The following is a 336,271-nucleotide window of genomic DNA, read 5'->3' as shown; positions in this document are numbered from 1 at the left end:
CATCGTGTGCAGGAACCGCCATAACAGCACCTGTTCCATAATCCATTAATACGTAGTTGGCTATCCAAATAGGAATCCTTTCGTTATTCAGTGGATTTATGGCATAAGCACCTGTAAATACTCCTTCTTTTTCTGTTTCGCTTGAAGTTCTCGCAATTTCATTCATAAACTGCATTTTTTGGACGAATTCATTTACACTATTTTCGTATTCTGTTCCTTTGACAAGTTCCTTCACGAGCGGATGTTCAGGTGCTAACACAACATAGGTTACTCCAAATATTGTATCAGGTCTTGTAGTAAATATCGTTATCCTTTCTTCTCTACCTTCTATTCCAAATTGAATTTGAGCACCCTCGCTCTTTCCTATCCAATTTTCCTGCATTGTCTTAACCTTATCTGGCCATCCCTTCAGCTTTTCAATGTCCTTTAATAATCTGTCTGCATAATCAGTTATTTTAAAATACCATTGTTCAAGATTTTTCTTCCCAACATCAGTTCCGCATCTCTCGCACTTGCCATTAACTACCTGTTCGTTTGCAAGAACTGTCTGACAGGATGGACACCAATTTACAAACGATTTTTTCTTATATGCAAGACCATTTTTATACATTTGAAGGAACATCCACTGAGTCCATTTATAATAATCTGGCAAGCATGTTTTAACTTCTCTCTCCCAGTCATAGCTGATTCCAAGTGACTTTAACTGTTTTTCCATTTCCTCCATATTATTTATGGTCCAATCCTTTGGAGGAGTCCCATGCTTTATTGCTGCATTTTCTGCTGGAAGTCCAAATGCATCAAATCCAATTGGATGTAATACGTTATATCCCTGCATTCTTTTAAACCTCGCTATTACATCCCCTATCGAATAATTTCTTACATGCCCCATATGGAGTCTTCCTGATGGATAAGGAAACATTACTAGCATATAGTATTTTTCTTTTTCTGAAAAATCAACACCATGAAAATTGTTTTTTGATTCCCAAAGATTTTGCCATTTCTTTTCGATTTCTAAATAGTCATAAAAAGCCATAATACACCTCCTGATATATATAAAATAAAGGGCTCCTCATCCCTTAGGGACGGGGAACCCGCGGTACCACCCTAATTGGCGAAAAGCCCTCTTAATTTTGATAAAGGTCTCCCTGCATAATTTTTCAAAGGCGAGTTCGATTGACGTGCATACTGGTTTGCACCAACCACCAGCTCTCTTTATGCCGTTTCAATCTACTACTCCTTAATATGCTGAAATATTAAATTTATGGTATATTATATATTATTAATGGATAAATGTCAAAGGTTTATACATTAACTGCTATTGCATCAGCCCAAAGCCTTTCAATATCATAAAAATCCCTGTCTTCATTGTGGAATACATGAACTATCACATCACCATAATCAAGAAGTATCCACCTTGCTGAATTATAGCCTTCTTTATGCTTTAAATCATACCCCTTTTCCGCCATCTTATCCTCAATCTCATCTGCTATTGCCTTAACATGAACAGTTGAACTTGCACTACAAACAACAAAATAATCAGCAATTGGGCTAAGATGCATAACATTTAATATTCTAACATCTCTAGCCTTCTTATTTGAAGCCGCATTTGAAATAAAATACGCTATACTTTGAGAAGTTACCAAAATATGACCTCCTTAACTATTCTTAGTATATAATATGAAGGATAATTAAAAGTTAATCACTTTACAGCATCCTGTCCTAATATAATAACCACCTTTGAATTTTGACCATCGTCTAATACTTTAATATCGCCAAAATTTAATATACCTTTAATTTCTTCTGCTATATATTTATCATTTGCCCGTATTTCAGAGTTTTCTAACTTGCTTTCATAATTACCAGTTTCTATTTCTATAAACCCTTGATGTATCAATTTTTCTTTATATCTTTTAGCTAATCCATTAACCTTCGTAGAATTTAATATAACGAGTTGAACGTTTTTATTAGGGTTTCTAAAATTACTTAAAAATGCATCCTCTCCGTCATAAACAAAATAAGAAATACCAGATATATATTTTGCTTCGCCTTTAAGTATTTGATTTTCAATTGAATTCTTATCAAGTGTTAACATCTTATAGGTATAGTAAATCATTGCTTTGGGTGAAATATTTGTCTTTGAATATGTTGCAACGGTCTTAATCAATGAAGGTATTCTTATGATTCCTGAAGGAGTCTTTAATTTGTCCAAAATAAGCTTTAGAAATTCCTGCTGAGTTGAAATTCTACCGAGGTCCCCCATTGCATAGCCAGTTCCATCGTTGTTTTTTCTCCACCTCACAAATTTTTCTGCAAGCTCACCGTTTAAATGAACTTTTTCCCCTTTTTTAAAGTGGATTTTTATATCGTGGGAATCATAATTCATATCCCTTGGTATTATTACATCGACGCCACCTATTGAGTCAATTGCTTGTCTAAATCCTTCGTAATCTACTTCAAAGTAATAATCAATTGTTAAATCCAACAAATTTTCAACAGTCTCTATAGCAAGCCCAATTCCACCTATCGAATGGGCAAAATTTATTTTTTTATATTCTCCATTTATTTTAACCCTCGTATCTCGTGGAATCGAAAGCATAAAAACTTTATTGTTTACAGGGTCAAATCTTACTAGCATCATCGTATCCGAACGTTTATGAGATGTGTTTTTATTGTTGGGATCCCCTATATCAACGCCTAATAAAAGGACATTAACAGGTTTTTTTATTTTAAAATCTTTTACAGGTTCATGTTCACTAACTTTATTAATATAATATAACCCATAGCCAAAGACTAACCCTCCTGTCAATACTATAATTGTTAATAAAGAAATAATTAATTTTTTTAAAAATTTCTTCTTAGCCATCTATTTTCCACCTTTCATAAGCAGCCAATTTCTAAAATCTATAGTCAATGGATGAATTAACAAATTTCTCTGAATTACATATTTTAAAGTGCTATTTGTTGCTTCAATTAACGCTTTATCAAGGTCAACTTTGACTAATTCCCTTATCAAATCTACCTCCGGATAGCTTCTATCGATGGATATCATGTCAGCAATATATATTATTTTTTCAAAAAGCGACATGTTCTTTCTTCCTGTCGTATGGAAATATATTGAATTAAATATATCGTCATCATATATCCCAAATTCATATTTTGCGAAATATGCACCTACTGGACCATGTAGTAGAAAAGGCGAATTTCTTTGAACTTCATCAATTTCAATTTTATAATTTCCAGCTAAAGTAATTAATTCATCTTTGCTAAAATTTTTTGCACAATCGTGTAGCAGCGCAGCAACTTCTATCTTTTGCAGGTCAATCCCATAATATTTAGCTAATTCTAAAGCAGAATTTGCAACGTTTAGGGAATGAATCATTCTTTTTTCATCAAGAATAAATTTCAATTTTTGTTCAATTTCTTTAATATTCATTTTTTCACCTCTGCTTGTAAAGGTTGTTTGTTTTAATATAGTCATATACTTTATCTGGCACTAAATATCTAAAATCCATTCCTTCCTTTATCCTTCTTCTAATTTCAGAAGAAGAAATTTCAATGTTTGGTATAGTTATATATTTAGCATCTCCACCGTATTTTTTTGTCTTTTCATTTAGCAAAGTAATTGTTGAATTAATATTCGCTTCTCTATTTACAACTAAGAATTCAGCAAGTTTAAAAACTTCATATACATTTTTCCACATATCAATATCTCTAAACGCATCATATCCAATTATAAAATAAAATTTGTTTACATAATATATGTTCTGTAATTTTGTCAAAGTGTCATATGTATAAGCATATCCTTCCTCTTTGGTTTCTATATCTGAAATGATAAAGTTCGGATTATCTTCAATCGCTAATCTAACCATCTCATATCTTATGCTTGCAGGTATGATGTCTACATCTTTATGTGGTGGATTACCGGTAGGGATGAATAGAATTTTGTCCAGCTTCTGTTTATTTAACACCTCATTAGCAACTATCAAGTGTCCTGTATGTATTGGGTTAAAAGTCCCTCCAAATATACCAAATTTCATATTTTATCACTCCATAAAGATACTCCAATGGATATTATAACACAAAAAATTCAAAAAAAGCATGCAAATTTTATTTGCATGCTAAAAATCATCTCGGAATTGCAATTGTAGGATTTTCTTCGTTTCTTTTATAGATTAAAAATCTATTTCCTATCACTTGAACAGGCTCTGCGTTTAATTTACCACAAATATAACCACATGTTTCATATGGGTCTAATAGGCTGTTTTTTAACACCGTAACTTTAATTAACTCTCTTGCCTTAAGTGCATCGCTTATTTGATTTAAAACGGCATCATCAACTCCGTTTTTACCTATCTGAATAATGGCATCTATTTTATTTCCCAAGCTTCTTAAGTAGCTTCTCTGTTTGCCTTTAAGCATCCTTTCACCTCTATTCAACGAATTCAAATTCAAAGTCGTTCATTCTTACAAGGTCTCCATCTTGTATTCCCATCATTTTTAGTTCTTCAATTATTCCTCTTTTTTCAAGCACTTTATGGAAATATTTCAACGATTCTGTATCATAAATATTTACTGATAATAGCAGCCTATCTACAAAAGAGCCTATTATTTCGTATGCCCCATCATCAGCCTTTCTAATTTCATAAGTGAATTTCTTTTCCTCTGGAGTATACCACTCCTGTATCTCTTCCTCTTGCGCTGGTGTTTCTTCTAACACCTTCGCTGCATACTGTATTAATTCCTTAAGCCCTTGATTAGTTGCAGCAGAAATACTAAATACCTTAAGGCCTAATTTGTCCATTTCAGATTTTAATTTTTCGATGTTTTCCTCTGAACCTGGAATATCGGTTTTATTAGCTGCAATTATCTGAGGCTTGCTAGCTAATTTTTCATTATAAAGTTTTAATTCGTCATTTATCTGATAAAAGTCCTCTACTGGGTCTCTTCCCTCAATTCCAGAGACATCGATAACATGAATTAAAACTCTTGTTCTTTCAATATGTCTTAAAAAGTCTATTCCAAGGCCTGCACCTTCATGCGCACCTTCAATAAGTCCTGGTATATCAGCAAGAACAAAGCTTTTAACACCAGCTAAATCTACAACTCCAAGATTTGGTGTTAATGTGGTAAAATGATAGTTTGCAATCTTTGGCTTAGCGCCAGTAACCATTGAAAGTATCGTTGATTTTCCAACGTTAGGAAATCCTATTAGTCCAACATCAGCTATTAGCTTTAATTCAAGGACTATCCATTTTTCTTCACCTGGCATACCTGGCTCAGCAAAGTTTGGTGCTTGTCTTGTTGGTGTTGCAAACTTTGCATTTCCTCGGCCGCCTCTACCTCCCTTTGCAACTATTGCCTTATCTTTTTCATCCTTCAGGTCTGCAATAATTCTATTTGTTTCTGCATCCTTTATAACCGTTCCAGGTGGAACTTTTATTACTAAATCCTCACCGTCTTTTCCAAATCTATTGCTTGCTCCACCTGATTCGCCCGGGGAAGCATTATATTTTTTTTTGTATCTAAAATCCAGAAGTGTTCTAAGTCCAGGGTCAACTACAAAAACAACGTCTCCCCCTCTTCCGCCATCTCCACCATCTGGTCCTCCGAAGGGAACATATTTTTCTCTTCGGAAAGAAACTGCCCCATGTCCGCCATCTCCAGCTTTGATGTATATTTTAGCTACATCAACAAACATTATATCACCTACTTTGATGTATAATTAATTGAATTAAAAAACTATTTCCAAATTTAAAAAATTTAAGTTCAATATCGTCATGACTATAAACCATTTCCGAATCAGCGTTTTTTAGTTCTTCCTTTAACTCGGTATTGCAAAATGTTACATATATATGATCGTTTTTCGCAACTTCAATATATATTTTTTTATTTTCTTCTGTATTTTTTATTCCTTCTACTAATTTGTTCTTTAATATTTCAAATAAATAAAATGTTTCACTTTTATTCTTTGTAAAGATTTCATTCGGTATGCAGTCAATAAGCGTATTTATTTCATAATCTAAACCAAATTTATCTATTTCCATAACAATATCCTGCATCATCAGTGAAAATAACGGATTGTCAAGATTATATATTAAACTCAATCGCAAAACTTTCTTATTAATTTCCTTTATGTAATCAATGGCTTTTTCTGGTTTATTTATTTGAAGATATGCATAAATAACCTGAAGATTATTCATGAAGCTATGTCTTATAAGGCGCAGTTGCTTAACTGATAATTCAGTTATAAATTCATCATTCATAATTTCACCTCTATTTAATCAAAAATGCACCCTTTTGGGTGCATTTTTCACTTTGATTATTGTGCAACTTCTTGTGGATAAACGCTTACCTTTTTTCTATCTCTACCTAATCTCTCGAATCTTACAACGCCATTTATAAGAGCAAATAATGTATCATCTTTACCGATTCCTACGTTTTCACCTGGATGTATCTTAGTTCCTCTTTGTCTTACAAGTATATTACCTGCAAGAACAACTTGACCATCGTGTCTCTTGACCCCGAGTCTTTTGGATTCACTATCTCTACCGTTCTTGGAACTGCCGACACCTTTCTTATGAGCCATTGATCACACCTCCTTTGAAGGTTTCTATATTAAAATTACGCTTCGATTTTTTCAATCTTAACTTGAGTGTATGGTTGACGATGACCTTGCTTTCTTCTGTAATCTTTCTTTCTCTTATACTTGAAAACAATGATCTTCTTTGCCTTGCCGTGCTTTACTACTTTAGCTGTAACCTTAGCACCTTCAACATAAGGAGCTCCAACTACTAACTTGCCATCCTTTGAAACTGCAAGAACTTCGTTGAATTCAACTGTTGAATCAACATCGGCAAATAATTTTTCAACGAAAACTACATCGCCTTCTGAAACTCTGTATTGCTTTCCGCCTGTCATTATTAATGCATACATCCTCTTACACCTCCTCAATCGAGACTCGCCGCAAACTAGGCAGGACAACCTTTAAGGCCCGTTACGAGCGGTTTACATTGCAATTCTACCATAATGGCATATATTTGTCAACGAAAAGCTAAATAAATTTAAAATTTTGGATATCATTATGAGTCTTTAATTTTAAATCAACTTTATATTTATTCTTTATTTTTTTCTCAAACTCAATTTTGTCGCTTAAGTTTGCTATTTCAGCACTTGATACAACCTCAAAACTGTTCTTGTTGAATTTTTTAGCATTTTCAAAAATATAATCTTCTATAAGTTTGAGTGCGTAATTGGGATTGTAAATTTCCTTGTAGTAATTTGAATAAATTAAATCTTTTAGTTTCTTTCCCTTTTTTGCCCTCATCGCTTCTAATACTCCAAGTTTTGTCCACCCATACACTTTATTAGGAACAGTATCATTCTTGAATTCTTCTTGGAATAATTGAAGCAATTTCTTTTTGTCATCGTAATGCATATCAATAAAATCAATAAATATTATTCCACCTATGTTTCTAAGTTTTATTAATTCGAATATTTTAGCTGCTGCTTTATTATTTATTTCAAAAAAAGAGTGTGAAGTATTTTTATTGTCGCCGCTATTTACATCAAAAATAGTAAAGGCTTCAACTTCATCAATTGTAATTTTTACTCCATCTAAAGTATGATTTTTCATCAAAATATCATAAATGCTTCTTTCAACATACTCTAATGTATTTATTTGCAGTCTATTTAAATCAATGTATTCTTTCAATCCTTCTATATAAATAAAGTCTTTAATGTAGACTGAATCATATTCATATATTAATTCAGTAAATATATAGTTTAAAAAATCCCTTTGATTAAAAAGTAAACTTGGGGCCTTAGCATATTCTGCTTGTTTTTTTATTTTTTCCCACTTTATTATCAATTCTTCAAACTCTTCAATAAGGCAATCTTTTTCTTTTGAAGCTGCAGTATTTCTAAAAATTATTCCATATCCTCTTTTTACAAGCATACTTCCAAGTTCACACAGTTTATCAATCTCCTCGCGATTCTCTATTTTTTTAGATATCTTAACAATCTTTTCTCCTGGCAGCAATATTAAATTTTTCCCAGGAAATGTTAATTCACTGGTTACCTTAGGTCCCTTTTCCCCCTCTGAATCGCTTTTTACTTGAACTAAAAATTCGTCCCCTTTTCTTATCTTCAAATTTCCTAACTGCATTATAGCATTTCTATTAATCCCTATATCTATAAAGGCTGATTTTAGTTTTTCATCTACATAATCTACCCTTGCCTTATATATGTTGCCAGAATAGTTTCCATCATCAAGGTTATCGACATATAAATTATTTATTTTTCCATCAATTATTTCCAAGAATCTATTCTGAGTTATTCCAAAATCGATGTAAATTTGCTTCAATTTTTACACCTCAGCTTTTGAAAAATAACTTATAAAATCAACTAATTCATTATTATTTGCATACATTTCTGTTCTAATTATTTTTACATATCCAATGTCCTTATTTACTTTTTGTTTTATAACTTCAATAAGCAAATCAGGATTCAAACTTCCTTGATTACTGTTCTGCAATAGTGCTTTTAATACTTTTTTATCATTGATATCAATTAACTCGAGGTTATATATAAAAGGTCTTACGTTAACAAGCCTTTCACCAGACTTACTTCTTTTCATCATTTGAATTTCCTGCGAGTTAATTATTTCCTCAATTAAAGTTTCTAATTTTATTTCTTGGCTAAATATTAGCCTGTATTCAGCAGCATAAATTGCCGCCATTGCAGCGGGGGCCTTTTTTTTAATGTGAATAGCGTTTACAATATTAAATCCATCCGGAAGCTGTTGATTCAATTTATTTATTATTTCATCCTTTTCTACATAATCATTTAACTCTATATCAGCATATTCTGCAAAACTTTCAATGCCCACAGATAGAGGAGATGCTACAGATATAGCTGGATGCGGGTTAAAACCCTTGGAGTAACTAATTGGCAAGTTTGCCCTTTTAAAAGCTCTGTGCAATGTTCTTAATGTATCTAAATGAGATAAAAATTTTATATTACCTATCTTCTGAAACTTTATTAGATATCGTTCCATTAAAGCAAGCACCGCCCTCTAAATATTTTGTTATACCGCATGCCGTGCAGCCGAGTCTACAATCCTTTGTAGTTGCACATTCTTTTGATTTTTGATATTCTCTGATAAGATATTCTTTTGTAACTCCTGCGTCAATAATATCCCATGGCAATATTTCCTCTATATTGCGCCTTCTATAAGCATAAAATTCTGGATCTATGCCGCATTCTTTAAATGCTTCCATCCATTTGTCATAATTAAAATACTCATTCCAGCCGTCAAATTTACAACCCTTTTCAAATGCCTTAACTAAAACCTTCGTCAATCTTCTGTCGCCTCTTGAAAAAACAGCTTCTAGAAAACTAACATATGACTCATGGTAGTTGTAGGTTATGAATTTACTTCTTATCTTTTCCCTTAGCAGTTTCTGTTTTTCCTTAATGGTGTCTATTCTATCTTGTGGTTCCCATTGAAATGGTGTGAAAGGCTTTGGCACAAAAGAAGATGTGCTCACTGTGATATTTAATCCTTTCATTCTTTCTTCCTTTGGTATGCTAAAATAAGCATCTACAACTTTTTGAGCAAGGTTAGCAATCCCCTCAACATCTTGATTCGTTTCAAATGGAAGCCCAATCATAAAGTATAGCTTTATACTATTCCATCCAGACTTAAATGCTTGTGTTGCTGAATTTATCAAATCTTCTTCATTTACGCCTTTATTTATTATATCTCTCATTCTTTGAGAGCCGGCCTCTGGGGCAAATGTTAATCCAGTTTTTCTTACCTTTTGAATTTCATTTATAAGACTAACTGAAAATGAGTCTATTCTTAATGATGGTAGTGCTACGCCTACTCTTTCCTTTTCATATCTGGCAATCAAACTCATGACAAGATTTTGAATGTCTGAGTAATCGCATATACTAAGTGATGTTAGAGAGATTTCGTCATAGCCAGTATTGTTAACAAGCTTTTCTGCCATTTCAACAAGTTTATCGGTCGTTCTTTCTCTTATCGGCCTATATATCATGCCCGCCTGACAGAATCTACATCCTCTTGTGCATCCTCTAAAAGTTTCAAGCATTATTCTGTCGTGAACAATTTCTGTTAATGGTACTATAAATGATTCAGGATAAAATGATTTATTTAAGTCTTTAATAATTCTTTTTTTAATCTTGCTTGGATATGTGTTCTTTTTGGGAACATATTTTGATATTGTTCCGTCTTCGTTATAATAAACATCATAGAATGATGGAACATATATGCCCTGGATGTTTACAATTGATTCTAGAAACTCAATCCTGTCCTTTCCGCTGTCCTTCCAATCTTTATAGGCATCCAGTATTTCCATTATAACCTCTTCTGCTTCTCCAATTACAAAAAAATCTGCAATATCTGCAAGAGGTTCAGGATTGAAGGCGCTTGGACCACCAAAAACAACAAATGGGAATCCCTCTCTGTCCTTTGAATATATTGGTATTCCTGCTAAATCAAGCATGTTTATTATATTCGTATAGCTCATTTCATATTGCAAAGTAAAACCAACAAAATCAAACCTTTTTATCTCATCCTTTGACTCAAGAGCATAAAGTGGTATATTGTTTTTTCTCATTTCTTCTTCCATGTCCACCCACGGCGCAAATACTCTTTCACAATATGTATCTTCCCTATTGTTTAAGAGATGATATAATATTTTTATTCCAAGGTGTGACATTCCTACCTCATATACATCGGGGAAACACATGGCGAATCTTATTTTTACATTATCAGTATCTTTCTTTACTGCATTTATTTCTTCTCCTATATATCTTGCAGGCTTTTGAACCCTTAACAAAACTTCATCTGGTATATTAATCATATTTTTTCCTCCCGTAAACGGTTATATTAATTTTATTGTATCCAAGAAATACAGATTAATGATAGCAAAGTATATTGAATTTAGCAACTAAAATTATTAATAGGCTTTCTTAAAATAATCTAAGAAACCATTTCATGCTACTTACTTAGATATCCCCATGAAATAATTTCATGGGGATATCTAAAATAATTATTAAATTATTTTTATCACCTTAATTAGTTTTATAAAATTTTAGTGGGTCAACAGACGCATTGGATTGAATTAATTCATAATATAGATTGTATTTTTTACTTACAGGGTCAAGCGAATTTATCCCGATAACATCTTCCTTTTCAACTTTTTCTCCTTCTACAAACCTAATTTCTCCAAGATTTCCGTAAATACTTTTATATCCATTGTGATGGTCAATAGTTAATATCAATCCAAGTTTATCATTGTTTTCAATTTTTTCAACATAGCCGTCAAATACATTTTTGACATCCGAAGTTTTGTCAGTCTGAATAATAATTCCCTTTGAAACGCTTGAATCATCAGCACTATTTAACTTATCTCCAAATTTAACTATTACCTTACCGTCCACTGGTAAGAATTCAAGCATAAAATCATTATTACTAAAAACGTTAATTGATTTAATATTTATTTTGCTTAATTTGCTAATCGCATAGGATTTGATTGTTGAAGTATAATCTTTTTCAATATTTGATTTAATATATTCGTTTAATTTTATTGCATTATCCGTCTTTATAAATTTCAGTCCTAAAAAAACAATAAATATTATTAATACGATAGACAGGTTGTTTATTAATTTTTGAAGATAATCTGAATTTTTTCTATTTTTTTGCTTATAAAAGTTGCTATAGTTCGGATAATACATTATCCCACCCCCTAATTTAAAAAATCTGAATTCTAATCACCATATACTTATGATATTAGAATTCAGATATTAATTAATATGCTTTAAGTTTTTAATTTATACTACTAAAAATTAATCTTTTGTTTTCTCATTCCAACATTTATAACTAGAGCAATGGCTATAATGGTCGTCATTAATGAACTTCCACCATAGCTCATCAGAGGCAGTGGGATTCCTGTAATAGGCATAAGCCCAATATCCATACCTATATTCTGCAGTATTTGAAATATGAACATAGATAAAATTCCTACTGTAAGATACATCCCAAATTTGTCCTTTGAACTTTTTGCTATATTGATACCCTTAAGTATGATATTTAAATACGCCAATAACAATAACAATGTCCCAATAAATCCAAATTTTTCAGCAAAGACACAAAATATAAAATCAGTTGGAGCTTCAGGTATAAATTTTCCATCCGTTAAACCGCTGTTAGTTAATCCAATTCCAAAAAATTTTCCTGATGCTATTGCTATTTTAGCAAGGTATGCGTTATATCCTGCACCTAATTTGTCCATTTCAGGTTTTAAGAAAACTAATATTCTATTTTTTTGATATTCCTTTAATATGTTGAGCTTCCATATCAATGCAAACGAAGAAATAGCCGTAAATAAACTCCAGTATATGAATTTTAGGTCAAGTCCAGCAACAAATATCATTCCCAATATTGTCATGACAAAAATTAAATTTGTCCCTGTATCAGGCTGAAGCTGTATAAGTGCCATAGGAATCAATGATACCATTGCAATTTTAAAAAGATTTTTAAAGGTATTTATATCTTCCATATCCTCAAGCAGTTTTGCAATGGTGATTATTATTGCTATTTTAGCAAATTCAGATGGCTGTATTCCAAACGGCCCAATTCCAAGCCATGCCTTTGCATTATTTCTAACAGAACCAAAAAGTAAAACAGCAACTAATAATAAATTTGAAACTATATAAATTATTTTATAATATCCACCTATCATATTGTAGTCAAACGAGATAATAATTACAAAAAGAAAAATTGAAACAATGAACCATAAACCTTGAAATATAACTCTTTGCATGCTTCCATCGTTAAATGCCAGTGTTGCAGCGCCAATCGATAGTAATCCTGATATAGCTATAACGATTAAACTGAAAATTATTGAATAATCTATATTTTTTAGAAGTTTCTTATCAAATCCAAGCTTGCGTATCATATTCATATCACCTTCTTCCTATTCTGCTTTTAAGATTATAACACAATAATTACTTTATTAAAACAAATAAGTTTATTTATTCAAAAAAGATTAAAATTTAAGCTGCTTCAAGTAAAAGCAGCTTAAAAATCATTTTGTTGATTCCTTCATTTTTCTTATTGGTATATTGGCTATAAGAGCTGGGTTATTTATTCCTTCTTCTCCAGCCTTAGTTAGTTTGATTTCAAGTCCTCTTTCATCTATTTCGGCGTAATCAGAAATTACTCTTATAATTTCGCTTTTCAACATATCAAGAAACGCCGGGGAAACATTTGCCCTATCATGAATCAAAATCAGCTTTAATCTTTCTTTAGCAACATCCTTTGATGGCTGTTCCCTACTAAACAACTTAAATAAGTCCATACTACCCCCCCTATCTCCTAAATAATTTCTTGAATATTGAGAAAAATCCAGTTTCTTCTGTTTCCATTTCCATTAAAGGAACGTCTTCACCCAGCAGTCTTCTTGCGATGTTTTTATAAGCCTGTCCTGCTTTTGAAGTTGAGTCAGTAACAGCTGGTTCTCCCCTGTTCGTTGAAATAACAATCTTTTCATCATCTGGAACTATGCCAAGCAGTTTAATCGCAAGAATATCAGTCATATCGTCAATGTTTAGCATTTCTCCTTTTTTAGTCATTTCAAATTTTATTCTATTTACAATTAACTGATGATCTTCTAATCCTTTTGCTTCAAGCTTACCAATTATTCTATCTGCATCTCTTACAGCAGAAACTTCTGGAGTAGTTACAACTATTGCCTTATCAGCACCAGCTACAGCATTTTCAAAACCATGCTCGATACCTGCTGGGCAGTCAATTATAACATAATCAAATTCTTTTTTTAACGTTTCAACAAGTTCCTGCATTTGTTCTGGAGTTACTGCAGTTTTATCCTTTGTCTGTGCAGTTGGGAGCAAAAATAAATTATCAAAACGCTTGTCCTTTATAAGTGCCTGCTTTAACCTGCAAGTTCCTTCAACTACATCAACCAGATTATATACTATTCTATTTTCTAATCCAAGATGCAAATCTAGATTTCTAAGTCCAGTATCAGCATCAACTACAACTACCTTTTTTCCTAGCATTGCAAGAGCTGTTCCTATATTTGCAGTTGTAGTTGTTTTACCAACTCCACCTTTTCCTGATGTAATTACAATAGATGTGCTCATTTAAACCCCTCCAAATTCATTGTATTTTATTAGGCAAATATGGTTCAATAATTATATTTCTCCCTTTGATACGAGCTACTTCGGGAATTTTATTTTTTTCCGGGTCATCCGGAAGACGTGATATTAAATCTGCAATTTTTATTAGCTCAGGTCTTAAATCATATGCTGCTATGAAAGCTTTATTATTGCCTTCTAATCCAGCATGGACAATACCCCTAAGCACTCCAAGAACTATTATGCTACCAGTTGCAAGAACCTCGGCACCTGAATTAACATCACCAATAATCACTATATTCCCATCGAAAGTTATTCTTTGACCAGATCTTATTGTCCTTTTTATTATTTTGGCATTTCCTTCGTTAGTTTCAGTTACTTTTTTACTTGTAATAATCCTTTTTTCTTCTATAATTAAATTCGCATTATAAATGTTTTTTAGACTGTTTTTTATTTCTTCAGTAAATTCCGCAGGCAGTTCATTATCGCTTCTTATATACATGTTGCAACCATTAAAGAAATCCTTTCCCTGCAGCAGCTTTTCAAATATTTCTTTCTTAACATTATGTAAATCATTAGACATTATCTGTATGATTATACCATCTTTATTTCCCTTGAACATTACAGTGCCCATAAGAACCTCCAAGTGTCTATTTATTATATTCTTCATCAATTGAATAATTCCTTCACAAGTAAATTAGAAATTTTCGTTACTTTACTATTTTATCATACAAATTTATATAAAAAAATACAAAATTCTTGTAAAAATAATATGCCTTGTTATCTTTAATTAAAACTGAAGCTCCACGTATGATTTCATAGTCGCCATCCTATTAGATAGGAATACCACTTGAAATCATATCATGGAGCTTAGCATAATGTTTTTTATAAAGTATTAATTCGATATTATAAGGAAACAATAATCTTTTACCTGTTTGGCTTTATATTTTGTTGGTCTGTAGTATTTGCATTATTTGAATTGTTTGTATTTTTTTGTGTTGGGTTAGTATTTTTATTTAGTCCAAAGTATTCTTCATAGATTGCTTTTGCAACAGGAGCAACATATCCGCCATGTCCTGCATTGTATACTACAATAGCAACAGCTATTTGAGGATTATCATAGGGTGCAAACCCTATATACCATCCGTAAGCTGCTCTTCCCTTATTAACAAGATATTTATCTACAGATGCACTACCTGTTTTACCTCCAGTTTGTATTGGAAAGTTTCTAAATGTTGATGATGCCGTTCCACCTTCTTCCGTAACCTTCTTCATGCCTTCCTTTACCGCTTCAATATACTCGTTTTTAAGATTTAACTTTTGCATTACCTCGGGTTCATTTTCATATTTTACGGTTCCGTCAGGATTTAATACTTTTTTTATAAGATGCAGTTTATATCGCGTTCCACCATTAACTATAGTTGAAACATAACTAACCATCTGTAGCGGAGTTAGTTCAGTATTACCTTGACCGATACCAGCATTTATTACCTGGAAGAAAGCATTTGCTTCCCAATTTAGAGTATTTATTTCACCTTTTATATAGTTTTTTGCCTTTTCATTTAGTATTCCAATTGATTCAAGAGTGTTTTCATCATACCTTCCAGATAAAATCATATTCTTTAGCACCGTTCTAGCCGGACTGTTTTCGTTATCTAGGACAGTAATTCCATAACTTTCCTTTAATTTTTTCTTTATATTTATTAGCTTTACGTTAACTTTATCTCTTATAATTTTTTGTGGATTAGCAACTTCCCCTGGGCTTTCTTTAATTTCAATTCCTGTCGTAGGTGCTTCTCCAGTTTTCGGATTACTTATTAACCCAAATTTAAAAGCCCAATCGTAAAACTTCTCTCTTCCAAGCCTTTTTGAAACTTCAAAGAAGAAATAGTTACATGAAACCTGAATAGCCTTTGCTACATTTGTAGCTCCATGAGTTCCACGCCTTTCATTCCATATCCAGCAGGCACCATTAAAACCTGGTAATCCATCGTACACACCTTTATCTACAATAATGGTGCTTGGAGAAATTACACCCTCGTGCAACCCTGCAATAGCAACAAGAGGTTTAAAAGTTGAGCCTGGAGGTGCTGTCCCCTGGGTAACATAATTAAAAGTTGGAAGAGGCGTTAATCCATACTCTCCATTTTGTGGCCAAAGGTAATTTAAATACTCTTTTGCTGGAGAACCCTTCTCTGCAAACCAGTTTGGGTCAAATCCTGGCCTGCTCGCAAGAGCTAGAATTTCACCAGTCCTAACATCAACAACAACAGCAGCTCCTATGTTTGCATTAGGGTATGGCGCATCTGTCTTAATCTTGCCTGTTCTAATGTTTTCCATTGTTTCATCAAGTGCTTTTTCTGCAACTTTTTGTAAATTTGCATCTATAGTAGTAATAACTGAATCGCCTGGAATTGAATCAAGCCTAGCTGTTTCATTCAAAATTCTACCGAATTTATCTACATCAACTTCAATTCCACCCGGTTCACCTCTTAATGAAATATTTAAATCCTTATTGTTTTCCAAAACACTTTCAAGTCCTTGCTTTCCAACGAGTTCACGGCTAATATCATAGCCAAGGCTGGTATAGTAATCTTTATCATCTTCACTTATTTTGCCAAGATAACCTAAAAATGCCGAACCTACCTGCCCGAATGGATAGCTTCTCATTGGGGCAACTTCACTCATAATCCCAGGTAAGTCATTTCTATTATATTCAATTGCTAATGCAGTTTTTTTGTTTACATTTTTAGCTAAATAAATAGCTCTATACTGAGAAAACATTGTATTTTGAATAGAATATCTAAATGATATAAGTCTGTATGCCTCCTGCTGATTCATGTTATACTTGTATTTTAGTTTTCCATTGGAATCTGATTCTATAATTTCATAATAATTTGCAATTTCTCTAAAGGCTGCTTCTGCATTCAATGATTCTTTAATTTTATAAAATTCAAGAAAGTTTTTCTTTCTTTTCTCAATAGTTGTCGAGTTTGTGGAATTAAAGTCATATTCAAAATTTGAACCGTTTATTACGATGGGAAAATTTGTGTCTATTAATTTTTTTTCATCCCCGTTCTTTATTATTATTCTAATAGTTTCAATCAATACTTTATTGACTTCTTCATTAACTAATTTTGACTTTACATTGTTATAGGTTATATTGAAGCTTTGGACATTAGTAGCTAATTTTAATCCATTTCTATCGAGTATTTCACCTCTAGGTGGCAATTCATAAACAAACTTTCTTCCCTTTTCCTCCGCCAATGTTCTATAATAATCCCCATTTATCACTTGAAGATAAAATAGTCTAGAAATAAGAATAGCAAAAATTAAAAATGCTATCAGCTTAAATGCATTTATCCTTGATTCTTCCTTTTTCTCCATATCATCACCCTATCTAATTTTTCCAATCCTTCTGAACAAATGAAGAATTATATATTCTTTTTATCCAATTATTTATAAACCTTGATAATATTATATTTCCAATCACTTCTATAAGCAATGTTGATTTAATCATTTCAATAAAATTAAATTTAATTGAAGCAATATAAAAACTTACAAAATATACTACGTATTTTAATAAAGTTGAAAAAATTATAATTAATATGAAAATAGAAACCTTTTCTTTGTAAATTTTGTTTTGAATCCTTGTTATTAAATAAAACAATAATAAATAAAATATAGAATTTACACCAAATATTCCAGGAAACATGCTATCTCTAACAATTCCTGCAAACAATATAATAAAAAATGCCTCCGTATCTTCTAAAGTCATAGCTATACATATTATTAATATCATCGGTATATCAAAGTATATATTATAAAAACTAAGTCTTGAAAAAAAAGCCTCTTGCAGGCTCAATAAAAACAGGGCTGTTAACATAAATACAATATATTTTTTCACAATGTCCTACCCCTTTATTTAATTATTACCATAACTTTTTCTATTCTGGATAAATCAACCTCAGGTTGAATATAAGCAACTTTTGATAAGTTTAATTTTTCATCCTCAATATAAGTTATCTTTCCTATCAATATATCCTTTTGAATTAAACTTGAATCTTCTGAAATTATATTTGTAGTAACAACTAAATCCCCTTCCTTTGCCTTTGTATCATATGGCAATAGGCTTATTTTGCATAACTTATCCTTATTTGTGGATTTTGTTCCACTTACAAGACCGATATCCTCAGTTGATGATACCTTTGCAGGTATGTTAGCCATTTCATCTATCAAAGTTACAACTTTTGCATTGTTCTCATTAACCTCTGTAACTTGTCCAACAAATCCATTTCCTGCAATTACATACTGGCCCTTTTTTATACCATCCCTTGAGCCAACATCGATTATAATAACATCAAACCAGCTGTCGCCAACCTTAGCAATAATGTTAGCTCCTATCAATTTAAGGTCTTTGTGCGTATTTTTAAAATTCAAAAGGCTATTCATTTCTTCATTTTCTTTCTTGAATCTGTCATATTCAATTTGTCGTGCCTTCAAGTCCTCTACTTCAGCTTTTAGCTTATTATTCTCTTCGATAAGATTGCTAATAGATGATACGAATGAGAAAACGTTACTTATTCTTTGCCCTGCTAAATATAGATACTTCTGTATCGGAGCAACAGTAGATGTTATTGTCCCTTGTATTATTCCTGTGTTTTCTTTTTTATTTGCAGTTATACCAATAAATATCGTAAATGCAAGACAAAGAACAAGCACTATAGTTAGTAGCTTGTTCTTCAAAAAATCCATTTAAATCCCTCTTTCTATCTTGACTTGGAAATACCAAAGCCTCTGCTGCCTGATAGTCTATCAATATAATCAAGTGCCTTCCCCGCACCAACGGCTACACAATCGAGTGGATTTTCTGCTATATGAACAGGTATATGAGTTTCACTATTTATTAATTTATCAAGTCCTCTCAGTAGGGCTCCACCACCTGTTAACATTATACCTTTATCCATTATATCTGCTGCAAGTTCAGGAGGTGTCTTTTCAAGAGTAAATTTAATAGCATCTACAATCGCAGTGACAGGCTCATTTATAGCTTCTCTAATTTCGTCTGAAGTAACCTTGATAACCTTTGGAAGCCCTGTAACCAAATCTCTTCCCTTTATTTCCATAGTAATTGCTTCATCTCCAGGATATGCAGAACCAATTTGAATCTTTATCTGCTCTGCTGTTCTTTCTCCAATCATTAAATTATACTCTTTTTTAATATAATTAACAATTGATTGATCTAGTTCATCTCCCGCAATCCTAAGTGATTTACTTGTAACAATACCATCAAGAGAAATTACAGCTACTTCAGTTGTCCCTCCACCAATATCAACAACCATGCTTCCTGTTGGTTCATTAACTGGAAGTCCAGCACCTATAGCTGCAGCCATCGGTTCTTCTAAAAGGTGAACTTCTCTTGCACCTGCTTGTCTTGTAGCATCTTCGATGGCTCTTTTTTCAACTTCAGTAACACCAGATGGATGGCATACCACTATCCTTGGTCTAATAAATGCACCCCCATTAGTAATCTTTTTAATGAACATTTTCAGCATATTTTGTGTAATATCAAAATCAGCAATGACGCCATCCTTTAATGGTCTTATTGCAACTATATTTCCTGGTGTTCTTCCTATCATTTCCTTTGCCTCGTCGCCAACAGCTAATACTTGTTTTGTATTGTCATTTCTAATCGCAACAACAGAAGGTTCTCTTAGTATTATTCCTTTTCCTTTAACATAAACTAATGTATTAGCAGTTCCTAAATCTATTCCCATATCCTTTGAAAAACCAAATATTCCCATGTTAATTCTCCCTTCTAGAATAAATTTCTCTCTTTCAAGCTAATGTAGCAGCCATCTCCAATTATAATATGATCAAGCAAATCTATTCCTACTAATTTTCCGACTTCATATAATCTTCTTGTAATATTGATATCTTCTGAACTTGGTTCAGGATCGCCGGACGGATGATTATGACATATTATAATAGAGGAGCTACTTCTTCTAATAGCCTCATTAAATACCTCTCTTGGATGAACTATTGATGAATTCAAACTCCCAACAGATATATCCTTTATATCTATAACATAATTTTTTGTATTTAGCAATATTAATCTTAATATTTCCTTTTTTAGAAATCTCATATCTTGTCCTATAAGTTCAAAAACATCCTTAGGACTTGAGATTTTCACTTTTTCCTGGGACCTTAAGCCTCTCATCCTTTTCCCTAGCTCTATAGCAGCTTTAATTTGTGCAGCCTTTGCCATTCCAATTCCTTTTATAGAGCTAAGTTCTTCAAAAGTGCTATTGCTTAAAAAATCAATTCCTCCATTGTGCATTATATTGCTCGCTAAATTTATAGCACTTAAGTCCTTTGTCCCAGTTCTTAGCAAGATTGCTAATAGTTCTGAATTAGATAGGACTTCAGGTCCAAATTTAATTAGTCTTTCTCTTGGTCTATCACTCTGGGGCATATCTTTTATTCTATTTCTCTTGACTTCCATTTAAACACTCCTTGCTTAAAAGATTTACCCCCACATCCTTAAGCATTTCGTTTAATTTATATACTGGTAGACCGACTACATTGAAATAGCATCCATTTATTTTTTTTACAAATATACTTGCTAATCCTTGAATTGCATAGGCTCCTGCCTTATCAAATGGCTCACCGCTTTTAATGTATAAATCAATTTCATCAGCGCTTAATTCTTTAAAATATACATCAGTTGACTCATAACTTGTTATTGTTTTATTATTGAATACGTCAAGGACGCAAAGACCTGTTATTACTTGGTGAACTTTCCCGCTTAATGTATATAGCATTTGTTTTGCATCTTCCTTATCCTTCGGTTTACCAAATACTAGGCTATTCATAACTACTATGGTGTCAGCACCAATTATTATACTTTTACCATCTACCCTGGATGCAACATCTATAGCCTTTCCTTTAGCCAGTTCCACTGAAAGTCTTATTGGTTCGGTGTCAATAAGTTTTTCTTCATAATTCGAAGGAATGATTGTTATATCTGGCAAAAACATCTTTAGTAATTCAATTCTGCGCGGCGAAGCAGAAGCAAGAACAATTTTTTTCATTTAATCACCTACATTTTTTTGTAAATAATAAAACCTAAAATAAGTCCAACAACTGATAAAATATTTACTTTAAATAAAATTCCAAACGTAATAGCAATTAACTTTAAGTCAACACTTAACGGCTTGGAAATACCTAATACAAAATCCCTTTTCAAAAAATATAATGTATTTACGCTGTTTCCGAGAATTTCACCTATTATACCGCCAGCTAATCCGAATATTAACATTAATATAAATAGATAACCATAACCCCTATAATTTTGCCTACCCATAAAACTCTACCCCTTTATAATTTTTATACTTTTTTTCAATTTTTAATCACTTTGATAAAAATTTCTCTTATAAGTTTATCATTTAAAGAGCAAATAAACAAGTGCTATTGGTCAAAATGCTAAAGCAAATTTAGTTTTTGACTTATTTAGATTATAGCATTGAGCCCCCTTGAATGATTTCAATGGCATTTGCTCATGAAATCATTCAAGGGGGACTCTAAAAATCCTATGCTATCCCAATTGACAATGTTATTTTGAATCAGAATCTATCTCTTTTTACATAATGTGTGTGTAAAAGTTCGTGACTCTTGTGGCTGTTAGGTTGTCCTAAGAATTCTTCATAAATTCTTGTTATGTCAGGGTTTTTATGTGACTTTCTAATTGGCAAGTGCCTGTCTTCTTCGTAGATAGCCTTAGCTCTTTCTACTCTTACATCCATTTTTTCTCTTGTTTTCGCGTCAACGATTGGCTGTCCACCACCTGTTACACAACCACCTGGGCAAGCCATAACTTCTATGAAGTCATATTGTCTTTCACCTGACTTTATCATATCGAGAAGTCTTCTCGCATTTGATAGTCCATGTGCTATTGCAGCCTTTACCTGTCTTCCATTCAAGTCTATAACTGCTTCCTTTATTCCAGTTACTCCTCTAACAGCTGTAATTTCAACATTATCAAGGTCATTTCCAGTAATTACTTCATATACTGTTCTAAGAGCAGCTTCAGCAACTCCACCTGTCGCTCCAAATATAACAGCAGCTCCAGTTCCTTCGCCGAATGGATTATCAAATTGTTCATCTGGTAAATTCTTAAAGTCTATGCCTGCTTCTTTAATCATTTGTGCAAGCTCTCTTGTTGTAAGAACTATATCTACATCCTGCATTCCTTCATGTGATAGTTCTTCTCTTTGTCCTTCAAACTTTTTACCAACGCATGGCATAATTGATACTGTAACAATGTTCTTAGGGTCAATTCCCATTTTTGCTGCAAAGTATGACTTGATTAATGCGCCTTCCATTTCACTTGGAGACTTACAAGTTGAAAGGTTATCTATCATTTCTGGGTAATAATGTTCTACAAATTTAACCCATCCTGGACAGCATGATGTCATCAATGGGAGATTTTCACCCTTATTTAGTCTTGAAATTAATTCTGTTCCTTCTTCCATTATTGTAAGGTCTGCACCAAAGTCAGTATCAAACACTTTATCAAATCCAACTCTTCTTAGAGCGGCTACCATTTTTCCTGTTACTCTTGTTCCAATTGGCATTCCAAATTCTTCTCCAAGTGCAACTCTAACAGCAGGAGCAGTTTGAACGACAACGAATTTTTCAGGGTTTGATATTGCTCTCCAAACTTCCTTTATATTTTCCTTTTCATATAATGCACCAACTGGACAAGCCATAATACATTGTCCACAGTTAACGCATACAGTATTTGCAAGTGCTCTATTAAATGTCGGAGCAACCTTTGTATTAAATCCTCTTCTTGCAAATCCGATTGCATGAACAGTTTGAACTTCACTGCAGGTTGCAATACATCTTCCACAAAGAATGCACTTTTCTGGATCTCTAACAACTGAAGTAGAAGCACTGTCTATATCTTCATGTGTTTTTTCGCCTTCAAATCTTAAATCTCTAATATTTAATTCCTTTGAAACTGACTGCAATTCACAATTCTCACTTCTAATACAAGTTGTGCATTCTCTCTTATGGTTGGAAAGAATAAGTTCAACAACTGCTCTTCTAGCTTCTCTGACCTTTTGAGTATTAGTCTTAACATGCATACCATTTTCAGCTTCTAGCGTGCATGACGCAAGTAATCTTGGCCCAACTTCAACAACACATACTCTACATGCTCCAACTTTATTGATTTCTTTTAAATAGCAGAGAGTTGGTATTTCTACTCCTATTTTCCTTGCTGCTTCTAATACAGTGGTTCCTTTTGGAACTTCAACCTCTATTCCATCTATAGTTAGTTTAACTAATTCCATTAACTTCACCCCTTAAATCACTTTTTCTCAATTGCCTTGAATGGACATTTTTCCATACAAACTCCGCACTTAACACACTTGTTTTGGTCTATAACAAATAGTTCCTTTACCTTACCACTGATTGCACTTACAGGACAATTCTTAGCGCATATGCTGCAACCCTTACACTTTTCAGCAATTATTGTATACTTCATTAGGGACTTACAAACTCCTGCAGGACATCTCTTTTCTTTGACATGTGCTTCATATTCGTCTCTAAAGTATTTCAATGTTGATAATACAGGGTTTGGAGCTGTCTGTCCAAGTCCACATAGTGCAGTATTCTTAATTTGGTATGAAAGCTCTTCAAGTTTAACTAAATCTTCTTCAGTTCCCTTACCTTCTGTTATTTTTTCAAGTATTTCAAGTAGTCTCTTAGTTCCTACTCTACATGGTGTGCACTTTCCACAGGATTCGTCTTGAGTGAATTCAAGATAGAATCTAGCAACGTCAACCATACAGTTGTCTTCATCCATTACTATCATACCACCTGAACCCATCATTGAACCAAGTGCTGTTAATGTGTCGTAATCGATTGGTGTATCAAGGTGTTCTGCTGTTATACATCCACCGGATGGTCCTCCTGTTTGAACTGCCTTGAATTTCTTTCCGTTTGGTATTCCTCCACCTATTTCATAAATAACTTCCCTTAGTGTTATTCCCATTGGAACTTCTACAAGCCCTGTGTTTGTTATCTTTCCACCTAGGGCGAATACCTTTGTTCCTTTGCTCTTCTCTGTTCCTATTGATGAGAACCATTCTGCTCCATTAATAAATATAGGTGGTATATTTGCATATGTTTCTACATTGTTTATTACTGTTGGCTTACCCCATAATCCTGATTGTGCTGGGAATGGTGGCTTTGGTCTTGGCATTCCACGTCTTCCTTCTATGGAGTTCATTAGGGCAGTCTCTTCTCCACATACAAAGGCTCCTGCACCAAGTCTTACTTCTATATCAAAGCTAAAGTCTGTTCCAAATATATTCTTTCCTAAAAGTCCATATTCTCTTGCCTGCTTTATTGCAACTTCAAGTCTTTCTACTGCTATTGGATATTCTGCTCTTACGTATATATATCCTTGACTTGCTCCTATTGCATATCCTGCTATTGCCATTGCTTCTAATACTGAATGTGGATCCCCTTCAAGAACTGATCTGTCCATAAAAGCACCTGGGTCTCCTTCGTCTGCATTACATATTACATACTTTTGATCAGCCTGTGATTTTGCTGTGAATTCCCACTTTAATCCTGTCGGGAAGCCGCCGCCTCCTCTTCCTCTTAATCCTGATTGTTTCACTACTTCTATAACTTGTTGTGGTGTCATTTCTGTTAACACCTTTGCAAGTGCCTTATATCCATCAAATGCAATGTATTCATCTATGTTTTCAGGGTCTATTACTCCGCAGTTTCTTAGAGCTATTCTGTATTGCTTCTTGTAAAAATCTACATTGTTTAGTGACTTTATTCTTCCTTCTTCTACTGATTCCTTATATAAAAGTCTTGTTACAACTCTTCCCTTTACAAGATGTTCTGCTACTATTTCTTCTACATCTTCAACCGTTACTCTGCTATAAAATGCTCCTTCTGGATACACTATTACGACTGGACCTAATTCACATAGCCCAAAGCAACCTGTTCTTATTACTTCTATTTCATTTTCTATTCCATGCTTTTTTATCTCTACATTGAATTTTGTTAATATATCCATTGAACCTGATGATGTACAGCCTGTCCCACCGCACACCAATACTTGTGAACGATAAAATGCCATAGTTTCCCCTCCAATCACTCTTTTTCAGCCTTGTAGTCGTTTAGTATCTTGCCTTGAACTACATGCATCGTATATTCGTCAACTACTTTTCCATCTCTGATGTGCTCTGCTACTATTCTTCTTGCCTTATCTGCATCCATCTTTACATATGTTACCTTTTCTTCGCCTGGTTTGAAAACTTCTACTATCGGCTCCATCTTACATAGTCCTATGCATCCTGTTTGTGCTACTGTAACATCAGTTAATCCTAATTTTTCAACTTCTTCCATAACTGCAAGAAGCACTGGTCTTGCGCCTGCTGCAATGCCACATGTTGCCATTCCTACTACTATTCTTGTTGTTGTTCTATCTTTTCTCTGATTAACTCTATCGAGGGTCTTTTGTCTTATTTCTTCTAATTCCTTTAATGTTTTCATTAAAAGGCACCTCCACTTATTTCCTTTAAATTTTCCTTTATATAATCCTTTATCCATATTAAAATATCAGGAGTGTTTATTTCTTCAGTTCCTAATATTTTTTTAACTTCTCTTGTGTCCAATAAAAAGCTTTTTTCATTGTAATAGTGTTCATAAACTAAATCAACGCCGGGATTTAAGAGTGCAGAAATAATTGTTTCCTCCATTTTCCCAAGTGGTGGTCTATCAATATTATTATATTCCATCACAGCAGTGACTTCAGTTCCAACTCCTAATTCAGATTTTATATCAAGATACCCGTTGCACCTTAGACATGTAGCTTCAAACAAAGATAAACCTAGCCCGACTTTCCTTGTCGTTCTTGAAGTAACAAAAGGATCCTTTATATTTTTTAGTGTTTCTGAATCAATACCCTTGCCATTATCCTTAATTTTCATAATTAGTAAATTGTCCAGAATATTTTCTTTTATTTTAACTTCAATAAATGTTGCGTTTGCAGTAATTGAATTTTCAATGATATCCATAATATGAAGAGAAATTTCTCTCATATATTTCCCTCTTATTTATATTCTTTTAGTATATCTGGAATCATATCAGGAGTTAATCTTCCATAAACCTTTTCACCGATTACCATTACAGGAGCAAGGCCGCACGCTCCAAGGCATCTTGTTGCTTCTAATGTAAACTTTCCATCCTCTGTAGTCTTATTTACGGAAATATTTAACTCTTGAGAAATTTTATCAATTAATAATTGAGCTCCCTTAACATAGCAAGCTGTCCCAAGGCATACTCTAATTACATGTTCTCCCTTCGGCTCAAGTGAGAAGTATGAGTAGAATGATGCTACTCCGAAAATTTCTGACATGGGGATATTCAATTCGCTTGATACTTCCTTCAAAACATCTTCTGGTAAATACCCATATATGTTTTGAATTTGATGTAATACTGGAATTAATCCCCCTTTAACGTCTTTATACTTTTTGATTATTTCTCTAGCCTTTTCTAATCTTTCATCAACTTGATTATTGCCACAGCAGCAGCAGTTTTGTTGACTCATTTAGTTCACTCTCCTTGTTTGTTATTTTACTAACATTATTTATTATTTTAATTGGCTAATGATGCCATCTAATTCCTTCACGATGTAAATCTCATTAGCCAAATTATTCAAACATTCCTCATATTTTTTCAATGAAAGATTTTTATCGAATTCATTAATACTCATTTTGAAATCTGTTAATAATTTATCAATGCTTTGTGAGTTATGTTTTTTTATTTTTAGCATTTTATTCTCAATTGATAATTGCTCTGAATTGATTCTATTGTTTAGAACATCTATTTGCTTTGAAATAAAGTTATTTATTTCTATCAATAGTTCATTATTAGTTGAAAATTCGACACTTTTTATTATAAACGACAGCTTTGAATTACGCAAATGTTTTTCTTCATTTGTTACATAAATTTTATTATTTTCTATTAGGCTGATTACTGTATACCCATTATTTTCAATAATTGCATTTCTAATCCCTTGCATTTTTAGAGTTTTTGAAAAAATTTCTGCGTTCTGTTTTACTTTAAAGTAGCCAAGTTGAACTATGTAATAATTGTATTTATGCACCTGATTGATTTTTGTTGTATTATTAGAATCATTTACATTACTTTTAATATTAGTTTTTTGCTCGTTAGTTAACTTGTAATTAATAGCATCACTATTAATTCTATTCATTATATAATAAGATGATGATAATAGAACTAAAAAAATGACCGAAATTATAGCGATTACTCTTATTTTATTATTTTTATGTATATGAATCCTTACATATCTCATTTCCCCACCCCCGTAAATAATAGAAAAAAGATAGAGCAACTGCTCTATCTGATTACCTCAATATTCGTGCTGCCCCTTTATATCTTTTAGTATAGTAGGCTTCGCTTAATTTGGTTATAGTTACATAACCAACTCCAGATGAAGCATGAATGAATTTACCATTTCCTATGTATATTCCTACATGCGATATTCCTTTTTTATAAGTTTCAAAGAATACCAAATCACCTGGAAGTAACTCATTTTTTGAAATCTTTAACCCCATTTTATACTGTTCCGCTGCGCTATGTGGTAAGTTATAACCTAAAAACTTAAAGGCAAATGAGGTAAAACCAGAACAATCGAAGCCTCTAGTAGATTGTCCACCGAAGACATACTTTACTCCCAAAAATCTTTTAGAGTAACTTACAAGCTGAGGACCTCTTGATAAAACTACCCTAGTATCTCTGGAATTTTTTGTTGTCTGCGCTGATACATTAACAACACTAAAAATCAACATCAGCACAATAATTAAACAGATTTTTCTTTTAAACATAGCTTTTCTCCTTCCCATGCCTCCGGAGTTAGCTGACGGGTTCGGGAGAAGGATAATCCCTACTGTTAATTCAGATTCACCCCAAAAACGGTTCCTCCGTACCTTTTGGATTCGGCACTTTTTGAATATTATATCATTATATTATATTCAATACAACAAATAAGGTGAAAATTTAAAATCCTAATTCTTGTTTTATCAAAATAACAATTCCTCTCCCCTTAACATTTTGTCTGTAGGTAATCACATAATGATTGCAGATTCTTTCTGGCGAATTGCAATCCATACATACCCCTACTTCGGTGCAAGGAGTCTTTCTTGAAAGCCTCTTTGCGTTTATAGGAGAAGCATAGTTTCTTACTCTATTATATGCTTCATTTAAATCCTTAACAATTTTATTGTATCCTGCCATAACTATAACTTTCTTTGGTCCAAAAATCATAGCTGCAGCTCTATTACCTGTCCCATCAAGATTTACAAGGTATCCTTCTTCTGTTATTGCGTTGCTACTTGTTATAAGATAATCCGCAAAGAATGTTTTTCTAAAAATTTCTCCTATTTCTTCAGGCGTTAATCCTTCTTTGTATCTATCCAATACTTCAACTTCCATATCTCTAACAAAGTCGATAAATCCATTATCAATTAATGTCATTGAGCCACCAAACGAAACCTTTGCATTTTTTTCAATAATATTTTTTAAAGTAGTTTTTGCTTCTTCAACATCATTAACAATATATACATCATAATTGTTCTTTTCTAAGGATTTCTTCACCCTTTCAAGTTTCTTTTCAAGATACCAGTTAACATTTGAATTCATCAAAAATCACTCCTTTTTATATTTATAATATATCTGAGCCGGTTTATTATTTATTTTTAAATAATATGATTCTCTTTCGAATTTATAACCATTTTTAATCCAAAAATTTTTGCTTTGTTTATTTTCAGAAGAAATAACAGCAAAAAATCTTTCAACCCCAAAATTTATGCTTATATGCTCCTCAAAAGAATTGAGCAAAATGCTACCAATCCCTTTATTTCTAAATGTATCTTTTAATATGTAGGTTAAAAACCAATTCTCAAGATTGTTTTTATTTTCTAATCTGCCTTTAATTATTCCTATTAATTCTTTGCTATAAAAAATGCCACAAAAATATTCAAATGTATTGATTAGAGTCTCAACATACCTTTCATGCAGTTTTTCAAAATCAAAATCGTAATTGTTTTCATGACCAATTACATTCAGATTAGTTTTATCAGATACAATTAATTGATAAACATCTTTTAAATTATCAGAATTCAAATTCTGGATATTATAATCTTCAATTAATATCTCAATCGGAAGCAAATTATCACCTACTAAATTAATCTATATATAAATTAATTCTACGCAAATCATAAAATTCCTTTATGTTGCATAGAATTTTTTAATAAAAAAAATTAAACTTGAGAATATGCTCAAGTTTAATTTATAATTTACTATGGTGCGGAGAGCGGGACTTGAACCCGCACGGGATACCCACACGCCCCTCAAACGTGCGCGTCTGCCGATTCCGCCATCTCCGCTTGACAGAATTTATAATACCAAAAATTTTGTTTTCTGTCAATACTATTTAGTAAGATTGACCATAAAGCCACTTATATTTTGTATAGTATGATTTAACTTTCCTAATATAAATTCTTGTTTCTAAAAATGGAAGTTCTTCAGACTTTAAAATGTATTGCTTTTCTTTTAACCATTTTCTTACATTTCCTTCTCCTGCATTATATGCTGCAAGTGTCGTATCTAGATTCCCACCAAAGTCTTTGTTAAGTTTGCTTAAATAATAAATTCCAAATTTTATATTAGTTTCTGGATTCAAAAGCTCCTCATTAGAAAATTTTGAAGTCTTTAAAAGATATGATATATATTCACCTGTTTGTGGTGTTATCTGCATTAGTCCCATTGCTCCTTTGCTTGAAATAGCATTAGGATTAAAATTGCTTTCAGCTTTTATTATCGAAAAAATCAACAAGGGGTCCATATCATATCTTGAAGCATATTTTATAACATATACATCGTATTTAATCGGATAACAAAATTTAAAGATTGTTTTAATATTTACTAGTATTATGATGCTTATAAAGAAAGTTAACAATGTTTTTTTATTCATTACACTCCTCCGAAGATTTTATGCTATTAATAATTTTATTTACCTGCATCTTGGTATATTCAAAATCTTTTGTATTATCAATTATATAATCTGCATATTTTATTTTTTCTTCAAGCTTCATCTGGGAATTTATTATTTTAAACGCATCATCTTTTGATATATTATCTCTTTTAATTAATCTTTCTATTTGTGTATTTAAATCTACGTAAACTAAAATAATTATATCAACCAATTCATAAAACTTTGCTTCAATAAGTAGCGCAGCATCAACTATAATTAGTTTAAAACCATATTTTTTATATTCTATTATTTGTTCATTTAATCTCTTCCTTATTTCTGGATGAGTAATTTCATTTAGCCTGTTTAATTTATTCTTATCATTAAAAACAATATTCCTTAGCTTGCTTCTATTCAGTTCGCCACTTTCCAACAATATTTCATCACCAAATTCCCTAACTAGAATTTTTAAAACATCGCTCCCACTTTGAACTATTTCCCTTGCAATTTTATCTGCATCTAATACTGGGAATCCTCTTTGTTTTAAAAATTCTGAAACAGTTGATTTTCCTGAAGCTATTCCACCAGTTAATCCAACGATTTTCATTAAATCACCTACTTCGCATCATACCAAGTCTTACCAATGTGCACATCAACAGCTAAAGGAACGATTAATTTAACTGCATTCTCCATTGATTCTTTAACAATATTTGCTACTAAATCTATCTCATTTTTCGGAACCTCTAAAATCAATTCATCATGAACTTGTAAAATTAATTTTGATTTTAAATCATTTAGCTTTAAATTTTTATATACTTCAATCATAGCAATTTTAATTATATCAGCTGCAGAACCCTGAACAGGAGAATTCATTGCAAGCCTTTCCCCTAAAGCCCTTAAAGTTTTGTTTGTCGATTTTATCTCTGGAATATATCTAATCCTATTTAAAATAGTAGTAACATATCCATTTTTAGCTGCATTTTTTATAGTATCATCGAGATACTTTTTCACTCCACTGTATCTTGCGAAATAATTTTCAATATAAGTTTTCGCTTCTTTCCTTGATATTTTTAAATCTTTAGATAGTCCATAGTCGCTAAGTCCATAAACTATACCAAAATTAACTGCCTTTGCTCTACTTCTTAAAAGTGGTGTTACTTTTTCGATTGATACGCCAAACACTTCTGAGGCAGTTCTTGTGTGGACATCTTGTCCTTTAATAAAGGCATCTATAAAATTTTCATCCTTTGAAAGGTGTGCTAATACCCTTAACTCTATTTGTGAATAATCAGCAGATAAAATCAAATTATCCCCGGACGAAGGGACAAATGCTTTCCTTATTCTTCTTCCCATATCTAATTTTATAGGTATGTTTTGCAGATTAGGCTCAGTGCTTGAGATTCTTCCGGTTGCAGTAACAGTTTGGTTAAATCGAGTATGTATTTTCCCATCCTCACAAATAGCTGTTATTAATCCTTCAATATATGTGGTCTTTAGTTTAATAAGCTGCCTATAATGTAATATTTTTTCTACTATTTCATGTCTCGAACTCAATTCTTCAAGAACTTCAGCATCAGTTGAGTAACCTGTTTTTGTTTTTTTAACAACTGGTAGATTTAATTTTTCAAACAAAATGACCCCAAGCTGTTTTGGAGAATTTATGTTAAATTCTTCACCTGCTAGCTCATATATTTCATTTGTCAATCTTTCAATTTCAATATTTAATTCCTGACCTAATTCTTGTAATGTAGCATATTGAATTTTAAATCCATTTGTTTCCATTTCAGAAAGAACTTCTATCAATTTAAGTTCTACGTTATAATACAAGTCCTTCATATTTAATTTTTCAATTTCATCAATCATTTGATTTTTAATTTTATCTATATTTTGCAAAAATAAAGCTGCTATGGATATTTTATCATTGTCAGCTACGTTTAAAGAAACATACTTGCTAAGTAGATTCTTTACTTCATATTTGCTCTCCGATGGATTTAAAATATAGGCTGCAACTTCTGCATCAAAATTCAAACCCTTCAGCTCTAATCCATTTTGTTTTAAAAAGTTAAACAAAGCCTTTGAACTATAAGTATTTTTTTCTATTTTTTCATCCTCAAATATATCCTTAAATTTGTATACATCTTCTTTTTTTAGCAGTATATTACCGTTTATTAATAAGCCTTTAAAAATATTGTTTTCTTCAATAACAAAAAAGGCAAACTTATTATTTGTTTTGATTTCTTGCTTTATGTAATCTATATTGTATTCTTCAAATATTTCTATACTAATATACTTTTCTTGCTTTTTATCTATTTTAATTTTAGTTAATTTATCTATCAAACTATAACATTCATATTTTACCAACAATTCCCTAACTTTATCGGAATCGTATTCCATAAGCTTAATTTTTTCAAAATCAATTTCTATAGGGGCGTTTACATTAATTGTAGCCAGTTCCTTGCTCAAGTATGCAAGTTCTCTATTGCTAATTAGTGTTTCTTTTACTTTCTTTGAACTTATCTTATCAATATTGCTATAAATATTGTCCACGTTTTTAAATTCCCCAAGCAATTTTAAAGCAGTTTTCTCTCCGATTCCTGGAACACCAGGTATATTATCAGAAGCATCACCCATTAAAGCTTTCATTTCAATTATTCCTTCAGGTTCAAAGGGATACTTTTCTCTAAAATATGAGATGTCGAATTTCTCAATTTCACTTATGCCTTTTTTAGTAATATACACATCTATATTTTCTCCCACAAGTTGAAGACTGTCTTTATCTCCAGTAAAAATAATTATTTCAAGTTCCTTACTTGAATAATTTTTTGCTACTGTGCCAATAATATCATCGGCTTCATATCCGTCCAACTCAATAATGCCTATATTAAATGCTCTTAAAATCTCCTTAACAGGTTCAAGTTGAGAATACAATTCGTCAGGCATTTTTTGGCGCCCAGCCTTATATTCTGAATATTTTTCATGTCTAAAATTCAGTTTGCTTTTGTCAAATGCTGCTATAATATAGTCGGGCTTTGTTTCTTCAAATATTTTTAAAAGCATTACAGTGAATCCATAGACCGCATTGGTTGGAAGCCCATATGAAGTATTCATTGGAGGTAAAGCATAAAATGCTCTGTTTAATAAACTATTAGAATCTATTATAATTAGCTTTTTTGTCATCTGTATCACTCCTCATAATGCAAAAATATTATTACTAATCAATAATATAACACTAAATACAAAATTAAAAAAGATGCATATACAAATAAAAAGAAGTAGCATTAGCTACTTCTTGATTAATCTAATAACAATTTCATTTTGCTGACTATCCTGTTGTGATATTTGTAATGATTTTAACTCAAGTTTATTATTATCAACGTATTGTTTAAATTCCTCAAATTTTTCTGGAGTAAATGAATACAATTCACTTGAAATTACCTGACTGTTACTTTTTAAATAATCAAGTAAATTAATATCTCTCTCAGAATAATAAAGTTCATAGCTATAAGTGATATTTCCCTGACTCAAGGTGTTTAAAACATTATTATTATGCTCAGCTGTAGAACTTATATTATTGTTTTGAGCTACAGCAACTTTTGTGGTATTGCTATCAACATCGCTTTTTTCTATTGACTTCTTAGGCTTTTCTGTATTTTGCTTTACAGTATTTTTTGTAGCTTTTGTTGTTTCTTTTTTAGTCTGAGTCGTATTATTAGTATTGTTTTGTATTTTTGTATTAGAATTATCAAGCGCTACAGCTAAATCATTGTTGTCCTTAGCTGTATTTATTTCCTTATTAACTTCTTGCTGAGCAACTATGTTAACTTCTTTTTCTTTTTCAAGTCCCACATAAACCATTCTACCAGCTCCAGCTACAAAGATAACTATCGCAGCTGCAACGGATAAATATTTCTTAAAGTTAAATCTTCTTATAAGTTTATTTTCTTTAGTTTTAATATTTCTCATAACTGCTTCATGCAAATTGTAAGGCGGTTCCAAAGTCAGATCTTTCAATAATCCTGCTTCAATTTCTTCCTGTTCAGAAAATAAGGTGTTAATATATTTAGACTCCTTCACATTAATTCCCCCTTCGAATTCCATTTTTGATTAATTCCCTTTTTAATGCTTCTCTAGCTCTGTTAAGTCTAGACTTAACAGTACCTACTTCGATGCCTAATATATCTGAAATTTCTTGATAAGAAAATCCATGAATATCTCTTAATACTATTATCGTTCTAAAGTCTTCGCTTAATTTTAATATGCATTTTTTTATGATTTCTTTTAATTCCTTATTTTCAATAACATTTTCGGCTTTTTCAAATTTCTCATCCCCTGCAGCAATATATTCATCTAGCGACAAATCGTCCTTTCTCTTTTTAATATAATCAAGACATGCATTATAAGTGATTCTATATATCCAAGTAGATAACTTACTATCTCCTTTAAATGCAGAAATAGATTTATAAATCTTAATCGCCACCTCTTGGGTAACATCAAATGCATCGTGTTCATTTTTTAGCATATAATAGGCAATATTATAAATCTTACCTTCGAATTTTTTTATAAGAGATTCGAAGGCATCTATATCATTGTCCTTGCATTGCTGGACTAAAATTGTCTCTTCCATAATCTTCTCCCCTATTAACCCTATTAATGTAATGTTCAAATGAAATCAATAAATCTTCTAAACTGTCACCTGCAAATTTATTTATCATTTCTTTTGCAACTTCATAAGCCAATACATTTTCTGCAATTACGGCTAAAGCAGGAACTGCACAAACATCTGAACGTTCATATCTGCTTTTAACTACATTTCCATGGACATCAAAAGTTTCAAACTCTCTTCTTGTAGTTGGAATTGGCTTCATAAAAAGTCTAACTTTTATCGGCATTCCATTTGTAATTCCGCCTTCTATTCCACCTAAATTATTAGTTTTTCTGCTAAACCTTCCATCTTCAAAAATAATTTTATCGTTAAACTCACTACCATATAATTTAGATGATTTAATCCCATTTCCAATTTCAACAGCCTTTACTCCCTGAATTGACATCATAGCTCCGGAAATTAAATAATCCATTCTTCTATCGTAAAACGAATAACTTCCAAGACCTACAGGAACACCAAAGGCAATAACTTCAATAGCTCCACCTATTGTTTCTCCAATTTCTTTTGCAATTTGAATTTCTTTTATCATTTTCTTCTCTATATCTTTATGTAAACATCTTATAGGAGATGATTCTATTTTATTAATCAAATCTTCATTGTAACTGTCAATATATGAAAAATCTTCAATGTTTCCAATCATAACTACCCTGCTAATAAATTTGACGTCAAAAAATTTTAAAAGTTCCATACAAATTGCACCAATTGCAACTCTTATTGCTGTCTCTCTTGCACTTGCCCTTTCTATTACATTTCTGATATCGTCAAGATTATACTTTAGAAATCCATTCAAATCTGCATGACCAGGCCTTGGTATTGTGATTTTTTCGTTATACTCCTTTTGAAAATCCATTACTTCTGCCCAATTTTCATAGTCTTTATTTTTTATTGAAATACAAATTGGAGCACCTGTTGTTTTACCGCCTCTGACACCTGAAATTATTTCTATCCTATCAGATTCTATTTTCATCCTTGTTCCTCTTCCAAAACCAATTTGTCGTCTCTGCAATTGTTTGTTAATATTCTCAATATCTATTGGAACATTAGACGGAAATCCTTCAAGGATTGCAACCAGCATCTTTCCATGCGATTCACCAGCATCTAAAAATCTTAGCATATTCTCACTCCAATTCGACATATTTTGCTAATATTTTTATAATATTTCCTACTAAAGAATATTGTAGCACAAGAGCAAGACAATTAAAACAGAATTGTAATATTTGAAAAGATATGTTTTTTTGATATAATATAACTTAATAAAAGAGAGGGGGAATTGAATTGTTTTGGTATCAGTTAGGCATTATAACTGCGATTGTGATTGTGTCAGTAATTATTTTTAATTATTTACGTCCATTTCTTTTAAAAACGAACATTAAAAAAAGCCATTTAATTATTTTATTAATTGTATTATTAATTTTGCCTCCATTTTTGGGTAATCTATATAAGGCGCCTGTTGTTCAATATACTCAGATGTTATTAGTCTCATTAACAACCCTTGCTTTTGTTGATTTTTTGAATATTGAAAAGACAAACAAAAATAAAAAAATAATCGGGAGGCCAAAGCCAAAGCCAAATAGAATAAAAGATAAGAAAAATAATATTGACAAATAATAATTACCATGTTAATATATTATTGTCCTTGCCGAAGTGGTGGAATTGGCAGACGCGCCGGACTCAAAATCCGGTGGGCTAATAACCCGTGCGGGTTCGACCCCCGCCTTCGGCACCATAGAGACATAAGAAGCTTCTTATGTCTCTTTTTTTATTCGTTTCTTCCAAATTTATTGACTTCTTCAATTATGTCAAGCATCCCTTTTAAATAATATTTCTCCAGTTCATTATCCCCAAATTTTTCGTGTTCAAGGTATAATTTGTAATAATTCTGTAAAAGAAATACTATAAGTTCATCCTTATCAATTAGCATATCTCACACCTTACCCCTCTATTCTTTTGTATATATTTTATTCACCTATTTTAATTTTGCTAATTAAAATTAAACCTTACATATAAATATTAGTTTTTGTACAATATATAAGAAGTGGAGGTGTTATTATGAATGATATAAACAAAGGAGTCGTAATATATGATGATAAGGAAGTAATTTCTGAAAAAATAATAGAAAAGGAAATCGAACAATTTAAACTTATTCAGAACTTTATTAAGAGTCAAATGAAGGAAGGCGAAGATTACGGAAAAATCCCTGGTAGCCCAAAACCCAGTCTATTTAAGCCAGGTGCGGAAAAACTATGCAATTTATATGGTTTTACAATCAATGTAGACATAATTGAAAAAGTAGAAAACTGGAAGGAAGGTTTCTTTTACTATCTTTGCAAATGTTCTTTAAGAAGTAAAAGAACTGGAGAAATAATCTCTGAAGGACTTGGTTCATGTAATAGCAAAGAAACGAAATTTGCAAGACAAAATTCTTATACTATTGTCAATACTATTCTTAAAATGGCTAAAAAAAGAGCACTTATAGATGCTACTTTATCAGCCACAAGAACATCAGGAATATTTACACAGGACGTAGAGGATATGGACGAGATACTTGCGACAAATGAAACTGTTGAAATAAAAGAAGATAAAATTGAATATGCTACCACAAATCAAAGAAATTATATCTTAAAGCTTGCTAAAGATAAAAATTTATCTGAAGATGATTTTAAAAAACTTACTCATGATTTAACTGGAAAAATTGAAAGTAAAGAATGGACTAAAGATGATGCATCTAGAATTATTCAAGAACTTAAAGGTTCCCAAAAATAAAAAACACCATTAAAATACTAATTTTTTTATTATTTTAAACACATAACCGCGTGGCACATCCTTAGGAAGTCCACGCGGTTATAAATTATTAACATAAACTATTTAATATGTTGCAAAAATACCTTGTATGCTTTATAGGTTTCATAAATATCTACTTTACTAGCTATTTCCCAAGGAGCATGCATGCTAAGCAGTGCAACTCCACAGTCAACAACTTCCATTCCATATTCTGCAGTTATATATGCTATTGTTCCACCGCCTCCCTGGTCAACCTTTCCTAATTCTCCTGTTTGCCATGTAATGTTATTTGCATTGAATAAATCCCTTATTTCTCCCAAAAATTCAGCATTTGCATCGTTGCATGAATATTTTCCCCTTGAACCAGTATATTTTGTAATTACAATGCCTTTTCCCATATACGCACTATTTTTCTTCTCCAATACTGAAGGATAAATAGGGTCAAATGCAGCCGTAACATCTGATGAGAGCATTTTAGAATTTGCAAGTGCCCTTCTTAAGTTAAGTTCTGTGTATTCTCCCTTAAGATTCATAATTTCAGCAAGAGCATTTTCGAAGAATTTCGAATGCATTCCTGTGGCTCCATTGCTTCCTATTTCTTCTTTATCAACAAACAGTGCAACGCAAGTCTTTTCAGGTTCATTAATTTCAAGTATTGCTTCCAATGAAGTGTAAGCACAAACTTTATCGTCATGTCCATAGGCCATTACCATGCTTCTATCTAATCCAACATCCCTTGATTTTCCAGCTGGAACAATCTCAAATTCAGCAGTAATAAAATCTTCTTCATTCATGCCATATTTTTCATTTAAAAGTCTCAATATATTTAACTTTACTCTGCCCTTAGCTTCCTTATCTTCTATTGGCTGACTTCCTATTAAAACATTTAAATCTTCGCCTTCTATGCCTTTTGCTAGTTTCTTTTCCATCTGATCTGCTGAAAGGTGAATTAATAGGTCTGTAATATATAAAACTGGGTCGTTTTCATCCTCACCAATTACTACATTAACCTTTTCCCCACCTTTTTTAACAACAACCCCATGTAATGCAAGTGGGATTGTAACCCACTGGTATTTTTTTATTCCTCCATAATAGTGAGTTTCAAGAAGTGCAAATCCTTCGTCTTCATAAAGAGCGTTAGGCTTTAAATCTATTCTTGGAGAGTCAATATGTGAACCAACTATGTTCATTCCATTTTCTATTTTATCTTTCCCTATTACAAATAAAGCCACAGCCTTTTCTTTGTTTATTGCATAAATTTTATCTCCAGTGTTTAATTTCCTATTTTCTTTAATTGCATCATTTAAATTTATGTATCCCTTTTCTGTTGCCCTTTTTACTATTTCGTTTACTGCTTCTCTTTCAGTTTTAGAAGCATCCATGAACTCTTTATAGTTTTCTGAAAACTCCATAACAGCCTTAATGTCTTCAGCAGTTAACTTATCCCATACGCTGTCAAATTTTTTGGTTAGATTTTCTAATTCGTTTTTACTCATTATTGTTACCCCCTTTGAGTTGCTAATTACATTTTAACATTTACATTATTTTATGGCAATTATCTCTGAATCGCATACAATATAGTCCATTTTAACATCATGTTCTTCTTCAAATACATCTTCTACTAATTGAAGTGTATAACACAAGCCAACTTTTAAACCTTTATAATCACTAAGAAATTTATCGTAATATCCTGCTCCGTAGCCTAATCTATAACCCTTTCTTGAAAATGCAACTCCTGGAACAATTATAACATCGATTTCTTTTTTGTCCGCAATTTCATATTCAAAAGGCTCCATTATATTGTATTCCCCTAATCTTAAGCTCTTTATTGTTTCGATTTTACAGGGGATAATTTCTCTAACATCTTTTATAACTTTAGGAAGTATAACATTTATGTTGTTTTCAAAACAGTATTTCATAAGGATTTCAGTTGATACTTCATTTTGAATTGGATGATATAACATAATGCTTTCGATTTTACTCATATCAATCAATTCAAAAATATTTGCTGTAACCTTTTCGCTTAATTTTCTTACCTCTTCTTGGCTCAGTAAATTCCTTTTATTTATTATTTCTTTCCTAAGTTCCTTTTTCATACTATCACCTTAATGTTTGTGATGGCAGTGTTCATGTCCACAACTGCACTTTTCTTCCTTTTTGAGCTGTTCGTATTCTTCTGGAGTGACTATTTTTATATTTTCGAGCTGACTTCTTAAATTTTCCTTAACAGAGTCTACATAAAGCCTTCTTAAGAATGCTTGTTCTTTTTTTTCTTCTTCAGTTAAGGTTCCAGCTACCTGTTTCTTATAAAGTTCATTAATCCTTGCTATTTGTTCCTTTGTAACCATAATATCATCCTTTCTCATTTTAAATGAATAATTTTTAGTGGAGTATAAACTCTTTTACCGTCAATTTCTTCACTTTTCATGATGACGAGCTTGTCAAAAATAATATCTGATATTTTGATTTCTTTTAACTTATTCTTTAATTCATCAAAACTAACTTTTAAATCGACATCTTGAGCAATAGTAACATGTGGAGTAAATTTATTTTCTCGTTTGAATCCAAATTCAAGTGTAATTACATCAACAGCCTCAGCAATATTTGTTATTTTTTCAATCTCTCCAATTATTTTTAAATATATAGTTCTAATATTTTTTCCAACTCCAAAAGCATCTATTCCGTTTAATTGTATATGTATTTTGCTAAAATTTACTGATGATTCAAGAAGCTTTTTGTAAATTTTATCAATTGTTCCATGATTAGTTTCTCCTAAAAATTTAATAGTTAGATGAAAATTATCTATATATTTAAATCTTCCCTTATTTGAATTCTGTTTGATAATCCTTTGAATTTCAGCAATTCTTTCTTTTGATTTAGTATCAAACTCAAAAGTAATAAATGTCCTCAAATTCACCACCTCTAATATATTTATACTACAAAAATGGTAATATTTAAAGATAAAAGTGATTTCGTAAATTAAAGATTTGATAAATCATTAAAATATATTTAATTTATCCAATTTCAGATTATTTTAATAGTATTGTATTTTTAATTTTATAGAATTATAATTATTGTGTTAAGGTGATATAAGGAGTTGGATGTATGAAAAAAATTGCAATAATAGGTGGTACCGGTGTATATTCACCTGATATTTTTGAAAATTTGAATGAAATCCAAGTTAATACCCCATATGGAAATGTCAACATTATTGAATCTACATACAAAGAATCTATTGTTTACTTTTTAGAAAGACATGGTAAAGGACACAAATTACCGCCACATAAAATAAATTATAGGGCTAATATATGGGCATTAAAGATGTTGAATGTCGATAGAGTATTATCAACAGCAGCAGTAGGTTCCTTAGATAAAATTTATCCGCCCGGAGCCTTCGTCATAATAGACCAATTCATTGATTTTACAAAACAAAGGCCATTGACTTTTTTTGAAGGAGATAGTGGAGTCGTTCATGTTGATATGACTAATCCTTACTGCATTGATACACGCGAGCATATTTTAAAAGTTTGTCAAGATTTAAATATTATTCATTTTGATAAAGGAACGTATGTTTGCACAGAAGGTCCGAGATTTGAAACTCCTGCAGAAATCAAAATGTATAAAATGTTAGGAGCTGATGTTGTCGGAATGACTAATGTTCCAGAGGTTATCCTTGCCAGGGAAGCAAATTTGTGCTATGCAACAGTTGCCATGGTAACAAATTATGCTGCTGGTATTTCTGAAAGTGCATTAACGCATAAAGAAGTAACAGACAATATGGTTAATATGGCTGATAATATAAAACGTTTGTTTTTGCGTGTCATTGAAACTATTCCTATAGAAAAAAAATGTAATTGTAAATACTCTACTCAAGAATTGGGAAATTTAAAATAAAGGGGAATTATTATGAAGCCTATAATCTGGTCAAAATATAAGCTTGAATTGTTAGACCAAAGATTACTGCCAGTTACAATTGAATACGTCAAATGTTCAAACTACAAGGATGTAGCAGATGCGATTAAGTCCATGGTTGTAAGAGGAGCTCCTGCTATTGGTATAGCAGCTGCCTTTGGAGTAGTTTTAGGTGCTTTAGAATTTATCGATGAAGATAAAATTGAATTTGAAAAGAAAATGCAAAGCGTATTTGAAAGCCTTGCTTCAACAAGACCAACGGCTGTTAATTTGTTTTGGGCTATAAGCAAGATGAAAGACACATTGTTTGATTGTTTAAATTTAAATAAAGACGAGATAATAGCTTCATTAGAAAAAAAGGCTATTGAAATTTTAGATGAAGATTTAATGCTCAACAAAAAAATTGGTGAATTTGGAGCTAGTTTACTCCCTGAAAAGTGCTCTGTTCTAACCCATTGTAATGCAGGTGCTCTTGCTACCGCTGGATGGGGAACAGCACTTGGGGTTATAAGGTCGGCTAAGGAAATGGGAAAGGACATTAAGGTTTTCGCCGACGAAACAAGACCACTATTACAGGGTGCTCGATTAACAGCATTTGAACTTATGCAGGATGGAATAGATGTGACCCTGATTTCCGATAACATGGCAGGCTATGTTATGAAGTTAGGACTGATAGACGCAGTAATTGTCGGAGCAGACAGAATAGCCGCAAATGGAGATACTGCAAATAAAATAGGAACCTATTCATTATCCGTTCTTGCAAAGGAACATAAAGTCCCGTTTTATATTGCCGCTCCATATTCTACTTTTGATTTGCAAATAAAGAGCGGAGATGAAATACCAATTGAAGAAAGAAATCACGATGAAGTTAGAAAATTATTTAATATAGAAATAGCACCAAAGGATGTAAAGGTATTTAATCCATCCTTTGACGTGACTCCTAATGAAAATATAACTGCTATAATAACTGATAAGGGCGTTATAAAACCACCATTCATCGAAAACATTAAAATTATGAGGTGAGACAATGGATATTGAAAGTATAAAACGCGACATTATATTTTATGGACTTGAAATTAAGCGTGTTGGTTTAGTAGTTGGAACTTGGGGTAACATAAGTGCTAGATATGAAGATAAAGTTTTAATTACCCCAAGCGGTATTCCTTATGAAAAATTATCTCCTGAAGACATTGTTATATGTGACTTGAATTGCAATGTTTTAGAGGGAAGACACATACCCTCAACTGAATTGAGCACTCACGTTGAAATTTACAAACATCGCGATGATGTAAAATCAATTATACATACACATAGCATATACGCTTCTGCAATAGCTGTTACAAGAAAAAATATTCCAGCTATTATAGAAGACATGGCAATGATTATAGGCGGTGAAGTTCCTTGTGCAAAATACGCCTTTCCAGGAACAATGGACCTTGCTGAAAATGTATTGGAGGTCTTAGAAAACAAAAATGCGGTTCTTCTTGCTAACCATGGTGCTATTTCAATGGGAAGAAGCATAAAGGAAGCCTTTAACGTTTGTCAGATACTTGAAAAGTCAGCACAAATTTATATTTTTGCTACCCAGATAGGCATGCCAAAACCTTTAGCAATTGAAGAAGTTGAAAAAATGCGAGAGATATATTTAAATAAATACAGTAAGAACGACGAGGCAAAATAATTTAACTTTATGTTTAATTAGCCCCATGAAATGATTTACGGTTATTAGCTCATTTCAAGGGGCTAATTAAATAAGTTTATAAACTTTGAACTACTTTTAGAAAAGCTTTATATACTTAAATTAAAAACTTCTACAACCCTATCGAGTATTCCATGGATTTCAGCAATAGCTATGCCATAATTTGTTATAGGAACGCCCTGTTCGATACAACGTATAATTCTTGTCATCAATTGTTTTCTATTGAACATGCATGAACCACAGTGAACTACCAATTTATATTGACTTACGTCTTCAGGAAAATCAACTCCTGCATTAACTGTAATTTCGAGTTCTCCTCCTGCTCTTTGCTTAAGCCAGTTTGGTAATTTTTCTCTTCCTATATCCCCTTGCAATGCATGGTGCGTACAAGCTTCCGAAATCAATATTCTATCACCAGGTCTTAAATTATTAATCTGTTTAGCTCCCTTAACAAAAGTTTCAAGTTCACCTTTATATCGAGCAAACAATATAGAGAACGAGGTTAATGGTACATCCTGTGGAACAATAGAATTAACCTTTGCAAAAACCTGTGAATCTGTTATAACTAGGTCAGGTTTTTTGTTTAAAACCTTTAAAGCATCTAAAAGCTCGCTATCCTTTACAGTAAATGGCATAGCATCGTGGTCCAATATATCTCTTATAATCTGAACCTGCGGTAAAATAAGCCTTCCTTTAGGCGCCTGTATGTCCTGTGGTGCAACAAGTAAAACAGTATCCTTTGGCTTTATAATATCTCCCACTATTGTTTCTCTCTCATAATCTGTTGGAGCATTTATTTGAATTAATTCTTTAAGCTTTCCAATATTTATTTTTTTGCTCGCACTAACCTTTACAAAAGGGATATCGAAAGCGCTTTTAAATACATCTAAATCAATATCTCTTTCATCAATTTTATTAACAACCCCAATCACAGGAATGTTTCTTCTTTTTAATTCTTCAAACCATCCTGTTTCAAAATAAAAATCAGATACATCTGCAGTGAAAACTAAAATAGCTAAATCGGTCTTATCCATAACCTCTTTTGTCTTTTTAACGCGTAGCTCTCCAAGCTCTCCTTCATCGTCTAGACCGGCAGTATCTATAATTACAACTGGTCCAATTGGTAATAATTCCATGGCTTTATATACAGGGTCAGTAGTTGTTCCAGCATAATCCGATACAAGTGAAATTTGCTGACCAGTTATTGCATTTATTAAACTTGATTTACCGGCATTTCTTTTCCCAAAAATTGCAATATGAAGCCTATTTGCCTTTGGTGTATCTTGCATTATACCACTCCTTAGAATCTCAAATCTCTTTCACCGTTTTCAATTCTGTTTAGCCTTTCTATGGTCGCCTCTTTTGCTCTCTCGTTTGGAATTTCTTCAAGAGCATTTTTGATGACTTTTTCACCTATTTCCTTTGCTTCTTCATCACCGTAATCAAGTATAAATTCTTTAAAAGTTAATATTGCATTAGGCTGGCATACATTATGAATTTGACCACTTTTAGCAAGCCTCATGAATCTTTCTCCAGTTCTACCTTCTCTATAGCAAGCTGTGCAGTAGCTTGGAATGTATCCCCCTGAGCATAGGCTTTTAATAATTTCTAATGGTGAGCGATGGTCTCCAACTTCAAATTGTGGTTTTTCATCATCTCTATGAACATGCAGCTTATATTCCTCAACATATCCTCCAACTCCGGTACATGAGCCAGCGCTTATTTGTGAAATACCAAGTCCAAGAACTTCATCTCTGTATTTTGGCTCTTCTCTAGTTGAAAGAATCATTCCTGTATATGGAACTGAAAGTCTAAGAATAGCTACAACCTTTTTAAAATCATGGTCATTCACTAAATATGGGAAGTTTTGAAGAGTTACTCCCTCTGCCGCCCTTAGTCTTGGAACAGAAATAGTGTGTGGTCCAACTCCGAATGTTTCTTCAAGGTGTTCACCATGCATTAGCATAGCAATCGTGTCGTATTTATAATCATAAAGTCCGTATAAAACTCCAATTCCAACATCATCAATGCCAGCCTGCATAGCCCTATCCATCGCTGTTGTATGGTAGTCATAGTCATGTTTTGGTCCCTGTGGATGCATTTTTTCATATGTTGGCTTATGATATGTTTCCTGGAATAAAATATATGTTCCAATTCCTGCTTCCTTAAGCTTTTTATAATTTTCTACAGTAGTAGCAGCAATATTAACATTTATTCTTCTAATACTGCCATTATCAAACTTAATTGAATATATTGTTTTCATACAATCCAATATATAATCAATAGAACAATTAACAGGATCTTCTCCAGCCTCCAAAGCAAGTCTCTTGTGTCCAAGACTTTCTAAAATCTTAACTTCTTCTGCTAACTCATCCATTGTAAGTTTCCTTCTTGTAAATGAATCGTTGCTATGTTTATATCCACAATAGTAGCAGTTATTCACACAATAATTACTTACATAAAGCGGTGCAAATAATACAATTCTTTTCCCATAAATTTTTTCTTTTATCTGTCTTGCCACTGTAAACATCTCGTGAAGTATGTCTTCATCTTCTATTGAAAGAAGAACTGCAGCTTCTCTATGAGTAAGTCCCTTGCATTCTTTAGCCTTTTCCAAGAGGCTTTTAACATACTCTATATCGTTGACCATCTTCTTACCGAATTCAATTGAGTTCAAAATCTCATCATGAATAATAAAATCTTCTGCTTTAATACTTTTCATAAATTCACCTCATTTAAAATTTTGAAAGGGCAGTCTTAACATTTACTCCTTCGATTTTCCCAAGTTTTCCTGTCATGGCGCTTATTTCATCGTTAGTTCCATCGACAATTAATGAAATAATAAAAATTCCCCTATCCCTATAAGGAATACCCATACGTCCAACAATTATTTCTGCAAAATCATGAAGTATTAAATTAACTTTGTGTGAATTTTCAAGATTTTCAATAACAATTCCAACTACTCCAATTCTTTTATCCATATGAACCTCCAACATTTTGCATGTTCAAATTGACAAACAATTCAAGAAGTCAAGAAATCAAGTGAATGTCACTAAAAAAGCCTTTCAGCAAAAGCTGAAAGGCATATTTCTACCTTCTACCTTTTGCTTGGACACCTCCTTGCAATCGGATTATGCTTATCCACAAATTCGGAAATTCCAAACTTGCGGATTAATTAAATTATATTATATTGTTAAAATAAAATCAAATAGAAAAGTTATTATTTATATGAATCATACTCTTCTTTAATTTATGTGTTGCGTCAACAAACCTAATAATTCCGGTTTTATATCTCATAACAACTGAATGTGTATATGCAACGTCTCCTTTATAAGTAACACCCTTTAATACATCGCTGTCCGTAATCGCCGTGGCTGCAAAATAAACATCGTCTCCATGAATTAAGTCATCTGCTGTTAATGTTTTATTGATATCCTCAACTCCGGCTCTCAAACACATAGCTATTTGCTCTTCATCATTTGGAAGTAATTTCCCTTGTATTTCACCACCAAGACATTTAAGCGCTGCGGCTGCAAGAACTCCTTCTGGTGCACCGCCAATACCAACTAGCATGTCAATTCCAGTATCCTCAAAAGCAGGAGCAAGTGCAGCAGCAATGTCCCCTTCGCCAAATACTTTCACTCTAACACCAATCTTTCTGGCTTCTTTAATAAGTTCTTCATGGCGCTTTCTATCTTGTATCATAATAGTAATGTCTTCTATATCTTTATTTAAGGCCTCTGCCACATTCTTGACGTTAGTATAGAGATCAGCATTTATATCAATCGCTCCCTTAGCCTTTGGACCAACGGCTATCTTATTCATATATATTTGCGGTGCTCTAAAAATATTACCTTTTTCTGCAACCGCAATTGCCGAAATAGCATTAGGTCTACCTTTAGCAACTAATATGCTACCATCCAGTGGGTCTATGGCAATATCATACTCCTTTTGACCATCTCCCCATTGTCCAACTTTTTCTCCTATATACATAATTGGAGATTTGTTTATGGCACATTCTCCTATTACTACTCTTCCTTTGATTGGCAGCAATTCAAATGCAAAACGAACACCTTCGACAGCTGCGCCATCTACCTGATCCATGTTCCCTTTTCCAAGCAATCTAGAGCAGGATAACGTAGCAGCTTCTGTGACCCTTACAATCCCCATTGCAATATCAAAATTTTCCATACCTACTCCTCCAAATATATATTTCAAAATTATTATATCACATTTATCTCATATATGGAAATAATATATATTAATTTTTATATTGAATAGCAAATAGCACCTTGAGTAAACTCAAGGTGCTATTATAGCTTCATGAAACCTGAGAAAATACATTCGTTGGGACTATTGCATCAATAATACCAATCACAAGAGCAGCTAAAATTGCTCCCATCGGTGTTACAGCAACTCCTGCTATAATAAATTGAGTAATGTAAATTATTATAGCAGCAATTAAAAATCCAACTATGCCTCTTCCAAATGGTGAAGCATCTAGTTTAAATACTAATCCTATTAAATAATCTAGAGCTGATATAACAATTGCAGCTAAAATTGCTGTTCCAAATCCAGCCACTCTAAATCCTGGAACCAAAAAACTTGCTATTACCAAAATCACTGCATTAATTAAAAATTTTACAATGATTGAAAAAATGTTTACATCTCGTTTTTCTTTGTTATTTTCTTGCATATTTACACCTCCAATAGATATTATTTGCATAAAAAGTGCAAATATACATAAAAAAAGTGCCTTTCGGCACTTATGGCAGTCCCAAGGGGAATCGAACCCCTGCTTCCGCCGTGAGAGGGCGGTGTCCTAACCTCTAGACCATGGGACCACGACAATATTATTTTAACAATTATCCAAAATTTTGTCAACATAGAATAATAACCCAACATGCCGCTGCTTGCTATTTCAAATCCCGCCATTAAGCAGGTGGGTGCCTGCAAATAACTTCAGTTTTTCTGCTAAACAGACTTAACATCCACTATTTGACGCCAGCTCCCTTAATTAGTATGTCGGTTGAAATAAACAAGCTTCGCAAACATCTCAGGTCTGTAATATTATTATAGGACATAAATTTAAAAAAGTAAACATTTATTAATTTCATTATTTGTATACATCCACCAGCAATCCCTTTATTTCTTCTATCCTATCTGCTAGGTTTATAGTATCCTTTTGTTTTTCTAATAATTCCTTTGTCAACTCGTCAACTTTTTTATTAACTATCTCTATCTTTGTATGTATTCCATAATTGAAGGGTCCGGGCTCTCTTTTTAATATATACGCATTCTTTACCACAAAAGATAAATATTCTTGTATTTTTTGCTTGTATCTCTTTGCATCCTCAAGCCCATGAGTAGATATTAATCTCTTGCCTAAAATATCTATTTCCTTGAGCATCTGCTGGAGCTTGCCCTCCGTTTGCTCTTTATTTGCAAGGTCAAGAGCAGTTGAAAAATCCTGAACTTTGATATCTACTTCTTTATTGAGCTGTGGAATTTCAACTTTTTTGTTGTCTATATTTCTTATTCTCATATCAACACCCCTCAAAGGTTCTCTATTATATTTTAATTTCATCAATTAATTTTTTCAATATATATGATATGACTAAATATTTAATAGATTTATTTAGTTGTAAAATGTGTAACCCCACGAATGTTTAATGGACATTCATGGGGTTAATCCTAAAATGAATATTATGTTTCATACTTAGTATTGCTAATAGGATTTTTTATAATAATATTAGATTAAATCTGGGGCTGCTTCAAGAATATCGTCGGATATTCCACTGAATTTCTTAATATTTTCGTAGAATTTATTTGCAAGTTCCTTTGCGTATCTATTGTAATCTTCCTTATTGCTCCACGTGTTAATAGGATTTAATACATCCGTTGGAACATTAGGACATTCCATCGGGATTAATACTTTGAATATTGGATGTTCAATATATTTTACATTTTCTAAATCACCACTTATTGCTGCTGTAACCATTGCTCTTGTGTGTTTTAAATTCATTCTCTTTCCAATTCCATATGGTCCACCAGACCATCCTGTGTTTACAAGGTAAACATTTACGTTATGTTTAGTAATCTTTTCTCCAAGCATTTTTGCGTATAAAACCGGGTTCATAGGCATAAACGGTTCTCCAAAACAACTTGAAAATGTTGCTTGTGGTTCAGTGATTCCCCTTTCTGTTCCAGCAAGCTTGCTTGTATACCCTGATATAAAGTGGAACATAGCTTGTTCTTTTGTAAGCTTTGAAATAGGTGGTAGCACTCCAAATGCATCAGCCGTTAAGAATAGTATAGTCTTTGGATGTCCTCCAACTCCTTTTAATACTGCATTTGGTATATAATCTATTGGATAGGCAGCTCTTGTATTTTCAGTTAACGAATCATCATCATAGTTTGGATTGCCTTTATCATCTAAAACCACATTTTCAAGGACAGTTCCAAATTTTATCGCGTCGTATATCTGCGGTTCTTTTTCTCTGGATAAGTTTATACACTTTGCATAGCATCCACCTTCAAAATTAAAGACTCCATCCTCTGACCATCCGTGTTCGTCATCACCTATGAGCATCCTGTTAGGATCTGCAGAAAGAGTTGTTTTTCCTGTTCCAGATAATCCGAAGAATAGAGCTACATCTCCATCTTTTCCTACATTAGCAGAGCAGTGCATAGGTAGAACATTTAACTGAGGCAATAAATAGTTCATTGCTGTAAAAATTGATTTTTTCATTTCTCCGCAGTAGTGTGTTCCGCCGATGATAACTATTCTTTTAACAAAATCAAGTATTATAAAAACTTCTGAGTTTGTATTGTCTATCTCTGGGACTGCATTAAAATAAGGTGCACTAATAACAGTAAATTGTGGAATAAATTTATTTAGTTCCTCTTCAGTTGGCCTTATAAATAATTGTCTTACAAATAAATTGTGTGCAGGAAGTTCATTAATAAATCTTATTGAATGGGTATATCTTCTATCCGCTCCAACAAATCCATCAAATACATATAAATCCTTATTCTGCAAATATGCAGTCAGCCTTGCATAAATTCTTTCAAACACTTCTGGGTCTATTGGCCTATTTACTTTTCCCCAATTTATGCTCTTATGTATTTCAGGATAATCAACAATAAATCTGTCCTGTGGAGAACGGCCTGTATATTTTCCTGTTTTAATGTTCAAAGCCCCTGTTGAGGTTAGTTGTCCTTCTCCTCTCTTTAATGCATGTTCAACTAATCTTGCTGCTGATAAATTATGATGTATCTCCCTAGTATTAGAAATGCCGACGTTTTGTAAAAAATCTTTAATAGACATAATTATTCCCCCTATTTTACACTGAAAATACATTTCTAATACTATTTTACTAAATTGCATCAAAAATTGCAACATAAAAACAAAAATAAAATTTATATTGCATTAATCAAACTTTTTTCGCTTCATCCATGGCTTCATTTGCAAGTTTGTCACACAAATTGTTCAATTCATCGTCTGCATGTCCCTTAACCTTTATAAACTCAATATCATGAATTTTGCTCAATTCAATTAACTTTTCCCAGAGTTCCTTATTTTTAACTGGCTCTTTATTTGCAGTTTTCCAGCCATTTATCTGCCATTTTTGCACCCATTTATTGTTAAATGCATTAACAAGATATGCCGAATCGCTGTATAGTTTTACTTTGCATGGTTCTTTTAATAATGATAATGCGTCAATTGCTGCTGTCAGCTCCATTATATTATTTGTTGTTTTATTAAATCCTTTCTTAATTGTCCTTATAGTATCTTTATATATCAAAACTGCCCCATAACCTCCAACGGCCTCCTCGTTACCGTTCCCCCTGCAGCCTCCATCCGTATATATTATGACTTCTTTTTTCATTATTTAGGCCTCCTTCCATTAAATAACATGGTAAAATATATGATTTTTATTTAACTTAAATCAAAATTAAACGATATAATATTATGTAAACTAGAGTAAGAGGTGGTCAGATGAACAAAATTTTAAATTATAAAAAATTAATCATTTTTCTATCAATACTAACAATTTTAACTGTTAGTTTTGTTATTTACAATATGAACAATTCTAAGGCGGTTAAAATAAGTTATACTGAGTTTTTAAACAAAGTCCAAAATAATGAAGTTTCTACTATTTATTACAGCGAAGATGAGTTTATTAAATTCATTACAAAAGATAACAGAACATTCTTAACTGAAAATCCTAGGACTTTTGATTTTAAAGAAAAAATGCTTTTAAAGGGGGTATCCGTTGAGGAAAACTCTTCTGTTCCTATTGCAAATACTATAGCTGGAATTGTTTCTTTTTCAATAATAGCAATTTTCATTATAATGATTGCGCAAAAGAAGGTTAAATCCTCCAGCGCGTCTTTAGTGAGCGTCCATTATGATTCAGAAAACGCTACTTCAGTCACATTTCAAAATATTGCAGGTAATGAAGAAGCTAAAGAGAGCATTAGTGAACTTGTTGACTTTATACAAAATCCAGAGAAATATTCAAGATTCAATGTAAGGCTGCCACGTGGTGTTATTCTTTACGGACCGCCGGGAACAGGAAAAACATTGATGGCAAAGGCTCTTGCCAGCGAAGCAAAGGTTCCATTCTTTGCTGTTAATGGTTCCGACTTTGTTCAGGTCTATGTCGGTGTCGGTGCGGCAAGAATCAGAGATTTATTCAAAAAAGCAAGGGATAAAGGAAAAGCAGTTATTTTTATCGACGAGATTGACGCAATCGGAAAAAAAAGAAGCGGAAGAGCCGACGGTGCTTCAGACGAGAGGGACCAGACTCTTAATGCATTGCTATCAGAGATGTCAGGTTTCAAGGATTCTCAGGGAATTATTGTTATTGCAGCAACAAATAGACTTGATGTATTAGATGAAGCGCTTTTAAGACCAGGTAGGTTCGACAGGCATATTGAAATAAACTTGCCCGATGTTAAGGCAAGATATGAAATACTTAAGCTTTATTCACACAAAAGACCAGTTGCTAAAGATGTTGACCTTTTTAAAGTTGCACAGATGACTCCTTATTTTTCAGGTGCTAAACTGGAAAATTTGATGAATGAAGCTGCTATACTTGCTGCAAAGGATAATGCTGATTTTATAACATTTGAGCATATAGACAAGGCTTTTAATATTGTTGTAGCCGGATTTGAAAAAAAAGAAAGAAGTCATATATCAGAGCTGGATAAGAAAATAACGGCATTTCATGAGGCAGGACATGCTCTAATAAGTAAAATCATCGCTCCAGAAAACAGCGTAAAGAAAATTACAATTATACCAAGCACTAAAGGAGCTGGAGGATATACACTAAATATTCCCCAAGATAAAATGTTTAAGACTAAAAAGGATTTATTGAACAATATAAAAATTGCACTTGGTGGCCGTGCGGCAGAAGAGATTATATTTGGTAAAGATAATATAACCACAGGTGCCTATAGTGATTTGCAGCATGCAACCAATACTCTTATTAGTATGGCTAAAGAATTTGGTATGATTGAAGAAATTGGCTTATTAAGTTATACACTTATGGAAAGCCATAACCTTATCGAATCTACTACTATTATCAAACATTGTAGGGAAATAATAAATAATGCATATAGCGAAGTGGTAAATATTTTACAGAACAATTTTAATCTTCTTGAAAAAATAGCTTTGGTTTTAATAGAAAAAGAAACTATATTTGAAGAAGAACTAGAAAAAATAATTTGTTATGAAAATTTAAAATAAATAATTGTAAATATTTGTTGTATTTAGTCGATATTTTAAATATAATATTATTAATAATTTGCCAAAAAATTACTGAGGGGTGTTTTTATGAACAAAAGTTTAAAAGTAAAACTGACTATAATTATGATTTTAATTTCTGTTATTCCTGCAGTTTTACTATCGAGCATGAATCTATTTCAGAGCAACAAATTGGTTGAAGAGAAAGTTTATCAATTAACTAAACAAACAGCTGATGAAAAAGCTGCATATGTTGATTCTTTTATGCAGAAAATATTTGATGAAATAGACTCAGTTTCTAAAAAAACGGATGTTTTAAACTTAAATGTTGATGTTCTATACAATAACATGGGAACTTTGGTTGATAGTGATTCTAACTTAATGTATATGTATCTTGGAACTTCAGATGGCCAAATGTTTATTTACCCCAAGGTCCAACTTCCTAAAGATTACAATCCTACCTTAAGGCCATGGTATCAAGCAGCAGTTGCTTCACCTGGTAAAATAATAGTTACAGACCCATATCAGGATGCAACAGATGGAACATGGGTGGTAACAGTTGTAAAACAAGTTAAGTTAAGCAATGGCAAAGAAGCGGTAATTGGTGGAGACATAAAATTAACGACGCTTGTTGATAAAATTACACAAACAAAAGTCGGTGAGAAGGGCTATGCAGCACTATCTCTAGCAAATGGAACAATTATTGCTCATCCAAATAAAGAAATGCTTTTAGTAAACATTGCAGAAAAATATGATTTTGGAAAGCAAGTAGTTGCCGAGAAAAACGGTAGTAAAAAATATACGCTTAATAACGAAGATAAAATAATGGGTTATACCCCTTCTAAGCTTTCTGGATGGATTGCTATGGCTACTATTCCTCAATCAGAATATCAGGCTGCATTTAATAGAAACTTAAAAATTTCGATTATTTATATGATATTTGTTGCCTTAGTCACTGCGTTAATCGGATTCTACATTTCAAATAGAATTACAAAACCACTGCTTGCAATTACAAAGCTTATGAAAAGAGCTGAAGAAGGAGATTTTGGCGTAGACATAAATATTACAGAAAAAGACGAAATAGGACAAATTCAACAAAGCTTTAAGAACATGATTGAAGGTCAAAGGTCGATGATTAAGAATATTATCGAATATACAGAAGAACTTTTGCATTCTGCTAAAAATATAAAAGGTATTTCAATAGATACTGTTAATGCAATCGAAAAAATAACAGAAGCGACCCAATCGATTTCAGATAACACTCAAAACAATGCAGCAAGTTTAGAAGAAGCAAACGCTGGTATAGAGGAAATGGCTTCTAACGCACAGATTGTTGCAGATTCAGCTTCAAGGGTTAAGGAGTTCAGCGAAGATGCAGTTAATGTTGCTGTGGCAGGCGGCGAATCAGTCAATGTTGCTGCTTCATCAATAGAGGAAATTAAATACTCTGCAGCTGAAGTTAACAATGTAGTAAACGAACTATTGGATGCTTCAAAGGAAATAGACACAATAGTAAAGACAATAACTTCAATTTCTTCACAAACGAACTTGCTTGCATTAAATGCGGCAATTGAAGCAGCAAGGGCTGGAGAAGCAGGAAGAGGTTTTGCGGTTGTTGCAGATGAGGTTAGAAAATTAGCAGAAGAAAGCAGCATTGCTGCAAAAAATATTGAAAGCTTGATTCAAAACATTCAAGGAAAGATTATAGCGGCAGTTAATACTACTGAAAAGGAAATACAGCTTGTTGACGTTGGAACACAAAATGCGTATAAGATAAAGGATTCACTTAACTCTATCCTTAATTCTATAAAGAATCTAGACAAGCATATTGAAGAAGTTGCAGCAGCAGCTCAGGAACAGTCAGCTTCAGCAGAAGAAATGTCCGCAGTTATAACAACAATCAACCATTCCGTAGAAGAAGCTGTAAAGAATACAGAAGATATTTCAACTTCAATTGCAAATCAAAACAATACAATTAGAACTCTAAATGATTCTGCAATTAGGCTTGAAGAAATTGCAAATAGTTTAACTGAACAGATAAAAAAGTTTAGAATATAATTAATTAGCCCCTTGAGATTCAAGGGGCTAATTTTTGTATTTTGCAAACAAAAAATCCTTCATACTCCTTCGAAGGTAAAACTCTTATTGCTTTTTTAATATCTTTATGTAATCCATCCGAAAAAGCGTTAATAAAGCTATTTGATTTTAAATTTAAATCCAGTATTTTTATTTTAAAATTGTTTATCGCCCAATCAATAACTAATTCATTTTCTTTTTTATTTAGTGTGCAGGTGGAATAAACCATTATTCCATTAGGCTTTAGTGCTTTATATGCACTTTCAAACAATTTTTTCTGAAGCTTTGATAATTTTTCAACTTCCTTTAAACTCCAACCCCTGATGGATTTTGGATTGTCGATTGTTATTATTCCTTCTCCACTGCAGGGAACGTCAAGCAAAACCTTGTCAAAATAGTCCTTTATTTCGTCGCCGAGTATCTCCCCCCTACTTTCTCTTACTTCTATTATGTTAGCACCCTGCAACTGTATATTATGCCTAAGTCTTTCAGCTCTAATGTGGTCTACTTCGTTTGCAAGGATATATCCTGTATTTTTCATCATTGAAGCTATCTGAGTAGTTTTGCTGCCAGGTGCAGCCGCCACATCAAGAACCTTTTCTCCTTCTTTAGGCTCCAATACAATTGGTGGTATCATGCTTGAAAGATTTTGAAGATATATATATCCATTTTTATATATATCAAGCTTTTGAATGTCCTTCTCCTTTGCATTTTTCAAAATCAAAGCGTCATTATACCAACTAACTCTTTCAAATTTAATATTGATTTGTTTAAAATAATTCATGAGACTATGTATGTCGTATTTTAACGTGTTTACCCTTAATGTAGTATATTTTTCATCACAATATCCGTATAATATCTTATCAACAATAGGTTCTGTAAATGTATCATATAAACTGTCGATTAATTCCTGAGGTAGCCTTCTTCTTGCATCCTTAATAGATGTCATATTATTCTCCTTTCTTTTATTATTTTCTGTTAAAAATAATTTTGTTATGATATAATACTAAAAGATTTATAATGATTATTATATATGTTATTTTGCTATTTTGAAAGGAGTTTAACCATGTTTAACTGGAAGGACGATAGAAACCTGACTTTACTTGTTGATTTTTATGAATTGACAATGGCAAATGGATACTTGAAAAATGGTATAGGAGATAAAATAGCTTATTTCGATATGTTTTTCAGAAATGTTCCTGATGGAGGAGGATTCAGCATCGTAGCTGGTTTAGAGCAGCTTATAGAATATATAAAAGGATTAAAATTTACTGATGAAGATATAGATTTTTTGAGAAACAAAAAAATATTTGATGAAGAATTCCTAATGTATTTAAAAAACTTTAAATTCACATGCGATGTTTGGGCAATACCGGAGGGAACTCCTGTCTTCCCATATGAGCCACTGCTTGTTGTAAGAGGTCCTATTATTCAAGCACAGTTTATCGAAACTATGGTTTTATTAACCATAAATCACCAGAGCCTTATTGCAACAAAGGCTAATAGAATTGTAAGGGCAGCTCAGGGTAAGCCGGTTTTTGAGTTTGGTTCGAGAAGAGCTCAAGGTTATGACGGAGCCATATTAGGTGCAAGAGCAGCGTATATCGGAGGTTGTGCTGCTACAGCTAATACTATCGCAGAAAAGATGTTTGGAATACCTGCAGTTGGAACAATGGCTCATAGCTGGATTCAAATGTTCGATAATGAATTGGAAGCATTTAGGGCTTGGGCTAGAACTTATCCGGATAATTGTCTACTTCTCGTAGACACATACAATGTATTAAAATCTGGCGTTCCAAATGCTATTAAAGTATTTAAAGAGGAATTGCTACCTAAGGGTTATAGACCTAAGGGTATAAGGATAGACAGCGGAGATATCAAATATTTATCTCAGAAGGCACGTGAAATGCTTGATGAGGCTGGTTTTACAGATTGCAATATAGTTGCATCAAACTCACTTGATGAATTTATAATTAGAGATGTTCTTCAGCAGGGTGCCAAAATTGACAGCTTTGGTGTTGGGGAAAGGCTTATTACTGCAAAATCCGAACCAGTTTTCGGAGGTGTTTATAAATTAGTTGCAATTGAAGAAGAAAATAAAATAATCCCCAAAATTAAAATAAGTGAGAATCCAGAAAAGATAACTAATCCTGGATTTAAGCAAATTTATAGACTATACGATAATAAGACCAATAAAGCAATTGCTGATTTAATAACATTTGCAAACGAAGAGATAGATGAGTCAAAACCATTAAAATTATTTGACCCTATTTTTACATGGAAAACAAAAACCATAGAGAACTTCAGGGCAAGGAAGCTTCTAATAAAGGTAATTGAAAATGGAAGTGCCACATATAACTACCCAAGCGTAGGAGAAATAAAAAGCTATTGTCAAGAAGAACTAAAAACATTATGGGATGAAGTGTTAAGATTCGAAAATCCACACAAATACTACGTTGACCTTTCTCTAAAGCTATGGAAAACAAAACAAAAACTGCTTAAACAATTTGCAGATTAGTTAGATAATTATTCCAAAGCCGCGTGGACTTTTTGTGAAAGTCTCACGCGGTTATACTTTGTAAAAAAAATAACTTAGTGAAGAGCTAATAACCGTGAAATTACAAAATAGCATCTTCACTCATCGATTGCAAATTCGTGACCATAGGCTATGCTTGAAAATTGTTTTTCTGCGTCTATAAGCTTTATTCCTTTGATGTCTATGTCTTCAATGTTTCCAACTCCAATATTATCTTTTATCAATCTAAAAAGATAATTAATTGCCTGAGGTCTAAATCCTAACAACCTTGCAGCAATCGTGTCTACTGATACAGCATCAAATCCCGCCATTAAAAACTCGCTGTGAACAGCTTTACCCTTTGAAGGTCCAGTTCCTATCATAGCAGGATTCAGACTCACAATTGAAAGGTCAATGGGCACATTCTTTGCAAATGAATAAATAAAACCATGCAAATCTTCGTGTATTCCTAAGTTTTTCTTAGGATACCCATGGACAGAAGCTGGTGGCCAGCTTAGTGCAATATTTTTAATAGATGCGGACATAGTTGCTTCTTCGTGAAGTTTAAGCTGTGTAAAGGATATTAAAAAGTTTGTCTCAAATAATAATTTGTTTACTTTTGTTGTGCTAATAATGTCATGCCCAAGATATAAGTCTTTAAATTCTCCTATGTTCAAATCTACAAATTCAATGCCTTCAGAATTTATTACTTCTGAAAATCCGAATTTATTTAGAACTTCGTTTGTATTAGCCCCCCCTGAACCGGCTGCTAACACAATTCTTTTTGGATTTTCTTCTTTTATAATTCTTATAAGTTCCCTAAGCGTTTCTTGGCCAACCACCACTCCCTTTTCCGGTGGATTAAGGTTTACAAGGTTAGCAGTTATTGTAACGATAAAGTCGCTTTTAATAACGCCCTTAAAAGGAAGTAAGTTTAGTGCATCTCTAAGAGCAGTTTTTTCATCTGAGTTTTTGGTTATTGCAACAACATTGCTCTGTAAAACTTTTTGCCTGATTATAATAATCACCTCACTATGCTTTGTTGCTTATCTCCATTAAACGTTCTTCATAAAATTTGGTTTCTTCATCCATTTTTAATTTCCTGCAGCACAAAACAAGATGATAAATTATGGATTTAAATGCATTGCTTCTTTTATTTGCTGTATTATAGGCGTATTTTAGAATTTCATAGGCGTGCTTATATTTTTTCTCTAAGAGTAGAACTTGACCAAGAAAATCAAGTATTATGGAGTTTTCACCAAAGGTTACAAGGTATTTTTCTATTTCCTTCTCTGCCTCATCGTATTTTTTGTTGCGAATAATATAGGCCATAGATGTTAATTTGTGTCTAGATTGCCTATAGTAGGCTGCTGAATAATGCTTAATTATATATTTCCCAATTGCACTGAGTTTATATTCTAAATTTTGTTTGTTCACATTTTTTTCAATCAGTCCCATCCCTGTGTAAAATATTTCAAATAGTATATTTATTTTACTGTTCCTTTCAATAATGTTGAGTCTATTTATATCTGAATCCAAACCAATATATAAATGCTTTAAATTAAATTTATTATTATTTTCCAAAACAAAAGAATCCTTATTCCCAAAAGTAGTAATTATCATAAAGCGTAGGTTATGTAAATCTTCAAAACTAAGCCCTTGAACTATATTATCAAACCATGCATCCTTTTCAAAAAAATGACATAACAAATACGCATACCTCTGTTCTGATTCTAACCTAGATAACATTCTTCCTAATCTAGTTACATTGTAATTTGTTTTTTTCAATTCTATCAATTCTAAGTTGTGTAGCATTTTTTTTACATGTTGAACCTTTTCTTCATCAAAATCCTCTGAAAAAGGAATATCGTTAAGTATCTTATCAATTATTAGCATTGTTTCAAATTCACCAACATTGATATCTTCGGCAATACTAATTATTTTTTTAGAAAACTCTTCATTTAAAACATTTTTTATTATTTCTTTAGCCTGGCTTTTTTTGCCTTTAAGCATATCGTATTTCTGTAGGTAATATTCCTCTTTTTCAAACATTCTTTTGTAAAAAGCTATCTTGCCACCCTTAATGAACTTATAATCTTTTAAAAACTCTGTCAATAATCTCATGGCCGATAAAATATCCTTTATTCCTTCTCTTCCGCCTAACTCTTCATCTATTAATGTTATTTTGTCAGTAAATTCATCGAATGTAAAACTATCAAAACTTTCCAAGGTCTCATCAAAGAAAAAAAGAACTGTGTTAACAAAGTAGTTAACAACCTTTACGTTGTATTCCACCTTTTCCCTGTCTATCCCTTTGTTTAGCATATATTGTCTAAATAAAACCAGTTTTTCACTATCCTTCATGATATCACCACCAAATTGGTTTTATTTTAATTATTTCCATTTATTCGTTTTCTAAACACAAAAAATAGAAAGTGCCATGAAAAAATACATTGCACTTTCTATTAAATCAATATTTTTTAAAATCAACACGAAGGCTATGAAAAACAGTTCCATTTCCGATGTCTGTTATTTGTGGTTTTAATAGAGTATTAACATTTGCACCATCTTCTAATAAATATCCAAATGGAATAGAAATGGTGCCTCGTTTAACGTCATTAGTTAAATACGCTGTTGCCGTTATACTTCCATTTGCATTATAAATCAATACTTTATCATCATTTAATATGCCTTTTTCTTCTGCATCCATTTCATTAATTAAAACCTTCGGCGCTCCAGTAATTTTTCTTATTCTATCAATATCCGAATACTGTGAGTTTATTTTTTCGTAACTATGGTATGAAATAATATTAAATGGATATTCATTATTTGTTTCCATTCCACTTGCCTCAGGTATAACGCTTTGCTTCCATTTTTTCATAGTCTTTGATTTGAATTGTATTTTACCAGTAACAGTATTAAAATGCTTATCCTCAAATGCTATCTCATTATAATTTTGGTCCAAAAAAGGGACTTTTCTTAAGTCGTCAATTGTTGCATTAATGTTTGAAGCCTCCAATATTCTATTTATTAATTCTTCATTATTAGCAGGAATTAAATCCACTTCAAGCTTTAATTTGCTAGCCATCATTCTATATATTTCACTTTCATGTTTGCACTCATCAAGCGGCTCGTGAGCTTTATCAATGAGAATAACGTAGGGGTGCCAGTATGATTTAAATATATCAAAATATTCAAAGGTAGCTGCAGCAGGTAAAACTATATCCGCATATTTTGCTGTGGCACTCATGTAGTTATCTATCACAACTACAAACTCCATATTATTAAAGGCATCTATTATCTCAATAGTATCTGGGTTTGAAATAACAGGATTAGCAGCCTGAATAAAAGCCATCTTGATATTTTTTTCTTTAATTCCTTTTCCTAATTCTGCAACATGAATGTAGTCTACATCCTTTGGAGTTTCGTATTTTATTGGCCATATTAGTTTTGGAGCTGATAGATTGGCGTAGTTGAATCCTCCACCCCTTATTCCAATACTTCCAAGTATTGCTGGAATTAATGAAATTGCTCTAACTGTTTGTCCGCCGTTTTTTCTTCTTTGAATTCCAAGCCCGCAAATCAATTTAAATGGTTTGTTGTTGCATATAATTTTTATTATACTCTCGAACTCTGCCTTTGAAATTTTACACTTTTCAGTCACCAAATCTATATCGTAATTTTTAATAGATTTCTTAAATTCTTCAAAACCATACGTATACTTACTAATGAAATCTAAATCAGCTAAATTATTATTTAATATGTAGTTTGCAATTCCTAATGCTAAATAAATATCTGTTTCAGGCTCTATTTGAATGTATATGTCTGCTTCTTTAGCTGTTTTTGTCTTTACTGGGTCTATTACAATTAATTTTGCGCCATTGGATTTAGCCTTTTTTATTAAAAGCATTTCCTGAAAATTTGTCTCAGCAGTATTTTTTCCCCACACTAATATTGATTTTGCGTTTTCAATGTCCCAAGGAGCATTATGAATCGCCCTACCATAGGTTTGAATAGTCGCCTCTACTCCTGCCGAAAAGCACAAATCACCATATGTTGTTGTATATCCATTAAGTTGATTCCAAAAACCGTAGGCCCCTTTGCTTACCGTTCCTATTTCACCTGAACCTTTATAAAACAAAATGGACCTTGGAGAATACTTTTGATAATTTTCTATATTATCACAAATTTCACTTATCGCTTCTTCCCAAACAATTCTTTTGAAATTGTTTTCCCCTCTTTTTCCAATTCTCTTAAGAGGATACCTCAATCGTTGCTTGCCATAATTTCTTTCTAAATATGATTTTCCTTTGATGCATATCAATCCTTGAGTTGCTCTATTTAATGGGTCACCATCAATATTTTTTATTCTACCGTCCTCAATTTCAAGTATCAATGAACAACCGCTGTAGCAATCCCTCGGGCAACCGCTCCTAATCTTCAAATTATCACCACCCATCAGTTTTATAATATTCTAACAAAAGCCCCTTCTTATTACAACTATTTTTAATAGTTCATCTTTAAATAATAAACCCCATAAATGATTTAAAGATTATTTAATCACTTATGGGGAAATAAACTACTTTGTATACATCAATTTATAGTATTCATTTACCATCCTTGCAGCTGAGAATTTTTCCTTTGTAGTTTCTATGCTTTTTCTCATCATCTCTTCCCATTTTATTTTGTTCTCATAATAAGTTGGCACAACTTCTTCTAATAAAACTCTATAAAGCGATTTTGCATCGTGCTCATCAAGTTCCTCAAGAGTTTTAAAATCATCTACTCCAAGGCCATCTCCAAACTGCCATCCATTTTCACCGTGAAGGCAGGCTTCCGGCCACCAACCGTCAAGTATGCTGCAGTTTAATACTCCATTCATAGCAGCCTTCATCCCAGATGTTCCTGATGCCTCCTGCGGTCTTCTTGGATTGTTCAGCCATATATCACAGCCTCTTGTCAGCATAGCACCTATTTCCATGTCATAATTTTGTAGGAAAACTACGCTATTTGGATATTTTTTGGCATATTTTACTATATCTGATATTATTCCTTTGCCTGTATAGTCGTTTGGATGTGCCTTTCCTGCAAATATTATCTGAACTTTACCGCTCTCTAAATATGGCGCAATTAGCTTTTCGTCGCTGAAAATCAAATTGCTTCTTTTATATGGTGCTGCTCTTCTTGCAAATCCTATTAATAGTTTTTCAGCATCAAGTTTAACACCTGTTTTCCTTTCAACATATTCTATAAGCTCCTTCTTGATTGTATTGTGAACCTCCAATAAACCATTTCCTTTATTATACGCTTCAACAATTCTATTATCCTGCCATGTTCCGTTGTGAACTCCATTTGTAATTCCAATAATATTTGAAGCTCCTTCAACATTTCTCCACATTTCATTTGCTGTTTCTTTGTGAAGCTGAGCAACACCGTTGGATATTCTGCTCATCCTAAGTGCAGCAACCGTCATGCTGAATGGGTCTCCACCTAATCTTTTCATATGCCAATAGTCAAGGTTCAAATAGGCTCCCATATATTCAAGCAATCTGTGCGAGTGAACTTCGTTTCCAGCAGGAACAGGAGTGTGAGTTGTGAATACAATTTCATCACGAGTTTTATCTAAAGCTTCATTAAAATTCAATCCTTTATTCATTTTTTCTCTAATTAATTCAAGTCCCGCAAAAACTGGATGATTATCATTAAAGTGATAAACATCAATCTTTATCCCAAGTTTTCTTAGCGCTTTAACTCCACCAACACCTAGTATAATCTCCTGTGCAACTCTTTCTTCTGAAAACCAACCATATAGCTGAGAAGTTATCAATCTGTTTTCATTTCCATCGACATCTGCGTCTAAAAGATAAAGTGGAACATTATTGAACTGCTCTACTTTCCAAACCTTTAGCTTGTAATTAGATTCCTTAATCTTTACTTCTACTGTTACTCCAGTGTCTTCTAAAAAATCATAATTGTATTCTCTGTATGTATCAACAGTCCTACCATCTTCTGAAATATACTGGTCTACATAACCCTGTTTCCATTTAATGCCTATTCCTACCATAGGAACTTTCAAGTCATATGCGGCCTTTAGTATGTCCCCAGCTAAAATTCCAAGACCTCCTGAATAGATTTTAAACTTTGCGTTTAGTCCATATTCCATACAAAAATATGCTACTTTTGGTAAATTATTCATCGGTTTTCCCCCTTTAAAATAATCTAATTATTATTTTAATATAAAATCAAAGCAAATGCAATCGTTTGCATTTGCATGAATGAAAAATAAACCAATTTCTATCTTAATTCTTCCAATACTGCCTCTATAGTTTTACTTTTTACATATATAAAGTTTTCTCGTTCACTAATCTTCCCAAGAAAATGAGAATCCGAATTCTTTATTACTTTATATTTTTTTCTAATAATACCTGCTGCAATATATTTTTCGTATTTGTTAGCATTCGCAACTTCAACTGTGTTTATTTTTAAATATTCGGGCACGAAACCAAGGTTTGATATAACGCTAAATGTATCCTTATCAATATGGCAGGGAATAAAAGCTCCCTTAAGTTCATTTACCAATTTAAAAGCCTCATCAAAATCTATATCTGCTGAATTTAAAAGCATTATATCTTCTGTTCCTTCTACTTCATCTTCTTCATTAAAAATCAGTTGATTGCCAAACAGTTCCGGATTGTTCTTCATGTTTGGCAATCTTTTGTAAACAATATCCTGAAACTTAATAGCATCTTCTAAAGTTGTAAAAAGACACAATACATGAACCTCTTCCTTGGTTTGAAGCTCCATTCCTGGAACAACCAACAAATCGTTTTGCTTGGCTAAATTCATAATTGCAGGTAAATTTTTGCAAGAGTTATGGTCTGTAACAGCTATAACATCTAACCCCTTCAAAAGAGCCATATTGACAATATTGTTTGGCGTCATATCATCATCTGAACAGGGAGATAGAGCTGAGTGAATGTGAAGGTCATAATACAATTTCATATTAAATCCCCAATTTATTTAATTCAATTCCAATTTCGAAAGAATTTAATGATGTCTGCATAACAGGTATATTTTCATTCTCAGCTTTTTGAAGAGTTATTTCTTCAACTTCAATATTTTCTGGTATAATAATACAAGAAAATTCAAGCAATGTAGCAACTGCAACAACATTAGGATGGACCTGAACTGTTATCCATGCATTTCCGTTTTTACCATGTGACATTACCCAGCTTAAAAGGTCGCAAATATATACTCCTGTTACCTCTCTGCCAAGCCCATTATTGCCTGCCAATACTTTAAAATTTAACTTTTCAGCAATATCCTTAACTTTCATCCTCATACCTCCGCTTGAATAAATTTGCAATCTTCAATCCTCGCTAATCCCTTCACAACATCTTCTGCGAATGCTTTGCAAGATGGTGAACCACATAATCCGCAGTCTGTTCCTGGCAATCTGTTGATTATTCTATTCATAGTTTTAATCATCTTTACTGCACTTTCGAAATTATCAGCCAATCTTATATGTGTAGAATCTTGTTTTTCACTGCTAATAAATTTATTTTCTATATTATTGTAGGCATCAATTTTATAGCTAAAATCAATTTTTTCAATTATTTTTTTGCTGATTCTTTCAGCATTGTATGGGTTTTCTACAAGAAGTAGACCTCCAACGCACCCATTTGGACACGCATAAGCTTCTACAAAATCCACATCTTCTATTTTGCCATTTTCAATATCGTCAAAAACCTTAATCACGTTTTTAATTCCATCAACTGAAATATAATCATTAACGCCTATGGCCTTACTTTGTCCTCCTGAATACGCCCATAAAAGCCCAGTTCTTGAAACGCTATTATTTTCTTTTGAAACTGCATTTTTTCCTATTATTTTATGAATCTTAGGATAAATTTCGCTAATTGCTATTGCACCATCAATCATTATATTGTTGTTTTTTTTCATTTCACTAATCTTAGTTACCCAGCTAGGGCAGGGTGTTAAGAAAAAAATGCCTATCTCTTCATTCTTATAACCCATCTCCTCGTATTTTTCACGAATCAGTAAAGATGATATTTCTATAGGAGTAATCATTCTAACAAGATGTTTTTTTAAACTTGGAAAGTTGTTTTCAATCAACCTAATAACTGATGGGCAAAGCGTTGAAATTGCAGGTTTTTCTACTTTTCTCAATTCCTTTCTTAGTATCTCAGATTCTATATCGCATGCATAAGTAATGTCAAATACTTCATCAAACCCCAAAGTTAACAGCGCCTCATTTAATATATAAGGGTTACTTTCTCTTCCAAACTGTGAATATAATGTTACAGATGGAATTGCAACCTTTATCTTATACTCCAATATATCTTCAAGTTTGTTTTTTATTGAAATATGAGCGCTGTAAGGACATACTTTTATACACTCACCGCAGTCGACGCATTTTTCATTATATATTACTGCTTTGCCATTCTTTATTCGTATTGCTTCAACCGGGCAATTCATTAAACATTTAGTGCATCCTATACATCTTTCTTCTATTAGTCCAACAGAGTGAAAAAATTCCTTCATATTATCACCTTTTAATTAAAATAGACTACAATTTTTATTTCAGTAAACTTTCCTAACTCAGATTTTATATAAAATTCATCGCTGCTTCTTTTAATATTTGGAAGTCCCATACCTCCTCCAAATCCCATCTCTCTTGCTACATCCGATGCTGTAGAATATCCTTCCTGCATTGCAAGCTCAATATTGGCAATTCCAGGTCCTTTATCCAATGCAGTAATTTCAATTTTATCGCTATAGATTTTAGCCTCTATATATCCTCCAACGCTATGAATAACTATATTCATTTCAGCTTCATAGCATGCAACGCATATTTTTTTTATTATGTCTTGCCTTATTCCAATCTGTTGTAACATTTTTTTTATTTTACTTGAGGCTTCTCCACCCCTAATAAAATCTCCGCTTTCGACATCGTATCTTACACCTAAAAGTTCCTCCATTATTCAATGTCAGCTCCTTTTAATCCATTAGTAAATAATATCCCACATGCTGTGAACATGGTTAATTTTGTTGCCATTAAGCATATACCTTTTTCCTTTGCGAATCCAATTACATTTTCATCTGGCCTTTTGTTCCTTACATAAATTATGCATTTTATATCAAGCATCTCAGCTGTCCTAATAGCTTGAATATTTGTTAGACCAGTTAATAAGACTAATTCCTTATTTGCTAGTGCTAAAACATCGCTCATCAAGTCCGATGCAAAGGCCGAATCCGTTTCAATTATAAGCATTTCTTCATTGCACAAAACTTCTGCCTTAAGTAATTCTTTTACATTTATTAACTTCATCATCATTCCCCCGTCTATACAATCTATTATAATATTATTATTTTTCTGAATATTTTTCAATGTCAATTTTTTGTCATTTGTATAAATGTTGACAGGGTGTCTTTAATTTTGTATATTTAATATAAATTTTAATAGAGGTGAGGGTATGTCAAAACATGTTATAGATGAAGCCAAAAGATGTCTTCAATGTAAAAATCCAAGATGCAAAATGGGCTGCCCTGTTAGTACGCCTGTTAATGATATGGTAAGGCTTCTGTTAGAGGGCAAAATAATTGAGGCAGGTGAAATGCTTTTTGAAAACAATCCTTTGACTTCGGTTTGTTCTCTTGTTTGTCCTGTAGAAAAATTCTGTGAAGGCAACTGTATACTAAATCATAAAAATAATCCCATTCAAGTAAGCTCAATTGAAAATTACATATCCGAATATTATCTTAGAATTCTTAATGAAAAGCCAAATGTGCATCCTGAAAGGAGAATCGCTGTAATAGGTTCAGGCCCTGCAGGAATTACAATCGCTATTATGTTAGCCCGTTCAGGATATAATATTACAATTTTCGAAGCTCACGATAAAATTGGCGGAGTCTTAAGATATGGTATACCAGATTATAGGCTTCCAAAAAATATACTTGATTTACTAAAGTTAAAGCTATTAAACATGGGAGTAAAGATACGTCCAAATACCCTGATTGGTCCTGTAATTACCCCAGAAAATCTTTTCAGGGATGGATATAAGGCAATTTTTATAGGCACTGGAGTTTGGAATCCAAGGCCTTTAAGAATAAAGGGCGAGAGTCTCGGCAACGTTCATTATGCTATTGATTATCTTAAGAATCCTGATGTTTATGATTTAGGCAATAAAATAATAGTTATAGGAGCAGGTAATACTGCTATTGATGCTGCAAGAACAGCTCTTAGAAAGGGAGTAAGGGAAGTAATAATAATGTATAGGCGTGGTGAGGAAGATATGCCTGCCAGCCGTGAAGAAATTGAATACGCCAAAATTGATGGAGTAAAATTTGAGTTTTTTAAATCCCCACTTGAAATTGTTGATAACGGAGTAAAATATATAAAAACTCAGAAGGAATTTTTAAACGAAAAGGATAAGATTACAGAAACTGAAGGCTCAGAAGGTTTTTTAGATGCAGATTCTGTTATCATTGCAGCAAGCCAGGGTCCAAGGGCAAACATAGTATCAAATACCACTGGCTTGGAAATAAACAATAGAGGCTTGCTCCTAACTGATGAATATGGAAGAACTACAAAGGAAGGTGTATTTGCCTCTGGCGATGTAGTAACAGGTGCTAAAACAGTTGTAGAGGCCGTAAACCTATCTAATAGGGTTGCAAAGGCGATTGATGAATTCGTCCGAGAAAAATACCCTGAACTTTTTATTCAAAAAATTTGATTTTAAATCTTTATATATTTAAGGGCTGTCTCATTATAGACAGCCCTTAAATTTTCATAGCAGCATACAGCTTATGTTTATATTTTATAATCAACTACATATCTTGCATCTCGAATTTTATTAATAAATTCTCCAACTTTTAAATGTTCTGGATGCTTACTATAAGTTTCCAAATCCTCATTTGTTTCAAATTCAGAATAGAGTGCCACATCAAATGCAGCATCAGATTCAGTAAAATTAATTCCTACTTCTAATTTTTTTATCACACCGATTTTGTCAATAAGTTCTTCAAGCATGGATTTCATTATTTCAATGTTCTCTTCTTTTGTTTTACCCTCAGCAAAATCTTTTAGCTTCCACATAACAATATGTTTTACCATTAGTTTCACCTCCACAAATATTTTAACATAAATTAATATTGTAGTAACAGTTTCTTTACAAATTTTATTTGCTTTGAATATATAGCTGTGATATATTATTAAAAAAATTATAAGAGGTGAACTTATGCGAACTGTAAAGGCCGAGGAACATTATATAAATGCCAGAAAATTAGCACTGAGAGAATATGCAAAAAATGCTTCCCAAGGTCAATCAGGTTATTTACCGTCCTTAGAAGGTATATTAAAAAATACAGAAATTCTGTCTGAAATAAATATCGGTTTAATTGAAATTCCTTTAAAGAAGATAGTAGGAACCTATACTTATCTTCGCAGCAGATCCTTTTCTAAAAATTTCATGCCTATTTTAAATATAGATACAGAATTTCAAAAAAAATGGTGTAATTTATGTAGTGCTCATATGGAAGAAGGAATAAGAGAACCTATAAAAGTTTATGAGTATTTAAACTGGTATTATGTAATCGAAGGAAATAAAAGGGTTAGTGTTTTAAAATATTTTGATGCTTACTCCTTTCATGCATATGTTACAAGGTTAATACCAAAATACGATGAATCTAATTTAGATATTAAAATATATTATAAGTTCATGAACTTTAATAAAATAACAGGAATTTTTTCTATTTATTTCACTAAAGAAGAAAGTTTTGATGAATTACTTAACATATTAAATGACTATAATCCTCAAAATACAGGTTTTGAAGATTCAAAATATAGGTTTTTTGAAAAAAACATTTATATGACCTTTAGAAGAATCTATTTGTCTATGGGAGGCCAAAAGATTCCTCTAACAACGGGTGATGCATTTATTGAATATTGCAAGCTTTATGGAATACCTGATAATTTGAATGAAGAAATACTGAGTCAAAGGATTAAAAGCCTTTTACCTATACTAAATTCATTGGCAAATATTGAAGAGGTTGAAGTTCAAACATCACCACCTGAAAAGGCTCAGAATTTTCTCACAACAATAAGCACATTAGTTATGCCTAAAAAGAACATAAAAGTTGCATTTATCAATGCATCGTCTCCTGATACTTCAGGTTGGACTTACTCCCATGAATTAGGAAGACAATTTATTCAAGACTTATATTCTGAACAGATTTTAACACAATCCTTCAATAATACTCCAATAGATGAAACTACTTCTTATGATGCAATTAAGAATATAGCTGCACGTGGATTTGATGTTATATTTACTACCAGTCCAATATTTTTACATGCAACAATTAAATGTGCCCTCGAATTTCCTGAAATAAAATTTTTTAACTGTTCAGAATACCAGCCATATATAAATGTAGGTAATTATTTCGGCAGAACCTACGAACCTAGATTTCTAACTGGGATAATTGCAGGTGCTATTACTAAAACGAACATTATAGGTTATGTAGCAACAAGTCCAACGCCAGAGGTGATAAGCTCTATAAATGCATTTTCTTTAGGAGCAAGGCTAGTGAATCCTTATGTAAAGGTTCTTGTATCTTGGACAAATGAGTGGTATAGCAAAGTAAAGAACGATGATGCTGACGATAAAATAATAAATGCAGGAGCTGATGTTGTTGCAAATATTACGATAGATGAATATCACCCCATTACAATGGAGTATGGTGTCTATTCGATGCTTACGACAATTGACCTAGATACAAAAAAGCCTTTAAACTATGTTGCTGCTCCAATATGGAGATGGGGAATTTTCTATGAGAAAATAATCGACAATATAATAAGTGGAAGTGCAAAGAGCGTTTCTGATATACTTGGTTCTTCTAACAGACTGGTTAATTTTTGGTGGGGGATAGATTCAGGGGTTCTTGATATTTATTATTCAAAGGATTTCGTTCCACTTGATACTCAAAAACTAGTTGAACATATGCGTAAAATGATAATTAGCAATATTTATCATCCCTTTACTGGTCCTATTATTGACATGAATGGAAACATTAAAGTTGAAAAGGACGATTATGCTTCAATCGAACAATTACTTAATATGGACTGGTTTGTTGAAAATATAGAAATTATTTAATAATAAGGCTGCTTTGGAAATTTCCTCTGCAGCCATTTAAATTTCAATTATATAATAATGAAAGGCATTTACTATTTTAGTATTCTTATATAATATTATTCTTTCTTGTTTGCCATAATTAAGATGGTTGTGACCATGAAAATGGTAATTAGGTTCGTATTTGTCTATAAGTTTATTAAACGCCTTAAATCCTTGATGACATAAATCATCTCCATCACCTAACTGAAAGGCGGCAGCGTGAGTTACCAATATATCAAATCCCTTATGCCACCAGATCCTCGGCATTAGTTTTGTAATTCTTCTTTCCATCTGTTGTTCTGTATATTGGAGCGTACTGCAATTATAATACTTGCTTCCACCAAGGCCTACTATCCTTAGACCTTTGTATAATATAAGTTTATCGTCTATACACTGACATCCTTCAGGAGGATTAATTAAATAATCCCCGTCATGATTCCCATGAACATAAAATAAAGGCGCCTTTATCATAGTTACTATAAACGATAAATATTCAGCTTTTAAATCACCACAAGAAACTACAAGTTCAATATCTTTAAATTTATCAGGATTAAAATAATCCCAAATGTATTTTGATTCTTCATCTGAAAGAAGCAGTATTTTCACTCTAACCCAACTTTCTATATAATTAGCTCAAATCATTTCCAGCTATTTTACGTTTTATCTTCATATCATATCTTATATAAGTTTAAATTTTCTAACCTTGAAATCAATTTTAATATTAGCCGGAATTTTTTGTTCAATTTCTTTTCCCTGATATTCATATCTTAATTTATTTGAATTTATTAGTTCTACACTTATAATTTCTATATTTTTTGATGTTGAAGTTATCTTCAATTTAATATTAACTTTTACTGGTTCATTTTTTCTTAGTGAATTTATTTTTATATAAATCCCATTAGGATTACTTGTAAATGATGCTCCAGTTACCTGAGCTACAGCAAACTTAGATTTTTGAGTATCCTTAAAAACTAATGGTATAGTTATATTGTTTAAATTATCAACGGCCGTATTTTTAACGAGCAATTCAAGTGAAATATAGTTATTGTTAGAATAAACAGTATTTAATTTGTTACTTAAAGATTTTAACGAAACGCTCTCTACTAAATCTGCTAATGTATTCAAATAGTAAATCTTACTCAATATATTGCCTGCTCTATCTTTAGCTTCAATTAATATTCTATATTCTCCTAATCCCAAATCCAAATTAGCAGATACACTAAAAGCACCATTTTTGATTGGTTGGCTGTTTATGCTTATAAAATCATTGTTCTCGTTTTTCTTTTGCAATGTTATACTGCCTTTAACTTCTGGATCTGCATCTTCTATAATACCGCTAATGGAGTTTATATTACCAATTAAAGAATTACTTTCATCGTTTAAACTAACAAAATTGCCATTTATGGTTGCTCCAAAATTTTTTAAAGTTGGTATAATTGTATCAATATATAATTTGCCGCTTACTGTTCTTGATACTCTGTGCTCACTGTTGTCGTGTCTTTGATATACCTCCACGGTATATGGTTTGTTGAAATCAACTGTATCGCTTATTTTAACATCAGAAGTAAATTGAAATCTTTCTCCACCCTTTTGTTTAATTTCATTTTTATCACTCGCTGCAATTATATTGCCATAATCATCTTTTATTGAAACATATATTTTATGTTGAGCATTATCTTTTGAGTCTCCTGTAATACCTTCTATGATAGGATAGTTGGTATTTTGAAATATTTTATAGTCCAATATAGGTTCTGGTTCAACAAAATCATCAACAACAGTTAAGTTTATTACTTTTTCTACGCTGGCTCCTTTTGAATCGTATAAAACTATCTTCATTTTTTTGTTTACATTGTTAAAATTAGTTTTATAATAAATGTTTTCAACATCTTTAATTGTTACAATTTCTCCACTCATTAATCCTTCTTTAGATGATTTTTGTAAATAGTTTCCATTCGAATCTTCGATGTATATTATAGCCTTAATATTTTTTCCGTCACTAAGGTCAAAATCATAGGGGATGAAGGAAACAGTTATTTTATCCGATTTAGTTGAAATAATCTCATTTTCAGCCGGAGTTATAACATCTATTTCTGGTTTATGGTTTGCAGCTAAGAAACTTTTTACCATTGTATTGATAAATAATTTTAATTCTTCAGGTGAATTTTCTGTTGAATATTTATGCCATGCATCATTTGAATTAGCAGCATTAGGTGTATGACCTGTTCCAGAATACGTAATATTAGCAGTCGAATAGGTATAATAGTAATTAAAAGAATCTGTAATATCTTTATTATATTGAGAATAATCAAGATTAAACCAAGGAATGACATTTTCATCCTCTAAATCTATTCCATAATATTGCATATGTGTTGTTCCAACGTTGATTGAATCATTTAAAACATAAGGGTATTGATTAATTAATCCATTATTAGCTTTTACTATTTTATTCACTGCCATGGTATTTGTATTAATTTTCGTTGCATAAATATCATTTGTATTAGTTTCTTTTAAAATACCACTATCTGCCCTCATAAGTGTATATTTAATGTATTTCCCTATTTCACTTAAATATCTAAAGTCATTACCAATTGTATCTTTATATCTGTTTCCATCATCATAAGCTTGACCAGCTAAACCAATAAAGTTCTTTTTCAAGTTTACAGCTTTGCCAACACCTTTATACCAAAAAGTGTCGTGAGTAAGCATTATGCCTAATCCTTTTTGTTGAAAATCCATAATGGCATTTAATGGCGCACCTACGCTTACATCTTTATCAAAAGCATCTTTAAAACCAAAAATAATCATATCATAGTTTGCATCTAGATTTCTATATTTTTCATACGATAAATTTGAATTTCCAAAAACATTATTATTAAACGTATCTAAAGTAAGTGTATCAATATTTAAGGTAATATCTCCATTTGCAATTTTAAACGTTTTAGGCGTGTTAATGTTATCCATTGATAAACCAAGACTACTGCTATTTTTCTTAAAGGCATCATTTAAAGAAAAAGTATTTCCCGGTTGTAATTGTAGAACATTCATTGCAATAGGTTTTCCCTTATATTTAATCATACCTTTAGTTGTATACTTAATTTTTGTCTCATATCCGTTAGTATCAAGAGCTATTAAATCCAACTTCCAGTCAATGCTTGCAGTAAACACATATGGAATCAGATATTCTATTGAAGTTAATATATTATATTCAAAATATGACTGTTCCAAAGATAATTCATTTTCATTAAACAGTGAATCACGATTATAATCAATATAGAGTTTCGCTTTATATTTCGATGAATCTCCATTTGTATTTTTTACCCTAAATGCAAAAACTAGTTTATCATTAGCCCTATATTCAACATTAGAATCAGGGAAACTAAAATATTCAAGTTGCAATCTTTTTTTTGAAGAAATATATTTATTATAAACATATGATATGAAGGTATTATAATTAAAACTCGAAATATTAACTTTCATATTATTATTCACATATGAATATAAATTTAGATATAATTTTGAACTGTTATCATTAAAGGCAGTTACATCAAATAGAACGCATTGCCCTGAATTTATCATGTCTTTTATTTTTTTTGCCCTCAAATTGGTTATATCATTATATCTTTTTGGTTTATCAGATGTATTCATACCAGTTGGATTAGAATAATCATCACCATTTACCAATCCATATTTACCTTTTGAAAAGTAAATTAAGTCATATTCACCGTTTATATCATTTCTCATCGAATTAAGTTGATTTAAAGTTATAGCATCTACTGTAATATTGGGAAATAGGGTTTTGTTGGATGATATAAAATTATTCAATATTTTAGTATCTTTATAATCAGGAACTATCTCAAGTATTCTAATAGTATCATAAATTGCTGGATAATTTGCATATACTGGTTTAATTTGAATTAAAAATGTTGACAAAAAAGTTATCAATACAATCGTCAATATGCTTAACTTTAAATTGTTTTTCATATCCTCACACCTCCTATTTAATTAAAATTTGACGTTTTTTAAGAACTTTGATATTCGATTTAACAGTTTCCTTAAATCCTGTATATATGTCCTTTTCATAAATTTTTGTAGGTAAAGTCCCTTTTGCAAAAAATCTGTAAAGCTTAAGGCAATCATCATAGTTTTCGCCCGCATTAAAGTAATTCATTAATTTCAATGAAGTTCCTATATCTGCCGACAAATCGATATTTCCTCCTTCAACAATTACATTTTCTCCTGCTATAATGTTTCCTTTTATTGTTTTACTGTCAGTTGAAGAGTTTTTTATTGTGATATTCTTTTTGCTAACAATTAAAACCTGATATTGGTCAAGGTCTAAATTGTCAGCGTTATATTTATATTTTGCAAGATCAATTTCAATATCATCACTTGTTACTTTAATAAAGATTTTGTTGTTTTTATCAACAATCTCAATATTTGGTGTATTCTCAAAATCCAAGTAATCCTCAAATTTTGTGCTATCTAATCCTTTATCTTTAAATAGCAACTTATTAACAACTTGCTTTTTTGTTGGTATTACAATATCTCTTATTAAGTTTGCTTTAATATTAGCTGGATTAGGGATGTCCCCCTCCGTGCCGAAAACCTTAAATGTATTATTTAGTTCATTTTTTATTATTTGCAAATCTTCGGCATAATTTTTTTGTTCTTCAGGTGCATTACTGTCAATGCTTGAATATTTATTATAAATATTCTCCATTGAATAAAGCTTGCCATCTGCGCTTAGTAAGAATGGGAAGTAGCTTGTCTCACCTGAATTTGAAACTTTAATATTATTCATTTTAATAATTGAACCACCATTTTCATTTGTTGCCAGATTGTATTGATAATCGTAAATTTCAGGATATATTTTTTGTCCTACAAGATAATGCAGTATAAATCCTAAAGTTCTATCAAAAAAGCTCAATCCATTAGCTGATTTATCTGTATTGAACATGCTTACTTCAGTTGACTCCTCATTCTGTAATATATAAGTATCATAGTCCGATGTTCCATCAGTTTTCCATTTTAAAATATTGTTTCCAATTTGAATTTCATCAATTAGATAATTATATGCAATAAAATTTGGGTTAATAGCTGCAGTTTCAAGGGTTCTATAAGATTTGTTTTGGTCGTCCTTTTTTTTAAAGTCTGCAACATATGCAGTTCCAAATAAAACTATATTTTTGCCAATTTCTATACTTCCTGTGTCGTCATTTATTACAATAGATGATGAACCTGTATAGTTTGAGTTATTAGTGTCACTTGTATATGTATTGTTTTCATTAGTTTCCAAATAGGCGTTTCCATCTGCAGTTTCAAAGGCAATTAAATCTTTGTCTATTTTAATCTTGCTATCGGTCCCATATATAGAAACATTGTCAGCTATATAAGCATTCCCTGTTATATTAATGCTAGCCCCTTCAGCCGTATCATCGGTTACAATTGAATGGCAATATATATCACCATTTATATTTAATTGCGAATCCTGGTTTATTACTCTTATAAATCCGCTGTTTAAAACATATTTATCATTTACTTCAGTTGCACCATCAACAATGCTTAAATCCCCTAAATATGCATTGCCATTTAAAATCATTTTACCTCTTGCTGTGTTAATATTTTCTGTTCCTAATAATGTATTTACAGATGCTTTGCTACTCGTTAAATTTTGCTTAGTATCATTATCTGTTCCAATTAGTATTCCTCCATAATTTTCAAAGCTCTTTAGCTCACTTAATTTATTTCCTGTTCCTCTTGCATATATATCTCCATTAACAATGAAATCATTATTTCCATTTACCACAAATAAATTTTTGCCTGCGATAAGTGCATAATCTAAAACACCATTATATCCTTTTTTAATCTTTTTATTGCTCAAATTTATACTATTGTAGTCTACTCCAAAAGGGTTTAATTCAATTGTTGTTAATAAAAATCTTTTAATATTGTTATCCTTCAATTGCACCTTCAGAAAAATAGTTTCCTTCAAATAGCCCTTTTTGTCTTTATTTAAATCCTCAAACTGTGACTTGTCAAAATTCATTGGAATAAGTTTCTTAAAATCCTCGTCTATATTATTTAGTTTTAGTATATCATTTAAAATATAAAATGAAAGAGTAACTTTTTGTGAAACATCTGGGTCGTTAAGTTCATTTATAATAAAATTATACCAATCATTCCATCTTTTATTTGAAATTTGGACATCATTTATATTTCCATTTTCATTTTTTATTATGGTTGACGAAATTTCTAATCGATTATCAAAAAAGTCCACTATTCTTGTATTAAATTCTTTTATAAATCTCTCCCTCATGTATGCTTCATAATCTTCCTTTGATAACTCACCTTTCATATATGAAGTATATTTTGAGTTGATTTCAATATCGTTTAAATTAGGTCCACCTGACGAATCAAAGCAAACATCGTTTGCCTGCTTTCTTGCCTCGTCAGCGATTTTATCGATGTAAAACAATACTTTTTCCATTCCTACATCTGAATAGTAAAATGCTAGATTTCTGCTGTAATAATTTGAACTTTGTCTTAATGATGCTAAGCTAATCTCCATAATACCAACGCTTAATGTAAATAAAACAGATAAAATTAAAACAACAAAAATAATTGCAGAACCTTTTCTTTTCATTTATATCACTCGCCTTGAATTCTATTTGTTATATCAAATGTTTTACTATCGATTATTTTTCCATTCTTTTTAATTGTTATAGTTAATAGTTTAATCTCCTGATTGACGTTAGAAGCAATATATGGATTTTTCTCAAAGTAAACTGTCGGGTAAATTGATATTAAATTGAAATTTTGTTGGTTAGTTATATATTTTACAGTGAGATTTTTATAATAAATATCGTTCCCTTCATAAATTCCATCGATTACAATTTCATAAGGTGCATTAATATAAATTAAAATCACATACTTGGGATTGCTAACATTTAACGAAAAAAGTTGAATAGCTTTGTCTGAAAGAATTTCATATTTAAGCCCTAAGTCATCTTTTGTTATTATTAATTTAATTATACTTGAAGTTAAGTTGACATTATAGGAATTATTGTTATAGTTTATATTTGCAATTTCATTATTGATTTCGATTATTGCATCATAATCATCATATCTTATCCCAGCCAAATCGTATTGTGATTTTGTATTAAAATCATACTCTATATCATATCCTAAATAATTAGTTGGAAGATTGCCCGGTTGCTGCCCCGATGATTTGAAGTTTAAATATGATTCAAAAGCATAGTTAATTACATTAGCAACTTCAGTTTTATTCTTTGAAATATCATTTGTTTTAATTATCATATTAAATACTCCATTAACTGGTGCAAGCAACAATCCCATTATTGCAAATGCCACAAGTATTTCAATTAGAGTATATCCCCTAGCTTTTATAGGATTCACTCCCCTCATCTTTTCTCGACAAATGTGTTTTTCCCATTAGTTACAACTCTAACTCTTGGGTTGTTTTTGTCATCGTTAAAAATATATGCAAATACTCTTCTATTTGTTTCATTCTTTATGTTTAGCAAAACTACATTTTTATCATCTTCAAATTTTCTAGGTGTTGAAAAAACATATATTATTATATCGTCAGTTTGTGATTTAAATTCTTTATATTCTCCTGATTTAGGATAAGTTTCCGTTTCCGTAGAAATTTTGTAAAATATTTTATTATCATTTTGTTTTAACTCTATACTTGCACTTTCTATTGACTTATTATTGCCAAACAAACTAAAGCCTTCACCCATTTTGGATAAAGTAACAGCCGTGGTTGGAGAATTTATAGTTGAAGCTAACAAAATAAAATCTTTGTTTTTCTCTATATATTCATTTGTAAATCTATCTAAATTACTATTTGACTTAGAGGTTCCTGTAAATAAGTTGCTCTTTCCAGTTTGTAAGTTAAAATCCTCCCACTGCCTTATAGGTGCAAATTCATCTCTATATCCATAAAAATTCAAATCAAATGAGCAAGCTAAATTTGCATTAGAAGGTATCGGTGTTATAACTAAATTATCGATATTGTATAATATATTAAAATCCTCAGAACGACTGATTAAATTTTTTAATTTTTGATAACTTATAACTGTGTTAATTTTAATAGTATAAAAAAATGCTTTGTCGTCCTTTTTCTTTTCATCTAAAGCATATTCTTGTCTTGATGAAATAGGAATATCTGTTATTACAGCACCATGCTTTTTTAATAGATTTAAGGTGTCAACAATGCAAAATTTTTCATCCTGATTGGTTGGCATTCTTGATGATAAGTCAAAGTAGTTCTTTTTTGTATCCTCAATTTTATCTTTATTGGCATTGTATAATATAACTGCCTGGTTTAGCTGTTCCATTCTATTGTTTAACTCTATATTTTTTCCTTTTAATAATTCAACTTTTGAATTTAGGGCTTGATACATAAGATAAATCATCACTGCCATTATTACTATTAATAATAACGATAACATCTTTTTATCCTTTTCAGTTAAAGAAAACAATCAAATCACTTCCTTACTATATCAGCTGAAATTGATGTTCTTTTTATATTGTTTTGATTTGATATACCATTAAAGCTAATATTGCTAAACTTATCTGAATTTTGCAGGTTGTTTAAAAACTGAGCAATATTTTCTTCCTTAGATGATTTGATAATAAACATAATTTTTCCTTTTGATATATTAATGTTTTCATAAATAACTTCTGAAGGTGTTATCTGCTCAAGTTCTACTATTGCATTGTTTATATAGTCGTTATCCTCTGTTACTTTATTATTAATAGAAAGTTTTTTTTCATATAAAGTCTTAATTGCTTGGAACTCATTTAGTTGCTTTTCTATTTTCTGTAATTCCCCAATCTTCCTTGACAAATTTTCATTTTGTATTTTATAATATGTGGCTTTATACAATAAAACCGAAGATATGATAATAAAAACTGCTAATTCAACGGCAATAAAATATAATATTTTCTTGAAATCAAACTCACTTTTTTTATTTGAAAGATAATAAGCCTTCAAAAAATCAATATCTTTATTCTTATTTAGTAAATTTTCAAACATAATATCCCCCTTAAACTATAGTAGGCCTGCTAATGGAACAAGATAGTTGTTTCCTTCTATTTCTTTTTTTACTTCTATATTTTCAATTTTTTCAAGTATACTTGTATTGGCTCCTGTATTCTGTTGGATGTGTAGGCTAAAATTAAAATATTTTGACAATTCCCCGGTAATATAAATATTTGATATTTGGCTTCTTTCCTTTGTTGCATAAAATTCTATCAATTTAGTTATATTATCAATTGCGTCTTTTATTGCATAGGCATCTGGAATAAATTCCTGATTGTTTCTATTCTCATAAAAATCAATCAAATCATAGGGAAATGTTTTGGAGATTTGAATTATGCCATTCTTAACAACAACACAGGTTATAAAACTTCTTTGTATACTAACAATCATGTTGCTTGTATCATTTTCCAATTTCTTAAAAGCAATCATCTTTGATAGCACATTTTGTTCTATATCAATTTTATTTATTTTCAATTTTAATTTTTGTGAAATACTAATTACCTTTTCGATTATTTGTCTTGGTATTGCGAACACTAATAAGTTTTGCTTACTTACCTTTTCGGCCTTAAATTTATTTATAACCTTGTAATCGAGCAAATACTTGTCAAGATTTACAGGAAAATATTGCGCCGATTCTATTTTTAGTAGATTATACATTTTTTCTTCTGGAACTGTTGGTAAAGTCATTTCTCTTACCAATAAATTTGAAATACCTGATAAAATTATGTTTGCACTTCTTCTTTTTAAATTATTTTCTACAAAAAATTTGTTTAGCTTCTCATATATTTCATCTTCATCCAAGTTGTCAGCAATGTAGCTTGAACCTGATTTCAAATCAATCTGTTCAACTCTCTCAACAGTAATTTTCTTGCCTTTTTTGCCTTCTACTATTTTTATATAATTGTTGCTTAATTCTATACATAAGGTATTAAACATATCTCTACCCCTCATTTTCTAATGTTATAATTCAACGAATAAGTCCTTTTATAATTTCTAATTTTATAATCGACATCAAAATTTATACTTAAAAAATTACCTTCAATTTTAATTCTAAAATTCTCCACATATCCGGATAATATTTGGTTTGGAATATTATCCTTTTCGATTATCAATGACTTAGTTGATGAATCAAAGTATATTTTAATATGATTTCCATTTCCTGAATAATCTAATGTGCTGTTTTCTTTTGGAACGATTATTATTAATTTTTCAAATGAATTTTCATCTATTATTTTTATTTCTTCCTGAAAAGACGTCTGAAGCGAAGAAGTAGTAAAATCCAAAAAACTTTTTACTTGAGATTCAATATATGCTTTTTGCTTTTCTTCCGTCAAAAGTTTTGTATTTCGAATTAAAAAATCATATCCTATACCTAATAATATTAATAATATTATAGAAACAACCATTATCTCAATCAAAGTAAATCCTTTTTCCTTCATTTTATCATCCCTATTTGATTATTACATAGCCTGGTGGAGTTGACTTAATTTCTATTGTCTTATAAATTTCAGAATTACTACTGTTTGTTAATTTTATATTGAAATTGATAAATTCATTATTAAGTGCGTTATTTTTAAAGACAATGTTTCCATTTGAAGCAAAATTAATCAAATTCACCGTATCAACAGACAAATTTACATTTCCATCGTTAAATTCCATGATTGCATTTTGTAATTCAATACTTCTAACAACTTGTCCATTGTTTATTATCGATATATTATAATTTGAACTACCTCTTTTTATTTCTATTTTCCATTTAGTATAATCCATCTCGTTATTGCTCTTCTCATAGACTTCTTTAACCATTGCAGCTATATCGTTAGCAGCACTATCTAATTTTGACTTCTGACTCAATCTTACGAAATTTATATTTGTAATCGCAATCAATATTCCCAGTATTGCAAGGACGATTATAATTTCAACAAGCGTAAACCCTTTTTTCATAATATCACATCCATATGTTTAATTAGACCAGAGGCTGGGCCTCTGGTTGAATCATCATTAATATTTGGATGAATCAGGATATAGTTCCTTATTATTAGAAAATATCTTTAACTCAGTTCCATTATAATTGTATTGAAAAACTTCTCCTTCTTTCTTTGTTTTTGAATTTTGATCATAGCTTGTGTAGTTAGTAATCCATGTTGGTAAATTAGAAGTAGTATTTGTAGTTAATGTATTTCCTTCTGCCATTCCTTGCATCAGTGCAGAAGCTATTTCCTTTGCTGCTGCAATATCTGCCGTCTTCTTAGCATTGTTTATTTGTTTCATCGCCTGTGGAACTGCAACTGCAGCTAAAATAGCTATTATTGCCATTACAACAACCATTTCAATCAACGTAAAACCTTTCTTCTTATTTCTCTTTTCCATTTATAAAACCCCCTATCCTAAATTCATGTTTCCATAGAGTTTAAACATAGGCAATATGATTGAAGCAAGCATAAAGCCTACAATAAGCGCTAAAAATACAATCATTACTGGTTCAAATATTGCTGTTAATCTTGATACAGAATTTTCTACTTCATTTTCATAATAATCTGCAAGTTTAGAGAGCATTTCCTCTAGAGTTCCACTCTCTTCCCCAGTTTCAATCATTATTGGAACAAGAGTTGGGAAAATGCCTAAATCTTCAATCGGTCTACTTAACCCTTCACCTCCTTTTACCCTTTCAGCAACTCTTTCAAACTGCTCTTCTATATAGACGTTTCCTAAAAGTTTTTTTGTAGTGTCTATTGCAGATACTAATGGAACGCCTGCATTTATCAACGTGGAAAGAGTCCTTGAAAACCTCGCAATAGAAGCATTAAGAGTTATATTTCCTGCAACAGGGACTTTTAACCTTGTCTTTGAAAATAATATGCTTCCTGTCGGGGTTTTTTTATAATAATTAATTAAAATTGTAAACAATATAATTAAAGCAATTAATAACATATAATTATTTTTTAAGAAAGAACTTGTTGACAGTATAAACCTTGTAGTTGGCGGTAGTTCTACCCCTAAGTCATTAAAAAGCCCAACAAATGTTGGAATTACAAAAATCAACAGAAGAATTAAAACTATAAAGGATACAACAAGGACAATCGCTGGATACATCAAAGCATTTGTCACCTTCTGCTTTAGCTTCATTTCCTTTTCAAAATGAATTGCCATCTTTTCAAATGAATTATCCAAGGAACCGCTGACTTCTCCAGCCTCCACCATATTAATCAATATGGTGGGAAATACATTGTTAAAATTCCTCATCGAATCCGAAAGAGTAACACCCTTTTCTACATCTTCATAGAGTGTATTTATTGCTTTTGCAAGTGTCTTGTTTGTCATTTGTTTTCTTGCAACATTAAGGCAGGTTAATATGTTTAAACCTGCTTGCAGCAAAGTTGCTATTTGCCTGCAAAACAAAGATAAATCCTTTGAAGATACTTTTTTAAATAAATTTATCTGAACATCTTTTTGCAAAAGACTTTTTTCATCGATGCTTACTATATATAGTTCCTTTTCCTTCAGTTGTCGTAATGCTGATTGAACATCAGGTGCTACAACGTTCCCCTTTACCTTTTTCCCATTCTTATTTATCGCTTCATAAACAAACTCAGCCATCTTTATCCCTCTTTATTCCATACTATAGGTAACCCTTAAAAATTCCTCAAATGTTGTTTCTCCTTTTTTTACCTTTTGGGCACAGCTTTGTTTTAAAGTTAACATTCCATTTTGTAACGCCAAATCCTTCAATTCATCGCTGCTGGCACTTTTTAATATATAGTTTCTTAAGTTTTTGTCGACAATTAATATTTCATATATTCCAGTTCTTCCTATATATCCTTTATTGCCGCAGTAAACACAGCCCTTACCTTTATATAGCTTGTCTATTTCACTAGCGTCAAAGCCTAATGCCTTAACTTCAGCTTCATCAGGAACATATTCTTCCTTACAGTGCGGACAAATTTTTCTAACAAGTCTTTGTGCTATAACCCCTACAAGTGAAGAGCTTATTAAAAAGTTTTCAATGCCCATATCAACAAGTCTTGTTACAGCGCTTGGAGCATCATTGGTGTGTATTGTAGATAAAACCAGATGCCCTGTTATTGCTGCTCTTACAGCAATCTCTGCCGTTTCCTTATCTCTGATCTCACCTATCATTATTATATCAGGGTCCTGTCTTAAAATTGACCTTAAAGCTGTAGCAAAAGTCAATCCAGCCTTTTGATTTATTTCAACCTGATTAACACCCTTTATCGTGCTCTCAACCGGGTCCTCTACTGTAATTATATTTTTTGTTCCGGTATTTAATTCTCTTAAAATTGTATATAGCGTTGTCGACTTACCGCTTCCAGTAGGACCGCTAACAAGAATGATTCCATGCGGTGATGAAATAATTTTATCATATCTATCTAAATCCTGTTTTAGAAATCCCAAATCCTTCTTCTCCTTAAGAAAAGCCTTTTTATCAGCTATTCTTATTACAACTTTTTCACCATATACCGTTGGAAGTGTAGATATTCTCATATCATATTCTCTATCAAAATAATTATATGATGTTCTACCATCCTGAGGTATTCTTTTTTCAGCAATATCCATATTTCCAAGAACTTTTATTCTTGCAACAAGCGGAGCATGAAGTTCAACTTCAGTCTTCATAATTTCGTATAAAATACCGTCTATTCTGAATTTAATAATTATTTCCTCTTCAAATGGTTCGATATGTATATCGCTTGCTCTTTGAATTATAGCTTGTTCAAAAACTGAATTTACAAGCTTTACTATAGGTGCAGAAGCAGAATCATCCTGCTCTTTTGACTGTTTATTTCTATCAAGCCTAAAAAACTTATTTTCTTTCTTAAATTCTTCAGCTGCCTTTAAAGCTTCCTGTTTGCCATAATATTTATCTATTTGTTTTTTTATGTCCTCAGATTTTGCAATTGCTGGTTGAACATTTTTTCCACTATAAATTTGGACGTCCTCTATTGCAAAAATGTTCAAAGGATCAGCCATGGCAACATATAATTTATCGTGTTCAATTTTTATTGGTAGAAGTGTATGCCTTTTAGCTATGTTTTCTGAAACAAGTTTAATAGCATCCTGTTCGATTGGAAATCTATCTAATTTTACATGAGGAATGCCAAGTTGAAATTCCAGGACCTCGATAATTTGATCCTCTGTAATAAATCCCTGCTCTACGAGTATTTCTCCTAATTTTTTACCACTACTTTTTTGAAGCATAAGAGCTTTTTGCAATTGTTCCGGAGTTATCAATCCAGTTTCGACCAAAAATTCACCAAGTCTCTTTTTTATTTGCATAATGGCATATTCCTTTCAAAATTGACTTAATCTGAAACGACAAAAAATAATTTCTTTGTAAATAATTACACAATAATTATAAATCACTTTCCTAAATTAGTAAATATAACATTCAAATTTTGAATTAATTATAATCTTGATTAAAATAGTTGAATTTGAGATAATATTAATAAATTCAGCATATGTAGGTGATTTTATGGAAAATATAAATATTCTTAATATTTTGTCAAATGAAATGAATGCCTTTGAAATGTTGCCAATTTTTAATCAAAAGATTAAAACAATTAAAAGTTTGATTAATAACAAGATTTTTATTACCAAGTTGAATATTCTTTTACAGGAAAAAAAGTTTACTGCAAGGGACCTTTTTGCTTCAATCAACGAATATCTAATCAAACTTGGACCAGTTCCAGATGACTTTTTGTTTTATTTATATGAATACACATTAAACAAGTCCTTTCCAAATGCAAACACAATCGGGTTAAAGGAAGAATATAATATTACATGCGAATTTTTCTTAAAAATGTATAGTATTATGAATGAAATTCAAAAATACTCCGAAGATGACACATGGCAGAGCAAACATGCACTTCATTTTTTAAACGAAGATGAAGTTGAAGATGAATTAAAGCATGAGTATAAGAATTTTGTTAAGTCCTTTAGAAATCAGTATATTTACGAACTTATGAAACTGCATAGAGAAATTACCCATCACAATACAATAGACCATATTTGCGGCGTTCACGATGTTGCAATGCATATTGCAAGGCAAATCAAAAAAATAGGTCTTCCAATAAGCCTTGCTAAAATTTCAGGTGCATCAATTGGGCATGATATAGGCAAATTCGGTTGCAGAACTTCTGAACTTAAAAGGCTGCCTTACCTTCATTATTACTATACGGATATCTGGTTTAAGAAAAACAAAATGCCCTACATCGGACACATAGCAGTTAATCATTCCACATGGGATTTAGAACTTGAAAACCTGCCAATAGAATCCCTTGTTCTGATTTATGCAGACTTCAGAGTTAAAAACAAAAAAATTGATGATAAGAACGTGATGTATATATTTGAGCTAAAGGATTCATTTGATGTAATACTTGAAAAACTAGATAACGTGGATGAAAAAAAGGAAAAAAGATATAGAAAAGTATATAGCAAATTAAAGGACTTTGAAGATTACTTAATTAGCCTTGGGATTAATGTTAGCCTCGAATCAAATGATAAAAATATAAAATTAGAACCTTCTTACTCGCTTTTACAGGGAAAAGAAATAATAAACAATATTAAATATAACTCTATTTATCACAACATCAATTTAATGTATAGATTGCGCGATGAAAGCTCATTAAATTTAATGTTGGAGTCTGCTCGTAGTTTAAATGACAAGAATAATTTAAGAGAATATCTTTCGGTTTTTGAAGAATACTCTCAATATTTAACTCAGCATCAAAAAATTCTAATGTTAAAATTTTTGTATGATGAAATGATAAATCCCGAGGATGACATTAGAAAGCAATGTGCACAGCTAATTGGAACATTAATTGCCACATTTGATGAAGATTACAGAAAAGAAGTTCCTGAGGATGTTACGATTGAAAAGCCTGATATTACTGGAAGCGATTTGTTTAAACAATACCTTGATTTGTTTTTAAATCCCGATGAAAGGCTAATTGAAATTCACAGAAATTGGATTGGATATAATCTTAATTCGATGTTAAAGTCTTTATTTAAAAGTTGTAGGACCAACCAGCTTAATTCAATAAAACAAATAATTTGTGAATACTATAAATCAAATGATTACAAAAAATCCACTTTAATCTATTTAATTCAGGCTATCAAGACAATTCCAATCGACGAGAATAGTTCAGAGTTAATTAAATTTTTAATTAACATGCTAAAAAGTGGAGATAAAACTATCGAATTAACTTCACTTGATGCTATTTATAATATTTCTACAAGATATGAATACTTTCCATTAAAACACGAGTTGATTGACGAATTAAATGAAAGTTTGAAGCATTGCAAATATGAAGCAGAAGAATATATAAAATTTAAAACTTTAAAACAGCTTGGAGAAAATATTGATTTCAATATCAATAAATACGAACCAAAAATATCAGAAATATCGCTTAGCAACCTCAAAACGGCAACTAACTGGATTTTGAAAAAACTTCAGGTTGAATTATTGTTTGATTTTTCGTTAGAAAATATTAGAACACACGGTCTGTATACTGCAATTCACTATTGTAATATATTAAAGGTAAGCGCCTATGAGAGCGTAAGAAATAAGGCGGGTGAGATGTTAGTTAGACTTATTCCGCACCTTTCTATGGAACAAAGGAACGATATAGTTGTCGAGTTGTTAAGGGCATTAGAAATAGAAGGATACCAATTCACAAAATATATACCGGAATATCTTGGACAAATAATATTATTTTTAAAACCTGTAGAGCTTGACGAAGTTGTTGACGATTTTGTCGATAAAATCAAAAACGCTGGCGTGCAAATAAATTCGCTGCTTCTAAAAACAGTTGCCATAACTGTTGCAAATTACCACACCTACAAATCAAACTTTTTTGAGGAAGATTCAAAGTATAAGCAAAGATTATCCAAAATATTAGGAGTAATGTTAAACGGATTGGTTCATTACGAACCTGCTATAAAAAGAGTTGCCATAAATGTTATAGGAAAAAATATATTTGAAAACGCTAAAATGTCGATAGAAGAAAAATATAAAATATTTAAGTTGTTATCAAAGAAAATACTTACCCTTATCCCTGAAGATAAAGAAGATGAGTTGCTATTTTTTTCAAATGCATCTTCATTAAATCATATATATAGATTTATATCAGATTATAGTATCATAAATGGAGAAATAAATATAGAAAATGAAAAAAAAGTTGCTTTTTTCCCAGGAAGTTTTGACCCATTTTCATTAAGTCATAAGGAAATTGCAAAGGCCATAAGGGATTTGGGTTTCACGGTTTATCTTCAGGTAGATGAATTTTCATGGTCAAAACAAACTTTGCCAAATTTATTAAGAAGAAAAATAATTAATCTTTCTATCGCAGATGAGTTAAACATGTTTTTATTCCCAGAAAATGTCCCGATTAATATCGCAAATATAAATGATTTATTAAAATTAAATGAAATATTTCCAAATTCAGAAGTATATTTAACAGTTGGAAGCGATGTGATTCAAAATGCCTCAGCATATAAATCATCTTCCAATGATTTGACGATATTTGATTTTTCACATATTGTTTTTGAAAGAAAAGCTAACCTGCATAATTTGAATGATGTCCAAAATATATCAGAAATACTTGGCAAATTTAAAAAGGATATAATCAGGCTTTCACTATCTCCACAGTATGAAGATATAAGCTCAACGCAAATAAGAGACTATATAGACCAAAACAAGGATATTTCTGCACTCGTGGATCCATTGGCAGAGAAATATATTTATGAGAATGGTTTTTACAGAAGGGAACCTCAATATAAATCAATCATTAAAACTATTTCACTTGATATTGATGTATATGAAGAATATGATGAAGCATTTTTTGATATGATAATCGATATTATAGGTGAAAATAAAATATTATTAAAGCAAAACTTGATTCAAATAGCCAAAAAATATAATTCAAGATTTATCGTATTAAGGGATGTTGTAAAAAATGAAATAATCGGGGTATCTGCTTTTCACTGGTTAAGAAGTTCTTCCTTATACTTTGAACTTTTGGATTCAGAAGCAACTGAATATATAAGAGAAAATGCCGTTGGAAGAATGATTATGCTTGATGCCTTCATAATAAACAATATGTCAAGCTATGATAATATTTTACAAATACTGATAACCGAAACTTTATCCTTCTGTATAGCTAAGGACTACGATTATGCAATATATAAAAATCAGCTAAGCCTCCCTGATGATGATATTCAAGAGACATTAAAGCTATATGGATTTTTAAATATACCACATTCAAACAGCAATGCAATGGTTGTCAATATGAATTCACCAATAACGTTAAGTTTAGATATAGAAAACGTTATTAAGGAACCCTTCAGAAGCAATAAAAATATATTAAGGATAATTAAAAAATCCAGAAAAAAATTATTAAAGGCATTATCAGAACTTTATCCTGGACATTTAGTCCTTCCAATTGACATGAACATAGTTCATGAGTCACTTGTTAGAAAGATATGCAATGAAAATGGTGTCTCAACAATTCCAGAAACACCTAGAAATCTTGGACCTTTTATGTGCGTCCCATATGGAAATTTTTTAAACAGATATATAGTTCCTAATACAGTTACAAAATCACTGCACACTGAAAAATTTTTTGAACCTGATATGAAAAGATTTGAAATAAAGGCGTTCCCATATTACCTTGATATTGAAAATCAGATTAGAATGATTAAATCTTTTAACCGTCCAATGATACTAATAGACGATGTTCTTCACAAGGGATATAGAATTAAGGCTCTGGACCCTCTATTAAAAAGAGAAGATATAAAAGTTCATAAGATAATTGTCGGTATTTTATCAGGGCGTGGCAAAGAAATAATGGACGTTCAAAATAGAGATGTCGATAGCGTCTATTTCATACCTAAATTAAGGCACTGGTTCAACGAAAATCTATTATACCCATATATTGGTGGAGACACATTATGGAGAGGGGAATATCCAAAACGCAACCTAATCCCTTCCATTAATTTAATTCTACCCTACGCTTCACCAACCTTTATTAAAGGGGCGTCCAAAAAATCAATCTTTACATTATCAAAGACATGTTTGGAAAATGCTTTAGATATTTTAAAGGTAATAGAGCACGAGTATCAGATATTAAGAGAAAGAAATCTGACGCTTTCTAATCTTGGTGATGTTTTTATTGCTCCGAGATATCCGGACCACGGCAAAGATGTTTTATTGGATTTAAGCCTTTCTCCTTCCTATTACCTCGAAAATGATATAGAAAGCCTAAATAGAATTGAAGACATAATTAACAGAAGTTAGGTGATAATATGTTTTGCTATAAATACAACGATAATTTTTTATTCTCGTTTTATGAATATGATTTTACAAAGGTAGACGTAAGCGAGTTAATAACAGCTGATAAAGTTTATTTTCTTGGAAAACTGCCCCTATTAAAATCAAGGGAATGTTTTATTGTGAATTCAATAAGTGAACTTTTTTCATCTGAAGAAAATATTGATTTGCTGAATGAATCAAATTATCAATACGATGTAATTGATTTCATTAAATATAAGATTGCACAAAGAAGGCTTGTATATATCAATACTAATTATCCTAATTGGAGTAAATTGTTAAAATATAATTTGAGCAAAAAATTTAGAATAAATGTAATTGGACTTGGAGACGTTGGTGGAACACTACTAATTGGACTTCGATTATTAGGTTCCGACGTTGTTCAAAGCATTGGAATTTATGATAGAAATAAAGAAAAAGTCGACAGGTGGATTTATGAGATAAATCAAATATATTCTCCTTTTTCAGATTTTGAATATCCAAAAGTTAATTCAATCGATATAGATGAAATATTTGACTGTGATGTTTTTGTATTCTGTGTGAGCGCAGGAGTTCCTGAACTTGGTGAAAAAGGCGATGTAAGGATGCTACAATTTGAAGGAAACTCTAATATAATAATGCAATATGCCAAAATGGCAAGACAAAAAAAATTTAAAGGAATTTTTGCAGTTGTATCCGACCCGGTTGATTTACTCTGTAAAGTTGCCTACCTTGAAAGCAACAAAGATAACAATAATTCTTATGATTTTGAAGGGTTATCTTCTAGTCAAATAATTGGATTTGGCCTTGGAGTTATGAACGCAAGAGCAATCTTTTACTCAAATGAAATCGAAGGGGCTGAAAATTATTCAATTGAAGGCAGAGTATTTGGTCCTCATGGTCAGGGAATAATAGTTGCAAATAGCATTAAAAATTATGATGATAATGTGTCAGTTAGACTAACAGCTAAAGTGAAAAATGCTAATCTGGATGTAAGAAAAACGGGTTATAAACCCTATATAGCCCCTGCTCTTTCAAGTGGAGCGCTTTCTATCATTTCTATGTTAAAAGGTGAATGGTTTTATGGCTCTACCTTTTTAGCTGGTGTTTTCTTCGGGTGTAAAATAAGATATTTAGAAGGATTTATCGAAATTGAAAAGTCAGACATTCCTCCTCAACTTATGGAAAGAATCAGAAAAAGTTATAATGATTTGGAAGTGATATTGTGAAGGAATGTTGGGTTATAACTACCCCACTGAGGAGCAAAATTCTCGAAAACATGATTAAATATGTTTTAGAAGGATTTGAATATACAATTGTCGATAGTGTAAAAAATGTAAATAAATTAAAAAATAAAAGGATACTTTTTGCACTTGAGCTTGATGAAGCAGGATTTTGTCATGAAGTCAATTTAATACTCTCTAAGTTTACATCTTTAGGTTTTGACTCATTATATGATTCGACTGCTGCAATCATAATTCACAGCAATAGCGAACTATTTACCAAATCTGCTGCTCAAAATATTATCTTTTTAGCCAATAGATTAGGCTGTAGATTTATTGGCCACCCTCTTGTTGAAGCAATTGATGGTTTTAAGAATTTTTTAACTTGGCAAAAGACAATTAATAAACCTTTAGAAGATATATGCTATGAACAGTGCAGAAATTTGGGTTCGAGATTATTATATTTTGAAAAGCAGCACTTTGATAAACCAAAAATATTGGCTCTACATGCCAGCAATCACCAAACATCAAATACCTATATGCTCTGGAAAATGGTCATGAAAAATATTAATTCTTGCGATATAAAAGAACTTCACGTGGAGAATGGAACAGTCCTTGATTGCATAGGGTGCTCATTTAAAACCTGCAAGCATTTCAGCGAACAAAAAAGCTGTTTTTATGGTGGAATTATGGTAGAGGAAGTTTACCCCGAGGTTGAAAAGGCAGATGTTCTGCTTTGGATTTGTCCAAATTACAACGATTCCATTTCCGCAAATTTAAGCGCTGTTATTAATAGGCTTACGGCTTTATACAGAAAGATTAAGTTTTATGATAAGTCAATTTATGCGATAATCGTTTCTGGAAATTCTGGAGGGGACAGCGTTGCGAAACAGCTGATTGGAGCACTTAATATCAATAAAGGTTTTAAGCTTCCTCCATACTTTGCAGAAATGCAAATTGCTAACGACCCTGGTAGTATTCTTGAAGTTCCTGATATAGAAAACAAGGCTAAATCTTTTGCAGAAAATATAGTCCTTGAAAATGTGTTGTAAACTTTTTGCTACCCTTCGATTTGATTTTTATAAAAAATTGCCCATGAAAAATTTCATGGGCTTTATTTTATTTACACCAATTAACAAATTCCTCAAATAACCTTAACATCACAGGATGTTTCTTTGTCATCATTTCAGGATGCCATTGAACAGCCATAATAGGTTTAGTCTTATGTTCAATCGCTTCAACCACTCCATCAGAAGATTCTGCTGCTATAACAAAATTATTTGGCACTTCTTTTGCTGCCTGGTGATGGAAGCTATTAACAAGAAGTCTGTCGGTATCGAATATTTTGTGAAGTCTTGTTCCTGGTTTTATATTGATATAATGACCTATATCGTTAATATTGGCTCTTTGCATGTGATTTAGATAAGCTTCTTCTCTCTGACTTATATCTTGATACAGCTTTCCGCCGAACGCTACGACCATTATCTGCTGTCCACGGCTAATTCCCAAAATGGGCATATCCTTTTCTATTGCAGCTTTAACTATAAAAAGTTCATAAAGGTCCCTTGGGGTATATGTAAATCCAACAAATTTAGACGGTTCCTCTCCATAATATATTGGGTTTACATCGTGTCCTCCAGATAATATAATTCCGTCTAATTGGTCTATAATCTGCAAAATATCAGACTCTTTATTTATTATCGGAATCAAAACTGGAACTCCTCCAGCCTCCAAAACCGAATCGATGTAGTCCTTGGCCACAAAAAACCTTTCCTGTCCAACATAAACTCCAGACTCTGAAATCAGATAATCGCAGGTAATTCCTATGTAGGGCTTTTTCATTATCAACACCTCCACATCCATATATTAATATAATATATCTTTTCAATTAATTTTAAAAGCATATTTTGTCGCAAATACTTCTGATTTATTGTATAATTATACTGGAGGGATTTATATGCGCAGAATTTATTTAGATAACGCAGCTACTACTTTTCCCAAAGCTCCTACGGTTGCAAAAAGTATGGTTGAGTATATAGAACATATTGGTGGCAATGTTGGAAGAGGAACGCATTTTAGTTCGTATACTGCAGGTTCGGTAGTTTATGAAACAAGAGAATTACTTTCTAAATTGTTTGTATTTGACGACCCTATGAAAGTAGTTTTTACCATGAATATAACACAAAGTATAAACATGATTTTAAAAGGATTTTTAAAGTCAGGCGACCATGTGATTATAACATCGATGGAACATAACGCCGTTCTAAGACCGCTTAGTAGCCTTTCAAAGGAAGGAGTTCAATTTGATGTTTTACAATGCGATGAAACTGGTTTTTTAAATCCAGAAATCATATTAAAATTTATAAGGCCAAATACAAAGCTAATAATTATGTCACATGCTTCAAATGTGACTGGAACCATACAGAACATAAAAAGAATTGGACAAATATGTAAAGAAAAAAATGTTTACTTTTGTTTAGATTCAGCCCAAACTGCTGGAGTTCTTGACATTGATTTTTATGACTTAAATTTAAGCGCACTTGCTTTTACTGGGCATAAAGGATTACTAGGTCCGCAGGGAATTGGAGGTTTTTTGATTTCAACTGAGTTTGCAAACGAGATTAAACCATTAATCGAAGGAGGAACCGGAAGCCTTTCTGAGTCTGAATTTCAACCTTCTTTTTTGCCTGATAAATTCGAATCTGGGACATTGAATATACCAGGAATTTTTGGATTGAATGCAGCAATTAAATACATACTAAATATAGGAACAGAGGAAATCAGAAATAAAGAAAAAGAATTAACAAATAGATTCTTAAACAAAGTATTAAATATAGATAATATTAATGTTTTAGGCCCTAAAAATGTTGAATTTCAAACTGCTGTGGTATCAATTGATTTCAAAAATATAGATAATTCAGAAGCTGCATTTTTGCTTGATAACCAGTTTGGTATTATGACAAGGGTTGGACTTCATTGTGCTCCCCTTGCTCATAAAACTCTTGGAACTTTCCCAAAGGGAACTGTAAGATTCAGCTTTGGGCACTTCAATACAATTGAAGAAGTTGACTACGCAGCTGATTGTATATATAAAATTGCAAATTCGCAGGTTTAGCCTATTGAATAATTCTTTATTATATTATATAATATTAAGCAAAATTTAACATTAAAAATCAATGACGGGGAGGAGTAACTTAAGGATTCCCTTAAGCGAGCAAGGGTTGGTGCGAGCCTTGTAGGGTTACTTAGGCCAAAAGAGCCCCCAAGATGCAGCCTGAAAGCTTTTGCAAGTATGGTGTGCCCCTTATGGGTTATTTAATCGAGTGGGCTTTTTGCCAACAAGAGTGGTACCGCGGGTATAGCCGTCTCTTTTTAGAGACGGCTTTTTTATTTTGAAGAATGGAGGGATAAGAATGGAATATAAAAGAATAATAGCCGAAAGATTAAGCCAATTAACCGATATCGAATCAAATCAAATTGAAAAATTAATTGAGCTGCCACCAAAGCCCGAGATGGGTGATTTTGCCTTTCCCTGCTTTCAACTTGCAAGAACAATGAGAAAGGCACCAAATTTAATTGCAGAAGAACTTAAGGAAAAAATAAATAAAGACGGATTTGAGAAGGTTGAAACCGCTGGTGGTTACTTAAACTTTTTTGTAAACAAAGCTGACGCAAATAAATCAATTCTTCAAAAAATACTAACCGAAAAAGAAAAATATGGTCACACAAATATAGGCGCAGGTAAAACAATAACTATAGATTTTTCTTCTCCAAATATAGCAAAACCCTTTCATGTAGGGCACTTATACTCCACTGCAATTGGTAATTCATTATACAAAATATTTACTTCTCAAGGCTATAACTGCGTTGGAATCAATCATCTTGGTGATTGGGGAACTCAATTTGGAAAATTGATAGCTGCTTATAAAAGATGGGTTGATGAAGAAGCTCTTGAAAAGGAGCCAATAAAGGAACTATTAAGAATATACGTTAAATTCCATGACGAAGCCGAATTAGACCCAAGTTTAGAAGATATAGCAAGACAGCATTTTAAGAATTTAGAAGATGGAAAAGAAGAAGAAGTAAAGCTATGGCAAAGAATTAAAGATGTAAGCCTTATTGAATTTAATAGACTTTACGATACATTAAAAATTAAATTTGACTCTTATGCAGGCGAAAGCTTCTACAATGATAAAATGGACGAAGTTGTAGAAATGCTTGAAGAAAAAGGGCTTTTAACTGAAAGCAGTGGTGCCCAGGTCGTAAATCTTGATGAATATAACATGCCGCCTTGTATTATTAAAAAGTCTGATGGTGCTACAATTTATGCAACAAGAGACCTTGCTGCAGCTTTATATAGAAAAAGAACATATGATTTTTATAAGAACGTTTATGTAGTAGGAACGCCGCAGGCTTTACACTTTAAACAAGTATTCACCACATTAAAGCTAATGGGATTTGACTGGGCTGATGATTGTGTTCATGTAGGTTTTGGGCTTGTTAAATTCGCAGACAAAAAATTGTCTACAAGAAAGGGAGATGTAATTTTCCTTGAGGAATTGTTAAATGAGGCTATATTAAGGGCTAAAGAACTAATCGAGCAAAAGAATGCTGCATTAGAAAACAAAGAAGAAGTTGCTAAGGTTGTAGGTTTGGGGGCAGTTGTTTTCACTTATCTTAAAAATAACAGGGAAAGAGATATAGTATTTACTTGGGAGGATATATTGAATTTTGATGGAGAAACTGCACCATATGTTCAATACTCCTATGCAAGAGGAAGAAGCATATTAAGAAAAGCTGGCAATGTTTATTCAGATATGGATTTTAGTAAAATGACCACATCGGAAGAATTTGAATTGATTAAATTATTAGGTTCTTTTAATGATGCTATTAACAGTGCAATCGAAAAATATGAGCCCTCTGTTGTTACTCGATATATATTGGACGTAGCTAAGGCATTTAACAAATTCTACAATTTAAGTCCTATTTTATCTCTTGAAGATGAAGCATTGAAAAATGCGAGACTTGCATTAGTCGATGCTACTACTATTGTTATAAGAAATGGTTTGGCACTGCTCGGAATAGATGTAGTTGAAAGAATGTAAATAAATCCCCCCATGTAAAACTCATGGGGGGCAATTTAATGTATAATATCTAAAATTAATTTTTTTAGTTCTTCATAACCTATTATTTCTTTTGAAGTGTTGCCGGGCTTTAATTGAAGGAATGAAAAGTCTCCAAATTCCTTTTCGACTAATAAGTCTATATCGTTTTGTCCCGGATAGATAACTACAACCTTTTCTATTGGATTTATTGGCTTCTCTAAATATGATGAAATATATTTAATTGTATTTTTATAGTTCTTAATCTGTATCATAGTTTCAATATTTTCAGTATCGCTCCAAATATAGCTGAACCTTCTATACTTAACCTCTACGATGGCTGATTTTAAAAGCTTATTATCTACAAATACATCGATTCTAATATCAGGCAATCGATTTAATGCATGTGTATAAAATCCGCCCCCCTCATTCAAAGCTTCAGTATATAAAGTAAATAGTTCCTTTTCATACCAAATTTCTATTCTAATATTGTCCTTGACAAATATTGCGTTAATACCTTCTGGAATTCTATCCGCAAAATGATGAATAAATAAATTTTTAAAATCAGAATCAGCAAGCTCAAATCCAATATCCTTAATTGAGTTTATAATATTTAATAACACAAAATATTCATATAATATATCGGATGTCTTAAAATTAGGAGTGCTATAATTTTGCAAATCACGAAGATTTCTATAAATATTATATACTTTATTATATTTAGGTTCCTTCAAGATGCTTTTTAACGGGACAATTCTGCTACTTATTTGAAGTTCACCTAAAATCCCCGTATTTAGCTGCCTTGAAAGTGTATTCAACATTCCTCTTATATCGTTTATATTTTCGTCTATTTCTTTCAGGTTGCCTTTAATCTCATTCAAATAAATCGCATTAGGGACAGTTCTTTGTTTGTCCTTATTTCTTCCATGTAATTCCCTCTCCCTTATTTTGTATTCAACCTTTAACTGCTCCCTCAGGTTGTATAAATTAGACTCAATCCTTCTTAAGTCTTTGTATATTGCTAAAATAATAGCTTTAATAATTTGATTTTCTCTCGAATTTGTAGTTGGGATTTTCTTTATCTCAAGTCTTTCTCCACCGTTTCTCCTGCCAGAAAACCTAATGGTTTTGGCATCCTGTTTTTTTACATTTTGTCCTTTTATATATGTCTTTTTAATTTCAGTAATAGGATTTTTCAATATCTCTTCCATTGCCTTGAATAAATTTTTGAATTCTTTTTTGTATCCTTTAAATATATTCAAATAATTTGTTTGAATAGTGTTCCTACGTGTTCTATTTATTTTAGTAGAAGTATTCAAATTATATGAAAGCCCTCTAATCTGGCTGTTTAAAAATTCTCTGAGGTTTTGGAGCTGTAAATCGTTTATATGTCTCGGTTGAACGGTATAAATATTGTAAAGCAATTTTCCTTCAATGTTTATTCTTATCAGGTGGTCCCCTGGTAATAATATAGAATATTTGTTATCGGATTCAAATAGCTTTACCGTTTCCCCTGGTGCAATCCTTACGAACTCACCTTCATTTGAAAATATATTTTTGATTTCCAAATAACTGTTTTCGAAGATCGATTCAAATTTGACTTGAACCTTTGAAGATTCCTTTATTTCAACTAGTCTATCTTTTATTTCAGTAATACTATCGTAAAAGGTATCAAGGGGCATTTTATAATCATTGCTAAAATTGTCAACAGTAAAAACTACTGTAGCACCAAAATTATGATGCATAGCCATTATAATACATCTCCTCAGCCTTACGTTTTATTTCTTCCAGTGAATGTTTGAAGTCGGATATCTTTCTTGCAATGTCATCTGTAAACAATTCATACAGCAGACTATCCTTTACCTCGTTGTTCTCGCAAACTCCTATCAAATTTCCATATTGTTCCTGATGCCCTTTTATTTTAGTTAATATCCTTTGTTTTATAGCTATATCGATAGCCCTACCTCTATCAATTAACATTTCTCCCTTTTCATTTTCGGGTATATTTAATATATACAGAGCAATATGTTGAAGCGTTCTGTAAGAAACACCTTTTTGCTTATCTACTGAATTAATTATTTGGTGGAGTTTATCAAAAAATTTTAATTCGTTTTCTTTATATACATCTATAGGTATTTCAACGTCCCTTCTCCAAGCCTTGAGGAATTTACTTTGTCCGAAATTATTAAATTCTATCTTTTTTCTATTTTTGAACATGTCCTTCATTTCTATAAATGGAACATTCTGCAATGTTAAAACATTTGCTCTATCTAACAATCTATCTGAGAAATCCTTTGTAGTTTCATCTATGTTCACAGTTCCAACAAATATAACATTATCTTTAACCATTATATTCGGAGGATATTTATCGCTATTTTTGCAGTTTGAATTTTTATTGTATAAAGTCAATTTTCTCTCGTCTTCATCCATTTCTAGCAATGATATAAAAGGACTAAACCAGTATTCAACCTGGCTTAAATTCATTTCATCGAATATAATCATAAAAAGTTCATCCTGTTTGTCCATCGCCCTCTTTAGAATGTCTGCTATTCCCGTTTCAGATGGAATAAACTCTTCTTTAGATGTATTGAGATAGCCTATTATGTCTGCCGGCTCTGTATAGGCAGGACTTATTGGAATAACTGTATAATGTTCCTCGTCAAGCCCAAGAGCCTTTGCATATGCTACAGCAAGTCTTGTCTTTCCCGTTCCTGCCATACCACTAATTATTGTCAATGGATTTGTTTTTACACAAACATGGAAATTATACAAATCTATGTCTTTATAACAGAGTCCTTCCTGCAAAACATATTGCTTAAAGCTCTGTAAAAATTGCCATTCACTCTTAAAGGCATCCTTATAAATTTCAATAAACTCCTTTTGAAAGATACTACTTCCTCTTTCGTTTATATTAATTTTTATTGACTCTAAATATTCTTCATCTATGAACATTAGTTCATCGCTTACTTTATATGCTATGTGTTCATAAAAACTTTCGTCTATTTTTATCTTTTTTATCTCGCCGATACTGCTTAAAATCCTCTTTCCCCTTGAAGTTATCCAGTTTAAATTGCCATAAATATAATCATCGCAAATAATTATTTCAGGATTTTCAAATTCGTTATTATATAGAGGAAGCTCTATAGGCAATTGCTGAATAATAGACTTTTCAAATTCATAGGATGATATACCTGGTGATGGCAACGGAACGTATCTTTTTTCAAAACTGATATTTGACTGCTCAATGTCATAAACTACTAAATTTCTATAATAAGTTTCATTTTTAGACTTATCATCCTTTTTCATAAAAGGTTTGAACAAAATTAATTTATTTTGCAGTTTATCGTATATGCTATTTTTCTTAACCTTAATATCTCTTTCGTGCCAGAAATCCGGAGGCATTTGAATATTTTCCAGTGCCTTTTCAAACCCGATAAATAAATTATTCTCAAATGGGCCAGGTATTTCAAATAATTTTTTGGGCAAAGTAGATATTGGTTTTACATAGAATAATATATATTCAGGATTCTTTTTCAGATAAGTTACTGCTTTTTGTTCTTCACCAATTGAAGGAAATAGTTTTTCATCAGTAGCTAAATATCCAATAATATAACATTCCTGTAAAGATTTAATATCTTCATTTTTAATTGTTTTCATAATTAAACCCCCAGTTTAGATTTTTTTATAATAATATTCCTTACCATTTCTTCAATCGTTACACCAAATATCACAGTAAACTTTATATTATTTCCCTTTAGTTTTTTTTCTAACAATAATAAATCTTTTGTGGTAACGATTGAATTCTTATGAATAATTACAAGCCCCTTATATCCTTCAAGATAGTTTAAATTATTCAATTCTTCAAATGAAACAACATTGCATCTTCCAATGGAGTCAAATATTCTATCATAACCATATCCGGTAATAATTGTGTTTTCAAATGATAAGTTGAACTCTCTTTTTAAATTAGTTAAATTCTCAGTTTCCTTAATTTTAGCTTCTACTTGTGATTTTAAATTTTCCACAGTCTTGTTAATTTCATTTTTATACACTATATATTTTTCTTCAAACTCATTTAATTGTTTCTCTAAGCTTACGAGCCTCTCCTCTTTATTGTTTATTTCCCTCTCCAAATTATTATTCTTTTGACTTAAGTCATTAAACAATTCTTCAAAATGTCTAAAAGCTTCAATATCAAGACAAATGTGCGCATCAGTATATAGTTTATTATAAAAGTCTCTATTGGAATCAAATTCTTCATCAGAAATATTAGAAAGATAGGCAAAAACCATTACGTAATCAGGATACGTATTTCTATTTTCTATGAAATATTTTGCAAACTCATATAAATCATAATCTTTAAATACAGATTTTAGCTTTTCATATTTATCAAATAGCTTTAAGGTCTTTAGTGCCGTTTCGATTTCCGCATCAAACATAGAAAAATAGTCAAACGGTTCCTTTAACTGCAGTAATTTTGAAATTACCTCAGCAGAATTTTCTTTTGTTAATTTTAGGTCTTCAATACAACCATCAAATATATGCCTGTTATTTAATATATTCTCATTTAAAATATTTAACTTTTGTTCTGCAAATTCGGGATAAAGAAATATCAAAATACCAAGTGCAAAATGCGTTGGAACCTTATCTTTTAAAGGATAGGATAAAAAAGTATAAAGAAAATCTTCAATACTGTCTATTTTCATCTCCTTTATTTTAGTTCCGTATACTTCCTCTAATAATTTGTTAAACATATCAGGTTTATTATTAAATTTTTGGATTAAGTTCTTTCTTAACATTATTTCAGGAACCCTAGTAATATTTGCAAATCCCTTTATATTCACCTTCCACCTATTTGCAACTTTAAAGAGCATTTCTTGATCTAATGTATTAAAATATAATTCTACTAAGTTCATTGCTACACCTCCACTCCATAATATAATAATTCTATATAAATACTTTTTTTCCTTTAAAATATCTTCAAAATTATAAATTTCAGTTTAAAAATTGATTTATTTTTGTTAAAATATAAAAGGAAAGGAGCGTGGGGGATATGCTTGTTAAAGATTGGAAAGAATTCTTAATCCCTTACGAGCAGGCGGTTGAAGAATTAAAAATTAAGTTTAAAAGCATAAGAAAGCAGTATAGAAGTAAGAATGAATATTCTCCAATCGAATTTGTAACTGGAAGAGTAAAAGAAATATCGAGTATTTTAGAAAAGGCAAAAAAATTAGACATTCCACTAAATAAAATTGCTCAAGAGATGGAAGATATAGCTGGTATACGTATTATGTGCCAGTTTGTTGAAGATATTTATAAGGTTGTTCAAACGATAAGACAAAGAGATGGTAAAGACTTAAAAATAGTCTATGAAAAGGATTATGTAAAAAACAAGAAGGATAGTGGATATAGAAGCTACCACGTTATTATAAAATATCCAGTTCAAACAACAGAAGGAGAAGTTGAAATTCTTGCTGAAATACAGATAAGAACTTTGGCAATGAATTTTTGGGCCACTGTGGAACATTCTTTGAATTATAAATACAAACAAAGCATCCCTGATGAGGTTAAAGAAAGATTGAGGCGTGCTTCCGAACTTGCATTCCTATTAGACCAAGAGATGTCAGAAATTAAAGAAGAAATAATAGAAGCCCAAAAAATGTTTGAAATTAAATCAAGTATAATTTCTGATATACTTGACGACATTATTACATTATATTCACTTGGTAAAATTTCTGAATCGACAGATTATCAGGATAAATTTAATAGACTGTTGGAGAGCGGAAATATAATAGAATTAAAGGAACTTTTAGATGAATTAAATGAAAAGGTTCAGCAAACGAGATTACATCTGTTCCAATTAGAAGAATAGAGGTCAGATATAAGTCTGACCTTATTATATGGAGCTGATAAAATGAAGGGTTTTGATGGTAAATTTGCAAATATTTTATTCATCTCTATATTAGTCATTTTATTGTTGATGTCTAACATTGGTGAAAATTTTAAGAACGATGTTTTTTCTCTTTACAACTTTAATCATTATAATCAAAAACTCAGTTTAATTTGGAATACAAGTATAAATCATAATGAATTCATGAATAGAACTTCAGATTTTATATCGAAGCACCTTTTAAGCTATGACTTGAAGCCTTACAATAATTCATTTGTTCATGACTGGGTTGAAAAATTACCACAAACCTTATCGAATTCATCTTTAGAAATAACAACGGACTATGGAAAACTAATTAAACGATATAATTATGGAACTGAATTTTATGAAGATTTTAATGGAAGTTATTTTCCTGGAAGTGCAGCAGATTACTTTCAATATATATCTGATATAAATGCTGAGATAAATTCAAGTATAATCTTAACAGATTTATATAATTATAGTAACATAAGCGATATTGACAATTTCTTACTTTCAAAAAAAATAAAAGCTGTTATTTCCCCAGCAGCTTCAAATGACCTAATGCTCAGTAGCGGTTTACTCGATGAAAACACTGCTGTTAACAACATAGGGATGATAAAAGTTATTGTTCGACAGGAAATTTTTAACGAACTTATTAAATATTCAAAAAAAGGTTATAAAATTAAAATAAAATCTGGTAAAGCGTTAAAAATAGCCGAATACAAAAATATATATGGAATTCTACCTGGTAAAAATAAATTATATAAACCATTAGTTATAGTTTCGTTTTATGACTTCAACTACAAACTCCCTGAATTCAGTAATAAAAAAATACAACAATTGACGCCAGCAATGCTTTTTGAAACAATAAGTTCAATTAAAAATCAAAGAGCAAAAAAGCCTGACAGAACTATTATTTTTGCTTTTTTATCCGGATATATGATTAATGATAAGTCATTAGAAGTTTTTCTAAAGGATATACCAGATTCAGAAGTTTTAGTTTTAGACACTTTCGGCAGCGATGATAATATAACCGTTAGACATGCTGAAAATGCTATGCCTTTTGCTCAAAATATTATTAAACTTTTAAATCAAAATAATTTTAATGTATCATCAACTGTTGTTGATTCTGAGTATCACCAGGATATTGTTATAATATCTTCATCCAATACAAAAAATAGTTATAATCATTTAATAAAAAAATCAGGTGATTTTCTATTGTCTGTTATAGAAGATGAGTGTTATAATCTTGACATTTTATCTGCTAACATCCGTTCTATTAAATATTTTAAAAAATTTATTAAAAAGAATTCCATTGTAATCTCCATATTACTATTAATTTACCTAGTCTTTGTAATATTTAAACCAAAAAAAATTCTTGACAAATAATAATTTTCTGTTATATTTAAATTAGAATATTAAAAGGATGGTGCTTATGGATAAGCTGTCAAATCTATTTAAAGAAAAGAACTTGAAACTCACCCCTCAAAGATATGCAATATACAACTACTTAAAAGGGACTAAATCCCATCCATCTGCTGAAATGATTTATGACGCTTTGAAAATTCACTACCCAACTATGAGCTTAGCAACTGTGTATAAAACTCTTAACACACTTATTGAACTTAATTTAGTGCAGGAAATTAATGTTGGCGAGGATAATTTTAGATTCGATGCTACTGTAGAGGCTCATCCACATATAATTTGCCTTGCATGTGGTAAGGTTGAAGATATAGATTCTCTCGACCTTACAAATGTTAATAAAGTTGCACAGGAACACACTAAATATCAAATTAAAAGCAGCAAAGTATACTTCTATGGGTATTGTGAAAAATGCAAAGAGGAAATCATGTGATTTCCTCTTTATTTTTGAAATGTTATTTTCAAAACTCTATTCCACGCCTCATTTGATTTTACTCTACCTTCAATCATATCTGATAAAACTATACCTAAGGCATCTGACATCTTAAGACTTAAATTATCAATAAGCATTCCTGAATTATCATCCGTCATTTCAATATGAGACATTATTGTTTTACTAATTGAGGTTTCTCCTTTATTTGATGAAATTACTGGAGATATATAGCCTTTTTCAACTAGTAATTTTTGAGCTTCATCACTAAATATAAAATTCATAAGCTTTTCTGCTTCTTCTTTATTTGTAGATTTAGAAGGTATAACAAGTATTTGCCCTCCGCTTGCACTTATCTTTGATACAGGAACATTAGTAAAACTAATCGGACTTTCAAATACGCCATAATCAAACCCAGATGATTTTTTAGAATCGATAATTTCCTTAGTTGCTGATAATGCAGGCAGTATAGCAGCCTTTCCCTTAACAAAATCATCTACAGACTGCATAAAATTAATGTCAATGCTATTTTTCTTTATCGATGATTTTACTAATTTTTCATATACATTAAAAGCCTCATCTATACCTGGAATGTTAACAAAAGAGTCTTTGTCAGCACCATAACTTTCTGTTAACTCCTGTATTCCAGTTGTCTGACAACTTATCGAACCAAAAAGTAAATCAAGAGTCCATCTATCCATAGCTCCAACGCTAATTGGTATTATATCTTTTGAATTAAGCTTTTGAGATATGTTAGTTAAATCCTTTAATGTTTTTGGCTCCTTTAAACCATATTTTTCAAATATACCTTTATTGTAGAACCACTCAACAGTCAATGGTAAATCTCCAATTCCATATATTTTACTATTGTATTTACCATAAGCTAGATTTATAGGATATAATTTTTTATTTAATTCATTTTTTTCACTAAAATCGGACAAATCTTCAATCAACCCAGATTTTGCAAGTTCAATTAGCTGACTTCTTTTTACAGCTATTATATCATAGTTTCCCTTAGTAACAGAATCATTAATCTTAGATTCATCAGAGAAATCCATAACAAGCTCGACTTCAACATCTTTGTTAAGTTTTTTATATTCATCTACTATATCCTTGTAAACAGAGCCAATTTGCTCCTCTGGATACATTATAGCTACCTTAATCTTTTTTCCTTCTTCTTTATTTTCTCCACTTTTCTTTTTGCAGCTAGTAAAATTAAAAAGAAAAACTAAAACCAATAAAATGCTCAATAATTTCTTCATCTCATCACCACTTTCATATAAATTAGCAAATCTCTTATTAAGAGATTTGCTATAAAATTCAAATATCATTATAAAGAAATACAAATGATTAATCAAGACAAATATTTCCTTTTCATGTCACAAGAATATGCTACAGAAGCAAATAAAGCTAATACACCAATAAGATGTATTGCAATCCATCCAGGCTTTAAGAATTCAAATGTAGTATTATCTAATAAGTTACCTTTTCTATACATTAAAAACACCTCCATATTTATTTTTCCACAAATATTTTTAATTAATCAGTCATATAATTTAGTGGAGGTGAACATAATGAAATTAAAAATTTATGTTGTTAAGAAACAACAGATTATATGGGGATTTGTAATTTTAGCAATCATAATCGTAGCTGCAATTGTCCTATTAATGATGAAAACAAAACAGACTATTAATACATTTAATCAACCCAACACATACTATACGGATTTAAATAACGACGGCAAAACAGATTCTATTTTTGTTTCAACTGACGAAAAAACTTCAGCCTATACTGTCACTGTTCAGACAGACGAGAAAAAAACATTTACCTTAGAGCCTGATAGCACAATTAAATCTCTTGGATTTTTCAATACAAACTGGCCTATGAATTTAACTTGCAAAGATTTAGACAACGATAAAACTCAGGAAATAATAATCCAATCATCCGATGAAAAAGGACCAATTTTACATGTTTATAAAGTTTACGAGGACAAAATTGCAAAGATTATGTCTGGTAGATATTCTATTTTTGGAATGATAAAAAGCAAAGACTTAGAACCTATAGTAGTCGTTGGCAGAAAGGACAGGGAAAATCTTAGCTATCAATACTTCACACTTAATTCAAACGGTCCAATTCCTTATGTAATGCCAACTTCTATGAATTTAGGTAAGCTTGCCCTCAATTCTTTAATAAGTTATATGGAGACGCAAGAAGCAGAAACAAGCAATATAGAAGCTAATAATAAAATATTAGAAGTTATCTCAAAAGGAAAATTCTTAGATGGAAACTTACACGAAGTAAAGTATGATAAATACGATGTTCCATCAGAATGCACATATATGATAAGAACAGAGGAAGAAACAGAAATTGGCCTAGAAACTACAATTTATCAAGTAAGATTAGGATTACAAAAATATGATAGCAAAAATCCTCAATATAAAATATTAAGCGTTAACAAAATTAAATAACTAAACCCCCCATGGTTTTTCATAACAAATGGGGGGTCTAACTTTAATTTATGATGTTCAGATATTCAAGTATTGCAGCAATAGCTCCCATCATTCCTGCTTCGTCAAGTTGATAAGCTGTAATAATTTTACATGTTTCCTTTTGAATTTTCATAGCTCTTTTATTTACTTCTTCTCTTATATATTTTAAAAGCCTATCTCCTGCTCTCGAAACTCCACCGCCAATAATAAATAGCTCAGGGTTAATAATATTAATATAACCAGCTATTGCAATTCCAAGCCATTCACCCGTTTCCTTCATTATTTCTATTGCAAGCTCATCTCCTTTATCATAAGCATCAGAAAGTATTTTAGCTGATACCCTTTCTACTCCACCAGCAAGTTCAGGCATTATTGACTTTCTTCCTGAATTGATTTTTTCCTTTATTCTTCTTGCAATCGCAGGGGCAGATGCAATAGCCTCTATACATCCAATATTGCCACATGTGCATTGTGGTCCATTCTTGTCCACTGTTAGATGACCAAACTCACCAGCACAGAATCTGTGGCCTCTTATCATTTTGCCGTCTGCAATTATTGCAGAACCAATGCCAGTTCCGATTGTAATATATATAAAATCCTTGCTATTTTTAGCAGCTCCAAAATATTTTTCACCTAATGCAGCGACATTAACATCGTTATCTAAGAAAACTGGAACATCAAAACTACTCAAATCTCCTCTTATATTTACATTTTGCCATTCGTCACCTAGGTTTCCAGAAAAGTAGCACATTCCAGTTTCCACGTCAATAAGGCCTGGAACACCAATACCAATTCCAGCAATCTCTTCAATTTTTGCTCCCTTGTTGTTTAAAACAATTTCAATTTGCTCTTTAATCCTAAATATTGTGTTCTTATAGCCTCTAAAAGCTTCTGTTGAAACCTTAGTTTTAAATAATACATTTCCCTGAAAATCAGATAATGCAGTGACAATGTTTGTCCCACCAACATCGATGCCTATAACATATTTTTTCATATAATTACCTCCCTTTGAATACTGTCAAAAAGATTATCCAATACCAGCAAGCCAGCACCTTTGATAATTGCATCCTTTCCAGTCTTAGTTCTTTTTATTTTAACATGTTCGAACAAATCTGCTAATGCATACTTTTCAGCCGACTGCACTACCTCTTGAAAGAACACATCATTGACATCTATTAAATCTCCACCAATTACGATTAAACTGGGGTTAAAAATGTTTATTAAATTCGCAATACCAATCCCCAGATAATGTCCAGCCTTATTAATAGCATCTATAACTTTACTATTTCCATGAGACGTCTCTTGATTTATTTTTTCGATGCTTAAATCATCTTCATAACCGTTTTCTTTTGCAAATCTGATTATCGACCTTTCCGAAGCATAAGCTTCAAGGCATCCTTTATTTCCGCATATGCATTTTCTACCATCGATTTCAATTTTAGTATGTCCAAATTCACCAAGCCCATCGGTTACGCCCCTTACCTGCTGCTTATTATTAATAATTGCAGCACCAATTCCGTAACCAACTTTAATGCAAATAAAGCTTTCAACTTCCCTACCTTCTCCATACCAGCTCTCTGCTAATGCCATCGATCTTACATCTCTATCAACAAAAGTCTGAATTTCAAATTCATCTTCAAGTATGTCCTTTAAAGGTATATTTTTCCACCCAAAATTAGGTGCAAAAACAATAATTCCCTTTTCGAAATTAACAATACCATGAGCTGAAGCACCAATCCCAAGTATTTTGTTTTTTTCTATTTTATTATCATTGATAATTTCTCTTATTAATCTAAATAGTATATCTTGTGCAACTTCATATTCGATGTTTTCATATAGTTTTTCTGTTCTTGAATCTAATATCTCTGATTCCATATTCATAATAGCTACTCTAACTCTTGTAGAACCAATATGTGTCGCTATCAAATAATACGAATTTGCATTTATTTTTAGCATCACTGGCTTTCTTCCGCCAGTTGATTGTCCTAAATCGCTTTCAATGATTATATTTCTTTTGAGCAATTCTGCCGTAATATTTGTAACTGTTGCAGGGGTCAAATTTAGCATTTTAGCTATTTCTGCCCTTGATATTGGAGAATATAATCTTATTGCATCTAGTATTAACCCTGTATTAATTTTCTTCATCAACTGAAAACTTCCAGGAACCAAATTTTTTCTCACACAATCACCCCCTTTATTGATTATACCAAAATGGCCAAAATATTCAATGTTTATTTAATAAATAAATTAACTTTTTTAAAAAAAGTAGGGCCATTTGGCCCTAAGGGGGATGGGGGGTTCTGTTTATGGAAACTGCTGTTTCCTGCTCAAGTTTTTACTTGAGCCTTCATTTTATAATTTTTCCATTTAATCAAAAAATATTCATTAAAAATAGAAAATTTTTTTAAAATTTTTTTCGACATTTTTCTATTTTAAGAATATAATATATAAAGCACTTTTACTGAGTGTAATATGATTTTTGACTCTATTCGTAGTAAATCTTCGTATACCATAAGAATTAACACTTCAAGTCGCATATTAACATTATATAAAAGCGGCATACCAATAAAAAAATATGGCGTAGCAGTTGGAAAGCCATCAACTCCTACTCCTAAGGGCAAATTTTATATAATTAATAAAATTATTAATCCAGGTGGTCCGTTCGGTGCAAGATGGCTAGGCTTAAATATAAGGGGGTATGGCATTCATGGAACCAATAACCCTTCTTCAATTGGGAAAAGTATATCCAATGGATGCATAAGAATGTTTAACCGAGATGTTATAGAATTAAGCAAAATGGTTCCCATAGGAACTCCAGTTGACATTATATAAATTTGAAATTTATTGTTTTATAAAGATTCAATAAAAACTAGGTCATAGCCAAAACATATTTAGCTATGACCTTATATATTACTTTTTATCTTTGAGCTTCATATTGTCTTAAAAGTTTTACAAACAACTCAGGAACCTTTGCCATTTTTTCTGCTGATTCTACGAATGAAATTCTAAATTGAGTTTTTCCTGGATTTTCATCATCATTTTCAACATTATAGAATCCCTTCATAGGTGCTACTAATAGAGTTGTTTCAACTCCATCGATTTCAACTGCACCTTCTCCTGCACAGTAAAGAACAAAGTCTATTGAATCAAATCCAGGTTTTACAACGTTCCTTACATCAATAACCAAATATATTGAAGCATCTGGACTTGAAACGATTAAATTGGGTTCTAATTCTTTGAGTCCATTATATACATTTATAATTTGTTCTTTATAGTAATTCCTAATACTCTTGCACCAATCCAAAATCTGTTCCTTTGATTCATGTGCAAGCGCTCCGAATATATATTGTCCGATTGCATTAGCACATAGGTTTGCGGTATATTCAGCAACAGCTCTATTGTTAAATTCAGCATTGTCAGTTATTAGAGCTCCAATTCTTAAGCCGCATGCATTCCACACTTTTGAAGCAGTTTCAAGACTGATTCTTCTCCCTTCAATTCCAGGAACTTCTGCATCTGTAACTCCCCAAACGCTTACAAGTCTTGTATCACCAGTATAGTAAAGTTCACGATAAGCTTCATCGCTAACCATCCACATGTTGTATTTTACACACAATTTAGCTAACTCAACAAGTGTTTCATGGTCATAAAGCTGTCCTGTAGGATTGTCGTATGGTATTACAAGAAGTGCTCCAGGATTATATTCTTTAATCATTTCTTCAATTTTATCTATTTCTGGAAGGCTAAACTTTCCGTTTTCATCTAATTTACGTTTAACTGTAACTATTTTTCTACCTATTCTTTCTGCAAAAGAAATATAGTTAGTGTAAGCTGGGTCAATCATCAATAGTGGTCTTTCATCTGATCCTGCTGGACCGCATACGCCTAATAATAACAATTCCATAGCAGCAGAGCCGCCATCTGTTATCTGAACATAAAGTTTGCTAGTATCAAAACCCTCTGCATTCAAGATGTTCTTAAAAGCATCTTGAGTTTCTTTTAAACCAGCTGTTGTTGTATATCTTATTACACCTTTTGCAAATGGGCTCTCAGGTGCATCAAGTGAAAACATTCTTTTCATCATAGCTGGATTTGTAGGGAGTGAAACATTACCAATACCTACGTTTATTACAGCTTGAGGCTTAACCTTACGTTCTTCATATTTCATCTGGGCTAATCTTACATCTGATGGTGTTCTTGATTCAAAGTGAGCTGAAAGAATCGGTTTACTCATTTTAAAAACTCCCTTCTAAGAATACTTTTGTTTCTCAGTTTAATATTTTATGTATCCAGTATAATTTTAACACTAATTTAAATTCTTTTCTACAGAAAATTACAAATAGATATAAGAGTCTTATAATTAAAATCAAAAAGTTTCACCCAGGTATAGAACCTAGATGAAACTTAAAAATTAACAAAATTTACTATACTTAGGCCTCTACATTCCCACTTGTAAATTGACTGTTGTAAAGGTCTGCGTAGAATCCGCCCTTTGCAAGCAATTCCTTATGGCTACCCATTTCTATTATACTTCCATGATTCATTACTAAAATTTTCTCAGCGTCACGTATTGTGGAAAGTCTATGGGCAATGACAAAGCTTGTTCTACCCTTCATCAAATTAGCCATAGCTTTTTGAATTAATACTTCTGTTCTAGTGTCGACACTGCTTGTAGCTTCATCAAGTATAAGTATTGTAGGGTTGGCAAGTATTGCACGAGCTATAGTTAATAGCTGCTTTTGTCCCTGTGAAATGTTTGTTGCTTCTTCATTTAAAACTGTATCATATCCTTGTGGAAGTGTTCTTATAAAATGGTCAGCATGGGCTGCTTTTGCTGCGTTTACAATCTCTTCCATGGTTGCTCCTTCTTTTCCATAAGCTATGTTATCTTTAATTGTGCCATTGAAAAGCCAGGTATCTTGAAGAACCATACCAAACATTCTTCTTAGTTCACTTCTTCTGATGTCTCTTATATCAACACCATCAATACTTATTTTTCCTGAATTAATTTCATAAAAACGCATTAATAGGTTCACAAGTGTAGTTTTGCCTGCACCTGTCGGTCCTACAATTGCAATAGTATGACCTTGCTTTACATCTAAATTCATATCTTCTATAAGCGGAATATCTTCCTTATATCTAAAACTTACATGTTCAAACTTAACTTCGCCCTTTGGATTGTCTAGTCCGACTGCATCCTTACTATCTGGGATTTCTTCTTCTTCATCTAAGATTTGAAATACGCGTTCAGCACAGGCAATAGTTGATTGGATTACATTTGCAATGTTTGCTGTTTGAACAATAGGCATAGTAAAGGACCTCGAATATTGTATAAACGCCAGGACATCGCCTATACCAAGACGACTCTTTGTAATCCATATTCCACCGACAATACTTATACCAACATATCCTAAGTTGCTTATAAAGTTCATTAATGGAAACATGATTCCAGATATGAACTGCGCCTTCCATCCTGAGTCCTTGAGTCTATAATTTATTGCTTCAAACTCATTAATTGCATCTTTTTCTTTTCCAAATGCTTTGACTATTTTATGTCCTGTATAAATTTCTTCAACATGACCGCTTAATTCCCCAAGTTCCTTTTGCTGAATAGCAAAGTATTTTTGGGATTTCTTGGCTATAAATGCTGTTGCTATAACATACAAAGGCATTGTAGCTAAGACTATCAATGTTAAGGTAGGACTTATTGTTAGCATCATAATGATATAACCAATTATAGTAATAACCGAAGTAATAATTTGTGTTAAACTTTGTTGCAATGTAGTTGCTATAGTATCAACATCATTTGTAATACGGCTTAGGACATCTCCATGAGCATGCTGGTCATAATACTTAAGTGGCAGTCTTGAAAGTTTATCGTCTACTTCTCTTCTTAAATCGCGGACTGTTTTTTGTGCTACCCCTGACATTACAAGTCCCATTATTAAACTAAACAGTGAACTTATAATATACATAGCTATAAGTATTAGTGCGATCTTTCCAATATAGTTAAAATCATATTCTCCATTGGTTTCCCTAATTGCCTTGATAACTGCATTTATTTGCTCATCTGTAAACTCAATATTTTCCTTAGCATCCTTTGGTGTATTTTCCATACTGCCTTTCATTTTTTTGCTTAATTCAAGAATCTTTTTTACAACATCAGCCTTTTCATCTGCGTTTGTCAGCGTCTTTAGCCTTGGTAGTGAAACAAATTCTTGTATAGCCTTTATGCTTTCGTTATTCAAATTATTTTTTTCTTTTTCTGTTGAATTTTTTTGATAATATTCCATCTTAATTTTTAGCTGATTCAGCATATTTTCTTGCATCTTTTCCATTTCCGATAGCATTTTGCGGGACATATATGCATCCTGTAATTTATTCATTGCTTTGCTTGTTATTTTTGGGGTTGCTATTGTAAATGTTGTGCTTGCTATTGCAAAAATCAAAACAATAATCAGATTAGTTGTATGGGGTTTTAGATAGCGAAGAAGCCTTTTAAAAGTTCCTTTAAAGTCTTTTGGCTTTTCAACTGGTCTTCCCAAACCCATATGTCCGCCGCCTCTGTTCCCCATTGGTCCTTTCATTCTTCCTCTGTTTTCACTCATACCATCTCCTCCTCTGAAAGCTGTGAGGATACAATTTCACGGTAAACATCACAGTTTTTCAATAGTTCCTTGTGAGTTCCTATTCCTGCAATTCTTCCCTCATCTAAAACAATTATCCTATCTGCATCCATAATAGTCCCAACTCTTTGGGCAACTATAATTACAGTTGCGTCTTTAGTTTCATTTTTTAGTGCTGTTCTTAATTTTGCATCCGTTTTAAAGTCAAGTGCAGAAAAACTATCGTCAAAAATATATATTTCTGGCTTTCTAACAAGTGCACGAGCAATAGAAAGGCGCTGTTTTTGACCACCCGACACATTTGTTCCGCCTTGTGCTATTTTATGTTCAAATCCACCATCCATACTTTCGATAAACTCTAAAGCCTGAGCAACTTCTGCTGCATGCCTGATTTCTTCATCTGTAGCATTTTCATTTCCAAACTTGATATTTTCTGCAATTGTTCCTGAAAATAAGATTGCCTTTTGAGGAACAAAACCTATTTTTCTTCTAAGTTCCTCCTGCGATATTTCTCTAACATCGACTCCATCTATCAAAATACTTCCACTATCAACATCATAAAATCTTGGAATTAAATTTACTAATGTTGATTTGCCAGCTCCCGTACTTCCTATTATAGCTGTTACTTCCCCGGGCTTTGCTGAAAATGAAATATTCTTTAAAGCCGGCTCTTCTGCTCCATGGTAACTGAAGGTTACATCTCTAAACTCGACAAAACCTCTGCCTTCAAATTTATTATTGGTTACTTCTGCATCTACTATTTCAGGTTCTGTATCAAGAACCTCATTAATTCTTACAGCCGCTGCTTGTGCACGAGGAACCATTATAAACATCATTGCAAGCATTAGCATAGAAAACATAATTTGCATAGCATATTGGGTGAATGCTGCAAGTGCTCCTAAGTCCATATTACCCTCGCTAATACGAATACCTCCAAACCAGAGAATTGCTAAAGAAGTTAAATTCATAATAAGCATAATTGAAGGCATCATAAATGCCATAATTCTATTGACCTTTATATAGTTCTCTGTAAGGTCGACATTCGCCTCATCAAATCGCTTTTTTTCACGCTCAACTGTATTAAATGCTCTAATAACTCTTATTCCTGTGAGTTTTTCACGTAATACTAGATTAACTTTATCTATTTTAACCTGAACCAATTTAAAAAGTGGTATCATTTTAGAAGCTAATAACGCCACAACACCAGCAAGAACCGGTACAGCAACAGCAAGGACTAATGTAAGCGGTCTATCCTTTCTAAAAGCCATAATAACTCCGCCAACAGCCATTATCGGTGCGCTAATCATCAGACGCAGTATCATAACTGTTACGGTTTGTATTTGTGTAACATCGTTTGTTGTTCTTGTAATCAAAGTTGCTGTTCCCAATTTATCAAATTCATTTAAAGAATAACTTTCTACTCTTCTAAATATCTTACTTCTCAAAATAGTTCCTAAGCTAGAGGATATATATGCTGACAGGTAGCTTGCTGTTATGGAACATATTACTCCGCCACCGGCAACCAAAAGCATTATCCCGCCTATTTGTATTATCTTGTTTGTATCGCCTTTCATTACACCTTTATTTATTATGTCTGACATAAGTGTTGGAAGATATAAATCTCCTAAAGATTGTAAAGCCACAAAAATAAATGCTCCTATTACCATAGCAGCATATGGCTTTAAAAACTTATAAAGTTTTAACACAGCTGATCATCTCCTAACAGTTTAATATACTAATTATCTATTATCCTTAGTAATATTAATCTTTATCTTTAAGATTTTCACATTTATTTGATAAATTATCTGCCATCTTCTGAAGAAGATTTCTCAATAGTTCCTTTTCGTCATCAGAGAAATTTCCAAAACACTCTTCGTTCAAATCCCCCATTACCTTCTTTAAAACTTCACACACTTCCATGCCTTTATCTGTAAGATATACTCTTGAAATCCTCTGATCTAATTCATCCTGCTTTCTTGTAACTAGTCCTGCCTTCTCTAATCTAGTCAGCATTACTGTTGTAGTTGCAGGTTTAATATGGAGCTTTTCTGCAAGTTCCCTTTGACTTTGTCCATTGTTTTTATACAGAATAAATAACATAGGTGGCTGTCCTGGATAGAGACCTAGTTTTTCTAAAGTAGCATGCAATCTCTGATAATGAAGTTTTATGACCATCATAAAAGCTTGATGTAAATTATCAAAATTGCAATTGTCCATATATATCCCCCTTTCATTATCGCAGTGTATTTACGCTTACATTATTTAGCCGACTAACTATATTTATAATAACAGTTAGTCGGCTAAATATCAATAGAGTTTTCTTTTTTTATTTAAAAAAATATAGGAGTGAGGTTTTTAAATTTCCCACTCCTATTTAAAATCAAGCTTGCTAAAACATCAATTCTCCTATTTTGTATCCGTAGGGTAATTCTTCTTCAATCAAGAATTTAAAGCTTTCGTCCCTTAATATTGGCAAGAAGACTTCATAAGGAATTCTAGTAAATTCACAAGCATAGCTGCTGGCTCCAAACCATTTGCCTTCTTTACTGCTCAAATTTAAACCTCTGGCAAATTTAGTATAGTTAGAACAATCATGAACTGCTAAATTCCAATTTTCTTCATCAGCAATTTTCATAAAATTTAGTGTTAATTCTCTGCTCCAAATTGGAGATATATAGCCAAGTCTTGAAATATACATATTTTCTCCATAATAATTGTAAATATTATTTTCATTTAGGTGTAATTCAGCACAATTAATAAAATCAAGTTTTGTATCTAAAATTGCTTGTTTCTTCTCAAAAAAGTTTTCAAAAAACTCAGGTGTCATTGGAGTTTCAATTCCTACTCTTTCAATATATTCTTTAGCTATGCCTATATTTTCAATAACTTTATCCGAGCAATCTGAGGCCCCTAAATTGAAACGTATCTCGTTAAGACCTGCTTTTCCTAAAGCTTTCAATGTATCTTCAGTTGCTAAAGTTCCATTTGTATAAAGATGTTGATGAATTTTAGCATCGCTAAATTTCTTTATAATCGGAAAATATTTTTCTATTTCCATGAATGGTTCTAAATAAACATATGCAATTCCAGTTGGCTTTTTATAAATTGATAGCAGTAAATCAATATCCTTTTCATAAAACTTAGTTCCACCAATTTCCCAAAAATCTTCTCCAATTGGTGGCATTTCATCTATGTGTCCATAGTTATAGCAGAATTTACAGTTTAAATTGCATCTATTTGTTTTTCTAACTGCGCCTAACCCAGTGCCTAGTAGACAAGAACGGCATCCATTTGAAAATTTATTTTCATTTCCCACAAAATAAGTTCTATTCTCCAATGTTTTTAAATTCTTAATTTTAGACATCAATGCAACATTTCTATTTTCAACAGCTGCTTCAATTTGTGCAAAAGTGGCATAAACTATTTCTTCCTGCTTTGGACTAAGTTCTTCGTCTTCAGGTAATTGTGAAAAAAATTCAAACCACATTAATGCATCATTTTTTGAAATTTTCATTACTTGTCCTCCTTAGTTTCATCATTAGTTCAACAACATTATACTAATAAACATTATTTTATTCAAATTTAGTTCCTACTAATTTTCATACTTCAAATTTCCTTTAATCCTTAATATCATTCTATACTTTTTACTACTTCTAAATCCATTTCTATTTGATTATTTTTGACTGTAACCAGAACAGTAAATCACTCATAACTTCATCCCTATTAATCTCATTTAGCATCTCATGTCTCCCATCCTTATAAAATTTATAAGAAACATCCTTAATCCCTAATTTTTTATATTTTTCTATCAGCCATTTAATAGTCCTACATTTATTTCCCACTGGATCCTGTTCACCTGCAAAAATATAAATCGGTAAGTCTTTAGGAATTTTAGCCATATAATTCTTTTGGTGTATTTTCTTAAGCCCATTAAAAAAATCATAGTAGAAGCTTGCTGTAAAGACCGTTCCACAGAATGGATCATTAATATATTTTTCAACCTCTTTTTCATCTCTGCTTAACCAGTCGAATTCAGTCTTATTAGGCCTAAATGATTTATTATAATTTCCAAAGGATAATTTGTTGAGCAAATTACTCTGCCATCTCTCTCCTTTTCTCTTCATCTCAAGCTTAGCAAGAAAAATTCCTATGTCCAAGAGTATTCCCTGTTTCCCTGCAGTTCCTGATAAGATTACACCGTTAATTGTATTTCCATATTTTGTTATATACGATTGTGCTAAAAATGACCCCATGCTATGTCCTAATAAAAACACAGGCACATTTGGATATTCCTTTTTTATAATATCATTTAATTGCTTCATGTCGTATATCATTCTGTTAAATCCATCTTTGCCTGTATATCCAACATTTTCGATAGATTTAGCAGTTTTTCCGTGCCCTACATGATCATTTGCATATACTACATATCCTTCGTTAGTAAAAAATTCTGCAAATCTATCATACCTTGCAGCAGTTTCAGCCATTCCATGAGCTATTTGAATTACACCTTTTATTTCTTTATCTTCATTTGGCATCCATTTATAAGTAAAAATTTCTACATTTTGCCCGTTGCTGAAAGCAAACGTATCAGTTTGCAAGTTATCCCCTCCCCATATTTATAATATCTTTTAAATTAATTTCTACTAAAACCTTAAATTATACACAATAGCAAAGTTTAATCAAACTACAAGATTTTATTCTCCATAATATTTCGTGTACACTGCATTAACCCTTATTTTAAGTGTTGCAGATCCATTTGATATCTTATTCCCTGGAGTCATTGCTTTAGTTATAGTATTTATAGCATTCAAAGTTGATAATCCATTTGTATTCCCCTGATTTGGTATATAAATTTTATTTTTATTATTTTCTTTTAAAAAGTCCATTGCCTCTTTCATTTCTTTAGAATTAGGAACAATACTTTTCTCCATTCCAGGCATGTTTTCGATATTTTTTAGTTGTTTAGTAATCTTATCAAAATCCACCAAAAAAGCTTTAGTTAAAGGACACCTATGGTTAAATGCATTAATTTCCTTTGATATATTGATACCTTTAGCATTCCAATCATCCATATCCATAGTTATAGCTATAACTTGACTTATGCCATCTAAAGGAAGCGGATCAGATACTCACTCCACATTATAATCAGGATAAACATAGTTTTCAGACCATACAGCAGTTGCTTCACTTAACCATATTTCTTCAACTGACTTATAACCAAGTTTTAGTTCAAACTGAAATGTATGAAAAAGTTCATGTGCTATAGTAGATTTAACATACTTTTCTAAATCACATAATAAATCATTAATTCTTATTCTATAATTACCTTTAAAATAAAACGAATTACCCCATATTGTTTCTGGCATTTCAAATATTTCAATTATATAAGGCTTTGAAGGTTTTATTTTCATTAATGGTTTAAACTTCCCCCACGAATATATTAATGCCTCTTTAACTTGTGAAGCCATTGTTTTTATTGACTGCCTTTTTTTATCAGGCCATTTTTTGTTTTCATAGTATACAATTTCAAATTTCTGGTCTTCAATGGTAAATTCATCAACATACTCCTGATAATCTTCTGTTGCTGCAAAGGCTTCATTGAAAAAATTCAGCTTTGATCTTTTATTTTCTTTTTTATTAACTGGTGAAAAAAAACTGCGATTATCATTTATGGGCAGAAGATATGGCAATTCCTCATTTTGTGTTTATTGTGATATGTTATCCCAATTATCTGCTAAATATCTTATAGCATATTCACAAGTATCGGCAGGTTGATTAGATTTGTATTTATCCGGAAGACGCTTTTCATCATAATCGGCAAAAATCTTAAATAAAGAAGCTTTTTCTAATGAAATTTTACCGTCATTAAAATCTTTTTCAATAAGCTCTGTAGAATTTAAAGGAGGTTCTTCATAATCATCCGGAACATTAGCCAAATCTGCAATTTCTTTATCAAATTCTTTTAATTTATTTATAAATTCACTGTTTAAATTGTAAATAGGTTTAGGTTCATATAAGCTTACTTGTTCAATTAAAGATTTATCATTGTCTTTACTATTTTGCTTATATAGTTTTTGAAATTTCTAAAGCCTCATTAAAGCAGTTTATGTGATGTATTACAATCTCTTTAAGCCCATACATTGCAATATCCTTAACTACTTTTTCATCATTACATCTTTTGCTTTATGCTTAGTTCTAACCTTTGCAAGAACAGTAGTTTTCCCATTCTCTACTGTTAATATAGAAATTATCTTTAATATATTTCCTATAAGAGCACTAGCACCTGTATTTCAAATTGTTTTTAATTTTTCAACTACATATTTCCTTGATATAGATTCTGCACGTACAACATATGCTGTTTTATTTAAATAATCTACTACCTTCCTCCTCGCTTTTTGAAATCCTCTTCAATACGAGCTTTCCAGTTTTCTGATATTTTACGACTAGTTCGAAAACAACTTACTGTTTCGCTTATAACCTCGTAGTTTAGTAAAGTGCCCTCTCTGTCTGCATTATAATTAGTCGCCCTATCCTGACTTATACCAAAGCGCTCTGCTGTAGCAATGGCATCAATGTTTGCACCAAGAAAGATAAACTCCCAGCCATATCTTCTCTTTTGATACTCAATCATCTGGCGAACTTTTTCATAACTGAACTCTTTGCTAGAATTCTCCATACCATCAGTAATTATTACGAACATAACATGTTCAGCTCGCTCGTCTTCAGGTATATGTTTCTGAATATTTACTATTTTGTTGATAGTTTTTCCCATTGCATCCAATAATGCAGTAGTACCTCTTACGAAATACTCTTTATCTGTAATAGGTTCAACGCTACGAAGGTTTACGTGCTCGTGCAGCAATTCATATTTGTCATCAAACAACACTGTAGTAATCAGAGCCTCGCCCTGCTCTTTTTTCTGCTTTTCAATCATAGCATTAAATCCGCCGATAGTATCGCTTTCAAGACCACTCATTGACCCACTTCTGTCAAGAATAAATACCAATTCTGTTAAACCTTTTTTCATGGCGTTATCCTCCAATCAACCATTTATTGTAATTTAAGTATAACATTTAGAATACAATGAATGGTCGCATGGAAAGCGACAAATCTGTCATTCTTTTAAATTTATGCATACTACGCTCCTAATAGATTTTGACCAAACGCGAACAAAGCTTCATTGATTTCAAATATATTGTAGTTTTCTTCTTCAATAAAATACTGAATGATGATATCAAATTTATTACTGTTAGAGAGAGCATATCCGGCCTTAAGCAGCAGGTTTTTTGTTTCATCCAGGTTTAATTTTAATGCAATAGCAAAAGCAATTGCAGTAGGCTTACTTGGCTTATAATTTACATCGTTTCGGATTTTAGAAAATAATTTTCGGTCTATATTTGCCTTTTTATAAGTTTCTGTTTCTGTCATGCCTTTTTCATCAATCAAACGAAGCAACATCTGTGAAAATGTTTCATCCAAATGCTTTATAGCATCATCAAGGCTTCGTTTTTTCTTTTTGTTTATTATTGATTCTTCAGCTGTTTGAAACTCAGGCTCCATAGAGTAGCTCGCTTGGTGCATTTCCTCAATCAAATATCTACGATTAAAGGGTTGTTCTTCTATATACTTATCATCAATATATTGCTTAATGGATGAAAACAGTTTCTCGGACATGACAAATGCTGATTTATCATAAACAACAAGATAAACTGTCATATCATTGTTTAGCAGAAAATCTCCTATTACTGAAATTGCTATTTTTAATGCTTTATCCTTGGGATACCCATAGGCACCTGTTGATATTAAAGGAAACGCAATGCTCTCAAGTTTATATTCCTTCGCTAATGCAAGTGAGTTCTTATAACAATCTGCCAGCAGCATCTCCTCATTATTTTTACCACCTTGCCAAACAGGCCCAACAGTATGGATTACATATTTTGCCGGAAGTTTATACCCTTTTGTTATTTTTGCTTGTCCAGTCTCACATCCACCAAGATTTCTGCACTCTTCAAGCAGCTCAGGTCCTGCAGCACGATGGATTGCTCCATCAACACCTCCGCCACCAAGAAGTGAAGAGTTTGCTGCATTAACAATCGCATCAGCGTATACTTTCGTTATATCATTACGGATTATTTCTAGTGGCATCGAATAACCCCCTTCCTTTATATTTTTAAATAAATAGAATTTACCAAGCTTTGACTTTTATAGCATTATACCTATTATTTAGGGCACAAAATAGGCAACTTAAATACAAAATGATTTTAAACAATAAATCATATTTCAAAAAAAATTAAAGATTGTATTTATTTACTTAGAGAAATTATTCTACACTTTTATTTAAATTCCTCTTTGCTTGCAAGACTATAGGCTAATTTTGAATTATCTCCTATGTGAATAAATTTTCTCTTTGTCTTTAATTAATCACAAATTTCCCCCACCTTTAATAGTAAAATACCCCAAAAAAAGAAAGCCTAAAAATTCATGGCTTCACACACATTGTATCAATATTATAGTGCAATATGTCTTTGGACGATGATTTTGATACAAGATAGGTAATATTATGTTGTAACTCCGTTTACAGTTTTTTCTGTTCTTATACCGTTGTCGTTGTATTTGAAGGAAATGTTAAGCCCGTTACCTAAAATTCCTGCAAGCTGTCTGCCCTCTTCCCATGTGTTTGTATCTAGTATAAATCAAGTCTCTGACAATAGAAATTAATGTATTCTCCAACTTCTATATCATTTGGAATAACACCTTGTTCTAATTGTATAATAATTTCGCCGAGTTGCACTAAGCAATCATGTTTATTAGTAAATTTTCCTGTTAACTTATAAGCAAATGATTCACTTAATTTTTCAACAACATATTTGTTTTCAAGGCTTTTGACCACATTTTTATTATTGAAGCAATATATAGGCTCGTTTAAAATCCTCCCCTGTTCCTTCTTAAATGGTTGTGAAAAACATTTCAAATCGTAAGTCCCATCTGATACAGTTACTTCTGCTTCCAATGCAGATTCAGAAAGCCATTTTACTTTACTTATTTTCACCATACGCAACCTCCATTATCTTCCTAACCCTAGACTAGGAGCTTTTTTTATTAACTCGGAAACAGGTTTTATATGAAATGTTGTAATATTTCCAGTTGCTCTATCTAAACCAACAAATCCATATTTTGCACTTCCTTGTCCACCAATCAGTCTTACATATCCATTAAGCTCAGGAACAAATTCACCATTTTGTATTACAAAGTTTGCATCATCCATGTAATTCTTAAGATTGTATTGTTTTTTACCTAGAGCATCCATCATTTCTTTCCCATGACGTTCAAAATGAGCAACTGCTTCATCACCTTTGAATTTAATAAGCTTATTAGCAGTACTACTCGTTCCCTTAATAATTGTCTTCGCTTTTCTAGCGGAAACTAATGCTCTTACTCCCTTTGCAATAAACTTTCCTGCTCCAGCTAATGCTACACCTGTAATAGCACCTGTTGCAGCTGCTTTCCCTAATCCGCTCCAACTAAATCCTCCATTACTATGCTGTAAAAGATATAGCACTGAATCAGTTATTGCTCCGCCTACAGCTGCACCAACCCACCATGCTATATCACCATCTGGGTCTTCCATGTTTACTGGATCATTGCTGCAATACGCAAACATGTTATGGGACAGTAATTCTCCCTTTTCCCCTACAATCGCATCCGCATTAATAAACCTACCCCACTCAGGATTGTAGAACCTGCTTTGTAGATAATACAGATTCGTCTCTTCATCGTATCTGTATCCTCTATACCTATATGGATTCTTAACCCCTACAGTTGTTGCAAGGCTTCCGTCAATAGAGATAATATTCCCCCAGCTATCGTAAGTATAAGTTACAACTTCATTCCCGTTTGCGTCTATTAAAGCTATAATATCCCCTTGCCCGTTCCTTATATAGTAATATTCTACCCCATTTAAATTCATTGAAACAAGGTTGTCTTGGCTATCGTAGGAATAGTGGATTGTATCGGTGCCGTTTGTTTCAAGAATAACTTTATCGCCTAAAAGGTAATATTTTGTTGTAACACCATTTATAGTTTTTTCGGTTCTTATACCTTGGTCGTTGTATTTGAAGGAAATATTAAGGCCGTTACCTTGTATCCTAGAAAGCTGTCTTCCCTCTTCCCATGTAAAGGTATAGCCATTATAGGATAGAGGATTCCCTATATTATCATAGGTTATTGTCTTTCCGTCAAAGCTTGTTAGTTTATCCTTCCAGTTAGAATCGTTGTATGTGTAGGTTATTGTCTTAGTAGGATTTTCAGGTAATCCTTCTGTATACGGATATTCTATTTTGCTTAAAATGTTACCGCCTAAGTCATAAGTATATACTATTGTCTTGTTTAATATTTGGTTGTCTTCCCTTATAAGTTCATTTAGCTTGTTGTAATAATATTTAATTCTTTTTCCATCCTGGGTTATTGTTTCAATATTCCCATTTGCATCGTAGGTGTAGTTTATCTTTTTACCATTGTTATCAATCTCGCTTAATCTGTTTGTTGTTGAGTTTTGGTATGCACCTGCTTCATAGCTGTAGTTTGTTGTAAAGGATGCTGACCCTGTTAAAATAACTTTATTGCTTAGTCTTCCTAAAATGTCATAACTATTTGTAACCTTTGCTCCATTTGAAAGATTTATTTCCTTTTCCTTATTGTCCTTATCGTAGGAATAGCTTGTTGTAAAGCTCAAGCCGTTTATCCTTTCAACTACGCTGCTTTTGTTGCTGTTTGAATCGTAGGAATAATTTATTCTATTTCCATTGGAATCCTCTATCTTTATTAATCTTTCTGAAATATCATATACATACCTATATTTTACCCCATTTACAAAGTCATCTAAATAGCCTAAATTTCCGCTTGCATCATATTCATATCTAAACCTTTCTATTCCGTTATATTTTTTTGCAGTAATTCTGTCAAGGTCATCATAGTTATAGCTTATTGTTTGCCCGTTTCCATAGGTTGAACTCTCTATCCTGCTGTAGGAATCATAGATGTTAGTTATTAGGCTTTGGCTTCCAACTTTAACCTCCGTATTTCTTCCTAATGCATCATAAACAAAGCTATAGCTAAATCCATTATGTCCTATTTCACTTAGTCTGTCATTTGCATAGGTGTAAGTATTCTTTACCTCGTCATTCTCATTTAATGCCATCTTGGCTTCTGTCATTCTGTCTAAATTGTCATAAACATAATTTATAATTGAATTTTTAGCATCTGTTAGGCTGTTTAATACTCCCTTTGTTGTATTAAAGTTATAGCTTACGGTATTTCCTGACGCATCTGTTTGGGTTTTTAGATAATTGTAATTTTCATCATAAGTTGTTGTTGTCTTTATATAATTTGTTTCTGGTCCTATCTTGGTTTCAATTACATTGCCGTGATCATCGTATGAGTAGTTTTGCAGTGTCCCCTCAGATGAAGTCCCTTCTGTTAGATTATGTTTCTCATCATAAGAAAAACTTGATGAATTGCCTTTTGGTTCGGTGTAATTTGTAACATCGTTGTTTTCATAGGTTAAGTTTGTTTGATTGTTTTCAATATCTATTACCTTTGTTAAGTTTCCATTAGTATCATATTCAAACCTATCACCAAATTCTTCTTTGTAAAGCCCAAGTCCATCAAACCAGGCTATGTTTTCATTATTGTAGTATAAAACATATATGTTTATGCTCTTGTAATCCGATCCTGCTACAACTCTATCTGATATATACTGCCAGTCGTTTGAATCCTGATTAAGTGGGACTACTTGGTATTCATATCCTCCTGTTACCTTTTCAAAGCCTATGTCTATTGCAAAGTATCTTCCCTGTGATATTGGAACTGAGTTTGCCTTTGCCCACCCGGATACTACAAATGTATCTCCCGCTTTTCCTTCTACATATATCTTTTGATAAAGGGTCTTTGTTTTTGTTGCCTCACCAAATATTCTAAATAGATTGGAATCAAGCCCTGGTGCTGCTGTTGATGTAACCTTTGTGTCGTTGCTGTTTAAGTAGCTGTTTTTTGTCCAGAATGTAGGTGTATCTGTTCCATATAAAAAGTCAGCATTTTCTACAAGGTTATATCTGTTTGCTACAAATCCATCCTCAAGCTGTAGTGCATCAAAATATGCATCCCCTGACTCTTCTACTATCCCAAATCTTGCATAAACCGTTGAACTCGCAGCATCTGTTGGAATTTTATTTGTATGAGTTTTCTTTGTTTTCAAGAATGTCTAAGTTATCTTCATCTTTTGCCTGGATTAATGAATTATCTATATCCTTCCATTTACCGTCCTTTAAGTAATGAACTGCTGTAGGATATATTGCTGCTTCATATGTAAAGTCATCCTTTTAAAATGTTTTATGTTCTTTTCTCTTTTTTCTTCTACTTCCTTGATTATTTTTGCTTCCTTTTTAGTAGTTTCTGTAATATTTAGTGCATCTTCTTCTGAGGAATAACTGTTAAAAATGTCTGCGAATACTTTGATGTTGATAAAAGAAAAAATTAGCGTGAAGATTAGAATAAAAGAAATGCGACGTTTAAATTGTGCATCATAAAACCCCTTTCGGCAAAATTGTTAATAAAATATTAACATTAAAGGGGACCGGTTTCAATAAGTAAATTGTGGTAAATTGGTAATTATCGGTTATATGAACTCATTTCAAAAAAGTAAAAAGCCTTGAAACTTAATGCTTCAAGACAATTGTATCGAAATTAAAGTTTAGATTTTGGTGGAGGCGAGGGGAGTTGAACCCCTGTCCGAAGGCATAGACACCCAGGCATCTCCGAGTGCAGTCAGTGTTTTGACATTCCCTCCATCCAACTCCCACTGACAGGATTTGGACTTCAGTAGCTTCATGAATACAGGCTTATCGCAAAGCTTAGATAAGCTCGTTCCCCACTAGTCGACGCCCTATCCTATGCCGTGGGACTCATAGGTAGAACGGCTGCCGTTAGTTAGGCAGCTAAAGCTAAATTATCGTTTGCGTTTATATTTAATCCCAGTTTTTTAACGTGGCCCCAGGTTCCACGACTCGCTTCCTGAATACCTCCTACCCCCGTCGAAAGCCAAGACGCCCCCGCGTTGATAGTATAATTATTATAACACAGTTTTGTAAGTTATACAATGTTTTATGTTACCATTGATTAAATCAATACAGATTTCTAACCTTAAATTCCTTTTCTACTTCTCTTCGCGCATCTCTTTTAGCAATATCCTCACGCTTATCGTATATTTTCTTACCCTTTGCAAGAGCAAGCTCTACTTTTACTAGACCCCTGACTACATAAAGCGTTAGTGGTATTAAGGTTAATCCCTTTTGCGACACTAATCCTGCAAGCCTTCTAATTTCACTTTTATGCATCAATAATTTTTTTGGTCTTAGGGGATCCCTGTTAAATATATTACCTTTTTCATATGGACTTATGTGCATATTGTAGATAAACAACTCACCATTAGAAATATCTGCATAACTGTCCTTAAGGTTAGCTTTTCCAAGTTTAATGGACTTTACTTCCGTTCCAAACAGTTCTATTCCAGCCTCAAATGTTTCCTCTATAAAATAGTCATGCCTTGCTTTTCTATTTTCCGCGACTACTCTTCTTTCTGATTTCATCCTATCACCTGCCAATAGTAAAATATATCCTCATATTTAAATAATATATTTTATATAGACTTTGTCAATAGAAAATGACAACAAAAAAGGCAGGCACTAATGCCTTGCCTCAATTTCTTGTTCGTCTTCCACAAGAGCAAAATCAATTGTTCTATTCTCAACATCTGCCTTAACAACCTTTACCTTTACTTCATCACCGAGTCTGTAAATCTTTCTTGTCTCTTCGCCTATTAATGCGTAAATATTTTCATCAAAAATATAGTAATCGTCGGCCAAATTGCTAATATGTATTAATCCCTCAATAGTATTTGGAAGTTCTACAAACATACCAAAATGTGTAACTGAGGAAATTATTCCCGTATAAACCTCACCAATTCTATCCGCCATATATTCTACCTTCTTTAAATCCTCAGTCTCTCTTTCAGCTTCATCTGCAATTCGTTCGGTATCACTTGATTGCTTTGCTGCCTTTTCAACAAGACTTCTAAGCTTTTCAATCCTCTTTTCATCAATCTTGCCCTTTAAAAACTCTTTAATAATTCTGTGTATTATCAAATCCGGATATCTTCTTATTGGTGACGTAAAATGACAATAGTATTTTGACGCCAAGCCAAAATGCCCTGTGCAATCTGGTGAATACCTTGCCTGTTTTAACGACCTTAAGAGCAGCATGTCTATTATAGGTTGTTCTCTTTTTCCCTTTGCAGCTTCAAGAATATCCTGCAGCATCTTTGGATGAACATCCTTACCAAATTTCACTCTATAGCCAAGATTGTGTGCAAACTCTGCAAATCGTAAAATCTTTTCAGAATCGGGATCCTCATGAATTCTATATACAAACGGTATCCCAGTCCAGAACATATGCTCCGCAATTGTTTCATTGCAGACAATCATAAATTCCTCTATTATACGATTTGCAATCTCTCTTTCATATGGTTTAATTTCAATAGGCTTGCCCTTTTCATCAAGTATTACCTTGCATTCCTCAAAATCAAAATCCAAAGCTCCCCTCAAAGTCCTTTTTCTATTTAAAATATTACATAGCTCCTCCATGTTCCTGAAATCTTCTATAAGATAATCATACCTTTTACACAGCTCTTCATCATTATCTCTTAAAATTTTAGTAACATCAGTATAAGTCATTCTTTCACATGTTTTTATTATACTTTCAAAAATTTCATAATCGACAACTCTGCCGTTTTGGTCTATTGTCATAACACAAGATAAAGTTAATCTGTCAACCTTTGGATTTAAGCTGCAGACTCCATTTGATAGTTTTCTTGGTAGCATAGGTATAACTCTATCAACTAAATAAACGCTGGTTCCTCTTTTTAAAGCTTCCTTATCAAGAGGCGATTTTTCTTTTACATAATATGTAACATCTGCAATATGAACACCAAGTTTAAACTTCCCATCAGGCAATTTTTCTATTGAAACAGCATCATCAAGGTCCTTTGCATCCTCTCCATCTATCGTAACAATTTTTAAATTTCGTAAATCCCTTCTTCTTTTAATTTCTTTTTCTGGAATTTCTTCAGGTATCTGCTCCGTATAATCCTCAACTTCCTTTGGAAATTCTTCAGGCAAATCATATTTTCTAATAATTGATAAAATATCTATCCCTGGTTTATCTTTTTTGCCCAAAACTTCAACGATTTTCCCCTCTGGGTTTCTCCTTTTTTCTGGCCACTTAGTGACTTCTACTATAACCTTATCGCCGTTTTTAGCACCATTTACGTTGGATTTTGAAACAAATATATCCTGATAGATTCGTTTATCATCTGGCACTACAAAGCCAAAATAATTGTTTTTTTCAAAAGTTCCTACAAGCTTTGTATTAGCCCTCTTTAATATTTTTATTATTTCTCCTTCCGCAGTTTTTCCTGGAATAGCAGGTCTAATTATTTTTGCAACAACTCTATCATTGTGCATAGCTCCGTTTAAATTGTCTGCTGAAATATAAATATCTGACAAAGTGGTATCTTCTGGCAATACAAATCCATATCCCTTAGAATGACCTTGAAGTTTGCCTATTACGAGATTCATTCTTTCGGGAATACCATATTTGTCCTTATGAGTTTTAAAAAGCAAGCCCTCCTCTTCCATTTCATCTAAAATCGATAGAAATTGCCCTATTTGCTTTCTATCGATTTCAAAATATTTTGCCAATTCTTCAGCTGATAGAGGTTTATAGGCTTCTTTTCTCATAAATTCAAGAATTGAATCCTTGACTTTATTCATAGCACCACTCCCATTATAATCCAATTTCTGTAGCTATTAATTTCATTTCACTAAGTGCAATATCAATAAACTCTTCTAATTTAATACCAATTTCCTCTATTGATTTGATTTGTTCTCTATTTGCTCCTTTAGCAAAATCCTTTTTCTTCATCTTCTTTAATACCGATTCAACTGTTACATTCTGAAGCTTTTTATCCGGCATAACCAACGCCGAAGCTGTTATAAGGCCTGTAACTGGATCTGCTGCCCAAAGAGCCTTATCTAGTATAGATATCCTTGGTATGCCATGTATTTCATTATGAACTTTTACTGCATATACAACATCCTCAGGGTAACCCAATGAAGCTAAAATTTCTGCTCCTAAAATACTGTGCCTATGAGGGTCTTCTGCAGTTTCTTCGTAGTCTATATCGTGAACTAATCCGCAAATTCCCCATTTATCCTCCTCCTGCTTAAGTCTTTTTGCCAAGCCCTTCATAACTGCTTCAACTGCCATCATATGATTTATTAGGTTTGTATTTTTTACTCTTTCCAAAACATGTTGAAGTGCAACCTGCCTTTCCATTTTACCACTCCTTTGTATTTTTTGAAAAAAATTTTATATTATTCATGAATTTTAATTATGTAAAAGACCTGCCAAGGCAGGTCTCAAATTATTTTATTAAATTCAATAGTATACCACCATACTTTAAGAACAATGGTGCAAAAACAAGTGAAACAATAGTCATTAACTTAATTAATATATTCATAGCTGGACCTGCAGTATCCTTGAATGGGTCGCCTACTGTATCTCCAACTACTGCAGCCTTGTGAGCAAAGCTACCTTTTCCGCCGTGTTCTCCAGTCTCGATATATTTCTTTGCGTTATCCCAAGCACCGCCAGCATTAGCCATTAGTATGGCAACCAATACACCTGAAACAAGTGAACCAGCAATAAGTCCGCCCAAAGCTTCAGTTCCAAGAAGAAGTCCAACTAAAAGTGGAACTACAACTGCTAATACTCCAGGTAAAACCATTTCCTTAAGAGCTGCTGCAGTTGAAATATCAACACAAGTCTTGTAATCAGGTTTTGCTTTACCTTCCAACAGTCCTGGAATTGACTTAAACTGTCTTCTAACTTCTTCAATCATATGGTTTGCAGCTTTACCAACCGCTTCCATAGCAAGAGCTCCAAAGAAATACGGTAAAACTCCACCAACTAAAAGTCCAACAAGTGTCAATGGATTCAAAAGGTCTATTGCTTTTAATTGAACCGCTTGTGAATAGGATGCGAACAGAGCAAGTGCTGTTAAAGCAGCAGAACCTATTGCAAATCCCTTTCCAATTGCTGCTGTAGTATTTCCAACTGAATCCAATGTATCAGTTATCTTTCTTACATCCTTTGGAAGTTCCGCCATTTCTGCTATACCACCTGCGTTATCCGCTATTGGGCCATAAGCATCAACTGCTACAGTCATACCAGTTGTTGAAAGCATTCCCAATGCAGCTAGTGAAATACCATATAGCCCTGCTAAAACATTCTGTGCTTCACCGTATCCACCCATAATAAAGAACGCTAAAATCATTGCAATAGCAATAAATACAACTGGCAATACAGCAGAATACATGCCTACAGCTAACCCTGAAATGATTGTAGTTGCAGGCCCGGTTTCTGACTGCTTTGCAATCTTCTTTACATGATTAAAGTCAGCAGATGTATACATTTCTGTAAATTGTCCGATTAATACACCAACCACAAGTCCTGCAGTAATAGCAAAAAACGCCCTAAAATCTCCAAAAATCATCCTGCTCAAAATCCCTGAAGCAATGATTACTAAAATGCTGCTAACATAAGTTCCATTCTTAAGAGCCTTTTGAGGATTTGAATTTTCATCTCCCTTAACGAACATTGAACCGATAATTGAGGCAATAATTCCTACTGCTGCAAGTATAAGTGGAAATATAATACCTGAATTATTATCCTTAAATAATACTGCTCCTAATGTTAAAGCAGAGATTATTGAACCAACATAGGATTCGAAAAGATCAGCTCCCATTCCTGCAACGTCTCCAACGTTATCTCCAACGTTATCAGCAATAACAGCAGGATTTCTTGGGTCGTCTTCAGGTATACCCGCTTCTACCTTACCAACTAAATCCGCACCTACATCGGCTGCTTTAGTATAAATTCCACCACCGACACGTGCAAATAATGCAATTGAACTTGCACCAAGCCCAAAGCCTGTTACTATATTTGCATCTTTAAATAGTATGTAGAATAATCCTACTCCTAAAAGGCCAAGACCGACAACGCTCATACCCATTACAGCGCCACCAGAAAAAGCTATCTCAAGTGCTTTATTCTGGCCTGTTCTTGCAGCATTTGCAGTCCTAACATTTGCCTTTGTAGCCACTTGCATTCCGAAAAATCCAGCAAGGATTGAGAACAAAGCGCCAAAAATAAAGCATATGGCTGTAAGCCAATTGATAAAGAACCCTAATACAATATACACAACTATAATAAATACTGACAATGCTTTATACTCTCTAGTTAAAAAAGCCATAGCTCCTTCATGTATATAACTTGAGATTTCTCTCATTCTTTCATTGCCTGGATCCGCCTTTGATATTTTATTTGACAAATAAAATGCAAATAATAAGGCTATAATACCCGCAATTGGAGCCAAAATAATATTCATTATTGTTCCCCCTTTTAAATTTAAATTATTTTCCCGTATAGTAAACTAATAATAAAGAAGTCAATACGAAAAGTCCCATCGCAAAAGCTGTCAACTTCTTTAGTTTACCCTCGATTGTTCTTCCTTTGTGTTTTCCGAAAAACGTTTCAGCTCCTCCTGAAATAGCTGATGATAATCCATAAGTCTTAGCAGGCTGACCTAATACAACAGCTATTATAGATAAGCTAACAATAACGTGGATAATAGTTATTACTGTCTTCATGATTGCACCTCCCGTTAATCAATTATCATAACACTTATTTTATCACAGAAAAAAAATAAAAACAATCATGTTATACGATTAATTTATTATGCTATATTATTAAAGATAGAGCCAAGGAATAAATTCCTTGACTCGTATATGGGGAACAATAAAGAATAAACTTATTATTTTGAAACATTGTAGAAAGCGTTCTTTCCAAGATATTTAGCAACTTCTCCAAGTTCATCTTCTATTCTTAACAATTGATTGTATTTTGCAACTCTATCTGTTCTTGCTGGAGCACCAGTCTTTATTTGACCAGCATTAACTGCTACAACAAGGTCTGCTATAGTAGTATCTTCACTTTCACCTGATCTATGTGAAACAACTGCAGTATATCCTGCTCTTTCTGCCATTTCAATAGCCTCTAATGTTTCAGTTAATGTTCCTATTTGGTTAAGTTTTATAAGTATTGAGTTAGCAATTCCGTTCTTGATACCTCTTTCAAGTCTTTGAGTATTAGTAACAAATAAGTCATCGCCAACTAATTGAATCTTCTTTCCTAGTCTGTCAGTTAATATCTTCCAACCTTCCCAATCTTCTTCTGAAAGACCATCTTCTAATGATACGATTGGATATTTGTTTACAAGATTTTCCCAGAATGCAACCATTTCTTCTGCAGTAAGAACTCTTCCTTCTCCTTCAAGATGGTATTTTCCATCTTCCTTATATAGTTCAGTTGCTGCTGCGTCAATTGCAATTGCAATTTGTTCGCCTGGTTTATATCCTGCAGCTTCAATGGCTTCTATAATAACTTGTATAGCTTCTTCGTTTGATTTTAGGTTTGGTGCGAACCCACCTTCATCACCAATCGCTGTGTTGTATCCCTTTGAACCTAAAGTCTTCTTAAGTGAATGATAAACTTCTGCGCACCATCTTAATGCTTCTGCAAAGTTTGGAGCACCTACAGGCATTACCATGAATTCTTGAATGTCAACATTGTTGTCTGCATGCTTTCCACCGTTTAAGATGTTCATCATTGGAACAGGTAAAACCTTAGCGTTAACTCCACCTATGTATTGATAAAGTGGAAGTCCTAAACTTTCAGCAGCTGCTCTTGCAACAGCAAGTGAAACACCAAGTATTGCATTTGCACCTAAATTCCCTTTGTTTTCTGTTCCATCTATTTCAATTAATGTTTTGTCAATTAATGTTTGATCAAAAACATTCATTCCTATAAGTTCTTGTGCTATTACATTGTTAACGTTATCAACTGCCTTTAGAACACCTTTACCAAGGTATCTTGATTTGTCTCCATCTCTTAGCTCAACTGCTTCAAATGCACCAGTTGAAGCACCTGATGGAACAATCGCTCTTCCAACAACTCCGTCTTCAAGCACAACTTCAACTTCAACAGTTGGATTTCCTCTTGAATCTAAGACTTCTCTTGCATAAATGTCAATAATTTCTACATAATTTTTCATATCCATTCTCCTTTCATTTATCTATCTATTAAACTTCTTCCTGTCATTTCAACAGGAATTTCTAATCCCATTAAATCTATGATTGTTGGAACGATGTCAGATAATCTGCCACCGGACTTCAATTTTAAATCTCCTTCTCCAACAACAATGAATGGAACAAAATTAGTTGTGTGCGCCGTATATGGTTCTGCAGTTTCATAGTCAACCATCATTTCTGCGTTGCCATGGTCTGCGGTAATGTATACTGCACCGCCCTTTTCTAATACTTTATTAACTACTCTACCAAGGCATTCATCAACAGTCTTTATAGCCTTAATTGCTGCTTCATAAACTCCGGTATGACCTACCATATCAGGATTTGCATAATTTAAAATAATGAAGTCATATAAATCATTTTCAATCACTTCAATTACCTTATCGGTAACTTCATATGCACTCATCTCTGGCTTTAAGTCATAAGTTGCAACCTTCGGAGATGGTATCAATATTCTATCTTCATCTTTATTTGGAGCTTCCACCCCTCCGTTAAAGAAGAAAGTTACATGGGCATATTTTTCTGTTTCAGCAATCCTAAGTTGCTTTAACCCACGGTTGCTTAAAAATTCACCAAACGTATTTTTATACTTTTCTGGTTTGTAAGCAACTTCAACATTAGTTATTGTCTTATCATATTGAGTTAAACAAACATAATATACTTTAAAATACTTTCTTTCAAATCCATTAAAATCAACATCAACGATTGCCCTAGTCAATTGTCTTGCTCTATCTGGCCTAAAGTTGAAGAATATAACGGAATCATTTTCACTTAATGTTGCAACTGGTCTATCGTTTTCAATTATAACGGTTGGTAAAACAAATTCATCCGTCTTATTTTCAGCATAGGATTTCTCAACAGCCTCACGTGCAGAATTTGCAATTTCGCCCTGTCCATTAACTATTGCGTCGTATGCAAGCTTAGTTCTTTCCCACCTTTTATCTCTGTCCATTGCATAATAACGACCTGAAATTGTAGCTATTTTCCCAATGTTGTTCTCTTTCATGAATTTTTCTAATCTGTCTATATATTCGAGTGCACATTGAGGTGGAACATCTCTTCCATCTAAGAAACCATGAACATATACATTTGAAAGGTTATTATCCTTTGCAAGTTTCAAAAGCGCTTCAAGGTGCTCTATATGGCTGTGAACTCCACCATCTGAAAGTAAACCAAACAAATGCAACGACGTATTATTTTTTTTGCAATTATCTATAGCATTTAAGAATGCCTCATTCCTGAAGAAATTTCCTTCTTCAATTTCCTTGTTAATTCTTGTAAATTCTTGATATATTATTCTTCCAGCACCAATGTTCAAATGACCAACTTCAGAGTTTCCCATTTGACCCTTTGGAAGACCAACGTCAAGACCTGAAGCACTCAATGTTGTATGGGGGTAATTTTCCCATAAATTCTTAAAGTTTTTTGGTTCAGCATTTTCAACTGCATTCCATTCCTTTTTTTCATTAAGTCCCCAGCCATCAAGTATCATCAATAGTCTAGGTCTTTTACTCATCTTAATCCTCCTCATAGTTAACAATCGCTGCAAATTCTGTAGCAATCAAGCTTGCTCCACCAACTAATGCCCCATCTATATCGCTCTGAGCCATCTGCTCCTTTATTGTTGATGATTTAACGCTTCCACCATATTGAATTCTTATTTTATCTGCAGCGCTATCGCCAAATCTATTTCTTATCTCACTTCTTATAAATTTTATAACCTGATTTGCATCATCTGCTGTAGCTGTCTTTCCAGTTCCAATAGCCCAAACAGGCTCGTAAGCTATTACCATTTCTTCTACTTTTGCAGCATCTATTCCATCTAAATTCTTTTCCAACTGATTCTTAATAACCTCAAATGTCCTATTTTGCTCTCTTTCTTCTAATGTCTCGCCCACGCAAAGAATAGGAGTCAAACCATGTAGAAAAGCCGCTTTAACTTTTTTATTGATGAGTTCGTCGTCTTCCTTGAAAATCATTCTTCTTTCACTATGTCCGAGTATTACATAGCTAACTCCAATTTCCTTTAACATTATAGGAGAAACTTCACCTGTGAAGGCACCATTTTCTTCATAATACATGTTCTGTGCCCCAACCTTAATATTAGTATCTTCAACAAGAGTTATAACTTGTGCTAACGATGTGAATGGAGGGCACAAAACAACTTCACACTTAGCATCCTTTACCTTATCCCTAAGTTCAAGGACTAGTTGAGCTGCCTCACGTGGTGTTTTATTCATTTTCCAGTTTCCTGCGATTATAGGTCTTCGCATTTTAAATCCTCCTCAATTAGCTATTGATAAAATTTAAAAGAGGGGGAAGATAAAATATCTTCCATTATTTATCGTTAAGTGCTGCGATTCCAGGTAGTTCAAGTCCCTCTAAAAACTCAAGCGAAGCACCACCACCAGTTGATATATGAGTCATTTTCTCAGCGTATCCTAATTGTTCAACAGCAGCAGCTGAATCTCCTCCGCCTATTATTGTTGTTCCATCAACATTTGATAACTTTTCTGCAATAGCCTTTGTTCCAACAGCAAATGCTGGCATCTCAAACACACCCATTGGGCCATTCCAAATAACAGTCTTTGCATCCTTCAATGCTTCTTCATATAGCTTAACAGTTTTTGGACCTATATCCAGACCCATATAGCCTTCTGGAATTTCTACATCAACTACATGATGTTCAGCATCAGCCTTAAATTCCTTAGCAACAACATGGTCTACTGGTAAATAAATCTTAACTCCCTTTTCATTTGCCTTATCGAGCATTTCTTTAGCATATTCTATTTTATCTGCTTCAAGTAATGAATTTCCTATATTTAAGCCTTGTGCTTTAAGGAATGTATATGCCATTCCTCCACCTATAATTAATTTATCTACCTTTTCAAGCAGATTATTTATTACACCAATCTTGTCAGAAACCTTTGCACCACCTAAAATTGCCACAAATGGTCTTTCAGGATTTTCAAGAGCCTTGCCCATTATTTCAATTTCCTTTTCAATAAGGAAACCTGCAACAGCTGGTATGTAGTTTGCAATACCTGCTGTTGATGAATGTGCTCTATGGGCAGTTCCAAATGCATCATTAACAAAAATATCAGCAAGGCTAGCTAATTTTTTAGCAAAATCCAAATCGTTCTTAGTTTCTGTCTTAACAAATCTAACATTTTCAAGTAGTAATACTTCGCCTTCCTTTAACTCTGAAGAAAGTCTTACTGCATTTTCCCCAACAACTTCTGCATCTTCAGCAAGTTTTACTTCTTTTCCAAGTAGTTGAGATAATCTTGCTGCAACTGGCTTTAAGCTGTATTTTGCTTCGTATCCTTCCTTTGGTCTTCCAAGATGTGACATAAGAATTACCTTTGCACCATTTTCAATCAGATATTTAATAGTTGGCAAAGCAGCAACTATTCTTCTGTCATCACTAATATTGCCTTCTTTATCCTGCGGAACATTAAAATCGCATCTAACTATTACTCTTTTGCCCTTAACATCTATATCTCTAACAGTCTTTTTGTTCATATACTCCCCTCCATTCTGAAATTAATGTCCGGCAATAACCGGACATTATATCTATTACATTCTTTCTACTATATAGTTAACAAGGTCAACTACTCTTGTTGAGTAACCCCATTCGTTATCATACCATGAAACTACCTTAACCATGTTGTCAACTACCATTGTTGAAAGTCCATCAACTATTGATGATCTTTCATCACCTCTGAAGTCCATTGACACAAGTGGTTCGTCAGTGTAACCTAATATACCCTTTAATTCTCCTTCTGCTGCTGCCTTTAATGCTGCATTTACTTCTTCAACAGTTGTTGGTCTTTGAACTTCGCATACAAGGTCAGTAACTGATACTGTAGGAGTTGGAACTCTTAATGAGAATCCATTTAGCTTGCCCTTAAGTTCAGGAAGAACTTTACCTACGGCCTTAGCAGCACCAGTTGTTGTTGGGATAATGTTTTGAGCACCTGCTCTTGCTCTTCTAAGGTCCTTATGTGGTAAGTCAAGTATTCTTTGGTCGTTAGTATATGAATGAACAGTAGTCATTAATCCCTTAACTATGCCGAATTTTTCATGAAGAACCTTTGCAAATGGTGCTAAACAGTTAGTTGTGCATGAAGCATTTGAAATAATGTTGTGGTTAACTGGGTCGTAATCCTTTTCGTTAACACCCATAACTATTGTTATGTCTTCATCTGTAGCAGGAGCTGAAATTATAACCTTCTTTGCACCAGCTTCTACGTGTGCCATTGCTTTTTCTTTCTTTGTGAATAGACCAGTTGATTCAATTACAACATCAACTCCAAGTTCTTTCCAAGGAAGATTCTTTGGGTCCTTTTCTGCATAAATCTTAACTTCTTTGCCATTTACAACAATAGCATTTTCCTTTGCTTCAACAGTTCCATCAAACTTTCCATATAATGAGTCGTATTTTAAAAGATGTGCTAAAGTAGGTGCATCTGTTAAATCGTTGATTGCAACAATTTCGATGTCCTTGTTTAGTCTTGTTTGTGCAATTTTAAATACGTTTCTTCCAATTCTACCAAAACCATTAATAGCTACTTTAATAGTCATAGTATCCCTCCTAATTTATGTAAAAATTTATATTAAGTAAAAGTTTTTACTTTTACTTTTTATTCATCAATGTAATAATTTCGTTAGCAGCAGCTTCATCAGTAACTAAAACCATTTCAGAATTATCTATATGAGTTGCTATAATAGCTTCTGCTTTATTTTTCCCACCTGCTATCGCAATTATGTTTTTGATTTTTTTAACATCATTAAAATTTATTCCTATTGAAGGTGTTCTAAATATAATTTCACCTTTTTTATTAAAATAATAACCGAAAGCCTCTGCAACAGCTCCTTTTTGTAATAAATCATCAATCAACTCCTGCGGCATTCCTCTTCTTTTGGACATCTCATCTGCTCTACCAATTCCAAATAATAAAATGTCTGATTTACTAAGCAAGTCAAGAATATCTTTTATCTCAGGTTCATTAATTATTGACTCTAAAGTCTCAGAACTTATTTTATCAGGAACATGCAAAAGTCTATAGGTTGCGCCAATTTTTTTTGCAAGATTTGCAGTTAAAGTATTGGCTTGTATTTCAACATCCCTGCCTATTCCACCTCTTGCAGGAACGACAAGAACATTATTTGTGTTAATCTTTGGAAAATTATCAATCACCTTAGCAACTGAAGTTCCTCCAGTTAAAGATATTATTGAATTATCATTTATCAAATTTTTTATGTAATTTGCACAGGCTCTGCCCATTTCCTTTTGAACAGTTTTATCCTTTTCTGAGTCTCCGGGAAGGACTATTACCTTTTTTATCTTTAATATGTGCTTTATCTTATCCTCCAAAACTGATAATCCACTTATGTGGTATATCATTTCCTTTAATTGTTCCAATACGTATTCGCCATCTTCGGTTACAATCATCCCTATTGGGTTGATTTCAATCAAACCCTGATGCTTAAGAAAATTAACCTCTGTTCGAATGATTCTTTCCCCTAAATTCAAATCCTGAGAAAGTGTTCTTCGTCCAACTGGCTGATTGTAATATATATTCTTTAAAATAGAGTATCTTTTTTCTAATAATTCGAGCATTTCAGGGATAATCTTTTGTTGTATTGCAAGTATTTTTTTCAATCAGAAACCACTCCCTATTGAGTCTCGACTCGGGACTTTATTTGTCCCTATGTTGTAAAAATTGTCCCATGCTTCTAAATCAAATATACCACTCTTAACAATAATTTTCAATACTTTTGAAATAAATTTATATAAATTTTCTTAAATTCGATGACGGTATCCCTAATTCTTCTCTATATTTTGCAATCGTTCTTCTTGCAATATCTAACCCATAGGTTTTTAATAATGAGGATATTTTTTCATCAGACAGTGGTTTTTGTTTATCTTCTTCTTCTATCATGTTCTTTATTTTATTCTTTATAAAATCAACTGAATACGAAATTTCATCTTTTTTTGTTTCTCTTTGGATAAAATGTTTTAATTCAAATAGCCCTCTGTCAGTTAATACAAATTTTCCTGAAACAGCTCTACTAATAGTCGAAACGTGAAGATTCGTCTTTTCAGCAATCTGTTTCAAACTTATAGGGTTCAAATGACTGCCTTCAAGAAAATTAATCTGCTGCTCTAAAATAACTCTGCTTATTTTAAGTAGAGTCTTTTTCCTTTTTTCTATGCTATTCATAACCAAAAAAGCCCTTTTTATTTTCTCTTTTATAAATTTAAATTCCTTGGAACTCCTGTCATTTATTAGATTTAAATATTCTTTATTTATTTTTAAGACGGGCAAAATATCCTTCAATAAATCTATTTGTAATTCACCATTTTCATTTTTTACAATTAAATCTGGATAGACATATTCTGTGTTTTTAATACAAAAGCTTAATCCAGGCTTTGGATTTAAAGATTTAATCAGTTTAACATAATGATTTAATACATCTTTTTCAATTTTTAGGTTTGATATTATTTTATTGAAATTCCCCTTTGCAATATCTTTTAAATGATTTTTAATAATTGCCTCTAAATCGTTGTTTAGTTTTTTTAAGTTCCTTAATTGAATAATCAAGCACTCTTCAATATTTTTTCCCCCAATTCCGTTTGGTTCAAACCCTTGAATAATATATAAAACTTTTAATACTTCTTCTATACTACATCGAAAGTGACTTGCTATTTCCATCTCATCGCTCTCTAAGTAGCCTTGTTCATTTATATTATCAATAATATAATACCCTATTTTCAAACTTTTATTATCTAGTCCTGACAATCTTAATTGTTTTTTCAGTAAATCATGCAAATTTTCTTCTATTATCAAATTTAATTCAAAATTATTTTCTTCAATAGTTTCTAACTGTCCATTGTAATCGCTGCCTTTTTTTCTATAATCAATATAATGTTCTATACTGTCATCAAAATCTATAACAGGATTGTTACATACTTCTTCATTAATAAATTGTTCGAGTTCCATTATGTTCATCTGTAGTATACTTAATGACAACTGCATATCTTGGCTCATTGAAAGGGACTGTCTCTGATTTAAATTTAATTCAAAACTTGAGTTCATAATTTTCCCCCCATAAATCTACTCCATATCTAATTATACTATATTAAACAGCACTTTCGCAAAGTATGCAAAAGGCCTCAGGATAAAATCCCGAGGCCTTTATAAATAAATTATTATCTTTCTCCCTTAGTATATGGGACACCGTCTGCTGCAGGAGGAGTTGTTTTCCCTACAAATCCTGCAAGCATCAACATTGTCAAAATATATGGGAATGAATAATATACTTCGTCAGGAACCTTCCAACCAAAACCTTGAGCAACAATTCTAAATGCTTCAGCAAAACCGAACAGCAAGCTTGCTGCAAGAGCTCCAAAAGGTTTCCAATTACCAAAAATCATAGCAGCTAGTGCGATGAAACCTTTACCACTTACCATTCCCTCTCTGAAAAGATTTGTAGCTCCAAGTGAAAGCGCAGCACCGCCTATTCCGGCAAATGCACCTGATAAAAGAACACATAGATATCTTATCTTGTAAACATTTATACCTAATGTGTCAGCAGCTTTAGGATGTTCTCCTACTGACCTTATTCTCAATCCAAGTGGTGTATAATATAGCATTAAATGAAGAATCAATGCAAGACCAAATGCAATAAATACAAACCAATTTAATTCCTTCAATAAATTCCCTAAAACAGGTATTGAGCCCATAAATTCTTTTGGATAGCTAAGCTGAGTTACACCGTCAGTTTGGCCGTCTCTGTTAAAGAATTTAAATAGCAAGAAGCTCATCAATGCTGCAGAGAATATATTAATAGAAACACCAGAAATAACCTGGTCTGCTTTAAGGTTTATGCTCAATACAGCATGTATTAATGCTATAATCATTCCAGCTACGATTGCAAAAATTATGCCTATCCACGCATTTTTAGTTAAATGTGAACCAAGGACTCCAAAAAAAGCACCAGCAATCATTATACCTTCAAGTCCGATGTTTACTACACCTGACCTTTCGGAAATAACACCACCGAGGGCTGCAAATATTATAGGAGTTGCCAATCTCAAGGTAGCTGCTATCAATGAAACTAATATTCCTAATGTTACGCTATGCATTCTTGATTGCCTCCTTTTTTCTCTTTTGAACTATCCACTTGTATATATAATCCGCAGCCACAAATATTATAATAATACCTTGAATTATATATACTATCTGCTTTGGTATTCTGAACTTCTGTAATATTCTTGCACTTGAATTCAGTCCTCCGAACAGAACTGAAGAGAAAAGAACTCCTATTGGATGGCTCTTTCCAAGAAGCGCAACAGCTATACCATCAAATCCATAATTAGTAAATCCTACGAGCTGGTGAGCCTTATGGATAGTTCCGGCAACGTGCGCAGCGCCACCTAGTCCTGCTATAGCGCCTGAAATTACCATAGCAAGTATTATATTCTTTTTAGAGTTAATTCCGCCGTATTCAGCTGCGAACATGTTTAAACCAACGGCTCTAATTTCGTAACCTATAGTAGTTTTCCATAATAGGAAGTAGATTAGTATAGCCAATACTATACCTATAAATAATCCAACGTTTACTCTCTCGCTAGGGCTTAAAAATCTATAAAGCTTTGCTGATTCTAAAATCATCTTTGATGAAGCAGAACCTTCTCTATGAATTGGTCCCTTAACGAAATAGTTTGAAACATTCATAGCTATAAAATTCATCATAATTGTGTTAACAACTTCATTTGTTCCAACTTTAGCTTTTAAATAACCTGGTATCGCTGCCCATATAGCTCCAAATATAACACCACCAAGCAATACCAATATTACATGTATTGGCGCAGGAATGCCTGGGATTAAACCTATTAAAGCTGCTGCAAGCATACCCATTATAAATTGTCCTTCAACTCCTATGTTAAAAAGACCAGTTCTAAATGCAACAGCATGAGCAAGCCCTGTAAATATCAATGGAGTAACTGCAACCAGAGTTTCAATGAAGTTTGCTCTCTTTCCAAATGTTCCTTCCCAAATCGCTGAAAATAGTGTAGCAGCGCCCTCAAAGAATCCCATGTTTTTAGCCCACATAACAAAGAAAACTGCTACGAACAATGCAAAAACTATAGCTATAAGAGGGAACAACAAAACATCCTGAGCACTTTTAAGCCCCTTCTTGATATCAATTTTAGCTGTGTTGTTCACCATTTTCGACCTCCTTCTTGTTTAAGGTTCCACCTGCCATTAATATACCAAGTTCCATTTCATTAGTCTTATCTGCATCCAATATTCCAACTATTTTACCATCATACATAACAGCAATTCTATCTGATAAAGCCATTACTTCGTCCAATTCCAACGAAACAACAAGAACAGCTTTTCCTTTATCTCTTTCTTCAACCAGCCTTTTGTGTATATATTCTATTGCACCTACGTCAAGTCCTCTTGTAGGCTGAGTAGCTATTAGTAATTCTGGGTCCTTTGAGATTTCTCTTGCTGCAATCATTTTTTGCTGATTTCCACCTGATAGCGAACCAGCCGCAACTTCTTCGTTAGGAGTTCTAACGTCGAAATCATGAATGAGCTTCTTTGCATATTCCTTTATTTTATCATAATTCATCAAAATTCCCTTAGCATATGGCAGCTTGTCGTGCTGGCCTAAAACTGCATTTTCTGCAAGCGAGAACTTCAATACTAATCCATGCTTATGTCTATCTTCAGGTATATTGCTTATTCCGGCGTCTATTATCTCTCTTGGAGTTTTATTAGTCAAATCCTGTCCCTTTAATACAACTTTTCCACCAGTTGCCTTTCTAAGTCCAGTTATAACTTCTACAAGTTCTGTTTGACCATTTCCATCAACTCCGGCTATTCCAAGTATCTCGCCTGATTTAACTTCAAGGTCTACACCCTTAAGTTTTGGAAGATTTCTATGATCAAGTGCTTGTAGGTTTTCAAGTTTTAAAACCGTCTCACCTACTTTAGCAGGCTGTTTTTCGACAACAAGATTAACCTTTCTACCAACCATCATTTCAGCTAATATATCTATATTAACGTCCGCTGTATTGACAGTATCTATTACCTTACCCCTACGAACAATTGTGACTCTATCCGACATGCTCATAACTTCTTTTAACTTATGCGTAATAAGAATAATTGATTTTCCTTCTCTTACCAAGTTCTTTAATATGATTCCAAGTTCTTCGATTTCTTGAGGTGTTAACACTGCTGTAGGCTCGTCCAATATTAAAATCTCTGCACCTCTATATAATGCCTTTAGTATCTCTACCTTTTGTTGTTGACCAACAGTTATATCTTCAATTATGCTATTTGGATCAACTTTAAAACCATACTTATCTGCAAGTTCTTTAACATCGCTTATAGCCTTATTATAGTCAATTTTAAATCCAAACATAGTCTTTGGTTCACTACCAAGAACTATATTCTCGGCAACTGTAAAATTATGCACGAGCATAAAGTGCTGATGCACCATTCCTATACCCATCGCTATCGCATCAGAAGGTCCTTTAATGTCAACTTTTTTACCATTTACAAGTATATCTCCTTTATCCGGCTGATAAAGCCCATAAAGAATATTCATCAAAGTTGTTTTCCCAGCACCATTCTCTCCAAGTAATACGTGGATTTCACCTTTTTTAAGTTCGAAATTTACATTGTCGTTTGCTATTACCCCTGGAAATATTTTGGTAATACCCCTCATTTCTATAACTTTTTCCACTAAAACTCCTCCTTCCTTGACGTTTAAAAAAGCTAGATGCAAGAGCATCTAGCATACAAACTATATTTGTGGTGCCTGGAAAGCATCAACTTCTGCAGGTTTTGTTGGAACTGTGAATTTGCCATCGATTATTGCTTGCTTATACTTGTTAGCAAGATCAATAACTTCTTGTGGAACTGCAGGGTTGATAGTTTGTGATATACCAACGCCATCTTCCTTTAATCCTAAAACTGTTAAACCTGGCTTATAAGTTCCATCTATTACTGCCTTTGATGCTGTATAAGTAGCTGTATCTACTCTCTTAATCATTGATGCTAGGATTACATCTGCCTTATCTGGAATTAAAACTGCTTGGTCTGAGTCAACACCAATCGCCCACTTTTTCATTTCCTTAGCTGCATTGAATAATCCAATTCCAACGCCTCCAGCTGCGTGATAAATTACGTCAGCGCCGTCGTTATACATTTTCTTTGAAATTTCATATCCAAGAGCAACGTCGCTGAAGCTGTTAGCGTATTGAACTAAAACTTTAGCGTTTGGATTAACAGCCTTAACTCCTGCTCTAAATCCAGCTTCAAACTTTTCAATAAGTTCAAACTTGATTCCACCAAGGAATCCAACTGTATTAGTCTTTGTCATTTTTCCAGCGATTATACCCATTAAGAATGAACCTTCTTCTTCCTTAAATGTAAATGAAGCTACATTTGGAAGGTCAACAACCGAGTCAATGATTGCAAATTTCTTATCTGGAGTATTTTCAGCAACTGCTTTTATAGCATCTGCCATCTTAAATCCAACACCAAATACTAAGTCGTTATCTGCTGCAAGAGTAGTTAAGTTTGGTTCATAATCGTCAGCTGTCTTAGATTCAATAATCTGTGGTTCAATTCCATATTCAGCTTTAATTTTTTCAAGACCAGCAATAGCTGCATCGTTAAATGATTTGTCTCCCTTACCACCTTCGTCAGTTGCTAAACCGATTTTAACTTGTGGTGTTTGTTCAGCTGGTTTTTGTTCTTCCTTCTTTGCACAACCTGCAAAAAGACCAGCTGTAAGAGCTAATGTTGCTACTAATGCGATTAGTCTTTTCATTTTTGTTCCCCCTTTTAGTTTTTAGTTAATTAATATATTCTTTGCAGAAATTGAAAATCCTGCAAAATTTACGATTTTTTAAAAATTATTCAAATTGCACAAATTTTATGTAGAGTGTGCATATAATAATATACGACATTTTTTGAAAATAATCAAGTGTAATTTTCGGATTTCAATACATATATATGTAAAATTATAAAAATAAATTCAAATATAAAAGGGGGGTAACCCCCCATATTATGCTATATACCCTTTGCTCTTTAATATTTCAACTGCCTTGTCAGCATCTTCATCAGCAACAAGAACTATCGGTCCTGTGCATCCCATACCTGTTTCAGAGTAAATTCCATTTGACCAAAGTTCCTTTACTGCATTTTCTAGCTCCAATATGTCAACACCAGCGATATCATGAGTTACAACTTTCTTCGGAGGAGCAACAATTTCCTTTTTATCTTCAGGTTGAGCCTGTTTTATTAATTTAGATAAAATCTCTTTTAGACCAGCCCTATTAGCTTTTTCAAATTCATTTTTTGAAATTTGAATAATATTGTTCTGGGCACATGTTGCACAGAATCTTAATGCTTCAGCTACCACAGGTGCACCTGAAGCTCTTGAGATAATACATATTAGTCTATCATATCCTTCACCTATTCCTGGTCCATAACCATATCCTAAAGATTCATAGTCTCCACCGGTTGTAAATGAAGAGAATATTTTAACTAGTAAATTCCCAGTTAAAGTGTCCATAACCATAACATCGGTTGAGCCTGCCAATAGGTCATTGCCTCTCATAACAACTCCGCCATCAGCTCTTATTGATTCTGCAAAATTTATGTCATAACCGTTTGATTTTAGTTCTTTTAGCGCCTTTTCAACCTGCCTTGCTCCATCTACATTAAGAATTCCAACTGTAGGATTAGCTATGCCACACGCCTTTGCCGTTATAATACCGTATATGGCATTTTTAATCATACCTTCAACTCTATGTGTAGAGGATGTTCCTGTTGTTGTTGCAAGTATAAGCTCATTTCCTCTTCCTGGGGTTATAACTCTTCCTACAGTTGAGACTCCTATTGGGAAATTATAATGTTGAGTTACGCAACCATTAATTTCCCCCTTGTCAAGAAGCTCTTCCATCAATTTGTGTCCTTCTTCGTCGTTGGCAACTTCATACACTTTTAAATTTGTTTCTACCTTTGGTCCTATTAAAACTACTTCAAAGTCGCTATATTTTCTTGTTGCAATTTCTGCAGCCTTTACCAATTCTTCAACTCCATGTTCACTTCCGAAAGTTGTTAAACCAACTCTAACCTTTTTTCCAAACGTTCCACTCTTAATTGCGTCAGCTATTTCATTAAAAACCTCGCCAATCAATCCTTTAATGTTTTCGTTAGTCATGTTATCACCTCTTACTTTTGAAGTAAAAATGAGGCAAATTCCTTCATAGCTTCTGCCACCATGTTCTTAACTTCTTCTTTTGAAACAGTCGTTTCTTCAGCCTTTCCTGGGTTCTTTTCAACTACAAAAGAAATACCGTCGAAAAGATTAGTCATTCTTGCAAGGAACAAGCTTCCTTTTCCTACTATCATAAATCTATTCATGCTGCCGTTCATTATTTTTTCAACACCAAATCCTATTATCGGAACTCCTGAAGGAACATGTCCTTGAGTTGGTGCATATCCAACATAGCCGCAATTCTTTGCAAATTCAGCCATCTTAGCCTTTTCTAATTGGCCCTTCATAACAGCAAGTGCTGCAATCATCTTATAGTTTGACGCTGGAACATCGCCTGCACCAGCAGTTTCAGTGGCATCTGGATTTTGCATCTCTGTTGAATATTTATCAATGTCAGTAAATTTCAATCCAAGCATTTCAAGTGGTTTAGCTACAATAGCTTCCATAACAGCTTGAGGTGTAGCCCCTGAGCCTATATTGTGCTTACCTATCGCATCAGTTCTAATAATAGGATGAACGCCATCATTTTCTGATACTAAAACTGCAAAACCACCAAGAACATCTTCAATTATTGGCATTCCCTTTTTAACATGGTCTTTTCCATTCATTCCAAGCTTAGCAGTAGCACCACCAGCTATAACTAAAACATTCTTAAATACTCCTGATTGCACCAAAGAAGCTGCATTTACAAGAGCATGAGTAGGACCTGCACAGAATCCTCTTATATCGCATCCAGTAGCGTTCTTTAGTCCTATAACTTCACCAATAGCCTTTGCGAAGTTACCGCCACCTCTTTGATTCATATCCCCGCACGCTTCTTCTGAACATTCAATTATATAGTCTATTTCATCTTTATTAACGCCTAATTTATCTATTAAATTTAATCCAGCAATTACAGCTGAGGCCTTAACTGCTAAATTCTCAGCAATAACATGTGATGAAAGATTTCTATCAAATTCATGTGCTCTTTTAACACAACCTACTAGACTTCCATTCATATAGAGGCCTTCTGCAACATGAGCATCCACAAGCTTTTCAATTTCAGCAATTTCAACACCGTCACCTAATTTTGGCGCATAATCCTTTAAAAGTTTATGAGCTTCAAATTTTGCTTTAACTGCACTTGTAAATCCCTTTTCAAGTTTAACAAGGTCAAATGCATCACATATTTTAATTAAGCCATAAAATTCATCCTGAGGCATTACTTCTCCAAATTTTCCAAATCTTGATGCGTTTTCTAACTTATGATTGAAGTAGGGCTTTGATAATTTGCCTAATTCTTCTGGCTCAAAGTTTCCTATAAAAGTTTGAGTTACTGGATATTCTACAACTTGTTCAAAACTTCTTAAATGCTCTGGAATTTTTTTTAGATATTCTGAATCTGGATTAATTTCTCTTTCAAGCGTTTGAGTTGTTCCGTTATGAATAATCATATCTGGAGTATGAACTAAAATATAACTTGCTCCTTTTAAAACTGGAAACATATTTACACCTCCGTATTATATTAAAGGGTCGGGGCTTAGGGTAAACCCCAAAAGTTCCCGACCCTTATTATTAGTCTTCGAAAACAGTTTGTTCATGAATTTCAGTTTGTAAAGCCTTTAATGCCTTTTCAACAAGCTTTCTTCTTAATGCCTTTTCGTCTTCATATGATAGTGAAGTATTTCCAAGTGGGTGTGGAATAGCTACAGTTGGAACTATTCTGTTAGCACCTACTGTCTTTGATATTGGAACTATTGTGCACATATGAACTACTGGAAGTCCTGCTCTTTCGATTTCCTTTACCATCGTTGCTCCGCAACGTGTGCAGGTTCCTCAAGTAGAAGTTAGAATTACAGCCTGAACTCCGTCAGCAATAAGTTGTCTTGCTATTTCCTGACCAAATTTAGCTGCACTCTTAACAGCGGTTCCATTACCAACTGTTGAATAGAAGTATCTGTGTAATGAACCAATCTTTCCTTCCTTTTCAAGGTCTCTTAACACATCAACTGGCAATACTCTGTCAGCGTCCTTATTTGCATAAACAGGGTCATATCCACCGTGAGCAGTTTCGTAAGTTTCCTGAGTTAAATCGTAAACTCCTTCAATGTCATACTTACCAAACTTGCTTGCACTTGAACTTTCAATTCTGTCTGGATTTCCCTTAGGAACTATTCCGCCTGAAGTAACTAAGGCAATCTTCGCCTTGCTGATGTCTGCAACAGGAGGATTTGGTGCTACTCTATCGAATAAAGGCATCTTGAATTCTGTTACAAATTCTTCTCCCTTTATCTTTTTTACGAGCATATCAACAGCTCTCTTTGAACCTCTAACATCAGCAAAATAATTCTTTCTAATACCTCTTTCAATATAACCTTCAACATCAGGAGTTCCAATTTCTTCGCCCTTAGCAAGCTTTAATGCTAGAGCAGCCATCTTTGGCACTGCCTCTCTCATTCCTGCAGCATTATCCTTTGTTGAAATGATATATAAGTCTTTCTTGTATAAATCTACACCCGGATTTTCAATATACATTCCAGTCAATACGGGAATTCCAAGCTCATCCTTAACTGTCTTAGCTATTGTAGCACAAGCAGTTCCATATCTTCCTGCATTAAATGCTGGACCAGCAATGAATAAATCTGGGTTGTATTTCTTAACCATGTCAAGAATTTGTTTTGTAGCTTCAGCGGTGTTCTCTGCAAAGTATGAGTCACCACATATTACAGTAGCAACAATCTCAGCTTCGCCTTTAAACGCAGCATTTAACGCCATACCAGGTCCTACAAAACCTTCTCTTACTTCTGGTGGAATGTTAGCCTTTTCTTCTCCCCCAATTTGGGCAAAGAACTGATTTATATAATGAACAACTTTAATCATTTAACCTTTCCTCCTCTCGGCGGCTAGATCAGTCTTTAAACTGACTATACTGCTCCCTTATGCTGCTTACTTCACTACTAATAGCATCAACATCAAGAACCATTTCCATCATACCGCATTGTTCATCGTAAACAGCTGCGTCGCATTCTTCCTTAATAACTGGTTCAAGAATATGATAAACCCTAAGACCTAATGACACCCCAGCGAGTGGTCCTGCATAAGTAGGGTCTCCAGCAGTTACAGTTTCTGCTGAAAGTCCTGCTGATTCAGCCTCTGCAGTTCCTAAAAGAACTACTATATTTTCTGCACCGTATTGTTCAGTAAAGTCTTTTACTCTTTGTTGGATCTCCAGATCCATAGCACCTGCAGCCGTTCAAACGAAGCATTCAGTTGAGCTGAATACAACTTCTGCACCTGCGCTCTTTGCACATTCTTCAATGGCTGGTCCTGGAATACCGTCTCTATCTCCTATAGCTATTACTTTTCTATCCTTTAAAATCATGAGAATTCCTCCTTCTTGAAAAGATTTTTCAGTTACATTAGAATGTCTTTGCTGTTAAATATCCAAATCCAACTTCTGAAGTTGCTCCTGTTATTACCTGGATTTCAGCTTCAATTGAACCATCTGGTCTTAATGAACCTGCAAATCCACCTGCTATTATATCAGCAGCTTCAGGATGTCCTATAACCTTCTTCATTGGTGGCAATACAACTACTTCATTTGCATTACCTGCTGTAACAACAGCATCACCCTTCGGAGTTGAATCTGCAAGAGATTGTGATGAACCATCTCTACCTGCATATTCATCAGTTACAAGAACAGTCTTTATTCCTTTTTCTTCAATCTTGTAGCAGTTCATAACAAGGTCAGCGTCTGGATTTCCAAACCCTTCTTCTGAAATGATAACTGCATCTGCTCCAAGGAACTCAACTAACTTCGCAGTATAGTTGGATGACCTTTCCTTATCTGCAAGATATACGTTTTCATTTGTAATCACGCAACCTAAGAAGTTATAATCCTTACCATGTCTTTCATATAAATCTTCAATTATAGGATGATTCATATGAACATATGTTGGGTTCTTGTCACAAGCAGAAACGCAGTTTCCACTTATAACAGCGCCATCAAAGACTTCTGTTGGATAGATGAATGTAGGAATAATCTTCTTTGCATCTACGCCATATACATATGTGTCATGTAAAAGTCCCTGGCTCTGAAGCATATAAACATATACTACCTTTGGTAGATTTGGGTATTGTGCAACCTGCTGAAGTAATGGTAATGTTTCATAAACTTTTACTTCATCTGGGTTTACGTTCTTTCCTGCTTTTCCTAAGTATGTAGCAGCCTTAAGTCCTACCATTCTTATTGCTTCTTCATGTTCGTGTTGTTGTAAGTTGTCGATTGGTTCGCAAATCATAACAACATTGTGCGTCTTTGAGAATGGAGTGTATTTTGCTCCCTCTCCACTCATGTCGATTATACCTTCTTGGAAGCCAACAATCTTACCAGTAGTAACTACAGCAGCACCCTTTAAAACATGGGTTCTACCTGAACCAACAGTGTCTACTTTTGAAATGAATCCTGGGAATATTCCACCCTTTCCTTCAACCTTTACTCTTGGTTCAATAACGTCTTTTACTGGGATAATTCTTACTTCTTCTCCTGGATGAACAAGATCAACATCGATTGATTTTAATCTTTCATCTCCACCAACTTCCTTAAGAAGTTCTTCCTTGTTGATGTAAAGAATGCCATTTTCTACTTTTGTTTCTGGACCAAATTGAACGTCGTTGATAAAAATTTTACCTAATTCGAGGCGCAAAGCCTTCACCTCCTTCAAGATTTAAAGAGCTGTTTATAATATTCTGAAAATTTATAGCAACCTGGCATTGCCAGGTTCTAAACTATTTATTTGTAAAATCTTTTAATCATTTCTTCGATATCATCTGCAGTAGCTATCTTATCTGGAGTTAAAACTTCTGCTTTTTCACCGTTTACATACATAATCATTGTTGGTAGTCCTAATACTTTTTGAGCAATTGCAAGTCTTCTGTTTTCACTTGTATTCAAGCTTACAAACTTTATCTTGTCTCCATACATTTCTTCAAATTTATGAACATCTGGCATAAGTTGCTTACACTTTTCGCACTTATCTCCCCAGAAATCAACAAATACTGGTTTTTCAGTATAATTTAAAACTTCAGCGTCAAAATTATCCTTATTTACCTCTAACATATTAACCCTCCTATTTGTTAAATTTTTCATTAATATATTCCTCTGCAGCAATTGCAGCAATAGCTCCATCTGCTGCTGCAGTGATAACCTGTCTTAACATTTTTACTCTAACATCACCAGCCGCAAATATACCTTCTACATTTGTTCTCATTTCATCATCTGTTGGGATGTATCCTTTTTCATCTAGTGCAATTTTACCCTCGAATACCTTTGTTATCGGGTCAAGTCCAACAAATACAAACACTCCGTTAACTGCAACTTCAGAGACCTCTCCTGTTTGTAAGTTTCTTACTACAAGTCCTTCAAGTATTTCATCACCTTTTGCTTCATCAACAACGCTGTTTAATATGAATTTTATTTTTGGGTGGTTCATTGCTTTTTCAACCAATGATTTAGCTGCTCTAAAGCTGTCCCTTCTATGTATAATAGTAACAGTTTCTGCAAATTTTGTTAAATACAAAGCTTCTGTTATAGCAGAGTCACCACCGCCTATAACCGCCACGTCCAAACCTTCAAAGAAGTCCGCATCACAAGTAGCGCAATATGAAACTCCTCTACCTCTTAATTCGTTTTCACCTTTAAATCCTGCAAGTCTTGGTGCTGCTCCGGTTGCTATTATTACAGCTTTCCCTTTATATTCAGCCTCTTTACATTTTACAACTTTAATATCTCCAGAAAAGTCAACATCAACTACTTCATCATAAACAAAACTTGTTCCAAACTCCTCAGCTTGATGTTTCATTCTTTCTGAAAGTGCTGGTCCAGTGCAGTTTTCAATTGAACCAGGATAGTTTTCTAATTCAGCAGTTGTAGCAGCCTGACCTCCAAACACTCCCTTTTCAATTACTAATACATCCAGCTTAGACCTTGAACCGTATAATCCTGCTGATAACCCTGCTGGGCCTCCACCGATAATAACGATATCATAAATTCTTTCTGACATTTTATCACTCCTTATCTATTTAATGCATTAAAAATTAAATCGTAGTCAATTATTCTAAAATCATCGTATACCGAATCTGGATAAGTTCTGTGAGGTTTGGATTTAATCAAACTTTGCGCAGTTTCAATGCTATTCTCAATAAATGAAAGCGATTCAAAATCCAAAGTTTCTAATGGATTCTTAGAAATTGCAACGCTCTTATATGGTGTTTGATTTGGTTTTATGCTTCCCATTAAAGGATGGGTTAACAATTTATGATTTCTATGTATGTAATCTCTAACCTTGTATAAAACATCTAAAAGTGAACCGTCTACCCATATAATATCGTGCTTATCTGACATCTTTTCCATAGTAATTACATTATTTGTTACTATTATTACCTTTTCCATAAAAATTTACACCTCAAATGTTGCTGATAATAAAAAAGAGAATGTAATGCCTGCCATTACATTCTCTGTGCGCTCAGAGCTCTGTCAACAAGTAGTTCTTTTGCCTGAGAGTATCATAAGGTTCGGCAAACCAAACTTACCCCTTCGGCGCCCTTCTGGGTCTCTCCTACTTGCATCATCCAGAAAAGATTGACTTTTCAATTATTATTATATTACATAATTTGAATTTTGGCTATTGTTTTTTTCTATAATATTAATAAAAATAAATAATTTTTTGCAATTTTTTGATGATTTTGCAAGAATAAAATATTATTTTGAAATGAAATACACCCCTATTACTCCTTCTCCCGAGTAGGTTGCAACAACAGTCCCAACTTTCGAAGTATATACCTTTTTGAATCCATATCTTTCTCTCAAAAATGAAGCAAAACTTTCAATTTCATCTTTGTATGCAATTGTTCCTACAGCAACTGGTTGCTCAACATCAATATTCTTTTCATCAACATATTCATATAGTCTTGCAATAGCTTTTTTTATTCCTCTTACCTTATCATAAACAAATAATTTACCTTCTTCCATGTGAATAATAGGCTTAATATTTAATAATTTGCCAAGTGCAGCCTGTGTTCCAGATAGTCTTCCACCTTTTCTTAAATATTCAAGGTTGTCCACTGCAAATGCAACTTTAACTTTATCTGCTAAATGGGTCAAATAGTTTACTATTTCATTGATTTCAATTCCTGATTTTATCAACTCTAATGCCTTAATAATTAATAGACCTGTCCCAAAACTTACAGATTTAGAATCAATAATATATATTCTGTCACTTCCTAACATATCCTTTGCAATATTTGCAGACTGGAAGGTGCCACTCAGTTGAGAAGACAAATGTATTGATAGAATAACGCTTTCTTCATCTTTTAAAATATCTTCATATGCATCGTAAAACTCCTTTGGATTTACCTGTGATGTTTTAGGCAAATCATCACCCTCATTTAAAAAAGTCAATAGCTGCTCCGTTGTTAAATCAACGCAATCCTTATAGGACTTATTATTGTAGGTAACTGTTAAAGGCATAACCTTAATATTATTCTCTTTAACAAATTCCAATGGTAAATCTGCAGTGCTATCTGTAACAATAACTATTTTTTTCATGTTTACCTCCTAAATCATTTCATGCTTGGAAAATTCATTTGCCTTAAGGCTTCATACATAACTATAGCTGCACTATTTGAAAGATTTAAAGACCTATCGGTTGTTTCAATCATTGGTATCCTTATCATATTATCCTTTAGTAATTCAACTATATATTGTGGAACTCCTGAAGATTCTTTTCCAAACATAATAAAATCTCCGATTTTAAACTTAGCCTGTGTATAAATCTTCTCCCCAAAAGTCTCTGTCAAAAATATTCTTTTATCTTTGTGTATTTCATAAAATTCTTCAAAACTATTATAATAATGAACATCAATTTTATGCCAATAGTCCATACCTGACCTTTTCAAATATTTATCATTTAATAAAAATCCTAAAGGCTTTATTAAATGTAGCGATGAATTTGTTAAGAAACATGTCCTTCCTATATTGCCGGTATTTTGAGGAATTTCAGGTTGGTATAATACTATATTCAGATTCAAATTAATCCCTCCGAAGTTATTTGAAAATTTTTGATAATAATTTATTCTTATATATTGTAACTGCCTTTTTAGGACATAATTCATGGCAGCAGTAACATCTTATGCATGATTTATAATCTACATGCGGCTTATTATTTATCATCTTAATAGCCTTAGGCGGGCAAGATTCATAACAATTTCTGCACCCTATGCATGTCTGAAAGTCAAAAACCGGCCTTGGGCTTAAATAATATGTTAAGAATTCTTCTAGCCTTTTAGGAACTCTGCCTCTAAAAAAGTTGACACTTCTTGTATCAGGTATTTTATATTGTTTTGCAAATTTTTCTAAATCTTCCCCAACTATTTGTATGTCTTCAATTTTTCCGGTGCATAAGTTTCTTTCGACGCTTCTTTGAATCGTTGGAACATCTTTTGATTTTAATCCCATCAAATATGCTCCTACAACGTCTAAATAATATGGATTGTCAGAAGCAAGCAACAACTCAGTTTTTATAGGAACGCCAGCTGTCGGCCCATCTCCTTCCATACCTACTATACCATCTATGATTGAAAAAGAAGGCTTTACAGTTTCACAAATATCGACGAGCAAATTTGAAAAATCTTTTATTTCTGGCATCTTGAAATGATATTCGGCCTTTAAAAAACCAGGAATCATTCCAAATAAAACCTTAACAGCGCCGGTATAAACTGCCATACCATGTGTCTTTAGTTTTGAAATCGTAATTATTTTGTCGCAGTCAAATGGAGGTTTAATCATGTTTAGTTTCTTTACTATGCAATTTTCTGGAGTATCAAAATCTTCAGAGCTACAATCAAAATTTAAAATTGCTCCAGCATTAATTGCAGCTTCTTCAATTCCACAAACCTTATACAATGATTTCAAAATCTTTTCATTATATGGACCGCCCGGGCTATCTCCAATAACTACTTCACATCCAAAATCAACAAGTTTTTTTGCAACTGCTTCAACTACCATTGGATGAGTTGTAGCCGCTTCTTCTGGATTTTTTTTCATTACTAAGTTTATTTTAAGAAATACTCTCTCGCCTTTGTTAACTATTTTATTAATTCCACCATATAGTTCAAACAACCTATCAACTGCTTTATATACTCTTTCTTTCTCATAATCCTCACATTTTGAAAGAATGACTCTTTCCATAAATTCACCTCAAATTACAATATGTATTCTTCAATAAATTTTGCAACTCCTTCGTTGTCATTAGAATCTATAATTAAATCCGCAACTGATTTTAATTCTTCAGTGGCATTAGCCATTGCAACCCCAAGACCTGCGTATTGAATCATAGAAATGTCATTTTCGTTATCTCCAATACAAACTACTTCTTCGAGATTGAAGCCATAGAAATCCGCAAGAACCTTAACAGCATTCCCTTTAGAAATATCCCTAGCCATGACCTCAAAATTATTATCAAAGGATGAAAAAACTGAAACTTCGAAGTTATCTTTAATTATCTGCTTTAACTTAAAAAGTTTCTCAACATCGTCAGACATAACTACAATCTTTAGTATATCATGCTTTTTAGCTATCTCTATCAGGTCATCTACTATTTTTATTTTTACCCTCTCTTCCTTAGGCATCTTCTCATTCCATAAAGTATAATTTTTAGAAGAATATATCAGCTTCTTTGAATAAATTGTTTCTGTTGTAAAAATGTGGGGGTAAAATCCAAATCCTTCTGCCTTAATTACTATTTTTTCGACATAATCCTTATCGAGTGCCTTTTCGTATATAACATTATTATTATCCTTTTCTCTTATGTATGCACCATTTGACGCAATAATAGGTGCTTTAGTTCCTATTAAATTTGCATAGTAAAGTGCGGAAGTAAAAATTCTTCCTGTGCACACGACAAGTTTAACTCCCTTTTCATCAGCTTTCTTAAGCGCTAATTTTGTTCTCTCAGTGATTTCTTTTTTGCTGTTTAAAAGGGTGCCATCCATATCCATTGCTATCATTTTGTATTTCATATTCTGCCTCCTTAGTCCAAGTATTCAACCTCAAACCTAGTTGTAAATCTATTGATAATGTTAATAAACTTATCAGCAAATGTTAACGAAAGCAAAACATTTCCCGCTGCATGCATAGTATCAAATGGAAAGCTTCCTATTATCCCTAAAATAATTGCATAAAAGCTAATTGGTTTTATAAATCCTACCACATACCACATATCCAAAATTATACCATAAATATAACCCCATAACCCACAAAAAAGTGCAAAAAAATATCTATTTAATTTGATTTTTTTCATCCATCCAAAAAATAAACCGCATAATCCCCATCCAAGCATTTGCCACAACGTCCAAGGTCCGTGTCCTAGAAAAAAATTTGATATAAATGCAGCGATTGAGCCTACTATAAATCCTTCAGTTGGTCCTAGAGTATATCCAGAAACAGAAATAATAAAGGTGGTTGGTTGAAGACCTGGTATAATAGCAAATGGTATTCTTAACATTCCACCCAATGTAGCTAAAGTTGAAATAATGGCCATTTTTCTAACATTTGTTTGTTTTAACTCAAATAGCAGCAAGAAAAATATAATTATAAACACAGCAGAAAATGTAATTAGTTTGTCTATTCCCACCCTATAATTAGTTAAAAGAACAGTTATAATTATAAACATAAAAATTAATAAAATTGGAATCTTTCTAAACATAATATCACCATCTAACATTCTTTAATAATTCTATTGCATGATTTGAGTTTGTAATTCTGCATTTTTTTCTAAAAAGTTTGGTAACTATAGGAGAATAATAAATAGATTCTGTTAAAACATCAAGGGTATCCCCCTTGGCAACTATCTCACCTTCAAACATTAAAATAGTTGTATCACAATAATCACCAACAAAATCACTGTCGTGCGTTATAACTATAACTGTATTGCCTTTATTAGCATAGTTTCTAACAAATTCACCAATTCTCTTCTTTTGAACTATGTCAATTCCCCTCGTGGGTTCATCAAATATCAATATTTCAGGTTCGAGAATTGCAACGCAAGCTATAGCTAACCTCTGTTTTTGTCCTCCGCTTAAATCTCTTGGATTTTTGTCTTTTATTTCGGTTAAATTGAACTCTTCCAAAATTTTATTTACTTTTTCAGCGTTATATTCCCCAATGTTTTTCAAAGAATATGCCACTTCTTCGAACACTGTATCTCTTCCGAAATATAAATTTGGATTTTGAGCAAGATATCCTATCATTTTTAATTTTTTATTCGTTTCTATTTTCTTCAAATCCACACCTTTTATAAATACATTTCCCTTATAATTGTCTATGAGTCCAGAAATAATCTTAAAAAGTGTTGTTTTGCCAGCACCATTCTGACCCATTACGGCAACTACTTCACCAGAGTTTAAATTAAAGCTAATATCCTTTAATGTTCTAATGCCGCAAGAAAATTCAAAGTTAAGATTTTCAACTGATAGAACTATTTTATCACATTTGTCTTTAGTATAAGTATAATTAAATTCATAATTTCTTATCAATCTATTAGCTTCCTTTAATGATATTGGAAATTCTTTATATCCTGCTAATCTAAAATATTGTGAAATCTTGGGCAGTAAAAATATGTCGCTATTATATTCAAAAATATTGTCCTTTCTAAAATCCTTAATTATTTTACCTTCATTTACAAACAATATCCTATCGGCAAATTCAATAAATCTATCAATATTCTGTTCTACTACAAGTATAGTTTTTCCTAAATCTTTGTTAAGTTTGATTATAGAATTCGATACCTCTTCTGCGGAAATTGGGTCAAGTTGAGAAGTTGGTTCATCAAATAAAATAATTTCGGGATTCATAGCAATGACGGAGGCAATTTCTACTTTTTGCTTTTCACCCCCAGAAATATTCTGCGTATTTTTATTTCGAATATCATTAAGTCCAAATAATGCACATGCTTCGGAAATATTTCTCAAAATATCCTTCTGGTCGTATCCTAAGTTCTCCAACCCAAATGCCAACTCTCTTTCAACACTGTTGAAAATAATTTGTTTTTCTGGGTCCTGAAATACAAAGCCAACTTTACTAATAACTTCTCTATTTGAATATTCTCTCAAATTTTTATTATAAATTGATACACTGCCCTTTATCTTTCCTCCATAAAAATTAGGGACTATGCCATTAATAGCCCTTAAAAGTGTGGATTTTCCGCCTCCCGATGGTCCAACTATTAAAATAAACTCCCCTTCTTCTATTGTTAAGTTTATGTTTTCTATGGCTGATTTTGTTGTATTAGGATAATAATATGTAAAATCAGTAAATTTTATTGCTTCCATGTTTCCACCACCATATCATCATAGAATAAACAAAGAATATTATTGAAATAAATAATCCAAATGCACTTATGTTTTCAACAGGATTAATAACCACAGGGTAAAATTTAAAATCATTGAACCCCATCATAACAAATAAGAATAATATTAGATTTATTGATGCTGAAATAGCTATAATGCAAAAATCATAACGATAAAATACTTTGCTATGATAAACAGTTCTGTTTTTACTACCATAGCACTTTGAATACATAGATTCTGCTATTTCAACTGATTCTTCAAGAGAAGTTAAAAACAATATATTTATAACCTGACTATATCCTTTAAACATATTATAAAAATTTCCTTTAAAATTATTGCCCCTTAGAATCTCAATCTCCTTAATTTGATTGAACAAATTAGTAAGCCTTGGTATTAATCTAAACATCATGCTCATTAAAAGTGCTGAGTTACCTATATAATTCGAAAAATAACTAAACGCATCATCCTGTTCAATTATATGATTTGCAAACGCAAAAACAATAACAGAAGCAATCAATCTTACAGCCATAAAAAAACCGTAAAATAAAGATTCAAGAGTAAATGTCCTATCAAAAATAATAAAAAGTATGGTTTCGCCGTTAGGATTTAATATAAAATTAAATAAAACAACAATTATTCCAAAAAGAATCGAAAATTTTAGTGTAGAGTAAATTTTATAAAAAACATTATTAACTCTTGCTAACAAAAAAATAGATAATATTATTATAGATAAATAAATTATATTATTAACAGTCAAAAGAACTATCAAATATGTAATTATTATAATTATTGATGATAATGGATGTATTTTTTTAAGAAAAATATCGCTATTAATTTCGGTCATAAATTCACCCACTTTATGTTAGAAATGTAAAACAATTAATATTATTAAACCTCATGAATATTCCAATGGCTATTTAAATAACCTATTGAAATATTATCATGAGGCTTGTTAAAAGTAAAATATTAATTTAAAGTTAATTAATTATTTTATTTCGATAAAAGTTTTCTTACTTCTTATGTATTCAGGTTTTCCGTCTTTTATTTTTTCAGCATAAACTTCGAACTTGCCTGCTTCATCTAATTTAACAAGCGCAATACCTTGTTCATTTGTAATGTAGGTATTTTTTCCTACATAAACGGTAGCGCCTGAAACGACATCCGAAAATGCTGTAACTTTAATTTCAACTGTATCACCTTTATTAATCTCATCAGGTATAGTAATTTGCAAAGGCTTAATGTCCCACTTATTATCCGTAACATAGTATAGTAATATTTCATCGTTTTGATGTATTTCAAATGAACTTAATCCAACTTCAAGCGATTTATTATTTACCCAAGTGCCCCACCACTTACCGTTTGAATAATCAGGTTTAAAATCTCCCACACTGTCTATAAATGGTCCCAAATCATAGTATATAACTTCAAATGGTATATTATTTTCTATTAGAACCTTTGCAACAGCTGCATAAGCCGACTTAACTTCAGTAGTGATTGACTTTCCTGTAAAATCATACACCGTTTTATTTCCAGCTTTCACAGTATACGTTCCAATTGTTTTTTCAGGGGTTTCTATTCTTACTGTTACATCGTAGCTTTTTTCTACTAATTCAAAAACACCCAGAACAACTTTTATAATATTGTTGTTGTTTTTTACAAAAACCTTGTAATTCAAGCTATTTAATTCTAAATTCTTATAAAATTTAAAATATCCATTATTTGGTTTCAAAGTATAAGCGTTCTTATCACCATTTATGATAAGAGTTGCTTCATCGGCACCATCTGCTCGTATTATTAGTTCTACATTCTTTAAATCTTTATTATATACTGAATATAAAACTGCGTTTGTATTTTCGTTCTTAGTAACTGCTTTGAAAAATTTCCCTTTGGTAAATCTTATATTTTTATACATGTTTTTATTGTAATTAAAACTAATCAAAGCTCTTAATACCTGATTTGTAGCAATGCTGTCTACATTGCTGCTCTTTAAATGTTTAAATCCGCCAGTTCTATCTTTATATAAATAAAGTTCTTCTAGTATATTTCTTTTTCCAATATAATATCTAGACAAATCGTCACCAGCAGAAACTGCTGCCTGAACAACCCAAGCCAATGTTTCAGCAGTTTGACTTTCCTTTGAAAGATACTTTATTTTAGATTTTAAGAAATTTAAAGCCTTTGCTACTGATACAGATGATTTTGTTCTTCCTGCCATTGTCAGTGCAGTAACAGCCATTGCAGTAGTATCAATATCGCTATTTTTATTTCCTAGAATCCATGAATATCCACCGTCTTTATTTTGGTTGTTTTCTAAAAATTTTACTGCCATTTCTTTGTTATAGTTTTCCTTAACTGTTTCAAGAGCTATAATACTCCATATGTGGGAATTCAAATATAACTCTTTTGTATCGTCTATCTTATCCTTAAATTTTCCATTTTCCAATTGAGAGTTTTTTAGAATTTCAATTAAATTAACCCCATTGAAATTTGAAGGGTCATAACCTGAGGCTGCAATTGTCAAAATGTGCTTTGCATAGCTTGTTGTCCAATTATATGATAATTCTTTTAATATATCGTTTTGCTTATTTTCTAAATATGTTTTTCCTTTTATTCTTAAATTGCTGCTATTTAAGTTGTAACCTGCCATTGCAAGAGCCACTGCATCCCAGTCGCTTAATCCATTTGTTTTTGATTTATTAATAATGTAATTTATCGCTCCTGAATAACTTTGTTTCATTTTTGATTTTGTAGTATTACTTAAAGCTGCTAAAACAGATGAACTAAATGTCAAAAATAATATTATTGTTAAAATACCTGCAATTAAATTTTTCTTTAAAATTTTCATACTAGCCCTCCTTAAGGCGCCAGATCATCTACAGTCCAGCCCTTATAATTAAAATTTATTTCGTCTCCATTTTTTAATAATATGTCCTTTGCTCCTACGCTTGTCTTTTTGCCATTTAAATAAATAAACCAATCGTATCCTAAAATACCTTTTTTTATATCCTCATCAGTCAGCTTGTTTGGAGGAATGGATTCCAAACCATTGATGGACTTTATGAAACCTCCCTCTTCATAAACCTCTGCATTTTCTTTTAGCAATCTTAATGCATTAATGCTCTTGTTTAGCTTTACTACTTTTTCTAGAAGTATTATTTTATTATCCTTTGAAATGACAAGCTTAATCGCAACTTCTTTGATTTCATTTTGCTTTTTAACATCTGCTTCTTTATTATCTGATTGTGGCTTTATTTCATTAGTTGATTTATTTTTTTGCTCTACATTTGATACATTCGTTGTAACTGAAGTTTTTTGACCTTCAGGTAATGTGTTTGAATCTGAGTTGATAGTATTGTCTTGATTCTTGCTGCAACTAGTTAAAATAAATAATGTGATTAAAATAGGTATAAACTTGAACTTCAATATACCACCCCCTTCCAATCTCAGAGGGAAAAATAAAAAGCCCTGGAAAGGGCTTATAATCATATAAGCTTGCCCTTCCCTCCGAAGGTTATGCTTCATAATACAGGCAGGTTTCCTGGCTTATGGTTCATCTTACTCCCTGGCCTTCCCAAAAGGTGGCATATCAGGTTTCATCCCCATTTACAGTAGCGGGGGCTGCAACGGACTTTCACCGTTTTCCCTTTTAACTTTTCAGCACCTATATTATTTGTATTCGGTTCTTTATATATTATAACATCAAAATAAATTATGCTCAATCTTTCAAAACAATTATCAAGAAATTTCACACAAATTTATATATCTTATGAATTTACCCTTTCTTAATCTACATTCATCTGTTATTTCAAAACCAACATTTTTAATATTTTCCTGCATATCTTCTAAAGTAACAAATACTGCCCTTTTAGCAATTCTCGCCGTATTTTTAATTATTTCATCCTGAATTTCTCTTGTTGTAACGGAAAGAACACCGTAAGGTAAGTCTACGATTGCTGCGTCAAATTTTTCAGCGATATCTTTTATATCGCTACATGATACAACATCCGGATAACCAAAATATTTTAAATTATTTTTTGCTCCTTTAACTACATTGTTGTTAATATCATAACCTTTAATATCTATTCCCATTGAAAGTGCTTCCAAAACTACGGTTCCAATTCCACAACAAGGGTCTACCATTTTAATATTTTGATTTCTTCCTGTTGCAATATTAACAAGAGCCCTTGATACCCTTGCAGTTAGAGAATTACAGTATTGAACCGGTTTTTCATCATGTTCATGCCATTTACCGCTATTCTTTATTAACTCTCCAGCTACCCATTTTTGTTCTATATCCAAAACACCAACTTTAGTTTTGGGATTATGGATTTTAACTTCACCTTCAATATTTCTTCCAATCAAACTTTCTATTTTATGTTTTTTATTCAAATCCATCCTCTCTATCAAGCTAATATACTGAACCTTGTAATCGTCGTATTTAATTTTCTTTTTTTCGATTATATCTGCTAAATCCTCTATAGATTCGGAAATAGCGTCTATTTTAATACAATATTTTATATAGGGACTTCTATTAACATCTATATATTCATCATAAAAAAAATATTTACCATCCAGATTAATATTAAATAGTCTACGTAACTCCATTAAGCATAATTCTTTTTCTCCATCTGGAAAATTAACATAATAAAAAAACATCATATCACCAACCTTTAAAAAACCCCCTTGTTGATATTTCCAACCAAGGGGGTGAAATTTAATATTATATGGTGCGGGCGAAGGGATTTGAACCCATACGGTTTCCCGCTAGAACCTGAATCTAGTGCGTCTGCCAGTTCCGCCACGCCCGCCTACATCCTAAAAAAATTTTATCACTCTATTGAATTTTTGTCTATATCAATATTTACACTTTTTTACTTTTAGAAACCTATATATTTTATTTATAATTAAAAATCTTCCATAATTCATTTTATTAATAATAAATTTACCAATTCCCAAATATTTTATTAGCTCTTTTTCCAAATCTGTAAATTTATTTTTTAATAATTCTTTATCTTCTAAGGTTAAGTCGTAATCATCATATAAATTTCTGTTTAATATTTCTAAAATAATACTCATGTCAATATTTAACTTTTGGCCTATATTTAACAGCAATTCCTCTAATGTTAATCCTTCATAATTAACACCTAATGCGAATGATGTAAATTTAATTTTTGAAACAAAATATGAGGTGCTTATTTTATTTCTTTTAAAAATAATAATTATTAACATTAAAATTACTAAAATAAAAGCGACAAATAATTCAAAATAAAAATTTTTAACTTTCTTGCTTTGACTAATAGCCTCATTATCTTCAACAACCCTGTTTTCTTTTAATTTTTCCGTTTGATTGTCTTTTTCTTGTATTTCGGTTTGATTTTTTAATACATCGAATGCATAATCAATAGTTGTATAATGTCCAGGAGTTGGGTCAAAAGTAACAAATCCAAGCCCATTTATATATGCTTCAACCCAAGCATGCGCATCGGAATTTAAAACATCTATTTCTTTAAAAGGTGTAGCGTTTATAGCAAATCCCTCCACGTATCTCGATGGAATACCTGCTGTTCTTAACATTATAGCCATTGCACTTGCAAAGTATACGCAATATCCCCTTTTTTCTTCAAACAAAAAATGTTCAACAAAATCTACATTGTCAGGTGGAATCGATGGTTTTAAATCATAGGAATAATTTTCCCTTAGATAATCCTGAATTCTTTTTGCAGCTTCCAAATCATTTCGGCTATCTTTAATTACAGACATGGTAAGCTCATAAACTTTATTAGACACAATGTCAGGAACGCGTAAATAGTCAAAATAATATCTATCTTGGCTATACTTAAAAGTCGGCCATTTTTTATTTTGAATATAATCAGTATAGATGCTATAATCGTATGAAGCAAAATCAACATAATATTTATCGTTTCTATTTGCTGGATGGGGATGTTTAGTCTCTAAATAATCTGCATCTATTAAAAAATTATTCCATGTATTCCTTATCGATTCAGGAAAGAGAACATTAAATGCTGTATATGTTACTAAGTTTGTCGGTGTAATTTGTATCTCAAATTTTCTTAACCCTTCTCTGTTATAATTTGTTTTGCTACCGGTAATAAAATTATTACTGCTTTTTTTCCATTTTTGCCCATCGTAATAGTCTTTTATAACTCCCCTTAAATACAATTCGCCGGAATAATTATTAGGGTATACTGTAATTGCTTTATTATGATTTAATTTTATCGGTCCTCCAAGCTTGTTGGAATCTGGCTGAAATCCGGTGCTTTTCAAACCAAATACTACTGTAACCTGTTCTTTGGGGTTTATTTTTTCACCCATTTCATTTGCAATTTCAATCAACTTATATCCTTTGCCTTCCTTTTCAACCGGCAGTATTTTAATAGCAAAATTTGTAATAAAAATAAATATAGTAAATAATGAAATTAATTTGAATAAATAATTTCTGTCGTGTATTTTATTTTTTTCAACATTTATATTTCTTGACATCCAGAATAGGTAAAACCATAAAATAAGAAAAATATTATAATACCTAAAAGTATCAATTCCAAAAAAATCATAAAAAGAAAAAAGTCCTAATCCCAATATCAATAGATAAACTGTGCGTTTCTTAATAAATGTCAAATAAAAAACAACAATTGAAAGAAAAATTACTGTTATATAAAAAAATTTAATATAAAGGTCAAAATAATTGCTGATTACACCCTGATTTTCTAAAATGCTTTGATAAAAAGGAAGTATATTTTTTAAATAGTGCATAATCATTTGGAAATTAAGTTTGACATATGTTAGTAAAAATATAATGGCCAAGAATAGCAAATACTTATATTTAAACAACAAATACAAAAAAATATTAATTCCAACAAATACAAAACAATTAAATGCAAGATTCGATGATAATCCTATACTAATATATCCAATTTTTATAAATATTGAATATATAATGCTCGTTAAAATTGTAAACAAAATAAAATAATCCATATTAAGTTTACTCATATAAAACTAACTCCCCAAGGTTATTAGAAGTCCTAAAAATATACATAACCAAATTGCTCGTCCTTAATATATTCATTGTTTCTTCACTTAAAATAGTATCTTCAGGAATTATAATGTTTAATTTATAGCCAATATCGCATATTTCGCGCAAGTTTATTGCATCTGTTAAATCGATACTATTTAATATTAGCAGTATATTTGTATTTTTTGACATATTTCCCAATTCTGATTTCATATAGTCTGATATTTTTTTATTTCCGTCCGGATTTGTTTCAACCATTATTTCTAATAATCTCAAAAATTCATTAGGTTTTTTAATATTAGAATTTAGTGGAAGCTTTGTGTTGAAATATATTTCTATTTCAGTGTTACTATTCAAATAAAAATAAGCAATTGACGAAGAAATTTCTAATACTTTTTCAAAATAAAACAATCCATCTTTTCTATTGTAATTTTCCTTATAACAATCAACAAACAATATCAAGTTATTAGTTGTTGAGGAATCAAAATTTTTTACATACAAAGCTTTTTTCTTTGCTGAGATTTTCCAATGAACCTTCTTTAGACTCTCACCATAAACATATTTTCTGATGCCAACAATTTCCGTTAAATCTTCGACTCCTTTGAAAATACTTTTGCTAAATCCTATATCCTTCTTTGAAAACAAGTTGAAATTTTTCATACAATAAAATCGTGGATATATTACGATTTCCTTCTTTTCAAAATAGTTTCTTTCGATCTCAAAAATTTCAAAAAAATCCTTTAAAACTATTTTTACTGGTCCTAACGCATATCTTCCTTTAATTTTAGGAACAAAACTCTGTTCAATTACAAAACTTGCTAATGGTTTTAATAAGAACAAAATAACTTCATTATTCTCAATTGTAAGATTCTGAGCTATAACTTTTGGAATAGGAATCAATCCTTCATTATAAATTTTAGTTTGAATATCAACAACATCTCCAACATAAAATTCCTTGTTGTCAACCATTTGATATACTGAAATATTATTAACTCCTCTAAGGACTATAAAAATCGATAAAAGTATAGAAGCAGAAAAAAAATAAAAAGTTAAATATAATATCCTGCCACCCTGAAAATACGCAATTAAATAAAGAAATATTATTAAAAATATAAAATGTTTTTTAATTCTATACATCAATTCCAACCCCTGGCACCTTTATATTCGAAATAATTTCTTCTACTTTTTTCTCCGCAGTTTTGCCTTTATATTTAATTTCTGATTTTAGCAATAATCTGTGAGACAAAATATTTACTGCCACACTTTTCACATCGTCTGGTGTAACAAATTTTCTGTTTCTTAGAAATGCTTTAGCTTGACTGCTTCTTAAAAGATTTAGAGTTGCTCTTGGACTTGCTCCTAATAGTATTTCACTATCTTTTCTTGTTTCGCTTATTATTGAAAGTATATATTTTTCAATTTTATCATTAACATAAATATTTTTTACTAGTTCTCTTATTTCTTTTATTTGTTCAGGAGTTAAAACAAGGCTTAATTCTTCCAACCTATTGCTAATTCTATATTTTCTCATCATCAAAATCTCGTTATCCTCGTCAGGATAGCCTATTGAAATCTTCATGAAAAACCTATCGAGTTGTGCCTCAGGAAGCGGGAACGTTCCTTCATACTCTATAGGATTTTGGGTAGCCAAAACCATAAAAGGCTCATCTAATTTATATGTTTTACCATCTACTGTAATCTGATGTTCTTCCATTGCCTCTAATAAACTTGATTGAGTTTTAGGCGAAGTTCTATTTATTTCATCGGCAAGAATAATCTGATTGAAAATAGGTCCTGCCTTGAATTCAAATTGATTTAACTTTTCGTTATATATTGTCACTCCCAAAATATCTGAAGGTAACAAATCTGGGGTAAATTGAATTCTTGCAAAACTACAATCAATTGTTTTGGCAAGGGCTTTGATAAGAACTGTTTTACCAACTCCTGGGACATCTTCAATTAAAATATGTCCCCCAGATATTAAGGCAATTATTATGTTTTCAATCACTGGTCTCTTGCCAAAAATTACATTTTCAATGTTGTCAATTGCTCTAATCAAAATATCATTATTCAATTTTATCACCTTCTTTTAAGCATTTGCAAAACTCTCTATTGGATTTTTCAATAATTTGTCCAAACCGCAATTTTTTCAATATTTAAATTGATTTTGTGACATCAAAAATTTTATTGATTTATAATATCTTGCGACTTTTGATTTTCACTTGTATTATCAGTTTGAGTCGAAACAGGTTTAGTTCCTATTCTCACCCTTCCTTTAGCAGGTTTATAATAATCCTTCGATAGTGTTTCCTTTTTAACTAATTCACCATTTATAAAAACTTTTCTATAGGTAATTGATTTAATCCCATCAATAGGTTTTACCTCTGTGACCTTTTCTCCCTGATATAAATTCGAATCTTTAACATATTCAGTTGTTGTTGGTATTCGTTCAATTATTTCTGATTCAATAACAACATTCATATTTGGATTCTCGTTGGCGCTGTAAAATTCCACATTTACATAGTTTTTTCCCACCCAGGCTCTTATATATAAAGGTGTTTTATTAGTATTTTTAAATTTAAAATCTATTATATTACCTGAAATAGTTGCATCCCTGCCTGCAGGAACGTATGAAACTTTCAAACCATGGGGCCTTCTTTCTACTATTTCAAAATTTGCAAGCAGTGCTGCATTGTATACTGTTGATGTTACCTGACATATACCCCCCGCAAGTCCTGGAACCAATGTTCCATTTATAATCACAGGAGCTTCTTTATATCCCTTTGAAGCAACACGTGGTCCTAAAACTTTATTCATAGAAAATACTTCACCCGGCATAACAAGTGTTCCGTCGATACTTGAAGAAGCAATCTTTAAGTTTCCTGTTCTATTTACATCTGCAGGATTGAACTTTGTTGCAAACGCAGAAATCCTAGTGTCAATTTTCTCTAAGTCATCTTGTTTTATTTTTGCTTCGACAACCTTGACTGGTATCTGTAATTCTTCACTATTAGTTGTCTTTACAGAATTCAATAATATTTCTTTTAGTTTAGCATCGTCAACTTGTCTTCCATTCACGTCTGGTGTAATAATAAATTTCCCGTCAATCAATTTTATAGTGGCATCAACAGGCATGGTTATTAGACTTTTAGAAATCTTGTTAACAACCCCATCAATATTTTTTTCATTAACAATTATCTCCAATTGTAAATTTATAGAAGATGTGCTAATCTTCAACCTTTCAATAGTCTTTTCAAAAATATTTCCTTCCTTACCGTAGTTTAATGCTTCATTAACTTTTTCTTCAATATCATATCTTGTCTCTAACAACTTATTTGTTGTTCTAAATTCTTTATCCCTATATTTTAACGTAATAACCTTTTCCTGCAGAGGTATATTAAATTTTTCATTCAACAATCTATAAGCTTCATCATATGTCATTCCACCAACGTTAATGTTATTTATATATATTCCTTTGTAAATCCTATTTGATGAAGCACTTGTTTCATTTAACAATATTATTCCAAATGCTAATATAAGTGCAATTATCAATAATGGTATTGCAATTTTTAAGCCCTTATTCACATTACCCCTCCTAAATTTCTCCCTCATACGACTACTATTTAAGATTATATCACATAATTATTTTAATTTTCATTATTTTTGTAAAAATTACAAAATTCTTTTATCATGCATTCATTACATTTAGGTTTCCTCGCAGTGCAAATCTTTCGTCCATGCCAAATAATCCAGTGATGTGCTCTTGACCAATATTCCTTTGGGATGTTTTGCATTAATTGCATTTCAGTCTTTAACACATCATTCGAACTAGCAAGCCCAATCCTATTGGAGACTCTGAAAACATGTGTATCAACTGCAATTGTATCTTTGCCAAATGCATTTGCAAGAACAACATTTGCAGTTTTCCTGCCAACTCCAGGTAATTTGATTAAATCTTCAAGATTTTCAGGAACTTTGCCATCGAATTCTTCTAGTATTTTTTTGCTAGTCTCAATTATATTTTTGGCTTTAGTTTTATATAATCCACAAGTTTTAATATACTTCTCCAATTCTTCAACTTTCATCCTTGAAATTGTTTCCGGGCTATTGTATTTTGCAAACAATTTTTCAGTGACTTTATTAACCGTTTCATCGGTCGTTTGTGCAGATAGCATGGTTGCTATCAATAGTTCGAATTCGCTGTTAAAATTTAATGCGCATCCTAGATGCTTGTATTGACTTTCTAAATATTTTAATATTTTTTCAATATTTTCCATTTTATCACCCCTATTAAAAAAGGGGGCTTATAGCCCCTTATATAATACCCATCTTCTTTCCAACTTTTTCATATATAGCAATTGCCTCATCAAGCATCTCCTTAGTATGAGCTGCAGTTATAATATTTCTAACTCTCGCAGTTCCTCTTGGAACTGTTGGGAATGCGATTCCTTGAGCAAATAATCCTTCATTGAAAAGTTCATCACTAAACTTCATAGCCTTTGCTTCTTCTCCAATAATTACGGGTGTAATCGGTGTTTCGCTATGTCCAATGTCAAATCCCTTTGCTGCTAATTTTTCCTTAAAATATCTTGCATTATCCCAAAGTCTATCTACAAGTTCACTGCTCTCGGACAATATTTCTATAGCTTTAATTGCTGCTCCACATGCTCCTGGTGTCATAGCTGTTGAGAATAAGAAAGGTCTTCCTCTGTGCTTTAGCCAGTCAACAAGTTCCTTTGAACCTGCTACATACCCGCCTACTACTCCAATCGCTTTTGAAAGTGTTCCTACTTGAACATCTACTCTACCATATAGATTAAAGTGTGATACTGACCCACTTCCATTTTTGCCCAAAACACCTGAAGCATGAGCATCATCAACATAAACAAATGCATCATATTCTTCAGCAATTTCAACTATTTCAGGTAGTTTTGCAATATCTCCATCCATTGAGAATACTCCGTCAGTAACAATCATAAATTTCTTATATTGGCCACTTTCTTTAGCTTCCTTTATTACTCTTCTTAAATCATCCATATCGCTATGCTTATATCTTAAAATTTTTGCACCTGATAATCTGCAGCCATCAATTATGCTGGCATGGTTTAATTCATCTGACAAAATTGCATCTTCTTTAGTCATTAATGCGCTCACAGTTCCCATGTTGCAATTAAACCCCGATTGAAATACAATTACTCCTTCAGTTTTCTTGAATTTTGCAAGTTTTTCTTCAAGCTCTTCATGTATTTCCAGAGTTCCAATTATTGTTCTTACTGCACCTGCTCCAGCACCATATTTTTCAGTAGCCTTAATCGCAGCTTCAACTAGTCTTGGGTCATTAGCAAATCCAAGATAGTTATTTGATGATAAATTTATAACTTCTTTTCCATTAATAATACAAACTGGACCACTTGGTCCGCCAACTACTGGAAGTTTTCTGAATACTCCCTGAGCCTTTAATTCCTCAAGATTTTTTGTTAAAAATTCATGCAATGTTTTGCTACCCATCATAGCACCTCCAAAGTAATTATCACTTAATATTTTATAACATTTCTTTAACAATGTCTATTATTTCGACACGCTCATCCTCATCAATTTGTTCAAAAATTGAATTAAAAATTGCATCAATGGTTTTTTTATCATTAGAAACTGCAGCAATTCCTATTTCGCTTAACTGCCACTTATCATTTTCCCCAATTTCTGCAATAGATACATTATATTTTCCTATTTTAGATATCAAACTTTTGATTATTTGTCTTTTTTCTTTTAATGTGTGTGGAGTAAATAACCTTAATCTAATTATTGCTGTCCCTACTATCATCTATAAACTCCTCTATACTCCTCTGGAATTAATTCAGCTATTTTTTTCATCATTAAATTTAAGCAATATTCTTCATATTCGTCTTTATTCATATCTTCTGTCTTTTCCGGAAGCTTAAATGGTTCTCCAAAATTAACATAAACATCTGCTTTATAGAATTTTTCACTTCCCATATCCTCATCATTTATAGGCATTAGCTTTTCAGTTCCATAAAGTCCTATCGGAACAATTGGGACATCACACTTCTTAGCAATCAATACGACGCCTTTTTTACCCTCAATCATCTTACCGCTCCTTGATCTTGTTCCCTCTGGAAAAATCATTAGTGAATGTCCTTCCTTTATTACCTTAATGCTTTTTTTAATAGCCTCAATGTCTGCTGAACTTGGATGAATTGTAATAGTATTAAGCGCTTCAACTCCAATTCTACTTAAAGCTTTAGATTGTAATTTTACTCCTGCTACAAAAAATGGATTAAAATCTTCCAATACTTCATTTATAATTATGCCATCTGAATTACTAAGATGATTTGCAATGAATATTACTGGTGATTTAATACCCTTTATAATTTCCTTATTAAATACCTTTATGTTTGCATATTTGTGGACAGTTCTTTTTACAATGAACTTACATAATGGTCTATAAATTTCTGGCGGTAAACTAAATAGTATACTACCTACTATATTTTTCATATAACCATCCCTCTCAAATCAAAGTATTGCATTGATTGTAGAACTTAATATACTTATAATTATATAACCCAGGATTGCTGACCCTAGACCAGTAACTATGAATCCTGTAGTTAAAAATGAAACTAAAAATAATATTATGCCGTTTAAAATAAATGTAAAAAGTCCTAGTGTTAATATATTAATAGGCAATGATAGTATTATTAACACTGGCTTTATTAATGCATTAGCCAGACCTAAAACAACAGCTGCTACAAGTGCTGCACCAAAGCCACTAATATAAACTCCTTTTACAAATGATGCTGTAAGATATATAGCAACTGCGTTTATTAAAATCCTAGCCAGAAATCCTCTATCTCTCTCTTTAGACATACTATTCCTCCAATCTTTTTAAAAAATACTTTGCATAAAAATTTAAATATTCATCATTCATATATTTTTTTATTAATTCTTTGTATTCTCCTCTTTTGCTGTTTCCAAGAGCAATAATCAAGTTTCTTTGAAGTATTTTTTTCCCTCTCCAACCACCAGAAATTTTACCATAAGTTTCTTTGAATTCTTTGTTGCTCATAGTCAAAAATTTTTCTATATTAATATTTATATTCCAGTCATTAGGCAAAAAATCAATTATATTAGATATTCCAATACTTTTATTAAACGGACATGCATCTTGACATATATCACATCCATAAATCCTTAGTCCCATTGAATTCATTTCATTTTCTGTAAGTAATTCTTTCTTTTGAGTAACATAGGATAAACATTTTTGTGAATTTACGTAATAGGGTTTTTCAATTGCACCAACAGGACATGCCTTAATACAAATATCACATTCACCGCATTTTGATAATTTTTCAATGTCAGGCTCAATATACATATCAGTTATAAGTTCCCCTAGAAAAACATATGAACCATATTTTTCCGTATATATATTTGTATTTTTCCCATAAAATCCAATACCGCATTTTTTGGCAATTTCTCTGTCGTGTAAAGCTCCTGTATCACAATAATATACAGAATTTGCTCCAAATTCATCCATCAAATAGTTTTTAATCAGTTCAAGTTTCTTTGATACGACTTTATGATAATCTATTCCCATTGAAGACTTTGAGAAATAAGGTTTTGAATAATCAATATCAATTGTTTTATATGGTATTGCAATTGAAATAAATGTCTTAGCATCTTTTAACAAAGATTTTACATCTATTCTTTTTATTACATCAAACTCTTCAAATCCTGATAAATGTCCATTGTTCCTCTTTTCAACTAATCTCTCAACAAAATTATCACTAAAGTTAATATCAGAAAATCCTATATAGTCGATTCCAATTTTTCTAGCAAAGGATATAAGTTTTTCTTTTGCCATTAGCTCACCTCTATTTATTAGTATAAAATGAATTTAAATCTTACACAATATAAATATATTAAATTTATGGAGGGATTATTATGAGAAGAAAAATTGCGGTAGAAAGAAGTCTGCAAAATGTAAGGCAGCTCTTTGAAAGCCAGGGGTATAAAGTAGATATGTTTGACGATACACAATTACATGAAATCAAAAGCTCAACTCAATACGACGCCATAATTATTTCAGGGGGTAATAGAGATTTTCTTGGAATCCACGAAACTGAAACAAATACACCTGTAATAGATGCATCAGGACTTTCAGCCCAATCCATCCTCGACCGAGTTACAAGACTTGAATTTTAGGATTAAATTTATAAGCCCATGAATGATTTCCGTATATTATGAGAAGCGCCTTTTGAAATCATTTCATGGGCTCAAATCATATATTGTTAGTAATTAATTATATCCAGAGACCATAGATTACGTTGTTTAATTTCTCCTTGTCTTTAATTGAAGAATAATCAATTTTAACTACCTTACCAGGAATGCCAACTACAGTTGCGTAGGATGGAATATCCTTGAGAACTACTGAATTTGCTCCAATTTTTGAATTGTTCCCTATTTTTATTGGTCCTAAAATTTTTGCTCCTGCACCAATTACTACATTGTCACCAACAGTTGGATGTCTTTTTATATTCTTTTCTTTTCCAGTTCCTCCAAGTGTCACCCCATGAAAAATAGTTACATTGTTTCCTATTTCAGCAGTTTCACCTATTACAACTCCCATTCCATGGTCAATAAAAAGACCTTTACCAATTTTAGCCCCTGGATGTATTTCTATTCCCGTTTTATGTCTAGCAAATTGCGAAATCCACCTTGCTAAAACAAATCGTTTCCTTTCGTAAAACCAGTGAGCAATTCTATGATAAATCACTGCATGTAGACCAGGATATAATAAAATTACTTCCCATAAGTTTTTTGCTGCAGGGTCCTTTTGCAATATATTTCTCGCCTCTTCAATTATCATTTTAATCATTTCTAAATCACTCCTCAAATAATTCAGTTGAAAGATATCTTTCTCCTGTATCAGGAGCAACAGTTACAACTCTCTTGCCTGAGCCTATTTCCATGGCTTTATTTAATGCTACAAATATTGCCGCACCTGAAGATATTCCTACTAATATTCCTTCCCTCTTAGCTAGATTTCTTGAAGTTTCAAAGGCATCTAACGCTTTAACTGTAACAATTTCGTCTATTACGTTTCTATCAAGTATATCAGGAATAAAGCCAGCTCCTATTCCTTGAATTTTATGTGGACCTGGATTTCCACCTGACAAGACAGGCGAATCTGCCGGTTCAACAGCAATAATTTTGATATTTGGTAATTCTCTTTTCAATATCTGCCCAACTCCTGTTATTGTGCCTCCAGTTCCAACTCCTGCAACAAAAACATCTATTTTCCCTTGAGTTTGTTCTAATATCTCAATTGCTGTAGTTTTCATGTGTATTTCGGGATTTGCTAGATTTTTAAACTGTTGTGGCATAAAATAGCCATATTCTTTAGCTAATCTTTCTGCTTCTTCAACTGCTCCTCTCATTCCCTTCTTGCCATCTGTAAGAATAAGTTCAGCACCGTATGCCTTCATTAATTTTCTTCTTTCGATACTCATAGTTTCTGGCATTACAAGTATTACTCTATAGCCTTTTGCTGCTCCAACCATTGCTAAACCAATTCCTGTATTACCGCTTGTAGGCTCAATTATAACGCTGTCTGTCTTTAACAAGCCTAATTCTTCTGCCTTTTGAATCATTGAAAGTGCTATCCTGTCCTTAACGCTAGAGCCTGGGTTAAAGGATTCTAGTTTTACAAGCACCTCTGCCATGTTTTCGTTTGTCATTCTATTCAATCTTACCATCGGTGTGCTTCCTATCGTCTCATAAATGTTGTTGAAAATCATAAAAATTCCTCCTCTATATTAATTTTCTATTAATCAGAATTAAAAAAAGCTCTCGCCCCTTATTCAGAGGCGAAAGCTTTACTTCCGCGGTCCCACTCTGTTTGAGTTAATAAACTCATCTCATTTTTCAAGCACTATCATGCTCTACCACTATAACGGGTGGACCCGTAGCGGCTTACTTTATTTCAGCCTAACACTCACAAGTGCACTTCAACTATACTTCAATGTAGAACTCTTTCAGCCTGGGAGTTCCTCTCTGTCCATTCCATATAGTCTACTTTACTTGATCATCGTGTTTAATTCCGATTAATTTACTCTGATTTTATTATAATACTATTCAATTTATCTGTCAATAATTTATTGTTAAGAAAATGTTAAGTTATTTGCAAAAATAATGATCACCAATGATTTTAATTATTGGTCTTGACCAAATCCATTTATTTGTGGTTTTTGCAGGATTATAATAATACAGTGCACCTCCTGATGGATCCCAGCCGTTTAATGCATCGCTTGATGCTTTTCTTGCTGAATCAGTTGGTGATAAATTTATTTGTCCATCGCTTACTGCAGTAAATGCACCTGGTTGATATATAACCCCTGGTATAGTTGATGGAAATCGCGGGTCTCTTGTTCTATTAAGGACTACCCCTCCTACTGCTACCTGCCCAATATACGGTTCCCCTCTTGCTTCACCAGAAATGAGCCTTGATAATAATTCATAATTTTGACTTCCAGAATAACCTCTTTGAGCTGAATATTCACTAATGCCCAATGCAGCTAATGTTTTAGGACCTACAATACCATCAGGATATAGGCCATTTTTTGTTTGAAAATTTTTTACTGCTATATAAGTTTTATATCCGTATATTCCATCAACATTGCCAGTATAATAGCCCCAATTTTTTAATCGCTTTTGAATTTCTATTACAGTGTTTCCTCTTGAACCCCATCCATAGGATGCCGTTTCAATTGATAAATTATTTTGTATAATAGTAATTAGAAAAACCAAAACTATAGCCCATAAAAATAATACCATTTTTCTCATATTCTTTCACCTCCAACTAAATTCCTTATTAACAAATATATTTTTTGTTAAAATGCAAAAATAATACAAAAAGTTATTTTATTATTTAAGTTGGAGAATTATAATATTAAGTATTGTAATTTGAAAAATTTATCGTTGAGGTGATGTTTTTGAAATTTTTTCCAATTAATAAAGAAGAGATGAATAAGCTTGGGTGGAAGGAATGTGATTTTATATTTGTTACTGGGGATGCATATGTAGACCATCCTTCTTTTGGCCATGCTGTTATAACAAGATTGTTAGAGTCATTAGGGTTCAAAGTAGGAGTTATACCTCAGCCGAATTGGAGAACTATTGACGATTTTACTAAACTAGGAAAACCAAGAGTAGCATTTTTAGTATCCTCTGGCAACATAGATTCTATGGTTAATCATTATACAGTAAACAAAAAAAGGCGAAATACTGATGTCTACTCACCGGGTGGCAAAGCAGGTTTAAGACCAGACCGTGCTGATATAGTATACTGCAATAAAATACGTGAGGCTTACAAGGATGTTCCAATAATTCTTGGGGGAATTGAGGCAAGTCTAAGAAGGTTTGCCCATTATGACTATTGGGATGACAAGGTTAGAAATTCAATTCTTGTTGATAGCAATGCCAACCTATTGGTGTTTGGAATGGGGGAAAAACAAATAATTGAAATTGCAAATTTGATTGCTTTTGGTAAAAATATTTTAGACTTAAAAGATATTAGGGGAACCTGCTATATAACAAAGGATATCGAAGGTTTAAAGGATTATATCGAAATGCCTTCTTTTGAAGAGGTAAAATCGGATAAACTTCAATATAATCTAGCTTTTAAAATACAATACCAGGAACAGGATGCAATTAAGGGGAAAACTTTGGTTCAAAAACATGGTAACTTATATATTGTTCAAAACCCACCAGCATTTCCATTAAGTCAAGAAGAACTTGACTTCGTTTATTCACTTCCATATATAAGAACATACCACCCTATCTATAAAAAGGATGGTGGTATACCAGCATTAAAGGAAGTAGAATTCAGTATAACATCTCATAGAGGATGTTATGGTGGTTGTTCTTTTTGTGCTATACATTTTCATCAAGGTAGGGTAATTCAAAATAGAAGTAAAAAATCAATTATTGATGAAGCAGTAAAACTTACAACGCTCCCGAATTTTAAAGGCTATATTCACGATGTTGGTGGGCCTACGGCTAATTTTAGAAATCCATCCTGCAAAATGCAAATAGAGCACGGGGTCTGCAAAAATAGGCAATGTATGCACCCTACTCCATGTCCTAATCTGGAAGTTAATCACGATGAATATCTTGATATATTACAAGAAATTAGAAAGCTTCCAAGGGTTAAAAAGGTATTTATTCGGTCAGGAATAAGATATGATTATCTAATATACGATAAGAATACAAAATTCTTCGAAGAGTTAGTTAAGCATCATATTAGTGGTCAGCTTAAGGTGGCTCCTGAACATGTAAATGATGAAGTGCTGTTCTGTATGGGAAAGCCAAGTAAAAAAGTTTATGAGAGATTTGAAAAAAAATATCACGAATTGAATAAAAAATTAAATTTGAAACAATACCTCGTTCCATACTTAATGTCAAGCCATCCAGGCAGCGATTTAAGTGCTGCTGTTGAACTAGCAGAATACATCAGGGATTTAGGTTATAATCCAGAACAGGTTCAAGATTTTTATCCGACCCCTGGGAGTTTATCTACTACAATTTATTATACTGGAGTAAATCCAATAACAGGTAAAAAGGTTTATGTCCCAAAAGACCCTGAAGAAAAGAAAATGCAAAGAGCATTGCTTCAGTATAGGGACCCAAAAAATTATGAACTTGTTTATAAAGCTTTGGTCAAATCTGGAAGAACCGACTTGATTGGTTATTCAAAAAAATGTTTGATTGCACCTAAGAAAATCAGGAGATGATAAAATGCAGGAATTTTTTATACGCACTATCTATTCATTAAAACAAAATCCAATGTTAGTGTATTTATTTACTATTTTAAATAGCTTTCTGCAGATTTTTTTTCCTCCCTATCCTGGAGATACGTTTATAGCTCTGTTAGGCTACCTTAGTAGTCAAATAACAAAAAACGGCGCTTTGCTGCTAATTATTGCATTGTCCTCTACAATTATTAGCAGCATCATGCTGTATTTAATCAGTTTTCATTATTCAGAAAGAGTTTTGAAAAACAAATATATAAATAATTTTTTTCAAATTAACAAAATATACTTGTTTGAAAAATGGTATGATAAATTTGGAGCATTTGCAATAATTTTAAGCAAATTTATACCTGGAATCAATTCAATTGTATTGATAGCATCCGGAGTTCTAAAGTTAAGGAAAATTACAGCCATACTTGCAATAATATTATCCAGCATTATACATAACTCTATGCTCTTCATAGTTGGAAGAGTTACTGGTAATAATGTTGCAGTATTAAATCAACTTATTAAAGAATATAGCTCAATTATATTGCTTTTTTCATTATTAATTTTGATAATATATATTTTAATTCTTTTAGTAAAAGGGGTCAGGGAATGAATATTTTTACTTTTTTATTCGAGAGTCTAATGTTTAGCGGGAAATCTGGACCCTTCTCACCATCAACATCTGTTTCTACACGTTCTAAAGATTCAATTATAATTTGTTTTTCTCTAAGATAAATGATATTATTACTATCAAGATGCTCTCCTTTAAGCATTTTAATAAACAAATTAAAAAGTTCAACTATATTGCAATTTTTTACACCGATAAGATTCAAATATCCATCATTGGCAGTTGCATCTGGAGCTAATTTAAATCCTCCTGCAGAAGACCCATTTAAAACAATAAATAAAAATACTTTTTCTTCAATAACATATTTTTCTGTTTTAATTCTAATGGGTATTGCTTTAAAATTTGGCAACTGTTCAATGCCTTTTATATAATAAGCAATTTTACCTAAAGTATTCTTAAGATTTATGTCTATTTTTTGTGAAACGTCTGCTAAAAGGCCAGCAGCAGCGACATTGATAAAATATCTATCATTTATTTTCCCCAAATCAAAACTTGCGCATTTCCCTTTATTTATAACATCGCATGCAATGCTTATTCTTTTATCAATTCCTAAATGCGATGCAAAGTCATTAGCTGTCCCTGAAGGAATTATACCTATTGGAAGATCAATTTCTTCCATAACCATTGCATTAATAGTATGATTTATGGTTCCATCTCCTCCAGAAATTATAACTGTATCGTATCCCTTTGCAAATTTGATGCATTCATAAATATCCTTAATAGACATTGTTCTATATGGAGTTACTACATAATTTCCTTGTTGTAATTTATATATTGCCTGATCAATTTTAAGCCTAAAATTTCTATCTCCTGAATAGGGATTATAAATTAAGAATGCCTTTTTCATCTTACTCCCCCCAATAAAGCAAATTTTACCTTAAAAATTAAGTTCCTGCAATAGCAGGAACTTAATATAATGTATGAGTAGGTTTTGATATGTCGCTTAACGCTTCTCCTGCATCATCCGAAAGTCTTGTCTCTACCGCTATATCACCAATTGCCAGCATTCCAACAAGCCTATTGTTTTCAACCACAGGAAGCCTTCTTATTTGCTTTTCAGCCATTAATCTTGAAGCATCATGAATATCCATATTAGGATTAGCGGTTGCTACCCCCATTGTCATTACATCCTTGGCAGTTACGTTCTCAGGATTTTTCCCCATAGCAATGTCCCTTAAAACTATATCTCTGTCTGTAACTATTCCAACAACCCTGTCTCCATCGACTACAGGGACAGATCCAATATTCCTTTGTTTCATTATCTTTGCAACTTCAACGATAGGGGTAGTTGGATTAACAAAAGCAACATTTGTTGTCATAAAATCTTTAACCTTCATAAATACACCTCCTGAAATTATTTTATCCAAATAAAAAGCAAATATTTATATAAGGATTAATTAATGAATTCTTGTAAAAGCTGTCCAAATTATATATAATATTTTATATATGCGCATTAAAAGGAGACGTGATTATGAGAATACCAGTAAGAAAAGAAAGCTTGCCATATTTAATAATTTTATCGCTATTATTTGCTATTTTTTACTACTTAAACTTTTATTTATCTTTAATTCCATTATTATCACTGTTATTTATTATATATTTCTTCAGGGACCCAGATAGAAAAATTATACTCAATGATTCATATTTTTTGTCTCCAGCAGATGGAACAGTAATGGAAGTAAAAGAAATCGAAGAATCCGAATTTTTCAAGGGAAAAGCAATAAAAGTAAGCATATTTTTATCAATATTTAATATCCATGTTAATAGAAGCCCTATAAAAGGAAAAGTAGTATATAAGAATTATAGACCGGGAAAATATCTTCCTGCTTTCAAGAGTCATGCTTCTGATATTAATGAAAGAAATAGTATAGGTATTGAAAATTCCAAAACAAAAGTATTAGTTCATCAAATAACAGGGTTTGTTGCAAGAAGAATAGTTTGCTGGAGCAACGTTAATGATAATTTAGAACAAGGTGAAAGATTTGGACTAATTAAATTTGGTTCATGCACTGAAATAATTATGCCTTTAAACACTGAAATAAAAGTTAAAAAAGGTGATACCGTTAAAGGCGGTTTAACTATTATAGGAGTGATAAAATGAACGCTAAAATAAGCAAAAGTGTGATTCCAAATTCATTTACATTTATTAATCTTACTTTTGGAATGCTTTCAATTATATTTACTTTAAATTCAAGATTTCAGATGTCTGCGATAATGATTATACTTGCAGCATTAATGGATAGGTATGATGGGAGAATAGCTAGAAAATTTAATGCTTCATCTCAATTAGGAAAAGAATTAGACTCATTATGTGATTTAATTTCTTTTGGAGTTGCTCCAGCTATTCTGTCATGGGGAAATTTTTTGATTAATTTAGGAATTATTGGTTATATCATAGTTATTTTATTTCCAATAGCAGGTGCTTATAGATTAGCTAGATTTAATGTAACTCAATTTAATAATTGTTTTATAGGTATTCCTATTACATTTGCTGGTTTCTTGGTTGCTATAGATAATATTATCACAATAGCAAATCCTCATTATTTTTTATCATCAATTTTTATGCTTTTTCTATCATACCTTATGGTTAGCCATTTTAAATTCAAAAAAGTCTAAAGCCGAAAGGCTTTTATTTTTTTGTGTCAAAATAACTAATCACACATATTATAATATTGTAATTAACACGTAATGGAGTGATAAAATGAATTTAAAGGGGAGTAAAACTGAACAAAACCTGCTAAAAACTTATGCAGGTGAATCAAGGGCAAGAAATATGTATACATTTTTTGCAGAAAAATCTAGAGAAGACGGATATGAATTTATTGCTTCAGTTTTTATTGAAACTTCAGATAATGAAAAAGCACATGCAAGAAGGGTTTTTAACGATTTTTTAAAAATGAATAAATCTACAGCAGAAAACCTATTAGAAGCTGCCAGAGGAGAAGCTCATGAAAATGAAAAACTATATAAAGAATTTGAATCTGTAGCACATCAAGAAGGCTTCCACGAAATTGCAGACTTTTATAAAGAACTAGCAGAAACCGAAGGATATCATAGGGACAGGTTTGACGCCATTTTGCAAAATCTTAAATCAGGTAAAATTTTCAGAAGGGATATGCCAGTCAAATGGCATTGCAGAAACTGTGGATATATCCATGAAGGTTACGAAGCTCCAGAAAAGTGTCCATTATGTGGATTCCCTAGAAGTTATTTTGAAATATACTGTGAAAACTTTAAATAGGAAGTGATTGAATGAAAAAATGTATGATTGTTTGGGTTCCTATTGATTTAATCAAAAATATTGAAGAAGAAAGAAGCATGTTTAGAAATGAAGTTGATAAAGATATTTATGATTATCAATACTTTGATGAATTTGAGACTATAGATGATGAATATATAAATAATCAATTTAATCAATAATGTATCCTCGGGATTTCCCGGGGAATTTTAAAAATTGGTGGTGACATCGATGGCTAGAATCGTCTTGATATTAACCTTACCCATATGTTTTATATTTTATAATACTGATTTTGTCATAATAAATTTCATATTAAGTTTTACTTCATTAATTTTGTTATCTACATTTATTAGCAATTACACTAAAATAATCTCAAATAAACTTGGAGATAAAATTGGAGGATTAATAAATTCAACTGCAGGGAATCTACCAGAATTGCTGATTAGTATATTAGCAATAAACCATGGAATGTCTGAACTAATTAAAATCGGCCTTATAGGTTCAATAATTGGAAACATGCTTCTTGTATTAGGACTAAGCATCTTCTTTGGAGGTATAAAATATAAGGAACAATCATTTAATAAAAATATTGCAAGAACGAATTTTTCTCTCCTCTTCCTAGCTCTTACAAGCTTAATAATAACCTCTTCTATTTCACTCCATGGAGATATATCTGTAGAAAAAATTAACTTTTTTAGTTTAACTATTAGTATTGTCCTAATCGTTATTTATTTGCTCGGCTTAATTTTTTCATTAATAACACATAAAAATTTATTTATAGTCCAATCTGAAGACAATGCCGATGATGAATTACCGTCAGAAAGTAATGTTATAATAATTAAGTGGTTAGTAATTTTTGTTTTAGTTTTTATTTTAAGTCAAATGCTTGTTTCTTCAATAGAAAAAATAATTACCTTATTTAACATACCAGAAAAACTACTAGGCATATTAATAATGCCTGCAATAGGAAATGTTGCTGAATATATAACTGCAATAAACATGGCCCTAAAAGATAAAGTGAGTTTATGTATAGAAATTGCAATCGGCTCCAGCATGCAGATATTTCTTTTCGTATTGCCTTTAATAGTTATATTTGCAAATTTAATATACAATCCAATAACTTTAGTATACAATCTTTATGATCTAACTATCTTAATTCTATCAGTAGTTTTATCATTTTTTGTTTTCCAAGATGGTAGAACCTATTGGCTTGAAGGTGCAATTTTACTTGCTTCATATGCAATCATCATATTAAGCTATTATTTAATTTAGTTTTGGAAAAAAACTAGAGTTACCTGGTAATAAGCGAATGCCAGTGAAATCACAAAAGCTTACATTATTAATATTTTTCAACATAAAAAACTACCTCAAAAGAGGCAGTTTTTTATTGTTGCTTTTCTATTTTTTCTTTTGGAGCACCGCATTTGGCGCATTTTGCAGGTTTGCATCTACCTTCCTTAATTTCTCCGCAAACAGTGCACTTAAAAACAGCCATAAAATCACCCCAAATTCTTTTGTTTTAGAATATTTTAACACAAAAATCTAATTTTTTCAAATAACTATTCTCCAAAAATTTTGTTTTTCAATTTAATACCAGTTGGGGTAGCTGCAATTCCTCCAAGAGCTGTTTCTCTTAGTTCAAATGGAAGCGCCTTACCTACTCTATACATGGCATCTACAACTTCATCAAATGGGATAATGCTTCTTACTCCGGCCAATGCTAAATCAGCTGAAGTAAGCGCATTCACTGCACCGGAGGAATTTCTCAAATAGCATGGAGCTTCAACTAATCCTGCTACAGGATCACATACCAATCCTAATATATTCTGAATGCAAATTGCAGCTGCATGAAGAGCTTGCTCTGGAGTACCACCTGCCATTTCGACTACTGCTGCTGCTGCCATTGCTGCAGCTGAACCGCACTCAGCCTGGCATCCACCTTCTGCTCCTGATACAGTGGCATTCTTAGAGATAATTTGTCCAATTCCAGAAGCTGTAAACAATGCATTAACCATGTCATCCTTATCTTTATTCAAAACCTCCGCAGCGGTAATAACGACAGAGGGAAGTATGCCAGAAGAGCCTGCTGTAGGAGCAGCAACTATTCTTCCCATCGACGCATTTACTTCTGAAACAGATAAAGCCCTAGCCATAGCCTTATTTATTACATAGCCGCTTAAATTTGAATTCTCATTTAAGTAATCTTGAACTTTCTTTGCATTTCCGCCTATGAGCCCGCTAATTGAATTTACTTCTTCATTTAAACCCTTTTCAGCAGAATCAATCATGACATTTAAAACAGAACGCATATTTCCCACTATTTCTTCTTTTGTCTTACCCGTTCTATCAGCTTCATAATCGATTACTATCTCATAAATCTTCTTATTTTGCGTATTTGCTAATGCTATTAACTCTTCACCATTAGAATACATATTAAACCTCCTCAAATTGGATTAATTGATGCAACAGTTATCATATCCTTAATTTGCTTAATTTCTTCAAGCGTTTCTTCGGTCACCTGAACGTCTAATTCTATTATTGCTGTTACTATTCTATTTTGATTACGAGTTACCTTCATGTTAGCTATATTTATTCCTTCATCAAGTATTTTACCAGAAATCTCAGCTATCATACCTTTTCTATCCATATACTTTGCTATAATAGTTGGATACTCACCTGTAAATTCAACTTTTTCTCCATCAACTTCTGTTATTAGAATATTACCTCCACCTATCGAAGAGCCCATAACTGTTATTTTTTTATTATCTTCCTTATAGAAAATTATTTTAACTGTGTTAGGATGTTCATCTCCCAGGTCAGTTGGAATAAAATTTATTTCAATATTTAAATTTTTAGCAATCTCTAGAGAACTTCTTAATCTTTCATCATATGGCTCCATACCTAAAACTCCTGCTACAAGTGCCCTATCAGTTCCATGTCCCTTATAAGTTTCAGCAAAAGAACCATGTAGTAAAAAGTCTACCCTTTTGAATCCACATCCAGCAATTTTACCTGCAATTTTACCAAGCCTTGCTGCTCCTGCTGTATGCGAACTTGATGGACCAATCATTACAGGTCCTAACACATCAAAAACTCCATAAAATTTCATCCAATCATCCTTTCTAAATAAAATTTCTAAAACCTTTGCCCTGAACTTCTGCAGCATCTATTATAGTGAGAAATGCCTTAGGGTCGGACTTCAAAACTATATTTTTCGTTTTAACAAGCTGATTCAACGTTACAATACAATAAATAACCTTTTTGTCGACTCCTGTGTAAGCACCTTCTCCATGTAAAAATGTTACCCCTCTCCCTAATTCGCTCATGATTAAATTCGAAATCTCATCAAACTTTTCTGTTACGATAATAATCATCTTTTTTCTATCAAAGCCCTGTAAAACATTTTCCATGACTCTTGAGGAAATAAACATTAAAATTAAAGTATATAATCCAGTTTCAATATTACTAATAAACATCCCAATAATAACTATAACAAAATTCATAATAAAAGCAATAGTTGAAACGTTTATTCCTAATCTCTTTTTTAGTGTTACAGCAATTATATCTGTTCCACCCATTGAAGCTCTTTGTCTTAAAACTAAACCAACTCCAATTCCATTTAAAACCCCTCCATAAACACATGACAGTAAAATATCCTTAACAGCTAAATACTGATTTATATCCCTTGTAATAATAAGCATAGTTGATAATAAAAACACTCCTAAAATGCTAAATATTATAAAGTCAACATCGAGCTCCTTCGTACCATATAAAAAAATTGGGATATTTAATATAAATAATAAAAAACCTGAAGGAATTGATGTTAAATATTGAATAACGATTGCTAGACCTGCTACTCCTCCGCTTAACAATTTGTGAGGAACTATGAATGCATTTATTCCAATTGCTGAAATTAAACATCCCAAAATCACAATTAATAATCTGCTCAGAATTTCTTCCTTCTTAATCTTCATATATCCCCCTCCAAAATAAATTATATTGCATAACAAGCATATAACATTTGAAATGCTCCATATAAATAATATATCACCCCATGAAATGATTTCAAAAGTAGCTTATGACAATGAAATCATTCATGAGGCTTAAATTAAATTATTTTTAAGAATAAATATATTGGGAACCATCCTTCTATTCAAAACAACTATCACCTATAAATTCTCGTATTATTGAGTTTTTGGGAATTAATTCTTCCAAATCATCATTTGCTTCCTTAAAGAATTCTAAGAAGGCCCTTAACCTATATGCTTCAAGATAAGCAGGGCTTTCAACTTTAATTTCATCAAGTTGTTTTTTTGCATATTTCTTCAAAACGCACATTTCGTATGCCAAAGTTGAATTAAACATAACATCTGCTTCTTCTTGGAATGGGAAAATATTGTTTTCTTCCCCATTTCTAACCTTTGGCCATGTAATTATCGTATCTTCTGCACTCTTACCTCTATACTTAGAATCCCTGACAATTCTTCTTAAAAGTCTAACATCTGTAGTATGAATTCGATTATGATCATCTATATTTAACTGCGTCAATGCACTAATATATATTTTAAATTTACTTTCTCTTGATATTGCATTTGTTAGTAATTCATTCAAGCCGTGTATTCCTTCTATTACTAGAATTGTTCTATTGTCCAATCTAAGTTTTTTCCCTGAATTCAGTCTTTTACCTTTAATAAAATCAAACTTAGGCAGTTCAATCTCTTGCCCTTCTAATAACATAGATAAATGAGCGTTAAATAAATTTATATCAAGTGCATGAATTGATTCAAAATCATACTCACCTGATTCATCAATAGGTGTTTCTTCTCTATTTACAAAATAATCATCAAGCGAAATAGGGATTGGATTAAACCCTAATATTCTAAGTTGAATTGAAAGTCTTTTAGAAAAAGTTGTTTTTCCTGATGATGAAGGCCCAGCTATCAAAACTATCTTAACCTTGTCTCTATTTTCATATATTTTATCTGCAATATAAGCAAGCTTTTTCTCATGTAATGCTTCAGAAACTAATACAATATCTTTAATATCCCCACTAGCAACCTTTTCATTAAGAGCTCCAACATCTGCTACATCTAAAACTCTTGCCCATTCTTCTGTTTCTCTAAATATTTTAGCTAGTTTAGGGACATCCTTAAACTCCAATATTTTATTTGGATTTTCTTCGTTTGGATACAATATTAGCAACCCCGGTTTATATTGCTTAATTTCGAATAATTTTAAATACCCGGTAGAAGGAACTAATGGAGCATAAAAAAAATCATATACATCATCACACTTAATAATTTCAATTTCTTCCTTTTCATAAAATTTTAATAATCTAATTTTATCTGGCATACCTTCATTTTCAAATATTTTTATTGCATCATCTTTTTTCATAATGATTTTTTCAAACTTCAAGTTCTCTTCCACAAGCTGCTGCATTTTTTTCTTCAACAGTTCTATATTTTCTTTATTTAATTCATTATCACAATGTAATTCGCAATATAATGCTTTATTTAATGAGTGCTCAATTGTAACTCTACACCCTGGCATAATTTTTTTAGCTGCTATAATCAACAAAAAACCTAAACTCCTGGCATAGGTTCTAGCTCCAGCAGGATGTTTCATCGTAACAGGCACAATATTTGAATCCTCATAAAGACATTTATTTAGCTCTAGATATTTTCCATTAATAATTGATAACAAAGCAGTTTCATTTAGATTTTGGCTTAAAACATCCTCTATCTTAACTCCTATAGGATATTCCAGTGGTTCAGAATTGTTAATCCTTACACTTATCTTTTGACTCACTCTTTCACCCCCGTTTAAATTAGTGCTCTTTTTTTATATTTTATTAATCTATTTGCTATCATATAACTGTTTTTTACAATTGTTTAATCTATTAATAGTTGATTCCTTACCTATTATTTCAAATGTATCAAATAAAGGAGGCGATATTTTAGAACCTGTTTCTGCAATTCTCAGAAGCATAAAAAGTATTTTTGTCTTAACTTGAATTTCTTCACATAATTGTCTCATCAAATTTTCTAATTCCTGAGCAGTCCAATTGTCAGTATTTTCTAAAATTTTAATTGCAGTTTCTAATAAATATATCATCTCATCAATACTTGTGTTTTTCAAACTGTCTCTTATTAAAGATATATCATAAACTACAGGTTCTACAAAAAATGGTTTAAAACTTTCCTTAACTTCATCTAATCTTTTAATTCTCTCCTGTTCAACTTTCATTATCATAAATAGTTTTTCTTTAGTAGATTCGTTTAATTCAAAATAGTCAGTTTGAAGTAAAAACGGAATAATAAGTTCAACCATTTCTTCGATAGTTTTTTTTCTAATATAATTTCCATTAAACCAATCAAGTTTTTTAAAATCAAAAACAACATTAGATTTGTTAATCCTTTCAAAGGAAAATTTATTTATCATATCTTCAATACTTAAAAATTCTTCACTATCTCCAGGATTCCATCCTAAAAGTGCAATAAAATTTAGCACCGCTTCCTTAAGATATCCCATTTCTTTATACTCACCTATAAAAAGGGCGCCATCTCTTTTGGATATTTTGCTTCTGTCTTCATTTAATAATAGCGGCAAATGAACATATTGTGGTATTTCAGCTCCAAGAGCTTCTAAAATCAATACCTGCAAATAAGTATTTGGAATATGTTCTTGACTTCTTAATACATGACTAATTTTCATAAGCCAATCATCTATCGCAGTAGCAAAATTATAAGTTGGGACTCCATCTGATTTTAAAATGACAAAATCACCTATTAATTTACCATCCCAATTTAGTTCCCCTCTCACTCCGTCGTTAAATTTAATAACCTTATCTGGAACCTTAAACCTTACAACTGGTTTAACTCCCATTTTATCTTTTATTTGGATTTCTTCTTTAGAAATATTCCTGCACTTACCTGAATATTTAGGAGCTTCTTTTCGAGCTACTTGTTCTCTTCTTGCTTCTTCAAGTTCTTCTTCTGTGCAATAACAATAATAAGCATGACCATCGTTTATAAGTTTTTCAATATATTTATAATATATTTCAAGCCTTTCAGATTGCCTATATGGTCCAAAATCACCGCCTATATTTGGTCCTTCATCCCAATCAAGTCCAAGCCATTTCATACCTTCATATATACCTGTTTCAGACTCAATAGTATTTCTTTTCATATCTGTATCGTCTATTCTTAAAATAAACTTTCCTTTATTTTGTTTAGCAAATATATAATTATAAAGTGCATTCCTAGCAGTTCCAACATGAAAATTCCCCGTTGGACTTGGTGCAATTCTAACCCTAACTTCCTTCATCTCTACCACCCTCATCTTAAAAATTTTAGGTCATTTTCAATAATATTTTTTAGGTATAAAAGTCCTCCATCACAAACATCATTTAAAGCAATTTTTAGTATTTCCCTTGCAAATTCTTTATCTTCATTGCAATAAAGTGCATTATTATACTCTACAACTGCCTTTTCATATTCACCTTGCTTGACATACTTTTTTGCGAGCTTAAGCCTTACTTCAGCATCGTATGGGTCTTTGTCTAAAAGATAATATTCTTTTAGAAACTCCTTGTTTTTCTCCTCATCTATAAAAAATAGCATCTCTCTATGAACATCCTCAGGAATTTCAATAAAATCTTCTTCCCAATAGCTAAAACCAGTTAAATCTAATGATGTTTTCAATCCTTGTAGATACATTTTTTCATAGCTACCACTTAAAATTTCATTATGCTTTCCTAAAATATAATACGGAGCGGTATAAATTGGCATCTCATTTATAACCTTTTCTAAAGCCTTTTTGCCGTTTTTTTCATTATTCTCTATCATCTTCTTTCCTAAAAAGCATAAACTTTGAATTGCCTTATTATCATATTCAACCAAAAATTTGTGATAATTATATTCATTATCACAGAGCATTGCCTTTTCAACATCAAAACCAAATTCTTCAGAGAGAACGTTTATTCTATACAAAATTTCGTCTGATGTAATCCCATATTCTGAGTCATCCTCAATTAAGTTTAAAGACATAATATCGTCAAGTAAACATTTATACATAAAAGATTTAAAATTTGAAGCTAATACTATAAAATTCCTTGTTTCATGCAACCATATTCCTATATAATATTCTTCCTTTCTTGGACCATATTTATAAAAACAATAGTAATCACCATTCCCTATGTCACCAAATGGCAATAAATTGATGTTCATTTTTCCAGGAACTCTTAGCAAATTGTTAGCTATATTTTCTGAATATTCAAAGCGGCAGCTACCAAACTGTGTATCACCGCCAAATTTTTGCATAAATTTTTTAAATTCTTCCGATAAGAAATATCCATATTTCATTTCGAATTTTTCAAATCTCGTTCTCATAATCGTAAACCCTCTCTATCTTGTATGCTAAGAAAAATTATACTCTTTTACAGTCTTTAACTCAAGTAATTAAAATTAATTATAATGGAATAATAATATTAGGTGATGACATATGATAGTATTTTTAAGAACTGTAGTATTATATTTTTTTGTTGTTCTTGTTATGAGAATAATGGGTAAAAGACAAATAGGAGAGTTACAACCATTTGAACTAGTAATAGCAATAATGTTATCTGAACTTGCAGCAATCCCAATGCAGGAACCTGGTGTCCCATTAATTAACGGATTAATACCTATATTAACTTTAATGCTTCTTGAAGTTGGAATTTCTTATTTATCTTTAAAATTTCAACCTATTAGAAAAATAGTCTGCGGTGAACCGAGCATACTTGTTAAACATGGAAAAGTTATTGAAGAAGAATTAAGAAGACAAAGGTTTAACCTTGACGATTTAATGGAAGAATTGCGATTATTAAACTATTTTAACTTAAATGAAATTGAGTATGCCATTCTTGAAACAAATGGAAAAATAAGCATAATACCTAAACCTGAAAAATCTCCTTTAACAAAAAAAGATTTAAATATAGTGTCTCCACCAGAAAAACTACCGCTTAGTTTAATTTTAGATGGTGAACTTCAATATAATAATTTATTGGTTTCGGGATACGATGAAATATGGTTAAAAGAACAACTAAAGTTTTATAATATAGAAAAATACGAAGACGTCTTTATAGCTATGCTTGATACAAAGGGACAATTATTTGTTCAAGGGAGATGATAACATGAAAAGCGGTAAGTTTGTTTTAATTTTTAATATAATCGTATTTATTTTAATAATTAGCGTAAGTCTTATCGAAATTAATTTGATTAAAAATGATACAAGAATTTTAGGAGAAAATATCAATAATATTAAAACAAGCATATCTAAAGGCGATTGGCCAAATGCTTTTAGTAGTATAAATAAATTAAATGAAGAATGGGAAAAGTCCAAACATAGATGGTCATTATTTATTAATCACAAGGAAATTGATAATATCTCAATATCCCTAAAGGAAACAATACAATTTATAAAAAACAAAGACAAATCTTCATCTGAAGCAAGTCTTGCTACACTAGAACATTATATTAAACATATCTACCAAATTGAAAGATTAAGCCTAGAAAATATCATTTAAACTTGAAATAAATTCAAAATAATATATAATATTATTAGACATATTTTGACCATACGGGACCTTTATTGTCCCGTATATTATTGCTTCCAACTTTTCTGTTGGTTCAAAATAATATATGATATATAATATATATGATATATTATATAATTGTATATCATAAATAATTTTTGAGGAGGATTTTTTATGCCATTAGTTACTACCAAGGAAATGTTTAAGAAAGCCTATGAAAATGGTTATGCTATCGGTGCCTTTAACATTAACAACATGGAAATAATTCAAGGAATTGTTGACGCTGCAAAAGAAGAAAATTCGCCAGTTATACTTCAAGTATCTGCTAGTGCTATAAAATACGCTAGACCTACATATTTAATGAAAATGGTAGAAGCAGCTGTTGAAGATACTGGAATTCCAATAGCACTTCACCTTGACCATGGTGAAAGTTTTGATGTTTGTAAAATGTGTATTGATTTAGGTTTTACTTCAGTAATGATTGATGCATCTAAATACCCACTAGAAGAAAATATTAGAATAACAAAGGAAGTTGTTGAGTACGCGCATTCTAAAGGTGTGGTGGTTGAAGCAGAACTTGGCAAGCTCGCTGGTATTGAAGATGAAGTTAAAGTATCAGCTAGGGAAGCAAAATTCACTGATCCTGATGAAGCTTATGAGTTCGTTTCAAGAACTGGAGTTGATTCTTTAGCGATTGCAATAGGAACAAGCCATGGTGCATACAAATTCAAAGGTGAAGCTAAATTAGATTTTGAAAGGCTTGAAGCAATTGCAAATAAATTACCAGGATTCCCTCTTGTATTGCATGGAGCTTCAGCCGTTATGCCTGAATTCGTTGAAAAATGCAATAAATATGGAGGAAAGCTTGAGGGAGCTCAGGGAATCCCAGTTGATATGCTAAGAAAAGCAGCTTCTATGGCGATATGCAAAATAAATATGGATACAGATTTAAGACTTGCAATGACAGCTTCAATAAGAGAAGTATTTGCAACAAAGCCTGAAGAATTTGACCCTAGAAAATACCTTGGTGCAGCTAGAGATTCTATCAAAATGGTGGTTAAGGACAAGATTAAAACAGTTCTTGGAAGTTCAAATGCAATATAATAAGGGTGGAAAATCCACCCTTACTTTTTTGTTACCCTATTTTTTCCATTTTTCTTAGATACATAAAGCATCTCATCTGCTTCTTTTAATATTATTTCAAAATCTTCATACACATTTTTGGATGTTAATATTCCAGAGCTTAATCCAATGCTAATCGTCCACCTAAATTCGCAGTTTTTATTGTTTTCTACTTCTATCCTGATTTTTTCTGCAATATCATAAGCATTAGCTTTATCATCTATAATAATCCCTAAAAATTCTTCCCCGCCAAAACGAACTACAATACCTTTATTCATTATTATATTTTTACAGATAGTTACTAAATTTTTTAATACAATATCACCCATTAAATGTCCATATGTATCATTTATTTTTTTAAAATTATCAAGATCAATTATAAAACAAGATACTTTTTTAAATAAATTTTCTTTCGCAATATTTGTTAAGAATTCCCTTAAATATACCCTATTAAATGCACCCGTAAGCATATCAGTAACTGCTAGTTCTTTAATCTTTTTGTTGGCCTCTTCAAGTTCCTTATTTTTTTTAATAAGTTCAAGTTGAAAATGTCTAGTTCTAAGTTGCACATTTATCCTGGCTATCAATTCTATCACTGAAAAAGGTTTTTTTATATAGTCATCAGCACCTAAAGACAGTGCCTTTGAAATCGACTCATCTTCAGTGACAGATGTTATGGCTATAATTGGTAGATAAGGATTTTTGCTTTTTATTTTTTCACTTAGCTCATAACCCGTAATCCCTGGTAAAATTAAATCAGTAAGCACCAAATCATATTTATCTAAGTCTTCATCAAGCGCATCCTCTGCACTTATTACCCATTTTACAGAATAATTATTCTTTTGCAATACATCTTGTATCATTTTTCCATGTAATAACGAATCTTCAATAACTAAAATATGGGGCAATATCATAAAAACCTCCTGAACTAGAACACAGAGATATAATTATTTTACCTTTTAGAAAACTATTTTGCAAGTTAATATTTTTTATCATTTAAAACGCAAGAGTTATTAAAAATTAAAATAAAAAATGTAATAATAAAGCCTCATGAAAATCAGAGGCTTTATTATTACATTAACATGAACAATTAAAGCATTTTTCATAAACTTTACTCGGATGGAACAACTTCATTGCCATTATTGTTTGTTTTATCACCTTGACCATCAGTATTTGAAGTATTAGGCTTTCCGTCCTGATTATTGCTATCGTTCCCTTCAATTATTTCGTAATCACTTGTATTATCAGTAGGTTGTGTTAAGTCTTCCGGAGGTATCTGAATTTTTATAACATTTCGCTTTTTCCCCCTATTGTCTATTGCCTTATCATCTGCGTGGAAATTATTAGCCATGTATGGAGGAAGATTTGAAAAGGCTATGCCTTGTGAAGATAAAAATTTTTCTAAAAATGTTACATTCTTCTCCATATCAGGCACCAATACCGCCATGCCTTTTACCATCAGGCTGTCAAACATACCATCAACAGGGATTCTTATAGTTTCAACAGGAGTATTCCCAAATTTATATACTGTATACCCTAAATTCATAAGCTTTGTAGTTGGAATATTTGTTTTAATATAGTTTATTGCTGTCGATGCAAGCTCTGGTATCTTAAATATGCTGACGCTCCTTGCCTTATCTATTAATATTGTTAAAACTCTTCTTTGTCTCTCAGTTCTTTCAAAGTCGCTATTTCCAACTTTTCTTATTCTGCTATATGATAAAGCTTGTTGTCCATTTAAGTGTTGATAACCTGGACCTTGAAGCAATGTTGCCTTTGAACCGTTTACTTCTTTGATATACTTGTTTATTTCATTAACTTCATAATCCTTGATTTCAACATCAATCCCGCCAAGTTTATCAACTAAATCCTGAAAGGCTCTAAAGTCGATAGAAATATAATACTGAACATCAATATTAAAATCCTTTTGAAGAGTTTCCATTAATAATTCTGGCCCACCAAGAGTATATGCTGAATTTATTCTATTTAATCCATACCCAGGAATTGGGATATACATATCTCTCATAAAAGAAATCAAACGTATTTTCCTTGTATCGGCGTTTATATTAGCTAGTATTATTGAATCAGTTCTACCAATATCATTATCTGTTCTCTTATCCAATCCGATTAACAAAATGTTATAATTTCCTTTTTCAACATTGAAATTTTGTTTATCATTGTTATCATTGTTATCATTTGAGAAAAAATCTTTTGGAGAAGGAACAAATATTTTCTTATTTATATAATAATAAGAGCCTGCAAAAACACCTAATAACATTGTTACAACTATTCCTATAACTATAAGTGTTCTTTTCATTCTACCACCTCAATCTAATATACGACTTAAATTGATGATTTCTTATTAACAATCAGTCCATAATATTATCACATAAAAATACTTTTTTCTCAATACCGTTTAGGCTAGTTAACAAAAAAATAATAAATATAACGCATTCTTGCATTAAATCAAGAATGCGTTATAAATTACTTTAATATAGCATAGGAATAAGGCTGAAGTTCAATGTATATTATGTTATTGGCATGTTTTACATTTTTGTTATTTAAAATATTTATACCTTCTATATTAACTCCTGCATCAATATCAGTTGTAACTTTCTTGCTAGTCACATTAAAAACAATAACCATCGTTTCATTGTTAAATGTTCTTTTAAAAGCAAAAACATTTGAATCCGTTTTAATTAAGCTTAAATCTCCCTTTGATAATGAGCTATATGATTGCCTTAACTTAATTAAATTTCTATAATGATTTAATAACGAATCTGGTTCGCTTTCCTGTTGTTCTACGCTCGGTGAATAATCTCCTAAATTGTGGATACTTTCCTCCCACTTTGTCTGTCCTCTGCCGTATACTCTATACCATTTAAATGGCTCCCTGATATATTCATCGGGTTTTAATCCCTTCATTCCTATTTCTTCACCATAATAAATAAAAGGATTACCTGGCATCATTAAAAGAATTGCAGAAGCAAGTTTCATCTTATCGATATTAGCTACTCTGTTCATAACCCTTTCCATATCGTGATTGGTTAAAAATGGAGCATCAACATAATCTTTATATGAGTTCTTATATTCATCATAAACAAACGGAAGGCTATATTGAAGTTTAGAAGAGTCTTCATTTATAACTGTTCCAATAATACTTTCAGATAGAGTAAAATTAAAGCATGAATCTAAATATTTTAGATAAGGCGCAATAGCACGTTCGTTGCTCCATACTTCACCAACCAAATATACATCTTTTTTTACGCTCCTACAATATTGAGAAAATTCATCCCACCACTCTAAAGTATCCTGAGTTCTTTCAGGAGGATAAATGTGCATTGCTGCATCTAATCGGAAGCCATCTACACCTTTCTCAAGCCAATATTTGGCTATTTTTTTAATTTCTTTTCTTACATTTTTATTATCAAAGTTTAAGTCAGGCATTTCTGACCAGAAAATACCATTATAAAATCCACTACCCTTATTATGCCACTGTTTTGTGCCAAATGGAGAAAGTTTGCTAGTATTCGTGTCCTTGTCTGCCCAAATATAAAAGTTTCTATATTTGCTATTTGGCGATGTATCTGCGTTTAAAAACCATGGATGCTTGCTGCTTGTATGATTTATAACCAAATCCAAAATAACCTTCATTCCCATCTCATGAGCTCTTTTTAGAAATCTTTCAAAATCCTCATTCGTTCCATACTCAGAATTTATGTTATAATAATCTGTTACATCATAGCCATGATAACTTGGTGATTTAAAAATAGGCATCAACCAAATTCCATTAACTCCTAAAGACTTAATATAGGAAAGTTTCTCAGTCAATCCCTTTATGTCTCCTATCCCATCTCCATCACTATCGTAAAATGATCTTACAAAAACCTCATAGTATACCATTCCATCTTGCTTTATCCTTACATTTTTATCGTTATTAAATGTGCAAGCGTTAGCATAAATTATAAAAAGAAAAAGAGATAAAAAAATTAATAATTTAGAAATTTTCCCCATGACTATCCCCCTTAAAATTATGCTACCTAATAAATAATTCATCTTCTTCTAATATTATACATATTAATCAGTTTCAACATCTCATCATCTGGAGCAATCAATATTGCCCTCCTTCCCCCTAACGTTAAAACTGCATAAGTTTCACCTTTATAATCGAAAGGAATACACTTAATTCTTTCCACATTATTAGATATTTTCAATTCGCTTAATTTGTTAAATGCCTCAAAGTTCTTTACTTCTTCATCAAACAAAGTTTTTCTTTTTGATTTATTATAAATAACATCTATTTGTAGATTGCCATTGGTAAAAATGTATTCAAACTCCTTATATTGCTTGTCTCTTAATACTTTAAAAACATAGCTTAAGATTGCAACTAAAACTGCTGAAACAAGATACAAACCGCTGAAGGTTAAAATGGTTAAAAATAAATAAAAAGTTGCAAAAATAATAGAAAAAATCATAATAAAATGTAATGTTTTATATGACGAGTTTTTTGATGTTGTTAATAGTTGTTCATAAAACTTATCCATTCTATCCCCCCTAATATTGTCTTAAAATATATTTTACAATATAATCTTAATTATATAAAGTAAAAAAATGGAGTGATGATAATGACAGAAATAGAAGTTAAGGTTATTGATGTAGATGTTGAAAAAATAAAACAAAAGCTGATGAATCTTAATGCCAAGTTAGTTAAGATGGAAGAGCAAGAAAATTATTTTTTCGATTTACCAACTGGTAATAAAGAAGGCTACATTAGGATAAGGAAAACCACTAGTCTAATCGACTTAAGTCAAAATATCCAAATCACGATAAAAAAAATAATTAGCAAGGATGAGGTTCGTTCAACTGTTGAAACTAATCTTGAAATTAACTCTATTGAAGATGGAATAAAATTTTTAACAGAATTAGGCCTTAAACAAACCAAAAAAGCCTTTAAATATAGAGAAAGCTATTTATTGCAAAACGCATTAATTGAATTCGATACTTGGAATAAAGAAGAATACCCTCATCCTTATATTGAAATAGAAGGTGAAAAAGAATCAATTATAAAGTTAATAAAATTACTCGAAATATCACCTCTAAATGTAACTTCAAAAAGTCTTGATGAAATAAAAAAAGAAAAAGGATTTACAGCAATAACATGATCAATGGTATAGTAAATGTTGACATAAGAGTTGTTACAAAAACACATCTTGATGCTAAATTTGTATCAGCGTTATATCGCTCTGCAAAAAGTGCTGTGTTTGCAGCAGCTGGCATTGCCATAATCAATACAGGTATTCCTAGAAAAATGCCACTATAACCTAAAAATTTAAGAATCAAATAAGTAACAATAGGAATTGCTATCAATCTTACAAAAGTAATTACATAAGTAGTTGAGCTTCCAAAAATTTCTTTTACGTTTACATCTGCTAGCATCGAACCAATTATTATCATAGATAAGGGAGTTGTAGTTGAACCTACCATTTCTAAAGTTTTATATAAAGGCTCGGGAATATTGATCGAGAGCATAAACACTAATAATCCAATTAATACAGATAGAATTCCAGGATTTATCAATGCTTTTTTATAGTTCTTGTCCTCTTTTTCTGGACTAAACAGCATAACTCCAACTGTCCAAATAAGAATATTGAATGAAATATTAAATATAGCTGTATAAAATACTCCTTCTTTCCCATATACGCTTTCAACTACAGGGTAACCCATAAAACCACAATTTGAAAAAATCATTGAAAATCTTAAAACGCTTTTTACTTCCTTTGGATATTTTATAAAAATATATTTGCTTGCAAAAACTAAAGAAAGGTGGACTAAAGCTGAAATCAACAATAACTTTCCCGCATTTAGGAGCATGTCCTTTGAAAATGGAAAATTAAAGGATGCAATAATCATAAATGGTAATGTTACATTTAAAATTAATTCAGTTAGACCTTTATTCATTTTTTTATCGATAATACCTTTTTTTCTTATAAAAAATCCAACAACTATTATGAAGAACAAAACTAAAACCTGGGTAAATATCTTTTGAGTATTCATTTAAAACCTCCACAAATATTATTTTCATTAAAATATCCCCAAAGGGGATATTTTATACGTTTCTTACTTCATATCCATTTTTTGAAACTACATATTTAATTTTCTCATCTAACACTTGATTTTCATCATAAAATACATCAACTAAACCACTTTGGAAATCTACATTTACATCCTCAATGCCTCTTATTCCTTCAATGATGCTTGCTATTTTTTTAGCTGAAGCTTCATCATGCATTGAAGGAACTTTAATTTTTAACTCCTTCATTTTGACCCCTCCTGTTTTTATTTTTTGCAGAATGGCTCAAATTATCCTAATAGGGTCAAAATTAATTATATCAGCAGAAGAACATATGAATTCAATCCCTTCATAAATACCATTAAAACAAATATGTCTAGCATCATAATGAATATGTCCATAAATTATTTTTTCTACATTATTTTCCTTAAGAACATCTATAAACTCTTGTGCTTTACTAATTTTCGTAATTGGAGGATAATGCATCATTACAATTTTTTTGCTCTCTTTTGCAGACTCCAAAGAAAGCTTGAGTCTAATTAATTCTCTGTTATAGATTTTAACATCCTTTTCTTCCTTATCATCAATATTAATCCATCCTCTCGTCCCACAAATTGAGTAATTTTCAAATGTGTATGATGTGTTTTGAATGAAATACATATCGTCATACAATGAATTTAGTTTTGTGATAGAAGTCCACCAATAGTCATGATTACCCTTTATTAAAACTTTTTTACCTCTTAAATTATGTATAAACTCTAAATCAGGCAAAGCCTCATCTAATTTTAAAGCCCATGATATATCACCTGCTATCAATACCAAATCATCTTCCTCTATTTTACTATTCCAATTCTCTTGTATTTTTAAAAAATGTTCTTCCCACATTTCTCCAAAAACATTCATGGGTTTATCCGAAGCAAATGATAGATGCAAATCAGATAGTGCATAAATGGCCATAAATTCACATCCTGTCCTATACATTTTATATTTTATTCCGATAAATTAATAGGTGATTGTTATGCAAATAAGAAATATTTCTTATCATATTAAAGATTTAATCCCCAGCAAATATAATATTATTGAAGGTAGTTCAATATATGGCAAAATTGTTACCGATGAACAAGGCAATAATTTTATTAAACTTTACAATGGAACTACTATTCCAGTAAATTTATTAAATGAAAATGCCATTGAAAAAAACAAATTTACAAAATTTATTGTAGAAAAAATTGATAACAACAGCCTTATTTTAAGGGTATTAGGCATTGAGAATACTTTTGATATCGATGCCCTTGACAGCATATTGTTAAAACTGAATGTTCCTTTAGATACAGGCAAAGAAATAATAAATTATCTTCTACTATATAATATACCTGCTACAGATGAAAATATTTTGAGAATATATAAAAATATAAGATTCATAAATATACTAAATAAAACTGATAAAGAAACTCTAATACAAATACTAAAAAACTACTTCAATGAAAATATACCACATGAAGAGACGTTTAACAAGTTAGCATCTGATATATTAAATAAAATAAGTTCAACTAAACCTTCTCAATTTGTCTTTTTACTTCAAAATCACTCTGAAATAAATGTTGATAATATTATAAATTTATATAATTTTTTATATGAAAACAACATAAATGATTTTATTGAAATGGCAAGTAAATTGAATGGGGTAAATAAAAAAATATTAAGTTTAAATGACCTTTTGGATACAGATAAAGAAAATTTACCTATAGAGTTGCATGATAAATTAAAAAACATTATTTTGATTAAGGATATAATAAAAGATATAAATATGAATTATAATTTTTATTTTTTTAATGAAAAAATTAATGACCAGCTATTTAAAAATTCAATTGTTGTAAAAAAAAATAAAATAGAAAAGAATGAATATGCAAAATTATTTTTATCTGTTGAAACTTCTAATATTGGTAAAATAGAAGCATATATATTGAAAAATAACCGCATATTCACAGTTGACTTAAAAGTAACAAAGGATTACCTGCCTTTATTAAAGGATAATTTATACTTGCTCGAGATAAGTTTGAAGAAAAAGATGAAAATTCCTGTAAAACTTTCAGTAGATGAATTGATTAACGAAGAGTATACTTTGAAATTGAACAAATTTTTTAATGACAATAAATTCAGTAGTTTGGATGTGATTGTATGAGAAAAAAGGCAGTTGCTCTTAAATATGAAAAAGGAGACAAAGCACCAGTAATAACAGCAATTGGGTTTGGGGAAATTGCTGAAAAAATAATTAATATTGCATCAGAGTCAAAAGTTCCAATAATTAATAATAAACCGTTGGTAGAAGAACTATCAAAAATATCTATAGGTCAAAATATACCAATTGAACTTTATGAAACGGTTGCCGAGATTCTTGCTTTCATTTATAATCTAAATAGCAAACAAAACCACTCGAAAGGATGATTATATGCCGGAGTTATTTGAAGGACTAGAAGAACTAGGGTTTGATAATCTGAAGGATATTCAAATATATCATAACGGAAATGAGCATGATAAAAAAATTCAGAATTTAAAAGAAGAATCGCAAATAGATATGTTGTACGATAAAACATATATATGCCCGGTTTGCGATAACCAATTTAAAGCTAGAACTGTAAAAATAGGTAAAGCTAGATTGATAAAGGTTGACACTGATTTTATGCCACTTTACGATAAGATAAATCCTCTTTTCTATGACGTAATTATTTGCCCTAAGTGTGGATATGGCGCAATGATTAGCTATTTTGATAAAATTAAGCAAGCTCAGAAGAAGCTGATATTGGATAATATTACTTCAAAATTTAAGTATAAACAATATCCGGATATTTATGATTTAGAAAATGCTATTGAAAGATATAAATATGCCTTATTGAATAGCATTGTGAAAGAATCAAAAAATAGCGAAAAGGCATATAATTGCCTAAAATTATCCTGGATGTATAGGTTAAAAAAAGACGAGATTAACGAAAGAAAATTTTTAGAACAAGCATATATAGGATTTAAGCAGGCATTTGAAACAGAACCTTTCCCTATATGCAATATGGACCAGCATACTTTAATGTATCTAATTGGCGAATGTGCAAGAAGATTAGGTTACGAAAGCGAAGCTTTATTGTGGTATGGAAAGGTTATTGTTTCCCGTAATGCTAAACCAAGAATTATAGAATTAGCACGTGACCAAAAAGATTTTTTAAGAGGAAAAATTCAGCCTGATGCTAATTAGCACAGGCTGATTTAATATGCTCAATTATTTCTTTTTCAATAATAGAATAATAACGTCCATTTCTAAAATCATTAATTATATTTTTCTTTTCGTCTTCATTTAACCCGATAAACTTACTCTTCAAACGTTCAGGAAATTCAATATAAAACGATAATGGATTAAAATCTCCATTAAGAAACAATATTGTAGGAATTCTCGCTTCTCCAACCATTTCATTTAAAAGATTCTCATTTCCTTCTCTTTTAAAAATATAATAATCTAAATTACTATTCAATTCGCATATTTTAGTAATAAAAGGTAATGTAACAACACAATCTGGACAATAATTTTCTGAGAAAACTACCAAATTTATTGGTTTGTTAACACTTTTTATGTAATCTACAGCTTCTGATGATAGTATAATCTTCTCCTGATGATAAGTTAAAATTTGTTTTTGTTCTTCAGTAGCTTGATTCAAATATTCATCAATTTTAACGCCCTTTTTAAAGTCCATTTGGCTTCTCCCCCTTTCTAAATATATTATAAAATTAAATTATGTTGCAATCAAATAAAATATTAATTATATTTATATTATTATAGAATTTAGAAGGGAAGATATTATGGATACAAAAGAACTTTATGAAAAATTAAAGAGCAAGTATTTCAAGAAATTATTTGCTTTTGCTATCATTTTTACTATGTTTTACATTATGAAGGATCTCTTAAATATATTTATTCTAACTTTTTTAATTACTTTTTTAATAAGCAGCCTTAACAAAGCCTTAACAAAACAAATAAGAAAGATTTTTCATATTGATGATGTTATAGTTTCTGTTTTTATTTATTTAATAATTTTTGTTATGATTATTTACTCATTATATAAATATTTACCTATAACGATAAAGCAGGTTTTGGATATATTAGATGAATTAAAAAATTTTGATTACGATAAAATAAACTATTCAAGTTCAGAATATATAAACTTTTTATTAAAACATATAGATATTAAAAAATATATTCTGGAAGGGACTCAGCATGTATTTGTTCTAATGGGTCAAATAGGTCATTTTACTTTTGACTTTATAGCAGCTCTAGTGTTGAGCATGTTTTTCATGTTTGAAAAATATAAAGTTTTGAGTTTCGTAAGGAAATTTAAAGAAAGTAAAATTTCTTGGTTATATGGATATTTCAAAAATTTATCTACTAGCTTCATTGATTCTTTTGGCAAAGTGTTACAATCTCAGTTTGTTGTTGCAATAGTCAATAGCATTGCAACAATCGTTTTTATTTATTTTCTAAAATTCAACCATATTATTGGACTTGGGGTTTTAGTTTTTATATTGTCATTAATCCCGGTGGTAGGAACGATAATTTCGGTAGTCCCTCTTTCAATTATTGCATTTGATGTGGGTGGAATAAATTACATTATTTTAATAATATCTTTCATTATAATTTTTCACGCATTTATAAGTTACTATCTGTATCCTAAACTGATGTCACACAAAGTTAATTTACCTACATTTTTTATTTTTATTGTTTTAATTATTGTGGAGCACTTTTTAGGGGTGTGGGGGTTACTTCTTGGAATTCCACTTTTTATATTTATATTAGATTTGCTTGAGGTAGATTTCTCCTAAAGAATTGTATTATATTTATTCTAATGTGGAAAAATAAATAAATAAAAATAAAGGAGATGTTTTTATGGCAAGTTATGAATTTATCTCCTATATGATAAGCAGCGAAATAAATCTTAATGAAATTGCAGGCCATTTTGGGATTAATAAAAAGTTTAAATGGGAAGAACCTCTGATCCTTAGAGAAAAAAATTTAAAAGGCATTATAAGCAAGCCAGATGACAGATATGTTTATATATTCAGTTTTGGAAGTGTGGTTTGCATTAATATGGCCTTCCATGAAACACAGGATATAATAAATTACCTTAAAAAAATAGATAAAAACTTAAAAAACAATCCTCCTACAACTATTAGGGAAGATTTTAAGCTGTCCATTAGTCCGAATTCAGAACTTGAAATTACCTATAATTCAGTAACACTAAATAAAGTTCAAGACTATCACTTTTCAATTATTGCAACAATTCTTGCTAAATCAGTAGCACTAGAAAAAATTGAAGAGGATATTGATATATTGCTTGACAAAATCGAAGATATAGTTAATTTTCTTGAAAAAGGAAAATTAAATCTAAGCGACGAAAACCTTGCTAAAATGTCCAGCAAAATTTTAAGATTTAAATACAACACAATATCCTACATAATGCTGCTTGATAAACCCAAAATCGCCTGGGAAAACGAAGACGCCGAAAAATTCTATTCTGAACTATCAGAGCTGTTTGAGCTCAATGATAGATACGATAAGATAAAGCATAAAACAGAATTATTGCTCGATATTACAGAAATATTTTCCAGTTTAGCCCAATCAAAGCGCGGGACCAAACTTGAATGGATGATAATTATATTGATTTTGATTGAATTGTTGCTATCACTTATTGAGAAACTATTTATAAAGTAATTCTATGATGTAGCACATCTTCTCTATAAGCATGGTATCCACTTGAATTAGAGTGGTTACAATAAAATTATCCCTATGAATGATTCTTTAAAAGAATCATTCATAGGGACTTATACTTCTTACAAATAAAAATTCAAATCAACGTTTATTAATTTTATATGAATAAGTTTGTATCAGCATTTTCTGCTTCCGCAAGGAATGTTGCTACTCCACCTAATTCTACTCCATCAATCAACTCTTCTTTTCTAATACCCATAAGGTCCATTGACATAGAACATGCTACAAGTCTAACACCATTATACTTTGCCTGTTCTATTAACTCTTCTAAAGATGCTATATTTTTCTTTGCCATCAATCCTCTAATCATTTTTGCACCTAGGCCACCCATATTCATCCTTGAAAGGCTTAGCCTTTTGCTTCCCTGTGGCATCATTTTTGCAAACATTTTTTCAATAAAATTTTTGTTTACCTTTGGTGCTACATCTTTTCTTAATACATTTAATCCCCAGAATGTAAAGAACATGGTAACAGGCCTTCCCATAGCTGCAGCACCATTAGCAATAATAAAAGATGCAATTGCTTTATCTAAATCTCCACTAAATACAAGTATATTTTTACCCTGTCTTACATTAGAAGTTGTTGATACCGCAACTTGACTCATGGAATTTCCTTTTTGAATATAAGCAACATAAGAACCAGCAGTTCTGTCAATTTTTAATAATATATTTCCTGTTCTTCCACACCAAGCCTTTATATCGTTTGAAAATGCTGGGTCTGTAACATGGACTTCGAGTATTTCACCAGTTTTAATTTTTTCTATCTCATTTTTTACCTTCAAAATTGGTCCTGGACATTGAAGTCCACACGCATCCACTTTAATAGTCTTTTTAATTTCAATATCAGTTGCAACTTCCTTTTCTTCTATCCTTGTCATTTCATCATTTAATTTGATTCCTTCACCATATCTTTTTATTGAAGCTTGATAAATGTCATATCCGCCGCTCAAATTGTAAACATCAAAACCATTTTGAACTAATATTCTGTAGGCAATATACCCTCTTAACCCAACCTTGCAGTAAACAACTATTTTCTTATTCTTAGGGATTTCATTCATTCTGTTTCTTATTTCATCAACTGGTATGTTAATAGCACCTGCAATCGAGCCATTTTCAAACTCTAAATCTGTTCTGACATCTAAAATATAGTATTCGTCTTTATTTAATTTTTCAAGTTCATCCCAGTGAACTATTTTCATATCTCCTCTTAGAACATTTGCTGCTGTAAATCCTGCCATATTGACTGGGTCCTTTGCAGAAGAATAGGGAGGAGCATAAGCAAGCTCTAATTCCTCTAAATCATATACAGTAAGGCCGTGCCTTATTGCTGTTGCTAATACGTCAATTCTTTTATCAACTCCATCCCTTCCAACGACTTGGGCTCCCAAAACTTTTCCGTCTGTTGGCGAGAATAATAATTTTATAGTAAGAGTAAATGCACCTGGATAGTATCCTGCATGTGAGCCTGAATGGGTATATGATTTTAAATATGGAATACCCATTCTTTTTAACATCTTTTCATTAGCTCCTGTTGCTGCAGCAGTCATATCAAACACCTTTAATATCGATGTTCCCTGTGCTGACACAAATTTAACATTTCGTCCACAAATATTGTCTGCTGCTATTCTTCCTTGCTTATTCGCAGGTCCGGCAAGCGGGATTAAAGCCATTGAATCAGTAACCAAATCCTTAACTTCGATTGCATCTCCAACAGCATATATATTAGGGTCGCTTGTTCTTAGATATTCATCAACTTTTATTCCTCCACGTTCACCAATTTCAAGCCCAGCTTCCTTAGCCAGCTTTATTTCAGGTCTAACGCCTATAGCCATTATTACCAAGTCTGCTTCTACTTTCTTACCGCTTTTTAGTGAAATGTTTAATCTTTCATTTCCTTCAAATTTTTCTACACCATCTGAGGTGATTACGTCTACCCCATGGTCATTCATTTCCTTTTCTAAAATCCTGGCCATTTCAATATCAAACGGTCCAAGTATCTGGTCCATTGCTTCTATCAGCGTAACCTCAAGACCAGCGTCCTTTAAATTTTCTGCCACTTCAACCCCAATGAATCCTCCACCAACTACTACAGCCTTTTTGGGCGATTTTTCATTTATAAAAGACTTAATTCTATCTACATCAGCCATATTTCTTAATGTAAAAATGTTCTTTTTATCTACACCCGGTATTTGTGGCACAAATGGTGCAGCCCCAGGGGATAATATTATATAATCATATTTTTCTCTATATGTTTTACCTTCCGAAAAAACTTCTACTTCTTTATTTGCCCTGTCTATTTTGGTAACTTCACTTCTAACTCTAATATCAATATTAAATCTTTTTTCCATGCCTTCTTCGGTTTGAACTAATAAATTTTGTCTTTCGCTTATAGTTCCACCTATATAATAAGGCAGGCCACAGTTTGCAAATGATATATAATCTCCTCTTTCAAACATTACTATTTCTATATTTTCATCAAGTCTTCTAAGTCTTGCTGCAGCACTTGCTCCTCCTGCAACTCCACCTATAATAATAACTTTCTTACTCATGCTTTCATCTCCTTGTTAAAAAATTAATTTACAGATTAATAATATGATAAATTTCAGACAATGTCAATATACCTATGCTGGGTATTCGTAAATTTTTTGTCAAATTTGCTTTATTGTTTTAATTTGGTATAATTTAATATATATCATGTTCAAAACGAGGTGTTTATATGCTAGCAAATATTAAAGCAGTTATATTTGATTTGGATGGAACTTTAATCGATTCTTTATGGGTTTGGAAACAAGTTGATATCGAGTTTTTGAAAAAACATGGTATCACACCCCCTGAAGAGTTGCAAAAAACTATAGAGGGTTTGAGCTTTGTTGATACAGCACTATATTTCAAAGAAAAATTCGGAATTAAAGATTCTGTAGAGGAAATAATGGTTGAATGGTCAGAGATGGTATCAGAATACTATTCCTCTGTTATAGAAATTAAAAAAGGAGTAAAGGAGTTTCTTGAGTATTTAAAAAACAATGGCTATAAAATTGGAATTGCTACAAGTAATTCTAAGGATTTAGTTGAATCTGTTCTGACTAGAAATGAAATACTTAAATATTTTGAAGTGATTGTTACAACTGACGAAGTATCTAAAACCAAAACTGAACCCGATGTTTTTTTAGAAACTGCAAGAAGGCTAAATGTTGAACCTCAGCATTGTCTTGTGTTCGAAGATACAATTTCAGGTGCTACAGGAGCAAAAAAAGCCGGTATGAAGGTAACCGGAATATTTGACGAACATGGAACCTGCACGCCTGAAGAATTTGCGGAATATGTAGATGAGCTTGTTCACGACTATGATTCAATTTTAACAAAATACTGCAAATAATTTAAAATATTTGATTAAAAAGCCCCATGATATAATTCCATATCTTTGGGGCTTAATTTTTTAGCAGCATTTACAAATTTATAATCTCTTATTTTTTAGCAGCAAATAAGCACCAATTGCAATAAACAGCACCGGAACGAAATATGTGCTAATGTAAGACCTTATTAAATTATACAATTCATATCCATAAAACATTTTATTAAATACTGCAATTATTCCTATTAGAATTAATCCCCATCCAACTAATGTTAAAAATTTATTGCTAAACAAATTGCTTATACTTTCATTAATTCTAAAGTTTCCGTTTCCAAACAAGTCGCTGTCATGGACAATTTCGCCCCTGTCAATTTTATTAGCTAAATTGAAAGTATCAAAGAATGTGTAGAACCATATTGGAACTTTAACAATGGTTGATAAAAATCCTAAACCCACCATATCAAACACAGGCTCAACGAGTAAGAATAAGATTAAGAATTGGATTCCTCTTCTTACAAGTCCTAAATACATATATCCTACACCTGGAATCAAGGCTGACAAAAAAGTAAGCAAACTATTTCTTCTCATATTTTTCACACTCCTAACAACTTATTTATGTTTTGAAATAAAATATTAAGTTCTGCATTAATTGTATATTGCCATTCAAAAAACCTGTAGTAATAATTAGTTAAGTTCATGAGTATTAGCAAAACGCCTGAAGTAATAAAGCAAACGCCTGGTATGCTAATTGATTTATTATTTTTATGCCCATTTAACTTTTCAAATAGCTTAGCATTGTAATTATTGCTTATTTTGATGTCTTCAAAGGAATTCTTTATAAATAAATCTAATTCATCCTCTCTTCTTTGCATATTAAAACCTCCCCTTTTTCTAACTCTTTCTTCAATTTTTGTTTTGCCCTATATATTCTTCCCTCAACAGCTTTGGGTGAAATATTTAGTATATTTGATATTTCACTTTCTTTAAATCCTATATAATAATACAAAACGATGATAGTTCTTAAATTTTCAGGAAGTTCTAAAATGCACTTTCTAACAAAAATCCTTTCATCAGTTTTATCGTAATCAAAATCATCCTTCAATACATCAAATAGTCCAAATACCTGCTTTATTCTTTTTCTCCTTATATAGTCAATACTTAGATTTCTTGCTATTCTGAATAAATATGTGGATATGGAACATTCAAATCTGAAACTTCTTAAATTCTGGTAAAATTTAATAAACACTTCTTGAGAAAGGTCCTCAGCTTCATTTATATCCTTTGTATAGGTATAGCAGAACATAACTAATTTATTTTTATGCTTATTAACAAATTCAACAAAGCAATCTTCATCACCATTCCTTATCCTTTCAATCAATTCTTTATCGTCCAACTGCATCACTCCACATTTTTAAAATTGATTACCCCATTATTAACTTCTATTTTTAATTTATTAGCACCCGTTCCCAAAACCTTTTTTATTCCCGAATTAACTCTGTTTTCATTGTTTAGTTTGCATACCCCACTGTTTATTGTTAAATCTGCATCTACATTTTTTTCATTAGTTATCAAGTTAACTACTCCACTGTCCAAATTTATTTTAAAATTTTTTAAATCATAATTATTTATATTTAGTTTTGCATTATCTATGTCAATATTTAAAACCTCTGTTCTTCCTTTTATATTTATATTTCCATTATCTCCATCAATATTAATCGTCTTGATATTAACAACATCCATATCGATATTGTTGCAATTTATATTAAGTTTGTTTGCGTTTTTTAAATTTATCTTGCCATTGTCAATTTCAAGTTTATATTCGTTTACTTGGGTATCTCCCTCTAATTTTAGATTATCAGAAATAATGTCAAAATCAATATTTTCAGGTATCTCAATTTGCAATTCTATCCTTCTAATATCTTTATTATTAAAATAAATATTTGTTACACCACTGTTTTCTTCAATTGTAGGTTTAAACTCATGATAAAAAGTGTTTTTATCAAAATATGCTCTGCCATCAAGTGATAAATTATTATCTGACGACTTTTTAACATTAATAGCCAAATTATTAGAATGTAATATCAGATGTTTTGTGTTCAATTTATAAGTCTGGTTAAATCCAATCTGTTTATACCTTGAGCTTTCTATATTTAATTCGAAGGGATTAAAATCAAACTTCCCTGCAAAAAAATTGTTAGTAACAAATTGAAACCCGTTAACAAACAAGTAAATCAAAATTACAAAAATAATTAATGGATTAAAGCCTATCTTTTCGTCGATTTTTCTTGAATTAATGGCTATTACTTCAGCTCCTAATATAATAAACAATACAGGCCAGAATTTAAATACTGAATTTGCAACTTGAGGATTTGTTTTTTCAAGCATCATCCAAATTCCAAGAAATATAAATCCTATAGCTGATGAAATTGTCCCAATTCTTCTCATAATCATCTCTCCTTTCCTTCTACTATAATAGACGCAATAACTTATACTTATCCCACGGACTTTTTAAAAAATCCCATGTTATGATTTCTAGGGCTAATTTATACTCACAAATACACTTTGGATTTGATTTGTTTTAATAACGCCCTTTGAAACCATTCATGGGATTCAAAATAATATTATAAATTTAAATATCGTTCTAAGTATGGCTGAATAGAGAATAAATTTTTGAGTTTTTTGTATTCTTCAATCGCCTTAACATTTCTATCAGATACTTTTATAGCCCTTATTAACAAGTTTTTAGGAGTTTCAAGCGGAGAAATATATTCTACAATGGATACCTTGTATCCTGCAGACTCTAACAATAATCCCCTTATTCCGTCAGTTAAAAGGTCTGAAAATCTCGACTTAAAGATACCATGTTTAAAAATTTCATTTAAATTCTCAAACTTAACCTGTTCTAATAATTCTCTATGGCAGCAGGGAACTGCAAAAATTGCCTTTGAATTAAATTGTATTGCAGCTCCTAATGCTAGGTCAGTAGCAATGTCACAAGCGTGAAGGCTTATAACAATATCTATCCTTTTTTCAGGCATATAATCCTTAATATTCCCCTTGATAAATTCCATATTTCTATATCCTAACTGTTTTGCAATTTTTGTTGAATTTTGAATAACTATATCCGATGTATCTATACCAATAAAATAGCAATTCTTTTTCTTTTTTTCTTTGATATAATAATTTAATACAAAAGTTAAATAGGATTTGCCGCAAGCACAATCCAATACATTTATAGTATCCAATTCACCAAGTTCATCCAAATATGCGTCTATAAGCTCAACAAAGTGGTCAATCTGATTATATTTTCTTATCATGTCGTTTTTTAATTTGCCATCTTTAGTCAATATACCTATAGCTTTAAGAAGCTCGCTTGCTTCATTAATTTTTATGTAGTAATCCCTTTTTAAATTAAGGGCTGCAGTATCATGTTCATCACTCACAGCGATTGTCTCTTCATCTACGTTTTTGAGTTTCACTCCTTTATTATCCGCTAATATGATTGTTGTCTTTCCTCTTTCAAATAATTTAAATCCTAATGATTCATATTTTTGACTTTCATTTTTAATTATTTCAGCTATCTGGTCAAACTTAATTTTTTGCTTGTTCCCATTGAAAAACAAAGTTCCTTCATCAAAATTATAAATGCCTTTATATTCTTTTGTTCCAGATTTAAAAATAAATTCTACTCCCTTAACAAAGTCGATATTTTCTTCAACTCTTTGTATTAAACTGTTTAAAAAAAACTCTAATTTAGTTATAACTTGCTTGTTCATTTTACCACCTCTTGCACAAATCTTATAACATTATAACAAAAAACTAAAATGGGGGAAACTCCCCCCATATATGTTAAACGGCTAAATATTCTGCTTCTACATTAAATGTTCTGTTTTCAGGTGCTCGAATACCAAGTATAAAACTAATGCCGTATTTTTCTTCAGCAAATTTAATATTCTTAATAAACTCCTCCACCAGCTCAAAATTATCTTTAAATATGTTGTTTAAGTTATCGATGAAAATAGTGTCGATATCATAGTCCTCTGAAATTATGCCATAAACAAAACCTAAAAATGAATCGATTGAAGATATGGGAAACTGAGAGGTATCAATAAGCCTAATACGAGAATTCAAATCAAAGATGTTCTCCATGTTGTTGCTGATATAAACAATATGGCCCTTTGTGCTTGAAATCATTTCATTTGCAATTGAAATGAGTTTCTTTGTCTTTCCGGCACCTTTTTCGCCGGTGATTACTTGAACCATGTTAATCACCTCATTTATTTTAATAATAGGTCTTACTAAGATAATACTATATTCAGAAAATTTTTTCAATTCTAATTTTTATGTAATTTATTCTTTTAGCACTATTATTTACTTATTATCTTAAATTATACATTATTTTTACAGCATATTAAAAAATCAGTGGGAATACCCACTGATTAATTGTTAACTATATGGAATTCGCACTTAGGAAGTTTTTCATACAGTCCTTTCAGTATAATGTTTTCTTTTACGTCTCCTGGAGCTGCACCTAACACAATCTGAGATATATCGTTTTCTTTTGCAAACTTTTCAATAGCTTCAACTACATTATTAGATCTCAAGACAGTCATCGAAGCTTCATATTCCTTAGAGATATCGAAAAGGTATTCTAACGCATCATTTTGCATAGGATTATCTAAAAAATTATCCCCATCCTTTGCTACATGAATAACGAATAACTCTCCTCCAAAGTCTTTCTTAAGTTCAGCTCCCTTTTTAATAAGTCTTTCGCAGGTTTTTTGCTGAGTAACACAAACTAATATATGCTGCATATTTTTCACTAATACTCCCCTTTCTGGGCATTTTATAATTTATTCTCTATCAAAATGTCGTCAAATTTAATCTTGCCCAATGAAGATAATCTTACTCCGACAATCCCATCTTTTATTGCCAATCCTGACTGCGGATGATACAGGAATATCCAAGGTGCATCCTCCACTATAATTCTTTGTATTTCCTTATAAAGTTCAATTCTTTTTTGAGGATTTATTACTTCTCTTGCTTGTTTCATCAATTCTAATACTTTGCTGTTTTCATACCTAGTAAAATCAGTGAAGTTTTCTGGATTAAATAATGGTTCTAGATAATTATCAGGGTCTCCTGTATCTGCAATCCAGCCGCTAATAAATATGTGGCATTTCGCTATTGTTTCTGCCTTCAAATATTGCTGCGGTAAAACCTTTTCAATTGAACACCTAATACCTATCTTCTCCAAATCTTCTTTTATCATTTCTGCTATAAGTTCATAGGTATTATTACCCGTTCCTGTTCTTGTTTGAATTATCAAAGTTTCATTTTTAATATTTCTTCTATTCAATATTTCCCTTGCCTTTTGTGGATTATACGAATAGCCTGACAAATATTTGTTATCGAGCATACCAGGAGGTAGTGGTCCCCTGGATTCTTGAGCCATACCCTTCATTAATGTATCAATAATTCTATTTTTATCGATTGCATAGTTTATAGCCTGTCTTATCTCTTTATCCCTAATAAGAGCTGAGTTAGAATTTAAATTGAAACCTCCATAGGTTGTTGACATCATATTTTGCATGATAATGTTGCTATATCCAGAAGTTTTTAATTTGTCAAGCGTTGCTTTATCTTCAAAGTATATGAAATCATATTTGCCATTTAAAAACTCTTCAACCAAATTCTCATCTTTAAATTTTAGAACTATTCTATCTACATATGGGGCACCACCAAAGTAATCCTTAAATGCGTTTAAAACGCACTTATTTTCATTCGCCTCATCAATATAATATGGTCCACATCCAGTAATTGTTCCTCTTTCAGCATCCTCTCTTGCAATAACTGCACACGCGCTTTGAGCAAGATTTAATAAAAATCCTGTATACGGCGACTTTAATCTAATTTTGATTTTGTATTTATCAACAACGCTAATTCCACTAACATTTGTCGCCCTACCCTTTTGATACTCATCGCTGCCTTCTACAAGTCCTAAAAACCAAGCATTTGGAGATTCAAGTTTTGGGCTTAATAATCTCTCAAATGAATATTTCACATCATCCGCCGTAATTTCTCTTCCGTTGTGAAATTTTGCACCTCTTCTTAAATTGAAAACCCATGTTCTATTATCATCTTCAACATACCAGCTCTTAGCAAGCCCTGGGAAAACTTCGGTTGAATTGCCCTGTATCAACAAGCCAGCATGAACATTAGAAAAAATTCTTGCGCTTGCTGAGTCAAAGGACATAGCAGGGTCATAATTTTCTGGGATTCCATGTAGATTGGTAATTATTTCAAATTCATCAATGCTTGAAATGTCTATTTTATTAACAACAAAATTTGAAACATGATTTAAATCCTTCGACGTTTCATACAATGCATCGATTGAGTTTTTAGTATAACCAGCATTTAATAGAGCATACTCAGTTTTCTTCATAAGTTCGTTTGAATTCTTATTCAAAATATTAGTTGCTTCAACAACCTTTTCAAAATTTTCAACCTGTTTTGTTATTCCTTGATTAATTTCATCTGAAGCTGAAACGGTTGTTTTAACTGCGCTAATTATTTTATCGAATACCTTTTTTGTATTATCAGCAATGTTTACACCTTCATCTACCATCGATTTGCTTTTATTCATAGCATCAACAGTTTTGCTGATTGTATCATTGATTTCTCTTATAGTTTGCGCTATTTTTTCAGCTGATTCACTGCTCCTTTGTGCTAGCTTTTTAACTTCTGCAGCAACTACTGCAAAGCCTCGGCCAGCTTCACCTGCTCTTGCAGCTTCAATTGAAGCATTTAAAGATAATAAGTTTGTTTGTTCTGATATATCCTTTATAATATTTAACATATCATTGATTTTTAAAGCTTTATCGCTCAACATATTTACAATATCTGTAATATCAGATACCGACTTTTCTATACTTCTTATTGCAGTTATTGATTTGTCTACTGCAACATTACCTTCTTGAGCAACGTTTAATGTTTCAATTGCAATTTCCTTTGACTGAGTTGTGCTCGCATAAACTTGTTGCGCAATTGCTGAATAACTGCTTATCTCGTCCATAACGTCATTTAAAGAATCCAAACTGTGTTCAACGTTTGAATAGATTCCGTTTATCGTATCTATAAGATTTTGGGTTGCAAACTCCATTTCATCAATTCGATTTAGCATCTTATTAACAATATTTTTCTCATTGATAATGCTTATCTTAACCTCATTTTCAATGCCTTTATTAGTGTTCTTTTCATCAAAAGTTATTGCTATTTCGTCATTTTTATTACTTTTTTTGAAAAAATTCAGCACATAACCACCCACTTTGATAAAATTTTCGTATACAAATGTTATTATATTACATACAAAAAAATATTTCAAATATTTGTATTCCTTTGTGTGGTATAATTATATAATAAAAATAAGTAAACTATTAAGGGTGATAATGTGGATATTCAAAAATTGCTTTCACTTATATCTAAGGATGAAAGTTCAAAATTGGATTTTAAAGAAAAAATTAATATAGAAACTGAAAGCAGTAAAAAAGAATTAGCAAAGGATATATGTGCTATCGCTAATTCAAAAGGCGGAAGAGGATATTTGATATTTGGCATTGAAGACAAAACCAAAAAAATTATTGGCATTAATAAAGATGATTTTATTGAGGAAAAAATACAGCAAATAGTTTCAACGAGAATCGACCCTCCAATTCCAATATCTGTTGAAACCCATACAATAGATAATAAAACGATTGGATTGATTGTAATTTACAACACCGAACAGAAACCATATCAGATAAGAGAAACAGGTGCATTTTACATTAGAAGAGGCTCAACGACTGATTTCATGAGGAAAGATGAAATTGCATCTATGCTTCAGGAAAATGGTCTGATATCTATTGAGCTTACTCCCGTTCTAAGGGCTACTGTAAAAGACCTTGATTTCGAAAAAATCGAAAAATATTTTTCTTCGATAGGTATGAACACATCAATCGATAATCACTTATTGTTGGCCTCTGGAATATTGACCAGAGAGAAAGAAGCAAACGAATTTCACCCTTCTATTGGAGGATTGCTTATTTTTGGTAAAAAACCAGAAATATTCTTGCCTAATTCGGTAGCTATAATAAAAAACTACGTAAACAATGAAATGCCAAAATTTCATATGTCCACAGGAACTATAATCGAAATGCTGGATGACGCATCTGATTTTATAAGAAAAACATTAAAATGTGAAGATATAATCCTAAATGTTGTAGATGAATATCTAGCCAAAGCAACAGTATATAGAGATTATTTTAGCCTAAAAGGATGTGTTGAAATTTATCTTTTCAATAATAAAGTAGAAATAATAAACCCAGGTGCTGCTATTAAATCTACAAATAACGATAAATACATCAAAAGAAATCTCTGGCTTTATACAAAATTAATTTCAATTGATGTAAATAATAAATACTTTAACAAAGATGTATCAAAATCTCAGTTTGAAAAAAACTATGGCAAAATTAGAACCTATAATATTTTGTCAAGCAATTTATTTAAAGTAATTATTCCAACTAAAAAAATAAAATGAATTAAGCCCCATGAATGTTCTTTCAGCTTCGCTCATTTATGGGGCATTGATTTTATATTCTCACAATGATATTAAATTTTTTCCTAAATGTTAATTATTTTTCAAATTCAGCAAATATTTGCTTTATGTTTTCTTGATGTAAATATAGAATATCGTTTAAAATGTCGGACATATATTCGTAGTCATCCTTAAAGTCAAATTTAAATAGCCATGTTGGATTATATTCTTCTACTTCTTCAATCTCTGCATCAATTTCGTTGTATTTTTCTATATTATACATCTCATAAACTTCATTATATTGTTCATCGGTTACATCTTTATCTGTGGTTAAAAACAGATAACATTTTCCGTCTTCAACATATGCCTTGTATACGAATTCTAATCCGACCTCTATTTCGTAACTTCCTAATTCTTCAGTTAAAATTCCATTTTCCCTCTTATAAAGGACTAACGCCTTTCCTTCCATCAAATCACCCCTTAGAATTTCATTCTTTCGTTAATATAGTTTTTAACTTCTTCTATAGGGATTCTAACTTGTTGCATTGTGTCTCTATCTCTTACTGTAACCATTTTATCATTTAACGAATCAAAATCGAATGTTATACAGAAAGGAGTTCCTATCTCATCTTGTCTTCTATATCTCTTTCCAATGCTTCCTGTTTCGTCATAATCAACCATAAAGTCCTTAGCAAGCTCTGCATACACTTCTTTAGCTCCATCTGCTAATTTTTTAGAAAGAGGTAATACTGCAGCTTTAAATGGTGCAAGTGCAGGATGGAATCTTAAGACAGTTCTAACATCTCCATCTTCAAGTTGTTCTTCATCATAGGCATCTATAAGGAATGCGAGCAATACCCTATCAGCACCCACAGAAGGTTCAATACAATAAGGAACTAATTTTTCATTGATCTCAGGGTCAAAGTAAACCAAATCTTCTCCCGAATGATTTATATGCTGCTTTAAATCAAAATCTGTTCTATCTGCTATACCCCAAAGTTCTCCCCATCCAAATGGGAATTTATATTCTATATCAGTGGTTGCATTGCTGTAATGAGATAATTCTTCCTTTTCATGGTCCCTTAATCTTATGTTCTCTTCCTTCATGCCTAAATTTAATAGCCAATTCTTGCAGAAATTCTTCCAGTAATTAAACCACTCTAAATCTTCACCAGGTTTGCAGAAAAATTCCAATTCCATTTGCTCGAATTCTCTTGTTCTAAATATAAAATTACCAGGAGTAATTTCATTTCTAAATGATTTTCCAATTTGTCCTATACCAAATGGCAATTTTTTTCTTGTAGTTCGTAGGACGTTTTTAAAATTAACAAATATACCCTGAGCAGTTTCCGGCCTTAAATAAACCTGAGCTTTACTATCCTCAGTTACACCCTGATATGTTTTAAACATAAGATTAAATTGTCTTATATCAGTCCAGTCAAAGGCTCCACATTCAGGACATTTAATGTTGTTTTCTCTTATGTAGTTCATCATATCCTGATTGCTCCAACCGCCTACATGAGGTTCCTGACCTATACTTTGCTGATAATCTTCTATTAATTTATCTGCTCTAAACCTTGATTTGCAGCTTTTGCAGTCCATCAAAGGGTCGCTAAATCCTCCAACGTGTCCTGATGCTACCCATACTTGTGGATTCATTAAAATTGCACAATCTACACCTACATTATATGGAGACTCTTGGATGAATTTTTTCCACCAAGCTTTTTTTACATTGTTTTTTAATTCTACTCCCAAAGGACCATAATCCCATGTATTTGCAAGTCCTCCGTAAATTTCTGAACCCGGAAAAATAAAACCTCTGCTTTTGCTTAACGAAACTATTTTTTCCATTGTTTTTTCAGCCGCCATTGTCATTCCTCCTCATAAATATTATTTGCACAGTAAAATATTTTATCAAAATAAAAAGCCATTCATCCCATAAGGGACGAAAGGCTTTGCTTCCGCGGTTCCACCCTAGTTGACCATTTGGTCCACCTTATGATTTAAACTCAAGAGCGCCCTTCATTGAAACTCTATGCCGGACTTTCACCCTCACCGACTCGCTAAAATAGAGACCTTCAATTACTCCTCTCCATCATCGCTTACTTTATTCACTTATTGATATAATACCAAATTATTCTTATTTGTCAAGAAATTTAATCCCACAACCGCTGCAACCTGAACATGATTTTTTATATTCTGGATATGACTTAAATACAAATCCTTGTTTTGGAGTATCAACAAAGTCAATCTCGATTTCATCAGCATACTCATTTAATCTATGGTCTGCAACAAATGTAATATCACCTATTTGATGTTTTTCATCATTTTCCAAAACCTCGTCGTAGGCTATTCCGAATCTTATTCCCTTGCATCCAATCATATCTGTGTAAATTCTAACTATTAAGTCCTGATTATTCTCTTTAGCAATCTTCTTTATCATAAAAAGAGCCTTATCGGTCGGTATAATTTTCAATTGAAATCCCCTTTCATTTTTTATTTATACTTAATATTAACAAAAATATTCAGTTTTATAAATACCGTGATATAATATATAATATATTTTTTTACGAGGTGAATCAATATGCTAAGATTATGGGGAAAAATAATAAAAAACAACAGGTTAATAAAACATGATGAAGTTACAATTGCTGAAAATATAGAATATCAGGAACAATTAAAAAAATGTATAACTGAACTTTGCTACAGACTTGATATTCAGAAACCCTACTGGCTTCCACATAACCTTGATGAGTATAACAATATAAGAAAGACATCCTTCAATCAGGACAATTTTATTGAAGAAATAGATTTTGACAAATTCGAAATCATCGAACTTGAATCATAATGTCACTTTTAATTTTATATACAAACTTCTATAAAACCCAATGGATGATTTTAAAAGGCGCCTCTCATAAGCCTTAGTAACTCTTGCCTTTCGACTTTTCAATAGTCCGTAATTCAGCTCAGGACGAGCTGAGCCGAGCGGACTTCACGGATGAAGTCTCGCGAGGGTAGGACTATTGAAAACAAAGAAAGGCTTAGAGTTGCTTGGCGAAATGAGCGAAGCCTCAGAAATCATCCATTGGGTTCAATAATTCAAACAGTTAAAATGATTATTTCGATAATCTTTCTTCGAGTATTTTTCTTTCTGCTTCATAGCCAGGTTTACCAAGGAGTGCAAACATATTCTTTTTGTATGCTTCAACACCTGGTTGGTCGAATGGATTAACTCCAAGAAGATATCCGCTTATTCCACAGGCCTTTTCAAACATGTATACAATCTTTCCAAAATAGAACGGAGTTAATTCTGGAACATTAATTATGATATTAGGAACATTTCCATCAGTATGAGCAAGCACTGTTCCTTCAAACGCCTTCTTATTAACAAAATCCATTGTCTTTCCTGCTAAGAAGTTTAGTCCATCAATGTTGTCCTTATCTTCCTTTATTTCAATATCATACTTTGGTTTTTCAACATTAAGAACGGTTTCGAATATATGCCTCATACCATCCTGTATATATTGTCCCATTGAATGAAGGTCTGTAGTAAAGTCAACAGAAGCAGGATAAATACCCTTTCCATCTTTTCCTTCGCTTTCACCATAAAGCTGTTTCCACCACTCAGCAAAGAAATGTAGTGAAGGTTCATAATTGGCCATTATTTCAACTGTCTTTCCTTTTCTATACAATGCATTTCTTATAGCTGCATAAAGATAAGCTGGATTATTAAACAAATCTTTATCAGCATATTCAACCATACCATCGTATGCACCCTTCATCATTTCCCTTATATCTATACCGCTTACCGCTATTGGAAGAAGCCCCACTGCTGTTAAAACTGAATATCTTCCGCCAACATCATCTGGTATTACAAAAGTCTCATAGCCTTCTTCAACAGCAAGCTTTCTTAATGCTCCTCTTGCTTTATCTGTCGTGGCATATATCCTCTTCCTTGCTTCATCCTTTCCATATTTATTTTCCATGTATTCTTTAAATATTCTAAACGCAATAGCAGGTTCAGTTGTAGTTCCGGATTTAGATATTACATTTACTGAAATATTTTTTCCCTCTAAAATTTGAAGTAAATCATGCATATAAACAGGGCTTATGTTATTGCCTACAAAGTATATCTCTGGAGTATTCCTCTTATTCTTTGGAAATGCATTATAAAATGTATGATTTAGCATTTCAATTGCTGCTCTAGCCCCTAAGTAAGAACCTCCAATTCCTATAACAACAAGTGCATCAGAATCAGACTTTATTTTTTCAGCCGCCTTGATGATTCTTTCAAACTCTTCCTTGTCATAATCCTTGGGCAGAGTAACCCATCCTAAAAAGTCACCACCTGCTCCTGTCTTATTGTGCAATTTGTCATGAGCATCATTTATTTGCCCTTCAAGGTTTTTTATTTCATCTACGCTTATAAATTTAATTGCCTTAGAATAATCCAAACTTATATTCGACATAATTTTTACCTCCAATAGCAAAATTTATTAAATATTTTAATACATTAACTTAATTTAATCAATGAAAAAATATATAATATTTTTTGTAAATTTGAAATAAAATGTCGTTTTAGTTATTATACGATATTTGTATTCAATTAATTCGATAAAAAAATCGCTTTTGAGCAATAAACTCAATAGCGACCTAAAAAATTTAATTACTTCTTTTCATGATTTAACTTTAAATCTTTAAAAATCTTTAGATGAAGCTTTTCATCTTCAATTATTCTATTAAGTAATTCTACGATATATCTATCCTTTATAATCGTTTTGTGTTCTTCGTATTGTTCAATGGCCTTTATCTCTGATTCAATATCAATTTTAAGCATTCTATCTATGTTTGTTGAATAATCAATAAATGTTGTATTCCAAGGATAATATAACCCGCCTGCAGGAACAGCATAAGCAGGTTTTAATCCAAGAAGTTTAATAGTTTCACCTAAAAGTTCCAGGTGCTTCATTTCGATTATTGCTATTCCACCAACTGTTTCAGCATACTCATCATAATTTCCATCTGAAACAAAATGTTGATAGACATATAAAAGTGATGCTGTCAATTCACTTACTGCTCCTGAATAATCCTCAAGAAGTAAATTGGCATAAAAAATATTTTTATCCTCAATCTTAGGTTCTGGGTAGTTAACATTTACAGAAAATTTAACGGCCTTTTTTATATCTCCTGGCATATTATCCTCCATTAACAATTTATATGATTATAATATGCCATAATTTATTTTTTGCTACTTAAAATTCTTCTGCTACTTTTACAAGCAAATCAATAGCAGCTTTTAAATCATCCTTATCGACAGTTTCGCTATGTGAATGAATATATCTTGTCGGAATAGATACTACTCCTGAAGGAGCTCCAGCTTTTGATATATGAATTTCTGCGGCATCAGTTGTCCCCATTTCTAATATTTCGTATTGATACTTAATATTATTCCTTTCTGCAACATTAATTAACAATTCTTTTATTTGAGGATGAACAATAAAACCTCTGTCCATTATCTTGATTGCTGCGCCTTCACCAAATTTTACTGCCATTCTATTGCAATTTGGAGTATCACCAGTTCCAGTTACATCAACTGCAATAGCTATATCCGGTTCAATGCTATATGCAGCAACCTTTGCACCTCTTAATCCAACTTCCTCTTGAACAGTGAATACAAAGTAAATATCGCCATTGTTTTCTTTAATTCTCTTTGCCGCTTCAATCAATGCATAACAGCCTATTCTATCGTCAAAAGCGGCGCTTGAAATACTATTTCCTAAATCTATAAAATCAGATTTAAACACTCCAAATTCACCAATATTGACTTTTTGTTTTGCTTCTTCCTTATTTTTTGCTCCAATATCTATAAACATATCCTTAAGATTCAAATCTTTTATATCTGCCTTTGCTTCCTTTGAAACGATACCTTCAACACCATTTTTAAAGACAATTCTTTTAAACAACAAAGAATATGGGTTAACTCCACCAATATTAGTAAACCTTAAAAAACCATTATCGTCAATGAAAGTAATCATAACGCCAATTTGGTCCATATGTGCTGCAAACATCAGTTTCTTCTGACCTTTTCCCTTTTTAACTGATATAACATTTCCAAGAGTATCCTTTTTTACTTCATCGACATATTGTTTTATGTTATCTATTATAAAATCAGCTACCTTATCTTCTCTTCCTGATGGTCCATAAATAGACGTTAATTCCTTTAAAAGTTCCATCATAAATCCTCCCTTTCGATGTCTCTTAATAAAGCCTTCACAAGCTTTAGCGTATTTTTATAATCTTCCCTATGTATCATACTAATTGGCGAATGGATATATTTTGTTGGGACAGAAATACTTGCTGTAATAGCGCCTTTTTTAGTTTTATGAATTATGCCAGCATCATTTCCTCCAACATTTCCCCTCCTAAATTGAATAGGTATATTATTCTCCTCAGCAACGTCAACAATTCTATTTAATAATTTTTCATCAGCAATAGATGAAGAATCCATAACAGATATTGCAGGGCCCTTGCCCGTTTCCGTTACAAAATCCTTTTCATCCTTTACAAAATCTGCACATGTGGTTCCTTCGATAACAAGTCCAATTTCCGGCTCTATGCTATATGCTGCAACCGTAGCACCCCTAAGTCCAACTTCTTCCTGAACTGTCCATACGAAATAAATGTCAAAATCATAATCTTCCTTTAAAACTTCCATCAAAATAGCGCAGCCGACTCTATCATCAAGCGCCTTAGCCTTAATGTAATTTCCCATCTCTATATATTGGCTTTCAAATGTAGCATAATCTCCTAATTTTACATATTTCAAAGCTTCATCCTTACTAGTTGCTCCGATGTCTACAAACAATTCCTTAACATTAACAGGATTATTTCTTTCTGCATCATTTTGAAGGTGTATAGGTTTGTATCCAATTATACCTTTAGTTTTAGTCCTTTCAAAAACTACTCGTTTTGAAACTAAAATCCTTGCATCAATACCGCCAACAGGTGCAAATTTTATTCGACCATCTTCCTTAATTCCTGTCACAATAAATCCAACTTCATCCATATGAGCAGCAAGCATTACTCTCTTGCCTTTCCCCTTTTTATGTAGTATTAAATTGCCAAGTTTATCTATTGTAACTTCTCCAAAATCCTTAATCTCTTCTTTAATTACTTCCCTTACCTCTTTCTCGCATCCCGAAACGCCAAATGCATCAGTTAACCTCTTAAGCATAAATATCACCCCAATTCTTTAAGGAAGATATAAACATAGCAAGCAATTTCCCAGCCCTTATGATATCTTTATAATTTACAACTTCAGTAGATGTATGCATATATTTAACTGGAACTGATACTAAAAGAGTTGGAATTCCTTCTCTTGTAACTTGGACTGCCCAGCTTTCTGTTCCCGTTGCTCCTGGGGCTACATCTAATGAATAGGAAATTCCATATTCATCAGCCACATTCATTAATTTTTCTGAAAGCTCTTTATGTATATTGGGACCTATAGTAATTTCTACTCCCCTTCCACATTCTATCTGAATATCAGGGTTAGCATACTTATCACCAAAAGTTACATCAACAACAATTCCAATATCAGGATTTATATCATATGCTGTTGTTTTTACCCCTATAAGACCTCTTTCCTCTTGTGTTGTAGCAACAAAGTAAACATCTGCACTATGTTTTAAGGCCTTGAGATACTTTGCACATTCATAAAGAACCATTATTCCTGCACGATTGTCAATAGCTTTTCCTGTTACAAAATCGCCAATTAAATCAATTGCTTCTCTTTTAATTGTAATAAAATCTCCTATCGAAACATATTTGACAATTTCTTCTTTATTCATGCCGCAATCTATATTCATATCTTGGATTTTAATCGATTGTTTTCTTTCTTTGTCAGTTAATACATGAGGAGGTTTTGCTCCAACTACTCCAAAAACATCTTTTTTTCCATGGATTATAACTTCCTGCGCTGGCAAAGTCTTGGGGTCAATTCCACCAACATTAGTAAAATATACATATCCTCTTTCATCTATGTCTGTAACGATAAGCCCTATTTCATCTGCATGGGCTGTTATCATTATTTTAAGGCCATCCTTGCCTTCGCCTTTTTTTATTGCTCTAAAATCCCCCATTTTACCTCTTTCAGTTAAGTCAACATAATCTCTAAAAATTTCTACTAAAGCATCATGTATTAAATGTTCATTACCCGATACTCCGCTTAATTTGCATAGTTTTTTTAGATGATCCTTCCCTTGCATTTACTCCCCTCCTTTTTTTATTTACACAATTCCATTTTAATACATTTAGGATGGATTTGAAAGAAATATAATAAATTTTCTAGCACGAATTAAATAATATAAACTTTCGAGCCATCTTTTATATTGTCATATATCCACTTTGCATTTTCTATACTTAATCTAATACATCCGTGTGATAATGACTGACCTAATCTACCGTCTATTACTTTTCCCTTTGAATTTACTAAAACCGAATGGAAATAATAGTTCTTAAAAAACCTAACCTTATATTTAGCCAAAACACCTGGTGTATAAGAAATAAGCCATGGACCTCTACCGTTTATTTCAAAAATACCTTTAACAGTAGGTGTAGACTTTTTTCCATCTGTGCAAAGCATAGATTTTATAAATTTCCAATTGTTACTTGTCCCATTAAATATATAAACTTTATTGCCAAATGAATCAACCAATAGTAAATAATTTGTTTTGCTATCAATATTAGCTACATTAACTATTGATAATGCCTCTTTGTCATTTTTTATTGCACGATTTAAATATGTTTTTATAGTCTTAGATTCCATTGCTTTGCGATTTCCAAACCCATCTTCTATTATTACTTGAACCTTATAAAATCCTATTTCTTTTATCGTATAGTTAAGAATATTGTTTTTAGTATCAATTTTATAAACTTCTTTACCATCCTTAAAGACCTTCCAAAGATATTTTAAATTATAACCTTCAGCTAATGCCTCAAACTTTAGAGAAGTATCAATTGGTTGCTGCTCCTTTTCATTGTATTTTAAACTAATTGCTTTTATTGTATTATTGATTTCAATGTTTTCTATCGTCTTTTCTGCTATATTTCCATATTCATCAATAATCTTTAGTTGCAACTTATATACTCCTGCTTCATCAGGTGTAAAACTAAATATACTTTCATTTGAACATTTGCTTCTAAATATTTCAATATCATCTTTTAAAACTGTCCATTCATACTTTAATCCATTACCAGAAGCTAAAATCGTAAAATTTAAAGTAGTTCCCACTTGTTGAGGTAGTGTTTTGTCAATAATCAACTCTCTTATTTCGATGTCTGTTTTTATTTCGATTTCCTGGCTTCTAATTTTGGTTGTAATGCCAAATTCATCAAACACCATAACTTCCAATGCATATTTACCTTTTTCATTAAATTCAAATTCAAAGCTGTTGTCTTCTTTACTTTCACTTATATAAATTATTTCTTCTCCCTTTAAAACGCTCCACTTATATTTTAAATTTTTCCCTTCTGCTTCTGCTAAAAACTGAATTTTTTTGCCTATTTTAAGCTCTGCGTTATTAAATAATTTAATCTCTTTTATTATAGGAATATTTAATTCCTCTGCTTTAGTAATTTTCGTTATGCAAAATTGATTTAAAAATAATATTAAGAATGAAAAGGCTAATATTTTCAATTTCATGATTAACCTCCAAAAATTTGTCCATAAACATTTATATTTCTGATAAGTAATGTTTTATGCAAAAAAATCACTGGTAGAAGAATCTACTCAGTGATTATAAATAAAATTTTAATTATCTATTTATTTTTAATACAAGTTTTTCATTTGGTTTTATAGTCATACTATTATTTTTAATATTTATTTCTTCATATGATATCAAATCAAATGCGTTTGTGCCTTCTATTTCAAATTCCTCTTTTTGACTACCATTGTTAAATATGCATATAATTTCTTCGTCATCTATAAACCTTTTATAAACGTAAAGTGAGTCTGAAACCTTTAAAGTCCTATATTCACCATACATTAAAGCTTTTGAAGATTTTCTGATTTGTATCATCTTTCTATAAAAATCAAACAAATCTTCATTTATATATTCAAAATCCATAGTTATTCTGCAGTCTGGGTCATTTGCACCCGACAAACCTGCTTCGTCTCCATAAAAAATCATTGGTATTCCTATAGTTGTCATCATATAAAATACAGCCATTTTTAGTTTTTCAATATTTTCGTCGCATTCAAAAAGAAATCTGCTGGTATCATGGCTATCCAATAAATTTAGTAAATTATATCTAATATCTTTTCTGTATCTTGCGTATAAGTTATTCATGTAATAGTCAAACTCTAAAAGCGTAATTTTACCCTTTGCAAAATAGTCTAAGGCTGCATACATAAAAGGATAGTTCATGGTAGAATCATATTGGTCTCCCCTTAAGTAGCTTTCAGCCCCATCCCAAACTTCCCCTATTATGATTGCATCTTCCTTTGCCTTTTTAACTGTTTCTCTAAACTTTCTCCAGAAAGCATGGTCTATTTCGTTTGCAACGTCTAACCTCCAACCATCTATATCGAATTTTTCTATGTAATATTTTGCTATTCCTAAAAGATAATTTACAACCTCTTCATTCGTAGTATTTAGTTTTGGCATGCATTTTACATGAGCAAATGTTTCATATTTATCTTCATCCTTAAAGAAATACCAATCATAGTATCTTGACTTTTTTCCATTTTCAAGAATATCCTTAAAGGCAAAAAATTTATCACTAGTGTGATTGAATACCGCATCCAATATAACCTTTATTCCTCTTTTATGGCATTCATCAACTAACTCTTTGAAAATTTTTTCATCGCCGAATGCACTATCTATTTTGTAATAGTCAATAGTATCATATTTATGGCAGCTTGGTGATTCAAATATTGGAGTCAAATATATAGCGTTAACACCCAAGTTGCTGATATAGTCAAGCTTATGAATAATGCCTTTTAAATTCCCTCCAAATAATCTATTATTTGTTGGTTCATCAAACCAATTTTCATCAATCTCTTCTTTATTAAATCTATCAACAAATATTTGATAAAAAACTGCTTCTCTCCACCAATCAAATGTTTTATAAATATCTGCTTTACAGATATATGGGAAGAAGAAAAATTTATTTCTTTCTTTAGGCGGCTCCTGCAAAAACCTCTGTTGTGAATATATTAAGCTCTGTTTATCGTCTATTAACTTAAAATAATAACAAACTCTGTTGAAAGTAAGTTTTATTTCTGTTTCATAATAATCAAACAAATCATCGCTAAAAGCTCTCTCCATCTCTTTCTCAAATATTGTAAGCTCTGCCTTTGGTTCATATCTATCAGCATAGCAAAGTATAACTCTTTTTAAATCATCCTTTTTAGCCTTTAACTTAATGCATAACGTATTTTCATCAACTGCAAATGCATATGTGCTATCGCTCTCATGGTAAACTGCTTCTTTAAACATAGAAAACCCTCCTGTTACTTAATCGTTTAAGTTATTTATTTTTTAGGCAGATTAATCTGCCTTTATTAAAACAATCTTTTCATCATAGTATTTGCCGTCGATGTAGTCCATCATTATTTTAACTGCGATATCGGATTTAGTTTTACTGCTTACTATAACCTTCTTTATTTCATCGTCTAAAAGATATGAATTGTCGCAGGTGCAAATTGCTGTAAGTTTTCTGCTCTCTATATATTTTGATGCTATAGAACATAATAGTTCTCCTAAAACTACAAATGAGAAATCTTTGTTTTCATTCAAATACTTTACTAGACTATCGTAATTGTCTGCTATATAAATTTTGCTAAACCGCTCTTTAAAGACATTAATTAACCTTTGATTGATTTCGTCATCATTAAATTTATCCAGCAGCAAAATTGTTTCTGTTCCTATATTTGTTTCAATCGACTTGTAAATAGCATCCTCAAAATCTGGAATCACCTTTTGAAAATACTCATCATTAATAAAGCTATCTATGATTATTATAGGAACTTCGAACTTATTTGAAATATTATAAAATATTTCTTTATTGACATCTATTAAGAACACTCCATCTAGTTCCCTTGATAATATAATTTCAAGTTCAGGATTGTTTTTATCTATGTTTGAAATCAAAACGTGATATCCAAGTCTGTTTAATTTTTCAACCAATAAATCTATAAATTCACTGTAGTATGACCTTCTCCATGGTATTCTATTTTCATAATCCTTGACTATCAATATCCCGATTAGATTGCTCTTTCTTTTGACTAAAGAACGTGCAGCCAAATTAGGAACATAATTTAGTTTTTTTGCCGCTGCTATAACCTTCCTTCTTGTTTCCTCGGGTATAGTTTCGTTTTTATTTTCATTTAAAACATATGATACCGTAGCAATTGATACATCAGCTTCTTTAGCAACATCCTTCATTGTAATCTTTTTCATAATATCACCAACTTAATCGTTTAAGTAATTCTATAATAATTTATTATAATAAAAAAATCAAGGAGTTTTTTCTCCTTGATTATCTTTTAGACCCTTTTACTCCCGAGCTTGCCTTTTTTAGCAGAGGCGTGTCAAAAGTATACATATTTTTATTATGCTCTTTATTTCTTTCAAAAGCAAAATAAATTAATTTATCGATTAACTCCTTAAAGCTAACGCCTGTTGGTTCCCATAAATAGAATGATATAGAGCCTGGCATTGTATTAATTTCATTTACATAAACCTTCATGGATTCCGGTTCTACTAAAAAGTCGATTCTTGATATTCCAGAACAGTCAAGAACTTTGAACACTTTAACTGCTAAATCCCTTATTTCTTTTGTTTTATCATCTGGAAGTGGTGCTGGAATTCGCCTTGCTGCGCTCTTCATTCCAGAATTTTTGCTGCCACTTAAATATTTGTCCTCAAAGCTTAAAAACTCCTGCCATGATATCGGCTGCTCTAAAACGGAGGCTCTATAATCTTCATCAAAACCGATTACAGAGCAGTTGATTTCCATAGGATTTTCGACCGCCTCTTCAACTATTATTCTTCTATCATAATTTATTGCAATTTCGATGGAATTAATAAGTTCCTCTCTGTTTTTTGCCCTCGTAATTCCAATGCTTGAACCTAAATTCGCTGGCTTAACAAACATTGGATAACTTAAATTCCTTTCAATATCCTCAATTACTTCACTACTATTGTTTATATAATTACTTCTTAAAAACCACTTATAGTTAACAATTGGTATGCCATTAGCTTTAAATATATCCTTCATAATAATCTTATCCATTCCTACGGCTGAACCCAAAACTCCACTTCCAACGTATGGAATATTGCATAATTCAAACATTCCCTGCATAGTTCCATCTTCCCCATGTGAACCATGAAGTGCTGGGAAAACTACATCAATTTTTATCGGTTCAGGTGCTTTTTTAAACAATCCTTTTTCAGGATAAAATTGAATGTAAGGTTTATTCGGAACTGGCTCTATATATACCTTTTTAGCCCTACTCAGCAAATCATCCATGTTCTTATAATTTTTTATATCTAATAAAACTTCTCCACTATACCATTCACCATTTTTAGTTATAAAAAGCGGAATCACATTGTATTTGTTCTTGTCAATATTTTCAACAACCTGAAGTCCAGTAATAACTGAAACCTCATGTTCTACACTTTTTCCTCCAAACATCACTAAAACATTCTTTTTACTCATTTTGCCCCTCCTTAAACTTCACTATAATTATCCGGCAAATCATTTTCAAACAATACTATATCCCCAACGCTAACTACCTTTGCTAATGCTTGAGTAGCTTCATCAAGACTATTTACAACTATTATTCTTTCATCTTCATAATTTTCTTCCTTAAGTCCTTCAATTATCGGGATAGCTCTTTTCTTTCCAACAAGTATTGCTATATCGCAAACTTTAGCAATTCTTTTACCAAATTTCTTGTTCTCTTCATATTCAATATTGCCAAGCTCAATCATGCCTGGTGTTACAATAATTTTTTTCTCTCCCTCCATCTCAGCAATAGCCTCAAGTGCTAAAGCTGAACCCTCAGGATTTGAATTAAAGGCATCATCAATAACCGTAACGCCGTTATTAGTATCCAACAACTGCAATCTGTGGGGAACAGGTTCAATCTTTTCAATCCCTCTTTTAATTTCTTCTTCTGTTAGTCCTAATCTCAATGCAACTAAAATTCCCGCAATAATATTGTTTACATTATGCTTTCCTAATAGTTTTGTCCTGCATTCAAATTTTATTTCCCTATTGTTAACTTTTCCTTGAACATTAAACCTTAGTCCTTCTTTAGTATTTTTTATGTCGCTCGCCCAAATATTGGTCTCTTCTTTTTGTTGTGTTCCGTATAAATAAGTTTCAATGTTCCTTCTCTTTGATAAATTAACACATATTTCATTATCGGCATTAAAAAATGCTACTCCATCATTAGGCAGACTTTCAATAAGTTCATATTTTGTGTTTGCAATATTCTCTTGTGAACCCATAGTTTCAAGATGCTGAGGACCTACCGCTGTTAAAATCCCCATTTTAGGATAAGCAATTTCACATAATTCCTTAATATCACCTACGTATCTTGCCCCCATCTCACAGACAAACACTTCATGCTCGTCCTTTAGTTGCTCTCTTATAACCTTTGTAATTCCCATAGGTGTATTATAGCTTTCTGGAGTCATTATTGTATTATACTTTTCCGAAAGTATTGTTTTAACAAAATATTTTACGCTTGTCTTGCCATAGCTTCCTGTAACCCCAATAACTAATAAATCTTTTCTTCTTTTGATAATATCTCTTGCTTCATTGATAAAACCCATCTGTATTTTTCTTTCAATAGGAAGCATAATCTTTAACGATAAAAGCATTATAAATGAGATTGCAACCTGAATAAATATAAGCCCATTTATGAATAGTATAATTTTATTATTAAAAATAATATATAAAACAATCACCAAAATATAGTTAACAGCTAAAGCACAGGCAAATAGTCTTTTGGCTCTATTAGTAAATACAAGGGGTTTTTTAGCTTTTTTTCTTGATTTATAATGATCACTGATAAATTTTGCAGAAAAAACAAACCACAAAGCAAATAAAACATAGCCACTATAATTTTGGGGTAAAAAATTAGCTATATAAAATAGCAACAATAAAACAATGCTTTTTTTGAGATAATCCCTGTCATATTTTTGCATCCAGCTTAAGAACTCGTTAGGCTTATACCCAACAAGCTGTGCCATATGTAGATAAAATCTATTATAATAATATGATATTCCAGCAAATGTTATTATTGACAATCCTATTAGAATTGTTTCCAAATTACTCACTTCCCTTCAAAAAATTTGACACAATAATGTTAAAATCATTGATATTATCAAGATAGGAGAAGTGTCCTGCACCTTTGAATACTACAAGTCCTGCATCAGGTATTTCCTTCTCCATTATCTTTGCCATGTAAAGGGGTGTATCTTTGTCCTCTTCTCCCCATACTAAGAGAGTCGGAGCTTTTATCTTGGGTAAAAAACCTCTCAAATCTTCGTTCACCACTTTAACAAAAATCTGTCTAAGTGGTCCTGCATTCTTATAATCCTTAGAACCATACTTTTGATAAAACCTCTCGAGTTTTTCCTCCGTCGTTCCCCTATTCAAAATTAGATATATTTTCTTCAACAATTTAAATTTATAAACTCTATAATAATACTTCCAATTTCTTTTTGGAATTATACCAGCACTATCGACTAATACAACTTTTTCTACCATTTCAGGATAAGTTGCAGAGAAAAGTATAGAAACCCTTCCACCGAAAGAATGGCCAATTAAGGTAGCCTTATCAATACCCATCTTATTAAAAAATTTATGTAGCAATTCAGTATAATCCTTTACACCCCAAACGCTGTCTGGAATAGAAGACTGTCCAAACCCCGGAAAATCTATAGCGTAGACTTCAAACTTTGATGATAGATAATTAAAAACTGGCAAAAAGCTATCTGCTCTTCCGCCCCATCCATGCAAAAGAACAACCTTTTTTCCACTTCCAGCCTTTTTATAGAACAAATCAATATTATCTATTTTAACAAACATAAATTCACCTCGCCAATTACGATTCATACTACATTATACTATAATTTTGGAGTATTTAAAATTATTAAAAGGAATAAAAATGAAAATTGATTGTAAACTTTATTTATTTTAAACCAATTATTTACATAAAAATTCTAAACAATGAAAACAATATAATTGAAAGGATGGTGCGTATGAGAATATTAAATATAGTATCACTTGCTGTTTTAGTATTAGGAGGATTAAATTGGGGATTTGTTGCTATTTCAGGATTTGATCCATTACTTCCAATATTAGGTGGATATTCATCACCTTTTGCTAGAGTTTTCTATGGAATAGTTGGATTATCTGCAATCTGGGTTTTTTACGCATACCTTATGACTCCTGGCAGCGATGGTATAGAGGAAAAATAAAGAAGGTGCATACTTTTAGATGCATCCTTTGAGAACAGCTTTCTTTAAAATTAATTAAATTATAAAACCACACATAAATTTCATATTTTATATTGTTCAAATTTACTGCCCTTATACAAATAAGCATTTGTAGGACAAGTATGGAGGCATTTTTGGCATGAAATACATTGATTTCCAAACTCAAAGTAATTTTCTTTAAATTTTATATTCTTTGTAGGACAATTTTTCACGCACTTCATACACTTTACACAAAGTTTCATATCAACTGATAAATTTCGTCGTGCCCATCCCTTGGAAAAAAGGTAAAAAGCTTTATACTCAGCCTTTGCCAGATTCAATCTAAACCTACTTACGCTGTTAATATATCTTTCTCCTCTTAAAAATTTTTCAACAATTTCTTTAACTTTTATATCAGCATTTTCCTTTGTACTTCTTATATCTTCCTTTGAAGGTTTTTCAAATGCCACAACATAGTAATTGTTAGGCATCGTAATAAATTCTTGAATATCTATTTTACAACCTTTTTTCTCTAAAATTTCTGATAATTGGTCAGGACCTGAGCCTTTGTTGGCCGCCTGTGTAGAAAATATAATGCATCTTTTATTTGATTTTTTAAAATTATCAGATACCCATTCAATATAATTCTTTGGAAAAACCTCAGCATGAATTGGAGCACCAAAAATATAAAAATCATATTCATCGTTAATTGTTCTCTTCTTTGAAATATCAATCAATATACAAGTAATTCCTTGTGATTCAAAATGTTTCTTGAATAGCCTTGATACATACTCTGTGTTCCCTGTTCCAGAAAAGTATAATATTGCACCAGTCATTCTTATCCTCCATAATCTATTGTTTCGACTTTGCATACTTAATTATTTCAACATCATGCATAATAACTATTAAGCCTTCAGTTATCATTGGGTCAATTACCTTTATAAACTCATTTATTCTCTCTTCTTTATCTATAATTTCTATTACTATAGGCAAATCCTGAGATAAAACCTCAGTCCAGGCAGTGTGTATCCTGCTGTTTGCTCCAAAGCCTTCAATCCCTCTTATTATAGTTGCTCCTGCAAGTCCTAATTCCTTAGCCTTCTTCAAAACAACATGATGTAAAGATTCGCCGTGCCATTTGTCAGATTCCCCGATAAATATTTTTAGCATTTTACCCTTACCTTCAATTTTCATTTTAAATCCTCCCAAACTATTAGATGATAAATTTGACAATAAATCTTCCTGCTATAACCCCTGCTAAGCTTAAAAATAAATTTAATGCTGCATTTAATGTTCCCCAAATATAACTTCCATCGCTTAACAAATTTATCGTTTCATAGCTGAATGTTGAAAAAGTAGTAAGTCCGCCTAATATTCCTGTTGTTATAAATAATCTTAATTCAGATGATATTAAATCTGTTGATAAACTTATCTCCATTATAAATCCTATTAAAAAACCTCCGATAATATTAACAATTAATGTCCCCATTGGAATTTCAAAGTTAAACACTTTTGCAGCCCATAGGGAAATTAAATACCTTAAACTTGCTCCTATAAATCCTCCGATTCCTACATAAAAAACCTTTTGCACTTTAGCACCTCCGTCAGCTTTATCCTAATTTTTATTTTAATACTATTAATATTCATATGTCAAAACAATAAGTAAATTAGTATAACTAATCTGTTATTACTAATAATATAATCAGGTGATGAAAATAGATTTATTTTATCCTTCTCAAGTATTTATTGAAAAAGAAGCTTTGAAATATAGTTTTACATACGAACTTGTTAAGAAGTTTGAAGAAAAAAATATTCCAATAATAGAAGAAGGAATAAAAAAGTTTACAAAGGAGATGAATGAACAGCAGTTTTTTGCATTCTCTAAAAGGAGTATAATATTAGGGGTTAATAAAACAAAAAAATTTGAATCATGCAAGCCATCTGCAGATTATCAATTCTCTCTAGTTTCTGGCTGTCCAGGAACCTGTGAATACTGTTATCTGCAGACAAAACATGCCTGTTCTCCTTACATCAAAATTTATGTAAATCTAAATGATATCTTCGATATTATTCAGGATTATATAAATAATGGCCTTCCTAAAACTACAACCTTTGAACTTGCCAGCACCAGCGACCCTATATCTGTTGAACACATAACTGGCTCAGTAAAAAAGGCAATTGAATTTTTTGCAGGTCAGTCTAATGGGAAATTGAGATTAGTAACTAAATTCTCCAGCATTGATGATATTTTAAATATAGAACATAACGGCAACACTAAAATCAGGTTCAGTATTAATTCAGATTATGTCATTAATAACTTTGAACACAATACTAGTAGTTTAAGTGAAAGAGTAACAGCTTCAAAAAAAATTCTTGAAGCTAGATATAATACTGGATTTATAATCGCACCCATTATAATTTACGAAGGCTGGAAGAAAGAATACGAAAACTTGCTCATTAAACTATCTGAAGAACTCAAAGACTATATTAGTGTCAACATCACATTCGAACTAATTCAATATAGGTTTACATTAAGATCTAGAGAAATAATACTAAAAAGATTTCCCAAAACCAAGCTTAATCTTAACGAAGAAAATCTTTTGAAAAAATGGGGGCCATATGGATATTATAAATATGTTTATCCAAAAGAAACTTCAAACGAAATTAAAAAGTTTTTCGCTGAAGTAATTAAAAAATATTTCCCTAATGCGACAATAGAATATTTCACATGACTTTAATAAATGTAATAAAAATCACATTTTTTTCAAAAATTTTTTGATATAATTTTTAAAAAGTTTAGGGGGGAAATAACGTGAGCAATATTGAACAACATATAACTGTTTTAAAAAAAAGCGATTTTGAAATGATAACAGCATGTTTTGATGAATATTACTTTATTATTCCAGAACAAGTAATTAAACCTGACGCAAAAAATTCTAATATTTATAATATAGGCTATGAACTGCCAATTAAAGGAGATACCTATGAATTTCCACTTGATTTTAATATAATAGACTTGCACTTTAAGAAGGTTGCAAAAGTTAGAGAAGGAAAACTTTATGACTTAATTCCAGTTGAAGAATATAAATATGATAATTTTCCAGCATTAAATATGATGGGTTTTTATATCAACTTGAAATCCCTAAGTGACTATGAAGAATACGTTAAAGATTTTAATAGTTTTAAAATAACAGAAAGAGAAAAATTAGCCGCCTTCGCAAACAAGTGGTTCGATATCGTTAAATTTAGAAAAATTAGATATAAATAACAATCAATGATAAAATTTATAAAGACGCTAATCAATTATTTGTTTGATTAACGTCTTTTATTAACTTTTGCTTATATAGCTGGAAATTTTTAAAAAGCTTCTACAATTTCACTTCCTTTTTTATGTTTGCTCTTGTACATTGCTCTGTCAACCTTATCGATAATGAAATTAAAATCCACTTCTTCTCCAGTGTATTTATACAATCCACTGCTTACACTTGTATATATTTTGGTTCCGTTAGTCTCAATAAATCTTGTTTTAAGCAGTTCATTAATACTATTTATAAATAATTTTAATTCATCGTAATCGCTATGAATGAGGCAGAATTCATCTCCACCGTATCTGCAAAATACAGTATTTCTATCTATCGCAGAATTAACGACTTTTGCAAAAAACTCTATAAGCTGATTGCCTGTTACATGTCCAAAATTATCATTAATATATTTAAGATTGTTAAAATCCATCATACATATAGCAAATTGCTCTTTTTTACTGATCTTACTATTTATTAAAGCTTCTAAATATCTATAATTATATGCTCCTGATAATCTGTCCTTAAACAGTTCTCTTTCTTTTTCCTTCAATTTTGTGTATCTAAAAGTTACAATTTGAAAAGGTATATACATCAGATAAACGATAGTTGCACCCAATAATCCATAACCTTTGTAGGAAAAAATAAGCGCAAAAGTTAATATTATTGAGTAATAGTTGTATAATATGAACATTTTAAATTTAAATGCTTCCAAAAACAACTTCCCGCTATGAAAAGATATTACAAGGGAAACAATTAATCGATTTAGAACATCAAATATTAGTATTAAAATAGCAAGTTTTAGTATATCCCTGCTTGAAATTAAATCTATGTCTAATTTTTTTGATAAAAATTCTGTTATGAATATTATGATGGTGGTTTGTGAAATGTTAAACATTGTTTTTATATTTAAAATTTTATTATATCTACCTTCCATTTTTAATTTTAATCCTTTTATTAAAAAAGCTATTATATTGCTTGTTATTGCAATTATCGCATTAAACATCAGTATCAAAAAGAATATATTAGAGATTGATAATGAAAATGATAATTCATCATCATTAGCTTCACCATCGTAATCAAACACCTCTGAAATAACAGTTACCATCATAAAAAAAATAGAGACTAAAGGAAAAGCATAACTTTTTATGTTTGCAACATAATAGATGCTGATAGCTGTTCCAAGCGTGAAAATCAAGTAAAGATACGGCTTGAAAAGTTTCTTGCTCACCTTCAAATTAAATCCCCCTATTTCAAAATTGATAAATGTGTATTTAATAATTATATCATATAAATTTTTATCACAAAACAAAATAATATTCAAAAAAAATTCAAAAATACAACAATACCTCCATCAATTTTATGAGGGAGGTATTGTTGTATTTATCCTAAAATCTTTTTTGACTTTCCTGTATTATATCCTATGTCATCACCAAGGCTCTCATCTGGCATGAGCTTAAACTTTTCCTTTACATATTCAACTTCTTCCTTTGCTGACATAGTTTTTACAGTCTTTATTTTGTATATAAAATGTCTTGACATTTTAAGTGAATTTGTTGGACAGACGTCAACACAAAACGCACAAAAGCTGCATCTTCCATAATCAACGACTGGCTTTTTAATTGCTCTTCCCTGTTCATTCTGACCGATTGTCTTCATTTCAATTGCATCAAATGGGCATATTCTCTGGCAGGCTGCACATCCAACGCATTTATTTAAATCATTTGTATGAAGTCCTCTATAAATTGGTGAAACTCCATCTTTGTTTGGAAAAACCCTTAAAATTTCCTTTGGATACTTTATAGTCAAAGGTTTTTTAAATAAATTTTTAAGGGTTGTCAATGGAGAATATACGCTCTTGTCTCCTAATGCCATAGCTTCCCCTCCTACTTATCAATATCTGGTGGACAAATTGCTAAGGAACCCATCCAAGCTGCGACGTCATCAATCTTCATCTTTGGTAAATGCTTTTGCGCAAGTAAAAGTCCTGCGGGAAGTGATGGACCTCTAACTCCAACCCTATAGGGCTTTGTTCCACCGTCTGAAACAACATAATAACCAAATTCTCCCTTAGAAGATTCTACCTTAGCATAGGCCTCGCCCTTAGGAACCTTTAGCATTGAAAGATTACCAAGATTAAGTCTGACATCGCCCTCAGGCATTTGTCTTAAAGCTTGTCTTATTAGTTTAATTGTTTCTTCATATTCAATTCTTACTTGAACTGCTCTTGTTAGTGCGTCCCCACCTTCCTGGGTATGAACCTTTACATCAAGATATGGATAAGCAGCATATGGGTCGTCAACTCTTACATCAAAGCCGTTTCCTGAAGCTCTTAAATTTGGTCCAGTTAAACCGTATCTTAATGCATCTTCCTTAGAAACATAACCAAGTCCCTTTAATCTCTTATGAATAATTGGATTTTCAAACATCAATTTATCATACTCAGGCAGTCTTTTTTCAAGAATATCTAAAACCTCATTTAACCTTTCAATCCATCCTTGAGGCAAATCATTTCTTACTCCTCCAGGGATGTTAAATATATGATATATTCTTGCTCCTGTAAGCCATTCAAAAAGGTCAAGTAGATAGTCTCTATCCGCCATCATAATATACATAGGGGTATAAAGTCCAAGTGCTGCGCCTAATGCTCCCATTCCCATTAGGAAGGATGTTAACCTGCTCATTTCAAGTGTAATAGTTCTAATATATTTTGCCCTTTCAGGAATTTCAACTCCCATTATTTTTTCAATTGCTGTGCAGTATGCAACTTCATTGGGGTCTGGGTCAACAACGCAAATTCTTGGAACAAGAGCTAAATTTTGAACCCACAGTTTCTGCTCCATTAATTTTTCAAAGCCTCTATGAAGGTGCCCGGCATTTGGTCTTACCTTTACTATTTCTGTTCCTATCATCTCAAGAACATATCCAAAATTTCCGTGCATTCCTGGATGATTAGGCCCAAAGAAAAGTTCATAAACTGCTAATTTATCCTTCTCTGCTATTTTCGTAAGGCTGTATGATGGTGCATCCATTACCTGTCACCTCCATTTGGTATAGCATCAAACAATCTAATAGAGAATTCTCTTGTATCAAAATCCTTTCTTAAAGGTGGTATATCTACCCAGTTTTCAAGGAAAAGATGGGATAAGTCTTTATTTCCTTCAAAAACAATTCCAAAGAATTCATGAACTTCCTGCTCATAAAACTGAGCCTGTTCCCACAAATCAACTATAGTAGGTATTTTAGGTTCATTCCTGTCAATTCTTACCTTATTTAAAATGTGAATCTTATGAGTATATGACCAAACATGATATACTAACTCAAATTCGCCTTCATCAATAAAATCAACCGCACAAATAAACGAAAGATGATCAAATCCTATTGATTTTAGATAAACTAGATGATTAATAATATTATCCTTTTTAACTTTAACAGCAATCTGGGTTGGGTAAAGGTCAATGACCTCTACCCCCTTGTTATTTAAAAGTTCTATTATATTTTCTTTTTCAAGCTTCATAATTACCCCCCAATTCCTTGATTGGATTTTCTTCATCAGAAGGAGCATCCTTAGCTTCGCCAAGTATTGGTTCTAACTTTTTTAATACCCTGTCCTGATTTGCCTTATAGTAAGCGTAATTTTCCTTATACTTTTTATACGCTCCGCCTTCTCCAGATTGAATCATCTTCATGAGGGTTTGAAGAGCATCCATAACAGCCTCCGGCCTTGGCATACAGCCCGATACCGTTATATCTACTGGTATATATTCAGCAAGATTAGTTATAGTATTATATGAATCCCAGTAAATTCCTCCGTTAACAGTGCATGAACCAAATGCTAAAATCCATTTGGGTTCTGGCATCTGTTCATAGGTTCTGATTATTCTCTTCAATGTCTTTAAAGAAACATAACCTGTTACCAATAAAACATCTGCCTGCCTTGGAGTAGCCATAGGGCCTACTCCAAATCTTTCAACATCCCACCTGGATGTCATTGTTGGTGGTAACTCCACCGCCCCACAGCCTGTTCAGTAATGAAGCATCCAGATGGACCTTTGTCTGAAGAAATCTATAACATTTTCAATACAACTTCTTTTCTTTTCTACTTTTAAATCTTCCATTAAATCGCCTCCTAGAATACTATCATCACAAGCTGAACAAGCGCTATACCCATCGGAACTGTCCATAAAAACTTAACTGCCTGTTCAATCTTAAATCTTGGGAACACCGCTTCAATAAACACTGTTATAAGATATATTTCAAATTGTTTAAGCACAAATTCAAATATATTTGAAGCACCACCCAAAAATAAATTAACTATTATTGCTGTTTCAACAAATATAGAAACTGCATGAGTTAAAAATGCAAGCCCTAAATATTTTCCACTCAATTCAACCATCGGACCTGAAGCTATTTCTGCAGGTGCTATCATTGCATCAAAAGGTTTTTCTCCCATCATTGCCTGAAGTGCAATTTCTGCAGCTATAAAACCGAGAGGGAATTTTATCATATTCCAATTTAGTATTCCTCCCGCCTGATTATTTGCAATTAGCTCAAGTGAAGATGTTCCATTAAAAATTATCAAGCCTAATATTACCGTAAAGAATGGAACCTCATAACCAAGCATCATAGTCAGGGCACGTGATACCCCTATTGTTGCATTTGGATTTCCACTTGCAGCCACCGCCATTGCCATACCAAGATAACCGATAGCCATAAGATACATAATTACTATTAAATTAGAACTAGTCTTAATAGCTGTATGCCCCCCTATCGGGATAAAGAGCATTGTCGCAACCAATCCAGCAAGTGCCATAACCATTCCAAGGTCCATAACGAAATTGTGAGTAATCGATTTTCTTGCAAATAACTTACCTACATCTAAAAACGCCTGATAAAATGGGGGTCCATATCTTAATTGAATTCTTGCAATTACTTTACGTCCAATCCCCATAAACAAAAGCCCTATGAATATCGCAAAGAAGCCAAACAAAAATACTCTTAAAACAGCCATCATAAAATCCAACCTCCTAAAATTAATAGGAGAACTCCGATGCTAAAGAGCAATACCGCTCCCTCTCCTCTTTTATAAAGTCCCTGAACTGTTGTGCTCATATACTCAAAATTCCTTCCAATGCTTGAAAAGAAACCATCAATTGATACTCTCTCGAGCAATGGGTCAAACATTTCTTTGAATGGCTGATAGAAGGAATATGAATAATTAAACCTATCTGCATCTACTCCCCATTCCTCTGGATATTCACCACCAGTGTAATTGTCATCCTGTGGCACAGTTTGTGCTTTATTTCCCAGGACATACATTATTGCTGAAATTATAAATCCCGCAAAGAATATTAAAAATACTACAGTCAAATCAATCGTAGAATTTTTTAATGCTCCCTCTAGTGTAGTCCATGACGCTATCTGAACATTGTATCCAACTGCATTAAGGGCATAAGTCAATGGTTTCATAACCACTCCTGGAATAACACCAATTAGAAGCATACCGATCATCATAACAATCATAGGAATAGACATAGTTAATGGAACTTCTTTAACTTCCTTAAATCTATCTGGAAGTTGTCCAAGAAATATAGATGCAAGTGCCCTGAATAGATACATAAATGCACCAGTTGAGGCAAAAATCATGGCTATTGCAAATACTACCATTCTTTTGGACATAAGAGCCTGAATTATCATCCACTTAGAACCGAAACCATTTAGAGGTGGAATTCCTGCCGCAGCTATTATTCCAAGTAGGAATGTTAAGAATGTTATAGGCATCCTATATACTAATCCTCCAAGTTTATGCATCTCACTTTCGCCAGTTCTAAAAACTACCGCAGCAAGAGTTAAGAATATGGCTGCTTTCAAAACCATATGGTTGACTGTATGAAAAAGAGCCCCTTCAAATCCAACAATATTTAATGCTGCAAAGCCTAATAATATATATCCCATGTTTGCAACAGATGAATAGGCAAATAATTTTTTCATATCTGTTTGGAAAATTGCAAGTATTGTTCCTAATACTGCACTTATAGCTCCAAGGTATCCTATAAAGTATTGAATCCAGCTTCCAGTATTCAATATTTGAGGAAGTTCTATACTGCCAAAGACAGGTATCATAAACATTGCAATTGGATAGATTCCATATTTAATCATTACCGATGACATAAATGTGATAAAATCCTCTGGTCCAATTGCATAAACCTTAGATGGCCACATATAAAATGGAAATATTGCAGATTTAATAAAGAATGCCATCAAAAGCAGTATAATAATTGTTACTGATGCTGTTGTTTCCTGGCTGAACATTTGAACTAAACCATAAGCTGTTCCAAACATTTCAAATGTTCCTGTTAAGTTACCAAGTAGCAATATTCCAACAAGCATGGATGAAGCTCCTAATAGTGAAAGTGCAAGATAGTATTTTGCTCCATCCAGTGCCTTTTTATTTCCGTTAGTTATTGCAAAGAAGGAAGTCCATCCCATAAGTTCCCACATCATAAAAAACGTAATCCAGTCTGCCGCATAAAAAATCCCAATATTTGAGAAAATAATAAGCATCCATACAGGAGCAACATTTCCCTTTGAATTTTTATTAAATCCTAATGAAAAAACGGAAATAATAAATGTAATAATCGCTGAGAAAAATGCAAAATACCAACCTATGGGATTATTTGCAACTCCCAAACTAATTTTTGCTCCAAAAACTTCAAAATTTGTGTTTGCGTTTAACACCAATTCCCATTGTCCATACAATGTATATAGCTTGTATAGTATATATGCGTTTGCTGTCAAAAACAACGGCCAGACAATATTCTTGTGCTTAATAAAAACTGCTGATATAAGGGCCGTTATCAGAGGAACCATTAAAAGCTCTAACATATTCTCACCCTCACTTTATAGATAAAATCAATCTGATATAATTTTCTTGAACATTTTGAATTTCATTTATCAATGAAACAATAATATTTTCTACGCTATTTGGATAAATACCGATTATTATAATAACAATAGCTATAATCATTGGAATTAGACAATTTACTCTTGATATTTTAATTTCTTTTTCTTCGCCTTCAACAAAGAAAGTGTGGGAGATTCTTAAATAGTATACTCCTTCAATGACTGATGCAATTAGAATTAATATTGAGCCAATCACACCAGCTTTACCAAATAATATAGCATTACCTATTATCGATAGCTTGCCCCAAAAACCTGCGAAATACGGTATACCCATAAGACTTAAAGCAGCTATTGTAAAACTAATAGCAAGCATAGGATATTTTCTTCCTAATCCCTTCATTTCATCGTAATTTAAACTTCCTGACACCTTGGAAAATTCCTTTGCAACCATAAACATTACGAACTTTGCCAGATAATTAGAAAGAACAACGTAGAATACACCTTTAATTGCATCAAAACTTCCAAGGCTGATTCCAAACAATACTACTCCAAGCTGTGCCATAGATGAAAATGCTAATATCTTCTTTAAGTTTTTTTCATTTAACGCTCCAATTTCACTTATTATAACCGTAACAAATGCAAAAACCGTTAAAATCATTGAAATATTTACATCCGCATTGAATTTAAGGCCATCATTTGCAAATATCATCAATATAATTCTTAATGCCGCATAAACGCCTGCAGTTCCAAGCATTCCATGAATAAATAAATTAACTGCAGTCGTGGACGCCTCATAAGCCTTTACAACCCACATATTGAACGGGAATATCTTTAGTTCAACAAGCATACTCGAAACAAATAATATTAGAATCAATGATGAAGATGCAGGATTTAAATCTTTAACTTTATTTGCAATGTCTGCAAAATTAAGTGTTCCAAGTGTTTTGTATATAAGTCCTATTGCAGCAAGGCTGAACATCGATGCTGTTGATGACAAAATCAGGTATTTTAATGCAGCTCCAGTTGAAAGTCTATTCTTTTTATAAGCAACAAGACCTGCTACAGCAAACGTTGAAAGCTCTACGAACAAGAAGAAATTAAACATATCACCAGTTAGAACCATTCCATTTGTTGCCGCAAGAAGAACAAAGTAAAATGAATAAAATTGGTATTCCCTATCACTTCTAATTGTCGTTAATGCAAGAAGAGCTGCCAAATTAACAAGTAATAGGAAAAAAATAGTCAAATCTGTTACTACAAAATTAATGCCGTAGGGTGCCCTCCATCCTCCGATTGCAACATTAAATGGTATACTATTGCTAAAAAGCACCATAATACTAAAGGCTAAATTAAATACCGTAACTAAATATGATAAAATTTTATTGTTTTTTCCAAAGAATAAAGATAAAAATGCTGCAATAAGAGGGATTACAACTAAAAACACTACGCTATTCATACTTTAACCCCCTCTTCTTCCTCAGATGCCCTTATCGACAAAGAATTATGATTATATTTATATCTAATAGCCAGTCCAAGTGAAAACGCTGTTGTTCCAAGACCAATTACTATAGAAGTTAGAACTAAAGCTTGTGGAACAGGGTCTACCATGCTTGTAAGTTTTAAAATGCTATCCTGTGATGTCAGTATTGGCGTAGTCCCATTTTCAATATATCCAAAAGCAACAAGAAGTAAATTTATTCCTGTTTCAATAATATTTAGGGCAATAAATATTTTAATTAAATTTTTTCTTGTTAAAACTCCAAACAAGCCGATAAATACCAGGGAAAGTGAAGATAAAATAAACAATTGTGACATAATCAACACTCCTCATAGAATTCAAAATAAATATTAGAAAGTTCAGCCGCAACCTTAAAGGCAATTAACCCATAAAACACAGGTATCAATCCAGCTGAAAAAAGGTCACCTATTTTATCATTTAGAATAAAGTTTTGAAAGAAATTGCCGGTTATTAAATAGCTTGCAATACCAAGTCCGAATATTGATATTCCTGCAACCGCTTCAATAATCTTTAGCTTTTTTTGATTTAATGTTCTTCTTCCAGCTAAAACTCCTGTTAATACTGCAGTTGATATTATCGCACCTGCTGGAAATCCCCCACCTGGTGATAGATGACCATTTATGAACATGTATCCGCCTATCATAAGCATTAATAACATAAGTATTGGTGACCATCTGTAAAGTATAGTAGTTGATGGATTGATTTTACGTTTGTCCTTTGGCATTATAAACCCAAAACCTAAAATAGTAATAAAAAGAACTATTACTTCAAGTGTTGTGTCGAATAATCTATAGTCTACAACAACAGAGGTTACAATATTAGCAGAAGTGTTTTCTGCTGAGCCCCCCCATTCGTATTTGCTGTTTCCATCCATTACGTTCTTATTTAAATACCTGTCTGCAACTCTCATTTGAGGGGTTGTGTTATCAGTTATTTTTATGCCGCTTCCTGTGTCGATTGAAACTTTATAAATATAGAAAGCCATAACAGAAAGGATAAGCAAAGCAACAATGTTTATAAATAATGATTTTTCATCTCTCATCTTTCCTATCCTCCAATTTCTTATATGTGAATATAAAAAGTGCAGTTGTAATCCCTGAGCCTATTGCTGCTTCTGTTATTGCAACATCTGGTGCCTGCATAAGTAAGAACATTACTGATGATGAAAGGGATACAATACCAAATATTACAATCGCCTTAAACAAATTATCCGTTAAAAGAGCCCAGATTGAACCAAAAATCATTATAAAAGCTATAATTAACCCAAGATACACATTATTCACCTTCCTTTAAAAAGGCATTTTCTTTTAATACAAACTTTGCTTTATTTCTTTTAAGTGCAGCTTTGCATATTGCATGGGATGCAATGGGTGACGAAAACAAGAAAAACAATGCCATAAGAATTAATTTAGGTGCCCATTCTGTCTCCATAATCGCAAATCCAACAAAAAGAGAAATTATTCCAAGCGTCGAAGCCTTTGTTCCCGCCTGGGACTGATTCAAAATATCTGGCATTCTAAAAATTCCAAGTCCAGCAAGAAACAAAAATGCTGCTCCAACTATTAAAAAAAACCATGCTACATATTGCATATTAAATTCCCCCTTCTAAGTAGCGTGCAATGGCTACAACTCCTACAAAGGATAAAAGTCCGTAAACAAGTGCAACATCTAAAAATAATCCATTTTTATTCATAAAAGCAAAAATAACAATGATAGCTGCACTTATTGTCGTCAAAACGTCAATAGCTACTACTCTGCTCTCTATTGATTCTCCCTTAATCATCCTGATTAAACTTAATATAAGTCCAACCAATGACAAGCCTAATATTAAATACATCATGACTCAAAAGCCTCCTTTAGAATCTTTTCAAAAGGCCCCTTTAAATCCTCGGGATTTTGGACTTTATCTCCTTCAACAGCGTGAATAAAAAGTTCATCACCTATAAGTTCAACTGAGATAGTTCCAGGGGTAAGGGTTATGGAGTTTGCTAATATAGCTTTAGCTATAGATGAAGTTAGGCTAGTTTTAACTTTAATAACCTTTGGAGAAATTGGAAGACTTGGTGTTAAAACTATTTTAGCCATATTTAGGTTAGCTTTGATTAATTCCACTAAAAAAACTAAAAAATACTTGATTAAATAAAATAATGACTTGATTTTAAATGGCTTTTTTTCCTTGCTAAAATATTGAGCAAGAATTGATATAAGAATCGATAGAATTGTTCCATAAACAATCTCTTGATTTGAAAGTGGATAGCTCAGGGCTGTCCATATAAAGAACATACTTACAAATGTAAAAATAAAATTTAACAAAAATAACACCTCCACACTAAAACTAAAAGTCAAATTCAGTTAAAAACTATTGCTAGGATATCCCCTCCTTTTCTAAACTATCCGCAAGAAATAATTTCAATGTTTCAATGGTTTTTACATCTACAATCGAATAAATAATTTCTAATCCATGTCTGTTTCCCTCAATAATACCAGCGTTTTTTAATATACCAAGTTGCTGTGAAACAGTTGATTGCGGCAAATCCAGGCATTTTTGAATCCTTGTGACGTTTGAATCACCCTTAAGTAAACAAGACAAAATAGATACCCGAATTGGGTTACCAAGTATTTTAAACATCTCTGAAATCTTCTGTATTTTTCTATCGTTTATAATACCTATACCCCCTTATTGTATTCTTATATTATAATATTACAATATACTGAAAAATATTTCAATATCAGTTAAAAGTTTATTTTTTAACATGTAAAAAGCCCTACAGGAACTTCAATCGAAATTCCTGTAGGGCTTAAAAAATTATATATTTTTCTATCCCATTATGCTCTTCCAAAGTCCGTGCAGATTGCAATACTCTCTTGCATACATGTTTTCGCCCTGAACTGGGAAGAATGCTTCAGGCTTATCACCTGGATTTAAGTATCTTCTATAAATTTTGTCATCCACATGAAGTTCAATCCATTCAATGTAGTGCTTTTCCTCCATTGGATGTTCGATGCTTCCAACCTTAACTAAAACACCGCCATCAACCTTTTCAATAACAGGGATATGCTTTTCTGTAGAAGCTTCTACTGTGTTTTCAGTCACAAGGTTCATCGGCTTGCCACAGCACACAAGCTGTCCTCCCGAACCATGTAATACCTCAACTATGTTTCCGCAGATTTCACATTTGTAAACTTCCTTAACCTTTGCCATACCACAACCTCCTTTGGAAAATTATTTTCCTTTAATAATATTTTAGCATATGATAAACAATTTTCAAGCCTATTTTATCCATTTTCTCATAAATATATCCTCATTAGATAATATTTCAAAAACATTTCTTTTATTAAAAGATATATTTCCTATTCTGCTGACAGGCAGTATGCCCATGACAGAATTTGATATAAAGCACTCATCAAATTCATTTAATTCTTCATATTTGATAAATCCTTTAATTACATTGTATCTATTATTCTTCAATTTTCTAATTACATTATCTCTCATTATTCCCTTTAATATTCCGCAACTTACGTGGGGAGTAAATATTTTTCCATTCTTAACAAAAAAAATATTTGCATAGGTTGTCTCACATACAAACCCCTTTTCATTTAAAAAAATCGCAGAATCATAACCCCTTCCCTTTGCTCTATTATCCTCTATTATATTTAAACCATAATTAAATGTTTTTAAATAATTTAATATGTTCTTACTGTCCTTTATACTTCTTGATTTATGTAATATAATGCCTTTGTCAATATGCTTTTGAGCATAATTAAATTCCCTAAATTGAACATATATATTATGATTATAATAAATTACTTTTAGAACTCCATATTCTCTACCCACTTTATATATTTCGTTTAATATTGTGTTATTAAATTGCTCAAATTTTAAATCAAATTCCATTTTCAAAATTTTGTGCGCCCTTCTTAATCGATTATAATGCTCTAATAAAAAGTGGGGACCTTTTTCGTCAAAATAAACAGTTTCAAATGGAAGTAATCCGAAACTTATTTGGTTGTCAAAATATATTTTGCTCAATTTTAACTCCCCTTTATATATAACAGGTTATTTTCCCGTAAATGTATTATATAAAGCTCTCCCCTTGTGAAGCGTTTCTTCATATTCATCCTCGGGGTCGGAATCCCATACAATTCCACCACCTACGTTATAACGGATTCCATCATCATCAATTACAACTGTTCTTATGGCAATATTAAAATCAAAATTACCGTTGTTCGAGATGTAACCAATAGACCCGGTATATATTCCTCGTGCCATGTTTTCAATTTCCTCAATAACCTGCATGGAACGTAGTTTTGGAGCGCCGGTTATTGAACCTCCTGGGAACATAGCTTTTATAATATCGCTAAATTTTATATTTTCTAAAAGCTTTCCCTGTATAGTTGAAACAAGGTGATTTACAGTAGCATATTCCTCCACTTCAAACAAATCAACAACATTCACTGTTCCAGGGATGCATATTTTAGATAGATCATTTCTTTCCAAATCTATAATCATCAATAATTCCGATTTAATCTTTTCGCTTTTAAGAAGCAATGTTTTTAGCCTTTCATTTTCTTCTTTATTGTTGCTTTTTTTAGTTGTTCCCTTAATAGGTCTTGTTGTGATAAAGTTCCCTCTTTTTCTTATAAATTGCTCTGGTGACGTCGATAATATATACCCACCGTCCACCTCCAAAAAAGCATTATATGGTCCATAATTTTTATTTCTTAAAATTGCATAGGCATCATAAGGATTTACAATACCACTGGAATAAAACTGCTGAGAAATATTTACCTGATAAACTTCTCCCTGCCTTATATATTCCCTAACCTTCTCTACTCCTTCTTTATAATCTTCCTTAGTAAAATTGGTATTCAATTGCATTTCATCTACTTTATTTGGAATATATTCCTTATCCTTTAAATATTCAAGTATGTCAATTATTTCTTCATTTTCTGCACAGACATGCATGCAGCCTTCCCTATGGTCTATAACTACATATTCGTCGTAGTATCCAAAAAAGGCATCAGGAATTTTAGATTTTTTTATATTATTAAGTTCAACATTCATCAATTCCATTCCAAAATCGTAAGAAAAGTAACCTACAAACCCTCCATTAAAAATCGTTTCACACTCCGTTTTTTTATACTTTTCAAGATACTCATCAAGAACGGACAAAAAATTTTCTACTCTTTCATATATTTTTCCTTTATCCTCAACAATTACTTTTCCATTTATATATTTTATTGTAGCCTTTGGATTAAAAACTATAATAGAATAATCTCCATTGTCCCTTACTTTAAATCTGCTATCTAAAAGCATTGAATATCCTTTTTTTATTTCATTGAAGGCTGAAAAAGCATCAACAATGTAATTTAGTTTTGCATTAAACATTTTTGCCACTCCTTAAAAAGTTTCTTAACATATCAATTCCATGTTCAGTTAAAATTGCTTCTGGGTGGAACTGAACTCCTTCAATAAGATACTTTTTATGTCTTACTCCCATAATCTCTCCTTCTAAGGTTTCTGCCGTTATTTCCAAATCTTCTGGCAATTTATCCTTTGAAATGACTAAAGAGTGATACCTTGTAACCTTTAAAGGATTTTTAAGTTCACTGAATACACCAATATTTTTATGTCGTATTTCGTGAACCTTACCGTGAACAGGATTCTTTCCCTTAATTATATTTCCTCCAAAATAATGTCCAATGCATTGATGTCCAAGACACACACCCAAAATAGGTTTTTTCCCTTTAAAACAATCTATAACTTCTAATGGCAACATTGCTTCCTGTGGGCTCCCTGGTCCTGGCGATAAAACTATATATTCAGGGTCTAACATTTTGATTTCGTCTATTGTTATTTCATCCCTGCCCTTTACTAAAACTTCCTCACCTAATATTAAAAAATAATGATAAAGATTATATGTGAATGAATCGAAGTTGTCGATTATTAAAACCATAATACACCTCTCAAATATTTTTTCTTATAGAACTGATAAATATTATAAAAATGTTTTCATATGCTTGTTATAGTATATTATACTATACTTCTTTATCCCAATAATAGACTTTAAATTAATTTATCTACATAAATATAAATAAAAACACCCAAAGAAGTTCAATTATATAAACTTCCTTGGGTTTAGTTATTAAATCAAGTCTGGTCTAACCCCGTCAAAACGTTATCAAAAACATTTATCTTACATTTCTTTCCATCCCAGTTTAAGCAGTTCTCACAGCTTCTTTCAGGATATGTTAATAAATTATGCATGCCTTCTACTCTGTAATAACTGCAGCTTCTTGCAACAGCCTTAAGTTGTTCGTTGCTTGCCATAGTATACCTCCCTTTTTAATAATTCATAATCTTATTTTTTCACTCTAAACTGTTCTTATACTTTTTACTTATAATTTCATTTATTTTGCAGAAAATAAGTTTAGGTGATTATATGTTTAAGAATAACAACCAAATAACAAAAAACCAGTATATGTTTATTGTTCAAAACTCAATGATAGGAGTTGGAATTCTATCACTTGCGTCAGGAGTCTGTAAAGACGCTCAGCAATCTGGCTGGATTTCTGTTTTAATTGGTGGAATTTATCCTCTCTATCTTACTATTGCTGCTTCTATAATATACAAAAATTTATACTTTAATGAATTCCTTGAAATAAACAGAAGGATTTACGGAAAATTCTTATCCTATATATTTGTCATATTCTTTTTAGTAAACTTCATATTATTTGAAACATTTGTTCTTTCAGGGTTTGCAAATGTTCTTGTTTTTTCAACAGTTAAATTTTTATCTCCCTTAACTGTAATTATACTGACAATTGTTTTAAGTTATTTTACAGTAAATCAGGGGTTAACTACTGTAGGTAGGCTTGCTGAATTGATGTTTTATTTGACAATATTCATTCTAATAATCCCTTTATATTTTATAAATAAAGGTGACACAACAAATATACTACCACTGTTTAGCAGTTTTAATTCCATACTTAAAGCAGTTCCAAGCACTTTTTTTTCATATTCAGGAGTTGAAATATGTTTTTTGGTCATCCCATTTGTTACCGATACGAAAAAGGTTTTATCATCTGGTATAATAGGTTCAATTTTTACAATAGCACTTTATACTATAACAGTTCTTTTTACAATCAATTATTGCGGCTGGAGATTAACTTCAAAACTTCATTATCCACTTTTATATTTAGTATCTGGTGCTGAACTTTCAGTTCTTTCTAATTTTGAGCCTTTATTCCTTTTTCTTTGGGGGAACAAAATCTTCCAAACACTTGCAGTCGGAAATTTTGGTATGTCTTATACTATGTCTCAGATTACAAAAATACCTCTGCAAAGATGTAGTCTTTATTTATCATTATTAGTTATATTTATTAGCACGATGCTTGTTCCTGAATATAACAGAAGTAATATTATAGACAAGGCAATGCCTGTTTTAGTAGTTATAATACTTATTTGGACTACCATTACATTATTCTTAAGTTTTTTTAAGAGAGGTGCCAAAGTTGAAAAAAATTAATCTGTTACTTATAATAATTCCTTTCCTTTTTACTGGATGCTATGATAGAGCTCCAATTGAAAGAACCTCTATAACAGTAGGTATTGGTCAAGATTTAGCTGATAATGAAACTTTATCAGCTTCCTTTGAATTTTTAGTTTTTCAGCAGGGAGATTTAACTTCAAAGGAAGTTATAACAACTACCGGCAAATCTATTTTTGAAATGTATAACAAAAGGCTTCTTATTACAAAACGAAGACATTTACCAGGCACTATAAGGCTTCTAATAATAAGTGAAAAAAGAGCCAAGTTTGGAATTGAAGATATAATAGATGTATTCTTAAGGGATCAGGAGAGAGAGTTAAATACAACAGTTGTTGTATCAAAACAAAAGACTGAAGAAATATTAAATTTGAAATCTAAGGATGCAACAACTATGTCAGAGGAAATCGAGGATTTAGCAAGAAGTTCCTTTGAGGCAAACTTTACACAGAGAGATACTAATATAAAAGATTTCTTTAATATGTATTTTCAGGATGGAAGAAGAATTATGATTCCCTACATTGAAAAATACAAGGACACCGTAAAAATAAGCGGAATAGCAGTATTTGAAAAAGATAAAATGTTACTCGTTATTCCTGAGGAGGATGCAAAATATGTTAATCTTTTAAGAAATGATAATTCAAAAGGTTATCTCTCTTTCCCTAAGGAAACTTCTAAATCCTTCGATTTATTTTGCTCAAGCAGAAGAAAAGTCAAGGTTGATATAGAAGATGACAAAGTCAATTATACTATTCATGTGCTTATATATGCCAGTATAAAAGAAGAAAATTCTGATGAATTTGACGAGCTATCAAAAGAACAAGTAGAAGAGCTTCAAACTAAATACTCTAATAAGCTTAAAGAACAGCTTGAGGAAGTAATAAAAAAATACCAGTCTAATTATGGAATTGATATATATGATTTGCAAAAATACGCCCTTGCAAAGCTTGGCAAAGACAAAGCTGATGAAGTTGAAAAGCAGTTTCAAAATTCAAATATTAATGTTGAAGTAAAAATTAAATTTTTATCTACAGGTAGATTGTTTAGATAGGAGCTGATTACATGCCCAGCGAAAGACTTATAAATGATGTTTACGCAAACATCGATCTGATATCGTCTAATGTGCCATCTAATATGAACTTTATTAAAAGAGAAGTAACCATATTAGGAAGCATTCCTTGCTTTGTTCTCTTTATTTCTGGAATTGCTGACAAAGGAATTGTTGAGGAAATAGTTATTAAACCATTAATGCAAAAGGGAAGCAAAATAAACAATCAAAATATAATAGATGATTTAGTGAAAAAGTGCATATTAGCTTCTGATTTAACTGTTAGCGATTCCATACCCGAAATTTGTTATGAGCTATTAAATGGTAAATGTGTTGTTTTAGTAGAAAACATCAAAAGCGCAGTAATTTGCAATACAGCAAGTGAAAAATACCGCTCAATTCAAGAATCAACAACAGAAAAATCTGTTTATGGTTTAAGGGAAAGCTTCACTGAAAATTTAAATTTAAATATTACAATGCTTCAGAGGAAAGTTAAAAATCCTAATTTAAAGGTAGAAAAATATATGATTGGAGATAAATTTAAAACAGAAGTTGCTCTAACCTATATTGATGGCATAATAGACCCTTTAGTCTTAACCAATATTAAATCCAGACTTGCAGGATTAAAAGCTCCAGCAATTATAACCGGAGGTATTTTGGAACAATTTATCGATAATAGACCATATAATCTTTTCCCAATCACTAAAAGCACAGAAAGACCTGATAAGGTAGTTTTTGATTTACTTGAGGGAAAAGCTGCAATCTTTATTTCTGAATCCTCAACTGCTCTTATTGCACCTGCTACTTTCTTTGAATTTTTTCAAGGCTTTGAAGATTATTCTGAAAGAACTATTTTGGCTAATTTTTCTAGACTAATGAGGTTTATCGCTATACTAACTGTAATGATACTAGAGCCAATTTACCTTGTTCTTTTGATATATAATCCCGAACTTTTTCCCTACAAGCTCATGAGTTTAATTATTTCATCAAGACAGAACATACCACTGCCTCCATTGCTAGAAATCCTTGCTATGGGTGTTGCAATAGAAATATTAAGAGAAGGTGGACTTAGACTGCCAAATCCAATTGGCACTACACTTGCCATTGTTGGCGGTATTGTTATAGGTGAATCTGCAACCAGAGCAGGATTAGTAAGTTATGTAACTTTGTTTATAGTTGCAATAACAGTAATTTGTACTTTTATAATACCAAGCTATCAGATGGCATTAACCATAAGATTTATAAGATTTCCAATGCTCATTCTCGGCCAAATGTTTGGATTTTATGGTCTACTTGTAGGTTTTTATTTTCTTCTTGTTCATTTGACAAAGATGGAATCCTTTGGAATAGCCTATTTTTCACCTATTGTTCCCTCTAGATTTACTGATTTGCTTGATTCTTTTATACGTGCTCCTTTAAAGAATATACTTATAGAGCCGAAAAGTTTACATCCTAGCAGAAAGAGCCCAAAATAAGGGCTCTTTTATTATAAAATAAGTTCTATTAAAGGGTTTAATAGTCCAATTAATCCTCCTAAAAGTGCACCAAGCCACGTTATAGCCTTTAATTCCTTGCTTGCAACTTCCAAAATTATCTTTTCTGCAAATTCAACATCAAAACTGTTTATCCTGTCTTCTACGATTTTAGAAATATTCAATAATTCAATAAAATACTCTATGTTATTTTTCAATAATTCCTCTAGTCCACGTTTTATAGTATCAAAAAATGTTTCAAGTTCCTCTGGATTTATATCTTCTAAAATTTTATCCAAATTGGCATTTAGAAAAATATTTAATGATTTATCTACTATAGAATCGATTAAAATACCGAAACTGTCAGATTTCTTAAATTCATCAAATTTTTCAAATATACAATTTATTGAATTTTCATCATTAAAGTATTTTTTTGTCAATCTCTCTAAGGTTAATAAATTCGATTCTCTTTCTAATTCAAATAACAATTTTTCAGATACTTCTCTTACAAATTCATTCTTATCCCAAATTAAGTTCATTAAACTACTAACATCTGTTTCAGCAATGTTATCAATAAAATTGTTTATTATAATAGCTAAATCCATCTTATTCTCTTTTTTTTCTAAATAATCTTCTATTGATGCAATGACTTTTTGAGCTACAAAATCTGGACTTATAAACATAGAGATAAATTTTCCAAAATTCTGCTGTATAATATCGTTAAGAAACATCACTACTTTATTTCTAATATAAGGTCTTTTTAAACTGCTCTGTATGTAATTAGCAATATCATCTTTATTGTTAATTACAGATTCCTTTAGATAATCTAATGTTCTTTCAGGTATTATATCTTTAATTTTCTTTTTGCTGGCTGAAATCCTAAAGATTGTATTGTCAATTAGTGAATAAATGAGATCAATGAATTTTTCATTCGAAAATAGATAATTAAATAATTTCTCTATGTCTAATTTTTCTAATTGACCTCTCAGGATAAATTTTAAAGTGTCCAAAAAATTTCCGTCATTTAACAGAGAATTTATCCTTCTTTTAAATTGATTCTTAATTTTAATTTTGACTTCGTCGTATTGCTCATTAAGATATTTTCTTGCAAAGTCATCTAATTTTATATTACTAGTTTTAATTTCAATATATTTCCCTTTAAACCATTTCTTTATTTCTTCGTTTATTCTATCACTTCTTAAAACATCTGCTATAATTTCTGATGATAGAAGATGAGTACCTATCGTTTCACCCACACTTTTAGCAATTCTTCCCCTCTCCTTTGGAATTAGACCAGGAGTAAAAGGCAATTTTATTCCCCAGATTTTAATTTCCCTGAAAGGTCTAAAAAGCATCTTTATTGCAATATAATTTGTAATATATCCAATAGTTGCACCAATAATTATTGATAATAATATCTTCATGTCACCATCTCCCTGACAATTTTCGTATAGTGAACATCAAAAACTCATTTCTATATTATAGCATAATAGTTTATAAAAATAAAATTTGTGTGGTCAATACTTTAAGTTTATACTTTATTCAAGCTTGAATATATATTAGATTCGATTATAATATAATTAAATTGTCTATTATCATTAACTTTTAAATGAACCTTAAAAGGATATAATAATAGCAAGGATACATTTTTATAAATTTTTAAGCTAAAATGATGCACGGAGATGATACAAATGATTGCAGAATTTTTAATAAAAAAAATTAATAATAGTAATAGCGAAGAGAAAAGAAAAAAATTAGGCTATTTAAGTGGATACGTTGGGGTATCTGTAAATTTCATTCTTTTTCTAATAAAGCTAATTATAGGCCTTATTTCAAACAGCATAGCTGTTCTTGCAGATGCATTTAATAATTTGTCCGATATAGGCTCATCTTTAATAACTATAATAGGATTTAAAATTGCAGACAAACCCGCTGATAAGGAACATCCCTTCGGTCACGGAAGGGGTGAATACATAGCAGGACTTATTGTTTCAATAATGGTTATACTCGTAGGTTTTGAATTCTTAAGGTCTTCATTTGATAAAATTATGCATCCCCAGGAATTGAATTTCAGCCTTACTTCATTTGTAATAATACTATTTTCAATCACTTTTAAGCTTTGGTTAGGGGGATTTAATAAAAAGCTTGCAAGACTTACTAGCTCTAATGTTTTGGATGCTACATCCTTTGATAGTTATTCAGACGTATTAATAACCAGCACAGTAGCAATTGGGTTGTTTTTTTCAAGATATTCAAAACTTCCAATAGATGGTTATATTGGCCTGTTAGTATCTGGGTTTATTATCTATGCCGGATACAACCTTATAAAAGAAACTATAAGTCCTCTATTAGGAGAAGCGCCTGACCCTGAGTTTGTTCAGGAAATAGTAGATGAATTGTTAACGTATGAGCATATTATAGGCGTTCATGATGTAATTGTTCATAGCTATGGATTTGGAACACATATCGTATCAATTCATGCAGAAGTTCCTGCAAATATTGATATAATGCAGCTTCATGAAGTAATAGATAGAGCTGAAAATGAAATTTCAAAGAAGCTGAATATTAGCTTAATTATTCACATGGACCCTGTTAATTTAAATGACACAGAAATAATGCAGACAAAAGATGAAGTGATAAAAATACTTGGAGAATTTCCTGAAGTTCTATCGATGCACGATTTTAGAATTATTGGCCATAACGACCATAAAAGCATTATTTTTGATATGGTTATTTCATATAAAATATTGAAAACTGAAGAATCACGGATTGTAAAAAATATTATAAAACGAATCAATGAGGTTCACCCGCATTACAAAGTAATAATCCATGTCGACAGAGATTATATTCAAGTGCATTGAAAAATGATATCTGCTTTGATAAAATATTCATCATAGTATGAACTAAGGAGGGACAAGAATTGTCGATTTTAGATGTTTTAAAGGAAAGAGGGTTTATAGAACAATATTCACACGAGGAAGAAATAAAAGAGCTTCTTGATAAGGAAAAGGTTACATTTTACATAGGATTCGACCCTACAGCAGACAGCCTTCACGTTGGACATTTTATTCAGCTAATGGTTATGTCCCATCTTCAAAGGGCAGGACATAGACCAATTGTATTAATCGGCGGTGGGACTGCTATGGTTGGAGACCCATCAGGTAAAACGGATATGAGAAAAATGTTAACTAAAGAGGACATACAACATAACGTTGATAGGATTAAATTGCAAATGGAAAAATTCATAGACTTTTCTGATGGCAAAGCTATTTTAGTTAACAATGCAGATTGGTTGTGGAATCTTAACTATATTGATTTTCTAAGAGAAATAGGCGTTCATTTTTCAGTCAACAGAATGCTTACCGCTGAATGCTTTAAACAAAGGCTCGAAAGAGGATTATCTTTCCTTGAATTCAACTATATGCTAATGCAGGCTTACGACTTTTTAGAATTAAACAGAAGATACGGCTGTAAGTTAGAAGTCGGTGGGAATGACCAATGGTCCAACATATTAGCAGGCGTTGACCTTATTAGAAGAAAGGAAGCAAAGGAAGCATATGGCCTTACAATTGCACTTTTAACCAACTCAGAAGGAAAGAAGATGGGCAAAACTGAAAAGGGTGCACTATGGCTTGATGCTGAAAAGACTTCCCCATATGATTTCTATCAATACTGGAGAAACATCGATGATGCAGACGTTGAAAAGTGCCTGAAGCTACTAACATTCCTTCCGATGGACGAAGTTAATAGACTATCTTCGCTTAAGGATAAGGAAATAAACGAAGCTAAAAAGGTATTAGCTTTTGAAATAACAAAACTTATCCATGGCGAGGAAGAGGCATTAAAGTCCCAGAAGGCCGCTGAAGCCCTATTTGGCGGTGGTGGAGACTTGAGCAATGTTCCTACTGCTTCAATCAATAGAGATAGTCTAGGCTCAAAAGTTCTTGACGTCCTTGTTGAGGCTAAGGTTATTCCTTCAAAAAGCGAAGGAAAGAGGTTGATTCAGCAGGGTGGTTTATATATAAACGATGAAAAGATTAGCGACTTTGATGCCGTATTAACTGAAGATATGTTCAAGGACGGCTATATACTCGTAAGACGTGGCAAGAAAAATTACAACAAAATAGAACTTTTATAAAATTTAAGCTGTAGAAGACTTTTCAGGTTAAATTGTTTTAAATATAAACATTTAAAGCCCCTTGTATGATTTCAGTAAAACCATACAAGGGGCCAAATTGATTTATCACTATATAGCAATTTCTTATTTTTCATCATCTGTCTTGTAGTTTAATAAATCATACTCAATCATTTTATTTGATTTATCTGTATAAGTCTTATATCTTTCAAAGAGGTCTTGATGTTTTGACTTATCAACTTCTTTGCCTGATTTAATTTCAACTAGTTTATCTTCTGCTTTTAAGTAAACATAATTATTATCAGCAAAATTTCCATCTCTCGTTAGTATAAATCCTTCATTGTTATTTAGCAAATCCCTTCCTAGCATATATTTAGGCTCAAGTCCGTATAAATTTGCAAGGGTTGGATACAAATCCATCTGACCTGCCGTTGATTTATCCACTCCCTTTATCTTTTCATCTGGAAAATGTATCATCATAACTACTTTTTGATTAGTAACCCATTCAAATGTAGACAAATCGTTTTTACCATACAGAAGTTTTGCAAGTTTATTTTTCTTTTCATACGGAATCGCAGCATGGTCGCCATAAAATACGACTATTGAATTATCCCATAATCCTGATTTTTTAAGCTCCTCTATAAAGGTCCCAATGGCAACGTCTGTATATTTCACAGCCTTCAAATAATCTCCAACAGTGTCCCCCTCAAATTCTCCAACGTCCATTATATCAGCAATTTTATTTTGATAGTCTTTGTATGGAAAATGGCTTGAAAGCGTTATTAAAAAGCTATAAAAAGGATTATTAAATCCCTTCATTTTTTCTACTGCTTGAATGAAGAACGACTTATCGCTAAGACCCATGCCTTGAATTTCATCTATGTTAAAGTTCTGTTCGCTTTCATAATCATCAAAACCTAATGCTTTATACATATTTGTTCTGTTCCAGAATCCTGGTCTGTTTGCGTGCATAACAGAAGTAAAGTATCCTTGTCCCTTTAACTCTTTCGCAAGGGAATCATATAAATTGCCGGCATATTGATAATAAACTGAGCCTTCTCGTGCAGGAAGAAGTGAAACATTGCTCAAAAATTCTGCATCAGAAGTCCCTCCCCATGCCGTCTGATAGTAATAGTTTTCAAATACCAAACTGTTTTTAGCTAATTTATTCAAATTCGGTGTTATCTCAACCCCATTTAATTTTCTATTTAAAACAAATCCCTGGAAAGCTTCTAATTGAACAACAATTAAGTTCTTACCCTTATATTGGCCAAAATATTTTAGTGCTCTATTTGAATTTTTTTCTTCAAACCAGTTTAATGTATTCTCAGCTTCTATTTCATCGATATCCTTTATTTTTAGAACATTTCTTGTTATATAGCTGTATAGGTCAAAAATATGAAAATTAATACTTCCAATGTTGGACACTATGTATTTCTTGTCATACATAGTCTTTAGTATACCAGGTTGTCTTTTTTCTAATGCCTTGACGCTTTGATAGTTAAATGTAAAAGCAAAAATGATAAAAAGCGCAAAAGATGTAAATCTTCTTGCTAATTTAAGTTCGTCTTCAACAATTTTGTCCTTTATCTTTTTGTATAATACTGCAACAACAATGAAATCTATAAAATACAGTAAATCCCAGGGTTTAAAAAGTGCGTTGACACTGTCCTTTACTTCCCCTACCAAACCTGCCTGCTTAATCAATGCAGCAGAGGTAACATCAAGAAAATACCTGTTATAAACTACATCCGTTAAAATTACTAAACTAATGATTAAATCGATTATATAAAATGCAATGATTCTAACTCTAAATTTAAATAAACATAAAAAAGAAGCAAACAAAAATGCCGAACCAAGTATGCCTATAATTGAATAAATAGTCGATTGATTTAGGACTTTTAAAACTATATTTAAAGAAATCAATTTAATAAAAACGATAGCAATAAAAATGTAAACGTCAGGTAGTAGTTTTAAACTTATTTTTATTCTATTCTTAATAGTATCCACTGCTTTCACTTCCCTTATTATTTTTCAACAAAAATTAGTATAATATTACGGGAAGCTTAAGTCAAAGGTCATATACATTTATTTATAATTTATTAACAAATAAGGGCAGCATCGCTACCCTTATTTAATACCACTAAGTTTTCTATTTACAAACTCAGTTACCGCAAATGTTGCAACATCATCTGCGTATTTTCCCGGCCCAAAACCAGCGTCGTAACCAAGTTCCTTAGCAAGTTCGTGAGTGATTCTTGGACCTCCACATATAAGAATTACCTTATCTCTTAATCCTTCAGCCTCTAAAAGTTCAACAAGATGTGTTAAATTCTGAATATGAACATCCTTTTGAGTTACGGTCTGTGAAACTAACAAAACATCCGCCTTAAGCTCTATAGCCTTTTTAACGAATTCTTCATTTGGAACCTGGCTACCAAGATTATATGCCTCTATCATTTCATATCTTTCAAGACCATAGTGCCCTGCAAATCCCTTCATGTTCATAATAGCATCTATTCCTACTGTATGAGCATCAGTTCCTGTGCTTGCACCTATAACAACAAGCTTTCTTCCGATATTTTCCTTTATATACTGATTAACCTCGTCCATCGACATAGTTTGAACATCAACTGTTTCAACGTGAATTGAAGTATAATCAACTGAATGAACTACACTTCCGTATACAACAAAGAATGTAAATTCCTTGTCAAGAGCTTCATGATGCACAACCTGTGGATCAATTATTCCCATTTTCTTTACAAGCTGCTTTGCAGCTTCAACTGCTCTTTCACCATCAGGAACAGGCAGTGTAAAGCTTAATTGAACTTTTCCATCATTCATTGTATCCCCATATGGTTTTACTTTAGTCAAATCCAGCGTCTTATCAAAATCCTTTTTTTCTGTAGAATACAAGCCACCGCTCATTAGTTTCTACCTCCCAGCATAAGTTCTACGAATGGATTGAAGTAATTTGCATCCTTTTCAACAACCCCGTCAAGTCCTTTACCACCGTTTATAGGTCTTTTAATATTAGCAAATTTTCCTTGTTCAAGTGTTCTAAACAATCCCTCTCTTTGTATTTCCTTTAAAAGTTCATTAGCTTTATTTAATACTTCATTTGCCCTTCTTTGAATTATTCCATCCTGCTTGAATTCAATTTCATCTCCAAAGGATTCCATGTTGTTGAATATATATCTGGCATTTTCAATTGATAGTGCTCTATCCTGCATAAAAGGAGTATGAATTGCTTCGGTTAGCATCCCAAGCAAATGAACCTTTTGTCCTGTCATAATTGTAACCATATTAAAAAGAGCATCCTGTATATGTCCTCTGAATATATTACCTGTCATAAACTTAGTAGGAGGCATATATTTCAATGGAGCCTTTGGAAATATTTCTCGTGCCATTTGAGCCTGTGCCAGTTCAAGAAGGAATCCATTTTTTAGCTCAGGATTCATTTCAAATGCATGTCCAAGTCCCATTTGTTCCTCTGGAATTCCTGCCATAAGAGCAAACTGTTCGTTAATAAATTGTGATGCTAAAACAGTGTGAGCCTCCTCTACTGCATCTGCTGTAGTCAAATAATTATCCTCACCTGTGTTTATGATAACCCCAGCAAATCCATTTATCACTCTTGAGAAGAACTGGTCAATAATAGTTCTTTTCATATTGATATCTCTGAATAGAATTCCATATAGAGCATCGTTTAGCATCATATCAAGCCTTTCAAGTGCTCCCATAGCTGCTATTTCAGGCATGCAAAGACCTGAACAGTAGTTGGTTAATCTTATATATCTTCCTAATTCTTCGCCAACCTCATCAAGCGCCTTCCTCATTAGTCTGAAGTTTTCTTGAGTTGCAAATGTTCCTCCAAATCCCTCAGTTGTTGCTCCATAAGGAACATAGTCAAGAAGGCTTTGGCCAGTTGTTCTTATAACTGCAATTACATCTGCCCCCTGTCTTGCAGCAGCCTTAGCTTGAATTATATCCTCATATATATTTCCAGTTGCAACTATTACATAAAGGAATGGTCCCTTTTTGTCACCATACTTTTGAAGAAGCTCTTCTCTTTTCTCTCTATTCTTTTTAATTCTTTCAACTGTAGCTTTTGCCACCTTTGAAACTTCCATCTTTATTTCAAACATATCATTCATCGGAAATGTAGTTAAATCAATCTCTCCCTTTGCTACCCTTTCGGCTATTTCCTGAGGAGACAATTTAGTGTGCAGCATTGCATTACCAATAAATGCAGCTGCACCTACTGACAATCCGTTTCCTTTTTTAATATTATCCACAACCACATTAGGAAGTGGAACTCCAAATTCATCAACTCCATCTATTCCAAGAAGTCTGCATATAGTTCTTTCAACTGCAACTGTCGTATGTCTATCAATAAATTTTTGGGTATCTTCTGCTATGCTTTTAGCACAATTTCGAGCCTCGTTTACTATATCCCAATTAAGATTTAACTTGCTTTTCATCCTTCTCCCCCTCTTCAATTAGTTTTTTTGCAATGTCTATTATTTTTTCTTCTAATCCTAATAATATTGAAATGTTTAGTGCATCCTTCGGAACTTCACTTAAAGAATTTATCTTTTCTAATCTATAATCCATATATTCCTGTATAAGTTCTACTGAATTTTTATTGTTTAAATTTATTTTTCTTTTCAAAGATTCAACGTCAATATTTTTTAGCCCGACTACCTGATAGTGAATCATATCTTCATCTGGTATACCATCAAAATGAGTCGATATAACTGAAAAACTTGAAAACTTATTAAGATACTTTGCTATTGCCTTTACAATATAAAATCCCTCTTTAGGATTTGTTCCTCTTGCGACTTCATCAAGGGCTGCAAAGCCAGTTCCACTTTTTATGCTATCAACAACTTCTCTAAGTTTAATAATTTCAGCCCCAAACGTGCTGAGCCCCCTTGATACAGACTGCAAATCGTCTGAAATAAAATAAATAAAATCTAATATAGTAAATTTTGCCTCCTCTGCAAGAACATAAAAGCCTAAGTGGCCTAATAGTAGATTTAACGATATCGTTTTTAATGAAACGCTTTTCCCCCCCATGTTAGCGCCTGTAATTATAGTTGAACCTGAATTAAGTTCAATAGATATTGGAGTATAATTTTTCCCCTTTTCTTTCAATAAGTCCATTACTTCAGGATTGATTAGATTTCTAAACGCAATTGTTTTCTCATCTGAGATTTGAGGTTTTACTCCATTATACTTAATTGAAACCTTGGCTTTGGCAATTAAAAAATCCAATTTAGCAATAGCGCGAAAATTATCATTAAATTTATCAGTCCATTTTTGTATTTTTTCAGATAAATATTTTTTAACCTTTAATTCCTCTTCTTCTTCGTGATAAACAATATTTAGTCTTTCTTCCTTTAATTTTTTAATTACTTCCTCATCGTGTTCAATAAATATTCTCTTTTCTAATTCTCTTTTTTTCTCCCTAATTGCTTTTAAATTATTTGAATAAGAATCGTAGATGTGAAATGTGGGAAGATTATTTCCTTCTGGGTCCAGCAATATATATATTTCTTTTAGTGAGTTTAAATAAATAAAATCTAAATTTAAACAGGTGATTAGTTCATTTAATTTCTCATTGATAAAACAAAAATTTTTTATTTCATAAAGCTCTACCTCATCAAGTAAATGCCCACCTTTACACCTTTTTATACTGTTTCTTATATCTTTTAATTTTGATAAATTCCCCTCTATCTCATCGAATACTAATTTATTCTGTTTGTAATTTTCTATAATAACTTCTAATTCATCCAGTTCCTTTTCCAATAATTCTTTTTCATTTCTTTTATATGGTCTTAGGCTTTTAATTAATTCGTACCCAAAATGAGTCTTGATGTCTAGTTGGTTTAAAATATACTCTAAACCTATTTGTCTTTTCTGCTCTGAATCTAAAAATTTCATTTTATTCATCTCCCAAAACATCAAAAACAGGCAAGTTAACGCATTGCTGCAGTTTGAATTTAAATCTTTCCCGTTCAAATTCATATCCATAGGGCGATTTTGGATTAATAGTTAAGCAAACTATATTAATACGCTCTAACACTTTTATCCTTACACCAAATTTAAATAGCAAATCTAATTTTTCACTGCTAAGAAACAATTTTGTTCCATCCTCAACCAGAATTGTTTTTCCCTTTATTTTATCCGTAGATTTAATCAAATCCTCCGCAAGTTTATCAGTAAAAACCCCTTTTAAAACAATGAATTCAACTTCATCAATCAAATTTTCAATAATAAATTTAGATGATTCAAGTGCTGTTTTTACGTTTAAAATACTATAGCTTAAATCTTTATATATTAATCCCAATCTATTGTTTGAAATTAAATTATTGGCTACACTTATTATATTATTATTCAATTCCTTTTCCGTAGATAAAAGTCTTACAGTTAGAGCGCTTTTTTCGACTACTTTGTCAATACTTCTTGAAAGAGCCGCTCCTGTTGAAAGTATTGTAGCTTCTGTAATGGTTGGCGAAGCCATAGTTTTTCTTGAAAGAGCACCATCAATTAATACCTTTTCGGCCCCTAATTTTAACATTTCATCGCTTATCTTTTTTATTTCACTATTAATAGAAGGTCCTCCTATTTCAACATAACCATCACTGAGAGCTCTTCCGATTATTACCTCACCCATTGGTGTATTTATACCCGTCGTTCTCAACACCTCTTTTGTTACATCCCCTTTTAAAAAAAGTTCCTTAGCAGTAGAATAAATCGTTTCCTTTTCAATATATATCTTGGGTTTTTCTGTATTTGTAACTATATCAGTCTCTTCTCCATCTCTTCCAATCGATGTAAGACCAAGGGGAATTTTCCCCCTGGTCTTATTAATGATATGATTTAATACAGTAGTTTTGCCTACATTCTTCTCCATTCCGATTATCGATATTGTTCTGTAGGGCTTTAAAAGGGCTAAGATATCATTCATGCTTATGACCTCTTTGTTTTCTTGCAAGTCCTTCTGGTTCTAATGATAATTGATTTCCCTGGAGTAAACCTGCAACACCTATAAGTTTTTCTTCTTTTTTGCCTGTGCATACATCGCATTTGCAATTTGGAACATATTCATCTGGTTCTGAATATGTCGTTATAACACCTTCGAAGTTTCTTAAAATGACTTTATCATGGTTCATTGAAACAATATAGTTAGGCATTACAGGAATCTTTCCACCACCGCCAGGTGCATCAACAACGAATGTTGGAACGGCATAACCTGATGTATGACCTCTTAATCCTTCGATTATTTCGATTCCCTTTGCAACAGGTGTTCTAAAATGTCTAAGTCCCATCGATAAGTCGCATTGGTAGATATAATACGGCCTTACCCTCATCTTAACTAGCTCATGAACTAATTTCTTCATTATATGAACACAGTCGTTTATTCCTCTAAGTAAAACTGACTGATTTCCAAGAGGGATTCCAGCATCAGCTAAAAGTGCTATAGCCCTCTTTGAATCTTCTGTAACTTCATTAGGATGATTAAAATGAGTATTAAGCCAGATTGGATGATATTTCTTTAGCATATCAACTAATTCTTTAGTAATTCTTTGAGGCATAACAACTGGTGTTCTTGAACCTATTCTTATAATATCTACATGTGGAATAGCTCTTAATTTGCTTATGATATGCTCAAGCTTTTCATCTGATAAAGTTAATGGATCTCCTCCTGAAATTAACACATCCCTTATAACTGGAGTTTTTTCAATGTATTTTATAGCATTTTCAATCTGCTCCATGGGAAGTGCAGTATCATGCTGTCCTGCAAACCTTCTTCTTGTGCAATGTCTGCAATACATTGAACACTGATCAGTTACAAGAAGCAATACTCTGTCAGGATATCTGTGTGTTAAGCCAGGAACGGGTGAGTCTGTATCTTCATGTAAAGGGTCTAAAAGGTCTTCCTGGGCTTTAAAAAGTTCATTTTCGGTTGGAATAGCTTGTTTTCTAACTGGATCATCTGGATCATTTGGATCAATTATAGAAAGATAATATGGAGTTATTGCCATTCTCAAGGTTCCAAGGCAGGTTGCAACTCCCTTTTCTTCTTCTTCCGTCAATGGCATGTATTTTTTTAAGTCATCTAAAGTCTCAATTCTGTTTCTAAACTGCCATTTCCAATCGTTCCACATTTCATCCGGTATATCCTTAAACAGTTCAAATCTTCTATTAACCTTCATCTCCATAACCCCCACAAATATTAATTTGCATAAAGCTCTTCAAATACTTTTCTTAACTTTTCATTTTCTCTTAATTCCTGCAATGTTATTTCAGCATGTCCCTTAGTATAGCCATTTCCAATTATCATTGTAACGTCCTTGCCAACTCCTTCTGCCCCCAATGCAGCCTTTGTAAAGCTCGTAGCCATTGAGAAGAAGTAAACAATTCCGTCATCCTTAACTGGAAGTATTGTTGACATTTCAGTATTGGCAACATTTACACAGTTTATAGCTATATCAATTTCTTTACCATTGTTTGCTTCTAATGTCTTGTTCAAAACTTCTACTGGCTTTTGAGCATCTGCAATAATTATCTCATGGCAAACTCCAAGATATTCCAGCCTTTCCTTATCCTTTTGTGATCTTACAAGCCCTATAACTTTGCCAGTTGGTCCTACTCTTTTCATAGCTTCATAGCAGCAGAGCATTCCTGATTTTCCGCCCGCACCTAAAATAAGGACGCTTTGCCCTGGCTTTACAAGCTTTGCAGTTTGAGCTGGTGCACCAGCAACATCAAGGGCTGCAAGTGCTAATGTTTCATCCATATCCTTTGGAAGCTTTGCGTAAATTCCGCTTTCAAACAATATAGCCTTTCCCTTAATTTCAACTCTGTCTATTTCAGGTTTAATATCTATTATTTCATCAATTCTAAGAGGTGTTAAAGAAAGAGATACAAGTGTTGCTATTTTATCTCCAACATTTAAATCAGTTTTACCAATTAATGATTCTCCTATTTTTTCTACGATACCTATAAGCATTCCGCCTGACCCTGTTACAGGATTTTGCATCTTTCCTCTTTCGCCTACTATTTCTAAAATTCTTTTCTTTATCTTTTCAACATCTCCACCTTGCTCTTCTTCAATCTGTGTAAAACTTGCTGAATCAATGTTAAGTGCTATTACATCAATTAGAATTTCATTGTCATATATTTCCATATCGTTTGAAATCTTTAATGCAGGTTGTGGTAAAACCCCCTGTGGTTCTATTACTCTATGTGTTCCATATTTACATCCCTTTCTCATGTTAATCCCCCTTATATTTCCATTATTTTTACTTCATCAGGTATTATAAGTTCTGCTTCTGTCAATGACTTTACCTCATCAACAGTTGTATCCTTATATATTTCTTTTAAAACTAAACCCTTTTCCGTAACTTCCAAAACGCATAGTTCAGTCACAATCATATTAACTTCTCCCTTTGCAGTTAGTGGAAGTCTGCATCTTTTTAATATTTTAGGCTGCCCCTTTGATGTATGCTGCATTGCCACTATAACCTTTTTAGCTCCAACAACCAAATCCATAGCTCCACCCATTCCGGGAACCATCTTTCCTGGAATTATCCAATTTGCAAGGTTTCCTTCCTGGTCAACTTCAAGAGCTCCAAGAACTGTAATATCTACATGTCCACCTCTTATCAAGGTAAACGAAACAGAACTGTCAAAAAAAGCTCCTCCTGGTAATACTGTTACAGGAATTCCACCTGCGTTAGTGATGTTTTTGTCTTCCTTTCCTGCTTCTGGCATTGGACCCATTCCTACCATACCGTTCTCAGATTGAAAAATAACGTTAACTCCTTCTGGGACATAGTTTGCAACTAATGTTGGAAGCCCAATTCCTAAATTAACAAGCTGTCCGTCCTTTAGTTCCTTAGCTATTCTTCTTGCAATTATCTCTTTAGCTTGTTCTGCATTAGGTATCATATCATGCACCCCCCTTGATTATATAATCAACTACTACACCCGGCGTCATTGCATCTTCTGGTTTTAATTCTCCTACCTTAACAATCTCTTCCGCTTCAACAATAACCGTATCTGCTGCAAATGCGATTATTGGATTAAAATTTCTTGTGGTTCCTTTGTAAAACACGTTGCCCATTTCATCTGCTATACTTCCCTTTACAAGCGCAATATCAGCTCTTAATGGAAGCTCTAACAGATATTCTTTGCCATTTATGTTTAATTTTTGTTTTCCTTCTTCTACAATAGTCCCAACGCCAGTTGGAGTTAAGACACCGCCAAGTCCAGCTCCAGCTGCTCTTATTCTTTCAATCAATGTTCCCTGAGGGCAAAGTTCAACTTCCATTTTGCCTTCGTTCATAAGTCTTCCGGTTTCTGGGTTAGTTCCAATGTGGGATACAATAACCCTCTTAACTTGTCCATTAACCACAAGCTTTCCTATCCCTCTGTCTGGGAATGCAGTGTCGTTAGCAATTATGGTTAATTCTTTAACATTCATTTCCACTAAAGTATCGATTAGTTTTTCAGGAGTTCCACATGCTAAAAATCCACCAATCATTATAGTCATTCCATCTTTGATAAGCGTTTTAATTTCGTTGATATCAACCACCTTTTTCATTCTATCACCTCACTATTCCCAATATTTTTCTTGCCTCATCAGGGGTTGCAATTTCCCTTCCAAGTTCCTTTGCAATTCTAACAACTTTTTCAACAAGCTCTGCATTAGAGTTTGCCAAAACTCCCTTTGAAATATATACATTATCTTCGAATCCCACTCTAACGTTTCCACCCATTAAAATTGCCATTGTAGCAAGCGGGAATTCAAATCTTCCTATTCCGGTTACTGTCCAGGTAGCATCCTTGGGAATGCTTTCAGACAAAAATATTAAATCCCTTGGTTCTCCTGATATTCCACCGTTTACTCCCATAACAAAATTGAAATGAAGCGGTCCTTTAATAATTCCCTTTTTATGTAGTCTTAGAGCCATATCAACCATTCCCTTGTCAAAAACCTCTAATTCAGGTTTTATACCAAGTTCATTTATTTTATTTGCAAAGTAAATAATTGTGTTTTCTGTATTAACGAATATATCGTCTCCACCAAAGTTTACCGTTCCACAGTCAAGCGTTGCCATTTCAGGTTTTAAGTATACAGGCTGAAGTCTTTCTTCGTTAGTCATTCCAACTGCCCCGCCTGTTGACGGTTGAATGATTACATCTGGGCACCTTTCCCTTATGGCCTCCATACATGCTCTGAATCTTTCTTTATCCTGTGTCGGAGTTCCATCATCATTTCTAACGTGAAGATGAATAATGCTTGCTCCAGCCCTATAGGCCTTTTCTGCTTCATTTGCAATTTCTTCTACAGTATAAGGAACGTTTGGATTATGTTTTTTAGTAACTTCGGCACCACAAATAGCTGCGGTTATTATTAGTTTTTCCATCCTATCCCCTCACCTTTTATTTCTTTGTTTATCCTTTGGAACAACGCATGTTCCACTTGCTCTACAAACAACTATCGGCTCATCAATAACTTCTGCTGCTGAATCGTTTATGTCAGGCCTTGACTGTATAACCTTCCTTGCCTCAAACTTCATTTTTCTTGAAGTGTTTCCTACTTCAACTATTTCACCTACGGCTTCGATGTAATCACCAGCATATACAGGTGCTAAAAATTCTACAGAATCATAAGCTCTAAATAAACCTTCATCCCCGTCATGTCTTATCAATAATTCTGTTGCTACATCACCAAACAAATTTAACATTCTTGCACCATCTACAAGGTTTCCCCCATAATGGGCATCATGCATACTCATTCTTAATCTTATTACTGCCTTCAATTTTAACCCCCCTATATTTTTGAAATTTTTTGATAATTTTAGACAAATTAAAAGCGCTATTTATGCAATGGTATAAAACCACTGCATAAATAGCGCTTCATGGCAAACCATGACAGTGATAGGGCGTTGTGCTCCATCACCAAGGATATATCTAGGAACCGATAAATCCTTTCGGCAGACAACCCCTTCACATTAGGCTTCGGAAGTTCCTTTCCTTAACATCCTAATGCTACCTTATTATCTGCACCTCTATTTATGCGAAATTTAGAATTTATTTCTAATTATTATTATAGCATCAATTAAAATTTTTGTTAATATGTTTTTTGAATTTTTTAAATATTTGCATTTTCAATCAATATTGAAACTCCCATTCCCGCACCAATACAGAGTGCTGCAACTCCATATCTCTTGTTTTGTCGAATAAGTTCATGTATAAGAGTTACCAATATTCTTGTCCCGCTAGCACCTATTGGGTGGCCTATTGCGATTGCACCACCATTTACATTTACCTTTTCAGCATCAACTTTCAGTTCTCTTAACACCGCAAGCGATTGTGAGGCAAATGCTTCATTGAGTTCAAATAAATCAATATCCTCAATTGTCAAGTTAGCCTTTCTGAGCATTTTGTTGATTGCATCAACTGGACCTATTCCCATTATGCTTGGATCAACTCCAGCAAGTCCAAACCCCTTAATATAAACAAGAGGATTTAATCCTAATTCTTTACACTTCTCCTCTGAAGCAACTAAAACAGCAGCAGCCCCATCGTTAATCCCTGATGCATTACCTGCAGTAACTGTTCCGTCTGCTTTAAATGCAGGTCTTAATTTTGCAAGCTTCTCGATAGTCGTTTCTTCTCTAATATATTCATCATCCTTAAATATTATTTCTTCCTTCTTGTTCTTTATAGTAATTGGAACTATTTCATCGACAAATTTTCCATCTTTTCTTGCCTTTGTAGCTTTCATCTGGCTATTATATGCAAACTCATCCTGTTCTTCTCTTGTTAAATTATATTTTTGAGCTAGATTTTCAGCTGTAATTCCCATATGATACAAATTAAATGGACAAGTTAATCCATCATGTATCATTACATCTATAAGTTCAGTATTGCCCATCTTTATTCCATTTCTAAGACCCTTTACTAAAAAAGGTGCATTTGACATACTCTCCATACCACCTGCAATGCTCAACTCTTCTTGTCCTGCAAGTATTGAAGTGTATGCCATAATAACTGAATGAAGTCCTGAACCACACACAGTATTAACTGTTGTAGCTGGAACAGGAAGAGGAACTCCAGCTTTCAATGCTGCTTGTCTTGCAGGATTTTGACCATTTCCTGCCTGTAAAACATTCCCCATATAAACCATATCTAATTTCTCTTTAATTTCTGGCCTTTTATTAAGTAATTCGGAAATAACCTTTGTTCCTAAGTCTACTGCACTGAATCCTGCAAGACTTCCCATAAAGGAACCAACAGGTGTTCTTAATGCTTCAACAATCGCTACCTTTTGCATAATAGCCCCCCTCTTTTTGAATCTTCACAATATTATGATAAGGCTATTTTAACAATTATTCAACGAAAGTTAATTTTGTGACAAAGAATTGTATAAAAGGCTGTCTCAAAATTCATTTATTATCTTTTAACTTTAATCTACTAAGCCCCATGAATGATTTCACGGGCATTCGCTCATTTCACCAAGTAACTCTAAGCTTTTCTTTGTTTTCAAAAGTGCTACCCTCGCGAGACTTCCTCCTGAAGTCCGCTCGGCTCTACTCGTCCTGAGTAGAATTACGCACTTTTGAAAAGTCGAAAAGCAAGAGTTACTAAGGCTCATGAGAGATGCCACTTTGAAATCATATCATGGGGCTACATTAGTATGCTAAAAATGAAATTAATAACTTATAAATTTTGAGACAGCCTTTTACATATAATCATAAAAACCTCTGCCAGTTTTTCTTCCAAGGTAACCTGCTCTTACCATTTTCTTTAATAGAGGGTGTGGTCTATATTTTTGATCTCCAGTTTCTTTGTAGAGATATTCCATAATAGCAAGATTAATATCGTTTCCTATAAAATCTGCAAGTTCTAACGGTCCCATAGGATGGTTAGCGCCAAGTTTCATTGCTTTGTCTATATCCTTTGCAGATGCTATTCCTTCAGCTAAAATTCCTATTGCTTCATTAATCATTGGGATAAGTATTCTGTTTACTACAAATCCCGGTGCCTCATTAACCTCAACTGGGTCTTTTCCAATAGTAGTTGAAATCTCTTTAACTTTATTGTATGTTTCCTCTGAAGTTGCAATGCCTCTTATTATTTCTATAAGCTTCATTACCGGTGCTGGATTAAAAAAGTGCATGCCAATTACTCTATCAGGTCTTTTAGTTGCTGCGGCAATTTCTGTGATTGACAATGATGAAGTATTAGTAGCAAGTATTGTTTCTTCTTTACAAATACTATCAAGCTTTTTAAAAAGCTCCTTTTTTGCATCCATATTTTCTATAATTGCTTCTACTACTAAATCACAATCCTTTGCATCTTCAACATTAATAGATTTATGTATTTTTGAAACAATGTTATTTTTATCTTCCTCGCTTATCTTTCCCTTTTCAACTAACTTAGATATGTTTTTAACTATACCATTATATCCTCTTTCAACAAACTCTTCCTTGATATCATTTAAATAAACTTCTATGCCGCTTTGAGCAAATGTTTGGGCTATACCTGAGCCCATTGTTCCTGAACCTACAACAAATACCTTCATTTTAATCCCCCTATTTATTCTTAAATTTTTCTACCTTTCTTTTTTCTGTAAATGCAGTCATTCCATCCTTTTGATCCTCTGTTGCAAAACATTGTGAAAACACTTCTGCTTCATACATAATTGCAGTATCAATATCAGCCTGGTAGCCTCTATCTATTGCAGCCTTTGCTAATCCTACTGCAATTGGAGCGTTTTGTGATATTTTATTAGCGAGTTTTTTAGCTTCATCAATAAGTTCTTCTTTTTTAACTACTTTATTTACAAGTCCAATTCTTAGCGCCTCATTGGCATCAATAACGTCTCCTGTAAATATTAATTCCTTTGCCTTTGATTTGCCAACAATTCTTGAGAGCCTTTGTGTTCCTCCAAAGCCCGGAGTTATACCAAGTCCCACCTCTGGCTGCCCAAATTTTGCAGTTTCAGATGCTATTCTAATATCACACGCCATAGCAAGTTCGCATCCTCCACCAAGGGCATAACCGTTAACAGCAGCAATTGTGGGGATTCTTAAGCTCTCAATCCTTCTGAATACTTTATTCCCTAATATACTGAAATTTCTAGCTTCTTTTGGGTTCATATCCTTCATCTCTGCAATATCAGCACCTGCAACAAATGCCTTTTCCCCATCCCCTGTAATTACAAGAGCATAAATCTCATTATCATTTTCAATTTCATCAATTGCTCCGTCTAATTCTTTTAATACTTTTGTGTTTAGCGCGTTTAACGCCTTTGGTCTTGAAATTGTTAACACCGCAATATTTTCTTCTTTTTGTAAAATAATTGTTTCCAAATTCTCACCCCCAATATGATTATATCACTATTTTGACGATTTTTAAAATTCTAAATATTTTTGTTTAACAATTTACTGCTTGCTCAACTGTAACAATTTCATCTTTGTTTAGATTTAAATCATTAGCTGCACAGTGTATCCCAAGCAATGGTTCAAATCCTGTAAAATATTTTCCATCTCTTCTTTGCATAACTCCTGAACCGAATGGTGTATCGCTACTGAGCATTAGGATAAATCTCAAAAACTTTTTCGTAGATATCCAATAATTTTTTAACTGCTCAATTTCCTAATAAATTTATAAATATTGGCTAATATACCATTTATTTGCGAAAAATGGTATTATAATATTAAGATAATTATACGAGGTGATTTTATGAAAAAGAAAATTTTTTTTATGTTCTTAATCTTTTTAATGTTATTATCTTTAGCATCATCAGAAGATATTCTTAAAGAAAAAACGCTCCATACATCTAACAGAATATTTGCAAAACAATCAAATATAAAAATTAAATCAATAGCTGATATATACATTACAGTCAAGCATAATCAAAGATATCAATTGCCCTCATCAGTAACAGCAGTAATGACAAATAATACAAAACAAAAAGTCCTGATTACTTGGAATTCTAATAAAGTAGATACAAGTAAAGTTAGAAAGCTTACCTTTACTGGTAAAGTTAAGAACTACAACAAATCAGTTAAAGCAACTATTAATATAGTTCCTGTAATTACAAAAATTGATGATATAATACAAGTTGCATTAGTTGGCGATAATATCGAATTTCCTAAAAAAGTTAAAGCAATCATGAGCGACGGAACAACAAAATATGTCGATATACTTTATAATTATAGTCTGCCCTCAACCAATATGCCTGGCATATATTATTGTGATAAAGGAATTGTATCTGGATACGATAAATTTGTTAAATTAAAATGGGTAATTAGAAGATATCCAAATGTTTACTTGAATTTTTTAACGGAAAGAATTAAAATAGATTTTTTATGTCCAACATATGATTATGATAATATGAAAAATTTACAATATGAACCTATAGATAAAAGTCAAATAGATAGATTAAAAGATATTTTTAGTAGTGAAATAAATAAATATCCAAAATCATTATTATCTGAAAATCTTGACAGCATCATTTTTACAAAAAGCCTAATTTATAGAGAAGTACCAATTGGAGGAACTTTTGATTCTATGAATATTTATATAGCTGATGATAATTATTTAGATGCTGATGTAAAACAAGTTTTTCATCATGAATTTAATCACATACTGTTTAACAATTATAAATATCTATTTAATGAAATAGAGTGGACTAATTGTAATCCCAATGACTTTAAATATGGAAATGGTGGGCTTGAATTTCTTAAAGAAACTATTAAACAAGGAAAAAAGGACTACGATTTTGATGATGAATTAGTTAAAGATGGGTTTATAAATCCATATTCTCAGTCAGGAATCGAGGAAGATATTGCCATAATTGCCCAATACTTATTCACTAATAACAAAAGGTTTTGGGAACTTATTAATAATAATGACAGATTAAAGAAAAAAGTTTCTCTACTAATAGATTTTTACAATAAAATTGATCCAATTTTTAAAGAAGAATATTTCAAAAATTTGCAAGGTGATTCTATTTAATTTAATTATTATAAAGTGCTTATGAGAAAAGTTCAGAAAGCAAAAGGCTTCTGAACTTTTCTCATTCCCCTATAATCTTAACTAGAACCCTTTTCCTTCTCTTACCATCAAATTCTCCATAGAAAACCTGTTCCCAAGGACCAAGATCAAGTTTGCCATCAGTAATTGCAACTACAACTTCCCTTCCCATTATTGTTCTTTTTAGGTGGGCATCGGCATTATCTTCAAATCCATTGTGGTGATACTGACTGTAAGGCTTTTCTGGTGCAAGTCTTTCAAGCCAATTTTCAAAGTCCTTATGTAGTCCTGACTCGTCATCGTTAATAAATACGCTTGCAGTTATATGCATTGCATTGCAAAGAAGCAAGCCTTCTTTTATACCGCTTTCCCCAAGGCATTTTTCTAGTTCATGAGTTATATTGACAAAGCCTCTTCTTGTAGGTATATTAAACCAAAGTTCCTTTCTATAGCTTTTCACATTAAACACTCCCCTTAAAATTAATTTTTTCAAGATACAAAAAGAACACAATACATTGATAAATTATCATTCAATATATTGTGTTATAATTTTAACTCATTGTAATTCGTCTAATAACTGATTAATTGATTTTTTCAATATAGGATGAACAAGTTCAGGTGCTATTTCACATAAGGGTTTTAAAACAAATTCCCTATTATGCATATCAGGATGAGGAATCTTAAGATCTTCCTCATTAATGACATCGCTGTTGAAAAAAATTATATCTAAGTCAATATTTCTTGGTCCCCACTTAAACTCTCTTATTCTTCCCATGTCCTTTTCAATATTAAGAAGTGTTTCAAGAACCTGCCTTGGATTTAAATCGGTTATTACCTCAACAACTCCGTTTAAAAACTCAGGCTGATTTGTATACCCATAGGGTTCTGTTGAAACTATGCTTGATTTTTTTATTATTTTAAGTCCTCTATCCTCCATAAGTTTAAGCGCCTGTTCTATATTGTCAGTCTTATCGCCTATATTAGTTCCAAATGCTACATAAACCTTGTTCATCTCAGCACCTCAATCATTCTAATAGCCCTTTTGTTTTCTTTAACATCATGAACTCTTACCATTTCGATTCCCTTTAAGGCTGCATAACAGGATATTGCTATAGTTCCCTCAAGCCTTTCCTCAGGAGGCAGGTTGCCAAGAGCAACTCCAATACTTGACTTTCTTGAGTGTGCAAGAAGAACAGGACATCCTAAATTTTTAAATATTTCTATGTTTTTTATAAGTTCAATATTATGGTCAAAAAGCTTTCCAAATCCTATACCAGGATCAGTTATTATCTTACTTTTTTCAATGCCATTATCTATTGAAAATTTTATTCTCTCTTCTAAGAATTCATAAACTTCCTTTACAACATCATTATAATGTGGATTGTTTTGCATATTTTTCGGAGTTCCCTTTATATGCATTAAAATAACTGGAACATTATATTTTTTAATTACATTAATCATTTCCTTATCGAACATCATTGCACTTATATCATTTATAATGTCAGCTCCAGCTTGTATTGCAAGTTCAGCAGTTTTTGCCCTATAAGTATCTACCGAAATTATTATTTCCTTATTGACTTTTCTTATTGCTTCAATAACAGGAATTACTCTTTTTATTTCTTCATCTTCACTAACTGGTTCAGAACCTGGACGAGTTGATTCCCCTCCAATATCTAATATATCAGCACCTTCATCTATCATTTTTAATGCCTTTTGTTGTGCAACTTCAACACCATTTACCCTTGAACCTTCAAAAAATGAATCAGGTGTAGCATTTAAAATACCCATTATTCTTGTATTCTGAAATTCTATTTTTCTTCCGTCTCTTAAAATTATATAACTCATATTATCTCCCCTTTTTCTGCACATGCAAAGGCGTTATGATTGTGTATGCTCTCCATGCTCTCAGCATAAACTCTATAATATGTTATATCCTTAATTTCATCAAGCCTTATTGCAGCTTCTCTGACTACATCCTCAACAAACCTTGGATTTAAATAAGCCATCTCAGTTACATATTTCTCATCCTTTCTCTTTAGGAGTGAGAAAACTGGAGAACTAGCACTGTCTTCTGCTATTTTAACTACATCTTCTATCCAAATAAGTTTTTTAGAAACTATCTTTATGCTAACTCTTGCCCTTTGATTATGTGCTCCAAAATCGCTTATCTCCTTTGAGCATGGGCATAGGGTTGAAACAGGAACTGCAACTTCCATTATGAATTTAAAATCCTCACCCTTTTCAGCATCAAAGGAACACTTAACATCGTAGGGTGAAATAATCCCCGTTACAGGAGATGGTTTTTTAATAAAATAATCAAAATCTATCCTAATATGAGCTGTCTTTGCATGCAGTTTTTCCTTTAAAGCATCGAGGGCCTTATCGATTTCCTTTGGAGAAATTTCTTTTAAATCATTAACAAGTTCAACGAACCTGCTCATATGTGTCCCCTTTACATCTGCAGGCAAATCCACAGAAAGAGCCATATCTGCAATAGTATTTTGAATACCTCCGTCTTTTTCCTTAATAATTATAGGCCATCTTAGACTGTTAATTCCTACTTTCTTAAGTGGTACATTTCTATAATCTTTTTCACTTTGAACATCCTTCATAATTTACCCCCTGTATACTACTCCGCTAGTTTTTGTTTCCCAAACTTCAACTTCGTAAAGCTTGCAGTTTTCACGTTTTAATACATCTTTTAGTTCATTGAATACATACATAGCAATATTTTCTGCAGTTGGTTGTTCAATTATATCATTTAAGTATGAATGATCGAACTTATCAATTATTCTTGCCTTAACTACCCTTTTTAGTTCAACAAAATCATATATCATGCCCTCTTTGTCGGGTGTTCCTTCAAGCTTTATCACTAATTTATATGTATGTCCATGAAGTCTTTCACATTTTCCATGATAATGAATCAGATTGTGGGCTGCATCAAACTCAAACTCTTTAATTAAAATCATAATTTCACTCCGTTTCTAATTTTCCAATTTTGTTTATAAAGCTGTGTATAATCTTGGCTGTTAGACCCCATACAATGTAATCTTGATATTTGTAAAAATACACGTTCAATAGACCGCTTTGCCAGTGATAATCTTCTGCCTTAACTCCAATATCATATGGAAATTCCTCAAGCGGCTGTGTTATAACTTTTACCTTCATAATCTGAGGCTGATTTTTAAGAAAAAAATCTATTGGAACAAAAATTAGTTTTTCAACTTCACTCTTTGAATAGCTTATTTTCTTTAAGTCTTTGATTAATACAATAAATGGATAAATTATCTTACCATACTGAGTTACTAATACATCAGCCTGAGAAATCACCTCAAAATCTTCTTTTTTCATTAATAGTTCTTCACAAGTTTCACGAATTGCAGCTTCTAATTTGCTCTCGTTTTTTTCTATTTTACCGCCCGGGAGCGATATTTCACCAGGCTGGCTTAGATTCATGCTTCTAACCTCAAAAACTATATTTTTTATATTATTTATTTCAACAAGTGGAATTGTAACAGCATATGATTTTAAGTCATAATTTTCCCCCACGATTCCTATTTGATTATATATATCTCTAATCTTACTATACTCCATATCTCCCTCCAAAACAAATTAATCATATATATTATACAATTATTTTCTCTCCTTTTAAAGTTTTCTATTGATAATAAAATTTACTGGTGCTATAATTTATATCGTAAAAATGGTTTAACATTTAAAGTTAACATACCCTTGGGTTTTAGAGGTTATGTTGCTTTATTGTTAAATCTAAAACCCAAGTAAATTAGGAGGTATGTTAAAATGGCAGACAAGACTCTAGTTTGCACAGACTGCGGAAAGGAATTTGTATTTACAGAAGGAGAACAAGCATTCTACAAGGAAAAGGGATTTGAAAACGAACCAAAGAGATGCCCAGAATGCAGAAAAGCAAAAAAGGCTCAAAAAAGACAGGACAACTTTAGAAGATAAGATAAAAGCAAGGAGAGTGGATACTCTCCTTTTTTATACCCTACTTTTTCTTATTTCATCTTCAATCCTGTATAGCTTTTTTATCGAATCTTCATCAAGTTTTTCTAAAATTTCTCTTCTATATTTTAAACCTAGTTGCCACCTATCATAACCTTTTGTATTTTTATCCTTTGCCTCCGGCCAATCTACCTTTTTGTTCTTGAAAATCAAATCCAAATCAACAATCCTTTCTCCATCATCAAGATATTCAAGCCCTAACAATATTCTTTTAATTTCGACGGGATACATCAGCGTAAATAATCTAACCTGATATACAAGGACTGACATCATAAAACGAGGATAATCTTTGGTCCATGTTTCTCCTAAAACTAAACCTATATCAAAATTATCAAGAATAATACACAACCTGTCATAATGTAATTTGTATTTGCTATACCTGTCATAAATTCTTATGTTAATTTCATTCCAATCTACACCTACTAAACCTTCATTTAAAAATCTTAAGGCTTGATTTCTTATTTTTCTATTTAATTCATGATAATTAATTTTAACCAAAAGAGTTTTTTCATTTAAGTCAGAGAGTTTGTTTTTCTTATCAATTGGCTTATCAGTAAAACAAATTACAGTATCATTAAATGTTCCTCGATCAAGACTTTCATGCAAGGGATAAATTTCTCCCCCATAGGTTTCCTGCACAGATTGAATAACTTTTTCACAATCCCCTAAAGTCCTCATTATCAATATTCCAGGTGCAATATGGCAGTCTAAAATCAAATTGTTTCCAATCGTATTGAACATTCCACTAAAAAATTCATCAGATGAAACAGGCAATAAAATAATTGATTTTATATCATCATAGTGTGCAAATCTCTTGCCAGGTTCTGTGATAAAAACAATGGTGCTGTTTTCATCTGAGATCTCTAAAGCGTTGTCCAAATCTGTTATAACACCTTTAAAATTATCAACAAGAAATTCATTTAATGAGCTTATATTTCGGCTTCCAAAGACAACCAATTTAGGTCCACCTCTAAAAAACGATAACATAAAAATCCCCTCACTTTCCCAATCTGTTTTTTCTCAATCTATAATTATCAGTTCCTATTGGATAACATAGTTTAATTATTTCTTTACGACCTTTAATAACATTAATATTTTTTATGCCGTTAAGATATCTAAAATCTCCGCTGTTCAAATCATGTCCAAATAAAAACAAATCAACATTATCAGGAAGATTTTCAAATTTATGAGCTAGACCTAATTTTATATCATCTATTTTAATTGTTTCCCCCTCGTATTTAACTTCTACATTATCTGGTATTGTTAAATTTTCTATTGAATCATGATTTCCCGGTATTATATATACTTTTTCGCTATGATTTGATAATTGCAAAATAAATTTATTTGATTCCTTTTTATATACATCAATAAGCTGCGGTCTTAACTCAAGTTTTATATCATCAGCAATGTCTCCGGTGTGAATAATTGTTTTTGGCTTTATTTTTTCCAGCATTTTGATAATTGAATTATAAATGAATGAGGGAGTATCGCTTATATGAACTATTGCTCCGCTATTAACAATATCTCTAGGAACATATATACCGCCAAAAATATGATATAAGACCTTTAATTTATCTTCCATAGTAACAACCCCTTTTAATTAATATATCACAAAATTTTATCTGCAAAAAATATATTTTAAAGTATAAAGGACTCAATTTTATTAAAGAATATTATATAGACACAATATTTGGTAAGGGAGTGCATATCATGAAGGCAGTTATAATGGCTGGTGGAGAAGGAACAAGGCTAAGACCCCTAACAAGCGGCATCCCAAAGCCTATGGTTCCTGTCATGAACAAACCAGTTGTCGAATATGCTATTAATCTTCTTAAAAAACATCAAATCACCGATATTGCTATAACTACATATTATCTGTCTAATTATATAATGGATTATCTTGGCGATGGTAGCAAATATGATGTAAACATCGATTATTTTATAGAAGAAACTCCTCTCGGAACAGGCGGAAGCGTTTTAAATACAGGAGAATTTTTAGATGGAACAATACTAATCCTCAGCGGGGATGTTTTGACTGACATTGATTTGACAAAGGCAATAAATTATCACAAACAAAAAGGTTCAAAGGCAACTTTAATATTAAAACGCGAAACCAATCCGTTAGAATATGGCATAGTTATTATAGATGAAAACGGCAGGATTCAGAGATTTCTTGAAAAACCAAGCTGGGGAGAAGTTTTCAGCGATACTATAAATACAGGAATTTACATATTGGAAAAGGAAGTATTTCATTATTACAATAAAGGTGATAGTTTTGATTTTAGCAAGGATTTGTTTCCACGGCTTCTTAAGGATAACATTCCAATGTTTGGGTATGTAACAAATGAATATTGGAATGATATTGGTGATATCAACTCTTATAAACAAACTCATTTTGATATTCTTGATGGAAAAGTTAAAATCGATTTTGGCGCAAGAAAAATTTCCGATGGAGTATATATTGATGAAGATAGCATAATTTACGATGATTGTAGATTAGTCCCTCCGGTTTATATAGGAAAAAACTGCACTATAAAATCAGGAGTATTAATTGATGCTTATACTATTATAGGCAACAACTGCACTATTGATGAAACCTCTTCGCTAAAGAGGACTATTGTATGGGACAACTGCCATATTGGACATTCTGTTCAATCAAGAGCGTCAATTCTTTGCAATAAAGTTGTTGTAAAAAATAATGTTAATCTTTATGAAGATTCAGTTATTGGTTCTGAATCCTTGATTTCTTCAAACGTTACTATTAACCCCGGTATTAAGATTTGGCCATACAAAAAAATTAAAGAAGAGACCGTAGTTAATAACAATCTTGTCTGGGGGACCAAGATTGCAAAAACTCTTTTTGGTAATCGAGATATTTCAGGAGAGATAAATATAGATATTACGCCTGAATTTTCAAGCCTATTAGGCTCTGCATACGCAAATTTAGTAAAAAAAGATAAACCAATTATTATATCATGCGACGATACAAACGCTTCAAAAGCTATAAAAAATTCAATTTTATCCGGAGCATTATCATCAGGTGTAAAAATAATAGACATTGAAAATATTATGCTTCCAATAACAAGGCACGCAATTAGATTCTACAACGCATCAGGTGGTATTCACGTATCATTGGATGTATATGAAAAGAACAAAATACACATTGAATTTTTAAACGAAAATGGCGGAAACATAGATAGAAACACTGAAAAAAAACTAGAACACCTTTATCAAAGACAAGACTTTGAAAGATGCAATTCTGACGGCATAAATGATGTAGTCAAGGTATACAACTATACTTCTTTATATCTAAATAGCATTATTGAGCTGCTTAAGAATACTTCAAAAATTAAAAGCAAACGGCCAAAGGTTTTGATTGCATCTAATAATGAAACTAATATTTATCTAATCAATAGGCTTATGCAATCCATAGGATGTAGAACAATAATCGACTATAGTCTGATTGATATTGAGATTAAAGATTCTATTATAAATTCAATCAAAAGTCGCGTAACAAACGAAAAAATATTTTTAGGATATTTGATAAATGAAAATGCAGAAACATTAACTGTTATAGATGATAAAGGAAACATTATAGATAGCGAAAGATATTTGTTATTGTCGGAAATAATGCTTGGACGTTCAGGTAATCTAAGCAAATTCATAGTTCCATATACTGTAACAAATCAGGTAGATGAAATAGGTAGTTGCTACAACATAGAGATTGTTAGAACAAAATCAAACCTTTCAAATATTATAAACTCTATGCTAGATAGCAAAGAAAGCGACTCCTATAATCAATATCTATTAAATTTTGATGCTTTTAGTGCAAGCGCGATAATAATAGATTATCTTTTGGGAAATAACATTGATTTAAGCGATTTAGTTAACGAAATTCCTAAATTCCATACAAAGCAAAAAGAAATATACTGCGATTCAAGCCAACGTGGAAGAATAATCAGACAGTTAATTGAAGAACATAAAGGGCAAAATATCGAATTGTTTGAAGGAATAAAAATCAATCTACCTCATGGTTGGGCACTTGTGGTTCCAGACAATGAAAAGGCTAAGTTTAATTTATACGCTGAAGGGCAAACAGAAGAATATGCTGAAGAAATATGCAATGAAGTATATGATAGGATATCAAAATTAATAAATATTACTTAAGGAAAGGGGAAATGGGCACATGTTATATGTTGCTATTTTCTTTGCCGCACTTCTATTAACTCTCATTATAATAAACAAACCCGTTAAAAAATCAAAAGTTTATATAGAAATCAAGGATGCTATATTGAGTTATGATGAACTTATTCAGCATGCTAAAGAAATTGCAAAGGGACACTCTATATCAAAAAATAAACGGGGCATTAGCAATATTAAGCCCCGTTTAATTGATAATTACAAATATATCTGTGATACATATGTCAAGACAAATGAGAAAGCAAAAGAAAGAAAAAGTTTGCCTTCCGGAAGTGATTGGCTTCTTGATAATTTTTATATTGTAGAGGAAACTTATAAAAATGTAATACGAAATATAAATAGCGATATCTATAAAGAATTAGAGGTATTGGACAAGGGCTATTATAAAAATTTTCCTCGCATATTTATACTTGCTATTGAACTTATATCACACACTGATGGTAGAATCGACAGGGACATCCTTGTAAATTTCCTGAACTCCTATCAAAAAATACACCCTCTATCGATGAACGAAATTTGGGCATTGCCTTTAATTATTTCAATTGCTTTAATTGAGAAATTAAGATTTTTATGCGAAAAAATAAATGCAACTCAATATGAATGGGAAAAGGTCGAATCTGCTCTAAGGTTTGATGACTATGAAAAAATTACTGAACATCTAATAAAGGATTTAGAAGAAAAAAAGATTACTTCAACTTATATAGAACATCTTACTGAAAGCTTGAAAAGAAACGATTATTACTATGAACCTATTTTGGATTTTATCAAGTCAAAACTATCAGATGAAAACATAAGCATTGATAATGCAATAAATATAGAGCACCAAGAACAGTCACAGCATACTATATCTTTTGGAAATAGCATCAACAGCCTAAGGCTAATAGGTTCACTTGACTGGAATGAGATTTTTGAAGAAGTTTCAGCAGTTGACAAAATATTATCTAATGATGCATATTTCCTAAAACAGGACAGTGAAACTCGTGATTATTATAGACACGTAGTAAGAAAATTATCTAAAAGATATAAGGTATCAGAGAGTAAAATAGCTAAAACGTTAATATTGCTATCTAAAGAATTTGGTGAAGATGAGAAATCCAGCCATATTGGTTATTACTTACTAGATGATGGAAGAAATGTTTTAATTAACAAACTTACTGGAAAAATTAGCTCTGACAAAAAGAAAGCCAAGAGATTACTCTATTTTTCAACAATAATTCTATTCCTACTGCTATCAACGTCATCTTTTGCTTATTTGGTATATTTTGTTTCTGGAAAAGTAACATTAAGTCTTGTTTCTTTTATACTGATTTTGTTTCCTTTTAGTGATATTTCTATATCTATTGCTAATTGGATATTCACTCACATTTTCGAAGCTACTTTTTTACCTAAGCTTGAGTTTAAAGATGGTATACCTGAAGAATATAAAACAATTGTAATAGTTCCAACTGTATTTCCAAATGTTGAGAGAGTAAAAAGTATTTTTAGACAATTAGAAATAAACTATAATGCAAATAAAGGAAAAAATATTTACTTTGCTGTTTTAGGAGACTTTGTTGACTCTAAGGAAGAAATAGTTGGAAACGAAAAAGAAATTATAGATAAAGGTTTAGAGCTTGTTAACAGTTTGAACAAAAAATATTCAAGTGATGAAAATATATTCTACTACTTTCACAGAAAAAAAATTTTTAATCAAAGGCAAAATAAATGGATGGGATGGGAAAGAAAAAGAGGAGCAATTTTTGAGTTTGTTGAACTTATCAGGGGCAGTCAGGAAACAACATATACATTGATTTCATCAGATATATCCGTTCTCAAAAATGCAAAGTATATATTGACAGTAGATGCCGATACAATAATGCCTATAGGGAGTGCTGAAAAACTAATTGGAGCTATCTCCCATCCATTGAATAAAGCTGTATTTGATGAATCAACAAAAGTTGTCAAAAAAGGTTACGGTTTAATCCAACCCCGTATAGGCATAAATATAGAAAGTGCAAATAAGAGCACGTTTTCTAGAATATTTGCAGGCAACGGTGGCATTGACCCCTACTCTAAAGCAATATCTGATATTTATCAGGATGTTTTTCAGGAAGCTATTTTTACAGGAAAAGGCATATTCGATATTGATATTTTCAAAGAAAGTTTAAAAGATATACCGGAAAATACTCTTTTAAGTCATGATTTGATAGAAGGTAGCTACTTAAGGGTAGGATTAGTAACAGATGTAGAATTAATAGATAACTACCCCGAAAAATATAGTTCATACATGATGCGTTTACACAGGTGGACTCGCGGCGATTGGCAAACAATACATTGGCTTAAATCTAAGATTAGGGATGCAAATGGTAGAGTTGTAAAAAATCCACTCAACTTTATTTCAAAATGGAAAATAATTGATAATCTGAGAAGAAGTATTTTACCTATTTCGTATTTTATATTGATACTATTTAATATTCTGTTTGTAAGTAATATAATTATATTCCTTATAGTAATATCTTCAATGTTTTTCCCTATTGTTTTGGGATTGCTTGATTATATCAATTTGAAATGGATTATTTCTCCAAGAGAAAAGTTAAATGGAAATCTGATATATGGACTTAAAGCAACAGTTTATCAGAGTCTATTGAACTTTGCGTTCCTTCCTTATCAGGCATATATGATGGCGCACGCAATTTTTAAAACTCTCTATAGAATTTATATATCCAATAAAAATACTCTCGAATGGGTTACAGCAGCTGATGTTGAAAGCACTTTAAAGAACGATTTGAAAAGTTATTTTATCAGAATGTATCCTGGGATAATTTTATCAGTTATATGTTTAGTATCATCATTTGCAATTAATAGTTTAATATTTTCAACATTAATTGTTTGTATTTTGTGGCTTTCTTCACCCTATATAGCATATTCAATTAGCATTATTAAAACTCAATCCTTTGAAATTGAAAAGGAAGACGTAGAAATAATAAGACGCATTGCAAGAAAAACCTGGCTGTATTATGAAGAATTTAGCGGCAAGGATAATAACTACCTGCCTGTGGATAATTATCAACAAAGTCCCGTTAGAAAAGTTGCACATAGAACTTCACCTACGAATATAGGGTTTTATCTTTTGAGTTGCCTTTCGGCATATAATCTTGGCTATTTATCCTTTGAAAGTTTTTTGAATAAAATATATGACACACTAACTACATTAGAAAAATTAAAAAAGTGGAATGGCCATCTATTCAATTGGTATGATACAAGAACTCTTGAGGTTTTAAGACCATACTATATTTCAACAGTAGACAATGGCAATTTTATAGGGTATTTAATTACTCTAAGGCAGGGTATTAATGATTTATTGAGCAAACCTTTGCTCTCTAAAGAGACTGTTTTGGGCTTAAGGGATACTATTAATCTTACTGTTGAACTTGATAATAATTTTAACGATAGAATTAGCGAATTATTATCTTATGAAAAGCTGGATTATGATTTGCTTTATAAACTTTGTGTTGAACTATCATCAATCCCTCAAAGCAAAATTGTGTGGACAAAAAAGACCATCGATTATGCTGCTGAAATAAAAAATCAGATTGAAACCTTAATGCCGTTTATACTATTGAATACAGATGATGAAAAATTGAGCGAACAAATAACAAATATTAAAGAAAATCCATCTCTTAACAATTTATTGTCAGTTTGTGAAAAAGTATTAAATGAAAAATTATCTAATGAAGTTAATGTATTTGAAAAAGCATATAATAAAGTTTCTGAGCTTATAAACTTAACCTGTGATATAATCAATCGTTTAAACAAAATAATAGATAATACTGATTTTACATTGTTATATGATGAAAAGCGCGACTTGTTCTCAATTGGTTTCAATGTGGAAGAAAATAAACTTACCAATTCATATTATGATTTGCTTGCATCTGAAAGTAGGCTTGCAAGTTACCTTGCTGTTGCAAGAAGAGAAGTTCCATCTACTCACTGGTTTAAGCTTGGTAGAAGTCTTGTTAAAATAAATGGCTATAGAAGCTTAGTTTCATGGACTGGAACCATGTTTGAATATTTTATGCCACCTATAATAATGAAGACATTTGATAATACCCTATTAAGCGAAACATATCATACTGCTATAAAAGCTCAGATAAATTATGGGGAAAGTAGAAAGGTCCCATGGGGAACTTCGGAATCTGGCTTCTATACATTTGACCTTTTACTAAACTATCAGTATAAAGCATTCGGGGTGCCCGACCTTGGATTAAAGAGAGGGCTAATAAATGATATGGTTGTATCACCGTATTCGACTATTCTTGCACTACCCTTTAGTCCAAAGGAGTCTATGAAAAATATCAAAAAAATATTGAATGACATTGGAGAAGGAGTTTATGGGCTTTATGAAGCCATAGACTACACACCCGATAGACTTCCAAGAAATAAAAACGCGGCTGTAGTAGAAAGCTTTATGGCGCACCATCAAGGTATGATTCTTGCATCTATTAATAACTTCTTGAATAAAAACATACTTGTTGAATACTTTCATTCAGACCCAGTGATTAAATGCGGTGAATTTTTACTGCAGGAAAAAGTTCCTCTAAGGGTTATTATTACAAAAGAACATAAAGAAACAGTTAAACCATTTAAGCGTGAAGAATACAAAGAACAGATAGTTGTTAGAGAATTAGGTGCATTTGATTGCGACATTCCTGTTTGCCATGTTCTTTCAAACGGAAACTATACTTTAATGTTAACAAATGGAGGTTCATGCTTTAGCAAATTGAATGATATTTATATAAATCGATGGCGAGATGATGTAACTCAAAGGCTATATGGCAACTTCATATTCATTAGAAATCTTAACAGCGACAAGATATTCTCTACAACTTTTGAACCAGTATGTAAAAAAACAAGATATTATAAAGTTAAATATTCTCCAGATAAAGCTGAATATTTAACCAAAGAAGATGACCTTGAAGTTCATACTGAAATATGTGTATCACCTGAGGATAATTGTGAAATAAGAAAAGTAACTATTACAAATTTTAGCAATGACGATGTTTTACTTGAAACTACAAGCTATTTTGAAATAGTGCTTAACAATATCATGGCAGATATTGCACATCCTACCTTTAGCAATTTATTTGTTAGAACGGAATTTGATGATAAATACAATGCAATTTTTGCTTCGAGACGACCACGAGAAGAAGGAAGAACTCCTTACTGGGCATTTTCTTCAGTTGTTTTGCAAGGCAACCAAATCGGTGATACAGAATATGAAACAGATAGATTGAAATTTATTGGTAGGGGTAAAAGTTTGAAAGATGCTATTGCTCTAAAGCATCCTCTATCTAAATCAGTTGGCGCTGTATTAGACCCTATTATGAGTTTAAGAAACAGGTTAGAAATAAAGAAAGGTGAATCTGCTACAATAACTTATGTTATTGGCGTTGGGCCCAACAAGGATGAGGTTTATGATTTATGCAAGAAATATACGGATACATCTAATATTCAAAGGGCATTTGAACTTGCAGGAATAAGAAGCAAAATGGAGTTTAGATTCCTTAATCTAAAACCTGATGAAGTTGAAGCTTTTGACAGCATGCTATCGCATATAATTTATTTAAGTCCCTTAAAACAACGATATAAGGATTTACTTAAAAACAACACAAAGGGGCAGCAATCTCTTTGGCAATACGGCATTTCGGGTGACTTGCCTGTAGTTTTAGTTACCATTGATAAATCTGAAGATATTGACCAAGTAAGAACAATGCTTAAAGCACATGAATATTGGAGAAACAAAGGAATACGAGTTGATTTAGTAATTCTAAACCAAGATGAAGGTTCTTATTTGCAGCCCTTACGTGATTTAATATTGGACACCGTTATGAGAAGTATAACAAGCGATAAAGTAAATTCAGCAGGCGGAGTATTCATATTAAATGCTAACGAAATGCCAGTAGAAGATGTGAATTTGTTGTATACTGTTGCAAGGTTAATAATCCATTCCCAAAAGGGCTCTATTGTTAAGCAAATTAAATCTACTCCTGTTTATACAGAATCTTATAAAATTGAGCCAACTATAATCTCAGATACTTTACCATATAACGATATCCCTTTGGGAAATCTTGAATTTTTCAATGAAATTGGAGGTTTTGACACACAAAATAATGAATATGTAATAAAAATAAAAGGCGATACCAATACTCCTCTACCCTGGTCTAATGTAATAGCTAATGAAAAATTTGGCTCGCTAATAACTGAAGCCGGTGGTGGTTATTCATGGTATAAGAATAGTCGTGAAAACAAAATAACACCATGGAGTAATGACCCAGTTTCGGATTCCCAGGGTGAAGTGATTTATATAAAGGACAATGAAACTAATGAGTATTGGAGTATAACGCCAAATCCAGTTAGACAGAATAAATCGTATATCATTAGGCATGGTTTAGGTTATTCAAAGTTTATTCAGGAAAATCATTATTTATATCAGGAGTTAATAAGTTTTGTTCCCGTTGAGGATACTTTAAAAATAAATTTGATTAAAATAAAAAACACTGCAAACGTGGATAGAAAAATAAGTTTATATTACTATATAAGGCCGGTATTAGGGGTTAGCGAAAATAGTTCACAGCAATTTATATTAACAGATGTTTTACCTTTAACGGGGACTATAATATTTAAAAACACCTATAACACAGATTTTCCTGGCACCGTTTCGTTTGTTGATACGTCCGAAATAAAAGACAGCTTTACTTGCGATAGAATGGAGTTTATAGGCCCATACAAAGATTTAAGAATGCCCTATGGAATTATGAAGGATGAACTTTCAAACAATTTCGGGGCAGGTTATGACCCTTGTGTTGCAATAAAAATTTCTGTAGACGTAAAATCACAAGAAGAAAAAGAAATAGTCTTTCTACTTGGCGCCGCAGATAAATATGAAGACGTCACTTTGTTAGTTAATAAGTATAAAAGTATCACAAAATGTGTAGAGGAATTAAATAAAGTAAAGACGCATTGGAATTCTCTTGTAAATGTATTGCAGGTAAAAACTCCAGATAGGTCGATGGACATTATGCTTAACTCATGGCTTATTTATCAAACACTATCCTGCAGATTGCTTGCAAGAAGTGCATTTTATCAAAGCGGAGGTGCTTATGGATTTAGAGACCAACTACAGGATGTTCTGTCGTTAATAAATATTTCTCCTAAAATTGCCCGTGAACAGATTATACTTCACTCTAAGCATCAATTTGTTGAAGGTGACGTTTTACACTGGTGGCACAATACGGCAAATACAAAGGGAATTAGGACTAAATTCTCCGACGACCTTTTATGGCTTCCATTTGTTGTAATTGAATATATATATAAAACAGGTGATTATTCAATACTTGATGTCAAAACAAAATTCTTAGAAGGTGAGCCATTACGTGAAAACGAAGACGAAAAATACGGAGTTCCTGTTAAATCAGAAGAAAAGGCTTCTATTTATGAACACTGTATAAGAGCCATTGAAAGGTCCTTGAATTATGGTGAACACGGTATTCCATTAATGGGTTCAGGCGATTGGAATGACGGAATGAATACCGTTGGAAATAAAGGAAAAGGCGAAAGCGTTTGGCTTGGCTGGTTCATATTTGCAATACTGAAAAAATTTATCCCTTTGTGCAAACTAAAATATGATTATCATAGGGCTGAAAGGTATGAAGATGCCATCAACAATATTTTAAAATCTATTGAAGAAAATGCGTGGGATGGTGAATGGTATAGAAGGGCTTACTTTGATGATGGAACTCCTTTAGGTTCAAGTTTAAATACAGAGTGCAAAATAGATTCACTCGCTCAAACATGGGGTCTAATAAGCGGAGCAGCAGATTATAATAGAGCTTTAATTGCTATGAAATCTCTCGAAAATTACTTAATAAACCGCGAAGCCGGGATAATAATGCTCTTCACTCCACCATTTGATAAAAGTGATTTACACCCAGGTTATATAAAGGGTTATGTGCCTGGAGTTAGGGAAAATGGTGGTCAATACACCCACGCGGCAACTTGGGTTATTTATGCATACGCCATTTTAGGCGATGGTGATAAGGCATGGGAACTTTTCAACATGATTAATCCAATTAATCACAGCAGAACACATTTTGAAGTTGCAAAATACAAAGTTGAACCTTATGTAATGGCTGCTGACGTTTATGCTGTCGAGCCCCATGTTGGAAGAGGCGGCTGGACCTGGTATACAGGTTCATCCAGTTGGATGTATAAAGTTGGTATAGAAGAAATACTCGGCTTCAAAAAATCAGGCGATAAATTGATGATAGACCCTTGCATTCCAAAGCATTGGCAGGAATATGAAATGACCTATAGGTATATGGACACCACTTATAAAATAAGAGTATTTAATACAGACGGGAAAAATAAAGGCGTGAGTAAAACAATCCTGGATGGTAATTTGCTAGAAAAAAATATAATACCACTGGTTAATGATGTGGTAGAGCATGTTGTTGAAGTGGTGTTATAAATATTGTTTTACCAAGATTGCTATTGTAAAGCCCTATGATTGATGCCATATTAAAATCATCATAGGGCTTACTAAATATTTTTAGTCGAAATGAAGTTCAAAATATAGGCATTAATTTTTTATACTAGAAATATTACATTATTGTAAAGTCAATATTTTAACCTCTCCAGGTAATAGCTTTATTATTAACTTATCGCCTGATTTAAATTTTTCCATAATATTTTTTGAGCTGAATAATGTTTTTATGTCTATTGCTGGCCCATCCAACAATTTATCTAAATCAATTTTGATGCTCACGCTATTTTCAAAATCTCCGTTTCCAACAACTAACAGCAATCTATCATTCTTTTTCTTTATTTTATATGCTATAACAATGGTTGATTCGTTTCCCGCTCTAATCTTTGTAAAATTTTCCATAGTAAGTTGTTTAAGATACTTTCTTCTTATCTTGCTTATTTTCTCAATTAGTTCAATCATATTATTTGAAATAGCATCATTCCAATGAAGTGCATATTTATCAAAGAATGCAAGTTTACCGTAAAGAGGGTCATTCTCTGGGAGCATAAATCTTCCATTAGGTTGAGGGTCCAGTCCTAAATTCATTGGTTGAACTTCAAATATTTCCATTCCAGATGTAATGAATGGAACAGTGTTTGGTAAAAAATTATTAATAACTGCAGCAAATTTTGAAAAGTCTTTTCCACCTTCCCTTGATGCTGCTCTTGGTGTATCAGGTGTCTCAGCTGTTGCAAATACTGGCAGTTTTAATTTTGAAACGTCATAAATCATTTTCTTAAAATGACCTTCCTTTATTCTTGGTTCTGCCCACCAGTATTCACCAATAATCATATTGTAACCAGACTTAAGAGCCTTTTTATCGGCTTTGTTGTTAAGTTCCTCAGCTATGAATCCGAAGTCTTCATCGAATTCTCTTGGTTTTCCTATTAACATCTGTTCAAGCTCATAGGGAAGTGCATGCCCCATATCTATTCTAGCACCATCAATTCCAAAATTTCTTTGATAATGAGGAATTATATCGGCAATTTTGTTCCAAAGCTCAATATTTTTAATTTTACCTTGAAAAACATTTCCCCTTATTATATCAAAAAGAATATATGGGGGCTGTTTTTCATCCACAAATTTAGCTGATTTGACTGGATTGTCTAAATACAGCCTTAAATAAGTAACATCACTCCAAGGTGGTTGTGGGTCATTAATACAATCAGAAAAAGCTGGTGCAGTTGTAATTCCAAATTCCTTTTCTATCAAATCAAAAAAGTCTAGACTTTTATCTTCCTTGCATCTTTTCTGAATGCTTTGCCATTTTTCAGGATTTATCTTGTCTGGAGAAGGAACAAACAATTTTAAATGTTCCTTAACTTCCTTATCGTTATATATAGCTTCTACATTATCGTCATCAGCCTTTGTAAATGGTTTAAAACCTTCTACTGTAGGTGGATGATATTTATCGATGTCGCAAAGCTTTATCCAATAGAACCAGTCTGGATGTTCAAGTATAAGGTCAGAATCCCTCGCTGATGTTCTTGGAATAATGTCTATCATAGTTCTTATTCCAAATGCATGACAAGCCTCATTAAATGCCTTAAATTCATCCTCAACTGTTGTATCTTCTAATAGATTGTCCTTTAAATTAGGGTCTATTTCAAAAAAATTCTTAATAGCATAGGGTGAGCCCATCTCTCCCTTTGAATATCGCATGCTATTTTTTGTAATTGGAAGCATATAAATTGCATCAAATCCCATTTTCTTTATAAGTGGTAACAAAACCAGTGTTTTAATAAAAGTCCCTGTATCCTTTAAACCAAATTTATTTGTAAGTTCAAGTTTCCCATCTGCATCATGGTCCCATGCAGAAGATGTTCTTATCTGCATACCATACACATTGCTCTTTTTGAGCCAGTCTCCACCTCTATAGCCTTTTTCATGTCTTTCTTTTTTTATTTTTGATAATGGTCTACTGTAGTCTACTCCCTCTTTAAGCTTTGGCAATATGATTTTCTCGATACATTGATAATAAAATTTATATGGATTTACTGTTATCGTTCCATCATCATTAACCTTTTTTTCATCTCCAGTATAGCCAAATGAATCCCAAATACTTGGAACTTTGTAATCCATATCTTCGCCTAAACAAATCTTATCTTTAAGCAACAATGCTATTTTCCCTATTGAAGAGCTGCTAAAACTCATACCCCGCCTCCTAACTATGCAATCGTTTGAACACATTTTTATTATACAATAAAATCCCCTTTTTCAATAGGGTATTTAAAAATTTTTATTTATGTTTAATAATTTTTTGTATAACTTTATTTCTACAATTTTTACCTTAACAAATTTTTTGTTAGCCAATTTTTTCAGATTTCATATAATATTAATGAATCATTTAAAGGTGATATATATGTTTTGCACTTTTTTTAAATTTCCAATGATGCAAAATATTTCAAATTATGCCTATGCAAAAATTAAAGGGAGTTCCGATTATCCTCAAATTTTCGGTTGGGTTTTCTTTTATCAAACCGAACAGGGTGTTTATGTCTTGGCTGACATCCTAGGCCTTCCTGATTACAAAATCGATGAAAAAACTAAAAGACCAATTGGTCCACATGGATTTCACATTCATGAATTTGGCAACTGTGAAGAAAACTATGATGCATTTATTAAGACAGGAGGCCATTATAATCCGACAAATCAGCCCCATGGCAACCATGCCGGTGATTTCCCAGTTCTATTTTCCAATGATGGTCGAGCCTTTATTATTTTTCTTACTAACAAATTCAAAGTTGATGACATTATAGGTAAATCAGTTATAATTCATGAAAATCCCGATGATTATAGAACACAACCTGCTGGAGATTCTGGAAAAAGAATCGCATGCGGAGTAATTAGAAGGTATTAGTTATTTTCAAGGATAAATTTGTATATTTAACACGAAACCCTCCTATGAAATTCTTAGCTTATTCAACAGGAGGGTTTTTAATTTTTGCAACGTTATACTTCAATATTTAATTTTTTATTATATTATTAAGTTGAAAATACTACTTAATTCATGGTTTTATTAAATCCTCATTTAATCCATCCTTTAGCAAACTATAAGGTATTGTAAATTCCTGTATTCCTGCAACATAGGGTGCCAGTTCATATAGTCCGTAGTATACTACAAGGCCTTCGCTTGTAATATAAAATGGCTGTTCATCTGTAAATTTAGCAACTGTATCAAGTGCATCATCAAAATATGGAATATCGTTCTTATTTTCTTTAATTTGCCTTTGAATTTCATTTACTATTATTGTTTTATAGTCAAATCCCTTTTTGAATATATCTTTATATCCCAATGTTTTACCGTTTTTAAGGTTTAGATTATATGCTTTAATAACTGTATTTCCATGGGCCCCGCCTGTATATTCATAAAAAGTAACTGGTATGCTTAAAATGCAGTTGCAATTAAATGCCACTTTAAATCTTGTATATGCCTCATAGGGATTTCTTAAGACGCCGTCCTTTTGAGCCTTTAATGCCATTTTTTCAATTCTTCTGCTGAAGCTGAAAATGTCTTTTATGAACATTGCATTAATTTTTCTTTGAATACGTAAATTTTTAAGCCCAATAATATTTGGAACATCAAGATTAGATTTAATTACATCAGTCACTTTTTCATAGTGAAAGTTTCTTACGGTTACTTTGCATTCTTCTTTTGCGTTGCTGTTTTGATCTAGTGCAAACGCATTGCCTGTATTAATCAGTGCAATTGAAATGATTAATAATGCTGATATTATTTTTTTCATTTTTTCACCTTCCTTCCTTAATTTCTACTTTTATTTTTCCCATAAGGAAGGAATTTATTTTTATAAATAAAAAGAGCTGAATCTTCAGCTCTGGCAAAATGTGAAATGTGCGGTGGCTGGAACCTCATTTAACAAGAATGCAAGGAATTCCTCCCTTGAAATACTGCACCCTAATACCTGTTTAACTGATATTGCTATATCTTTAAGTTCTTCATGGAATTCATCTTGATTCAAATTTACACCTATACCTATAATTGCGTATTTTAAGCATTCACCATTAAAAAAGGTTTCTGTTAATATTCCAGCTAACTTCCTACCATTCAAATAAACATCATTTGGATATTTTATATAGGCATGAACATCAAATTTCTCCAGTGCTTTTACAACAGCCTTTGCAGCAGAAATGCTTAAAAATGCAGTATTTTTTATCCACTCCGGTGGCAATATAATCGATAAAGCAATTGATTGTCCTTTACATGTGGACCATCTTCTCCCATGGGTTCCTCTTCCCTTTGTCTGTTCTTCAGCTAATATACAAAGTCCCCATTCTCCTAATTCAGCATAATCCTTTGCTATGTCATTGGTTGATGATATAGAATCAAAAAATATCAACTTTCTTCCTAATACATTTGTATTAAGTAAAGTGAAATATCTTTTAGAATCAAATTTAACATTCCCTATTGTTAAGAAAACATTTTCCATTTAATCTACACCACTATTCAATAAACTTTCCTATTTTTCTGAACTTATCATATCTATTCTTTAGTAATGTTTCAATCTCACATTCTTTTAATGTTTCCAATTCCTTAATTAAATTTTCTTTTATCGATTCAGATGTTTTTTCAATATCTTTATGTGCACCACCAATGGGTTCTTTAATTATTTTGTCTATGATTCCAAACTCCAAATGATCCTGAGCAGTTAATTTCATATAAGATGCAGCCTCTTTTGCCCTTGTGGCATCCTTCCAAAGTATACTAGCAAATCCTTCAGGGGATAGGATGGAATAGATAGAATGTTCAAGCATCCAGACTCTGTCCGCTACAGCAAGAGCAAGTGCACCACCGCTACCACCTTCTCCAATTATCAGAGTAATTATTGGAGTTTTAATGCCCGACATTTCAAATAAATTTTTAGCAATAGCTTCTCCCTGCCCTCTCTCCTCTGAGCCTATTCCACAAAAGGCTCCTGGAGTATCAACAAAGCAAATTATAGGCCTATTAAACTTTTCAGCCTGCTTCATCAGCCGCAATGCTTTTCTGTATCCTTCAGGATTAGGCATTCCAAAGTTTCGCCTAATGTTTTCCTGCGTATTTCTGCCTTTCTGCTGCCCTATAACTGTTACCGGCTTCCCATCTAAAAGAGCAATTCCACCTACTATAGCCTCATCATCTTTAAACAGTCTATCCCCATGAAATTCAATAAAATTGTCAAATATTTTATCAATCAAATCAAGAGACGTTGGTCTTTCTAATTTTCTTGCAATCTGAACCTTATCCCACGCTGAAATATTTATTAGAGCTTCCTTTTGTAAATCGCTTAATTTCTTTGATAAAATTTCTATTTCACTGCTCAAATCGATATTTTGACATTTTGCAAAATCCTTAAGTTCTTTTATCTTCTTTTCCAATTCTTCTGATGCCTTTTCCATTTCAAATATATTCAAAGTATCACCTCCTGTGCATTAAAAGGATTTGATAAAGGGTTTTCTTTAATTCTTCTCTTTTAACTATAGCATCTAAAAATCCGTGTTCTAAAAGAAACTCAGCCCTTTGAAATCCTTCAGGAAGTTTTTGTTTTATCGTCTGCTCTATAACCCTAGGTCCTGCAAATCCTATAAGTGCACCAGGTTCTGCAAGTATAATATCTCCAAGCATTGCAAAACTTGCAGTTACACCACCTGTTGTTGGATCCGTCAATACTGAAACATATAAAAGTCCCTCATCGGAATGTCTTTTTATAGCAGCACTTGTTTTTGCCATCTGCATAAGCGAAAAAATACCCTCTTGCATTCTCGCACCACCAGATGCAGTAAAAATTATAACAGGTATCTTTTGCTCTGTTGCTCTTTCTATTGCCCTTGTAATTTTTTCACCAACTACCGAGCCCATGCTTCCCATCAAAAAATTGCTGTCCATTGCTGCAATAACGCATTTTTCACCGTTAATAAGTCCTTCTCCTGTAACAACAGCCTCATTTAATCCTGTTTCTTTATTCAATTTTTTAAGTTTTATTTCATATTCAGGATAATCAAGGGGGTTTAGACTCATCATATCCCTATCATATTCTTTAAAAGTATTATTATCTATGACTAAATCTATCCTTTGTCTTGCCGCAATCCTAAAGTATTTGCTGCAATTAGGGCATTTCATTAGATTGTTTTCTAAATCACTTTTTAAAATTATCTTCCCACATCCATCACATTTTGTCCAAAGTCCATCAGGTATGCTGTTCTTGCTTTCAACTATTTCATTAACAGTCTTTTGTTCAGTTTTACCTGATGGAACAGTTACATACTGCTTTTTCTTAAATAAATTAAGCATTAAATCACCACCCTAAATCAACGGTGCAAAATTCTCATAAGATACCCTGTATCATAATTTCCTTCTAAAAATTCTTCTTCACCTAATAATCTGTAATGCAAATCAATATTTGTTTTAACTCCTTCTATCACAAACTCCTCAAGTGCTCTTTTCATCCTTTGTATTGCTTCGTTTCTATCCTTGCCGTGAACAATAAGCTTTGCAATCATTGAATCATACGTTGGTGGAATAGTGTAACCCTGATAAATTGCACTATCAATTCTTACACCATTTCCACCTGGGAAATGTAGAAACTCAATCTTTCCAGGTGAAGGCCTGAAATCATTTTCTACATCTTCTGCATTAATTCTGCATTCTATTGCATGGCCTTCTAAAACTACATCTTCCTGAGAAAAGTTTAATCTTTTCCCCGCAGCTATATTAATCTGCTCCTTTATAAGGTCAATTCCTGTAATCATCTCCGTTACAGGATGTTCTACCTGAATTCTTGTATTCATTTCTATAAAATAAAAATCTCCATTTTTATCAAGTAAAAACTCAATCGTTCCTGCATTTTTATAATTAACTGCCTTTGCCGCCCTTACTGCTACTTCACCCATCTTTTTTCTTAGCTTATGATTCATCAATGCTGAAGGAGCTTCCTCTATAATCTTTTGATTTCTTCTCTGCATCGAACAGTCTCTTTCACCAAGATATAGTGTATTACCATAAGAATCAGCAAGTATTTGAAACTCAATATGCTTTGGATTTTCAACGAATTTTTCTATATACATTGAGTCATCTCCAAATGCGTTTTTTGCCTCATTTTTAGCAGTTTCAAATGCCTTCTTCAGCTCTTCCAAACCACGAACAATCCTTATGCCTCTTCCGCCTCCGCCTGCAGATGCTTTAATCATAACGGGAAAGCCTATTTCTTGGGAAATATTTATGGCATCTTCAATTGTCTCCACCCTGCCTTCAGAGCCTGGAACTACTGGGACTCCAGCTTTAATCATAATTTCCCTTGCCTTTGATTTGTTTCCCATCATTTCAATTGATTCTGCTGATGGACCTATAAAGGTAATATTGCAATCCTCACATAACCTTGCAAATTTACTGTTTTCAGATAAAAAACCAAACCCAGGGTGTATAGCCTCCGCTCCAGTTAATACTGTAGCACTTATTATATTTTCCATATTTAAATAGCTATCTCTTGCCTTAGCTGGTCCTATACAAACTGCTTCATCAGCAAGCTGAACATGAAGAGCTTCCCTGTCAGCTTCCGAAAATACTGCAACAGTCTTTATCCCCATTTCTTTGCAGGCTCTTATAATTCTAACAGCTATCTCGCCTCTGTTGGCAATAAGTATCTTTTTAAACATAGCATCACTCCTCGAGTCCAATTGCAAAGGAAATCTCAGCTTCACAGGCCTTTTTGTCATCAACATAGGCAATTGCTTTTCCTATTCCTATTGGCCCTCTTCTTTTAATTATTTCAACCTCCAGTCTTAAAACATCACCAGGAACTACTTTTCTTCTAAATTTTGCACCATTAATTCCAGTAAAATAGGCTATCTTCCCTCTATATTCATCTAGTGATAAAATAGCTACGGCACCCACCTGTGCAAGGGCTTCTATTATTAAAACACCTGGCATTACTGGTTTTCCTGGAAAATGCCCCTGAAAAAATGGCTCATTTATACTGACACATTTAATTCCCACTGCCTTTTCTCCTGGGGTTATGCTTTCAATTCTATCTATTAAAAGGAATGGATATCTATGGGGGACAATTTTTAATATATCCTCTGCAAAAATCATCTTCCTCACCTACACTTTAATTCTAAAAAGCTCCTGTCCAAATTCAACCATGCTTTCATTTTGAACAAGAATTTCAACTATCTCACCATCAACATCGCATTGTATCTCGTTCATAATCTTCATTGCTTCTATGATACAGAGAGTATCTCCTTTTTTCACCTTTGTTCCAACTTCAACAAATGGATTCAAATTAGGTCCCGGTGACCTGTAAAATACACCTACTAAAGGTGCCTTTATTGTATGCAAGTTAGCAGTTGAAACTTCCTTTTTCTCTTCTTTTATGATATTTTCATCAGACTTTACATCAACATATTGAATTGTAGTTTTTGGCAAATTCTCTACACTTTGATACATTATTTCCTTCTTCATAACAATAGTCATATCTTTTGAAATAATTTCAAGGGATGTCAAGCTTGATTTATCCACTGACTGAATTAGTTCTTTAATTTCATTAATGTCCAAAATTATCCCTCCAAATTAAACTTTTTAAATAGTAAACAAGCGTTATGCCCTCCAAATCCAAAGCTATTTGAAATGACACAATTTATATCTTGCTTTCTTCCCTGATTCGGAACATAATCAAGGTCACATTCAGGGTCTTTTGTTTCGTATCCTATTGTTGCGGGAATGTATCCTTCTTCAATTGCCTTTATGCTTATAATAGCTTCTATCGCACCGGCAGCTCCAAGAAGATGTCCCGTCATCGACTTCGTTGAACTTATAGGAACTTTATAAGCTAATTCACCAAAGACCTTTTTAATAGCATCAGTCTCCAATTTATCGTTAAGTGGAGTGCTTGTTCCGTGAGCATTTATATATGATATTTCCTCTAACGCAACATCTGCATCATTTATCGCCTGTTCAATTGCCCTTGCAGCACCTTCAGCGTCTGGAGATGGTGCAGTCATATGATAAGCATCGCATGTAAAACCGTAACCTGTAACTTCACCGTAAATTTTTGCTCCTCGCTTTACTGCATGTTCAAGTTCCTCAAGTAACAATATTCCAGCACCTTCCCCCATGACAAATCCGCTTCTGTTAAGGTCAAAAGGGGTGCAAGCCTTATTAGGTTCGTTCGAATTTGTAAGAGCTGTTAAGTTGGTAAACCCGGCTAGTGCAAGGGGGGTAATCGGTGCCTCTGCTCCCCCTGCTATTAAAACATCAGCATATCCCATTTGAATGTATCTGAATGCCTCTCCAATAGCATTAGTCCCTGATGCGCAGGCAGTTACAACTGAAGAGCAAATTCCCTTCGCACCATACTTAATTGCGACGTTGCCTGATGCCATGTTTACTATTGCCATTGGGATAAAAAGAGGTGCAACTCTATTGGGACCTTTTTGATTTAAATTAGTGTTTTCTTTTTCAATTGTTGAAAGTCCCCCAATTCCTGAACCTATAACTACTCCAAATCTATTTTTATCTATTTTCTCTAAATCAATGTTAGAATCCTTAATAGCTTCATCTGCAGCTACCATCGCAAACTGACAAAATCTGTCCATCCTTTTGGATTCTTTTCTGTCTAAAAATTCTGCTGCATCAAAGTCTTTTACCTCTGCAGCTACTTTTACTTTAAAACTTTCAGTGTCGAAACTTTTAATAATATCTATACCGCATTTTCCTTCTTTTATACTTTTCCAAAAATCTGCAACATTGTTTCCAATTGGGGTTACTGCCCCAAGTCCAGTTATAACAACTCTTCTTTTCATCTGAATCACCTCTTAAATTACCATTCCACCATCAACATTAATTACTTGTCCAGTTATATATGCCGCATTTTCTGAAGCTAAAAATGCTACTAAATTTGCAACATCTTCAGTTTCTCCAAACCTTTTAAGCGGAATATATTCCATCATCTTTTCCTTTATTTTCTCTGGAAGTTTATCAGTCATGTCTGTCTTTATATATCCTGGAGCTACTGCGTTTACAGTTATATTTCTTGATGCCACTTCCTTTGCAACTGACTTAGTTAGACCTATAAGTCCAGCCTTTGCTGCTGCATAGTTTGCTTGTCCTGCATTTCCAATAAGACCAATCACTGAAGAAATATTTATTATTCTTCCATTCTTTTGCTTTATCATATATGGAATTGCATGTTTTATTAAATTGAATGCACCCTTTAAATTTGTTTTATATACATCATCAAAGTCATCTTCTGTCATTCTCATTATTAAATTATCTCTTGTTATCCCTGCATTATTGACTAATATATCTATCTTGCCAAATTTCTCTATGCATTTTTCTACTAGAACCTTTGTTTCATCAAAATTGCTGACATCAGCCTGAACCATCAGAACTTCTCTTCCAATTTCTTTTATTGTATTTTCAAGTTCCTTTAATCTGTCGTTACAAGTTCTATAATTTATAACTACATCTGCTCCCTCTTTTGCAAGTTTTATTGCAATATCTCGACCTATTCCCTTTGCTGCGCCTGTTATAATTGCTATTTTTCCTCTTAACATTTAATCTCCCCCAATGCATTAATTGTATTTTCAAGGGATTTCATATCTTCAATATTTAATACTCTTACTTTCCTGTCTATCTTTTTAATAAATCCTGATAATACCTTTCCAGGCCCTATTTCTATAAAAGTATCAAAGCCATCCTGTATAAGTCTTTTTACGCTGTCCTCCCAAAGAACAGAGCTTTTCATCTGCATCTTTAGAGATTCTTTTATATCACCATTCAAATAATCTCCAGTCTCATTTGCTATAATTGGAATAAAAGGGGGTTTAAATTCAAATTTTTCAATTTCTTTATAAAACTTATCTGCTGCTTGGTTTAAAAGGATTGTGTGAAAAGCACCGCTTACTGAAAGCCTGATAGCCTTTCCTCCCTTTTCAATTGCCACATTGCTTGCAGCTTCTAATGCTTTTTTATGTCCAGCGATTACTGTCTGCTTTGGACAGTTTATGTTTGCAACTTCAATAAATTCTATTTTACATGCTTCCTCTACTATATTTCTGACTTCATTTAGTTCAAGACCTATAATCGCAGCCATACCGTAATTAGTATCTTTAAATGCATCTTGCATTAAATCTGACCTTATCTTAACTATTTTAACCGCATCATAAATATTTATTACATCAGCTGCAACAAGTGCAGAATATTCACCAAGGCTAAAGCCTGCAACTGCATCTGCTTTGATTCCTCTTTCCTTTAAAGCCATCAATGCTGCAATGCTTGCAGTCAAGACGCAAACCTGCGTATTTTCAGTTCTGTCTAAATCTTCCTTGGGCCCTTCAAAACACAGCCTTGAGACATCACCATCAAATGCCTCATTAGCTATTTCAAAAACTTCCCTGGAAAGTTCTATATTATCATAAAGTTCTTTTCCCATTCCTACATACTGGGCACCCTGACCTGGAAAAACAAAAGCTATTTTCCCCACATTGCACCTCCAAAATTACAAATATTTACCTGTATTCTTTCTAATCGCTTCTTCAGCCTCTTTAAATATCTCTTCTATTATCTCGCTGCAGCTTTGTTCCTTTTTCACAAGTCCTGCAATCTGTCCTGCCATTACTGAACCCATCTCTATATCACCTGATTTTGCTGCCCTTTGGAGACTTCCCTTTCCCATCTCTTCAAATTTCTCGACGCTTCCTTCCTTTTCAAACTGGTTCATTATTCTTGCGAGTTTATTAAATAGAATTCTTACTGGATGTCCTGTAAACCTTCCTGTCACTACTGTATCTATATCCTTTGCCTTTAAAACCATTTGCTTGTAGTTTTCATGGACTGTGCATTCCTTTGCGACAAGAAATCTTGTTCCAAGCTGAACTCCTTCAGCACCAAGCATTAGGGCTGCTGCGACTCCTCTTCCATCTCCTATACCACCAGCTGCAATAACTGGAATATTAACAGCATCCACAACCTGGGGAATTAGAGCCATTGTAGTCAACTCTCCAACGTGACCTCCAGATTCTCCACCTTCTGCAATTACTGCATCAGCTCCGTATTTTTCAACTCGTCTTGCAAGAGCAACCGAAGGCACAACTGGAATTACAACTATACCGCTTTCCTTCCAAAGATTTATATATTTTGAAGGATTTCCAGCACCCGTTGTAACTACCTTTACCTTTTCTTCTGCTACTACCTTTGCAACTTCTTCAGCATATGGACTCAAAAGCATTATATTAACTCCAAATGGCTTATCAGTAAGGTGCTTTGCCTTCTTTATTTCTTCCCTTACCCAATCAGCTGGTGCATTACCAGCTGCTATTATTCCAAGACCACCTGCATTTGATACAGCAGATGCAAGTGATGCATCTGCTATCCATGCCATTCCACCTTGAAAAATGGGATATTTTATACCTACTAATTCAGTAATCCGTGTGTTAAACATCTTTATACCTCCAGATAAAAATTTTTATTTTAGAAACTGGAGAACATCTTTTACAGTTTTTAAAACTATTCTAGTTTAGACTCTATGTATGTTACTACATCGCCTACTGTCTTGAAATTTTCTCCCTCTTCAATTTGAATATCAAATTCCTCTTCAATGTTCATTACAAGTTCAACAATATCAAGTGAATCAAGTCCAAGCTCCTCAAAACTTGTTTCAAGCTTTATCTCCTCTGCACTTGTTCCTAAATTTTCTGAAATGATGTTTGTTAATTTTTCAAGTACCATATTAAATTCCCCTTTCAAATTAAAAAATTTTTAAATACTTAAAAGATCTTAGAGCAAAAATTTAACTTATTTTAAAAATCAAAATTTTTGATTTTCAAAATATTAATCAATAAAATTAAATTTTAATAAGTGAAGCACCCCAGGTTAGTCCTCCTCCAAATCCAACAAGTATGACATTGTCTCCTTTGTTAAGTAGCCCTTTTTCTATTGCCTCATCTAATGCAATTCCTATACTTGCAGCCGAAGTATTTCCAAATCTTTCGATGTTTATATAAAATTTATCCGTCCTCAACTTTAATTTTTTAGCTGCAAACTCAATTATCCTAATGTTGGCCTGATGAGGAACAATTAGCTTTATATCTTCTATGTTTAAGTTTGATTCATCTAAAACCCTTTGAATACTATTAACTATAACTTCGGTTGCAAACTTGAATACTTCTTTTCCATCCATATATATAAAGCTTTCTTCCTTTTCTACAGTGGCAACAATGTTGTTCACCTGAAGTGCTGGGATTTTCAACAAATTTCCCTTTGAACCATCGGATGCAATAAATGAAGAATATATGCCTTTTTCTTCACTAATTGATAATATTGCTGCACCAGCTCCATCACCAAACAAAACGCATGTGTTCCTATCCTTCCAATTTACTACCTTGGATAATACCTCTACACCAATTATAAGCGCGTTTTTGTATCTTCCACCTTTAATCATGGAACTTGCTATATCGATAGAATATAAGTATCCTGAACACGCTGCATTAATATCAAAGCATGCAGCACTTTTAGCTCCTATTTTTTCTTGAACAATGCAGGATACGGAAGGGGTAAAGTTATCTGGAGTAACTGTTGCAACTATTATTAGCTCAATTTGTTCAGGTTTCATATTTACTTTTCTTAATGCATCTTGAGCAGCTTTAACTGCAAGGTCAGATGTGTTTTCACCAGTCGATATTCTTCTCTCTTTAATTCCTGTTCTTGTTGTTATCCATTCATCATTTGTGTCAACAATATGGCTTAAGAAATCATTATCAAGTATCTTCTCAGGAACATATCTTCCTGTTGATAATATTCTTACCTCTTTCATTTAAATCACTCTTTTCTTAGTATTAATTCATATTTCTTTTTAAAGAATTCCTTTAACTTTTCTAAGGAACTAATTAGAATTTCTTCTTCATTTTCATTTAAATCGCTTATTATATTCCTTATCATTTCATGGTGAAATCTCTCATGGAGTTTATAAACAAGTTCTCCTTTGTGAGTAAGTTTTACATAAACAACTCTTCTATCAATTTCTGACCTATATCTTTCAGCATATCCCTTTTTTACAAGCTTATCTACCATTATTGTTAAGGTACCAACAGTTACCTTTAAATCCTGAGCAACTTCACTCATAGTTCTACCGCTCTGCTTGCCAATTGCCTCAATTGTATGAACCTCTGTTATTGATAAATCGCCAAGTTCGCTTCCCTTTAATGCATTCTGCTCAATTATCAAGATGTCGTTAAAAATATCAACAAGTAACTGGTTTAACACCGTATAGGTCTTATTCATTTAATCACCCCATAGCAACTCTTCTTTTTATTATTTTCCCAAGGTATAATGCTATAAATGCTTTTATCATATCCGGTATAATGAATGGAATTAGCCCTATCTTTAAAGCTTTATAAATATCCATCCCAGTCATAAGCTTTAAATAAGGAACTCCAATTAAATAGACAACTAAAATACTACATATTATTATAACAGCTTGCTTAATAGAATTGTATTGTTTGATAGCCATTCCTGCAGTATATGCTGCTATAGGGAACGATAAAATGTAACCACCAGTAGGACCAAAAATCACTTGGAATCCAGCCTTTCCTCCAGCAAAAACTGGCAATCCAATTGAACCTAGCAATATGTAAGTTAAAACAGCTAAACCTCCATCAGTTGGTCCTAAAACAATTCCAGTTAACAGTATTGCAAAAGTTTGCAATGTTATAGGAACAGTTCCTATGGGGATTGATACGAGAGATAGAACACTAATCAGTGCTGCGAACAATGCTATCTTTGTCATTTTTCTTATATTCAAAATAACCCCTCCATATATTTTGATTATCAAATATTTTTATTTTCAAAATATATTTTATTATAATATATTCATAACGTCAAGAAAATATTAGTTAAATAAAATTAATAAGGTCATGAATCAAAATATAAATCCCATGAACGATTTTCAAATTCGTTGATGGGATTATTGATCATAATTGAATCTTAAAAAAAGTTTACACTTAAATGCTAAATTAATTAATATTATTCTCTTATTTGACCTTCTCCATAAACAACGTATTTTACACTTGTTAATGCTTCAAGTCCCATAGGTCCCCTTGCATGCATTTTCTGGGTGCTTATTCCAATTTCAGCACCAAAGCCAAATTCAAATCCATCAGTAAATCTAGTAGAAGCATTTGCATACACTGCTGCAGCATCTACTTCTCTTAAAAATTTATTCGCATTAAAATAATCCTTTGTTATAATGGATTCTGAATGTTTTGTTCCATATCTATTTATGTGTTTTATCGCCTCATCAATACCTTCGACCACCTTAACAGAAATTATCAGGTCTAAAAATTCCGTTTTAAAGTCTTCTTCAGTAGCTTGAATTACATCATTAATAATTTGTCTAGTTTTTTCACAACCCCTTACTTCAACTCCCATATCAATTAATTTTTTACATATTACTGGCAAGAATTCTGAAGCAATATCTTCATTTACTAAAAGGCTCTCTGCAGCATTGCAAACGCCTGGCCTTTGAACCTTGGCATTTATAATGATGTTCTCTGCCATTTCAAAGTCAGCACTTGAATCAACGTATATATGGCAGTTGCCAACTCCTGTTTCAATTACAGGAACAGTTGAATTTTCAACAACAAATTTGATAAGCCCTTCTCCTCCTCTTGGAATTAAAACATCTATATATTCATTTAGCTTCATAAGCATTTTAACTGCTTCTCTGTCAGTAACGTCAATAAATTGAATAAATTCTTTATTAAAACCATTCTTTTCTAAAGACTGTCTTAAGACATCTACAATTATTTTGTTTGAATTAATTGCTTCAGAGCCACCCTTAAGTATAACTGCATTTCCTGATTTTATACACAATCCTGCTGCATCAGAGGTAACATTTGGTCTAGCCTCATATATTATTCCAATAACCCCCAAGGGAACTCTAACCTGTTGTATTTGCAGACCATTAGGTCTTGTCCAAGCAGAAACAGTTTTTCCTATCGGATCATCAAGTTGTGCTATTTTTCTTAGTCCATTTGCCATTTCTTTTATCCTTTTTTCATTTAATGTTAATCTATCTATTAAAGCACTTGAAAAACCTTTTTCCTTTGCTTTAAACACATCCTTTTTATTTTCTTCAATTATTATATCTAAACTATTTTCTAATCCTTCAGACATTTTTAAAAGCATTAAATTTTTTGAATTAGTATCCATTTTTGCAATCTCACTTGAACTTTCCTTAGCCATTTTGGCCTTTAAAATTACATAGTTTTCCACAATCCTTCACTCCTTATAAAATAACCATATTATCCCTATGGATTACTTCCTTATAATTTTGATTATTTTTTTTATCAGAATTTATTATTTCTAGCAATTCCAACGCTGAAAAATTAACTAGCCCCTTTGCTATTTCATTTCCCTCCAAATCTAATACAGCTACACTATCACCTGAAGAGAAATTTCCTTCTATTGTTTTTATCCCAGTTTTTAGCAGACTCTTATTCTGGTTAACAAGTGCTTTTACTGCCCCATCGTCTATAATAATTTTACCCTTTATCTTACTTCCAAAAGCAATCCATCTTTTTCTTAAGTTCAACTTTTCTTCACTGCTCAAAAATATAGTCCCTATATTTTCACCTTTAAGTATTCTATATAAAACTCTATCATTGCTTCCTTTTGCGATAATCATAGAAATTCCAGATGAAAGCGCAATTTTTGCTGCTTCAATTTTAGTCGCCATCCCCCCTGTTCCAAGTTTAGACCCAGCTCCTCCTGCTATATTTATTATCGATTCGTCAATACTTTCTACAGTAGAAATCAATTCTGCATCAGGATATATTAAAGGGTTTTTATTATAAAGTCCTTCAATATCAGATAAAATAATTAACAAATCACCTTCCACGAGTATGGAAACTAGTGCCGATAGTGTATCGTTATCTCCAATTTTTATTTCATCAACAGCTACAGCATCATTTTCGTTTATAATTGGAACTATTCCATTTTTCAGTAAGCTAAATATAGAATTCCTTGCATTCAAAAACCTAATTCTATTATTAATATCCTCCCTTGTTAGAAGTATCTGACCAACTATAATGCCATACTCTGAAAAAATCTTTTCATAAATGTGCATCAAAAGTCCTTGTCCAACAGCAGCGCAGGCTTGCTTTTCTGGAATTGTTTTTGGCCTTTGCTTTAATTTCAACTTTGCCATACCAGCTCCAATTGCTCCAGATGTAACAATTATTATTTCATAACCTGCATTTTTTAAATCTGCAATCTGTCTTATTAATTTTTCCATCATATCATAATTAGGTAAGCCATTGCTGTGTGTCAGCGTCGATGAGCCAATTTTAATAACCACTCTCTTTTTATCCTTAAAATATTCACTTCTGTTCAAGTTATCACCTACTTTATTGAATTTTTTAATTAACATTTTTTCATTTTTTGAAATTATTTAAATTTTATAATAACTAATAAATTTTTGCAATAAAAAAACGCCTTAAAGGCGTTTGAGAGGGGGGTATCATGATTCTATTCTTTTAAACCAGTTGTAGCAATTCCCTTTATAAAATTTCTTTGGAAAATCAAGAATATTAGAATTGTTGGAATTGAAAGTATCATCACTCCTGCTAATACTTGATCCCAAAATTGATAATATTGACCATAAAATGAATTAAGTCCAACAGGTAGAGTAAACATTTCCTCAGATTGTGCAAGTAAACTTGGCCATAAGAAACTATTCCAGTTGCCTGTAAACATTAAAATAAATTGTGTTGAAAGAGCTGGTCTTGCAAGTGGTAAAACTATTCTAAAGAATATTCCAAATCGGCTTAGACCATCTATCATAGCAGATTCCTCTATGGCCTTTGGAATTGAAGTAAAAAACTGTCTCATCAAGAAGATTCCAAATAGACTTGTTAAAAAAGGAATTGTAAGCCCTTTGTAGGTGTTAACCCACCCTAGCTTTGATAATAAAATAAAAGTAGGAACCATTACAACTTGCCCTGGAACCATCATCATACCAAGTATGGCGAAAAATAATACTTTTTTTCCTGGGAAATTAATTCTTGCAAGAGCATATCCTGCCATAGAGTTAAACAATAAATTACCAAAGGTTACAATAAGTGCAACATAAATGCTATTAAAAACCCATCTTGCAAAAGGGAATTCCTTCCACAAGAATACATAATTTTTAGCTGATAAAGTTTTAAAGTTAATATTAAAATTATTAATCTCGCTTGTTGGTTTAAAAGAAGTAATAAAACTCCATAAAAAAGGACCTAAGCATATAATTGCATAACCAATCAAAACAATATAAAAAATCAGCTTTGAAACAGACAATTTTCTATTCATTTTATCACCTCAAAATTCAGTTTCCTCACCAAAAAATTTTCTTTGTATAAGCGTCAAGATAAATATTATTGCAAAAAGTATAAAGGCTATAGCGCTTGCGTAACCCATCTGAAAATCTCTAAATCCAGTGTTGTATAAATATAATACTACTGTCATTGTTGAATCAAGTGGTCCACCCGTCCCATTTGAAACAACATACGCTTGGTCGAATACCTGAAATGTTCCTATTAATGAAACAACAAGATTAAAAAATATAGTTGGTTTTAACAAAGGTATTGTTATATATAAAACTTCCTGAAGTTTGTTTGCACCATCAATTCTTGCAGCTTCATATAATGAAGTTGGTATATCCTGAAGTCCTGCAAGAAAAATTACCATATATAAACCCACCGAAGACCAAATTGCCATCATCATAATAGAAGGAAGTGCAAGCCTTGTATCCCCAAACCAGTTATAGGCTGGCAAATTGAATATAGCTAAAATCCTATTCAATATTCCATCGGTTTTGAAAATAAACATAAACATTACAGAAACTGCAACTGTTGAAGTCACAGTTGGAATATAATAGGCTACTCTAAAAAAAGTTTTTCCTTTTAAATTTGAATCAACTATTAGAGCTAATAATAACGCTATTGTTAATTGAATCGGAACTACTCCAAGTGAATAAATAGAAGTATTCAATAATGCCTTTAAAAATGTGGAATCCTGAAAAGCGTTCAAATAATTAGCAAATCCAACCCATGGTGCTTCAAACATGCTTATCATATCTAAATAAGAATATTCTTTAAAGCTTAACATAAATGCTACAAGCAAAGGTCCTATAAAAAATACAGCTGCAGATATAACAAATGGAGTTACAAATAGCCATCCGTCCACCCGCTCTCTTCTTTTTAATTTTTTCATAGTCATTACATTTTTTTTAAAATTGTTCTTTGTCTCTAATTGCAGGTTCATCAAATAACCCCCTTTAAAAATGGGAAGCGGAATTCCGCTTCCCTTATTTAATTTCTTTTACTGCTTGTTCTAATGCTGTTCTTGCATCTTTTACTTTCTTGTAATACAATTTTTCACATGCTTTTGTTAATGAATCAAGTATCTTTGCACCCTTTAATCCAAATTGATAAACTTTTGAATATCTTACCATGTCAACTAATGGTTTTCTTTCTGGATATTTTTGAGTGTAAACTCCACCCATAGATTTTCTCGATGGAATTGCAAGTCCGCTTTCTGCTGTCATTAAAAGCGCCTGCCTTCCTGTTAAGAATTTTATAACCTCAGCTGCTTCTGCCTTATGCTTTGAACGAGCACTCATAACGTATGCAACTGTAAATACTAAATCTCCTTCTTTGTCTCCCTTTGGCAATTTTGCTATTCCATAGTTTACATCAGGTGCAGCATCCTTCATAAACGGAATCATCCATCCACCTTCTATAACCATCGCTGCTTTCTTTTGAGCAAGGGCATCACCATTCCAGCCTACTCCAAGTTCCTTTGGAGTTGCTGCATAACCCTTTTTCAATAGTGATACATAAAAATCCAAACCCTTTGCAGCTTGTGGTGTATTGAATACAGGCTTATCTCCATTATTTATTTGAGCTCCTGCCTGGAACATAAACGGAATAAATCTTGCAGCATCAATTGATAGAGCCATACCCTTTACTCCATCCTTTGTCAGCTTCTTTGCTGCTTCTTCTAATTCCTTCCAAGTTGTTGGAGCTTTAGTTATACCGGCTTCCTTAAACATATCCTTATTATAGAAAATTGCTAATGTATTGTAGTCCTTTGGCAAACCATATATCTTACCATTTCTTGTAAATCCGTTAAGCAATGATGTTTCAAAATCCTTAACATCATTCTTATCGATATACTTATCTAATGGCTCAATTACATTTTTAGCCATATATGCTGGTGCAAGTGAAACGTCAAGATAAAACACATCAGGTTCAGTCCTTGAAGCAAATTTAACCTGCATTTGTTGATTGTAGTCACCTGTGATAACCTGTTTTTCGATTTTAATGTTTGGATAAAGTTTTTCAAACTCCTTAATTTGGTTGTCCAGGAGTTCTGTTTCAGCTGGTGAAGAGCCCCAACATCCCAACTTAATTACAGTTTTTGATGCTGCATTTGCAGGTTCTGAATTTAAACTAAAGCCTGCAAACAATCCAACAACTAAGACAAAAGTCATTAGTAGTGAAATAAGTTTTTTCATATGGATCCCCCTTTATAATATTTTAACCCCTTCGGGTTTTAAACTGATGATTTAGCTGTCGATTCTCTAACAATAAGCTCAGGTTGAATAACAACCCTTCCTATTCTTTGACCAGAAATCAAATTAATTAATATATTAGCTGCCGACTCCCCAATCAGCGTAGTATCCTGCTTTATTGTTGTAAGCTTTGGATTTGAAAGCTGCGCTAAATACAAGTCATCAAATCCAACAATCGAGATATCTTCTGGAATAGAATAACCTATATTGCTTAACGCATTTATTGCTCCAATTGCCATAAGGTCGCTGGCACAGAAAATAGCAGTTATGTCGTTGTGTTTTTTTATCAATTCCTCTGCCGTTTTTGCTGCTCCTTGATCAGTAAAATCAGCATTTACAACTAATTCCTGCTCTATATTTATTCCATATCTATTTAACGCAAGTAAGTATCCATCTAATCTTTCAAAACTTACAAAAGCATCCTTATGACCATTTATCATAGCAATTTTTTTGTGTCCTAATTTAATCAAATGTTCAACTGCTAAAAATGCGCCTTTAATATTATCTACACCTACGCACCCTACGTTTGGATTATTTATATGAATGTCATATAATACACATGGGAGTTCAAATTCGCTGAGTTCTTTATAGTAATCATCTGTTAGTTTTAAACCCATTATAAAGGCTCCATCAAGTTGTTTTTCAGTATAAAGTTTTTTAAGGTTCTGCGTCTTTTGCATGTCTGAACTTGTTGAAAGTAGGACTGTTTCAAATCCCTGTTTATCAGCAGTATTCTTAAAAGCCATAAGCATTTGAAAAACCAAAGGATTCAACATTCCAGTTAAGTCATAGTCTTCAACCAGCATTCCCAATCTGAAATTTTTATTTGAACTTAAGCTTTTAGCAACGATATTGGGCTTGTATCCCAATTCATCTGCAATTTTAAGTATATATTCCCTTGTTTCTGCATTGATATCGCTATAATTGTTAAATGCTCTTGAGACAGTGCTTACAGAAACACCCGCCTTTTTAGCAACATCTTTAATTGTTATATTCTTATCCATATTTCCCTCCATTTTCGCCGCAGCGAGTTAATTTTGAAAAATCTATTTAAAAACTGTAAGCACCTTTTTTATCATCTACTTACAAAAATCTCTTCATCTTTTACTAAATTGAATTTATTTCCATAAATCTTAACTAAAATATCATTATCTGCTCTTACCCCAACCTTCTCCTTATCAATCGTTATCCTTAATTCAGTGCCCTTCCAATTTAATTTATAGGAAAATTCATTCCAATTTTCAGGAATCCATGGGTTAAAGTTTGGGATTTCTTCGTTATCGATACTGAATCCTCCAAATCCAAATACTGCACTTTGCCACGACCCTCCAGTTGATGCTGCATGTAAGCCATGCGCGGCATTCCCTTGATTATCTTCAATGTCGGTGTAAATTGTTTTCATAAAATACTTGTATGAATTTTGCCTATCCCCAACTTTAAGACCCATAATTGAATACATAGACGGACTTAATGAGGATTTGTGCATAGTTCTTTTTTCATAGTATTCATAGTTTATTTTCTTAACTTCATCGCTGAATTCATCCTCAAGCATTAGCATCAGCATTACAATATCTGCCTGTTTTATAAGCTGAGTATCATGAAGTTTTAATCCCTTCAGGTCCGGCCATTTTGGCATTCCATTAGAGTCATATTTTGTTATGGGAATATCTGCTAATTCGAAATAGCCCTCAAATTGTTCTATTAACTTGCCATCCTTCGCCATAGGTATATAAATTTTATTTAACCTATTTTCCCATTCATTAAAATCAATTTCAGACAAACATAAATTGTTGCACAATGCCCTATATTTGTTTAAGTTGATTTGATTAAGTTGCTTTGCAACCTCAACAGCCTTCTTCATATTCCATTTAGCCAAATAATTAGTAAATACATTGTTATTCACATGTTCATGGAACTCATCAGGCCCTATCACTTTATTTATTTCGTATCTATCGTATTCCTTATTGTATTCCAATCTGCTGTTCCAGAACTTTGCTGTATCAAGTATTATCTCTATGCCGTAATTTAGCCAAAAATCTTCGTCGCCTGTTGCTCTATAATATTCCCATACTGCAAATGAAATATCTGCGTTTATATGGAATTCTTCTTCACCAGTCCAAATTCTGATAGGTTCACCATTATATCCAAAGCCCCACTTAGGTGTAACTTCTAAACCGTCGTCAGCAGACTCCCAAGGAAATTGAGCTCCTTTATAGCCATTCATCTTTGCATTTTTTCTGGCACCGTCAAGAGTATTATATCTATACATAAGTAATGCTCTTGCTACTTTGGGATTTGTATAAATAAAGAACGGCAGCATAAAAGTTTCAGTATCCCAAAAAACATGTCCTTTATATCCTTCACCATGAAGAGCTTTAGCCGCTATACTAACTCTTGTGTCCCCTTCATAAGCAGAAGAAGCTAATTGAAACAGATTAAATCTAATTCCTATCTGAGCTGCTTCATCTCCATTAATCTGTATATCAATCTTATTCCATAATTCTTCCCATACATTAATATGCTTTTGTTTTTCATCTTCATATCCCTGTTTCAAGAATTCATCGAGTTCAACTTTGGTTAAATTAATCAAATCAAGATTTGAATCCCTGGATGTAAAGGTTGTCCCATATTTGAACAGAACAAATTCTTTTCCTTCTTTTACAAACGCCTCGTAAACTTCCCTCGATACTTCACCAAAGTTGCTGAATTTTCTGGATTTAAATATATTTTCCCCTTCACATTCTGCATAAATCGTAGTTGCTTCTACTATTTCAATCCCTTTATCAATTGTCTTTGTGCTCAAAAGTATACCCGGCTTTAAATCTAATGCTTTTTCAACTCTTATATGTTTAGAACGATTATAAGGGTCATATGTGCTATTTGTTACTGAACCATCTATTAAGTTTTCTACAAACATCTTCCCTGAAAAGTTTAAAGGTTTTATCTTTATTTTTTCACCGTATCTATGGACATTATTTCTGCTCACAAATCTCTCTTTATCTATTTTAACCATCCTACCCGATGGCAATTTAAGTGAATATGTAGAATATAACACTCCTTCCTTCATGTTGAGCTTTCTTTCAAAATTTATTACTTCTGAAGTATCTATATCAACCAATTCATTGTCAAAATATATGTTTAATAACAGAGGATTTTGGCAGTTAACTATCTCAGTAACCTGTGCATCGTTCTTGTCGAATATTCCAGCTATAAAATTTCCACATTCATACCTTTTCGAAAAGTCCTGTATTCCCCTGAAACCCCTGTATCCATTAGCAAGCGTGAATATAGTTTCATATTTTCTATTGTTTTTCCAATCATAATTATTCAAATTTATCTCCCACAATTTTACCATTTAAAAACCTCCTAAAATTTCCGTAATCGTTTTCGTTAATTTTATTATAAGAAAATTTTGTTAATTTTGCAATATTATTTTTTATGTATTTTTACCTCTTTTTCGTCTATTTTATTGCTTTTTAGACTAAAACGTTTTTGTTATAATCTTTTTTGAAATACATAAGAAAGGAGACATAATTTATGACTATAAAGGGATGTATTTTTGATTTAGATGGTGTTGTTGTTGATACAGCTAAATATCATTATCTTGCATGGAAAAGGCTAGCAAACGAACTTGGATTTGAATTTACTGAAAAAGACAATGAAAGACTAAAGGGCGTTAGCAGAATGAAATCACTCGAAATTCTTTTAGAAATCGGAAACATGAATTTTGACGAAGAAATAAAAGAAAAACTGGCAGAAAAGAAAAACAATTGGTATGTTGAATATATTTCCAAGATGGATGAAAGTGAAATACTACCTGGCGTAAAAGAATTTATTACTAATTTAAAGAAAAATGGAATTAAAATTGCACTAGGTTCAGTTAGCAAAAATGCAGGTATAATACTTGAAAACACTAATCTAAAAAAATATTTTGATGCCATAATTGACGGAAATAAAGTTACTAAAGCTAAGCCAGACCCTGAAGTTTTTTTAAAGGCTGCCGAAGAACTTGGTTTGGAACCATATGAATGTATTGTTTTTGAAGATGCTGTAGCAGGGATTGAAGCTGCGAAAAATGCCAACATGAGAGTCATAGGCGTTGGTTCCGATGAAATATTAAAAGATTCTGATAAGGTTATATCAGGATTTGAAGGGATAGACTTATCAATTTTAGAATTCTAGCTATAAGATATGTAAGTGCACAATATTCAAAAGATATTGTGCATTTTTTTATTTATGCAATTATGATAAAATTTATTGTTGTACTAGGATGTTCAAAGTTGTATTATACTGTTATTGTATTATTTTAACTTGGGAGGTTTAACATGAAAATCGCAGTAATTGATGCTCAAGGTGCTGGAATAGGTCAAACAGTTATCAAAAGATTTAGGAAAGAATTTAAAAATAAAATATATATAATCGCACTAGGAACTAACATCACAGCAACACAGAATATGCTAAAAGCTGGGGCTAATGAAGGTTTTTGCGGTGAAAATGAAATTATTGATTTCTGTATCAGGCAAAATGTAGATGCAATAATTGGGCCTATAGGTATTTTGATTAGTGGTGGTATTAATGGAGAAATTACATCTGCTGTTTCAAATTCTATAATAAAAATGAATTGCAAAAAATATATTATTCCTCTGCAAAAACACGGTTTATATATTCCATATACTGCTAATCTTCAAATCAAAGATATGATTGAGGACATTGTTACGGATATAAAGCAAAATATTTAATATATTTTTTGCATGCATAATGGTAATTCTAAACCCGATGATTCTAATAACTTCTTATCAGTCAATATTTCCTTAGTTGAGCCATCAGCAATTATCTTCCCTTCATTTATAAGAACAGTCCTTTCACATAGCTCTAAAACCATATCTAAATCATGTGTAGCAATTATTTTAGTATGTTCAAAGGACTTCAAGAGGTTAATAAGTCTTCTTCTTGCTCCAGGATCAAGTGCCGATGTAGGTTCATCCATAATTATAATATCTGGCTCCATAGATAAAATTGTGGCTATAGAAACTGCTCTTTTCTCACCGCCTGATAATTTATATGTCACCCTGTCTTTAAGGTGTAGGCATCCAACAGTTCCCAGAGCATTAATAACCCTTTTTTCAACTTCCTTTTCTTCTATTCCAAAGTTCCTTGGACCAAATGCTACATCGTCATAAACTGTGTTCATAAAAAGCTGCTCATCCGGATTTTGAAAACAATATCCTATTCTTTGACGAATATATGCTAATGTCCTTTTAGTTATTGGTGTATCTCCTATCCTTATTTCTCCCTTTTTAGGGAAAAGAAGCCCAACTAAAAGCATTAGCAAAGTTGATTTGCCTGCCCCATTAGCTCCAATAACACCAACAGATTCTCCATGATGAATTGTTAGATTTATATCTTCTATTGCTTTTTTACCGTCTGGATAACTAAAATTTACTTCTCTGAAGCTTATTATATGATGGCTCATTTTATCACTCCTGTAAGAACTAAACCTAAAAATTTTGGTATATTAAACAATCTTGAAGCAATAATAAATATACTCCAAAATATTATAAATTTATAATCATTAATTCTAAATTCGATATTATTCTGAAAACAGAATTCACCATTAAAGCCTCTTAATAGCATTGCATTATAAATATTTTGTGCCCTTTTAAAAGAACGTAGAATTATCTGCCCCAATAGGCTACCTGCAAAAGCAATATTAATACCTTTTTTATCTGGAGCCCTTAGAGTATATGCGTTGATTGTATTTAAAACCTCTTCAGTTAAAACAAATATATACCTGTATGTTAATAAAATTTGAACTGCGAATATTTTAGGCACTTTTAGCATAATCAGTGCTTTTGTTATCTTATCTATTCCTGTAGTAGCAATTAAAATGAATGTTGCAATGATAGTCAGAAGCGTTTTTATTATAATCATAATAAATGAAATCCAGCCATAGGTAATTAAAATTCCGAATAAGTTAGCTGCTACTCGTTTATCCAGTATAGGATTAAATATACCTATCCCTAATGTAAAAGGCAAAGCCAACAGGCTTATCCTCAAAATTGGCTTTGCCCTTAAATCTGACAGAATAAATATTAAAATAGGGTAAAGAAAAAGAGGTAAAATCCTTTCAATATCATACTTACCATATGAAATAACAACTACGATGTATAGAAAAGTAACTAAAACTTTTGTTATTGGATTCAACTTATGAATGGAAGTATCTTTATATGCTGTTTCATCCAGGAATCTAATTTGATTTATAGTATTATTCATATAATCACCGTTTTCATCTAACTTCATGTTTAAATTTCTGTTTGTTTCTAAATATTTTTGTCAAATATCCTATCGCAACTATAAATGCGACAGTAAATATACTGCCAACTATTCCCGAAAAGCTAGTCCCTAATTTTTCATTTTCTATATTTTCACTTTGTGTTTTAAAGCTGTAATCAGGAAGAATAGCTGTTTTCTCCTGCAGATTTCCTATAAGTTCATGTATTTTTCCCTTGGATTCCAACTCTTCCTGTCCTGTAACCTTTGAAATTGACCACTCAAGACCATCTGGATATTCTGAAGCATACCAGGATAATATTCCGCCTATCAATGCTGCAATTAAAAAAAGCCCTACCAAAACCTTTTTAAAATTATTCTTCTTCTCAATTTTTTCAACATCAATCTGTATTAAGCCTGGTTCTACCTCATGAATGAATATAACAACAGCAGCTGTAACCAGCCCTTCAACAACACCAATCGCTAAATGTATTGGCTGCATTAGCATTAAAAATGTTGAAAAAGGAAGTTCAGTTTTTCCTGATAAAAGAGTTTCAACAACAACACTAAACGCACCTAGCTGTAATCCAACTATTGCAGCTACAAGAGAAGTTATAATTATATTTTTCTTTGAATAATTTTTATTTATCAATTTTTTATATACATAAGGATATGCAATAAAGCATGTATAAAATCCTAAATTAAACACATTGCATCCGTATGCCAAAAGTCCTCCATCGCCGAAGAACATTGCTTGTATTAGCAATATTGAAGCCATGGTAACAAAACCTGCATATGGCCCTAAAAGAATGGATAATAACAAACCTCCACCTAGATGGCCTGAAGAGCCTGTTCCTGGAATAGTAAAATTAATCATTTGGGCTGCAAAGACAAATGCCCCCATTACTCCCATCAATGGCACTTTAGACTCATCTGATACATCCTTAATCTTTTTAATTGATTTTGCTGTTATACCAAAGGTTGCCGCAAGCATCGTTCCTCCGACCGTAACTGAAATAAGAGCATCTGACATATGCATAATTAGTACCCCCTAATAAAAAATAATAACCCACGAAGAGCAAATATGCAACCCTTCGTGGGTATTTAATCAAAAATATTAATTTGTTCATAAAGTAATTTACCACAACTATTATAATATGTCAAGTGTGTAAAAATAGTGCTTTAATTTATGTTTGAAAACTCTGTAGTTATTTTGTCAGCTGTAATAAGTTCATTATTATTAATACCTACATTTTGTGTTGTATCCTCGACAACGGGCAGCTTTACTATAAATTCACTGCCAATTCCGAACTCACTAGATACTATTATTTCTCCACCCATAATATTGACTAAGGATTTTACTATAAATAGTCCCAATCCGCTACCTTCTCTTGTTCTTCTGAAAATTGGTTCTACCTGTTTGAATTTCTCAAAAATTTCTTCCAGTTTATCCTTAGGAATACCAATCCCTGTATCTTTAACTTTTATTTCTACAATATTACCTAAATCATATAAAACAACTTCAATGCTATCCCCATCCCTTGTATATTTAATTGCATTTGATAATAAATTTAACAGAACTCTTTCAAGCTTATCAACATCAATTAAAATAAACTTCTCTTCTGTATTAGTGTCAAAGATTACTTCTTTATTGTTGATTTTTGCATATTCTATAACTGAATTTGTAATATCCTCAATAACTTCAACTATATTTACTTTCTGAAGACTAACATCAACTAGTCCAGATTCAAGTTTTGAAACATCCAATAGGTTATTAATAAATCTATTTAATCTATAGCTGTTTTGTTTAATCATCTTTATATATTTTAAGCTGTTTTCTCTTATTGATGGTTCATAATTTTCGATTTGTTTTTCAAGGAGCTGCGCTGAGGAAAAAATTATATTTAACGGAGTTTTAAATTCATGTGAAACATTAGCAAAAAACTCTGATTTAATTTTATCCAATTCAATCGATTCCTTCAATTGTCTTTCCTTCTCGTCTATCTGAACTTTTACCGAATAAAACTTATTTAATACTATTAAGCTAACAACATAAGTAAGAGCTCCTACTAGAATAATTATTATAATAATCATAATGAATAAGAATTTTTCTTTGATTTTTATATTCTCGTTAATATATCCCTTTGGTATTTTTGTAATCAATGTCCAATTAGAGTCATTAATTTTGCAAAAGTAAGCATATGTTGGTACTCCAAGATAAGAATATTCAACAAAACCTTTCTTATTGTTAATAATGTATTCTCCATTTTTAGGATTATCCCTATTTATAACATGGTTAGGGTTTGTAATATATTCATTTAATATAAAATTTTCATTAGGATGGCTCAAAGCTAGACCATTCTCATCAACAATATATGAATACGACTGTTTATAGTCTATTTTTAATTCAGCTATGAGTTCCTTGAATGCATTTATTTTTAATACACCTGCGATAATACCAGTTATCTTATTTTCTTGATTATAAATAGGAGCAGCAACAATGCATCTAATTTTGTTATCAGTTCCTAATTTATCACATAATACAACTCTTTCTCCATTCATTACTCTGTTAAAAATCTTTGTGTTCTTAATATTTTCAACAGAAAAATTACCTGTTCCAAAAACATTTCCTTCAGAATCTGACAAAAATAAGTAGTCGTATAAAGAAAAAGAAGTTTTAATTTGCCTCTCAAAATATGGAATTATCTTTTCATATTCAAGCTGTTTAGAATGAGGAAGCTCTGAAATTAATGTAAGCTCATTCTTTCTTTCCTCTATCCATACTTCTATGAATCTTGAAGTGTTTTGTAATTGACTAAAAGTATAATCATTTATTATTCTTAATATTATTTGTTTTGTTACAGTATAGGAAGCAATAAAAATTAATACTGCAAAAACTATAGTGAAAAATATCGATACAAATAAAGTCTTAACAATTAATTTATTAGCAGTTCTATCCATTCTGTCTCCCCCATTAAAAGTAAGCATTCTTAATAATTATCACGCAGATAAAACCCTTAGAAATACATTTACAATATCAGGGTCAAATTGCGTTCCACTGCATCTTTTTATTTCCATTAAAGCTTCCTCTTTAGTTTTTACTCTATTATAAGGTCTTACATTAGTCATTGCATCAAATGCATCTACAACCGCTAATATTCTACACTCAATAGGGATATCATCTTTTTTTAGCCCTAATGGGTATCCCTTTCCATCATATCTTTCATGATGTTTAAGTATTAGCTCAGCAACATTTGACAAATCAGTTGATGATAATGCTATTCTATATCCTTTTTCAGGATGTTGTTTCATTATTTTCCATTCTTCTTCCGTTAATTTATCAGGTTTTAAAAGTATCGAGTCCGGGATTGCAATTTTACCTAAATCATGGACTTCTGCTAACAGCATCAGATTAGCCATGTTAACAAGTGGGAGTTCAATTTCTTTTCCTACCTTTTCACACAATTCCTTTACCCTATCTGTATGTCCCTTCGTTATAAAATCCTTTTCTGCTAAAGTAGCCAATAAAACACTCAATGTCTGCCTTCTCAAGCTAAAATTATCCAATAATTTATTTTTATACATAGCCTCATCTGCATCTCTAAATGTTTCCATAAGATTTTTAGCTTCATTAGCTGTTGCAAATCCAAAAGAAACTGATAGTATAATTCCTTCATTTTTGTTTTGTTCATTAAATAAATCGATATTATGCTTAATCCTTCTTAAGATATTTTCAGTCAAAAATGCATTTGCTTTTGGCAATATTATCGCAAATTCATCACCACCAGTCCTGGCGATAATATCAGAAGAACGAAGTGATTTCTTTATTGCTTCAGCACATCCCATTATTAATTTATCTCCAAACAAATGCCCAAGTGTATCGTTGACCAACTTAAGTCCATTTAAATCTGCCATAACTATTGTTATTGGATACTCCCTACTCTTTGAAAATCTTTTTAACTCTTCTTGAAAAAATGCTAAATTGTATACACCAGTTAGAGCATCGTGAAGGCTTAAATATTCAAGTCTTTCTTGATATTTCTTGCTTTCGCTAAAATCCGTATATATAGCATATCCTCCAACTACTTCATTGTTTATTTTTATCAGCAAACCTTTAATGTGAACATATATTTGTTTACCTTCCCTGTTATATCTTATCCCCTCTAGCAGAACATGTCCATTGTAAAAAAGTGTATTGGTCACTTCTATCGCTATTTCTTTAAGTTCTTTTGGTATTACTATTTCGTCAACATTCCTGCCAAGACACTCTTCCTTCGAATATCCAAATAATTCCTCAAATGCAGGGTTTACATCAATAATTTTATGTTCCTTATCAAAATGCACTATTGCATCTGGCGAGTTATCGAATAGTGCTTTCAAATATTCATATAGTTCTCTAATATTCTTCTCTGATTTCATCAGTTCATCATATTGAGATTTCAATTCTTCATCTTGAGCATATATTTCTTCGTATAATGATTCAAGTTCATTATAGGCGTCAGAGAGCCTAATAGTCATCTCGTTATAAACATTGTATAATTTTGATATTTCATCGTCCTTATCATTAAAATCTACAACAGCTATGTTGTGCATAGTTGTATCATCGATTATCTTAGTCAATTTATCCAGAGGCTTGGTAATTGATTTTAAATAGTATCTCCCTACAAATAAAGTAAATGATATTATAACTACGCCTAGAATTAGAATACTTATTGAATTAGCATAGGCAGCATATTTGATTTCTTTTACATTCTGAGCAATGACATAATAAATTTTGTATTTTTCATTATAATTAGCTAATGAAAATTTATATTCATTGTTGTAGTAATAATATCCTGTATCTATAAATATTTTACTACCTTTATTTATTTTATCAATCATTCCATTAATAAATGCATTGCTTACCATTGTCCCAAGCTTTGAACTATCAGGATGGTAAAGTAAATAACCATTAGAATCAACAAGATATGCATAACCTTCATACTCAATCTCAATACTTGACAAAAGCTCTTCAAACAAAATTTTGCTCAATACAAAAATTAATTTTCCATCTAAATTTTTGCTATTAAATGATAAAATAATTGCAAAATTATTTTTTTCGAAATTGCTAATCTCGACATTTTGAAAATCAATATTTAAATTTCTTAGTTCATTAAAATTATTCAAATCACCTTGAAAAAACATCTCACTTTTAGAATCTAAAATAATAGTTTTAATTAAGTAATTTTCTATATCCTTATCATTTTGAATTAAATTATATAAATTATCTTTATGTTCGATATTGTTTATGTAAATAAAAATATCATCCTTAATATCTTCAATTGCGTAATCAATATTTTTTATTTGAGCAATAGATATTTTTTTTATTCTATCCTCGTTCATCCTTTGCAAATGCTCTGAAAATATGAGGTAACCAGAAAAAGTAAAAAAAAGCAACAATATTGTAGGTATTAACAGTATTCCAATAGTTAGTTTTCTTTTAATTTTCACTTTTTACCCTCCATACAAAAATAGCTGAGATTTTACACTTTGTAGTCCTCAGCTTGCGAATAATAGACCTATTCTAAGTGTAGTATATCAGTATTTTATGTCAAATTCAATCATATTTTGAATTTTCTTAATTTTTTTACATCGAGATATTTAATAAAACTTTATTAAAAACAATTCACAAAAATTGACTTATTTTGTATAATCATTATTGTGTTTTATATTATCAAGAAAGGAAGCAAGTTATGAGTATTCTAACTGTAAAAAATTTAAATCATGGTTTTGGTGACAGAGCAATATTTGAAGATGTATCTTTCAGGCTCTTAAAAGGCGAACACATTGGCCTTATTGGGGCAAACGGAGAAGGTAAGTCTACTTTTATGAATATTATAACTAGAAAATTAGAGCCAGACGAAGGAGAAATCGAATGGGCTAATAGAGTTAGGGCTGGATATTTAGACCAACATACCATATTGGAAAAGGGTATGACCATTAGAGATGTTTTGAAAAGTGCATTTAAATATTTGTTTGAACTTGAAGAAGAATATAATATCATTTGTGAAAAATTAGCAGCAGTTTCACCCGAAGAGATGGAAGCACTTCTCGAAGATATGGGAACAATACAGGACATTTTAACTCATAATGATTTTTATATTATTGACACTAAGGTTGAAGAAATTGCAAGGGGATTGGGTTTAAGCGACATTGGACTTGATAGAGACGTAAACGATTTGAGTGGTGGTCAAAGAACTAAGGTTCTGCTTGCAAAACTCCTTCTCGAAAAGCCTGATATATTACTTCTTGACGAGCCAACTAATTACCTTGATGAAGTTCATATAGAATGGCTAAAAAAGTATTTGCTGGAGTATGAAAATGCTTTTATTTTAATAAGTCATGATATACCTTTTTTAAATAGCGTTGTTAATCTAATTTATCACATGGAAAATAAAAAACTAACACGTTATGTTGGAAATTATGATGATTTTGTAAGAGTTTATGAAGCTAAAAAGCAACAACTTGAGGCAGCTTATAAAAAGCAACAGCAGGAAATAGAGGAACTTGAGGATTTTATAGCAAGAAATAAAGCACGAGTTGCAACTAGAAATATGGCAATGTCACGTCAAAAGAAACTTGAAAAAATGGAAAAAATTGAACTTGTAAAGGAAAAACCAAAACCTGAATTTATATTCAAGGAAGCAAGAGCGTCAGGTAAGCTTATATTTGAAACAAGGGACTTAATAATAGGATATGACTCACCCCTATCAAAGCCGCTTAATCTAAGAATGGAAAGAGGCCAAAAAATTGCATTAGTTGGTGCCAATGGACTTGGAAAAACAACCCTTTTAAAAAGTATACTTGGTGAAATAAAGCCAATCGCCGGAGAAGTTGAACTTGGGGACTACCTATACATTGGCTACTTTGAACAAGAAACTAAAGATAACAACTATAATACCTGCATAGAAGAAATATGGAACGAGTTCCCTGGCTTTAATCAATTTGAAGTTAGGCTTGCTCTTGCAAAATGCGGACTTACAACTAAGCAAATTGAAAGCAAAATAATGGTATTAAGCGGCGGCGAGCAAGCAAAAGTTAGACTCTGCAAAGTTATAAATAAGGAAACTAATCTCCTTGTTTTGGACGAGCCTACTAACCATCTTGATGTTGATGCTAAGGAAGAGCTAAAAAGAGCCTTGAGGGACTACAAAGGAAGCATTCTTCTAATAAGCCACGAACCTGAATTTTATTCCGACATCGCGACTGATGTTTGGAACTGCGAAAACTGGACCACAAAACTATTTTAGTGACATTCACTTGATTTCTTGAGTTCTTGAATTGTTTGACAATTTAAACTCAAATTTTACATTAAAATATTATCTAATGTTGTTTTCTATATAAGTAAATCCCATGAAATATTCCGAGAATATATCTTTGTCAAGCGATTGTTTTTTAGTTGCTTAATGAAAAGATTAATCTCAGATGTTCTCATGGGATTTAAAATTTTATTTAATTACTTCTTGAATATTTTTAGTGGACTTCCTGTTGGTAAGAAAGTATATCCAAAGTGATGATTTAGAACTGTAGCTGCAGAACCATAAAATGATAAAATAGAAATTATTAGTTCTGACCATGCTGCAAGTTTATGTGCTGCCTCTGCTGCAATACCAAATGAATTCAATGTAAGTCCAATAAATAAGAAATCGATGAATATAAAAATTGATAATAATACTTTGTTTGTTTCTATTGAGCCAATAGTCATATAAATAGTAAAGATTAAGTATCCTAGGAATGCAAATCCTAACTGTTTCCCGTCTACATTTGATGCTAGATTTTGTCCGAAGAATCCAAGCTTAATTAACCATGACATAGCTACTGCAAACCAAAAGAAAGCATATCCTCCAAAAGCTGTTGCTCCAAAGATATTGTTTCTTTTTGTATCGATTAAGCATGCATATAGCTGTGCAAAAGCACCTAGAAAAATTGCCCATGGAATTACAAATGATAATCCTTCTGTAATCCCAAGCTTTTGCGACGATGCTACAAGTGTTACCATTGCAAGACCAAATAAGCCTAAACCTGCTGGTTCTGAAACTGTAATTTTTACATTTTGAGTTTCATTAATATTCATAATTCCCCTCCTAATAACATAATTCGACAATATATTAACATATTGTCATTAAAATGTCAATTTACATTACAGTAATTAAAAAAACAAAAGAGCCTAAAGTTAGGCTCAAGTCAATTTTACAACAACTCTATATTTTCTTTTATACATTCTTCGATTATATTTTCAGGCCATACTGAAGCCTGAACTTCTCCTATATGCTTTTTTCTCAAGAAAAACATGCATATTCTTGATTGGCCTATTCCTCCACCTATTGTAAATGGCAGTTCGTCATTTATGAGCATTCTATGAAATGGTTGTTCCAATCTATCTAAACAATTGTTTTTTGACAATTGATAAATTAACGCAGTTTTATCTACTCTTATCCCCATAGATGACATTTCAAATGCACAATCAAGAGTTGGATAATAAAAGATAATATCTCCATTTAAATTCCAGTCATCATAATCAGGAGACCTACCATCATGTTTTATTCCCGACCTTAATGTATCTCCTATTTTCATCAAAAAAACAGCTCCATATTTTTTAACTGCTTCATATTCTCTTTCCTTTGGAGTTAAATCCGGGTATTGGTCTTCTAACTCCTGTGTGGTCATAAAAGTTATATCCTTTGGAAGAATTGGCTTTATAAAAGGATACAAGGTATATACATAAAGTTCAGTTTGCCTAAATACGCTATATATATCTTTAACAATTTGCTTTAATGTTTGAATATTCCTCTGTTCCTTTAAAATTATCTTTTCCCAATCCCACTGATCGACATATATAGAATGCAGTCTATCTAAAGTTTCATCTCTTCTAATTGCATTCATATCCGTATACAATCCTTCCCCTGGAGAAAAACCGTATCTCTTTAGGGCAAATCTTTTCCACTTTGCCAAAGATTGAACAACCTCAATAGTTTCATTCTTTAAATCCAATGCATCGAAGGCAACCGTTCTTTCAACTCCATTTAAATAATCATTTAAACCAGTCGATTTCTGGACAAACAAAGGTGCAGATACCCTTGTTAAGTTAAGTTTATGCGATAGAGCAGTTTCGAAATAATCCTTTATTCGTTTAATTGCAACTTCTGTTTCTCTTAAATTCAAATTACTTTTAATTTCTTCAATTTGCTTCCACTCCATTGTAAACCTCCTTCAATTCTCATTTATGTATTAATTTTGCAGCGCTACAAAAATAAAAAGCCTTTCATCCCTAATGGGACGAAAGGCTACTTCCGCGGTACCACCCAAATTGTAAAAACCACTCTCAGTTCGGAGCATTGCTCGAAACTGTTCTCGTTTTAACGGTTGAGATTTCCGCCCAAGTCTACTCTCAAAAGATTTCGGTTGGGAGCTAAGGGATGTTCTTCAATAAAGGCTTCATACTGGTCTCACACCACCACCAGCTCGCTGTAATTACTTCCTATATCTACTCTTCCCTTCATCGCTTTTAAGTAATTATAAAATAGAATTTTTTACATGTCAATGGTTTTTTGTGAAAATTGAAGGATTTTTATTAAAGACTTTCAATTATCTATTTTAACTTTTTTTCATCTTTCAATAATTCTATTGTCTTTTCAATTCTATTTTTTCTTGTTTCTTCTTTTTTAGCACTTGTTATCCACGTTATATATTCTTTTTTATTGGTATATGACAATTTATTAAAAAACTCCTTTGCTTTGGGGTTTTCATCTAATAACTTTTCAAAATCCTCTGGTATTTCAACAACTCTTTCATCTTCATCTTTTTCTATTTCAACCGTTATTAAATCTCCTATATCTTTTCCTATCTCCTTTCTTATGGCTTGAGTAATTCCTATCATGTAGCATCCACCCATAGATACTATAGACCCTCTATACTCTTTTTCATTAAACCTCGCCTTTACTTTAACTCTTTTTGCCCCAAAAATTTCTTCAACATCAAAAGGAATTTCAACATAAGCTCCGTTAACTCCTTCGGCTTTTTTGATTTCTGCTGTAAACACCTTTCTCACGCAAATCCCTCCAAAATTAGTAAAATACTTTTTTAATAAACCTTTTATAAAATAATTTTATCCATAGTGATAATATTATTGTAGTAAATAAAACATAGATGTAAAAATATTCATTTTCAAATTTTTTTGCAATTATAGCTAACCAATATGACGGGAATACAGCAAATATTTTTTCAAATAAACCTTCAAAGAAAAAAGGAACAAAAATAAAAAGTATATTGATATTAACAAGTTTAGTCCAAGCTAAGCCTTCAACTTTATTTTTTGATGAAGTAATAATTATAAGTGACATGATCAAAGCATTTAATACAGATATTGCTGATAGTAATACTACCTGAAAAAAGTTAAAGTTAGTCAAACTGAAAGAATAAACCAAGACTATTGAAAATACAAAAGAAACAAAACATGGTATAAATAATCTCCAAACAAGATATCCTCTTTTGTTAAGAGGAGTAATCATAAGGTATTGAGAAGTGTTTTCATCTAATTCTTCTAAAATCACTAAACTTGATATTATACTAAAAAAGCATGGAGATAGATATACAAAAACTACATCAAGCAGCAGATAATATGCCTCTAAAACGTTTTGAATTCCAAACTTAGTTGAAATAATTTTGTTTGCAAAAGCAATTAACAACTTAAAGGCGAATGCTGTAATGATTGGGGATATAATTAAAATCGATAATATATTGTCTCTAAAAATTATTTTAAATGAATATTTTACAAATGCTCTATTAATCGCCATTTCTAACGCCCCCAATATTTATTAACATATTATTAATTTTCAACGTGGCCCACTTAAAAAACAACATAAGCCATAATGCAAAAATTATAATATAATGTGGATTTACCTTTATTGCTCTCATACCAGACAATAGCATGTTAAAAACAATATTTCCCGGGAGAATATTTAATATTGAATTATTTATTCCTAATAAAATTGCAAAAGGTGGAATTGAAAGAAAAATACCTAATGGAATAATCCTTACGATAAATTGATTAATTGAATTAACTGTTGAGGCTACTATTATCCCTGAGAGAGTTGATATAAACGAACCAAAAATAACACCACTAAATATAAAAAACAAGTTATAGTTGTTCAAATCAAAGCTAATAGTTACGATAGCTAAACTTGATAATTCAGAAATAATTGAGATAGAAATTACCTTGGCAATAATATATTCTTCTGCTCTTAATGGAGTAATTAATAGTGCTTGCAATACGTTTTCGCTTTTTTCAAAAAGAATAATTGCACCCATGAAAATCATGCCAAGTGCTACAGGGTCAGAAAATAATACAACAACTGCAATTATATTCTTATAGTCATTAGGCACAAAATAAATTAATAAAATATATAAAAGAGATAAAAGACTATACAGATAGTAAAAGCCATACTTAAATTGAAATTTAATATCATTTTTGATTGCGTTTATTATTCTCAATCCAAACACCTTCCAGTCATTTCTATAAATATATCCTCAAGAGTAGGCTCTACAGAATGAATACTTACAAGTAAATTTTCATTAATTGCTCTGATTAGACTTTTATCATTTGAAGTTTCATTTAGAGGAGTCTGCTTTTCATATTGAATATTTCCATCGCAATAAGAATATCTTAAAACGCTTTTTTTGGATTTCATGATTAAATTTTTAGGACTATCTAATGCCTTTATTTTCCCATCCACAATAAATGCAACTCTATCACAAATTTCAGTTGCAAGATACATGTTATGAGTGGTAATTAATATTGTTTTACCTAACTTTTTTTGTTCTAAAATTATATCTTTTATTAATCTTGAGTTTGCAGGATCCAAACCTGTGGTAGGTTCGTCTAAAAACAATATTTTAGGTTGGTGTGAGAGTGATTTTACAAAGTTTAATCGTGTTTTCATGCCCTTTGAAAACTCTGAAACTTTTTTGTTATCAAATTCTTTTAAGCCAACCATGTTAAGCAATTCAATACTATCTATTCTCGAATTTTTATAAAGTGACGCAAAATAGTTCATATTTTCAAGTGCAGTAAATTTTGCATATAATGTTGGAAATTCAAAAACAACTCCAATTTTTTCGTAAAATTCAGTTTTGTGATTTTTTACTTCCTCCCCATCAACTTTGACATTGCCCTCATAATCCTTGATTGTCCCGGTTAATATTTTCTGCAGTGTGCTTTTACCAGCCCCTGATGGACCAAGAAAACCAAATATTTCACCTTTATCTACATTAAAAGTCATGTCTTTAATAAATTCTTTATTTTTTTGATAGCTGAAATTCAGTTTGTTCACTTCAATCATTTCAATTCACCTCAAAAATACTATTGGCTAATCCTTCTATCAAAATCTTAATTGCTTCATCAAAATTGTTCCCTATTTCTCTTTCGTGCAACAATGTCATAAAAATTGCTCTTAATACTGCAACTAATACATTCTTATCTATTTTATTTTCCAAATTAAATTTTTCAATCATATGATTTGCTAAAGCCTCATCAAAATCATCATGTTTTAACAATACCTTTTCAGGAAGCTTTCTATAAATTAACTCAATCTCATTGTTTTTTATTATGTTAATTATGAAAGAATTTTTAACACTTATTATTAAATTGAAAATTGTCTCTGTAAACAAGTATTTGTAATCTTTACTATATGAATCTAAATCTTTAAAGGCATCTTTAAATATATTCTTTTGGAAATCTTCAAGAACTTCAAAAAATAACGCTTCTTTGGATTCAAAAAAAATATAGAAGGCTCCTTTGGAAATTCCAGCCATTTTACTTAGCTCATCAACTGTCGTTTTCTTAACACCATATTTCTTAAGACATTCTTTCGCTGATAAAATCAGCTTTTCTCGTATAATCTCCTTTTCATAGTCAGTAAAAGCGACTGCCATTAAATCACCCCCTGTATATTATATGACCAAATTTGTATTTATAGTCATATAATATTATATATTTTTTATTTAGTCAATAAAAAAACCGCTAGCCTATGCTAACGGTTCTTTATAGTAATTTATAGTGTTTCTTCTCCTGGATGCCAATCAATTGGGCAAAGTCCACCAGTTTGTAGTGCTGATAAAACTCTTAATGTTTCATCTACGCTTCTGCCTATGTTCAAATCATGTATAACTGAATATCTTACATTTCCTTCTGGGTCAATTATAAAAAGGCCTCTTAAGGCTAATCCTTCTTCTTCAACTAAAACTCCATAATCATTTGAAACTTTTTTTGTAAAATCCGAAGCTATTGGGAAATTAATTTGTCCTAAATCACCCTTAATCCATGCCTGGTGTGAGAATTCACTGTCTGTGCTTACAGCTAGAAGTTCGGCGTTAAGTTTTCTAAAGTCCTCTGCTCTTTTGCTATATCCAGTTATTTCTGTTGGACAAACAAAAGTAAAATCAAGAGGATAAAAGAACATTACAAGCCACTTTCCCTTGTAGTCATCAAGATGAACCTTAATAAAATCCTGTCCGTTACCACTTACGGCCTTCATTTCAAAATAAGGTGCTTTTTTACCTACTAGTCTTTCCATAGTATTCCTCCTAAATAATTTATTTTATTTGATAATTATTTTCTATTAATATTATATATTATTATATTTTCTCTTTCAAGCATATTTTTTCACTTTTTATAAAAATTTATTTAATTTATTCGAATTATTTTAAAATTTAGCTTAAGCACACAAAAAAACTCCACCAAAATAATGATGGAGTTTTTAAATTATCTTATAAAATTTGTATAAACCTTCTTTTCTTTTTCAGGAATCTCTAAAATTTTTTCTGCACTCTTTAACGACTTTAAAAGGTGTGCCATGTTTTTTCCAAGAATCCTCATAATCTGAACACCTTCTTCATCCTGCAAAGCTTCTGAAGGTTTAGCACCATGAATAACATTCCAATAGTTTGAAGAAGGAATAAACATTTCTGCATAATTAATATAATTATTCAACTGATTGAATGTTGTAACGCCACCTGAACGTCTAACAGCTACTACTGATGCTCCAACCTTGTATCTAAATAATCCTCCATTTGCCGATGCTACATAAAATGCTCTGTCTAAAAAAGCCTTCATAGTAGCTGCTATTGAAGAATAATGAACAGGAGAACCTAATACTATTCCATCTGCTTCCTTCATCTTTTGAATCCACTCATTTACTTCATCATCTATTGCACATCTTTCATTTTTGTTCTTAAAGCACATCCCACAGGCTATACATCCTCTAATAAGCTTATCTCCTACATGGATTATTTCAAATTCAATTCCTTCTTTTTTCAGTTCTTCACCAACTATACTTAAAGCAGTATATGTATTACCCTCTTTTTTAGGACTTCCATTAAAAGCAACTACTTTCATAGCAAGCACTCCTTATTTCATCTCCATATAATTCAATCCCCATGAAACACCATACTTGTCAACTACAACCGCATGGAATGCACCCCAGAATGTTTTTTGCAGTTCAAATATAACATTTCCTTCTTCTTTCAATTTATCGTATATTTTTTGTATTTCTTCAAAATCATTTAGCTCGAGAATTAGCTGAACATTATTTCCTATTGATTTGTTTCCTAAGAAATCTACAAAGTAGAATATGCAGTTTTCATTTACGTGTAATTCAGAATGAATTATCTTTCCTTCTTGTCCTTTAAACATTTCTATATTGTTTGCATGTTGAACGTTTTTTATTTCTCCTCCGAAAACATCTCTGTAAAACTCTAGCGCTTCGTTGCAGTTTTCAACGGAAATATTAGGTGTTATTCTCTTCATAAATCTTCCTCCCTTTAATTTGTATTAAAATATTTTATCTCTTAAACTTTTTAGGAACAACTCAGCTGTTCCAAGATTAGTTGCAAGAGGAACGCTATGAACATCGCAAATTCTTAATAATGCAGTAACATCTGGCTCGTGAGGCTGAGCAGTAAGTGGATCTCTTAAGAAAATTACCATATCAATATCACCCTGAGCAACCAATCCACCTATTTGTTGGTCACCACCATAAGGCCCTGATAAAAACCTATGAACCTTTAGTCCCGTTGCCTCTTGTATTAATTTTCCTGTTGTTCCTGTGGCAAATAGCTCTTCATTTTCAAATGCTTTCTTGTTTTTTACTATAAATTCTACCATATCGTCCTTTTTCTTGTCATGTGCAATAAGTGCAATTCTCATAATTTACCTCCATTTAATAATCTATATAATAAATATATCAGAGCTATTTATATTTTCAAGATAAAAAATAAGTCCCCAATTTTTGGGGATATATTACTTAATAGAACCCGAAACCATACCCTTTATGATGTGCTTTTGGCCAATAATAAATCCAACTATTATTGGTGCAGCTGCCATCAAC

At 32.0% G+C, this 336,271-nt stretch carries 326 protein-coding genes, 4 tRNA genes, 2 other RNA genes, 1 pseudogene, 4 riboswitches and 4 other annotated features; of the genes and pseudogenes, 57 read left to right on the top strand and 276 right to left on the bottom strand.

Annotated features, from left to right (window positions below; all coding sequences use genetic code 11):
• The 41 genes from leuS to aroC all read right to left on the bottom strand — a co-directional run.
• Positions 1 to 1,036, bottom strand: a 1,036-nt coding sequence (gene leuS / locus ABG79_RS01630) for a leucine--tRNA ligase (RefSeq protein ID WP_242859288.1), incomplete at its 3' end; no start/stop codon positions are given.
• A 39-nt stretch (positions 1,037 to 1,075) separates the two neighbouring features.
• Positions 1,076 to 1,247, bottom strand: a binding site (T-box leader).
• A 54-nt stretch (positions 1,248 to 1,301) separates the two neighbouring features.
• The gene (rsfS, locus tag ABG79_RS01625; RefSeq protein ID WP_057976440.1) at positions 1,302 to 1,643 is read right to left on the bottom strand and encodes a ribosome silencing factor; all 342 of its coding nucleotides are present in this window, start codon (positions 1,641 to 1,643) and stop codon (positions 1,302 to 1,304) included.
• Positions 1,644 to 1,699: 56 nt separating this feature from the next.
• Positions 1,700 to 2,863, bottom strand: a complete 1,164-nt coding sequence (locus ABG79_RS01620; protein WP_057976438.1) for an LCP family protein — start codon at positions 2,861 to 2,863, stop codon at positions 1,700 to 1,702.
• The gene (gene yqeK, locus ABG79_RS01615) at positions 2,864 to 3,433 is read right to left on the bottom strand and encodes a bis(5'-nucleosyl)-tetraphosphatase (symmetrical) YqeK (protein ID WP_057976436.1); all 570 of its coding nucleotides are present in this window, start codon (positions 3,431 to 3,433) and stop codon (positions 2,864 to 2,866) included.
• Positions 3,434 to 3,437: 4 nt separating this feature from the next.
• The gene (nadD, locus tag ABG79_RS01610) at positions 3,438 to 4,037 is read right to left on the bottom strand and encodes a nicotinate-nucleotide adenylyltransferase (RefSeq protein ID WP_057976434.1); all 600 of its coding nucleotides are present in this window, start codon (positions 4,035 to 4,037) and stop codon (positions 3,438 to 3,440) included.
• Positions 4,038 to 4,125: 88 nt separating this feature from the next.
• Complete coding sequence (locus tag ABG79_RS01605; RefSeq protein WP_057976432.1) at positions 4,126 to 4,419, bottom strand: YhbY family RNA-binding protein; 294 nt, start codon at positions 4,417 to 4,419, stop codon at positions 4,126 to 4,128.
• Positions 4,420 to 4,429: 10 nt separating this feature from the next.
• Positions 4,430 to 5,698: a GTPase ObgE gene (gene obgE, locus ABG79_RS01600; protein WP_057976430.1), complete on the bottom strand. Its 1,269-nt coding sequence runs from the start codon at positions 5,696 to 5,698 to the stop codon at positions 4,430 to 4,432.
• A gap of 4 nt (positions 5,699 to 5,702) precedes the next feature.
• Positions 5,703 to 6,263, bottom strand: coding sequence for a Spo0B domain-containing protein (locus ABG79_RS01595; RefSeq protein ID WP_057976429.1), 561 nt, complete (start codon positions 6,261 to 6,263; stop codon positions 5,703 to 5,705).
• Between the two features lie 56 nt (positions 6,264 to 6,319).
• Entirely contained in the window at positions 6,320 to 6,586 is a 267-nt protein-coding gene (gene rpmA / locus ABG79_RS01590; RefSeq protein ID WP_057976427.1) for a 50S ribosomal protein L27, read from the bottom strand.
• Between the two features lie 35 nt (positions 6,587 to 6,621).
• Positions 6,622 to 6,933, bottom strand: coding sequence for a 50S ribosomal protein L21 (gene rplU / locus ABG79_RS01585; protein WP_057976425.1), 312 nt, complete (start codon positions 6,931 to 6,933; stop codon positions 6,622 to 6,624).
• Positions 6,934 to 7,051: 118 nt separating this feature from the next.
• Positions 7,052 to 8,362, bottom strand: coding sequence for a ribonuclease E/G (locus ABG79_RS01580; RefSeq protein WP_057976423.1), 1,311 nt, complete (start codon positions 8,360 to 8,362; stop codon positions 7,052 to 7,054).
• Between the two features lie 3 nt (positions 8,363 to 8,365).
• Positions 8,366 to 9,055, bottom strand: coding sequence for a TIGR03936 family radical SAM-associated protein (locus ABG79_RS01575; RefSeq protein WP_057976420.1), 690 nt, complete (start codon positions 9,053 to 9,055; stop codon positions 8,366 to 8,368).
• The gene (locus ABG79_RS01570) at positions 9,018 to 10,889 is read right to left on the bottom strand and encodes a TIGR03960 family B12-binding radical SAM protein (RefSeq protein WP_057976418.1); all 1,872 of its coding nucleotides are present in this window, start codon (positions 10,887 to 10,889) and stop codon (positions 9,018 to 9,020) included. Before ABG79_RS01570 ends, ABG79_RS01575 begins: the two co-directional genes overlap by 38 nt.
• A gap of 211 nt (positions 10,890 to 11,100) precedes the next feature.
• On the bottom strand, positions 11,101 to 11,763 hold the full coding sequence (locus ABG79_RS01565) for a murein hydrolase activator EnvC family protein (protein ID WP_057976416.1): 663 nt from the start codon (positions 11,761 to 11,763) through the stop codon (positions 11,101 to 11,103).
• 104 nt (positions 11,764 to 11,867) lie between these two features.
• Complete coding sequence (gene rodA / locus ABG79_RS01560) at positions 11,868 to 12,992, bottom strand: rod shape-determining protein RodA (protein ID WP_083490275.1); 1,125 nt, start codon at positions 12,990 to 12,992, stop codon at positions 11,868 to 11,870.
• A 123-nt stretch (positions 12,993 to 13,115) separates the two neighbouring features.
• Positions 13,116 to 13,388, bottom strand: a complete 273-nt coding sequence (minE, locus tag ABG79_RS01555) for a cell division topological specificity factor MinE (protein WP_057976413.1) — start codon at positions 13,386 to 13,388, stop codon at positions 13,116 to 13,118.
• A gap of 10 nt (positions 13,389 to 13,398) precedes the next feature.
• Entirely contained in the window at positions 13,399 to 14,193 is a 795-nt protein-coding gene (minD, locus tag ABG79_RS01550; RefSeq protein ID WP_057976411.1) for a septum site-determining protein MinD, read from the bottom strand.
• 16 nt (positions 14,194 to 14,209) lie between these two features.
• Entirely contained in the window at positions 14,210 to 14,821 is a 612-nt protein-coding gene (gene minC, locus ABG79_RS01545; protein WP_057976408.1) for a septum site-determining protein MinC, read from the bottom strand.
• A 293-nt stretch (positions 14,822 to 15,114) separates the two neighbouring features.
• Complete coding sequence (locus tag ABG79_RS01540) at positions 15,115 to 17,574, bottom strand: penicillin-binding transpeptidase domain-containing protein (RefSeq protein WP_057976406.1); 2,460 nt, start codon at positions 17,572 to 17,574, stop codon at positions 15,115 to 15,117.
• Between the two features lie 13 nt (positions 17,575 to 17,587).
• Complete coding sequence (gene mreD, locus ABG79_RS01535) at positions 17,588 to 18,094, bottom strand: rod shape-determining protein MreD (protein WP_057976404.1); 507 nt, start codon at positions 18,092 to 18,094, stop codon at positions 17,588 to 17,590.
• Between the two features lie 14 nt (positions 18,095 to 18,108).
• A complete protein-coding gene (gene mreC, locus ABG79_RS01530) occupies positions 18,109 to 18,942 on the bottom strand; it encodes a rod shape-determining protein MreC (protein ID WP_057976402.1) in 834 nt (277 codons plus the stop codon).
• 14 nt (positions 18,943 to 18,956) lie between these two features.
• The gene (locus ABG79_RS01525; RefSeq protein ID WP_057976400.1) at positions 18,957 to 19,991 is read right to left on the bottom strand and encodes a rod shape-determining protein; all 1,035 of its coding nucleotides are present in this window, start codon (positions 19,989 to 19,991) and stop codon (positions 18,957 to 18,959) included.
• Positions 19,992 to 20,005: 14 nt separating this feature from the next.
• Positions 20,006 to 20,692, bottom strand: coding sequence for a RadC family protein (gene radC / locus ABG79_RS01520; RefSeq protein ID WP_057976398.1), 687 nt, complete (start codon positions 20,690 to 20,692; stop codon positions 20,006 to 20,008).
• Entirely contained in the window at positions 20,673 to 21,281 is a 609-nt protein-coding gene (locus ABG79_RS01515; RefSeq protein WP_057976396.1) for a Maf family protein, read from the bottom strand. Before ABG79_RS01515 ends, radC begins: the two co-directional genes overlap by 20 nt.
• Before the next feature lie 8 nt (positions 21,282 to 21,289).
• A complete protein-coding gene (locus ABG79_RS01510; RefSeq protein WP_057976393.1) occupies positions 21,290 to 21,553 on the bottom strand; it encodes a DUF4321 domain-containing protein in 264 nt (87 codons plus the stop codon).
• 259 nt (positions 21,554 to 21,812) lie between these two features.
• Complete coding sequence (locus ABG79_RS01505) at positions 21,813 to 23,546, bottom strand: NADH-dependent [FeFe] hydrogenase, group A6 (RefSeq protein ID WP_057976392.1); 1,734 nt, start codon at positions 23,544 to 23,546, stop codon at positions 21,813 to 21,815.
• 17 nt (positions 23,547 to 23,563) lie between these two features.
• Positions 23,564 to 25,357, bottom strand: a complete 1,794-nt coding sequence (gene nuoF, locus ABG79_RS01500; protein ID WP_057976390.1) for an NADH-quinone oxidoreductase subunit NuoF — start codon at positions 25,355 to 25,357, stop codon at positions 23,564 to 23,566.
• A 14-nt stretch (positions 25,358 to 25,371) separates the two neighbouring features.
• On the bottom strand, positions 25,372 to 25,773 hold the full coding sequence (locus ABG79_RS01495; protein WP_057976389.1) for a (2Fe-2S) ferredoxin domain-containing protein: 402 nt from the start codon (positions 25,771 to 25,773) through the stop codon (positions 25,372 to 25,374).
• Positions 25,773 to 26,321 carry an ATP-binding protein gene (locus ABG79_RS01490; RefSeq protein WP_057976387.1) on the bottom strand — a complete coding sequence of 183 codons (549 nt, stop codon included), beginning with the start codon at positions 26,319 to 26,321 and terminating at the stop codon, positions 25,773 to 25,775. Before ABG79_RS01490 ends, ABG79_RS01495 begins: the two co-directional genes overlap by 1 nt.
• A gap of 11 nt (positions 26,322 to 26,332) precedes the next feature.
• Positions 26,333 to 26,830: an NADH-quinone oxidoreductase subunit NuoE gene (gene nuoE / locus ABG79_RS01485; protein ID WP_057976384.1), complete on the bottom strand. Its 498-nt coding sequence runs from the start codon at positions 26,828 to 26,830 to the stop codon at positions 26,333 to 26,335.
• 42 nt (positions 26,831 to 26,872) lie between these two features.
• On the bottom strand, positions 26,873 to 27,598 hold the full coding sequence (locus tag ABG79_RS01480) for an SPOR domain-containing protein (protein WP_057976382.1): 726 nt from the start codon (positions 27,596 to 27,598) through the stop codon (positions 26,873 to 26,875).
• 52 nt (positions 27,599 to 27,650) lie between these two features.
• Positions 27,651 to 28,148 (bottom strand): C40 family peptidase, encoded by a 498-nt coding sequence (locus ABG79_RS01475; RefSeq protein ID WP_242859286.1) that lies wholly within the window; start codon positions 28,146 to 28,148, stop codon positions 27,651 to 27,653.
• A riboswitch (cyclic di-AMP (ydaO/yuaA leader) is annotated at positions 28,133 to 28,257 on the bottom strand. It overlaps the preceding gene by 16 nt.
• 45 nt (positions 28,258 to 28,302) lie before the next feature.
• Positions 28,303 to 28,944 carry a lactate utilization protein gene (locus ABG79_RS01470; protein WP_057976380.1) on the bottom strand — a complete coding sequence of 214 codons (642 nt, stop codon included), beginning with the start codon at positions 28,942 to 28,944 and terminating at the stop codon, positions 28,303 to 28,305.
• A 6-nt stretch (positions 28,945 to 28,950) separates the two neighbouring features.
• Positions 28,951 to 29,472, bottom strand: a complete 522-nt coding sequence (locus tag ABG79_RS01465) for a GNAT family N-acetyltransferase (protein WP_057976374.1) — start codon at positions 29,470 to 29,472, stop codon at positions 28,951 to 28,953.
• 134 nt (positions 29,473 to 29,606) lie between these two features.
• Positions 29,607 to 29,690, bottom strand: a tRNA-Leu gene (locus ABG79_RS01460).
• Between the two features lie 47 nt (positions 29,691 to 29,737).
• Positions 29,738 to 30,277 (bottom strand): lytic transglycosylase domain-containing protein, encoded by a 540-nt coding sequence (locus ABG79_RS01455; RefSeq protein WP_057976372.1) that lies wholly within the window; start codon positions 30,275 to 30,277, stop codon positions 29,738 to 29,740.
• The gene (gene coaE, locus ABG79_RS01450) at positions 30,270 to 30,881 is read right to left on the bottom strand and encodes a dephospho-CoA kinase (RefSeq protein ID WP_057976369.1); all 612 of its coding nucleotides are present in this window, start codon (positions 30,879 to 30,881) and stop codon (positions 30,270 to 30,272) included. The genes ABG79_RS01455 and coaE overlap by 8 nt, the downstream gene beginning before the upstream one ends.
• Before the next feature lie 8 nt (positions 30,882 to 30,889).
• Positions 30,890 to 33,451, bottom strand: coding sequence for a DNA polymerase I (polA, locus tag ABG79_RS01445; protein WP_057976367.1), 2,562 nt, complete (start codon positions 33,449 to 33,451; stop codon positions 30,890 to 30,892).
• Between the two features lie 105 nt (positions 33,452 to 33,556).
• Positions 33,557 to 34,348: a hypothetical protein gene (locus tag ABG79_RS01440; protein WP_057976365.1), complete on the bottom strand. Its 792-nt coding sequence runs from the start codon at positions 34,346 to 34,348 to the stop codon at positions 33,557 to 33,559.
• A gap of 1 nt (position 34,349) precedes the next feature.
• A complete protein-coding gene (locus tag ABG79_RS01435; protein ID WP_057976363.1) occupies positions 34,350 to 34,898 on the bottom strand; it encodes an RNA polymerase sigma factor in 549 nt (182 codons plus the stop codon).
• Positions 34,858 to 36,051, bottom strand: coding sequence for a chorismate synthase (aroC, locus tag ABG79_RS01430; RefSeq protein WP_057976360.1), 1,194 nt, complete (start codon positions 36,049 to 36,051; stop codon positions 34,858 to 34,860). The genes ABG79_RS01435 and aroC overlap by 41 nt, the downstream gene beginning before the upstream one ends.
• 161 nt (positions 36,052 to 36,212) lie before the next feature.
• On the opposite strand from aroC, the gene ABG79_RS01425 reads away from it, so the two are divergent.
• Both ABG79_RS01425 and ABG79_RS01420 read left to right on the top strand, forming a co-directional pair.
• Complete coding sequence (locus tag ABG79_RS01425) at positions 36,213 to 36,545, top strand: hypothetical protein (RefSeq protein ID WP_057976358.1); 333 nt, start codon at positions 36,213 to 36,215, stop codon at positions 36,543 to 36,545.
• 30 nt (positions 36,546 to 36,575) lie between these two features.
• Positions 36,576 to 36,663: transfer RNA gene (locus ABG79_RS01420), tRNA-Leu, on the top strand.
• Between the two features lie 33 nt (positions 36,664 to 36,696).
• On the opposite strand, the gene ABG79_RS12455 is transcribed toward ABG79_RS01420, so the two are convergent.
• The gene (locus ABG79_RS12455) at positions 36,697 to 36,858 is read right to left on the bottom strand and encodes a hypothetical protein (RefSeq protein ID WP_160318206.1); all 162 of its coding nucleotides are present in this window, start codon (positions 36,856 to 36,858) and stop codon (positions 36,697 to 36,699) included.
• Positions 36,859 to 36,986: 128 nt separating this feature from the next.
• On the opposite strand from ABG79_RS12455, the gene ABG79_RS01415 reads away from it, so the two are divergent.
• Positions 36,987 to 37,700: a hypothetical protein gene (locus ABG79_RS01415; protein ID WP_057976357.1), complete on the top strand. Its 714-nt coding sequence runs from the start codon at positions 36,987 to 36,989 to the stop codon at positions 37,698 to 37,700.
• 98 nt (positions 37,701 to 37,798) lie between these two features.
• Here the strand turns inward: ABG79_RS01415 and ABG79_RS01410 are convergent, their stop codons facing one another.
• Genes ABG79_RS01410 through thpR form a run of 4 tightly spaced genes read right to left on the bottom strand, consistent with a single transcriptional unit; the run spans position 37,799 to position 40,629 of the window.
• The gene (locus ABG79_RS01410) at positions 37,799 to 39,214 is read right to left on the bottom strand and encodes an aminopeptidase (protein ID WP_057976355.1); all 1,416 of its coding nucleotides are present in this window, start codon (positions 39,212 to 39,214) and stop codon (positions 37,799 to 37,801) included.
• A 45-nt stretch (positions 39,215 to 39,259) separates the two neighbouring features.
• The gene (locus tag ABG79_RS01405) at positions 39,260 to 39,814 is read right to left on the bottom strand and encodes a 5-formyltetrahydrofolate cyclo-ligase (protein ID WP_057976353.1); all 555 of its coding nucleotides are present in this window, start codon (positions 39,812 to 39,814) and stop codon (positions 39,260 to 39,262) included.
• Between the two features lie 9 nt (positions 39,815 to 39,823).
• Positions 39,824 to 40,066, bottom strand: a complete 243-nt coding sequence (locus ABG79_RS01400) for a DUF896 domain-containing protein (protein ID WP_057976351.1) — start codon at positions 40,064 to 40,066, stop codon at positions 39,824 to 39,826.
• Positions 40,067 to 40,080: 14 nt separating this feature from the next.
• The gene (gene thpR / locus ABG79_RS01395) at positions 40,081 to 40,629 is read right to left on the bottom strand and encodes an RNA 2',3'-cyclic phosphodiesterase (protein ID WP_057976349.1); all 549 of its coding nucleotides are present in this window, start codon (positions 40,627 to 40,629) and stop codon (positions 40,081 to 40,083) included.
• A 194-nt stretch (positions 40,630 to 40,823) separates the two neighbouring features.
• On the opposite strand from thpR, the gene mtnP reads away from it, so the two are divergent.
• The 3 genes from mtnP to ABG79_RS01380 are packed head-to-tail and all read left to right on the top strand — an operon-like array spanning position 40,824 to position 43,311.
• Positions 40,824 to 41,612: an S-methyl-5'-thioadenosine phosphorylase gene (gene mtnP / locus ABG79_RS12600; RefSeq protein ID WP_057976347.1), complete on the top strand. Its 789-nt coding sequence runs from the start codon at positions 40,824 to 40,826 to the stop codon at positions 41,610 to 41,612.
• Positions 41,613 to 41,624: 12 nt separating this feature from the next.
• Entirely contained in the window at positions 41,625 to 42,653 is a 1,029-nt protein-coding gene (gene mtnA / locus ABG79_RS12595) for an S-methyl-5-thioribose-1-phosphate isomerase (protein WP_057976344.1), read from the top strand.
• A gap of 4 nt (positions 42,654 to 42,657) precedes the next feature.
• On the top strand, positions 42,658 to 43,311 hold the full coding sequence (locus ABG79_RS01380) for a class II aldolase/adducin family protein (RefSeq protein WP_057976342.1): 654 nt from the start codon (positions 42,658 to 42,660) through the stop codon (positions 43,309 to 43,311).
• Between the two features lie 107 nt (positions 43,312 to 43,418).
• Here the strand turns inward: ABG79_RS01380 and hydF are convergent, their stop codons facing one another.
• The 10 genes from hydF to rnhA form a co-directional block, all read right to left on the bottom strand.
• Entirely contained in the window at positions 43,419 to 44,618 is a 1,200-nt protein-coding gene (gene hydF, locus ABG79_RS01375; protein ID WP_057976340.1) for a [FeFe] hydrogenase H-cluster maturation GTPase HydF, read from the bottom strand.
• An 11-nt stretch (positions 44,619 to 44,629) separates the two neighbouring features.
• Positions 44,630 to 46,051, bottom strand: coding sequence for a [FeFe] hydrogenase H-cluster radical SAM maturase HydG (hydG, locus tag ABG79_RS01370; protein WP_057976338.1), 1,422 nt, complete (start codon positions 46,049 to 46,051; stop codon positions 44,630 to 44,632).
• Between the two features lie 13 nt (positions 46,052 to 46,064).
• Positions 46,065 to 46,310 carry a TM1266 family iron-only hydrogenase system putative regulator gene (locus ABG79_RS01365; RefSeq protein WP_057976335.1) on the bottom strand — a complete coding sequence of 82 codons (246 nt, stop codon included), beginning with the start codon at positions 46,308 to 46,310 and terminating at the stop codon, positions 46,065 to 46,067.
• Between the two features lie 223 nt (positions 46,311 to 46,533).
• A complete protein-coding gene (gene glpX, locus ABG79_RS01360; protein ID WP_057976333.1) occupies positions 46,534 to 47,520 on the bottom strand; it encodes a class II fructose-bisphosphatase in 987 nt (328 codons plus the stop codon).
• 130 nt (positions 47,521 to 47,650) lie between these two features.
• Complete coding sequence (locus ABG79_RS01355; RefSeq protein WP_057976331.1) at positions 47,651 to 48,025, bottom strand: phage holin family protein; 375 nt, start codon at positions 48,023 to 48,025, stop codon at positions 47,651 to 47,653.
• Between the two features lie 73 nt (positions 48,026 to 48,098).
• A tRNA-Glu gene (locus ABG79_RS01350) sits at positions 48,099 to 48,173 on the bottom strand.
• A gap of 47 nt (positions 48,174 to 48,220) precedes the next feature.
• Positions 48,221 to 48,395: non-coding RNA, 6S RNA (gene ssrS, locus ABG79_RS12185), on the bottom strand.
• Positions 48,396 to 48,445: 50 nt separating this feature from the next.
• Entirely contained in the window at positions 48,446 to 48,874 is a 429-nt protein-coding gene (locus ABG79_RS01345; protein ID WP_057976329.1) for a YaaR family protein, read from the bottom strand.
• A 207-nt stretch (positions 48,875 to 49,081) separates the two neighbouring features.
• Positions 49,082 to 50,659: a phosphoenolpyruvate carboxykinase (ATP) gene (gene pckA / locus ABG79_RS01340; protein WP_057976326.1), complete on the bottom strand. Its 1,578-nt coding sequence runs from the start codon at positions 50,657 to 50,659 to the stop codon at positions 49,082 to 49,084.
• Positions 50,660 to 50,765: 106 nt separating this feature from the next.
• Positions 50,766 to 51,221 (bottom strand): ribonuclease HI, encoded by a 456-nt coding sequence (rnhA, locus tag ABG79_RS01335; RefSeq protein WP_057976324.1) that lies wholly within the window; start codon positions 51,219 to 51,221, stop codon positions 50,766 to 50,768.
• A gap of 110 nt (positions 51,222 to 51,331) precedes the next feature.
• Here rnhA and ABG79_RS01330 point away from each other — a divergent pair, with 110 nt between their 5' ends.
• Both ABG79_RS01330 and ABG79_RS01325 read left to right on the top strand, forming a co-directional pair.
• Entirely contained in the window at positions 51,332 to 53,086 is a 1,755-nt protein-coding gene (locus ABG79_RS01330; RefSeq protein ID WP_057976322.1) for an ATP-dependent metallopeptidase FtsH/Yme1/Tma family protein, read from the top strand.
• A gap of 87 nt (positions 53,087 to 53,173) precedes the next feature.
• Positions 53,174 to 55,141, top strand: coding sequence for a methyl-accepting chemotaxis protein (locus tag ABG79_RS01325; RefSeq protein WP_057976319.1), 1,968 nt, complete (start codon positions 53,174 to 53,176; stop codon positions 55,139 to 55,141).
• 19 nt (positions 55,142 to 55,160) lie between these two features.
• On the opposite strand, the gene ABG79_RS01320 is transcribed toward ABG79_RS01325, so the two are convergent.
• A complete protein-coding gene (locus tag ABG79_RS01320) occupies positions 55,161 to 56,108 on the bottom strand; it encodes an RsmB/NOP family class I SAM-dependent RNA methyltransferase (protein WP_057976317.1) in 948 nt (315 codons plus the stop codon).
• A 117-nt stretch (positions 56,109 to 56,225) separates the two neighbouring features.
• On the opposite strand from ABG79_RS01320, the gene ABG79_RS01315 reads away from it, so the two are divergent.
• Positions 56,226 to 57,677 (top strand): nicotinate phosphoribosyltransferase, encoded by a 1,452-nt coding sequence (locus ABG79_RS01315; protein WP_057976315.1) that lies wholly within the window; start codon positions 56,226 to 56,228, stop codon positions 57,675 to 57,677.
• A 116-nt stretch (positions 57,678 to 57,793) separates the two neighbouring features.
• On the opposite strand, the gene ABG79_RS01310 is transcribed toward ABG79_RS01315, so the two are convergent.
• The 9 genes from ABG79_RS01310 to ABG79_RS01270 all read right to left on the bottom strand — a co-directional run bounded on the left by ABG79_RS01310 (position 57,794) and on the right by ABG79_RS01270 (position 67,026).
• Positions 57,794 to 58,702: a DUF362 domain-containing protein gene (locus ABG79_RS01310; RefSeq protein ID WP_341408286.1), complete on the bottom strand. Its 909-nt coding sequence runs from the start codon at positions 58,700 to 58,702 to the stop codon at positions 57,794 to 57,796.
• Between the two features lie 4 nt (positions 58,703 to 58,706).
• The gene (locus tag ABG79_RS01305) at positions 58,707 to 60,038 is read right to left on the bottom strand and encodes a tetratricopeptide repeat protein (RefSeq protein WP_057976313.1); all 1,332 of its coding nucleotides are present in this window, start codon (positions 60,036 to 60,038) and stop codon (positions 58,707 to 58,709) included.
• Between the two features lie 106 nt (positions 60,039 to 60,144).
• Positions 60,145 to 62,118, bottom strand: coding sequence for a molybdopterin-containing oxidoreductase family protein (locus tag ABG79_RS01300; RefSeq protein ID WP_160318205.1), 1,974 nt, complete (start codon positions 62,116 to 62,118; stop codon positions 60,145 to 60,147).
• 135 nt (positions 62,119 to 62,253) lie between these two features.
• Entirely contained in the window at positions 62,254 to 63,870 is a 1,617-nt protein-coding gene (gene glgP / locus ABG79_RS01295; RefSeq protein ID WP_057976309.1) for an alpha-glucan family phosphorylase, read from the bottom strand.
• Between the two features lie 98 nt (positions 63,871 to 63,968).
• Positions 63,969 to 64,676 (bottom strand): PHP domain-containing protein, encoded by a 708-nt coding sequence (locus ABG79_RS01290; protein ID WP_057976307.1) that lies wholly within the window; start codon positions 64,674 to 64,676, stop codon positions 63,969 to 63,971.
• Between the two features lies 1 nt (position 64,677).
• Entirely contained in the window at positions 64,678 to 65,010 is a 333-nt protein-coding gene (locus ABG79_RS01285) for a DRTGG domain-containing protein (RefSeq protein ID WP_057976305.1), read from the bottom strand.
• 2 nt (positions 65,011 to 65,012) lie between these two features.
• Positions 65,013 to 66,239 (bottom strand): [Fe-Fe] hydrogenase large subunit C-terminal domain-containing protein, encoded by a 1,227-nt coding sequence (locus ABG79_RS01280; RefSeq protein ID WP_057976303.1) that lies wholly within the window; start codon positions 66,237 to 66,239, stop codon positions 65,013 to 65,015.
• Between the two features lie 11 nt (positions 66,240 to 66,250).
• Positions 66,251 to 66,676, bottom strand: coding sequence for an ATP-binding protein (locus ABG79_RS01275; protein WP_057976301.1), 426 nt, complete (start codon positions 66,674 to 66,676; stop codon positions 66,251 to 66,253).
• Positions 66,676 to 67,026, bottom strand: a complete 351-nt coding sequence (locus tag ABG79_RS01270) for a hypothetical protein (RefSeq protein WP_057976299.1) — start codon at positions 67,024 to 67,026, stop codon at positions 66,676 to 66,678. Before ABG79_RS01270 ends, ABG79_RS01275 begins: the two co-directional genes overlap by 1 nt.
• A 145-nt stretch (positions 67,027 to 67,171) precedes the next feature.
• On the opposite strand from ABG79_RS01270, the gene ABG79_RS01265 reads away from it, so the two are divergent.
• Positions 67,172 to 68,431, top strand: a complete 1,260-nt coding sequence (locus ABG79_RS01265) for an NAD(P)-dependent oxidoreductase (protein WP_057976297.1) — start codon at positions 67,172 to 67,174, stop codon at positions 68,429 to 68,431.
• 77 nt (positions 68,432 to 68,508) lie between these two features.
• Here ABG79_RS01265 and ABG79_RS01260 read toward each other — a convergent pair whose 3' ends face one another.
• Positions 68,509 to 68,811 (bottom strand): Dabb family protein, encoded by a 303-nt coding sequence (locus ABG79_RS01260; protein ID WP_057976295.1) that lies wholly within the window; start codon positions 68,809 to 68,811, stop codon positions 68,509 to 68,511.
• A 124-nt stretch (positions 68,812 to 68,935) separates the two neighbouring features.
• On the opposite strand from ABG79_RS01260, the gene ABG79_RS01255 reads away from it, so the two are divergent.
• Positions 68,936 to 70,846 (top strand): BMP family ABC transporter substrate-binding protein, encoded by a 1,911-nt coding sequence (locus ABG79_RS01255; RefSeq protein ID WP_057976292.1) that lies wholly within the window; start codon positions 68,936 to 68,938, stop codon positions 70,844 to 70,846.
• 36 nt (positions 70,847 to 70,882) lie between these two features.
• Here the strand turns inward: ABG79_RS01255 and ABG79_RS01250 are convergent, their stop codons facing one another.
• The 12 genes from ABG79_RS01250 to ABG79_RS01195 all read right to left on the bottom strand — a co-directional run bounded on the left by ABG79_RS01250 (position 70,883) and on the right by ABG79_RS01195 (position 85,229).
• Complete coding sequence (locus tag ABG79_RS01250) at positions 70,883 to 71,470, bottom strand: metallophosphoesterase family protein (protein ID WP_057976290.1); 588 nt, start codon at positions 71,468 to 71,470, stop codon at positions 70,883 to 70,885.
• Positions 71,471 to 71,542: 72 nt separating this feature from the next.
• Positions 71,543 to 74,845, bottom strand: coding sequence for a DUF5057 domain-containing protein (locus tag ABG79_RS01245; protein ID WP_057976288.1), 3,303 nt, complete (start codon positions 74,843 to 74,845; stop codon positions 71,543 to 71,545).
• A gap of 13 nt (positions 74,846 to 74,858) precedes the next feature.
• Positions 74,859 to 77,507 carry a pilus assembly PilX N-terminal domain-containing protein gene (locus tag ABG79_RS01240; RefSeq protein WP_057976285.1) on the bottom strand — a complete coding sequence of 883 codons (2,649 nt, stop codon included), beginning with the start codon at positions 77,505 to 77,507 and terminating at the stop codon, positions 74,859 to 74,861.
• Positions 77,508 to 77,512: 5 nt separating this feature from the next.
• On the bottom strand, positions 77,513 to 78,280 hold the full coding sequence (locus ABG79_RS01235; RefSeq protein WP_057976283.1) for a type II secretion system protein: 768 nt from the start codon (positions 78,278 to 78,280) through the stop codon (positions 77,513 to 77,515).
• 5 nt (positions 78,281 to 78,285) lie between these two features.
• Complete coding sequence (locus ABG79_RS01230) at positions 78,286 to 79,371, bottom strand: hypothetical protein (RefSeq protein WP_057976280.1); 1,086 nt, start codon at positions 79,369 to 79,371, stop codon at positions 78,286 to 78,288.
• Positions 79,372 to 79,376: 5 nt separating this feature from the next.
• Positions 79,377 to 79,928 (bottom strand): PilN domain-containing protein, encoded by a 552-nt coding sequence (locus ABG79_RS01225; RefSeq protein ID WP_057976278.1) that lies wholly within the window; start codon positions 79,926 to 79,928, stop codon positions 79,377 to 79,379.
• A 15-nt stretch (positions 79,929 to 79,943) separates the two neighbouring features.
• The gene (gene pilM, locus ABG79_RS01220) at positions 79,944 to 80,870 is read right to left on the bottom strand and encodes a type IV pilus biogenesis protein PilM (RefSeq protein ID WP_057976276.1); all 927 of its coding nucleotides are present in this window, start codon (positions 80,868 to 80,870) and stop codon (positions 79,944 to 79,946) included.
• Between the two features lie 11 nt (positions 80,871 to 80,881).
• Entirely contained in the window at positions 80,882 to 81,373 is a 492-nt protein-coding gene (locus ABG79_RS01215; protein WP_057976274.1) for a type II secretion system protein, read from the bottom strand.
• 10 nt (positions 81,374 to 81,383) lie between these two features.
• Positions 81,384 to 81,878, bottom strand: a complete 495-nt coding sequence (locus ABG79_RS01210) for a prepilin-type N-terminal cleavage/methylation domain-containing protein (protein ID WP_057976271.1) — start codon at positions 81,876 to 81,878, stop codon at positions 81,384 to 81,386.
• A 57-nt stretch (positions 81,879 to 81,935) separates the two neighbouring features.
• On the bottom strand, positions 81,936 to 82,304 hold the full coding sequence (locus ABG79_RS01205) for a type II secretion system protein (protein ID WP_057976269.1): 369 nt from the start codon (positions 82,302 to 82,304) through the stop codon (positions 81,936 to 81,938).
• Positions 82,305 to 82,316: 12 nt separating this feature from the next.
• The gene (locus ABG79_RS01200; RefSeq protein ID WP_057976267.1) at positions 82,317 to 83,531 is read right to left on the bottom strand and encodes a type II secretion system F family protein; all 1,215 of its coding nucleotides are present in this window, start codon (positions 83,529 to 83,531) and stop codon (positions 82,317 to 82,319) included.
• A gap of 12 nt (positions 83,532 to 83,543) precedes the next feature.
• On the bottom strand, positions 83,544 to 85,229 hold the full coding sequence (locus ABG79_RS01195; protein WP_057976265.1) for a GspE/PulE family protein: 1,686 nt from the start codon (positions 85,227 to 85,229) through the stop codon (positions 83,544 to 83,546).
• Between the two features lie 196 nt (positions 85,230 to 85,425).
• Between ABG79_RS01195 and ABG79_RS01190 the strand changes: the two genes are divergently transcribed.
• The 3 genes from ABG79_RS01190 to ABG79_RS01180 are packed head-to-tail and all read left to right on the top strand — an operon-like array spanning position 85,426 to position 92,536.
• Complete coding sequence (locus ABG79_RS01190) at positions 85,426 to 90,249, top strand: nicotinate-nicotinamide nucleotide adenylyltransferase (RefSeq protein ID WP_057976262.1); 4,824 nt, start codon at positions 85,426 to 85,428, stop codon at positions 90,247 to 90,249.
• Positions 90,250 to 90,257: 8 nt separating this feature from the next.
• Complete coding sequence (locus tag ABG79_RS01185; protein WP_057976260.1) at positions 90,258 to 91,490, top strand: lactate/malate family dehydrogenase; 1,233 nt, start codon at positions 90,258 to 90,260, stop codon at positions 91,488 to 91,490.
• Between the two features lie 50 nt (positions 91,491 to 91,540).
• The gene (locus ABG79_RS01180) at positions 91,541 to 92,536 is read left to right on the top strand and encodes a flavodoxin family protein (RefSeq protein ID WP_152978178.1); all 996 of its coding nucleotides are present in this window, start codon (positions 91,541 to 91,543) and stop codon (positions 92,534 to 92,536) included.
• A gap of 67 nt (positions 92,537 to 92,603) precedes the next feature.
• Here the strand turns inward: ABG79_RS01180 and ABG79_RS01175 are convergent, their stop codons facing one another.
• Positions 92,604 to 93,326: a gamma-glutamyl-gamma-aminobutyrate hydrolase family protein gene (locus ABG79_RS01175; protein WP_057976257.1), complete on the bottom strand. Its 723-nt coding sequence runs from the start codon at positions 93,324 to 93,326 to the stop codon at positions 92,604 to 92,606.
• Between the two features lie 115 nt (positions 93,327 to 93,441).
• On the opposite strand from ABG79_RS01175, the gene ABG79_RS01170 reads away from it, so the two are divergent.
• Both ABG79_RS01170 and argS read left to right on the top strand, forming a co-directional pair.
• Positions 93,442 to 94,599: an aminotransferase class V-fold PLP-dependent enzyme gene (locus ABG79_RS01170; protein ID WP_057976256.1), complete on the top strand. Its 1,158-nt coding sequence runs from the start codon at positions 93,442 to 93,444 to the stop codon at positions 94,597 to 94,599.
• Between the two features lie 52 nt (positions 94,600 to 94,651).
• Positions 94,652 to 94,857, top strand: a binding site (T-box leader).
• Positions 94,858 to 94,897: 40 nt separating this feature from the next.
• Positions 94,898 to 96,589 (top strand): arginine--tRNA ligase, encoded by a 1,692-nt coding sequence (gene argS / locus ABG79_RS01165; RefSeq protein WP_057976255.1) that lies wholly within the window; start codon positions 94,898 to 94,900, stop codon positions 96,587 to 96,589.
• Between the two features lie 35 nt (positions 96,590 to 96,624).
• Here the strand turns inward: argS and ABG79_RS01160 are convergent, their stop codons facing one another.
• From ABG79_RS01160 to ABG79_RS01150, 3 genes are read right to left on the bottom strand one after another with little or no spacing between them, the layout of a single operon-like run.
• Positions 96,625 to 98,337, bottom strand: coding sequence for a hypothetical protein (locus ABG79_RS01160; RefSeq protein WP_057976253.1), 1,713 nt, complete (start codon positions 98,335 to 98,337; stop codon positions 96,625 to 96,627).
• Complete coding sequence (locus ABG79_RS01155) at positions 98,321 to 100,243, bottom strand: McrB family protein (RefSeq protein ID WP_057976251.1); 1,923 nt, start codon at positions 100,241 to 100,243, stop codon at positions 98,321 to 98,323. The genes ABG79_RS01160 and ABG79_RS01155 overlap by 17 nt, the downstream gene beginning before the upstream one ends.
• A 2-nt stretch (positions 100,244 to 100,245) precedes the next feature.
• Positions 100,246 to 101,502 carry a hypothetical protein gene (locus ABG79_RS01150; RefSeq protein WP_057976249.1) on the bottom strand — a complete coding sequence of 419 codons (1,257 nt, stop codon included), beginning with the start codon at positions 101,500 to 101,502 and terminating at the stop codon, positions 100,246 to 100,248.
• Between the two features lie 137 nt (positions 101,503 to 101,639).
• On the opposite strand from ABG79_RS01150, the gene yjbM reads away from it, so the two are divergent.
• The 3 genes from yjbM to perR are packed head-to-tail and all read left to right on the top strand — an operon-like array spanning position 101,640 to position 104,352.
• A complete protein-coding gene (gene yjbM, locus ABG79_RS01145) occupies positions 101,640 to 102,458 on the top strand; it encodes a GTP diphosphokinase (RefSeq protein ID WP_057976247.1) in 819 nt (272 codons plus the stop codon).
• Positions 102,459 to 102,500: 42 nt separating this feature from the next.
• A complete protein-coding gene (locus ABG79_RS01140; protein WP_057976244.1) occupies positions 102,501 to 103,886 on the top strand; it encodes a hypothetical protein in 1,386 nt (461 codons plus the stop codon).
• Between the two features lie 46 nt (positions 103,887 to 103,932).
• Complete coding sequence (gene perR, locus ABG79_RS01135) at positions 103,933 to 104,352, top strand: transcriptional regulator PerR (RefSeq protein ID WP_057976241.1); 420 nt, start codon at positions 103,933 to 103,935, stop codon at positions 104,350 to 104,352.
• An 8-nt stretch (positions 104,353 to 104,360) separates the two neighbouring features.
• On the opposite strand, the gene ABG79_RS01130 is transcribed toward perR, so the two are convergent.
• Positions 104,361 to 105,611 carry an ABC transporter substrate-binding protein gene (locus ABG79_RS01130; RefSeq protein WP_160318204.1) on the bottom strand — a complete coding sequence of 417 codons (1,251 nt, stop codon included), beginning with the start codon at positions 105,609 to 105,611 and terminating at the stop codon, positions 104,361 to 104,363.
• Between the two features lie 92 nt (positions 105,612 to 105,703).
• Positions 105,704 to 105,847, bottom strand: coding sequence for a hypothetical protein (locus tag ABG79_RS12450; RefSeq protein WP_160318203.1), 144 nt, complete (start codon positions 105,845 to 105,847; stop codon positions 105,704 to 105,706).
• Positions 105,848 to 105,923: 76 nt separating this feature from the next.
• Between ABG79_RS12450 and ABG79_RS01125 the strand changes: the two genes are divergently transcribed.
• Positions 105,924 to 106,817 carry an FG-GAP repeat domain-containing protein gene (locus tag ABG79_RS01125; protein ID WP_057976236.1) on the top strand — a complete coding sequence of 298 codons (894 nt, stop codon included), beginning with the start codon at positions 105,924 to 105,926 and terminating at the stop codon, positions 106,815 to 106,817.
• Between the two features lie 43 nt (positions 106,818 to 106,860).
• Here ABG79_RS01125 and ABG79_RS01120 read toward each other — a convergent pair whose 3' ends face one another.
• Complete coding sequence (locus ABG79_RS01120) at positions 106,861 to 107,832, bottom strand: ROK family protein (protein WP_057976234.1); 972 nt, start codon at positions 107,830 to 107,832, stop codon at positions 106,861 to 106,863.
• On the bottom strand, positions 107,829 to 109,019 hold the full coding sequence (locus ABG79_RS01115; RefSeq protein WP_057976232.1) for an ROK family transcriptional regulator: 1,191 nt from the start codon (positions 109,017 to 109,019) through the stop codon (positions 107,829 to 107,831). The genes ABG79_RS01120 and ABG79_RS01115 overlap by 4 nt, the downstream gene beginning before the upstream one ends.
• Before the next feature lie 291 nt (positions 109,020 to 109,310).
• On the opposite strand from ABG79_RS01115, the gene ABG79_RS01110 reads away from it, so the two are divergent.
• Positions 109,311 to 109,670, top strand: a complete 360-nt coding sequence (locus ABG79_RS01110) for a L,D-transpeptidase (protein ID WP_057976229.1) — start codon at positions 109,311 to 109,313, stop codon at positions 109,668 to 109,670.
• 85 nt (positions 109,671 to 109,755) lie between these two features.
• Here ABG79_RS01110 and ABG79_RS01105 read toward each other — a convergent pair whose 3' ends face one another.
• The 60 genes from ABG79_RS01105 to queG form a co-directional block, all read right to left on the bottom strand.
• Positions 109,756 to 111,072 carry a pyridoxal phosphate-dependent aminotransferase gene (locus ABG79_RS01105; RefSeq protein ID WP_057976227.1) on the bottom strand — a complete coding sequence of 439 codons (1,317 nt, stop codon included), beginning with the start codon at positions 111,070 to 111,072 and terminating at the stop codon, positions 109,756 to 109,758.
• 196 nt (positions 111,073 to 111,268) lie between these two features.
• Positions 111,269 to 113,446, bottom strand: coding sequence for an ABC transporter ATP-binding protein (locus ABG79_RS01100; protein ID WP_057976225.1), 2,178 nt, complete (start codon positions 113,444 to 113,446; stop codon positions 111,269 to 111,271).
• Complete coding sequence (locus ABG79_RS01095) at positions 113,443 to 115,170, bottom strand: ABC transporter ATP-binding protein (protein ID WP_057976222.1); 1,728 nt, start codon at positions 115,168 to 115,170, stop codon at positions 113,443 to 113,445. The genes ABG79_RS01100 and ABG79_RS01095 overlap by 4 nt, the downstream gene beginning before the upstream one ends.
• A gap of 55 nt (positions 115,171 to 115,225) precedes the next feature.
• Complete coding sequence (locus tag ABG79_RS01090; RefSeq protein ID WP_057976220.1) at positions 115,226 to 115,681, bottom strand: MarR family winged helix-turn-helix transcriptional regulator; 456 nt, start codon at positions 115,679 to 115,681, stop codon at positions 115,226 to 115,228.
• A gap of 172 nt (positions 115,682 to 115,853) precedes the next feature.
• Positions 115,854 to 116,978 (bottom strand): radical SAM protein, encoded by a 1,125-nt coding sequence (locus ABG79_RS01085; RefSeq protein WP_057976218.1) that lies wholly within the window; start codon positions 116,976 to 116,978, stop codon positions 115,854 to 115,856.
• Between the two features lie 151 nt (positions 116,979 to 117,129).
• Positions 117,130 to 118,062: an alpha/beta hydrolase gene (locus ABG79_RS01080; RefSeq protein ID WP_057976216.1), complete on the bottom strand. Its 933-nt coding sequence runs from the start codon at positions 118,060 to 118,062 to the stop codon at positions 117,130 to 117,132.
• Positions 118,063 to 118,158: 96 nt separating this feature from the next.
• On the bottom strand, positions 118,159 to 118,542 hold the full coding sequence (locus tag ABG79_RS01075) for a hypothetical protein (protein ID WP_057976214.1): 384 nt from the start codon (positions 118,540 to 118,542) through the stop codon (positions 118,159 to 118,161).
• Between the two features lie 51 nt (positions 118,543 to 118,593).
• Positions 118,594 to 119,154: a hypothetical protein gene (locus tag ABG79_RS01070; protein WP_057976211.1), complete on the bottom strand. Its 561-nt coding sequence runs from the start codon at positions 119,152 to 119,154 to the stop codon at positions 118,594 to 118,596.
• Positions 119,155 to 119,169: 15 nt separating this feature from the next.
• Positions 119,170 to 119,400 carry a hypothetical protein gene (locus ABG79_RS01065; protein WP_057976209.1) on the bottom strand — a complete coding sequence of 77 codons (231 nt, stop codon included), beginning with the start codon at positions 119,398 to 119,400 and terminating at the stop codon, positions 119,170 to 119,172.
• Between the two features lie 219 nt (positions 119,401 to 119,619).
• Positions 119,620 to 119,706, bottom strand: a complete 87-nt coding sequence (locus ABG79_RS12805) for a hypothetical protein (protein WP_423230081.1) — start codon at positions 119,704 to 119,706, stop codon at positions 119,620 to 119,622.
• Positions 119,707 to 119,840: 134 nt separating this feature from the next.
• Positions 119,841 to 120,491 (bottom strand): vWA domain-containing protein, encoded by a 651-nt coding sequence (locus ABG79_RS01060; protein ID WP_057976207.1) that lies wholly within the window; start codon positions 120,489 to 120,491, stop codon positions 119,841 to 119,843.
• A 110-nt stretch (positions 120,492 to 120,601) separates the two neighbouring features.
• Positions 120,602 to 121,609, bottom strand: a complete 1,008-nt coding sequence (locus tag ABG79_RS01055; RefSeq protein WP_057976205.1) for an O-acetyl-ADP-ribose deacetylase — start codon at positions 121,607 to 121,609, stop codon at positions 120,602 to 120,604.
• 538 nt (positions 121,610 to 122,147) lie between these two features.
• Positions 122,148 to 122,516 (bottom strand): hypothetical protein, encoded by a 369-nt coding sequence (locus ABG79_RS01050; RefSeq protein WP_057976203.1) that lies wholly within the window; start codon positions 122,514 to 122,516, stop codon positions 122,148 to 122,150.
• 12 nt (positions 122,517 to 122,528) lie between these two features.
• A complete protein-coding gene (locus ABG79_RS12650; protein WP_242859285.1) occupies positions 122,529 to 125,717 on the bottom strand; it encodes an RHS repeat domain-containing protein in 3,189 nt (1,062 codons plus the stop codon).
• Between the two features lie 503 nt (positions 125,718 to 126,220).
• Positions 126,221 to 126,572, bottom strand: a transfer-messenger RNA (tmRNA) gene (gene ssrA / locus ABG79_RS12180).
• Between the two features lie 70 nt (positions 126,573 to 126,642).
• Complete coding sequence (gene smpB, locus ABG79_RS01040) at positions 126,643 to 127,107, bottom strand: SsrA-binding protein SmpB (protein ID WP_057976201.1); 465 nt, start codon at positions 127,105 to 127,107, stop codon at positions 126,643 to 126,645.
• A gap of 96 nt (positions 127,108 to 127,203) precedes the next feature.
• A complete protein-coding gene (rnr, locus tag ABG79_RS01035) occupies positions 127,204 to 129,348 on the bottom strand; it encodes a ribonuclease R (protein ID WP_057976199.1) in 2,145 nt (714 codons plus the stop codon).
• Between the two features lie 13 nt (positions 129,349 to 129,361).
• Positions 129,362 to 129,913, bottom strand: coding sequence for an HDIG domain-containing metalloprotein (locus ABG79_RS01030; RefSeq protein WP_057976197.1), 552 nt, complete (start codon positions 129,911 to 129,913; stop codon positions 129,362 to 129,364).
• An 88-nt stretch (positions 129,914 to 130,001) separates the two neighbouring features.
• Positions 130,002 to 132,026, bottom strand: a complete 2,025-nt coding sequence (locus ABG79_RS01025; RefSeq protein WP_057976195.1) for a sodium-translocating pyrophosphatase — start codon at positions 132,024 to 132,026, stop codon at positions 130,002 to 130,004.
• A gap of 25 nt (positions 132,027 to 132,051) precedes the next feature.
• Positions 132,052 to 132,288 carry a preprotein translocase subunit SecG gene (gene secG, locus ABG79_RS01020; protein WP_057976193.1) on the bottom strand — a complete coding sequence of 79 codons (237 nt, stop codon included), beginning with the start codon at positions 132,286 to 132,288 and terminating at the stop codon, positions 132,052 to 132,054.
• A gap of 164 nt (positions 132,289 to 132,452) precedes the next feature.
• Positions 132,453 to 133,751 carry a phosphopyruvate hydratase gene (eno, locus tag ABG79_RS01015; RefSeq protein ID WP_057976189.1) on the bottom strand — a complete coding sequence of 433 codons (1,299 nt, stop codon included), beginning with the start codon at positions 133,749 to 133,751 and terminating at the stop codon, positions 132,453 to 132,455.
• A gap of 17 nt (positions 133,752 to 133,768) precedes the next feature.
• Positions 133,769 to 135,301 (bottom strand): 2,3-bisphosphoglycerate-independent phosphoglycerate mutase, encoded by a 1,533-nt coding sequence (gene gpmI, locus ABG79_RS01010; RefSeq protein WP_057976187.1) that lies wholly within the window; start codon positions 135,299 to 135,301, stop codon positions 133,769 to 133,771.
• 1 nt (position 135,302) lies between these two features.
• Complete coding sequence (tpiA, locus tag ABG79_RS01005) at positions 135,303 to 136,058, bottom strand: triose-phosphate isomerase (protein ID WP_057976186.1); 756 nt, start codon at positions 136,056 to 136,058, stop codon at positions 135,303 to 135,305.
• A gap of 64 nt (positions 136,059 to 136,122) precedes the next feature.
• The gene (locus ABG79_RS01000) at positions 136,123 to 137,310 is read right to left on the bottom strand and encodes a phosphoglycerate kinase (protein WP_057976184.1); all 1,188 of its coding nucleotides are present in this window, start codon (positions 137,308 to 137,310) and stop codon (positions 136,123 to 136,125) included.
• A 54-nt stretch (positions 137,311 to 137,364) separates the two neighbouring features.
• Positions 137,365 to 138,372: a type I glyceraldehyde-3-phosphate dehydrogenase gene (gap, locus tag ABG79_RS00995; RefSeq protein WP_057976182.1), complete on the bottom strand. Its 1,008-nt coding sequence runs from the start codon at positions 138,370 to 138,372 to the stop codon at positions 137,365 to 137,367.
• Positions 138,373 to 138,424: 52 nt separating this feature from the next.
• Positions 138,425 to 139,453 (bottom strand): sugar-binding transcriptional regulator, encoded by a 1,029-nt coding sequence (locus ABG79_RS00990; RefSeq protein WP_057976180.1) that lies wholly within the window; start codon positions 139,451 to 139,453, stop codon positions 138,425 to 138,427.
• A 127-nt stretch (positions 139,454 to 139,580) separates the two neighbouring features.
• Complete coding sequence (rpoN, locus tag ABG79_RS00985; RefSeq protein ID WP_057976178.1) at positions 139,581 to 140,891, bottom strand: RNA polymerase factor sigma-54; 1,311 nt, start codon at positions 140,889 to 140,891, stop codon at positions 139,581 to 139,583.
• Positions 140,892 to 141,004: 113 nt separating this feature from the next.
• Complete coding sequence (locus tag ABG79_RS00980; RefSeq protein ID WP_057976176.1) at positions 141,005 to 141,940, bottom strand: ABC transporter permease; 936 nt, start codon at positions 141,938 to 141,940, stop codon at positions 141,005 to 141,007.
• Positions 141,933 to 143,027 carry an ABC transporter permease gene (locus tag ABG79_RS00975; RefSeq protein ID WP_057976174.1) on the bottom strand — a complete coding sequence of 365 codons (1,095 nt, stop codon included), beginning with the start codon at positions 143,025 to 143,027 and terminating at the stop codon, positions 141,933 to 141,935. Before ABG79_RS00975 ends, ABG79_RS00980 begins: the two co-directional genes overlap by 8 nt.
• On the bottom strand, positions 143,008 to 144,558 hold the full coding sequence (locus ABG79_RS00970) for an ABC transporter ATP-binding protein (protein WP_057976172.1): 1,551 nt from the start codon (positions 144,556 to 144,558) through the stop codon (positions 143,008 to 143,010). The genes ABG79_RS00975 and ABG79_RS00970 overlap by 20 nt, the downstream gene beginning before the upstream one ends.
• Before the next feature lie 60 nt (positions 144,559 to 144,618).
• A complete protein-coding gene (locus ABG79_RS00965) occupies positions 144,619 to 145,650 on the bottom strand; it encodes a BMP family lipoprotein (RefSeq protein ID WP_057976169.1) in 1,032 nt (343 codons plus the stop codon).
• Positions 145,651 to 145,887: 237 nt separating this feature from the next.
• Positions 145,888 to 147,048 carry a glycine/sarcosine/betaine reductase complex component C subunit alpha gene (grdD, locus tag ABG79_RS00960; protein ID WP_057976166.1) on the bottom strand — a complete coding sequence of 387 codons (1,161 nt, stop codon included), beginning with the start codon at positions 147,046 to 147,048 and terminating at the stop codon, positions 145,888 to 145,890.
• Between the two features lie 11 nt (positions 147,049 to 147,059).
• Positions 147,060 to 148,589, bottom strand: coding sequence for a glycine/sarcosine/betaine reductase complex component C subunit beta (grdC, locus tag ABG79_RS00955; protein WP_057976164.1), 1,530 nt, complete (start codon positions 148,587 to 148,589; stop codon positions 147,060 to 147,062).
• Positions 148,590 to 148,659: 70 nt separating this feature from the next.
• Positions 148,660 to 149,964 carry a glycine reductase complex selenoprotein B gene (gene grdB / locus ABG79_RS00945; protein ID WP_083490264.1) on the bottom strand — a complete coding sequence of 435 codons (1,305 nt, stop codon included), beginning with the start codon at positions 149,962 to 149,964 and terminating at the stop codon, positions 148,660 to 148,662.
• A 28-nt stretch (positions 149,965 to 149,992) separates the two neighbouring features.
• On the bottom strand, positions 149,993 to 150,466 hold the full coding sequence (gene grdA, locus ABG79_RS00940) for a glycine/sarcosine/betaine reductase complex selenoprotein A (RefSeq protein ID WP_083490263.1): 474 nt from the start codon (positions 150,464 to 150,466) through the stop codon (positions 149,993 to 149,995).
• Between the two features lie 37 nt (positions 150,467 to 150,503).
• Positions 150,504 to 151,790, bottom strand: a complete 1,287-nt coding sequence (locus ABG79_RS00930; protein ID WP_057976153.1) for a glycine/sarcosine/betaine reductase component B subunit — start codon at positions 151,788 to 151,790, stop codon at positions 150,504 to 150,506.
• Positions 151,791 to 151,876: 86 nt separating this feature from the next.
• Positions 151,877 to 152,203 carry a thioredoxin TrxA gene (gene trxA, locus ABG79_RS00925; protein ID WP_057976465.1) on the bottom strand — a complete coding sequence of 109 codons (327 nt, stop codon included), beginning with the start codon at positions 152,201 to 152,203 and terminating at the stop codon, positions 151,877 to 151,879.
• 10 nt (positions 152,204 to 152,213) lie between these two features.
• On the bottom strand, positions 152,214 to 153,146 hold the full coding sequence (trxB, locus tag ABG79_RS00920; protein WP_057976151.1) for a thioredoxin-disulfide reductase: 933 nt from the start codon (positions 153,144 to 153,146) through the stop codon (positions 152,214 to 152,216).
• A gap of 11 nt (positions 153,147 to 153,157) precedes the next feature.
• Positions 153,158 to 153,535: a GrdX family protein gene (locus tag ABG79_RS00915; protein WP_057976149.1), complete on the bottom strand. Its 378-nt coding sequence runs from the start codon at positions 153,533 to 153,535 to the stop codon at positions 153,158 to 153,160.
• Positions 153,536 to 153,617: 82 nt separating this feature from the next.
• Positions 153,618 to 153,714: riboswitch (glycine riboswitch) on the bottom strand.
• Positions 153,715 to 153,844: 130 nt separating this feature from the next.
• Complete coding sequence (locus ABG79_RS00910; protein ID WP_057976147.1) at positions 153,845 to 154,690, bottom strand: DegV family protein; 846 nt, start codon at positions 154,688 to 154,690, stop codon at positions 153,845 to 153,847.
• A 14-nt stretch (positions 154,691 to 154,704) separates the two neighbouring features.
• Positions 154,705 to 155,172 (bottom strand): tRNA (uridine(34)/cytosine(34)/5-carboxymethylaminomethyluridine(34)-2'-O)-methyltransferase TrmL, encoded by a 468-nt coding sequence (gene trmL, locus ABG79_RS00905; RefSeq protein WP_057976463.1) that lies wholly within the window; start codon positions 155,170 to 155,172, stop codon positions 154,705 to 154,707.
• A gap of 16 nt (positions 155,173 to 155,188) precedes the next feature.
• The gene (locus ABG79_RS00900) at positions 155,189 to 156,331 is read right to left on the bottom strand and encodes a DUF362 domain-containing protein (protein ID WP_057976145.1); all 1,143 of its coding nucleotides are present in this window, start codon (positions 156,329 to 156,331) and stop codon (positions 155,189 to 155,191) included.
• Positions 156,332 to 156,345: 14 nt separating this feature from the next.
• Positions 156,346 to 157,161, bottom strand: a complete 816-nt coding sequence (locus tag ABG79_RS00895; protein ID WP_057976144.1) for a Cof-type HAD-IIB family hydrolase — start codon at positions 157,159 to 157,161, stop codon at positions 156,346 to 156,348.
• 11 nt (positions 157,162 to 157,172) lie between these two features.
• Positions 157,173 to 157,847: an ECF transporter S component gene (locus tag ABG79_RS00890; RefSeq protein ID WP_057976142.1), complete on the bottom strand. Its 675-nt coding sequence runs from the start codon at positions 157,845 to 157,847 to the stop codon at positions 157,173 to 157,175.
• A 4-nt stretch (positions 157,848 to 157,851) separates the two neighbouring features.
• Entirely contained in the window at positions 157,852 to 159,471 is a 1,620-nt protein-coding gene (locus ABG79_RS00885; RefSeq protein ID WP_083490262.1) for an ABC transporter ATP-binding protein, read from the bottom strand.
• Positions 159,449 to 160,333 (bottom strand): energy-coupling factor transporter transmembrane component T, encoded by an 885-nt coding sequence (locus ABG79_RS00880; RefSeq protein WP_057976140.1) that lies wholly within the window; start codon positions 160,331 to 160,333, stop codon positions 159,449 to 159,451. Before ABG79_RS00880 ends, ABG79_RS00885 begins: the two co-directional genes overlap by 23 nt.
• 141 nt (positions 160,334 to 160,474) lie before the next feature.
• Positions 160,475 to 162,334 carry a prenyltransferase/squalene oxidase repeat-containing protein gene (locus ABG79_RS00875; protein ID WP_057976138.1) on the bottom strand — a complete coding sequence of 620 codons (1,860 nt, stop codon included), beginning with the start codon at positions 162,332 to 162,334 and terminating at the stop codon, positions 160,475 to 160,477.
• Positions 162,335 to 162,345: 11 nt separating this feature from the next.
• The gene (locus tag ABG79_RS00870) at positions 162,346 to 162,912 is read right to left on the bottom strand and encodes a DUF4430 domain-containing protein (protein ID WP_160318202.1); all 567 of its coding nucleotides are present in this window, start codon (positions 162,910 to 162,912) and stop codon (positions 162,346 to 162,348) included.
• An 88-nt stretch (positions 162,913 to 163,000) separates the two neighbouring features.
• Positions 163,001 to 163,169, bottom strand: a riboswitch (cobalamin riboswitch).
• A 55-nt stretch (positions 163,170 to 163,224) separates the two neighbouring features.
• Entirely contained in the window at positions 163,225 to 164,148 is a 924-nt protein-coding gene (locus tag ABG79_RS12175; protein ID WP_083490260.1) for a TRM11 family SAM-dependent methyltransferase, read from the bottom strand.
• 66 nt (positions 164,149 to 164,214) lie between these two features.
• Positions 164,215 to 164,297, bottom strand: a tRNA-Leu gene (locus ABG79_RS00865).
• Between the two features lie 46 nt (positions 164,298 to 164,343).
• Positions 164,344 to 166,497 (bottom strand): transglutaminase-like domain-containing protein, encoded by a 2,154-nt coding sequence (locus tag ABG79_RS00860; RefSeq protein WP_057976135.1) that lies wholly within the window; start codon positions 166,495 to 166,497, stop codon positions 164,344 to 164,346.
• The gene (locus tag ABG79_RS00855) at positions 166,490 to 167,656 is read right to left on the bottom strand and encodes a DUF58 domain-containing protein (protein WP_152978177.1); all 1,167 of its coding nucleotides are present in this window, start codon (positions 167,654 to 167,656) and stop codon (positions 166,490 to 166,492) included. The genes ABG79_RS00860 and ABG79_RS00855 overlap by 8 nt, the downstream gene beginning before the upstream one ends.
• Positions 167,649 to 168,602, bottom strand: a complete 954-nt coding sequence (locus tag ABG79_RS00850) for an AAA family ATPase (protein WP_341408283.1) — start codon at positions 168,600 to 168,602, stop codon at positions 167,649 to 167,651. Before ABG79_RS00850 ends, ABG79_RS00855 begins: the two co-directional genes overlap by 8 nt.
• Positions 168,603 to 168,703: 101 nt before the next feature.
• Positions 168,704 to 170,104 carry a VanW family protein gene (locus tag ABG79_RS00845; RefSeq protein ID WP_057976129.1) on the bottom strand — a complete coding sequence of 467 codons (1,401 nt, stop codon included), beginning with the start codon at positions 170,102 to 170,104 and terminating at the stop codon, positions 168,704 to 168,706.
• A gap of 62 nt (positions 170,105 to 170,166) precedes the next feature.
• Positions 170,167 to 170,796, bottom strand: a complete 630-nt coding sequence (nth, locus tag ABG79_RS00840; RefSeq protein WP_057976128.1) for an endonuclease III — start codon at positions 170,794 to 170,796, stop codon at positions 170,167 to 170,169.
• A 37-nt stretch (positions 170,797 to 170,833) separates the two neighbouring features.
• Complete coding sequence (locus ABG79_RS00835) at positions 170,834 to 172,027, bottom strand: glycine C-acetyltransferase (protein WP_057976126.1); 1,194 nt, start codon at positions 172,025 to 172,027, stop codon at positions 170,834 to 170,836.
• A 34-nt stretch (positions 172,028 to 172,061) separates the two neighbouring features.
• Positions 172,062 to 172,340, bottom strand: coding sequence for a DUF503 domain-containing protein (locus tag ABG79_RS00830; protein ID WP_057976124.1), 279 nt, complete (start codon positions 172,338 to 172,340; stop codon positions 172,062 to 172,064).
• A complete protein-coding gene (locus ABG79_RS00825; protein ID WP_057976122.1) occupies positions 172,337 to 173,032 on the bottom strand; it encodes a lysophospholipid acyltransferase family protein in 696 nt (231 codons plus the stop codon). Before ABG79_RS00825 ends, ABG79_RS00830 begins: the two co-directional genes overlap by 4 nt.
• An 18-nt stretch (positions 173,033 to 173,050) precedes the next feature.
• Complete coding sequence (locus ABG79_RS00820) at positions 173,051 to 173,401, bottom strand: phage holin family protein (RefSeq protein ID WP_057976120.1); 351 nt, start codon at positions 173,399 to 173,401, stop codon at positions 173,051 to 173,053.
• 1 nt (position 173,402) lies between these two features.
• Positions 173,403 to 174,395 (bottom strand): tRNA epoxyqueuosine(34) reductase QueG, encoded by a 993-nt coding sequence (gene queG / locus ABG79_RS00815; RefSeq protein WP_057976118.1) that lies wholly within the window; start codon positions 174,393 to 174,395, stop codon positions 173,403 to 173,405.
• Positions 174,396 to 174,475: 80 nt separating this feature from the next.
• Here queG and ABG79_RS00810 point away from each other — a divergent pair, with 80 nt between their 5' ends.
• The gene (locus tag ABG79_RS00810) at positions 174,476 to 174,736 is read left to right on the top strand and encodes a YkuS family protein (RefSeq protein ID WP_057976116.1); all 261 of its coding nucleotides are present in this window, start codon (positions 174,476 to 174,478) and stop codon (positions 174,734 to 174,736) included.
• Between the two features lie 97 nt (positions 174,737 to 174,833).
• Here the strand turns inward: ABG79_RS00810 and epsC are convergent, their stop codons facing one another.
• The 3 genes from epsC to sleB form a co-directional block, all read right to left on the bottom strand.
• On the bottom strand, positions 174,834 to 175,409 hold the full coding sequence (epsC, locus tag ABG79_RS00805; protein ID WP_057976114.1) for a serine O-acetyltransferase EpsC: 576 nt from the start codon (positions 175,407 to 175,409) through the stop codon (positions 174,834 to 174,836).
• A 7-nt stretch (positions 175,410 to 175,416) separates the two neighbouring features.
• A complete protein-coding gene (gene cysK / locus ABG79_RS00800) occupies positions 175,417 to 176,331 on the bottom strand; it encodes a cysteine synthase A (protein ID WP_057976112.1) in 915 nt (304 codons plus the stop codon).
• A 62-nt stretch (positions 176,332 to 176,393) separates the two neighbouring features.
• Positions 176,394 to 176,631 (bottom strand) — a binding site (T-box leader).
• 79 nt (positions 176,632 to 176,710) lie between these two features.
• Positions 176,711 to 177,376, bottom strand: coding sequence for a spore cortex-lytic enzyme (gene sleB / locus ABG79_RS00795; protein ID WP_057976110.1), 666 nt, complete (start codon positions 177,374 to 177,376; stop codon positions 176,711 to 176,713).
• Positions 177,377 to 177,516: 140 nt separating this feature from the next.
• On the opposite strand from sleB, the gene ABG79_RS00790 reads away from it, so the two are divergent.
• Complete coding sequence (locus tag ABG79_RS00790) at positions 177,517 to 179,325, top strand: YgiQ family radical SAM protein (RefSeq protein ID WP_152978175.1); 1,809 nt, start codon at positions 177,517 to 177,519, stop codon at positions 179,323 to 179,325.
• A gap of 4 nt (positions 179,326 to 179,329) precedes the next feature.
• Positions 179,330 to 179,944 carry a DedA family protein gene (locus ABG79_RS00785; RefSeq protein ID WP_057976106.1) on the top strand — a complete coding sequence of 205 codons (615 nt, stop codon included), beginning with the start codon at positions 179,330 to 179,332 and terminating at the stop codon, positions 179,942 to 179,944.
• Here the strand turns inward: ABG79_RS00785 and ABG79_RS00780 are convergent.
• Both ABG79_RS00780 and ABG79_RS00775 read right to left on the bottom strand, forming a co-directional pair.
• Positions 179,934 to 180,806: a YegS/Rv2252/BmrU family lipid kinase gene (locus ABG79_RS00780; RefSeq protein WP_057976104.1), complete on the bottom strand. Its 873-nt coding sequence runs from the start codon at positions 180,804 to 180,806 to the stop codon at positions 179,934 to 179,936. The two genes, ABG79_RS00785 and ABG79_RS00780, sit on opposite strands and share 11 nt — an antisense overlap.
• A gap of 61 nt (positions 180,807 to 180,867) precedes the next feature.
• Positions 180,868 to 181,296: a CBS domain-containing protein gene (locus ABG79_RS00775; RefSeq protein WP_057976102.1), complete on the bottom strand. Its 429-nt coding sequence runs from the start codon at positions 181,294 to 181,296 to the stop codon at positions 180,868 to 180,870.
• 134 nt (positions 181,297 to 181,430) lie between these two features.
• Between ABG79_RS00775 and ABG79_RS00770 the strand changes: the two genes are divergently transcribed.
• From ABG79_RS00770 to cax, 5 genes are all read left to right on the top strand, one after another.
• Positions 181,431 to 182,060, top strand: coding sequence for a phosphatidylserine decarboxylase family protein (locus ABG79_RS00770; RefSeq protein WP_057976100.1), 630 nt, complete (start codon positions 181,431 to 181,433; stop codon positions 182,058 to 182,060).
• On the top strand, positions 182,057 to 182,575 hold the full coding sequence (gene pssA / locus ABG79_RS00765) for a CDP-diacylglycerol--serine O-phosphatidyltransferase (protein WP_057976098.1): 519 nt from the start codon (positions 182,057 to 182,059) through the stop codon (positions 182,573 to 182,575). Before ABG79_RS00770 ends, pssA begins: the two co-directional genes overlap by 4 nt.
• An 85-nt stretch (positions 182,576 to 182,660) precedes the next feature.
• Positions 182,661 to 183,200 (top strand): rubrerythrin, encoded by a 540-nt coding sequence (rbr, locus tag ABG79_RS00760; protein WP_057976096.1) that lies wholly within the window; start codon positions 182,661 to 182,663, stop codon positions 183,198 to 183,200.
• 11 nt (positions 183,201 to 183,211) lie between these two features.
• Positions 183,212 to 183,379 carry a hypothetical protein gene (locus tag ABG79_RS12445; RefSeq protein WP_160318201.1) on the top strand — a complete coding sequence of 56 codons (168 nt, stop codon included), beginning with the start codon at positions 183,212 to 183,214 and terminating at the stop codon, positions 183,377 to 183,379.
• Positions 183,380 to 183,428: 49 nt separating this feature from the next.
• Entirely contained in the window at positions 183,429 to 184,469 is a 1,041-nt protein-coding gene (gene cax / locus ABG79_RS00755; RefSeq protein WP_057976094.1) for a calcium/proton exchanger, read from the top strand.
• A 112-nt stretch (positions 184,470 to 184,581) separates the two neighbouring features.
• Here cax and ABG79_RS12170 read toward each other — a convergent pair whose 3' ends face one another.
• The 7 genes from ABG79_RS12170 to ABG79_RS00725 form a co-directional block, all read right to left on the bottom strand.
• On the bottom strand, positions 184,582 to 184,692 hold the full coding sequence (locus tag ABG79_RS12170) for an RCKP-type rubredoxin-like domain-containing protein (protein ID WP_083490258.1): 111 nt from the start codon (positions 184,690 to 184,692) through the stop codon (positions 184,582 to 184,584).
• A gap of 64 nt (positions 184,693 to 184,756) precedes the next feature.
• Positions 184,757 to 185,629: an L-serine ammonia-lyase, iron-sulfur-dependent, subunit alpha gene (sdaAA, locus tag ABG79_RS00750; RefSeq protein ID WP_057976092.1), complete on the bottom strand. Its 873-nt coding sequence runs from the start codon at positions 185,627 to 185,629 to the stop codon at positions 184,757 to 184,759.
• Positions 185,630 to 185,640: 11 nt separating this feature from the next.
• Complete coding sequence (gene sdaAB / locus ABG79_RS00745) at positions 185,641 to 186,306, bottom strand: L-serine ammonia-lyase, iron-sulfur-dependent subunit beta (protein ID WP_057976090.1); 666 nt, start codon at positions 186,304 to 186,306, stop codon at positions 185,641 to 185,643.
• Between the two features lie 13 nt (positions 186,307 to 186,319).
• The gene (locus tag ABG79_RS00740; RefSeq protein WP_057976088.1) at positions 186,320 to 187,171 is read right to left on the bottom strand and encodes a YitT family protein; all 852 of its coding nucleotides are present in this window, start codon (positions 187,169 to 187,171) and stop codon (positions 186,320 to 186,322) included.
• A 175-nt stretch (positions 187,172 to 187,346) separates the two neighbouring features.
• A complete protein-coding gene (locus ABG79_RS00735) occupies positions 187,347 to 189,005 on the bottom strand; it encodes a nucleoside kinase (RefSeq protein WP_057976085.1) in 1,659 nt (552 codons plus the stop codon).
• Positions 189,006 to 189,053: 48 nt separating this feature from the next.
• Positions 189,054 to 190,523, bottom strand: a complete 1,470-nt coding sequence (gene gltX / locus ABG79_RS00730; RefSeq protein WP_160318200.1) for a glutamate--tRNA ligase — start codon at positions 190,521 to 190,523, stop codon at positions 189,054 to 189,056.
• 11 nt (positions 190,524 to 190,534) lie between these two features.
• Positions 190,535 to 191,587, bottom strand: coding sequence for an SMI1/KNR4 family protein (locus ABG79_RS00725; protein ID WP_057976080.1), 1,053 nt, complete (start codon positions 191,585 to 191,587; stop codon positions 190,535 to 190,537).
• Positions 191,588 to 191,699: 112 nt separating this feature from the next.
• On the opposite strand from ABG79_RS00725, the gene ABG79_RS00720 reads away from it, so the two are divergent.
• The 3 genes from ABG79_RS00720 to fba all read left to right on the top strand — a co-directional run bounded on the left by ABG79_RS00720 (position 191,700) and on the right by fba (position 193,875).
• A complete protein-coding gene (locus ABG79_RS00720) occupies positions 191,700 to 192,365 on the top strand; it encodes a DUF421 domain-containing protein (protein WP_057976078.1) in 666 nt (221 codons plus the stop codon).
• 4 nt (positions 192,366 to 192,369) lie between these two features.
• Complete coding sequence (locus ABG79_RS00715; protein ID WP_057976075.1) at positions 192,370 to 192,762, top strand: DUF4363 family protein; 393 nt, start codon at positions 192,370 to 192,372, stop codon at positions 192,760 to 192,762.
• A gap of 183 nt (positions 192,763 to 192,945) precedes the next feature.
• Positions 192,946 to 193,875: a class II fructose-1,6-bisphosphate aldolase gene (gene fba, locus ABG79_RS00710; RefSeq protein ID WP_057976073.1), complete on the top strand. Its 930-nt coding sequence runs from the start codon at positions 192,946 to 192,948 to the stop codon at positions 193,873 to 193,875.
• A 20-nt stretch (positions 193,876 to 193,895) separates the two neighbouring features.
• Here the strand turns inward: fba and ABG79_RS00705 are convergent, their stop codons facing one another.
• The 4 genes from ABG79_RS00705 to ABG79_RS00690 all read right to left on the bottom strand — a co-directional run bounded on the left by ABG79_RS00705 (position 193,896) and on the right by ABG79_RS00690 (position 198,437).
• Positions 193,896 to 194,807, bottom strand: a complete 912-nt coding sequence (locus ABG79_RS00705) for a diguanylate cyclase (protein WP_057976071.1) — start codon at positions 194,805 to 194,807, stop codon at positions 193,896 to 193,898.
• A 197-nt stretch (positions 194,808 to 195,004) separates the two neighbouring features.
• Complete coding sequence (locus ABG79_RS00700; protein WP_057976069.1) at positions 195,005 to 196,210, bottom strand: LCP family protein; 1,206 nt, start codon at positions 196,208 to 196,210, stop codon at positions 195,005 to 195,007.
• 167 nt (positions 196,211 to 196,377) lie between these two features.
• Complete coding sequence (locus ABG79_RS00695) at positions 196,378 to 197,907, bottom strand: alpha-amylase family glycosyl hydrolase (protein ID WP_152978174.1); 1,530 nt, start codon at positions 197,905 to 197,907, stop codon at positions 196,378 to 196,380.
• A gap of 38 nt (positions 197,908 to 197,945) precedes the next feature.
• Positions 197,946 to 198,437: a hypothetical protein gene (locus ABG79_RS00690; protein ID WP_057976067.1), complete on the bottom strand. Its 492-nt coding sequence runs from the start codon at positions 198,435 to 198,437 to the stop codon at positions 197,946 to 197,948.
• Positions 198,438 to 198,518: 81 nt separating this feature from the next.
• Here ABG79_RS00690 and ABG79_RS00685 point away from each other — a divergent pair, with 81 nt between their 5' ends.
• Complete coding sequence (locus ABG79_RS00685) at positions 198,519 to 199,055, top strand: class IV adenylate cyclase (RefSeq protein WP_057976066.1); 537 nt, start codon at positions 198,519 to 198,521, stop codon at positions 199,053 to 199,055.
• Here the strand turns inward: ABG79_RS00685 and ABG79_RS00680 are convergent.
• The 3 genes from ABG79_RS00680 to ABG79_RS00670 are packed head-to-tail and all read right to left on the bottom strand — an operon-like array spanning position 199,039 to position 200,920.
• Positions 199,039 to 199,947: an AEC family transporter gene (locus ABG79_RS00680; RefSeq protein ID WP_057976064.1), complete on the bottom strand. Its 909-nt coding sequence runs from the start codon at positions 199,945 to 199,947 to the stop codon at positions 199,039 to 199,041. The genes ABG79_RS00685 and ABG79_RS00680 overlap by 17 nt on opposite strands.
• Before the next feature lie 52 nt (positions 199,948 to 199,999).
• Positions 200,000 to 200,212, bottom strand: coding sequence for a heavy-metal-associated domain-containing protein (locus tag ABG79_RS00675; protein WP_057976062.1), 213 nt, complete (start codon positions 200,210 to 200,212; stop codon positions 200,000 to 200,002).
• Between the two features lie 36 nt (positions 200,213 to 200,248).
• Entirely contained in the window at positions 200,249 to 200,920 is a 672-nt protein-coding gene (locus ABG79_RS00670) for a metallophosphoesterase (RefSeq protein ID WP_057976060.1), read from the bottom strand.
• 61 nt (positions 200,921 to 200,981) lie between these two features.
• Between ABG79_RS00670 and ABG79_RS00665 the strand changes: the two genes are divergently transcribed.
• The 3 genes from ABG79_RS00665 to ABG79_RS00655 are packed head-to-tail and all read left to right on the top strand — an operon-like array spanning position 200,982 to position 203,207.
• Positions 200,982 to 202,145 carry a hypothetical protein gene (locus ABG79_RS00665; protein ID WP_057976059.1) on the top strand — a complete coding sequence of 388 codons (1,164 nt, stop codon included), beginning with the start codon at positions 200,982 to 200,984 and terminating at the stop codon, positions 202,143 to 202,145.
• Complete coding sequence (locus tag ABG79_RS00660) at positions 202,142 to 202,408, top strand: EscU/YscU/HrcU family type III secretion system export apparatus switch protein (protein ID WP_057976057.1); 267 nt, start codon at positions 202,142 to 202,144, stop codon at positions 202,406 to 202,408. Before ABG79_RS00665 ends, ABG79_RS00660 begins: the two co-directional genes overlap by 4 nt.
• A 4-nt stretch (positions 202,409 to 202,412) precedes the next feature.
• Positions 202,413 to 203,207: a DUF2225 domain-containing protein gene (locus tag ABG79_RS00655; RefSeq protein ID WP_057976055.1), complete on the top strand. Its 795-nt coding sequence runs from the start codon at positions 202,413 to 202,415 to the stop codon at positions 203,205 to 203,207.
• Here ABG79_RS00655 and ABG79_RS00650 read toward each other — a convergent pair.
• Positions 203,200 to 203,700 carry a thioredoxin family protein gene (locus tag ABG79_RS00650; RefSeq protein ID WP_057976053.1) on the bottom strand — a complete coding sequence of 167 codons (501 nt, stop codon included), beginning with the start codon at positions 203,698 to 203,700 and terminating at the stop codon, positions 203,200 to 203,202. The genes ABG79_RS00655 and ABG79_RS00650 overlap by 8 nt on opposite strands.
• A 106-nt stretch (positions 203,701 to 203,806) precedes the next feature.
• On the opposite strand from ABG79_RS00650, the gene ABG79_RS00645 reads away from it, so the two are divergent.
• Complete coding sequence (locus ABG79_RS00645; RefSeq protein ID WP_057976050.1) at positions 203,807 to 204,823, top strand: AI-2E family transporter; 1,017 nt, start codon at positions 203,807 to 203,809, stop codon at positions 204,821 to 204,823.
• Between the two features lie 64 nt (positions 204,824 to 204,887).
• On the top strand, positions 204,888 to 205,712 hold the full coding sequence (locus tag ABG79_RS00640; RefSeq protein WP_057976048.1) for an RMD1 family protein: 825 nt from the start codon (positions 204,888 to 204,890) through the stop codon (positions 205,710 to 205,712).
• A 154-nt stretch (positions 205,713 to 205,866) separates the two neighbouring features.
• On the opposite strand, the gene ABG79_RS00635 is transcribed toward ABG79_RS00640, so the two are convergent.
• Positions 205,867 to 208,317 carry an FAD-dependent oxidoreductase gene (locus tag ABG79_RS00635; RefSeq protein WP_057976046.1) on the bottom strand — a complete coding sequence of 817 codons (2,451 nt, stop codon included), beginning with the start codon at positions 208,315 to 208,317 and terminating at the stop codon, positions 205,867 to 205,869.
• A 167-nt stretch (positions 208,318 to 208,484) separates the two neighbouring features.
• Here ABG79_RS00635 and ABG79_RS00630 point away from each other — a divergent pair, with 167 nt between their 5' ends.
• Complete coding sequence (locus ABG79_RS00630; RefSeq protein ID WP_057976045.1) at positions 208,485 to 209,144, top strand: HAD family hydrolase; 660 nt, start codon at positions 208,485 to 208,487, stop codon at positions 209,142 to 209,144.
• Between the two features lie 78 nt (positions 209,145 to 209,222).
• Here ABG79_RS00630 and ABG79_RS00625 read toward each other — a convergent pair whose 3' ends face one another.
• The 8 genes from ABG79_RS00625 to ABG79_RS00590 form a co-directional block, all read right to left on the bottom strand.
• On the bottom strand, positions 209,223 to 209,708 hold the full coding sequence (locus ABG79_RS00625) for a hypothetical protein (RefSeq protein WP_057976042.1): 486 nt from the start codon (positions 209,706 to 209,708) through the stop codon (positions 209,223 to 209,225).
• A 5-nt stretch (positions 209,709 to 209,713) separates the two neighbouring features.
• Complete coding sequence (locus tag ABG79_RS00620) at positions 209,714 to 209,992, bottom strand: hypothetical protein (protein ID WP_057976040.1); 279 nt, start codon at positions 209,990 to 209,992, stop codon at positions 209,714 to 209,716.
• Positions 209,968 to 210,513, bottom strand: coding sequence for an RNA polymerase sigma factor (locus tag ABG79_RS00615; RefSeq protein ID WP_160318199.1), 546 nt, complete (start codon positions 210,511 to 210,513; stop codon positions 209,968 to 209,970). The genes ABG79_RS00620 and ABG79_RS00615 overlap by 25 nt, the downstream gene beginning before the upstream one ends.
• Before the next feature lie 5 nt (positions 210,514 to 210,518).
• Positions 210,519 to 211,565 (bottom strand): LiaI-LiaF-like domain-containing protein, encoded by a 1,047-nt coding sequence (locus ABG79_RS00610; protein WP_057976037.1) that lies wholly within the window; start codon positions 211,563 to 211,565, stop codon positions 210,519 to 210,521.
• Positions 211,566 to 211,741: 176 nt separating this feature from the next.
• Positions 211,742 to 212,896 (bottom strand): class I SAM-dependent methyltransferase, encoded by a 1,155-nt coding sequence (locus tag ABG79_RS00605; protein ID WP_057976035.1) that lies wholly within the window; start codon positions 212,894 to 212,896, stop codon positions 211,742 to 211,744.
• Positions 212,897 to 212,969: 73 nt separating this feature from the next.
• Complete coding sequence (locus ABG79_RS00600) at positions 212,970 to 213,383, bottom strand: hypothetical protein (protein ID WP_057976033.1); 414 nt, start codon at positions 213,381 to 213,383, stop codon at positions 212,970 to 212,972.
• A 176-nt stretch (positions 213,384 to 213,559) separates the two neighbouring features.
• Positions 213,560 to 213,934 carry a universal stress protein gene (locus ABG79_RS00595; RefSeq protein WP_057976458.1) on the bottom strand — a complete coding sequence of 125 codons (375 nt, stop codon included), beginning with the start codon at positions 213,932 to 213,934 and terminating at the stop codon, positions 213,560 to 213,562.
• A 32-nt stretch (positions 213,935 to 213,966) separates the two neighbouring features.
• Complete coding sequence (locus tag ABG79_RS00590; protein ID WP_057976030.1) at positions 213,967 to 216,435, bottom strand: ABC transporter substrate-binding protein; 2,469 nt, start codon at positions 216,433 to 216,435, stop codon at positions 213,967 to 213,969.
• 135 nt (positions 216,436 to 216,570) lie between these two features.
• Between ABG79_RS00590 and ABG79_RS00585 the strand changes: the two genes are divergently transcribed.
• Positions 216,571 to 217,695, top strand: a complete 1,125-nt coding sequence (locus ABG79_RS00585) for an AlbA family DNA-binding domain-containing protein (protein ID WP_057976028.1) — start codon at positions 216,571 to 216,573, stop codon at positions 217,693 to 217,695.
• A gap of 94 nt (positions 217,696 to 217,789) precedes the next feature.
• On the opposite strand, the gene ABG79_RS00580 is transcribed toward ABG79_RS00585, so the two are convergent.
• The 3 genes from ABG79_RS00580 to ABG79_RS00570 all read right to left on the bottom strand — a co-directional run bounded on the left by ABG79_RS00580 (position 217,790) and on the right by ABG79_RS00570 (position 220,168).
• A complete protein-coding gene (locus tag ABG79_RS00580; RefSeq protein ID WP_057976026.1) occupies positions 217,790 to 218,161 on the bottom strand; it encodes a DUF6762 family protein in 372 nt (123 codons plus the stop codon).
• A gap of 11 nt (positions 218,162 to 218,172) precedes the next feature.
• Positions 218,173 to 219,561 carry a glycine--tRNA ligase gene (locus tag ABG79_RS00575; protein WP_057976024.1) on the bottom strand — a complete coding sequence of 463 codons (1,389 nt, stop codon included), beginning with the start codon at positions 219,559 to 219,561 and terminating at the stop codon, positions 218,173 to 218,175.
• 271 nt (positions 219,562 to 219,832) lie between these two features.
• Positions 219,833 to 220,168 carry a hypothetical protein gene (locus ABG79_RS00570; RefSeq protein WP_057976022.1) on the bottom strand — a complete coding sequence of 112 codons (336 nt, stop codon included), beginning with the start codon at positions 220,166 to 220,168 and terminating at the stop codon, positions 219,833 to 219,835.
• A gap of 108 nt (positions 220,169 to 220,276) precedes the next feature.
• Here ABG79_RS00570 and ABG79_RS00565 point away from each other — a divergent pair, with 108 nt between their 5' ends.
• Positions 220,277 to 220,540, top strand: a complete 264-nt coding sequence (locus ABG79_RS00565; protein ID WP_057976020.1) for a hypothetical protein — start codon at positions 220,277 to 220,279, stop codon at positions 220,538 to 220,540.
• Between the two features lie 268 nt (positions 220,541 to 220,808).
• On the opposite strand, the gene ABG79_RS00560 is transcribed toward ABG79_RS00565, so the two are convergent.
• From ABG79_RS00560 to ABG79_RS00510, 11 genes are all read right to left on the bottom strand, one after another.
• Positions 220,809 to 222,161, bottom strand: a complete 1,353-nt coding sequence (locus ABG79_RS00560) for a glucose-6-phosphate isomerase (RefSeq protein ID WP_057976018.1) — start codon at positions 222,159 to 222,161, stop codon at positions 220,809 to 220,811.
• A gap of 197 nt (positions 222,162 to 222,358) precedes the next feature.
• Complete coding sequence (locus ABG79_RS00555) at positions 222,359 to 222,886, bottom strand: ferritin-like domain-containing protein (RefSeq protein WP_057976016.1); 528 nt, start codon at positions 222,884 to 222,886, stop codon at positions 222,359 to 222,361.
• A 58-nt stretch (positions 222,887 to 222,944) separates the two neighbouring features.
• On the bottom strand, positions 222,945 to 223,925 hold the full coding sequence (locus ABG79_RS00550) for a M42 family metallopeptidase (protein WP_479722822.1): 981 nt from the start codon (positions 223,923 to 223,925) through the stop codon (positions 222,945 to 222,947).
• A complete protein-coding gene (locus tag ABG79_RS00545; protein WP_057976013.1) occupies positions 223,925 to 224,926 on the bottom strand; it encodes a M42 family metallopeptidase in 1,002 nt (333 codons plus the stop codon). The genes ABG79_RS00550 and ABG79_RS00545 overlap by 1 nt, the downstream gene beginning before the upstream one ends.
• Positions 224,919 to 225,959, bottom strand: coding sequence for a M42 family metallopeptidase (locus ABG79_RS00540; protein WP_057976011.1), 1,041 nt, complete (start codon positions 225,957 to 225,959; stop codon positions 224,919 to 224,921). The genes ABG79_RS00545 and ABG79_RS00540 overlap by 8 nt, the downstream gene beginning before the upstream one ends.
• 89 nt (positions 225,960 to 226,048) lie before the next feature.
• Complete coding sequence (locus ABG79_RS00535) at positions 226,049 to 227,395, bottom strand: L,D-transpeptidase family protein (RefSeq protein WP_057976009.1); 1,347 nt, start codon at positions 227,393 to 227,395, stop codon at positions 226,049 to 226,051.
• A gap of 112 nt (positions 227,396 to 227,507) precedes the next feature.
• Complete coding sequence (locus ABG79_RS00530) at positions 227,508 to 229,193, bottom strand: glycoside hydrolase family 13 protein (protein WP_057976007.1); 1,686 nt, start codon at positions 229,191 to 229,193, stop codon at positions 227,508 to 227,510.
• Positions 229,194 to 229,244: 51 nt separating this feature from the next.
• Positions 229,245 to 230,156, bottom strand: a complete 912-nt coding sequence (locus ABG79_RS00525) for a LacI family DNA-binding transcriptional regulator (RefSeq protein WP_057976006.1) — start codon at positions 230,154 to 230,156, stop codon at positions 229,245 to 229,247.
• A 79-nt stretch (positions 230,157 to 230,235) separates the two neighbouring features.
• Entirely contained in the window at positions 230,236 to 231,417 is a 1,182-nt protein-coding gene (locus tag ABG79_RS00520) for a D-alanine--D-alanine ligase family protein (RefSeq protein WP_057976004.1), read from the bottom strand.
• Between the two features lie 11 nt (positions 231,418 to 231,428).
• Positions 231,429 to 233,039 carry a UDP-N-acetylmuramoyl-tripeptide--D-alanyl-D-alanine ligase gene (locus tag ABG79_RS00515; RefSeq protein WP_200956776.1) on the bottom strand — a complete coding sequence of 537 codons (1,611 nt, stop codon included), beginning with the start codon at positions 233,037 to 233,039 and terminating at the stop codon, positions 231,429 to 231,431.
• A gap of 1 nt (position 233,040) precedes the next feature.
• Positions 233,041 to 233,802 (bottom strand): alpha/beta fold hydrolase, encoded by a 762-nt coding sequence (locus ABG79_RS00510; protein WP_057976002.1) that lies wholly within the window; start codon positions 233,800 to 233,802, stop codon positions 233,041 to 233,043.
• Positions 233,803 to 233,975: 173 nt separating this feature from the next.
• On the opposite strand from ABG79_RS00510, the gene ABG79_RS00505 reads away from it, so the two are divergent.
• Positions 233,976 to 234,194, top strand: coding sequence for a DUF378 domain-containing protein (locus tag ABG79_RS00505; RefSeq protein WP_057976000.1), 219 nt, complete (start codon positions 233,976 to 233,978; stop codon positions 234,192 to 234,194).
• A gap of 80 nt (positions 234,195 to 234,274) precedes the next feature.
• On the opposite strand, the gene ABG79_RS00500 is transcribed toward ABG79_RS00505, so the two are convergent.
• From ABG79_RS00500 to crcB, 3 genes are read right to left on the bottom strand one after another with little or no spacing between them, the layout of a single operon-like run.
• Positions 234,275 to 235,027: an EFR1 family ferrodoxin gene (locus ABG79_RS00500; protein WP_057975998.1), complete on the bottom strand. Its 753-nt coding sequence runs from the start codon at positions 235,025 to 235,027 to the stop codon at positions 234,275 to 234,277.
• Positions 235,028 to 235,043: 16 nt separating this feature from the next.
• Entirely contained in the window at positions 235,044 to 235,385 is a 342-nt protein-coding gene (locus ABG79_RS00495) for a DUF190 domain-containing protein (RefSeq protein ID WP_057975996.1), read from the bottom strand.
• 19 nt (positions 235,386 to 235,404) lie between these two features.
• A complete protein-coding gene (crcB, locus tag ABG79_RS00490) occupies positions 235,405 to 235,782 on the bottom strand; it encodes a fluoride efflux transporter CrcB (RefSeq protein WP_057975994.1) in 378 nt (125 codons plus the stop codon).
• Between the two features lie 118 nt (positions 235,783 to 235,900).
• Here crcB and splB point away from each other — a divergent pair, with 118 nt between their 5' ends.
• Both splB and ABG79_RS00480 read left to right on the top strand, forming a co-directional pair.
• Entirely contained in the window at positions 235,901 to 236,923 is a 1,023-nt protein-coding gene (gene splB, locus ABG79_RS00485) for a spore photoproduct lyase (protein WP_057975992.1), read from the top strand.
• Positions 236,924 to 237,003: 80 nt separating this feature from the next.
• Positions 237,004 to 237,459, top strand: coding sequence for a hypothetical protein (locus ABG79_RS00480; RefSeq protein WP_057975990.1), 456 nt, complete (start codon positions 237,004 to 237,006; stop codon positions 237,457 to 237,459).
• 89 nt (positions 237,460 to 237,548) lie between these two features.
• Here the strand turns inward: ABG79_RS00480 and ABG79_RS00475 are convergent, their stop codons facing one another.
• The 20 genes and pseudogenes from ABG79_RS00475 to ABG79_RS00380 all read right to left on the bottom strand — a co-directional run bounded on the left by ABG79_RS00475 (position 237,549) and on the right by ABG79_RS00380 (position 252,243).
• Positions 237,549 to 238,721, bottom strand: coding sequence for a GGDEF domain-containing protein (locus tag ABG79_RS00475; RefSeq protein ID WP_242859287.1), 1,173 nt, complete (start codon positions 238,719 to 238,721; stop codon positions 237,549 to 237,551).
• 152 nt (positions 238,722 to 238,873) lie between these two features.
• Positions 238,874 to 239,365, bottom strand: a complete 492-nt coding sequence (locus ABG79_RS00470) for a 4Fe-4S binding protein (protein WP_057975985.1) — start codon at positions 239,363 to 239,365, stop codon at positions 238,874 to 238,876.
• An 11-nt stretch (positions 239,366 to 239,376) separates the two neighbouring features.
• On the bottom strand, positions 239,377 to 240,522 hold the full coding sequence (locus ABG79_RS00465; protein WP_057975983.1) for an NADH-quinone oxidoreductase subunit D: 1,146 nt from the start codon (positions 240,520 to 240,522) through the stop codon (positions 239,377 to 239,379).
• A complete protein-coding gene (locus tag ABG79_RS00460; protein WP_057975981.1) occupies positions 240,522 to 241,007 on the bottom strand; it encodes an NADH-quinone oxidoreductase subunit C in 486 nt (161 codons plus the stop codon). Before ABG79_RS00460 ends, ABG79_RS00465 begins: the two co-directional genes overlap by 1 nt.
• Positions 240,997 to 241,503: pseudogene (gene nuoB, locus ABG79_RS00455) on the bottom strand (NADH-quinone oxidoreductase subunit NuoB); the annotation flags it as partial. The pseudogene nuoB and the gene ABG79_RS00460, both read right to left, overlap by 11 nt.
• Positions 241,504 to 241,619: 116 nt before the next feature.
• Complete coding sequence (locus ABG79_RS00450) at positions 241,620 to 242,504, bottom strand: respiratory chain complex I subunit 1 family protein (RefSeq protein ID WP_057975979.1); 885 nt, start codon at positions 242,502 to 242,504, stop codon at positions 241,620 to 241,622.
• Positions 242,501 to 244,375 (bottom strand): proton-conducting transporter transmembrane domain-containing protein, encoded by a 1,875-nt coding sequence (locus tag ABG79_RS00445; protein WP_057975977.1) that lies wholly within the window; start codon positions 244,373 to 244,375, stop codon positions 242,501 to 242,503. The genes ABG79_RS00450 and ABG79_RS00445 overlap by 4 nt, the downstream gene beginning before the upstream one ends.
• Before the next feature lie 10 nt (positions 244,376 to 244,385).
• Positions 244,386 to 245,849 (bottom strand): complex I subunit 5 family protein, encoded by a 1,464-nt coding sequence (locus ABG79_RS00440; RefSeq protein WP_057975975.1) that lies wholly within the window; start codon positions 245,847 to 245,849, stop codon positions 244,386 to 244,388.
• A complete protein-coding gene (locus ABG79_RS00435) occupies positions 245,846 to 246,208 on the bottom strand; it encodes a sodium:proton antiporter (protein WP_057975973.1) in 363 nt (120 codons plus the stop codon). Before ABG79_RS00435 ends, ABG79_RS00440 begins: the two co-directional genes overlap by 4 nt.
• 2 nt (positions 246,209 to 246,210) lie before the next feature.
• Positions 246,211 to 246,954, bottom strand: a complete 744-nt coding sequence (locus ABG79_RS00430; RefSeq protein WP_057975972.1) for an MnhB domain-containing protein — start codon at positions 246,952 to 246,954, stop codon at positions 246,211 to 246,213.
• Positions 246,944 to 247,186: a Na(+)/H(+) antiporter subunit B gene (locus ABG79_RS00425; RefSeq protein ID WP_057975970.1), complete on the bottom strand. Its 243-nt coding sequence runs from the start codon at positions 247,184 to 247,186 to the stop codon at positions 246,944 to 246,946. Before ABG79_RS00425 ends, ABG79_RS00430 begins: the two co-directional genes overlap by 11 nt.
• A 1-nt stretch (position 247,187) precedes the next feature.
• The gene (gene mnhG / locus ABG79_RS00420; protein ID WP_057975969.1) at positions 247,188 to 247,502 is read right to left on the bottom strand and encodes a monovalent cation/H(+) antiporter subunit G; all 315 of its coding nucleotides are present in this window, start codon (positions 247,500 to 247,502) and stop codon (positions 247,188 to 247,190) included.
• A 1-nt stretch (position 247,503) separates the two neighbouring features.
• Entirely contained in the window at positions 247,504 to 247,752 is a 249-nt protein-coding gene (locus ABG79_RS00415) for a monovalent cation/H+ antiporter complex subunit F (RefSeq protein ID WP_057975967.1), read from the bottom strand.
• Complete coding sequence (locus ABG79_RS00410; RefSeq protein ID WP_057975965.1) at positions 247,749 to 248,225, bottom strand: Na+/H+ antiporter subunit E; 477 nt, start codon at positions 248,223 to 248,225, stop codon at positions 247,749 to 247,751. The genes ABG79_RS00415 and ABG79_RS00410 overlap by 4 nt, the downstream gene beginning before the upstream one ends.
• Before the next feature lie 52 nt (positions 248,226 to 248,277).
• On the bottom strand, positions 248,278 to 248,541 hold the full coding sequence (locus ABG79_RS00405) for an ArsR/SmtB family transcription factor (protein WP_083490253.1): 264 nt from the start codon (positions 248,539 to 248,541) through the stop codon (positions 248,278 to 248,280).
• A gap of 189 nt (positions 248,542 to 248,730) precedes the next feature.
• Positions 248,731 to 249,114 carry a desulfoferrodoxin gene (locus ABG79_RS00400; protein ID WP_057975961.1) on the bottom strand — a complete coding sequence of 128 codons (384 nt, stop codon included), beginning with the start codon at positions 249,112 to 249,114 and terminating at the stop codon, positions 248,731 to 248,733.
• A 69-nt stretch (positions 249,115 to 249,183) separates the two neighbouring features.
• Entirely contained in the window at positions 249,184 to 249,942 is a 759-nt protein-coding gene (locus ABG79_RS00395) for an aminotransferase class IV (protein WP_057975959.1), read from the bottom strand.
• Between the two features lie 27 nt (positions 249,943 to 249,969).
• Positions 249,970 to 251,301, bottom strand: coding sequence for an aminodeoxychorismate synthase component I (pabB, locus tag ABG79_RS00390; protein ID WP_057975957.1), 1,332 nt, complete (start codon positions 251,299 to 251,301; stop codon positions 249,970 to 249,972).
• Positions 251,294 to 251,869, bottom strand: a complete 576-nt coding sequence (locus ABG79_RS00385; protein WP_057975955.1) for an anthranilate synthase component II — start codon at positions 251,867 to 251,869, stop codon at positions 251,294 to 251,296. Before ABG79_RS00385 ends, pabB begins: the two co-directional genes overlap by 8 nt.
• Positions 251,870 to 252,063: 194 nt before the next feature.
• Positions 252,064 to 252,243 carry a hypothetical protein gene (locus tag ABG79_RS00380; protein WP_057975953.1) on the bottom strand — a complete coding sequence of 60 codons (180 nt, stop codon included), beginning with the start codon at positions 252,241 to 252,243 and terminating at the stop codon, positions 252,064 to 252,066.
• A 112-nt stretch (positions 252,244 to 252,355) separates the two neighbouring features.
• Here ABG79_RS00380 and ABG79_RS00375 point away from each other — a divergent pair, with 112 nt between their 5' ends.
• From ABG79_RS00375 to ABG79_RS00365, 3 genes are read left to right on the top strand one after another with little or no spacing between them, the layout of a single operon-like run.
• Positions 252,356 to 253,441, top strand: coding sequence for a GerAB/ArcD/ProY family transporter (locus ABG79_RS00375; RefSeq protein WP_057975951.1), 1,086 nt, complete (start codon positions 252,356 to 252,358; stop codon positions 253,439 to 253,441).
• Positions 253,428 to 254,513 (top strand): Ger(x)C family spore germination protein, encoded by a 1,086-nt coding sequence (locus tag ABG79_RS00370; RefSeq protein WP_057975948.1) that lies wholly within the window; start codon positions 253,428 to 253,430, stop codon positions 254,511 to 254,513. Before ABG79_RS00375 ends, ABG79_RS00370 begins: the two co-directional genes overlap by 14 nt.
• A gap of 11 nt (positions 254,514 to 254,524) precedes the next feature.
• Positions 254,525 to 255,985, top strand: a complete 1,461-nt coding sequence (locus tag ABG79_RS00365; protein ID WP_057975946.1) for a spore germination protein — start codon at positions 254,525 to 254,527, stop codon at positions 255,983 to 255,985.
• 11 nt (positions 255,986 to 255,996) lie between these two features.
• Here ABG79_RS00365 and ABG79_RS00360 read toward each other — a convergent pair whose 3' ends face one another.
• Positions 255,997 to 257,406, bottom strand: a complete 1,410-nt coding sequence (locus ABG79_RS00360) for a DUF445 family protein (protein ID WP_057975944.1) — start codon at positions 257,404 to 257,406, stop codon at positions 255,997 to 255,999.
• 267 nt (positions 257,407 to 257,673) lie between these two features.
• Between ABG79_RS00360 and ABG79_RS00355 the strand changes: the two genes are divergently transcribed.
• Together ABG79_RS00355 and tyrS are read left to right on the top strand one after the other, a co-directional pair.
• On the top strand, positions 257,674 to 258,843 hold the full coding sequence (locus ABG79_RS00355) for a cation diffusion facilitator family transporter (RefSeq protein ID WP_057975942.1): 1,170 nt from the start codon (positions 257,674 to 257,676) through the stop codon (positions 258,841 to 258,843).
• A gap of 59 nt (positions 258,844 to 258,902) precedes the next feature.
• Positions 258,903 to 260,120 carry a tyrosine--tRNA ligase gene (gene tyrS, locus ABG79_RS00350; protein ID WP_057975940.1) on the top strand — a complete coding sequence of 406 codons (1,218 nt, stop codon included), beginning with the start codon at positions 258,903 to 258,905 and terminating at the stop codon, positions 260,118 to 260,120.
• 123 nt (positions 260,121 to 260,243) lie between these two features.
• Here tyrS and ABG79_RS00345 read toward each other — a convergent pair whose 3' ends face one another.
• The 15 genes from ABG79_RS00345 to ABG79_RS12725 all read right to left on the bottom strand — a co-directional run bounded on the left by ABG79_RS00345 (position 260,244) and on the right by ABG79_RS12725 (position 275,705).
• Positions 260,244 to 262,127: an LTA synthase family protein gene (locus ABG79_RS00345; RefSeq protein ID WP_057975938.1), complete on the bottom strand. Its 1,884-nt coding sequence runs from the start codon at positions 262,125 to 262,127 to the stop codon at positions 260,244 to 260,246.
• Positions 262,128 to 262,247: 120 nt separating this feature from the next.
• Entirely contained in the window at positions 262,248 to 263,045 is a 798-nt protein-coding gene (gene kamE, locus ABG79_RS00340; protein WP_057975936.1) for a lysine 5,6-aminomutase subunit beta, read from the bottom strand.
• The gene (kamD, locus tag ABG79_RS00335) at positions 263,045 to 264,601 is read right to left on the bottom strand and encodes a lysine 5,6-aminomutase subunit alpha (RefSeq protein ID WP_057975934.1); all 1,557 of its coding nucleotides are present in this window, start codon (positions 264,599 to 264,601) and stop codon (positions 263,045 to 263,047) included. Before kamD ends, kamE begins: the two co-directional genes overlap by 1 nt.
• Positions 264,579 to 266,066, bottom strand: coding sequence for a lysine 5,6-aminomutase reactivase ATPase KamC (gene kamC / locus ABG79_RS00330; protein WP_057975932.1), 1,488 nt, complete (start codon positions 266,064 to 266,066; stop codon positions 264,579 to 264,581). The genes kamD and kamC overlap by 23 nt, the downstream gene beginning before the upstream one ends.
• A gap of 1 nt (position 266,067) precedes the next feature.
• Complete coding sequence (kamB, locus tag ABG79_RS00325; protein WP_057975930.1) at positions 266,068 to 267,093, bottom strand: lysine 5,6-aminomutase reactivase subunit KamB; 1,026 nt, start codon at positions 267,091 to 267,093, stop codon at positions 266,068 to 266,070.
• Complete coding sequence (kamA, locus tag ABG79_RS00320; protein ID WP_057975928.1) at positions 267,086 to 268,342, bottom strand: lysine 2,3-aminomutase; 1,257 nt, start codon at positions 268,340 to 268,342, stop codon at positions 267,086 to 267,088. Before kamA ends, kamB begins: the two co-directional genes overlap by 8 nt.
• Positions 268,343 to 268,362: 20 nt before the next feature.
• Positions 268,363 to 269,403, bottom strand: a complete 1,041-nt coding sequence (kdd, locus tag ABG79_RS00315; protein WP_057975926.1) for an L-erythro-3,5-diaminohexanoate dehydrogenase — start codon at positions 269,401 to 269,403, stop codon at positions 268,363 to 268,365.
• Positions 269,404 to 269,414: 11 nt separating this feature from the next.
• Positions 269,415 to 270,080 (bottom strand): CoA transferase subunit B, encoded by a 666-nt coding sequence (locus ABG79_RS00310; protein ID WP_057975924.1) that lies wholly within the window; start codon positions 270,078 to 270,080, stop codon positions 269,415 to 269,417.
• Position 270,081: 1 nt separating this feature from the next.
• Complete coding sequence (atoD, locus tag ABG79_RS00305; protein ID WP_057975922.1) at positions 270,082 to 270,735, bottom strand: acetate CoA-transferase subunit alpha; 654 nt, start codon at positions 270,733 to 270,735, stop codon at positions 270,082 to 270,084.
• 4 nt (positions 270,736 to 270,739) lie between these two features.
• Positions 270,740 to 271,561: a 3-keto-5-aminohexanoate cleavage enzyme gene (gene kce, locus ABG79_RS00300; RefSeq protein ID WP_057975919.1), complete on the bottom strand. Its 822-nt coding sequence runs from the start codon at positions 271,559 to 271,561 to the stop codon at positions 270,740 to 270,742.
• A gap of 9 nt (positions 271,562 to 271,570) precedes the next feature.
• The gene (gene kal / locus ABG79_RS00295; protein ID WP_083490249.1) at positions 271,571 to 271,957 is read right to left on the bottom strand and encodes a 3-aminobutyryl-CoA ammonia lyase; all 387 of its coding nucleotides are present in this window, start codon (positions 271,955 to 271,957) and stop codon (positions 271,571 to 271,573) included.
• Between the two features lie 82 nt (positions 271,958 to 272,039).
• Positions 272,040 to 272,217, bottom strand: a riboswitch (Lysine riboswitch).
• A gap of 72 nt (positions 272,218 to 272,289) precedes the next feature.
• On the bottom strand, positions 272,290 to 273,474 hold the full coding sequence (locus ABG79_RS00290; protein WP_057975917.1) for an acetyl-CoA C-acetyltransferase: 1,185 nt from the start codon (positions 273,472 to 273,474) through the stop codon (positions 272,290 to 272,292).
• 408 nt (positions 273,475 to 273,882) lie between these two features.
• The gene (locus tag ABG79_RS00285; protein ID WP_057975915.1) at positions 273,883 to 274,725 is read right to left on the bottom strand and encodes a 3-hydroxybutyryl-CoA dehydrogenase; all 843 of its coding nucleotides are present in this window, start codon (positions 274,723 to 274,725) and stop codon (positions 273,883 to 273,885) included.
• A 10-nt stretch (positions 274,726 to 274,735) separates the two neighbouring features.
• Positions 274,736 to 275,515 carry a short-chain-enoyl-CoA hydratase gene (locus ABG79_RS00280; RefSeq protein WP_057975913.1) on the bottom strand — a complete coding sequence of 260 codons (780 nt, stop codon included), beginning with the start codon at positions 275,513 to 275,515 and terminating at the stop codon, positions 274,736 to 274,738.
• Positions 275,516 to 275,579: 64 nt separating this feature from the next.
• Complete coding sequence (locus ABG79_RS12725) at positions 275,580 to 275,705, bottom strand: hypothetical protein (protein ID WP_278287110.1); 126 nt, start codon at positions 275,703 to 275,705, stop codon at positions 275,580 to 275,582.
• A 183-nt stretch (positions 275,706 to 275,888) separates the two neighbouring features.
• Here ABG79_RS12725 and ABG79_RS00275 point away from each other — a divergent pair, with 183 nt between their 5' ends.
• Complete coding sequence (locus tag ABG79_RS00275; RefSeq protein ID WP_057975911.1) at positions 275,889 to 277,166, top strand: putative zinc-binding metallopeptidase; 1,278 nt, start codon at positions 275,889 to 275,891, stop codon at positions 277,164 to 277,166.
• A gap of 61 nt (positions 277,167 to 277,227) precedes the next feature.
• On the opposite strand, the gene ABG79_RS00270 is transcribed toward ABG79_RS00275, so the two are convergent.
• The 6 genes from ABG79_RS00270 to ABG79_RS00245 form a co-directional block, all read right to left on the bottom strand.
• Entirely contained in the window at positions 277,228 to 277,644 is a 417-nt protein-coding gene (locus tag ABG79_RS00270) for a secondary thiamine-phosphate synthase enzyme YjbQ (protein WP_057975909.1), read from the bottom strand.
• Positions 277,645 to 277,740: 96 nt separating this feature from the next.
• Positions 277,741 to 278,196, bottom strand: coding sequence for a 2-amino-4-hydroxy-6-hydroxymethyldihydropteridine diphosphokinase (folK, locus tag ABG79_RS00265; RefSeq protein WP_057975907.1), 456 nt, complete (start codon positions 278,194 to 278,196; stop codon positions 277,741 to 277,743).
• Complete coding sequence (folP, locus tag ABG79_RS00260) at positions 278,193 to 279,029, bottom strand: dihydropteroate synthase (protein ID WP_057975906.1); 837 nt, start codon at positions 279,027 to 279,029, stop codon at positions 278,193 to 278,195. The genes folK and folP overlap by 4 nt, the downstream gene beginning before the upstream one ends.
• The gene (folE2, locus tag ABG79_RS00255; RefSeq protein WP_057975904.1) at positions 279,026 to 279,796 is read right to left on the bottom strand and encodes a GTP cyclohydrolase FolE2; all 771 of its coding nucleotides are present in this window, start codon (positions 279,794 to 279,796) and stop codon (positions 279,026 to 279,028) included. The genes folP and folE2 overlap by 4 nt, the downstream gene beginning before the upstream one ends.
• Positions 279,797 to 279,799: 3 nt before the next feature.
• On the bottom strand, positions 279,800 to 280,153 hold the full coding sequence (gene queD, locus ABG79_RS00250) for a 6-carboxytetrahydropterin synthase QueD (protein WP_057975902.1): 354 nt from the start codon (positions 280,151 to 280,153) through the stop codon (positions 279,800 to 279,802).
• Between the two features lie 4 nt (positions 280,154 to 280,157).
• On the bottom strand, positions 280,158 to 280,778 hold the full coding sequence (locus tag ABG79_RS00245; RefSeq protein WP_057975900.1) for an NUDIX hydrolase: 621 nt from the start codon (positions 280,776 to 280,778) through the stop codon (positions 280,158 to 280,160).
• Positions 280,779 to 280,985: 207 nt separating this feature from the next.
• On the opposite strand from ABG79_RS00245, the gene ABG79_RS00240 reads away from it, so the two are divergent.
• The gene (locus tag ABG79_RS00240) at positions 280,986 to 281,153 is read left to right on the top strand and encodes a zinc-ribbon domain-containing protein (RefSeq protein WP_057975897.1); all 168 of its coding nucleotides are present in this window, start codon (positions 280,986 to 280,988) and stop codon (positions 281,151 to 281,153) included.
• A gap of 33 nt (positions 281,154 to 281,186) precedes the next feature.
• On the opposite strand, the gene ABG79_RS00235 is transcribed toward ABG79_RS00240, so the two are convergent.
• Positions 281,187 to 282,197, bottom strand: a complete 1,011-nt coding sequence (locus tag ABG79_RS00235) for a hypothetical protein (RefSeq protein WP_057975895.1) — start codon at positions 282,195 to 282,197, stop codon at positions 281,187 to 281,189.
• A gap of 10 nt (positions 282,198 to 282,207) precedes the next feature.
• On the bottom strand, positions 282,208 to 282,792 hold the full coding sequence (locus tag ABG79_RS00230; RefSeq protein WP_057975893.1) for a metallophosphoesterase: 585 nt from the start codon (positions 282,790 to 282,792) through the stop codon (positions 282,208 to 282,210).
• Positions 282,793 to 282,920: 128 nt separating this feature from the next.
• Here ABG79_RS00230 and ABG79_RS00225 point away from each other — a divergent pair, with 128 nt between their 5' ends.
• Together ABG79_RS00225 and ABG79_RS00220 are read left to right on the top strand one after the other, a co-directional pair.
• The gene (locus ABG79_RS00225) at positions 282,921 to 285,377 is read left to right on the top strand and encodes a sugar phosphate nucleotidyltransferase (protein ID WP_057975891.1); all 2,457 of its coding nucleotides are present in this window, start codon (positions 282,921 to 282,923) and stop codon (positions 285,375 to 285,377) included.
• Positions 285,378 to 285,396: 19 nt separating this feature from the next.
• Positions 285,397 to 293,916, top strand: coding sequence for a glycoside hydrolase family 94 protein (locus ABG79_RS00220; protein WP_057975889.1), 8,520 nt, complete (start codon positions 285,397 to 285,399; stop codon positions 293,914 to 293,916).
• Between the two features lie 138 nt (positions 293,917 to 294,054).
• Here ABG79_RS00220 and ABG79_RS00215 read toward each other — a convergent pair whose 3' ends face one another.
• Complete coding sequence (locus tag ABG79_RS00215; RefSeq protein WP_057975887.1) at positions 294,055 to 296,127, bottom strand: alpha-amylase family glycosyl hydrolase; 2,073 nt, start codon at positions 296,125 to 296,127, stop codon at positions 294,055 to 294,057.
• A 208-nt stretch (positions 296,128 to 296,335) separates the two neighbouring features.
• Here ABG79_RS00215 and ABG79_RS00210 point away from each other — a divergent pair, with 208 nt between their 5' ends.
• Positions 296,336 to 296,833: a superoxide dismutase family protein gene (locus tag ABG79_RS00210; RefSeq protein ID WP_242859283.1), complete on the top strand. Its 498-nt coding sequence runs from the start codon at positions 296,336 to 296,338 to the stop codon at positions 296,831 to 296,833.
• 148 nt (positions 296,834 to 296,981) lie between these two features.
• On the opposite strand, the gene ABG79_RS00205 is transcribed toward ABG79_RS00210, so the two are convergent.
• The 22 genes from ABG79_RS00205 to ABG79_RS00100 all read right to left on the bottom strand — a co-directional run bounded on the left by ABG79_RS00205 (position 296,982) and on the right by ABG79_RS00100 (position 317,934).
• Positions 296,982 to 297,719, bottom strand: a complete 738-nt coding sequence (locus tag ABG79_RS00205; RefSeq protein WP_057975885.1) for a DUF3298 and DUF4163 domain-containing protein — start codon at positions 297,717 to 297,719, stop codon at positions 296,982 to 296,984.
• Positions 297,720 to 297,803: 84 nt separating this feature from the next.
• Positions 297,804 to 298,421: a biotin--[acetyl-CoA-carboxylase] ligase gene (locus tag ABG79_RS00200; RefSeq protein ID WP_057975883.1), complete on the bottom strand. Its 618-nt coding sequence runs from the start codon at positions 298,419 to 298,421 to the stop codon at positions 297,804 to 297,806.
• Positions 298,422 to 298,434: 13 nt separating this feature from the next.
• Positions 298,435 to 299,379, bottom strand: a complete 945-nt coding sequence (locus ABG79_RS00195) for an acetyl-CoA carboxylase carboxyltransferase subunit alpha (protein ID WP_057976450.1) — start codon at positions 299,377 to 299,379, stop codon at positions 298,435 to 298,437.
• Between the two features lie 10 nt (positions 299,380 to 299,389).
• Positions 299,390 to 300,262 carry an acetyl-CoA carboxylase, carboxyltransferase subunit beta gene (gene accD, locus ABG79_RS00190; protein ID WP_057975881.1) on the bottom strand — a complete coding sequence of 291 codons (873 nt, stop codon included), beginning with the start codon at positions 300,260 to 300,262 and terminating at the stop codon, positions 299,390 to 299,392.
• Between the two features lie 17 nt (positions 300,263 to 300,279).
• Positions 300,280 to 301,623 carry an acetyl-CoA carboxylase biotin carboxylase subunit gene (locus tag ABG79_RS00185; RefSeq protein WP_057975879.1) on the bottom strand — a complete coding sequence of 448 codons (1,344 nt, stop codon included), beginning with the start codon at positions 301,621 to 301,623 and terminating at the stop codon, positions 300,280 to 300,282.
• A gap of 4 nt (positions 301,624 to 301,627) precedes the next feature.
• Entirely contained in the window at positions 301,628 to 302,059 is a 432-nt protein-coding gene (gene fabZ, locus ABG79_RS00180) for a 3-hydroxyacyl-ACP dehydratase FabZ (protein WP_057975877.1), read from the bottom strand.
• 9 nt (positions 302,060 to 302,068) lie between these two features.
• Positions 302,069 to 302,521: an acetyl-CoA carboxylase biotin carboxyl carrier protein gene (gene accB / locus ABG79_RS00175; RefSeq protein WP_057975875.1), complete on the bottom strand. Its 453-nt coding sequence runs from the start codon at positions 302,519 to 302,521 to the stop codon at positions 302,069 to 302,071.
• 2 nt (positions 302,522 to 302,523) lie between these two features.
• Positions 302,524 to 303,768 (bottom strand): beta-ketoacyl-ACP synthase II, encoded by a 1,245-nt coding sequence (fabF, locus tag ABG79_RS00170; RefSeq protein WP_057975873.1) that lies wholly within the window; start codon positions 303,766 to 303,768, stop codon positions 302,524 to 302,526.
• Positions 303,769 to 303,780: 12 nt separating this feature from the next.
• Complete coding sequence (fabG, locus tag ABG79_RS00165; RefSeq protein WP_057975871.1) at positions 303,781 to 304,521, bottom strand: 3-oxoacyl-[acyl-carrier-protein] reductase; 741 nt, start codon at positions 304,519 to 304,521, stop codon at positions 303,781 to 303,783.
• Positions 304,515 to 305,450 (bottom strand): ACP S-malonyltransferase, encoded by a 936-nt coding sequence (gene fabD, locus ABG79_RS00160; RefSeq protein WP_057975869.1) that lies wholly within the window; start codon positions 305,448 to 305,450, stop codon positions 304,515 to 304,517. Before fabD ends, fabG begins: the two co-directional genes overlap by 7 nt.
• A 15-nt stretch (positions 305,451 to 305,465) precedes the next feature.
• Positions 305,466 to 306,407: an enoyl-[acyl-carrier-protein] reductase FabK gene (fabK, locus tag ABG79_RS00155; RefSeq protein WP_057975867.1), complete on the bottom strand. Its 942-nt coding sequence runs from the start codon at positions 306,405 to 306,407 to the stop codon at positions 305,466 to 305,468.
• A gap of 65 nt (positions 306,408 to 306,472) precedes the next feature.
• Positions 306,473 to 306,694, bottom strand: coding sequence for an acyl carrier protein (gene acpP / locus ABG79_RS00150; protein ID WP_057975865.1), 222 nt, complete (start codon positions 306,692 to 306,694; stop codon positions 306,473 to 306,475).
• A 115-nt stretch (positions 306,695 to 306,809) separates the two neighbouring features.
• The gene (locus ABG79_RS00145; protein WP_057975863.1) at positions 306,810 to 307,778 is read right to left on the bottom strand and encodes a beta-ketoacyl-ACP synthase III; all 969 of its coding nucleotides are present in this window, start codon (positions 307,776 to 307,778) and stop codon (positions 306,810 to 306,812) included.
• A gap of 5 nt (positions 307,779 to 307,783) precedes the next feature.
• Entirely contained in the window at positions 307,784 to 308,245 is a 462-nt protein-coding gene (locus tag ABG79_RS00140; protein WP_057975861.1) for a MarR family winged helix-turn-helix transcriptional regulator, read from the bottom strand.
• A 4-nt stretch (positions 308,246 to 308,249) separates the two neighbouring features.
• Positions 308,250 to 308,765: a biotin transporter BioY gene (locus ABG79_RS00135; RefSeq protein ID WP_200956774.1), complete on the bottom strand. Its 516-nt coding sequence runs from the start codon at positions 308,763 to 308,765 to the stop codon at positions 308,250 to 308,252.
• Between the two features lie 221 nt (positions 308,766 to 308,986).
• Positions 308,987 to 310,237, bottom strand: coding sequence for a glutamate-5-semialdehyde dehydrogenase (locus ABG79_RS00130; RefSeq protein WP_083490248.1), 1,251 nt, complete (start codon positions 310,235 to 310,237; stop codon positions 308,987 to 308,989).
• A gap of 13 nt (positions 310,238 to 310,250) precedes the next feature.
• Positions 310,251 to 311,357, bottom strand: coding sequence for a glutamate 5-kinase (gene proB, locus ABG79_RS00125; RefSeq protein WP_057976444.1), 1,107 nt, complete (start codon positions 311,355 to 311,357; stop codon positions 310,251 to 310,253).
• 134 nt (positions 311,358 to 311,491) lie between these two features.
• Positions 311,492 to 312,313 carry a carbohydrate ABC transporter permease gene (locus ABG79_RS00120; RefSeq protein ID WP_057975859.1) on the bottom strand — a complete coding sequence of 274 codons (822 nt, stop codon included), beginning with the start codon at positions 312,311 to 312,313 and terminating at the stop codon, positions 311,492 to 311,494.
• A gap of 9 nt (positions 312,314 to 312,322) precedes the next feature.
• Positions 312,323 to 313,267, bottom strand: coding sequence for a carbohydrate ABC transporter permease (locus tag ABG79_RS00115; protein WP_242859282.1), 945 nt, complete (start codon positions 313,265 to 313,267; stop codon positions 312,323 to 312,325).
• A gap of 43 nt (positions 313,268 to 313,310) precedes the next feature.
• On the bottom strand, positions 313,311 to 314,522 hold the full coding sequence (locus tag ABG79_RS00110) for an ABC transporter substrate-binding protein (protein ID WP_057975857.1): 1,212 nt from the start codon (positions 314,520 to 314,522) through the stop codon (positions 313,311 to 313,313).
• 38 nt (positions 314,523 to 314,560) lie between these two features.
• Positions 314,561 to 315,583 (bottom strand): LacI family DNA-binding transcriptional regulator, encoded by a 1,023-nt coding sequence (locus ABG79_RS00105; protein ID WP_057975855.1) that lies wholly within the window; start codon positions 315,581 to 315,583, stop codon positions 314,561 to 314,563.
• Between the two features lie 71 nt (positions 315,584 to 315,654).
• Positions 315,655 to 317,934 (bottom strand): glycoside hydrolase family 65 protein, encoded by a 2,280-nt coding sequence (locus tag ABG79_RS00100; protein WP_057975853.1) that lies wholly within the window; start codon positions 317,932 to 317,934, stop codon positions 315,655 to 315,657.
• 182 nt (positions 317,935 to 318,116) lie between these two features.
• Here ABG79_RS00100 and pgmB point away from each other — a divergent pair, with 182 nt between their 5' ends.
• The gene (gene pgmB, locus ABG79_RS00095) at positions 318,117 to 318,761 is read left to right on the top strand and encodes a beta-phosphoglucomutase (RefSeq protein ID WP_057975851.1); all 645 of its coding nucleotides are present in this window, start codon (positions 318,117 to 318,119) and stop codon (positions 318,759 to 318,761) included.
• 143 nt (positions 318,762 to 318,904) lie between these two features.
• Positions 318,905 to 319,318, top strand: coding sequence for a DUF3842 family protein (locus tag ABG79_RS00090; protein ID WP_057975849.1), 414 nt, complete (start codon positions 318,905 to 318,907; stop codon positions 319,316 to 319,318).
• Here ABG79_RS00090 and ABG79_RS00085 read toward each other — a convergent pair.
• From ABG79_RS00085 to ABG79_RS00065, 5 genes are all read right to left on the bottom strand, one after another.
• On the bottom strand, positions 319,315 to 320,052 hold the full coding sequence (locus ABG79_RS00085; protein WP_057975848.1) for an energy-coupling factor ABC transporter ATP-binding protein: 738 nt from the start codon (positions 320,050 to 320,052) through the stop codon (positions 319,315 to 319,317). The two genes, ABG79_RS00090 and ABG79_RS00085, sit on opposite strands and share 4 nt — an antisense overlap.
• Positions 320,049 to 320,879 carry an energy-coupling factor transporter transmembrane component T family protein gene (locus tag ABG79_RS00080; protein WP_242859281.1) on the bottom strand — a complete coding sequence of 277 codons (831 nt, stop codon included), beginning with the start codon at positions 320,877 to 320,879 and terminating at the stop codon, positions 320,049 to 320,051. Before ABG79_RS00080 ends, ABG79_RS00085 begins: the two co-directional genes overlap by 4 nt.
• Positions 320,866 to 321,888, bottom strand: coding sequence for an energy-coupling factor ABC transporter permease (locus ABG79_RS00075; RefSeq protein WP_057975844.1), 1,023 nt, complete (start codon positions 321,886 to 321,888; stop codon positions 320,866 to 320,868). Before ABG79_RS00075 ends, ABG79_RS00080 begins: the two co-directional genes overlap by 14 nt.
• Positions 321,889 to 322,031: 143 nt before the next feature.
• The gene (locus ABG79_RS00070; protein ID WP_057975842.1) at positions 322,032 to 323,810 is read right to left on the bottom strand and encodes a sensor histidine kinase; all 1,779 of its coding nucleotides are present in this window, start codon (positions 323,808 to 323,810) and stop codon (positions 322,032 to 322,034) included.
• Positions 323,811 to 323,849: 39 nt separating this feature from the next.
• A complete protein-coding gene (locus ABG79_RS00065) occupies positions 323,850 to 326,339 on the bottom strand; it encodes an HD domain-containing phosphohydrolase (protein WP_057975840.1) in 2,490 nt (829 codons plus the stop codon).
• A 242-nt stretch (positions 326,340 to 326,581) separates the two neighbouring features.
• Here ABG79_RS00065 and ABG79_RS00060 point away from each other — a divergent pair, with 242 nt between their 5' ends.
• The gene (locus tag ABG79_RS00060; RefSeq protein WP_057975838.1) at positions 326,582 to 328,138 is read left to right on the top strand and encodes an ABC-F family ATP-binding cassette domain-containing protein; all 1,557 of its coding nucleotides are present in this window, start codon (positions 326,582 to 326,584) and stop codon (positions 328,136 to 328,138) included.
• A gap of 206 nt (positions 328,139 to 328,344) precedes the next feature.
• Here the strand turns inward: ABG79_RS00060 and ABG79_RS00055 are convergent, their stop codons facing one another.
• The 11 genes from ABG79_RS00055 to mgsA all read right to left on the bottom strand — a co-directional run bounded on the left by ABG79_RS00055 (position 328,345) and on the right by mgsA (position 336,090).
• Positions 328,345 to 328,962 carry an acetate uptake transporter gene (locus ABG79_RS00055; protein ID WP_057975836.1) on the bottom strand — a complete coding sequence of 206 codons (618 nt, stop codon included), beginning with the start codon at positions 328,960 to 328,962 and terminating at the stop codon, positions 328,345 to 328,347.
• Positions 328,963 to 329,078: 116 nt separating this feature from the next.
• On the bottom strand, positions 329,079 to 330,086 hold the full coding sequence (gene asnA / locus ABG79_RS00050) for an aspartate--ammonia ligase (protein ID WP_057975834.1): 1,008 nt from the start codon (positions 330,084 to 330,086) through the stop codon (positions 329,079 to 329,081).
• A gap of 71 nt (positions 330,087 to 330,157) precedes the next feature.
• Positions 330,158 to 330,397, bottom strand: a binding site (T-box leader).
• An 80-nt stretch (positions 330,398 to 330,477) separates the two neighbouring features.
• Positions 330,478 to 330,936 (bottom strand): YdeI/OmpD-associated family protein, encoded by a 459-nt coding sequence (locus tag ABG79_RS00045; RefSeq protein ID WP_057975832.1) that lies wholly within the window; start codon positions 330,934 to 330,936, stop codon positions 330,478 to 330,480.
• A 16-nt stretch (positions 330,937 to 330,952) separates the two neighbouring features.
• On the bottom strand, positions 330,953 to 331,681 hold the full coding sequence (locus ABG79_RS00040) for a hypothetical protein (RefSeq protein ID WP_057975830.1): 729 nt from the start codon (positions 331,679 to 331,681) through the stop codon (positions 330,953 to 330,955).
• Complete coding sequence (locus ABG79_RS00035; protein ID WP_057975828.1) at positions 331,671 to 332,378, bottom strand: fluoroquinolone export ABC transporter permease subunit; 708 nt, start codon at positions 332,376 to 332,378, stop codon at positions 331,671 to 331,673. The genes ABG79_RS00040 and ABG79_RS00035 overlap by 11 nt, the downstream gene beginning before the upstream one ends.
• Positions 332,375 to 333,226 (bottom strand): ABC transporter ATP-binding protein, encoded by an 852-nt coding sequence (locus tag ABG79_RS00030; RefSeq protein WP_057975826.1) that lies wholly within the window; start codon positions 333,224 to 333,226, stop codon positions 332,375 to 332,377. Before ABG79_RS00030 ends, ABG79_RS00035 begins: the two co-directional genes overlap by 4 nt.
• Position 333,227: 1 nt before the next feature.
• Positions 333,228 to 333,818 carry a TetR/AcrR family transcriptional regulator gene (locus ABG79_RS00025; RefSeq protein ID WP_057975824.1) on the bottom strand — a complete coding sequence of 197 codons (591 nt, stop codon included), beginning with the start codon at positions 333,816 to 333,818 and terminating at the stop codon, positions 333,228 to 333,230.
• A 119-nt stretch (positions 333,819 to 333,937) separates the two neighbouring features.
• Positions 333,938 to 334,459, bottom strand: coding sequence for a peroxiredoxin (locus ABG79_RS00020; protein ID WP_057975822.1), 522 nt, complete (start codon positions 334,457 to 334,459; stop codon positions 333,938 to 333,940).
• Between the two features lie 188 nt (positions 334,460 to 334,647).
• Entirely contained in the window at positions 334,648 to 335,280 is a 633-nt protein-coding gene (locus ABG79_RS00015) for a flavodoxin family protein (protein WP_057975820.1), read from the bottom strand.
• Positions 335,281 to 335,292: 12 nt separating this feature from the next.
• On the bottom strand, positions 335,293 to 335,691 hold the full coding sequence (locus ABG79_RS00010; RefSeq protein ID WP_057975818.1) for a VOC family protein: 399 nt from the start codon (positions 335,689 to 335,691) through the stop codon (positions 335,293 to 335,295).
• 24 nt (positions 335,692 to 335,715) lie between these two features.
• On the bottom strand, positions 335,716 to 336,090 hold the full coding sequence (gene mgsA, locus ABG79_RS00005) for a methylglyoxal synthase (protein ID WP_057975816.1): 375 nt from the start codon (positions 336,088 to 336,090) through the stop codon (positions 335,716 to 335,718).
• Positions 336,091 to 336,271: the final 181 nt, after the last annotated feature.

Source organism: Caloramator mitchellensis (assembly GCF_001440545.1).
Classification (GTDB): Bacteria; Bacillota; Clostridia; order Clostridiales; family Caloramatoraceae; genus Caloramator; species Caloramator mitchellensis.
Note: the sequence above shows the minus strand (reverse complement) of the source record. Positions and strands in the feature narration are given on the sequence as shown.

Bases quoted from the DNA above. Each gene is read 5' to 3' on its own strand.
- ABG79_RS00100 (WP_057975853.1), bottom strand. From the start codon at position 317,934: ATGGTAAAATTGTGGGAGATAAATTTGAATAATTATGATTGGAAAAAC.
- ABG79_RS00080 (WP_242859281.1), bottom strand. From the start codon at position 320,879: ATGAAGTTAGATGAAAACGGTGATTATATGAATAATACTATAAATCAA.
- kdd (WP_057975926.1), bottom strand. From the start codon at position 269,403: ATGAGAAAGGGATGTAAATATGGAACACATAGAGTAATAGAACCACAG.
- ABG79_RS00235 (WP_057975895.1), bottom strand. From the start codon at position 282,197: ATGTTATCGTTTTTTAGAGGTGGACCTAAATTGGTTGTCTTTGGAAGC.
- mgsA (WP_057975816.1), bottom strand. From the start codon at position 336,090: ATGAGAATTGCACTTATTGCACATGACAAGAAAAAGGACGATATGGTA.
- ABG79_RS00525 (WP_057976006.1), bottom strand. From the start codon at position 230,156: ATGAAAAAGATTACAATGAAGGATGTTGCTAAAGAAGCTGATGTATCA.
- ABG79_RS01575 (WP_057976420.1), bottom strand. From the start codon at position 9,055: ATGGAACGATATCTAATAAAGTTTCAGAAGATAGGTAATATAAAATTT.
- trxB (WP_057976151.1), bottom strand. From the start codon at position 153,146: ATGTCAGAAAGAATTTATGATATCGTTATTATCGGTGGAGGCCCAGCA.
- ABG79_RS01150 (WP_057976249.1), bottom strand. From the start codon at position 101,502: ATGAACTTAGTAGAATTATATTTTAATACATTAGATCAAGAAATGCTC.
- ABG79_RS01475 (WP_242859286.1), bottom strand. From the start codon at position 28,148: ATGGGAAGGAGAAAAGCTATGTTTAAAAGAAAAATCTGTTTAATTATT.
- ABG79_RS01130 (WP_160318204.1), bottom strand. From the start codon at position 105,611: ATGAAGAAATTATTGAGCATTTTATTGGTTTTAGTTTTTCTTTTTAAT.
- ABG79_RS00360 (WP_057975944.1), bottom strand. From the start codon at position 257,406: ATGAAGATATTATTATCAATAATTATTGGTGCAACTATTGGATATATT.
- ABG79_RS00520 (WP_057976004.1), bottom strand. From the start codon at position 231,417: ATGAGTAAAAAGAATGTTTTAGTGATGTTTGGAGGAAAAAGTGTAGAA.
- ABG79_RS01285 (WP_057976305.1), bottom strand. From the start codon at position 65,010: ATGAAAGTTAAGGATATTGCTGAAAAGTTAAATTTTAAAGTATTGGCA.
- ABG79_RS00600 (WP_057976033.1), bottom strand. From the start codon at position 213,383: ATGGTTCAAGTAATCACCGGCGAAAAAGGTGCCGGAAAGACAAAGAAA.
- glpX (WP_057976333.1), bottom strand. From the start codon at position 47,520: ATGGAAAATTTTGATATTGCAATGGGGATTGTAAGGGTCACAGAAGCT.
- ABG79_RS00685 (WP_057976066.1), top strand. From the start codon at position 198,519: ATGACAGAAATAGAAGTTAAGGTTATTGATGTAGATGTTGAAAAAATA.
- minC (WP_057976408.1), bottom strand. From the start codon at position 14,821: ATGGGCACTGTAATGTTCAAGGGAAATAAAGATGGTATAATCATACAG.
- ABG79_RS01265 (WP_057976297.1), top strand. From the start codon at position 67,172: ATGTCAAAACATGTTATAGATGAAGCCAAAAGATGTCTTCAATGTAAA.
- trxA (WP_057976465.1), bottom strand. From the start codon at position 152,203: ATGTTAGAGGTAAATAAGGATAATTTTGACGCTGAAGTTTTAAATTAT.
- ABG79_RS00380 (WP_057975953.1), bottom strand. From the start codon at position 252,243: ATGGCAAGCAACGAACAACTTAAGGCTGTTGCAAGAAGCTGCAGTTAT.
- ABG79_RS00605 (WP_057976035.1), bottom strand. From the start codon at position 212,896: ATGAACAAGCAAGTTATAACTAAATTAGAGTTTTTTTTAAACAGTTTA.
- atoD (WP_057975922.1), bottom strand. From the start codon at position 270,735: ATGAAAAAGGTGGTTGATATCAACGAAATTAAAACGCTTATCAAAGAT.
- ABG79_RS01345 (WP_057976329.1), bottom strand. From the start codon at position 48,874: ATGAGAATAAGAAATATAGACAACAAAAAAGTTGAAATTCCACAGCTC.
- ABG79_RS00810 (WP_057976116.1), top strand. From the start codon at position 174,476: ATGAGAAGAAAAATTGCGGTAGAAAGAAGTCTGCAAAATGTAAGGCAG.
- ABG79_RS01030 (WP_057976197.1), bottom strand. From the start codon at position 129,913: ATGGAAAGGCAGGTTGCACTTCAACATGTTTTGGAAAGAGTAAAAAAT.
- ABG79_RS01090 (WP_057976220.1), bottom strand. From the start codon at position 115,681: ATGGACAATTGCAATTTTGATAATTTACATCAAGCTTTTATGATGGTC.
- ABG79_RS00885 (WP_083490262.1), bottom strand. From the start codon at position 159,471: ATGGAAGCAATAAAATTTACTGATTTTACATATTATTATCCTAATACA.
- ABG79_RS00650 (WP_057976053.1), bottom strand. From the start codon at position 203,700: ATGGACTTTAAAAAGGGCGTTAAAATTGATGAATATTTGAATCAAGCT.
- kce (WP_057975919.1), bottom strand. From the start codon at position 271,561: ATGGAAAAACTAATAATAACCGCAGCTATTTGTGGTGCCGAAGTTACT.
- ABG79_RS00470 (WP_057975985.1), bottom strand. From the start codon at position 239,365: ATGGCATTAGGAGACAAGAGCGTATATTCTCCATTGACAACCCTTAAA.
- ABG79_RS00725 (WP_057976080.1), bottom strand. From the start codon at position 191,587: ATGAGAACGAGATTTGAAAAATTCGAAATGAAATATGGATATTTCTTA.
- ABG79_RS01270 (WP_057976299.1), bottom strand. From the start codon at position 67,026: ATGAAGTTAATAAATGTAAAAGAATTACTTAAGGCAGAAGTTTTGTGC.
- ABG79_RS00780 (WP_057976104.1), bottom strand. From the start codon at position 180,806: ATGAAAAAGGCATTCTTAATTTATAATCCCTATTCAGGAGATAGAAAT.
- ABG79_RS01200 (WP_057976267.1), bottom strand. From the start codon at position 83,531: ATGGCTGAGTTTGTTTATGAAGCGATAAATAAGAATGGGAAAAAGGTA.
- argS (WP_057976255.1), top strand. From the start codon at position 94,898: ATGGAATATAAAAGAATAATAGCCGAAAGATTAAGCCAATTAACCGAT.
- ABG79_RS01275 (WP_057976301.1), bottom strand. From the start codon at position 66,676: ATGGAGGAACTTTTAGGTGTAAGATACGATGTCGAAAGCGGAGATTTT.
- secG (WP_057976193.1), bottom strand. From the start codon at position 132,288: ATGAAGACAGTAATAACTATTATCCACGTTATTGTTAGCTTATCTATA.
- ABG79_RS00855 (WP_152978177.1), bottom strand. From the start codon at position 167,656: ATGTATAGAATTAAAAAACATTTTATATTTTTAATAATATTTCTTTAT.
- ABG79_RS00200 (WP_057975883.1), bottom strand. From the start codon at position 298,421: ATGGAAAATGTTTTCTTAACAATAGGGAATGTTAAATTTGATTCTAAA.
- ABG79_RS00145 (WP_057975863.1), bottom strand. From the start codon at position 307,778: ATGAAAGAGGTAAGAATATTATCAACAGGAAGATATGTTCCTGAGAAG.
- rplU (WP_057976425.1), bottom strand. From the start codon at position 6,933: ATGTATGCATTAATAATGACAGGCGGAAAGCAATACAGAGTTTCAGAA.
- ABG79_RS00640 (WP_057976048.1), top strand. From the start codon at position 204,888: ATGGCAAGTTATGAATTTATCTCCTATATGATAAGCAGCGAAATAAAT.
- ABG79_RS00090 (WP_057975849.1), top strand. From the start codon at position 318,905: ATGAAAATCGCAGTAATTGATGCTCAAGGTGCTGGAATAGGTCAAACA.
- ABG79_RS00620 (WP_057976040.1), bottom strand. From the start codon at position 209,992: ATGCAAAGAAGAGAGGATGAATTAGATTTATTTATAAAGAATTCCTTT.
- ABG79_RS12170 (WP_083490258.1), bottom strand. From the start codon at position 184,692: ATGGCTGTTTTTAAGTGCACTGTTTGCGGAGAAATTAAGGAAGGTAGA.
- ABG79_RS00110 (WP_057975857.1), bottom strand. From the start codon at position 314,522: ATGAAAAAACTTATTTCACTACTAATGACTTTTGTCTTAGTTGTTGGA.
- ABG79_RS01085 (WP_057976218.1), bottom strand. From the start codon at position 116,978: ATGAAAATTTCAAAAAATGATGCATTAATGTGGTTTGAATTTTTTTCA.
- ABG79_RS00365 (WP_057975946.1), top strand. From the start codon at position 254,525: ATGCCCAGCGAAAGACTTATAAATGATGTTTACGCAAACATCGATCTG.
- ABG79_RS00070 (WP_057975842.1), bottom strand. From the start codon at position 323,810: ATGGATAGAACTGCTAATAAATTAATTGTTAAGACTTTATTTGTATCG.
- ABG79_RS00540 (WP_057976011.1), bottom strand. From the start codon at position 225,959: ATGCAAGGGAAGGATCATCTAAAAAAACTATGCAAATTAAGCGGAGTA.
- ABG79_RS00510 (WP_057976002.1), bottom strand. From the start codon at position 233,802: ATGTTTGTTAAAATAGATAATATTGATTTGTTCTATAAAAAGGCTGGA.
- ABG79_RS01490 (WP_057976387.1), bottom strand. From the start codon at position 26,321: ATGAGAGAAATTTCTCTTCATATTATGGATATCATTGAAAATTCAATT.
- ABG79_RS01290 (WP_057976307.1), bottom strand. From the start codon at position 64,676: ATGAAATTGTATTATGACCTTCACATTCACTCAGCTCTATCTCCCTGT.
- ABG79_RS00240 (WP_057975897.1), top strand. From the start codon at position 280,986: ATGGCAGACAAGACTCTAGTTTGCACAGACTGCGGAAAGGAATTTGTA.
- ABG79_RS00530 (WP_057976007.1), bottom strand. From the start codon at position 229,193: ATGTTTAAAGAAGCAGTTTACCATGAGAGCGATAGCACATATGCATTT.
- ABG79_RS01495 (WP_057976389.1), bottom strand. From the start codon at position 25,773: ATGAAAACATTAAAGGAATTAGAAGAAATAAGACAAAAGACCCTCGAT.
- ABG79_RS00580 (WP_057976026.1), bottom strand. From the start codon at position 218,161: ATGGAAGGAAAGGCGTTAGTCCTTTATAAGAGGGAAAATGGAATTTTA.
- mtnA (WP_057976344.1), top strand. From the start codon at position 41,625: ATGAAGCCTATAATCTGGTCAAAATATAAGCTTGAATTGTTAGACCAA.
- sdaAB (WP_057976090.1), bottom strand. From the start codon at position 186,306: ATGAAATTTTATGGAGTTTTTGATGTGTTAGGACCTGTAATGATTGGT.
- ABG79_RS01305 (WP_057976313.1), bottom strand. From the start codon at position 60,038: ATGAAGGATAGTGAAAAACTGGTTTTATTTAGACAATATATGCTAAAC.
- ABG79_RS00450 (WP_057975979.1), bottom strand. From the start codon at position 242,504: ATGATGGCTGTTTTAAGAGTATTTTTGTTTGGCTTCTTTGCGATATTC.
- ABG79_RS00630 (WP_057976045.1), top strand. From the start codon at position 208,485: ATGCTAGCAAATATTAAAGCAGTTATATTTGATTTGGATGGAACTTTA.
- ABG79_RS01525 (WP_057976400.1), bottom strand. From the start codon at position 19,991: ATGGGAATATTTGGTTTTTCAAAGGATATGGGAATAGATTTAGGAACT.
- pabB (WP_057975957.1), bottom strand. From the start codon at position 251,301: ATGTTTAATGCAAAACTAAATTACATTGTTGATGCTTTTTCAGCCTTC.
- pgmB (WP_057975851.1), top strand. From the start codon at position 318,117: ATGACTATAAAGGGATGTATTTTTGATTTAGATGGTGTTGTTGTTGAT.
- ABG79_RS01140 (WP_057976244.1), top strand. From the start codon at position 102,501: ATGAAGGGTTTTGATGGTAAATTTGCAAATATTTTATTCATCTCTATA.
- ABG79_RS00655 (WP_057976055.1), top strand. From the start codon at position 202,413: ATGCCGGAGTTATTTGAAGGACTAGAAGAACTAGGGTTTGATAATCTG.
- yjbM (WP_057976247.1), top strand. From the start codon at position 101,640: ATGCTTGTTAAAGATTGGAAAGAATTCTTAATCCCTTACGAGCAGGCG.
- ABG79_RS00545 (WP_057976013.1), bottom strand. From the start codon at position 224,926: ATGCTTAAGAGGTTAACTGATGCATTTGGCGTTTCGGGATGCGAGAAA.
- polA (WP_057976367.1), bottom strand. From the start codon at position 33,451: ATGACAAAAAAGCTAATTATAATAGATTCTAATAGTTTATTAAACAGA.
- ABG79_RS01480 (WP_057976382.1), bottom strand. From the start codon at position 27,598: ATGAGATATGTAAGGATTCATATACATAAAAATAATAAAATAAGAGTA.
- pilM (WP_057976276.1), bottom strand. From the start codon at position 80,870: ATGTTTAATACCTTATGTATAGAATTAAGCAACAATTATATAAAAATA.
- ABG79_RS00285 (WP_057975915.1), bottom strand. From the start codon at position 274,725: ATGAAGGTATTTGTTGTAGGTTCAGGAACAATGGGCTCAGGTATAGCC.
- rodA (WP_083490275.1), bottom strand. From the start codon at position 12,992: ATGAATATGATACGCAAGCTTGGATTTGATAAGAAACTTCTAAAAAAT.
- ABG79_RS01320 (WP_057976317.1), bottom strand. From the start codon at position 56,108: ATGACATCTATTAAGGATGCAAGAAGAAGGCTACCTCAGGAATTAATC.
- ABG79_RS00675 (WP_057976062.1), bottom strand. From the start codon at position 200,212: ATGAAGGAGTTAAAAATTAAAGTTCCTTCAATGCATGATGAAGCTTCA.
- ABG79_RS00230 (WP_057975893.1), bottom strand. From the start codon at position 282,792: ATGGAAGATAAATTAAAGGTCTTATATCATATTTTTGGCGGTATATAT.
- ABG79_RS00275 (WP_057975911.1), top strand. From the start codon at position 275,889: ATGAAAAAGAAAATTTTTTTTATGTTCTTAATCTTTTTAATGTTATTA.
- ABG79_RS00720 (WP_057976078.1), top strand. From the start codon at position 191,700: ATGATAGTATTTTTAAGAACTGTAGTATTATATTTTTTTGTTGTTCTT.
- ABG79_RS00690 (WP_057976067.1), bottom strand. From the start codon at position 198,437: ATGGATAAGTTTTATGAACAACTATTAACAACATCAAAAAACTCGTCA.
- ABG79_RS00635 (WP_057976046.1), bottom strand. From the start codon at position 208,317: ATGAGTAAGAAAGTTATTATTATAGGTGGAGTTGCAGGAGGAGCAAGT.
- ABG79_RS01100 (WP_057976225.1), bottom strand. From the start codon at position 113,446: ATGAGTGAAAACAGAGGAAGAATGAAAGGACCAATGGGGAACAGAGGC.
- ABG79_RS01565 (WP_057976416.1), bottom strand. From the start codon at position 11,763: ATGTATTATCCGAACTATAGCAACTTTTATAAGCAAAAAAATAGAAAA.
- ABG79_RS00555 (WP_057976016.1), bottom strand. From the start codon at position 222,886: ATGCCAGGAGATATAAAAAAGGCCGTTAAATTTTCTGTAAATGTTAAC.
- ABG79_RS00015 (WP_057975820.1), bottom strand. From the start codon at position 335,280: ATGAAAGTAGTTGCTTTTAATGGAAGTCCTAAAAAAGAGGGTAATACA.
- ABG79_RS00245 (WP_057975900.1), bottom strand. From the start codon at position 280,778: ATGGAGTATAGTAAGATTAGAGATATATATAATCAAATAGGAATCGTG.
- ABG79_RS00880 (WP_057976140.1), bottom strand. From the start codon at position 160,333: ATGACCGAAATTAATAGCGATATTTTTCTTAAAAAAATACATCCATTA.
- ABG79_RS01110 (WP_057976229.1), top strand. From the start codon at position 109,311: ATGATTTTTGACTCTATTCGTAGTAAATCTTCGTATACCATAAGAATT.
- rbr (WP_057976096.1), top strand. From the start codon at position 182,661: ATGAATTTAAAGGGGAGTAAAACTGAACAAAACCTGCTAAAAACTTAT.
- ABG79_RS01075 (WP_057976214.1), bottom strand. From the start codon at position 118,542: ATGGATATGGATGATTGGAATGCTAAAGGTATCAATATATCAAAGGAA.
- folE2 (WP_057975904.1), bottom strand. From the start codon at position 279,796: ATGAAGGATGTTCAAAGTGAAAAAGATTATAGAAATGTACCACTTAAG.
- ABG79_RS00445 (WP_057975977.1), bottom strand. From the start codon at position 244,375: ATGTTAGAGCTTTTAATGGTTCCTCTGATAACGGCCCTTATATCAGCA.
- gpmI (WP_057976187.1), bottom strand. From the start codon at position 135,301: ATGAGTAAAAGACCTAGACTATTGATGATACTTGATGGCTGGGGACTT.
- ABG79_RS01415 (WP_057976357.1), top strand. From the start codon at position 36,987: ATGAATGATATAAACAAAGGAGTCGTAATATATGATGATAAGGAAGTA.
- ABG79_RS01210 (WP_057976271.1), bottom strand. From the start codon at position 81,878: ATGAAAAAAGGGTTTACGCTTGTTGAAATTATAATCGTCCTTGCAATA.
- ABG79_RS01245 (WP_057976288.1), bottom strand. From the start codon at position 74,845: ATGAAAAACAATTTAAAGTTAAGCATATTGACGATTGTATTGATAACT.
- ABG79_RS00220 (WP_057975889.1), top strand. From the start codon at position 285,397: ATGTTATATGTTGCTATTTTCTTTGCCGCACTTCTATTAACTCTCATT.
- perR (WP_057976241.1), top strand. From the start codon at position 103,933: ATGGATAAGCTGTCAAATCTATTTAAAGAAAAGAACTTGAAACTCACC.
- kamD (WP_057975934.1), bottom strand. From the start codon at position 264,601: ATGAAAAGCAAGTTAAATCTTAATTGGGATATAGTAAACGAGGCTCGA.
- ABG79_RS01170 (WP_057976256.1), top strand. From the start codon at position 93,442: ATGCGCAGAATTTATTTAGATAACGCAGCTACTACTTTTCCCAAAGCT.
- ABG79_RS00435 (WP_057975973.1), bottom strand. From the start codon at position 246,208: ATGTCACAATTGTTTATTTTATCTTCACTTTCCCTGGTATTTATCGGC.
- ABG79_RS00085 (WP_057975848.1), bottom strand. From the start codon at position 320,052: ATGAGCCATCATATAATAAGCTTCAGAGAAGTAAATTTTAGTTATCCA.
- ABG79_RS00075 (WP_057975844.1), bottom strand. From the start codon at position 321,888: ATGCATATGTCAGATGCTCTTATTTCAGTTACGGTCGGAGGAACGATG.
- ABG79_RS01405 (WP_057976353.1), bottom strand. From the start codon at position 39,814: ATGAAAAAGGAACTTAGGAAAGAAATAATAAATAAAAGGAATTTACTG.
- ABG79_RS01620 (WP_057976438.1), bottom strand. From the start codon at position 2,863: ATGGCTAAGAAGAAATTTTTAAAAAAATTAATTATTTCTTTATTAACA.
- cax (WP_057976094.1), top strand. From the start codon at position 183,429: ATGGCTAGAATCGTCTTGATATTAACCTTACCCATATGTTTTATATTT.
- ABG79_RS00290 (WP_057975917.1), bottom strand. From the start codon at position 273,474: ATGCAAAAGGTAGCGATTGTTGAAGCATTAAGAACACCTGTTGGTTCC.
- pssA (WP_057976098.1), top strand. From the start codon at position 182,057: ATGAACGCTAAAATAAGCAAAAGTGTGATTCCAAATTCATTTACATTT.
- ABG79_RS00715 (WP_057976075.1), top strand. From the start codon at position 192,370: ATGAAAAGCGGTAAGTTTGTTTTAATTTTTAATATAATCGTATTTATT.
- ABG79_RS00560 (WP_057976018.1), bottom strand. From the start codon at position 222,161: ATGTCGAATATAAGTTTGGATTATTCTAAGGCAATTAAATTTATAAGC.
- ABG79_RS00705 (WP_057976071.1), bottom strand. From the start codon at position 194,807: ATGATATTGCCCCATATTTTAGTTATTGAAGATTCGTTATTACATGGA.
- ABG79_RS01355 (WP_057976331.1), bottom strand. From the start codon at position 48,025: ATGCAAGAAAATAACAAAGAAAAACGAGATGTAAACATTTTTTCAATC.
- minD (WP_057976411.1), bottom strand. From the start codon at position 14,193: ATGAGCACATCTATTGTAATTACATCAGGAAAAGGTGGAGTTGGTAAA.
- ABG79_RS00895 (WP_057976144.1), bottom strand. From the start codon at position 157,161: ATGAAATACAAAATGATAGCAATGGATATGGATGGCACCCTTTTAAAC.
- tpiA (WP_057976186.1), bottom strand. From the start codon at position 136,058: ATGCGAAGACCTATAATCGCAGGAAACTGGAAAATGAATAAAACACCA.
- ABG79_RS01280 (WP_057976303.1), bottom strand. From the start codon at position 66,239: ATGAAGGAATTTTTTCACTCTGTTGGACTAATAGAAGAAAGATGTATA.
- ABG79_RS00820 (WP_057976120.1), bottom strand. From the start codon at position 173,401: ATGTCTAAAGAGAGAGATAGAGGATTTCTGGCTAGGATTTTAATAAAC.
- radC (WP_057976398.1), bottom strand. From the start codon at position 20,692: ATGGAAGTCAAGAGAAATAGAATAAAAGATATGCCCCAGAGTGATAGA.
- ABG79_RS12450 (WP_160318203.1), bottom strand. From the start codon at position 105,847: ATGTATAGAAAAGGTAACTTATTAGATAATACTACATTTGAATTCTTA.
- gap (WP_057976182.1), bottom strand. From the start codon at position 138,372: ATGACTATTAAAGTAGCTATTAATGGTTTTGGTAGAATTGGAAGAAAC.
- glgP (WP_057976309.1), bottom strand. From the start codon at position 63,870: ATGAATAATTTACCAAAAGTAGCATATTTTTGTATGGAATATGGACTA.
- cysK (WP_057976112.1), bottom strand. From the start codon at position 176,331: ATGATTTTCAACAACATTTATGAGACGATAGGAAGCACACCGATGGTA.
- ABG79_RS01510 (WP_057976393.1), bottom strand. From the start codon at position 21,553: ATGGGTAGGCAAAATTATAGGGGTTATGGTTATCTATTTATATTAATG.
- ABG79_RS00980 (WP_057976176.1), bottom strand. From the start codon at position 141,940: ATGCATAGCGTAACATTAGGAATATTAGTTTCATTGATAGCAGCTACC.
- ABG79_RS01435 (WP_057976363.1), bottom strand. From the start codon at position 34,898: ATGGAAGAGACAATTTTAGTCCAGCAATGCAAGGACAATGATATAGAT.
- ABG79_RS12455 (WP_160318206.1), bottom strand. From the start codon at position 36,858: ATGCTAATTGATAAGGATGAACTTATAGTATTTCTTTTACAGAATTAT.
- ABG79_RS00055 (WP_057975836.1), bottom strand. From the start codon at position 328,962: ATGAATATTAATGAAACTCAAAATGTAAAAATTACAGTTTCAGAACCA.
- ABG79_RS00375 (WP_057975951.1), top strand. From the start codon at position 252,356: ATGTTTAAGAATAACAACCAAATAACAAAAAACCAGTATATGTTTATT.
- fabK (WP_057975867.1), bottom strand. From the start codon at position 306,407: ATGTTTAACACACGGATTACTGAATTAGTAGGTATAAAATATCCCATT.
- ABG79_RS00830 (WP_057976124.1), bottom strand. From the start codon at position 172,340: ATGATAGTAGGGACAGCAATAATTAGATTAAGGTTATTTACTCCACAC.
- ABG79_RS01240 (WP_057976285.1), bottom strand. From the start codon at position 77,507: ATGAAAAGAAAAGGTTCTGCAATTATTTTTGTTGTTTTAATTTTATCT.
- ABG79_RS01185 (WP_057976260.1), top strand. From the start codon at position 90,258: ATGTTTTGCTATAAATACAACGATAATTTTTTATTCTCGTTTTATGAA.
- ABG79_RS00105 (WP_057975855.1), bottom strand. From the start codon at position 315,583: ATGGATAAGAATATAACAATTAAAGATGTTGCTAAAAAGGCGGGTGTT.
- mtnP (WP_057976347.1), top strand. From the start codon at position 40,824: ATGAAAAAAATTGCAATAATAGGTGGTACCGGTGTATATTCACCTGAT.
- grdD (WP_057976166.1), bottom strand. From the start codon at position 147,048: ATGACTAACGAAAACATTAAAGGATTGATTGGCGAGGTTTTTAATGAA.
- rpmA (WP_057976427.1), bottom strand. From the start codon at position 6,586: ATGGCTCATAAGAAAGGTGTCGGCAGTTCCAAGAACGGTAGAGATAGT.
- fabG (WP_057975871.1), bottom strand. From the start codon at position 304,521: ATGTTAAGAGGAAAAATAGCAATTATAACAGGCGCAGCAAAGGGAATA.
- fabZ (WP_057975877.1), bottom strand. From the start codon at position 302,059: ATGATTTTTGCAGAGGATATATTAAAAATTGTCCCCCATAGATATCCA.
- ABG79_RS00205 (WP_057975885.1), bottom strand. From the start codon at position 297,719: ATGAAAAAAATAATATCAGCATTATTAATCATTTCAATTGCACTGATT.
- ABG79_RS01120 (WP_057976234.1), bottom strand. From the start codon at position 107,832: ATGAAAAAATATGTTATAGGCATCGATGTTGGTGGGACAAACATTGTC.
- ABG79_RS01055 (WP_057976205.1), bottom strand. From the start codon at position 121,609: ATGCCACTAGAAATAATCCGTAATGATATAACGAAAGTATACGCTGAT.
- nuoE (WP_057976384.1), bottom strand. From the start codon at position 26,830: ATGAGTCAACAAAACTGCTGCTGCTGTGGCAATAATCAAGTTGATGAA.
- ABG79_RS01470 (WP_057976380.1), bottom strand. From the start codon at position 28,944: ATGAATTCAAATGTTAACTGGTATCTTGAAAAGAAACTTGAAAGGGTG.
- kamB (WP_057975930.1), bottom strand. From the start codon at position 267,093: ATGAATGATATCTTAGCCCTTTTAAAGCCCTACAGAACAATATCGATA.
- splB (WP_057975992.1), top strand. From the start codon at position 235,901: ATGAAAATAGATTTATTTTATCCTTCTCAAGTATTTATTGAAAAAGAA.
- ABG79_RS00965 (WP_057976169.1), bottom strand. From the start codon at position 145,650: ATGAAAAGACTAATCGCATTAGTAGCAACATTAGCTCTTACAGCTGGT.
- ABG79_RS00775 (WP_057976102.1), bottom strand. From the start codon at position 181,296: ATGAAGGTTAAAGATTTTATGACAACAAATGTTGCTTTTGTTAATCCA.
- ABG79_RS01260 (WP_057976295.1), bottom strand. From the start codon at position 68,811: ATGGTAAAACATATTGTTATGTGGAAGCTAAAAGATTTTGCTGAGGGT.
- acpP (WP_057975865.1), bottom strand. From the start codon at position 306,694: ATGGTACTTGAAAAATTAACAAACATCATTTCAGAAAATTTAGGAACA.
- ABG79_RS00860 (WP_057976135.1), bottom strand. From the start codon at position 166,497: ATGAGTAAACTTAATATGGATTATTTTATTTTGTTTACAATTTTAACG.
- asnA (WP_057975834.1), bottom strand. From the start codon at position 330,086: ATGGAGTGGAAGCAAATTGAAGAAATTAAAAGTAATTTGAATTTAAGA.
- ABG79_RS00565 (WP_057976020.1), top strand. From the start codon at position 220,277: ATGCTAAGATTATGGGGAAAAATAATAAAAAACAACAGGTTAATAAAA.
- ABG79_RS00900 (WP_057976145.1), bottom strand. From the start codon at position 156,331: ATGGAAAGAGTCATTCTTTCAAAATGTGAGGATTATGAGAAAGAAAGA.
- ABG79_RS00400 (WP_057975961.1), bottom strand. From the start codon at position 249,114: ATGGCAAAGGTTAAGGAAGTTTACAAATGTGAAATCTGCGGAAACATA.
- obgE (WP_057976430.1), bottom strand. From the start codon at position 5,698: ATGTTTGTTGATGTAGCTAAAATATACATCAAAGCTGGAGATGGCGGA.
- ABG79_RS00535 (WP_057976009.1), bottom strand. From the start codon at position 227,395: ATGAAATTGAAAATATTAGCCTTTTCATTCTTAATATTATTTTTAAAT.
- ABG79_RS01160 (WP_057976253.1), bottom strand. From the start codon at position 98,337: ATGGCTATGCATCATAATTTTGGTGCTACAGTAGTTTTTACTGTTGAC.
- ABG79_RS01455 (WP_057976372.1), bottom strand. From the start codon at position 30,277: ATGAATAAAAAAACATTGTTAACTTTCTTTATAAGCATCATAATACTA.
- ABG79_RS12725 (WP_278287110.1), bottom strand. From the start codon at position 275,705: ATGCAAAGAAGAGATGGAAAATATTTTACAGGATTTGAACCATTGCTT.
- ABG79_RS01605 (WP_057976432.1), bottom strand. From the start codon at position 4,419: ATGCTTAAAGGCAAACAGAGAAGCTACTTAAGAAGCTTGGGAAATAAA.
- accD (WP_057975881.1), bottom strand. From the start codon at position 300,262: ATGCTTAATTTATTTAAGAAAAAGCAGTATGTAACTGTTCCATCAGGT.
- ABG79_RS01400 (WP_057976351.1), bottom strand. From the start codon at position 40,066: ATGGTTACAAAGGAACAAATAGCAAGGATTAATGAACTTTATAAGAAA.
- ABG79_RS01180 (WP_152978178.1), top strand. From the start codon at position 91,541: ATGATTAAATATGTTTTAGAAGGATTTGAATATACAATTGTCGATAGT.
- ABG79_RS00025 (WP_057975824.1), bottom strand. From the start codon at position 333,818: ATGGCAGTCGCTTTTACTGACTATGAAAAGGAGATTATACGAGAAAAG.
- ABG79_RS01540 (WP_057976406.1), bottom strand. From the start codon at position 17,574: ATGGAGAAAAAGGAAGAATCAAGGATAAATGCATTTAAGCTGATAGCA.
- ABG79_RS01050 (WP_057976203.1), bottom strand. From the start codon at position 122,516: ATGGTGAAAATAAGTAAAGTAAAATGGCTTTCTGAATCTGCATTGGAA.
- eno (WP_057976189.1), bottom strand. From the start codon at position 133,751: ATGAAAAATTATGTAGAAATTATTGACATTTATGCAAGAGAAGTCTTA.
- ABG79_RS01155 (WP_057976251.1), bottom strand. From the start codon at position 100,243: ATGAAAACAATTAAAAATGAAGATATTAAATCTTTACAGGAATGTTAT.
- ABG79_RS01380 (WP_057976342.1), top strand. From the start codon at position 42,658: ATGGATATTGAAAGTATAAAACGCGACATTATATTTTATGGACTTGAA.
- grdC (WP_057976164.1), bottom strand. From the start codon at position 148,589: ATGTTTCCAGTTTTAAAAGGAGCAAGTTATATTTTAGTTCATACTCCA.
- ABG79_RS00785 (WP_057976106.1), top strand. From the start codon at position 179,330: ATGCAGGAATTTTTTATACGCACTATCTATTCATTAAAACAAAATCCA.
- ABG79_RS01410 (WP_057976355.1), bottom strand. From the start codon at position 39,214: ATGAGTAAAAACGAATTAGAAAATCTAACCAAAAAATTTGACAGCGTA.
- ABG79_RS00060 (WP_057975838.1), top strand. From the start codon at position 326,582: ATGAGTATTCTAACTGTAAAAAATTTAAATCATGGTTTTGGTGACAGA.
- ABG79_RS01175 (WP_057976257.1), bottom strand. From the start codon at position 93,326: ATGAAAAAGCCCTACATAGGAATTACCTGCGATTATCTGATTTCAGAG.
- coaE (WP_057976369.1), bottom strand. From the start codon at position 30,881: ATGAAAATCGTTGGATTAACTGGTGGAATAGCTTCAGGAAAATCAACT.
- ABG79_RS00405 (WP_083490253.1), bottom strand. From the start codon at position 248,541: ATGTTTAAAATACTTGGTAACCCAATTCGGGTATCTATTTTGTCTTGT.
- ABG79_RS01105 (WP_057976227.1), bottom strand. From the start codon at position 111,072: ATGAGTAAACCGATTCTTTCAGCTCACTTTGAATCAAGAACACCATCA.
- yqeK (WP_057976436.1), bottom strand. From the start codon at position 3,433: ATGAATATTAAAGAAATTGAACAAAAATTGAAATTTATTCTTGATGAA.
- ABG79_RS00680 (WP_057976064.1), bottom strand. From the start codon at position 199,947: ATGAATACTCAAAAGATATTTACCCAGGTTTTAGTTTTGTTCTTCATA.
- ABG79_RS01515 (WP_057976396.1), bottom strand. From the start codon at position 21,281: ATGAAAAAAATTGTTCTTGCTTCTGCTTCGCCGCGCAGAATTGAATTA.
- nadD (WP_057976434.1), bottom strand. From the start codon at position 4,037: ATGAAATTTGGTATATTTGGAGGGACTTTTAACCCAATACATACAGGA.
- ABG79_RS01570 (WP_057976418.1), bottom strand. From the start codon at position 10,889: ATGATTAATATACCAGATGAAGTTTTGTTAAGGGTTCAAAAGCCTGCA.
- rnhA (WP_057976324.1), bottom strand. From the start codon at position 51,221: ATGAAAAAAGAAGTCATAATATATACGGATGGAGGCTGCAGGGGGAAC.
- mnhG (WP_057975969.1), bottom strand. From the start codon at position 247,502: ATGCAATATGTAGCATGGTTTTTTTTAATAGTTGGAGCAGCATTTTTG.
- ABG79_RS00010 (WP_057975818.1), bottom strand. From the start codon at position 335,691: ATGAAGAGAATAACACCTAATATTTCCGTTGAAAACTGCAACGAAGCG.
- ABG79_RS01225 (WP_057976278.1), bottom strand. From the start codon at position 79,928: ATGTTTGAAAATTTACTAAATAAGAATAAAGATATTGATTTTTTGAAG.
- ABG79_RS01000 (WP_057976184.1), bottom strand. From the start codon at position 137,310: ATGAACAAAAAGACTGTTAGAGATATAGATGTTAAGGGCAAAAGAGTA.
- ABG79_RS00625 (WP_057976042.1), bottom strand. From the start codon at position 209,708: ATGAGAAGAAATAGTTTGCTTACTTTTTTGTCAGCCTTGATTCCAGGT.
- ABG79_RS00495 (WP_057975996.1), bottom strand. From the start codon at position 235,385: ATGAAAATTGAAGGTAAGGGTAAAATGCTAAAAATATTTATCGGGGAA.
- nth (WP_057976128.1), bottom strand. From the start codon at position 170,796: ATGGAAAATATTGAAAAAATATTAAAATATTTAGAAAGTCAATACAAG.
- ABG79_RS00665 (WP_057976059.1), top strand. From the start codon at position 200,982: ATGCAAATAAGAAATATTTCTTATCATATTAAAGATTTAATCCCCAGC.
- ABG79_RS00415 (WP_057975967.1), bottom strand. From the start codon at position 247,752: ATGATGTATTTAATATTAGGCTTGTCATTGGTTGGACTTATATTAAGT.
- ABG79_RS00575 (WP_057976024.1), bottom strand. From the start codon at position 219,561: ATGGCGGCTGAAAAAACAATGGAAAAAATAGTTTCGTTAAGCAAAAGC.
- aroC (WP_057976360.1), bottom strand. From the start codon at position 36,051: ATGCTAAGATTTTTAGATGCTGGTGAATCGCATGGAAAGATGCTGGTT.
- ABG79_RS00660 (WP_057976057.1), top strand. From the start codon at position 202,142: ATGAGAAAAAAGGCAGTTGCTCTTAAATATGAAAAAGGAGACAAAGCA.
- ABG79_RS00825 (WP_057976122.1), bottom strand. From the start codon at position 173,032: ATGAAAAATATAGTAGGTAGTATACTATTTAGTTTACCGCCAGAAATT.
- ABG79_RS00770 (WP_057976100.1), top strand. From the start codon at position 181,431: ATGAGAATACCAGTAAGAAAAGAAAGCTTGCCATATTTAATAATTTTA.
- ABG79_RS00385 (WP_057975955.1), bottom strand. From the start codon at position 251,869: ATGGTTTTAATAATCGACAACTTCGATTCATTCACATATAATCTTTAT.
- ABG79_RS01125 (WP_057976236.1), top strand. From the start codon at position 105,924: ATGAAATTAAAAATTTATGTTGTTAAGAAACAACAGATTATATGGGGA.
- ABG79_RS00700 (WP_057976069.1), bottom strand. From the start codon at position 196,210: ATGAAAAGAACACTTATAGTTATAGGAATAGTTGTAACAATGTTATTA.
- smpB (WP_057976201.1), bottom strand. From the start codon at position 127,107: ATGAAATCAGAAAGAAGAGTAGTCGCGGAAAATAGAAAAGCAAGGCAT.
- ABG79_RS00440 (WP_057975975.1), bottom strand. From the start codon at position 245,849: ATGAATAGCGTAGTGTTTTTAGTTGTAATCCCTCTTATTGCAGCATTT.
- ABG79_RS01330 (WP_057976322.1), top strand. From the start codon at position 51,332: ATGAACAAAATTTTAAATTATAAAAAATTAATCATTTTTCTATCAATA.
- fabF (WP_057975873.1), bottom strand. From the start codon at position 303,768: ATGAAAAGAAGAGTTGTTATAACTGGACTTGGGGCAGTAACCCCAATT.
- rnr (WP_057976199.1), bottom strand. From the start codon at position 129,348: ATGAATAAAGTCAAGGATTCAATTCTTGAATTTATGAGAAAAGAAGCC.
- pckA (WP_057976326.1), bottom strand. From the start codon at position 50,659: ATGTCTATTAAAGATTTTTTACAAAACGTCGGCATTTCTAATACTAGG.
- ABG79_RS00505 (WP_057976000.1), top strand. From the start codon at position 233,976: ATGAGAATATTAAATATAGTATCACTTGCTGTTTTAGTATTAGGAGGA.
- sdaAA (WP_057976092.1), bottom strand. From the start codon at position 185,629: ATGTATTCTAATGGTGAAGAGTTAATAGCATTAGCAAATACGCAAAAT.
- ABG79_RS01205 (WP_057976269.1), bottom strand. From the start codon at position 82,304: ATGGAAAAGAGAAATAAGAAGAAAGGTTTTACGTTGATTGAAATGGTT.
- ABG79_RS00465 (WP_057975983.1), bottom strand. From the start codon at position 240,522: ATGGATGCACCATCATACAGCCTTACGAAAATAGCAGAGAAGGATAAA.
- ABG79_RS00120 (WP_057975859.1), bottom strand. From the start codon at position 312,313: ATGAATAGAAAATTGTCTGTTTCAAAGCTGATTTTTTATATTGTTTTG.
- ABG79_RS00890 (WP_057976142.1), bottom strand. From the start codon at position 157,847: ATGTTTAGAAAGATTCCAATTTTATTAATTTTTATGTTTATAATTATA.
- ABG79_RS00670 (WP_057976060.1), bottom strand. From the start codon at position 200,920: ATGGCCATTTATGCACTATCTGATTTGCATCTATCATTTGCTTCGGAT.
- mreC (WP_057976402.1), bottom strand. From the start codon at position 18,942: ATGGATTTTTTGAAGAACAAGCTACTAACTATAGTGCTTGTTCTTTGT.
- ABG79_RS00910 (WP_057976147.1), bottom strand. From the start codon at position 154,690: ATGAAAAAAATAGTTATTGTTACAGATAGCACTGCAGATTTACCATTG.
- ABG79_RS00210 (WP_242859283.1), top strand. From the start codon at position 296,336: ATGTTTTGCACTTTTTTTAAATTTCCAATGATGCAAAATATTTCAAAT.
- ABG79_RS00645 (WP_057976050.1), top strand. From the start codon at position 203,807: ATGGATACAAAAGAACTTTATGAAAAATTAAAGAGCAAGTATTTCAAG.
- ABG79_RS00215 (WP_057975887.1), bottom strand. From the start codon at position 296,127: ATGAGTTTTAGCAGCTCTTCAATAGGGAAAATAGCATTGTTGCTTAAA.
- hydG (WP_057976338.1), bottom strand. From the start codon at position 46,051: ATGAAAAGTATTAAAGCAGAAGATTTTATTATTCATGATGAGATTTTG.
- queG (WP_057976118.1), bottom strand. From the start codon at position 174,395: ATGGCAAAAGAAAAACTTATATCCTTTGCTAGAAAAATTGGAATCGAC.
- ABG79_RS00460 (WP_057975981.1), bottom strand. From the start codon at position 241,007: ATGAAGCTTGAAAAAGAAAATATAATAGAACTTTTAAATAACAAGGGG.
- ABG79_RS00115 (WP_242859282.1), bottom strand. From the start codon at position 313,267: ATGAACCTGCAATTAGAGACAAAGAACAATTTTAAAAAAAATGTAATG.
- queD (WP_057975902.1), bottom strand. From the start codon at position 280,153: ATGATTTTAATTAAAGAGTTTGAGTTTGATGCAGCCCACAATCTGATT.
- minE (WP_057976413.1), bottom strand. From the start codon at position 13,388: ATGGACTTATTTAAGTTGTTTAGTAGGGAACAGCCATCAAAGGATGTT.
- hydF (WP_057976340.1), bottom strand. From the start codon at position 44,618: ATGCAAGATACACCAAAGGCAAATAGGCTTCATATTGCAATTTTTGGG.
- kamA (WP_057975928.1), bottom strand. From the start codon at position 268,342: ATGAAGGTTAATAGAAGATTTGAACTGTTTAAGGATATACCGGATGAA.
- ABG79_RS01215 (WP_057976274.1), bottom strand. From the start codon at position 81,373: ATGAAGGAAAAAGGATTTACTTTGATTGAGATAATGGTTGTTTCTATA.
- sleB (WP_057976110.1), bottom strand. From the start codon at position 177,376: ATGAGAAAAATGGTATTATTTTTATGGGCTATAGTTTTGGTTTTTCTA.
- ABG79_RS00140 (WP_057975861.1), bottom strand. From the start codon at position 308,245: ATGAATAAGACCTATACGGTGTTAAACCAGTTACTTGTTGATATTTTT.
- ABG79_RS01255 (WP_057976292.1), top strand. From the start codon at position 68,936: ATGCGAACTGTAAAGGCCGAGGAACATTATATAAATGCCAGAAAATTA.
- rpoN (WP_057976178.1), bottom strand. From the start codon at position 140,891: ATGAACTCAAGTTTTGAATTAAATTTAAATCAGAGACAGTCCCTTTCA.
- ABG79_RS00695 (WP_152978174.1), bottom strand. From the start codon at position 197,907: ATGGGGAAAATTTCTAAATTATTAATTTTTTTATCTCTTTTTCTTTTT.
- ABG79_RS00875 (WP_057976138.1), bottom strand. From the start codon at position 162,334: ATGAAAATTTTAAAGAAAAATTTAATTGCAGGTATTTTAACAATAATA.
- gltX (WP_160318200.1), bottom strand. From the start codon at position 190,523: ATGAAGGAAGTTAGGGTTAGAATTGCACCAAGTCCAACGGGGAATTTT.
- ABG79_RS01595 (WP_057976429.1), bottom strand. From the start codon at position 6,263: ATGAATGATGAATTTATAACTGAATTATCAGTTAAGCAACTGCGCCTT.
- ABG79_RS01505 (WP_057976392.1), bottom strand. From the start codon at position 23,546: ATGGAATTAGTTAAACTAACTATAGATGGAATAGAGGTTGAAGTTCCA.
- ABG79_RS00975 (WP_057976174.1), bottom strand. From the start codon at position 143,027: ATGGTGAACAACACAGCTAAAATTGATATCAAGAAGGGGCTTAAAAGT.
- ABG79_RS00030 (WP_057975826.1), bottom strand. From the start codon at position 333,226: ATGATTGAAGTGAACAAACTGAATTTCAGCTATCAAAAAAATAAAGAA.
- folK (WP_057975907.1), bottom strand. From the start codon at position 278,196: ATGAACAAGGTTTATGTAGCATTTGGAACTAATATAGGCGATAAGACT.
- ABG79_RS00020 (WP_057975822.1), bottom strand. From the start codon at position 334,459: ATGGAAAGACTAGTAGGTAAAAAAGCACCTTATTTTGAAATGAAGGCC.
- kamE (WP_057975936.1), bottom strand. From the start codon at position 263,045: ATGAGCGGTGGCTTGTATTCTACAGAAAAAAAGGATTTTGATAAGACG.
- kamC (WP_057975932.1), bottom strand. From the start codon at position 266,066: ATGAAATTTTTAGATTCAGAGCAGAAAAGACAAATAGGTTTAGAGTAT.
- ABG79_RS00595 (WP_057976458.1), bottom strand. From the start codon at position 213,934: ATGCAGCATATATTAGTTTGTGTTACTCAGCAAAAAACCTGCGAAAGA.
- ABG79_RS00550 (WP_479722822.1), bottom strand. From the start codon at position 223,925: ATGGAACTTTTAAAGGAATTAACGTCTATTTATGGACCATCAGGAAGA.
- ABG79_RS01195 (WP_057976265.1), bottom strand. From the start codon at position 85,229: ATGCAAATAAAAAAGAGACTTGGTGAATTTTTGGTCGAAACTGGATTG.
- ABG79_RS01060 (WP_057976207.1), bottom strand. From the start codon at position 120,491: ATGAAAAAAGGTTTAACAGAATTGGTATTTATTCTTGACAGAAGTGGG.
- ABG79_RS00610 (WP_057976037.1), bottom strand. From the start codon at position 211,565: ATGAGAAGAATTGGGACAATTTCATCAGCTATAGGATTTATATTTCTT.
- ABG79_RS00500 (WP_057975998.1), bottom strand. From the start codon at position 235,027: ATGACTGGTGCAATATTATACTTTTCTGGAACAGGGAACACAGAGTAT.
- ABG79_RS00040 (WP_057975830.1), bottom strand. From the start codon at position 331,681: ATGGCGATTAATAGAGCATTTGTAAAATATTCATTTAAAATAATTTTT.
- nuoF (WP_057976390.1), bottom strand. From the start codon at position 25,357: ATGGCATTTTATCGTTCACAAGTATTGGTGTGCGGTGGGACAGGCTGT.
- ABG79_RS00740 (WP_057976088.1), bottom strand. From the start codon at position 187,171: ATGAAGATTAAGAAGGAAGAAATTCTGAGCAGATTATTAATTGTGATT.
- fba (WP_057976073.1), top strand. From the start codon at position 192,946: ATGCCATTAGTTACTACCAAGGAAATGTTTAAGAAAGCCTATGAAAAT.
- ABG79_RS00225 (WP_057975891.1), top strand. From the start codon at position 282,921: ATGAAGGCAGTTATAATGGCTGGTGGAGAAGGAACAAGGCTAAGACCC.
- ABG79_RS00310 (WP_057975924.1), bottom strand. From the start codon at position 270,080: ATGATACCTAATGCAGAACAAGCTAAAGAGATAATTGCAAGAAGAATA.
- ABG79_RS00185 (WP_057975879.1), bottom strand. From the start codon at position 301,623: ATGTTTAAAAAGATACTTATTGCCAACAGAGGCGAGATAGCTGTTAGA.
- ABG79_RS12445 (WP_160318201.1), top strand. From the start codon at position 183,212: ATGAAAAAATGTATGATTGTTTGGGTTCCTATTGATTTAATCAAAAAT.
- ABG79_RS12175 (WP_083490260.1), bottom strand. From the start codon at position 164,148: ATGATGTTTTTTTATTATGTTAATTTTCCAGATGGAGAAAAAGAATTA.
- ABG79_RS01365 (WP_057976335.1), bottom strand. From the start codon at position 46,310: ATGGATAAAAGAATTGGAGTAGTTGGAATTGTTATTGAAAATCTTGAA.
- ABG79_RS01190 (WP_057976262.1), top strand. From the start codon at position 85,426: ATGGAAAATATAAATATTCTTAATATTTTGTCAAATGAAATGAATGCC.
- ABG79_RS00915 (WP_057976149.1), bottom strand. From the start codon at position 153,535: ATGGAAAAGGTAATAATAGTAACAAATAATGTAATTACTATGGAAAAG.
- ABG79_RS01325 (WP_057976319.1), top strand. From the start codon at position 53,174: ATGAACAAAAGTTTAAAAGTAAAACTGACTATAATTATGATTTTAATT.
- ABG79_RS01025 (WP_057976195.1), bottom strand. From the start codon at position 132,026: ATGAATATTATTTTGGCTCCAATTGCGGGTATTATAGCCTTATTATTT.
- epsC (WP_057976114.1), bottom strand. From the start codon at position 175,409: ATGATTAAAATGATAATTGAAGAGGCGAGAAATATATTGCAAAAGGAC.
- ABG79_RS00430 (WP_057975972.1), bottom strand. From the start codon at position 246,954: ATGAGAGATGAAAAATCATTATTTATAAACATTGTTGCTTTGCTTATC.
- folP (WP_057975906.1), bottom strand. From the start codon at position 279,029: ATGAGTTATATAATTTTAAGAGACGGAAGAAAAATAGAATTTCAGAAT.
- ABG79_RS00355 (WP_057975942.1), top strand. From the start codon at position 257,674: ATGATTGCAGAATTTTTAATAAAAAAAATTAATAATAGTAATAGCGAA.
- ABG79_RS00835 (WP_057976126.1), bottom strand. From the start codon at position 172,027: ATGGGTAGCAAAACATTGCATGAATTTTTAACAAAAAATCTTGAGGAA.
- ABG79_RS01315 (WP_057976315.1), top strand. From the start codon at position 56,226: ATGTTTAACTGGAAGGACGATAGAAACCTGACTTTACTTGTTGATTTT.